Here is a 447234-nt window from a genome sequence, read left to right as displayed (position 1 = left end):
GCCGCTGCTGCCGCCGGTGCCAGCGGCAGTGCCGACAAGCCAGCTGACGACAAGCCTGCCATTGACAGCGGCACCGATGGCGACAATGGCGATGCTGGCGGTGATGCAGGCGCGGCCCAGTAAGGCGAAGAAAAGCGTTGCCTGGAAGGCGGCGGCCTGACATTTGAAGGAACGCCAGGCGTCCAATTTCGACGTATTCGCGGAATGGTCATTTTAAGTTAAGCCGCACTCGTCCCTCCGGAAAACCGGTTTCGGGGTGAGGCGCCAGGGATGTGCAGGCGACATGAATTTGCAGAGCATGACCGGTTTTGCGCGCGCCGTCGCCGAGCATGACGGCACCTCCGTTGCCTGGGAAGTCAAATCCGTCAACGGCAAGAGCGTCGAGGTGCGGTTGCGGCTGCCTCAGGGGTTCGAGCGGTTGGAGCCTGTGCTTCGGCAAACGCTGCAGAAGCGTTTCGCGCGCGGCAACTTCCAGGCGACGCTGACCATCGGCCGTGCCGCCGGCGCGCAGGCGCAACCTGTGGTCAACGAGGTTTTTTTGAAAGATCTTGCCGGCCTGGCCAAGCGATTGCAGGAACAGTTCGGCGTTGCGCCCGCAACGGCTGACGGTTTGCTGTCGCTGCGTGGTGTGCTCGACGTTCCCGAAACCATCGAAACCGACGAGGCGCGGGCCGCGCTCGACACCGCCATCATGGCCGCGCTCGACGTGGCGCTGAACGGCCTGGAACAGGCCCGGCAGGGCGAAGGTGCCGCATTGGCCCTGCTTTTGTCCGGTCATATCGACGTCATCGAGACACTGACCCTGCGCGCGGAAGCGGATCCGTCGCGCGATACGGCGGCGATCCGCGAACACATCGCCGAGCAGGTCAGGCTGTTGATGGATGCATCCGCCAATCTGGATGCAAGCCGATTGCACATGGAGGCGGCGTTTCTTGCCACCAAGGCCGATATTCGCGAGGAGATCGACCGGCTGAAAACGCATGTCGCGTCTGGCCGGGCCTTACTCGAGGGCGGCGGCGCCGTTGGCCGCAAGCTCGATTTTCTGGCACAGGAATTTAACCGCGAATCGAATACGCTGTGTTCGAAGTCGAATGCCGCCGCCGTCACCGCGATCGGACTGGAACTGAAGGCGGTCGTCGACCAGTTTCGTGAACAGGTCCAGAATCTGGAGTAGCCGATGGTTGCCAAGGAACCGATGGTTGCCAGGGATTTGGGGTCCCGCATCCGCCGCCGGGGGTTGATGCTCGTCCTGTCGTCACCATCGGGTGCCGGCAAGTCGACGATCGCGCGCAATCTTCTTGAGAGCGATTCCAGCCTCGAACTGTCGGTCTCGGTCACCACGAGGCCTCGCCGCGGCTCGGAAATCGAGGGCGTTCACTACCATTTCCGCACGATGCGCGAATTCGAGCGGCTGCGTGATTCCGACGCGCTGCTCGAATGGGCCGAGGTGCACGGCAATTGCTATGCGACGCCGCGCGAACCTGCCGAACTGGCGCTGGCGCAGGGGCGCGACATGCTGTTCGACATCGACTGGCAGGGCGCCCAGCAGCTCAAGGAGAAGATGCGCGCCGACATCGTCTCGATCTTCATCCTGCCTCCGTCGATGAAGGAATTGAAGGCGCGGCTGAAGCGCCGCGCCGAGGATCAGGAAGCGGTGATAGAGACGCGGCTGAAGAACGCCCGCAACGAGATCGAGCACTGGAAGGAATATGACTTCGTCATCGTCAACGACGATCTAGACCGTGCTTTCGCCGAAGTACGCGGCATCGTCGTGGCCGAGCGGCTGCGCCGCGACCGCCGGCCAGGTCTTTTCGATTTCGTATCGGGCTTGCTGGACGAGAAGACGGATTGACCGCTTTTTTCCTTCTCCCCTGCGTGAGCGGCGAGAAGAGAGCTACACTGCATTGGTCAGTCGCACGAACTCCTCGACGCTAAGCGTTTCGGCGCGTCGTGTCGGGTCGATCCCCACTCGTTCGAGCAAGGCCTCGCCGCCGAGGCTTTTCACGCTTTGCCGCAGCATCTTTCGGCGTTGGCCGAAGGCGGCTTCCGTGACCCGAGCGAGTTTCTTCACATCGCCGGGCAGGGGTGTCGCGCGGGGCTCGAGATGCACCACCGAAGAGGTGACCTTGGGCGGTGGCGTGAAGGCCTGAGGCGGCACGTCGAAGGCGATCCTGGCCTGCGTGCGCCAGCCAGCGAGCACACCCAGCCTGCCATAGGCGTCGCTGTCGGGCGCTGCGACGATACGCTGGGCGACTTCGCGCTGGAACATCAATGTCATCGAGGCGTAAAAGGGCGGCCAGTCCGTGACCGTCAGCCATCGGACCAGCAGTTCCGTGCCGATGTTGTAGGGCAGATTGGCCACGATCCGCACCTGCCTACTATCTCCAGCCGCGGCGGCGAGGGCGGCGAAGTCGGTCTTCAGCGCGTCGCCCGAAATCACCTCCAGCCGGCCGGGGTAATGAGCCGAGACTTCGGCAAGCGCTGCCAGGCAGCGTTCGTCGCGCTCTATGGCGACGACCCGGCGGGCGCCGTTGGAAAGCAGCGCTCGCGTCAGCCCTCCGGGCCCGGGCCCGACCTCGATCACCGTGGCGTTTGTCAGGTCGCCGGCGCTGCGCGCGATCTTGCCTGTCAAATTGAGGTCGAGCAGGAAGTTCTGCCCAAGCGCCTTTTTCGCCTGCAGTCCATGACGCTCGATGACGTCGCGCAGCGGCGGCAGCCCATCGATGCTCATGCAGCTGCGGCCTTTGCGTCGGTGTCGGCGAGTTTTCTGGCGAGCTTCAGTGCCGCGACCAGGCTGTCGGGCCGCGCAATGCGCTTGCCGGCGATGTCGAAGGCGGTGCCATGGTCGGGCGAGGTGCGGACGAAGGGCAGGCCCAGCGTGACGTTGACCGCCTCGTCGAACGCCAGCGCCTTGGCAGGGATCAAGGCCTGATCGTGATACATGCAAAGCGCCGCGTCGTAGCCCGCCCGCGCCCGGGCATGGAACAGCGTGTCGGCGGGCAGGGGGCCGAAAGCATCGATGCCTTCGGCGCGCAGGATGTCGACCGCCGGGCGCACGATGTGCTCGTCTTCCGTGCCCATGGAGCCGCCTTCGCCGGCATGCGGATTGAGGCCGGCAATGGCGAGCCGCGGCCTGGCGATGCCGAAGCGGCTGGCAAGGTCGGCCGCGGTGATGCGCGCGGTCGCGACGATCAATTCGGTGCTCAGGACTTTCGGCACCTCGGCCAGGGCGATGTGGATGGTGATGGGAACCGTGCGCAGGTCGGGGCCTGCCAGCATCATTACCGGCATCGCCTCGACGCCGCTGTGCCGAGCCGCGAGATGCGCCAGATATTCGGTGTGGCCGGGAAAAAGGAAGCCCGCATCATAGAGCGGCTTCTTGGCAATCGGGCAGGTCACGACCGCGGCGGCCTCACCGGCAAGGCAGGCGGCGACCGCACGGTCGATCGCTTCGACGGTGCCGGCCGCATTGGCCGGGTCTGGCCGGCCGGGGCTGTCGATGAAGCGCGCCGTCAGCGGAACGATCGGCAAGGCGTGGCCAAAGACCTCGATCGCCTGCACCGGCGTCACCTCCTCGACGGGCAGCAAAACGCCAAGGTGGCGCGCGCGCGCGGTGACCACAGCCGGGTCGGCCAGCAGATAGAACGGGGGCAAGCCGACGGCGTCACGCGCAAGGAAGGCGGCGATGGCTATTTCAGGGCCGATACCGGATGGGTCGCCGACACTCAACGCCAGCGCGGTCATCGCGCTACCCACGTCAGCGCTTGACGATGCGGGCTTTGGCCTTCAGCTCGTCGACATATTTCTTGCTGAGATCGTCGGCGGCCTTGTCGTTGGAGCCTTCGCTCTGGAACACCATCTGGGCGGTCTTGTCGTCGGACACTTCGCGCGACGAGCAGATGCCGATGAATTCGACGCCGCGTTCGGTCTCGCGCGTAACGGTGGCGCCGCCGACCTTGGTCGCTTTGATCTGCTCGGCCCAGTCTGGCGGCAGTTGCGGCGCCAGAACCCGGCCGAGATCACGAACCGTGACGTCGATCAGGCCCTTGGCGAACTCGCGCGTCGTGTTGCAGCCGTTGAAGCGAGCGCGCATGGCGTCGGCCTCGCGCTTGCGCTTGGCCAGCGTCGCGCTGCGTTCGGCCGCCGGCACGACGAAGATGACCTGCTGCAGCATGTATTCCATGGCGCTCGGCTTGGCGCCGCCCTTGTCGAGCATACGTCGCACCGCGTCCTGTTCGGTCACGCTGCCGCCTTCGCCGGAACGGTAGCGCGCGCTCAAGGCCTGGTTCCAGGCCATCTGGGCGCGGATGAACTCCTTGAAATGGTCCTTGCCGACGCCGGATTTTTCCATGACGCCGTCGAGCTGGCCGCGCTGCATCTTGTTGTTGGCGGCAAAGCGCTGATAGGCGGCCTCGACCTGTGCATCGCTGATGCGGATACCAAGCCGCCTGGCCTCGGCGAGCCGCAGCGTCTGGTCGATCATTTCCTGGCCAGCATCACCCTTTTTGCGCTGCAGCTTCAGGAAGGCGGCACGATGGGCGATATCACCGGTGGTGATCGGCATGTCGTTGACGACGTATTTGATCTCGCTGGCGAAAGCCGGCGGCGTCATGACGGTCATTGACACGGATGTCGCCGCCACAAGCAACGCGAACCCTGCTGAAAAGAGGTATTTCCTCATCCTTGGCATCCCAATTCTATTCCCGGCTCCGCCCGTTCCGGATGCGCGAATCCGTGCCAGCCCTATGCGGCGAAACGATGTCGCCGCCTATTGGATGGTGTCGACTCCGTTGCTCGACGAGCCGAAGTCGCCGAGGGTGCGGAACGAGAGGTTGAATCCGATGCTTTGCGTCACTTCCCTGGTGTTCAGGTCACGCGACTGTGCGTACGTCATCAGATAGGTGAAGCAGGAATCGTTGTAGGCGAAGCCCACCCCGTCCTTGACCAGCAGGCCCTCCTGCAAATCGTAGGTTCCTGTCCCGAACACGCGCCAGTTCTCGGCAAGATGCGTGGATGCGCCGAGCGTGACCTCGTGACGGTCGGTGGTGAAACCGTAGAGCGGCTGCGCCTGGATGAAGGCATACTTGGCGCTCAACGATACCGGCAGGCCGGAGTAGGCAGCTTTCAGCTCGGCGCGGCGGATCTCGAAGCTCTGTTCGTCGAACCGGCCGCTGACCGAAGCCGCGAATCCATTGGGGCTGGTTATGCCAAACAGGCCGACATAGTCGGACTTGGTGGTCTCAAGGCCTGAATTTGCGCCGACATTGACCAGATCGGGTGCCGCGAAGGAGTTCTCGCCGCCAATTTGATAGGATTGGCCGAAGATGGCATTGGTGCCCCAGCCATTGATGTAGGAGCCGGAATAGCGCAGCCCGACATTGGCACGCGAGCCGCCCTCGATACGGTCATAACCGGAGAACTTGTCGCGCTCGAACAGCGTGGTCGCATCGAAAACCATGCTCTGCGCGTCTTCGTTCGGAATGGAGAGGCCGCCGACATACTGTTCGTTCGGACGCAGGAACACCTGTGCCATCGGCTCGACAACGTGGCTCGAGCCGCTGGCCAGCGAGAACAACAGCGGCCAGCTCATCTCGAGCCCGGCAGTCGCCATGTAGCGGGCAAAGGACGAGCGCATGTCGTCCTGCTGGCCCAAATTCGTCGCCATCTGGTTGATCGCGGTGAGCGAGGCCGACGACGCTCTGACATAGTCGACGTCGCCTTGCAGCGCCAGCAACGGTGTCAGCACCAGCCCGTCGTCGGTGACAAAGCTCCGTTTCCACTCGGCCTCGGCGGTGAGGCGGCTGGACTCGCCTTCGATGCCGCGCACGCGTTGCGTACCCGAGCCGGGCACGTACGGGGTAAAGTAGGTCTCGTCGAGATCTTCGCGGCGGATGACGCGCGTGTTGACGTTGAGCGACAACTGGCCGCCGGCGACCGATGTGTCGGGGATATAGGCATAGTCGAGCGAGGGCAGCACCCAGGGCTGCTGGCCACTTCTCGCGGCGGCATTGTCGTTGGGCGTATCTTCCTGGACCTCGAAATGCATGGCGCGCACGTCGAAATAATTACGGTCGTTGAGACCAGTCAGGTAGACCGAGGACTGATGGACATACGAATTGTACTTGGCAATGTTGTAGGTGTTCGAGAAATTCTTGTCGGTCTGCAGCAACACGTCCCAGCCGAAATTCCAGCGTTCGTTAATGGCGAACTGCCCTTGCGTGCCCATCATGCCGCGGAACTTGTTCGGATCGCCCACCGCGCCGGAATCGATATTGTGGCCAGCGGTCGAGGGGAACGCGGCGCTGTCGAGGAAGTCGTCCGGATTCTGCTGCTGGATCCCGGCAACCTTGAATGTGTATTCGCCATTGTTGAAGCGCTGGCGCCATTCGGCTTCGCCGAGGAAGCCCTGCTTGGTGTAACCGCTTCCGGTCACCGTCAGGTCATATGTCGGCGAAAGGGCGAAATAATAGGGAACCTTGACGCTATACCCCAGATGGCTGTTGTAGCCGATGCTGGGGATCAGGAAGCCGCTCTTGCGCTTCACGGTGGGATCGGCGATCTCGAACGCCGGCAGGTAAGCCAGCGGAAAGCCGAAGAACTCGAAATTCGCGTTCTCGAAGCGAACCGTCTTCTTCTCACCGTTCCAGATGATCTTCCTGGCTTTGACGCGCCATGTCGGCGCCTTGTCGGGCTTGTCCTCGCACGGTTCGCAGGCGGTGTAGACACCATTGTGGAAGGTGGTCAGCACGCCGCCCATGCGTTCGGCGCTTTCGGCGGCGAAATAGGCCTTGTCGACCGTTTCAACGCGCAGCGCGTTGACGAAACCGTCGGCGAAATCGTCGGTGATGTCGATGTGTTGTGAATTGATCTTCGTGCCGTCGCTGTTGACGATTTCGACATTGCCACTGGCAACCATCCGCTTGGTGTTGCGGTTGTAGACGACCTTCTGGGCGACGAGGCGGTTGCCGCCATAGTCGATCTGCACGCCGCCGACGGCGGTCACGGTCTGGTTGTCGTTGTTGTATTCCAGCGTGTCGGCGGCCAGCAGCATCTGCGAACCGGATGGAACGGTGGTCGCCAAGTTGCCGACCTCCTGCGCGAAGGCCGGCAGCGGCACGCCGCAGGCAAGCAGGCACACCAAGGCGCTCGCCGCATAAAGGCGCGCCAAATGGGCCTGCCTGTCGCTGGGCAAAAACGCCTCCCTCACTAGCCGTCTTCCTTGTATAGCAGGAAAGTCACCCCGAAGAACATAGCTACCACGACCGGCACCCAGGCGGCTATGGCAGTCGGCACGAACCCCGCCACGCCGAACGCCTTCACCAGCACCGAAACGACATAAAGCAGAAACCCGGCAACGACGCCACCCAGAATCATCGTTGCCGATTGTCCCATCCTCGCAAATCGCATTGAAACTGTTGCCGCAATCAGCGTCATGGCGACGAGCAGGAACGGCAACGCCACCAGCGAATCAAACTGCATGGCAAAGGCATTTGCCTTGAGGCCGAAGGAACGGGCAACCTCGATTTTTCCGGGCAGGTCATAGAAGGGAATTGTCTCCGGGCGCGCCAGCCGCTCCTGCACGAATTCCGGCTTCAGATTGGTCTGCACACGATCGCTCGCGACGGGCTGGATGGTGCCGTTCCTGAACGTCTTTACATCCTGCAATTCCCAATAGCCGTCGCGCAGGTAGGCCCGTGCGGCGTCCTTGCGCTCGACAATGTTGCCTTGCTGGTCGAGGATGAAAAACACGGCGTCGGCCATCTCCAGGCCCTGGTCGAGGATAGCCCGCGCGCCGATGATCGTGTCGCCGGAACTGGTTTTCTGGCGAATCCAGGGCGCGGCATCTGCTGAAACGGTATTGGACTTGCCGGAGCGCAGCTCGGTCTCGATCTGTTCGGACAAGGAGAAAGCGTGGGCGGCAAGCGGGTTGATGATCCCGACCGACACGACGCCGAACAGCAATGCGCCGATGCAGCACGGCAAAAGGAACTGCCAGGCGGAGACGCCCGCAGACCGCGCGATGACGAGTTCATAACGCCGGTTGAGCGAAACCAGCGTCGCCATCGCCGAGAACAAGCCGACAAACGGCACCGTCTGCAGCATGATCATGGGCATTCGAAGGCCTGAAATGGCCATCGCCGTCCCATAGGTGAAGCCCGGCAGGCCAGTGGTGCGGCCCGACAATTCCGTGAAATCGATCAGGAACACCAGCGCCAGAAGGCCGATGAAGAACCAGATCGTGATCGCCACGTAACGGAAGAAGAAGTAACGGCCCAGCGTCCAGCCCATCAGCCGGCTCCCTGGCCCGAGGTGTCGCGCCTGGACAAACGCGACTTGAGGGCATTCCACCCGTCACCGATGCGGCTGGCCAGGTTTGTCATCCAGTCCGCCCAGGCAACCGGCAGTTCCATGGTCCGGTTCGACACGATGAACCAGATCGCCACCGCGGAAGCCGCGATCGGTATGCCATACACCACATAGGAATATTGCGGGACCTCGTCGGCCTTGCTTGCGGCGAAGAACCCCAGCCAGCGTACGAACAGCGATATCGCGATGGCGGTGATCAGCGGATTGACGCGCGCCTCGCGATGCGAACGCGCGTCTCCCGCGACCGCGAGCGCGATCAGTGCGAAAACCATGGAGTATGTCCATTCCGAAAACCGCTGGTCGATCTCCGCCCGGTACTCCTGCGGACTTTGCTGGTAGTTCTTGTCGTTGGGGCTTGGATTGAGCAGGTACTGGGTGGTCTGGTCCTTTGGCAGGAGCGTCACCTGGTTGGCCGCCGACATGAAGGCCGACATGTCGAAGGCATAGGACGTGAACCGGATAACACTGAGGTCGCCTGTCAGCGTCTTGCGATGGATGACGCCGTCATTCATCATCAGCACCTTTTCGCCGCCCCGCTCGATGATGCTGCCGGTCTTGGCATAATAGACGAGATTGACGCCTTCCTCACGGGAATCGGCGACGAAGATGCCACCCAGCCGGTTGTCGGGAAGCCGCTCGCCAATCTGCAGGAACAGTCCTTCCTCGATCTTGCGGAAGGTGCCTTCCTGAATGATCAGCGACAAAAGGTCGGCGCGCGACTCCGCCACCAGGGCGCGGTTCTTCTGTCGTGCATAGGGGTCGATGCCGTTGTCCACGGCGAATGAAAAGACGCTGGCGGCCAGCGCCAGCAGCATGATCGGCCGCACGATGGTCCAGCGCGAGGCACCCGATGCATTGACCACCGCGAGTTCCGAATCCGAATTCATCACGCTGAGTGTCTGCGCGACCGCCACCACGAGCGCGAAAGGCACGACGATCGGAACGATGGAAGGGAGAATGAGAGACGCGACCTCGAAGAAGGTCAAGGCCGACTGGCCGCTGTCCGTGACCAGGTTGATCTTGGCCAGCACCTGCGTCGTCCACACGATGGCCAGCGTCCAGACCAGCGCTGCGATGAAGACAACGAAAGTGCGCCGCATGATGTAGCGTTCAATGACCTTCATGAAGGCTTTACTCGATTTTCTCGAACGGCATCATGCCACCACGCTAAGGGTAGCTGTCCGGCGACGCCCGCACAACTGGCTCCGTTGGGCTGCATCAGGCAGGCGATCCGGTTCCCGTCCCACGTCGCGTGCCGCAGCGGGTCGGAGTGTCGGCGGCAATGGATAAGAAAGGACGAACATCGATGGTTAACAACAGGTTGCGGCATGAAGCGGGGCCGTGCCGCGACGAATCGCCTTCGATTCCACGTCTCATATGGGTAGCCATTTTGGCAAAGTCTTGCCAAATGCCGGAAAACGACCAAATGTCGCGGATCACTTCAACCGCTTCGCGCAAAGTCGCCCAATCCCCGAAAGCAGGACATGATGAACCCGAGACCGTCGATCGCCTTTGCGAAATTCGCCGCGCCCCAGGCGGCGGCGAGCAGGAAGGGCACGGTCTTCGTGCTGTCGGCGGATAGTGGCGGCCTGAGCGATGCGGCCAGGGCTTACGATCCGGGCAAGACGCTGGATCGGGCTTTCCCGATCGCCGAGTTTACCGGCAAGCTCGCCGGCATCGTTGAAATCCTGGCGCCGGAAACGACGTCGCTCGACAGGTTGGTCGCGATCGGCGCCGGCAAGATCGCGGGGCTCGACGAATATGCCTGGCTGAAGCTCGGCGGCACCATTGCGGCATCGCTGCGCAAGGCAACCGACGTGGCCGTGGTGCTCGACCTGGCCGGCGCTTCGCCCGATGGCAAGGATGCCGCGAACCTCGCGGCGGGCATTCTTTTGCGCAGCTATTCCTTCGACAAGTACAAGACCAGGAAGGATAAGGACGACGGCCAAGGAGGCGGCCAGGGGGGCGGCCAAGGGAACGGTAAGCCCGATCCGAAAAAGCCGGTCAAGGTGACCATCCATACCGCCGACCCCGCAGGCGCCAAGAAAGCTTTCGCCGATGCCGAGGCGGTGATCGACGGTGTGCTTCTGGCGCGCGATCTCGTCAACGAACCGGCAAACGTGCTGGGACCTGTCGAGTTCGCCGCCCGCGCCAAGGAACTCGAGGCACTCGGCGTCAACGTCGAGATCCTGACCGAGAAGGAGATGAAGAAGCTCGGCATGGGTTCGCTGCTCGGCGTCGCGCAAGGCTCGCCCCGGGGCGCCCGCATGGCGGTCATGCAGTGGAACGGCGGCAAGCCGAAGGACAGGCCCGTCGCCTTCGTCGGCAAGGGTGTCACATTCGATACCGGCGGCAATTCGATCAAGCCGGCCTCGGGCATGGAGGACATGAAGGGCGATATGGGCGGGGCTGCCGCCGTGACCGGGTTGATGCATGCGCTCGCCGCGCGCAAGGCCAAGGCCAATGTCGTCGGCATCATCGGGCTTGTCGAAAACGCGGTCGACGGTCATGCCCAGCGCCCCGGCGACATCGTCACCTCCATGTCCGGACAGACCATCGAGGTGCTCAACACCGACGCGGAGGGGCGCCTCGTTCTGGCCGACGCGCTGTGGTACTGCAACGACCGCTTCCAGCCGAAATTCATGGTCAACCTGGCAACGCTGACCGGCGCCATCATGGTTGCGCTCGGCCTGCATTATGCCGGCCTGTTCTCCAACGACGACGAACTGGCGCAAAGGCTGACCGCGGCCGGACAGTCAACGCAGGAACGGCTGTGGCGCATGCCGCTCGGCGCTGAATACGACAAGCTGATCGATTCCAAGAACGCCGACATGAAGAACATCGGCGGCCGCTACGGCGGCGCGATCATTGCCGCGCAGTTCCTGCAGCGCTTCGTCAAGGACACGCCCTGGGCGCATCTCGATATTGCCGGGACCGCGATGGGCTCGCCGTTGAACGAGATCAACCAGTCCTGGGGTTCGGGTTTCGGCGTTCGGCTGCTGGACCGACTGGTGCGTGATCACTACGAGAGCTGACGTTCGTCCATGGCCGATGTGCTGTTCTACCATCTGACCGAATCGACGCTGGAGGATGCGCTGCCGGGCCTGCTCGAGCGCAGCGTCGATCGCGGCTGGCGCGCCGTGGTGCAGACCGGCACCGAGGAGCGGCGCGACGCGCTCGACCAGCATCTGTGGACTTTCCGCGACGATTCTTTCCTGGCGCACGCGACCGATCGCGAAGCTTATCCCGGTGAACAGCCAATCCTGTTGACCACCGGCGAGGGCAATCCCAACCAAGCCAAGATCAGGTTCCTCGTAGACGGCGCGGCTCCGCCCGACCTCGGCGGCTATGAGCGTGCGGTGTTCCTGTTCGACGGCCATGACGCGGCCCAGGTCGAGATGGCCCGGGCGCATTGGAAGACGATGAAGGACGCCGGCCACGCCGTGACCTACTGGCAGCAAGCCGCGGACCGCCGCTGGGAGCGCAAGGCGTAGAGCAATTCCACGGAAAGTGTGGACCTATCCCGGGAAAAGCGCGCAGCGCCTTGCCTGGCGAATTGCGCTAGAACGAAGAGCAGTTCGACGTTCGCCTGGAACGATGAACAACTCCAGCCCGGCGGCTTTCGCGGATGACGGTTCTAAAGCCTTGCCTTGATCCGTGTCTGTTTCCTGGTGACGTAGTCGCCGTATTTCAATTTCGCGGACTCGTCCGACCGGTTCCGATGCGAACTCCTGAAAACGTACCACTCGCCATCAGGCGACTTGCGCTTGTAGATCGCCTTGCCGGTCTGGCGATGCTCGAAGCAGGTCATTGAGCCCTTCACGCCCCAGGAGCCGTGCCATTGCGCGCGGTAGCACAACTTGCCGCCGCCGGGGATGAACCATATCCCGTCGCCATAGCCCGGCTGGCCCTTTTCCGTCGACCAGGCGTTAAATTGCCGCTGCCTGACGGCAAAGAACGCGGCCCCGTGATTGCCCCACATCCACGAACGGTTCTGATAGATCTGGTAGACGCCTTCGTCGGGCACCACGGCGCCCTTTTGCGCCTGCTCGGCGATTTTGGCCGCTGTCTTGGCTGTCGCGGGGACCTGTAAGGCAAGAACAAGAACGGAGCAGGCGAATGCCGCTCCAAGACAATTACCCAGCACTCGTTTCACGGAACTACTCCACGGACTGATTCACGCCACGCCTCATCCATCATGCCGAAACGCTGGTTCGCATGGATGGCAAACAAACAGAAGATGGAGATCCATCCCGATCGTGTCGGGACGCATCGGGACGACGCGTCTACGGCAGGACGTGCTGGGTCACCCTCCAGTCGGGCAGACCATAGCCCCCCAGCCACGGCCACACTTCCTTCTGGTTGAAGTAGACAACTGAAGTCAGCGCCGGGAACTCCGCATAGGACTTGCGAGAATCGTCCTGCCACTTCGAAACATAGTCCTGCTTGCCGACATAGCCGAGTTCCGCCACCACGATCGGCTTGTTGAACCCCGCAACGCGATCATAGCCTGGCTTCAGCAACTCGGCGAACGTACGGTCGTGACCGGCCTCGTCGTTGTCCTTTTTCTGCAGGCCGAACACCGACAGGCCGATCACGTCGACATAGTCGTCACCAGGGTAGTATTTTTCCAAGCCTTCATCGCCTTTGGGCGACCACATATATTTGGCCGTGGGGGCGGCCTTGCGGCAGACATCGACTTCGCGCTTGTAAGCGGAAATCCAGTCCTTCGGTGCCCAGTTGGCCCAGGTGAAGCGACCGTTCTTGTCTTCCATTTCCTGCGCCCAGCGAATGGTCACCGGGCTTTTCATCTGTCCCACCAAGCCGCAGATCGCCTGCATATTGGCATCATATCTGCCGCCCAATATGCCGTCTCGCAGCTCGGGCGGGGTGATGCGCCAGTCCTTCGACCAGGTCCACGGCTCGATCGTGATCAACAGCGAGCGCCCGCGCTGCTGGGCATAGGCATCGGCCAGAGGCAGCGTCGATAAATCGACGTCTTCCCAAGGCAAGAACAGTTCCTCGATGCTGGCGGTCTTGTCATTGGTGAAATCGCCATACGGATCGTACGAGCCGAATGCCGACGCGGCGCTGCTCGTCTGAACGGGGTCCGTCACGGGGACGGAGCCGGCGCCTCCCGCCGTGGGGAACGCGGCGCTTCCGCCCAAAACCAGCGTGACTACAAGCGCATTTGCTGCGGAGCGTTTCATTGTTTGCCTCCCAAGGCCCGACTTCCTGCGGAAGCCAAGGCTTCGCCCGGCGCGTCGATGCCTGATCGACACGCCTATCCAACACCCATCGGCTCTATTGGCGTAATCTGCGGGATTTCGGAGCGACCATTGGCGAGTGTGCGAACTTGGCACGGACCCACCCAAAATTATCCCTCAAGGCTCCGATACTGAAGAGCTTCAGAGAGAAAGTTCGCCGCGATACTCACAAATTCGCGTCAACATCCCGATATATCATCCCTAGCTAATTTAAGAGCCGGTCGGGGCCAAGAGTCAAGCACAATTAACGGTTGCTTAACCTTGGCGCCCGCAACGTGGTTAACGCTGCTTGTCCTCATGGGGACCAGCCCCCTCTCGGTGAATTCCTCAACGCAAAACGTCCGGCTTGCCTGTCCAGCGCTGGTCGGGCGCACGCGACCGCCGGATCGGCCCGGCGCTTCAAAGGCGCTAGGTTAACCAGTTCCCAAGAAGCATAGTTAAGAAGCTCTTAATTTAGTTGACTCTAATAAATTTGCGATGGATTCTGGCGCCGGGGTTGAAGGCTGTCGGCCGTCTTCGGCTGACGCTTAGAGTGGCGGCGGTACGTGTATGAGTTTTTCCGCGGACGTAGCGACCATCAGCGGTAAGAACAGGCCGAAACGCCGGTCTCGGGCGGCTCTGGCCAAGGCGGCGCAGAAGGGCCCTTTTCTGGTTCCCGTCCTGTCTGCCGCTCAGCAATGGATCCTGAGGCTGGCGCTGGCATTCTGGTTCGTCACGCTCGGTTTTTTCTGGATCTGGTGGCTAAGGCCCGAGCATGTCGAGTACATCGGGCCATACGCCTTCGCGACGACGGTGCTGGCCTGGCTGACGCTGATGCCGATGTATTTCCTGTTATTCGTGCTTGTGTCGAAAAGGCCGTCCAAATTTTACACGATCGCTGCGAGTTCGAGGGTGGCGATGGTGGTGACGAAAGCGCCATCCGAACCGTTTTTCGTGGTTGCGCGCACGCTCGAGGCGATGCTTGCGCAGGATTATCCCCACGACACCTGGCTTGCCGACGAAGACCCTTCCGAGGAGACGATCGCATGGTGCGAGGCGCGAAACATCCAGATATCGACGCGGCGAGGCCGGGAAGACTATCATCGCAAGACCTGGCCGCGCCGAACCCGTTGCAAGGAAGGCAATCTCGCCTTCTTCTATGATCACTACGGCTATGAACGCTACGACTTCGTCGCCCAGATGGACGCCGATCACGTGCCGACGCAGACCTATCTGCGCGAGATGCTGGCGGCCTTCGCCGACCCCGCTGTCGGCTACGTCTCCGCGCCGAGCATTTGCGACAACAATGCCGCCGAGAGTTGGTCGGCCCGCGGCCGACTGTTCGTGGAGGGAATGCTGCACGGCCTGCTGCAGTCGGGCTATACGAGCGTCGGAGCGCCACTGTGCATAGGCTCGCACTATGCAGTGCGCACCGCCGCATTGAAGCAGGCGGGCGGGCTTGGCCCAGAACTGGCCGAAGACCACTCGACCTCCATGCTGATCAACGCGGGGGGCTGGCGCGGCGTGCATGCAATCGACGCCATTGCGCACGGTGATGGCCCACAGACTTTCGCCGACCTCGTCACTCAGGAATTCCAGTGGTCGAGGAGCCTGACCACCATCCTGCTCGAATACTCGCCCATGTATCTCTCCAAGCTGAGGTTGCGATTGAGGTTGCAGTTCGTTTTCTGCCAGCTTTGGTACCCGCTGTTCGCACTGCTCGCGCTCTCCACGTATCTCATGCCGATCTACGCGCTGTTTTCTGGCCGGAACTTCGCCAATGTGACGTATCTGGATTTCATTCTCCACTACGCGCCGAGTTCGGTTACGCCGATCGTCTTGGTGATGATGTTGAAGGCGTTCGCGCTCTCACGACCGGTAACGGCCAAGGCACTCAGCTGGGAAGGCATGCTGTTTCATTTCTTCGCGCGCTGGCCGTGGGTGCTGGCGGGCACGCTGTCGGCCGTCCGCGACTATCTGACCAAATCGTTTGTCGATTTTCGCGTCACACCGAAGGGCCGCGGCCCGAAGGATCTCCTGCCGGTTCGTGTCGTCATCCCCTATGTGGCGCTTGCCGTCGGTGCGTCGTTGCCCGTGCTCCTTGTACAAAATCCGCAGAGCGCCACGGGTTTTTACTGGTTCGCCGCGTTCAATGCAGCTTTATATAGCCTGCTGACTATCGTGATCATTGCCAAGCACGTCACCGAGAACAAGATTTCCCTGCGGCCAAGTATCGGCAAATTTGTCTTGCAGGCTTCGCTCGCCGGCGTGGCTTTAACGGCTCCGCTCGCGGGTTTTTACGGCCGCGGCCTGGAGGGCATTTACGGACTGCAGCAGGGTGCCGGCGCCGTTCATCTCGTCAAGATGGCTTTCCCAGTTTCGGGCGCCGGCATGGGCGAAATCGGCGCCCGCAATTTCTACTTCGATCCAGGTTGGGAAACGCAGCGCTGAGCGTCCCCTAACACCTGCAACAGCCCTTCGACTCTGCCAGCCTGAGCGCCGATCGCCGTCGTTGCCACCGGTGCGGAGGCTTCGTTTGCCGAAGCACCCCACGCGCCCTGCCTGGCTCCGATCCAATCAATCGAATTTTCATCATATTCGAACGAACACCGAAAGACTGTGTTCATTATGCTGTTTGCACGAATTTTAATAAGTTCGTTCTAATATACGTATGCAGATTGAGTGGCGATGATCACTTAAAAAGTGCGGAAAGAAGCCGACTATAAAGTATATCACCCGCACATAACCGAATTATGTTTAAGGGTAGAGAGATGCAGATGAACAGGGTTATGGAACATTTGGCCAACAACGGCAAAAAATATACCTGTGCTGTTGCTGCTTTTGTGCTCGTCTCGATGGTGTCCGGCTGCCAGACCATGGATACAACCAAGACCGGCTCGATCAACGGGCGAACCATCGACTACGGGTTCGGCAAAATGGCCCATCACGCTGGGAAGGTCCATCACGTCAAGACAAAGCTTCTCTACCGCAAACCGCTTGCACAGATGAGCGTCGTGACGCGTACCAGGGAGGAGGCCTACGCGGCCTTCGTGCGGCCGCAACGGATTGATAGGCCGGCACCGGTGAAGGTTTCCTACAGCCCGGGCAATGGCGGTCAGTTCCTGGGGCATTCGCCCTGGATTTGCGGCCCGAGCGGTTTCGGCCAGCGCGCCAGCTGCCGTTCGCGTTACTAGAGCATTGGATCTAAATGCACGTCGCCCGGAAGTGTCCTCGGTTCCGGGGCAACGACATGCATAAAATCAGAATGCATGTCGCCCGGAAGTGTGCTCGGTTCCGGGACAACGACATGCAGATCAGAAGCTTAAAGCAGGTCGGGCGAATCCTATTCGCCGCGACATGTGTAAGTGGCGGTGCCTGACCGAGGGCTGCCACCGAAGTCTTCGCTGGGGGCGCGAGTCGAGGGCGAGAGGTGGGCGCAGGGTTGCGCCTTATCTCTTGCCCTTCGACCGCCACGGGCTCGTGGCCATGAATATCCCTGGCGTTCCGATCTCCTCATGAAGGCCGGCTCGGGCGGAGCCAGCCGTCATCGTCGCCGGGCGCCGGCCGTGGCCGCGCGACATAGGCCGATGATCCGTTTGCCTCGTGATAGACGCGGGCCAGCATTTCCGCCAGCACGCCCGACGTCACCATCTGCACTCCGGCGATCAGCAGAAAGAAGCCAGTGAACAGCATCGGCCGTGTTCCGATGTCTTGCGCGAAAAACAGCTTCAGGCAAAGCAGATAGGCAAGTATCAGCGAACCCAGCGCGCCAAGCGCGATGCCGATGCCACCGAAGAAATGTCCGGGCCGTGTGCGATAGCGCATGAAGAAATACATGAACACCAGATCGAGCACGACCCTGAAGGTGCGCGAAATGCCGTATTTGGACTGGCCGTGGATGCGGGCATGATGCGTCACAACCTCCTGCGCGATGCGTCTGGGGGTCGTCACGGTAGCCAGCCATGCCGGGATGAAGCGGTGCATCTCACCATAGAGCTTGACGCTGCGGATGACGCTGCCGCGATAGACCTTGAGGCTGCAGCCATAGTCCTTGAGGCGCACGCCGGTGACGCGCGCGATCAGCGCATTGGCGATACGCGAAGGGAGCCTGCGCATCAAAAGCCCCTCCTGACGGTCCTTGCGCCAGCCGACCACCAAGTCGAGATCCTCGCTCAGCAGGCGGTAGACCATGCGCGGGATGTCGAAGGGATCATTTTGCAGGTCGCCGTCGATCGTGGCGATGACATCGCCGCGCGCCGCGTCGATGCCGGCCTGCATCGCGGCGGTCTGCTTGTAATTGCGCACGAGTTCGACCGCATGCACATGCGGGCCATAATGCGCAGCCAGGCGCCTGATCTCGCTCACCGTCGCGTCGGTGCTGCCGTCATCGACCAGCACGACCTCCCACGGCTGCTCGTAGCGTTCCATCGCCTGGTGAATCCGCGTCAGCAGCGGCTCGACGTTTTCGGCCTCGTTGTACATGGGCACGACGATGGACAGCGTATGGTCCGGCATCACCGCGCCATCAGGCAGCCCCGAAGCAGGGATGGGCAATATGTTCATTGGGATGGCTTCCTTGCAGGTCCGACGGCCGGAGTCCCTGGCAGCGTCGATTTCGAGGGAAACAGCCAGGCTATAGCGCCGGTGGCGATAGCCGAGCAGAAGATGAACAGGTGCAGCGCCAGTGCCGCCTGCAGACCGCTCTTCATCGCAATTCCGGATGTGAGCAGCGCCGCCGCCGCTCCCGCTTCATAAGTGCCGAAGCCGGCGACGCCTTGCACCGGCAATATTGCGGCGCCTTCGGCCCCGACGACGCCTGGAAAGGCCGTCGTGAAGGATGTTCCCAGTATCAGGGCCAGCAGCCATCCCTGCACGGCGAGCTTCAGCGACCAGTTGGCGATCGTCCACCACCAGCCGTAACGCGAGCGCCCGGTCGCCTCGGTGAAGGTGTCGCGCAGCAGGCCGAGCTTCGCCACGATCCTGCCGCGTCCGGCCCAGTCATGCGGCGCGCGCGCCCAGCGCGGCAGGTACCAGGCGGCAGCGATCAAGGCGGCGATCCCAGCGATCTTTATCGCCGCATGCAGGCCCGGCCATACCGCCAGCGCCAGCACGCCGACGACGAAAGCGTCCTGCAGCCTGAACCACAGCAGCGAGGCGCTGGCGCGCATGATCGGCACGCCGAAGACCTGGCGCAGGAGCAAGGGAAAGGCCGTCTCGCCGCCCCGGAAGGGTACGACGTTGATCATCGCATTGTGGATCAGAATGACGCGCAGGCAGGCTCCGAAACGGCCATTCACCTCGTCGCGGAACTCGTCGCAGACGCGTAGCGCACGCAAGACATAGGTGACGAAAAAGGCGATCGTCGCCACCGCGAACGTAGCTGGCGTGATGCGGTCGAAGGCATCGCCGACCGTCCGCCAGCGCGAGTCGCTTGCCAGCCAGGCCAGCAGGGCCAGCGTCACGATTATCGAGATTGCTCTTTTCAACCAATTCTCCGCCGGTTTTCACCACCGAGTTTCAGCGGTGGCATCGTGGCGAATGAACGTCCAAGACGTCATCCTGGGGCAGTTCGCCTGGCCCACCGCCTTGCCGGCCTTCCGCGGGGCGGATGCGTGGCCGCTGAGCCGTCGGGCCATATCCTGTCAAGGCCCACAGCTGTCGCAGCTCTCATGGACGGGTGATCCTATAGACCAGCAAAGCATCCGAATCCACAAGCTTGGTTGCGGTCTTGTCCAGATAGTCGACGACCCCCCCATGATGCTCGATGAACAACTGGTCCTGATTGTCGGCAGCGTTCTTGGCCGTGCCGAACAGATCCGCGCCTTGACCGCGCAACTCCTCGAGCTGAGCGATCGCGGTGGCGTCGTCCGCGACGAATTTCGACCATTCGACATCGCCTCCGCCAGGCGGGAACACCCAGCCGCGTGCCCTGCTGTAGTAGACGGCGACGGGATCGCCGACCTCCGGCGCGATGGCCACGACGAGGTCGCCCGGTTGCGCCAACCGCGCCAACTCCTCGCCGAGCAGCTTGCCGTTCATCGCGACCGGCGCCTTCATTGTCCTCACGAGAGGAAAGGTCGACCACACGAGGGTCACGACAACGATACAGATCGAACGCAGCACGACCGGCGACAGAACGGTTCCCGATGCAAACGTTGCCAGAAGAAGCGCGCCGCGGCCGCAGAACATCGCGAACGGCACATGGAAAATGTGGTAATTCCAGGGGTTGCTGGTGATTTCGCGCGCCGCCGCCAGGTAGACGATCATGGCCGCACCCAGCCAAATATAGGGAATGGCCGAAAGGGTGCGCTGCGTCGGGTCTTCGGCGGGTCCGGGCGGTATCCAGAAACCGACCGCGATCAGCGCCATGAACGGATAGCCGTAGAACCACCAGACAGAGGTGTTCCACACGGATTTGAAGTAGAAGCCATCATTGACGAACGTCCACAATCCGGAGTTCCAGATGTAGCCGCTGCCCGCGACGTGATAGGGTGGATAGCTGCGGCCGAGATAGATGGCCCAGCTGAAATAGGCGCCGATGATGGCCAGGCTCAAAAATCCCCACAGGAAGACCTCGGCCGCCTGCCGTCGTTTCTTCTGCAGAATCCAGCGCACCATCAGGTAGAAGATGACGGCGCCCGCCGCCACGCCCGGCGGCTTTGCCAGCGCACCGAGCGTGAAGCTGACGGCGGCGAGCGGCAAAAGCCATCGGCTGCCGCCAGCCCAGTATTTGGCGAACAGCCAGACGCCTGTTGTTACCAGTGCCAGCATCGACGGATCGGGCAGGAACGAGCTGTCGATCATGATCGCCGCCGGCATCAGCGCGTAGGCGAGCGCCGCCGCATGGGCATGCGTTTGGCCCCAGCATAGCGCCGTCAACCTGTGCAGCGAAAACACCGTCACCAGACCGAAGAAGGCCGCAGCCACGCGGCCAAACCAGTCGTGCCAGCCGAAGAGTTGGTAGAGCAGGGCGGTCAGATAGCTGACGATCTGGAACTCGCGGCCCTGATAACTCGGGCCGGGTCCGGTCCAACTCACCTCCGGGAAGAAGATGTTCCCGCTGCGCTGTTGAAAATTGTCGGCCATCATTGCCGTGCTTGTCTCGCGCCAGCTGAAAGCGTCGACCAGCGGCAAGGTTATGTTGTGGAACCTGAACACGACCGCGATGAACAGGATCCCCAGCAAGATCGCCGTGTCGAGGTTCAGGTAATTGCGAGCAGCCGGGTCCCGAGCGATCGGCTGCTGCAGGTATTGCTGAACCTCGGCCTGATTCAATTCCGGATCGTCGCCCATTTGGAACCGCGTCCTCTCTGACGTCTGCGGATGTTGCTTTTGCGCGCGATTGTCAAAGGCGAGGGAGTATACGACGCAATCCTTAATTTTGGCGACAGCGGGCGCCGCGAAAGTTGACATCGCAGCTCCCGCGGCTGTTAAATAATTCGCAAAGGCTGTCGCGCCGATAGCGCTGCCCTGGGCCGCACAGACATGCCAACGCTGATTGTACCGATAGCTCCGACCAGGTCGCCGCCGCATGGCGTAGATCGTCTGCGGCGCAGGGAACGTCGTCGGTCCGCACGTTTCACGCTGCTCCTGTTTGTCCTGGCCCTCTGCGGCCAGGTGGCCCTCCCGGGAACGTCCCACGCGGCTGCCGCCAAGGACAGCGCACCTGCAAAAGCGGATAGCGCTCTTGCTCCAATTGCCGCCACTGTTCCAACTGCCTATGAGCTGCAGCTTCTGTATGCCGATCGCACATGGATATGGGAAAATGGAGCGGCCTATTTCGCGAAGGGCAATCGGCGCCTTGAGGCCTGGACGTCGGGGCAGGATTCAGCGTCTGTCGCAGAGGGCAGGTGGCTGGTGACCAAAGACGGCAAGATGTGCATGGATGTCGCTTGGCGGTCCAACAGCTACAAGGGCAAACAGCGCCGCACCTGCTACAGCCACCGAATCAAGGATGGAACGATCGAGCAACGCAAGGATCCGCACGGAGAATGGTACAGTTTCAAACGAACTCCCGAAGGTCCTTCCGACGAATACCGAAAATTCGAATCTGGTGATACCAAGGCCGCGCGGTTCGAAGAGGCCCGCAAGTTGATCGACTCCAAGAACTGATGCATATCGCTCGGAAGTGTCCTCGGTTCCGGGACAACGACATGCACGAAATCAGAAGCTTACAGCAGGTCGGGCGGATCCTATTCGCCGCGGCAGGCGCCGTTCCTGGCTCCGTTGGCCCCTCCCGATACCACATCGGTGACGGCGTGTCCGGAGGGGCGGATTCAGGCAGGCCGCTTTTGCCAGGCCTGTGAAGAAGCTTGCGAATCGCTTATAAAACGCTGAGCAGTCCGGCTGGAATTGTCGGCGCATCGACCGCCGATTGGCGCAATCACTTCTCTCTGACAGAACGACAAGACGATGGATCCAACACCATATGGTTTTCATGAAATTTAATAATTAGTGATGTCTAATATTTGTGTGTGATGTGCGAGTGGTCACTGAAACGGCGTGAAGCGGCGCAGGTGTCGCAACGCGCCCCAGCTTATACTCAAAGGCAAGGGACACATGGGGAACAATTCCGCAATGGGCGCTTCTCGCCTAAGCAAGAAAGCTCTCTCTATTGTTGTGGTGGCGATGACCTCTCTGGTTGCAGGATGTCAGGGGATGGATACGACCAGAACCGGTTCCGTCCTCATTGCACCGGTCGCGCATCCGCTCCGGAGCAAGCCTTCAGTCCGACCGGTCCAGGCTGGATACATCGTGCGTTCGCTCAGGATCGAGCCTGAGGTGCTGATGACAAGGACTATCCGCACCACTGAAAGAACTTACGCTTTTGCTCCGCCACCGCCGATCGCGATCCGCACAACGGGACCCGTGAAGGTCGCTTTCAGTCCTGTCGATGAAGGTGCGTTGTTAGGAGGCTCGCCTTACATCTGCAGCCCCAGCGGATTTGGCCAACGCGCAAGCTGCCACCCGCGCTATCTCTGATCTATCGAGCAGCGACCGCTACCGCGCCGTCGCTTGGTGGCAGTATCATCGGTTTCGTCCGCAGCCCGAAGAATGGGGCGGCGGTCCTGACGATCGTGTCGATGTCGGAAAGCTGCGGCACAAAGCCAAGGTGCGCGCGCGCCTTGCTCGGATCGGCATAGAGTTCGGCCGGATCTCCCGGGCGCCGGGCCCTGAAGACGGCCGGAACCGGTCTTGAAGTCATCCGGCTGACCGCCTGGACAATCTCCTTGATGGACACGCCTCGCCCGGTGCCGAGGTTGACCGCCAGGCTTTGTCCCCCGCCCTCCAAATGTTGAAGAGCTTTCAAATGGGCGCGGGCCAGATCGCTGACGTGGATATAGTCGCGCACGCAAGTCCCGTCCGATGTCTCATAATCCGTGCCGAAGACCTCCACCTCGTCGATGATGCCTGACGCCGCCATCAGCACCCTGGGAACCAGATGCGTTTCCGGCGAATGCCACTCGCCGAGCTCCCCGTCGGGATCGGCCCCGCAGGCATTGAAGTAGCGCAGGATGGCGAACTTCATTCCGTATGCGTTGGCATAGTCGCTGATGATCTGTTCGCCTATCAGCTTGGTGCGCCCGTACGGGCTGATCGGATTTTGCGAAGAGGTCTCACGAATAGGCAGTGCTTCCGGAACGCCGTAGGTTGCGCAACTGCTGGAAAAGATGATGTTCTCGATCGAATGCGCGCGTGCGGCGTCGAGTACGGCGATGGTGCCCGTGACATTGGTGGAATAGTATTCGGCCGGCTGACCGACGGACTCTCCAACATAAGCAAGCGCCGCGAAGTGTATGATGGATGCGGGCCGATAGGCTTCGATCGCCGCCTGCAATGCATCCCGGTCGCGGATGTCGCCGACGACAAGCGGACCCCAGGCGACGGATTTCCGATTGCCGCGGGACATGTTGTCGAATGCCACCGGCAGATAACCGGCCGCGGCAAGCAGCTTGCACGTATGGCTGCCGATAAAGCCGGCTCCCCCTGTCACCAGGACTGCCGGCTGGCTCATGAAGCCGCGGCCCCTTTGGTAATCCGGCTCCCGTAGAGCAGGGCGTCGAAATAGTCGACGGTATGCGCGAGCCCTTGGGCCAGACTGATCTTCGGCTCCCAGCCAAGATTGCTCCTGGCGAAGGAAATATCCGGCTTGCGTTGTCTGGGATCGTCGATCGGCAATGGCCGATGCACGATTTTCGATCTGGAGTTGGTATAGCTGACAACCAGTGTCGCGAGTTCCATGATGGTGAATTCGCCGGGATTGCCGAGGTTGACCGGATGGGCAGGCGCACTCGGCGCATTCATCAGCCGCATGAAACCCTCGATCAGGTCGTCGGCGTAGCAGAAGGAGCGGGTCTGCAGGCCGCTGCCATAGACGGTCAGGTCTTCGCCACGCAACGCCTGGACGATGAAGTTCGAGACGACGCGCCCGTCATCGGGTTGCATGCGACGACCGTAGGTGTTGAAGATACGGGCTACGCGAATATCGAGGCCATACGTCCTCGAATAGTCGAAAAAAAGGGTTTCGGCCGAACGCTTGCCTTCATCGTAGCAGGAGCGCGGTCCGTGCGTGTTCACATTGCCGAAATAGCTTTCGGGCTGCGGGTGCACGAACGGATCGCCGTAGACCTCGGAAGTCGAGGCCTGGAATATCTTGGCATTGTTCCGACGCGCGAGTTCCAACAGGTTCAGCGCGCCAAGCACACTGGTCTTGAAGGTATGGATCGGATCTGCCTGATAATGTGGCGGAGAAGCAGGGCAGGCTAGATTGTAGATCTCGTCGAACCGAAGGTCCAAAGGCAATGCATCGACGATGTCGTGCTCCATGCAGCTGAATCTCGGATCGCGCAGCAGCGTATTGAGATTGTATCTTTTGCCGGTATGGAAATTGTCCAGTGCGACGACGTCGTATCCGTCCTGCAAAAGTCGTTCGCACAAATGCGATCCTAGGAAGCCCGCGCCTCCAGCGACCAGCGCACGGCCTCGGTTATGGTCGTTGCCGTTGCCCCTTTGATCGTTTCTGGAACCAAGTTTCAGAACCTTGATGACCTTACTCATGCTTTCCTCCACGCACCGCACACGCTACCGCCGGGCAGGGCAAAGCACTGCCCGGCCACGTCCTTAAACGCGGCAATCTCCGCATCCGCGGATCGCCATCACTGATGTGCGCTTGTCACTAGCTGAGTTACGAGGCCGCTGCCGCCCGGCTTGTATCTGCCGTTCAGCAGTCCATGCGCCCCAAGATCGCGATCACGCGCCCCATGCCATCATCGCCGATTGCTCGCCCAAATTGCACATCCCAACGCCCTGAAAACATACCTGTGAAAATTCAAGTCAACTAAATTAGAGATTCCTTAACCAATTGTGTTTGCCATTGGTTAATCATGGCCGACGCGTTCCCGGCGCGGGCGCGGATGGCCACGGCCGGGGTTCTTCATTTTGAATCAGCATATTGGCTCGATCCAAGCAAATTTCACAGGCTGCCGCGATCTCTTCTCGGGTGCCATCAAAAGCCTGATGTCGAGGAACAGGGCGGAGTGTCCTTGTGAGATCATTGGGGTGGGTAGCCCCTGGGCACTGTCTGAAATGAAGAGCGATTCAGAAGGCGTCAAATCTTCAGGTTGCAATGAGATTGCTGCCCAAATCCGCTGGGACTGCAGACATAAACGCTTGGCCGTGAATACTTTGCCAGTATCTCTCTGCGGACGAAATCCACGTCGCAACTGGCAGCGGCGCAGAGCAGACCAAGAGTCAAAATCAGAAGGCAGAATCGGCCCGCAGGAATGACTTTTAACGCCGATTTCTCTCTGTCGGGCCGCCCGTGTCCTCTGTGCATCGAGGTCCCTCATCCGCCAAGGTATGAGTCGACATCCCCTTCTCGCCTGCAGGCGCATCGAAGTCATAGTGGAATGCCGGCCATCTCGGCAATGGCATTTGAGGGCATAGGCTAGCTGCTGTCCATGGCGCGACCACGCATCCAGGTTGACCGCCGCACTGGCGCGCGGGCCGCAAAAATGGTCGAGATGGTCCGTTTCTCAGCGGGCCATCTCGTTCAGGCAACCACAAAACAGGGACGCCTGTTGTCGTGTGGCAGGCCGCTCCTGACGCGGCGCCGTGCTCCAGCTTGGCTATGTTACTCCCGTCGGGACTGCCCGCCCGGCGGGCTTACTGCCCGCCCATTTCCTTCTTGCCGGCGGGCTTACTGCCCGCCCATTTCCTTCTTGAATGTGTCGAAATCGACCTGCATGCCGTTGAAGATAGTGCTCCAGTGGCGCGTCAGCGCCGCCATCGCCACGGCTTCCTCGATCTCCTCGTCGGTAGCGCCGGCGCGCTTGGCGTCCTGCGTGTCCGACCAGATGCAGTAGGTGCAAGGAATCTGCGCCGCCACGGCCAAGGAGATCAGCGACTTGACCTTGGGCGGCAACGCCGTCTTGTCGCTGAGCTCGATGGCCTTGACCTCGGCCCAGGCACCGGGCAGACCGGTTTTGGGAAACTGTTTTACAAAGCTTGGGACGCCGCCCATGGTCGACTGTATGTCCTTGAGGGTTGCATCATAGTCGTCGGCATGGGCAGGTGCGGAGCCAAGCGACAGGACACAGGCTGCTGCGGCGGACAGGAACACATGCTGGGATGAAGACTGCACGGATTTGACGATGCGATGGTACGACATGGTTTTCTCCTCTGGTCTTTGTTAGCCTTACGATGTAAGGTGACGGCGAAAATGAACCTTACACTGTAAGTTGTCAAGCGGCGCTATGGATCAGCCAATCACGAAACAGAGAGCGCGCGGGCGTCTGTCGCGCGAAATGATCGAGGACGCGGCTTTCGAGGTGATCGAGAGGGAGGGCCTTTCCGGCTTTTCGATGCGCAAGCTCGCCGCCGCGCTCGGCTGCGAGGCCATGAGCATCTATCATCACTTTCCCTCGGTGGCGCATCTGCACGAGGCGCTGATCGACCGGCTGATCGGCGCCCTTGAAGTGCCTGACACCAGCCTTCCCTGGCGGCAAAGAATGCGTGTTGCCGTCGACGATTTCCGCCGCATCGGCCGCGAGCATCCCGCCTATTCCACTCTCATCGTTACCTACCGGATGAATTCGCCGACTTGCCTTGCCTGGTTGAACGGCATTATCGGCTTGTTCAAGGATGGCGGCTTCGACGCGGAACTCAGTGCGCGGCTCTTCCGCGCCGTGGGCTATTATCTGATGGGCGCGGTGCTGGACGAGAACGCGGGCTATTCCAGAGGCCCGTCCGCGGTGAACACGGTCAGCGACGAGCAACTGGCCAGGGACTATCCAAACGTCGTGGAGGCCGGGCGCTTTTTTGGCGCCGCCGAATTCGACAAGACCTTCGAACTCGGCCTCGACATGCTGCTGGACGAAATGGAACGCCTGCGCGACGGCGCCGATATAAGCCGACCGTCCGGCAGGGTTTGATTGCAAGGTGACCGCCTGAATGCGCTTTCTCTTCGTCCTGATCCTGTTGGCCGGCACCGGCATCGGTCTCATCTATCCCTGGGCGACGGCCAATTTTTCCGGCCGCGAAATCGGCACCTGGCGGGTCTACGAGCAGGGCCGATTCAAGCCGTTGACCGTATCGCTTAGGGATCGCGATGCGCCGGTGCGGGTGCTGGTGGACCTGACCGCGAGGGCCGAACGCATCGTTTCGCAGCAGCGCACTGTGTTGACGCTGACCGCGGCCACCAATGGCCGCACGGTGCTTGCCTCGACGCTGCAGTTCAACCATGTGGACAATCCGCGCCAGGCCAGCCCGCAACTGCCCGACAAGATCTTTCGCGACGAGGCTGGCCTGATCGCCACCGTCAGCCCTGGCGCTTACGTCTTCACGGTCGGCCCGGGCGATGCCGAGGACATACCGATGCGAGCGGTCGACCTTGTCTTGCGCTCCGGTGGCCGAGAAATCGACGGCCGCGCGCGGCCGATAGGCTTCTCGCTGATGGCGGTCGGCCTGATCGGTTTCTTGCTGTCCTTGCGTTCTGCTGGCGGGCGACCGGAAAATCCGAATTCGCAGCCGCCGCCGCCACGTTGGGGCAGGGGTCCCACATGAACTATCGCCACGCCTACCACGCCGGCAATTTTGCCGATGTCGTCAAGCATGTCGTGCTGACGCGCCTGCTCGACTACCTGAAGCAGAAGGACAAGGCGTTTCGCGTCATCGACACCCATGCCGGCATTGGCCGCTACGATCTGTCGTCACTCGAAGCGCACAAGACAGGCGAGTGGCAGGGCGGCATCGGCAGGCTGATAGATGCCGCGTTCGATGCGAAGGCGGCGGCGCTGCTGGCGCCTTATCTGGCGGCGGTGCGCTCGCTCAATCCGGAGGGCGGCGTAAAGAAATATCCGGGCTCGCCGCTGCTCGCGCGCAATCTCCTGCGCAAGCAGGACCGGTTGTCGGCGATCGAACTGCACCCGAAAGAAGCCGCCAGGCTGAAGATCGAGTTCGCCGGCGATTTTCAGACAAAGGTGATGGAACTGGACGGCTGGCTTGCGCTCGGAGCGCACCTGCCGCCGAAGGAAAAGCGCGGCCTGGTGCTCATCGATCCCCCCTTCGAGGAAGAGGGTGAGTTCGGCCGCCTCGTCGACGGGCTGGTGAAGGCGCACAGGCGCTGGCCCAGCGGCATCTACGCGCTGTGGTATCCAATCAAGGACCGCAAGGCGGTGATCGCCTTCAGGAAAGCGCTGAAGCAATCCGGCATCTCGAAAATCCTCGACATAGAATTCGAGATCAGGCCGGCCTCTTCCGATCCCAGCCTCGATGGCACCGGCATGGTGGTGGTCAATCCGCCCTTCACGCTGGAAGGCGAGCTGCGAACCATACTGCCGGCACTGCACAAATTGCTCGCCGTGGGCAAGCCGGCCCACTGGTCGCTGGAATGGCTGGCCGGCGAGCAGGTCCCGCCGCCGGAATAGCCCGTTTCGATCGCCGCGTTCCTTACGACCGCACGATCAGTCCGTGGGGAACTTAGCCGTTTCCTGCGGGTTGCTGCTTACAGCAATTGCCCGGCGCCGGTTTCTGGAAACCATTGTTTCGGCAACCGCTTGACCGCCGCCGAGCGAATCCGCACAGTGCGCGCAATCGACCTTGAGAGGCTGCCATGACTCGCTTCGCCAAATCCGCACTTGCTGCCCTGATTTCGCTCTGCACGCCCCTTGCCGCGCCTCTCGGTGTCACCCGGGCGGTCCAGGCGGCCGACCTCGGCGTCTATACTGAGGACGATGGCAGCATCTGTGGCGAGACATGGGTGCTGAGCAAGATCACGCATCGGTTCTCCTACCAGGTGCATCACGTGCCCCATCTGCCCGACGTCGCCATTACCGATTTTCGCGACATTCGCCAGCACCGTTATCAGCAGGCGAGCGAGGAATGGCCGATCGGTCGTCACTATTGCCGGGCAACCGTCAGCCTGTCGGATGGCCGGGACCGATCGATCTTCTATCTGATCGAGGAAGGCCAGGGCTTTGCCTCGATCGGCGACAATGTCGAGTTCTGCGTCTCGGGCTTCGATCGCTGGATGGTCTATAACGGCCGTTGCCGCGTCCTGCGCTGAACGCACCTCGTTCTCCTTCCGATCTTTTTCGCGCCTGCGGCCTGAAGGGGGCGCAGGCGAGACGCTGACGCCCCGGCGGGTCGGCGCCTGCGCCGGCGTCGCGCTCGGCGCCATCTGTCTCGGCTATCAGCCGTGATGACAACGCGCTCCTTGTCGAAACACGCGGCAATTCCGCCGCCGTCGAACTGTCGACGGGCGGCTCGCCGTATCGTGAGGCGGTGAACCAAGGCTCGTCGCTTTGCTATTTTCTGCGACGCGTTGCCTCTGCCTGATCGATGATCTTGCGAAGAAAGGCAATGTGACCGCGAAAGGCCTGCCGCCCGGCCGTCGTGACCCTGATCCGTGTCTGCGGCCGGCGTCCGACGAAAAGCTTTTCAATATCGACATAGCCAGCTCTGGCCAGCGTATCGAGATGTGCTCCGAGATTGCCGTCGGTGACTTCGATCATGGCTTTCAACTGGACGAACTCCAGGGTCTCGCGCCTTTCCAGCATGTTCAGGACGGCCATGATCCTGAGCCGTGTACTCTGGTGGATAATGTCATCGGCGCTCATCAACAGGCTCCAATGCGGCAAAGCCTTGGGTTGTCGCCATATGGCTTGGCGATTTTGCGGTGCCATTTGCTTCTGTATGGCCGAAACCGACGGCGCAATCGCATCTCATACAGAATACTCTGTTCTACAGAGTATTCTGTCAGTCGGAAAGCCGATGCTCAAGCCATGCTTGACAAGGTGATCTTCAGATCGACCGTCGCATCGCGCTCGTGATCCGCGCGAACCGCGCGCCTGCAAAAGATGATCGCTTCGATGACGCGGCGGGTTATGATGTTCACGGCCAAGGATCACGCGTGAAGCCGCTCGCTAATCTTCGGATCTTGATGGCGAGATCGCATCGGGAATGCCGGTATCGATTTGCTGGCGACGTCAGAAGATCAGCAGCGGATTTTTGCGATGATGAGTGTGATTGTGTGTGGATCGCAACTAAAATTTAAGTTGAGAAAATCATACCATTGCTTCGCTGGCTAGCGAGACGCGAGTCAGATATGCATTGCGCGCCGGGGTCATTCACGGCCATCGGCATAACGTGAAGGGGCATGACATGGCTAAGCAGTCATCTAAAGCGCCGGCATCCAAGGCACCGGCAAAGAAAGCACCCGCAAAAGCAGTCGCGGCGAAGGCCGCAACAGCAGTGAAGAAAGCAGCGCCTGCCAAGGCGGCGGCAAAGCCGGCAGCGAAGGCGCCGGCCAAGAAACCGGCGGCGGCCAAGACTGTCGTGAAGCCGGCAGTGAAGAAGGCGGCGCCCGCGAAAGCGGCGGCGAAAGCGGCGCCGGCCAAGAAGCCTGCTGCCAAGGCGACGGCCAAACCCACAGCCAAACCCGCTGCCAAGAAGGCGGCTCCCGCGAAAGCCGCGGCGAGGCCGGCAGCAAAAGCGGCACCGGCCAAGAAGCCGGCGGCCAAGCCAGCTGCCAAAGCAGCCGCCGCCGCGACCAAGCCGGCGGTGAAGAAAGCCCCAGCGCCGAAGGCAAAGGCAGCGCCTGCGAAGGCGAAGGCTCCGGCCAAGAAGTAGACGGATCGTTGGGGCGTCGCGTGTCCTTCGGGATCCGGCAAGGACGCTCTGGATCGGAGCATGTTCGGCAACGGGTTCAGCCCTCTGGGCTGAGCGTCGGGAAGGGGCCGAGGGGCAAGCAAAGCGAGGCGCCGGTTGGCTGCCTCGCTCGCCCAACTTTTTTGCTCCTCGCGGTGGTTGGCGAATGTATCGGCGTGACGCTTAGCGCCTGCGAAGCGTGGGTGCCAGAGAAGTGTAGGCGCACGTTCGAATCGGGCGACTTTTTGTCGTGGCCTGCTGATACTTTCCAGAGTACCGGCATCAGGCTTGTCGTGATGCCAAGGCGGAAACCGCAGCCGGTTTCTGGCCGCTGTTTTTTTGCACTCTGGCAATTGATCGCGACAGTCCTGCGGTCAACACTGGATGTTTGCAAACAGGAAACCGATCATGCCGAAGCTGCTCTACGCGTCCGCCTCTCCCTACAGCTCCAAGGTAAGGATGGCAGCGGCCTATGCCGGAATCGCCCTCCATGAGGTGCCGGTCAAGACCGAGGACAGGCCGGCCGAACTGATCGGCGCCAATCCGCTCGGCAAGATCCCGGTGCTGGTGCTCGACGATGGCCGTTCGGTTCACGACAGCCGCGCCATCACCCAGCACCTCAACCGGATTTCGAAGAACGTCTTGTTTCCACGCAATCCCGACAAGCGTCTGGAAGCGGAAGTGCTGGAGGCGCTGGCCGACGGTATCTGCGATTGCGCGCTGTCGATGGTCTACGAACGCCGCACCCGGCCTGAAGAGATGGTCTATCAGCCCTGGCTCGATCGGCAGTGGGCGAAGATCACGGCGGCACTCGATCTGCTCAACGCCAATCCGCCAAAGCTGCCGAAGAAGATCACGGCAGGTCAGTTGGCATTGCGTGCCTGCCTCGGCTATCTCTCGCTCCGCTTTGGCGGACGGTGGGAGAAGGGGCGCGGCCGGTTGACCCGCTGGGCGGCGCGTTTCGACGAAAAATTCCCGGAGCTGAAGTCCGCGGTTCCGGCCTGAGCGATCGGCACAAAAAAGCCGGGCGCGAGGCCCGGCTTTTCGTGTCGTGGCTTGAACGACTTAGAACTTCATACCGAGGCCGAAGGTGACGCGGTTGTCCGTCGCCTTGACCTTGCCGATACCGTCGAAGCTCTTGCTGCCGAAGTCGGTGTAGCGATACTCGACGCGGCCGAAGACATTGTCGGTCAGCTTGATGTCGGTGCCGACGCCAGCGGTCCAGCCGAGCATGGTGGCGGTGTCGCTGGCAGGAATGGCGGAGTCCTCGACCTTCTGGTGTTTGCCGGCGAGACCGCCGGTGCCATAGAGCAGGATTTCCGGGGTCACGGCATAGCCGAGACGAGCGCGCAGCGAGCCTTCGAAGCCGCCCTTGGAGTTGATAAAGTTATCGTCGCCTTTGACGCCGTTGTAGCCGAGTTCGGCTTCACCGCCGTACACGAAGTTCTCCTGCTGCCACTGATAGCCGCCGAAGACACTGCCGACAAAACCCTTGGTGTCGGTCGAGAAGCCGAGATCCTTTTCCTTGGTCTTGCCGCCGAAGCCGTAGCCAAGGTTGATACCGGCATAGGGACCGGCCCACGAGGCGACCGGAAGTTCGGCAACCGGAGCGGGTGCCGGCGGCTCTTCCGAAACGACGTCCGCGGCATAAGCGGTACCACCGAGGGCGAAGAGCCCGAGCGCAACAGCCAGCGGCCGTGCGAATTTGAGATTGGCTTGCATTGTTCTTTACTCCTTAAGCCACAGGACACAGGCTTGTTTCTCACGATCGCCATCGACCCGTCCGGGGGGTGAAACGGATCTGGCGTTCGTCGGTTCCAAATGTCGTGTCAAAATGCGGCTGAACCGAACCTGAACTTGGGTCATTCCCCGGCGCGAATGAGGCAGAACCTTGACGTTGCATCTTCGCAACAGCGAAATGTCAGCAGCAAGTTCGTGCTGCGCTGCACGCGGCTTGGTGCAAGGACTCCAGCGACCTATATTGCGGTCCGGCGGTTGCGAGTCCAAGAGGGCCCGGCACGTCGAACTGGGCACTTCGCCACAATGTTGCCCCAGGTGCGAACGCCGTTTAACGCATGCCGGGCCATATTTCGTCGGCGTCGCGTTTTCGGGCCGAAATTGAGGATTGACACATATGAGCAAAGCCACTGCCGTGGCGCTGGTGACCGGTGGGGCGAAACGGATCGGCAAGGCGATTGTCGAGGACCTTGCCAGCCATGGCTTTGCGGTCGCCATCCATTCCAATCGCTCGCACGATGCGGCGGATGCACTGGCCGCGGGGATCAACCGGTCGGGCGGGCGTGCCGCCGTGGTTGCGGCCGACCTGACCGACATGGATGCCGTCGGCGACCTTGTCGGCCAGGCGGAGGCCGCGCTGGGCCCAATCTCGCTGCTGGTCAACAATGCTTCGCTCTTCGTCGATGATTCCGTCGAGGATTTCGACTGGCGCGCCTGGGACCGCCATTTTGCCATTCACCTGAAAACCCCGGCGCTGTTGGCGCAGAACTTCGCCCGTTCCTTGCCGGAAGGGCAGGACGGGCTGATCGTCAACATCATCGACCAGCGCGTCTGGCGGCCGACGCCGCGCTATTTTTCCTATGCGCTATCGAAATCGGCATTGTGGACGCAGACGCAGATGTTGGCGCAGGCGCTCGGGCCGCGCATCCGCGTCAATGCGATCGGGCCAGGCCCGACGCTGAAGAACGTGCGCCAGGACGATTCGGATTTTGACGCGCAGGTCGCTGGCCTCATTCTGAGGCGCGGCCCGGAATTGCCGGAATTCGGCGCCACCATCCGCTATCTCTGGCACGCGCGCTCGGTCACCGGTCAGATGATCGCGCTCGACGGCGGCCAGCATCTTGCATGGCAGACGCCCGATGTGACAGGCATGGCGGAATGAGTCCTTTGGATCACAAGAACAAGGTGCGCGGCGGCGCTGATGATCTTCCTCCCGAAATCGACCTCGAGGACGAGGCACTGGAGGAGATCGTCGAACCGGTTGGCCCGGATGTCGCCTTCACGGCCATCGACTGGACGCCGCATGCAGGCGACGCCGAAGGCATGGTCGGCGCCGAGGTGATTCAGACACTGGTCAAGCGGCTGCCCAATGCGCCCGGCGTCTACCGGATGATGAACGCCGCCGGCGACGTGCTCTACGTCGGCAAGGCGCGCAGCCTGAAGAAGCGTGTCACCAACTACGCGCAAGGCAGATTCCACACCAACCGCATCGGCCGCATGGTGCGCGAGACGTCGACGATGGAATTCGTCGTCACCCGCACCGAGATCGAGGCGCTGCTGCTCGAAGCCAATCTCATCAAGCGTTTGCGGCCGCGATTCAATGTGCTGATGCGGGACGACAAGTCGTTCCCGTATATCCTTTTGACCGGCGACCATGTCTCGCCCGGCATTTACAAGCATCGCGGCGCGCGGTCGCGCAAGGGCGACTATTTCGGCCCCTTTGCCTCGGCCGGTGCCGTCGGCCGCACCATCAATTCCCTGCAGCGCGCCTTCCTGCTCAGAAGCTGCACCAATTCTTTCTACGAGAACCGCACGCGGCCATGCCTGCTCTACCAGATCAAGCGCTGCGCGGGTCCGTGCACCGGCGAAATTTCGCATGAGGGTTATGCCGAGTTGGTCGCCGAAGCGAAGGACTTTTTGTCCGGCCGCAGCCAGAAGGTGAAGACCGAGATTTCGGCCGCCATGCAGCAGGCTTCGCAAGACCTCGATTTCGAGCGCGCCGCCATCTATCGCGACCGACTGGCGGCCCTGTCGCACGTGCAAAGCCATCAGGGCATCAACCCGGCGACCGTCGACGAGGCCGATGTGTTCGCCATCCACCAGGAAGGCGGCCAGGTCTGCATCCAGGTGTTTTTCTTCCGCACCGGCCAGAACTGGGGCAACCGTGCCTATTTCCCGAAGGCCGATCCGGCGCTGGAGGGATCGGAAGTGCTGGGCTCGTTCCTGGCGCAGTTCTATGACGACAAGCCGACACCGCGTGCCATTCTCTTGTCGCAGACCGTCGAGGACCAGGAACTGCTGGCCGAGGCGCTCTCGACCCGCGCCGGCCGCAAGGTGGCGATTTCCGTGCCGCAGCGCGGCGAGAAGAAGGACCTGACCGACAACGCCCTGCAGAATGCGCGTGAGGCACTCGGCCGTCGGCTGGCCGAAACCTCGACGCAAGCGCGGTTGCTTGCCGGTTTCGCCGAGACCTTTGGCCTCGCCAAGCCGCCGGTGCGCATCGAGGTTTACGACAATTCGCACATCATGGGCACCAACGCCGTCGGCGCCATGGTCGTCGCCGGGCCGGAAGGCTTTGTGAAAAACCAGTACAGAAAATTCAACATCCGCTCGACCGAGATCACGCCGGGCGACGATTTCGGCATGATGCGCGAAGTGATGGAGCGGCGTTTTTCGCGGCTGCTCAAGGAGCATGGCGATGTCGCCGTGGCCGAGGGTGCGGCAGCGGGCGAGGCGATGGCGGCCGAGGCGGGCGATGATATCGAGGACGACATTTCCGGCAGCTTCCCGGCATGGCCGGACGTCATTCTGATCGATGGCGGCCAGGGCCAGATGACGGCGGTGCGCAAGATCCTGTCGGATCTCGGCATCGAGGACCGGGTCGTCGCCATCGGCATCGCCAAGGGGCAGGACCGCGATGCCGGCCGCGAGCGTTTCTTCGTCAGGGGCAGGGACTCGTTTTCATTGCCGGTTCGCGACCCCGTGCTCTATTTCGTCCAGCGGCTGCGCGACGAGGTCCACCGCTTCGCCATCGGCTCGCACCGGGCCCGCCGCAAGAAGGAGATGGTCAAGAGCCCGCTCGATGAAATCGCCGGCATCGGCCCCGGCCGCAAGCGCGCCCTGCTGCTGGCATTCGGAACCGCCAAGGCGGTCAGCCGCGCCGCGATCGAGGATCTGAGAAAAGTCGATGGCATTTCCGAGCAGGTCGCCAAATTGGTCTACAATCATTTTCACGAAAGTTGAAAAAATTCGCCACTTTCAACTGGCCAGTCGAATCTGGCCTGTTGACCCCCTACAACAGCTTCTGATTTGAGTACGCAGGCAGAAAGAGTCCACCAGACATGGCCCAGCGCGCGTTCAACCTGCCTAATATACTGACCTACGCCCGTATCGTCGCGGTGCCGCTGGTCGTGTTGTGTTTTTTTCTCGAAGGCCATCTGAAATCGAGCGACTTCGCTCGCTGGTCGGCGCTGGTCATTTTCCTGCTGGCGTCCGTTACCGATTATTTCGACGGCTATTTTGCGCGTGCCTGGCAGCAGACCTCCAACATCGGCAAGATGCTCGATCCGATCGCCGACAAGCTGCTGGTCGCCACGTGCCTCTTGCTGCTTGCGGCCGACACCGACCGCCATGCCGGCATCGCCGGCTGGTCGCTGTGGGCGGCCATCATCATCCTGTGCCGCGAAATCCTGGTTTCCGGCCTGCGCGAATATCTGGCGGCACTCAAGGTCTCGGTGCCGGTGACGCAGCTCGCCAAGTGGAAGACCACCATTCAGATGGTCGCCATCGCTTTCCTGCTGGCGGGGCCGGCCGGCGACAAGGTCTTCCCACTGACAACGCAGACCGGTCTCGTGCTGCTGTGGATCGCGGCCCTCGTGACGCTCTACACCGGCTACGACTATTTCCGCGCCGGCCTCAAGCACATCATGGACGAGTGAGATGACGACCCGTCTCATCTACTTTGCCTGGGTTCGCGAACGGATCGGCATGCCGGAAGAAGATGTCGAACTGCCGGCTGGCATAGAGACGGTCGCCGACCTCTTGCGCTGGCTGCGGTCGCGCGGCGAAGGCTACGAACACGCGTTGCAGTATCCCGACGTGATCCGCGTTGCCATCGACCAGGAACATGTCGACCACCGCGAGAAGATATCGGGCGCGCGCGAAATCGCGCTGTTCCCGCCGATGACCGGGGGCTGACAGTCATGCCGGGCGTCCTGGCAGCGACCGTGCGCATTCAGCGCCAGGATTTCGACGTCGCGGCCGAGATCGCCGCACTGACGCAAGGCCGCGTCGACATTGGCGCGGTGGTCACCTTCTCAGGCCTGTGCCGCGACGAGCAGGGCGCGCTCTCGGCACTCGAACTCGAGCACTATCCGGGCATGGCTGAAGCCGAGATCGGCCGCATCGCAACCGAAGCAAGCGAGCGCTGGCTGCTGCAAGGCCTCACCGTCATCCATCGCCATGGCAAGATCGCGCCGGGAGAGAACATCGTGCTGGTGGTGGCCGCTTCGGCGCACCGCCAGGCGGCATTCGAGGCGGCGGACTTCCTCATGGACTACCTCAAGTCGCGTGCACCCTTCTGGAAGAAGGAACATCGCACCGACGGCTCCGAGGGCGGCTGGGTCGACGCCAAGGAAACCGATGCCCAGGCAGCCCGGCGCTGGAAGCGGCCGCCATCCGAATAATACCGTGCCGACCTTGCTCGTCGGGCATCCGTCGGCCAGGCTCATTCGGGACTGCCGTTTCCTCGTTTACGAGGGCGCGCCGCATGGCCTCATGTACACCCATATGGATCGGCTGCATGCCGATGTGCTGCGATTCGTGCGCGAGAGTTGAGCGCCAGCAAAGAAAAAGGCCGGCGAAACACCGGCCTTCTCGCATGGACGTGCAGTGTCGGCTCAGCCGACGATTTCGGTATCCGAGAACCAGTACTTGATCTCCTGCGCGGCCGTTTCCGGCGCATCCGAGCCGTGCACCGAGTTCTCACCGATCGAGAGCGCATGCACCTTGCGGATGGTGTCTTCGGCGGCGTTGGCCGGATTGGTGGCGCCCATCACTTCGCGGTTCCTGGCGATGGCGTTCTCACCTTCCAGCACCTGCACGATGGTCGGGCCCGAGGACATGGAGTCCACCAGTTCGCCGAAGAATGGGCGCTCCTTGTGGACGGCGTAGAAGCCCTCCGCCTCGCGGCGGCTCATCCACACCCGGCGCGAGGCGATAACGCGCAGGCCGGCCTCTTCCAGCATCCTGGTGATGGCGCCGGTGAGATTGCGCCGCGTCGCGTCCGGCTTGATCATGGAAAAAGTGCGTTCGAGCGCCATGGGTCGTCCTTGTCTGAATTCGAATTGAGAGTGGCGGGCTCTATACAAGCCGCCCGGCTGATTGCCAAGAGGGCAGAGGAGAGGGGTGAGGAGAGGGGTGAGGAGCTGGGGTGAGGCGTGGTCCGCCAAGCGTTCGGAAAGCCAATTGTTTGACTTTCCGAACGACGAACGCCCGGAGCGACAGCGCAGGGCCGGAATGGTCGGTATTTCCGTGGCTGATCCCGTCGGCCGTCGGCATCAGACGGCTGCACAGCAACGGTTTGCTTGCTATAGTCGCCCGGTCGGCGCCGCGCTGAAGTCGGCCCGAATGGAGACAACATGACCATGACAGACGATCGTCAGGAGCGCATTCGCAACCGTGCACATCAGATCTGGCAGGAAGAAGGGCACCCGGCCGGTCAGCACGAACGCCATTGGCATCAGGCGGCGGCCGACGTCGACCGGGAGGATGCGGGGAAGCCGACGGTGGGCAAGAAGCCGGCCAAGAAGGCACCTAACGCCAGCAAGGCAAAAGCCGCGCCCAAGCAAGAAAAGCTCGTCGCCAAAGCCGGCAAGCCGAAAGCCAGCAAGCCAAAGAAGGCGGCCAAGTAAGGCGGCGAAGTAAGGTCAGCTGTTCGGCCCCTGATTTTCGCAACAGGCTGACAGGCTCGAGCTGCCCTGCGGATAGAAGGCCTTTGCGGCGTCACGCCGCCGCCGCAACCTTTCGTCCAAGCCCGCCATGCAGGTCGAGGCAGCGGGTGAACCACTGCGCCACCACGTCGCTGTCTTCGAGCAACTTGTACGGCGATGCGATGCGCGCCCATTGCAATGCGCCGAAGACGATATAGTCGGCAAACAGCGGCGAGGCGCCGCCGATGAATGGCTGGTAGCTCAACATGGAGCGCAGCGGCTCCAGCGCCGCCCGGAAGGTTGCCAGGCCGGCGTCGCGTGCGGCGACGACGTCCTCCAGCCGCTTGCCGAAGCGCTGCTCCCGGCTCTGGCGGAAATACGAGCCATTCTGTTCGTCTTGCATGGCATGAAGGTCGACGAGCGCCGCCGTGGTGACGTAAGGGTGGATGGTCGATTGCGACCAGCGCTCGATGAAGCGCGCCATCGTCTTGCCGCCTTCGCCGCCAAACAGGCTAGGCCGATCCGGATAGGCCTCTTCGAGATAGAGCGCGATGGCAAAGGAATCGGTGACGACCTTGTCGCCGTCGCGGATCACCGGAACGGTTTTCGAAACGCCGCCCTCAACGGCGGGCACTTCGAGAAAACGCGTCGGCGCGGTCGAGATATCGAGCCCCTTGTGGGCCAGCGCCATTGTTGCCTTCCAGCAATGTGGACTGAACGGGCGGCCCTCGTCACGCCCGACGAGTTCGTAAAGCAGAATGGTCATTGGCGCGGGTTCCTTTGCGGTCTAGGTATCGCTCCCGACACCCGAAACGGACCGGCGGGAAAAAATGAAACAGCACTTCATGATGTTTGCGGCATACAATCAATGGGCCAATGGCCGCATCTACGATGCCGCCGACGATCTCAACGACGAGGAATTCAATCGCGACGTCGGCGTCTTTTTCGGCTCGCTGATGGGCACGCTCAACCACCTGCTCGCCGCCGATCGCATCTGGATGAAGCGCTTCACCGGCGAAGGCGCCGCGCCAACGACATTGGACGCTATATTGTACCGGGCCTTGCCTGTCCTGAGGACAGCGCGCGAGGCCGAGGACCGGCGGATTATCGACTGGCTCAGCGGCTTGAGCGACAAGGCGCTGTCGGGTCGTTTCACCTATATGACCGTATCGGACATGCGCACCGTCTCGCAACGCCTGGCGCCCGCGCTGGCTCATGTCTTCAACCACCAGACCCATCACCGCGGCCAGGCGCATATGATCCTGACGGTCCTGGGTCGCCCGTCAGTGCCGCTGGATCTGGCGCATTTCCAGCGCACCGAGGAGGGCAGGGCTTTCGCCTGATCCAGATGGTTTCGTTCTAAATTCGACGGCGAACGGTTGGCGCGGACTATCGCCGCATTTTTACACAGCCGCCGAAGCCAGGCCGGTGACTTCGCCATCCAATTGGCTCTGTGTCAGAGCCGCTTCCGCCATCACCCATTGCTTGAACCGCAGCACCTTGCGCGCGGCAAGGCTCTTGTGGGGCGAGACGAAATACCAGCCGGCCGTGTTCGGATGGTGGACGGCAAAGGGAGCGACCAACCTCTCGGCGCGGATGTCGCTGGCCATATAGGCACGGTTGGCGACGGCAAAACCCATTCCGGCATTGGCCGCCTCGTAGGACATCATGCAAGAGTCGAAATAGATGCTTTTGGTCTCGCTGAGCACAAAACTGGCCCCGGCGAAACCAAGCCAGGATTGCCAGTTCTGGGTGCAGGTGTCGGAATGCAGCAGCGTGAAGTGCTTGAGGTCGTCCGGCGTCACCTTTGATACCGGCTTGTCGCCGAGAACCTCATGGAACAATTTGCGGTTGCACACCGGGGTCAGGTCTTCCCGAAACAGCAGGTCGGACGGCAGTCCGTTGAAATGGCCGTCGCCATAGCGGATTTCCAGATCGAATTCGGAAGTCGTGAACTCATGCGTCGCGTACGAGGTCGAAACCCGCATCACGATATCGGGATGTTGCTGCTGGAACAGCGGCAGGCGCGGAAACAGCCAGCGCGCGGCAAATGTCGGCAGCACGGATATTTTCAGCACATGTTCCTGTGATTGCCCGGTCGCTTCCATGCTGGCGGCGACGATACGCTCCAGCGCCTCGCGAACGCGCGAGACATAGGTCTCGCCCTCCGGTGTCAGCGATACCGCATTGCCGCCGCGTTGGAAAATCTTGAAACGCAGCTGGTCCTCCAGGCTCTTGACGCGCTGGCTGACCGCCGATGCGGTGATGAACTGTTCTTCTCCGGCACGCGTGAAATTGCCGTGCCTCGCAGCACTCTCCACGATTTTCAGCGAATTGAGGTTGACCTGACTGAGCAGACGCACGGTTTCGACCTTAAGCTTGGCTTACGGTAGCACTAGCATTCCTAATTTTACAGGGGGAGCTAATTTAATCGACTGTTAGCCAAGTGTTTGCCCCCACTTGGAGAAGTACAATGAACGCACATACGATACCCGAATTGCGCTATGCGATGAGCCGCGAGGCCATTATCGGCCACGAAACCGCCTGGAAGGTGTCGAGCTTCGGCGTTGCGCAGTATCTGCATGGCTATGATCCGGTACTGCTTGCCGCGATCGAGGAGGCCGCCCTGAAGCTCAAGGCCAGCCATGCCGTGCACAAGCATCTCGATCTGACCTTCATCACAGGCGCCGACCGTTTCATACCTGAAATCAAGGAGTTGCTGAACGACAAGTTGCGCCTGGAGCGACTGTCCGACATGATGGGCACGAAGCTGGAACCCTATCCGCTGTCGATCGTCGGTTCGACCGTCACCTTCATGAATCCCAGGGATGGCGCCGTCGAATGGCATTGCGACGGCGTTCCGGTCACCGAACTCATTCCGCTGTCGATCAGCGATCCGCTGGTCGGCGGCCATCTCGAAATCTATTGCGATGATTCCGAGACCGGCCGCGCCATTCTCGAATCCGGCCGCGAGATTCCGCGCAACCGTATCATGCGCATCGATCACAAGATGAGATATGCGACGCTCGGGCAGTTCCTTGGCGTCCTGCACCGCACGGCGCCGATCCAGTTCGGCGAACGCGTCACCCTGGTGCTCAACCAGCGCTCCGTGGCCAAGCCCTATGTCGACGACAACAGGATGTTTTACCTTGCCGCCGACAACGATCACGACCGCGAATGGGTCAATGAACTGGCCGAGGACGTGTGGACCAATCAGCTGCCGGCCTATCGCCGGTTCGAGGCGGAACATCCGATGCCGGCCCCGGCCGAAGCACCGGTTCCGGGTGGGGCCAGGGATTCATGGTAACGATCCATGATCCGGAAAGGGAGCCGGTTTTCGGACAGGATCATGGTCGAACGCAGAGATAGAGCCCCATGGCGCTTCTTTCGGCATGGATCAGGCTCGATGTCCGCGCTGGTCTTCGCCACCGGCGCGGTGGCGTTGTGGTCGACAAATGCGCTGGTGGGCAAATCCCTGCTGGCCAGTCACCCGGTGTCGCAGGTGCAGTTCCTGCAATTTGCAGGGGCCGCGCTGGTCTTCGCGGCCATCCGGTTGATGAGCCGGGAGAAAGCCACGGCAATCACGGCGAGCACCGCGCTGGTGCCGCTCGCGGTCGGCTTCATCGGTCTGGTCGGCACCATGGTGCTGCAATATATCGCCTTCGCCTCGATGCCGGTGATCGAAGCCAATCTCGTGGCCTACACCTGGCCCTTGATGGTTGCCGCGGTCGTGATCGCCTTCGAAAATCCCCGGCGTCCGGCTTTGCTGGGCCTTGCAGCGGCCCTTGGGTTCGTCGGCGTCGCGCTGGTGATTTCGGGAGGCCGCGACCGCACCTGGTTTCAGGGTGATCTCGCCGGCTATCTGTGCGCATTCGGGTCCGCGCTGTGCATGGCTTTCTATTCGGTGATGGTGGGACGGCTCGCCACTTCGCCGGACCGCCTGTTGCTGCCATCGTCGCTGGTTGGCGTCGCTTTGACCCTTATATGGTCCGCTCGCGAAGGCTTCGCCTGGCCCACCGGGGTGGATCTGGCCCTCGGGCTCTATCTCGGTGCCGGCCCCATGGGGCTTGGTTACTACTTCTGGTCGCGGGCCCTGAAACTGGGAGGCAGCGGGAAGGTGGCTGTCATTGCCTATCTCACGCCGATCGCTTCGACACTGCTGCTGACCTTGTCCGGCGAACGGTTGACGACGACAGCCATTGCCGGAGCCGTCCTTGTCATAGGCAGTTGCATCGCGGTCGGACTGGAACGTTCGGAGGCGGAAAATTATGTTTGACGACAATGAACGTCTCGCCAGGCAGGAAGCGCATTGGCTGATCAAGGAATTTGGCGCCGAGGCACCACTTTACGCCGCGATGAAGGCCGAAAAGGCGATCGAGCAGAAGGATTTCGGGCGTTGTGCCCGCTGGAAGCGTATTCTTGAGATATTGGCTGACAGCCGTTCAACCAAGTCTGCCGTATCCAAGTATTAGATTTTCTAATTTGCACGAGGTCGATTTCCCATAAAAGTAGTTGGCGCCAAGTCTTGATTCGTTTTGGGACTTGGCGGGTCCGTTGGGGGCACGGTTAAAGAGATACATCGACAAAAGTCTTCACTGGGGTAGACGACTTTGTCGCAAATAGGGTGAAAGAATTGTCAAATATCGAGGATAAGATCGTTATCGAGCTAACCGCCGATATTGTCTCGGCTTATGTAGGCAACAATCCGCTCCCGGCTTCGGGCCTGCCTGACTTGATTGCCAGCGTCAGCGCCTCGGTCCGAAAGCTGGCTGGTGCGGCTGTCGTGGAAAGCCCGAGCCTTGTTCCGGCCGTAAATCCGAAAAGGTCGGTGTTTCCCGACTACATCATCTGCCTGGAGGACGGAAAGAAGTTCAAGTCGCTCAAGCGACATCTCAGGACGGACTACGGCTTGAGCCCTGACGACTATCGCGCCAAATGGGGCTTGCCGCCGGACTACCCGATGGTCGCGCCGAATTACTCCGCGACCCGGTCGGCGTTGGCGAAGTCGACGGGACTTGGCCGCAAGCCGGCCGCTGCGCCGGCAGTCGTGGCCAAGACGACAAAGCGCGGCAGGGCGGCTGCCTGAGGCCTTGCCGACTGCACGGCGGGCGCTGTCGCGGCTCTGACGGCGCGGTTGTGGGCGCCGTTTCCAGGCCTTGTGCGGCCAACTGGCCCGCAAGGTCTTGCGAAGCGTTGATGTCCGGTGCAAAAGCGCGGCCATGCTTATCATCAACGACCTCTCGCTCCGCATGGCGGGGCGCCTGCTTCTCGACCACGCCTCGCTCACCCTGCCGGCCGGCACCAAGGCCGGCCTTGTCGGCCGCAACGGGACCGGCAAGACGACGCTGTTCAAGGCCATAACAGGCGATTTCCCCTCCGAGACGGGTTCGATCAGCCTGCCGAAGAATACGCGGATCGGTCAGGTGGCGCAGGAAGCGCCCGGCACCGAGGACCCGCTGATCGAGATCGTGCTCAAGGCCGACCTCGAACGTTCCGCGCTCCTCGAAGAGGAAAAGACCGCCACCGATCCGCACCGCATCGCCGACATCCACATGCGGCTGGCCGATATCGACGCCCATTCGGCCGAGTCTCGCGCGGCCACCATCCTGGCCGGCCTAGGCTTCGACGACGCCGCGCAGCGCCGTCCGGCCTCGTCCTTCTCCGGCGGCTGGCGCATGCGCGTTGCGTTGGCCGCCGTGCTGTTTTCAGAGCCCGACCTTCTGCTGCTCGACGAGCCGACCAACTATCTCGACCTTGAAGGGACGTTGTGGCTTGAGAACTATGTTTCAAAGTATCCGCACACGGTGCTTCTGATTTCGCACGACCGAGATCTGCTCAACCGTGCCGTCAATTCGATCGTTCATCTCGACCAGAAGAAGCTGACGTTCTGGCGCGGCGGCTACGACCAGTTCGAGCGCCAGTATACCGAGCAGAAGGAATTGCAGGAAAAGGGCAGGGTCAAGCAGGAAGCCGCCCGCAAGCATATGGAATCCTTCGTCGAGCGTTTTCGCGCAAAGGCCTCCAAGGCAAGGCAGGCACAGTCGCGCATCAAGGCGCTGGAAAAGATGAAGCCGATCTCGGCCATCGTCAACGACACGGTACGGCCGTTCTCTTTCCCCGAGCCTGTGAAGACCGTGGCCTCGCCGATCGTGGCGCTGAACAACGTCAATGTCGGCTACACCGAGGGTCAGCCGATCCTGAAGAAGATGACGCTGCGCATCGATGCCGACGATCGCATCGCGCTGCTCGGTGCCAATGGCAACGGCAAGTCGACCTTCGCCAAACTTCTGTCGGGTCGCCTGAAGCAGGAAACCGGCACCATGACGGTGGCGCCGGGTTTGAAGGTGGCGATCTTCGCCCAGCACCAGCTCGACGATCTGCGTCCTGAGGAAAATGCCTATGAGCACGTCCGCCGGCTGATGCCGGAGGCGCCGGAATCGAAAGTGCGCGGCCGCGTCGCCCAGTTCGGCCTCACGACAGAGAAAATGAACACGCCCGCCAAGGACCTGTCCGGTGGCGAGAAGGCGCGCCTTCTGATGGGCCTGTCTGCCTTCGAGGGGCCGAACCTGTTCATCCTCGACGAACCGACCAACCATCTCGACATCGACAGCCGCGAATCGCTGATCCATGCGCTGAACGAATTTCCCGGCGCCGTTATCCTGATTTCGCACGACCGCCATCTGCTGGAGGCGACCGCCGACCGGCTGTGGCTGGTCAAGGACGGTGCGGTCAATCCCTATGACGGCGACCTGGAGGACTACAAGACGCTGGTCACCGGCGTCTCCGGCGACCGCCGTGGCAAGCGCGAAGCGGACAAAGCGTCAAAAGCCGACCGTCGCCGCGACGCGGCCGCACGCCGCGCCGCCTTCGAACCGCTGGCCAAGGAAATCCGCGCCACCGAGGCGCTGATGGATCGCATCCGCAAACGCATCGACGGCATCGAGGACGAGCTCTCCAATCCGGCGGTCTATGAAAAGGATCCCTCGACCGCGACGCGGCTCGCCAAGGAGCGCTCGCAGCTTGCGCAGACGCTGGCAGGCCACGAGGAAAAATGGCTGACCATGTCGGCCGAATATGAGGAAGGCACGGCGGAGTAGGGTGAGCGCTTCACCTTCTCCCCCTGGGAGAAGGTGGCCTCGCGAAGCGAGGTCGGATGAAGGGTATGCCTGGAAACGCCAGCGTCTCACTCCGCTGGAACACCCCTCGACGTCTCGGCGCTATTGCGCCGATCCACCTTCTCAGCAAGGGGAGAAGGGAAGGTGCCATCTGGCCCTACACCTGACCGTTATAAACGGGTAGCTTGCTCCCATGAACCAGCACGCCAACCTCCGCATCGGCCATTCGGCCTGTCCGCATGATTGCCCGTCGACCTGTGCTCTCGAGGTCGAATTGCTCGACGGCAACCGCATCGGCCGGGTCCATGGCGCCAAGGCCAACAGCTACACATCGGGCGTCGTCTGCGCCAAGGTCGCCCGCTATGCCGACCGCGTCCATCATCCCGATCGTCTGCTGAAGCCGCTGGTGCGCAAGGGCGCCAAGGGCGAGGGCGTCTGGCAGGAATCTAGCTGGGAGGCCGCTCTCGACCTCGTCGCCGAGAAATTCGACGCGGCCGAAGCGAAGTACGGCTCCGAGACGGTCTGGCCCTATTACTATGCCGGCACGATGGGGCTGGTGCAGCGCGACGGCATCGAGAGGTTGCGCCACGCGAAAAAATACTCGGGCTTCTTCGGCTCGATCTGCACCAATCTCGCCTGGACCGGCTGGATGATGGGGGCAGGCGCGCTGCGCGGACCGGACCCGCGGGAGATGGCGAAATCCGACTGCGTGGTGATCTGGGGCACCAACGCCGTGGTCACGCAGGTCAATGTGATGACCCACGCCATCAAGGCGCGCAAGGAACGCGGTGCGAAGATCGTGGTCATCGACGTCTATGAGAATGCGACGATGAAGCAGGCCGACATCGGTCTGGTCCTGAAGCCCGGCACCGACGGCGCGCTCGCTTGTGCCCTCATGCACGTCCTGTTTCGCGAGGGCCTGGCCGACCGCGCCTATCTGCAGAAATATACGGACGATCCGACGGGCCTGGAGGCGCATCTCGTTACCCGCACGCCGGAATGGGCGGCTGATATTACCGGTTTGACGGTCGCCGAGATCGAGACCTTCGCGCGCCTCGTCGGCACGACGAAAAAGACCTATTTTCGCCTCGGCTACGGCTTTGCCCGCCAGCGCAACGGCGCCGTCAACATGCATGCCGCGTCCTGCATCGCCGCCGTCACCGGCGCCTGGCAGTATGAGGGCGGCGGCGCCTTCCATTCCAATTCCGGCATCTTCAAACTCAACCAGGAGGTGCTCGAGGGCACGCGCATGCGCGATCCCTCGATCCGCTATCTCGACCATTCGCGCATCGGCCCGGTGCTGACCGGCGCCAGTGACGCGCTTTATGGCGGGCCGCCGGTGACGGCGATGCTGATCCAGAACACCAATCCGGTGAATGTCGCGCCCGAGCAGCGCCTGGTGAAGCAGGGATTTTTGCGAGACGATTTGTTCACCTGCGTGCACGAGCAGTTCATGACCGACACGGCCAAGCTGGCCGACGTCGTGCTGCCGGCGACGATGTTCGTCGAGCATGACGATATCTACAAGGGCGGCGGCAACCAGCACATCACGCTCGGCCCCAAGCTGATCGAACCGCCGGAAGGGCCGCGCACGAACCATTTCGTCATCGAGCAGCTGGCCGAGCGCCTTGGTGTCGCCGACAGGCCGGGCTTCGGGCTGACCGAGCAGCAGCATATCGACATCATCCTCGGCAAGCGCGGGTTGGGCAGCTTCGCCAGCTTGGAAGAGCAGAAGTGGATTGATCTGCAGCCGGATTTCGACACGGCGCATTTCATCCGGGGCTTTGGCCATGCGGATGGCAAATTCCGCTTTCGCGCCGACTGGACCGGGCAGGCGGCTCCGAACCGGCCGCCGAAGAGCATGGGCCTGTTCGGTCCGGTGGCGCGATTGCCCGAATTTCCCGACCATGTCGACCTGATCGAGGTGGCTGACGAAGCCCATCCGTTCCGGCTGACGACCTCGCCGGCGCGCAACTTCCTCAACTCGACCTTTTCCGAAACACCGGTGTCGAAGGCCAAGGAGGGCCGCCCGGAACTCCTGCTGCATCCCGATGACGCGGCGGCTCTAGGGCTGGCCGAGGGCGACCGTGTCGAGATCGGCAACATGCGCGGCGAGGTGGTGCTGCACGCCAGACTGTTCGGCGGCATCAAGCGCGGCGTCGTGATCGCCGAAGGTATCTGGCCGAACAGCGCGCATGAGCGCGGCGAGGGCATCAATGTACTGACCGGCGCCGACGCCCCCGCACCCTATGGCGGCGCTGCCTTTCACGACAACAAGGTCTGGCTGCGCCGGGCGCAAGAGCTGAGTGCATAGCGGCCGCGATTATCGATTGCGCCTGATGTCAATTCGTCCGTCGCAATGGGAGAGTGTCGATGGCTGGCGCGATTTCGCTTCTGGGCATACCGCATGACGAGAATTCGTCCTACCTCCAGGGTGCGGCCAAGGCGCCACCTCTCATCACGCGCGAACTCACCAGCGATGCTTACTCCTCTTGGAGCGAGACCGGCTTCGACCTGACCGGCCGCTTCGTCGATCATGGCGACATCGACTTCACCCAACCGGGCGATCCCTGGCAGCGCATCGAAAGCGAAGTCGGTCGCGCCCTGGACGCAGGCCACCCGCTGATCAGCCTGGGCGGCGACCACGCGATCACCTGGCCGGTGCTGCGCGCGGTGCGCCGTCGCCAACCCGAGCCTGACGATCGTGCATATCGATGCCCACCCCGACATCTATCATGCCTACGGTGACAATCCGCGTTCGCACACCTCGCCCTTCGCGCGCATCATGGAGGAACGGCTAGCCGACCGGCTGATCCAGATCGGCCTGCGCGCCGTGAACGACCATCACCGCGATCAGTTCAAGCGCTTTGGCGTCGAGGTCGTGGAGGCCGCGCATTTCGGCGAAAGCCTGACGCTTGATCTCAAGACCCCGGTTTATATCTCGATGGATCTCGACGGGCTCGATCCAGCCTTTGCGCCCGGCGTCTCCCACCGCGAGCCCGGCGGCCTGTCGACGCGGCAGGTCATCAACCTGATTCAAAGCATCAACCTGCCGATCGTTGCCGCTGATATCGTTGAATACAATCCGAGCCAGGACCTCTCCAACATGACGGCGCTTGTCGCCGCCAAACTGACGAAGGAGATCGCCGGCATGATGCTCAGGACATCGCCCGCGGTGGATTGAGGGCGCGCCTGGGATCACACCGGCAGGGTTTCGGCCACCTTTTTCCTGTTTTGCCGTTGGCGGATGTCATCGGCGACCGCCTGGGCCTCGATGCCGATTTCGCGCAACAGCCCGGTGACCGCGTTGTGAAAGCCGACCAGATAAAGGCCGAGATCCGAAGCTCGGGCATTGACGCCGCTGGGGCCGGGCTCCACGCCGGGTTCGAGGAACCTGGCATAGCCTGGCCGGTAGCCGGTGGCGAAGAGGATGGCGTCGAATTCGCCGTGCTTGCCGTCCGCAAAACGGGCGCCCCGTTCCGAGATTTCGGCGATGTCGGGCGCCACCTTGATCGCACCTTCCCGGATCTTGCCGATGGTGCCGACATCGATCACCGGAATGCGCGACGCAAGGGCGATCTGCTGCAGCAGTCCCTGCTTCGGCCGTCTGAGCCCAAACTTCTCCAGCCTCCCCAGCACCAGATCGAGGATGACGGGGAACAGCGCGTCGTTGATGCGCTGCGGCCCGAGCCGCGTCGCCATGCCGACCATCTGGATCGGCACGCCGAACAGTTCGCGCGGGACGATGTGAACGCCGCCGCGCACCGAGATCGTCGGTCGGGCGCCGCCTTCCACCAGATCGAGCGCAATCTCCGCGCCGGTATTGCCCATGCCGACGACCAGCACCGATTGGCCGGCAAAAGGCGCGGCGTTGCGATAGTCGGCGCTGTGCAGCGTCTTGCCCTTGAAGGCGTCGATGCCGGCAAATCTGGGCAGCAAGGGTTCGGCATTGTAGCCGGACGCGATCACCACATGCGAAGCGCGTAAGGCGCCGGAGGTCGATTCCACCCGCCAACCGCGGCCATCCCTGGCGACCGCTCGCACCGTTTCGCCGAAGCGGGGCTCCAGGGCGAAGCCTTTTGCATAGGCGTCGAGATACTCGACCACGAGGTGGCGCGGCACATAGCGCGGATAATCCCTTGGGAAGGGAACGAAGGGCAGCGAGGAGTAACGCTTGGTCGTATGCAGATGCACACGGTCATAGTGACGCCGCCAGGCTGGCGCGGCCTGCTGCTCCTTCTCAAGCATGACGAAATCCTGCCCGGCCTGGCGAAGACATGCGGCAACCGCCAGGCCCGCCGGCCCGGCACCGATGATCGCGACTTTCGTGGTTTCGTCCATGCGCGCCTCCCTCTCCAATTGGCGATCCAGAATGTCAGAAACGTGGCAAGGGTGCACCGGCTCATCCAGGCAGGGGCACCGTCAACCCGACCTTGACGCGGTCCATGGCGACGAAGGTGCGGAACTTCCGCACATTGTTGCTGCCGAAGAACAGTTTTCGCGTCAGCGCCTCGTAGGCGCCCATGTCGGCCACGGCGATGACGAGGATGAAGTCGGCCTCGCCGGTGACATAATAGCATTGCTGTACTTGCGGCTCCGCCGAGAATTGCCGCTTGGCCTCGTCGATCAGTTCGGTGCGTTCGCTCTCGAGCTCCACCTCGACGAAGATAGTGATCGGCTGGCCGACGACCGCCGGCTCGACAATGGCGACATTGCCGGTAATGACGCCGGTCTGCTCCATGCGCTTGATGCGGCGCTGCACGGCTGGCGCCGACAGGTTCACCGCCTCGCCGATCAGCCGTTGCGGCGTCGTGTTGTCCCGCTGCAGGATGGCAAGGATGGCGAGATCGAAGCTGTCGAGTGAGGCTGGCGACTGAGACATTGCTATCCTGACGAAACAAACTTGCATTTCAAGAGCTAAATTGCGGCGCTTTTTGCGCAGGGTTTGCAATATATCTTCTCTTGGACGCCAAGGAGAGACCGCCAATGTTCCTGCCCAATCGCCATGCCTTGCACCGCCAGCCGCTGGACGAGGCCGATGCCGAAACCCTCGGCATCGTCGGGGCGGACACTGTCGAGCGTTTCCTTGCCCGCCGTGACAATCACTTGGCGACGCCGCTGCACGCCCTGCCGGCGTTGGCTGGCGAACTCGGTCTCGGCACCTTGCATGTCAAGGATGAGGGCTTTCGCCTCGGTCTAGGCAGCTTCAAGGCGCTGGGCGGCGCCTATGCGGTCTTCCGTCTGGTCCTGGAGGAGGCAAGCAAGCGGCTCGGCCGCTCCGTCGGTGTCGCGGATCTCGATCGGCCCGAAGTCCGGTCGGTCGCGGCGACCATGACGGTTGCTTGCGCTACCGACGGCAACCATGGCCGCTCCGTCGCGCAAGGCGCCGAGCTTGTTGGCGCAAAGGCGGCGATCTTTGTCCATGCCGGCGTCAGCGACGGGCGCGTCGCGGCCATCGCCCGCTATGGGGCGGAGATGATCCATGTCGACGGCAATTACGACGATTCGGTCAGGCAGGCAGCGCGCGTCGCCGCGGAGAAAGGCTGGACGGTGGTTTCCGATACCTCATGGCCGGGCTACGAACGCATTCCGGGCCTCGTCATGCAGGGCTACACGGCGATCGTGCGCGAGGCGCTGGGCCAGATCTCCGAACCGCCGACCCATGTCTTCGTGCAGGCCGGCGTCGGCGGCATCGCGGCGGCGGTCGCCGGCCATCTCGCCATCGTGCTTGGCGAAGCCAGGCCGGTTTTCACGGTGGTGGAACCCGCCCGTGCCGCCTGCGTTTTCGGCGCCGCCAAGGCCGGGCATCCGGTCAAGATCGCGCATGGCGAGGCGACAGTCATGGCGATGCTCGAATGCTACGAGGCCTCGCCGGTCGCCTGGCGCGTGCTGGCACGCGTCGCCGATGCCTTCATGACCGTCGACGAGGACGAAGCCATCGCCGTGATGCGGCGGCTGGCCCGCCCGGCCGGCAACGATCCGGCCATCGTCGCCGGTGAAAGCGGCGGGGTCGGCCTTGCCGGGCTGATCCGGGCGATGACCGATCACAAGGCCGAGCTTGGCCTCGACGCCAGTTCGCGCGTCCTAGTCGTCAACACCGAAGGCGCGACAGATCCCCGCCGCTATGCCGAACTCGTCGGCATGAATCCGGCGGATGTGCTTGCCGGCAAGGTGCTTTCTGGAGCGACGCCATGACCTTGATCGATGCCATGACCTCGATCGACGCACAAAGGCTGCTTGGCCGCATCCGCGAGCTCGGCGGCATCGGTCGTGATGGCGAGGGCAGATTGGTGCGGCTGGCCGCCTCCGACGCCGACAGGCTGGGTCGCGACCGCTTCGTCGGCTGGCTGCGCGAGGCCGGTCTCGAAATCGCCATCGATCGCATGGGAAATATCTTCGGCGTCTGGCAGGCGCCGGCGAATGCCGGCCATGCGCCGATCCTCGTCGGCTCGCATATCGACACCGTCATCGATGCCGGCATTTATGACGGCTGCTACGGCGTGCTCGCCGGGCTGGAGGTAATCGAGACGCTGAAGGCGTCGGCTCTTGTCCCGTCGCGCCCGCTCGCGGTCGCCGCCTTCACCAACGAGGAAGGGGTTCGCTATTCCCCCGACATGATGGGTTCACTGGTCCATGCCGGCGGCGTCGGGATCGACGAGGCGCTGGCGGCCGTCGGCACCGACGGCAGCGTGCTGGGAAAGGAACTGGCCCGCATCGGCTATGCCGGCGACGAGGAGCCGGGCTTCCTCAAGCCGCACGTCTATCTCGAATTGCATATCGAGCAGGGCCCGGTTCTGGAACGCGAAGGCGTGCCGATCGGTGCTGTGGAAAACCTGCAAGGCATCTCCTGGCAGCGCATCACCATAGACGGCGTCGCCAACCACGCCGGCACCACGCCGATGTCGATGCGCAATGACGCCGGGCATGCGGCCGCGCGTGTCGTCACGTTCCTGCACGACCGCGCCAAAGCTTCGAACACGCCGACCGTTGCAACGGTCGGCACGATGCGTTTCGAGCCAGACGCCATCAATGTCATTCCCTCGCGCGCCGTCTTCACCGTCGACCTGCGCGACCCTTTCGAGCATCGCCTGCAAGCCGAGGAAGCCGCACTCGCCGCGTTTCTTGAGGACCTCGCGGCCGATGATGGCGTCACGATCTCGGTCGAGCGGCTGGCCCGCTTCGAGCCGGTGATCTTCGATATCAGCATTGTCGAATTGATCGAAGCTGCCGCGAAGAAGCGCGGGTATGCATCCAAGCGCATGACCTCAGGCGCCGGCCACGATGCGCAGATGATGGCGCGCCTCGCGCCCGCGGCGATGATTTTCGTGCCGAGCGCCGGTGGCATCAGCCACAATCCGCGCGAACATACCGCCGATGCCGAGCTTGTCGCCGGCGCCAACATCCTGCTTGATATCGTTGCCCACCTTGCGGATCAGGAGGTATCAGGCGATGGCTGAAATCGATCGTGATGTGCTGAAGCTGGAGATGACCGAATGGCGGCATGATCTGCACGCGCACCCTGAATTCGGCTTCGAGGAGGAGCGCACCGCGGCCTTCGTCGCCGCCAAGCTGCGCGAATTCGGACTGGACGATGTCGCCGAGGGTGTCGGCGGCACCGGCGTCGTCGGGACTTTGAAGCGCGGCAGCGGCAACCGCGCGATCGCGCTGCGGGCCGACATGGATGCTCTGCGCATATCAGAGCAATCAACCGCGCCATACCGCTCCGGCAATCCCGGAATCATGCATGCCTGCGGCCATGACGGCCACACGGCGATGCTGCTCGGTGCGGCCAAGCTCATGGCCGGGGAGGGCGGTTTCGACGGCACCGTGCGCTTCATCTTCCAGCCGGCGGAGGAATGGGGAAAAGGCGCGTTGGCGATGCTCGACGATGGCCTGATGCAGCGCTTTCCCTTCGACGAGATCTTTGGCCTGCACAACATGCCGGGCTTGCCGGTCGGACATTTCGAGACCCGCGCCGGCCCGGTCATGTCGGCCGAAGACGTCTTCGAGATCGTGCTCAGGGGATTGGGCGGTCACGCTGCGCGGCCGCATTCGGGTCAGGAAACGCTGGTCGCCGCCTGTGCGCTGGTTACCAACCTGCAGACCATCGTCTCGCGCCGGCTGAGCCCGGCCGACATCTCCGTGGTTTCGGTGACCGAACTGATCACCGATGGCACCCGCAACGCACTGCCGGGCATCGCCCGCATCCTTGGCGACGCGCGCAGCTTCCGCCCCGAGGTGAGCGCCAAGATCGAATGCCAGATGCGCATCATCGCCGAAGGCATCGCTACCGCTTACAACGTTGCCGCCGAGGTCAACTACACCAGGGAATTCGTGCCTTTGCGCAACGATGCCGAACTGGTCGACGCGGCCTTTGCCGCCGCCGGGACTGTTTTCGAACGCGGCAATATCGCGGTCGCCCGCGAGCCGATGACGGCGTCGGAGGATTTCGCCCGCTTCCTCGACCACGTGCCGGGCTGCTTCGTCTTCCTCGGCAACGGCGAGGCCTCGGCACCGCTTCACAATTCCAGTTACGACTTCAACGACGACGGGCTGTTGTTCGGCGCCAGTTTCCATGCCGCCATCGCCAGGCAGCGGCTTGGGACTTGAACCCCCGGGGGGATTTTCGCGGCATTTAGCGGGGGAAAACGCCGGGGAAAGGCCGAAATCCTTGATCTGGCATGACGCTACGGCAAGACTCAGCTAGCCTCGCTCACGCGGCGGACCTGATATCCGCCTGGCCGGCGCTATCAGATTACCTCCCAAGCGGCGCCGGCCTTCTCTCCTGCATGCTAAATTAGATTTCGTTAAAGTTAGAACGCTCGCGCTCGGCGGAAGTTAGGGTTTTACTGTCATGGCTGTGGCACGCTTTTGGATGCTGCGGGTTCATAGATGCGCGGGCGGAGCTGGATAAAGGCGGTGCGTCAGGACGAAGCGCGGCGGGTGCGCGCCCGCATCGCTCAACTCGAACGAGACTTGACCGCCGCCTCGGCGCAGACACGACAGCTGCGCCAGGACGCAGGCCACGAGCTGCGCAATGCCAAGTTCCGCCTCGAGCGTCTCGAGGAATGCATCGCGGCAATGCGGTGAAGATCCCGCAATCGTTTTTGCGCAATGCTCCATTCACTGGCTGGCAATGCCATTGTTCACGACAGGAATGGCGAGATCTTGATCGGCCCCAGTCGCCTTTGTCGGCGGCAATTTGTTGCCGCAGGCCGAGAAAGCCAAAGTCACCAGCGCGAGGATCAGTCCCAGCTTTTTCATGGCTACTTCCTCCACCCGCAGAACGAGGCGGTGTCGGTTTGGTTGCACGATTGCGCCGAGGGAACAAAATCCCCTGCCTCAGGTTGACCCAGCGAAGGAGGACCGCCGCATGATCCGTTTGCTTCTGGTTGGCACGCTGGCCTTTGTCACTTACCGTCTCGCCCGCAAGATGATCGACGAGGTTCCCGACAGTGTCGATCCGCTCTTGCTGCCAGCGCCCGCAAACGACCGCGAGGCGCTGCGCCGGCAGTCGGCGTCGATGGGCGTTGACCCGAAACGCTGATTGCTCCCGCTGTATTGGCGGAGCTGCTTCTCTGTTGCGAACAAAGCGGAAACGATGCTTGATGGGCGATGAACCTCGCCGCCCATGATTCGACGTTTTTGGAACAGACCGGCCAGCCGGCTTATCTCGCCCGGCTGAACGACGCCCAACGCCAGGCCGTCGAACATGGCGACGGCAAGATTGCAGGCCCGCTGCTGGTTATCGCCGGCGCCGGCTCCGGCAAGACCAACACGCTGGCGCACCGCGTCGCCCACTTGATCGTCAAGGGAGCCGACCCGCGCCGCATCCTGCTGATGACGTTTTCGCGGCGCGCCGCATCCGAAATGGCGAGACGTGTCGAGCGCATCGCCGGCGAAGTGCTCGGCCGCGACGCCGCAGTGATCACGGACGCACTGACCTGGGCCGGCACTTTTCATGGTATCGGCGCGCGGCTGCTGCGGGACTATGCGCTGGAGATCGGCCTCGATCCGGCCTTCACCATCCATGATCGCGAGGATTCCGCCGATCTGATGAATCTCGTGCGCCACGAACTCGGTTTCTCCAGGACGGAAGCGCGCTTTCCGACCAAAGGCACCTGCCTTGCCATCTATTCGCGCGCCGTCAACGCGCAGGCGCCGCTGGGTGAGGTCCTGGGGTCCGCCTTCCCCTGGTGCGCCGGCTGGGCCGAGCAGCTCAAGCAATTGTTTGCCGGTTACGTGGAGGCCAAGCAGGCGCAGAATGTGCTCGATTACGACGATTTGCTGCTCTACTGGGCGCAGATGACCGCCGAGCCTGAAATCGCCACGCATCTGGGCGGACGGTTCGACCATGTGCTGGTCGACGAATACCAGGACACCAACCGGCTGCAGGCCTCGATCCTGATGGCACTCAAGCCCGACGGCGCCGGGCTGACGGTCGTCGGTGACGACGCGCAGTCGATCTATTCGTTCCGGGCCGCCGAAGTGCGCAACATCCTCGACTTCCCTAGACAGTTCGCGCGGACCGCCGATGTGGTGATGCTGGAGCGCAATTATCGCTCGACCGAGACCATTCTGGCGGCCGCCAACGCGGTTATCGGCGAAGCCTCGGAGCGCTTCACCAAGAACCTGTGGTCGGAACGCAAATCCGCCGACAAACCGAGACTTGTGACCGTGCGCGACGAGGTCGAGCAAGCGAACTTCGTCTGCGACACCATCCTTGCCGAGCGCGAGGCCGGTACCGCGCTGAAGTCGCAGGCGGTGCTGTTTCGCGCCTCGCACCACAGCGGGCCGCTGGAGATCGAGCTGACGCGGCGCAACATCCCTTTCGTCAAGTTCGGTGGCCTGAAATTCCTCGATGCCGCGCATGTCAAGGACGTGCTGGCGGTACTGCGCTTTGCTGAAAATCCGCGCGATCGTGTCGCCGGCTTTCGCGTGCTGCAGCTTCTTCCCGGCATTGGCCCTTCCGCGGCCGCGCAGGTCGTCGAGGCCATGACGTCGGCGCTGGACGAGGCGATGGGACTGGCCGGCTGGCGTCCGCCGCAGCGCGCCGCCGACGACTGGCCCGGCTTCGTCTCGCTCTATTCCGGCTTGCGCGCCGGCGCCAAATGGCCGGCCGATCTCGAACAGGTCAGGCTGTGGTACGAACCGCATCTGGAGCGCATCCACGAGGATGCGATCACGCGCCGCGCCGACCTGCTGCAACTCGAGCAAATCGGCTTGGGCTATGCTTCGCGCGAACGCTTCCTGACCGAGCTGACGCTCGATCCGCCGGACGCAACCAGCGACCAGGCCGGCCCTCCGCACCGCGACGAGGACTATTTGATCTTGTCGACCATCCACTCGGCCAAGGGCCAGGAGTGGAAGAACGTCTTCGTGCTGAACACGGTCGATGGCTGCATTCCGGCCGATCTCGGTGTCGGCACCAAGGAAGATATCGAGGAGGAGCGACGGCTGCTCTACGTGGCGATGACACGGGCCAAGGACAATCTCAACCTCGTCATGCCCCAGCGCTTCTTTCCGCATGGCCAGGCGGCACGCGGCGACCGCCATGTCTACGCCTCGCGCACCCGTTTCATTCCGGCCTCCATCCTCGCCGCGTTCCAGCAGCTTTCGTGGCCGGCCGCGCAAGCGGCGCAGGGCAGGGCGCCTCGGCCGGAGGTGCGCGTCGATATTGGCGCGCGCATGCGCGGCATGTGGAAATAGCAGGAAGCCGATGCCGCAGCCGCCGATCAGGATCGCCATATCAGGCGCTCTCGGCCGCATGGGTCGCCAGATGGCGGATGCGGTGCGGGCCGATGCGCGTCTGGCGCTCGCCGGCTGCTTTCACCGTCCGGGCAGTGTCGGCGACGGGCTGGTGAGCCGCGACGAGGCAATTGCCATGGCTGACGTGGTGGTCGACTTCACCACGCCGGCGGCCTCCGTGGAACTGGCCAGATTGTGTGCCGGGAGGGGCGGGCCAGCCCTGGTGATTGGCTCGACGGGCTTCGAGGCCGCCGAGATGGCCACCATCGCCCATGCCGCGAAAACCATTGCCATCGTGCGCTCCGGCAGCTTCTCGCTCGGGCTCAACATGCTGGTCGGATTGGTCGAACAGGCAGCGCGGGCGCTCGACCCCGATGACTGGGATGCGGAGATTTTCGAGGCGCATCATCGCCACAAGATCGACGCGCCTTCGGGCACGGCGCTGATGCTGGGGCAGGCTGTTGCCGGCGGACGCGAAATCGGGCTGGAGACGGTTGCGAGGCGCGTCCGCGATGGCGTCACCGGCGCGCGGCCGGCGGGCGAGATAGGCTTCGCGGTGGCGCGGGGCGGCGCCATCATTGGTGAGCACAGCGTCAGCTTCTGCACGGAAGGCGAGACCGTCACCTTGGCGCATTCGGCTGGTGACCGCATCATGTTTGCACGCGGCGCCATCGCCGCGGCATTGTGGGTGGCGGGCCGCGCTCCCGGCGAATACGACATGCGCGACGTATTGGGTTTTGGCGCATCGTAACCAGCAAATCCTGGCTGTTTTCATTCCCCGGTTGCTAAAGTGGCTGAAAGCCAGCTGAAAGCTTGGGCATGCAATTGATTCATTGCGGCGTTCGCCGCGTGACCGGTGCGGGAGTGGCCGGCAGGAGGAATGCGGCGCAGCCTGGATGGCGCGCCGCCCAGGTGGAGGAAGTTACATGACCGGTTTGATCTCGAAGTGCATCTTGCGTTCGGCGGCGCTGACGCTCGCCATTGTCGGCACGGGCGCGACCGCGGCGTGCGCCGCGGACAAGATCACCATCATTGTCGGCGGCATGGAAAAGCAGATTTACCTGCCGGCCGTGCTCACCCAGCAGCTCGGCTACTTCAAGGATGAGGGGCTCGACGTCGAACTGATCAACTCGCGAGCCGGCGTCGAGGCCGAGAATGAATTGCTGGCCGGCGCCGTGCAGGGCGTTGTCGGCTTTTATGACCACACTGTCGACCTACAGTCAAAGGGCAAATACATCGAGTCGATCGTCCAGTTCAGCCAGGCCCCTGGCGAGGTCGAACTGGTCTCCGCCAAGCACCCGGAGATCAAGTCGCCGGCCGACTTCAAGGGCGCCACGCTGGGCGTCACCGGGCTTGGGTCGTCGACCGATTTCCTGACGCAATATCTTGCCGTCCGCAGCGGCCTGAAGCCGGGTGATTACACGCTGCTGCCGGTAGGCGCCGGCAACACCTTCATCGCCGCCGTCAAGCAGGACCAAATTCAGGCCGGCATGACCACGGAGCCGACCATCGCGAAATTGCTCAAGACCGGCGAGGCCAGTGTCCTGGTCGACATGCGCACGCCCGAAAAGACCAAGGAAGCGCTGGGCGGCGACTATCCTGCGGCATCCTTCTACGTCCAGTCTTCCTGGGTCGAAGGCCACAAGGACGAAGCACAGAAGCTCGCCAATGCCTTCGTCAAGACGATGAAGTTCATCGCCGGCCATTCGGCCGAGGAGATCGCCGACAAGATGCCGAAGGACTATTACGCCGGCAACAAGGATCTCTATATCCAGGGGCTCGCCGGCGGCAAGGCGATGTTCACGCCCGACGGACGCATGCCGGCCGATGGCCCGGAGACGGTGCTGAAAGTTCTGTCGACCTTCTCCAAGAGCCTGCAGGGCAAGCAGATCGACCTGTCGAAAACCTTCACGACGGAATTCGTCGACGCCGCCAAGTAGGCAGGCAGGCGAGGCGGGTTACCGGTTCGCTCTTGAGGAACAACAAGTTGCGCCGCTGGCCTGAATCGATTTGGCAGCGGCGCGCCTACCGATGTCGAGAGATGGCGACCACAAGTTTTGGCCGCAGGCATTCTCGCATCATCGCCACAGGAGTATGCCATGCAAGTGCAAACGATGGCGGCTGAGAAGTTGTCTCAGGCCGCGCCGCCGGCCGATGCCGCGATCGCTATCGATGATGTGACGCTACGCTTCGTCACGCCCGACGGCCATATGATGACGGCGATCCGCGACTTCACCATGACGGTGGCGCGTGGCGAATTCGCCTGCGTCGTCGGGCCGACCGGCTGCGGCAAGTCGACGACGCTCAACCTCGTCACCGGCCTGCTGCGGCCGACCACAGGTCATGTCCGCGTCATGGGCAAACCGGTCACCGATATCAGCCGCGACATCGGTTTCGTCTTCCAGGCCGATGCGCTTTTTCCCTGGCGAAGCGTCATCGACAATGTCGCCGCCGGTCCGCTTTATCGCGGGATCCCCAAGGCGCAGGCCTATGATCGGGCCCGCGACTGGATCGCCCGCGTCGGCCTCGGCCGCTTCGAAAAACATTATCCGCACCAGCTTTCGGGCGGCATGCGCAAGCGCGTCGCCCTTGCCCAGACCTTCATCAACCAGCCGAAGATTCTGCTTATGGACGAGCCGTTCAGTGCGCTCGACATGCAGACGCGCACGGCCATGCAGGACGAATTGCTCGGCCTGTGGTCGGAACAGAAATCCTCCGTCGTCTTCGTCACCCACGATCTGGAGGAGGCGGTGGCGCTGGCCGACAAGGTCTATGTGCTCACCGCCGGGCCGGGAACGGTCAAGAGTGTCTACCGCATCGACCTGCCGCGTCCGCGTGTCATGGCCGACATCCGTTACGACCCGAAATTCGTCGAGATCGCCAAGGTGATCTGGAACGACCTGCGCGAAGAAGTGCAGCTCGGCCAGAGCCGCACCTTGCAGAGCGGGCATTGAGAGGAGACACCAACATGACCGCTATCTCTCCCACCGCTTCCCATGCCGCCGTCCGCGATGCCTCCATTGCCGTTGCCGAGGCCCGGGCGAGGGCCCGGCTGCGCCGCCGCCATGCTTTGGTCATCGGCCTGCGCCTTGCTATCCTCGTTGCGTTCCTTGGCCTGTGGGAACTCGGCGCCGACTATAACATCATCGACCCGTTCTTCTTCGCCAGCCCCTCGGGCATCTGGGAACAGATCTGGTCCTGGATCACCGAGGGCACCTCGCAGGGACCGCTCTGGCTGCAGATCTATGTGACGCTGGAGGAAACCTTCCTCGGCTTCGCTATCGGCGCACTGGGCGGCATCGCCGCCGGCATCATTCTCGGCCGCAACCGGCTGCTGGCCGATGTCTTTTCGATCTACATCAAGATCGCCAATTCCGTGCCGCGCGTCGTGCTCGGCTCTGTCTTCATCATCGCGCTCGGCCTCGGCATGGCCTCGAAAGTGGCGCTCGCCGTGGTGATGGTGTTCTTCGTCGTTTTCGCCAACGCCTTCCAGGGGGTTCGCGAGGCCGACAGGGCGATGATCGCCAACGCCCAGATCCTCGGTGCCTCGCCGTTCCAGATCACCCGCACCGTCATTATCCCGTCGGCGATGAGCTGGATCCTGGCCAGCCTGCATGTCAGCTTCGGCTTTGCCTTGGTCGGCGCCGTGGTCGGCGAATTCCTCGGCGCCAAGCAAGGCATGGGCCTGCTGATCTCGACCGCGCAGGGCGCCTTCAACGCCAATGGCGTCTTCGCCGCCATGATCATCCTGGCGGTTATGGCGCTGGTGGTGGAATTCATCATCACCCGCTTCGAGAACTATGTCGTCAAGTGGCGGCCGGCGCCGTTCAACGAGCAGGGCACCTGATTTTGTTCCGAGGACAGTACGAGCCCGCGCTTGGTGCGGGTCGGTTCAGGCCAGGGGCAACCTGACCTCGACCACCAGACCGCCGGCCGCGCCATCCCCGAGGGTGACGCGGCCGGCGGCATTCTCGACAACCTCGCGCACGATGGCGAGGCCCAGGCCGCTGCCTTCCTCGGTCGAACCGGCGATGCGATAAAAGCGCTCGAACACGTGATCCCGCTCTTCGGCCGGGATGCCGGGTCCGTCATCGGCTACCGTCAACACGGCTTCGCTATCGATGGCGGCCAGCTTCACCGTCACGCTGGCGCCTGCCGTCGAGTAACGCAGCGCGTTGTCGACAAGATTGACGATCATCTCGCGCAGCATGGTGCCGTCGCCAATGACTGCAACCGGCCCTCTTTCCTCCAGCCCGAGATCGATCTTGCGGGCGATCGCCGCGGGCGCCTGCGTTTCCAGTACATGGCGGGCGGCTTCTGTCAGGTCGATGCGATCGGCGCGTGGCCGCCGGCTGCCAGGCTCGGCACGCGACAGGGTGAGCAATTGTTCGGCCAGCCGCGCCAGCTTGCCGGAGCTGGCCTGCAGCGCCACCAGCGCTTCCTGGCGCGCATCGGTGGCGGTTTCGCGTAGCGCATAGCTTGCCTGCGTCGATAGCAGCGCCAGCGGCGTGCGCAATTGATGTGCGGCATTGGCGATGAAACGGCGCTGCGCTCCCATCTGCGCGCGCACCCGTTCCATGTAGGCGTTGAGCGCCTCTATCAGAGGCCGGATTTCGCTCTGCGCGCCCGGCACGTCAACCGGATCGAGGTCGCTTCGGCTTGGCGAACGCACCGCGTCGCGCAGGCTCATCAATGGCGCCAGGCCACGGCGCAGGCCAAGCAGCACGAACACGCCGGCGATCGCCACCAGCGCCAGTTGCTGGACGAAGGCGCTGAACCACAGCCGCTTCACCATCGCATCATGCCCGGAGAGCGTTATGCCCACGGTGACCGTTATGGGGGAATCGCCGCCGGCGCCGATCACCGCGTGGCTGAGCGTCAAGAGCCGCAACATATGATCGCGATAGCTCGCCTCGACGCTCGCATGCCGCGGCGCTTGCGGCAAATCGGGGTAACCGGTCAGCAACCGTCCTCCGGCGGTCTCGACGCGATAGTAGACGCTGTCGCGATCGCCGGTATCGAACATCTCGATCGCCGCCGGCGGGATGGTAGCATCGAGTACGCCATCGGCCATGGCGACCTGCTCGGCGATGGCGCGGGCCGAGCCGACCAGCATGCGGTCGGTGACCAGATCGGCGGTCGCCAGAGCGTTGCGCTGGCTGGTCCACAGATTGATGGTCGCAAGCCCGGCCAGGGGGAGCACGACCCAGGCCAGCAATTGCAGGCGCAGGCTGTTAGTCTTCATAGCGCCAAATCATCATGGCGCCAGGTCCTCATGGCGCAAGAGATAGCCGAGGCCACGCAAAGTGGTGATCTGGACCCGCGACCCCTCGAGCTTCTTGCGCACACGGTGCACATAGATCTCGATGGCGCTTGGATCGGCGTCGGTCTCGAAATCGTAGACCGCCGCCGACAGGGCGGCCTTGCTTACCGTACGTCCCGCCTTGATCATCAATTGTTCAAGCACTGCATGTTCGCGCGGTGTCAGGGCCAGTGTTTCACCGCCGAGCGAAAACAGCCTGGTGTTGGTGTCGAAGATGAGGTCGCCGCAGGCAACGACCGGTGCCGTCCGGTCATTGGCGCGGCGCAGTTGCACGCGGATGCGCGCTTCGAGTTCCTCTACCTGGAAGGGCTTCGCCAGATAGTCGTCGGCGCCTTCGTTGAGGCCTTTGACCCGGCCATCGAGGCTGGCATTGGCAGTCAGTACGATCACCGGCACCCGGTTGCCGCGGGCTCGCAGCATGCGCAGCACTTCCAGTCCGCCCATGCGGGGCAACGCAAGGTCGAGAATGACAAGCGCGTGGTCGCCGGCGGCAAGCGCGTGCTCGACATCCTCGCCGTCATGGACGATGTCGACGACATAATTCGCCTGGCGCAAGGTCTTGCCTAGCCAGTCCGCCAGTTCGCGATTGTCCTCCACAAGCAGCAATCGCATGTCTATTGCCGTTCCAGCATCCACTTCGGTCTCAACGGCCACCAAGGCTCGATCGACGATCCATTCGGCAATCGGACCCGGATGATCGATAGTATCGATCGCAACGCAAGGCAAATGCGGTTTGGCTGCGGCCGGCGATGGTTTTTCGCGGGCTAGATGCCTCGTTTGAAACATAAATCGAACCGAACGGTTCGGTTCTGGTTGACGGATTGTATCGTAAACAGTGAACAATAGGCGTGAGTCGGTTGGTGTTTGCGTCTGCGGGAGAAACGCTAATCTACTGAAAATGTTTGAGAATTCAGGCTGAAAATGCTGCAATGCAATATGCATTGTCCATAATATGATGAAATACTGCAAAACCGACGCGACTGGTAATTCCAAAAGGCCTTCCCCATTTGGAGGTGGTCCGAGCGACGCGAAATCCTCCCAAGGGGCACGCCACTAGACGGACAGAACAAAGAAATTCTGGAGTAAATAAAATGACCAAGATCGCTCTTACCGCCGCCGCCATCCTCGTTGCCACGGGCACTGCTTTTGCCGGCAGCGACAATTATGGCTCGGCCAACGCCAACCAGCCTGCCGCCACTGTCGACCATTCGGTCACTGCTTCGACCTCGAAGTCGACGGCCGCGTCGGTCCAGGCTCCGCAGGGCGCTGACCGCAACCTCTTCGGCCGCTAATCGCGACTGCCAATCCATCCAACTTTGAATTCAGGAGTACTTGAAATGACCAAGATCGCACTCACCGCCGCTGCCATCCTCGTTGCCACTGGCACCGCTTTTGCCGGCAGCGACAACTACGGTTCCGACAACGCCAACCAGCCGGTTGCCAGCCAGTCGACCTCCAACGTCGACACCTTCCACACCGGTTCGATCCTGAAGGCGGACAAGGCGCAGGCCGATGCCAATGCCAACGTTCCGGCTCAGTCGGGCCAGGGCATCTGGGGCCGCTAATCCCTTCTAGCATCGCGTGACTACAAAGAGCGGTGGGCCTGGCCCGCCGCTCTTGTTTTGTGACAAATGGAATCAGGCGAGCCAGTCGGGTTCAGTCGTGCCGGATAGCCGTCGAACAAGTGCCGGCCAGCGCGCCGATCACGGATCGAACCAATCGGTTCAATTAATGTTGACGCTCCGTGAACGCCCGGCGAACGCCCCCTCGGCGAAACAAAGCGTGATACTCCGTGAGTTGCGCAACAAGAGACTGATAACGTTGATAAAAAACACTTCTGCCGAATCCGTGCCCCAGCCTCGATGTCCGAAATCGGGCCGTGAAGGAACATCTTCGTGATTGGAAGCCGACGAACGAAAAACCCACTTTCAGCTGGTCCGAGCGACGCGAAATTCCTCCCAAAGGCACGCCACTTGACGGACAGACCAGACCTATCGGAGTAAAGAAATGAACAGGATCGCACTTACCGCCGCCGCCATTCTCGTTGCCACGGGCGGCGCCTTCGCCGGCAGCGACAATTATGGCTCTGACAATGTCAATCAGCCGGCGGTCACCGCGCCCGCGGGTAAAATCGACCACAGCTATACGGCTTCGATCCGCAAGCCGGTCGAACACCGCGGTTTCAAGCTGACGCCCGATTCCAATCAGCCTGATCCCGGCCAGGGCAACTGGGGCAACTGATCCACGCCGGCCTCGCCTGGCTTGACGACAAAGAGCGGTGGGCCTGGCCCGCCGCTCTTGTTTTGAGGTTCAGACCGAAGGCCGCCGATCTTACCAGTCGGCAGAAACATCTCACGTCCAGGAATAAAACCAGGCTGCTTCTGGTCTTCTCCTCAGCGGAACCGTCCTCCCAAGACGCCGCCCAACGGATGAACAGGAGATTGAAATGAACAGACTTGCTCTCGCTACCGCCGCTATCCTTGTCGCAGCCGGGGGTGCATTCGCCGGCAGCGACCACTATGGCTCCGACAATGCCAACCAGCCGGTCGCCCCGGTCGCCGGCGTGGATCACGCCGCCACGGGCGCCGTCAACGACACGGATATGATCAAACACAAGACCGCCGACACCAAGATGAAGCCAGCCACCGACTGGCCCGAGCCTGGCCAGGGCATCTGGGGTAACTGATGTCGCGGCTGCGGCGGGTCTGATCTGCCGCACCCGCGGACATTAGACTTCTAGCTCAGATCCTTCGGCCGCAGGCAATGTGTCAGCCTGGCGGCCGACACCCCGGACCAATCGTCTTCAAGGACGAAGCGCGCGAGGGCTGCTGTCGGAAACTTTTCCTCGAGCCTCTTGCGCGCCTTCGCCTCCGATCCCGGTCCGGCAAGCTGTTTTGCCAGCTCCTCAAGGCCCGGATTGTGGCCGAGAACCAGCAGGCAGCTGGTCGAAGGGTCCGCTTTGCGTAGCTGACCCAGAATATCCGCCGCTGCGGCATCGTAGAGCGCCTCGGCAAACGCGACCCGGGGATGCACTGGCAGTTCCGCCGCCACCAGCCGCCAGGTATCGCGGGTGCGCAGCGCCGGCGACACCAGCGCCTGATCCGGCAGCCAGTTGCGCGCTCCAAGCTCGCGGCCGATCAGCCGGGCCGCCTTCAACCCACGTTCCGCCAGCGGTCGGTCGAAATCGTCGAGGTCAGGGTCGTCCCAACTCGATTTGGCGTGACGCAGCAGGAGCTGCTGTTTCATCGCTGCGCTCTCGCTCAGGGCGTGATCCGCGCCAGGTGCTCGAGGTCGGCTTCCTCGCGCAGCGGATCGGGCGCCATCACCACCGAGGTGCCGTTGTCGGCATCGTCGGCGAAGTGGGCAAGAACCGTATGCCCGGCCTCCATGCGTGCCTTGCCTTCGGCGACCAGTCCAAGCGCCAGCGGGTAGAGCCGGTGCTCTGCCTTGAGCACGCGCGCGGCCAGCGTATCGGCATTGTCGCCGACCATCACCGGCACGGCCGCTTGCGCGATGATCGGGCCATCATCCATCTCGGACGTGACGAAATGCACCGTGCAGCCATGGATGCGGATGCCGGCGGCCAACGCGCGCGCATGGGTGTCGAGCCCCTTGAAGGCCGGCAGCAGGGCAGGGTGGATGTTGATCATGCGGCCCTGCCATTTCTGGACAAAGCCGGGGGTCAGGATGCGCATATAGCCGGCCAGCGCCACGATGTCGGCGTTGAAGGCCGCAAGTGCCGCGTCGATCGCCGCGTCATGCGCCTGCTTGCTGCCATGGTCGGCGCGGGAAATCACCTGGGTGGCGATGCCGCGTGCCCTGGCGATGCCGAGGCCGGCGGCGTCCGCCTTGTCGGAAATGACGCCGGCAATCTCGGCCGGGAAGGCCGGATCGCTGGCCGCCGCGATCAGCGCGGTCATGTTGGAGCCGCGCCCCGAAATCAGGACAACGGTGCGTTTTCTCTGCGTGCTCATAGGCCGATCGAACCCCGATAGATGACGCCGGCGTCGCGACGCGGCACGATGCGGCCGATCGGCGTCACCGTCTCGCCGGCTTCCTGCAGCACGGCCGCGACCTGCGCCGCCTGACCGGAAGCGACAGCCAAAATCATGCCGATGCCGCAATTGAAAGTTCGCATCATCTCCTCCGGCGCCACGCCGCCTGTCTTGGCCAGCCAGGAAAACACCGGCGGCACGTCGATGGCATTGAGGTCAAGTTCGGCGGAAAAGTCCTTGGGCAGCACGCGCGGAATGTTTTCCGGAAAACCGCCGCCGGTGATGTGCGCCAGCGCCTTGATGCCATGCGTGTTGCGGATCGCCTTGAGGATCGACTTGACGTAGATGCGGGTGGGTTCGAGCAGTGCCTCGGCAAGCTTCGCCTCGTCGTTGAACGGTGCTGGATCGTTCCACGCCAGACCGCTGGCGGCGACGATGCGGCGCACCAGCGAGAAACCATTCGAATGCAGGCCAGAAGAGGCCAGCCCGAGCAGCACGTCGCCCTCGACGATGTCGTCGGTGGGCAGGAGCTGGCCGCGTTCGGCCGCGCCCACGGCAAAGCCAGCAAGGTCATAGTCCTTGCCGTGATACATGCCCGGCATTTCCGCCGTCTCGCCGCCGATCAGCGCGCAGCCGGCCTGACGGCAGCCCTGTGCGATGCCGCCGACAATCGCGGCACCCTGATCGGGATCGAGTTTGCCGGTGGCGAAATAGTCGAGGAAGAACAGCGGTTCGGCGCCCTGCACGACGATGTCGTTGACGCACATGGCGACAAGGTCGATGCCGATCGTGTCGTGTTTTCCCGCCTCGATGGCGATCTTGAGCTTGGTGCCGACGCCGTCATTGGCTGCTACCAGCACCGGATCGGTGAAACCGGCCGCTTTCAGATCGAACAGGCCGCCGAAGCCGCCGATCTCGCCATCGGCGCCCGGCCTGCGCGTCGCGCGCACCAGCGGCTTGATCTTCTCGACCATGAGGTTGCCGGCATCGATATCGACGCCCGCCTGCGCATAGGTGAGCCCGTTTCCGCGCTTGGCCGTTTTGTTCTGGCCCGTTTTATGCTGGCCGGTTTCGCGCTTGCTCATCGCAATGTTCCTGCTCGTTTGCGGGCTCTTCGCATGAACGGTTTCGGTCCGCAAGGATAACGGCCGAACCGGGCTTCGTTTGGCCGACAAAAGCGTGGATAGCCGGGGGGCATCGCACTCAGTGCTTGCGGCTGGCCCAGCCGGCTCTCCCTTGCCTCGGCCCTCCATCTCCCTCATCTATCTCAACGCATAATACGGCGGGACAATGCGTTGACCATCCCCAACCTGATCACCATGCTGCGCGTTGTCCTGGTGCCTGCCGTGGTGTTGGCCATGCTGCAGGCGCGTTGGGACTGGGCCTTTGCCGGCTTCGTCGTTGCCGGCATTTCCGACGGCGTCGACGGCTTCATCGCCCGCCGCTTCAACCAGCAGTCCAGGTTCGGCGCCTATCTCGATCCGATCGCCGACAAGCTGCTGCTGGTTTCGGTGTTCGTCGTCATGGGCATCATCGGGCAGTTGCCGCTGTGGCTGGTCGTCACCATGGTGTCGCGTGACGCCTTGATCGTCTGCGCGGTCCTGTTGTCCACGGCGATGGCCCATCCGGTCGAGATCAAACCGTTCCTGGTCTCCAAGGCGAATACCGCCGTCCAGATCGTGCTGGCGGCGGTTGTGCTGGGCGAACTCGCCTTTGCCGTGCACCTCGACCCTCTGCGGCCAGGCCTCATATTGCTGTCCGGGGTCTTGACCGTGGCTTCGGCCGCGGCCTATCTCGTGGCTTGGCTGAGGCATATGAGCGGCTATGGCGAAGGCGGTAAATCAGGCTGACAAGCCCATCGACGGCAAGCCTGCCCGCAAGCCGGCCGCCCGCAAGGCGGCGGCGCTGGGCAAGACCGACGACGGCCAGATGGTTGTCGTCGTGCCGGAAGGCGAGACGGCGGCAGAGGCCGAGGCCTCGTCCACGTTCCGCCGCCAGATATTCTTCTGGCTGGCGGGGGCCGCGATCCTGGCGCTCTTCCTTTATGTGTTCAGCGACATCCTGCTGCCCTTCGTCGCCGGCATGGTGCTTGCCTATTTCCTCGATCCGGTCGCCGACCGTCTGCAGCGGCTCGGCCTCAGCCGCTTCATGGCGACGGTGGTCATCCTCATCACCTTCCTGATCGTGCTGGTGCTGGCCTTCGTCATCCTCATTCCGGTGCTGGCGACACAGATGGCCGATTTCGCCGGCAAGCTGCCGGAGTACCTGACCCGGCTGCAGAGCCTGATCACCTCCTTTGATCCGAAGTGGCTGGAACAGAAATTCGGCGTCAACGCCAATGGCTTGCGCGATGGGCTGAACTCGCTGCTGACCTCCGGTTTCGGCCTGCTCACGACGGTTTTCACTTCGATCTGGAGTTCGGGCGTGGCGCTGGTCTCGGTGGTCAGCCTGTTCGTGGTGACGCCGGTAGTGGCCTTCTACATGCTGCTCGACTGGGACCGCATGGTAGCGGTCATCGACAGCTGGGTGCCGCGCGACAACGTCGCCACGGTCCGCGCCATCGCGCGCGACGTCAACACCGCCACCGCTGGCTTCGTGCGCGGCCAGGGTACGCTCTGCCTGGTGCTGGGCGCCATGTACGCCACCGGCCTTACGCTGACCGGGCTGAACTTCGCCATCCTCATCGGCCTGTTCGCCGGGCTGATCTCCTTCATCCCCTATGTCGGCTCATTGACCGGGCTGGTGCTGGCCGTCGGCGTCGCCTTCGTTCAGTTCTGGCCGGACTGGACGATGATCGTCGCGGTTGCGGTGGTCTTCTTCATCGGCCAGTTCATCGAAGGCAACATCCTGCAGCCCAGGCTGGTCGGCAAAAGCGTCGGCCTGCATCCTGTATGGCTGATGTTCGCGCTGTTCGCCTTCGGCGCTCTGTTCGGCTTCGTCGGCCTTTTGATTGCCGTGCCGGCTTCGGCGGCGGTTGCGGTGCTGGTGCGATTTGCCATCGCCCGTTATCTCGAATCGCCGCTCTACAAAGGCCATGCGACAGAACCCGCGCCGGCATTGCCAGCCGATCGCGGCGGCGGCCACCGCTCGCAACCGCGTCGCTGAAGTGACCGCGCAGCGAACCGACCCGCCACGCCAGTTGCCGCTCGATCTCGGCCATGGCACCGGTTACTCGCGTGATGAGCTGGTCGTCTCCGGTACCAACAACCAGGCGGCCGCACTGGTCGACCGCTGGCCGGATTGGCCAGCACCAGTGGTCGTGCTGGCGGGCCCAGCCGGCTCCGGCAAGACGCATCTGGCCTCGATCTGGGGTGCGCGCGCCAAGGCGGTGACTGTCGACGCCAGGCGCATTGGCGACAGCATCGCAAATCTTGGTGCCCGCCCGGCCCTGATCGATGATGTCGACGCACGCGCGGTCGACGAACTGGGCCTGTTCCATCTCATCAATGCGGTGCGTGGCGCCGGCTCGACGCTGCTTTTGACCGCACGCCGCTTTCCCTCGGCCTGGGGTGTATCGCTGCCCGATCTTGCATCGCGGCTCAAGGCTGCGGCGACCGTCGAGATCCATGAGCCCGATGATCTCCTGCTCGCCGGTGTCATCACCAAGCTGTTCGCCGACCGCCAGGTCGAGGTCGAGCCGCATGTCGTGCAGTATTTGGTGCGGCGCATCGAGCGTTCTCTGGCAACCGCGATGCGTGTGGTGGAGCGCCTGGATCGTAGCGCCCTGGAGCGCAAGATGCCGATTACAAGGACGCTGGCCGCCGAAACCATCAATGCCATGGACGAAGGGCAGGGCGAGTTCGAGATTTGATGACTTCAGGCTTCCACCTGTCCTCGTCTCGACTGAGTCCCATTTTGAGAAACAAGACTGGCACTTATCTTGCTGCGTGAGCTTGCCGGCTAACCCCGGTCCTGATTGCGTTCCAAATCAGGTTGTAGGCTCGCCGGGACTGAGGCGGTTGGGGTTCTCGCCCGGCGAGCTTGCGTTCAAAATGCATCGAGCGGGTGCCGCCGCAGCGGACATCCACCCCAACGACACGGACCACCCCCGCATTGTCGAAACTCTTGAAATAGACCACTCGATGGTCTATTTCTCGATTGAAAGATTTGGACCGGAGAATGGTCCATGCGGAGTATTCGATGCAGGTATCCGTTACCGACGCCAAGGGACAGCTGACCGAGCTGGTGCGCCGCGCTGAGGCGGGCGACGAGGTCATTCTGACCCGTCACGGCCATGCGGCCGTGCGGCTGGTTCCCATCAAGGCAATGCCCGGCAAGGAAGGTCGCCGGACGCTCATGGAAGCGGCGCGTGCGGCAGGGGCGGCCAAGATGAAGGCCGGACCATCCGCTGCCCGCAGCCAGGACTTCCTTTATGGCGATGACGGCATGCCAGAATGATCGCGGTCGATACGTCGGCGCTTATGGCGATCGTCCTGAATGAACTTCAGGCCGACGCCTGCATGGCCGCGCTCGCAGCCGAGAACGACCTCCTGATCTCCGCCGGCACCGTTGCCGAGGCGCTGATCGTCGCGGCCCATCGTGGCGTCGCCGCCGAGCTGTCCAGCCTGATTGACGGGCTTGGTTTCGAGGTGGTGGTGGTAACGCCGGCCTCGGCCCGGCGTATCGCCGAAGCCTATGCGCGATGGGGCAAGGGCAGCCATCCGGCCGCGCTCAATTTCGGCGATTGTTTCTCCTACGAGGTGGCGAAGGAGCACGCTTGCCGGCTATTGTATGTCGGAGCCGATTTTTCGAAAACCGATATAGAGGGTGTGCTCTCAACGTAACACTGCCGGCCGGTGAGCTTGCGGCCAATCACAGCCACATTCTGACGAAATGCCGGACCAACAGATAGACGGCCGAGTGCGCGGCAATATAGCAGGCCGCGACCAGCACAAAAATCCCGATGCTGGCTGCCCACGAACGGGAGGCGACGATGCCAGGTGCGAGCCTGCCGTGCCTGCGGCTCTCGCGATTGTTCCACGTCGTCAAGGCGGCACAGGCGATCGCCCATGCCACCATGAACGGAACCGTCACGCCCGCATAGGCGAAATAGGCCGGCCCGAACAGCGACACCCAAGTATCGATCCCAAGCACCGCCAACCCCCGTTTGCCGCAGCTTAAGCCAGCAATGCCGATGGAAGCGAGCATGAAATAATGACACGCCGATAAGGGCCAAAACCCCTTCGGTGCCATCGGTGTCGCATTTTAAATGAGAAATGGTCGGAGTGGAGAGATTCGAACTCCCGACCCTCTGGTCCCAAACCAGATGCGCTACCAGCCTGCGCTACACTCCGAACGGTCTGTTGCCTATTCATTTCGGTGGTACATGGCAAGTGCAAAAACCTTGCCGCCGCTGCCAATGCGCAGTAATGACGGGCGAAGAGGCGGCGATGCCGCCTTGCCAACAAAGAGGTGGCCATGTCCGCGCGCATTTTCAGCCCAGCCAAAACCGCGATGCAGTCCGGCAAGGCCAAGACCGGCCATTGGGTGCTGGAATTCGACCCCGAGATGCGCAAGAAGATCGATCCCTTGATGGGCTACACCACGTCGGGTGACATGAGAAGCCAGATCCGGCTCACCTTCGACACCCGCGAAGAAGCGGTGGCCTACGCGGAAAAGGAAGGGCTTGCCTTCCGTGTCGAGGAACCGAAAGAGACCAAGCGCCGCCAGATTTCTTATGCGGAGAATTTCCGCTATGACCGCAGGACGCCCTGGACGCACTGAAAGGCGGCAGGCCCAAGCATCCAGCCGGCCGTTGGCCGGCCGACGGTCCCGTAGCTCAGCTGGATAGAGCACCGGCCTTCTAAGCCGATGGTCACAGGTTCGAATCCTGTCGGGATCGCCAATAATTTCAATGGCTTATGTTGCATTACCTCACGCGGTCGCGCGATCCTACCCCTGCCTGCCAGTGCTGCCACGCCGCTTGCCGGAAGCCGGAACAGAGTTCGGCCCGCACAGGGCTCTGGAATTATTTCGTGATCCGGCCCTGTTGGAACCTTGGCCAAGACTACGCGTTCGGGGCCTTGTATTCGTGGAGCCTCATAAAAGGCACTATGCGGGCAAGCGAACGGGTGGGCAAAACAAGCGCGGGTTGGGGGAGGAGAAACAAGGCTATGTCGAAACGTGAAATTGGAACGTCCCCTGCCTTGGGGCGGCGTATCGCCGATCTCAGGGCCCGAATGCAAGACGCCGAAATTTCCGGCCATGAAATGAAAACCTTTCACAAGGTGGCCGCCATCATGGGATCTGGCGACGGTTCCTTGCAACTGGATGCCGACGACCTGATCGCGGCATCCTTCGTCGCCGAAGCGGTTGGGCCGGCGCCCAGCCGCTGACTTCGGAATTTCCCTTGTCCGAAATCCGGTGAGCAAATCGCGTCCTCCATTGGGGCACGGCCGCCTGTTGGGCGATCGTGCTCCAGCGCCCGGCCCCTGATCTCGTCTCGTCGTCACCTGATCTCGAATTGAAAGGAAAGTCTTATCATTTTGTTTGCGTTGGCACGTCATAGTAGGGACGGCTAACGGAGTGAAAAGGGATGAAGCTGGACCTGTCGCCCACCAGCTGGGGCAGGGTGATGGCCGTCACCGCCGCCGGCACGGCATTCTTCATTGCCGTGGCGTTTTTCGTCGATTCGTTCAATTTCCCGTATCTTTCGCCCGAGTCTGTCTGGCGCGCTAAGCTGACCGACCTTCTGCTGCCCTTGGTGCTCGGCGGCTCGTTTCTGTTTTTCCTGACGTGGAAGATCCGCCAGCTGGCGATAGCCCAGCGCGACCTCAGCGTCATTGCCGCGACGGACAGCCTGACGGCGGTGCTGAACCGCGGCGCCTTCTCGATGCTGGTCGAGGCCTATCTCGAACAGACCCGCAAGCAGGAAGAGACCCGTACCGGCGCGCTGCTGATCATCGATGCCGACCACTTCAAGTCGATCAACGACCGCCTCGGCCATGATTGCGGCGACCAGGCGCTTAAACTGATCGCGCAGGCGATCAAGGGCCAGCTGCGCGGCACCGATATCGTCGGCCGGATCGGCGGCGAGGAGTTCGGCGTGTTCCTTCCCGGCGTCGACCCCTCGCAATCCTGGCTGGTTGCCGAAGGCATCCGCCGACGGATACGCGAAATGGACTTTTCGCCCGATGGCCGGTCCTGTCCGCTTTCCGTCAGCATCGGCGGCACCAGCTTCAGCGGGCCGACCACCTACGAGGCAATATTCTCCGCCGCCGACAGACGGCTTTATGCCGCCAAGTCGAATGGACGCGATCAGGTCAGCTTCGATCCGGCGGAAGCCGCTCTAGTGTCTCCGCTCAGCGCCGCCACCGTCCACTGAGGGCAGCCTTACAGTCGGCTGGCACCGACCGCTTCCTTGACGCATCCCTGTCTGTGTGCTTCCTCCGCGCAAGTGATGTATGGAACATCGCCAGAAACAATCCTGCTTCTTGAGTCCCTCGATCGTGCGGTTCGCGGGTACGGCACGGCCCGGGGATGCAGGGAATTGAATGGCCAAAGGCCCCGGGCCCGGTAAGCACCGCGATCATGATCCACTTATTCAACGGCTTTCAGAACCCGTTTGGCGGCAGTGAGCGCGAAACCCTGGAGTTGTATCGGCTGTTGAGCGCCGACTCGCAGGTGCGCCTCTGGGCAACCTCGTCGCGCGTATCCGAGGACCTGATGCAGGAATTTCCGATACGCCGCGTCTCGCCTGCAACACGCAATGTGCCGGCTGGCGGCACCTATGTCTTTCTTGGCGCGCATTGGCGCAACAAGATGTGGCCTTATCTGATCCCGCGACCGCGTCGGCTGATCTATGTCTTCAACACCTTTCATCCCAAGATCATCGCCCTGACGACCCACAGGCCGCGCCTGCTGGGTTGGCCCGGTGCCGAACTGGTGCTGATCTCCGACTTTCAGAAACGCATGCTGCGGGTCGAGGGCGTCGTGCATCCGTCACCCATCGACATCGAGCGCTTCTCGCCACGGCAGGCAAGGCCAAACGGTCCGTTCACGGTAGGGCGACTGAGCCGCGATATGGCGGACAAGCATCATGCCGACGATGTGGCGCTCTATAAGGCATTGCTGGCCGACGGCGACGCGGTGCGGATTCAGGGCGGCATGCCGCTCAAGGACAGGCTTGCGCCGCATTCGCAACTCGAGCTCCTGCCGCAGGGTGAATTTGCCGCCGAACAGTTTTTGCCGACGCTCGACGTCTTCTATTATCGCACCGGCTCGCATGTGGAGACGTTCGGCCGTGTGGTGTTCGAGGCGATGGCCTGCGGCCTGCCGGTCGTTTGCCATTCGCATGGCGGCTACGCCGATCATATCAGGCATGGCGAAAACGGTTTCCTGTTCGAAACGACGCAACAGGGAGCACGGATCCTGGCCGAGCTTAAAGCCGACCCGGCACTGCGGTTGGCCGTGGGTCAGAAGGCGCGGCGAACCGTCGAGCAGCTGTTTTCGCCGCGGGCGGTGCAACAGCGGTTGGACTTCTATCGGCGTTAGCGGCGCCACGCCGTCCGGCTTTCCAGACACCCTCGGCCAGCAATCCACGTACCCCGTTTGGCATCGATCCCGACATCGCGCTAAAGCTGGCATCACGTGAATCGCGGGGCGGCCGGCATCGGCGCGCAGACAGATCGAGCAGGGCTTCTACCGATGACATTGACGGGCGCCGCGGCACTGCTGATCCTGATCTTGACCTATGCCGGCGTCGCAATCGGCCGGATACCTGGCTTGCGGCTCGACCGGGCAGGCATCGCGCTGCTTGGCGGCGCGGCCATGATCGCCATCGGCGCGCTCAGCATGGAGGATGCCTACCGGGCCATAAATTTCGACACCATCACCCTTCTGCTCGGCATGATGATCGTCGTGGCTCATCTGAAGGTGTCGGGTGCCTTTCGCGGTCTTGGCGCCATCGCCATCGAGCACGCGCATGCACCATTCATGCTGCTGGTGATGGTGACGCTCCTCACCGGCGTGCTGTCGGCCTTCCTGGTCAACGATGCCATCTGCCTGGTCATGGCGCCAATCGTCGTCCATGTTACCCGCATCATCAACCGCAATCCGATCCCCTATCTGATCGCCACCGCCACCGCTTCGAACTGCGGCAGCGTCGCCACCATCACGGGCAATCCGCAGAACATGGTCATCGGCGCGCTGTCGGGCATTTCCTATCCGGCCTTTTCGGCGGCACTCGCGCCGGTCGCCTTGTTCGGCCTTGTCGCGGTCATCGTCATCGTGCGCATCGTCTACCGTGCCGAATTTACCCGCAACGGCGAACTGACGCCACACATCTCGCGTGGCCGCATGCATCGCGGCCAGGTGCTGAAGGCGGTGGTCGTCTGCATCGGACTGGCGATCGCCTTCTTCGCTGGTGTTCCCGTAGCCAAGGCGGCGCTCATTGGCGGCGCCATTCTGCTGCTGACCCGCGCCATCAAGCCATCGCGCATCTACCGCGAGATCGACGGACCGCTGCTGTTCATGTTCGCGGGACTGTTCGTGGTGGTTGCCGGCGCGGAAAAGACGCTGCTGACACCTGAGATGATCGCCTCGGCCAAGAACATCGGGCTCGACGATGTCTGGAGGCTTTCGGGTTTCACCGCGGTGTTGTCCAACGTCATGAGCAATGTTCCGGCCGTGCTGGCGCTCAGGCCTTTCATACCCGGCCTGGAAAACCCCGAGCGCGCCTGGCTGGTCGTGGCCATGAGCTCGACGCTCGCCGGTAACTTCACGTTGCTCGGCTCGGTCGCCAATCTGATCGTCGCCGAGCAGTCCAAGGCCGCAGGCACGCCGTTGTCTTTCGGCGCCTTCTTCAAGGTCGGCCTGCCGCTGACGTTGATTACGCTCTTGGCCGGTACGGGATGGCTGGCGTTCGGGGGGTAGCCCCTAGGCCTGGCTGCCCGACATTCGCGCCCTGACAAGCGTGGCCGCGGCTCGTCCGGCTGCTTCGACGTAGTCGGGGTTGCGATGGATGAGCATGATCGAAAAGCAGCCGTCGATCAGCAGCACGATCTCGCGCGCCAGCGCCCGCGGCCCCTCGACATGGTGGCCGGACAGTTCTGCCGCCAGCCATGTCTCGAAATTGCTTTTGTGCCGCGCCCCGACCTTGACCGCCGGGTGCCCTGGCATGGAGGCAAGCTCCGCGGCGGTGCGCAGGAAGCCGCATCCCTTCCATTTCGGATGGCGCGTGGCCCGGGCCAGGTTGGCGAAGATGGCTTGGACCTTGCTGTCCACACCACCTTGTTCAGCCTCGAACCAGCCGGCCATCCGTTTCAGATTGGGCTGATCGCGGCCGTCGAGATAGGCTGCGATGAGGTCGTCCTTGCTCTTGAAGTGGTAGTAGAGCGTCCGCTTCGTGAGACCCGCTTCCTCGGCGACGGCATCGACGCTGACACGGCCGATCCCCTCCGCGTAAAACAACCTGGTTGCTGCGTCGACAATGCGCTTGCGGGTAGGACTTTGTGCTTCGGGCATGGGTTTAAGTATACCGACTAGTGAATATACACAAGGCGCGAATGGCGTAACCTTCCATCTCATCACCATGCTGGAGGAAGCCAGATGACCGATCTTGTCCTGAACGAAAACAGGGAAGGCGTTGCCGTCCTTTCCCTCAACCGCCCGGAAAAGCTGAACGCGTTGAACTATGCGCTGATCGATCGCCTGCTCGCGACACTCGATGACATTGAAGTCGACGACCGCATCCGCGCGGTCATTCTGACGGGCGCCGGCGAGCGGGCCTTCTCGGCGGGCGCCGACATAGAGGAGTTCTCGGCCAGCGTGGCGCTGGGCGCCGAGACGGCGCTGCGAGACTTCGTCATGCGGGGACAGCGGCTGACGGCAAGGCTGGAAGCCTTTCGCAAGCCTGTCATCGCAGCCGTCAACGGCCTCGCCTTCGGCGGCGGCTGCGAAATCACGGAAGCCGTGCCGCTTGCAATTGCCAGCGACCGCGCGCTGTTCGCCAAGCCGGAGATCACTCTGGCAATGCCGCCGACTTTCGGCGGAACGCAGCGCCTGCCCAGGCTCGCCGGGCGCAAGCGCGCGCTCGAACTGCTTTTGACCGGCGACTGGTTCCCGCCACAGCGGGCTCTTGACCTTGGCCTCGTCAATCAGGTGGTTCCGCATGACGATCTGATGCCGGCTGCGTTCAATCTGGCCAGGCGTATCCTTCGGCACTCCGGACTGGCAGCCGCGGGCATCCTCACGGCGGTGACGCGAGGGCTCAATCTGAGCATCGCCGAAGGCTTGCTGGTCGAGGCCGAGCAGTTCGCCCGTATGGCCCCGACAGCCGATTTGCGCGAGGCGCTAGATGCCTGGATCAGCAGGCACAGGCCTGGACACGGCGGATCCTGGACGCATGTCGCGCGGCCCGAGGAGGCAAGGCGGGCCTCCTCGGCCCTGGATCACGGCGCCACCAGCAAGCGTCCCTTCATGTTGGGGTGGAAGCGGCAGAAATAGTCGACCGTTTGCGCCGTCTTCAGCGTCATGCTTGCCGACTTCTTCGGCGGAATTATCACCTCCCAGCCGCCCTTCACGGTAGCCGTGTGGGCGATCACGTCCTTGTTCACCCACTCGATCGTGTCGCCGACCTTGGCATCGACGCTGGCCGGCGAAAAGACGAGCTTGTCGACGGTGACCTGGATGGTTGCCGCCGCTGCCGGCGCTGTGGATGCCAACGCCAGCACGACCAGCCGCGCCAGAAGACCCAAGGCGCCCGCTTTCATTTCAGCATGCCGGCGACGTGTTCGGCATGCTGCTCATGGCCCTGGAAGATCTTGAGGCCGGTCTCGAGCAGGCTCTTCAGCTCGGCATTGCTGGCCGAGGGAATGAGCAGGGTTTCGAGCGCGCCATTGACCTGCTTGTGATAGGCGACCTCGTTTTCGATATAAGCCTTGTCGAAGGCCGCCCCTTTCAGCTTGGCGAGCTTGGCACGTTCCTCCTTCGCCGCCTTCGTCAGCGCCTGGCTGGTAGCGTTGTCCTCGGGCTTCACCTTGAGCTTCTTGACGAGATCGAGCGCCTGCTTGTTCACCGCTTCGTGGTCGCGCTCCATGTCCTTGGCGAAATCGACGACCTCCTTGCTCTTTGACTTCTTGATCGCCTGCTTGGCCGCCTCGATGTCGAGGACGCCTGCCGTATAGGCGATATGGGCGATCTGCGGGTCGGTCGGCTTGTCGGCGGCTTGCGAGACCGGGGCAGCGCCGACGAGAAGCAGGGCGGCAAGGGCGACGGTATATCGGGTGAACATGGCATCCTCCTTGGCCCGGCCGCGCGGAGGCGCCGGGCTCGAATTTGCAGTTGACGCTCATTGGATGCGGGGCGGGGAGAAACGTTCCCGGAAAATCAGGACGGCATCATTCGAAACCCAGCCGTCCCATCACCGCCTGGGTCAGTCGCTCGCAGCGCCGACCCGCGAAGGGGAAGGCATCGAGCAGCACAGGGCCGATTTCATCGTCCAGCGCCTTGCGCAACAGGGCGCGCGCCCGGTGCAGCCTCGTCTTGACGGTCTCTGGCCACACGCCAAGCAAATCGGCGGTTTCCTCCATGCTCAGGCCCTCGATGACGCGGGCGACGAAGACCATGCGGTAGATGTCGGGCAGGCTGTCGGTCGCCCGTTCGACAAGTGCGAGAATCTGCCGCTGCGCCATCGTCCGCTCCGGATCGTCGTTGGATTTGAGGGGAAACCTGATTATCCGCGCTTCCGGATCGGCAGGCATCTCCACCGTGCGACGTCTCTTGCGCAGGCGGCCGAGCGCTTCGTTGATGACGATGCGCGACAGCCAGGTGGCGAGCGTGGATTGGCCGCGAAACGCCGCCAGGCTGGCGAAGGCGCTGACATAGGCCTCCTGGACGACGTCCTCGGCTTCGGCGTCGTTGCGCAGAATGCCGCGCGCGATGCGGTAGAGCCGCTGGTTGTATACCTTCATGATGGCGCGAAATGCATCCGGGTCACGGGTCAGCGCGCGGTGGACGAGCTGCATGTCGCCGGAAAGGCTTTCGGCAACCGCGGGCACCGTGGCGGGCATTGGCTGCTTGCTCATCGCGACCGGATCTCCTCGTGCAAATGCTGCACATTGGATGCGCCTGCCGGCAAAAGGTTCCCGGGCCAGAGGGATCCGGGTTCCCTATTCTAGGCTGCCGCCAATCCCTTGTCTGCCCGCTGCATGCGTGCGGCCACCGCCAAGAGGTCGGTCTGCGTGATCAGGCCGAGAATATGCCGCTCGCCGTCGACGATGACCACGGCATGGCTGCGGCCGTCGGTCAGCACTGGGAGCAGGCTCATCGCCGGTGTCTCGGGCGAGGCGGTGCCGGCTTTTGCCATGACGCTCTTCACCGTGTCGGTAGCTTTCGTCAGCTCGCGCAGGCCAACGGCGCCAACCAGCCGGGCATCCGCGTCGACCACCGGCAAGGTACGGATATTGTGATCGATCAGTTGCTGGCGCGCCTCGTCGGCGGTGGCTTGCTCGGACACCGAAACCACGTCGCGCGACATGATGTCCTCGCACAGCAGCGTGCGGTGCGAGCGCACCATGGCCTGCAGTTCGACTTGTCTCAGCAACCGTTCGAGGTCGTCGCGGTCGATGTCGAAGGTCTCGTCAAGTGTGGTCAGCGCCGCGTCGATATCCTCGGGCCGGAAACCGACGCGCTGCTGAGCCGGCGGATCGGCGGTGCCGTGGCTGTTGGCGGCTGGTGCCGCGACATGCGGGTAATTGCGCCGCGCCAGCTTGTGGAAAAGGAAGCCAAGCGCCACCAGTATGGTCGAATTCAAGGCCACCGGCACGAACGGGAACAGGAAGCCCGCGCTGATGACGGCCGGGCCGCCGAGCACCGCCGTCAGCGCGGCGGCGCCGCCTGGCGGATGAAGACAGCGCGTGAACGACATCGCGGCGATGGCGAGCGCCACCGCGAGCCCTGAGGCCATCACCGGATCATGGATGAAATGCGCCACGGTCACGCCGACCAGCGCCGATATGGAATTTCCGCCGATGATCGACCAGGGTTGCGCCAACGGGCTGGCCGGTACGGCGAACAGAAGCACGGCGGATGCGCCCATCGGCGCGACCAGCAGGGCCACATGCGGGCCGCCGCCCATCGCCAGCCCGCTGATCACGCCCGTCAGCGCGATGCCGATCGTGGCGCCGATACACGCCAGGATGCGTTCGCGCAGCGTGGCGCCGGCGAGGATGGGGACAAAAAGACGAAAGGCCATTGGAAAACTTTGCGAGGACTGAATCTGTCGAGGATGCGTGCGGCACGCAATGCAGCCGAATTCGCCGATTTGAAAGTCAAACAAATCCGTAAAGTCATGACGTAGGAGAATAATATTGCGCACCGATCTTCGCCGGAGTGCTGGCAGCGCCTCGCGCTTTGTCATCAGCGTCAAGGGCTTGCGGCCCTTTGCTGACTCTGTTTGAGGTCAGCCCGCGCGCGCCGCTGCCGCAAGCCCGCGCCGGATGTCGGCTTTCAAGTCGTCGATATCCTCGAGGCCGATCTGCAGTCGTATCAGCGGACCTTCGTAAGGGCCTTTCGCAACGACGCGGTCGCCAAGCCAGACCGGCACCGCGAGGCTCTCATAGCCTCCCCAGGAGTAGCCGAGACCGAAGATCCGCAGTGCGTCGAGGAAAGCGTGCTGCTCCTGCTGGCCACCACCGGCCAGCACGATGGAAAAGATGCCGCTCGAACCGCGGAAGTCGCGCTTCCAGAGATCGTGGTCGGGATGGCTGGGAAGGGCAGGGTGGAGCACGCGCGCCACGCCCTTTTCGCCTTCGAGCCACGAGGCGATGGCGAGTGCGCTGCGCTGGTGACGGTCGAGCCGCACACCCATCGTGCGCAGGCCGCGCAGCACCTGGTAGACGTCGTCGGGTCCAGCACAGCAGCCAAGCGTGCAAAAGCTCTCGTAGAGTTGCGTCCAGCAGGCCTCATTGGCCGAGACCGTGCCGAGCAGCACGTCGGAATGGCCCGCCGGATATTTCGTCGCCGCATGGATCGAGATGTCGACGCCATGGTCGAGCGGCCGGAAATAGAGCGGCGTCGCCCATGTGTTGTCCATCATCACGATGACGCCGGCCGCGTGCGCCGCCTTGGCGATCGCCGGGATGTCCTGCACCTCGAACGTGTTGGAGGCCGGCGATTCGGTGAACACCACTCTGGTGTTCGGCTTGATCAACGCCGCGATGCCGGCGCCGATATTGGGAGCATAATATTGGACCTCGACGCCGAGCCGCTTCAGCATCGTGTCGGCGAAGTTTCTCGTGGGATGATAGACGGAATCGACGATCAGCAGATGGTCGCCCGCCGATACGAAGGCGAGCAGCGGCACGGTCACCGCCGCCAGGCCCGACGGCACCGCGATCGTGCCGGCCGAGCCTTCCAGCGCGTCAATGGCATGCGCAAGAGCGTCCGTCGTCGGTGTGCCGCGCGTGCCGTAAGTGTACTTCTGGCTGCGTGCGGCCATCGCGGCGGCATTTGGGAACAGCACGGTCGAGGCATGCACGACCGGCGGGTTGACGAAGCCGAAATAGTCATGCGGGTTGTTGCCCGAATGGGCGAGCCGCGTGTTGATGCCCATCGTGCCGGAACCCTGCTCGCTGCCGTCTTTCGCCATTCTTGGTCGCCTTGTTTAACAAGGCGCTAGCCATAATGCGGCGTCGTGGACCGTGCAACAGCCCACCGTTCGCCAGGAATGGACTTTGAATATGCCAATTCCTGGTCCGGAAGACAGCCCGCGATCTGATCCGGAATCGGACCAACCACGCGCGGCGGTGCCCTGTCGGAAGCTTGGTCGTCAGCTGGTGAACCTATTGTAGCCGGCTGTGAAAGGTATATGATAAATTTCTAATGTTAATCGCCGGATGCTTCAATCAGATGCTGCCGGATGGTTCTTGCCGGTTATCTCCTGATCCCCATCCGGGTATCCCGCTCAGCGAGCGGAAAGGGGAGGAATGTCATGCCTGACGTCAAATGGACGATGAAGGCGCGCGAATTCATCAACTGCAATTGTGCCTATGGCTGCCCGTGCCAGTTCAATGCCATGCCGACATACGGATTCTGCCAAGCCGTCGCCGGCATGGAGATCGAGACCGGCCACCACGGCGACACCAAGCTCGACGGGCTGCGCTTCGTCGGCATCTTCAGCTGGCCCGGCGCGATACACCAGGGCAGGGGCGAGGCCGCGGTGGTTATCGACGAGAGGGCCAGCGAAGCCCAACGCGAAGCCCTGCTCCGCATACTGGGCGGTCAGGACACCGTGCCAGGCGCGACAATATTCCAGGTCTTTTCGACCACCCTGGAGAAGTTCCACGATCCGATTTTCGCCGCGATCGATTTCGAGGTCGACGTCGATGGGCGAACCGGCCGGCTGCACGTCAAGGGCGTAACCGACGGCCGTGGTGAGCCGATCAAGAACCCGGTCACCGGCGCCGAGCACCGGGCGCGCATCGACCTGCCGCACGGCTTCGAATACGCCATCGCCGAGGTCGGGCGCGGCTGGACCAAGACGACAAGCCCGATCAAGTTCGAGGTGGCGGACACGCATAGTCATTTCGCCAACCTGCATCTCACGCAGAGCGGCATCGTGCATTGATCTGATCCAATGGGCGACACGGCTCTCGAGGCGGTGCTGCGGCGCGACCGCGCGGTCGTGACGGCCGCGCTTGCCGTCATTGCCGTGTTCGCCTGGGCCTATGTTCTTTGGCTAGCCGCCGACATGGGTAGCCCGGTGTCGGGCGGCGAGGCAGGCGACGTGGCCGGGATGGACATGGCGAGCATGAATATGGGCGGCATGGATATGGGCGCCGCCGTGGTGCCGGGTTTCCGGGCCTGGGCATCGGCCGATTTCGTCTTCACCTTCACGATGTGGGCCGTGATGATGGTCGGCATGATGACGCCGTCGGTCGCGCCGATGTTGCTGCTCTATGCCGGCGTTGGCCGCAAGGCGCTGGCGGACAGCCGGCCTATCGCTTCGACGGCATGGTTTTTTACCGGCTATCTCGTCGTCTGGGTCGTCTTCAGCATCGTGGCGACGGGTGCGCAATGGCTGCTCACTCGTTTCGCCTTGCTTGATCCCGCGATGGCGGCGCACAGCGCGGTGCTCGGCGGTGTCGTTCTGATCGCCGCCGGCCTATACCAATGGACACCGATCAAGGGCGTCTGCCTGCGCCAATGCCAGGCGCCGATCGCGTTCCTGGCCAGCCATGGCGGGTTCCGCACCACCGCGCTCGGCGCATTTCGGCTTGGCATGGATCATGGCGCCTATTGTCTCGGCTGCTGCTGGGCACTGATGGCCCTGCTGTTCGTCGGTGGTGTCATGAACGTGCTGTGGATCGCCGGCATCGCCATCCTTGTTCTCCTGGAGAAGGTGGTCCCGGCCGGGCAATTGATCCCGCGCATCTCCGGTGCATTGATGGTCGCGGTCGGCCTCAGGCTGGGCCTTTCCGCGCTTTGAGACCGCGCGCCGATTTTGTCCACAAGCAATATCGACCGCCAATCATGGGTAATCGTCGGCCGAAGGTGTTCCGTAACGTCAATGCATTTCGTGCCCGGGGGCAGTAACGCCGAGCTATTGCCCGGAACGGATTTTACAGCGCCGGCTCACATCTGCGTCAAATGAGCTTTGCCGATTCAAGTCGCGCTTCTGACGAGATCGCGTGCACGTTTGTCTGCAATTCAGGCATTTCAGGCAATCGATTTTCAAACCCGGTCGGATTCGGTCATTTTCCTTGACCTCACGGGAATTATCGCCTTCGATGCTGTTCGTGAATGGGAGGCGGCGCGTCGGTTTGCGATGCGGGGTTTCGGGAATGGGCCGGGATGGGAGCTGCGTTCACAAGGGAAAAAAGATCAGGGTTTGCCTGAAAAAACAGAAAAGGGTCTGTGGGTTATGAAACACATTGCTATCGGCATTCTTGGCGCCGCCACGCTCGGACTGATGGCGTCGGCCGCGTCGGCCGGCACGCTTGACACCGTCAAGGCGAAGGGCTTCATCCAGTGCGGCGTCTCGACCGGTCTGGCCGGCTTCTCCGCGCCGGACGACAAGGGCGACTGGCAAGGCATCGACGCCGATTTCTGTCGCGCGGTTGCCGCCGCCGTCTTCGGTGATGGCACCAAGGTCAAGTTCACGCCGCTCAGCGCCAAGGAACGGTTTACCGCGCTGCAGTCCGGCGAGGTCGACATCCTCTCGCGCAACACCACCTGGACGATCAACCGCGATACCGCGCTCGGCCTGAATTTCATCGGCACGACCTACTATGACGGCCAGGGCTTCATGATCAACGCCAAGAAGCTGCCGGGCGTCAATTCGGCGCTGCAGCTTTCGGGCGCCGCCGTCTGCGTGCAGAGCGGCACGACCACCGAGCTCAACCTCGCCGACTACTTCAAGGCGAACAAGATGGAGTACAATCCCGTCGTCTTCGAGAAGCTCGAAGAGGTCAATGCCGCTTATGATGCCGGCCGTTGCGACGTCTACACAACCGACCAGTCGGGCCTTTACGGCATTCGCTTGACGCTCGGCTCGCCGGCCGATCACGTCGTGCTGCCCGAGATCATCTCGAAAGAGCCGCTCGGACCTGCCGTTCGCCAGGGCGACGACCAGTGGTACCACATCGTCAAGTGGACCTATTTCGCTCTGCTCGACGCCGAGGAGCTCGGCATCACCAAGGCCAATGTCGACGAGATGAAAAACTCCGCCAGCCCGGAGATCAAGCGTGTGCTCGGCCAGGAAGCAGACACCAAGATCGGCACCGACCTCGGCGTCTCCAACGACTGGGTCGTCAACATCGTCAAGGCCACCGGCAACTACGGCGAAATGTTCGACCGCAATGTCGGCTCCGGCAGCCCGCTCAAGATTGCGCGTGGCATCAATGCGCTATGGACCAAGGGCGGCCTGCAATACGCGCCGCCGATCCGCTGATCGAAATGTGATCCGGAAGGCAGGCTCCTGCCTTCCGGTTTCTCTTTCACAGGGGACGTGACATGGCATCGCAGGAAATCCTACGCGAGGAGCCGAGCCGCGGCTCCTTCGTCAATGACCCGAGAATTCGCAGTCTCTTCTTTCAGACGCTGGTCGTCATCGTTCTGTTCGGGTCCGTCTGGTGGATCGTGCAGAACGTCATCGACAATCTGCAGCGCCTGCACATCGCCTCCGGCTTCGGCTTCCTCAAGGGGCGCGCCGGCTTCGATATCTCGGACACGCCGATCGCCTATACGTCGGACTCGACCTATGGCCGCGCCATCGTCGTCGGCCTGATCAACACCATCATCGTTGCCGTCGCCGGCATCATCACCGCCACCATCATCGGCTTCGTCATCGGCATCGGCCGCCTGTCGCAGAACTGGCTGATCCAGAAGATCTGCACGGTTTACGTCGAGATCTTCCGCAACATCCCACCGCTGCTGGTCATCTTCTTCTGGTATTCCGGCGTGCTCGCCGTGCTGCCGGCGCCGCGCGATTCCTATCATCTGCCCTTCGGCTCGTTCCTCAACCAGCGCGGCTTCTATTTTCCGCGCCCGGTCTGGGGCGACGGCTCCTGGCTGATCCTGGTCGCCCTTGTCGTGGGCATCGCAATGTCATGGTTCGTCGCCCGCAGGGCGCGTCAGCGGCAGATGGCGACGGGCCAGCAATTTCCGGTGTTCTGGACCTCCGCCGCGCTGATCATCGGCCTGCCGCTGCTGGCTTACGTGCTGAGCGGCTTTCCCCTGAGCTTTGACTTGCCCAAACAATCGACCTTCAACCTGACCGGCGGCTTCCAGGTCAAACCGGAGTTCCTTTCGCTCTATCTGGCGCTGTCCTGCTACACGGCGGCCTTCATCGCTGAAATCGTGCGCGCCGGCATCAGGGGCGTCAGCAAGGGCCAGACCGAGGCGGCGGCCGCACTTGGGCTGCGATCCGGTTCGATCCTGCGGCTGGTCGTGGTGCCGCAGGCGATGCGCATCGTCATCCCGCCGCTGACCAGCCAGTATCTCAACCTGACCAAGAACTCCTCGCTGGCGATCGCCATCGGTTATCCCGACCTGACGGCAACGGCCGGCACGGTTCTGAACCAGACCGGACAAGCGGTCGAGGGCGTGCTGATCATGATGATCGCCTATCTCATACTCAGCCTGGTGACCTCGGCCGTCATGAACGTGGTCAACGCCAGGATGGCGCTGGTGGAGAGGTAGGACCATGCAGGAACACGATCTGTCCTGGGTGCGCACCGAAATGGCGCTGGCGCAGCCCGCGCCGGCGAGCGTCAGCGGCCCCATCGCCTGGATGCGCAAGAACCTGGTCGGCTCGGTCGGCGACACCATCCTCACCATCCTCGGCATCGCCATCGTTGCCTGGGTTCTGCCGCAGGTCATCAACTGGGCGTTCATTAACGCACAGTGGACCGGACCGGACCGCACGGTCTGCGCGACCGTCGCGCAAGGCGGCATTCAGCCCGATGGCTGGAGCGGAGCCTGCTGGGCTTTCGTCAACGCCAAGTTCGGCCAGTTCATGTTCGGCACCTATCCGGTCGAGGAGCGCTGGCGGCCGATCCTGGTGGCCATCCTGTTCGTGGCGCTGCTGGTGCCGATGCTGATGCCGCGTGTGCCGCGCAAGGGGTTGAACGCGATCCTGCTTTTCCTGGTGCTGCCGATCGTTTCCTTCTTCCTGCTGGTCGGCGGCGTATTCGGCCTGCCGCATGTCGAAACCTCGCGCTGGGGCGGGCTGCTGATCACGCTGAGCCTGTCCTTCGTCGGCATCGCCGTATCGCTGCCGCTGGGCACCGTGCTTGCGCTCGGGCGGCGCTCGAAGATGCCGATCATCAAGATGCTGTGCATTATCTTCATCGAAGCCGTGCGCGGCATACCGCTGATCACCGTCCTGTTTTTCGTCAGCGTCATGCTGCCGCTGTTCCTGCCGGCCGGCGTCACTTTCGACAAGTATCTGAGGGCGCTGATCGGCGTGTCGCTGTTTGCCGCGGCCTACATGGCCGAAGTGGTGCGCGGCGGCCTGCAGGCGATCCCCAAGGGCCAGTATGAAGGCGCCGATTCGCTCGGCCTCGGCTACTGGCAGAAGATGAGCTTGATCGTGTTGCCGCAGGCGCTGAAGCTGGTCATACCCGGCATCGTCAACACCTTCATCGGCATGTTCAAGGACACCAGCCTGGTCCTCATCATTTCGATGTTCGACCTGCTCGGCATCGTCAAGCAGAACTTCTCCGACGCCAACTGGGCCACGGCGCAGACCGCGAAATCCGGTCTTGTGTTCGCCGCCTTCGTCTTCTGGCTGTTCTGCTTCGGCATGTCGCGCTATTCAATGTACACGGAACGCCGGCTCGACACCGGCTACAAACGCTAACAAAAGAACAAGGGGACCCCAGCCATGGCCACCGAAAATGCCGTCAGCGCGGAAGAGATCAAGGTCAACGCCGCCAAGATGCATATCTCGACCACCGATGTCGCCATCGACATCATCGCCATGCATAAATGGTACGGCGAGTTCCATGTGCTGAAGGACATCAACCTCAAGGTGATGCGCGGCGAGCGCATCGTCATTTGCGGACCGTCCGGGTCGGGCAAGTCGACCATGATCCGCTGCATCAACCGGCTGGAAGAACACCAGAAGGGCAAGATCATCGTCGACGGCAAGGAACTCACCAACGATCTGAAAAAGATCGACGAGGTGCGCCGCGAGGTCGGCATGGTGTTCCAGCACTTCAACCTGTTCCCGCATCTGACCATCCTCGAGAATTGCACGCTGGCGCCGATCTGGGTGCGCAAGACGCCGAAGAAGCAGGCCGAGGAAATCGCCATGCATTTCCTCAAGCGCGTGAAGATCCCCGAGCAGGCCAACAAATATCCGGGCCAGCTTTCCGGCGGCCAGCAGCAGCGCGTGGCGATCGCCCGCTCGCTGTGCATGAACCCGCGCATCATGCTGTTCGACGAGCCGACCTCGGCGCTCGACCCGGAAATGATCAAGGAAGTGCTGGAGACGATGGTGGGGCTGGCCGAGGAAGGCATGACCATGCTGTGCGTCACCCACGAGATGGGCTTTGCCAGGAAAGTCGCCAACCGGGTGATCTTCATGGATCAGGGCCAGATCGTCGAGCAGAACACGCCGGCCGAGTTCTTCGACCATCCCCGCCACGAACGCACGAAGCTGTTCCTGTCGCAGATCCTGCACTGAGCGGACTGACGCCAAGTCGAGAAAGCCCGGTCGCGCACGGCCGGGCTTTTTAGTTTCTGGCCGATCGGATAATGATCTTCTCCATAGAGCCGCGAATGGAATCGCGAAGCCGCACCGATGAGAAAACTCCTGCGTTTCCTGGCCATTCTGGTTGCAGCACTGGTGCTCGCCGTGTCGCTCGGCACGCTGGTGCCGCGGCCGCTCTGGCCGGCAGCCGCGGCGGGCGAGGGCATCCGGCACATATTGGTGCTGAAAAATCCGATCCACACCGACATCGCCATTCCCGTGGACGACGAGGTGCGCCGGCGCTTTCGTTTTCTTGCCGATGCCGGCCTGCCTTCGGACGCGCCCGAAGTGCGCTACCTCGTCTTCGGCTGGGGTGGGCGCGCCTTCTACCTGGAAACGCCGACATGGTCGCAATTGAAGGCGCTGCCCGCGTTCAAGGCTTTGACGCTCGATGCGTCGGTGATGCATGTCGCCGTCGCCGGCAACATTCCCGAGCCGCACCCCGATGTCGCCGGCTTCGACGTGGGCGAAGACCGTTTTGCCGCATTGCTCGATTTCATCGAAGCGAGCTTTCAGGAGGGGCCGAACGGTCCGATCGTCATCGATAATGCCGCCTACTCCAATTTCGATCGCTTTTATGAGGCCAATGGCCCTTTCAACGCGCTGATCGGCTGCAACACCTGGACGGCGGCGGCACTGCGCACCGCCGGCCTGCGCACCGGCTGGTGGAACCCGCTGCCGGTTTCGCTTGGGCTGTCGATGCGGCTGTACAATTAGCTTTGCCGCTGGCTCCTTTCAGCGGCGGATGATCCGCTGCTGCTCCCACCCGTAAAGCCAGTCCAGATCGGCTGCGAGCTTCTCTCCCGGTCGCGCCGCCAGAAACAGATTGCGGGCCAACGCCACCGGGCCACGGGCATGCCAGGCAAGCCGATTGAGCGCGCCGCGACGGATGACCTTGGCGATGCGCGACCGCCGCAGCTCCTCCCAGATGGCGAGGCTTTGCGTCAGGTCGCCGGGGATGTCGGCGACCAGGCTGGCCAGCGTCGCGGCATCCTCGATCGCCATGGCAGCACCTTGCGCCGCGAACGGCGTCATCGCGTGCGCGGCGTCGCCGATCAGCGCGACGCCTTGTGACATAGTCCAGCGTCGCTGCTCGACCGTGTGGATGGGGAAGGCGGTCCACGGGCCAGCGAGTTCCACCAACCGCGCCAGCGCCGGCGCGGAGCGGCGCATGGCGCCTGAAAGGATGGCGGGATCGGCGTGGCGTGACCACCCCTCGGCGATGCGCTCGCCCCGGGTGAAGGCGGCAAGGTTGAAGGCGCTACCCCTGCTGACGGGGTAGGCGACCATGTGGAATCCGAGGTGCAGGAAGGTGGTGACGCAGTCGGTAGCGCCGATTGCGGCGAAGGCTCGCCCCGCCTCGTTGTCTGCGCTCACCGTCGCCCGCCAGGCCAGTTCGCCGGAGAAATGGCTGTTCGCCAAGCCGGCTCCGCTGCCTGGACTGGCAAACCTCCGCACCGCTGACCAGACGCCATCGGCGCCGACCAGCAGAGATCCTTCGGTATCGATAACCTTGCGGCCGACCCCGTCTGTCCTGGTGATAACGAGTGAACCGGAGGTCACGCTGCTGACCTGCGCGCCGGTGGTGAGATGGATGTCGGGCATTTGCGCAACGCGCGCCATTAGGGCATCTTGCAGATCCGCCCGGTGCGCCACGAGATAGGGCGCCCCCCAGCGTTCCTCGCCGGCTCCGCCAAGCGGCACGCGTGCCAGTTGGCGCAGGCTCGCGGCGTCCTTCAGCACCACGGCTTCCGGCTGGACGGCATTGGCAAGAAGCGTGTCGAGCACGCCAAGCTGGCGAAGGATGCGGGTCGCGTTAGGAGAGAGCTGGATGCCGGCGCCCGCCGCTTCGAGACGCTGCGCCTGTTCGAACACCCTCACGGAATAGCCGCGTTCGGCAAAGGCAATCGCCGCTGTCAGCCCGGCGATGCCAGCCCCGGCGATCATGACCTGCCGGGACCGCGTCTCGCTCATGATCGGAAGGTCAGGCGGCCTGGTCGATGTAGAGGCAGCCCGCCGGCAGCGTTTCGGTCGCCTTCAGCTTCGGCGAATAACGGTAGAGGGTCGAGCAGTAAGGGCAGACTTTCTCATTGTCGTCGCCCATGTCGAGAAAAACATGCGGATGGTCGAAAGGCGGGTTGGCGCCCGTGCACATGAATTCCTTGACTCCGATGTCGATCGCCGGATGGCCCGCATCGTTCTGGAAATGGGGAATGGAACCGCCTGCCATCATCGTCTCCTTAGCGCAGTCTCTCTGCATCTGGATCATATCAAGTCTGTTTGCAAGTTCGATGAAATCAAACTGTCGCAAAAGCCTGTCAGAGAACTGTCGCAAAAGCCTGCCACAGGATAAGTTAAGCCGGTTAACCGGCTGAGGCGCGCGGAAGAGCAGAAATCATGAACGAACTGAAGCCGGTACAGAGCGAATTCAACAATGTCGCGGCAGCGAGCCCGGAAGGCAATCCGGACCGCTTCGTCAACCGCGAATTCTCCTGGCTGCAGTTCAATCGCCGCGTTCTCGAGGAATCGCTGAACACCCATCACCCGCTGCTGGAGCGCGTCCGCTTCCTGTCGATCTCGGCCGCCAATCTCGACGAGTTCTTCATGGTGCGCGTCGCCGGTCTTGCCGGCCAGGTGCGCGAGGGGATCGTGCTGAAGAGCCCGGACGGACGCACTCCCGAACAGCAGCTCGAACAATTGCTGCGTGAGGTCGAGCGGCTGCAGGAGGACCAGCAGAAGAGCCTGTCGGCCCTTACCGTGCTGCTCAACAAGGAAGGCATCGAAAGCATCACCCGCGACGCGCTGACAAAGGACGAGAAGGTCTGGCTGGAAGACCATTTCCAGGAGCAGGTGTTTCCCGTGCTGACCCCGCTGTCGATCGACCCGGCGCATCCGTTCCCGTTCATTCCCAATCTCGGCTTCTCGATGGCGCTGCAGCTTCGCCATCGCAAGAATGGCGAGGAGATGAGCGCGCTCTTGCGCCTGCCGGTGGCGCTGAAGCGCTTCATCCGCCTGCCGGACCGCAAGCACCATGTCCGCTTCATTCCGCTGGAGGAGGCGGTCGGCCTCTATATCGGCAAGCTCTTCCCTGGCTACGAGGTCAAGGGTTCCGGCACGTTCCGCATCATTCGTGACAGCGACATCGAGGTCGAAGAGGAATCGGAAGATCTCGTGCGCCTGTTCGAAACGGCGCTGAAGCGCCGCCGCCGCGGCTCCGTCATCCGCATCGAATTCGACAAGCTGATGCCTGGGGAATTGCGCGATTTCGTCGCCGGCGAGCTTGGCGTCTCGTCGAGCCGCATCAGCGTGCTGACCGGGCCGCTGGCGCTCAGCCAGATCTCCGAGATCGTCTCCGTTCCCCGCGATGACCTGAAATTCATCCCCTACAACCCACGCTTTCCCGAGCGCATCCGCGAGCATGGCGGCGACTGTTTCGCCGCCATTCGCGAGAAGGACATCGTCGTCCATCACCCCTATGAGTCGTTCGACGTGGTGGTGCAGTTCCTGCGCCAGGCGATGGCCGATCCCGAAGTCGTGGCGATCAAGCAGACGCTCTATCGCACCTCCAACGACAGCCCGATCGTGCGTGCTCTGGTCGACGCGGCCGAAGCCGGCAAGTCGGTGACGGCGCTGGTCGAGCTCAAGGCGCGTTTCGATGAGGAGGCCAACATTCGCTGGGCGCGCGATCTCGAACGCGCCGGCGTGCAGGTCGTGTTCGGGTTCCTGGAACTCAAGACCCACGCCAAGATGTCGCTGGTGGTGCGGCGCGAGGACGGCAAGCTGCGCAATTACGTCCATCTCGGCACCGGCAACTACCACCCGGTCACCGCGCGCATCTACACCGACCTGTCCTTCTTCACCACCGATCCGACGATCGCCCGCGACGTCGCCCAATTGTTCAATTTCATCACCGGCTATGCCGAGCCGACCGCGGAGATGCGGCTGGCGATCTCGCCGTTCACGCTGAGGAACCGCATCCTCCAGCACATTTCGGACGAGGTGACCCATGCGTTGGAGGGACGGCCGGCGCGTATCTGGATGAAGATGAACGCGCTCGTCGATCCCATCATCATCGACGCGCTCTACGATGCCAGCCGCGCCGGAGTGGAGATCGATCTCGTCGTGCGCGGCATCTGCTGCCTGCGGCCGCAGGTGCCGGGCCTGTCGGAGAACATCAGGGTCAAGTCGATCGTCGGCCGTTTCCTGGAGCACAGCCGCATCTATTGCTTCGGCAACGGTCATGGCCTTCCGTCGGACGAGGCGATCGTCTACATCTCCTCGGCCGACCTCATGCCGCGCAATCTCGACCGCCGCGTCGAGACCATGGTGCCGATCACCAATCCAACTGTGCATGAACAGATTCTGGGTCAGATCATGCTGGGCAACATCATGGACAATCAGCAAAGTTTCGACGTATTGGCAGATGGAACCTCCCGGCGCGTGGTGCTGGAGGAGGGTGAGGAACCGTTCAACGCGCAGGAATATTTCATGACCAATCCGAGCCTGTCGGGACGGGGTGACGCGCTGAAATCGCATGCGCCCAAGCGAATCGCGCAGTTCAAGCGCCGCAAGAAGAACGCCGCCACCTGATGCTGTCCAATTCCCAGGGCCGGCTGCAGGACCGCCGACCGCTGTCCATCATCGACATCGGCTCCAATTCGATCCGTCTCGTCGTCTATGAGGGGCTGGCGCGCTCGCCGACCATGCTGTTCAACGAAAAGATGCTGGCCGGCCTCGGCCGCGGCATCGTGTCGACGGGGAAGCTGGACCCCGAGGGGGTGGCGCGCTCGATGGAGGAGTTTCGCCGTTTCCGCGCGCTCTCCGACCAGGCAGGCGCCGAACACATGTACGTGCTGGCAACCGCCGCCGCCCGCGAGGCGATCAACGGTCCCGATTTCATCCATCGTGCCGAGGATGTGCTCAAGACCGAAATCCGTGTGCTCTCCGGCCGCCAGGAAGCGCATTATTCAGCGCTCGGCGTCATCTCCGGTTTCCACCCGGCCAACGGGATTGCCGGCGACCTTGGCGGCGGCAGCCTGGAGCTTATAGACATTGATGGCGAGGCGATCGGCGATGGCATCACGCTGCCGCTCGGCGGCCTGCGCCTGCAGGACATGGCGAAGAACTCGCTCGTCCAGGCGCAGAAGATCGCGCGCCAGGAACTGGCCCGGGCCAAGCTCTTGAAGGGCGGACAAGGCAGGACTTTCTACGCTGTTGGCGGCACCTGGCGAAACCTCGCCAGGCTGCATATGGAGATGAACAACTACCCGCTCGGCGTCATGCACCACTACGAAATATCGGCCGAAAGCGCTCAGAACTTCCTCAAGCAGGTGGCCAGGGGCGAAGTCGAAAAGGTGAGGGGTATCGAGGGCGTCTCCAAGAACCGCCGCTCGCTGCTGCCCTATGGCGCTCTCGTGCTGCAGGAGATCATGACGGCGATGCAGCCGTCCAGGATCGTCGTTTCGGCGCAAGGCGTGCGTGAGGGTTTCCTCTATTCGCTGCTCGACGCGGCCGAGCAGAAGGCCGATCCGCTGATCTCGGCCGCCGAGGAACTCGCGCTTCTGCGCTCGCGTTCGGTCCATCACGCGCACGACCTGGTCGAATGGACCGGCAAGGCCTTCAAGGCTTTCGGCATCGACGAGACGGAAGACGAAGCGCGCTATCGCCATGCCGCCTGCCTGCTCGCCGATATCGGCTGGCGCGCTCATCCGGAATATCGCGGCAAGCAGTCGCTCAACATCATTGCGCATGCCTCGTTCATCGGTGTCGATCATCCCGGCCGCGCCTACCTGGCGCTGACCAACGCCTACCGTCACGATGGCGTCTTCAATGAATTGGTGGCGCCCGAAATCAGGGCGTTGGCGCCGCCGCGCCTGCTGGAGCGCGCCCGCGTACTGGCAGCGATGATGCGCGTCGTCTATCTGCTGACGGCCGCGATGCCTGGCATCATGCCGAGGCTGAAATGGGAAAGCCGCCCCAACGGCGCGCTGGCGCTGGTGCTGCCGGCCTCGCTCTCCGACCTATACGGCGAGCGCCCGGCCGGCCGGCTGGCGCAACTGGCGCGCATCACCAACCGCCGCCTGGTGCTGGCGGTCGAGGGCGGGCAGAGCGTGTCGGCGAAGTAGTCAAGTCGCGTCGGCGCCTATGCCGAAGCCGCGCCCATCGGCCGACCATGCGCCGGGGCCGGCCATGGCAAGCGCCAGGAAACCACCCGATACCGCGATATCCTTCATCAGCATCTGCTGGTGCAGGAAGGCGAGCGCCGCATCCTCGGCGCCTTGGCCATAGTGGCCGATATAGCCGGCCGCGATGCAGAAGCCGGCCAGCAGCAGTGCCACGATCCGCGTCTGCAAACCAACGAGGATCAGCAGTCCCGCGATCAGCTCGAAAAGGCCGGTGCCCCAGGCGGCGAGCGCCGGCAGCGGCAGGCCGAGGCCGGCGAAATAGCTGGTGGTGCCGGCAATGTTGGCGAGCGCCTGGAAGCCGGACGGCACGAACAGCACGGCAAACAGCAGCCGCGAAACCAGAAGCAATGCACTGCGACCCATGGCTCACTCCCTTGCCGGCACGGTCGCCGGCGACCATTGCAGTCTAATGCATGTCGCCCGGGAGTGTCCTTGGTCCGGGACAACGACATGCATAAAACCAGAAGCTTTCAGCAGCTCGGGCGAATCCTATTTGCCGCGACGTGCTGTAGGCCTGTGATCACATAACGAAAAAGCGGCGCGGAAAAATTCCGCGCCGCTCGTTTCAGATCCTTGGGAGGAAAAAACCTCAGCCGCGCTTGGCGTCGATCGAATAGGCGCCGGGACCCGAGGAGGCCAGCAGCAGGAAACCGCCGGTGATGGCGACGTTCTTGAGGAACTGGATCATCTGCATCTGGTCGGCCCAGCCGGTGTGGGCAACCAGCCCGGTGGCGATCGTGAAGATCGCGAGCACCCAGGCGGCGACCCTGGTCTGGAAGCCGACGAGGACGGCAAGGCCGCCAAGCAGCTCGATCAGTCCGACGATGACGGCCGTCGCCGTCGGCGCCGGCAGGCCGAGGCCGCCGAAATAGGCGGCAGTGCCGGAAATGGCCGTGAGCTTGCCGAATCCCGAAAGCAGGAAAATGACCGCGAGCAGGATACGGCCGACAAGGATGGTGACAGAGCTGTTGGACGCGGTGCCGCTGCCGGCGAAGGAGGTGTTTGTGGACATGGTGGCTCTCCGAATGGGGTTGATGCCCCGTCAGATAGAGCATGTCGACTGTTCACCAAAGCTGCCTATCCGGCGACACATTGTTCACAGGAATACGTTTCTGTGAACCGGTGAAAAGCGGAAATTCATGTCGGTCGACGCGCTGGCGTGAGGATATTCTCCCGCCGAAAAATGCCTTCACCCCGGATGTGTCATGTCCTGCGGCCGCACCAGGCGGTCATAGTCGGCCTCGCTGACCAGTCCGGTTGCCAACGCTTCCTCGCGCAACGTCGTGCCTTTCTTGTGCGCGGTCTTGGCGATCTTGGCGGCGTTGTCGTAGCCGATGGTGGGCGCAAGCGCGGTCACCAGCATCAGCGAACGGTCGAGAGCCGCCTTGATGTTGTCCTCTCGCGCCTCGATGCCGACGACGCAATTGTCGGTGAAGGAGACCGAGGCGTCGGCGAGCAACTGCACCGACTGCAGGAAATTGTACGCCATCAGCGGATTGTAGACGTTGAGCTCGAAATGGCCTTGGCTGCCGGCGAAGGTAAGCGCCGCATTGTTGCCGAACACCTGCACGCAGACCTGCGTCATCGCCTCGCACTGGGTAGGGTTGACCTTGCCCGGCATGATCGAGGAGCCGGGTTCGTTTTCCGGCAGCGACAATTCGCCGAGGCCCGAGCGCGGGCCGGAGCCAAGGAAACGGATGTCGTTGGCGATCTTGAACAGTGCCGCGGCCGCGGCATTGATGGCACCGTGCGAGAACACCATGGAATCATGGGCGGCGAGCGCCTCGAACTTGTTCGGCGCGGTGACGAAGGCAATGCCGGTAATGGCGGCGATGCGATCGGCCACCCGCTCGGCGAAACCGACCGGCGCATTGAGGCCGGTGCCGACGGCGGTGCCGCCCTGCGCCAGTTCCTGCAGGCCGGGCAGCGTCTGCTCGATGCGCTTGATCGAGGAGGCGACCTGCGCGGCATAGCCGGAGAATTCCTGGCCCAGCGTCAGCGGCGTGGCATCCTGCGTGTGGGTGCGGCCGATCTTGATGATGTGGTTGAAGTCCCGGCTCTTGGCGGCGAGCGCCTTGTGCAGGTGGTGCAGAGCGGGGATCAGGTCATGCTCGATCCGCTCGGCGCAGGCGATGTGCATGGCCGTCGGATAGGTGTCGTTGGAGGACTGGCTCATATTGACGTGATCGTTGGGGTGCACCGGCTTCTTCGAGCCCATGACGCCGCCCAGCATCTCGATCGCGCGGTTCGAGATCACCTCGTTGGCGTTCATGTTGGACTGCGTGCCCGAGCCGGTCTGCCAGACCACCAGCGGAAAGTGGTCGTTGAGCTTGCCGTCGATGACCTCTTGCGAGGCCTCGATGATCGCCTTGCCGATGGCCGGATCGAGCCGCTTGAGCTCCATGTTGGCTTCCGCCGCCGCCCGCTTGACGATGCCCAGCGCGCGCACGATCGAAACCGGCTGCTTCTCCCAACCGATCTTGAAATTGCCGAGGGAACGCTGCGCCTGGGCGCCCCAATAACGGTCGGCGGCGACCTCGATGGGGCCGAACGTGTCGGTTTCGGTTCTCGTCTTTGGCGTGCTCACGGCAAGGCTCCGGTCTGTCGATTTGGGCAACGGCGTATCGCGTTGCACAAATGGCTTCAAGCGGAGAATAACGCGGCTGCGGATGCAAATCGGTTGAAGATGCTTCCGATCTCCCCACTGGAACCCTCGGAGCAGAGATCGGCGGCTTCGCGTTCTCAACTCAAGGGCGAACCGACAATATCGATGCCATTTTCCGCGCAGATCCGCACCAGAGCCTCGATCATCTCGGGCGTCGGCTCGGACAGCGGCGGCAATTCCGGCTGTCCGGCGGGGCGGCTCGCCTGACGCAGCATCGTCTCGAACCCGCGGCCGCGCGTGACGGTCAGAGCGCGCGCACCTTCTGGAGATTCGACCCTGTATGTGTGCGGCAGGCCTTTCGGCGCAATGAGGGTCTCGCCGATACCAGCGACCCGCTCCTGTCCGTCGATCCGAACGCGCAGCTGTCCTTCTAGGATATGAAACACCTCGTCTTCGTGCCGATGCACATGCAGCGGCGGAGAATCGCCATGGGGCATGCGGTGCTCGACGACACAGATGCCGTCCTCGCCCTCCGCCGACGATATCCGAATGGCAACCAGTGTGTTGTTGAACCAGAAGAGTTCCTTGCCTGTAATGGTCCCGACGGTCATTGTCATGGTTCTTCCTCCTTTGTTGCCTTCGGACGGGTCGCGGTCGGAAGGATCTGATCAGGTGCATGCCGCCGATGGAAATCCAATGATCGTATGGGGCGGATTGATGCCATGAATTTAAATGCGCTCGACCTCAATCTGGTCAGGGTGCTCGACGCGCTTTTGCGCGAACGAAGCGTGACGCGCGCCGGCGAGCAGATCGGGCTGAGCCAGCCCGCCGTGAGCGCCGCGCTCAATCGCCTGCGTCATGTCCTCAACGACCAGTTGTTCGTGCGGCGCGGCAACGACATGGTGCCGACCCCGCGCGCCGAAAGCCTGACGGAGCCGGTGCGCGCCGCACTGCGCGAGATCGAACGCGCCTTTCATTCGGCGCATTCGTTCAATCCGGCGGAACTTGAGCGAACCTTCACGCTCATGGGGGCGGACTTCTTTTCCATGCTACTGATGCCGACACTGGCGGTGCGCGTCGCGGCTATCGCGCCGCATGCGTCGTTACGGTTTCTCGATAGCGCGCGAGGCGATGTTTCGCGTCTGCTCCAGGACGATGAAATCGATGTGGCTCTCGAACGTCCGCTGGAGGTCTTGGATTGGGTCTCCAGCGTACCGCTGTTCCATTCGCCATTCGCAATCATTGCGGCGCAAAACAATGCTGCGATCAGACTGGCGGGGATCGCAGGGGGCGAGCCTATTCCGCTTGAGCTTTTTTGCGAACTGCCGCACGTTCTTCGCTCTATTGACGGCTCGATGTCGGGCTCCACCGACGAGGCGCTCCGCAAAATCGGGCGAAGCCGCCGTGTGAGCTTGGCACTGCCTCACTTTCAGGCTGTCGCGTTGGCCGTCGCAAACGGAAACTACCTTTCCGCGGTTCCCAGGCAGTTCGCGGTTTGGGCAGCCAAGACCCTGCCTCTCGCCATCTTCGAGCCGCCACTTCCCATCGCCGTTCCTGAAATCAGGATGTACTGGCACGCACGCCGAGACGACGAGCCCCCTCATCGCTGGATTCGCCTTCAGATCCTGGACGTTGTGGGCGCTCTTGGATTTGTGGAAAGCGCCGCTGGTGAAGTTGCCGCGCCATAGCGGCCAGGCAGTTCACCCCGCCGTGTAGCCGCCGTCGACGGCAAAGATGCCGCCACTGGTCCAGCCAGCCTCGTCGCTGGCGAGATAGACCGCCATCCCGGCGAGGTCGTCAGGCCGGCCGATGCGGCCGAGAGGATAGCTGCGCTCGACATAGGCTTTCAGTTCCGCCTGTGCCTCGGCCGGCAGATTGTCGACGGTCTTGCGCCGCATTGCGGTATCCACCGTACCGGGTGCGATTGCGTTGACGCGGATGCCGCGCGGACCGAGTTCGAAGGCCAGCGATTTGGTCAGCGAGTTCAACGCGCCTTTGGACAGGGAGTAGAGGCTTGATGGCCGTTTCGGGATCATCTTGTTGGCGAAATAAGAGGAGATGTTGATGACGGATGCACCTGCACCGAGATGCGGCAGCAGCCCCTGGGTGAGGAAGAACGCCGCCGTCACATTGAGCGCGAAAGAGTGCTGGAACTGTGCCTCGCTGACACTCTCGAACGGCACGAGATAGGCGACACCGGCATTGTTGACGAGAACGTCGAGTGGCCGGCCGGATTCTTTCGCCTGCTCGACGACCGCTGCGAGGCCGGGGCTGGTGGCGAGGTCGGCCGACAATGTCGCCACCATGCCTATCGAGCCGAGGGCCGTCAGCTTCTGGCGAGCGGTGTCGAGTTTGCCCGCGTCGCGGCCCACGATCAGGACATCGGCACCCTCGTGCAGGAATGCCTCGGCGATCGCCAGGCCGATGCCATCCGATCCGCCGGTGATCAACGTCCGCTTGCCGTGAAGCCTCATCACGCACCTCACCATGCGTTTGCCATCAAACAGAGGGATCGCACCGCATGTCCGTGACGGGGTCAAGTCATCAGGCTATCCCAGGGTATGAACTTCGGCCGGCGTCCGGCGCAAGCGCCCGACGGCCGGCTGGCCTGAGACCCGTCGCAGCGCGAAAACCGGACGACGTGCGGGTCGGTTTCACGCGCTGGCGGTGGAGCGCTCCTGAGTAGCCAGCCGCGCGGCGACATAGCCCTTGACCTGCCGGATCGCCTGTTCGCGCGAGACGCTGCCCGGCTGCAGGCCGAGCCGAAGCCAGAGTCCGTCTATCAAGGCCGTGACGCCAAGCGCGATGTCGTCGGCCTCGTTGGGTGAGGCGAGGCCGCGCAGGCCGGACAACAGGTTCGAGCGCATGCGCCCATGGATCACCTTCTGGATGCGCGCCAGCTTTTCATCGCGCGGCACCTCGGCGCAGAGCGAAAGCCAGGCATGGCATAGAGGCGGCAGGAAGAGATGCTCCTCGAAATTGCCCTCGATCACCGCGTCCAGGCGTTCCATCGAAGTCCGCGCCCGGCGAAGCCTTGCGACCACCGCGTTGCATAGGACTGCGTTGGCCTCGCGCATGGCGTGCTCGAACAATTCCTGCTTGTTGCGGAAATAGTGCAGCACGATGCCTTTGGAGGCGCCTGCATGGGCGGCGACTTTTTCCAGCGTCGCCCCCGCAATGCCTTCGCGCTCCAGAACCGCGAAGGCCGCCTGGCGCAATTCCTTTCGGCGTATGTCGCCAAGGCGTTTCAGTTTCACGAGATTGTTCCATGCCTCACGAATCCATGTTGACATTTTCGCCCCGCGAGATCAATCATTGACCCATGGGACAATAAAAAGACCGATGGGTCAACACAATAAGGAGAACGGAAATGGTGCGTATCCTTGCAAGCTGTCTGGCCGCGCTGGCGTTGGCCTCGCAGGCTGCCCAGGCGGCCGACGCCGAGCAATGCCGTGTGGTCCGCATGGCCGAGCCCGGCTGGAACGATCTCGCTTTCACCACGGGTGTGGGCAATGTGCTCCTGCAAGCGCTCGGCTATCAGCCACAGAGCGAGGTGCTGGGCATCAACGTCATCTACGAAGGCATGAAGAACCGGGATCTCGACCTGTTCCTGGGCTACTGGGACCCGGCGATGGTCACCTATTACGAACCCTACAAGAAGGACGGCTCGATCGAGAATGTGCGTGTCAATCTCGTCGGCGCCAAATACACGTTCGCCGTACCGACCTATGTCTGGGAGGCAGGGGTCAAGGACGTCTCCGACCTGCACAAGTTCGCCGACAAGTTCGGCAAGAAGATGTATGGCATCGAGCCCGGCTCCAACCAGCTGATGATGGACGCCATCGCCGATCCGGCCTTCGGCCTCGATGGCTGGCACGTGGTCGAGTCCAGCGAAGCCGGCATGCTGTCGGAGGTCGGTTACGAGATCAAGGAGAAGCAGTTCATCGTCTTCCAGGGCTGGGCGCCGCATCCGATGAACACCATGTACGACTTCAAGTATCTGACAGGCGGCGACAAGTTCTTTGGCCCGAATTTCGGCGCCGCGACGGTGACGACGCAGGTCCGCAAGGGCTACCTGCAGGAATGTCCTAACGTGGCGCAGTTCCTCAGGAACCTGGTCTTCGACATCGACTTCGAGAATGTCGGCATGGGCTACCTCATCAATGACGGCATGAAGCCAGAGGACGGGGCGCTGAAGGCGATCACGCTGAACAAGAACCGTCTCGATGCCTGGCTCGCCGGTGTCATGACTTTCGATGGCAAGCCTGGTCTTGCCGCCGTCAAGGAGAAGCTCGGCCTGTGAGACCGCCGGACGCTTTGTCCATCACCTGTGTGGAACAGAACGCCTGGGCTGGTCGCAAGCAATGGGTCAATATCGGCGATCTCGACATCGCCTATGTCGAGATCGCCGGTGCCGGGCCGCCGCTGTTGCTGATCCATGGTTTCACCGACACCAGCCGCAGCTTTTCGCTGCTGGCGCCGCATCTGGCTGGCCGCCGGCTGATCATGCCCGATCTGCGCGGCCATGGTGCCTCGCAGGCGGGCGGCGGCTACCGCGTCGCTGATTTCGCCGAGGATATTGCCGGGTTGATCCGGCATCTGCGGCTGGACCGGCCTATCGTCGTCGGTCATTCGCTGGGCGGCATGGTGGCAATTGCATTGGCCGCCCGGCAGCCGGACTTGATCGGAGGCCTGGTCGTGCTGGCCAGCACGCTGAAGCCCGGCTTCACGCCGGACCATGCGTTGCCGGTCGGCATCCTGGCCTTGCACGATCCGATATCGCCGGCCGACCCGTTCTTTGCCTGGTGGCATGCGTGCCAAACCTCGGTGCCGCGGACGTTCCTCGCGGGCCTGGCGACGGAAGCTTCCGCCATGCCTGCGGCCCGCTGGCGTGCCATTCTGGAGGAAGTCCGCATCACCGACCTGACCGCCGAGGCACGGGCCGTGCGGGCCAAGGCACTGATCATCGCCGGCGCCTGCGATCCGCTATTCGACGAGCCGCACCAGCAGGCCTTGGCCGACGCGCTGACCGGATCCCGTCTCGTCTGGGCGCAAAATTGCGGTCACAATCCCCATTGGGAGGCCCCGGCCTTCGTCGCCTCCGCGATGGCGGGGATGCTGTCCGGCCGCTGATCACCGCGACAGCGATCGGGCCGTGGGCACCAGCCGCAACGTCTCGGCCGGCTTAGTGCTAATGCCCTGCATGTTCCGGCCAAGTGCCTGCCACGCCGGCGAAGTGGCGAGGCGATGGCTGGCGTGGGCATCGCCGTCGGGGAAGCCGGCAACGGTGATAAAGACGTTTTCGCCGGCGCGCACGGGTAGCCGCGGGAAGGTGTTTGCGGCCGGCTCCGTCAGGAAGGCGCCAAGCAGACGCGCACCGGTCTGGGCAAGCCGCGCAACCATCTCCGCCCGGAAGCGCCCGGCGAAGTCGGCGCCGATGCCCGGCCGTAAATGATGAATCGAAATCTCAACCAGGCCGGGCAACCCGCTCCGTTCGCTTGTGCTCTTGGCCATGTCGGCCATTGGCCGGCGCAATCCCGACAGATCGAAGCCGGCATCCGGCCACGCCGGCCGCAGCAGCAACACATCGTCGGAATCGATCATCGTCGCGTTGGCCGCGTCGCGGTGCGCCGCCCATACGGGGCCGTCATAAAACGCGCTCAGAGCATCCTTGCGCGCATCCATGCTCTCGAAACCGCGCATCCAGACGAACATATCGGGGCGGTCCAGGTCGCGGAACTGGCCGATGATGGTCATCCCCGCGTCTTCCTGGCTTTCGATGAACTGCGTGTCGAAGATATCGATCAACGTTTCGCGCCGGCCAGGCTTCAACGTGTACTGCCGCAATTCGACGATCGGCGAGGCGAGTACCGCCGGCTTAGGCGTGGCATTCGGGATCGGGCTCATCCGCGGGTTCTCCAAAACAGGTTGATCGTCCTGTTTATAAACAGACCGGTTGCCCTGTTTTGTCAACATGCTATCCTTTTACAATGTCAGCAGAGCTCAACAGCCGGCCAGGGCGAGTCCGAGGCAAACGCATCAACGACCCCGAAGGCATGCGCCGCAAAGTGCTCGATGTCGCCGAGGCAGCGTTTCAGGCGCGCGGCTATCATGCTTCCAGCCTCGGCGACCTGATGGCGGCGGCAGGCGTCAGCGGTGGCGCGTTGCATCATCACTTCCCGACCAAGAAGGCGCTGGCGCTGGCGGTCATCGACGAGCGCGTGGCGGCGGCGGTCGAGGAGACGTGGATCGCGCCGGTGCGGCAGGCCGCTTCGGCCCGCGAGGGCGTGCGTCAAGTGTTCGACGCCGTGGCGGCGGAACTGGAACGGCAAGGTTTCGTCCGCGGCTGCCCCCTCAACAATCTGGCGCATGAACTGTCGCTGGCCGATCTCGAATTTCGGAATGCCCTTGTTGGCGTCTTTTCGGCATGGCGCCAGGCGATCGCCGACAAGATCAGGGCCGACCAGCGGGAGGGCAGGGAGCAAGGCACGGATCCCGAGCATTTTGCGGTGTTTGCGGTCGCCGCCTATTCCGGCGCCATGTCGATGGCCAAGACAGCACAGGACGCCGGCCCCTTGCGCGATTGCCTTGCGGCGCTGGAGCGGAGCACCTCGCTCGCCGCATCATCCCAGGGCGGGCCGGTGGCGCGGCGACGTCGCAGGGTGCTGCGCCGGCATGGCGCTACTTGAGGCAGGTGGATCGCTGGGGCCCGGCTTTGTAGCCGATGTCTCGACCAACTGGACGGACAGACGCCGCTTGTGCTGAATTCCGCCGATGATGAATCGCCGTCCGCCCCAATTGGTTTCACGACGCAGCTTTCTGGTGCAGGCCGCCGGTCTTGCCGCTGCCGGCGCGCTTTCGCGTCCGGCGCTCGGCCAGACCGGACAGCGCATCCAGCCCGTCGACGCCACCTTCCTGTTCGTCGCCGACGTCCATGCCTGCCGTATGGCGAGCGGCTTGAGCCCTAATTGCAAGTTGGAAGGCAAGACGGACGCGGCGCTGCTGCGCAACGTCGCGGCGTTGAACGCCATCAGTGACAAGGATTGGCCGGCGCGGATCAACGGTATCGCCACGGGCCTGCGGCCGGCCGGCAGCCGCATCGGCACGCCGCTCGGCCTTGTCGTTGGCGGTGACATCACCGACGATGGCGGCGGCCAAATCACCGAGCCCAGCGAAGGCACCCAGCTTCTGCAGTTCAGCCAGCGCTATCAGCAAGGCATGGGCCCCGACCGAGTGCACATTCCGGTTTATGTCGGGCTCGGCAATCACGACCTCGATCAGAACGGCCCGCCGCACCATGTCGACTGGTACCGGCGTGAAATGCGCGACTATGTCGAGGTCAATCATCGCGCCGGCGTGTTCTTCAAGCCGCCGGTGCCGGCCACCAGCTACGACGTCGACACCGACTGCTATTCCTGGGACTGGGGTGGCCTGCATCTGGTGCAGACCCATCGCTTCGCCGGCGACACCGGCCATGGCGCCGACAGCAGCCTGCCTTGGCTCAAGCAGGATCTCGCAACCTATGCGGCGGATGGGCGCCCGGTCATCCTGTTCCAGCACTATGGCTGGGATACTTTTTCGATAGAGCGGTGGGACCCCGCCAAGAGAGCATTCGACGATGACGGCAAGGGCGCGCCGCATTGGTGGAGCGATGCGGACCGCCACGCCTTGCTGGCCGCCCTGAAGGGTTACAACGTCGTTGCCGTCTTCCACGGTCACCAGCACGAGGTGCCGATGATCTATCAACGCGACGGCCTCGATCTCTTCAAGCCGAAAGCCGCCTATATGGGCGGCTTCGCCTTGGCACGTGTCACCAGCGACAGCCTGGACGTCGTGCTGGGCGAAGCCGGCGACGATCATGGCGCCGTGGTTTTCACCAACGCTTTCAGCAAATCGCTGAAGACGTGAAAAGGGCCGCTCGACGCGGCCCTTTCCTCAGCGGTCAAGCGATTTCTTGACCTTGTCCTTCGCGTCGCCATAGGCCTTCTGCACCTTGCCGGTGGCCTTGTCGGCCATGCCTTCCGCCTGCGTCTGCCTATCGCCGGTCACTTTGCCGGCGGCTTGCTTGACCGAGCCTTTTACCTGCTTGGCCGCACCGGCGACCTGATCCTTGTTCACCATTTTCGCATCTCCCGGGTTTGGTTCGCCTTGGCAAACGAGCCGGCACGGTTTCGGTTCCGAGAGCCGCTGCTTATGTCGGCGAAACAGGGTGTCTTTCGGGCGCCGCGCCGGCAGGCTAGGGTGCCGGCCAGCGCACTCCGCAAGGAGCAAACCGCCAAGGGGGACAAATGTCGGAATTCACGCTCTATATCGGCAACAAGTGCTTCTCGTCCTGGTCGCTCAGGCCCTGGGTGGCGATGCGGCACCTGGAGATACCGTTCGAAGAGGTCTTGGTGCGGCTGCGCACCCCGGAAACCGCCGCCAACCTGGCGAACGTGTCGCCGACAGGTCAAGTCCCTGTCTTGGTTCACAAGCCCTTGAACCACACTGGCGGAATGGTCTGGGAAACCCTTTCCATCCTTGAATACCTCGCCGATCTCTTTCCGGAGAAAAAGCTCTGGCCGGCCGATATCGGCGCCCGGGCGCTGGCGCGTTCGGCGGCGACCGAGATGCATTCCGGTTTTCGCGAAGTCCGCTATGGCTGGCCGATGAATTTGCGGCGGCCAAAGGGCCACAAGCCACTCGACGCCGAGGGCGAGGCGCAACGCGCCCGCATCGAGGCGCTGTGGCGCGAGTGCCGTGAGAAACACGGCAAGGGCGGCCCGTTTCTGTTCGGCCATTTCACCGCGGCCGACGCCATGTATGCGCCTGTCGTCACCCGCTTCGACACCTATGGTGGGGATCTGGCGCCCGACACCAGGGCCTATGTCGACGCCATCCTCGCGCTGCCGGCGATGCGCCAATGGTATGCGGAAGCGGCGAAGGAGCCGTGGCCGGAGCCGGGGCCGGATGAATAGGACCCATCTGCGAAGTGGCCTTCCCCGTTTATCGGGATGGCCTATCTAGGAGCATTGGCGCGGCGCGCTTTGGAGATGTTGCAATGACCGTTTCTTCCATGCTTGCCGGCAAGGTTGCTCTCGTCACCGGCGCTTCCTCGGGCATTGGCGAGGCGACGGCTGCGGCACTGGCTGCTGCCGGGGCAAGGGTGGCGGTCGCCGCCCGTCGGGTCGATAGGCTCGAAGCTCTGGCCGCCCGCATCGAGAAAATCGGCGGAACGGCTTTGCGCATCGAGGCCGACGTCACCAGCAATGACGATGTCGCGGCCATGGTCGGGAAGGTGGTGGCCGAATGGGGTCGGCTAGACATCCTTGTCAACAATGCCGGCGTGATGCTGCTCTCGCCGGCAGCGGAGGCAACGCTCGACGACTGGCGTCATATGGTGGAACTCAACCTGCTGGCGCTGATGGGCGTCACCAAGGCGGCGCTGCCGCATCTCAAGGCTGCCAAGGGCCATATCGTCAATGTCTCGTCGGTCGCCGGCCGCGTCGCCAATCCCGGCGCCAGCGGTTACGCGGCGACCAAATTTGGTGTTGTCGGTTTTTCGGAATCACTGCGGCGCGAAGTCTATGCCGACAAGGTTCGCGTCACCGTGATCGAGCCCGGCCTGGTGCGCACAGAGCTTGGCGACCATATCACCAACGCTGCCTCGAAGGCGGGGCTGGACCAGCGCCTCGCCACGATGGAAGCGCTGATCGCCGAGGATGTCGCCGCCGCCATCCTCTATGCCGTCGGCCAGCCGGCGCGCGTCAACGTCAACGAGATCGTCATCAGACCGACCGACCAGGAACGCTGAGCGGCCGCCGGCAACGCTCAGGTGCGGGCGCTTGTTCAGCATGGACGTTGGCCAGATGACGTCCTTTCAGGCGTCGAATTCTCGGATCGATGGCGCAACATTTGACAGGCGTCTGAAACACGCGTAGAAGAAAGTCGTCGATATTTGTTTGACTGACTTTTGTTATCCGCGCTTCCGAGCGCGCCTTTGACGAACTTCCCACATCAAAAATCGAGACAAACGGCGTTGTGCATCCGCATGACGGCGAACGAATATTTGCCATGGAAAGGGTTCGTCATGAGCACCGGCACAGTTAAGTGGTTCAACGCCACCAAGGGTTTTGGTTTTATTCAGCCTGACGACGGCTCCGCCGACGTTTTTGTCCACATCTCGGCCGTGGAACGCGCCGGTATGCGCGACATCGTCGAGGGCCAGAAGCTCGGCTACGAGATGGTCCGCGACAACAAGTCGGGCAAGATGTCCGCCGACCAGTTGAAGGCGGCCTGAAGAAAGAATTCAGCCGTCCCGGTGACCACGGATGTACTGGCACCGGTGAACGGCGAATTCGGGCGCATGGCTACGGGAACTTGAGTTTCCACGGCTTCTGCTGCCCATCAGGAGCTGCCTTGTGCATCCAGTTGGATGCGCGGCGCTCCCAGGGAAGGTCAGGCGGTGCCTGGCCTTTTTCATTTTACGCTTGTTGCCGCCGAAAATGCGCTGCGCATTGGGCTGAACGTGCTAAGGGACGCTCCAGCATCTTGAATCCGCTGCCGCATCGCTTTGTGCATGGTCCCGACCGAAGACCGGTCTCGTCCTATCGGCACCAGGCTCCTGACAGGAGAAAGATTTTGACCGCCCATTCGAAGACAGCCGTCGATCCGGCCGTGTCGCTGTTCAGCAAGACGCAAACCCAGTCGATGTCGCTTAACCGCATCATTTCCGAGCGCGATGCCGTCAGCGAAGCGCGGGAAGCCAAGACCGCGCGCCTGCGCGAGCTGCGGCTGGAGAAAGAGGCCGACGAGATGGCGGCGGCCGCGGCACTCGCGGCGCTGCCGAAACGAGCCGGAAAACGCTGATGGCCACCAAGCGCGTACCGCAAACGCCAATCGCGGCCGATGCGACCATCGCCGACATGGTCGAGACCCTGGACAGGCCGGTCGAATATGTCCGGCGCGTGCTGGAAAAGCTCGAACGCTGCAAGCGCGCCCATGGCGATGCCCAGGTGCGCGTCGGCGTGCGCGGCCGGGCCGAGTGCCCGAACTACCTCATCGAGTATGTCCGCGAAGACGCCAAGACCCATGAGCGTGTCACCTATCAGGATGCCGCGTATAGCGGCAGCACGCATCGTGAGCTGGCCGCGCACCACATCGCGGAAGCCAGGAACTGGTCGCCCGAGGAAATGAACATCACGGCGGTTTCCGCGTTGATCGGCCGCTTGCGCAATCCGCGCGCACCATCATCGCGTTTCGCCGACGAGGATTGAAATGGCCATAAAATTCTCCGCCAAGGATCAGCCGGCAGCGCCGGCTCCCGCCGCAAAGCCGGCCAAGCCGGTTGCCGCGCCGAAGGCCGCCGCCGCCGACCAGGCAGCGACCGATCTGTTCAAGTCGCCAGCGGACGCACCGAAGGGCAAGACCGGCAAGAAGAAGTAGCGCCTTGCCGCGGGACGCCGATCGCAATCTCGCCGCGCCGGGGCCGTTTGCCCAGGCAGCCACGACCAGCCTGCCGTCGGCACAACCAGGCATCGCTCCTATGTTCGATTGCCAGAGCTGCGGCGCGTGCTGTTCCTATTCAGCCGAGTGGCCGCGCTTTTCGACAGAGGACGATGCGCAGCTCGACCGCATCCCGGAAAAATACGTGGCGGCAGACCTGTCGGGCATGCGCTGTGACGGCGTGCGCTGTTCGGCCCTGTCTGGCGAGGTCGGCAAGTCGACCGCCTGCACCATCTATGACCTGCGCCCGGATGTCTGCCGCGCCTGCATGCCTGGCGACGACGAGTGCCTGATGGCGCGCCGGGCGCTCGGATTTTCCACCTCTTAGCGGCGGCTTTGCTGGCGGCGAATGCATGTCGCCCGGAAGCGTCCTCGGTTCCGGGACGACGACAAGCATAAAATCAGAAGCTTACAGCGGGTCGGCGAATCCTATCGCCGCGACATGCTGTAATGACTGTCGCTTGTGCGCACCCCGCTTGCTGGCTAGGCTGCGTCAGGGTAGGGCGCCGGAGGAAATCATCGTGAGCATCGAATTTCTGTTGACGTCGCTGATCGTCGTGGCTTCGCCGGGCACCGGCGTACTCTATACGCTAAGCGCCGGACTTTCGCGTGGTGCGCGGGCCTCGATCATTGCCGCCTTTGGCTGCACGCTCGGCATCATCCCGCATATGGCGGCCGCGATCACCGGCCTGGCGGCGCTGCTGCACACCAGTGCTGTCGCCTTCGAGACGCTGAAATATCTGGGCGTCGCCTATCTGCTCTACATGGCTTGGAACACACTGAAGGAAAAAGGCGGCCTGAGCGTCGAGGACAATGTCGCGCCGCGCTCGGCCGGCAAGGTGATCGCCACCGGCATCCTCGTCAACGTGCTCAATCCGAAACTGTCGATCTTCTTCTTCGCCTTCCTGCCGCAATTCGTCAGCACCACCGAACCCAACGCACTGTCGAAGATGCTGGAGCTCAGCTCGGTCTTCATGTTTTTGACCTTCGTGGTTTTTGTCGGCTACGGCATCTTCGCGGCGTCGATCCGCAGCCATGTCGTGTCGCGGCCAATGGTGCTGACCTGGATGCGCCGGACTTTTGCCGGCGCCTTCGTCATGCTCGGCGCCAAGCTGGCGCTGGCGGATAGGTGATCGAGGCGCTTAGTCTAGCCCTTGACATAACCCATCGCCTCGACGATCCGCCCGTCCGCGACGCGCATCAGGTTGACGCCGCGCAGCGAATTGCCGTCGGCCATCCAATAGCGCCAGCGGATCGTGGCGCGGTCGCCGGCCACGAAAGTCTCTTCGAGGTCGAAGCGCGTCCCGGGTGCCGTAGCGATCGCCGACCACAGCTCGACGCAGGCCGCCTTGCCGGCGCGGCGCGCGCCGTCCGGCGCCGGCGTGGTGTTCTCGATCACGCAGTCCTGCGCCACCAGATCGTCGAGAGCCGAGGGATCGTGACGCTGGAACACATCGTTGTAGCGCCGCATGATTTCAGCCGTTTCGCCGGAGCGGTTGGCCGTGTTGATGTCGATGATCAATTCCTGGGTCAAGCGATTTCTCCTTCCGTTCAGTGACCTATGAGGTTCGCTTTCAGCGTGATCATGGCGACGCCGGCCAGCGCCCGCGAGACGAGGCATCCCGCCTTGGCCGACTGCGCCAGCCGCTCGAAGTCGGCGGCGGGGAGCCTGGGGACGTTCGCCTCCGTCTCCAATTCAATGCGGGTAATCGTCGGCCCGGCCGCGGTGGCGCCCAGATGCACCTTGGCGGTCGTGTGGATGTCGCTTGCGACATGACCTTCACTGCCGAGGACGGCGGTGAGCGCCATCGAGAAGCAGCCGGCATGGGCGGCCGCGATCAGTTCCTCCGGATTGGTGCCGGGGCCGTTTTCGAAGCGGGACGGGAACGAGTAGGCGCCCTCGAACACGCCGCTGCCCAGCCTGAGCCGTCCGGAACCTTCCTTGAGCGGGCCGTGCCATTCGGCCGATGCTTCGCGAATTTTGCTGTCTCTCCTCTGCTTGATGAAATGAAGGCTCCGCGACCGCTTCCTCATGCATCACGAGCCAGGCCGCCGTTTTGCCCTTTCCGCCGATACTTATCCATCTCTGCCTCCGAAATATGTAGACCGATTTACATATTATGTAGACCGATTGTCATATTTCGGGCAAGCCTTATAGTGCGCACTCCTGACAGAGGTTGACATGGCGACGGACACACGCACGCGGATGATCGAGGCGACGGCACTGCTATTGCGGCGGCGCGGCTATCACGGCACGTCGCTCAACGACATTTTGAGCGCCAGCGGCGCACCCCGCGGCTCGCTCTATTTCCACTTCCCAGGCGGCAAGGACCAACTGGTGGTCGAGGTGACGCGCGCCAGCGTCGCCGAGGTAACCGAGCGTCTGGGCGAGGCTTTGGCCGCCGAACGCGACCCTGCCGTCGCCGTCCATCACATCTATCAGTCGGTGGGACGCATGCTGGAAGACAATGAGTTCTCACTCGGCTGCCCGGTCGCGCCGGTCGTGCTGGACTCGCCAGGCGATGTGCCCGACCTTGTCGAACTGTGCCGCTCGGCCTTCGAACAGTGGATCGGCTTGCTGCGTGAGGCTTTCGTCAGGGCAGGAGTGCCCGAGCGTCGCGCGCAGGCGCTGGCGTTGCTGGCCGAGTCTTCGCTGGAGGGCTTGATGGTGATTGCCCGCGCCACCCGCGACCGCTCATCGCTCAACGCAGTGGCCGATGAGGTGGCCATCCTTATCGAGCAGGCCGTGCTCGCCGGCAAGGTGGCACAGCGGGCGGAGACTACCGCTGTCTGACCGCTAGTCCCAACTGACTGCGGTGGAGCACCAGCCTCAAGAGGAAAAGAAAAGGGCGACCTCGAGGGCCGCCCTTCGGTAGCTGAATGCAGATGGAAGCGTGGATTAGAAGTCCATGCCGCCACTCAAGCCCGCTTGCGGGCTTGAGCAACTTGGATTCATGGGCGTGCTTTATGGACTTCTTAGAAGTCCATGCCGCCCATGCCGCCCATGCCGCCGCCGCCCATGCCGCCAGGCATGCCGCCGCCAGCCGAATCCTTCTTCGGAGCTTCGGCGATCATGGCTTCGGTGGTGACGAGCAGGCCGGCGACCGAGGCCGCGTCCTGGAGGGCCGTGCGCACGACCTTGACCGGATCGACGATACCCATGACGATCATGTCGCCATATTCGCCGGTCTGGGCGTTGTAGCCGAAGGTCGCGCCCTTGTTCTCAAGGATCTTGCCGGCAACGATCGAGGCTTCCGCACCAGCGTTGGCCGCGATCTGGCGGGCCGGAGCCTGCAGCGCACGACGAACGATGTTGATGCCGGCGGCCTGGTCGGCGTTGACGCCTGTCACCTTGATGTTGGCCGAAGCGCGCAGCAGGGCAACGCCACCGCCAGCAACGATGCCTTCTTCCACGGCCGCGCGGGTCGCGTTGAGGGCGTCATCGACGCGGTCCTTCTTTTCCTTGACTTCGACTTCCGTCGCACCGCCGACGCGGATCACCGCAACGCCGCCGGCGAGCTTCGCCAGACGTTCCTGCAGCTTCTCCTTGTCGTAGTCCGAGGTGGTCTCCTCGATCTGCTGCTTGATCTGTGCGACGCGGCCCTGGATCTCGGCTTTCTTACCGGCGCCGTCGACGATCGTGGTGTTCTCCTTGGAGATCGACACCTTCTTGGCGCGGCCGAGCATGTTGAGGCCGACATTCTCGAGCTTGATGCCGAGGTCTTCCGAAATGACCTGGCCACCGGTCAGGATGGCGATGTCTTCCAGCATGGCCTTGCGGCGATCACCGAAGCCCGGCGCCTTGACGGCGGCGATCTTCAGGCCACCACGCAGCTTGTTGACGACCAGCGTGGCGAGCGCCTCGCCTTCGACGTCTTCCGAGATGATGAGCAACGGCTTCGAGGTCTGCACGACGGCTTCGAGGACCGGCAGCATCGCCTGCAGGTTGGAGAGCTTCTTCTCGTGCAGGAGGATGTAGACGTCCTCCAGCTCGGCAACCATCTTGTCGGCGTTGGTCACGAAATAGGGCGAGAGATAGCCGCGGTCGAACTGCATGCCTTCGACGACTTCGAGTTCGGTCTCGGCGGTCTTGGCTTCCTCAACCGTGATGACGCCTTCGTTGCCGACCTTCTGCATCGCTTCCGCGATCATCTTGCCGACCGACTCGTCGCCATTGGCCGAGATCGTGCCGACCTGGGCAACTTCCTCGGAGGTCTTGATCTTCTTGGCGGCCTTGCCGAGAGCAGCGACCACTTCGGTGACGGCCAGATCGATGCCGCGCTTCAGGTCCATCGGGTTCATGCCGGCCGCAACCGACTTGTGGCCTTCCTGGACGATCGACTGCGCCAAAACGGTCGCGGTCGTGGTGCCGTCGCCGGCGATGTCGTTGGTCTTCGAAGCAACTTCGCGGACCATCTGCGCGCCCATGTTCTCGAACTTATCTTCAAGCTCGATTTCCTTGGCGACGGTGACGCCGTCCTTGGTGATGCGCGGGGCGCCGAACGACTTGTCGATGACGACGTTGCGGCCCTTGGGACCGAGCGTGACCTTCACCGCGTCGGCGAGGATGTTGACGCCGCGCAGCATGCGCTCACGGGCATCGCGAGAGAATTTTACGTCTTTGGCAGCCATGTTTTAGCTCCTGGCAGGGGCTCGGATAGAGCCCGAAAAATTCAAGTTGAGGGTGAGGCCGATAATCAGCCGATGATGCCCATGATGTCGGATTCCTTCATGATCAGAAGGTCTTCACCATTGAGCTTGACTTCGGTGCCCGACCACTTGCCGAACAGGATGCGGTCGCCGGCCTTGACGTCCAGCGGGACCAGCTTGCCAGCTTCGTCACGAGCGCCGGAGCCGACGGCGATGATCTCGCCTTCCTGCGGCTTTTCCTTCGCCGTATCCGGGATGATGATCCCGCCGGCGGTCTTGGATTCGGATTCGACCCGGCGAACGACCACGCGGTCATGAAGCGGGCGGAACTTCGACTTTGCCATTTTTTCTTCCTCGATGAGAACGGTGAGAAACAGTTCCTCCGTCCGGCGGCGCCGGACACATAGTTAGCACTCACCAAGGGCGAGTGCTAACGTGGCGCTGAAATAGGCCGCCGACCTGCCAGAGTCAAGGCGCGCGGAGCGCCTCTTCGTACGATGGCGATGAACTTATCGAAGCTTGGCCGAACCGAGCACCAGGAGCGGGCAACGTTCCGCCAGGGGATAGCTGCCGCTTGGCACGACGCGCACCTGGTCGAACCAATCTCGCGCCTCATCCTCCAGCATGGCCAGCGTCGCGAAGCTGTACCTCGTTTCGGAGCCCGCATAGACGTCGATCGTGTTGATGGATGCCATGCTCCATCCGGTGCGCGCGGCAAGGGCCTCCCGATCCGGAAACAGCTTGTCGAATGCCGCGCGGATCGCTTGAACATCGACGCTGCTGTCGCAGTCGCCAGTCGTGCACGCCATGGCGATCCGCCATTTGAGCGCGTGGAAATTCTCGATTCCGCCGGCCAGGACCAGAGCTTCGATGCCGCGCAGGTCATCCGCGGTTTCCGGCCGAGCGAACACGCGGATCGCCGCACGCCGGCCAGGCTTTAGCACCCTTGCGATTTCACCGAACAGCGAACCGCGCGCGGCCTTGGTATCGACCGCCGACAGGCAGCCGTCGCCGATGACCGCGTCGAAACATTCCCGCTCGACCGGGAGGTCAAGCCAGTTGCCGGCCATCGCCCTTCGCGAGGTGTTGTCGCCGGCCCATACGCCGGAAATCATGGCAGCCGATTGATCGATCGCCAACATCGATCTGCCTAGAACCGCCAATTCAGGTGTCACCCCAAGCAGAAGGACATCGGCATTTCCGAGATCGAGTTCGCGCTCGACTATGCCGACGGTTTCCGGCGTCGGCCGGAGCGGGGCGTCCAGGAGCTTCCAGTGCCGATGATAACTGTCCCAATGATTCGTCATGCAGACCCGTTGGAGCCCAGGAAAGTCTGGCATTGATTGATTAGAGCCGCTTAATGGAAGTGGGGATGGAAGCCAAGGGGTTAGCTGGTGGCGCGCATCATTGTCATAACGCATGAGCATGACCGGTTCCTGGGTCGCCGCGGCCTTCTGCTGCGCCGGAATAGCCGTTACATGCTTTTCGATATTCTCGAGGACCTGAAGAGGCGGGGCCATTCGGTCCGGATTCAGCCTGGCCTCTCCGGACAATTCAGCGCCGATGTCGCGGTTCTGCACGTCGATGCGACAATGACGCCGGCGGATTATCTCGAACATGCGCGGCGTTTTCCCTTATGCCTCAATGTCGGGGCCGCCGACATATCGAAACGGCGGGTAAGCGGAGCGCTTCTGGCCGAGGGCGACGGCTGGCTGGGCCCGGTCATCGTCAAAAGCAATCTCAACAACCAGGGCATTCCGGAGACACGGCTCAATCGGCGGTCGAGGCGTGCCGGCCAACCGGCTCCCTTTGCGCACGTGCCAGCCATGCCGTCCTACGAGGTCTACCAATCCCGGGACGACGTTCCCGATGGCGTCCTCGATCGTGATGATCTGGTCGTGGAAAAGTTCATCCCGGAAAAAGAACCTGACGGCTTTGCGGTGCGCTTCTGGGTGTTTTGCGGAGAGCGCGAGCGCTGCACCCGCTACGTCTCGCCAAACAGCCTGGTCAAGGCATCGGAAACGATCCGGCGCGAGCCCGCCGCTGTTCCCGACGAACTGCGCGAACGGCGGCGTGAACTCGGCTTCGACTATGGGAAATTCGATTTCGTCATGCATGAGGGCAGGGCTGTTCTCCTCGATGCCAACAAGACGCCCGGCCGCCCGCAGAACCTGGTGAAGATGTTCGCGGCCGGCGCTTCCGACCTGGCCGATGGTTTCGAAGGCCTCATCCGCCGGGCGAGATAGGCCCCCGGTTGCCGGTCGCTAAAGAAACAGCCGCAACTGGGTGTGGATGATCGATCGGTAATCCTCGATGGTCCGGCGGCTTTCCACTTCGCCTTGCGCAAGCGCCAGGCGCACAACGCCGCCGGCGAGCTGGAAGATCAGCAGAACCATGCGTTCGAACTGCTCGTGCTTTTCCGGCTCGAGCAAGGCGATGACGTGGTCGCAGAACATCTTGGCTTGATGCCGGGTTTCGGCGATGTCGAGATTCTTCAGCGCCTTGTCGGCCTGGATGGCGTTCTGCAGATCCTGGATGGCCGGATCGCCGGCGACCCGGCTGAGGTAGTCGTCAAGCAGCCGATCGGACGCGGCGATGACGTCCTTGGCTTCGCGGACATCGGCGACGATCGCCGCCAACCTGGCACGGCTGACCTCCGAGAACCGCTCATAGAGCATCGCCAGGATCGCCGACTTGTTGGGGAAGTAGTGGTAGACGGTGGCGATCGGCCCGCCCGCCAGCATGCCGACCTCCTTCATGGTGACGGCGTCGATGCCTTTCTCGCCGATCAGCCGCATGGTGGTCGACAGGATGGCGTCGATGCGCTCGCGGCTGCGCTCCTGCTTGGGCCTGCGCCTGGGCTCGGTGATCGTTCGACTGGCTTGCGTCATGCACCGATCTTTCGCACGAGTTCCCAAATTCCGGTTGACAAGAAATATGATCAAGTATCAGTTTCTGGAATGCTGACAGACTGTCAGCTTTTTTGCCGTGCGGCAAGGACGTTGGGAGGCGCCTATGGCTTCGACAAGCGCTGATCTTCAGGGCGAAGGCGACTGGCTGGTCGGCAATCCCAGCGGCGGGCAGCTCGCCTCGGCCCTGTGGATCGGGTCGGTCGGCCTGCTCATTCTCGGTCTGCAGCCCGTCCTGCTCGGCGCCCTCTATACCGAGGGCCATGTCAGCGGCGACGAACTGGCGCTGGTCGCCACCGCCGAGATGATCGCCATCGCGATTGGTTCGGCGATCGTCGCGATGCTGCTTTCCGCCCACAACATGCGCTGGAAAAGTGCCGTCCTCCTGCTGCTCTTGGCGCTGGCCAATGTGTGGACCGCCTATGCCGCCGGCGCCCACACGCTGATGGCGGCCCGCGCGCTGGCCGGCCTTGCCGAAGGCGGCCTTGTCGCGGTCGCCACCGAACTGATTGCCCGTTCGCGGCGCGCCGAACGCATCGGCGGCTATTTCGTCACCATGCAGACCCTGGCGCAATGCGCTCTTGCCCTGGTGCTGGCGCTCTATGTCATTCCAGCCGCCGGGTCGGCTGGCGGCTTCCTCGTTCTTGCCGTCGTCTGCGTCGCGTCGCTGGTGGTCGCCTTTGCTGTCCCTGCCGATTATGCCGATCTGCCGAAGGACGAAAACCTCGCCAATGTGCTGACGGTTCCCTCGATCACCGCGCTGTTGTCGGTCTTCTGCTACTTCATGTTCTTCGGCGCCGTATGGGCCTTTCTGGAGCCGCTTGGCGCCCAATTCGGCATCGATGGCCGCACCGTCGGGCTGATCGTCTCGGCCAGCCTCGCGGCGCAGGTGCTGGGCGCGATGACGGCGACCGTGTTCGAGGCGCGCATCGACTATCGGCTTGCCATCACGGCGATCGGCCTCGTCGCGCTTGTCGCCTCGCTCGTGCTTGCCAGCGGGCCCGGCCTCACGATGTTCTGGGTCGTCGCCCTGATCATGGGTTTTATCCTGCTGTTCATCGTGCCCTACCAGATCCGGCTGGCGATCACCGCCGACGAGACCCGCACCGCCGTGCTGCTGGTGCCGGCCGCCCAGCTTTTCGGCCTGGCGATCGGACCGGTCGCGGCGTCGCTGCTCATCGACGGCAAGGAGTTTCGCCCGGTTCCCGAGTTCGCCGCCGCAAGTGCTGTCGCCAGCGTGGCGTTGCTCGGCCTGTTTGTCCTGGCGGCGCGGCGTCGCCGCGCGATTGCGTGAGCCCCATGTCGAACAGCTGGAGCAACTGGTCCGGCTTTGTCACCGCCGAGCCGCGGCTGCTTGCCAGTCCGGCAGATGCCGGCGAACTCGGCGATCTCATTCGCACCGCACCCGGCCCGGTCCGCGTCGTCGGCGCCGGTCACTCCTTCACGCCATTGGTGAAGTCCCAAGGCACCATCCTGTCGCTGGAGAAGCTGGAAGGGCTGGTTGCGCATGACGCGAAAAGACATCAGGCGCGTGTGCGGGCAGGGACGCGGCTTGGTCCGCTCATGCACATGCTGCAAGGCATCGGCCAGGGCCTGCCCAATATGGGCGACATCGACCGCCAGGCGATAGGCGGCGCGCTGGGCACGGCCACCCATGGCTCGGGGCCCACGCTGGGCGCCTATCACACACAGCTGGAAACGGTGCAGATCGTCGACGGGCTTGGCAAGGTCCGCGACTTCAAGCGGGAAGGGGATCAGGAAACGATCCATGCGATCGGCGTTGCGCTTGGCGCCTTCGGTGTGCTCAGCGAAGTGACGTTGAACAACATCGCGACCTACCGGCTGCGGCGCCGCAAATGGGTGCTGCCGATAGCCGACATGCTGCGCGATTTCGAAACGATGATGAGCGAGCACCGGTCGGCCGAATTCTACTACATCCCATTTTCAGGCTACGCGCAGTTCATCGCCAGCGACTTCAGCACCGAGGCGACCACCCCGCGCCCGACCGACGATGACGAGGGCTCGCTGCGCACGCTGCGCCGCCTGCGCACCGGGCTTGCCTGGCTGCCGTCGCTGCGCCGCAGGCTGATCCTGGGCGCGGTCGCCAAGGTGCCGGCCGAGGATTACGTGCAGGACTGGCTCAACGTCTATGCCAGCGACCGGCAGACCAGGTTCAACGAAATGGAATATCACCTTCCGTTCGAGGAGGGGCCGAAGGCGCTGGCCGAGATCATCGAACTGACCGAGAAGCATTTTCCGGAAGTCTATTTCCCGATGGAAGTGCGGTCGGTGGCATCGGATGAATTCTGGCTCTCCCCTTTCCACAAAAGGCTCACCTGTTCCATCGCCATCCACCATGACGCGGCGAACGATCCGTTGCCGTTCATGCGCGCGGCCGAGCCGATCTTCCGCGGATATGGCGGCAGGCCGCACTGGGGCAAGATGCACAGCCTGAAAGCGGCCGACCTGAAAAAGCTCTATCCGCGCTGGGACGATGCGATGGCGGTGCGCCGCGACATCGATCCGCAAAACCGCTTCGTCTCACCCTATATGGCCGACCTGTTCGGCATCGAACCCAGTTCTTTCGGCATCCAGCCATGAAGGCGTATTTCGCCACGCTTTCGGATGCGCTGAGAGAGGCGGACATTTTCCAACCCTGCCTGCTGCTCGACCTCGATCGGCTGGATGGCAACATTGCCCTGGTGAAGAAGCGGCTTGACCCCAGTCTTGCCGTCCGTTTGGTCGACAAGTCGCTCGCTTGCCTCCCGCTGCTCTCCCATATCGGCAAGGCGCTTGGAACCCACCGCCTCATGACCTTCCATCCGCCGATCACCGAGGCGGTGCTTAAGGCGTTCCCGGATGCGGATCTGCTGTACGGCAAACCGATGCCGGTTGGCGCGGCCAGGGCGGTGCTTTGCAGAGGCGACGTGGCTTGGTCGCGGGTCTGCTGGCTGATCGATACACAGGAGAGACTGGCGGAATATGGCGCGCTCGCCGACGAACTCGGCGCCGAATTGCGCATCGCTTTCGAAATCGATGTCGGACTGCATCGCGGCGGCTTTGCCGAACCGGCGGCCCTGTCGCGGGCGCTGAATGCGCTGCCTACCCACAAAGGGCTGCGCTGCGAAGGCGTCATGGCCTATGAGGCGCATGCGCCGCACATACCCGGCCTGTTTGGTGGACCGGCCAAGGCGTTGGCGCAAGCCTCCGAACAGGCCGCCGCTTTCGTCGCGCGCCTCGGCGCCGACCAGCGCCATATCCTGAACATTGGCGGCAGCAAGACCGCGCTGCTTCATCATGGCGGCATTGCCAATGAAGTTTCGATGGGCTCGGCCTTCGTGCTGCCCGTCGATTTCGACACGCCCGGCCTTGATGGCTTCCAGCCGGCGGCCTTCATCGCGACGCCAATCCTGAAAGTGGTCGAGCCGATGCTGCCTGGCCCGCCGGCGGTCTCGCGCCTGCTGCAGGCGCTGGGCCGGTTTCCGCGCAAGGGCTGCTATCTCTATGGCGGCAAGTGGATGGCCGAACCGGTGTTTCCCGACTGCATGACGACAAACGGCCTGCTTGGCCTGTCTTCCAACCAGCAATTCATGGGTCTGCCCGCCCAGGCCGTCGTCAGTCCCGGTGACTATGCGTTCCTGCGGCCGACGCAGAGCGAGGCCGTGCTGCAGCAGTTCGGACCGATCCCGGTGCTTTCCGGTGGCAGGATCGTCGACCGCTGGCCGGTGTTGCCGATGATGTAAGCATCTCGGGCGCCTTCCCTAATAGTTGACTCTGTCAAGTAAATGATCGATCCTGTGCCGACAGGAGATGACTCGAATGACAATCCACCATCAGCCAGACAAGGCTGCGCTCAACAAGGGCCTGATCGATGCGGTGCGGGCGTTCAACCGCTTCTACACCCGCCAGATCGGACTGCTCGATGAAGGGCTGCTGAAGAGCGCCTTCTCGCTGACCGAGGCACGCGTGCTCTACGAACTGGCGCATCGTGACGGACTGACCGCGACCGATCTCGGGCGCGATCTCGGTCTCGACGCCGGCTATGTCAGCCGTTTGCTGAAGAAGTTCGAGCGCCTTCACCTCATCTCCAGGGCCACGCTGGCTTCGGACGCTCGGCAATCGTCGATCGCGCTGACGCCGGCGGGCAGGAACGCCTTCGCGCCGCTGAACCAGGGTTCGCACGACCAGGTCGCGGCGCTGCTCGATCGTCTGCCTGCGTCGGAGCAGGACCGGCTGGTCAAGTCCATGCGGACCGTGCAGCGTCTGCTGGACGCTGATGCAGAGCCCAAAATCCCTTATCTGCTGCGGCCGCCGCAGGTCGGCGACATTGGCTGGATCATCCGCCGGCAAGGCATGCTCTACGCGCAGGATTATGGCTGGGACGAAACCTATGAGGCGCTGGTCGCCGAAATCCTCGCGGCGTTCGTAAAATCCTACGATCCGAAATGGGAGCGCGGCTGGATCGCCGAGCGCGAAGGCGAGGTCGTCGGCTCGGTCTTCGTCGTGCGCAAGTCGGATCAGGTGGCCAAGCTCAGGCTGCTCTATGTCGAACCTTCGGCGCGGGGCCTCGGCATCGGCAAGCGCCTGGTCGAGGAATGCATCGGCTTTGCCCGCGCCAGAGGGTACAGGACGCTGACCCTATGGACCAACGACATTCTGACCGCCGCCCGGCACATCTACCAGACGGCCGGTTTCAGGCTGACCGAGGAAGAGCCTCACCATTCCTTCGGCAAGGATCTGATCGGCCAGAACTGGGAACTGGAGCTGTAGCGGCGCGTCATGCCTTGACCGGCACCCAGATCTCCAGCCCGCCATTGCCGGTGTGGGCGTCGAATTCAGGCCCGTAGCGCTCGAATTCCGGCGCATCGGCAATCTCATGGCCGGATGCGGGCAGCCGGCTGTTCCAGATCGTATTGATCGTGCGCCGGATGGTCGAAATATGTTCGCGATGCGTGAAAACGGCGTACTTCCGCGCCGGCACCCGCACCCGTTGGAACTCCTTCGGCAGATCGGCAAAGTCGCGCACCTCGACGCCGACGACATAATCGAAATTGCCGGCATCGTCGCCATTGAGGCAGACGCCGTAGAAAACGCCGGCCACTTGCCCGGGGATGTGGCCGATATGGGGAGCGAAGCGCTGCCATTGCATTGGAATGCCGGCGCTGGACTCACAACTGTAGCGCTCGCCCAGTCCGGCGATGAGGAATGGCCGGCTGGTCTCGAAGCGCGGTGGTTCAAGTGTGGTCAAAAGCGAATTGTCCATCAGGATGGGCTCCACGAGGTCGAGGGTCTCAGTCGAACCTTGCGCGCGCACCAGTTCCGGCGTGGTGCCGAACTGGTCGCGGAAGGCCCGGGTGAATGCCTCATGCGAGTGGTAGCCGGCGTCGAGCGCGACGCACAGGATGTCGGGCGCCCCGCCGGCGAGCCTCCGTGCCGCCTCGGTCAGCCGGCGCGAGCGCATATAACCCATGACGGAGCGGCCGGTGGCGGCGCCGAAGGCGCGCGTCACATGAAAGCGCGACACGCCGCTGCTTTGGGCAACGTCGTCGAGCGTAACAGCCTCCGGCAGGTGGCTTTCGACAAACCATAGCGCCTTCTCGGTCGGGTTCATGTGTTCCTCGCATGTGGCGTCCTCACTCTGGCGCCTCGTTGCCCGGCCAGCTTGATCGAAATTGCGCATCGCGCAAATAGCCGATCGGGCCCGCGCGGTGTCGTCCGCGCGGCCTGTCGTCTATCGTTGGCTCGGATGGCCGGCAACCGCCGTTGAGCGGCCGGCTGGTTCAGCGGTAGCGCGCCTGGTTCCACTTATGGCCGAGCAGCGACAGGATGATGATCAGTCCGTTGAAGAACTGGACGTAGAAGCCGCTGAGGCCAGCCGCCACGACGCCGGTTTGGATAAACGACACCGTGACGGCGCCGATCGCGCCGCCGGCCACGGTGCCGATGCCACCCCAGGTCGGCGTGCCGCCGACGAACACCGAGGCCAGCACCGGCAAGAGATAACCGTCGCCGGCGGTTGGCCACCAGGTGAAGTTGATCATCACCGAGAACGTGCCGGCGATCGCGGCCCCGATGCCGACGAAGACGAACACTTTCACCCGCACGCGCTTGACGTCGATGCCCATCTGCTGGGCACTGTCGGGATTGTCACCGACCACCTTCACCTGCGCGCCGAAGCGGTGGCGGTTGTAGAGCATCGCCGAAAGGACGACGAAGGCGATGGCCCAGAAGATCTGCACCGGAATGCCCAGGACCTGGCTGGAGAAGATCCTGTAGGCCCAGCTGTCGGCAAGGCTGGTCAGCGAAGTCGATCTGCCCTCATTGATGATCTGGATCAGGCCGCGCAGCAGGAAATTCATGCCGAGCGTGGCGATCAGCGACGACAGCCCGCCATAGACCACCAGCGACCCGACGAGGAAGCCGAGCAGCGTGCCGGTGACCAGCGCCGCCGCAATGCCGAGGAACGGATCGTAGCCCGCCTGCACCACCAGCGCGAAGACCCAGGAGGCAAAACCCATCGTCGCGGGAAACGACAGGTCGATCTCGCCGCAGGTGACGACGAAGACCAACGGCACGACCACGAACAGCGCCACGGGAAGCGTGGTGAGCACGGCGCTGTAGAGATACCAGGTTGTGAAGACCGTCGGGTTGGCGATCATGAAGACCGCCATCATGACGACGAACACGCCGAGCGTGCCAAGCGACGCGCGGTTGTCAAGGATGAAGCCGCGCATCCAGTGATCGGACGGGTGCTTCCACTCGTTCTGGGAACTGCCTTGGCGGGAAATGCCGGCCGACGGCTCGTGCAGATCGGGCTCCATGGTCTTGCTCATCGTGCTCTCTGCTCCGCGTCGCCGGTGTCGTGCAGCCCGGCCAACCCGCCCGGATGCGCGACGTCTTCCATGAAGTTGATGAGGTCTTCGGCCGACTTGACCTCGCTGCGATCGGCGGTGAGCGCGACCTTGCCGCGATCCAGCACCACGAAGCGATCGGCGATGTCGAAGACATGATGGATGTTATGGCCGATGAACAGGATCGAGCGGCCGCTCGCCCGCACCTGGCGCACGAAATGGAAGACCTTGGCGGTCTCGGTCAGAGACAGCGCCGTCGTCGGCTCGTCGAGGACGATCAGTTCGGCCTGCTTGTAGATGGCGCGCGCGATCGCCACGCCCTGGCGTTCACCGCCCGAAAGCTGGCCGACGATCGAATGCGGCGTGAACACTTTCGAGGTGAAGCCGATCTCGCGCATCAGCCGGCTCGCCTCCTCGATTTCCTTGCCGACCTTCAGCCAGCCGAAAGGGCCGGTGAGTTCGCGGCCCATGAAGATGTTGCGGACGATCGTCTGCTGCACGGCCAGTGCCCGGTCCTGGAACACCGTTTCGATGCCGGCCTCGCGCGAACGTGCCGCATTCCATCCGGTCACCGGCTGGCCGCGGATGAGGATCTCGCCGCTGGTCGGCTTGACCACACCGGAGAGGACCTTGATCAGCGTCGACTTGCCGGCGCCGTTGTCGCCGATCAGGCCGACCACCTCGCCGCGATCGACGCTGAGATTGACCCCACCAAGTGCGTAGACATGGCCGTAGGACTTAGCGATATCGCGCAGTTCTATGAGACGTTCGGCCATCGCATCCTCGCTTGATTGTCTGGCACCAGCCTTCTCGCCAGCGGCCCCGCCGGCCGGGGCCTGATCCCGGCCGGCGGCTTGGGAGATCAGCGCAGCGCCTGCTTGGCGAGTTCTGCGACGATCTCGTAATTTTCGGGCGTGACGAAACCGGCGCCGGTGTCGACGTTCATCGGCGCCAGACCCAGCACCGCCTGCTGGCACAGGCTGAGGATCGGCAGATAGCCCTGCAGGAATGGCTGCTGGTCGGCCGTCAGTTGCACCCAGCCCCCCTTGAAGCCCTCGACGATCTGCGGGCTGGTGTCGAAGCCGAAGTTGAAGATGTCGCCAGGCTTTCTGCCAGCTGCCTGCATGTATGTGGCGACATTGCCGAGCATCTGTCCGCCGGGATAGCCGACGGCCTTGACATCAGGGTTGTTGAGCAGCGCTGCCGTAAGCACCGGTATCGCCAGATTGGGGTCGGAAGCCCATTCGCCGCTCGGCGGCGACGACAGCTGGATGACTTCGACGCCCGCCTCCTTCAAGGCCGCCACCGTGCCGCGCTCGCGTGCGCCGCGGCTCTCGTTCTCGAATGGGCCGATCATGATCGCCTTGTCGCCGGCCTTCAGCTTACCGAGCTTGAACGCTTCGGCGCCAAGTGCGCGGCCCTGCTGTTCCTGCTGCGCGCCGATATAGCCGCCACCGAACGCCGCCGTCACCTTCGGCACCGGGACGTTCTGGTACATCATCTTGATGCCCTCCTTATGGGCCTCGTCGGCGAGCGGCATGATCGCGGCGTCGCCCGGATGGCCCATCATGGCGATGCCCTGGGGCTTGACCGCGACCGCTTCGCGCAATTGCTGCACCATCTTCTCCGCGTCCCACTGGGAGAAGATGTAGTCGACCTTGGGTCCGAGATCTGCCGCCGCCTGCTTGGCGCCATTGTAGACGATGGTGCCGAAGGCGTCGCCCTCGGCGCCGCCGACGAAGAAGCGGATGTGGACGTCCTTGCACCATTGGGCGTCGAGCGCCTGCGCCGGCAAGGTGAAGATTGCGGCGGTAAGCGCGGTGGCCGCCGCCACGACGGTCGTGCGCAGAAGTGTCGTCCTGATCGCGATGCTCATGCACGTTCCTCCCATTGTTTTCCTCGTCAGCCGAGGGGCCTTTGAACGATTGCTTTGGCAATGCCACTTGCGGCCGGCTCCTCCCGCCGACCGATCGTCACGCCGGATTTGGCAGGTAGCTCGCACCTCCCCGGCATAGTTTGAGATACTGCAGGGCGCGTGCCTGCCCCGTGATCTCGAGGTCGCCGCGATAGACCGGGTCGTGCCAGCCTTCGATGTCGATGGCGCCCTTGTACCCGGCCAGCCTGAGTTCACTGATCACCCGGGACCAGTCGCTGTCGCCGAAGCCGGGCGTGCGCATCTGCACGAAGGGCAGGCGGCCGAACACGCCGTTCTCGCGGATGACGTCCCAGCGCACCGTGGCGTCCTTGCCGTGGACATGAAAGATGCGATGCGCCCATTTGCGGATCTGCGGCATCGGATCGATCAGGTAGACGAGTTGGTGGCAGGGCTCCCATTCGAGACCGAGATTGTCGTTGGGCAATTCGTTGAACATCAGCTCCCAGGCATCCGGATTGTGGGCGATGTTCCAGTCTCCGCCGGCCCAATTGCCGTCCATGGCGCAATTCTCGAAGGCGATGCGCACGCCCTTGTCGGCGGCGCGTCTGGCCAGTTCGCCCCAGACTTCGCGATAGCGCTGCAGGCTGTCGGTCAGCGGTTTCCCGCGGATGCGGCCGGTAAAACCGCTGACCAGCCTGGTGCCGAACAGATGGGCGTTGTCGATCACCGTTTTCCAGGCCTCGAGCACGCCGCGGTCGGTGTCGCCGCTCTCGAGCGGATTGCCGAACACGCCGATCGAACTGACGGTGACGTCGGCATCGCCGATCGCCTCTTCAATCTCTCCGGCGAGCCGCGGCAGATCCTTGCCGCCGAGCGTCTGCCAGAAAAAGGGCTGGATGCTCTCGAAGCCGAGCGGCAGGATTTGCCTGATATAGGCGGCCGGGTCTTCGAGATTGGCCCGCACCATGGTGCCGATCCTGATGTCGAGAAGCGGGTTCGGCATGGTCATCCTTCCTGCGATGCGATGTTCACGCGACGACCGGTCTCGGCGCTCTGGATCGCCGCGAAGACCATGGCCAGGCTCTTGATGTTGTCCGAACCCCGTGTCTCCGGCTCGGTGCCGGTTTCCACGGCTTGCACGAAGTCGGCAATGACGCCGAGATGCCCGCCGATACGGTCGGACGGATCGAGGGGAGGCACTGTCACCGGCCCGACCTTGTCGATCAGGCCTTCGCGCTCCGGCAGCACGACTTCCGCCTTCACCTCGTCATGGCCGTCCCAGATCAGGCTGCCGCGCTCACCGACGATACGCCAGCTGCCCTCCCAACTGGTGCGAAAGCCGTCGGCGCACCAGCTGCCCCGATAGGTGAACATCCTGTTTCGGCCGAGCCCGAAAGTGGCGCTTGCCGACGACCCTTGCCGATACCAGGAATTGGCCGGCTCCCATTCCTGGCAATAGACATCGGCCGGTTCGCCATTGACCATGTAGCGAGCGGCATCGAAGGTGTGAATCGCCATGTCGAGCAACAGCACGTGACGCATCTCTTCGCGGAAACCGCCAAAGTGCGGCGCCACGAAAAAATCCGCGTGGATGCTGGTCGGCGCGCCGATGGCGCCTGAATCCAGAAAGCGGCGGATGCGCCGGACATTGGCGACATAGCGGCGGTTCTGAACGACGGCGTGGACGCGGCCGGCGCGCCGCGCGGCGTCGACGATGGCGCGGGCGTTGGCCGGACTGTCGGCGAGGGGCTTTTCCGTCAGCAGGTGACAGTGATGGGCAAAGGCCGAATTGGCCACCTCGCGGCGGGCGGCCGGAACGACCACGTCGAATACCGCATCGGCTTTGGTCTGATCCAGAATGACGTCGAGATCGGTGCCGATCGCGGCCCCGGCAACGTCATATTCGCGGGCTCGCTCGCGTGCCCTGTCGGCGTCGAGGTCGACGAGACCGGCAATCCTGATTTCAGGGGACTGACGGGCGGCCTCGAGCCATGTTTTGCTCATGGCTCCGCACCCGACCAGGACGACATGCAGCATCCGGCGCTCCTCCGCCAACCCCTCCCGGTTGGCATTCACGGTTCTTCCGTAAACGTTTACGATGACACACCCGAAGGCGTAGAATGTCAACCGGATTTGTGGGCCGTTCGTCTGAGTGGCCTTGGCCGCAAGGTCCGCTAATGTTAGCGGGAACGGAAGGGGATTGGTCTTGGCATCCAGCATTCACGATCTTGCGCGTCATTTGAATATTTCGATCGGCACGGTGTCGCGGGCGCTCAATGGGCGCGCCGATGTCAATGCCGAGACGCGGCAGCGCGTGCTCGATGCGGCGCGCCTACTCAACTATTCACCCAACCAGTCGGGCAGGAACCTGCGCCGGGGCACCACGCATGCCGTCGCGTTCATGCTGCAGCCCCACCCGGGTGATCAGCAATATGGCGAGCCGTTTTTCATTCCGTTCCTGAGCGGGTTGCAAGCGGCACTGGCCGAGCACGGGCTCGACCTGATCATCGTCATGGGCGCGCCCGCCGACTATCAGCAGGAGCGCCTGCGACGGGTCGTCGAGACACGCCGCGCCGATGCCGTGCTGCTGGCCTGGACCCGGCGTGAGGACGATCGCATCGACTATCTCAGCAGGGCCGGCTTTCCCTTTGCGACGCTCGGCCGAAGCCAGTCCGGTGACGAGACCTATCCCTCGCTCGACCTCGATTTCGAGAAGGCGGGCGCCGACGCAGTCGACCGCCTGGTTGCACGCGGCCACCGCCGCATCGCCGCCATCCGGCCGTCGCTCGACCTCAACTTCGGCTATCTGTTTCTTGATGGCTATCGCAAGGCGCTGCGGCGGCACGGCATCGACATCGATCCCGAGCTGATCGCCGACGGCTTCATCAACGAAGCCGGCGGCCACGCCGTGACGCCGCAAGTCATGCGCTCGAAGGATCCGCCGACAGCGATCATCTTCAACAATGACGCGATGGCGCTCGGCGGCTGCAAGGCACTTGCCGAGATGGGGATCATGCCCGGCCAGGGCATCGCGGTGATGGTCATCGTCGATACGCCGCTCTGCCGCTATTTCTCCCCGGCGCTGACCGCTTTCCGCCCGGCATTGGAGCCGATGGGACGGCGGCTCGGCGAAATCCTGCTCGCCTCGCTGCCGGCTTTCGCCGGGCCCACGGGGCCGCAGACCATCAGGGAGGTCTGGCCGCTGGAACTGGTCGCGCGCGACAGCGATTGACCACACGCCTGTTTCCGCCATCCGCATTTGCCGGCTTTCATAGCGAAGTGGCATCTTGAATAGTAAGCACGCTTATTATATGTATCGCTCATGGTTTCAGATGGCATCGATAGATTGGGATTTTTGATCCACGACGTGCAACGCCTGATGCGCAAGCGCTTCGAGGCGCGCGCCAGCGGGCTCGGCCTGTCTTCGGCGCAATGGCGGCTTCTGGTCCGCGTTGCCAAGGAGGCGGGCGTTGCACAGGCGCGGCTCGCCGAACTGCTCGAAATCGAGCCGATCAGCGTTTCACGCCTGGTCGATCGGATGGAGGAGGGCGGCTGGATCGAACGCCGCTCCGACGCGACCGACCGGCGCGTGCGCATGATCTTCCCGACCGAGAAGGCGAATGCGGCCTATGCGGACGTCAAGAGCCTTGCTGGCGAGGTCTATGAGGAATCGCTCAGCGGCGTTTCGCCGGAAGACCGGCGCATCCTGATCCGGGCGCTGGATGTAATCGTGCAAAATCTGACGGACAGCGAAGCTTCGTCGCTTGAAAAGATCAAGAGTGCGGAAGGTGCGGCAGCATGAACGCGGTAGCCAAGGTAGAAGAAAACGCTCCCAAGGTGGAGATGGAAGCGCCGGTCCAGCCGGCATCAACCCCGGTCGCGGTCGCTCCTCCAGTGCAACCCGCGCCGGCGCCGAAGAAGAAGCGCCGCATCGGCCGCTTCTTCTTGATGTTCGCCTTGCCGGCGGCATTGATCATCGGCGGCGGCTATGTCTGGGTGACGGGCGGCCGCTACCAGGAAACGGAAAACGCCAATCTGCAGCAGGCCAAGGTGTCGATCGCCTCTGACACGGCCGGTCGTATCGTCCAGGTCGCCATATCGGACAACCAGACGGTCAAGCAGGGCGATCTCCTGTTCGCCATCGACCCCGAGCCCTACCGGATCGCGCTCGCCCAGGCGGACGCCGCGGTCGCTACCGCGCGTCTCAATGTCGAGCAGTTGCGCGCGGCCTATAGCCAGGCGCAGTCGCAGCAAAAGTCCGCTGCCAGCGAGGTCGACTATGCGCAGTCGCAATTCGATCGCGCCGCCGATCTTGCCCAGAAGGGCATCAACGCCAAGTCATCGCTGGATCAGGCCAAGAACGATCTCGACAAAGCCAGGCAGCAACTGGCTGTTGCCGAGCAAGGCATCATCAGCGCCAAGGCGGCACTCGGCGGCAACCCCGACATCGAAACCGACAAGCACCCGACGGTGATGTCGGCGCTCGCGGCGCGCGACAAGGCTGCCTATGATCTGGAGCAGACCACCGTGAAGGCGCCTGCCGATGGGGTCGTCTATCAAGCCGCGTCCTTCAAGGTCGGCCAGTATGTCGGCTCCGGCACGCCGTTGTTTGCGCTGGTCGAGACCGGCGACACCTGGGTCGACGCCAATTTCAAGGAAACCCAACTGACCAACATGAAGCCGGGCCAGAAGGCGGAGATCGTGGTCGATACCTATCCGGGCAGGACCTTCGAGGCGACGGTCAGGGCTATCGGTGCCGGCACCGGCGCGGACTTCTCGCTGCTGCCCGCCCAGAACGCCACCGGCAACTGGGTCAAGGTCACTCAGCGCATCCCGGTGCGCCTGGAACTGACCGACCCCGATGCCAAGATGGCGCTGCGCACCGGCATGAGCGCCTCTGTTACGGTCGATACGGGCGTCGCGCGTGGCTGGCCGTCGATCTTCGGTCACGCTAGGGCCGGCGAGCCCGCGAAGTAGTCGGCAGAAGCCCGCGGAGACCAGGCGGGTGAAAGCGAGTTGAAGGATTGGTCTGACGGGAGGGGTGGGAAGGATCAGCGTTTGGGCCAGCCGCGTGGCAGCGGTCCAAAATCTGAAATCTTCGACACGGACCTGTCGGTCCTCAGGTTTCCGGGCGGCAGGCATCCGCTCATCAGAGACTTTCAGTCGATGTAACCCCCACATCGATAATCGCGTCCCACCGCGACGAAGGTCTCTCAACGGAAGGCTTTGCCGCCCGGAAACCCGTTGTACACGTTTCTGTTACCTTCTGGAAGTTCTGCGCCATGAGCACGTCCGAGCCATTCAAAGAAGTGCCGCATCGTGGCCTGATCACGGTCGCGCTCATGCTGGCGACGATCATGCAGGCGCTCGACACCACCATCGCCAACGTCGCGCTGCCGACCATGACCGGCGATCTCGGCGCCTCGCCCGACAACATCAACTGGGTGCTGACCTCCTACATCGTCGCCGCCGCCATCATGACGCCTGTCACCGGCTGGCTCGCCGACCGTTTCGGCCGCAAGGAACTGTTCCTGACGGCGGTGGTCGGCTTCACCATCTTCTCGATGTTGTGCGGCTTGGCGTGGAGCCTGGAAACCATCGTGCTTTTCCGGCTGATGCAAGGTGTGTTCGGCGCCGCGATCGTGCCGCTGTCGCAGACCTTCCTGCTCGACATCAACCCCAAGGAGCGCCATGGTCAGGCGATGGCCATATGGGGCGCCGGCATCATGCTGGGACCGATCCTCGGCCCCACGCTCGGCGGCTGGCTGACCGAGAATTTCAACTGGCGCTGGGTGTTCTTCATTAACCTGCCGGTCGGCATCGTCGCCTTTCTTGGCATGGCGGCCTATCTGCCGGCGGTCGCTCGGCGGGTGCGCAGCTTCGATTTCTTCGGCTTTGCCATGATATCGCTCGGCGTCGGCGCCCTGCAGCTGATGCTCGATCGCGGTGGCGAGGTCGACTGGTTTTCCTCGGTCGAGATCTGGATCGAGCTCGGTCTTTCGCTCACCGGCTTCTGGGTGTTCATCATCCACACGATGACATCGGAACATCCCTTCATCGATCCGAAGATTTTCCTCGATCGCAATTTCGTCACCGGGCTGGCGTTCATCTTCGTCATGGGCGTGCTGATCCTGGCCTCGATGTCGCTGCTGCCGCCGATGCTGTCGACTATCTTCGGCTATCCGACAGTCACCATCGGCATCGTCATTGGGCCGCGCGGTGTCGGCACCATGATTTCGATGCTCGTCGTCGGGCGCATCATGGGCAAGGTCGATGCCAGGATTCTCGTCGTCATCGGTTTCCTCCTGACCGCGCAGTCGCTCTACACCATGGCAAGCTTCACCCCGCAAATGGACAACTGGCTGATCCTCAGCTCCGGCGTGATCCAGGGCCTGGGCATGGGCATGGTGTTCGTGCCGCTGTCGACGGTTGCCTTCGCCACGCTCGACGCCCGCTACCGCACCGATGCAACCTCGCTGTTCAGCCTGGTGCGAAATCTTGGCTCGTCGATCGGCGTGTCGGTCGTGACCGTGCTGCTGGTGCGCAACACGCAGATCAACCACGCCGAGCTTTCAACCTTCATCAACCCGTTCAATCCCAATCTCTGGGCGATCTCGCCGGCAGCCGCCGGCGGCGACCCGACGGCACTGTCGCAGGTCGACCGCATGGTCAATCTGCAGGCGATGATGATTTCCTACGTCAATGACTTCAAAATCCTGATGATCATGACGCTGGCCGCTATCCCGTTCGTCTTCCTGTTGCGCAAGCCGAAAACGGCGCCGGCCGGCGGCGGTGCGCCCGCCGCTCATATGGACTGAAGTAGCGGCTGCTCGTCAGCGGATGTCCGCTGCCGGCGATGTCTTTGCTACCTGCCGAGCACCAGCGACCAGTAGCGCAGGTTGGGGTCGCGGCCGTCACGGACATAGGCAAGTCCGAAGCGGTTGAAGTCCGGATCGAGTATGTTGCGCCGGTGTCCCTGCGAATGCATCCAGATATCGAACAGCTTCTGTTGGTCGAAGCGGCCGGCCGCGATGTTCTCGGCCGCGGCACCGTGTACGCCATTGTCCCTCATGCGCGAGGCGAAATCCTTGCCCCAGCCGGTGGTGTGGCTCATGTTTTCACGCTGCGCCATGTAGCCGGCCTGCTGCAATGCTGCTTGCTCCAACTGCGCGTCCGGGGTCAGCGGGCCGCGCCCGGCCGTCGCACGTAGGCTTGCCAGCGTGCCGGTTGCCGAGGAGGAAACCCCGGCGCCTTGCCCTGTCGGCAGCGAGACGGTGCTGCAGGCGGCAAGCCCAAGCAAGGCCGCCAGGCCAGCCGCCTTGAGCCCAGCCGCCTTGAGCCCGCTGCGCCTGTTCAAGTTCGCGATCTGGTCGCAATCTATTTTCGAAGTGGTCATGCGTGCCTGACTCGGTCCCGATCATGGCTTTTGCCGGGCAGGCGGTGAAAAATCTCGATCGAAGCGGCCCCTAGTTCACAAGCGTGATGAGGCGGCTGGAGTACATCTCTCGATTTCCGAACACCGCCGTGCAGTCGGTCTTGATGGAAGAGTTGCCTGTCATCTGCACGGTCAAGCCAACAAGCCTCAGGCAGTCCCCCTGACCACTCATGTCCGAATTGCCGGCAAACGAAACGGCCGCGTCAGGCGCATAGACGAATCCGCTGATCACGGAATTTGCGCCGCCATTCAGGGTCAAGGCCGAAACGTTCCCGCGGCTCTGGAAGATGGTGATGCCGGCGTAAGGTCCGCTGGTGGGCGGGGAAAGGTTCACCTTTTCATTGGCATTTATGATGATCTGTGCCCCTTCCGTGAGGAATATGGTTACGCCCTGGCCGCTCAGGCTGCCATTCCCGCCCGGCTTCAGGGTGACGCCGCGCAAGATGTAGACGCCCGGGTTGAACGTGATGTTTCCTGACAATGTCTTGTCGCAATAGGTGCCGGGCGACAGCGTGTAGGTTTTGCCGTTCGGCACCGGCAGGCAAAGTGTGTAGGGGGGAGGGACGATGTCGGCCAGGGGATCGAAGGACGCATATTGATGTTCGAGCGGCGTGCCGCAGGTGAGGTTGGCAGCGGGCGGAGAAAGCCCGGAAGTGCCACCGACGGCCGATACGCAGCCCGCCGAGACCTGCGCGGAACCGCCCCTGCTGACGGCATCGGAGGCGTCCGAGTTTGCCGCGATCACGCAGTTGCTCATGGCGACATCGGTCGAGCCTTGCAGGCTCACCGCCGCCGACGCATGCGGATCGAGCGCCAGCACGCAGGCCTGGGCGCCCGGGTGCATCTTGACCGTCGCCGACCGGTGAGCTGGCCAGGGGCCAGCGCCATTGATGAAGCTCGGACGGTTGATGCCGGACGACAGCGAGATGTAATAGGCGCTCGGATCGCCGCTGGCGGTGGCCGAAAAGGCGGAAACGCTGTCTGAATACTCCTGCTGGTCGGCAATGCTCAAATTGGCTGCGAAGAATGTCAGCCCAAGCCCCTGGACATCGTTCGCGCTCATGCTGGGCAGGTATTTGGTGCCGACGGCAAGGCCAGCCGCGTCCAGCGAGTTCTGCAGTTGCGCGGCGTCATCGCTCGTGCCCGTCAGGTCGAGGGTGCCGGCGACGACAGCCATTATCGGCAGCAAGGCTACGGCGGTCGCCATGGCGAAATTGCCGCGTTCGCAAGACCAGAAGCCCTTCAACGTGAACATCGCCCCTCGCCAACGTTTGTAAAGCTCAGGTGATACGCTGTGGGTCTCTACGAGTAATTTAAGCAATAGCTAAAATGCATGGATTCTAAAATGAACTCAGTGGTTCGCCAGACGATGACCGCTCAGCAAACCTTATGAGACGCGGCGACAATCCCGGGAAGATCGGCTATCATGCGAGCGTTCTTCAAGTGGCAGCTACGGGCAGCCACCCTAGGCGGTGACCGCCCCCCGAGAAAAACGGAGGAAGGTTATGGCCGGCTTTCATGTCATGGCGGACGCGTACGGGATGCATGTGCAACCAGCGGTCCGCCGCATTTCCACGGCGGACCTCTGGGACGCGCTCAGGCTTGGCGCCGAGGACTTCTGGGCCAAGCCCTCGCATTACGTGTTCCTGTGCCTGATCTATCCGGTCGCCGGCCTGATCCTGACGCAGTGGACGTCCGGCTCCAATGCCATCCAGCTCGTCTATCCCTTGATGTCGGGCTTTGCCCTGGTCGGGCCGTTCGCCGCGATCGGACTCTATGAGATCAGCCGCCGGCGCGAGCTCGGCATGAACACCAACTGGCGGCATGCGCTCGATGTTCGCCATTCATCGGCGCTGCCCTCGATAGCGGTTATCGGAATCATGCTGTTCGCGCTGTTCCTGTTGTGGCTGTTCACGGCGCAGTCGATCTACACCAGCCTTTTCGGCGGCGAGCCGCCGGCTTCGGTCGGGGCCTTCCTGCGCGATGTGCTGACGACCAGCAAGGGCTGGAGGCTGATCCTTCTCGGCAACGCGGCCGGCCTGGTCTTCGCGGTGGTTGTGCTGGCGACCACGGTCGTTGCTTTTCCGCTTCTGCTCGATCGGGATGTCGGCGCCGTTTCGGCGATAGAGACCTCGGCGCGCGCGGTCATGGCAAATCCGCTGCAGATGGCGCTATGGGGCCTCATCGTCGCGGTGCTGCTGGTGATCGGCTCGATCCCGCTGTTTGCCGGTCTCGCCGTCGTCATGCCGATCCTCGGCCACGCGACCTGGCATCTCTACCGCAAGGTGGTCGAGCCGGCCCAGATCCGGCCGCCGCGCCGGCCGATGTGACGCTTCAGCGCTGCGCGTCAGTCGCCATCTTCAGCGCCAGCGCCGTCAGCACGGTTCCCATCATCCAGCGCTGGATGACCAGCCACAGCGGGCGTCCGGCGAGGAAGGTGGCGATCGAGCCGGCCGTCAGCGCGATGACGGCGTTGACGCTGAGGCTGATCGATATCTGCGTCGCGCCCAGCACCAGAAGCTGCGACAGGACATGGCCCTTGCCGGGGCTGATGAACTGCGGCAGCAGCGACAGATAGAGAACGGCCACCTTGGGATTGAGCAGATTGGTCATCAATCCCATGGCGAACAGCTTGCGCGGCCGGTCCTTCGGCAGGTCGCGCACCTGGAATGGCGAGCGTCCGCCCGGTTTTACGGCCTGCCAGGCCAGCCACAAGAGGTAGAGTACGCCGGCAAAGCGCAGCACATCATAGGCATAGGGCACCGCGATCAGCAGCGCCGTGATGCCGAACGCGGCCGACAGCACGTAGAACAGGAATCCGACAGCAACGCCGCCAAGCGAGATCAGTCCGGCCTTGGGCCCTTGCGACAGTGAGCGCGAGATCAGATAGATCATGTTCGGACCCGGCGTCAGCACCATGCCGAGGCAGACCAGCGCGAAGGCGAGATGGTTGGCGGTATCGGGCATTGTTCGTTCCCCAGCCTGCCGCGATGGATGAGAGACCATGCGAACGGCCAATCTGTGCCTGCCACGGCAGGCGCCCGCAAGGGCTTGACGGCGCCGGGCGTTGCGCCAGTGGAACGAACTCGGGTTAGCCGACCACGCGCAGGTTCGACAGCTCGTTGCCGATTTCCTTGAAATCGTTTGCCAGGCTGGCGCCGGTCGCATTCCAGAACAGCTTCGCCGGTTTGCTCGGATCGGTCGCATCCTTGCGGAAGCGTGAATTCGACGAGCAGGATTTCAGCGCATCGATCGCCAGCTTGTCGCTGGCCCTGGTCGTCGACAGGTCGAGCGCCACCGTCATTACCATGATGTTGGCTGCCTTGGCGTTGTTGCAGAGCGTGGCTATCTGCTCGTTGAGGGCATTGGTGTAGTTGCCGTTCGAATAGTCGAACTGACCGATGGCGCTCGATGTGCCCATGAACAGGCGTCCGACCGAGGTGCCGTTGTAGCCGGGGTTGAGGTAGCCGAAGGAGGCGTAGGTCGATTTCGAATTGGCGGGGTCGGAATAGCCCAGCGAGGATGGCGTATAATAGGTGTTGGCGCCGTCGGTCAGCACGATCACCACCTTGTCGTTGCCTCTTTCGGCTTCCGGGCGCCCTTGCGTGAACGGCTCTCCGCTCGAGACCACCCGCCAGCCCCAGGCCATGCCCTCGGGAACATTGGTGCCGCCATTCGGCTGCATCAGGTCGATCGCCGCCTTGATCGAGGTGAGCCCGTCGGCGACGCTGACGTCGGTCAGCGGCGTGATCGGGTTGGTGGTGCAGCTGTAATTCGGCCCGTTGCCGGCGGGCAGCGCCGGCGCATCGATCGGCCGCGGCTGGAAATATTTGGCCATGTTGCGCAGCCGCGATTGGCCGCTGCTGCTCGATGGATCGTCGTTCCACCAGCTGTTGATGGCACCATAAGTTACCGGTGCGGCCTCGTCGGGGTCCTGGGTGAGCTTCCAGTGATTGCCGGGTTCGTCGGGCGCGAACATCGGCACGAACATCGTTGCCGGATCGCCGACGCCGATGCCGGTGTTGGCCGAGCCACCGGACGGCGTGGCGTCGTTGATATTGTAAGGGTAGGGCCGTGCCTCGACGCAGCCTTGCCAACTGGCGAACGGACCGTAGGAATCGACATAGTCATATTCGTTGTGGCTGCTTTTGCAGGTGTTGTTCGAATTGTATGCGTCGCAGACCACGCGCTTGCTATTGACGATACGCTCGTGGTTGGTGACGACCTTCATGTCGCGGTAAAGCGAAAACCGGGTCAGCATTTGGCCTTCCTCGGTTCCCCAGCCGGTGCCGCGCTTGTACCAGATGCCGTTGGTCTGCTGGGCGTATTTGTTGGCGCCGTTCAGCGTCGACCAGTCGAAATTCTCGTTCGATACCGGCGACAGACCCTCGGTGTCCATCCACGAGGCGTTGCCGTTGCCGGGGCCGACATTGACGGAGGCGGCAAAGGGCACGAGGCCGAATTGCACCGGCCTGTCGACCTGCTTGATCATCGCGGCCTGCTGGGCAAGCGTGTCGACCAGTTGCTTGGCCGCTGTTTTGAGCAGATCGATGCGCATTTGTCCTGAGCCGGTGCCGGGCGTGACCATCGATCCGGAATTGTCGAGCACCAAGGCAACCTCCAGCGTGTTCTTCAGCCGGACTTGCGAGGTGACGTTGAAGCTGAGCCTCTGGTTGGCATCGGTCACCGATTTGCCGACGAACTGGGCGAAGGCGGGGTAGAAATAGGGTTTGTAATTAAGTTGGGCGGTCATGGTCAGCAGGCCGCCGCCGCTGGTGTTGCTCGGCAAGGTAACGTTGAGCGTCGCGCTGGCGGGATCGATGTCGTTCAAATTGGCGTTGAAAAAGTCGAGCGCGTAGGCTCTCAGCTGATCGTCGGTGGCGCCTTCCGTCAGCCGGCGGGCCGTGGCGAAGTTGGCGGCGTCGAGCGCGTTCATCACCATCTGCTTTTCACGGTTCATTTCCGTGAAATCGACCGCGATCGCCAGGCCGCCCATCAGCGGCACCATCGCCACAGCCGTCATGAGAGCATAGTTGCCGCGCCTGTCGCGGCGGAACTGACGCCAGATTTCAAACATGCTTGCAGCGGCCCCCGCCGACGGATTCTCGGCCGGCGCCAGCTTTCCACAAAACGCTGAAGGACGGGTTTGGGAAACCGCTCTATTGCTTGGTCGGCGCTTCACCAACCGCTAACCAATCAAGGCCGCGGCTTGCGCCGCAATTCGCGCCGATCAAGGCGAAAGCTGGTGACAGCATGGGCCGGTTCGGATAATTCGAACCGGCCGCGGGGAACCGTCGGCCGCTGTAACCGCAACGATCATACTGAAGGAAACGGCATGGCGGATTCGCCTGAAATCGTCGGCTCGCTCGAAGACGTCTCGAAAGCCTATTCGGCAATTCTTTGCGATGTCTGGGGGGTGGTGCACAATGGCGAATGGCATTTTCCGGCTGCCGCGGCTGCGCTGGCAGCGGCAAGGGCGGACGGCACTCCTGTCGTTCTGATCACCAATTCGCCGCGCCGCAGCGCCGATGTCGTGGCGCAGATGAGCGTGATCGGCGTCCCGCCATCAGCCTATGACCGTGTGGTGACCTCGGGCGACGTGACCCGTGATCTGATCGCGGAAGGCCCGCGCAAGGTCTTCCACATCGGCGCCGACCGCGATCTGACCCTTTATGACGGCCTCGATGTCGAACTCGTTGAGGAGTTCGAGGCCACCGGCGTCGTGTGCACCGGACTGTTCGACGACGAGGTCGAAAAACCCGACGACTATACGGAACTGCTGCGCCGGTTGCGCGCCAGGAACCTGCCGTTCATCTGCGCCAATCCCGATATCATGGTGGAACGCGGCGAACGGATCATCTGGTGCGCCGGCGCGCTCGCGCGCGACTACGCGCAGCTCGGCGGTCGCACGCTGATCGCCGGAAAACCCTATGCGCCGATTTACGAGGTCGCGATGAAGGAGGTGGCCGAGATCCTCGGCCGGTCGGTTGAGCGCTCGCGAATACTGGCAATCGGCGATGGCATGATGACCGACGTCAAGGGCGCGGCCGACAATGGTTTCGACGTCCTCTATGTCTCTGGCGGCATTCATGCCCGCGACTATGGCGATCCATCCCGACCGGATCCGGCAAAGCTCGGGCTCTTCCTGGAGCGGCACGGCTATCGTCCGGTGGCCGTGATCGCAAGACTGCAGTAGGTGGCAATGGTCGCGTTCCAGCATCTTACGACAACCGCGCCGCTGCCCGCCGATCTGCGAGGGGGCGTGGTCGCGATCGGCAATTTCGATGGCGTCCACCGCGGCCATCAATCCGTGCTCGAACGGGCATTGGCGGAGGCCGTGCGGCGTGGCGTACCGGCCCTGGTGCTGACCTTCGAACCGCACCCGCGAACGGTTTTCAGGCCTGATCTGCCGCTTTTCGTGCTGACGCCGCCGCCGATGAAGGCGCGCCTCCTGTCGCTGCTGGGCTTTGCCGCGCTCGTCGAGCAGCCCTTCACGCGCGACTTCGCCTCGCTGTCGGCGGAAGCCTTCGTCACCGATGTGCTGGAGAGGGCGCTGGGCATTACCCACGCCGTGACCGGTTTCGATTTCCATTTCGGCAAGGACCGCCAGGGCGGGCCGGCTTATCTGATGGCTGCCGGCGAGCGCCACGGCTTCGGTGTTACCCTCGTCGACGCCTTTCGCGACGAAGGCGCCGAGGTGGTTTCGTCGAGCCGCATCCGTGCCTTGCTTTGCAAGGGCGAGGTGGCCGAGGCCGCCGGTCTGCTTGGCTATCGCTTTACGGTGGAAAGCGAGGTTGTCGGCGGCCAGCAACTCGGGCGAACGCTCGGCTTTCCCACAGCCAATATGAGGCTTCCGGCGGAAGCCACGCTCAAGGAAGGGATCTACGCCGTCCGCTTCCGTCGCGCGGACGGTACGCTGCACGACGGCGTCGCCAGCTTTGGCCGCCGCCCGACCGTCGACGACAATGGCGCGCCGCTCCTGGAAACCTTCGTCTTCGATTTTTCCGGCGATCTCTATGGCGAGACTTGCGAGGTGTCGTTCTTCGGCTTCCTGCGCAGCGAGATCAAGTTCGACGGGCTCGACGCATTGGTCGTGCAGATGAAGCGCGATGAAGCCGAGGCCCGCGCGCTGCTTGGCGGCGTCAAGCCGCTCTCCGGCCTGGACGCCGCGGTGGCGTTCTGAAGCATGATCCCGAAAGGGGAAACGAGTTCCTATTTCTTCAACGCAAGGCCGACGGCGATGAAGGTCCAGCCCTGGAAGATCAGGTCGATCGCCAGGAACAGTCCGAGCACCCACAGGCTGTTGACCGGCCAGCCCATGGCGATGATCAGGCCCGCGAGCACGCTGATGACGCCCGCCGCGACAATCCAGCCCCAGCCGCGCTCCGGACGGTGGCTGTAGCCGACCCAGGCCCGCAGCGCGCCGGAAGCGACGAGCGCGATGGCCAGCAGGAAGGTCAGCACCGCCGAGGCGAGTAACGGATTGTCGAAAGCGAAGAACCCTGCGACCGCATAAAGCAGTCCGCTGAGCAGCCAGTAGAAGAAGCGGCCCCAGGTCTTGACCCCGAAAGCATGCATGATCTCGATGATGCCGGCCACCAGCATCAGCCATCCGACAACGTAGACGGAAGCCACCGTGGCGATGAACAGATTGCCGAAGGCTACACCGCCGAGGATCAGCAGCACCACGCCCAGACCGATGAACCATCCCCATTTGTCACGCGTCTGGCCGATCGCGTTCTTCAGAGTATCGCCGTGCAAGGTCATGTCGCCACCTCCATAGAGGACCGCCAGCATGCAGGGAGGTTACCCTCGGCGCCGACCCGCGTCCAGCCGATGGCGGGCGCGATGGTGCAGGCAATGCGCGCTGGATGTCTCGCCCTTAAATCAAATTTTACCAAAGCCTCGTCAAAGCTGTCGCCGCAGGGCAGTTGTATCGTGTTAGTGGAGTGACCATGAGTCAGGTCGGGAAGATTTCTGTAGCCGTGGCTACTGTCGTGCTCGCCATGTCAGGCGCGGCCGAAGCCGGTGATGGCGCTTTCGGCTGGCTGTCCGGCGACTGGTATCTGACGGTCGGCGCGACCGGCCTGGTGGCGCCCAATTTCGAAGGCGGCAAGAAATACATGCTGAGCGCCCAGCCCATCATTTCGCTGGGCAAGGCCGGCCCTGCGGCTCGCTTCACCTCACGCAACGACAATATTTCGCTGGCGCTTGTCGACGACGGCGGCGTCCGTGCAGGCCTGACCGGCAAGTTCCTGTTCTCGCGCGACGACGGCGATGCCGACGAGCTCAGGGGGCTCGACCCGGTCCGCTGGGGCGGCGAGGTCGGCGGCTTCTTCGAATTCTATCCGACGGACTGGATGCGCGCGCGCGCGGAATTGCGGCATGGCATCCGAGCCCATAACGGCTTTGTCGCCGACATCGCCGCTGATGCTTTCTACGACCTGACGCCAACCGTCAGGATCTCGGGTGGCCCGCGCGTGTCGTTCGCCTCGGCGAACTATTTCGATGCCTATTACGGTGTCAACGCGCAGGAAGCCGTGGCTTCGGGCCTGAGCCAGTACAATCCCGGCGGCGGCCTGAAATCCGTCGGCCTCGGTGGCGCGGTGACCTGGAAGGTGACCGATCCGATGACTGCCAGCCTGTTTGGCGAATATTCGCGCCTGGAGGGGCCGGCCGCCGATTCCAGCCTGGTCAGGGAGCGTGGCGACCGCAACCAGTTCATGGTCGGCGTGTCGACCACCTACCGCTTCGACTTCAAGATGTAAGCGAATCGAACGAGACGCTTTATTCCTGCGCTCTTCTCCGCTAAAAGCCCAGCAATGACGAGCTTTTTGCGCCTTCACGCGCCGACGATACGAATTACCAGCCCGGTGTTCCCAGCAGCCTGAAGGCTGTAGGAGCCGCCGGGAATATTGCGCGCGGCCTCTCGCGCTTTTCCAGATCATCAAAGCATGTCGCCCCGAGTGGGCCCCTTTTTGGGAACGGCATGCGTGTAAAATAGAGTTTCACGCCGCAAGCCACGTGGCCCGGCATGCACATGGCAGACCAATGACCGACGAAACCCAATCGACGATCGACTATTCGAAGACCCTTTATCTGCCGCAGACGGAGTTTCCGATGCGCGCCGGCCTGCCCGAGAAGGAGCCGGTGCTGGTCAAGCGCTGGCAGGACATGGACCTCTACCGCAAGCTGCGCGAGAGCGCGGCGGGGCGCACAAAATACGTGCTGCATGACGGTCCGCCCTACGCCAACGGCAACATCCATATCGGCCACGCGCTGAACAAGATCCTCAAGGACGTCATCACCCGCTCATTCCAGATGCGCGGTTATGACTCGAACTATGTGCCCGGCTGGGACTGTCACGGCCTGCCGATCGAATGGAAGATCGAGGAACAATACCGCGCCAAGGGCAAGAACAAGGACGAGGTGCCGGTCAACGAATTCCGCCAGGAATGCCGTGAATTCGCCGCGCACTGGATCTCGGTGCAGGGTGGAGAGTTCCAGCGTCTCGGTGTCATCGGCGACTTCAAGAACCCTTATACGACCATGGCCTTCCACGCCGAGTCGCGCATCGCCGGTGAATTGTTGAAGTTCGCCATGTCCGGCCAGCTCTACCGTGGTTCCAAGCCGGTGATGTGGAGCGTCGTCGAGCGGACTGCGCTCGCCGAGGCCGAGATCGAGTACCAGGACTACGAGTCAGACACGATCTGGGCGAAGTTTCCGGTGGCCAATCTCGTCGTCGCCAGTGTGGTGGACGGGCAGCCGGCGGAGCTCGATCCGGACCTGAGCGGTCGGTCGCTTGACCTGCTGGATGCTCATGTCGTCATCTGGACGACGACGCCGTGGACCATCCCGGGCAATCGCGCCGTCAGCTATTCGCCGCGTGTCGCCTACGGCCTCTACGAGGTGACGGCGGCCGAGAATGCGTTTGGCCCGCAGCCAGGCGAGAAGCTGATCTTTGCCGATGCGCTGGCAGAGGAAAGCCAGGCCAAGGCCAAGGTCACCTTGAAGCGTCTTCACGGCATCAGCACCGAACAGCTTGGAAATCTTGTGCTTTCGCATCCCTTCAAGGGCCTCGGTGGTGGCTATGAATTCCCGGTTGCGATGATTGCCGGCGACCATGTCACCGACGATGCCGGTACGGGCTTCGTGCACACCGCTCCCGGCCATGGCCGGGAGGACTTTGATGCCTGGATGGACGCCGCGCCCGCGCTGCGCCAACGTGGCATCGACACCGAAATCCCGTTCACCGTCGACGATGCCGGCTTCTTCACCAAGGACGCGCCGGGCCTCGGCCCTGACCGCGAAGGCGGAGCCGCGCGCGTGATCGACGACAATGGCAAGAAGGGCAACGCCAACCAGGCGGTCATCGATGAGCTGATCAAGCGCAATGCGCTGTTCGCGCGCGGCCGGCTGAAGCACAGCTACCCGCATTCATGGCGTTCGAAGAAGCCGGTCATCTTCCGCAACACGCCGCAATGGTTCGTCTACATGGACAAGGACCTCGGCGACGGCACCACGCTGCGGGGCCGCGCGCTGAAGGCCATCGACGAGACGCGCTTTGTCCCGGCCGCCGGCCAGAACCGCATTCGCGCCATGATCGAGGAGCGCCCGGACTGGGTGCTGTCGCGCCAGCGCGCCTGGGGCGTGCCGATCGCCGTCTTCGCCGACGAGGATGGCAATGTGCTGAAGGATGAGGCCGTCAACCGCCGCATCATGGACGCCTTCGAGGCGGAAGGCGCCGACGCCTGGTTCGCGCCCGGCGCCAAGGAGCGCTTCCTCGGCAATCACGATGCCTCCAAATGGAAGCAGGTGATGGACATTCTCGACGTCTGGTTCGATTCGGGCTCGACACATGTCTTCACCTTGGAAGACCGGCCCGACCTGAAGTGGCCGGCCGACGTCTATCTCGAAGGCTCCGACCAGCATCGCGGCTGGTTCCACTCCTCGCTGCTCGAAAGTTGCGGCACCAGGGGCAGGGCGCCTTACGACACCGTCGTCACCCATGGCTTCACCATGGACGAGGATGGGCGCAAGATGTCGAAATCGCTCGGCAACACGGTCGTGCCGCAGGATGTGATCAAGCAGTCCGGCGCCGATATCCTGCGGCTCTGGGTGGTGACGACCGACTATTGGGAAGACCAGCGCCTCGGCAAGAACGTGCTGCAGACCAACATCGACGCCTATCGCAAGCTGCGCAACACCATACGCTGGATGCTGGGCACGCTCGCCCATGACGATGGTGAGGTCGTTCCCCTGGAGACGATGCCGGAGCTTGAGCGGCTGATGCTGCACCGGCTGGCCGAACTCGACGAGGTGGTACGCCAGGGCTACGACGCCTTCGAGTTCAAGCGCATCACGCGCGCACTGCTCGATTTCATGGTGGTCGAGCTGTCGGCCTTCTATTTCGATATCCGCAAGGACGCGCTCTACTGCGACGGCCCGTCGAGCGTGAAGCGCAAGGCCTCGGTCCAGGTGGTGCGCCATCTCTTCGATTGCCTGGTGAAATGGCTGGCGCCGATGCTGCCCTTCACCATGGAGGAGGCGTGGCTCGAGCGTCATCCCGATGCGATGTCGGTGCATCTCGACCAGTTCCCGCAAATCCCGGCGGGTTGGAGGAACGAGGCGCTGGCGGAGAAATGGCGCAAGGTCAGGCAGGTGCGCCGCGTCGTCACCGGCGCGCTCGAGATTGCGCGTGCCCAGAAGGTGATCGGCTCCTCGCTGGAGGCCGTCCCCGTGGTCACGATCAACGACGCGGCGCTCGAGGCGGCGATATCGGACGTCGACATGGCTGAAATGGCCATCACCAGCGATCTCGTCATTGCCCATGGCGAGGCGCCGCGAACCGCCTTCGCCCTCGATGATGTCAAGGGCGTTGCAGTGGTCGTCGAGAAAGCGGACGATCGCGGCCTGGTCAAATGCGCGCGTTCCTGGCGCTACACCGCCGATGTCGGGCAGGATTCCGAGTTTCCGGATGTTTCGGCACGGGATGCCGCGGTGCTGCACGAATTGAAAGCGCTGGGAAGGCTCTAGTGCCTGTCGCCCAAAGAAGTGCACAAATGCCACGCCGCGCGGGTGCAAACCCGCCCGTGCGTTGCCCTTAACGAGCGGTTGAGGTAAACACGCGAAACTCCGGAAGACAAATTGTCGCCGGATTTCCGTCGCAAGTGCTTGCACGATGGGGACCGGACACAAGGCCGGTGCGATCGAGAGGTTGTCTAGAGTGGGACTTTTTGGCATGACCGAAAGATATAACGCGCGCCTTGCGCTGCTGGCGCCGCTTGTCGCATCGGGCCTCGCTTTGTCCGGCTGCATGGGCTCTCCGACCTACGGCACCGACAAGACCGCCGCCGAGCAGCTGGCCGGCGATCTTACAGGCGCCGTTTCCTTCGCGCCGAAGCGCAAGGACCCGATCGACTACAAGCCACGTCCCACCCTGGTGAAGCCGGCACCTGGCCAGAAGGAAGCGCTGCCTGCCCCGCAGGAAAGCATCCAGACGGCAAACGCCGGTTGGCCCGAATCGCCCGAGCAGCGCCGCGCGCGCCTGCGCGCCGACGCCACCGCACACCAGAATGATCCGGCCTACCAGTCGGAGATCGTCGATGACGTGCAGACGGATCCGGCTTCGGTGAAAAGGGCGATGGAGGAATCAGGATCCAGCCACCCGCCGGCGTGGAAACCCGCCGATTCCGACAAGGGCCGCGCCGCCGAGATCCAACGCCGCCTTGCCGAGAGCAAGCAGGGCGATCCGAACACGCGTAAATACCTCAGCGAGCCGCCATTGGCCTACCGTGTCGCCTCCGATGCCGCGCCGCAGAACGAACTCGGCGAAGACGAGTACAAGAAAGAACGCGCTCTCAAGGCAAAGGCCGAGGGCAAGAAGGGCGGCTGGTTCGACTGGTTGCAGTAAGAACAAGTCGCCCAGGTCTTGCGGCGGCCTTGGCTCAGTCTCGACGTCCCCTGAAAAAATCCTTCAGCAGCAGGCCTGCTTCGGTCTCGGCCATGCCCGGATAGATGTCGGGCGTGTGGTGGCAGGTCGGAGAGGCGAAGAAGCGCACGCCGTTGACGACGGCGCCGCCCTTTTCGTCGGCCGCGCCAAAATAGAGACGGCGCAGCCTGGCGAAGGAAATTGCCCCGGCGCACATGGCGCAGGGCTCCAGCGTGACATAGAGATCGTGGCCGGTGAGCCGCTCGCTCGAGAGTTTGCCGCAGGCTTCACGGATCACCAGCATCTCGGCATGGGCCGTCGGGTCCGCAAGCTCGCGCGTGCGGTTGCCTGCACTGGCAATAACCGCGCCGCCATTGGCGATGACCGCGCCGACCGGCACTTCGCCACGCAAGGCTGCCGCTTCGGCCTCTTTTAGGGCCAGGGCCATGAAATCCGGCCTCTTCAAGGGGTTTGTCTTCCCATTATATCCTCGCCACCCGGCGGTGATCCTGTTATGGAGCGCATCAACCCGAAAAATCGGACTCGATTTTCGGAAATGATCATGCGCCAAATCAAAAGTGCTACAGCGTTCGTTGCGCGCCGAACGGATGCGCCACGCTGTAGCAGCGCAAACGGACAAAGGCCACATGGACGACAACGACAAGAAATCTCCGCGCAAAGCCGGCCCGGGCAGGAGTGGCCCGAAATCGGCAGGTGCACGTGGCCGCGATGCCGGCAAGGGCGGGAAGCCGTCCTTTGCTGCGAAAAAACCTTATGCGCCACGTGGCGATCGGCCGATGGCCGCCGACGGCGACCGGCCGAAGCGGGACTTCAAGGGCGGCGACAGGCCATTCAGCAAGGGACCGCGCCCCGAAGGCAAGCCTTATGAAAAGCGCGAAGGCCCGCGCAAGCCCTATGCGCCGCGTGGCGACCGCCCGATGGCGGCCGAAGGCGAGCGCAAGCCTTATGAAAAGCGTGAGGGACCACGCAAGCCCTACGCGCCGCGCGGCGACCGCCCGATGGCAGCCGAAGGCGAACGCAAGCCCTATGAGAAGCGCGAGGGACCACGCAAGCCCTACGCGCCGCGTGGCGACCGTCCGGTTTCTGCATCGGCGGAGGGCGGTGAAAAGCGCTTCGACCGTCCCAAGCGTGATTTCGGAGATCGTCCGAAGCGGGATTTCGCTGACCGTCCAAAGCGTGACTTTGGCGGCGACAGACCCAAGCGTGATTTCGGTGATCGGCGGCAAGGCGCGTCTGGCGGCGGCTTCAAGCCGCGCTCGCGGCCTGCCGAAGCAACGGAAGAAGCCGGCGAGCGCATCGCCAAGCGGCTGGCACGCGCCGGGCTCGCCTCGCGCCGCGACGCCGAGGAGTTGATCGCCGCCGGCCGCGTCAAGGTCAATGGCAAGGTGCTGGCTTCGCCGGCGTTCAACGTCATGCCCAATGACATCATCCATCTCGATGGCATGGAAATCCCGCCGATCGAACGCACGCGCCTGTTCCTGTTCCACAAGCCGGCCGGCGTCGTCACCACCAACCGCGATCCGGAAGGGCGCAAGACCGTCTTCGACGTGCTGCCCGCCGAACTGCCGCGGCTGATGACCATCGGCCGCCTCGATATCAACACCGAAGGCCTGCTGCTGCTGACCAATGATGGCGGCCTGTCGCGCGTACTCGAACTGCCGGCCACTGGCTGGTTGCGCCGCTACCGCGTGCGCGTTCATGGCAAGATCGAGGAAAGCGCGCTCGCCGGCCTGCGCGAAGGCATTGCCGTCGACGGCGTCTTCTACGGCGCCATCGAAGCCAGCTTGGATCGCGAGCAGGGCTCCAACGCCTGGCTGACGATCGGTCTGCGCGAGGGCAAGAACCGTGAAGTCAAGAACATCCTCGGCGCGCTCGGCCTCGACGTCACGCGGCTGATCCGCATCTCCTACGGTCCGTTCCAGCTCGAGGATCTCGCCGAGGGCCATGTTCTGGAGATCAAGGGCCGGGTGCTGCGCGACCAGCTCGGCGAGCGCCTGGTCGAGGAATCCGGCGCCAATTTCGACGCCGAGATAACAAAACCGTTTTCCAATCAGCCGGTGCGGCGTACCGAAGTCCGAGAAGTCGAGCCCGAACGGCCGAAGTTTACGCGAGACGGCGAGCGCCGGCCGATCGGCGAGGGTGGGCTGATCAAGAACCGCAAACGCCGGGAAGGCAGCCGCGACGAGGCGCTCGGCAAACTGTCGACGAGCCCCGACAGGGGTGAGAGACCAGAAAAGAGCTTCGGCGATCGCGGTCCGCGACCGGAGCGCGGCGGCTTTGGCGATAAGCCGGGTGGAAGTTTTGGCGACAAGCCGCGCGGTGGATTCGGTGACAAGCCTCGTGGCGGCGGCAAGAAACCCGAACGCGAGCAACGGCCGATCGAGCCGCCCGGCCAGCGCAAGGCCAATGTCTGGATGGCGCCGGGAGCCCGGCCGATCGGCAAGGGCAGGGCGGAGGCCGATGCGGCCATGGCGGCCGAGAACAAGGCACGCAAGGCCTCGTTCAAGCCGTCTTATGGCAAGCTCGCCGGCAAGCCAGGTGGCGCGAAACCGTTCGGCAAGCCGCGTGGCGAACGTCCAGGAGGCGCCGGTGGCGGCGAGCGGCCGCGCGGCGGTCCCAAGGGCCCCCGGACAAGATGAGAATCGTCGGCGGTGAGTTTCGCGGGCGTCCGCTGGCGACGCCCCGCAGCAGCGCCATCCGCCCGACGACCGATCGCACCCGCGAGGCCGTCTTCAACGTTCTGGCGCATCGCTTTGCCGGGCAACTGGACGGCGCGCGCGTGCTCGACCTGTTCGCTGGCACCGGCGCGCTTGGCCTGGAAGCCCTGTCGCGCGGGGCATCCTATGGCGTCTTCATCGAGGAATCGGCCGAGGGCCGTGGTCTGATCCGCGACAATGTCGAAGCCTTCGGCCTGACCGGACGCACCAAGATCTTCCGCCGCGACGCAACCGGCCTTGGCGAGGCGGGCACGCTGGCGCCGTTCGGCTTGGTCTTTGCCGATCCGCCCTATGGCAAGGGCCTTGGCGAGCAAGCCCTGCGGTCGGCCCAGGCCGGCGGCTGGCTGCGGCCAGGCGCACTCTGTGTGGTCGAGGAGACGGCGGTGGTTCCCTTCGAGCCAGGCCCGGGCTTTTCCGTGCTTGATGAGCGCAACTATGGCGAGACCGTGATCCGCTTCATCGAGGCTGCCTGACACGCCTGCTTTCAGCCGTGGCCTCTTTGCCGCCGCCTTTGCCGGCAACATGACCAACAATTCACTTTGCTTGTCGCCAGCGCCTTGCCTATCGTCGCTGCATGAAACCGGAGCCATCGATGACATCAAGGACTGAATGGCTGCGGGCCACGCTGCTGGCGACGTCGCTGGCATTGTTCATGACCGCCCCCGTCCTGGCGGACGGCCCCGTATTGCCAAGCACAGTGCCGGCCGAGTTCAAGGTCACGGACTTCCTGCTCGACAACGGCATGGAAGTGGTCGTCATTCCCGATCATCGCGCGCCGATCGTCACCCACATGGTCTGGTACAAGATCGGCAGCGCCGACGAGCCGCCGGGCAAATCCGGCATCGCCCATTTCTTCGAGCATCTGATGTTCAAGGCCACGGCCCACCACGCGGCCGGCGAGTTCGACCGCGCCGTATCCGACATTGGCGGATCCAACAACGCCTTCACCTCCTACGACTACACCGCTTTCCACGAGACGGTGGCGCCGTCGGCGCTCGAGCTGATGATGAGCTTCGAAGCCGACCGCATGCGCAACCTCATCCTCACCGACGACGTCATCAAGACCGAGCGCGATGTCATCCTGGAGGAGCGCCGCTCGCGCATCGACAACAACCCGCAGGCCGTGCTCGACGAAGAGGTCGATGCCACGCTATGGCAGAACCAGCCCTATCGCATCCCGGTCATCGGCTGGATGCAGGAGATGGAGCAGCTGAACCGCACCGACGCGGTCGCGTTCTACAACAAGTACTACCGGCCCAACAACGTCGTGCTGATCGTGACCGGCGATGTCGAACCGGACACGGTGAAGGCGCTGGCCGAAAAGACTTATGGCAAGGTGGCCCGCGGGCCGGACCTGCCGCCGCGCGTCCGTCCGGTCGAGCCGGAGCAGAACACCAGGCGCACGGTCACGCTCTCCGACGCTCGTGTCAGCGTGCCGAGTTTCTCGACACAATGGGTCGTGCCCTCCTATCACACTGCCAAGCCGGGCGAGGCCGAAGCGCTCGATCTGCTGGCCGAGATCCTCGGCGGCGGCAACCGCAGCCGGCTTTACCAGGCCCTTGTCGTCAAGCAGGGCATTGCTTCCGGCGCCGGTGCGTACTTCCAGGGCACCATGCTCGACGACACCAATTTTACCGTCTACGGCGCGCCGCGCGGTGACGCCAAGCTGGCCGACGTCGAAGCCGCGGTCGATGCGGAAGTGGTGCGCATCGCCAGCGACGGCGTCACTCCGGACGAGCTCGAAAAAGCCAAGGACCGCTACGTCAGGTCGATGATCTTTGCTCGCGACAAGCAGGATTCCATGGCCAACATCTATGGCTCGACGCTTGCCACCGGCGGCAACGTCCAGGACGTGCAGCAATGGCCGGACCGCATCCGCAAGGTCACCACCGACGAGGTCAAGGCCGTTGCCGCGCGCTATCTGGTATTGGCCCGCTCGACGACCGGCTATCTCTTGCCGCAGCAACAGGCGGGGAATTGATGATGACGAACCAGTTTAGCGGCGCGTTGACGTCGCCCCGCCAGGCTCCCCCTTCTCCCCTCGTGCGAGAAGGGAAGGCCCTCCACGCCCTCGCAACCTTCTTCCTCTCCGTCCTCTTCCTGGTTCTGCCGGCACTTGCCGCCCGCGCCATGGAGATCCAGTCCGTTACCTCCTCGAAAGGCGTCACGGCCTGGCTGGTCGAGGACTATTCCGTGCCGGTGGTCGCCGTCCGCTTCGTCTTCGGCGGCGGCTCGACGCAAGATCCGGTGGGGAAGGAAGGTCTCGCCAACCTGATGACCGGCCTGTTCGACGAGGGTGCCGGCCCGCTCGACTCGGAAGCCTTCCAGATCAAGCTCGACGATGCCGGGGCGGAAATGAGCTTCGACGAGACCCGCGATGGCATCTACGGTTCCATGCGCATGCTGGCCGAACAGCGCGACGAAGCCTTCGACCTGTTGCGTCTGGCGGTCAATGAGCCGCGCTTCGACCAGGCGCCGATCGACCGCATCCGCGCGCAGGTCCTGTCCGGCATCATCGCCAACGAGAACGATCCCGACACGGTGGCGCAGAACCGGTGGGCGCGCGCCGTCTATGGCGACCACCCTTATTCGCGTTCCGACCAGGGCACCAGGCAGAGCATCGCCGCCGTCACGCAGGCCGATCTCGAGGCCCTGCACAAGGCGGTGTTCGCGCGCGGCGGCCTGCATGTCGCCGTGGTCGGGGCCATCGACCCCGAGACCCTGAAGAAGAAGCTCGACATGGTGTTCGGCGACTTGCCGCGGGACCAGGCGCTCGCTCCTGTAGCCGATGTCGAGCCCAAGCTGGCGCAGCATATCGAGGTGAATTACGACCTGCCGCAGACATCGCTGCAGCTCGCCTGGCCGGGCGTGAAGCGCAAGGCGACGGATTTCTTCCCGGCGGTGCTGATGAATGAGATCCTCGGCGGTGGAACTTTCACCTCGCGCCTGTTCCAGGAGGTGCGCGAAAAGCGCGGGCTCGCCTACAGCGTCAATTCCTCTCTGGTCAACCAGGACCATGCCAATGCGCTGATCGTCACCACTGGGACGCGCTCCGATCGCGCGGCCGAGACGCTCGCTATCGTGCGCGACGTCGCCAAGCGCCTGGCCGAGGATGGCCCGACCGAAGCCGAACTGGCGGCGACCAAGAAATATCTGATCGGCGCCTATGCGATCAGCAATCTGGATTCGTCGAGTTCTATCGCCGCCACGCTTGTCGAGCTGCAGATTGACGATCTCGGCATCGACTACATGCAGCGCCGGGCCGGCTATATCAACGCGGTGACGATCGATCAGGTCAAGGCGGCGGCGAAGAAGCTGCTGACGACCGAGCCGACCATCATGGTGGTCGGGCCGCCGCTGGCGGGAGCCGGCAAGGGATGAGCCCCACTTTCGGCATAGCGTTCGGCGGTGGCGGCGCGCGCGGTCTGGCGCATATCCATGTCATCGAGGCGCTGGACGAGCTCGGCATCAAGCCGGTGGCGATAGCCGGCTCGTCGATCGGCGCCATCATGGGCGCCGGCATGGCCTCGGGCATGACCGGCAAGGATATCCACGACTATGCCCGCTCGATCCTCGGCCGCCGTGCCGAGGTGGCGAGCCGCATGTGGCGGGCGCGGCCGGGCACGATCGCGGAGGCCATGCAAAATGGCATCCGCGTCAGCCAGTTCAATGTCGAGCGCATCCTGAAGGCGTTTCTGCCCGAGGCTATTCCCGAATCCTTCGCCGGATTGAAAATCCCGCTGAAGGTGACAGCAACCGACTATTTCGGCCACAAGCTCGCCGTGTTCGACGATGGCGACCTGCATTCCGCCCTTGCGGCCTCTGCCGCCATTCCTGCCGTCTTCCGTCCGGTGACGCGCGACGGCAGGCTGCTGATCGACGGCGGCATCTACAACCCCGTGCCCTTCGACCTGATCGAGAAGGATGCCGATATCATCATCGGCGTCGACGTGGTTGGCGCGCCGGAAGAGGCCGACCGCAAGCAGCCGACCTCCGTCGACCTGATGTTCGGCGCCACGCAATTGATGATGCAGTCGATCATCGCCAACAAGCTGAAACAGTGCCAGCCCGACATACTGGTCCGCCCGGCGGTGTCGAAATACCGCGTCCTCGATTTCCTGAAGATCGAGGCCCTGATGAGCGAGACGGTTGAAATCAAGGATCGGCTGAAGCGGGAGGTGGAGGTCGCAATTGAACGGCGTTCCGCCAACGTCGAGGCAAAAAGGACAAGAACACCAGCCAGGTCGTGATCGCGGTCAGCGAGACTGCGAGGCTACTTTGTGCCGTGTCGGCGGGGCATCATGCCGAGGCGGCAACAATGCCTCCGCCTCGCTCAGTCCTTCGCCCGCTCCACATAGGACCCGTCCGCCGTCATCACCACGACGCGGGTGCCAGGCGCGATGTGCGGCGGCACGGTGGTGCGCACGCCATTGGAAAGCACGGCCGGCTTGTAGGAAGACGATGCCGTCTGGCCCTTGGTCGTCGGCTCGGTCTCGACCACTTCGAAGGTGGCGCGCTGCGGCAGCACCAGGGCGATCGCGATGCCGTTGAACTGTGACACCTGCACCGGCATGCCCTCCTTCAGATAGGGCGCCGCGTCGCCGACCACGGCTTCAGACACCGCCACCTGGTCGTAGGTTTCCGGGTTCATGAAGTGATAGCCTTCGCCATCGGCGTAAAGGAAGGTGTGCTCGCGCTCCTCGACATAGGCGCGCTCCACCTGTTCGGTGGTGCGGTAGCGCTCCGACACCTTCACCCCGTCGCCGATGCGGCGCATATCGAGCTGCGTCACGGGCGTGCCCTTGCCGGGGTGGATGTTTTCGGCGAAGAGGATCACATAAAGCTTGCCGTCCTTGTCGACGACATTGCCTTTGCGGAGCGAACTGGCGATGACTTTCACCACGGTTTTAAATCCTGCGAGAGTTGACTGGCGTTTGCCGGCTTGCGCGGCGCTGGATGGGGGCCTAGCGCATCTTGGCGCGAACCGCCAGCCCCCTCGGCGAACCGAAGCGCGCTGATGACCGCCGCGTCGCCCTGGTGGACGCCGCATGTCCATGCCGACCGCCGTCCGCGCTTGATGCTGCGCAACGGGATGACGGCTGCCTTGCGCGACTGGTTCGCCCGCAACGACTTCATTGAGGTGGAGACGGCGGCGCTGCAGGTCTCGCCCGGCAACGAGGCGCATCTGGCGGCCTTCGCCACCGAAGCGGTCGGGCCGGATGGCGCCCGCTCGCCGCTTTATCTCCACACCTCGCCGGAATTCGCCTGCAAGAAACTGCTTGCGGCGGGGGAGCAGCGCATTTTCAGCCTGGGGGCCGTCTACCGCAACCGCGAGCGCGGTCCCTTGCATCATCCCGAATTCACCATGCTCGAATGGTATCGGGTGGGCGAGACCTATGAAAGCCTGATGCGCGACTGCGCCGATCTGCTGGCGCTGGCCGCGACACGGGCAGGGGCCACGCACTTCTCTTTCAGGGGCCGCGACTGCGATCCGTTTTCCGAACCGGAGCGGCTGACCGTGGCGGACGCCTTCAGCCGCCACGCCGGGATCGATCTGCTGGCCACGGTCGCGCCCGATGGCGGCACGGACCGGGACGCGCTGCATGCCGCTCTGATCCAGGCCGGTCTGCGCACCGCGCCTGACGACAGCTGGGCCGATTTGTTCAGCCGCGTGATGGTGGAAAAGATCGAACCCAATCTCGGCCTCGGCCGCGCGACCATTCTTTGCGAGTACCCGGTCGCCGAGGCGGCACTGGCGCGGCCGAGCCCGAGGGATCCGCGCGTCGCCGAACGCTTCGAGCTCTATTGCTGCGGCGTCGAGCTCGCCAACGGCTTTGGCGAACTGACCGACGCGGCCGAGCAACGCCGGCGCTTCGTCATCGAGATGGACGAGAAAGAGCGCGTTTATGGTGAGCGCTACCCGCTGGACGAGGACTTCCTCGCCGCGTTGGCCATCATGCCGCAGGCCAGCGGCATCGCGCTCGGCTTCGATCGGCTGGTGATGCTGGCGACCGGCGCGCAGAAGATCGAGGACGTGATCTGGACTCCGGTCCCGGCATCTTGAAGACGGGCTGCCGCCCCTTTGATCTCAATGCGCGAATACCTGCTCCAGCGAGCGAAAGCCCTTGAATTCCAAGGCATTGCCCGAGGGATCCCGGATAAACAATGTCGCTTGTTCGCCGGGCTCCCCCTTGAAGCGGACCATCGGCCGCTCCAGCCAGTCTATGTCGTCGCGCGCTTCCAGCCGCGTCGCCAGGCGCTGCCAGTCGTCCATCAAGAGCACAGCGCCGAAATGCGGGATCGGCACCAAAATGCCGTCGACCTTGCTGTCGCTTGCAGCTCGCGCGGCCTGCGGCCGCAAATGCGCCGACATCTGGTGGCCGTAGAGGTCGAAATCGACCCAGGTCGCCGACGAGCGGCCGATCGCACAGCCCAGCACCTCGCCATAGAAAGTTCGGGTTTCATCGAGATCACGGACTGGAAAGGCAAGATGGAAAGGCGTCATGGCGAAGGCTCCAGATAGGCAAAAACCGCGACGTCCGCTCTTTGCGGGCGCTTCGATGGCGATTTGGTCGCAACATCCTGATTGCCCTTCTGCCATTGCACAAGCGGCAGTGGAACAATAGATGGTGCGGCAGCACCTGCCTTCCGGACAGGCTGAAGAAAACAGGATCAAGTGCATGACCGACAAGCTCGATGCCGCGAAATTGACGGACCGTGTCGCGGCCCTGGTCGAGGCCGCCAAACGCGCTGGCGCCGATGCCGCGGACGCCGTCGCGGTGCGTGGCCGCTCGACCGGTGTTTCGGTGCGGCTTGGCAAGGTCGAAAACACAGAGGCGTCCGAGGGCGACGACGTTTCGCTGCGGGTGTTCGTCGGCCGGCGTGTGGCCAGCGTATCGGCCACCGCCGCGTCCGATCCGAAGGCCCTTGCCGAGCGCGCCGTCGCCATGGCCAAAGTGTCCCCCGAGGATCCCTACCAGGGTCTTGCCGACCCCGCGCTGCTCGCCAGACAGACGCGCGATCTGGACCTGTTCGATGCAACCGAAGTGTCGGCGGACCAGTTGAAGGAGGCGGCCCTTGCGGCCGAGGCGGCGGCTCTCGCCGTCAACGGCGTAACCAATTCGGCCGGCAGCAATGCCAGCGCCGGGCTGGGCGGGCTGGTTCTGGCCACCTCGCACGGTTTTCTCGGCCAGTATGTCGCCTCGCGCTTTTCGCGCTCGGCCAGCGTGATCGCCGGCGAGGGCACCGGCATGGAACGCGACTACGAATTCTCCTCGCGCCAGCATTTTGCCGATCTCGACGCGGCCGAGGATATCGGCCGCCGGGCCGGCGAACGGGCCGTGCGTCGCCTTGGCGCGCGCAAGGCGGCGACCGGATCGGTCGACGTGGTGTTCGACCCGCGCGTCGCGCGCGGCATTGCCGGCCATATCGCCGGTGCCATCAACGGCGCTTCCGTCGCGCGAAAAACCTCGTTCCTGCGCGACATGATGGGCAAGCAGGTGGCCGCGTCCGCCATCACCGTTACTGACGAGCCGCTGCGGCGCCGTGGCCAGGCCTCGCGCCCGTTCGATGGCGAAGGCGTCGAGGGCGAGAAGCTCCTGATGATCGAAAAGGGCGTCCTCAATCACTGGTTCCTGTCGACATCGGCGGCCCGGGAGCTCGGCCTCGTCACCAACGGGCGCGGCGCGCGCGGCGGCTCCTCCGTCTCGCCGTCTTCCACCAATCTTGCCATCGAGCCAGGCGAAAGGTCGCCGGAAGATCTGATCGGCTCGCTCAAGAGCGGCTTCTACGTCACCGAAGTGTTTGGCCAGGGCGTAGACATGCTCACCGGCGAATACAGCCGCGGCGCCTCCGGCTTCTGGATCGAAAATGGGGCGCTTGCCTATCCGGTCGCCGAAGTCACCATCGCCTCGAACCTGAAGACGATGTTCCTCAACATGATGCCCGCGAATGACCTTGATCGCAATTTCGGCACCGCCGCCCCGACGCTCCTGATCGAAGGCATGACCCTTGCCGGAGCATGAGCTGACCACCGCCGGTGCCGATCTGGACCTGCCGCTGCTGCGCGACGCCGCCCGCGAGGCGGGTCTCATCGCCATGCGCTACTTCGGCAATAATCCGCAGGTCTGGATGAAGGGCGGCACCTCGCCGGTCAGCGAAGCCGATCATGCCGCCGATGCGTATCTGCGCCAGACGTTGCTTGCGGCACGGCCGGATTATGGCTGGCTGTCGGAAGAGACGGCCGACGACCCGGCGCGGCTTTCGGCGCGCCGCACCTTCGTTGTCGACCCGATCGACGGTACGCGCGGCTTCCTTGAAGGCCAGCGCGCCTGGTGCGTCAGCGTCGCCGTCGTCGAGAATGGCCGCACGCTCGCCGGCGTGCTCGAATGCCCGGCGATGGACGAGACCTATTCCGCGCTGCCAGGCCAGGGCGCATTCCGCAACGGCAAGCGCATTGCGGTGCGCAAGCCAGGCGACAAGCCCGAGATTTCCGGCCTGAAGCAGTTGATCGACCTGATGCCGGCCGGCTGGCAGGAGCGGCTGCAACGGGCGCCCTACAGCCCTTCGCTTGCCTACCGCCTGGCGATGATCGCCAGTGGCACGCTCGACGGCACCTTCGTCAAGCCGAACGCGCATGACTGGGACATCGCCGCCGCAGACCTCATCCTGCGCGAGGCAGGTGGCCAACTGCTCGACCCGCATGGCCACGCGCCGTCCTATGCCGGCGAGGTGACCCGCCACGGTGCGCTCGCGGCCGGCAGCGGCGAACTGCTGGCCGTGCTGGTCGACGTCATAGCCGGGCTGGATGGCTGAAAGCGTTTTTCGAAGGTTCCAAAGTCGGCGGCTTTGGTCTAGACCTGTCACAAACTCACGATATGTGAAGGACCGACATGGCCGCGGAAGACGGAAAGAAACAGCTTTTGCATCTGGTGTTCGGCGGCGAACTGAAGAAACTTGGCGGCACCGAGTTCCGCGATCTCGATGCGCTCGACATCGTCGGCGTCTATCCGGACTATCAATCCGCGCACACGGCGTGGAAGGCCAAGGCGCAGGCCAGCGTGGACAATGCCCATATGCGTTATTTCGTCGTTCATCTGCACCGTCTGCTGGATCCCGATAGCAAGGCCGCCGGTTGACTTCGATGGAGCATGATCTGGCGAAAGAGCCAGCCGGCGAGGCCGCGCCCACGGGCAGGGGCCGCAGCCGTACGACCAAGGCCTTCTGGCGCAGGATTCGCGAACCGCTCGCGCAGTCGCGATTCGTCAAGAACGCCATTGCCAGCCTGCTCGCGCAATTCGTGCGGCTGGTTCGCGCGACCAGCCCCCTGGTCGCCGGATCGGCGCGCTTTTCGGGCGGCGCCTATGCCGAGTTCGAGCCGGGGATCATTGCTCTGTGGCATGGCCAGCATCTTTTGACGCCGGCCTATTACCCCAAGCGCAAGCCGCTGGTTGCCATGGTGTCGCGTAGCGCCGATGCCGAGCTCAACGCCCTGATGCTGGAGAAATTCGGCATCGAGGCGGTGCGCGGTTCGGGCGGGCGCGACAATGCCAGGCATCTCGACAAGGGCGGGGCCAAGGCGCTCATCGCCCTCAAAAAGTCGCTCACATCAGGCAAGAACGTCGCCATGATCGCAGACATTCCCCATGGTACCCCGCGCGATGCAGGGCTCGGTATCGTTCTCCTGGCTCGCCTCTCCGGCCGGCCGCTGCTGCCCGTCGCCATCGCCACCAGCCGCCGCAAGGTGCTGGAAAAGAGCTGGGACAAGACCACCATCAACCTGCCCTTCGGCCGCTCCGCCGTGACCATCGGCACGCCGATCTTTGTGGCGGCGGATGCCGATGACGCCGAAATGGAACGCAAGCGCCAGGAAATCACCACCGCCCTCAATGCCGCGACCGCCGAGGCCTACCGCCTCGTGGATGGCCCGCGGTGAGCGGCCGCTGGGCCCGCACCATGTTGTCGGCATACCGTTTTGCCGGCGCGGCCGCCTATCCGCTGGTCGGGCCTTACGTCGCCTGGCGCACCTCGCGCGGCAAGGAAGACCGCAATCGCCGCCGCGAGCGCTACGGCGTCGCCGGCCGGCCGCGCCCCGAGGGCCCGGTGATCTGGATCCATGCCGCGAGCGTCGGCGAGACCTTGGCCGTCGTGCCGCTTGTCGAAAGCATCCTCGACTATGGCGTCAACATCGTGCTGACGACCGGTACGGTCACCTCGGCCCAGGTCGTCGACGAGCGGCTCGGCGACCGCATCATTCACCAATATGTGCCACTCGATCTGAAGCCGGCGGTCAGCCGCTTCCTCGATCACTGGAAACCCGATCTGGCGATCATCGCCGAATCCGAGATATGGCCGATGACCATCCTCGAACTTGGTGCCCGCCACGTGCCGCAGGTGCTGGTCAATGGCCGGCTCTCCGATCGCTCCTTCATGTCTTGGAAGAAGCGGGCCAACATCGCCGAGGCCCTGTTCGAGAATCTGGCCCATGTCGTTGCCCAGTCCGACGTCGACGGCGAGCGTTTTCGGGCGCTCGGCGCCCGGCCGGTGACGGTGTCGGGCAATCTCAAGGTCGACACCAACCCGCCGCCGGTCGACTTGCGAGCGCTTGGCACATTGCAGCGGCAGATCGGCGATCGGCCGACCTGGGCGGCGATCTCGACCCATGATGGCGAGGAAGTGGTCGCCGCGGAAGTTCACGCGACGCTGCACAGGCGTCACCACGGCCTTTTGACGATCGTCGTTCCGCGCCATCCCGATCGGGCCGAAGCCCTTGCCGCGCAGATTTCCGGCATGGGCCTTAAAGTCGCGCGGCGCAGCAAGGGCGACCGTATCGGGGCCGATACCGATATCTTGCTTGGCGATACGATCGGCGAAATGGGCTTGTATCTCCGGTTGACCGAAATCGCTTTCGTCGGCCGCTCGCTGACCTCCGAAGGCGGCCAGAATCCGCTTGAGCCGGCCATGCTCGACACCGCCGTTCTCGCCGGGCGCAACGTGCAGAATTTTCGCGAGGCCTACCAGCGCCTGCTCGACAGCGGCGGCGCCAAGCTGGTGCGCGACCGCGACATGCTGGCCGGCGCCGTCAATTTCCTCCTGACCAACGAAGTGGCGCGCCACGAGATGATGGCTGCGGGGATCGCGACTGTCGAAGAGATGCGCGGCGCACTGGCACGCACGCTCAAATCGCTCGAACCCTATATCCAGCCGCTGGTGGTCAAGGCGCGCCTGAAGGGCGCCAACGGGCGTTAGAATGGCCTCCGAAGCACCGCCATTCTGGTGGGAAGAGCCGGACTGGAAGGTCCTGGCGCTGTCGCCGCTGTCGGCTGTCTATGCGCTGGTTGCCGGTCGCGGCATGCGGCGGGCCCGGCGCGAGAAGATCCAGGCGCCGGTTCTGTGTATCGGCAATTTCACCGTCGGCGGCACCGGCAAGACGCCGGTGGCGATCGCGCTCGCCCAACAGGCCAAGCGCATGCATCTGAAGCCCGGGTTCCTGTCGCGCGGCCACGGCGGTTCCTTCGCCGAGCCGCATGTCGTCGATGTCAGCCATGACAGCGCCAGGCATGTCGGCGACGAACCGCTGCTGCTGGCCGAACATGCCCCGGTGGCGGTGACGCCGAACCGTGCCGCCGGCGCCCGGCTGCTGCTGGAAAAACACGGTTGCGATTTCCTGATCATGGACGACGGCTTCCAGAGCGCGCGCATCCACATCGATTATGCACTGGTCGTGGTCGATGCCCGCTATGGGATCGGCAATGGCCGCGTCATCCCGGCCGGTCCGCTCAGGGCCAAGATCGTCGACCAGCTGGTCTTCACCAGCGGGCTGCTGAAGATGGGCGAGGGCACGGCCGCCGATGCCGTGGTCCGCCGAGCCGCGCGTGCCGGCCGGCCGATCTTCGAGGCCCACACGGAGCCGAGCAGCACGGCCGGGCTTGCCGGAAAGCGGTTCCTGGCCTTTGCCGGCATCGGTCATCCCGAAAAGTTCTTCGACACGGTGCGTGACGCCGGCGGCGAAGTGGTCCTGTCCAGGCCCTTTCCGGACCATCACTTCTACGCCGAGGACGAGCTTGCCGAACTGGCCGCGACGGCACGCGCCGAAGGCCTTGGCCTGATCACCACCGCCAAGGACGCCGCCCGGCTGCGTCACGGCGCCCCGCAGGACTTTCTCGACCGTCTTGACGTGCTGGAAATCGACACGGTGTTCGAGCTTGATCACGTGCCCGAACGCATCATCGAGGAAACGCTCGATGCCTGGCGGCAGCGCAAGCTGAGGAGATGAAGCTACTTCAGGAAAAAGTGCGTGGCGGTCTTCAGTCCGGAATTGCGTAAAACAATGAAGGAGAGCGGGTCAGATTCTATCAAACGCTGAGCCGCTCTAACTCCGTTTGCGCAACTCCGGATGCACCTCGATTTCGCGGCGCAGCGATGCGATGGCGTTCACGTAAGGCTCCTGCCTGGCGACGCTCCAGTATTTCAGCTCGTCCAACGGGATGTTTTCGCCCGTCACCGCGCAGCGCACGAACGAGCCCGGGCTGGTGACCTGGAAATCGCCATCGAGATAGCGGATGCGGGCTTCCTTGCCGCCCGGGCCTTCGAAACGGTTCATCATGCAACGGTACTTGAGTTCATCGGGATTCAATCGCCATAAATCGTGGGCAAGGTCAAGCTTGGCGCAATGCTCATATAATATTGCGGTATGGCACAATGGTTGTCAGGAAGCGCCATGGACATCGCCAATGCCAGTATGACGTCTTTGCTGAAAGAAGCGCTCATTCCCGGGCCGGTGCCTTCGCCCAGGGCCGATCCCGCGACCGCGGCTCTGGTCAAGGCGCTCGTCCAGCCGGCGGCGCCCGCGATGGTGCAATCGGCGCAGTTCGCTGCCCAGGCGCTGCAAGGCTCGCTACCGCGGCCGGCCGGTCAAACCTCACAACGCCTGTCCTCCCCCGAGATCGAGGATGCCTACCGGGCCGTCATGGAACCTGACGCCGCCACCCACCATGCATTGGCACGGGCCTCGACGGGTGGGGCAGGGACGGACACCGATCAGGCTTCGCGCGACTTCGCTCCGCCGCGGATAACGGCCAACGACAGCACCCCCAAACTCGCCGCGCCGCCGGCCCTATCCACATTCTCGCCGGCCGTCGCTTCGGCCGCGGTGCTGGTCGCGGCCAATGCCAACGCGCCGCAACCGCGCGGCGCCTCCATCCGTCCAGCGGGCCATGCTCCCCGATCCGAGCCAGTTCCGTCGTCGCTGTGGACGATATCGATCGTGACGGCCATCGTCTCGGCCGCAACCACCACGATCGTGCTTTTGCTGTTCCGTTAAGCGAGTATCACGCGATTTCCGATAGAGGCCGTCACGCATTCTCCGAGATGCGTCAGCGCCTAATCGTCATCCTGCAGGAAAGCTTCCAGCCTTGCCGAAGCAAGTCCGGCCTGTTCGGCAATGCGCCTGGCGAGATCCGCGGCGGCCGCGCGCGGCCGGCCGACCGGACGATCCAGCCAGTAGGAAACGGGATTGAGCACGGTGCGATCGTCAACGGCGACGAGGCGGCCGGACTGTATCTGGTGCTCGGTGAGCGGCGGCCGCGCCAGCGCGATGCCGAGGCCATGAGCCGCTGCATCGAGCACCAGATTGTAATCCTCGAAACGACGGTCTTGCGGGCGCGGCCGGTAGTCCATGTCCTGCGCGGCCAACCAGGCGCGCCAGCCCGAAGCGTCGGAATCGTTGATCAGCGGGAATTTGAGCAGCCGGGCTGGATCGCCGCTGCCGATCTCCCGTGCGAGGCCCGGCGAGGCGATCGGGAAGAGATATTCTTCGAACAGTTGCACCGAGACACGGCCCGGGATGCGGCCGCGACCGCAGCGCACCGACAGATCGATGCCTTCGTCGGCGAGATCGGCCTGGCGGTTGTCGACATCGAGCACGATGCGCAGGCGGGTGGGATCGTTCTCCAGCGCCGCCATGCGCGGCATCAGCCACAGGCCGCTCACCGAAGGAATGGAGGCCAGGCGCACCACCGCGGTGCCGCGCGGCTCTACCCACCGGTCGGAATTGACCGAGATCAGCGCGAAGGCTTCGGTGGTCCTGAGATGCAGTCGATTGCCTTCGTTGGTCAGCGTCACGCCGCGCGCGCCGCGCTCGAAAACCTTCAGGCCAAGCCAGTCCTCGAGTTTGGCGACCTGCCGGCTGACCGCGCCATGCGTGAGGTTGAGTTTTTCGGCGGCGGCCGAGAAGCTCCCCGTGCGCGCCGCCGCGTCGAAAGCGCGCAACGTCTCCAAGGGCAGCATACTGTTCGAGCTGTGATCCATGCTCACAGGTGACCCTCGATTTGGTCGTTTGTCAATTGACCTGGAAAGGCGTTTCCTGCTCCCGAGACCTGAAGAATCCGAGGCACTGGGATGAGCACGACGACAGGCACGTTGAATTCGACACAGCGGATGGACACCACGGCCGCCATTGCCGTGGCGCTGACGGTGATCGGCTGGGCCTCCGCCTTCCCGGCGATCCGGGCCGGGCTCGCCGCCTTTCAGCCGCTGGAGCTTGGCGCCCTGCGCTTTGCCATCGCCGCCGTGCCGGCGGCGATCTTTCTTGCCATCAAGCGTCCGGCTCTGCCCAGGATTGGCGATCTCTGGCGCTTCGCCTTTGGCGGCGCCATTTTCGTCGCGCTCTACACGGCGATGCTCAATTTTGGCGAACTGACGGTCTCGGCCGGAGCGGCGGGCTTCATCATCAATGTCAGTCCCATCTTTACCGCCATCATGGCAATGGCGCTGCTCGGCGAGCGCTTCTCCGGCCTGGCCTGGATCGGCACGGTCATCTCCTTCGCCGGCATCGGCATCATCGCCGTCGCCGACGGGCATGGCCTTCATTTCAATGCCGGCGCGCTGCTGGTACTTGGCTCGGCCCTCTGCTCGGCCGTCAACACCATCGTCCAGAAGCCGCTGTTTGCCCGTCATCATCCGCTGACGATCGCGGCGTCCAACATGGTGCTCGGCGCGCTCTGCCTGGCGCCCTTCCTGCCCACCGCTCTGCAGCAGGCCGCTGTCGCCAACACTGCCGGCGTCGGCGCCGTCATCTATCTCGGCATCGTGCCGAGCCTGGTTGCCTATGCGGCGTGGGCAACCGCGCTGTCGCGCCTGCCGGCGGCGCGTGCCTCGAACTTCCTCTATCTGGTCTCGCCGATGTCGGCCCTGATCGGCTTCTTCTGGCTGGGCGAGGTGCCGACGCTGCTCGGCATCCTCGGCGGCGCGCTGGCGCTCGGCGGTGTCATCGTGGTGAATTTGAAACGCTAATTCAAAAGCTTGCGATCTTTCCCTGACTCGTGTCGGGAACCACCGATTTCATCGCCAGTTGACGGCTGCCGCAAGGCAAGGCAACTGTCACTCGGTCTTGGCGGATGGTCGTCGCGGGCGCTGCGAGGTCGGGATGGGAAGACGTTTTATCTCAACGGTCGTTTGCTTGTTGCTGCTTAACGCGAAAGCCGTCGCGGGTTGGTACCACGTGGAAAACTACGAGGGTTTCCTCGGGCCGTCTCCCATCCATTTCTCCATACAGACATATGATAGCTTAGGCAGCGCGCCAAAGGTCGATGGAAGCTACTTCTACGACGCGAAGCAGAGCCCGATTGCGCTGTATGGCACGGTCACCGGCACCAAGTTCGTGCTTTGCGAGATTTCAGACGACAAGGAATTCTATCGGATAATTGTGCAGGGGCCGAGACCCGCTGTGGATACCACAAGCTGCCCATTCTCCCTCGACCTCAATGGAAACGCTGTGACCGGAAGCTGGAGCAAGGGCACGGATAGATATCCCGTCACCCTCAAGAAAATAGCGAGCCTGGATGACACTGGCGAGGCGAAGATCGACGGCACCGTCGAGATTTCCTTCTGGGCGCAGACAGCCACCGACAGGTTTTCGGGAATTTACACGAATACCAGCGCCGGCCTCTGCATGGAAAAAATGCGTGTCATCAAAAAGAGCAGCCGCAAGGTTGTCCAGGAAATTACCTTCGCCGATGATGACGTGTGCAGTGCCGGCATGCTGATGACGACCATCTATATGAACGTCGAGAAATGGGTGGAGCGAGGCAAGGACGTCATTTCCGTGAATTTTCGAGGCGGTGGCGCCGGAACCGCGGTCGATTACGTCTTCAATTCACGGACAAGGAAATATCAGCGGAGGAAATGAGGGCTGGCCGCGCAGCCGGTTCACCGCCGCCCGAACAGCCTCTCGATGTCGGCCAGCTTGAGCTCGATATAGGTCGGGCGGCCATGGTTGCAGGTGCCGGAACCCGGCGTCGCCTCCATCTGGCGCAGCAGGGCGTTCATCTCTTCGGCCTTGAGCAGCCGCCCGGAGCGGACAGAACCGTGGCAGGCCATGGTGGCGGCGATCTTGTCCAGCCGTTCCTTGAGCGTCTCGACCGTATCGTTGTCGGCAATCTCGTCGGCAAGGTCGCGGACCAATTGCTGGACGTTGGTCTCGCCGAGCATCGACGGCGTCTCGCGCACGGCGACCGCACCCGGTCCGAAACGCTCGATGCCAAGGCCGAAGCGGGCGAGCGTTTCGGAATGCACGGCCAGCCGCTCGGCGTCCTCCTCGGGCAGGTCGATAATCTCGGGCAGAAGCAGCATCTGTGACGGCACCGGCCGCGCGTGCAGCGCGTTCTTCAGCGCCTCGTAAACCAGCCGCTCATGGGCCGCGTGCTGGTCCACGATGATGAGCGAATCCCTGGTCTGGGCGACGATATAGTTCTCATGCACCTGCGCGCGCGCGGCCCCCAGCACCGCGCCGAGCAGCGTCTCCGCTGCCTCGCTCTGCCCGGGGCGCGCATCGGCGCTGGCAAGCGGGCCGGCATCGAACGCGGCTTGCTCATTTTCGCCAAATCCGCTGCCCTGTCTTGCGCCGGTGCGTTCAAAGCCCGGGCTGTCGAATTGTATGTCGAGCGGCCGCTGCGGCGAGCGCACGGGATCGAAGCCGGCGGCGCCTGAAGCGCGATAGGCCGCGTCGTAGCTGCGATGGCCGTTGGCCGGGCCGGGATGTGCATAGGACGGGCTGCCCGGCCGAAACGCTGCCATCATGCCGGCGGCACCGGTGGTGGCCGAGCGGATGCCGGCATCGGCCAACGCCTGCCGGATCGCGCCGACGATCAACCCGCGCACGAGGCCCGGATCGCGGAAGCGGACATCGGCTTTGGCCGGGTGGACGTTGACGTCGACGATGGCCGGATCGAGCGAAAGAAACAGTACCGTCACCGCATGGCGGTCGCGCGGCAGGACGTCGGCGAAGGCGCCGCGGATCGCTCCGGCGATCAGCTTGTCGCGCACCGGGCGGCCGTTGACATAGGCATATTGCTGCAATGCGTTGGCGCGGGTGAAGGAGGGGATCGACACATGGCCGGTCAGGTGCACGCCTTCGCGCATCGCATCGATGGCAATGGAATTGTCGGGAAAGTCGGCGCCCATCACCTGCGCGACCCGGCGCAAGCTGCCGTCCGCGCTGTCATCGGTAGCCGGCAGTTCCAGAGTGGTGCGGTCGGAACCGGCCAGCGTGAAACGCACCGTGGGGAAGGCGATGGCGATGCGCTTGACGATGTCGCTGATGGCCGAGCTTTCGGCGCGTTCGCCCTTCATGAATTTCAGCCGTGCCGGCGTGGCGAAGAACAGGTCGCGCACCTCGACCGTGGTGCCGCGATTGGCCGCCGCCGGCTTGATTGGCAGGACGCGGCCGCCCTCGATGCCGATCTCTGCGGCGCTGTCGCTAGAGGCCGTGCGCGAGCGGATCGACAGCCGCGACACCGAGCCGATCGATGGCAGCGCTTCGCCGCGAAAGCCGAGCGAACGAATGTCGTTGATATCCTCGGTGAGCTTGGAGGTGCAGTGGCGTGCGATGGCCAGCGCCAGTTCCCGTTCAGGAATGCCGAAGCCGTCATCGGTGACGCGGATCAGGTTCAGCCCGCCGCCCGATGTGACGACTTCTACCTTGCTGGCCCCGGCATCGAGCGCATTCTCGACCAGTTCCTTGACCACGCTCGCCGGACGCTCGATGACTTCGCCGGCGGCGATCTGGTTGATCATCGTTTCGGAAAGCTGGCGGATGGGCATGCTCTGATCTTACACGGATTCGGTGGGCGCGCGCGAGGCCACTTTACGCCTGCGCCAGCAGCCAATCCCTGACCTTGCGCGCATTGTCGCTGAGTTCGCGGTTCTTCGGCCAGATGACGTAGAACGCGGTGCCCGTCTTCATGATGTGGTCCGTCACCGGCACCAGCAGCCCGGTCGACAGCAGCCGCTCGACAAGGTGGCGCCAGCCGAGCGCGATGCCTTGCCCCTCCATGACCGCCTGGATCACAATCGCATAGTCATTGATGCGCAAGCCACGCTCCGCATTGCGGAGACTGGCTCCGGCCGATTGGAACCATTCGTCCCAGTTCGGGGCCTCGCGATAGGGCTCTTCCAGATGAATGAGGCGGTGTGTCGCCAGTTGCTCGACGGTCTCGGGCCGGCCGAATTTCGTCAGATAACTGGGACCCGCGACCGGAAAGATCTCTTCGTCGGAGAGCGCTAGCGAGTGGTAGTCCGGCCAGTCGCGTGGCACGCCTCCGCGCACGGCAAGCGGAATGCCTTCCGCGATGATGTCGAGATCTCGGTCGCCGGTCTGGATGCGCAGATCGATGCCCGGCAATTCATCGCGGAACCGCTGCAGGCGCGGCATCATCCAGAACGAGCCGAAGGCCGTCGAGGCGGCGAGCGTCACATGGCCACCAGTCGCCTGCAGACGCAGGTCCTCCGCCGACTTGCGGATGTGGGAAAGACCGAGCGAGACGTCGGCATGGAAGCGCTCGCCGGCCTCCGTCAGGCTGACCTGGCGGTGGCGGCGCTGGAACAGCGTGGCGCCAAGCTGTTCCTCCAACCCACGCACGGCATAGGAAACTGCGGCCTGCGTCATGCCGAGCTCGCGCCCGGCGGCGGTGAAACTCGACAACCGGCCGGCCGCCTCGAAGACGATCAGGCTGCCGGCGGAGGGCAGGAGGTGGCGAAGGCTTCGCATAAGCTCAGCTTATACAAGAGATCAGGATTTTCCAGCGTCACAGTCGAATTTCACCTCGCTAAGTTGACCGGGATCGAAGGGATGGAGGCTCCATGAACGCACCGGCCACTGAATTGACCGAGCAAACCCATCGCCGTGGTGGTGGCCGTCTCGGGCGCAAGGCGATGAGGAGCGCGCCGATTGCCTCGTTCCCGACCCTGGTGCGCCAGATCCCGGTCTATGAGATCGTTCCCGATGAGGCGGTGGAACTGATCCACGAGGAGTCGCTCAAGATACTCGAAGAAGTGGGCTGCGAATTCCGCGACGACGGAGCCATCGAGCTCTGGAAGGCGGCTGGGGCCGATGTCAGGGAAACGCGCGTGCGTATCGACCGCGCGCTGCTGATGGAGCTCGTCTCGAAAGTCCCATCCGAATTCACGCTCCATGCGCGCAATCCCGAGCGCACGGTCCGCGTTGGCGGCAAGAACTCGATCTTCGTGCCGATGTATGGCGCGCCCTACATACGCGACCTCGACAACAACAGGCGCTACGGCACGCTTGCCGACCTCAACAATTTCCACAAGCTCGCCTACATGGCGCCGGCGCTGCATTCCTCGAGTTCGGTCATCTGCGAGCCGATGGAAATCGCCGTGCCGAAGCGGCATCTGCACATCATCCATTCGGCGCTGAAACATTCCGACAAGCCGTTCATGGGCATCGTGACGTCCAAGGAGCGCGCCGAGGACACGATGGCGATGGCTGCAATCGTCTTCGGCGAGGAGTTCGTCCGCGAAAACCCGGTGCTGGTGGCGATCACCAACTGCAATTCGCCGCTGGTCTGGGACGCCACCATGATCGATGCGATGCGGGTCTATGCAAGCCACAATCAGCCGCTGATCCTGGCGCCGTTCGCGCTCTGCGGCGCCTCGACCGCGGCGTCGGCCGTCGGCGCGGTGGCGCAGGTCAATGCCGAGGCGCTCGCCGGCGTGGCCCTGACCCAGCTCATCCGTCCCGGTTCGCCCCAGATCTACGGCCAGTTCATGGTCACGGTCGACATGAAGACCGGCGCTCCCATGGGCGGCACGCCGGAGGCCGCCCAGATGATGTATCTGATGGGTGCGCTGGCGCGGAAATACAAACTGCCGTGGCGCACGTCGGGCTTTCATGTCGGCTCGAAGCTCAACGATGCCCAGGCTGGCTATGAGGCGAACATGCTGATGCATGCAGCCATCCTCGCCGGCGCCAACTACATCTGGCATTCGGCCGGATGGCTGGAAGCGGGTCTCACTTGCGGTTACTCGAAATTCGCCACCGACTGCGAACAGCTTGTCGGCTGGTACAAATATGCCGGCGGCCTGCCTTTCGACGATTTCACGGAAGCGATGGCAGCGATCCGCGAAGTCGGGCCGCAGGGCCATTTCCTCGGCACCCAGCACACGCTCGAGCATTTCGAGAAGGCTTTCTTCATGCCGAGCATCATGGACTTCAACTCCTACGAACAATGGAAGGCGGAAGGGGCGAAGGACCACGACACGCGCGGCCGCGAGAAGGCGCGCAACATGCTTGCCGACTATGAGGAGCCGAAACTCGACGAGGGCATTGCCGACGGTCTCAAGGATTTGATCGCGCGGCGCGAGGAAAAACTGCCTGACAGCGTTAGTTGAAAAAGCAGGCAAAGACCTCACGGGAACAACAAGGGGAGAATGACATGACGATTTTCAGAAGCAACGGCGACCGTGTGCCGCCCGCTATCGAAGCGATGGCGGCGGAAGCGAAGGCGGGTCGCATGGACCGGCGGGAGTTCCTGGCGCTGGCCAGCGCGCTTGGTGCGTCGACCGCATTTGCCTATGGCATGATCGGCCTCGCCGCGCCGACGCAAGCTGTGGCCGAGGAACCGAAGAAGGGCGGGACGCTGCACGTCTCGATGGCGGTGAAAGCGCAGAAGGATCCGCGCACTTACGATTGGGTGGAACTGGCCAATGTCTCGCGTTGCTGGCTGGAGCCGCTGGTGCGCTACACCAGGCAATTCACCTTCGAGCCGGTGCTGCTCGAAAGCTGGGACATCAACGACGACGCCACCGAATACACGCTGCATGTGCGCAAGGGCGTCACCTGGAACAATGGTGATGCCTTCAGCGCCGATGACGTGGTGCACAATGTGACGCGCTGGTGCGAGAAGGGCGTCGCCGGCAACTCGATGGCGGCCCGCGTCGGTGCGCTGATCGATGCCAAGACCGGCAAGGCCAGGGACGGCGCCATCACCAAGGTCGACGACAACATGGTCAAGCTGAAGCTCAGCGAGCCCGATATTTCGCTCATTCCCAATTTCACCGATTATCCGGCGCTCATCGTGCACCGCAATTTCGACGCCGATGGCGCCGACCCAATCAAGAAGCCGATCGGCACGGGAGCGTTTGAGCTGGTCTCTTACGACGTCGGCCAGAAGGCGGTGGTCAAGCGCCGCGAGAACGGCAAATGGTGGGGCGGCGAGGCGCCACTCGACGGCATCGAGTTCATCGACTACGGCACCGATTTCAACGCCACGGTGAACGCGTTCGATTCCGGTGAAATCGACCTCAACTTCGAGTCGCCCGCCGACTTCATCGACATTCTCGACAAGATGGGGCTGCAGAAGTCTGAGGTCGCGACCGCCACCACGCTGGTTGCCCGCACCAACATCACGCACAAGCCATACGACGATCAGCGCGTTCGCAATGCGCTGCAGATGGCGGTCGACAACAACGCGGTGCTGCAGCTCGGCTACAACGGCCGCGGCACGGTCGGCGAGAACCACCATGTCAGCCCGATCCATCCGGAATACTATGCCCTGCCCAAGAAGGAGCGCGACGCCGCCGGCGCCAAGAAGCTGATGGCGGACGCCGGTCAGGCCGACTTCGAGCACGAGCTGATCACCATCGAGGACGACTGGCAGAAGAACACCGGCGACGCGATCGCCGGCCAGCTGCGTGACGCCGGCATCAAGGTCAAGCGCACGGTGCTGCCGGGCTCGACCTTCTGGAACGACTGGACGAAATATCCCTATTCGATGACCATCTGGTACATGCGCCCGCTCGGTGTCCAGGTGCTGGCGCTGGGTTATCGCACCGGCGAGGCGTGGAACGAATCGGCCTATTCCAATCCCGATTTCGACGCCAAGCTCAAGCAGGCGCTCTCGCTGATCGATGTCGCCAAGCGCAAGGAGGTGATGAAGGATGTCGAGCAGATCCTGCAGGACTCCGGCGTCATCATCCAGCCGTTCTGGCAGAAGCTCTACAGCCACACGAACAAGAAGGTGAAGAACTACGGCGTCCACCAGACCTTCGAGATGGACCTCCAGAACGTCTGGCTGGACGCCTGACGCCAGAAGTTCTGCCACACAGCGCCGGCGCTCCCTTGCGCCGGCGCAATGCCGCCGATGGGGAAGAATTTGCATGTCCGGCCGGGTCTTCAAACGTTTGTTCGAGCCGGCCACCTTGCGTGGCAGAACATTGCGCAACAGGATCGTGTTTGGAGCCCATACGGCGAACATGGCCGAGAACGGGCTGCCGACCGAACGCCATGTCGGCTACTACGCCGAACGCGCCATCGGCGGGGCCGGCATGATCGTGGTCGAGCCGATGCCTGTGCATCAGGCCGCCGTGCTTACCCGTGGCAATTTCAGCCCGTCCGATGACCGCGTCATCCCGTATTTCCGCAAGGTGACGGAGGCGATCCGCGGCAACGGCGCCGTCGCCATCCAGCAGCTCTACCATGTCGGTCAGCACGCGGACGCGGACAACTCGTTTCACCCCGGTTGGTCGCCTTCCGGCCTGCCGAGCTACCACGATTCCGACGGCTCGCATCGGATGTCCGAAGCCGAGATCGAAGAAACGATCGACGGCTTCGTCCAGGCCGCGCGCCGTTGCCACCAGGCCGGCTTCGACGGCGTCGAGGTCTGGGCGGCGTACCATTCGATGCTGGACCAGTTCTGGACACCTTGGTCGAACCGCCGGGACGACCGATGGGGCGGCAGCCTCGAAAACCGCACCCGCATGAGCCGTGAGGTGATGACCAGGATTCGCCGGGAATGCGGCGATGATTTTATCATCGGTCTCGCGATCAATGATGAGCCCGAAGTCGAAGTGGCGCTGAAGCGCGAAGCGCTGGCCGAGATCATCGACCTCCACGACCGCGATGCCTTGATGGACTATGTCACTTGCGGAACGGGTTCCTACTTCGATTTCTACAAGATCATGCCGACCTTTGTTTACCCGGAGAAGCTCGGTGCCGACCTGGCGTCCGTGCTCAAATCCACCGTGCGTCACGCGTTGATCACCGCCGAGAGCCATATCCGCACGCCCGAGAACGCCGAGAGCGTGCTGAGCGAAGGCCGTGCCGATCTCGTTTCCATCGTGCGTGGGCAGATCGCCGATCCGCATCTGGCTGCAAAGGCTGCCGCCGGCCGGCCGCAGGACATTCGCAGCTGCCTGTCCTGCAACCAGATGTGCTGGGGCCGGCGCAGCCGTGACTACTGGATCAGCTGCGTCATCAATCCTTCCGCGGGGCGGGAATGGGAGTGGGGCGGCGACCGCTTTGCTCCTGCCGGCCAGCCGAAGCGCGTACTGGTCGTCGGTGGCGGCCCGGCCGGTCTCGAAGCGGCGCGCGTGGCGGCCGAGCGCGGCCATCGCGTCACGCTGGCCGAGGCATCCGACCGCCTTGGGGGGCAGTTCCGTCTTGCCGGACTGCAGCCGCGCCGTGCCCAGATTCTGGACCTGATCGACTGGTATGAGCGCCAGCTCGGCCAGCTCCAGGTCGACATCCGCTACGGGCAGTATGTCGAAGCCGACGATGTCGAGCGCGAAGGCGCCGATCACGTCATCGTCGCGACCGGCTCGATGCCGCCGGACGGCGCTTTCCAGCGGGCCTTGCCGCACTGGGAGAGCATTCCGGGCGGCGGTCCGGTGCTCTCGGCCGAAGCGGTGATGGCGCGCGAGGCGAGGCCGGGAAAAAATGTTCTCTTGCTGGACGACGGCGGTAACTGGAAGGGCTGCGGCACCGCCTGGAAACTCGCCGAGGATGGTCACAACGTAACGCTTGTGACACCGGACGCCCTGGTCGGCAAAGAGCTTCAGCGAATGGCCGTCGATGCGCCGCTGCGACGGGCACTCGCCAAGCTGAAGGTGCGGTTTGTGACCGAGAGCGCCGTCGTTCATTGGGACGGCAGGGTGGCCAGGATCGCTTCGCTGCTCGACGGGACCGAGCAGCAGGTCGAGGCCGACGCTTTGGTCTTCGCCACCACCAGCATGGCGCAGGACAGCCTGTCCATCGAGCTCGAAAGGCGCGGAATTGCGCATACCTCCATCGGCGATTGTACCGCCTCCAGACAGGCGGCATTTGCCATTCATGACGGGCGCAAGGTGGCGCTTGGTCTTTGACCATGGCGAAAGGCGCCAGACCAGGCAAGGCATGAACGAGGCTGATGTCTGAATGCGTATCAGGTCAATCAAAGTCTATCAGATGCTTCTGCCTGTTAAAGGCGGTGCCTACCGGATGGCCAGCGACACCGTGCAGAATTTGGACAGCACGCTGGTTGAAGTCACCACCGAGGATGGACTGTCAGGCTGGGGTGAGACTTGCCCGATCGGCCCTGTTTATCAACCCCAGCATGCTCTGGGCGCGAGAGCGGCAATTGCTGAAATAGCGCCGGGACTCATCGGCGAGGACACAGCGTCCATGCGCCGCCTCGCCAAACGAATGGACGAACGGCTGAACGGTCACAACTATGCCAAAGCGGCCTTGGACATAGCTCTCCTCGACCTCGCCGGCCAGCGGCTGGGCGTCCCTGTATCAACACTTCTCGGTGGTGCGCTCACCGATCGCGTGCCGTCATACTACTCGACGACCGTCGGTGCTCCGGACGAGACCGCGCGTATTGCCGCCGACAAGGTCAACGCCGGATATCCACGGCTTCAGATCAAGATCGGCGGGCGGGATCTCGAACAAGACGTCGCCACTGTGCACAAAGTATGGGAGGCGGTTGGCTTCAAGGCCCGGATAGCCGTCGACGCCAATCGCGGCCTGACCGCTGCCGCGGCGCTGCACATCGATCGGCTTTGCCAGGCAATCCCGTTCGTGTTCGAACAGCCTTGCAACACCATGGAGGAAGTCGCTGGTCTCAAAGGGCGCGTTACGCATCCGATCTATCTCGATGAGAGTACCGAGGATTTGAATGCCGTGCTTCGGGCAGTTTCGTCAGGTATGGCGGACGGATTCGGATTGAAGGTCACCCGTCTTGGTGGTCTCACCAAGATGGCCACGGTCCGCGACCTGTGTGCGATACGATCTCTACCGCACAGCTGCGACGATGCCTGGGGCGGAGACGTCATCGCCGCGGCATGCGTCCACCTCGCCGCTACCGTCGAGCCGAGACGTTTTGAGGGAGCCTGGATCGCGCAGGAGTACATCGAAGGGCATACTGATCCCGCAAACCCGATCGTGATCGAGAACGGGCATATACGCGTCCCGCAGATCCCAGGGCTCGGTGTCAAGCCTGAGCGCTCCCAACTCAACGCGACGATCGCCACTTTCGGAAACTAAGGATCGTTGGATTTGATCTATGCAAGCAGACGCGCCGCCCGGAGGAGGCTTCATGAGCCGCAAAAAAGCCGATATGCACGATGCGTGGTATTGATTGCCTTCCGCAGTCAAACATTCGGGGAAATCCATGAAACTGCTGCTCGCTGCCATCCTGTCGATTGCCGCACCAGCCGCGGCATTGGCCGGCCCGGCGTCCGACGCCGTGAAGTTCTTCTATGTCCCGCAGGTCAAGTTCGAGGCCGACGCGCAATACCGCGATCGCTTCACCGAGCCGGTGACGAAACTGTTCGACCTCAACGACCAGGCCACCAAGAAGAATCCGGACCAGGTCGCCTGTATCGACTTCGACCCCGGCCTCGACGCGCAGGATTTCGACCAGAAGGCCCTTTCCAGGACACTGAAGCTGTCCGAGACGGTGGAGGGCGATACGGCGCAGGTGGTGGCGAGTTTCAGTCTTTTTCCGGAAGGAGACGATTCGCAGCGCGAAATGCACTGGTCGCTGAAGAAGGTCGACGGCAAGTGGAAGATATCGGACATTGCATCGAAGACCAGCGACTGGACGCTGAGCCAGCTCGAATGCATGGCGGGCCAAGATCCGGAGTGATGCGATGGCCGGTCGCACGCTTCTTTTGTTCTCGGCCGTGTGCCTGCTGGCGGCGGACTTGAACGGCGCGGCCGCTCAGGGGCTGTTGGGCGCGCCGCCGGCAAAAGCTCCGGCCGGGACCGCGCCCGATGACAGCGTGACGCCGCCGGCAACCCCGCCTGGGGGCGCCGCGGAGCCGCCGACGCCACCCGTCGCATCGCCGCCAAGCGAGCCTGCCGCTCCAATCCAGCCGGGGTCGCCGACAGCGGTGGTGCGGCCGTTCTACGATCAGGTCGGCCTGGAGGTCGATCCTGCTCAGCGCGGCCATTTCATCGATCCGGCGAAAACCGTGCTCGACAAGAGCGATGCCTTGCGCAAATCCGGGCAGGGCGAGTGCCTGGACCCCAACATGGCGCTCGACAATGCGGACTACGATAAGGCCGAGATCGACAAGAGCCTGAAGACGCTCGAAGCGATCAATGGCGACCAGGCCAAGGTGATCGTCGCCTTCGTCGTCGCCGGTAACCCGCACCGCCTCGAATGGAAGTTCAAGAAGGTCGATGGCGAATGGAAGATAGCGGACCTTTTGTCGGTGACCGGCGAATGGGCGCTCAGCCAGTACCAGTGCGAATGATGGCCGAACTAGCCGCGCCCGCGATAGGGGGCGACGCCGGTATCCGGCAGCCAGGCGCCTTCGGGCGGAGCGCCGGTCTGCCAGAACACATCGATCGGAATGCCGCCGCGCGGATACCAATAGCCGCCTATGCGCAACCAGAGCGGCTTGGTCGCGGCCACGATGCGGCGTCCGATCATCACCGTGCAGTCTTCATGGAAGGCGCCATGGTTGCGAAACGAGGTCATGAACAGCTTGAGCGACTTCGATTCCACCAGGGCGGCATCGGGTGCGTAGTCGATGACGATGTGGGCGAAATCCGGCTGTCCGGTCACCGGGCAGAGCGAGGTGAATTCCGGGCAGGTAAAGCGCACGATCGCCGGCGGCCCGTCGCCGCGCGAAAACGGCACGGTTTCCAGGACCGCGGCTTCGGGGCTCTGTGGCGTCTCGACGTGCGTGCCGAGCTGGGTGAGATTTTTGGTATCGATCATATGCGGTTTCCCTTGGATTTGCCGCTCATTAGCACAAATTAAAACGGCAGGAAGACGATGACCAGCAACGACCCGCTTCTCCAACCCTACCAGCTCAAGCATTTGACGCTGAAGAACCGGGTGATGTCGACCAGCCACGAGCCGGCTTACTCGGAGGACGGCATGCCGAAGGAGCGCTACCGGCTCTACCATGCCGAAAAGGCCAAGGGCGGCATGGCGCTGACCATGACCGCCGGCTCGGCGATCGTTTCGCGCGACAGCCCGGCTGCCTTCGGCAATCTGCACGTCTATGACGACCGCATCGTGCCGTGGTTGGCCGAACTCACCGATGCCTGCCATGAGCATGACTGCAAGGTGATGATCCAGATCACCCATCTTGGCCGCCGCACGGGTTGGAACAAGGCCGACTGGCTGCCGGTGCTCTCGGCTTCGCCGGTGCGCGAGCCGGCGCATCGCGCTTTCCCCAAGACCATCGAGGAGTGGGATATCGAGCGCATCGTCGCCGACTATGCGTCGGCCGCCCAGCGCTGTCAGGCGGCCGGGCTCGACGGCATCGAGTTCGAATCCTACGGCCATCTGATGGACGGCTTCTGGTCGCCTGCCACCAATCATCGCGATGACGAGTATGGCGGTTCGCTCGACAACCGCCTGCGCTTCACCAACATGGTGCTCGATGCGGTGCGGGCGGCGGTCGGCGAGAAATTCGTCGTCGGCATCCGCATGGTCGCCGACGAGGATTTCGACAAAGGCCTGTCGAAGGAGGAGGGCGTCGAGATCGCCAGGCGGCTGGCCGGCTCCGGCAAGCTCGATTTCCTCAACATCATCCGGGGCTCGATCGAGACCGACGCGGCGCTCACCAAGGTCATTCCGGTGACCGGCATGCGGTCTTCGCCGCATCTCGATTTCGCCGGCGAGGTGAGGGCGGCGACGAAATTCCCGACCTTCCACGCGGCGCGCATTTCCGACGTCGCCACCGCGCGCCATGCGATCGCCACCGGCAAGCTCGACATGGTCGGCATGACACGCGCCCATATCGCGGATCCGCACATCATCAAGAAGGTGATGGAGGGCCGCGAGCACGAGATACGTCCCTGTGTCGGCGCTACCTATTGTCTCGACCGCATCTATGAAGGCGGCGAGGCGCTGTGCGTTCACAATGCGGCGACCGGCCGCGAGGCGGATATCCCGCACGTCATTGTCAAGACGGAAGGGCCCAAGCGGAAAGTGGTGGTCGTCGGCGCCGGCGCTGGTGGGCTGGAGGCGGCGCGCGTCGCAGCCGAGCGCGGTCATCAAGTCACGATCCTCGAGGCATCATCACAAGCTGGCGGCCAGGTGCGTCTGGCGACCCAGAACCCGCGCCGCAAGGAATTGATCGGCATCATCGACTGGCGGCTGGCCGAACTCGACCGGCTCGGCGTCGAGATCCGCTATGACACCTGGGCGGAACAGGACGATGTTCTGGCGCTGGCGCCCGACGTCGTGGTGATCGCCACCGGTGGCCTGCCGCAGAACCCGCCGCTGGCCTCCGGCGACAATCTCGTCACCTCGAGCTGGGACATCATGGCCGGCAGCGTCAAGTCGGCCGAAAATGTGCTGCTCTACGACGACAATGGCGGCCATCAGGGCATGGGCGCGGCCGAACTGATTGCCAACAGCGGCTCGAAGCTGGAACTGGTTTCGCCGGAACGCTTCTTCGCCCCCGAAATGGGCGGCATGAACCACGTACCCTATGTCAGGGCCTTCCAGGAAAAGGGCGTCACCGTCACCATCAATACCCGCCTGCGCTCGGTGCGGCGCGAAGGCAATCAACTGATCGCGGAACTCGCTTCGGATTTCGCCGATGGCTGGCGCGGAGAGCGCAGGGTCGACCAGGTGGTGGTCGAGCACGGCACGGCGCCGCTCGACGATCTGTACCTTTCGCTGAAACCGCTGTCGAAGAACGGTGGTGCGGTCGACTATGAGCGGCTGGTCAACGGCGGCGCCATTTTTCCCAAGCGCAACGCGGATGGCGGCTTCGTGCTCTTGCGCATCGGCGACGCGGTTGCCTCGCGCAACATCCACGCCGCAATCTATGACGGGATCAGGTTCGGGATCAGGATTTGATCACGATCGGGTGGCGCGCAACGGCCTTTGCAAGGAGAGCCACCTGCCGCTCTGGTCCGTTGCGCGCCGCGCATGATCGGCTTTCACCGGCCGTGCGATGCTAAAACATCTTGGCGGTCGCCATGCAAAGCACGGTGATGACCAGCAGCCCGCCGGCGATGCGTTCGCCCCTGGTCATTTTCGCGCGCAGCGCCGTTTGGGTCGCGGCATCGGCGCCGGCAAGCTGCCTGCTGGCGGAGCCCACAAGCGCGCCTTGCACGCCGGCGGCGATCAGCGCCGTCAAAATGCCGAGCGCCAGTACCTTTTCCATCGAGCCAAAAGCACCCTCATGAAAGAAATACCAGAGCAGCAAACCGGTCAGGAAAGCCAAACCGGCCGCGCCCATTTGCGGCCGGAAGAACCGCTCTGCCCGGATGTCCGGATCGCGGCCAACCGCGATGGTCGTGCCGGCCCAGAAGACGCCGGCCATGACGTGCAGGCCGATGACGGCGATATAAACATATTGCATGACCGCATTCCTCTCATTCGCCCACCGCCTACGCGCCGCAACCATGCTGCGATGCCATCAATAAGGCAAAATTAGATATCTAACGGTTAGATGTCAACCATGAAGCCAAGTTTCACATTCCCACTGCTTGCTCTACTGTCAGATCATGACACCATTTGACCGCCCGCCGGTCGGCATGAATCTCGGCCGAACCGCCAAGCTTGTCGCCCAGGCCTTCGACGCTGCCTTGGTTGAAGCAGGCGGCACATTGCCGGTCTGGCTCACGCTTCTGTCTGTCAAGTCGAGCGAGCTTGCCAATCAGCGCGAACTCGCCGGCATGATCGGCATCCAGGGCGCGACGCTGACCCATCATCTCAACGCGATGGAAGCGCAGGGCCTGTTGACGCGGCGGCGCGATCCCGTTAACCGCCGGGTTCACCTGGTCGAATTGACGGAGACGGGAGAAGCGCTGTTCGAGACGTTGCGGCAAGCGGCACTCGTCTTCGACAAGCGGCTTCGCAAAGGACTGTCCGACGAGCGTCTGGCGGAATTTGCGCAGGTGCTTGCGGCGTTGCGGAAAAACGTAGAGAGCTAGGAATGCCGGCCTGTTGGACGCACTGGCCTCGGCATGCATACCGACCATGAACAGCGTTGCCGGAACCTGCGCGGCCTCCAAGACGTCGAGGATGTTGCTTGTACCGTTCAGCGGACCGTCGTCGAAGGTGAGATAGATGGTGCGATCCGCGCCATGGGCAGGCAACGCCGACATCAACATGGCTGCCAGGGCAAGCCGAAAGAATGTCATGGAGCCGCTATCCCCTCGCGGTCAGGACAGGCCGCCATTTCCGCGGCTGCTTGTCAAGGCTGGCCGGGTTACGCCAGGCTTCCCTGCAATACCGTCAGCCTGGCTTTCTTCGGCATGCGGGCGGTCAGCCATTCCAGCGCCTTGTCATGCGGCATCGGGAAGGCGATGGAATAGCCCTGCACCTGGTCGCAGCCGATCGCCATCAGCGAATCGAGCTCGGCCTCGGTTTCGGCACCCTCGGCGACGATGGAGATGCCCAGCCCCCGCGCAAGTTCAGTGATGGCGCGCACGATCTTGGAGTTGTCGCCATTCTCATGGATGTTTTGCACGAAGCGACGGTCGATCTTGAGCCTGTCGATCTCGTTGGGATTGACGTGGCTGAGCGAAGCGTAGCCGGTGCCGAAATCATCGAGCTCCAGATGCACGCCGGCCGCCCTGATATGACGCAGCTTCGCCGCGATGCCGGTCTTCTCGTCGTCCAGAATGACGGATTCGACGATTTCCAGCGACAGTTTCTGCGGCGGCAGTCCGGCTTTCTCCAGCGTATCGAACAAAAACGCATCGAAATCATGCTCGCGCAACTCGGTACCCGAGACATTGACCGCAAGCCGGCCGAAAGCAATCCCGGTCCGGTTCCATTCGGCGGCCTCGTTGATCGCCTTGCTGATCACGATACGGCCGATCTCCGGCATGAAGCCGCATTTCTCGGCGACCGGGATGAATTCGCCCGGCGAGATCATGCCGCGCTCGGGATGATTCCAGCGCACGAGCGCTTCGATGCCGCTGATGGTGCCGTCGGTCAGCGAGACCTGCGGCTGGAAATAGACCTGGAACGCCTTTTCCGAAATGGCGACCTTGATGTCGTGTTCGAGCTGCTTGCGGTAGTCGAGTTCGCGGCGCAGTTCCTCGGAGAAGAACGAGAAGTTGCCGCCACCCATTTTCTTGGCGGAGTAGAGCGCCAGATCGGCATGGACGAGCAGGTCCTGCGCATTGTCGGCATCGATCGGATAGACCGCGATGCCGCCGCTGGCGCCCGGGAGAATGGTGGTGCCCTGGAACACGATCGGCTCGTTGATGTGCACCAGGATGCGCCGTGCCAGCATGTTGATGTCCTCGGTGCTGCCGGCTCCGTTGAGGATCATCACGAATTCGTCGCCGCCGAGCCGCGCGCACAGATCCGACGCGCGGCAGGAATCGCGCATGCGCTGTGCCGTCACGACCAGGACATAATCGCCGGCGGCGTGACCCAGCGTATCGTTGATCTGCTTGAAGCGGTCGAGGTCGAGCTGGACTACGGCCAGGCGCTCGCGCCGGCGATGCGCGCCCTTGATCAGCGTCTCGAAATGGTCGGTGAGGAAGGTGCGGTTGTGCAGGCCGGTCAGGCCGTCATGCACCGCGATGAAGGCCATCGAATTGCGCGCGTCGACCAACTCACGCGTCTTGCGCAGGATCGCGTTGGACATCGGCCTGAAGATGAACAGCGCCACCAGCAGGATGACGCCGAGTGTGGCGTAGAACAGCGTGCGGTGGAGGGAGAGCAGCTTTTCGGAGCGCTCGTCGGCATCGGCGCTGATGCGCTGGCCGAGCGCGGCATAGCCCGACAGCGTGGCATTGGCGACCGAGGCATCGAGATTGACGCGTTCGGCGCCGCCCTTGTAGCCGCCATTGTCGCCAAGATTGAGTTGCGATTCCAGTGCGGAGACCAGCCGGTCGCCATTGGCGATCAGGCCAACCGAGAAATAGTCCAGATGAAAGGGCTTGGCGAAAAGCACGCTCTGGATCGACTTCGCATCGAGCTTGGCCGGCGATTGCGGATCCGCGCCCGTCTGCTTGAGCAGCAGATCGTAGTTCGTCTCGAACTCCGCCGTGGCCTGCTTCAGCGCGCTGACCAGCGCCGGCTGCTTGTCGCGCGAGGCGGCGCCCGTTGCGTTGGCCAGGAAGACGATGCGCTGCGACAGCGTCTTCTGCGTACCGACGATGTCGAGCAAGGTGTTGTTGTGCTGCTGCGTGGCCATCGTCTGCTGCAGCAGGACGAAGGAGGCCGCGACCATGGCGGCAATGATCAGCAGCGCCAGCCAGTAGCCAGCCTTGATCAGCAGTATGAGCTTGCCTGAAACGGTTTGCACCGGCTGCTGAGACATGTTCGGGGGCGGTCCTCTCGCCAACGGATTTATGCGAGCACCATTGAACTGCAAACGTTAACAGGACTGGAAATCGACGGCCGCCCGGCGCGGACGAGAGGCGGAAAGATCACGAAATGGTTATCGGGTTCTTTCGCGGCCGCCCCGCATTTGAGCATTCGTCGGCCCATGCGTTTCCGGGTGGTCACCTGGGCAATGTCGGAACGTCCCAGCTGATGCTGCCCGGCCACCTGATCCGGTCGCTTTTACGATGGATTTTTTGTGCGGGCGGGACGACAGTCTGCCGACGTCAAACGGGGCCCGATCATGACCGCAGCATTTCTCTCCCATATCGACAGCGAGCTTGCAGGGTTGAAATCCGCCGGGCTCTACAAGTCCGAGCGGGTGATTTCCTCGATGCAGTCGGCTGAGATCGAGGTCGGCGGCGAGAAAGTGCTGAACTTCTGCGCCAACAACTATCTCGGCCTTGCCGACAGCGCGGAGCTGCGCGCCGCGGCCGCGCAGGCGCTCGACCGCTACGGCTACGGCATGGCCTCGGTGCGCTTCATCTGCGGGACGCAGGAAGAACACAAGCAGCTCGAGACGACGATTTCATCGTTCCTCGGCTTGGAGGACACCATCCTCTACGGCTCCTGCTTCGACGCCAATGGCGGCCTGTTCGAGACGCTGCTTGGCGAGGAAGACGCAATCATTTCCGACGCGCTCAATCACGCCTCGATCATCGACGGCGTCCGGCTGTCAAAGGCCAAACGCTTTCGCTACGCCAACAACGACATGGCCGATCTCGAGGCACGCCTGAAGGAAGCCAAGGATTGCCGCTTCCGGCTGATCGCCACCGACGGCGTGTTTTCCATGGACGGCATCATCGCCAATCTCTCAGGCGTCTGCGACCTGGCCGAAAAATACGACGCCATGGTCATGGTGGATGACAGCCATGCGGTCGGCTTCGTCGGCGGAAACGGGCGCGGTTCGCCCGAGCATTGCGGTGTCGAGGGCAGGGTTGACATCATCACGGGCACGCTCGGCAAGGCGCTCGGCGGCGCTTCGGGCGGCTACACCTCGGGCAAGAAGCAGGTGGTCGACTGGCTGCGCCAGCGCTCGCGGCCTTATCTCTTCTCCAACACGCTGATGCCGGCGATCGCCGGCGCCTCGATCAAGGTGTTCGAGCTGATCCGCAATGGCGACGGATTGCGCGAGCGCCTATATGCCAATGCGGCGCGGTTCAGGTCCCAGATGGGCAAGCTTGGCTTCACGCTGGCCGGGGCCGACCATCCGATTATCCCGGTGATGCTGGGCGATGCCACATTGGCGCAGGAGATGGCGGCGCGCATGCTGAAGCGTGGTATCTACGTCATTGGATTCTCATTCCCTGTGGTGCCGAAGGGCCAGGCCCGCATCCGCACCCAGATGTCGGCGGCGCACTCCAGCGCCGACATCGACCGGGCCGTGGAAGCGTTCGGAGCGGTCGGCAGGGAATTGGGCGTGATTTCCTGAAGGGCCGGTAGCGAAAAGCGATTCCGGATCAAAGATTCAAGGGACAAGAGAATGTCGAACATGATGAAGGCACTGGTGAAGGCCAAGGCCGAACCGGGCATCTGGATGGAAGAGGTTCCGGTGCCGGAGATCGGCCCCAACGATGTGCTGATCAAGATCAAGAAGACCGCGATCTGCGGCACCGATGTCCACATCTACAACTGGGACCAGTGGGCGCAAAAGACGGTTCCTGTGCCGATGGTGACCGGCCACGAATTCGTCGGCACGGTAGCCGACTTTGGTGCCGCGGTCACCGAATACAAGGTCGGCCAGCGGGTGTCGGGCGAGGGACACATCGTCTGCGGTCATTGCCGCAACTGCCGCGCGGGCAGGGGACATCTATGCCGTAACACGCTCGGCGTCGGCGTCAACCGTCCGGGCGCCTTCGGCGAGTACCTGGCCATTCCCCAGCACAATGTGGTGCCGATCCCCGACGACGTGCCGGACGAGATTGCCGCGATCTTCGATCCCCTGGGCAATGCGGTCCACACGGCGTTGTCCTTCGATCTGGTCGGCGAGGATGTGCTGGTTACCGGCGCCGGACCGATCGGCATCATGGGCGCGCTGGTGGCGCAGTGCGTCGGCGCACGCAAGGTTGTCATCACCGACATCAACCCGGTGCGCCTGGCGCTGGCGAAGAAACTCGGCGTCCAGCATGTCGTCGACGCTTCGCAGGAGAAGCTGCGCGACGTCATGCCGGCACTCGGCATGACGGAAGGTTTCGATGTCGGGTTGGAGATGTCGGGCGCCGCGCCCGCCTTCCGCGACATGATCGACACCATGAACAATGGCGGCAAGATCGCCATCCTCGGCATCGCCCCGACTGGTTTCGAGATCGACTGGAACAAGGTCATCTTCAAGATGCTGCACTTGAAGGGCATCTACGGCCGCGAGATGTTCGAGACCTGGTACAAGATGATCGCCCTGGTACAGGGCCCGCTCGACGTCTCCGCGCTCATCACGCACCGCATCGGCATCGACGATTTCCAGGCCGGCTTCGATGCGATGCGCAGCGGCAGTTCCGGCAAGGTGGTGATGGACTGGTAACGGCGCGCATAGCGCTATCCGGTGAAACGTCTGCGCGAGGCGTCCCCTCTGTCCTGCCGGACAGAGGTGGCGCTGTCCCGCCAGCCTATCCCCATTCTTTCAGCGCTACTTTTCTTCCAACGCCTTCTCCAGCGCCGCCACCCCACGCACAATCGCCGCACGTTCGTCCACGCCAAGTTTCGCCAGCAGTTCCCGCTCGAAACTCTGCGCCAGCGGCACCATCTCGCGATAGGCTGCAAGCCCGACTTTGGTAAGCGTCAAGTGCTCGACGCGGCCGTCGTTCTCGTCAGGTGTTCGTACCAGCCAGCGCCGCCGTTCTAACTCGGCCACGGCGCGCGAGACCTTGGTCTTGTGCATGGCCGACTGCTCGCCAAGTTCCGTCGCGGTCATCGTGCCGCGCTGTCCCAATCCCGACAACGTGCGCCATTCGGGCCGGGTCAGGCCATGGCGGTCCTTATAGACCTTCGAGAATTCGCGGCTGACCGCATCTGCAAGGCGGTAGAGCCGGTAGGGCAGAAAGCTTTCGAGTTCGAGAATGTCCATTGTCCGCATCCGGGAAAAACGGAAGATTGATAGTTACATTTTCGATGGTTACAAATGAAACCAATTTGGTCAATCCGGGAGGAAGCAATGGCCTTTTCCTATATGCCGGGTTTCGGCAACGACTTCGAAACCGAAACCTTGCCCGGCTCGCTGCCGCAGGGACGCAACTCGCCGCAGCGGCCGGCCTACGGCCTCTATGCCGAGCAGCTTTCAGGCTCGCCCTTCACCGCGCCGCGCGGCACCAATGAGCGCTCCTGGCTCTATCGCATCCGGCCGAGCGTCAAGCACACGGGCAGGTTCAAGGCGGCGAGTTATCCCCTGTGGAAGAGCGCCCCCAATGTCGGCGACCACGAGCTGGCGCTTGGCCAGTACCGCTGGAATCCGGTGCCGATGCCGAAAGAGCCGACCGACTTCATCAAGGGTATGCGCACCATCACCACCGCCGGCGACGTGCTTGGCCAGACCGGCATGGCTGCCCATGTCTATGTCGCCAACCGCTCGATGACCGACGATCATTTCTTCAACGCCGACGGCGAGCTGCTGATCGTGCCGCAGGTGGGCAGCTTGCGCTTCATCACCGAGATGGGCGTTATCGAGCTTCGGCCCGGTGAAATCGCCGTGCTGCCGCGCGGCCTCGTCTTCAAGGTCGAACTGGTCGACGCCGAAGTGCGCGGCTATGTCTGCGAGAATTACGGCGCCAAGCTGACGCTGCCTGACCGCGGCCCGATCGGCGCCAATTGCCTGGCCAACCCGCGCGACTTCAAGACGCCTTGCGCCTGGTTCGAGGAGAAGGAGACGCCGTGCCGGCTGATCGTGAAATGGTGCGGTAATTTTCACGTCACCGAGATCGGCCATTCGCCGCTCGACGTCGTTGCCTGGCATGGCAACTACGCGCCCTATAAATATGATCTGGCGACCTTTTCGCCGGTCGGTGCGCTGCTGTTCGATCACCCCGATCCGTCGATCTTCACCGTGCTGACGGCGCCGAGCGGCGAGGAAGGCACCGCCAACATCGATTTCGTCATCTTCCCGCCGCGCTGGCTGGTGGCGGAAGATACGTTCCGGCCGCCCTGGTACCATCGCAATATCATGAGCGAGTTCATGGGCCTGATCCACGGCCAGTACGACGCGAAGGAGGAAGGTTTCGTGCCCGGCGGCATCAGCCTGCACAATCTGATGCTGGCCCATGGCCCGGATGCGCCTGGCTTCGAAAAAGCCTCGCGCGCGGACCTGAAACCGGTCAAGCTCGACAACACCATGGCCTTCATGTTCGAGACCCGCTTTCCGCAGATGCTGACCCGCTACGGCGCCGAACTCGAAACCCGGCAGGACAACTACATCGATTGCTGGGCCGACCTGAAGAAGCGGTTCAATGGCAAGCCCGAGGGCGACTGGTCTTGAGCGGCAAGCCAATGCCGGACCGGCTGGTGCTGCTCGGGTCGAAAGGCGGTCCGGCACTGCGGCCGGGCGGGCCGTGGCCGAGCTCGACGCTGCTCGAAATCGGCGGGCGAGCCATCGTCGTCGATTGCGGGCTCGGCGTGACGCGCGGCCTGGTCGATGCCGGTGTCAGCCTGAAGGCACTCGACCTGATCTTCATCACGCATCTGCATTCCGACCATGTGCTGGAACTCGGGCCGCTGATCCACACCGCATGGACGGCTGGCTTGGCGACGCCGGTCACCGTGTTCGGGCCGCCTGGGCTTGGCCACTACTGGCGGCGCTTTTGTCAGGCGATGGAATTCGACATCGAGATCCGCATCGCCGACGAGGGCCGCCCCGATATTCGCGAGTTGGTTTCTGTCGACGAATTCGGCCAAGGGCATGTGGTCGAGGAGCGCGGACTGAAGGTGACGGCACTGCGCGTCGACCATCCGCCGGTGACCGATTGCTTCGCCTTGCGCTTCGAGCATGGGGGAAACAGCGTGGTGTTCTCGGCCGATACTGCTTTCTTTCCGCCGCTGGCCGATTTTGCCGATGGCGCTGCTATCCTCGTCCATGAAGCCATGCTGGAAGAAGGCATCGAGCGGCTGGTTGCCAGAACCGGCAATGGCGCGCGGCTCAGGGAACATCTGCTCGCCAGTCACAGCTTTGCCGAGGAGGCAGGCCGTATCGCCAGCGATGCCGGCGTCAAAAGATTGGTGCTCAATCACCTCATTGCAGCCGACGATACCGAGATCGGCGAGGTCGACTGGATAGCCGCTGTCAGGAAAACATGGGCTGGCGACTTGACGATCGCTCGCGACGGCCTTGTTGTGGAGTTAAGCGGCGCCAAGGCCGCATCAGGAGAGGGAACCGCATGAAGCTTGCCACGCTGAAGGACGGAGCACGCGACGGAAAACTCGTCGTCGTTTCGCGCGACCTGACGCAATACACGGACGCCTCGTTCCTGGCGCGGACGCTGCAGGCCGCACTCGACGACTGGCGCAGGATCTCGCCGCATCTCGCGACCATAGCGGAATCGCTGGAGAACAATGCGATGCCGGCGGCCCGTTTTCACGAGCATGACGCGCATTCGCCGCTGCCGCGCGCCTATCAATGGGCCGACGGCTCGGCCTATGTGAACCATGTCGAACTGGTGCGGAAGGCGCGCGGCGTCGAGATGCCGGCAAGCTTCTGGACCGACCCGCTGATCTACCAGGGTGGCTCGGATTCCTTCGTTGCCCCGCGCGATCCGATCCGTCTAGCGGACGAGGCCTTCGGCATCGACATGGAAGCCGAGATCGCCGTCATCGTCGACGATGTGCCGATGGGCGCCAGTCTCGATGAGGCGCGCGCCGCAATCCGGCTGGTCATGCTGGTCAACGATGTCACGCTGCGCGCGCTGACCGGGCCGGAACTGGCCAAGGGATTCGGCTTCTTCCAGTCGAAACCGTCCTCCGCCTTCTCTCCGGTCGCGGTGACGCCGGATGAGCTGGGCGATGCCTGGGACGGCGGCAAGGTCAATCTGCCGCTGCTTGCCGACATCAACGGCAAGCCGTTCGGCCGCGCCGATGCCGGTGTCGACATGACCTTCGATTTTCCGGCGCTGATTGCTCACGCCGCCCGCACAAGGCCGCTGGTATCAGGCACCATCATCGGCTCTGGTACGGTGTCCAACAAACTCGACGGCGGCCCGGGCAAGCCGGTCTCTGCGGGCGGAGCCGGTTATTCCTGCATCGCCGAACTGCGCATGATCGAGACCATTGTGTCAGGCGAGCCCAAGACACCTTTCCTGCGCTTCGGCGACACCGTGCGCATCGAGATGAAGGACAGATCAGGGCATTCGATCTTCGGCGCCATCGAGCAGAAGGTCGAGAAATACCAGCGGTAGGCACAATGAGAGGTTTGAGTGATGGACCTGCTGGATTATCTGCGTCGCATGGCGAAGAACAATCTCTGGTCGAACGACCGGCTCTATCGCGCCGTGCTTGCGCTGAAGCCCGGTGAATTCGAGGCCGAGCGCACCAACTTTTTCCCGTCGATCAAGGCAACGCTCAACCATGTCCTCGCGGTCGATCATCTCTATCTCGATTTTCTCGAAGACGGCGGCCTCGGTGCGGCTGCCTACGATGACTTCGTGCCTTTCGATGCCGCGCCGGAGCTTTACCTGGCTCAGCTTGCGGCCGACCGGCGGCTGATCGCCTTCTGCGATGGCCTGTCGAAGGCCGATCTCGATCGCAGCGTCGTCACCGACCGGCGCGAGGACGGCATGATCCCGGAAAAGATCGGCGATATCCTGGCGCACGTCTTCCTGCACGACATCCACCATCGGGGCCAGGTGCATGCCATGCTCGCGGGTACCTCCGTAGCGCCGCCGCAGCTCGACGAGTTCCTGCTCGATTATGACGTTAAGTTGAGAACAGCGGAGGTCGAACGGCTGGGATTATGAAACGTCATGCCAGCGCGACGTCATAGAGAGCAAATTGCTTGTCCGCTGTCAGGATGGTGAGATTCTCGACCTGCGCTTGGGCGATCAGCAGCCGGTCGAACGGATCGCCATGGTGGCGGGGAAGGCGGCCGACAACATGCGCATGCTGAAACGTGATGGTCAGCGGCTGGAATTGCATTCTCGGGAGTAACGCCGGCAGGTCGTCCGGAATGTCGAGTTTACCGATCGATCGCTTGATCGCGATTTCCCAAACGCTTGCCGCGCTGGCGTAAACGGTCGCGTCCGATGCAAGGACAGCCCGGTGCTCCTCGCTGAGTCGAGGGTCGTCCTTAATAGACCAAAGGATAATTTGCGTATCGGCAAGAAAGGAGCCGGCAGTCATTTGACGTATTCGTCCCATTCGGGACCGAGTTCGTCAAAATCGTCCGCTATCCAAATCTTGCCCTTTAAGGCGCCAATACGGGGCAGGAGATTTTCGCCGAGCGGTGGCACCAGCCGAGCCGCGATCTTGCCGTGACGTGTAAGCACGATCTCTTCGCCAGCTTCCGCACGGCTGATCAGTTCCGACAGTTTTGCCTTGGCTTCTGCAATGGAAACATTCATGGGCTCGACCTCTTATGACCAAAATTTAGGTCATAATTAGTCGAGCCGCAAGCGGAGCCGGAGAAATTACTCTGCCGCCTGAACCTTGATCACACCGCGCTTGATCTGGTCCTGCTCGATCGATTCGAACAGCGCGCGGAAATTGCCTTCGCCAAAGCCTTCGTCGCCCTTGCGCTGGATGAACTCGAAGAAGATCGGCCCGATCACAGTCTTCGAAAAGATCTGCAAAAGAATCTTGGTCATGCCGCCGTCGACCACACCTTCGCCGTCGATCAGGATGCCATGCTTCTTCATCCGCTCGATCGGCTCGTCATGGCCGTTCACGCGGTCATACGACATGTCATAGTAGGTCTCGGGCGGGCCGGGCATGAATTTCAGCCCGTTCTCCGCGAGCTTGTCGGTGGCGGCGTAGATCTCGTCGGTTCCCACCGCGATGTGCTGGATGCCTTCGCCATTGTACTTCTTCAGATATTCGGCGATCTGGCTGGTTTCATCCTTGGACTCATTGAGCGGAATGCGGATCTTGCCGCAGGGCGAGGTGATCGCCCGGCTGACCAGGCCCGTGATCTTGCCGTCGATGTCGAAGAAATGGATCTGCTTGAAACCGAACAAATTGCGGTAGAAATCCCACCATTTGTCCATCTGGCCGCGATAGACGTTGTGGGTCAGGTGGTCGAGGAAATAGAAGCCGACGCCTTGCGGCTTGGGGTCGCGTTCGCCCAGCCACTCGAATTCGGCGTCGTAGGCCGAGCCCTTCTTGCCATAGCGGTCGATGAAATAGAGCAGCGAGCCGCCGATGCCGACGATAGCAGGCACGTCGAGCGCCTTGTCGTCGCCTTCGTAAGGCGTGGCGCCCTTCGAGACGGCATGCTCGAAAGCGTGCTTGGCATCAACCACCCGCCAGGCCATCGAGGCAGCACAGGGGCCGTGCTTGTCGGCGAATTTCATCGCATGCGAGCCGGGCTCGGCATTGACGACATAGTTGATGTCGCCCTGGCGCCAGACGGTGATGTCCTTGGTGCGATGCCTGGCTACCGCGACATAACCCATGCGGGCGAACAGCTCGGCCAGCTTCTGCGGCTCCGCATGCGCGAATTCGACGAACTCGAAACCGTCGGTGCCGGCGGGGTTGTCCTTGCTGATCGTGGCGGGCGGGGCGTCGTGCGGGAAAGGACCCATGATATATCCTCCGGAAGCTGCTCGGCCCGAAAAGCCGTCCAAGCTCATAATATCGCGGAGCCGGCGCACGGTGCTTGCATTCAAACGCTTGAAATGGTGATGTCATGCGCGAATCGTGCATGATGACGGCAAAAGTCATGGATGACGCGCGCATTGACCACTTCGACCGCAAGATAATGGCGCTTTTGCAAGGCGACGCGCGGCTCACCAACAACGATCTCTCCGAGCGGGTGAACCTCTCTGCCTCGCAATGCTCGCGCCGCCGCCAACGGTTGGAGGAGGACGGCTACATCAAGGGCTATCGAGCGGTGCTCGACCGCGACAAGCTCGGTTTCTCGCTGGTCAACGTCATCTCGGTGACACTGGCCACCCACAATCGCGACAATGCGCGCCGCTTCGGCGAATTGGTGGCACGGCTGCCCGAGGTGCAGGAGGCTCACGCACTGACCGGCGAGATGGATTACATCCTGAAGGTCGTAACGCCAGACCTCAAATCACTGTCGGAATTCGTCAACGGCGTGCTCCTGCCGCACGAATCCGTGCAGCATGTGAAGACGGCGATCGTGCTGGAGACGCTGAAGGAGACCGGCGCGCTGCCGATTTAACCCTTCGACTGCTGGATCAGCCCGTACAGATTGGTACAGCGGGCGCCGGAGCGGCAATAGGCGAACACCGGGCCGTCGAGTTCGTCGAGTGCCTCGGCCTGGTCGTCGACATTCTCTCGCGTGATCTGGCCGCTGATCACCGGAATGTAGCGAAAGGCGAGGCCAGCGGCCTCGACCGCGGCCTTGAGCGTGTCCGCCGAAGGCTGTCCCGGCTGCTCATCATCAGGCCGGTTGCAGATCACGCTCTTGAAGCCGGCTTCCTTGATGGCGGCAACGTCCTCGGGCTGGATCTGGCCCGAGACCGAATAGTCTTCGCTGATCTGGCGGTATTCCATGGCTCGTATCCTCGCGATCTCTTTGACGGCAGTCTTGCCACTCCGGGAGGGGGGCGGCAATCCGCATCGAAGGAATTCTCTGCCAAATAGACATCGCGCGCCAGAAAATCCAACCGGGCCGATACGGCCCGGCTGGCCGCAGATCAAACTCAGCTGCCGAGAATGGCGCCTTTGATCTGGCGGATGTTGTTGTGCATCATGTCGATATAGGTCGAGCCGGGGCCGTCGGGCTGCGACAGCGCGTCCGAGTAAAGCGTGCCGCCGACCTTGATGCCGGTCTCGCTGGCAATCTGCTCGATCAGGCGAGTGTTGGTGATGTTCTCGACGAAGATGGCCGCGGCCTTGTCCTGCTTGACCTGCTCGACCAACTTGGCGACATCGGCGGCCGACGGCTCGGAATCGGTCGAGATACCTTGCGGGGCGAGGAAGGTCAGGCCGTATTCGTGCTCGAAATAGCCGAAGGCGTCATGCGAGGTGATGACGACGCGCTTTGCTTCGGGGATCGACTGGATCGCCGCCTTCACTTCGCCTTCCAGCGCGTCGAGCTTCTTGGTGTAGGCGGCGGCATTGGTCTGGTAGCTGACGCAGCCGTCGCTGTCGGCCGCACAGAAAGCTTCGGCGATGTTCTTCACATAGATTCTGGCATTGGCGATCGACTGGAAGGCGTGCGGGTCTGTGACCGTCTTGCCGCCGCCGGTGCCGGCGCCTTCGGCCGCGTCGGCTTCGGCGAATTCAGGCTTGAAGTCGATCGGCGTCACACCCTTGGTCAGCGTGACGATCGAGGCCTTGGTGGCGCTGGCATCGACCAGCCGCTGCAGGAAACCTTCGAAATGCAGGCCGTTGACCAGCACGATGTCGGCCTTCGCCATGGCGACCGCGTCGGCAGGGCTTGGCTCATAGACATGGGCGTCGCCATCCGGCCCGACAATCGTGGTGATCGCGACGCGGTCGCCGCCGACGTTTTTGGCAAAGTCGGCAATGACCGTAAAGCTGGCGACCACCTTCAGCGGCGCCGCGAAGGCCGATGATGCGCCAAAGGCAGTTAATGTTATAACGCTCAACGTCAGGCCGGCACGGATCGTTTTCAGCATAAGCGGGGTTCCTTCTAGAGGGTGAGGCGGATCAGGCCGTTCTGTGACGGTGATGGATGATGCGACCGCGCAGGATGCCGCGCGTGCCTAACAGGATCGAGGCGAAATAGACGACTCCGGCCGACAGGATGATGGCCGGGCCGGACGGCAACGACGCCTGATAGGACAAGAGCAATCCGGCAATGCAGGAGGCAAAGCCGATCAGCACCGCCAGTACGCACATCGGCTCGACGCGTGCGGTCCAGAATCGCGCGGCTGCCGCCGGCAGCATCATCAATCCGACGGATAGCAACGTGCCGAGCGCCTGGAAGCCGCCGACGAGGTTGAGCACGACGAGGCCGAGGAAGATGAAATGCACCGGGCTGCCCATGCGGCTGACCGAACGCAGGAACAGCGGGTCGAGGCATTCGGCGACCAGCGCCCGCCAGAAGATGGCCAGGCTGGCCAACGTCACCGCGACGATGCCGCCAATCAGCATCAATGCCTCGTTGTTGAGCGCCAGCACCGTGCCGAACAGCACATGCATGAGATCGACGCTGGAGCCGCGGATCGACACCATCAGCACGCCGATGGCGAGCGAAATCAGATAGAAGGCGGCCATCGAGGCGTCCTCGCGCTGGATGGTGAAGCGCGAGACAGCGCCAGCACCGAGCGCGACGATGACGCCAGCGATCAGGCCGCCAATGGTCATCGGCAGGATTTCAAGGCCATAGAACAGGAAGCCGGCGGCCGCTCCTGGCAGGATGGCATGCGCCATGGCGTCACCCGACAGGCTCATGCGCCGCAGCATCAGGAAGACGCCGATGGGGCAGGCGCCGAGCGACAGCATCAGCGAGCCGAACAGCGCCCGCTGCATGAACCCGAAATCGGCGAAGGGAGCAATGAAGAGACTGTAGAGCGCGTCCATCAGGCGGCCCTCGGTCCGGCGCCATGGTGATGGTCGTGATCATGGCCATGATGATCATGATCATGGCCATGAGCGTGCTCGTCAGGCTCGCACCAGGGGGCGTTCTCTTCCCAGGCTTCGTGGAAGCGGCGCGCGCGCAGCAGGTTCTCAGGCTTCAGCGTCTCCCGGGTATCGCCCCAGGCAACCGGCTGGCGGGCAAGCAGCAGTGTTTCGGGAAAATTCTGGCGCACCAGGTCCAGATCATGGACCACCACCATGATGGTGCGCTCTTCGCCATGCCAGCGCTTGATCAGGGCAATGAGGTCACCGACCGTCTTGGCGTCGACCGCGTTGAAGGGCTCGTCGAGCAGGATCAGGTCGGCATCCTGCAACAGCACGCGGGCAAACAGCGTGCGCTGCAGCTGGCCGCCCGACAGCGTGTCGATCGGCCGCTTCTCGAAGCCGCCGAGGCCGACGGCCATCAATGCTTGGCTGACGGCTTCGCGATCTTCCCTGGTATAGCGGCCGAGCATGCCGCGCTTCGGCCACAGGCCAAGCGAGACCAGATCGACGACGCGGGCGGGAAAGGAGCGATCGAGTTCCGACTGCTGCGGCAGATAAGCTGCCCGCACGCCCGACGCGCGGATGACCTCGCCGGCCATTGGCTTCAGTACGCCGACAATACCCTTCATCAGCGTCGATTTTCCGGAGCCATTGGCCCCGACCACGGCCGTCAGCGAACCCTTGCAGATCGTGCCATCGAGGTGATGGATCGCGGGATGGCTGTTGTAGCCCAGCGTCAGGTCACGGAAGGTTAGGCAGGTCTGGGTCATATCGTTCCGTTGGGAAGTCGAGCCTGGCCGCGATAGTGGCCGTTGGATATGTGATGTTATTACATTAGTCAACAGGCCAATCCGGTGAATTTGCGACCCGGCGGCTCAACTTGCCGTGAGTTTCTTCCGCGCTGGTCCAAGGAGATTTGGCGCCGGCGGCCTTGCCCGAAGCCCACGCCGACTCTAAACAAGCGCAACCCTCAAACGAAGGAACCTCGCAATGAGCATTCGTCGCATCGATGTTGGCCCGCGCATGAGCCAGATCGTCATACACGGCAACACCGTCTATCTGGCCGGCCAGGTCGGCGAGCCCGGCGGCAACGTCGCCGCGCAGACCCGCGACATCCTCGCGACCATCGACGAATTGCTGGCCAAGGCCGGCACCGACAAGACCAAGATCGTCCAGGCGATCATCTGGCTGGCCGACATGGGCACCTTCGCCGAGATGAATTCCGAATGGGACAAATGGGTGCCGCAGGGCCACACACCCGCTCGCGCCACCGGCGAGGCGAAGCTCGCCGGCCCCGAATATCTGGTCGAGATTATTATTACGGCTGCGCTGTAAAGCGGCTGTAGGTGCCGATCTTCCCCAAGCGGGAGATCGGCTTACCCCTGCGACGGCGTGAACCTTGCCACCAGCGTGTGGCTTTCCGCCGGATAGATGAAGCGCACGTGTGTAACCGGGTGCTCCGCGCTCCAGGTGCGGCGCTCCACGACCAGGCAAGGCGCGCCAGGATCGATATCGAGCACGTCGGCGATAGTCTCATCGGCGGCCACGGCGCGTATCCGATGTTCGGCCTCGCTCCACGGCACGCGGCCGATCAGCCATGGACCCGCCGCGATTTCCAGAAACTCTTCGTCCCCGGCTTCCGCGACCGCCGAAAGATTGATCAGACGTTGCTCGAGTGCGAATGGCCGTTCGCCGGCAAAATGAAGGCCTTCGACCGCCAGCACCGAACCCGCGGCGGACAATCCGAGCAACGCCCTGTCCTCCACGTTGCTGCGCCGCCTCAGGCGTTCCAGCCGTTCGTAGCGATAGGGCAGGCCGAGCGCCTCGACCTCGATCCTGATGTCGTGAAGCTCCAGCACCGCTGCCTGCGATTGCGGCTGGCGGACAAAACTGCCCGACCGGCGGCGGCGTTCAATCAGACCTGCCTTGGCCAACTGCGACAGAGCCTTGTTCACCGTCATGCGTGAGCATTTGTATTCGGCGGTCAGCTCATGTTCGAACGGGATACGGTGGCCGGGCGCCCAGGTGCCGGACAGGATCTTTTCGCGGATATCGGACAGGATGCGCTGATGCAGCGAGACGGTCTCGCTGTCGTCTATGTCCGTCCGTTCAGCCATGCTCATCTGCGTTAACCCTCGGAAAGCGCAGTCATCACGCTGCGAAACCGTGCGGCGATAGCCCCGCGCTTGGCGTGTCTGCCAGCGCTGACCTGTTTCTTGCCATGCACCCAGACGCAATCGACCTTGCTGCCATTGGCAAAGATCCAGGCATCGAGGATCGCGTCGCCGGTCTTGCCAGCCAGCGAGGGACTACCGACGTCGAGCGAGACGAGATCGGCGGATGCCCCAGTCGCGATTTGCGAGGCGCCGGCACCAAGGGCGACGCCACCGCCGTCAAGCGCTGCGTCGAACAGGGCGCGGCCTGTTGAGCCGCCGGCTACCGCAAGCACATTGCGGGCGCGGTGCGCGAGGCGCTGCGAATATTCGAGCTGGCGCAATTCGTCGGGCAGGCCGATCAGCACATTGGAATCGGAGCCGATGCCGAAGCGGCCGCCATGCTCCCTGAACAATGGCGCGGCAAAGGTGCCGTCGCCGAGATTGGCCTCCGTGATCGGGCAAAGGCCGGCAATGGCGCCGGTCTTCGCCATGCCGATGGTCTCGGCATCCGTCATATGGGTGGCGTGAATCAGGCACCAACGCTGGTCGATAGCGGCAGCCCCAAGCAGAAATTCGACCGGACGCGCGCCGGACCAGGCAAGGCAGTCCTCGACTTCCCTGACCTGTTCGGCGATGTGGATGTGGATCGGTCCGTTTGGCGCCATGGCGGTGACTTCGATCAGCTCTTCAGGCGTCGCGGCGCGCAGACTGTGCGGCGCGACGCCGACGACAGCTTGATTCAGCGCGCGAACCGATTCACGGCTTTTCTCCACAAGCCGGGCGAACCGATTCACATCGTTGATGAATCGGCGCTGGCCCTCATTCGGAGCTGCGCCGCCGAAAGAGGAGTGGGCGTAAAACACCGGCAGCAGCGTCAGGCCGATACCCGTTTCGCCAGCCGCGGCAGCGATGCGCTCGGCCATCTCGGCTGGGTTGGCATAGGGTTGTCCATCCCGATCATGGTGCAGATAATGAAATTCGCCGACGCGGGAAAAACCGGCCTCCAGCATTTCGACATAGAGCTGCGCCGCCACCGCCTCGACCTGGTCGGGAGTCATCGACAGCGCGAAGCGGTACATCACCTCGCGCCAGCTCCAGAAACTGTCGGCGGAGGGGCCTCGCAACTCGGCAAGGCCGGCCATGCCGCGCTGGAAGGCGTGGCTGTGCAGGTTGGGCATGCCTGGCAGCAGAATGGAATGGCGTTCATCACCGGGCAAGGCGGCGGCTTCAGGCTCCACGGCCGTAATGCGCCCATTGGCAAAAGTGATCCGCACATTGTCGTGCCAGCCGTTAGGAAGAAGCGCCTGTTCCGCAAAGATATCGGTCACTTTTCTCTCCGCTTTCCGGTCTCGTATGTGATGATGGCACTTGCAGTGCGTTTCAATATGTATATACATAATCGCCACCGATTGAAACGGAAAAGATGATGGCCGTAGAGAGCAGCAAAAACCACGCAGGGGGGCTTCGCCTGTGGCGCAATGCGCGTCTGGCGACCATGGCTGAAAATTCTGCCGGATTGGGTATCGTCGAGCATGGTGCGCTCGCCGCGCGCGACGGCCGCATTATCTATGCCGGTCCGCAATCCGAGATGCCCTCGGCCTTTGCCCAAGGCGAGATCATCAATTGCGAGGGCCGCTGGATTACGCCCGGCCTGATCGACTGTCACACCCATCTGATCCACGCTGGGAACCGCGCCAACGAATTCGAGATGCGGCTGGCCGGCGCCACTTATGAGGAAGTCGCCAGGGCCGGCGGCGGCATCGTCTCGTCGGTCAAATCCTTGCGTGCTGCCAGCGAGGGCGACCTGGTTGCCCAGACGCTGCCGCGCCTCGATGCGCTGATTGCCGAGGGCGTAACCACAGTGGAAGTAAAGTCGGGCTATGGCCTCGATCTCGAAAACGAGAAGAAGTCACTGCGCGCCGCGCGACAGCTGGGCAATGAACGCCGGGTGACGGTTCGCACGACCTTCCTTGGCGCCCACGCGCTGCCGCCGGAAGCCAAGGGCGACAAGGATGCCTTCATCGATCTCGTTGCCAAAACGATCCTTCCCGGCGTCGTCGAGGAAGGCTTGGCCGATGCCGTCGATGGGTTCTGTGAAGGCATCGCCTTTTCGCCGGAGCAGATGGCGCGCGTTTTCGATGTCGCCCAGGTGGCTGGCTTGCCCGTCAAACTTCACGCCGACCAGCTGTCCAATCTGCATGGCGCTGAACTTGCCGCCCGCTATGGCGCGTTGTCGGCCGACCATCTCGAATATACCGACGAGCCAGGCGCGGTGGCAATGGCCAAGGCGGGGACCGTGGCGACGATCCTGCCCGGCGCCTACTACTTCATCCGCGAGACCAAGAAGCCACCGATCGGCCTGTTTCGCCAGCATGGCGTCAGAATGGCTGTTGCCACCGACAACAATCCCGGCACCTCGCCGCTGACCTCGCTGCTTCTGACCATGAACATGGCGGCCACCCTGTTCGGCATGACGGTCGACGAATGTCTTGCTGGCGTCACCCGCGAAGCAGCGCGTGCGCTGGGGCTGCTCGGCGAGACCGGCACGCTGGTATCAGGCAAATCCGCCGATCTGGCGATCTGGGACATCGAGTGTCCCGCCGAACTCGTCTACCGCATGGGCTTCAACCCGCTGCATGCCCGCATCTGGAGAGGACAATGACCGAACTGACCCTGAAGCCCGGCAATGCGACGCTGGCCGACTGGCGCGCCATATACCGTGGCGCCGTGCCGAAACTGGACGATGCCTGCCGTCCGAAAATCAAGGCGAGTGCCGAAGCTGTCGCGCGCATCGTTGCCAAGGGTGAGCCGGTCTATGGCATCAACACTGGTTTCGGCAAGCTGGCCAGCGTGCGCATCCCCGCCGACGATCTCGAGACGCTGCAGCGCAACATCGTGCTTTCGCATGCCGCGGGCGTGGGCGAGCCGATGCCCGTTGCCGTTGCCCGGCTGATGATGGCGCTGAAACTTGCGAGCCTCGCGCAGGGCGCCTCCGGCGTGCGCTCGCAGACCATCGAGCTGCTTGAAGCGATGCTGGCCAACGACGTCATCCCGGTCGTGCCGGCGCAAGGTTCCGTCGGCGCCTCCGGCGACCTTGCCCCGCTGTCGCATATGACGGCGGTGATTATCGGCGTCGGCGAATGCTTTACTCCGCATGGCCGTTTCCCGGCCAAGGTTGCCTTCGTCTCGCACGGGCTGGAGCCCGTGACATTGGGTGCCAAGGAGGGCCTTGCGCTGCTCAACGGCACGCAGTTTTCGACGGCCTATGCACTGGCCGCTTTGTTCGATGCCGAGGTGCTCTACCAGTCGGCGCTTGTCGCCGGCGCGCTTTCGACCGACGCGGCAAAGGGTTCCGACGCGCCGTTCGACCCGCGCATTCATCTGCTGAGAAAGCACCGTGGCCAGATCGAGACCGCGGACGCACTGCGCGATTTGATGGCCGGCAGCGCCATCCGCGAGTCGCACCGGGTCGGCGACGAGCGTGTGCAGGATCCCTATTGCCTGCGTTGCCAGCCGCAAGTGATGGGCGCCGCACTCGATGTCCTGCGCAAGGCCGCCGATACGCTCGAAACCGAGGCCAATGGCGTCACCGACAACCCGCTGATCTTCGCAGAAGACGATACCGCTCTGTCCGGCGGCAATTTCCACGCCGAGCCGGTGGCTTTCGCCGCCGACATGATCGCGCTGGCCGTCTGCGAGATCGGCTCGCTGTCGGAACGCCGCATCGCCATGCTGGTCGATCCAGCGCTGTCAGGCATGCCCGCTTTCCTGACGCCCAAGCCCGGTCTGAACTCCGGCTTCATGATCCCGCAGGTTACGGCGGCCGCGCTTGTTTCGGAAAACAAGCAGAAGGCCTATCCGGCCAGCGTCGATTCCATCCCGACCTCGGCCAACCAGGAAGACCACGTCTCGATGGCCGCGCATGGCGCACGCCGCCTGATCGGCATGGTCGAGAATGCAACCGCGGTGATCGGCATCGAGTTGCTGGCCGCCGCGCAAGGCTGTGATTTCCATCAGCCGCTGGCGTCGAGCGCAGCACTGGAAGCCGTGCGCAAGCTGGTTCGCGCCGAGGTGCCGCATCTCGATAACGACCGGCATTTCCATCCCGACATGGAAAAGGCGATCGCCATGGTGCGCAGTGGTGCGGCTGTGAAAGCCGCGAGCGCTGTGGCACTGCCGTCGATTGCCGGAGCGGCGTGATGACGGCCAGCCCCTGGCTCACGGTCACGCGCGGCACGGCGCCGCTGTTGGTGTCGATCCCGCACACCGGTATCGACCTCGCCGGCCTCGAAAACCGGCTGGTCTCGCCTTGGCTCGGCCGTCGTGATTGCGACTGGTGGATCGACAATCTCTATGATTTCGCCGCCGGTCTCGGCGCCACTGTCGTGCACACCGCGATCTCGCGCACCGTCATCGACGTCAACCGCGATCCATCCGGCGCCTCGCTCTATCCCGGCCAGGCAACCACCGGCTTGTGCCCGACCGAAACCTTTGACGGCGACCCGCTCTACCGCGACGGCGAAGAGCCGGGGCCATCGGAGATCGACGAGCGCCGGCTGAAGTTCTTTGCACCCTATCACGCCGCCTTGCAGGCCGAGATCGACAGGTTGCGCACCTTGCATGGCAAGATTGTCCTCTATGACTGCCATTCGATCCGCTCGGTGCTGCCACGCCTGTTCGAAGGCACGCTGCCGGTGTTCAATCTCGGCACGAATGACGGCAAGAGCGCCGATCCGACGTTGCAGGCGATGGTCAACCAGATCATGGCCGAAACCGGCGAGACTTTTGTCGTCAACGGACGCTTCAAGGGTGGGTGGATAACGCGCCATTTTGGCCAGCCGCTACAGGGCGTGCACGCGCTGCAGATGGAACTCTCCAATCGAGGCTATATGCGCGAGCCCGAGGGGAAGGGCACGCCGGACAATTGGCCGGTGCCCTACGACGCCGCGTTCGCCGCTCCGATCCGCGCCACGCTGACGCGAATTCTTCAAACCGCCATTGACTGGGCCGGGCACTGACGCGCCGCCTCGTCCGAAAGGGACAATGATGAACAATCCCCGTCACAACATACGCGAAGTGCGCGCCCCGCGCGGCGACAAGCTCAATGCCAGGTATTGGACCACCGAAGCGCCGCTGCGCATGCTGATGAACAACCTGGACCCGGACGTTGCCGAAAACCCCAACGAACTGGTCGTCTACGGCGGCATCGGCCGGGCGGCGCGGACCTGGAACGATTTCGACCAGATCGTTGCTTCGCTGAAGATGCTTGGCGAGGACGAGACGCTGCTGGTGCAGTCGGGCAAGCCGGTCGGCGTGTTTCGCACCCACCCGGACGCGCCACGCGTGCTCATCGCCAACTCCAATCTGGTGCCGCACTGGGCGACCTGGGAGAAATTCAACGAGCTCGATAAAAAGGGCCTGATGATGTACGGCCAGATGACGGCCGGCTCCTGGATCTACATCGGCACGCAAGGCATCGTGCAGGGCACCTACGAGACCTTCGTCGAGGCCGGCCGCCAGCATTATGGCGGCAATCTCAGGGGAAAATGGATATTGACCGGCGGCCTCGGCGGCATGGGCGGCGCGCAGCCGTTGGCCGCCGTCATGGCCGGCGCCTGCTGCCTGGCGATCGAATGCAATCCCGACTCGATCGATTTCCGCCTGCGCACCCGCTATGTCGACGAGAGAGCCGAGACGCTCGACGAAGCCATGGAAATGATCGAGCGCTGGACCAAGGCCGGCGAGGCGAAGTCCGTCGGCCTGCTCGGCAACGCCGCCGAGATCGTACCCGAAATGTTCCGTCGCGGCATCCGCCCCGACATGGTCACCGATCAGACCTCTGCCCACGACCCCATCAACGGCTATCTGCCGAAGGGCTGGACGATTGCCGAGTGGCGCGAAAAGCGTGTCAGCGACCCCAGGGCGGTCGAGAAGGCGGCTCGCGCCTCCATGCGCGAACATGTCGAGGCGATGGTGGCGTTCTGGAACGCCGGCGTGCCGACGCTCGACTATGGCAACAATATTCGCCAAGTCGCCAAGGATGAAGGGTTTGAAAACGCCTTTGCCTTCCCCGGTTTCGTGCCGGCCTATATCCGTCCCCTCTTTTGCCGCGGAATCGGCCCGTTCCGCTGGGCAGCACTCTCCGGTGATCCAGAGGACATCTACAAAACCGACGCCAAGGTCCGCGAGCTCACTCCCGGCAACACCCATCTGCACAATTGGCTGGACATGGCCCGCGAGCGGATCTCCTTTCAGGGGTTGCCGGCGCGCATCTGCTGGGTTGGCCTCGGCGACCGGCACCGGCTGGGTCTCGCCTTCAACGAGATGGTGGCCAAGGGCGAACTGAAGGCGCCCGTCGTCATCGGCCGCGATCACCTCGATTCCGGTTCGGTCGCCTCGCCAAACCGCGAGACGGAAGCGATGAAGGACGGTTCGGACGCCGTGTCCGATTGGCCGCTGCTCAATGCGTTGCTCAACACAGCTTCGGGCGCCACCTGGGTGTCGCTGCATCATGGTGGCGGCGTCGGCATGGGTTTCTCGCAGCATGCCGGCATGGTTATCGTTGCCGACGGCACGCCGGATGCTGCAAGGCGCCTGGAACGGGTGTTGTGGAACGACCCGGCGACCGGCGTCATGCGCCACGCCGATGCCGGCTATGACATTGCGATCGAATGCGCCAAGGAGCACCAGCTCAACCTGCCTGGCATTTTGGGCTAAGCCATGCGCGTTCTTCGTGCCGCCGACTACCGCGTCATGCCGTGGAAGAACGGCGGCGGTACGACGACCGAGATCGCCGTCTCGCCCGCTGGCGCTGGGCTCGACGATTTCGACTGGCGCGTCTCGATGGCCCGGGTCGAGACGAGCGGGCCGTTCTCCAGCTTTGCCGGCATCGACCGCACCCTGTCGGTTCTGGAAGGCGAGGGGATCGTGCTTAATGTCGCCGGCCGTCCGCCCGAGCGGATGACAGCGGCTTCCCAGCCTTTTTCCTTTCCAGCCGACCAGCCCACGAGTGCCGCGCTGATCGCGGGCCCGATTACCGATCTCAACGTCATGACCCGCCGCGGCCGCATGTTGCATCAAGTCGAACGCCTGCCGGTTTCGGCGCCTGTGGAAATCTCGACCGAGGCCTGTTCCACCCTCATCCTTTGCCACAGAGGCCATGCCATTTTCGCCGGCGCCACGCCTATCCGCCTCGAGCCGCTCGACACCCTGCTGCTCGGGCCGGATGTGCCTATCTTGCGGGTTGAGCCCGCCCCGGATGCGACCCTTTTCGTGGTCCGCATAATCAGGGCCGCCTGACGGGTTTGCCGCCAACGGTTACCGCCTGTTTCCAAACATGATCGCGATGCCGGCGAAATATAGCGTACACTGACGATGGCATCACGAAAAAGCCCGAATCCTCTCCGTCGATCGGTCCCGACGGGAGCGAGGGGCGCTCGTCTTTGAGTTGGTCGAAAGATGACGCTCCGTCGTGGTGCGGAAACAAACTTTCGGCATAGGGGTTGATGCAGCCGATTGCATTTGAACCGGTTTTAGGGCCATTGCCGTGGCGGTGACGCCGCTGAGTGCCCGCTTACGGAATTTTCAATGAATATTCAGACGAACCCAGCCCAGATCGAGAAGACAAGCGCGAGCTTCCCGGCCGTCACGGAAGAGCCGATACGATCGGTATTCCTGCCGGAGGAACGGCTCCGGCTGCTCGGCGAGAGCCTTGCCAAGGGCGATCTGACGGATCTGTTCGGCCTGATCCCGTTCGACTTCCAGGCCCGCATCCGTGACAGCGCCAAGAAGATCCTCGAGGTCTACCGGTCGACCAATGCCGCGCAGGGGAGGGGCGAAACCATCACGCCGGCCGCGCAATGGCTGCTCGACAACAACTATCTGATCGAGGAAACCATTTTCCAGGTCAAACGCGACCTGCCGCGCCGCTTCTACCGGCAATTGCCAACGCTGAAACTGCCCGATGGCGGCACCGTGCCGCGCGCATTGGCGCTGGCCTGGACCTATGTCGCGCATTCCGACAGTTCCGTCTCGGCGACCATGTTCAAGTCCATCGTCCAGGGTTTTCAGTCGGTCGAGCCGCTGAAAATCGGCGAACTCTGGGCACTGCCGTCCCTTTTGCGCTTCGTGCTCATCGAAAACCTCCGCCGCCTGGCGGTCAGGGTCAACCGCACCCGCCAGATGCGCCAGATCGCCAACGACGTGGCCGACAAGGTGCTGGCGACCGACGACAATCCGGACCGGCAGGCGATCCTTGCCAATTTCAGCGCGCATGCACAGGACACCACCTTCGCCACTCAGCTGCTCTATCGCCTGCGTGACGGATCGCAGAATGCCGGCAAGGCGCTGGAGTGGCTGGAAGGCGAACTCGAAAAGACCGGCTCGGATGCCGAGGAAATCATCATTTCCGAGCACCAGACGCTGTCCAGCGGCAATGTGACCACCGGCAACATCGTTCGCGGCCTGCGCCTCATCAACGACGTCGACTGGACGGTGTGGTTCGAAGGCGTCAGCCGCATCGATACCGTGCTGCGCGAGCGCACTGATTTCGCCGCGCTCGACTTCTTCTCGCGCGATCAATACCGCACCGCGATCGAGGAACTGGCACGCCGCTCGAACCTGTCGGAGTACCGTGTCGCCGAAAAAGCCATCGAACTAGCCGGCCATGCTGTCAGCGAAACCGTCCCGGAGAGCGGTGAGGGGGTTGATGCCCAAGCTGCATCCGTTCACACCGATGTCGGTTTCTATCTCGTTGGCCCGCGTCGGCTGGAACTCGAAAAGACGATCGGTTATCGGCCCACGATCAGCCAGATCGTCAAGCGGACCTTCGCCAAGACCGGATGGCTTGGCATCGTCCTGCCCGTCTTCGCCCTGACCGTCCTGCTGCTCGTCCTGTCGGGCAACGCCCTTTCCAATCTCGGCCTGTCGGTTCCGTCCATCGTGCTGATGCTGGCCCTGTTTGCCGTGCCGGCCAGCGAAGGCGCGCTCGCTTTCTTCAACACCGTGGTCTCGCTCTTCCTCAAGCCGACACGCCTGATCGGCTATGACTACAGGCACGGCGTGCCGCCCGAGGCGCGCACCCTGGTGGTCGTGCCGTCGCTGATCGGCTCCCGTGACGATGTCGAGGAAAACATCCGCAACATCGAAGTGCATTACCTTGCCAATCTGGCGGACGAGATCCATTTCGCGCTGCTTTCGGATTGGCCCGACAGCAAGATCGAGATCGATGCGGCCGATACCGAGATCCTCGACTTCGCTCGCGCCGAAATCGCCCGCCTCAATGCGCGCTATCCCTCCGAAGGCGCGCCGCGCTTTTACATCCTGCACCGCCGCCGGCTCTACAATGCCGCTCAAGGGTCCTGGATGGGTTGGGAGCGCAAGCGCGGCAAACTGCACGAACTCGATCTCTTGCTGCGCGGCGACAGCGATACCACCTTCCTGCCGCTCGAAGTGCCGCTGCCGGAAAAAGTCGTCCATGTGATGACGCTCGACGCCGATACCCGCACCACCCGCGATGCGGTATCGAGCCTTGTCGGCAAGCTTTGCCATCCGCTCAACCGTCCGCATTTCGACGCCACCAGGCGCGTCGTCACCGCCGGCTATACCATCCTGCAGCCGCGCATCACCGCTTCGCTCACCAGCGGCGACGAAGCTTCGTTCTTCCAGCGCGTGTTCTCGGCCAATCGCGGCCTTGATCCTTATGTCTTCGCTGTTTCGGACCTCTATCAGGACGTCTTCAGCGACGGGTCCTTCACCGGCAAGGGTCTCTATCATGTCGATGCCTTCGAGGCCGCTTTGCAGGGCCGCATCGAGGAAAACACCATTCTCAGCCACGATCTGCTCGAAGGCGCGCTGGCGCGCGCCGCGCTGGTCACCGACGTCGAACTGGTCGAAGATTACCCGACCCGCTACTCGGTCGATGCCTCGCGCCACCATCGCTGGGCGCGCGGCGACTGGCAGCTTTTGGGGTACATCTTCAACCCGCGCTCCGGCGTTCCGGCCCTGTCGCGCTGGAAGATGGTCGACAATCTGCGCCGCTCGCTGACGCCGATCTTCTGGGTGATGGCGGCGATCGCCGGCTGGACCTTGCTGCCCTTCACGCAGGCCGCGCAGTGGCAGGCCTTGCTGATCCTGAGCCTGTTCATGGCGCCGACCTTCGACGTCGTCAACGCCATCCTGCCCAAGAGCGGCGACCAGACGCCGCGCGGCCATTTCTCGGCGCTGGCGCGCGACGTCGCCTTCGGCACCGCCATGGTGGCGCTGAAGATCGTGCTGATGGCACATAACGCCTGGATGATGGGCGATGCCATCGTGCGCACGCTCTACCGGCTGTTCGTCAGCCGGCAGAACCTCCTGGAATGGCGCACCGCCTCGCAGGCGCACAAGGCCGGCGACAACGATGTCGGCTCCTACTACGGAATGATGTACGGCGCCGTGATCATCGGCTTTGTCGGCCTCGCCATTCCGGTGCTGGCCGATTCCACGGGTGCCTTCGTCGCCTTTTTCTTTGCCTTGTTCTGGATCGGCTCGCCGGCGATCGCCAGCTGGATCAGCCGCTCCGCTGAAACCGAGGATCGGCTGCGCATATCGCAAGCCGACATCCACACGCTGCGCACCGTGGCGCGCCGTACCTGGCATTATTTCGAGAGCTTCGTGACGGCAGGGCATCACAATCTGCCGCCGGACAATTTCCAGGAGAGCCCCGCGCCAGTCGTGGCGCCGCGCACCTCGCCGACCAATATCGGCGTCTACTTGCTCTCGGTCGTCTCGGCACGCGATTTCGGCTGGATCAGCCTGTCCGATGCCATCACCCGCATCGACGCCACCATGACCACCATCGAGAGCATGCCGCGCCATCGTGGCCATCTCTTCAACTGGTACGATACCACGACGCTGAAGCCGCTTTATCCGCTCTACATCTCGGCTGTCGACAGCGGCAATCTCGCCGGCCACCTGGTGGCGGTGGCGGCTGCCTGCGCCGAATGGGCGGAAGCCCCTTCCGTCCACCTGCAGGGCGATTTCGAAGGCATCCTCGATACGGTGACCATCCTGAGCGAAAGCCTCGATGAACTGCCCGACGACCGCCGCCAGTTGCGCCCGTTGCGCCAACGCCTTGTCGATCGCCTCGACGGCATGCGTCGCGCGGTTGAGACGATCAAGGCACAGCCGGAAATGGCCTCCATCCGCACCATCAACCTGGCGGTGCTGGCCGGCGAAATCCGCAAGCTCGCCACCGCCATTCACACCGAAGCCGCATCGCCGCAAAGCGACGTCATCGTCGACTGGACGGCACGGCTCGAAACCACCTGCGAGGCGCACGTCCACGACGCCCACAGCGACGAGAACGCCGTCGAGGCTCTGCGTGCCAAGCTGCTCACCTTGCGCGAGCGCACCCGTCGTTTCGCCTTCGAGATGGAGTTCGCCTTCCTGATGCGGCCGGAGCGCAAGCTTTTGTCGATCGGCTACCGGGTCGAGGAACATCAGCTCGACGAAAGCTGCTACGACCTTCTCGCCTCCGAGGCGCGGCTGACCAGCCTGTTCGCCATCGCCAAGGGCGATCTGCCGACCGAACATTGGTTCAGGCTTGGCCGCCCGATCGTCGAGATCGGCTTCCAGGGCGCGCTGATGTCGTGGTCCGGCTCGATGTTCGAATATCTGATGCCGCCGCTGGTGATGAAGGAGCCGCAAGGCTCGATCCTCAACCAGACGAGCAAGCTGATCATCAAGCGCCAGATGCAGTATGGCCGGCAGAAGAATGTGCCGTGGGGCATTTCGGAAGCGGCCTACAACGCCCGCGACCGGGAACTGACCTATCAGTACACCAATTTCGGCGTGCCGGGGCTTGGGCTGAAGCGTGGCCTTGGCCAGAACACGGTGATTGCGCCTTACGCGACCATCATGGCGGCGCAGTTCAACCCGCGCGAAGCGGTGCAGAATCTGACCCGGCTGCGCGAGATCGGCGCGCTTGGCCGTCATGGCTATTACGATGCGGTCGACTTCACGCCGCAGCGCGTACCGGAAGGCACCAACCACGCGGTCGTGCTGAACTACTATGCCCATCATTCGGGCATGTCGATCGCCGCCGTCGCCGACGCCATCTTCGAAGGTCGCCTGCGCGATCGCTTCCACAGCGATCCGGTCATTGAATCGGCCGAATTGCTGCTGCAGGAGAGGGCGCCGCGCGACATTCCGACCGCCACCGTCCGCACCGAGGCCGACGAGCGCTCCAAGGACGAGACGGAGACCGAGAGCCCCGACACCCGCATCGTGCTCGATCCCGCGCGGGCGTTGCGTTCGACCAATGTGATGTCGAATGGCCGCTATTCGGTGATGGTGACCGCGACCGGCTCCGGCTACAGCCGCTGGGGCGATCTTTCCGTCACCCGCTGGCAGCCCGATCCGGTCGAGGATCGGCTTGGCTCCTACATCTTCCTGCGCGATGCCGCCACTGGCGACTGGTGGTCCGCGACTTCGGAACCCAGGCGCGCGGCCGAGGAAAAGACGCAGGCCCTGTTTTCCGATGACAAGGCGAGCTTCGTGAAGCTGGTCGGCACGCTGCGCTCCGAAGTGGAGTGCATCGTCATCTCCGAGGGCAATGGCGAAGGCCGTCGCATCACGCTCTACAATGAGAGCACATCCGACCGTCACATCGAGGTGACGTCCTTTGCAGAACTGGTCCTGGGTTCGGAAGCTTCCGACAACGCGCATCCGGCCTTCTCGAAAATGTTCGTGGAAACGGAAATCGCCGCCAACAACGGCGCGATCTTCGCCACGCGCCGCAAGCGTGAAACCAGCGAACCGGATGTGACGCTGGTGCATTTCGTCACCGATCCGTCGGGACCGGCGCGTGATGCCGAGGCCGAGACCGACAGGCGCGCCTTCATCGGCCGTGGCCGCACCATCGTCGATGCCGCCGCCTTCGATCCAGGCGCCAGGCTTGGCGGCCATTCCGGCTTCACGCTCGATCCCATCGCCTCGCTGCGTCGTCAGGTGCGCGTACCCGCCAACAAGAAAGTATCGCTGACCTTCTGGACCGTCGTCGGGGCAAACCGTGCCGAGCTGGAGGAGGCGATAAGCCGGCTCGACCATCAGGAGAGCTTTGCCCGGCAGGCGATGCTTGCCTGGACGCGTAGCCAGGTGCAGACCCGCCATATGGGCCTCAGTCTGACCGACGCGGCCAATGTGCAGAAGCTGGCGCGCTATCTGGTCTATCCCGACCCGTTCCTGCGGTTGCCGGCCGAGTCCATCGCTTCCGGGTTGGGCAAGCAGTCGAGCCTGTGGCCGACCAGTATTTCGGGCGATTACCCGATCTTCCTGGTCAGGATCGGTGACGTTGCCGATCTCGAGATCGTAGCCCAGGCGTTGCGCTTCCAGGAATACATGCGCACCCGCGGCATGATGATCGACTTCGTCGTGGTCAACGAGCAGGCTTCGTCCTATGTCCAGGATCTGCAGCGCGCGGTCGAGACGCTGTGCGAAAACAGCCGCTTGCGCGGCAAGGAACTCGGACCCCGCCAGCACATTTTCGCGGTGCGCCGCGACCTGATGGAGGAAACCACCTACAAGACGCTGCTCGCCGTCGCCCGGGTTGTGCTGCATACACGTAACGGCACCATCTTCGACCAGATCGAACGGGCCGAGGCGGCCGCGCTGCAGGCGCGCGATGGCTTGCAGCCGGCAGGATTGCCGGGTTCGCGCGAAATCGCGGCGCTCGCACCGCAGATGCATGCATTTGCCTCGCAGGCGGTGGCCGACGTCAGCGCCGATGGCTCCGGCCTCAGCCTGTGGAATGGTTTCGGCGGCTTCGACGGCGACGGGCGGCACTATGTGGTGCGCCTGGCTGGCCGGCGCACGACGCCGCAACCCTGGATCAACGTCGTCTCCAACGCGTCGTTCGGCTTCCACACCTCGGCCGAGGGAGCGGCCTTCACCTGGAGCCGCAACAGCCGCGATTACCAGCTGACGCCATGGTCGAACGATCCGGTGTCCAACCGGCCGGGCGAGGGCGTCTATATTTACGACCAGGCCAGCGGCAAGGCGTTCTCTCCGCTCGCAGCGGTGGTGCGCGATCCCGCGATGACCTACGAGGCTTGGCATGGCCAGGGCTTCTCGACCTTCCGCTCGAAGCGCGGACCGTTGTCGATGGACCTGACCCATGTCGTCGATCCCATCGATCCGGTGAAGATCACGCGGCTGCGCATCCAGAATTCCGGCCCGGTGCCGGCTAGGCTGCGTGTCTATGCTTACGCCGAATGGGTGCTTGGCGGGCATCGGTCGCGCACCGCGGCAACCATAGTGCCGTCCCGCGACGGGGCCACCGGCGCGTTGCTGGCGCAAAATCCCTACGGGCTCGATTTCAGCGAGCGGGTGGCCTTCCTCGCCGCCGACACCGGCGTCCACTCGGTGACGTCAGACCGGGCCGAGTTCCTCGGCCGGCACGGGTCCAGCGAGCTGCCACAGGCGGTGCTGAGCGGTTCGGCCCTGTCGGGTCGAGTCGAGGCCGGAGATGATCCTTGCGCGGCGATCGCTCGCGACGTCGAGATTCCGGCCGGCGCCGACGTCACGCTCATCTGGCTGCTCGGCGATGCCGATTCCGCGGCGCAGGCGAGCGCGTTGGTGCAGACGCACCGGGGCAAGGATTTCGACCAGCGCCTGGCCGACAATGAACGCGAATGGCGCGCCTTCCTCGACACCATCCAGGTGGAGACGCCGGACAAGGCACTCGATGCCATGGTCAATCACTGGCTGCCCTATCAGAGCCTTGCCTGCCGCATCCGCGCCCGCTCGGCCTTCTATCAGGCAAGCGGCGCCTTCGGCTTCCGCGACCAGTTGCAGGACACGCTCGCCTTGCTGGCGCATGACCCGAAGCTGGCGCGTGACCAGATCCTCAACGCCGCGCGGCGGCAATTCCCGGAGGGTGACGTGCAGCATTGGTGGCTGCCGCGCACCGGCGCCGGCGTGCGTACCTTGATCTCCGACGACGTGGTGTGGCTCGCCCACGCCACGTCCCGCTATCTCATGGTGACCGGCGACGCCGCCATCCTGAAGGAGCAACTGCCTTTCCTCGACGGACAGGCGCTGGGTGAAGGCGAGCACGACGCCTTCTTCACCCCGGAAATCTCGAAGAAGACAGTGTCGCTCTACGACCACTGCGCGCGTGCGCTCGACCTTGCCATCAAGCGCAGCAGTCCAGCCGGCCTGCCGCTGATCCTTGGCGGCGACTGGAACGACGGCATGAACCGTGTCGGCGAACACGGCAAGGGCGAGAGCGTGTGGCTGGGTTGGTTCCTGTTGAAGACGCTGGGCGACTTCGCCGCGGTCGCCAAGACCGAGGGCGACACCAAGCGCGCACAGGCCTGGGCAAAGCATGCCGACGCGCTGAAGCGGGCACTCGAAAGCACGGCATGGGACGGCGAATGGTACCGGCGCGGCAGTTTCGATGACGGTACGCCTTTGGGCTCGCGTACATCGCAGGAGTGCAAGATCGACTCCATCGCCCAGTCCTGGAGCGTGCTGTCGGGCGAGGGCGACCCGGCGCGGTCGACCACGGCCATGCAGCAGGCGACGAAGCTGCTCGTCGACGACCGTCTCAAGATCGTCAAACTGTTCACGCCACCCTTCTCGAAGACACAGAAGGACCCCGGCTACATCAAGAGCTATCCACCTGGCGTGCGCGAGAATGGCGGCCAGTATACCCACGCGGCGACGTGGTTCGTCATTGCGCTGGCCGAGATGGGGCAGACCGATGAAGCTTATCGCTGCTTCTCAATGCTGAATCCGGTCAACCACGCGTTCGACGAGGCCTCGGCCGAGCACTACCGCGTCGAGCCCTACGTGGTGGCGGCCGATATCTACGCCGGCGATGACAAGGGAGGTCGCGGCGGCTGGACCTGGTACACCGGCTCGGCGGGCTGGCTTTATCGGGCGGCGGTCGAAGGCATCCTGGGCATCGAACGGCGCGGCAAGCAGATCACATTCCGGCCGAAGCTGCCCAGCCACTGGGATGGCTACCAGGCTTCACTCAAGATGCTGGGCGCCGAGATCAAGGTCCAGGTCATTCGCGACAAAAAGGCCAAGACGATCTCGCTCGAAGTCAATGGTTCGAAGACAAAATCGACGTCCTTCGCACCCAAAGCTGGTGACCAGACCGAGGTCGTGGTCAAGATACCGGCATGAAATCAACCATTTAGTGATTAGATCGCGCGTCCTCCAGGACGCGCGATGCCGTGCATTGTTTACTTGCGCGTGGGGTGCCGACGACGTTGGCCAGCCGCCCGGACGAAGTCATGCCGGCCTGCCGTGATTAAAAATGTGGCACAGCTCGACCACTGCCATGATTTTGCCGCAAGGCTGACATTTCACCTTTTATCTCAAACTGTTAGGTGATCACGCCAGATTTCGTATCGTCGTCATCTTTTGTTCGCTAAATGGGAACGGAAGAGATAGACGGGCATTGTTTTGCGACGCATCAACCGTTACGTGTCAGGAAATGGTGCGGTGCACAATATTGGTATTGGGCACAATAGAACGTTGGCGGAGTAGCTGAAGTGTCACTTCTGCAGATCTATTGGAGAGCGCTGGGGTATCTGGCTGCCGACAAGAAGCGCGTCGCGCTGATCTGTTCGGCCAACGTCGCTCTTGCAGCCATCGCGATCCTTGAGCCGATCATGTTCGGCCGGGTCATCGACGCGATTTCCGCGCACGGTTCGGTTTTCTCCACGCTCGCCGTGTGGGCCGGCCTCGGCGCCTTCAATGTCATGGCTTTCGTCCTGGTAGCGCGCGGCGCCGACCGGTTCGCGCACGCCCGGCGCAGCGAAGTGCTCTGTCAGTCGTTCGAGCGCGTCATCACCATGCCGCTCGCCTGGCATCATCAGCGTGGCACCTCGAATGCCCTCCACACGCTGCTGCGCGCCGTCGAGACTCTGTTCAGCCTCTGGCTTGAATTCATGCGCCAGCACTTGTCGACCGCTGTCGCGCTCGTTCTGCTGGTTCCGACGGCGCTCAGCATGGATGTGCGCATGTCGATGGTTCTGCTCGTGCTCGGCGTGCTCTATGTCGGCATCGGCCGCCTGGTGATGAAGCGCACCAAGGAAGGCCAAGCTGCGGTCGAGCGCCACTATCACAAGGTATTCGCGCATGTGACGGACTCGGTGAGCAACGTCGCCGTGCTGCAGAGCTACAACCGTCTCGGCTACGAGGCCGAGGCGCTGCGTGGCTACGTCAAGAACCTGCTCGACGCGCAGAACCCGGTGCTCGACTGGTGGGCTATCGCCAATGCGCTCAATCGGCTGTCGTCGACGATCTCGATGATGGTGGTGCTTCTGATCGGCGCTTACCTGGTCACTCATGGCCAGCTGCGCATCGGTGACGTCATCGCCTTCACCGGCTTCGCCACGCTGCTGATCTCACGGCTCGATCAGATGTCGGCTTTCGCGAACCAGATTTCGGAAGCTCGCGCCAAGCTCGAGGATTTCTACAAGCTCGAGGACTCGGCCGCCGATACCGCCGAGCCGGATGGTCTGCGCGACCTTGCCAACGTCACCGGCCATGTTCGTTTCGAGGATGTCAGCTTCGAGTTCGCCAATTCGGGGCAGGGCGTCAGCGACGTGTCCTTCGAGGTGCAGGCCGGCCAGACCGTCGCCATCGTCGGACCGACGGGTGCGGGCAAGACCACGCTCATCAACTTGCTGCAGCGCGTCTTCTCGCCGTCCAGTGGCCGTATCCTGATCGACGGCATCGATACCCGCACGGTGACCCGCAAGTCGCTGCGCCATTCGATCGCCACCGTGTTCCAGGACGCCGGGCTTTTGAACCGCTCGATCGAGGACAACATCCGCGTCGGCCGCGCCGATGCGACCAACGACGAGATCCATGCCGCCGCCACCGCGGCCGCGGCGCAGGATTTCATCCTGGCCAAGAGCAATGGCTACGACACGGTGGTCGGCGAACGTGGCGGCCAGCTCTCGGGCGGCGAGCGCCAGCGCATCGCCATTGCCCGTGCCGTGCTGAAGGATGCCCCGATCCTGGTGCTCGACGAGGCGACCAGCGCACTCGACGTCGAGACCGAGGACCGCGTCAAGGAAGCGATCGACGAATTGCGCCGCGACCGCACCACTTTCATCATCGCCCACCGCCTGACCACCGTCCGCGACGCCGATCTGGTCGTGTTCATGGACAAGGGCAGGGTGGTCGAGATGGGTGGCTTTGCCGAACTGTCGCTGCGCAACGGCCGCTTCGCCAGCCTGCTGCGCGCCGGCGGCCTGCTCAACGACGAGGAAGTCCGGCGCCTCAGCCGGTCGGTGCAGGGCGAGGCCGCCTGAGCCGTTAACGGTTCCGCCTTCTCCCGAACGGGAGGAGGCAAGACCAGAGCTGCGACACCGCCGCTCGATTGCCCCAAACGCATCGGCGGTCTATGTAAAGTCGCATGAGTGACACCACCTCACGCCTGAGCGGCCTGACCGATCTTGCCAATCCGACGCGGTTCGTCGGGCTTGCCGACAAGCTTGTGCCGTGGCTGGCGGCGCTCGCCGCGCTCATCCTCGCGATTGGCCTCTATATGAGCTTCACCGCGCCCGAGGATTTCCAGCAGGGTATCACCGTTCGCATCATGTACATCCACGTGCCTTTCGCCTGGCTCGCCATGATGTGCTATACGCTGATGGCGGTCTCCGCGCTTGGCACGCTGGTCTGGCGCCATCCGCTGGCCGATGTCGCGCTGAAGTCGGCCGCACCCATTGGAGCGGTGTTCACCGCGCTGGCGCTGATCACCGGTTCGATCTGGGGCAAGCCGATGTGGGGCACCTGGTGGGTGTGGGACGCTCGCCTGACTTCTGTCTTCGTGCTGTTCCTGATGTATCTCGGCATCATCGCGCTGACCCGTGCGCTGGATGATGCCAGCCGCGCCGCCTGGGCCGCTGCCATCATCACGCTGGTTGGCTTCATCAATATCCCGATCATCAAATTCTCGGTCGACTGGTGGAACACGCTGCACCAGCCTGCCTCGGTGTTCCGGCTCGGCGGCCCTACCATCGACCCGAGCCTGCTCTGGCCTCTGCTGGTGATGGCTTTCGGCTTTACCGTGCTGTTCTTCGCGCTGCACCTGATGGCAATGCGCACCGAAATCCGCCGCCGCCGGGTGATAGCCATGCGGCGGGTGGCAGCGCGGCAGGCGGAGCGTCCGGTCTAAAACCTCATGTCATCAGCCCGCGAGCCGCCACTGGCAGCGTTTCGAGAACCTTCTCGTCGTCTATCAGATTGACCTCGTTGAACAGGTTGGTGACGACGCAGCAGTGGTCCGGCACCACGCGCACGCGTTCGCCAATGCGCAGCCTGCCGTCGCCAGAAAGCGTGACCGTGCCGTGCTCCTCGCTCAGGCCCGTCACCAGTGCTCCGGGGACGCCCATCAACTCTCCAAAATCCTTTAGCCCTAGCGTATCGCTGGACAGGGCCTTGCTGCCGCTATCGAGAATGGCGCGGGTCGCTGTCGGATGGCTGACCACGGTCGCGAGCACCGTCAGCGCGCAATCGTCCAAGGTGCCGACGCCTTTGGCGACCTGGTAGCGATCGAGATAGATGTAGGTTCCCGGGCGATACTCCGTGACGACGGATGCGTCGACGGAGCGCCACATATCAGGCGTGCCGCCACTGGAGATGCGCTCGCAGGCAAGCCCCGAGGCAGCCAGCGCCTGCTTGGCGGTGGCGAGCCAGGCTTCGGCTTCAGCCGCGCGGCCGGCGGCCGGATAGGTCATCAGTCCGCCGAAGGTGAGGCCACCAGCCTTGTCGATCAGCCTTGCCAGCGCCACCGCTTCATTGGCTGTCTGTACGCCGCAGCGACCCATGCCGGTGTCGCATTCGACCAGCACGGACAGAGGATGGCCGGCATCGGTGAAAGCTGCCGCGAGCCCTTCCAGCGTGTCCATGCTGTCGGCCGTGACCGACAGGGTCACGCGGCCATGCAGCGCCTTCAGCCGCTCGAGCTTGGCGCGCCCCAGGATGTTGTAGGGAAGAAAGATATCGGTCAGCCCGGCGTCGGCCATTACCTCGGCCTCGCCGATCTTCTGGCACGTGATGCCGACGGCACCTGCCGCCATTTGCTTCTTCGCCCAATAAGGCAGCTTGTGCGTCTTGATGTGCGGCCTGAGCTTCAGTCCGTTCTTGTCGGCATGAGCCTGTGCACGAGCAATGTTGGCTTCGGCGCGTGCGACGTCGATCAGGATCGAAGGCGTATCGAGGTCATGGATGGTCGGCATCGGCTATCCCTGTGCAATTCGCAAGGGTTATGAGCCTCAAAGCACGCGATGTCACGCGGCCAGCGGGCCGCGATCTGTTGGCCATGACTGGCCCGCGCAAGGCTCGAACAGACAGGGCTCGAACAGGCAAGGTGGATCGACACCGCACCGGCGTTCGGCTATGCGATTGTCGGAAAAATCGACACGAGGGTCATCATCATGAAACGCTCCGCCATCAACGACATCATCCGCGAAGCCGACGCTTTCATCCGCTCGTTCGGCTATATCATGCCGCCCTTCGCCTACTGGTCGCCGGAAGAGATGAAGGCGCGCCAGGTCGATTCTTCGGCCATCTTCACCTCGCGGCTCGGCTGGGACATCACCGACTATGGCCAGGGCAAGTTCGACGATCTCGGCCTGTTCCTGTTCACCGTTCGCAACGGCCGCTACGAGGACATGAAGAAGGGCATGGGCATGCTCTATGCCGAGAAGATCATGATTTCGCGCAAGGAGCAGATGTCGCCGATGCACCGCCACAACATCAAGGCCGAAGACATCATCAACCGCGGCGGCGGCAAGCTGGTGCTTGAACTGTTCATGCATGATCGCGACGGCGGCATCGACCCCAAGGCCGAGGTTTCGGTGCCGGTCGACGGAACTATCCACAGGCTGCCGGCGGGCGGACTGCTGAAGCTTGATCCCGGCCAAAGCGTCACGCTCTTGCCCGGCGTCTGGCACGCCTTCTGGGCCGAGGGCAAGGATGTCCTGATCGGCGAGGTGTCGACCGTCAATGATGATCGCACGGACAACGTCTTCCGCGAGCCGATCGGCCGTTTCGCCGATATCGAGGAAGACACACCGCCGTTGCATCTATTGGTGGCCGACTATGACAAATGGCTGGGCTGACGGCATCCGTCCTCAACCCGCTTTGACCCCGATTTGCTGGGCCAGCACCCAAGCCCGAGGAGAAATAAGTCTTGAAATCAGCTCTAGTTCTAGCCATTGCCGCCTTGGCGGCGCTCAGTTTCGGTATGCCGGCCCAGGCGGCGGGCTTCACCAACATCGTCCTTTCCGCGACGAAGGACGGGGGAACGCCTCAGAGCAACTTCCCTGTCGAGACACCGGCGATCTACGTCTCGGCTGACCTTGTGGATATCGCGCCGACCTCGAAAATCACGTTCTCCTGGGTCTCGGTTGATTCCCACGGCGCCGCGCCGGAGAACTATACGATCGACAAGGTCGACCTCGACGTAGGAGCCAACAATCAGGCTGATTCACAACTCAGCAAACCAACGGCGGGATGGCCGGAGGGCACCTATCGGGTTGATTTGGCCATCGATGGAACGGTTGCTGAATCGGTGCCCTTCAGCATTCCATGATTGAACTGCCCGGGAAGGGTGCGATGGGCATCAAGGACAACAGCTGAGTGCCGATTGCACGCCCGTCCGGCACAGGCACGATGAGCTGATCGGCACATCGGCCTTGGCCAGCGCCGTGGCGAGTTTTGCCTGCAGTGCAGGCAGCTCTTGGCTCTCGCCGCGCCGCCCCAAACATTCCACCAGCCCGTGCAGCGCCCAGACATTGTCCGGGTGCCGGGCGCAGCGCTGCACATTGCCGCTCAGGCCGAGATCGTCGCGATAGACCTGCTCCGCCTCTTGCGCGTGGCCCTGGTCGAGAAGCAGCGCCGCCAGCGCATGGCGCGGCGGGTGCATCCACGCCCACGGCTCGGTGTAGGACAGATTGTCGTCCAGCTCGACCGCGTGCCTGAGATGGCCATAGGCCTGCTCGTGCAGGCCCTGATGGTAGGCAAGCTCGCCGTCGAGCAAGGCGGCACCGACGGCGAGCGAGGCGCGGGCCGGGTTGCTGAGAAAACGCCGCTCGGCTGGAATGCCTTCGAGATGCTGGTGGAAGCGTTCACGCTCGCGCTCGGCGTCGGTGAATTGCCTCAGCGTCGCATGCGCCACGCCCTTGGCGTAATGCTGCATGGCCGCCGTCAGCACATAGAGGCCGGGCTCTTCGGTTGCCGGCTCGTCGATGATTTCCCGCCAGCGACCGAAGCGCACCAGCACGTGCGATTTCATCGCATGGTAGCCTTCCACGGTCTGGGTGAGTTTGGGCCGATCCTGGATGGCGACCACGTCACGCGTCACCAGGCTGCGCACCTTGTCGGCGGCCCACAGCGCTGGCTGGTACTGGCCCGACAACATGCAGGTGAACATCATCAGGTGCAGATCGTGGCAGCAGCCGAGCAGATAATAGGTCGGCTCATTGGCGTAGGCGATATAAAGGTCGTTGGCCCGAACCGCCTTTTCGCTGGCGAGCTTCGCTTTCTCATACTCGCCGCACAGCACATAGATATGCCCCGGCATGTGGTTCATGTGCCCGGCATCGGGGCACATCTCGCCGAGCAGATCGGCCGAGCGCATGCCGCGTTCCGGGATGGTGGACATTTCCAGCAGATGGATGTGCAGATGGACGATCGCCGGATGCTGGGCGGTGCCGGCCTCGTCTGCCAGCAGGATTGACCGCTCGCAAACCTCCAGCGCCTCGACGACATCGGAATTCGGCGCCGGTTCACCGGTCTTGAGATTCCACAGGCGCCGCACCGTGCGCATCATCAGCGCCTCGACGAGAAGCGCCATCACATCATGATCGTCGGGAAAATTTTGATAGACCCGCCGCATCGCGGCGGCATAGGCGTCGTCCCATTGCTCGAATTCCTGTGGCGTCACCCGGTGCGGTTTCCGGAAGCGGCAGGCCAACGCCTCGATCAATTGTCTTTCGACCTCGCTGGCTGCAGCCGCACTGGCGCGCGCGAGCTGGACATGCTCGAAGCAACGCTTCGTCGCGCTGTTTGCCTCGGCCTCGCCATGCTCTTTCCAGGTCAGATTGTAGAAAGGCCCGGCTGCATAGGCGATGCCCCAATGAACCATCGGGCAGTCCGGATCGGTCTCCAGTGCCTTCTCAAAGCACTTGATGCCTTCCTCATGGTTGAAGCCGTAGCACCAGTTAAGACCGATATCGAACCAGCGCTGGGTTTCGGTGGAGCGGGTGGAGATCGGGCGGCGGTAGGCGCCGAGATTGAAGCGATCCATGGGGTCTCATTCAAGTCTGGTTCGCCACGAGCCAAGCCCTGGCCAGATTCTTCGCGATCAATGTGTTCCGAAATTCGTAGCCGTGGCAAACACCATGGTTTGGGGTGAGTGTGAAGAGCGGCAGCGCGCCGTCCTAGTCGGTTGCTTCGGGCGCCGCTTCGTCTTGCCAGCCGCCTAACTCCGGCAGGTCGTCAAGCCAACTTTTCTCGGTTATCACGGCATCGCCGGCCCGCGGGGCGACCTCGGCGGCGTTTTGAATCAGCCAGTCCACCCACTTCCGATAGGCAACCGGGTCCATCCGGGGCGGCAGCACCTTGGCCTTGAGCAGCATCCTCTTGCGGAAGCTGGTTTGCCTGCGCAGTTTGGTCGTCGTGAACTTGATAGCCTTGCCTTGGTATTCAACCGTCCAGCGGTCGCCCCCATGACCGACAAGCCTGTCTACCGAGAAACCGGCATCGACCGGTCTCTCCCGCCAGGGAAGCTCGATGGCGTTCCTCCTCAGATCGAGAACCCATCGCCTGTAGTTGGCCCCGGGACACTGGGGCGGCAGCACGCCGGCCTGTTCGAGCATCTTCCGTCGGAAGGTAGGCTGCTTCTTGAGCTGGCCGGTCGTCAGCTCGATGCGATGTCCACGGAATTCGACATGCCAGCGGATCCTCCCATTGCCGACATACTTCACCAGCCTGTCGATAAAGAACTCGCCATCGGCAAGCATCACGCAGCCTTGGCTGATGCTTTCGACGATGAACTCGGTGTCAGTGACCATCAGGCGGCCTTGCAGGATTTGTTCGCGAAGCGTGGCGACAGCGATGTGCCGGATTTATGCATCAGAAAAGTGTTCCGGTTCCGATTTTCGCTAAGTGACCATTTTCATTGAAAAATGCTTGGCTGGGGTTCCTGGAAGCTTTTCGAACTTTCTGGGTCGCGCCTCAGCCTGAATTGCGGGTGCTTACGGACAAAGTAGGATACTAGCTTCGGGTTTGTGAGGCATCGACTTCCTGGCGCGTTTGCCCACCTCATGTGCACGTCCGGAGGTATCCACCTAAGGTTTGGTGGCCAATGCGGAACTTTTGGCAGGCCGAGAGCTTCTCCAAGCTCGAGACCACAGGAGGAACGAGTGGCCAATCCTGGAAGACTTGCGATCGCTATGCTGGGGGTCTTGGCTTATCAAAACCGCGACACGATCGCAGAGATGATCCGTGGAGCGGGAGAGCGCGATGCAAACAATCCGCAAGGGGGGATACTGGACCAGGTGTCCAGGGGCGTTGCCGGCACCGCGCTTGGCGATATTCTCGACCGTTTTAAAAATGCAGGTGCTGGCCCGAAGGTGGACTCCTGGGTTGGCACCGGGCCGAACGAGCCGATCGAGCCTCATGAGGTGGAAAAGGCTATCGACGCGCAGACGCTGGAGGCACTTTCAACGCAGACTGGCCTCTCGCGCGAGGAGCTCATTGCGAGGATCACCAGGGATCTGCCGGACGCCGTTAACCAGATGACCCCAAACGGCAAGCTGCCAGCAGATCACCGAACGAACGACTCGGTCGAGCCGACCCTACTAGACGACGTGCCACGGACAGGGAGCGGGACGCCGAAGCAATAGGAACAGCTATGAGATATGGTCCCCATATTCTGCTGAGTTTACTTGTCACCACGGTGCCCACGTCGCTGCTCGGTGCTCAGGGATGGCAGGGCTTCGGGATCAAACATCTCGGCTTCGTGTTCGATGTCCCCCCGGGGTTTGTACTTACCCAGCGCTCCGACCAAGGGGCAGCCTTCGAGGGCAAAAACAAAGCGTTTCTCGCAGTATGGGGGGCGCAACTCGGCAAGGCGAGTTTTCGCACCGAGATAGAGCATCGCATGGCAGTGAATGAGCACGACGGCTGGAGGTTGACCTATAAGCGAGTGATGCCGCAATGGGCCAGCTATTCTGGGCTGAAGGACGGTCAGATACTGTATGTCCGGGCCGTCAAAGTATGCGACGGCCGCGCGGCATTGTTTACGGCCACCTATAGTCGTGACGAAAAGCTCCCCTACGATCCCATTGTCGTTCGCATGGTAAGATCGCTAAGGGCCGATGGTTGTTAACCAAGCTGTATACGACCCGGCTGGATGGCGCTGCTTGCATGTCCTGCTGGTAGGGCATCGCATCGATCTCCAGAGGCCAGTCCGATCAAAGCGACGTCAACGGTTCTACGCCTCCTGGTTGTCCACGCTTGAGAGTCACGGCCCTGGACGCGACCGCTCGCCGGCGAGGCCCTTCGCTGCCGGCATCCGTCGAGACGGGTACGCGTGAGCACGGCATCGAAGCTCCAGGAACAAAGTGGTTCCGCTAATGTTGGGAGAAAAATTAGCGGAGACTAATATGAAATTCTTACCCGTTCTGGAACCGTGCGACACATGGGCGGTATTCGACACCACGAGCGACGAACCGGCCGAGTTTGCAGGTGAGTGCCTCATTGGTCTGACAAAGGCCGCCGCTATTTGGCTCTCGGCAAGAGCCAGCGACGATGAAAGAAGAAACCGTTGCCGGCATGCATCGAGCATCAGCGTACTGGGTAGCGGTGGGTTTCTTCAGCAGCAACCGCGTGAACAGTCGTGGGGGTGATGAGTGACGAGGCCATGGCCGCCGTGTTGGGCTCACGTGATGATGAAGTGCAGGTCCTCGGTGTATTCGACGCAGCGAACAAGAAAGAAGCCGCCCTTGAACTTCGCCGTCTTGGAGAGGCAGTTCACTTTTTGGCAAACGCGTCGGTATTGGGCTACGACGTTCGTTCTGCGATAATCTTTCATAAAGTTGCGGGAGCGCCATGCTTGAGGGCGAAGCAATGTGAGCAACTTTGGGCGAAACACGGCGCGCTGCTGGTAAAGTAACACTGCAGTTCTTGATGGAAGGCTTGTCGGTGACGGCTGGCCCGACTGTGTCTGCGATCCTGACGGCTGGCCCGGGCCTCGCCCGATCCGGCTGCTTTACGGATGACTGCGTTGAAAGGATCTATGTGAGGACATCTGGCCGGATGCCCGCTCAACTTGACCTTAGGTCGCTGGATGGGCGATTGGGAACCGGCAGCGGGCTCCGGGGGAGAACGCGCCCACGGCCGTGTTGCCTCTCCCCAAAGCCCCTCATGGCGCCTGTGGTGTTCGCCAAACTCCGAGCCGCTTTTTGACTAGCCGGATTTCAAGCTAAGACACTAGCCAATCACGGCATTTCTTCACGACCGCCAGAGCCATGCGAGAAAGACTGGATTTCATCCATGTCGATCTTCCCGTCACCGTTCTGGTCGATTGCAGAGAAGATTCTGCCGACAGCCTCCTGGACCTCGTTCTCGGACAGCGATCCGTCACCATCCGTGTCCAGAAGCGCCAGTACAAGTCGCATCCCGGTGCCGCGCATCATGCGAGGACCATGATTTCCGACCATTCCATGCTCACCGGCCGGCCCGCCAGTGCGGTGCCGCTGCCAACCGTCTCGATGACGGGAAGCTTCCTCTTGACGGTTGTCACCCTCCTCTTGCCGATTGTCACCTTCGTTAAAGCTCCGATCCTGTTGCATTCTCTCCTGGACGGCTTGCTCAATCATCTGGCGAATCATTTCATGCGTCGGCCCACCCGTCTGTCCGCTCACATCCGGCAGTTGCCCAGCTCCGGGCTGTTGGGTCGCCGGGGTTGGTGCAGGTGTTCCGTTCGTCTGGGCGAGCGCAGGGAAGGCCGCGAACATCAAAGTGGCGGCCGCGGTGGTCGTGCAGCGTGGAAATCTCATGACATGCTCCATTGGTTGGTCGTGGTCTGCCTCAAGCTGATTGGCTGGCCCCCAACTTGGAGTTCATTCTGATTGTTCCTCCCTGGAGATCGGGTCACGATGAAGTTACACGACCATGGAGTATGGGCTTCAACATACTGTGCCGACAGCAGCCGCACGTCACGGCCACGTGCAGTCAATTCTCGCCCAACAATGCAATGAGCTGCAGGCTTCGATCCCGACCAGGCAGCGTGGCAGGCCCTCGAAGAATGGCAGCACGCGCCCACGCGTCAGCTTCCTGCGAACGACAATCTCACCTCGTGGACTTGCAGAATCGGCAGCTGCGGCGGCCTCATGCGAGCCGACCGGGGCGAAATCATCCGTAGGACATCCAGTTTGGCTGGGGAACCTGGATCTTCGGTAATCCGGCCGACGATGTGGTGACGCTGGAACCCTAACCGGCCGGATCCTCGACGCCGACCAGAAGCCCGCCGCTCGCCACGGCGGGCTTTTCACTTGCCTCGCCGTTCCCGTCATACTCGACCGGACCGAGGCGCTGCACGAAACCGAGAATTCATAATCTTGTTGCAGCGTAGGGAATGAACAAGAAAACGAAGATCATTTCTTATGCCGTGGTGCTGGCGTGCCTCGCCTTCGCAAGCTGGCGGCTTATTTTGCTTGTCTCGGCCGGCCAGTGGAAGGGAAGATTCGGCGGCTGGAGAGAATGTGAAACGTTTTGGTGCTATTCGACGGGCATCTTGTCTTATGCGAGCGTGGTTGCGTTCTGCCTCTTCGCGCTCTACCTGTTGCGCTACCGCGAAAACTATGTCGCGAAGCTCTATCGAGATTACCACGAAATGAAGGGAAAGGGCTGATGCCCCCGGGTGAGACATCCATTTGGGTGTAACACTTAGCAATTTCTAATGTTCGCTAAGCAGCTGAAAACAACGATTAAAGAGGTGTTGGCTGGGGAACCTGGATTCGAACCAGGACTAACGGAGTCAGAGTCCGTGGGTCTACCGTTAACCTATTCCCCAGCAGGCGTGACTATCACTGTAAAAAGTGAAAACCGCGCGGGCCGAACGGCTGAGCCGCTTGAGCGCTGCCTTGTAGCCGCCAGTGGAAAATAGTCAAGTCTGCTTTGCGGTTCAATTGCCAGGTTTCATCACCGGTTCCGAACACCAGCTTTTCCGGTGGCGTGCGAACCTCCAAGCCTCAGCTCTCCTTGCGGCTGAACTGCGAGCGTTCGAAGAACAGCACGATGCCCAGGCCCAGAGACAGCGGGACGATGAGATAAAACAGCCGGAACACCAGCAGCGCCGCCACCACGCCGACCGGGTCCATGTCGGAAAGCCCGGCCAGGAACACCACCTCGAAAACGCCGAGGCCGCCTGGCGCGTGCGAAATCTGGGCGACCGAGAAGGAGACCAGGAAGACGCCCAGCACGACGAAATAGCCGGGATTGTGCACCTCGGGCAGGGCGAAGAAGATGATCGCCGCGGCCGCGAGCAGCTCGATCGGGCCGATCAGCAACTGCCTGGCGACGATCGGCAGCGCCGGATAGTGCAACTGAAACCCGGCGATCCTCAGCGGGCGCAGGTGCAGCCAACTGCCGAATACATAGGCTGCGATGAGGACCAGCATCGCAATGCCTGCCGCCTCCGACAGGCCGTGATGGGCAATGCCGGAAAAGCGGTCGATGATCCGCGGCTCGAACACCAGCACAAGGCCGGAGACCAGTAACGTCGACAGCACGAAGGTTATCCAGCAGATCGCCACCAGCACGCCGACTTCCTGGCCGGTCAGCCCCCTTGTGCCGTAGGCACGGTAGCGAATGACGGCGCCGGAGAACACCGAGCCGCCGATATTGTGCGACAGCGCGTAGGTGGTGAAGGAGCAGAGTGTCACGAACAGCCACGACACCTTTTTGCCAATATGCAGCAGCGCGATGTGATCGTAGCCGGCGAGCGCGGCATAGGCGACGACCGAGCTCAAGCCCGCCAGCATCCAGCCACGAGTTGGAATGGCCGCCAGCCCATCCCAGACGTCGTCGAGCGAGATGCCGCGCAATTCATGCCAGAGCAGCAGCAGGGAGAAGATCACCGCGCCGATGCCGACGACCGGCCAGAAATAGCGTTTCCAGTTCATTGCCCGACTGCCATGCGTTGCGTATCCGCTTCCTTTCCGTCGAGAGGCCGTCCGCCCCGGATTTCCCATTCATTTCAGAGATGCCTCATTGAAGCCGGCTATTCAACCGCGAACACTTGTCGCGCCTGATGCCATCCCTGTTTGCCGGGCGGCGCGACGGTGTTGCGCTACCAGCCCAGCCTTGCCGGTGCATTACGCCAGTGCAAAAACAGGCCCGCGCACCCAGCCGGCAAAATTCAGCATGCGGCTCTTGGTGATCGGGCACGGCGCTGTTAGTCTGGCGGCAACTTGAAACATGCCAAAGCGCCTGCTGCGTCCTTCACCGGTTCGCGCGGCGCCGGAAGGAACGACAGTGGAAGACCGCGACACCGGCGCAGGCGCGCCGGAGGTGGGCGCGTCCAGCGCTTCCCTGGGGCCATCAGGCCCGGGGACAGCCGGTTGGCAGCAACGCCGCCCAACGGAGCCTCGCTCCGTGAATGGGCAGGCTGGCGACGCGACCCAGAAGGGCAAGCCCAAGAAACGGCGCAAGCGAAGGCGTGGACGCAAGGTTTTTGCGCGTGACGAGGCGCGCCCAGGGGACAATCAATCGCCGGTGCAAGGCAAGGCTCATGTCGCGGCGGTGGATTTGAAGCCTGTTGCCGCGGCGACAATCTCGCCCGCCGCTTCATTGCCTCGCCCCGAACAAGGCCACCGCCGGCCGCCGGTGCACGAGCTTCCCGTCTTCGCCGCGCTGGACCTCGGCACCAACAATTGCCGGCTGCTGGTCGCCGTTCCCACGCGTCATGGCCAGTTTCGCGTCATCGATGCCTTCTCGCGCATCGTCAGGCTGGGCGAGGGGCTCACCGCCAATGGCCGGCTCGGTCAGCCGGCGATGGACCGCGCGGTCGAGGCGCTGAAGGTCTGCGGCGATAAATTGCGCGGCCGCAAGATCAGGAAAGCAAGGCTGATCGCCACCGAAGCCTGCCGCACCGCCGAAAACGGCGTGGAGTTCCTCGATCGCGTCGAACGCGAGGCTGGCCTGAAGCTCGAGATCATCGACCGCCAGACCGAAGCCCGCCTCGCGGTTTCCGGCTGCGGTTCGCTGGTCGAGCGCGACACGCAGGGCGTCGTCCTGTTCGACATCGGTGGCGGGTCTTCCGAGATCGCCCTGATCGATCTCACCGGCCGCCGTTCGCCGCGGCTGGCCAATCACATCGTCTCGTGGACCTCGCTGCCGGTCGGCGTCGTCTCGTTGGCGGAACGCTTTGGCGGCCGCACCGTGACGCGCGAGATATTCACCGCCATGGTCGACGACGTCGCCGGCAGGCTGGCCGCTTTCGATGGCCGCGATCGGTTGAGCCATCTCACGGCCAGCCCGAATTTCCATCTGCTGGGCACTTCGGGTACGGTGACGACGCTGGCCGGCGTCCATCTCGACCTCGAACGCTACGACCGCCGACGGGTCGACGGCCTGTGGATGGACCGCGACAGCGTCGACCGCATGGTGGAGAAACTGGTCGGCTGGGATTTCCAGCAGCGCTGCGCCAACCCATGCATCGGCACCGACCGCGCCGATCTCGTGCTGGCCGGTTGTGCCATCCTCGAAGCGATTCGCGCCGTCTGGCCCTCGGAGAGGCTGCGCGTCGCCGACCGGGGCTTGCGCGAAGGAATATTGAGTGAGCTGATGGCCGATGACGGCGTCTGGCGCAATGACGGGCGTGCCCGGGCATCATGATCATGCTCAAACAAGAAATCAGGCAATGACGAAGAAACCAGAAAAGCCAGGATCCGCCAGCATTCGCGTGCTGAAGACGCGGATCAAAAAGAAAAGCGGCCTGAAGGAATCGTCGCGCCGCTGGCTGCAGCGCCACATCAACGATCCCTATGTCCAGCGCTCCAAGGCCGACGGCTATCGCTCGCGCGCGGCCTACAAGCTGATCGAGATCGACGACAAGCACCACCTCTTGAAGCCCGGCATGAAAGTAATCGATCTGGGTGCCGCCCCCGGCGGCTGGTGCCAGGTCGCGGCCGCGCGCACGAAATCGACGGCCGAAAACCCGCATGTCATCGGCATCGATTATCTCGAAATGGACGCCGTGCCCGGTGCGCCGGTGCTGCTGATGGATTTCCTGGACGCCGACGCGCCGCAAAGGCTGGCCGAGGCGCTGGGCGGGGATCCGGATGTCGTGCTGTCCGACATGGCGGCGCCGACCACCGGCCACAAGCGGACCGACCATATCCGCACCATGCATCTGTGCGAGGTGGCGGCCGATTTCGCGCTCTCGGTCCTCAAGCCGGGCGGCCATTTCCTCGCCAAGACCTTCCAGGGCGGCGCCGAAAATGAGTTGCTCTCGATGCTCAAGAAGAATTTCCGCTCCGTCCATCACGTCAAGCCGCCGGCCTCACGCGATGAATCAGTGGAGCTCTATCTGTTGGCCAAGGATTTTAAGGGGCGAGAGTCCGGTCCGCCGCCAGGCGGATCGGAACGTCCAGTGGACGTTCCGAAGGACTCGAGCGCCCCGAGCCATAGCGAAGGGCCGGGGGACGCCGACGGCTGAAAGGCCAGCTCCCCGCCGGTCCGCCGCCAGGCGGATCGGAACGTCCAGTGGACGTTCCGAAGGACTCGAGCGCCCGGAGCCATGGCGAACGGCCGGGGACGCCGCGGCTGATCGCTCTACGGCGACTTATCACTCTCCCGGCGATCTGACGGGTTCCAGCGTCTTCGGCGTCGTCAGCCGGCCATGGCCGGAGACGGCGTTACCGGCGTCGGGCGCCATCCGCATGAACGACAGCGACGCCGCCGCCGACACCGCCGCCACGATGAAGAAGGCGGTATGGAAGTCGCGCAGCGTCAGCGGGCCGCCATGGATCGAGGTCGAGACTTCCAGAATGCCGCCGGCGAGCGCCACGCCGAGCGCGATCGAGAGCTGCTGGAACACCGCCGTGATCGGCGTTGCCTTGCTGGTATCCTCGGCCGACACCTCGGCATAGGAGAGCGCGTTGACGCCGGTGAAGAACATCGAGCGGATGAAGCCGCCGACCAGCAATATGGCCAGCATCAGCGCGTAAGGTGTTTCGGGGGTGAAGAGGCCGTAGATGGCGATCGATGCGGCGGCGACCAGCGAGCCGACGATCAGCACGCGGCGAAAGCCGACAACGCGGAAGATCAGCGCAGTGACGAATTTCATACCAATGGCGCCGATCGCCGAGACAAAGGTGATCATGCCGGACTGGAACGGTGTCAGCCCGAAACCGATCTGGAACATCAGCGGCAAAAGGAACGGCACGGCGCCGATGCCGATGCGAAACAGCGAGCCGCCAAGCACCGACGAGCGGAACACCTGGTTACGGAACAGTTCGAGCGCCAGCAGCGGATTTTTGGCGCGGCGCGCATGCATGAGGTAGAGCCCGCCCGACAGCAGTCCCACGGCGATCGTGATGAAGCCGGTCGCCGGCGGCAGATAAGGCAGGCTGACCACAGACAGGCCAAAGACGACGCCTGAAGCGGCCAGCCCGCTCAGGACGAAACCGACGAAATCGAGCGGCGGCGTCTCGGTTGCCTCGGTTTCCGGCAGGAAGCGAGTGGCAAGCCAAATGCCGATCAGGCCGATCGGGACGTTGATCAGGAAGATCCAGTGCCAGGTGAAGTAGGTGGTGATGAAGCCGCCGATCGGCGGACCCACCAGCGGGCCGACCAGTGCGGGAACGGTCAGCCACGACATGGCGGCGACCAGCTCGCTCTTGGGCGTGGCGCGCACCAGAACCAGGCGCCCGACCGGGGTCATCATGGCGCCGCCAATGCCTTGCAGGAAACGCGCGACTACGAAGGCGGGCAGCGAACCGGAGAGGGCGCACGCCACCGAACCGGCAATGAACACTGCAATCGCGGCACGAAAGATGGTCTTGGCGCCGAAGCGGTCGGCCATCCAGCCGCTGATTGGAATGAAGATCGCCAGCGACACCAGATAGGCCGTCAGCGCCAGTTTGAGCGCGATCGGGCTGGTGTGGATGTCGATGGCGATCGCCGGCAGCGATGTCGCGATGACGGTCGAATCCATGTTTTCCATGAAGAGAGCGACCGCCAATATGAGCGGAATGGTGCGGTTCACAAGACGCGTCCGGACTGATTCTCTGTGTCGTCGGCTGGGGCAAGCCGGCACGCAGGGCGGTTATCACGGCCAGAGGGTGATGTCGTGTTAAATTGCTGTCACTTTTGTGCGACTGCAAGGATGCGGCCTTTCGCTTTGGCATGCCCCATGCCGGCAGAGATCCCTGCCAGGCAAGGGACACCTTGCATGGAACGACACACATCATTATTGTAGTGAATATAACTACTATGGGAACATTGCCATGGAAAAAGGTGTTTCGGCGGCCGATGCCAATCGCAGGTTTTCTCTCCTACTGCGCGGCGTTCGCGAAGGACAAAGCTACGTGGTGACCAGTCACGGGCGTCCGGTCGCTCGGATCGTGCCCGCGGATCATCAGGAGGGTGTGGCTGCCCGATCGCGCGCGGCGTTGTTGTCGCGCCTTGAGCGCCAGCCTGTCATGAATGCCGGGCAGTGGACGCGCGATGAGCTTTATGAGGACGAGCATTGAAGATCGCGCTCGATACGAATATCCTTGCTTACGCGGAAGGGGTGAACGGTGCGGAGAAGCGCGACATCGTTCTCGAATTGCTGCGCGATCTCCGGCAAGATGACGCGGTTATTCCTGTTCAGGTTCTTGGTGAACTCTTCAACGTTTTGGTCCGCAAAGCAGGAAGACCGCCCCTGGAGGCACGGGATGCCCTTCTGAGCTGGAGCGACGCATTTTCCGTTGCCGCGACGACGCAGGACGTGATGATGATGGCCGCTGATCTGGCTACCGATCATCGACTCAGCATTTGGGACTCGGTCATTCTCTCCACGGCCTCGCAAGCTGGCTGTCGGCTGCTGGTCTCGGAAGATCTGCAAGACGGCTTCACATGGGGCGCGGTCACTGTCGTCAGTCCTTTCGCAGCGCCGCGTCACCCCTTGCTTGATGCTCTAGCGGGGAAGTCTGGCGACTAGAACGCGGAACGACGCAACGATCGGCTTTTCATCCGTCCCGCGACGTGTTACCAGCCACCGCCAATCCTGAAAGGGAATAACGAGTCGGCGCTGTCCATTCTGGTCCAGCGCTTTTTCGCATTCAAAGGGCTGGCCATGGCAAAAATCATCGAAACGTCCACCGGCGCACTGGCGCTGACCTTTGACGACGTGCTTTTGCAGCCCGGTCATTCCGAGGTCATGCCCGGCCAGACCGACATCCGCACCCGCATCGCCGGCGACATCGATCTCAACGTGCCGATCCTGTCGGCGGCGATGGACACGGTCACCGAGGCAAGGCTCGCCATCGCCATGGCGCAGGCCGGCGGCATCGGCGTCATCCATCGCAATTTCTCGCCCGCTGAACAGGCCGAGCAGGTGCGGCAGGTCAAGAAATTCGAATCCGGCATGGTGGTCAACCCGGTCACGATCGGGCCCGACGCCACGCTCGCCGACGCATTGTCGCTGATGCGCACCTATTCGATCTCGGGCATTCCGGTGGTCGAGAATGGCGGCGCCGGTGGCCACAAGACCGGGCGGCTGGTCGGCATCCTGACCAACCGCGATGTGCGCTTCGCTTCCGATCCGGCGCAAAAGGTCTACGAATTGATGACCCGTGAGAACCTGATCACGGTCAAGGAGAACGTCGACCAGGACGAGGCCAAGCGGCTTCTGCACCAGCACCGCATCGAGAAGTTGGTGGTGGTCGACAAAACGGGCAATTGCGTCGGGCTGATCACCGTCAAGGACATCGAGAAGTCGCAGCTCAACCCGCACGCCACCAAGGATGCGCAGGGGCGCCTGCGCGCCGCGGCCGCCACCAGCGTCGGTGATGACGGCTTCGAGCGCGCCGAGCGTCTTATCGAGGCCGGCGTCGATCTTTTGGTGATCGACACAGCGCATGGCCACTCGCAGCGCGTGCTGGACGCGGTGACGCGGGCGAAGAAGCTTTCCAATTCCGTGCGAATCCTGGCCGGCAACGTCGCCACCGCGGAAGGCACACGGGCGCTGATCGACGCCGGCGCCGACGCCGTCAAGGTCGGCATTGGCCCGGGCTCCATCTGCACCACCCGCATTGTGGCTGGGGTCGGCGTTCCGCAGCTTTCGGCCATCATGTCGGCGGTCGAGACAGCGCACAAATCAGGCGCCTCGGTGATCGCCGACGGCGGCATCAAATATTCCGGCGATCTCGCCAAGGCACTCGCCGCCGGCGCCAGCGCCGCCATGATCGGCTCGCTGCTTGCCGGAACCGACGAAAGCCCGGGCGAGGTCTATCTGCACCAGGGCCGCTCCTTCAAGGCCTATCGCGGCATGGGCTCGGTCGGCGCCATGGCGCGGGGCTCCGCCGATCGCTACTTCCAGGCCGAGGTGCGCGACACGCTGAAACTGGTGCCGGAAGGCATTGAAGGGCAGGTTCCCTATAAAGGACCTGTGTCTGGCGTGCTGCACCAGCTTGCGGGCGGGCTGAAAGCCGCTATGGGTTATGTTGGTGGCCGCGACCTTGCCGATTTCCGCGACCGCGCCACCTTTGTGCGCATATCCAACGCCGGACTTCGTGAAAGCCACGCCCATGACGTCACGATTACCCGCGAAAGCCCCAACTATCCCGGCGGAGCCTGATTCTTCCGGGCTTTGGGCGAGCTTGACCGCCATGGTGCTGCGCTTGTCGCGCCATGTGGGGGCGCTCTGCTTCCTCTCGGTGGCGGTTTTTGTCGCCATGACGGGGATGGAGTTCTTCTATTTCCGTCGACTGAGCGGGGGCCTGGCTTCGCTCGACATGCGTTATTTCGGATTCACGCCCGACGAAGGCATGGCCTGGCTTACGGCGCTTGGCCGGCGCGGCAGCGAGATCATCCTAGTCTGGCACTACCTGACCTTCGATCTTCTGTTTCCGGCGCTGTTGTCGCTGACGCTGGTCAGCCTGATCCTGGCAACTGGCCGGCGCCTGAAGAATTTCCGCGTGCTGCCGGCGCAGATGCAGGCGGTCTTCGCCCTGGTCCTGGTGCTGCCCTATACGCTCGCCGACTACGCCCAGAACATCGCCGTGGCGCGCCTTCTGTCCGATTTCCTCTACGCCAATCCGGACTCGCTGTCCTTTGCCTCGGCGCTGATCGTCACCAAATTCGCGCTTCTCGCCGTCCCGGTCATCGTCATTGCCGCTTTCTGGCTGGCAGGCCAAAGACGTCGGAGTTGAAGCGGAGCAGGGCAGGGGCGGCTTCATGAACCAGACCACGATCTTCTGGCCTGTGCTGGCTCATGTGCTGCTGATCTACATCGTCTATATCGTCATGGGCCGGCGCCGCTATGTTGCTGTCAAGTCGGGTGAAGCCAAGGTCGGCCAGTACAAGGTTCGTTCGACCGAGCCGGCCTCTACTGCCACCGTCGCGAACAATTTGATCAACCAATTCGAACTGCCGGTGCTTTTCTACGTCCTGTGCCTGACACTGCACATGACCAACGGCGTCAATTACATCACCCTCGCACTGATGTGGATTTTTGTCGCGTCGCGCTATTTTCACGCCTGGTTTCACCTGACCAGCAACAAGCTGCTGGTGCGCAACCGCTCCTTCGTGCTGGGCGCGGTGGTGCTGGCGCTGGGCTGGATCTGGCTGGGCCTGCACTTGCTCGCGATCGTATGAGTTGCGCCAATCACCTTCTCCAAAAGGGAAGGGGGAAAGGCCGGCGCCTATAGATCGAACACCGCGATCTTGCGATTGTCGAACTTGATGCCGATCTCGCCGCGTACCAGCTTCAGCGCGTGTTCGCCGAACACGGCGCGCCGCCATCCTTGCAGCGCGGGCACATCGGCATCCTCGCCCTCGGCGGCGATGCGATCGATGTCATCGCTGGAGGCCAGCACCTTCGAGGCGACGCCCTGTTTTTCGGCGACGATCCTGAGCAGCACCTTCAACAGTTCCGCGGCCGCATTCGAGCCCTCGGGCGGCTGGAAGTTTTTCGGCAGTTTCGGCATCTGCTCCTTGGGCAGGGCGAGCGCGGTGTTGACCGCGCCGAGCAATGCCGTCGCTGTCGAGGAGCGTTCCCAGCCTTTTGGCGTGGTGCGCAGCTTGGCAAGGGCTGGCGCATCGCGCGGTCCTTGCTGCGCGATCTCATAGATCGCGTCGTCCTTGAGCACACGGCCGCGCGGCACGTCGCGTTCGCGCGCCTCGCGTTCACGCCATGCCGCCACGGCCTGCACGATCGCCAGCTCCTGGGGCTTGCGAAGCCGCATCTTCAGCCGCTTCCAGGCATCCTCGGGGTGCGGATCGTAGGTCTCGCGCGAGGTCAGGACATCCATCTCCTCATTCAACCAGTGAGCGCGGTTTTCCCGCGCCAGCTCGGCGTTGAGGTGCTGATAGACCTCGATCAGATGGGTGACGTCTGCCAGCGCGTAGTCGAGCTGCTTGTCGGACAGCGGCCGATGGCGCCAGTCGGTGAAGCGCGACGACTTGTCGAGCCGCGCCCCGGTGATGCGCTGTACCAGCTGATCGTAGGAAACGCTGTCGCCGAAGCCGCAGACCATCGCCGCCACCTGGGTATCGAACACGGGGTGCGGAACGAGGTCGCCGAGATGGACGATGATTTCGATGTCCTGGCGCGCCGCATGGAAGACTTTGACCACCGCCTCGTTGGCCATCAGCCTGAAGAAGGGAGCCAGGTCGATGTCAGGTGACAGCGGATCGATCAGCGCGGTCACGCCGGGCGCGGCCATCTGGATCAGGCACAGGATTGGCCAGAAGGTCGTTTCGCGGATGAATTCGGTGTCGACGGTGACGAAATCCGACTTTTCGAAAGCGGCGAGAACGGTCTCGAGTTCTTTCTGGGTGGTGATGACGTGCATCAAATCGCTTTTGGCAGGAGTAGGGTCTTCCTAGATTTCAGCCGGGAAGGCTTTCGTCAAGCTGTGGCGCCACCGTCACGGTCCTTCCGGACTGTCTGGATCGCTATTTCTCCTCGCCAGCCGTGCGAAAATGGTCGACGTGCGCAACAGCGCCGTGAAGCGGCTGCGCTTGCCTGCCGGTACTCCAGAGCGTGCCTGCATGCGGTAGAGGATGACGGCGATGAAGATCGCGTAGACCACGGCGCTGAAGACGAACAGCGCGCTTGGCCCGAAATACTGCATCGCGGTCGAGGCCGCGAAAGGGCCGCCAATTGCGCCGAAGGAATAGAACAGCATCAGGGCGGCGTTGATCAGCACGAACTCGCCGGCATCCGCGCGGTCGTTGGAATGTGCCGCCGACAGCGAATACAGCGGCATGGCGAAACAGCCGAAGATAAAGATGATGATGAAGTTGAGCAGCGGGTTGCTGCCGGCGATGAACACCAGCGCCAGAGCCGAAAGCATCGCGCAGCAGGTCGTCATCAGCAGCACCCGGCGCCGATCCCAGCGGTCCGAGAGGTAACCGAGCGGATACTGGATGATGGCGCCGCCGAAAATGCCGACGCTGACGAAGGTGACGACATCGCCGACCGACATGCCGATCTGCTCCGCATAGACCGGCGACAAGGTGCGAAAGGCACTGTTGGTGACGCCGACGGCGATGCAGCCAAAGCAGCCCAGAGGCGAAATCCGCCAGACGCGGGCCAGATCGAGCTTGACCTCTTCCGGCGGCGTCGGGTTGGAGCGGTCGCCGAGCGAGACCGGCACCAACGACAGCGTGATCATGATCGACATGATTGCGAAGATGGTGAAGCCACCGGCGCCGAAGACGGGAATCAGGAACTGGGCTGATGTCACCGATCCGGTATCGACCATCCGGTAGATCGCCAGCACGCGGGCGCGGTCGCGGTTAGTGACGCCGGAATTCAGCCAGCTTTCGACGATGGTGAACAATCCGGCGAAACAGAAGCCGCCGGCAAAGCGCACCGCGCACCACATCACCGGATCGACAACCAGCACGAGCAGCAAGGTGCCGACGGAGGCGATCGCCGCCAGCGCCGAAAACGCCCTGATATGGCCCACAGCCTTCATGATGCGGGTGATGGCCAGGCAGCCGAGCAGGAAGCCGGCGAAATAGAAGGTGCCCATCAGGCCGATGTCGGAAGCCGAAAACCCTTCCTGCGCGCCACGCAGCGCGATCAGCGTGCTCTGCAGCCCATTGCCGCCGAGGAGGATGCCTGCGGCGAGAAGAAGCGGGATCAGGGGACGGATGGAGGACATAAGGAATACAGCCGCTCATCGTTGATCCTTTTTGGACCATCGTCTCCGTCGATGCCAGCGGCATTTGCCAATGAAAAGGCAGCAAGGCCTCGGCCCGAATTCAGCTCGGCGGATGAAACAGATGTCGATGGCGACCGGCAGCGCCGGTTAATCGGTCAGAGTATCAATCGACGCGCTCAAAAGTGTCTAGGCTGGTCCCGAAGGCGCGCCATGTTCCAACCGTGGTCAGCTTTGCGGGCTCACCCTCGGCATCGGCTGAAAGAGCCAGGCCAGCCACTGTGTGCCATAACATCTCGATCTTGCCGTCTCGAAAAATGCCGGTATAGCTGACCGCCGCCGGCCCCGTCTTTCCTAACGCCGCGGAAGTAAAGCCGATCACATCTCCATGAGCGGCCCCGTGAAGAGGCACTTCCATCCCGGAAAAGCTGCTGTCGGGCAACGCTGTCTTGAAGACACCGCGGATCAAACCCTCACTATCGTCCTCGATAATTACAACCGAACCGTATTGATTGCGCCAAGTGCCCTTCCAGGAAAACATGTTTGCCTCCTCTCAGTCCATCATGCGCTAACGTGAGAGGCGGTTTACCGTTCCGCCACATGAACGGCCATAAATTGAAAGCCGAAGTTCCAAGCTGAGAGATCGCCCCCTCCGTCCCTTTGCCTTGACAAACCATGCCTCTCATGCGCTTTTCGCGCAAATTTTGGGCCGGGCTGCGATGCTTTGGCCCGCAACTCACAATCCCGGACTTTTATCCATGACCATGCACCGTTACCGCAGCCATACCTGTGCCCAGTTGCGAAAGAGCGACGTCGGCAATTCCGTTCGCCTGTCGGGTTGGGTGCATCGCGTGCGCGACCATGGCGGCCTGCTGTTCATCGACCTGCGCGACCACTACGGCCTGACCCAGATCGTCGCCGATCCCGATTCGCCCGCCTTCAAGGTCGCCGAGACCTTGCGCGGCGAGTGGGTGATCCGCGTCGATGGCGAGGTCAAGGCGCGTTTGCCCGAGACGGTCAACGCCAATTTGCCGACCGGCGAGATCGAGATTTTCGCCCGCGAGATCGAGGTGTTGTCGGCGGCCAAGGAATTGCCGCTGCCGGTGTTCGGCGAGCCCGATTATCCCGAGGACATCAGGCTGAAATACCGCTTCCTCGACCTGCGCCGCGAGACACTGCACAAGAACATCGTGGCGCGCACGAAGATCATCGCCGAGATGCGCAAGCGCATGGGCGAGGTCGGCTTCACCGAATTCTCGACGCCGATCCTGACCGCCTCGTCGCCGGAAGGCGCGCGCGACTTCCTGGTGCCGTCGCGCATCCATCCCGGCACCTTCTACGCGCTGCCGCAGGCGCCGCAGCAATATAAGCAGCTGATCATGGTGTCGGGCTTCGACCGCTATTTCCAGATCGCGCCCTGCTTCCGTGACGAGGACCCGCGCGCCGACCGCCTACCCGGCGAATTCTACCAGCTCGACCTCGAAATGAGCTTCGTCGAGCAGGACGACGTGCTGTCGACCATGGAACCGGTGATGCGCGGCGTCTTCGAGACCTTCGCCAACGGCAAGCCGGTGACGCAGAAATTCCAGCGCATCCCCTACGATGTCGCCATGCGCAAATACGGCTCCGACAAGCCGGACTTGCGCAACCCGATCGAGATGCAAGCCGTCTCCGACCATTTTCGCGATTCCGGCTTCAAGGTGTTCGCCAACATCCTGGCCAACGATCCGAAGGCCGAGGTGTGGGGCATTCCGGCAAAGACCGGCGGCAGCCGCGCCTTTTGCGACCGCATGAATAGCTGGGCGCAAGGCGAGGGCCAGCCGGGGCTGGGCTACATCTTCTGGCGCAAGGAAGGCGACAAGCTCGAAGGCGCCGGCCCGCTCGCCAAGAACATCGGCGAGGAACGTACCGAGGCGATCCGCTTGCAACTCGGTCTTGCCGACGGCGACGCCGCTTTCTTTGTCGCCGGTGATCCGAAGAAGTTCGTGTCGTTCGCCGGCGCGGCGCGCACCCGTGCCGGCGAGGAGCTGAACCTCGTCGACCGCGAACGCTTCGAACTGTGCTGGATCGTGGACTTCCCGTTCTTCGAATGGAACGAGGAGGAGAAGAAGATCGACTTCGCCCACAACCCGTTCTCGATGCCGCAGGGTGGCATCGATGCGCTGAACGGCGAGGATCTGCTCGGCATCAAGGCCTTCCAGTACGACATGGTCTGCAACGGTTTCGAGATCGCCAGTGGCGGTATCCGCAACCATCTGCCCGAAACCATGATCAAGGCGTTCGAGACGGTCGGGCTCGACCGCGCCACGGTCGAGGAGCGCTTTGGCGGCCTCTACCGTGCCTTCCAGTATGGCGCGCCGCCGCATGGCGGCATGGCCGCCGGCGTCGACCGCGTCGTCATGCTGCTGGTCGGCGCGAAGAACCTGCGCGAAATCACCATGTTCCCGATGAACCAGCAGGCTTACGACCTGTTGATGAACGCGCCGTCGGAAGCCTCTCCGCAGCAGCTTCGCGATTTGGCGCTGCGCGTAGCGCCGGTGAAGAAGGACTGACGGGTGCAACTGCCCTTTCTCCCCGTCACTATACGGGGAGAAATGTCCGGCAGGACAATGAGGGGCAGCGCGGATGCTGGCGATTTGCGAGCGATCGTAGCAGCCGAGGCCTTCTGACAGGCAATCGTTTCAGACTGGAATTCATATTCGCAAGCGTCGGCGCTGCCCCTCATCCGCCTGCCGGCACCTTCTCCCCGTATAGTGACGGGGAGAAGGCAGCTAATTCGATCAGTCCTCGTTCGCCTTGACGGTCACGCCGAGCGTCTTCGGCAGGTCGAGCGGGTTGGACATGGCGCCCGCCATGATCAGCGCGAACGGCACCGATGCCGGCGGCTCGGCCGAGATTTCGAGGCTCTTCGGATCGTCGAGATATTTGCTGACAGCCGCCGTAACCTGGGCCGTCAGCTCGGGATTGTTGAGCTGCGCCATGCCGAACGGCACGATTGCCTTGGCTTGGTTGGCGATGTCCTTGGCCGACATGCCCTGCTGCTTGCCGACATAGTCCAGCACCTTGCCGGTCAGCGAATCGTCGTCGAAGCGGATCGATGCGCTGTTGAACGAAAGCTGCTGCAACAGGCCGAGCATGGCCATGCCTTGCGCCGAATTGTCGGCGCCTTCCGGCTGTGCGGCCATCTTCTTCTGCATTTCCTGCAGCGACTTGATGAAGTCGATCGTGTAGCCGCCGAGGTCGAAGGTCATGCCGAGCGTGCCGGCATTCTCGACGGATATGTCGTATTTCGACAGCTCCATCTTGCCGTCCGACGGCTGCCAGGTGCCGGCCATTTCAAGATTGCCCGAAATGTTCTGGTAGCCGAGCGCGTTGATGACGTCCTTGGACTTGGGGTCCTCGACCAGCGAGAGATCGGCCGTGAATTTCTCCGTGTTGGCGGTGAATTCCATCGCCTTGCCGTCGGCGGGCGGCGTGATCTGGATGGCAAGCCCGTCCATCGAAAAAGCGGTCTTGTCGGCGACCTTGACCGTCATGTTCGAGAGTTCAGCGGATTTGTACATCATCAGCGAGCCAAGCGGGCTGGTGGAGCCGTCGGCCGGCACCGTCATGTCGTGGATGACGAAGGGGCTGAGATCCAGGGTGACGCCGTCCTTGCTGTGTTCGAAGGCCGAGGTCGACACGGTGCCGATATCATAGCCGCCATTGGCTTCGGTGATGTTCTCGAGCTTGACGTCGCCGATCGTCAGCGCTTCCTTTTCCGCGGCCGGTTTCACGGACACGCCCTGCAGCACCATGCTGGTGTTGTCGCCGGTCACGCCGGTCCAGGAGATGTCGACGCCCTGTGCGGAGAGTGCTGCCTTCAGCCGGTCCGCGACCGCCGCGTCCTGGGCAAGGGCCGCATTCAGCGGCAGCGTGAGCAAGAAGGTCGAAAGTGCGAATTTCCGGAGAGTTGAGCGGTTGATTGTCATCGCAAGGTCCCTGAGAGTGTCCTGAAATTATTTTTCAATTCGTTGCGCCATCACCATTCCGTGACGAACTGGACGGGAAAAAGGCGTGTCCCGGCACAATGGTCGAAAATCGCGCTGAAAGGCAAACCCGATCCGACCGCTATTGGAGAATGCAGTGAATTTGGCATGAAGGTCGAGCCGCCAGCGTGCTTCGCAATAGATGCGGCATGTAACAGATTGATGTTGGCCGGCAAGCTCGACCTTGCGGTTTTCTGTTGCAGAATTGCGCGCAAATCGACTGGCCCGGTGCGCGCCTCTTGCCGCGAATCACCCGCTCGGCTAGGTGCAGCCCATGGGAAAAAGGCTTTTGCCGCCTGACAATGGCGGCGGCGATCATATCGAACCGGTCGACCTGAAGAAGGCGCTGGAAGAGCGCTATCTCGCCTATGCTTTGTCGACCATCATGCACCGGGCGCTCCCGGATGTGCGCGACGGACTGAAGCCGGTCCATCGCCGCATCATGCACGCCATGCGCCTGTTGCGCCTCAACCCCGACCAGGGGTTCGCCAAATGCGCTCGTATCGTCGGCGAGGTGATGGGCAAGTTCCACCCGCATGGCGACCAGTCGATCTATGATGCGCTGGTGCGGCTGGCGCAGGATTTTTCGATGCGCTACCCCCTGGTCGACGGCCAGGGCAATTTCGGCAACATCGACGGCGATAACGCCGCCGCCATGCGCTACACCGAAGCGCGTATGACCGACGTGGCCACCGATCTGCTTGCCGGCATCACCGAGGACGCGGTCGACTATCGGCCGACCTACAATGAAGAAGACGAGGAGCCGGTCGTGCTCCCCGGTGCCTTCCCCAATCTCTTGGCCAACGGCTCGTCCGGCATCGCGGTTGGCATGGCGACCTCGATCCCGCCGCACAATGCCGCAGAGCTCTGCGACGCGGCGCTGCATCTGATCGAGCATCGCGATGCGCCGGTGGCGAAGCTGATGGATTTCGTCCAGGGCCCGGATTTTCCGACCGGCGGCATCATCGTCGACAGCCGTGCCTCGATCCTCGAAGCCTATGAGACCGGCCGCGGCGGGTTTCGCGTGCGGTCGAAATGGAACCAGGAAGACCAGGGCAGGGGCACCTGGAGCATTGTCGTCACCGAAATCCCCTATGGGGTGCAGAAGGCGCGGCTGATCGAGAAGATCGCCGAGCTGTTGATGGCCCGCAAGCTGCCGCTGCTCGAGGATATCAGGGACGAAAGCGCCGAGGACATCCGCGTCGTGCTGGTGCCGAAGAGCCGTTCGGTCGACCCAGGCATCCTGATGGAATCGCTGTTCAAGCTGACCGAGCTCGAAAGCCGTTTCCCGCTCAACATGAATGTGCTGTCGCGCGGCAAGGTGCCCAACGTGCTGTCGCTGAAGGGCGTGCTGCAGGAATGGCTGGACCACCGCCGCGACGTCCTCATCCGTCGCTCGAAATTTCGCCTCGGCGAGATCGAGAGGCGGCTGGAAATCCTTGCCGGCTACCTGATCGCCTATCTCAACATCGACGAGGTGATCAGGATCATCCGCGAGGAGGATGAGCCCAAGCAGGTCATGATGGCCCGCTGGTCGCTCACCGACACCCAGGCCGAAGCGATCCTCAACATGCGGCTGCGCGCCTTGCGCAAGCTGGAAGAATTCGAGATCCGCAAGGAATTCGACGGCCTGACCGCGGAGAAGAAGCAGATCGAGGCACTGCTGGCGTCCGATGCCAAGCAATGGTCGACCATCAAGTGGGAAGTCACTCAGGTTCGCGACAAGTTCGGTCCGGAGACCGAGCTCGGCAAGCGCCGCACGCAGTTCGCCGACGCGCCCGAGCACGACCTGACCGATATCGCGCACGCCATGATCGAGCGCGAGCCGGTCACCGTGGTGGTTTCGGAAAAAGGCTGGCTGCGGGCGATGAAGGGCCATCTGGCCGATTTTTCGACGCTGACCTTCAAGGAGGGCGACAGCCTCAAGCTCGCCTTCCATGCCCAGACGACGGACAAGGTTCTGGTCTTCACGACCGGCGGCAAGTTCTATACGATCGGCGCCGACCGGCTGCCGGGCGGCCGCGGCCATGGCGAGCCGATCCGCATCATCGTCGACATGGACAATGACCAGGACATCGTCACCGCCTTCGTCCACGATCCCAAGCGCAAGCTGCTGCTCGCCTCTTTCGACGCCAACGGCTTCATCGTTCCCGAGGAAGAGGTGGTCGCCAACACCCGCAAGGGCAAGCAGGTGATGAACGTCAAGGCGCCGGACGAGGCCAAGCGCTGCGTGCCGGTCACCGGCGATCACCTGGCCATCGTCGGCGAGAACCGCAAGATGCTGGTGTTCGCGCTCTCGGAAATTCCGGAGATGGGTCGCGGCAAGGGTGTGCGGCTGCAGAAATACAAGGACGGCGGCCTGCTCGACCTCAAGCCGTTCACGCTGGAGACCGGTCTCTCCTGGCAGGATTCGGCCGACCGTACCTTCACCCGGTCGCGCGAGGAATTGGCTGAATGGATCGGCGCCCGGGCGTCGGCGGGACGGATGGTGCCTAAGGGATTCCCAAGGACTGGGAAGTTCGGCTAGAAGCTGCCGATCTCCTCCCTCGTGGGGGAAATGGCCGGCTGGCCAGAGGAGGCGCTGTCCCGCCAGCGCATCAAATGGCTGGCTACACCTCTCGCAATTCTCGGTCCTTAAGATCAGATCAGAGGTTCACGCCCCCTCTGTCCTGCAGGAGATTCCCCACGAGCGGGGAGATTGGCAGCTGCGCCATCACCATTTGGAGTATCGTCACGATTGCTGCACTATATCGGTGCATAACTGACCGGATGGGCCGGGGAGAACAGGGCGTTTGAAGGAAGCAAAGATCCAGAAGCCGGAACGGCAGCAGCGCCTCTTCGGGCTGTCCACACCGCTTCGTTCGGCCGTCATACCGCCGCTCTCGGCGGCGCGCTGGCTGCTGGTGCTGATCGTTGCCGCCGGCGTCTATTTTTTCCATGGCTTCCTGTTCCCGGTGCTGGCCGCCCTCGTTATCGCCTTCGCCAGCTGGCCGCTCTACCGACGGCTGCTGGTCGGCGTCGGCGGCAACCGAACCATCGCCGCCACATTTGCCATCCTGTTCATCCTGGCCTTCCTGGTGATACCGATCGCGCTTGCCGGCACCTATGCCATCAACGAGGTGCGCGAATGGGTCGGCTGGGCGATAGAGACCAACCGCCACGGTGCGGTGACGCCGCACTGGATCGCCACCCTGCCTGTGGTGGGTGAATGGCTGAACGAGCAGTGGACGACCAATCTCGGCCATCCCGGCGGCATCGGCGAACTGATCCAGCTGGTCAGCGGCGCCAATATAGGCAGCATCTACCGCGGTGCGCTCGCCGCCGGCGGCAGCGCTTTCAGCCTCTTTCTGACGCTGCTGTTCATGATGATCGCCCTGTTTTTCGCCTATCGCGACGGCGAGAATTTCGCCGGCCAGATCGACCGCCTCGGCGAGCGCATCCTGCCCACCCGCTGGGAACGGATCTCGCGCGTCGTGCCGGCGACCATTTCCTCGACCGTGACCGGCATGACGGTAATCGCCATCGGCGAGGGACTGGTGCTGGGCATCGCCTACTGGCTGGCCGGTGTGCCGTCGCCGGTGACGCTCGGCGCGCTGACCGGCGTGATGGCGCTCATCCCAGGCGGCGCGCCATTGTCCTTCACATTGGTCTCGATCTACCTCGCCGCCAGCGGCTCGCCGATGGCCGGCCTGGCGCTGTTCATATGGGGCACGGTCGAGCTGTTCATCGTCGACAAGACGTTGCGCCCCAAGCTCGTCGGCGGCCCGATAAAACTGCCCTTTCTGCCGACCTTTTTCGGTTTGATCGGCGGCGTCAAGACCATGGGTTTCCTCGGCCTGTTCATCGGCCCGGTGCTGATGGCGCTGCTGGTCGCGATCTGGCGCGAGTGGCTGCGCGAGGTGGAACTGGCCGACGAGATCGTGCCGCCGAATGAGATCGAAGCCGGTCCACAAATCGAGGTCCTGCCCGAGCCCAGCGTGGTCAAGAAAGCCAGCGCCTGATCTCGACCTCTACGCCGGATGGTGCACCGCGAGGTCGCCGCGCCGCTTGCGCCCATCATGCAACTGCCAGAGCGAATGGGCGACGAGCGTGACGATCAGGATGCCGCCGCCGATCAGGCTGTTGCGGGTCGGCGTCTCGGCAAAGATCATCCATACCCAGATCGGCGCCAGCACGGTTTCGAGCAGGTAGAACATCGCCACTTCCGGTCCTGAAATGTATTTCGGCCCGGCGGCGAGGCAGAAGAACGAGATCGGCATGATGACGGCGCCGTTGAAGATGATCCACCATGGCGCGTTTACGTGAAAGCCTTCGCCGCTCACCATGAAGGCCGCCAGCCCAAGCGGCAGAAGTACGCCGATCAGCGAGGTGAATCCCATATCTTTGCCGCTGGCTCGCGAGAGGGTGATGGCCACCGCGATGAAGAAAGCCGAGCACAGCGCCATGAAATCACCGAACAGCTTGCCGCTGCCAACCGAACCGCCGACGATGACCAGCACGCCGAGGATCATGACCAGCATGGCCGCGATCGTCACCGCTCCCGGCCTTTCCCGTAGGAATATCCAGGACAAGAGTGCGGCGAAGACGGTGTTGAAGGCCAGGATGAACACCAGGTCGGCGGTCGAGGTGTGGAAGACCGCGGTAACGAAGGTGATCGAGGTCAGCCCATAGCATATCGCCACGATCAGCCCGGACCAGCCGGGGATAAGCGGCGGGACATTCCGGCTCAGCGCGCGCCAGACCGACCAGATGATCATCGCGGCGATGAAGGTGGTTCCGGTTCGCAGCAAAAGGATGGTCCACGCGCCGCCATCCGCAAGGCGGATCAACGGTATGTCGACGGTCAGTATCAGTCCGCCGATGGCGGTTATCAGAAGGCCCTTCTGGTGATCATGGTGAGAGGACATGCAGGAACTTTCGCAATTGAATTGCAGGCGGCCGGTCGGCGCAAGCGCGCACTCTCTCCAGCCGAGCGGCTGAAAGACCAGCATCCCCTGCCTTGAAACAGTTTAAGCGTGGATCGGGGGAAAACTCAGCGTCAGACCGCTTCGTTGGTATAGCGCTCCCAGCCTTTTGGGCCGAGATGCTCCTGCGGCATGAAGCGCATCTTATAATTCATCTTGCGCGAACCATTGACCCAGTAGCCAAGGTAGACATGGGGCAGCCCCATCGCCTTGGCACGGGCGATATGGTCGAGGATCATGAACGTGCCGAGCGAGCGGCTTTCGAAATCGGGATTGAAATAGGAATAAACCATCGACAAGCCGTCGGCCATCTTGTCGGTGAGCGCCACCGCTATGAGTTCACCCTGGCCTTTGCCGGTGATGAAGGTGTCGGGTCCGCGCCGCCGGTATTCGATCACCTTGGTGTCGACATGGGTATCCTCGACCATCATGGCGTAGTCGAGCACCGTCATGTCGGACATGCCGCCGCGGCGGTGGCGGGCATCGAGATAGCCGCGAAACAGTGAATATTGTTCGGTCGAGGGCTCGGCGTTGTGCATGGCGCCGACGAGGTCGGAATTGTGCTGCAGCACGCGCTTCATGTTGCGGCTGGCGGTGAACTCCTGTGCCAGGATACGCACCGACACACAGGCGCGGCAGGTCTCGCAGGCTGGTCTGTAGGCGATGTTCTGCGAGCGCCGGAAGCCGCCTTGCGTGAGCAGGTCGTTCATCTCCGAGGCCTTGTCGCCGACCAGATGCGTGAACACCTTGCGCTCGAACTGGCCGTCGAGATAGGGGCACGGCGACGGCGCGGTCAGGAAGAACTGCGGCGACTGGGTCGGGTGCTGCGTCATCGAGCCTTGGAAACACTCCTTCGAATCGCTCTACCTTTGGCTCCGGCGGCGAAAAATTCAACAGGATTGTGAAGGTGTGGGCAACTCAACACCTTCACATTTACGCTCAAGGGGGCTGCGGCTTTGCTTCAGGGCGGTTTCAGCGGCCGGTGCGGCTGACGACAGTGCCGAGCAAAAGATCGTGCAGCGTGCGCTTGCGGTCCGAGAACAGGGTCACCAGCAGGACCAGCGGCGACAGGATGACGTTGCCGGCCCAGAACAATACGGAATGGACGACCGCGGTCAGCCCGTCGATGCGGGTGCCGTCGAGACGGTCGAGGCGAATGCCCATCATCTTCATGCCCGTGGTGGCCTGGTCGGCGCTGCCCAACGTGTTCCAGATGTAGAGGATGGCGACTGCCGGCACCAGGACGCCGAACAGCATCCAGCCCAGGCCGAGGGTCAAGAGCCCGAGGAAGAACACCAGGATGGCGACCGGAATGCTCAGCAGGCCAACGATGAGATAGTCGAGCACGAAAGCCAGAATGCGCCTTGTGCGCACGCCTTCAAAAGCCCTGACATCGTCGAGCCGGGTGTTGATGATTTCGCCGTCGAGAACGCGAGCGTTCATGTCATTTCCTCGTAACAGGGGCCTGCTTAGCCTGCGCCCCACCGCACCAGAAATGGTGAAGGCTCATGGTGGAATCAAGATCGGACCGTTTCGCCGCGGCGCCAGGCGGGACAGAATGGGCTGAGGGTCCGAAGCGGTTGAATTTGCAGCACGGATGGCGTTAGCTTGCTGCGGCGCAACAAGACGCCGAGGGGACGGGGCAATATGGACTACGACATGCTGGTCATCGGCAGCGGCCCTTCCGGCCGCCGCGCCGCCGTGCAATCGGCCAAACTCGGCAAATCGGTGCTGGTGGTCGACCGGGGCCGGCGCCTTGGCGGCGTCTCGGTGCACACCGGCACCATTCCTTCCAAAACGCTGCGCGAAACGGTGCTCAATCTCTCGGGCTGGCGCGAGCGCGGCTTCTATGGACGCGGCTATCGGGTCAAGCAGGATATCTCGGTCGGCGACCTGATCGAGCGCCTGCACAAGACGCTCGACCACGAGGTCGAGGTGCTGCAACACCAGTTCATGCGCAACACGGTCAAAAGCGCGCGCGCGGCGGTGAAATTTCTCGGCTCCAACAAGGTCAGCCTGACATCGGACAATGGCGACTACAGCGAAGTCGGTTTCGCCAACGCACTGATCGCCGTGGGCACCAGGCCGCATCGGCCGGCCGACGTGCCCTTCGACAAGACCCGTGTCTTCGACAGCGACGAAATGCTTGAACTCGACCGCCTGCCACGCACGCTGACGGTGATCGGCGCCGGCGTCATCGGCGTCGAATACGCCACGATCTTTTCCGCGCTCGACGTACCGGTGACGCTGGTCGAGCCGCGCAACTCCATCCTCGATTTCGTCGACCGGGAGATCGTCGACGATTTCATCCACCAGATGCGCGACCGCGGCATGACGATAAGACTGGGCAGCGCGGTCAAGGAAATCCGCTCCAAGCCGGATGCCGCCGAAGTGGAACTGGCCGATGGCCGCACCATCCGCTCCGAGGTCGTGCTCTACGCCGCCGGCCGCACCGGCAATGTCGGCAGCCTCGGCCTCGACGTGGTCGGCATCGAAGCCGACTCCAGGGGCCGCATCAAGGTCGATCCCCAGACTTTCCAGACCAGCGTGCCGAACATCTACGCGGCCGGCGACGTCATCGGCTTTCCAAGCCTCGCCTCGACCTCCATGGAGCAGGGCAGGGTGGCCGCCTGCCATGCCTTTGGCGTGACCCTGCCCGCGCCGCCGGAAACCTTTCCCTACGGCATCTACGCGGTGCCGGAGATATCGACGGTCGGCCAGTCCGAGGAGCAGGTGCGCCAAAGCGGCGGCGCCTATGAGGTTGGCGTCGCGCGCTTCCGTGAGACGTCGCGCGGCCACATCATGGGCGTCGACACCGGCTTCCTGAAGCTGTTGTTCTCGATCGAGACGCGGCGCCTGCTCGGCGCGCACATTGTCGGTGAGGGCGCCACCGAACTCATTCATATCGGCCAAGCGGTGATCAATCTCGGCGGCACGGTCGACTTCTTCGTCAACAACACCTTCAACTATCCAACCCTGGCCGAGGCCTACAAGATCGCCGGCCTCGACGCCTGGAACAGAATGGGAAGAGGGTAGCCCAGTCTGGTGCAAGTTCGGGGGGAGCCGTACACTCCCCTCCATTCTGTTGCCACTTCGAGCGGCTGCTGGAATTCCTGGCGGGCGAGGGCATGGCGGCGGTTCCAGCCATGGAATTGCTGATGACGGTCGGCCGCTACACGGTCGGCTGTGTCATGGAGGAGCAAGCCGAAAATCCGTCAGGTCCGGGGCGTGGCGAAGCGCTGGATGCGGCGGCGCATGATCATCCGCTTTTGCATGAAGCCTTGGTGCACTACCGTGCCGGCGGACACGAGGCGCTGTTTGAAAGCGGGCTCGCCCTGCTGATCGCCGGGGCAGAAGTTCGAATGGTGGCCGAACGCTGATTGGGCAGCGAGCGGTCGCAAAGGCGGTCAGCCTCCCTGTGCCGCTCCGGCCAGCCATCGCTCGACGATCGCGGCGTCCGGGTCGCCGATTTCGTGGCCTGATGGAACGATCCGGGCGTCGATCTCGCTACCGTGCCGGCTGAGCAGCGTCACCAGCGCCAACGCGAAAGGCCCGTAGGTCTCGTCCGCCGCCCCGGCAATGATCAGCGTCCGTGTGCCCATGAGGTCCGTTGAAGGCACCTTGTCGAGCACCGGCATTGGCCTCAGCAGCGCCGCGCTCCGGACAATGCCGGGATGGAGCAGCATCAGGCTCGAAACCAGATTGGCGCCGTTCGAATAGCCAAGGAATGTCGCGTGGGCGAGATCGAGCCCATGGCGCGCGGCGACTTCGCTTGCGAATGCCGCGAAGGCGGCGGTTTCGACACGGATGCTTTGCTGGCCGAAGCGCGTCGGCGTGATTCGCTCGAACCAGCGAAAACCGTCCTCCTGCGGGATGCGGCCCCGTACCGCGATCAGGGGGGCGTCGGGCGCGATGCGCCTCGCCAGCGGCACCATGCTTGTCTCGTCGACACCCGATCCATGCAGCAGGAACAGGCACGCGCGGCCGCTTTTGCCGGCACCGAGGAGGCGATAAGGAAAGGCTAGATCCAGCATCGGAGGGCCATTTTCGACACTGGCGCCAGTCATACCGCATCCTGTTGATTATATGAGGTTTCGCTCAATTTGCCGGCTTCAAAACGCAATATTTTCATGCTCCGCGAAAGTTGATTGAACCAGGCTCATTGCGGCCCGTTTCTGCGCCGATACACTCCCTGTGGGAGGAATCGAAGCGGTGCGTCGGGGGTCGCATTGCTGGACATGAACAACCAGCTTTGAGGCCTTTTGTCGATGACTACCCCTGTTTCGCCAGATCGCGATTTGCGTGTCTTGGAACGCGACCCGCGTATCGATGTGCTGCGCGCGCTGGCACTGCTCACCATCTTCGTCGACCATGTGCCGGGCACGGCTTTCGAGACCCTGACCTACAAGAATTTCGGGTTTTCGGACGCGGCCGAGGCGTTCGTGCTGATATCAGGCATTTCGGTCGCACTCGCCTACGGCACAAAGTTCCGGCCGGGTGGCCGGCTTCTGGCGACCTTGAAAATGTGGCGGCGGGCCGGCGTGCTCTACGTCGCCCACATCGTCACGACGATGGTGGTGATGGCCCTGTTCTGCGCCGTGGCGGTGTTTGCCAAGCGGCCGGAACTGCTGACGCTCATCAACATCGAGCCCTTGATGAAAAACACGCCGCAAGTGCTGGTCGGCATCGTCACGCTCGGCCATCAGCTCGGCTATAACAATATCCTGCCGGTCTATGCGGCGCTGCTTTTGATGGCGCCGGCGTTCGTCCTGTTCGTCAGCTCCAGGCCCGCCGCGGCGCTTGTCGTGTCCGGCACGCTATGGCTGGTTGCCGGAATTTGGGAGATCGCTCCACCCAATTACCCCGAGCCCGGTTTCTGGTTCCTCAACCCGTTGTCCTGGCAGCTCCTGTTCAACATCGGCCTTGCCGCCATGCTGCATGTCAGGCGCGGCGGTGTCATTCCGGTCAACCGCTGGCTTGTCGGCGCGGCCGCGACCTATGTGCTGGCGGCTCTGGTGTGGGTGCATAGCCCGCTCTGGGGACAGATAACGTGGTTCAACCTGCCGGTGGTGATCGGCGGCTTCGACAAGACCTTCCTGTCGTTGCCGCGGCTGTTGCACATCCTGGCGGTCAGCTACCTCGTCGTCGCCCTGCCGACGGTGTCAAACCTGTTCCGCACCAGCCCCGACCATCCGCTGGCCATACTGGGCAAAAGATCGCTGCCGGTCTTCATCGCCGGCACGGTGATCGCCATGGTCGCGCAGGTGATGAAGCTGATCAATCCGGGCGGGCTCGTCTATGACAGCCTGCTGATATCGGCCGGCATCGCCATGCAGTTCGCGCTCGCCTTCTATCTCGAATGGCTGTCGACCATCGGCGGTTCGGGCAAGGCCCGCACGGCCCAAACGGTTCCCGCGCCGGTTCGTGCGCCTTTGGGGACTGCCATGGCAAGAGCCAATCGGTAGGCGGTTCGGCCGTGCGGTTCAGCCGCGTGGCGAAGCCGTCGAGGCTCGCACGATCAGTTCGACCGGCAGTTGATGCCGGCTGACCGGCCCGTCGCTCTCCAGGATCGCCCTGACGGCAAGGCGGCCCATCTCGGCAATCGGCTGGGCGATCGTGGTCAATGGCGGCTCGGACACCGCTGCTTCCGGAACACCGTCGAAGCCGACGATGGAAACGTCGTCAGGCACGCTCAGCCCGCGTGCGCTCAGCCATTCGAGCGCCACCAGGGCTATTCTGTCCGACATGGCCAGAATGGCGGTGGGCGGCGTGTCGGAGGCGAAGATGGTCTCGAGCCCCGCCTTCGTGCTCGCCACGTCGTTGGCGGTCTCGTAGACAGGCACTTTGGTTATGTCGACGCCAACCCGCGAAAGCTCCCGGAGATAGCCGGTGAGGCGGTCGCGCGTTCCGGCATAGGTCGCCGCCCGAACCTGTTCGGCCGAAACAAGGCCCGTCCTGTTGTCGGCGAAGGGCAGGGCCATGACGGCGAAGCGGCGATGGCCGAGATCCGTGAGATGGCGGGCCGCCATGCCGGCGCCGGCGATGTTGTCGACTCCGATCGCGGCGACCGAGCCGTCCTCGGAGTCGAGGTCGAGCGCGACGAAGGGCAGCTTGCGCTCACGTGCCAACTCCACTAGGCGCGAGCCACCTTCGATGCAAAAGACGATGAAGCCGTCGACCAGAGCGCTCTGGATGTTCCAGGCAAGCTGCTCGTTGTTGGCGGCCGAGACCAGGGAAATGCCGGCTCCGGTCGCATCGCAAGCTTGCGAGATGCCCGCCATCATGACGCGCGCAAACGGATCGTCGAAGAAATAGGAGAGGGGCTCGGCGGTGGCCACGCCGATGGCGTTGACCTTGCCGGCCCGCAGCAGCCTGCCCTTTGGATCGGGGCCGCCATAACCCATTGCCTCGGCCGCGGCGCGAACCCGTTCGCGGACTTCCTCGCGCACGATCTCGGGGCGGCTGAATACGTTGGACGCGGTGCCGTGCGAAACACCGGCGGCCTTGGCGATGTCGGCCAGCCGTACGGGTCGTCGATTGCCTGCGGTGAGTGACGCCATTTGTGCGTGCCTCCTGACATCCATGTAGCACGTTCTTCCGCCGCATCTAGTATTTTCGTTGGATCGATTCAAATTTTGCTTGACCTGCGCCGGTTTCGATCCTAGATTTGAATCGATCCAAGTGGCAGCTTGTTCTGCTGAATAGCCAAAAAGGGAGGAGCGCCATGCATCCCGTCAACTACCTGTTCGCCGACATCTACCGCAACGACTGGAATATCGGGTCAGCCACCAACAAGGCTAGGCATCGTGGTGAGACGGGCCCATGGGTTCGCGATCTTCGCTTCTTGGTGGCGCGCAAGCGGAGCTGATCAAACCGGCTTTTTCGCGCCCGACGATTGGATCGATTCAAAGACAAGGAGGATGAGTCATGCATCCCATCAAGCATCTGTTCGAAGATATCTACCGCAACTACTGGGGCATCGCACCGGCCACCGAGCGACCGGAAGCGCGACGGCGGGTGAAACCTGCTGTTGGCGGCCGTGCCCTTTGGGTCCGCCCGGAACGCCGCCGGGATTGACCTCAAGCAATCATTTCAGGGTCGTGGACGTGCCACGGCCGAGATCGCTATCGCCAGCCAGCCTGCAATGAGCAGGGTGCCGCCGATCGGCGCCGACATCGGAAACAGCCTTGAGCCCCAGAAATCGCGGGCGAGAAGATCGCCCGCGAAGAGGAGCAGCCCGGCGAGCAGAACGAGGCTGGCGATGCGCAGCCAGCGGTTCGCGCCGATAAGGCCGATGGCGAGGAAGACCGGCGCATGCATCAGCAGGAACGACGCGGCGGTGCCGGTAAAGGCGCCGCCGCGGTGGGCGGCGGCCGCCGAAAGCGCCACCCCCGCCGCGCCGACGAGGCCGCCGGCAAGCACGAGGAGGCGGCTGCCGTTTGGATCGGGGTTCATGGCCGGCGTGCTCCTTCTTTCTTCAGCAAGCGTCAGGGCTTGCGCGCTTCCAGCGCCATATGCCGCGTCCGCCGCGACTGGACGGTCCAGTTGTAGGCCGCCCCGAGCGCCATCAGCACCGACGTGCCGAGAAACACCGCCGGCATGCCGAAATGGCCGCCCACAAAACCGCCGGCCAGTGGCCCCGCGACCTGTCCGACATACTGCGCCGAGATCGCCAGGCCAAGCACGTTGCCGCCAACGCCGTCGGGGATGTTGTGCCTGATGACACTGGTGATGCAGGGCAGGAGGCCGCCCAGCGCCAGGCCCATCAGGAAACGCAGGCCGATAAGCTGCCAGCTATTGGTGACAAAAGCCTGCGGGATAAGGAGCAGCGCCGAAACCGCCAGTGCTCCCACGACAACGTTCCAGTGCCCGATCCGGTCCGCGAGCTTGCCGAGCCAAGACGCCGAGAGGATGGTGCCCAGCGCGGCGGCCGACATCACAACGCCGGCGACGAGCGTCACCCTGCTCTGGTCCTCAATGAGCTGCTGCACATAGACGGTGATGATCGGCTCGATCGACATTGTGGCGAAGGCGAGCAGCATGCCGGTGGTCAGCATGGCCACGACCGGGCGCTTGTCCGGGATCTGCGACCAGCCGCTTTTCGGTTTTGCCGCCGACACCGGTTTGGCTGGCTTCGGGCGCGGGCTCTCCTTGATGAGGAAGGTCGTTGCCAGGAAGGCGAGGAAGATCACACCGCCTGACAAGAGGAAGGTGGCGCGAATGCCGATCACCGGCGGCAGCACGCCGCCCAACAGGGGACCGACCAGCGAGCCCGCCGTAATGCCCGCCGACAGCACGCCAAGCGCCCAGCCGGAACGCTCCTTCGGCGTCTGCATGGCCACCAGTATGGTTGAACCGGAGGAATAGCCGCCCGCGAAGCCGATCAGCAGGCGCAGCAGAACCAGTTGCCAGACCGTCTCGACCATGCCCGTCAGCGACATGCAGATCGCCATGCCGAAGGAGGCGCGCACCAGCATCACCTTGCGCCCGTAGCGGTCACCCAGGCGCCCCCATAGCGGCGCTACTGTGGCCGCGGCGAAGAAGGTGGCGCCATAAGCGACGCCGGACCACTGCACGATTGCCGCGTGGCCCTGTGCGCCGAGCTGTTCGACATAGAGCGGCAGGAATGGCAACAGCAGGGTCATGGCGATGAGCGTGCTGAACGAGCCCGCGAAACAGACCGCGAGATTGCGCCGCCAGTGAATGTTGTAGCCGCTTTGCTGCGTGTCTTCCTGCGTCATGCCCTGCCTGCCCGGTATCAGCGCTTGTTGCGGATACCATTTTGGGATACCAAATTGGTCTCCGTCATGAACTTCACGCCGGCCGCTGTCAATGCGGCTTCGGAAAGGGCGCGCGATGTCGCAGATGCAGAATGTCGAACGGCAGCTTCGCGAGATGATCCTGGCGCTCGAGATCGGGCCGGGAGAGCGGCTGACCGAACGCTGGATCGAAAGCCAATTCGGCGCCTCGCGCACGCCTGTCAGGGCGGCGCTGCTGCGGCTGGAGACCGAGGGGCTGGTCGGCAGGGACGGGCGCGGCTGGACCGTTTCGCCCATCAATCTGGCCGAACTCGAGCAGGTTGCGGTCTATCGCGAGGCGGTCGAGATCGCGTCATTGCGGCTGACGTGCGGGCAAGCCGACAAGAGCGCCATCGATGTCATCGAGGCGATGCTCGATTCCTGCGACGAAGATACGCCGCGCGAGGAGTGGCATCGTGTCGGCATGGATTTTCACATCGAGCTGGCGCGGCTCTCCGGCAACGAATTCCTGTTCCGGGCGGTTCGTGACGCGATGACGCGCCTGTCGCGCGCCCGCTGGCTGGAAGTGCGTGACGAGACGGCCCTTGGCCGTGCCTGGGTCGAACATCGCGCCATTCTTGCCGCGACACGCCTCGGTCAGGCTGATGAAGCCGCGCGGCTGCTGTCGGCCCACATCATCGGCAGCCGTGATCGGCTGGTGACGTCGCTTGCCAACGACCGACGTGGCCTTCGCGCCAGGGGATTTGCCGTCGTCGCCGCTTAGTGCGGTCCATGCGCTGCGGCGCGCTGGCCGGAAAAACAGACGGGTCTGACGTGAAGCGCACTTTCGGCCTCGCTTCAAGGAAGCCGATGGCGTAAGAGCGGCGATGGAAAACAACCGGTTTGAAACACCTGTGACCGTCAAATCCGTCACGGCGGGAAGCACTCAGCTCTTGCGTTCGGCAAGGGAGGCTTCCGATTACCTCCTCAACAACTGGCCCGGCAAGCGCAGCCCCAAGCATCGTGCGGCGCTGCAGGCCTGTCACGACGCGCTCGCCGGCGACAAGCCGGCGATGAATGCCAGGCGCGCTTTCATCGCCGCGGCGCGGGAAGTGGATGTCTTCATCAGCGACAAGGCGCCAGCCTGATATTAGCTCGCGGTTTGGGCTGACAATTGGATTTGAGGCTCGGCCCGCATTAGCGGGCCGGATGCCGTTAATCCTTCGTTTCGGTCTCAGTCTCGGTTTCAGGCTTCGTACGTTCGCGCGCGGCAACCTTGGCCGCCAGCTTTTCAGCCTTCTTGGCCGCTTTCTGGCGGTCGCGCTCCTTGCGTTCCTGATCGTAGTTTGGTGCTCGCGCCATGTCGGCTCCTTTTTGTGACTGCCTTGCGGCCCTGAGCCTGCCTAGGAGCATTAGCCGTCAAACACAACAGCCGAAGCGACAATGCGTGGCTGCTGGCATCGAAGAGATGCGGGCGCTTGCCAGATCGGCGCCACAATGATGTAGGACATGCGGGCGCCATGAATTGAGAACCGCCCGTTTGTTTTGATCAAGTGACCGATGGCCACAATTTCGCGGACCGCAGCAAGAGTTTTCTATTATGCGAGAAACGTCGCGCGCGATGTCGCTCCGCAAGCGTTGTTTCGTGCCCGGCTGGCTGGCCGTCTCGAAAGGGCCAGGCTTTCCGGTGAGGCGGCGCGCCGCAGGCTGAATTACTACAACAAGTTGCAGGATGGTTTCGCGCCAAGCGCCGATGCCATGCGCATCGGCAAACTGCCCTTCACGCCGACCATGTACTATTACGACCTGAAGGAGTTCGCCCGCTACTTCGATCCCGGCCTGCTCATCGACCTGGAATTCGGCGACGTCAGGAATGTCCCCAAGGTGCCTTCGATCGTCAAGGACCGGCCAATCTGTGCTGACGACAAGAACGCGATCATCATGAAACTCGACAAGTTTCGTCATTTCCAGATGCCGGCTGACGCGATGTCGTTCGCCGACAAGCTGCCGTCCGTTGTCTGGCGCGGTGATCTCAACAATCCGATCAGGACAAGATTTCTGAACGCTGTGCGCGACCTGCCGTTCTGCGATGCCGGTTCGCACAAGCCGAACGCACCGCCCGAATACGCCAGGCCTTTTCTCAGCATCAGCCAGCACCAGCGCTATCGCTACATCGTCTCGCTCGAGGGCAACGACGTGGCGACCAATCTCAAATGGATCATGAATTCGAAGTCGCTCTGCATGATGCCGCCGCCGACCTATGAGACCTGGTTTGCGGAGCGGCAGCTCGAAGCCAACGTCCACTATGTGCCGCTCGCGGCGGATTTCTCGAACCTTGAGGACCACGTCGCCTATTTCGAGCGGAATCCGGCGGAGGCGGAGCGCATCATCGCGGCTGCGAACGCCTATTGCCGGACATTCGACGACGAACAGACCGAGCAGACGATCTCCCTGCTGGTGCTCTACAAATACTTCGTGCTGTCGGGCCAGATCAAACCGGATGCCGAGGTGTGGCGCTACATAACGGGCTAGTTGCGGCGCTCGGTCGAGGCCGCCAGCCGCATTCGGGCGCTATCGGAATGCGTGGCTGGATGGTAGGGCAATCATGCTGCGGGAACCATCCCGACCTTCACTTGTTCAACCGCGTTTATCTTTGATCAAAAGAGTCCATGGCCACCCTCCAACGAACGACGGCAAAGGTCTTCTACTATGCGCGGAACGTCATGCGCGATATCGCGCCCCAGGCGATCTTCCGGCGGCGATTGGCCAGCCGCCTGCAGCAGGCCAGGCTCTCGGACGAGGCCGTGCGCCGGCGACTGAATCACTACAACAAGCTGCAGGACGCTTTTACACCAGGCCCGGATGCTGTGCGCATCGACAAGATACCGTTTGAACCGAGCATGTACTATTACGACCTGAAGGAATTTGCCCGCTATTTCGATCCATCATTGCTTATCGACCTGAAGTTCGGTGATGTCATCGGCGTGCCCAAGCTGCCGACCCTCGTCAAGGACCGGCCGATCCGCGCCGACAACGGCAATGCCGTCGTCATGAAGTTCAACAAATTCCGCCACTTCCACATGCCCGTCGATACCGTCGCCTTCGCCGACAAGCGCCCTGCCGTGGTCTGGCGCGGCGACCTCAACAACCCGATCAGGACACGGTTCCTGGATGTCGCGCGCGACTTGCCGTTCTGCGATGCCGGTTCGCACAAGCGCAGCGCACCGGCTAAGTACAGCAAGCCTTTCCTCAGCATCAGCCAGCACCTGCGCTATCGCTACATCGTCTCGCTGGAGGGCAATGACGTGGCGACCAACCTCAAATGGATCATGAATTCCAACTCGCTCTGTCTGATGCCGCCGCCGACCTACGAAACATGGTTTGGCGAGAGCCAGCTCGAGGCCGGTGTCCACTATGCGCCGCTCGACCCGGATTTTGCCGATCTCGGCGAAAAAGTGCGCTATTTCGAAGCGCACCCGGCCGCGGCGGAGCGCATCATCGCCGCAGCCAATGCCTATTGCCGCAAATTCTCCAATGAACGGGACGAGCATGCGATCTCGTTGCTGGTCCTCTACAAATATTTCGTGCTCGGCGGCCAGATCGAACCCGATCCCGAACTCTGGCGGTTTATCGGCAGCTAACTCTGCTCTCGGCCTGACGCCGATCAGATATCGCTGCGGTCGAGAACCAGGTCGGCGGGGCCGAAGCGATCCTTCGCTGTCAGTTGCTGGTGCCAGTAGGGGTAGAGCAGAGCCGGCCGGCTGACCGCGTCGAGGCGCTGGCGTTCTTCGGTGCCGAGCTTCAGGGCCGCCGCCGCAAGGTTGTCCTTGAGCTGAACGTCATTGCGGGCACCGATCACCAGCGAGGAGACGGCAGGGCGTCCAAGCAGCCAGGCGAGCGCCACCTGCGCCGCCGAGACGCCACGATCCTTGCCGATCTCGACCAGCACATCGACAATCCGCCACAGCCGGTCCTCGTCGCGGATCGGCGGCTCGGACCAGCCGGCAAGCTGGCGAGCGGTCGGGCTGTCGCGGCGGTATTTGCCCGACAGCAGGCCGCCGGCGAGCGGGCTCCAGACCAAAACGCCCAGCCCCTGGTCGACCGAGATCGGCAAGAGCTCGTACTCGGCCTCGCGCGCTTCCAGCGTATAGTGGATCTGCTGGGTGACGAAGCGTTGCTGGTGACGGCTGTCGCTGATGGAAAGCGCCTTCATCACCTGCCAGCCGGAATAGTTGGAGCAGCCGATGTAGCGCACCTTGCCCTGGCTGACCAAACTGTCGAGCGCGGCAACGGTCTCCTCGAGCGGAGTGAGGCCGTCCCATTGGTGGACGAAATAGATGTCGATGACATCGGTCTTCAAGCGCTTCAGGCTGCTCTCGCATTCACGGATCAGATGATGGCGCGACAGGCCCTCGTCGTTCGGGCCCTTGCCGATCCGCATCCGCGCCTTGGACGCGATCAGCACATCGTTCTTGCGCTTGCCGCCGAGAGCTTCGCCTATGATCTCTTCGGAGAGGCCGTTGGAATAGACATTGGCGGTGTCGATGAGGTTGATGCCGGCATCGATGCACATATCGATCATCCGCTTGGCTTCGGCGAGATCGCTGTTGCCGACCGCGGCGAAGGGCCCGGCGCCGCCGAATGTCATGGTGCCAAGCGTCAGTGTCGAAACCTTCAGGCCGGAACGGCCAAGGGTGCGGTATTCCATGTCAGATCCTCACGATTTTGTTGAAGAGGCGTGCCGGCAAGGCAGGCCTGGAAGGCGACCGCGCATTTGTAGGACAATTCGGCCGGCTTGTCGCCATGCGACGACGGTCGATCGATCGTACATTGCGGAATTTGAAACGCCGGCAATTGCGCCTGTGCTGCAATAAAACCGTCACTGCCGGCCTATATTGAAGTCGGCTCAGGTGTTTCCATTGGCCAGCAATTGGAGCGCCCAGTGGTAACCGACAGGGCTTGCAAGCGGAGCAGTTGATATGACCGAGCTGAAACAGAATTCCCCTGCCAAGGACTGGCTTGAAGCCGAGCTCGCCGACACGCTCGACGAGGACTATGAGCTCGAAATGTCGGAGCCGGCCCTCTCGATGGAGATCGCCAAGATCTACAAGAACTCGCATCCGCCTTCGATCGATCGCATGCAGTATTTTCGCGACCTGATCAGCCTCCAGTCCGAATTGATCAAGCTGCAATCCTGGGTCGCCTACCACAAGAAGAAACTGGTGGTGATATTCGAGGGCCGCGACTCCGCTGGCAAGGGCGGCGTCATCAAGCGCATCACACAGCGGCTCAATCCGCGTATCTGCCGCGTCGTGGCGCTTCCGGCTCCGACCGAACGCGAGAAGTCGCAATGGTATTTCCAGCGCTATGTCCCGCATTTGCCGGCAGGCGGCGAGATCGTTTTGCTCGACCGCTCCTGGTACAACCGCTCCGGCGTCGAACGGGTAATGGGTTTTGCCAGCCCCGAGCAGGTCGAGGAGTTCTTCCATGACGTGCCGGAGTTCGAGCGCATGCTGGTGCGCTCGGGCATCACCGTGGTCAAATATTGGTTCTCGATCACCGACGAGGAACAGCAAATGCGCTTCCTGATGCGGATCCACGACCCGATGAAACAGTGGAAGCTGTCGCCGATGGACCTGCAGTCGCGGGTGCGCTGGGAACACTACACCAAGGCCAAGGAGGAGACCTTCGCCCGCACCAACATTCCCGAGGCGCCCTGGTTCATCGTCGAGGGTAACGACAAGAAGCGCGCGCGGCTGAACTGCATCGACCATCTGCTCAAGCAGCTGCCGTATGAAGAGGTGCCGCACGAGGAGATCACGCTGCCGGAGCGCGTCTTCAACCCGGAATACGAGCGCCAGGTGCTGCCGCGCGAGCTTTACGTGCCGGAGAAGTATTGAGCGAGAGTTTTGTCTTTCTCCCCGTATAGTGACGGGGAGAAATGGGCTTTCGTCGAGGGTTTCGCCACCTTACGCCCGCTTGATCACCACGTGCGTGGCCAGTGCCGTCGCCACCTGTTCGCCGCACTGGTAGCCCAGATTCAGCATGTCGAGGCCCGCAAAAAGGTTCTCGCCTCTGCCAAGCAGCACCGGCGAGATCGCCAGGTGCATCTCGTCGATCAGCTTTTCCTGCAGATACTGCCGGATGGTGGAGACGCCGCCGCCGACCCGCACATCCTTGCCTGACGCGGCGGCTTTGGCTTGTTCGAGAGCCGAATGGATGCCGTCGGTTACGAAATAAAAAGTCGTGCCGCCTTCCATCACGATGGGATCGCGCTTGTAATGAGTCAGCACGAAGGTCGGGACGTGATAGGGCGGATTGTCGCCCCACCAACCCTTCCAGCTGTCGTCAGGCCACTCGCCCCGGATCGGCCCGAACATGTTGCGGCCGAGGATCCAGGCGCCGACATTCTCGAAGCTGCGCGCCGCAAAGTCTTCGTCAACGCCTGTCTCGCCGCCTTCCTGGCCAAACATCTTGCGGAAGGTGCGAGTGCTGAAAGCCCATTTGTGCAGGGCCGGTCCGCCGACACCGAGCGGATTTTCAAGGCTCTGATCGGGACCGGCGCCATAGCCGTCAAGCGACAGGCTGAAAGCGTTGACGCGAAGTTTGGACATGAGGACCTCCTCCTTGAGAACCGGTTGTATTTTGCAAGTGGTTTCTTCTAGCAAACTGATCTTGAATTGCAAGCGGTTTTCGAGGCGGAAAAAAGGTATTTCCGAATCTTGCCGCCAAGCTACGGTCGCCGCCTCATTGGCCGGTCAGTGGCGCGCGACGATCTCAAGGGCCTCGCTGTGCCTGATCGGCAGGTCGCGGGCGGCAAGCGCCTCCCGCATGGCTTTCGCCATCGTCTTGGCATCGCGATAGGCAAGCATGTCCGTTTCTTCGGGTCACGGCGAAGCCTTTGTCAGTGCCCGCAATGCCGACACCTTCGCCCGACGGTGAAACGGGTCAGGAAGCATCCTCAGGAGGCGTTCGCCATACCTCTTGGCCGAGGTGCGGGCTGCCGGCCGCTCCCATCATAGCTGCAGCCGCCAGTTTTTGTCAGCGGGTTTTCGATAGAACCGCCGACCAGTCGAAAGAGTGGTGACATCTACTGAAGTGCCTTGCCCGGGAAGCCGGGCTACCCCTTCAGCATCACAGCCACTTCGGGTGCGAAATAGGTCAGGATGCCGTCGCAGCCGGCGCGCTTGAAGGCGAGCAACGATTCCAGCATCGCCTTCTCTCCATCGATCCAGCCATTGGAATCAGCCGCCTTGATCATCGAATATTCGCCCGAGACCTGGTAGGCGAAGGTCGGCATCTGGAATTCGTCCTTCAGCCGGCGGATGATGTCGAGATAGGGCAGGCCGGGCTTGACCATCAGCATGTCTGCGCCCTCGGCGAGGTCCTGTTCGGCCTCGCGCACCGCCTCGTCCGAATTGGCGTGGTCGATATAATAAGTCTTCTTGTCGCCCTTGAGCAGACCGGCGGTGCCGACCGCCTCGCGATAGGGGCCGTAGAAGGCCGAGGCGAATTTGGTGGCGTAGGACATGATCGCCACGTCCTGGAAACCGCTGGCGTCGAGCGCGTCGCGGATGGCGCCGATACGGCCGTCCATCATGTCGGACGGCGCGATGATGTCGGCGCCGGCCGCTGCCTGGATGACGGCCGCCGCCGCGACCTGTTCGACGGTCTCGTCATTGACGATGATGCCATCGCGCAGGATGCCGTCATGGCCATGGCTCGTGAACGGGTCGAGTGCGGCGTCTGTGATGATGCCGATCTCGGGTACCGCGTCTTTGATGGCGCGTGTGACGCGGTTGATGATGTTTTCAGGGTCGAGGATGTGGGAACCCGTCTGGTCGCGCAGGCCGAGATCGACGTTGGGGAAGGTGGCAAGGGCCGGGATGCCGAGCTTGGCCGCCCGTTCGGCCTCCTTGACGGCAAGGTCGACCGAAAGCCGGAAGACGCCGGGCATGGCGGCAATCGGCTCTCGGACATTCCTGCCCTCGACGACGAAGATCGGCCAGATCAGGTCGTCGACCGAAAGCCTGTTCTCCTGCACGAGCCGGCGCGACCAGTCGGCCTTGCGCATGCGGCGCAGGCGGCGGCTGCCGGTGACGTCATCGACGCTGCGCGCGCCGGCAGCTTTTGCTGGGGTGAATTTGTTCATGGCCAAAACTCCGGATCGGTGGCTTTTACCACGAGCCCTTGGTGCTGACCAATGCGACACGTTTGTGCCAGTGCCGAAAGCTCCCTGTAGCGCTGTCCACCACGCCTGTTGGTTCAGGGCTGCCCGTTGCCCGAAAGGATCTGTGCCGCGCCTCCGATTGCCACGCGGAACGCCTCGTCGAAGCTGACACCGCGCACCTGCCAACGATAGGTCTTGCCGTGATCGGCCAGTCGCCAATCGGCGATCCACCCCAGTTCCTCGTCGCTCCATACGATGCTGCCGGCGAGCGCTCGGTCGCCTCCGGCTTGTTTGGCCACCCGATCCAGCCTTGCCATGTCCGTCGCGCGTAGCGCTCCTTCACCAAAGTCGGCAAGTTGCGCGGCTTTCGGAAACGCGACATGCATCAGCATCGGACCGGTGGCATTGACGAAGGATTCGCGCATCGTCTCGCCACGTCCTTCCTCGGCGCTCAGCATGAAATGCCGCGCGCCTTGTTCGGTCGTGAGGAAGACGGTGAGTGTCGGTCGATCGCCAAGCCAGGGCCTGCTGCCGAGCGACGCCAGCAGCCTGTCGATCACGTCAGGTTTGTAGAAGCAGGTGAGATCATGCGGCCGGTCATGCGTCCCTTGCTCGTCATGGATCGGAATGCCCTCCATCCGGTCATGGTAGCGGAACGAGTCGACAAAGCTGCCGGCCTTGTCGCGCAGCGCGTCCATTTCGCGTCTGGCAAGCAGCCGCTGATCGCCCGAAACACGGACGAGCACCTTGTCGAGGCAGGTCCTGAAGCCGAGCTGACGATTTTCTTCACCCTGGCCGGTGACAATGGTCTGCGAGTGGTAAAGGTCGCCAAGGTCGGCTGCCCCTGCGGGGACATTGGTTGCCCACAAAAACGGCAGGCAACTCAGAACAAAGGCAAAGCGCAAAAATTGCGGCATGGCTAACTATCCTGCTCTCGGCCTGTCGTACCGGCCACCAATGTCTAGCATCGGCGACCGCTAGCCGCCAAGATCGAGGCGGCCAGGCTGCAGCCATTGACGCACCCATGTGCCGCCTTTAGCACTTCAGTCCCGCAGGCGCGGGAACAAGGATTCTCTGGCGATGGATTTTGGTGGAGGCGACGAAATTCGCTTCGAAAGGTTGGGCAGGGCCGGGGTCGTCACGCTGACGCGGCCGCAGGCGCTCAACGCCGTCACCCATCGCATGATCAAGGCGCTGGGCAAGGCCCTGCGGTCTTGGGAGCGCGACGAGGGTGTGGATGTCCTCGTGGTCAAGGCCGAGGGCAGGGCGTTTTCGGCCGGGGGCGACATCCTGCACATCTACGAAGCCGGCCGGGCTGGAAACCCACCGGTCGATTTTTTCGCCGACGAGTATCGCCTCAACGCCTACATCGCGCGTTTCAAGAAGCCCTATGTGGCGCTCATCGACGGTATCGTGATGGGCGGCGGGGTCGGCATTTCCTTCCACGGTTCGCACCGGGTGATGACCGAGAATGCCCAGTTCGCCATGCCGGAGGTCGGCATCGGCTTTTTCCCGGATGTCGGCGCCAGTCATCTGCTGCCCGACCTTGGCGGTTCCTTCGGCATGTACCTGGCGCTGACCGGGAACCGCATTCGTTATGGCGATGCGCTGTGGTCTGGGCTGGCCACCCACACCATCAAGGCTGAAGACCAGACAAGCTTCCTCGATCGGCTGGCGCTGACGGGCGATCCGGAATCGGTGCTGCGCGGTTTCTTTGTTCCGGCCAAGCGGGAGACCGACAGGCCGATCCTGGAGGCGATCTCCCGCCATTTCGCCCAACCGTCGCTGCCGGATCTGATCGACAGCCTGGACCGCGCGGGCAATGACGAATTCGCCACCGGGACGCTGGCAACGATCCGCACGCGCTCGCCGACCAGCCTTCGCGTCGCCTGGCGACAGATCAGCGCCGGGCAGACATTGTCGATGGACGACTGCATGAGGATGGAGTTCCGCATCCTGAACCGGATGCTGGCCGGCCACGATTTCTACGAAGGCATCCGTGCCGCCATCATCGACAAGGGCTCGAAGCCGCAATGGCGGCCGGCAGCGATCGATGCGGTTAGCGAGGCGGATGTCGAGGCCTATTTTGCCCCGCTCGGCGATCGGGAGCTCGAGCTGTGAGCGAAGTGACATCGAGACGCGTCATCCTGCAGCCCTCGACGGTCGAGGTGATCTTCGCCTGGTTCCAGCGCGTCATCGCGGGCTACTGCCTGCTGTTCGGCATCCTCTACTGGATCAAGCTGATCGGCTTCTATCCGGGCTCGCTGTGGCGGTTCGACCTTATGCCGGTGCATTGGCAGGTGGCGGCGGTGATGCTCGCCGTGTTCTTTCCCTTCGCCGCGGCGGGGTTGTGGATGCTGGCGTCCTGGGGTCCGGTGATCTGGTTCATCTGCGCGGTCACGGAGACGGTCATGTATGCCGGCTTTCCCGAGCTTTTCGGCCATCGTCTGCTGATTATCGTCTCGCATGCCTGCGTGGCGCTGCTCTATATCGTCTTTCGCGTCGTCATATACCTGCAGAAACGACCGGCACGGCACTAATGCATGTCGCCCCGAAGTGTCCTCGGTTGCGGGACAACGACATGCATAAAATCAGAAGCCTGCGGCAGGTCGGGCGAATCCTGTTCGCCGCGACATGCTGCAAGCCCTTGTACGCGTTGACGACCTGGCGACCGCCTGAATCCGGCGCGGCGATCATTGCCTAAATCTTTAGGTTAATCATCCTTGCTCGGGTGACCGTTCGTTAAGCGTCTTGCGAAACCTCTTACCGGTAAGCTCTTGTTAGCCCTAGCGTTTAAGTCGAATTTTATGAGTATTCGATAGTGTCGCGATCAAGGTGAAAAACAAAAAATCACCAAGGCGACAAACGAGAGGCAAAGACAATGATCAATTCGCGTCCGGCGGCGAAGACCGCCAACGTTTCCGACGATCGCCGCGAGGCTATCCGTTCCCTGTACATGGAATCGCTGCAGCTGGTCGAGCGCCTGCACCGCCGTCTGCTTGATGTCATCAAGGACGAATTCGACCGCAACGGCCGCTCCGACATCAACGCCATCCAGGCGCTGCTGCTCTTCAACATCGGCAATTCCGAGCTGACCGCCGGCGAACTGCGCTCGCGTGGCTATTATCTCGGCTCCAACGTTTCCTACAATCTGAAGAAGCTGGTCGATCTCGGCTTCATCAATCACCAGCGCTCGCGCATCGACCGCCGTTCGGTCCGTGTCTCGCTGACGCCGAAAGGCAATGAAGTGGCAGACGTGGTTGCCGGTCTCTATGAGCGCCATGTCGGCTCGATCGAACAGGTCGGCGGCATCAACACCGACGAGTTCAAGCAGATGAACCGCGCTTTGCAGCGCCTCGACCGCTTCTGGAACGACACGATTGCCTACCGGATGTAAGAGCATCCTGGAAACGGAGCCCCGCCGCAGAAGCGTGGCCGAAACAGCGACCTCCAGTCAGGGCCGGTGCCGAAAAGCACCGGTCTTTTCTTTTCGCGCGTTCGGCCAAAGCAAATTACGGGCCAAGGCCACGTTGCCGCCATATTCCAATGGAACCGAGAGCGGCAGTGATGCTGTGGTGAAGACCATGCGTCCACCCGCAACCGTGTCGCGCCCCTTGCCTTGGTCGCCAATGTGATACGGACCATGGTTGGCTAATTGTTAAGATTGCCGATTTTAGAGTGCGGGCGAGATCGCGCGATGGTCGACGCAGCAAGTGATCGAACCGCTACAAGAATGTCTGGAACGTCCATGAGAACCAGCCGCCGCTTTTTCCTTTCCGGAGCCTCCGCGCTCGCCGCCGCCGTGATGGCTGGGCGTGCGAATGCGCAGGATGTGATCGGGGATATCCTGAAATCCTCGGCCCGCGGCAACTGGGACGATCAGTTCGATGCCCGCGCCAGCGAAGGCGGCAAGGTGGCCTCGACGCTGCCCATCTTCAGTCCCCAGACCGTCGCCTTCACCGAGCAGGCGGTCGCGCAGTATCAGAACATTGTCGGGCAGGGCGGTTGGACGGACGTTCCCGCGACCAAGAAGCTGCAACTCGGCGTCGACGATCCGGACGTGGTGCCGCTGCGCAAGCGCCTGATGGTTGCGGGCGACCTGTCGCAGAGCGCCGGCATTTCGACAGCGTTCGATTCCTATGTTGACTCGGCGGTCAAGCGTTTCCAGTTGCGCCACGGCCTGCCGGCTGACGGTTCGATGGGCAAATACACCTACGCCGCGATGAACGTTTCGGCGCAGATCCGGCTCGGCCAGTTGCAGACCAATCTGCAGCGGCTGAAGGAAAAGGCCGGCACGCTGGGCAGCCGTTACGTGTTGGTCGACATTCCGGCGGCGCAGATCGAAGCGGTCGAGAACGACCGCGTCGTGCTTCGCCACACCGCGATCGTCGGCAAGATCGATCGCCAGACGCCGATCGTCAATTCCAAGATCAACGAGATCATCGTCAATCCGTACTGGAACGCCCCGGTCTCGATTGTGCGCAAGGACATCATTCCGCTGATGCGGAAGGATCCCGATTATCTCAAGAACAGCCATATCCGCCTGTTCGCGCCCGATGGCAGCGAAGTCGATCCGATGAATGTGGACTGGTCGACGGACGATGCCGCCAAATACCGTTTCCGCCAGGATCCCGGTTCCGAAAACGCCATGGCGTCGGTCAAGATCAATTTCCCGAGCCCGGACGGCGTCTACATGCACGACACGCCGCAGCAGAGCCTGTTCGGCAAGATGATGCGCTTCGATTCCTCGGGCTGCGTGCGTGTCCAGAACGTGCGCGACCTCGTCACCTGGATCCTTCGCGACACGCCCGGCTGGGATCGCCAGCATTTCGAGGCGGCCATCAAGACCGGCCAGAACACGCCGATCCAGGTCACCAACCCGGTGCCGGTGCATTTCCTCTATCTCTCTGCCTGGTCGACAGGACCCGGCGTCGTCCAGTTCCGCGACGACGTCTATGCGCTCGACGGCAACAGCGAACTGCAGATCACGTCTTCGCTGTAACGAGATATTTTTTCCAAAAAGCCGCTCTCAGGGGCGGCTTTTTTTGTTGCGGACGCCGTCAGATCCACTCATTCGACCGGCTGGACGAAGGTCAGGCGATTGGCGATGGTCGGCAAACAGCCGGGATCGTGCCATGGACGTCGCCATCTTCATTCTCGTCGTGCTCGTCTTCGTTGCGCTGTCGGGCGCGCTCGTCCGGCTGGTTCGGGTGCCGCTGCCGGTGCTGCAGATCGCCATCGGCGCGGCCCTTGCCTGGCCGGCCAAGGGCCTGCATGTCGGGATAGATCCGGAGCTTTTTCTGCTGGTGTTCATCCCGCCGCTCCTGTTCGGCGACGCCTTCGCGGCGCCCAAGCGCGAACTCGTCGCCTTGCGCGGACCCATACTCGATCTCGCCGTCGGGCTCGTCTTCTTCACCATTGTCGGCTTCGGCTATGCCTTGCATTGGCTGGTGCCGAGCATTCCGCTCGTCGTCGCATTCGCGCTGGCTGCCGTGCTGTCGCCGACCGACGCCGTGGCGGTGTCCGCGATCGTCGACAGGAATGTGGTTCCGTCCCGGTTGATGCACATATTGGAGGGCGAGTCCCTGCTCAACGACGCGTCGGGCCTAGTCATGTTTCGCTTTGCGGTGGCGGCGGCATTGACCGGCAGCTTCTCCTTCGCGGGAGCCTCGCTCAGCTTCCTCTACGCCGTCGCCGCCGGCATCCTGGGCGGTGTCGCGGCGCTGTTCATTGCCGCCAAGGCGCTGCAGCTGCTCAACCGCATCGGCGGCGTGCCAGCGGAGGCGCAGGTTCTCGTCATGGTCCTGCTGCCTTTCGTAGCCTATCTCGGCGCCGAGCATGTCGGCGCCTCGGGCATCCTGGCGGCGGTCACCGCCGGCCTGCTGACTGGGGTTTCCGGCATGTACCGCTTCCTCGGCGTGTCGGCGCGCATGCAGACCCTGTCGCTTTGGGCGACGCTCACCTTCGTCTTCAATGGCGCTCTGTTCATCCTGCTCGGCCTGCAGCTTCCCGACATCATCCGCAAGGTCCCACCGGAACTGTCCAGCCGTCATTGGCTGATCGAGCCGGTGGCGACGGTGCTGATCCTGACGCTCTGCCTGATCGGACTGCGCTTCCTGTGGATCTGGGTCGGCGACATCGCCCAGGCGATCGCGGCACGCATCGGCAAACGCGAGGCCGAGCCGTTCGGATTTCGCGTCCGGCTTGCCGGCTCCGTGGCCGGCGTGCGCGGCGCCATCACATTGGCGGGCATCCTGTCATTGCCGCTCGCTTTGCAGGACGGCTCTCCCTTTCCGGCACGCGATGTGGTGATCTTCCTTGCCGCCGGCGTCATCATCTGCTCGCTTCTGATCGCCAGCCTTGCCTTGCCCAGGATAGCGCGGCGGCTGGTCGAGCCGGGCAAGGATCCGGCGGCGGCGGAAGAGCGCCGAGCGCGCGTGGGCGCCGCCAATGCGGCGATCGCCAGGATCGAGAGCATCGCCAATGAGGCGGGCGAGGGCGAAGCGGTCCAGGCTCGGCTGGCCGTCGCCGACAGCATCGTGGCAGGTTACCGTAGACGCATCGCGGCTTCGGACGAAGCCGACGAGGCCCGTGCCGAGGCTCGCGAGGCCGGCAGGCTGGAACTGGAACTCAGGGCGGCCGGCATCAAAGCCGAGCGCTCCGCGCTGCGCGCCATGTTCCGCAGCCAGGAGATCAACGATCACACGATGCGCGCGCTGTTTTCTGAAATCACCTTGACCGAGGCCTTGTTGAAGCAGCGGCGGGACAGGAAATAGCGATCCGCCGCGATCCGTTGGCGCAAACCGGCCAGCAAATTTCGCGCTGCAAACGTGGCGAGCCCAAAACAACTGTGTTAATGGCCCCGCGAACGCAATGCATGTCGCCCAAGGCCGTTGAGTGGTTCGGGACGACGGCGTGCACGAATTTGCCCTTCCAACCCTAGGGGAACTCAGGCCATGGCAACAGCAGCGGCGGCGTCCAACAAATTCGAATCCTTCTTCGAAACCACTTTGGAAGATGTCGATCCGGAGATCTTCGGCGCCATCCGCAACGAGCTCGGTCGCCAGCGCCACGAGATCGAACTGATCGCCTCCGAAAACATCGTCTCGCGCGCCGTGCTCGAGGCGCAGGGGTCGATCATGACCAACAAATATGCCGAGGGCTATCCGGGCAAGCGCTACTATGGCGGCTGCCAGTTCGTCGACGTGGCCGAGGAACTGGCCATCGAGCGTGCGAAAAAACTGTTCGGTTGTAACTTCGCCAACGTCCAGCCGAATTCCGGCAGCCAGATGAACCAGGCGGTGTTCCTGGCGCTGCTGCAGCCCGGCGACACTTTCATGGGCCTCGACCTCAATTCCGGCGGACATCTCACCCATGGCTCGCCGGTCAACATGAGCGGCAAGTGGTTCAAGGTCGTCTCCTATGGCGTGCGCAAGGACGACCATCTGCTTGACATGGACGCCATCGAAAAGACCGCGCACGAGACCAAGCCGAAGCTGATCCTGGCCGGCGGCACAGCCTATTCGCGCATCTGGGACTGGAAGCGTTTTCGCGAGATCGCCGACGCCGTCGGCGCCTATCTGATGGTCGACATGGCGCACATTGCCGGCCTCGTTGCCGGCGGTGTGCATCCCTCGCCCCTGCCGCACGCCCATGTGGTGACGACCACCACGCACAAATCGCTGCGCGGCCCGCGCGGCGGCATGATCCTGTGCAATGACGAGGATATCGCCAAGAAGATGAACTCGGCGGTGTTCCCCGGCCTGCAGGGCGGACCGCTGATGCATGTCATCGCCGCCAAGGCGGTGGCCTTCGGCGAAGCGTTGAAGCCGAGCTTCAAGGTCTATGCCGAAAGCGTGGCCGCCAACGCCAAGGCGCTTGCCTCCAGCCTCAAGGAAACGGGCCTCGACATCGTCTCCGGCGGCACCGACAACCACCTGATGCTGGTTGATCTCAGGCCTAAGAACGCCACCGGCAAGCGCGCCGAGGCGGCCCTTGGCCGCGCCAACATCACCTGCAACAAGAACGGCATCCCCTTCGATCCGGAGAAGCCCTTCGTTACCTCTGGCGTGCGGCTCGGCACGCCCGCCGGCACCACGCGCGGCTTCGGCCAGGCCGAGTTCCGCGAGATCGGCAAGCTGATCGCCGAGGTGCTGGATGGGCTCAAGGTCGCCAATTCCGACGAAGGCAATGCCGCGGTCGAGGCGGCGGTCAAGGCCAAGGTCGTCGCATTGACCGATCGATTCCCCCTCTATCCCTATCTCGGTTGATCGCTTATCTCGGTTGACCGGGCGCGAAGCGTCATCTTTTATCCACCGGCATCGCGTCACCCCTGATCGGGTGACGCATCGAACCGGAGAATTGATGATGCGCAATTTCTGTCTTGCTTCTCTCGGCGCCTTCGGTTGGCTGGCCGCCTGCGGCCCCGTTTTGGCGCAGACGCAGCCCGCCGCGGACATGCCTGCCACCAGCACTTTCGGCCGGTGGACGACCATGGTCGATACGCTCGACACCGGCCAGGACGCGCACAAGACCTGCGCGGCTTCCACAGCCTTCTTCGATGCGAGTGGCAATTCGGGCACGCTGACATTGTCGATCTCGACCGGCGACGCGCTGCCGCCCGATGCTTATCCGGCAATCTTGATTACCATCGACAACAAGAGCCTGCTAACCGGCAAGAAGATCGCGGCGACTTTCGGCGATCCCGGCGTCAAGGTTTCGACGACTGTCTATTCCAATGACGCCGTCAACGGCCGTCCGAGCTGGACGATCGACAACCAGGCCAAGACCAGTCTTGCGCTGCTGCGGGCCATGCGCCAGGTTACCTCGCTCGATGTTGCGTTCGGCAAGCAGGCTGTCGCCAGCATTCCGATGGACGGTTTTACAAAGGCCTATCGCAATCTCGGCGCGTCTTGTGGCTTTCCAACCAAGGACGTGGCGCCATAGCGGGCTGGCCGGCGCAACTGCTTGCCGTGCTGGCAATCTTCCTCGCGCCTCGCTATCTCTGAGGTACGGCAGGCCGTGGAAAAGCGGAACTGCTTCAATCCGCACCGGAAAGGTTCTAAGCCTTTCACCCCACCAGATTCGCGAACCCAAGGCTCTCCATGCGCTGTCCCTATTGCCAGTCCGAAGATACGCAGGTGAAGGATTCGCGCCCCGCCGAGGATGGCGCGGCGATCCGCCGGCGGCGTGTCTGCCCCGATTGCGGCGGCCGTTTCACGACGTTCGAGCGCGTGCAGTTGCGCGACCTCGTCGTGGTCAAGAAGTCGGGACGAAAAGTGCCGTTCGACCGCGACAAGCTGTTGCGCTCGGTCGAGATCGCGGTGCGCAAGCGCAATGTCGACCCCGAGCGCATCGATCGCGCGGTGACCGGGATCGTGCGCCAACTGGAAAGCTCCGGCGAAACGGAAGTGGCCTCGGGCGAGGTCGGCCGGCTGGTCATGGATGCGTTGAAATCGCTCGACGATGTCGCCTACGTGCGCTTCGCCTCGGTCTATCGCAATTTCCGTGAGGCCAAGGATTTCCACGAGCTGCTCGGCGAGCTGAAGGGGGACGAAGAAAAGAGCGAAGAGGACGCCGGCTGAGCATGGCAGCACCGCAACGCAGCGAGGCCGAACAAGCGGCCCTTGACCGCCGTTTCATGGCCGCGGCCTTGCGGCTGTCGCGCAAGAACGCCGGACGCACCTCGACCAACCCTTCCGTCGGCACGCTGATCGTGCGCGATGATGGGACCGGGCCGATGATCGTCGGTACCGGCGTCACCGCCGTCGGCGGCCGGCCGCACGCCGAGACCGAGGCGCTTGCCGAGGCCGGCGAACTCGCGCGTGGCGCAACCGCCTATGTCACGCTCGAGCCTTGCGCCCATCACGGCCGCACACCGCCTTGTGCCAACGCGCTGGTCAATGCCGGCGTTGCGCGTGTCGTGGGTGCCGCCAGTGATCCCGATCCGCGGGTCTCCGGCAAGGGTTACGCCATCCTGCGCGAGGCCGGTGTCGAAGTGGTCGAAAAGGTCCTCGCCACGGAAGCTGCCGAACAGATGGCGGGCTATTTGATTCGCTCTCTGAGAAAGCGCCCGGAAGTAATTCTGAAGCTTGCGCTTTCCAGCGACGGCAAGATCGGCAGGGAAGGCGCCGGCCAGGTCGCGATAACAGGCGACATGGCGCGCCGCGAAGTCTACCTGATGCGCGCCGAGGCGGACGCCATCCTGGTCGGCATCGGCACGGCGCTGGAAGATGATCCGGCACTGACGGTGCGTTTGCCCGGACTGGAGAACCGGTCGCCGGCACGCATCGTGCTCGACCGCCAGATCAGGCTGCCGGAGGGCTCGAAGCTGGTGTCGGGCGTCGATCGCGTACCTCTTTATGTGGCGGCTTGCCTGGAGGCCGATCCGCAGCGCCGGGCCGCGCTCGAGCGCGCCGGCGTGCGCTTCATCGGTACGGAGACGCACGAGGGCGGCGTCGCATTGCCGGAGCTGCTCGAGGATCTGGCGGCGCTTGGCATGGCAAGCGTGCTGGTCGAGGGCGGCGCCAAGGTGGCGAGCGCCTTCCTGGCCGACGGGCTGGTGGACCGCATCGTGCTGTTCCAGGGTCCGGAAGCGATCGGCCAAGATGGCATTGCATCGCCTGTCGACGCTGACCATGTCCCGGTGGGTTTTCGCAAGCTGCGCGAGATGCGGTTCGGCGAAGACGGTTACGCCGAATGGATCAGGGATTTTCAGGGATAGCGATCGATGTTTACCGGGATTGTCACCGATATCGGCACCGTGGCCGCCATCAAGCCGCTGCGGGAAGGGGTGGGACTGCGCATCGACACCGCCTATGATCCCGAGACCATCGCCATCGGCGCGTCGATTTCCTGCGGTGGCGTCTGCCTGACGGTCACGGCTTTGCCCGACAGCGGCTCGAACGCGCGCTGGTTCGAGGTCGAGGCCTGGGAGGAGGCGCTCAGGCTGACCACGGCGTCCGGTTGGAAGTCCGGCACCAGGATCAATCTGGAACGGGCGCTGAAGATCGGCGACGAGCTTGGCGGCCACATCGTTTCGGGCCATGTCGACGGCACCGCCGAGATCGTTGAACGCCGGGATGAGGGCGATGCGGTGCGCTTCACACTGCAAGCGCCGCGCGATCTGGCGAAATTCATCGCGCCGAAAGGCTCCGTCGCGCTTGATGGCACCTCGCTCACTGTCAACAGGGTCGAGGGCACCCGCTTCGACGTGCTGTTGATCCACCACTCGCTGACCGTGACTACCTGGGGCGAGCGCAAGGCAGGCGACCGCGTCAATCTCGAGATCGATACCATGGCCCGCTACGCTGCCCGGCTGGCGGAGGCGGCGAAAGAGGGGCTTTGATCGCCTGCGGGACAGTCCGACCCACGGCAATCTGATACGCGTCGGGCAATCTTCCGCTTGCGATCAAACCGGCTTCGGCCTAAGTCACCGGCGACTCCGGAGACATCTATGGCTGGCACATCCCAACACGGCAAGGCGTTCATTCGTCCCAAGAAGAAGGCTCACCTCCTCGTCATTGAGGCGCGCTTTCACGACGACCTTGCCGACGCACTGCTCGATGGCGCGACAAGCGCGCTCGACGAAGCGGGCGCGACTTACGACGTCGTCACTGTTCCCGGTTCGCTTGAAATTCCCGCGGTGATCACCTTCGCGCTCGACGGCATGGCCGAAGGCGGGACGGGCTATGACGGCTTTGTCGCACTCGGCACCATTATCCGTGGCGATACCTATCATTTCGACATCGTCGCCAATGAATCCAGCCGTGCGCTCATGGACCTGTCCGTGCAGGACTCGGTCTGCATCGGCAACGGTATCCTGACCACCGAGAACGATGTGCAGGCGTGGACGCGGGCCAAGCGCTCCGAAGGCGACAAGGGCGGCTTTGCCGCGCGCGCGGCGCTGACCATGATCGCGTTGAAGGAACAACTGGGAGCGCAATCGTGAGCGAACCCGCTTCGCCCGGACAGCCCGCGGTGCGCCACGCCAACAAGCGCGGCGCTGCCCGTCTGGCCGCCGTGCAGGCGCTCTATCAGATGGATGTCGCCGGCAGCGGCGTGTTCGAGATCACCGCCGAGTACGAGGCGTTCCGTCTCGGCAAGGAAGTCGACGGCGCGCTCTATCGCGAGGCGGACGCGCAGTGGTTTCGTGCCATCCTGACCGGGGTCGTCGAGAACCAGAAGACCATCGATCCGATCATCCGCCAGGCCCTGACCGACGACTGGCCGCTGTCGCGCCTCGATTCGACGCTCCGTGCCATTCTGCGCGCGGGCGTCTACGAACTGATGAAGCGCGAGGACGTTCCTGTCGCGGTCATCGTCACCGAATATGTCGACATCGCCAAGGCCTTCTACGAGGAAGACGAGCCGAAGCTGGTCAATGCCGTGCTCGACCGCGTGTCACGCCGGGTGCGTGGCGAGGGACGCGGCAAGGACGCTTCGTGACCGCCATCGCCGTCGAGGCGAGCAAGGAGGCGCGGCGCACCGCGCTGATCCTCGCCGCCTCGCAGGCGATCATCGGCTCGGCGGCTCCCATCGCCATTTCCATGGGCGCGCTGGCCGGGCAATATCTGCTCGGCGCCGACAAATCCCTGGCGACCGCGCCGATCACCGGCTTCAATCTCGGTGTGGCGCTAGGCGCCTTGCCCGCGGCCGCCATTATCCGCTGGCTGGGGCAGCGTGGCGGTTTCATGACCGGAACCGTGGTCACCGCGCTCGGCGGGCTGGTCGCCACCCTGGCTTTATTCCACGGCAGCTTTTGGCTGTTCGCGTTCGCGCTGCTCGTCATCGGTGTCGGCGGCGCCTTCGTCCAGCAGTTCCGTTTTGCCGCGGCCGACAACGCGCCGCCGGCGTTCAAGGCCCGCGCCATCTCCTTCGTGCTCGCCGGTGGCATCATCACCGCCATCCTCGGGCCGCAGATCGTCATCTTCACGCGCGAATTATTCGCACCAGTCATGTTTGCCGGTTCCTTCGCCTCGATCCTGCCGCTGGCGGTTGTCGGCGCCGTGATCCTGTCGTTCCTTCGTTTGCCGTCGAGGACCGCGAGCAAGGTGGACGTTGCCGACGGCGATGCCCGACCCCTTTCCGAAATCGTCACCAAGCCGCGTTTCGTCGCGGCGCTCTTCTGCGCCGTCGGCAGCTACGCGCTGATGAGTTTCGTCATGACCGGCGCGCCGCTCGCCATGGTGGGCTGCGGCCTGTCGGAGGACGATGCGACGCTGGGCATCTCCTGGCACGTCATGGCGATGTTCGGGCCAAGCTTCTTCACCGGCTCGCTGATCCATCGCTTCGGCGCCGAGCGCATTGTCGCCCTCGGCCTGCTGTTGCTGATCGGCTGTGCCGTCGTTGCCTTGTCGGGCCTGGCGCTGTGGCAGTTCTGGACGGCGCTGATCCTGCTCGGCCTCGGCTGGAATTTCAGCTTCATCGGCGCCACCGCCATGGTGGCGGCCAGCTACCACCCTTCCGAAAAGGGCAAGGTGCAGGGCTTCCACGACTTCGTCCTGTTCGGCTCCGTCGCCTGTGCGTCGCTGATGTCGGGCATGGTCTACAACGCCTGGGGCTGGACCATGCTCAACTGGATGATCTTTCCCGTCGCCGCACTTTGCTTCGTGGCACTCGGCGCGCTGAAGATCACAAGCTTGCGGCCGGCTTGACGCGAATTTGAAAGCTATGCGTCCGGCGGCAGAACCTGAAGCACCCGCGCTATGAACATATGGAACTCAGCCATGTAATTGCGCAGGAAATCCTCAGTGGATTCAACCGTCACCTCGCCGTCATCCGTGATCAGTCCCGGCGTGAACTGGATATAGGCTTCGGGCGCATTCATCTGCGGTGAGTTGCAGAAACTCAGCACGCTGCGGAGGCTTTGTTGGGCGACAGCGGTCGCGATCGCGCCCGGCGATGTTCCGATGACGGCCGACGGTTTGCGCGCGAATGAATTCTTGCCGTAGGGGCGGCTGGCCCAGTCGATCGCGTTCTTCAGTCCGCCGGGGATCGAACGATTATACTCCGGGGTGACGAACAGCACGGCCTGGACGGAGGCGATCGCCTTTTTGAAAGCCTGGGCGGCCGGCGGGAAATTGGCGTCGTAGTCGTAACTGTAGAGAGGCAGATCCTTGAAGCCGATTTCCGTCATTTCGAGCTCGGGAGGGGCAAGTTGCACAAGCGCCTTCGCGAGCTTGCGGTTGATGGATGCCTGGGCAAGGCTGCCGATGAGATAACCGACCTTGTGTATGGCCATGACACGCTCTCCGTGTTTGCCGCCACCCTCGTGGCATTATTCACCCGATAGCGGCCAATCGCCAGCCCGCTGTTGCCGCCAGGCCCAAATCGGCGCGTCCGGAACAAAAATATTGCGCTGGTCCCCCTTCTTATGAAACCGTGTGCCCCGACTGGCCGTTGAAGCCATGCTCATATGCGGCCACCGCATTCCGGTTCACAGCAAGGGGTTTCACAATGTTTTCAGTCAAGGTTCTGGCCAGCGCGGCGATGGCGCTCGCCATCACGGCGGCTTCCGCGAGCGCTCAGGTCGTCGTCTCCTCGAAGATTGACACCGAGGGTGGCGTGCTCGGCAACATTATCCAGCTCGTCCTCAACGCCAACAACATCAAGACCACGGACCGCATCCAGCTCGGCGGCACGCCCGTGGTGCGCAAGGCGATCACCGCCGGTGAGATCGACATCTATCCCGAATACACCGGCAACGCCGCCTTCTTCTTCGAGAAGGCCGATGATCCCGTGTGGAAGGATGCCGCCAAGGCCTATGAGACGGCCAAGAAGCTTGACTACGACGCCAACAAGATCGTCTGGCTGTCACCGGCACCGGCCAACAACACCTGGGCGATCGCCCTGCGCAAGGAAGTGACGGACGAGAACAAGCTCGTCACGCTGTCGGACTTCGGCAAATATGTCGCCGGCGGCGGCAAGGTGGTCCTGGCGGCCTCCGCCGAGTTCGTCAATTCGGCGGCAGCCCTTCCGGCCTTCCAGACTACCTACGGCTTCACGTTGAAGCCGGACCAGCTGATCACCCTCTCTGGTGGCGATACGGCGGCAACCATCGCGGCCGCCGCCAACCAGACCAGCGGCGCCAATGCTGCCATGGTCTACGGCACCGACGGGGGCATCGCGCCATCGGGCCTCGTGGTGCTGACTGACGACAAGGGCGTGCAGCCGGTCTATCAGCCGGCGCCGATCATCCGCGAGGCGGTGCTGAAGGAGCATCCCGAGATCGAAACGCTGCTGAAGCCGGTCTTCGCCAAGCTCGATCTCGTCACGCTGCAGGAGCTGAACGGCCGCGTGCAGGTCGGCGGCGAGCCGGTCAAGGGCGTCGCCGAGGACTTTTTGAAGAAGAACGGGTTTTTGAAATAGCGACGCGTCGATAGCGACGTCAGGGCGAGGCGCCTTATGACCCCGCGTTTCGATAAGCTCGGCGTGGTCATCGCTGCACTCGCTGCTTACGCCGCGTTTCTCGCGCCGTTCGCCACCTTCCGCGCGAACCGCATCGTTCCCGGCCAGGCACGCTCTATCGTCGAGGCGCTGCCGCAGGCGATAGGGCCGTTGCTGCTCGCAATCATTGTCGTGGCGGCAATCATCGCGCTGCTCAAAACGCCGCTCGTCTTGCGCCTTGCAGCGAGCGTCGTGACGCTTGTCGCGCTGGCGCTGCTCATCGGCGTCGCCGGCACATTCCTCACTCCAGCCGGCAATACCTTTGCTCGGGTCTCGCCGGCATCCGGCTTCTGGATTCTCATCTTCGCCTTCACGCTTTTGCTCGCCGACGTGCTGACCCGGCTCAACCTGTCGCCCTCTGCGCGCGTCGGCGTGCTTGTCGTTGCGGCGCTGGCCATCGGCTTGCTGCTGATTTCGGGACGCTGGGACAGCCTCTCGATCCTCAAGGAATACTCCAACCGCGCCGACAGCTTTTGGGCCGAAGGCTCCAAGCATGTGACCCTTGCTCTCGGCTCGTTGCTTGCCGCCGTGATCGTCGGCCTGCCTCTCGGCATCCTGTGCCACCGTGTCGAGAGCCTGCGGGCCGGCGTCCTCAACGTCTTGAACATCATCCAGACCATTCCCTCGATCGCGCTGTTCGGGCTGCTGATCGCGCCGCTTGGCTGGGTCGCGGCCCACGTTCCGGGAGCCGCCGCGCTCGGTATCAGGGGCATCGGCACGGCGCCCGCCTTCGTCGCCCTGTTCCTCTATTCGCTGCTGCCGGTGGTGGCCAACACCGTGGTCGGCCTTGCCGGCGTGCCGCGTGCCGCCAATGACGCGGCGCGGGGCATGGGCATGACGGACCGCCAGCGCCTTTTCGGTGTGGAGTTTCCGCTGGCCTTTCCGGTGATCCTCACCGGCATCCGCATTGTGCTGGTGCAGAATATAGGCCTTGCCACCATCGCCGCGCTGATCGGCGGCGGCGGTTTCGGCGTGTTCGTCTTCCAGGGTGTCGGCCAGACGGCGATGGATTTGGTGCTGCTTGGCGCAGTGCCGACCGTGGCACTCGCCTTTGCCGCCGCCATCATCCTCGACGCCGTGATCGAAATGACCGCCACCAAGCGCAGGGTTGAAACGGCATGATCGAAATCGAAGGCATCACCAAGCGCTATGACGCGACCACTGTCGTCGACGACGTCTCGATGGTCGTCGAGCCGCGCACGGTCTGTGTCATTGTCGGCACCTCGGGCTCCGGCAAGACGACTCTGCTGCGCATGATCAACCGGCTGGTCGAACCAACCGCCGGCGTCATCAAGCTCGATGGTGCCGACAATCGATCGGTGCCGGGGTACGAACTGCGCCGCAGCATCGGCTACGCCATCCAGGGCCACGGCCTGTTTCCGCATCGCACGGTGGCGCAGAACATCGCTACCGTGCCGGTGCTGCTTGGCTGGGACAACGCACGCATCAAGTCCCGCGTCGACGAGCTGATGACGCTCTACCAACTCGACCCCCAGGAATTTGGGCCGCGCTACCCGCATGAACTGTCCGGCGGCCAGCAGCAGCGCGTCGGCGTTGCCCGCGCGCTCGCCGCCGAACCCAACGTGCTGTTGATGGACGAGCCGTTCGGCGCACTCGACCCGATCATCCGTACCAAGGCGCAAGAAGATCTGCTGGCAATCCAGAAGCGCTTCGGCACCACCATCATCCTCGTCACTCATGACATGGAGGAGGCCGTGCACATGGGGGACAAGATCGCGGTGATGGATGCCGGCAAGCTCGTGCAATATGCAAGGCCGGCGGAGATCCTGGCGAACCCGGCCAGCAGCTTTGTCGAAACCCTGGTCGGAGCCAGCGAAAAACCATTCAGGCTGCTGTCGCTGGGGCGGGTACGCGATGCGGTGGAGCAGGGCGGTGCCGAAGGCGAGGCGATCCCCGGTGACGCCAGCCAGCGTGACGCGCTCGCGGAACTTCTCTGGTCCGGCAGGCCGGCGCTGCCGGTGAAGGGTGCCGACGGCCAGCCGATCGGCCGCGTTACCGTGGACGGACTGGTCAAGCGCGCGGCGAGGCCGGCATGAAGGCCTGGCTGCCGCTGCTGCTCAGGCTTGCGCTGGTGGTGTTGCTTGTTGCCTTCATCACCAGTCCGGGGTGGTTCGAGCCGTTGCTGAAGCCGCTGACCGAAAACAACGCTCCCGTAATCTACAATCAGGGCAGCCTGCTGACGCTGACGCTGCTGCATCTGCGCACCGTGTTGATCGCGACCGTCGCGGCCACCATCGTCGCGGTGGCGCTCGCCATCCTCGTCACCCGGCCGGCTGGCGTCGAATTTCTGCCGTTGTCGCGCAGCCTGGTCAACATCGGCCAGACCTTTCCGCCCGTGGCGGTGCTGGCGCTCGCCGTGCCGGCAGTCGGCTTCGGCGAGAAGCCGACGCTGATCGCGCTGTTTCTCTATGGACTGCTGCCGATCTTCGAGAACGCACTGACCGGGTTGACGACGCTGCCGGCTAACGTCGTCGAGGCGGCGCGTGGCGCCGGCATGACCGGCTGGCAAAGGCTCACCAAGGTCGAGTTGCCGCTCAGTGCACCGATCATCCTTGGCGGCATAAGGCTCTCCGTGGTGATCAGCCTGGCCACGGCCACCATCGGCTCGACGGTGGCCGCCAAGACACTCGGCGAGGTGATCATCGCCGGCCTGCTATCCAACAATCTCGCCTTCATCCTGCAGGGCGGCCTGATCGTGGCGGCCCTTGCCGTGCTGATCTATGACGGACTGTCGGCGGTAGAGCGCTATACGGCGCGCCGGATGGGCCGCGAAGCGGAATGATCCTCGGGGAGACCGGAGGTCTTGCCCTGGATGGTTCCCTAGCGTGATTTCAATCGATCTAAATCGAAGGCCCTTTCGGCTCTGCCGTCGCGGGTTTTGTCTTTTGGGCGAAAGCCGGGCAAAAACCGAACAATATCTTGACGTTCGCGGCCCTGTTTCGCATACACCGATGCGAAGAGGTGGATTCCGCGCGCGGAATCCGGTCTTTGTCTCAACGGCCCAGGGAGGGGTTCTTTTGGGCCAACAATCGAGGAAAATTCGGCAATGACCATTATTTCCGCCGTCATCGCCTGCGGCCTGCTTTCAATCCTATACGCCATCTGGGCGACACGTTCGGTCCTCGCGGCCGATCAGGGCAATGCACGCATGCAGGAAATCTCCGCCGCCATCCGCGAAGGCGCCCAGGCCTATCTGGCGCGCCAATACACCACCATCGCCATCGTCGGCGTGGTCGTGCTCGTGCTCGCCTGGTGGCTGCTTTCGATCACCGCCGCCATCGGCTTCCTGATCGGCGCCGTTCTGTCGGGTGCCGCCGGCTTCATTGGCATGCATGTTTCGGTGCGGGCCAATGTACGCACCGCGCAAGCGGCTTCCAACAGCCTCGCCGCCGGCCTCGACATCGCTTTCAAGTCGGGTGCCATCACCGGCATGCTGGTGGCCGGCCTCGCTCTGCTGGGCGTCTCCATCTATTATCTCGTCCTGACCCATTTCATGGGTCTTCAGCCCAACGATCGTATCGTCATCGATTCGTTGGTCTCGCTCGGCTTCGGCGCCTCGCTGATCTCGATCTTCGCCCGTCTCGGCGGCGGCATCTTCACCAAGGGTGCCGATGTCGGCGGCGATCTGGTCGGCAAGGTCGAAGCCGGTATTCCGGAGGATGATCCGCGCAACCCGGCCACCATCGCCGACAATGTCGGCGACAATGTCGGCGATTGCGCCGGCATGGCCGCCGACCTGTTCGAAACCTATGCGGTGACGGTTGTCGCCACCATGGTTCTCGCCGCCATTTTCTTCGGTGGCACCGCTGTCCTCGGTGCGGCGATGCTGTATCCGCTCGCCATCTGCGGCGCCTGCATCCTGACCTCGATCGTCGGCACCTTCTTCGTCAAGCTCGGCTCCAACGGCTCGATCATGGGCGCGCTCTACAAGGGCCTGATCGTGACCGGTCTGCTGTCGATCGTCGGCCTCGGCGTCGCCACCTCGGCCACGCTCGGCTGGGGCGAGGTCGGCACCGTCGCCGGCATGACGATCACCGGCAAGAACCTGTTCATCTGTGGCCTGATCGGCCTCGTGGTGACCGGGTTGATCGTGGTGATCACCGAGTACTACACCGGCACCAACAAGCGCCCGGTCAACTCCATCGCCCAGGCGTCGGTGACCGGCCACGGCACCAACGTCATCCAGGGCCTCGCGGTCTCGCTGGAATCGACGGCACTGCCGGCAATCGTCATCGTCGGCGGCATCATCGCCACCTACCAGCTCGGCGGCTTGTTCGGCACGGCGATCGCCGTCACCACCATGCTCGGCCTCGCCGGCATGATCGTGGCGCTCGACGCCTTCGGTCCGGTCACCGACAATGCCGGCGGCATTGCCGAAATGGCGGGCCTTCCCAAGGAAGTGCGCCACTCCACCGATGCGCTCGACGCCGTCGGCAACACCACCAAGGCGGTGACCAAGGGCTACGCCATCGGTTCGGCCGGCCTCGGCGCGCTGGTGCTGTTCGCAGCCTACTCGAACGACCTGAAGTTCTTTGCCGCCAATGGCGACAAATATCCCTACTTCCAGGGCATGGGCGAAATCTCCTTCGATCTCTCCAACCCTTACGTCGTCGCCGGCCTGATCTTCGGTGGCCTGATCCCGTATCTGTTCGGCGGCATCGCCATGACGGCGGTCGGCCGCGCGGCGGGCGCCATCGTCGAGGAGGTGCGCAAGCAGTTCCGCGAGGATCCGGGCATCATGGCCGGCACCTCGAAGCCGAACTATGCGCGCGCGGTCGATCTCCTGACCAAGGCGGCGATCCGGGAGATGATCATCCCGTCGCTGCTGCCTGTGCTGGCGCCGCTCGTCGTCTATTTCGGCGTGCTGCTGATCTCGGGCTCGAAGGCGTCCGCCTTCGCAGCGCTCGGCGCCTCGCTGCTCGGCGTCATCGTCAATGGCCTGTTTGTCGCCATCTCGATGACCTCGGGCGGCGGCGCCTGGGACAACGCCAAGAAGTCATTCGAGGACGGGTTCACCGACAAGGACGGCGTCAAGCACCTCAAGGGCTCCGAGGCACACAAGGCTTCGGTGACCGGCGACACCGTCGGTGATCCCTACAAGGACACCGCCGGCCCGGCGGTCAACCCGGCGATCAAGATCACCAACATCGTAGCGCTCCTGTTGCTGGCCGTGCTCGCGCACGGCTGAGCGGGAGCGGTTGAAAAAACCCGCGGGGAGCGATCCCCGCGGGTTTTTTCATGTCAGCTGACTGGTCGCTTGGTCCGGCATCTGGGCGCCGCGTGCGCGACAGCCGCTATTCTCCGGTTTCTTCCCGCTTGCTGCCTCTGCGGTACATAGCCAACAGATCATCCACGGTCGGCTCCCGTTCAGGCATGGGCGGCAGGCCGCGTACCTTTCGAAGCATGGAGACAAAAGCACCGCGTTGGTATTTGCGGCGAAACTCGACGGATCTCGGATGAATGCCGCATGCAGCCCAAACTCTTCGTTTCAGATAACTGGATTTCTTCAGGCGAGACGGCACCGCCGCTGCGGCAAGAACCTTGACACGCAGGTCGTCCGGTATGCGCATGCGGTCGATGAGTTCCTCCTGCTCCATTGCCGTGTCATCAAGATAACTGCCGCTGCGCTGGCCGGAGAAGATACTCAGCACCGTCAGGTGCGGCATGGTCGCGATCACGGCTCCCTTTCGCCAGGCCCGGAAGAGCCAGTCCTGCGAACTTTCGCATGAGCATTCGCTGGCAGGCCGCCAGGGGCCGAGCCAGTCCAGCGACGCCCGCCTGACCACCTGTGCCGATCCGTATCCGGCCGTGACGACGGGATCGTAAAAACCGTCTTTGCCCATTCCGTAAATCGAGGTCTTGAGAGCATCGTCTCTCGTCCGCACCGGTTCGATGATGGCGCCACGAGCGATGACGACATCCGCGCCGGTCGCATCGATCCATCCCGTGGTTGCCGCCAGATGATCCGGAAACCAGAGGTCGTCGTGATTGAGCACGGCGACAAGCCGGCCGCGCGCCCTGGCAAAACCGATATTATTGGGGCCGGATTGCTCGCCGAAATTGACGGGCAGGTCGATATAGAAGATGCGCGGATCGCCGAATTCGGCGATGATCGCCGGTGTCTCAGGGCGACAGTCGTCGCCGATCACCAGAATTTCAAAATCCTGCAGGGTCTGGCGCAAGACGCTGAACAGCGTCTGTCGCAAGGCTGCGGGACGATTGTGGGTGGCGATCACCACCGAGACGAGCGGCACGCGCTGCCCTGTTGCATCGAACAAGCGCGATCCTTCCACGCTACACCAGCTTGTAGGGGATTTGTTCGGTGTCCGGTGGCAGGCGCCAATGGTCGGGCGCGTCGTAGGCATAGGCCTTGTCGACGAGATTGAGCAGCAGGGCGATCTCCGGCCCGAGCGCCGTCACGCCGTGCCACACGCCTGGCGGGATTATGACGATCGCCGGCCGCAACGCGCCGAGTATCTTGTGCCACACCGTGCCGAAACTGGGCGAAGCCTTCCGGCCGTCATAGAGCGATATGCGGACGCTGCCGGCACAGCAGAAGAGCCGATCCAGCGTCACCCTGTGCGCATGCCAGCCGGTTACCGCGCCTGGATACATCGTGCGTTGAAACACCTGGCCGACAGGCGATGGATCAAGTCCCCACTCATCCCGAAAGACCTCGGTCAGATAGCCGTTGGATGTAGCGACCGGCCTGATTTCCTTGATTGTGACGCCATCGATCGACGGCGGATCGATGGCAAGCCAGTCTGATGTCACCGTCTGCCGGTCGGGTGTCCCGGTCGCCATCCAGCCAACCGGCATCGCATGGTCGTCACTGCTCATGTCCAAATCCCCCAGCCTGACGGTTTGATATGGGTTTGCCCCATCACTGGCAAGCCGGGCCCCGTTAACAAAAACCCGTGGGATCGCTCCCACGGGTTTTTGGTCGCCTGAGACATTTCTGTTCCCCAAAGTCAGGGAAGCAGGATTCTAGGGATCAGGGGGTGCCGCCGCCGGGAATGCCGGGCGCCAGCTTGCTGGCGCCGTTGATGATCTGGCTGAGGAAGTTCTGGTCCTTGCCGCCGGTTGGCGTGGTGCGCGAAATGAAGTCGAAGATCTTGCCGTCCTTCAAGCCGTAATTGGCGATCTGGGTGACGCGGCTGTCCGGGCCGAAATAGACCGCCAGCACTTTCTGGTCGACCAGCCTCGGCTTGTCGAACGCGACGTAGCGCTTGCGCGTCTGCGAAATATAGTAAAACGCCTCATTGTCGAAAGTCGCCGTGGTCGACGGCGTGCCGAGTGCAAGGAGCACCTGCTCGCGGCTGGAACCGACCGGCACGGAATCGATCGCCTGCTGATCGAGGACATAGCCTTGCGTGAACGTCTCGCTCGGACTGAGGTCGCCGATCATCTTGTTGGTGTGGCATGCCGACAGCGCCGCTACGATAGCCAGCAGCGAGATCGCGCCGGCAGCCCTGGAATTGAAACCCGACTTGAAATTCAGCGCGCGCAACAACAATTCTCCATTATATCGCCGCAACTTGCGCTGGGCCGCAAAACCGGTAAACCAGCTTGCTTGCCGATGCAACAAGGCCAATTCAACAAACGGTCCCCGGAGACCATCCCCATGTTCCAGCGCCTTTTTGGCCGCGAACGCCACGCCAACCGCGCCATCACCGACGCGCTTTACGCACAAATCGTGGCGGCGGCGCGGCAGACCGTTTTTTATTCCCACTGGAATGTGCCGGACACGCCGCTTGGCCGTTTCGAGATGCTTTCGCTGCACATGTTCCTGGTCCAGCACCGCTTGCGCGGCGAGGACGGTGTGGCGCAGGAGATCGCGCAGGTGCTGATCGACGAATTCTTTCTCGACGTCGATCATTCGCTGCGGGAACTGGGCATTGGTGACGTGGGTGTGCCAAAACGCATGAAGAAGCTGGCGAAGATGTTCTATGGCCGCACCGCCGCCTATGATGATGCGCTGGAACGAAACGACCATGACGGTCTGACCGCGGCACTTGCCCGCAATGTCCGTCCCGACGCCGGCGGCTGGCCGGAAGCGTCACGTTTGGCCGGGTATGTCGCCGACGCCAGCCGGCAACTGAGTGCGCAGCCGACCGAATCGATCGTTGCCGGCACTGTGGCGTTTCCCGTAGCCAACGGAGGCTGATCGATGAAACACGTGGATATGCAAAGTCCGGTATCCTTTTTCGCCAATGTCGCGCGTCTGCCGCACAAAGGGCTGCCGGTTGTGATCGAGGCCGATGCCGCGCAGCGCGCGGCACTTGCCGAGACCCATGGGCTGCTGTCGGTCGAAGCCTATCGCGCCGAACTGCTGGTTACGTCATGGAAGCGCAACGGCGTTAAGGTCAGCGGCCGTGTCGAGGCGGACATTACCCAGGCCTGCATCGTCACGCTCGACCCCATCGAAGCGCATGTTGAAGAGCCGTTCGAGGCGCTGCTCTTGCCCGAGGACTCCAAACTCGGACGGCAGGGATTCGAAGGTGGCGGCGAAATCCTGCTCGATGCCGACGGCCCCGACAGTCCCGAGACATTTTCGGGCGACACCATCGATGTCGGGGCACTTGCCGAACAGTTCTTCGGCTTGGCCATCGATCCGTATCCGCGCAAGCCCGGCGCCTCGATTGGCACCGATGACGACACCGGACCGGCCGAGAATGAATTTCAGCAAAAACTGCGATCCTTGCTGCGAAAATCCTGAAAACCTCGCTCGCGACGGAAAAGTCGGTTGTGCGACAGCCTAAAACCGCTATTTTCGCCGAACCTTTGCGATCACTAAAACGACTTGCCGCCTAACCGTGAGATGAATACCGCGTGATCAGGATTTCCATCGATGCCATGGGCGGCGATCACGGACCAGCCGTGGTCATTCCGGCGCTCATGACGGTCGCGACCCGCCGTCCCGACATCCGCTTCGTCATCTACGGACGTGAGGAACTGGTGCGCCCGGAACTCGCCAAATTCCCCAAATTGGCCGAGGTCAGCGAGTTCTTCCACTGCGAGATCGCGGTCAGGATGGATGACAAGCCGAGCCAGGCGCTGCGCCATGGCCGCTGGAAATCGTCGATGTGGAAGGCGGTCGAGGCGGTAAAGTCGGGCGCTGCGGATGCATGCATCTCCGCCGGCAATACCGGTGCGCTGATGGCGATGTCCAAATTCTGCCTGCGCACCATGGCGACCATCGACCGCCCGGCGATCGCGGCATTATGGCCGACATTGCGCGGCGAAAGCGTGGTTCTGGACGTCGGCGCCACCATCGGCGCCGACGCGCACCAGCTCATTGATTTTGCCATTCTCGGCACCGGCATGGCGCGTTCTGTGTTCGGCATCGCCCGACCCACGGTTGGCCTGCTCAATGTCGGTGTGGAGGAGATCAAGGGCCAGGAAGAGGTCAAAGAGGCGGGACGCATGTTGCGCGAAGCCAATATGGCCTCGATGAATTACCATGGCTTTGTCGAAGGCGACGATATCGGCAAGGGCACGGTCGACGTCGTCGTGACGGAAGGCTTTGCCGGCAATATTGCTCTCAAGACGGCGGAAGGCACCGCGCGCCAGATAGCTGGCTATCTGCGCGCCGCGATGAGCCGCACCCTGATGGCCAAGATCGGCTATGTCTTCGCCAAGGGCGCCTTCGACCGCCTGCGCGAAAAGATGGATGTCGGCCGCTCCAATGGCGGCGTCTTCCTGGGGCTGAACGGCATCGTCGTCAAAAGCCATGGCGGTGCCGACTCGGACGGTTTCGCCGCGGCGATCGAACTCGGCTATGACATGGTGCGCAACAATCTGCTTGATCGCATCGAGGCCGACCTCGACCTGTTTCATGCGCGCAACCCGCATGCCCTGACATCAAGGAAATCCGACGTCGTTACCGACGCAAGGGAATAGGAAAGAATTTTGATCAGATCAGTTGTGCGCGGCACGGGCGCCGCGCTGCCCCGCCGCATCATGAAGAATGCCGATTTTGAAGGTATGGTCGAGACCTCCGACGAGTGGATCGCTCAGCGCACCGGCATCCGCCAGCGCCATATCGCGGCTGATGACGAGACGACGGCTTCGCTGGGCGAGGCCGCGGCGCGTGCCGCCCTTGCCGATGCGGGATTGACCCCGGGCGATATCGATCTGGTCGTACTGGCGACCTCGACCCCCAACAACACGTTCCCGGCTACCGCGGTCGAGATCCAGAACCGGCTCGGCATGCAGCACGGTTTTGCCTTCGACATGCAGGCGGTATGCTCGGGTTTCGTCTATGCGGTGACGACAGCCGATCTCTACATCCGCGGTGGCCTTGCAAAGCGCGTGCTGGTGATAGGCTCGGAGACCTTCTCACGCATCCTCGACTGGAGCGATCGCTCGACCTGCGTGCTGTTCGGCGATGGCGCCGGTGCGGTCGTTCTGGAAGCCGGTGAGGGGGCCGGCACGATCGCCGATCGCGGCGTCCTGGCGGCCAGCCTGCGTTCCGACGGCTCGCACAAGGAAAAGCTTTTCGTCGACGGCGGCCCGTCGACGACGGGCACGGTCGGTCATCTGCGCATGGAGGGCCGCGAGGTCTTTAAGCACGCGGTCGGCATGATCACCGATGTCATCGAGGCGACCTTCTCGGCCGCCGGTATTACCGCCGACGATCTCGACTGGTTCGTGCCTCACCAGGCCAATAAACGGATTATTGACGCTTCAGCCAAAAAGCTCGGGATAGCTGAGCAAAAGGTGGTGGTGACCGTCGATTTGCACGGTAACACGTCGGCTGCTTCCGTACCGCTGGCGCTGTCGGTGGCCGTCGCCGACGGCCGCATCAAGAAGGGAGATCTGGTGCTCCTGGAGGCGATGGGCGGCGGCTTCACCTGGGGCGCCGTTCTGGTTCGCTGGTAAGTGCAGAACGGTCCGGTTTCGGTCCTTGACCTTGCCGGATCAATTACTTAGGCTCTGCCGTTGTTGTGCCGATTTTATGTTTGAGCTGATGGGACGGTCGCATGGGGGGAAAGACACTTACGCGCGCCGACCTTGCCGAGGCCGTCTACCGAAAGGTCGGTCTGTCGCGCACTGAATCCGCCGAACTCGTCGAGGCGGTGCTGGACGAAATCTGCGAAGCGATCGTGCGCGGCGAGACGGTGAAGCTGTCGTCTTTCGCGACATTTCATGTCCGCTCCAAGAATGAGCGGATCGGGCGCAATCCCAAGACCGGGGAGGAAGTACCGATCCTGCCGCGCCGGGTGATGACCTTCAAATCGTCCAACGTCCTGAAGAACCGCATCCTGCGTTCCCACCAGAACAGCAAGGCCAAGGGCGGCAAATAGCCTCCATTGCACGGTTGAAAACCGGCTCCGCGACAACGGCGGACTTGAATATTGCTTCACAAACCGCTGAAATAAGGCCCGATTCGGCAGCATGGCCGGATGGGTGTTCTGGCTTATGATCGATTCCGCACCTGCGGAACAAGCTCTTCTCATTGTTGAGCGGGATCTCGTCGGAGCACCGTTCCGGGCTACACGCCAGCGTGAGGATTTCGCCCATGGACAAGAGCCCTGACGCCTTCCGCACCATCAGCGAGGTCGCTGAAGATCTCGACCTGCCACAGCATGTGCTGCGTTTCTGGGAGACGCGCTTCAACCAGATCAAGCCGATGAAGCGTGGCGGCGGCCGCCGCTACTACCGGCCGCAGGATGTCGAACTGATCAAGGGCATCCGCCATATGCTCTATGACCAGGGCTACACCATCAAGGGCGTGCAAAAGCTGCTGCGGGAAAACGGCAATCATTTCCTGGTCGCCATCGGCAATGGCGACATGGCCGCCGTCGAGGCGATCTCGCAGCGCAAGCAGGCCGATCAGGTGCCGCTGACGCCGGCAGCCCAACCGCGCGGCGGAGATGACGAACTGGTTGGCCAGCCAAGGGTCAAGCCCAGCCGCCGCTTTTTCGGCCTGGGCAAGGGCGACGAGGAAGGTCCGGTTGCGCCGGACGCGTCGAAGCTCTCGCGTGACAACCGCGCGCTGCTGCAGGAAGCGCTGTTTGACCTCCTGGAATGCAAGCGCCTGCTCGACCAGGTGCGCTGACCGCCGCGAAGCGCTTTAAAGCCTCGAAACTGGAACTCGCTTTGGGGTGAGGCGTTAGGTTTCCTTCTGCAAGACAAGGAAACGCATGATGGCATCATTTTCGACCCTTTCGGACATCGACCTCGAAAAGCAGGTCGCGGCTCTCTCGAGGGAACTCGCCGCGTTGCGCAAGGCAGTGTCGAAGCGGGGTGGCGCTTACTATGAAGACGGCCGTGATGCTGCTCTTGATACGTATTCGGATCTTGCGGAGCGTCTGCGCGATGCCATGCCGGCAATCCGCAAACAGGGCAGGGTGATCGAGAAATCGGCACGCGAACATCCGGCGGCGGCCGCAGCGGTCGGTCTTGTCGTACTCGGTCTGGTCGCCAGCCTGCTGTTCAGCCGGCGCTGACTGCTACCCAAGAATTTCCAGAGAGAAAATGGCGGCTCGCCCTCCGGCGCGGCCGCTATTCCCATTGACGTCAGCGGTTTGCGATACCGCTCCGGAATCTGGCCGAAGCGCGTCGGCGTAGAGGCGCACGGCACCGCTGTGCTGCCGGTGCAGAAAGGCGGATCGATCGATCCGCCACAGCCGCTCGATTCCGCGGCGATGGCCGGGTTTGTCCAGTAGCCCCGGCCTGGCATTGTGACCAGGAGAAAACCAGCCTTGGACAAGAAGCCAGGGCTGGTCTTCTCGTTGCGGTGCTTAGGCCTTGTTGCCCATCTTCTTCATGTGATGATGGTGGTGGCGATGATGGTGACGGTGATGATGGTGGTGACGATGGTGATGATGCTTTGCCATTGAGGCCGCGTCCGCGCTTGTCGCGCCGACCACCGGCACCGCGAAAGCCATTGCAGCTGCAAGCCCGAGGGCCGAGAGGAGGGATTTCTTCATTGGATCGTTTCCTTTTTCGCAAGCAGGTATCGATCGGGCCGATATCCCGACCGCCGCGAACGGAATTACGCTCCTGAATTTTTTCGTCAGTATTTCCCGATTGTAGAATCTTGTTTCTGAACTGTTTCCCAGGAACCGGCTTCCTGCCCCATGATTGCCAGGGCCGAAGCCGGCTGCTTTGGCTTACATGGGCGGGATCACACCATTGTTTCCGACCACGACGCGGCTGGAACTCAGCGTGCCGTCCGCCTCGCGCTGAGCGGTAACGAAGACCGTCGCACTTGGTTTGAGATCGGTCGGGGCGGCCGGCGCGAAAGTCACGACAGGCGTTCCGTCGGGGATCGAGATATTCTTCGTCTGCCCATTGTCATAGGTCAGCGTCACGGCACGCCCGTTTATGTCGGTGACGTCCGCGACGGTGCCGTTGGTCATGCGGCTGTTCGGCTCCAGGTCCCAAGGGCGATCACCCTCTCCAGTGCCTTTCAAGGCCGCTGGAAAGACCACCACTTCCAGCGCGCCGCTGCCGCCGTCAGCCTTGGAGACGGAGGCGATGCCGACGAAATCGCCCTGCTTAATGTCTTTTACCGATGCGTTGGCGACGCCTGAAAGCTTCCAGCCGTCTTTCAGCTTGATCGCGGCCGTGTCGCCTTGACGGGTTTTCACGGTCAGCAGCGACGGCTCGAAACTGACCACCGTGCCGCGCACGCGCAATGTGTCCGCCGCCTGCGCGCTGGCCATGACGATGCCGGAAAGCATGGAAATCGTGCCGAGCACGAGGAGAGGTGTCTTGAGGCTCATTGGAGTATCCTTTGGGAAAGGCTGGCTGGAAGGAATGGTTCACGCCAGCGACGTCGAGATAACGAACGGGTGGGGCGAAACTGCCGGGCAAAACCCGCTCGCGCGTTCAAAACAACTTGATCGGGACAGGGCGTGGCAGCCCCATGGCATCCGGGTCACGATGCCGTGACGGCCAGATTGGCGCTTGGCAAATCGCTGGCGAGAGGGCATCTTCCTGCTCGTCTCAGGCAACATCCCATTTTGATCAAACGCTTTCAGCCAACGGAGTTGCCAATGCCCAACAATGCAAAAAGCCACGCCCCCTCCGAACCATTAGCCAACGAGATCGGACCGGACTACAACGCCCTCAGGGCAATGCGGGAAACGCGCGGATACAGCCTCGAAGCGCTTTCGCTGACCTGCGGCCTCTCGGTCGAAGAAATCGAGGATATCGAGAGCGGCCGGGCGGCCGACCCGGCGAAGCTGCGTCGTATTGCGTCCGCGCTTCGTCTGCCGCAGGACGCTCCTATTGCTTCCGCCGTACCGACGCTGGCCGCACAAGGCCGGCCTCAGGCATAGAATCGGCGCCAGGCATGCGCGAGAAACCCGCCAAGGTCCGCTTGGCGGGTTTCTTGTGGACGCCATGGCGTTCGCCTGCAGGCCGGCTTGCCGATTTGCAGAACTTGCCGATTTGCAGATCGCACGTGTCCATATGCGCGGTATCCATCCGCGCCAAACGCATCCGCCGTGCAGCGGGTCTGAACCGTGAGTTTTTCGACATGAGCCTGGATTCCGTCGGTGCCTTCTTCGCGGCTCGCGCGCCTGATATCGAGGTGGTCGTCACGCAATCAAGTTCGGCGACGGTGGCGCTGGCGGCGGAGGCGCATGGTGTGTTGCCGGCGCAGATCGCCAAGACGATCTGCCTTCGCGTCGGCGAGCGCACCATGCTGGTCGTGACCAGCGGCATCGCCAGGCTCGACAACCGCAAGTTCAAGGACCAGTTCGGCGGCAAGCCGCGCATGCTGGACGCGCAAGAGGTTGTCGCTGCCACGAGCCATCCGGTCGGCGGTGTCTGCCCGTTCGGCCTGCCGTCGCCGCTGCCGGTTTATTGCGACGTCTCGCTGCGCCAATTCGACGAAGTCGTCCCCGCCGCCGGCGCCACCAATGCCGCTGTCCGGATTGTACCACAGCGCATGGCCGATCTTACCGGCGCCGAGTGGGTCGATGTGTGCCAAGCTTAGTAGCCGGAGCTTGAGCCGGGCAAAGCGGGCGATTCGACAATCGGGTGATGCGGCAGAAGGACGTTCGGGGGCAAGTCCTGCTTAATGATGGTCGGAGTGGCCGGATTCGAACCGACGACCCCTTGAGTGGTGCTCAGGTGACCGACACGGCCCGCGCTCATTCGGCACATATTGCAGGTATAGACTTTAGAGGAAATTGAAGCACTATGCGCTCGATCGACGGCAGCCGGCCCGGGTGGCTGGATTTAGGGGCCAGAAATGTCCGACGAGACATCCGTGAAGCTGATAAAAATCCTTTGGCGCTTGGACTACGATCTAAGTTACGCGGTCTACGATAGGAGAGGAGCCTGCGTCCGAACTCTTCTGGAGACAATTCCAGATTTCCTGACCAAAGTTGGCGAAGCGCGTGCTCAAAATAGGGTTACCGGCGAGACAGAGGAAGGTGCACCAGCCATAAACATTTCAATAGATCCAAATTCGATTTCCGGGGCCATCGAATGGCCACTTGGGACCGCTCTCAAGGGAGTGTTGCAACACCCGGCATTCCGTAACGTCAATAAAGTGGCATCTGAGTTGATGGCTATAGCCGAAGTGGCCAAGGTTAAGCGGTTTGGGATACGATTTATCGTGCTGATCAAAAGTGCCAAGCTTCCGCGGCGTTATGGAAGCGTCGACCACATGTTCGATGAAGGCGCTTCAAGATCGATTCGCGATATCCTAGGTAACATCGAGGATGCGGCGGTTGTCGTCGAGGGCAAGGCGGAAGACAGCGTTAACTATCGAGTATCGTATGGCCCGTTTGCCCAAAAAAATATCGATTTGCACTTGGCTAAGTCCAAAGACGACATAGATCCCGACTATTATTCTGGGTACAATGCGGTCGTCGACTTAGACCTGTTTGAGTTAGATTTTTTTCTTTTGGAGAAATCGTTGTTTCGGTGGTCGTCGACCAAGGTTGATAAAGTTGAGAAGTTCGTGCAAAGTGTAGTGGGTGGAGGAGGAAGGTAGTCGTGGTGCAATCGGCCAGAAAATCAACTGAAGCGGATGTTGCCATCGACGATATCTTGTTCAGCCAAGGGAGCAAGTATCGGCACACCGATCGGAAGCGCTCTATGCAAACGGCGCCTGTGGAGGCCGGTCAGACTAGCCGTCTCACCGAGACCATTACGTCTCTAGGGGAGGTTGTTCAAGTGGATCGTCGGCAGAGGCCGGCAACGCCCCAAGCCAGCATGCACGCTGAAACATCCAACAGAGCGAAGGCGGTTGTTTCCCGAGTCGGAGCCGAATTTATCATTCTTGACTGCTACCTACCCTCAGGAAATTTTCTCGTCCAATTTCCGATCGCGTTGATTGATGAGGATCTTCGAGTTTTTGGTCAGCCGGTTTGGATCTCTCTTGGTTCTGAAGGTGGTTACAGGATACCTCAGATTACCTCGCGCGACATTGGACCGCAGCCGCGCTTAGACGGGATGGAATCGCTCGAAATGTGGATTGATAGCGGTTGTCCTTAACTTTCCGGTTTCTGAATGTGGGGCACGGCAGTTCCACGATCGTCGAATTCAATGACGGTTCGAAAAAGCATTTTGGCATAGTCGACAGCAGTGCAGAAGCTGATAACGAGCCTAGGGCGCTTGAGGTTCTGCGCACCTTAGGCGCGACTGAGCTGTCATTCGTGTGCCTGACACATCCCCACAAAGATCACTATTCGGGCCTGTACACGATAGGTAAGCATTTCACGGGGAAAGTTGGGCAGTTCTATTCCTGTCCCATGGGCGATCTCGTGGCAAACAGGAAAAGAAGAACAAAATTAGCTCAACACCTATTAAAAATCGTTTCGGAAACAGATGGAATGTCAGAGCGTAGGGCGGCATTAGAATTTCTTCAAATAATACGATGGGCGTCGTCTCAAGATAATTTCTGGACAGAGTGCGCCGGTGAAGAAAATACGATCGGTCCGTCTGGGTTCTCTCAAGTTGGCATTCAGACGGTATTGCCTTTAAAGTTCTCAAAGGGCGAATATATTGGACGCATAGAGAGAGATGATCCAAATATGTTCGGCGACATCGACGACAACGAAATAAGTTTGGCTATCAGATTTACCTATGCAGGAATTGATGTAGTTCTTGGAGGCGACGGGACCCTGAACAATTGGCGCAGCCGTACTCGGTTTGAACGAAATGTTGGCCGACGAATCATGGCTAGCGTAGTCAACCTCCCGCATCACGGGTCCCGATATGATTCGGCGCCCGAGGTGCTTGAGAACCTGTTTACCACAGCGGGTGACCGCTACGGTGTTACCTCAGCGAACGGGCATTCACATCCATCTCTGGACGTCATCGAGTGGTTGTCCAATCAAGGCATTTCGCCGTTCTGTACAAACCTAATGCCCGCGTGCGGTGCAAACGCTAGCAAGCTTATCGCGATGCCTGGGATAAGTGCTGGATTGGCCGCGACGTTGCGGCAATCGGCCTTGTACGGTGGCGTGGTCCAACCTTGCCAAGGCGATATAGCTGTTACCATCGAATCCAATGGAAATTTTGCTGTCGTTCCCCAGCATAACAGCTTTTGCGGCTACCGAAGCTCCTTTACCAGCATGTTCCCGGTTATGCCTTAAAAGGCAATCGTTACCCTCGATGACACCTTTCGCATCACGTGATTAGAACTTCAGCAAGGACCAATGGGGGAAAGTCCTTGTTTTAATGGTCGGAGTGGCCGGATTCGAACCGACGACCCCTTGACCCCCAGTCAAGTGCGCTACCGGGCTGCGCTACACTCCGGACCGGTCGCGATGTATCGTGATAACCCGGCTCGGGTCAACCGAAATTCGGCGTTAATCGTACCGGTGCCGATGTGATGGCTGGTGGACCCGGCAATACCGGCCGCAATAGCCGCTGATGGCGGTATTCGAGCGCTATGGCGCCCCAGATCAAGCCGAGCAGCAGATACATATGGCGCCAGTGGTCGATGTCGATGAAGGTGCCGAGCCCGACATTGCCGATGAAGGCGACGTAGGCGCATAGGAGGTAAGGCTGCCACGGCCGGTCGCGCAGCAGGATGCGGAATCCGGCTGAGATCGTCCAGACGACCAGCGTCAGGAACGAGACGAAGCCGAGCCAGCCATAGTCCATCAGCATCTTCAGCCAGATGTCGTGTGTGTCCTCGCCGAAGATCGTGCCGAAGACCAGCGGCCCGATGCCGAATGGGTGCTCCATCGCCATCTGAAAACCGAGCGTGTAGCGGGCGAAGCGGCCCAGGCGTGCGGTGTCGTAGCTCTGTTCCAGATGCGCGCGGCTGGAGAACATCTCCGACACACCGGGCAGTTGCAAGATGACGATGATGGCGATGGCCAGCAGCGACAGCGCGGCGATCGTCATGATCACCACCCGGAGCCGGAACATGCCGCTGGCGCTCTGCAGGAACAGGCAGCCGGTGAGCAGGATGGCCGAGACCGCGAACATGCCCCAGGCACCACGCGAGAAGGAGAAGAAAATGCCGGCGCTGATGATCAGCAGCGGCACAGCCAGCAGCGGCATACGCGTGACTGGGCCCGTCAGCAGCAAATAAAGCAGATAGATGCCGGGCAGCACCAGGAACGGCCCGAACACATTCGGGTCCTGGAAGGCGCCGGCGGCGCGGTCGTATTTGGTGAAAATTTCGGCACCGGGGAAGGCGTGGAAATAGCCCGCTATGCCAAGCAGCGACGTCGCCACCGCCGAAACGACATAGGCATTGAAGATCAGCCGGTAGAGGTTCGGCTGCGTGGCCGTAACCGATGCGAAAAACACCGCGCTGAAAGCGAGAAACAGCGACACGGCAAGATAAAGCGGGGTGTTGGCGAGATCCGCCATCTGCGTCATGGAAATCATGCCGCCGATGTTCATCGTCACCAGCAGCACCAGAAGCGGCATGGCCGCGCGCGACATCCTCAGGCCGAACAGCGCCCAGATGGCGATCAGCGCGGCCATGTAGATTTCGTAAGGCGCCGGCTCGCTGATGACGAAGCCGGACAGAAGAATGCCGAGCACGACCGCGCTCGAGGAGATCAGCGTGATCAGCTTGGCGTTGACCGCCGCACGCGGCAGATCATGGCTGATCGCGCTCAATAGGCGTTTTCCGTGTTCAAGAGCCGGACCGGCGTCAGGAACAGGATCCGCAGGTCGAAAAGCAGCGACCAGTTCTCGATGTAGTAGAGGTCGTATTCCGTCCGCATGCGGATCTTTTCATTGGTGTCCATCTCGCCGCGCCAGCCATTGATCTGCGCCCAGCCGGTGACCCCGGGCTTGACCTTGTGGCGCGCGAAATAGCCGTCGACCACCTCGTTGTAGAGCAGGTTGTGCGACTGCGCGGCAATGGCGTGCGGACGCGGACCGATGAGCGACAGTGAGCCCAGCAGCGCGTTGAAGAACTGCGGCAGTTCGTCGATAGAGGTCTTGCGGATGAAGCGGCCGACACGGGTGACGCGCGGATCGTTCTTGGTCACCGTCTGCTTGGCGGTCGGATCCGACCGGTCGGTGTACATGGAGCGGAACTTGTAGACCTCGATGATCTCGTTGTTGAAGCCATGCCGCTTCTGCTTGAACAGCACCGGTCCCTTGCTGTCGAGCTTGATGGCGATCGCGGCGGCCAGCATCACAGGCGAGAACACGACGATGCCGATGAGGCTGAAGATGATGTCGAAGGCGCGCTTGGCGACCGAATCCCAATCGTTGATCGGCTTGTCGAAGATGTCGAGCATCGGTACTGAACCGATGTAGGAGTAGGCGCGCGGACGGAATTGCAGCGCGTTGGAATGCGCCGACAGCCGGATGTCGACCGGCAGCACCCACAGTTTCTTCAGCAATTGCAGCACGCGCGATTCGGCGGTTAGCGGCAACGACACGATCAGCATGTCGATGCGGGCAATGCGGGCGAATTCGATCAGTTCCGAAATCGTGCCGAGCTTGGGATAACCGGCGACGAGGGATGGCGAACGCTTGTCGTTGCGATCGTCGAAGATGCCGCAGATGCGGATGTCGTTGTAAGGCTGCTTTTCCACCGAGCGGATGAGCACTTCCGCCGCCTTGCCGCCGCCGACGATGACGGCGCGCCGTTCCATGCTGCCATCGCGCGCCCAGCGCCGGATCAGCCTCGACATCACCAGCCTGAGACCGTAGAGGCAGATGAAGGCGACGACGAACCAGGTGCCGAACAGCAGGCGCGAATAGTCTTGCGACATCTTCATGGCGAATGCCGTCAGCGCCATCAGCGCGAAGGTGCCGGCCCAGACCAGCAGGATGCGCCCAAAATTGGCGAGCGGCCGCATCAGGGACACCACCTGGTAGCAATCGGTGACATCGAGCAGCACCACGGCGAGGAACGATGCGGCGGCGATCGTCAGCGGATATTGCCAGGCGAGATAATTGAAGAATCCGACATAGTAGAAATAGACGCCGAGCCCCGAGACGAACAGCACCGCGAATTCGACCATGCGCAGCACGCCGCTGACCATGATCGGCGACATCGTATCGCGCCGGTATTGCGATGCGACCTGCCGGGCAACGTCGTTCATGCCGCCGGGCTTGTCGCCATCGGCAGGCCCGTCGAAGTGACGCACCGCTTCTGATGAAAAGCGGTGCGCGGGGTCGATCTCGTTCATGGAACAGTCCGCAAGCTTCCCAGGGTGATTAGCAAAAGAGAGCTAAGAAACCCTTGAAACAACCTGTGGCTTTGGAAGGGCCTGAGCTAACTTGCGAGCGCGGCGAAGTAGGCCTTCTCGATTTCGGCGGCCATGACGTCGGCGCCGAAGCGCGCCCTGAGCGTGGATTCGTCAGGCATCAATCGGCGATAGGTGGCAAGGTCGCCCAGCGCCTGGCTCATTTTGTCGGCGAGCTCGGCCGGATCCGGGCGAATCAGGGCGGGGGAGCTTGAACCGAAAATCTCCGGTATGCCGCCGACCGAGGTCGCGATAACAGGTCTTGCCGCGGCAAGTGCCTCCAGCACGGTATAGGGCATGGCTTCCGCGCGCGAAGGAACGACGACGAGCGCCCCCAGCACAAAGGCCTCCCGGGCCGGCATTGGCGGCAGGAAACGGACATTGTCTTCAAGCCCGAGGCGTTTCACCTGCGCGTGGTAGCGGGGCAGGTCGTCGCCGTCGCCGACCATCACCGCACTCGGTGCGCGGCCGAGCCGGGGAGCGGCGGCGGCCAGGGCATCGATGAAGATATCCGGGCCCTTGAGGTCCCGCATCATGCCAATATAGAGCAAATCAGCCGCATCGGCCCTGGCGGCTACCGGCTCGAATTCGGTGGTGCGAAGTCCATTGTAGACCAGCGTGTTCGGGATCGGCGGTTCGCCCACCTTCCTGCGGTAGGTCCGCCGCTCGTAGTCGGAGACGAACAGCAGGCAATCGGTGAAGCGCGCCATGAGATACTCGAGCGCGAAGAACAGCTTTCCGGTGGCTGTGTTCTCGTCATAGTGGAGAGAGCCGCCATGCGGCGAATAGAGGCGGGCTACGCGAGACCTTGATACCCGCAACAATGAGCCGAACAGACGGGCATAGGCGCCACCCTTGGCGCCATGTCCGTGCAGCACGTCCGGCCGCAATTCCTTGATGATCCTGTAGGTGCGCCGGGCCGAGGCGAGGTCGCCCGGGCCGACGTGACGCTGCATTGGCGTACGATGAACGCCGAGCGCCAGCATGTCCTTCATCTGCCCGAAAAGATGCTCCTCGAATTCACCGCCGGTGGTCGAGTCGCAGACGATGCCGACCATGTGGCCGGCGGCGACCTGCGCTTCCGCCAGGTCGCGCACGTGCCGGAAAATTCCTCCCACGGGTGAGCGAAAGCAGTGGACGATCCTGAGCTTGTCCGCCACGAGGTGTCTGTCAGAACAGACGTTCGCGGACGTAGACGGTATCTCCCGGCAGCAGGGGATCGGAGGTGACCACACGGCCAGTTATCACCTTGCCGTTGATATCGCGGGTGATGTCGACGCTCTCCTGGTTGGCGCGTGGCGTGAAGCCCCCGGCAATGGCGATGGCCTTCTGCACCGTCAGGCCGGGCACGTAGGAATACTGGCCGGCGGCGCCCACTTCGCCCATGACGAAGATCGGCCGGTAACGATCGATCTCGACCGAGACGTCGGGGTCGCGCAGATAGCCCTGCCGCAATTTGTCGGCGATCTCCTTTTCCATCTGCTGCGCGGTATGGCCCCGTGCCGGTATGGCGCCGACGAGCGGGAAGGAGATATAACCGGACTGGTCGACGCTGTAGCTGTTGGTCAGGCCCTCCTGTTCGAACACAGTGACGCGGACCCGGTCGCCTGCGCCGAGGCGATAGGGCTGTTCGAGGACCTCGTGGAAGGCGGCCGGCGTCGGCCGGTAGCTGGAACAGCCGGCGAGCATCGAGACGGCAAGCAGTGCGCGAAACAGGGAAGCAGTGCTTTTCATGACCGGACAGGTACCTTCGACTGGCCGCTGCGATGTCGCAGCAAACATCTGGGATCGGGTCCGTTATCATCCTGTTAGGGTTAATGGCCGGTAAAGGAGCGCGCCAATAGCGTTTTAGCAGGCAAGGTTTTGCTATTTTTTCGATTTTTTTGTCGGCCTCGGCAATATCCTAACGGAAGCTTACCGTGATCTTAACGGCTGGGTTACCATAGTTGTTTACGGTGCATGCTGATCCAGTTTCGGAGTAGGGATGCATGTCCGTTCAATCCGCGGCCGCAGACGTCGACGTTGATCTTAGGCAGCTCTTCGCCAGCCTGGGACGCAACTGGCTGCGGATTCTGGTCTTCGTTCTGGTGGTGACGGGGCTTGCCTTCGTGGCTGCATCGTTCGCGACCCGCCATTACAAGGCCCAGACGCAGGTGGAGATCGCCCCGCGAGAATCGGTCTACACGCGGCCCGCCAGCAGCAATCCAGACAGCGACAAGCCGATCCTCGACGAGCAGGGCGTTGCTACCCAGGTCCAGATAATTTCGTCCAACGAGATCCTCAAGCAGGTCGCGCAGAAGCTCGGCCTGTCGCGACTGCCCGAGTTTGACGAGACGATCAACATGTCGTCGCTGAGTCGCGTGCTGATCCTGCTTGGCCTTAAGAACGACCCGATGGATGTTCCGGCCGATGAACGTGTCCTGAAGAAGATGCGCGAGAAGCTCAACGTCTACGGTGTTGAAAAGACTCGCATCATTGCCATCGAGTTCTCCTCGGAAGATCCGAAGCTCGCGGCCGCCATCCCCGATGCCATTGCCGCCGCTTACATTGCGGGGCAGGGCGCGGCCAAGAGCGAATCGAACACCGCCGCCGCCGACTTCCTGGCGCCCGAGATCGCCGACCTGTCCAAGCAGGTCAGGGATGCCGAAGCCAAGGTCGCGGCTTACCGCTCGCAGTCCGACCTCCTGATGGGCGGCAACAATTCCACCCTGGCCACCCAGCAATTGGCCGAGCTGTCGACCGAGTTGTCGCGGGTGCGGGCCAACCGGGCCGCGGCCGAAGGCACGGCCGAGAGCGTGCGCAAGGCGCTGCAGAACGGCGGATCGCTGGATTCGCTGCCGGAAGTGCTGTCTTCCGATCTGATCCAGCGCTTGCGGGAGCGCCAGGTCGAGCTGCGCGCCAACATCGCCGATCTGTCGACGACGCTGCTTGACAATCATCCGCGTGTTCGCGCGGCCAAATCGCAACTGGCCGATCTCGACGCGCAGATCCGCAGCGAAGCCCAGAAGATCATGAAGGGCCTGGCGATGCAGGCCGATGCCGCCAAGGCGCGCGAAAGCCAGCTCGTCGCCGACGTCAACACACTCAAGGCTGCTTCGGCGCAGGCCGGTGAGCAGCAGGTCGGTCTCGACGCGCTGCAGCGCGATGCCGCCGCCAAGCGCCAGCAGCTCGAACTCTACTTGACCAATTATCGCGAGGCGGCGTCGCGTCAGGATCGCAATTATATCCCGGTCGACGCCCGCATCGCCTCACCGGCTTCGGTCCCCGCAGAGCCATACTTCCCCAAGGTCGGGCCGATCGTCGGTGCTGCCGCCGCGGCTTCCCTTCTGCTGGCGGCCGTGTTCACGCTGCTGCGGGAGCTTTTCTCGGGCCGTGCCATGCGCCCGGCCAGGGGCGCGCGGTTTGAGCCGATCGACGAGGTGACGATGCCGCCGGCCGCCTATCAGGAGCCGTCCACCCGCCTCGAACCGGCTGTCGCCACTGAGCGCGCCACTCGCACCGCCGACGTATCATGGCCCGAAACGGTCACGGAAACTCCGGCGCAGCCGCGGCCTGCCGCCGAGTTCGGGCCCGTCGCCAAAGCGGAGCCTATCGCCGAGCCTGAACCCTTGGCCAAATCCGAATCCTTGACCAAATCTGGACCCGTGGCAGAGCCTGAGCCCATGGCTGAGCCGGAACCCGTGGAGGTTCGGCGGCCGCGCTCCGTGCTCGGCGAGATCGACGTCGAGAAGGCAGCCGAGAAGCTGATCGCCAGCGGGGCCGCGCGCGCCATATTCGTTTCCCCCGAGGGCGATGAAGCGGCGGCGTCGGCGATCCTGGTGGCGCGCGAGGTTTCCGACGCCGGACTGCGCGTCCTGCTGCTCGACCTCACTGCCTCAGGGGCTGCCTCGCGCCCGATGCTGGACAGCGGGCTTTTCCCGGGCATCACCAATCTGCTGGCGTCGCAGGCGCAGTTCAGCGACGTGATCCATGGCGACCTCTATTCCGACTGCCATGTCATCCCCGTCGGCACCGCCGATCCGGTCCGTGCCATGCGTGCCGCCGATCGGCTGCCGATCATAATGCAGTCGTTGACAACAGCCTACGATCTGGTGGTGGTCGAGTGCGGGCCGGCCGATGCACAAGGCATCAGCCGTTTGGGCGGCGAGGCCACCGAGGTGTTCTTGTCCATGCTGGAGGCCGACGACGAGGTGACGCAGGCCGCGGTCAAGCTGATCGAGAGCGGCTATCCCGACCTGACGCTGGTGACGCCGCTCGGCCACGAGCCGCCAGGCAATCCGGTGCCGGGGCGGCGTTCGGCTGCTTGAGATAACAGCTGTTCAGAGGCCCATCAGGTCTATTCGAGTTCCAGCGTCGTCACATCGAATATCCTGTTGGCGTATTGGGGCTAGTTTTCGTCTTCCGTGGGCACGGGCGCTGTCTGTCCAACGGCCTTGCGGCGCAGCAGCTTGGTGAGCTTCCAGATTGCCGGGCTGTTCTTGACAAAGGCCTTCAGCCGCGCGCCCTGCCGAAGCGCCTGTCCCAGCGCACGGCCCTTGAGCGTCAGCGGGACGAGGACCTCGAAATGCCGGGTTTCGATATCGCACCATAGCCGCTTGTAAGGTTCGTCTCCGACGGAGAAATCATAAACCGCGAACCCGCTCCGGCAGGCATCCTGGATGTTGTCGAAGAACAGGAAGTCCCCCGGGCTGGTGTGGGCAAGATCATCCTCGGCGATCGCTCCGAACTCGCAGATCAGCCGCCTGCCCGAGCGGCTCGCTCCGGTGACGGCGCGCAGCTTGCCGGCGACTTCCAGCCCGTGCAGCACGAAGCAAGGCTTGTCCTCGCCAAGTGCTTGCTTGAACAGCCCCCGGAAGAAGGCGCGTGTCTGGTCGTCACCGAAGACGTTGGCGATGCCCATCTTGCGGAAGCGCTGTTCCTTCATATCGAAGAACGCGTCGAGCAGCCTCTCCACGTCGTCGGCACTGCTCGCCTCGATGCGCCGGTAGCTACCGACAGCCTCGAACTTGCGTGTCTGCGAACGATGCTTCTTGCGTTTGCGCTTGCCGCTGGCACGCAGCAGCAGCGCATCGAATCCGCCGCTGAGATCGACGGCCAGTGAAAGATTGGGGCTGGCGAAGTGATCGAGCGATGCCAGCGGATTGGCGGTGCCGTCGAGATCGGGCAGCAATCTTTCCAGCGCGATGAGATCGATATCGGGCCGGAATCTGGCGATCGCCGCGAGCATCGACTGGATGGCTGTGAGGTCGCCGCTGGCCAGCCATTGCGGTTCGGCGGCGCAGAAATTGCCATTGGCGTGGCGGCCGCCCATGAACTGGGCGACCCGCAACGGGCCGCGCTTGACCACCTCCAACGCCAGTGCGAAGGCCGGCTTGCCCTCCAGTTCCAGCGTGGCAATGAGCAGATCGGGCCTGACCTCGGCGGCCCAATTCAACACCCATGCCGCACTTTGCGCTGGAGCATAGAGCGCCGAACGACAGAACGTCGCATATGCCGCGAGCCCCTCGGCGGCGGCAATGGAAACTAACGGCCCCGCGGCATTTCTGGGTAGCGTGCGTGGCGAGGTCTGGCTCGCCGCGAGCCGCTTGCCATCAAATGACGCGGTTGCGTCAACCATACCTCAATCCTTAAGGCGTATTGATCCCGATTTGGGGCGCGCTCGGGCGTATTCCGTGCTTGGTTAGCCTAGGCGCAAAAGGTGAATGAATGATCGACGGTGGGGAGGCAATCCGGAAACTGGCGCTCAACGTCGCCCGTTATACCGGCCTCGCACCGCTGGCCAGGCCGTTTGTCGGCGGCATTGGCGCCATCCTGATGCTGCATCGCGTGACGGCGACGCCCGAAAAGCCCGACAGCGTCAACCGGCACCTCAACATCGCGCCCAGTTTCCTCGATGCCGTGATCGCCGACATGAAAGCGGGCGGCTATGCCTTCGTTTCGATGGATGAAGCGGTGGAGCGTATCGAGGCAGGCGGCAAGGGCGGCCGGTTCGCCACCATCACCGCCGACGATGCCTATCGCGACAACATGACCGAGGCCCTGCCGGTGCTGGAAAAGCATGGCGCGCCGCTCACCATCTATGTGGCGCCCGGGCTGATCGATGGCTCCGCCCATCTTTGGTGGGATGTGGTGGAGGATATCGTCAATGCATGCGACCGCCTGACTTTGGCCACATCGAACGGCCCTGCGGTGATCGATTGCGGGACCCCCGCCAGGAAACATCAGGCCATCGCCCGCCTGCATGCCTATTTCACCACCGAGGTCCGCGAGGAAGACCTGCGGAGCGTGCTGCGCGGTCTCGCCGCGTCGCATGGTGTCGACGCCGACGCCCCGCGCCTGCGCACGCTGATGACCTGGGATGAGATCCGCGCCGTCGCCGCGCACCCTCTGGTGACGATAGGCGCCCACACGATCAGCCACAGCAATCTGAAGCGGCTTTCCGAGGCCGATGCGCGGCGCGAGATCGGCGCCGTCAAGGACATGCTGCGGACCGGACTTGGCGAGGAGCCGCGCCATTTCGCCTATCCCTATGGCTATGCGAGCGCCGTCGGCTGCCGCGAAGTGGGCTTTGCGCGCGACGCCTGCTATGCCTCCGCCGTGACCACCCGCCACGGCGTGCTGCGCGCCGAACATGCCGGCTTCCTGCATGCCTTGCCGCGCATTTCGGTCAATGGCCGCTACCAGAGCCTCGCCCACATCCGCACCATGCTGTCGGGCGTGACGACCCCGCTCGCCAATGCCGGCAAGATGCTCGTTACCGTCTGACGTACGGCCGGACCGCGCAGGACTCAGCGCTTAGTCCGCGGCTCCAGCATCAGCCATTTGATGATGCCCATTGCCGGCAGCACCCAGAGCAGGCCGCTGACGAGGAAGAACAGGAATTGCACCAGTGCGCCCGATTCCGACAGGCGGGCAACGGCGAAGATCGAGGCGACCAGCGCGTAGATGATGACCAGCGCCAACAGCAGGAACATTCCGATCAGTTTTTTCAGGCGAATGGGCATGTCTTGGCCTCGTTGATGGCTACCGCTTAGGCCGAACGCAAGGCACGCGCAACCCACGACACCGGGCGCGACGGCGTGCCGCGCTGCGCGGCCTTGCCAGCAGGAGTGCGATGGTTCACCAATCCGCGACATTCAACCTGCCGGGACATATCCATGGCCGCCATCACCGCCGCCGCGCCCTATCAGGCCCGCGACCGCGACCTGCACAACCGGGCACTCGTGCGCGGCTGGCTCTATGTCGTGCTCCTGGTGCTGTTCGCGCTGGTGCTGGTTGGCGGCGCCACGCGGTTGACCGAATCCGGCCTTTCGATCACCGAATGGCAGCCGATCCATGGCGTCGTCCCGCCGCTCAACGACGCCGAGTGGCAGGAGGAATTCCAGCGCTATCAACAGATCCCGCAATACGCCGAACTCAACAAGGGCATGAGCGTCGAGGCGTTCAAGTCGATCTTCTGGTGGGAATGGGCGCATCGCCTGCTGGCGCGCAGCGTCGGCCTGGTCTTTGCCTTGCCGCTGCCGGTCTTCTGGGCGACGCGTCGCATCGAGCGCGGCCTTGGGCCGAAACTGGTCGGCATTCTGCTTCTCGGCGGCCTGCAGGGGGCCATCGGCTGGTGGATGGTGGCGTCCGGCCTGGTCGACCGCGTGTCGGTGAGCCAGTACAGGCTGGCGACGCATCTCACGCTGGCGGCACTTATCTTTACCGCGACCATGGTCGTCGCGCGTGGCCTTGCGCCGCATTCCGAGCCCGCGGCCGATCGCTCGACGCAGCGGCTGGCTGGTTTCATCGTGCTTCTGGCGCTGGTCCAGATCTATCTCGGCGGCCTGGTTGCCGGTCTCGACGCCGGCATGAGCTACAACACCTGGCCGCTGATGGACGGCCGGATCATCCCCGGCGATCTGCTCGTCCTCGAGCCGGCGTGGCGCAATTTCTTCGAAAGTCCGAAAACGGTGCAGTTCATCCATCGGCTTGGCGCCTATACGGTCTTCGCCGTCGCGCTCTGGCACATGATCGCCACGCGTCTGCGTCTGCCGGGCTCAACGCATGCGCGACGCGCGACACTGTTGTTCATGCTGGTGCTGGTGCAGGCTTCGATCGGTATTGGTACGCTGCTGATGCAGGTGCCCCTGCACATGGCGCTGACCCATCAGGCTTTCGCGCTCGTCGTGCTGGGCTTTGCCGCCGCGCATTGGCGCGGCACCAAGGGCGCCTACCCACTGCCGACACGGCCACCGATGAAACGCAGATAGATTCTCTATGGTCTCTTGGCAGCTGCAACAGTCTACATTGCAGTCGAATGCCTCGCTACGTCTACCGCTATGTGACTACTGCGCTCAGAAGGTGAGCCGCACCGTCCGGATCGCCGTCGCGATCGACAGTTCTCGGTTCTCCTCGATGGCATTGTCGTCCTCATGGTGCCAGGCCGCGGACAGGCAGCCATAGGCGAGCGCATGGTCCAGTATCGCTGCCGGTGATTGCCCCAGCGTCCGGGCGAAGATTTCGGCCATATGCGCGATCCGCTCCGGGGCTAGGCAAAGTGCATCGCGATCGAGCGGGTTGTAGAACATGTTGGCGGCCTCGAAGCCGGGATCGCCGAGCACGCCCTTCGGATCGATCGCCAGCCAGCCGCGCGGTCCCCGCAGGATGTTCTCGTGATGCAGGTCGCCATGCAGTGGCCTGATTTCATGCGGATTGGCCAGCAGTCGATCCGCGATGGCCGCGGCCTCGACATAGAGGCTGTCATCGCCGATGCCGCGATCGGTTGCGGCCTTCTTGAAAAGACTGGCGAACCGCTCCCTGAGTGGCTGAAGCTCGGGCGGGTAGGGATGATCGGATGGCGAAAACAATGTCGCCATCACATCCGCCGCGATGGCGGTCGCTGCGTTGTCGCCTTGTTCGTCGAGAACCTGCGACAGAAGTGTGTTCCCGCCATATTCGAGCAGCATGGAGTGCCCGTCGCGGCCGAGAAGCCGCACCGCGCCTTCGCCGCGCCGCCAGGCAAGGAAATGCTCGCCGCGCAACTCGTCGGCAACGTCGTCGAACGGCTTCAGTGCCTTCACGATGGCTGGTGCGCCGTGCTCGAGTCGCACCTTCCAGATGCGGCTCGAAAAGGTCTCGGCCATGAGTTCCGGTTCGCTGACCTTCCAGCGCGCTGGAAAGGCTGGTGCATCCATCAGAGACCGAGCATCAGGTCCATGTTCTGGACGGCCGCACCCGAAGCGCCCTTGCCGAGATTGTCGTAGACCGCCAGCAGCAGCGCCTGGGCTCTGCTGTCGTTGGCAAAGACATAGACCTTCATGCGGTTGGTGCCGTTGTAGATCTCCGGATCGATGTCAGGCACGCGTTCCAGATGCGTATAGGGCGCCACCTCGACCACGCCGCCTTGGATCGCGGCGAAATGGTCCGCAATGGCGGCGTGAAGTTCGGCACCCGTCGGCACGCGGTCGAGGCCACCGAGCTGCAACGGCACCACCGTAATCATGCCTTGCGCGAAATTGCCCACCGCCGGCTGCATGATCGGATCATGCGACAGCTTCGCATAGGCCTTCAATTCCGGCACGTGCTTGTGCTGCAGGGTCAGCCCATAGGGCAGGAATTCCGAAGCGTCCTCGCCCTTGGCGACATAATCCTCGATCATCGGGCGCCCGCCGCCCGAATAGCCCGTAATGCCGTTGACCGCGATCGGGAAACTGGCCGGCAGCAGGCCTGCGGTGACCAGTGGCCTGAGCGTTGCGATCGGCCCCTGCGGCCAGCAGCCGGGATTGGCGACGCGCTTGGCCGTGGCGATCTTTTTCGCCTGCTCCTTGTCCAGTTCGGCGAAGCCATATTCCCAGCCTTCGGCCACGCGATGCGCGGTCGACGCATCGATGACCTTGGTGGTTTCGTTGGCGATCAGCGAGACGCTTTCCTTGGCCGCATCGTCGGGCAGGCATAGGATCGCGATATCGGCGGCGTTGAGGAATTCGGCGCGGGCGGCCGTTTCCTTGCGGCGTTCGACCGGGATGGAAATGATCTCCAGATCGCCGCGCTCGGCAAGCAGCGCCCGGATCTGGAGGCCGGTGGTGCCGTGCTCGCCATCGATGAAGATTTTCGGTTTCATTGCCTGATCAAGTTCCCTGATATCTCGAAATTATATGCCGTTGCCATGATTGACCGTGGCGCCATTGTGGTTGCCGTTGTTCAGCTCCTCGAGCCGGGCCTTTCGCTCGGCCAGCAGGCCAAGATATTGCATGGCCACCATCGAGCCGGCGATCGCCGTTATATCGGCGTGATCGTAGGCCGGCGCAACCTCCACGACATCGGCCCCGACAATATCGACCTGGTTCAGCTGGCGCAGCGTCGACAGGATCTTCGCCGACGACGGGCCACCCGAAACCGGCGTGCCGGTTCCCGGCGCATAGGCCGGATCCAGGCAGTCGATGTCGAAGGTCAGATAGGTCTTCTTGCCACCGGTGCGATCGACGATCGCGTAGGCGATGTCGGAGGCGCGCATTTCCTCGATTTCATGACCATGCAGAATCTTGATGCCGAATGTGTCGGGCGCATGGGTGCGAATGCCGATCTGGATCGAGCGATCGGGATCGATGATGCCTTCCTTGACCGCGCGACCGACGAAGGAACCATGGTCGATGCGCTTGCCGTCATCGGGCCATGTGTCCTGATGGGCGTCGAACTGCACCAAGGCCAGCGGTCCGTGGATGGCGGCGTGCGCCTTGAGCAGTGGCCAGGTGACGAAATGGTCGCCGCCGAGCGTCAGCAGGAAGGCGCCCGATTTCAGGATCTTGGCCGCCTCGCGCTCGATCGTGCCGGGCGTCTTCTGATGGTTGCCCGAATCGAGCAGGCAATCGCCATAATCGACCACGGCAAGGTGTTCGAACAGATCGCGCGAGAACGGGTATTGCGGGTCGTTGTCGAGGATCGCGGAGGCGCGGCGGATCGCCTGCGGCCCAAACCGGGCGCCCGGTCGGTTGGTGACGGCGGCGTCGAAGGGAATGCCCCACACCACCGCATCCGCGCCCTTCACGTCCTTGGTGTATTTGCGCCGCATGAAAGACAGCGCGCCGGAGTAGGTCGGCTCGAGGGCGCCACCCGTTTTGGAGCGGGCGGTGAAGGCATGGTCGATGGTGTTGGTCGCCATTACGGGTCCTCGTTTTCATCGGGGTGCAACAACTACAGAACCGGCATGGAAGATGCCAGTCACGGCTTGGGGAGACGAAAGCGCGCCGCCCGGGTGCCACGGCAAGACAGGACTTGTATCATCATGACGCAGACCGCGTTTCTTAATCCGTCGGATGCCGTGGTGTCGACCCACACCGGTACGATCGCCGGCGATCGGTTCCGGGTTCTCGATTCGTGGCGCGGCATCTGCGCGCTGCTGGTGGCGCTGTTTCATTTCCCGACCGCCTCGACGATCTCGCAGAGCAGCTTTATCGGTTCGTCCTATCTCTTCGTCGACTTCTTCTTCGTCCTTTCCGGCTTCGTCATCGCCTCCAGCTATGCCGATCGGCTCGGCCGCACTCAGGAGGTCTGCCGCTTCGCGCTGGTCCGTTTCGGCCGCATCTATCCGCTGCATCTGGTCATGATTGCCGCCTTTGCCGCCTTCGAGCTGCTGCGGCTCGTGCTGCCGCAGCTGCATGGCACGGGTGCTGCTCCTTTCACCGGTGGCTTCGACCTCAGGAGCTTGGCTGCCAATCTCCTTTTGCTGCAAGGTGTCGGCTTCGAGGATCGGTTGACCTGGAACGCCCCGAGCTGGAGCATCTCGGCCGAGTTCTTTGCCTATCTCCTGTTTGCCGGCGTGCTCTTCATCGCCGGCGCGCGCGCCTGGATATGGTTGGTCGCCGCCGCTGTCACCGCGCCGCTGTTCCTGCTCGGCTTCTCCACGCATCATATGGATGTGTCCTATGATTTCGGCTTCATCCGCTGCCTCTACGGCTTCTCGCTGGGCGCCCTGCTGGCCTGGTTTCAGCATGATTCCATTGCAGGAGCGCGACAGGTTCTGGCCGCAAACGGCCCGAGGATGAGCTGGACTGTTGCCGAAATCGTCATGGTGGTCGTCATCGCTCTCTTTGTCTCGCTGGCGGGCGACAATGACGCCGGCATTGCCGCGCCCCTGGTGTTCGCCTTGGCGCTGTTTCTCTTCGCTCATGAAGGCGGCTGGATCAGCGCGTTGCTGAGGACGCCGTTCATGCTGACGCTCGGCGCGCTGTCCTATTCGATCTACATGGTCCACATCTTCGTTCAGGCGCGCCTGATCAATGTCGCCGGGCTGGTCGAGCGCAAACTCGGCCTCGGCCTGGTTGGCGACATCGTACTGCGTGGCGAGCCCGCGACCGGCTTTGGCGCCGGCTGGACGGGGACCGTGGCGATCGTCGTCATGCTTCTTACCACCATAGGTGTCTCCTGGATCACCTGGCGTTTCGTCGAGATGCCTGCGATGGCCTGGTTCCGCCGGCTGTCGAAACGCATCTGAGGCGAGATATCGCGGCAACCGCTAGCCGGCTTCGTTCACCCAGATGTCACGGGCATCGCCTATTCCCGGCTCGATCCGGAATGGAGCGATTCTCGATGCAGACCTTCTGGCCGAGCCTTCTGCTTTCCGTCACGCTGGCGGCTTCCGCCAGCCAGTCAATGGCCGGCGAAACCCGCGCCAGGCAGATCCTCGACCGCTTCGAACATGCCAACCAGTGGCGCGACCATGTCATGGTGGCCGCCCATCGCGCCGGCAGCATGCAGGCCGGCAAGACGCTCTATGCGGAAAACTCGCTTGCCGCCGTGGAGGGCTCGATCGCGATCGGCGCCGAAATCGTCGAGGTCGACATCCGGCGCTCGAAGGATGGTGCGTTCATCGTCATGCATGACAGCTGGCTCGACCGCACGACCACCTGCAAGGGCGAGGTCATCAACTACACGCTGGCCGAGTTGAAGAGATGCCGGCTGGTGATCGAGGGCACCCATGCCGTCACCAACGAGACCGTCTCGACATTGCGCGAGATGCTGATGGCGACACGGGACAGAATCCTCATCAATCTCGACAACAAGCTCGAAGTCGGCGACCTCCCGGGCATGATCGCGATAGCGCGCGAACTCGGCATGGCCGAGCAAGTCATCGTCAAGGAAAACCTTTGGGACCAGAACAGGATCAGCACGGTGAAGGCGGCCATGACTGCCGCAGGCGGTGGCTTCCAGTTCATGCCGATCATCGCCGATGACGCGGTCCATGATGCGGGCTTCGCCTCGACGGTCGACCACGCTTTCGCGCCGCGCGCGATCGAACTGATCAACTGGCGGGCGGGCGCCGAGACGCTGACCGAAACCGGCGGGCCGCTGTTCAGCACGCGCATGCGCGCCGAGGCGGTAAGGGGCGACTGGCACATCTGGGCCGACACCTATGCCATCGTCAACAAGCCAGGCGGCTTCCTCGCCGGCGGCCGTGGCGACGAACTGGCGGTCCAGGCCAGCTTGCCGCGCGAAGCCTGGGGCTTCTGGGCCGATCGTGGCGCCACCATCATCCAGACCGACGAGCCGAAAGCGGCGATCGGCTGGCTGGCGGCGAATGGTTATCGGGTGCCCTATGCCGGCACGGGCGAACGCATCGAGCCAGCCGCGACCGCCAGCATCAATTGAACCGCCGCGTCCAAGCAAAAAGGCCGCCCGGAGGCGGCCTTTTCGATTGTCCGAAATTCGAACCGCTTAGCGCTTCGAGAACTGGAAGGAACGGCGGGCCTTCGCCTTGCCGTACTTCTTGCGCTCGACGACGCGGCTGTCGCGGGTCAGGAAGCCGCCCTTCTTGAGCACGGCGCGCAGCGCCGGCTCGTAATAGGTCAGCGCCTTCGAGATGCCGTGACGCACCGCGCCGGCCTGGCCGGAAAGTCCGCCGCCGACGACGGTGGCGATGATGTCGTATTGGCCCGAGCGGTTGGACGCGATGATCGGCTGGTTGAGGATCATCTGCAGGACCGGACGCGCGAAATAGGTCGCGAATTCCTTGTCGTTGACGACGATCTTGCCGGAACCCGGCTTCACCCAGACGCGCGCGATGGCGTTCTTGCGCTTGCCGGTGGCGTAAGCGCGGCCCGACTTGTCGAGCTTCTGGACGTGGACGGGGGCGGCGGCCTGCGTGTTGGTGTTGCCGGTGGCGGCGCCCAGTTCTGCGAGCGAGGAAAGCTCAGCCATCTTATGCGACCTTCTTGTTCTTGGAATTCAGCTTGGCCACGTCGAGGACTTCTGGCTGCTGGGCGACATGCGGATGCTCGGCACCTGCATAGACGCGCAGGTTCTTCATCTGGCGGCGGCCGAGCGGGCCACGCGGAACCATGCGCTCAACGGCCTTCTCGACGACACGCTCGGGGAAACGGCCCTCGAGCAGCTGACGCGCGGTGCGCTCCTTGATGCCGCCGGGGTGGCCGGTGTGCCAGTAATAGACCTTGTCGGTGAACTTCTTGCCGGTGAATACCACCTTGTCGGCATTGATGACGATGACATTGTCGCCGTCGTCGACATGCGGGGTGAAGGTCGGCTTGTGCTTGCCGCGAAGATGATTGGCGATGACAGTGGCGAGACGGCCGACGACGAGACCCTCGGCGTCGATCAGGATCCACTTCTTCACCACATCCGCAGGCTTCTGCGAAAAGGTTGTCATGTTTTCTGCTCTCGGTTCTGACCTTCGGGAGTGAAGGCGTTTCTTGTTGCTTGGATTGGCGAAAGACGCTTGTCATCAGCCAATAACAAAACGGCGGCCTTTGCGGGCCGCTGCTTCGTGAAGGCTTATAGGCGAGCGGAGTAACTGCGTCAAGGTAGCGGAAAAGTCCTGTAGCGCAGAAAAGGCTGCAGAAACAGCATGTTGGACTAAAGGTATTATTTTACCACATTGGCGGCGCGCTGCGGCGGGATCGAGTAGGTGCCCGTGGCATGCGCGATCGTGTGTCCTTCCGGGCCGGCGACGATGTCAATGTCGAACACCATCAGGCTCTTGCCGAGCTTCAGGATGCGGCAATGGCCATCGATCGGCCCGGCTTCGGCCTTGCGCACGAAGTTGATGTTGAGGTTGGTGGTGACCGAGAGCGCATCCGGCCCGGCATGGCTGAGCACGCAGACATAGCCGCCAATGTCGGCCAGCGTGAACAGGGCAGGGCCGGACACCGTGCCGCCGGGACGCAAATGCCGTTCACCGGCATTGAGCCGTACGATGCAGCCGCCTGGAAACACGTCGATCGCCTCGTAGGCGGCGGCACTCTCGTTGAGTTGGGGAAAGACGGTTTCCATTAACAAATTGATCTGCGTTGCGGTCAGCACCGGCTTGAGGTTGGTCTGGGCGGGCATATCGGTCTCTCGTTCTGCGCCAAGCCTGTATGGGCGCAGCCGGGTGTTTCTGGCAACATATACATCATGCTGGCGCAAGCGATGGGTGTTGGACGAAACCCGATCCGATATTAGATACTCTGCCGGCACCACCGGAATCGCGGAGACCTTAGCCATGGCCGAAATCCTTGCCATCAAGCCTGCTGCCGCCGACGAGGGCCCGGTCACGACAAGACGGGAGAAGGGCGTGCTGCGCCTGACGCTCGCCAATCCGCCCGCCAATGCCCTGTCGCTTTCGGTGATGGCGGCGCTCGTGGCGGAGTTGGAACGCGCCAAGGCGGACAAGGCCGTTCGCGTTATTGTGCTGTCGGCGGCCGGCAAGGTGTTCTGCGCCGGTCACGACCTCAAGGAAATGACCGCGCGGCGTGCCGATGCCGATCGCGGCAAGGCCTTCTTCGAAGAGACCTTTGCCGCTTGCGCCATGCTGATGCAGACGATCGTGCGCCATCCCTTGCCTGTCATCGCCGAGGTGGACGGCCTGGCGACAGCCGCCGGCCTGCAATTGGTCGCCAGCTGCGACCTGGCGATCGCCTCGCATGAGGCGACCTTCTGCACGCCTGGCGTCAACATCGGCCTGTTCTGCTCGACGCCGATGGTTGCGCTGTCGCGCAACGTCTCGCGCAAGCAGGCGATGGAGATGCTCTTGACCGGCGAGACGATCGACGCCGCGACCGCCAAGGAATTCGGCCTCGTGAACCGCGTCGTGCCGCGCGAGTACCTGAATCAGATTGTCACCAAATACGCGCAAGCCATTGCTTCCAAATCCTCTTTGGTGATCAAGACCGGCAAGGAAGCTTTTTACGCGCAGGCCGAGATGGGCTTGGCCGATGCCTATGCCTATACCGGCCGCGTCATGGTCGAGAACATGCTGGCGCGGGACGCGGAAGAGGGCATCGGCGCTTTCATCGGCAAGCGCAAGCCGGAATGGACGGACGAATAGGATCATGGAACCGCGCATTTCCATCATCACCATCGCCACCGAAGATCTGGATCGCGCCGTGCGCTTCTACGAGGCGATGGGTCTGAAGCGCCACGCGGGGATCACCGACGGTGTCGCCTTCTTCCAGATGGGCGGCGCGATCCTCGGCCTGTTCCCGCGCCCCAGCGCCGAGGAGGACTCCGGTATCACCTTCGCCCAGGCGCCCTCGGCCGTCTATCTCGCCTACAACACCCGCTCCGATGCCGAGGTCGACGAAGTGCTGGCGCAGGCGGAAGAGGCTGGCGGGCGCATCATCAAGCCAGCCGGCCGCGCCTTCTGGGGCGGCTGGTATGGGTACTTCGCCGATGCCGACGGGCATGTTTGGGAGGTGGCGCACAACCCGGCCTTTCCGATCGCGGACGACGGCACGATTTCGCTGCCGGATTGATGGCCTACCGCAAACAACTGACACGGCTCAAGGCACCGTACCTCAAACGGATTTTGCTCGACCGGGAGCGGGTCACGGACTGGGAAAAGTATCCGTGGAACCTGCCGCTGTTTCGCGGCCACGCGTTCGAGCTCGAATTCACCACGCCCATCACCATCATCGTCGGCGAGAACGGCACCGGTAAATCCACGCTGCTCGAGGCGATCGGCGCGCTGGCCGGCTATGACGAAGCGGGCGGCGGCAAGGGCTACCGGCCGGTCGACCATTCCGGCGCCATCGACGAGAGTGGCGCCGCACTGGCCAACACATTCCGTGGCCACTGGTTGCCAAAAGTCACCGCCGGCTGGTTCTTTCGCGCCGAATCCTTCTACTCGGTGGCCCGCTACCTCGACCAGGCAGCGCTGGAAGATCCGTTCAAGCCACCGCCGCCGGATTTCCTGTCCTGGTCGCATGGCGAAGGCTTCATCCGCTTCTTCGAGGAGCGCTGCCGCAGGCAAGGCATCTATATCCTCGACGAGCCCGAGAGCGCGCTTTCGCCGACGCGCCAGATCGAATTGCTGAAGATGCTGCGGCGCATGGACCAATCGGGCGCTGCGCAGGTGATCATGGCGACCCATTCGCCGCTGTTGATGGCCTGTCCCGGCGCGCAGCTGTTCCGCATCAGCCGCTTTGGGCTCGAGCTTGCCGACTTTCGCGATACGGACCACTTCCGCATGCTGCGCGATTTCAGCAATGACCCCGATGGTTTTCTCGCCGAGGCGTTGTATGAGGACGAGACATGAATCACAATAGCTACGACAACACCTATATCGGTGGCATCCTCAATTCGGTGAAGTCGATCGCCATGGTCGGGGCGTCGGCCAATGATGTCAGGCCGAGCTATTTCGTCCTGAAATACCTGCTGGCCAAGGGGTTTTCGGTGTTCCCGATCAATCCTGGCCAGGCCGGCAAGGAAATCCTCGGCCGAATGACCTATGCCAGGCTGGCCGACATACCAGAGCCGATCGACATGGTCGATATTTTCCGCAATGCCGCGGCGGTCCCCGGCATCGTCGACGAGGTGTTGCAACTCGATCCCTTGCCGAAAGTCATCTGGATGCAGCTTGCCGTGCGCCATGACGAGGCAGCCGCCCGTGCCGAAGCGGCCGGCATCAAGGTGGTGATGAACCGCTGCCCCAAGATCGAGTATGGCAAGCTCTCCGGCGAGATCGGCTGGACCGGCGTCAATTCCGGCGTGCTGTCGTCCAAGAAGCCGCTGATGCGCCAGGGTTTTCAGAGTTTCGGCGTGCGCCAGAAATAGGCGCGGCGCAGAGGCGCAAAAAATTATTCCGCGGAACGCCGCATTATCCTGCGGTGTGATCGAAGGATCGGCGCCGAAAGGTATTTTCTTCTTTGCATTCGCACGTCGCCTTCGCCAAGAATGCGCGGCCAATTTAGGAAGTTCAAAGGGAGGTTTCAGTGACCCGTTCGCCAGGTTTCAACACGCTCGCCGTCCATGCCGGCGCCAAGCCCGATCCGGCCACCGGCGCGCGCGCCACGCCGATCTACCAGACGACCTCCTTTGTTTTCGATGACGCCGACCACGCCGCTTCGCTGTTCGGGCTAAAAGCTTTCGGCAACATCTACACCCGCATCATGAACCCGACCCAGGCAGTGCTCGAAGAACGCGTCGCGGCCCTCGAGGGCGGCACGGCCGCCCTTGCGGTCGCTTCCGGCCATGCCGCGCAGGTCATCGTGTTCCACAATCTGATGCAGCCCGGTGACAATTTCGTCGCCGCCAACAAGCTTTACGGTGGTTCGATCAACCAGTTCGGCCATGCCTTCAAGAATTATGGCTGGGAGGTGCGCTGGGCCGAAACCAACGACATCTCGACCTTCGAGAGCCAGATCGACGACAGGACGAAGGCGATCTTCATCGAGAGCCTGGCCAATCCGGGCGGCACCTTCGTCGATATCGAGAAGATCGGCGACATCGCCCGCAAGCACGGCCTGCCGCTGATCGTCGACAACACGCTGGCCTCGCCCTATCTGATCCGGCCGATCGAGCATGGCGCCGACATCGTCGTCCACTCGCTGACCAAGTTCATGGGCGGCCACGGCAATTCGATTGGCGGCGTCATTGTCGACGGCGGCACCTTCGACTGGTCGAAGTCGGGCAAATACCCGATGCTGTCGGAACCGCGCCCCGAATATGGCGGCCTCGTGCTGCACGAGACCTTCGGCAATTTCGCTTTTGCCATCGCCGCGCGCGTGCTCGGCCTGCGCGATCTCGGCCCGGCGATCTCGCCGTTCAATGCCTTCCTTATCCTGACCGGCCTCGAGACCTTGCCGCTGCGCATGCAGCGTCATTGCGACAATGCGATCACGGTCGCCGGCTGGCTGTCCAACCACCCCAAGGTCGCCTGGGTGAATTATCCCGGCCTGCCCAGCGACAAGAACAACGCGCTGCAGAAGAAATATTCGCCGCTGGGCTCCGGCGCCGTGTTCACCTTCGGCCTCAAGGGCGGCTACGAGGCGGGCATCAAATTCGTCGAGGCACTCGAACTGTTCTCGCACCTGGCCAATGTCGGCGACACCAAGTCGCTGGTCATCCACCCGGCATCGACCACGCACCGCCAGCTTTCCGACGAACAGAAGGTCAAGGCTGGTGCCGGACCCGACACGGTGCGGCTGTCCATCGGCATCGAGGATGTCACCGACATCGTCGCCGACCTCGAACAGGCGCTCGCCAAGGTCTGACCTGATATGACCGCGTTTCTTTCCGTCGACACCAAAGGCGTCGAACCCGAATCCGGCGCGCCGGCGCCGGATCGCCTGATCTCGGGCGATCCGAAATTCCGCACCTGGAATGTCGAGGAGCGCGACGGCGGCCTCTATGCCGGCATCTGGGAATCGACCCCGGGCAAGTGGCGCATCGTCTATGAAGAATGGGAGTTCTGCCACATTCTCTCAGGTGTTTCGGTAATCGCCGAAGAGGGCGGCCAAGCGCGCACCGTCAAAGCCGGTGACAGCTTCGTGCTGCGGCCGGGCTTCAAGGGAAGCTGGGAAGTGCTTGAAACGACTCGCAAGGAGTATGTGATCAAGGTTTGAAGCTTGATCACATATCGAGAATCCGATCGGATTTCCGGGCAACTCGCTAGCTAAAAATCGACGGCAAGTCGTTCCAGCCCATGGAAATGGTAAGTGTCGCGGAAGCGTGGCTGTTCGGCGAGATGCAGTTGCGGGTGCCGCTCGAACAAGGTCCTCAGCGAAACCTGCAGTTCGAGGCGGGCCAGCGGCGCACCGATGCAGAAATGGATGCCGGCGCCGAATGATACATTCTTCTGGTCGGTGCGCTCCGGCCGGAAGGTCTGCGGTTCGGCGAAGGCATGCGGATCATGATTGGCCATGCCAAGCAGAAGTCCGATCGTCTGGCCCGGCCGCACGACGATGCCGGGCGCGATTTGGATTTCCTCATAGGCATAGCGCATGAACATGTGCAGCGGCGCATCGAAACGCAGGCATTCCTCGACCGTTGCTGCCGTCACTTCGGGTGAGGTAAAGAAGCGGCGCGGGTCGCCGCCTTGTGCCAGGATGGAGTGGATGGCATTGCCGGTCTGGTGCACGGTTGCTTCGTGGCCGGCGTTGAGCAGCAGGATGGCCGAGGAGACCAGCTCGTCCTCTGACAGTTTCTGGTCGTCCTCCTGGGCCGAGATCAGCAGCGACAGCAGGTCATCGCCCGGCTTCTTGCGCCGTTCGGTCACGTAGCCGCGCAGGAAATCGGAAAATTCGCCCGCGGCACGGTTGGCCGTCTCCTCGGTCTCACGGGTGCGGCCATGGATATACATGGCGACCATTTGATGCGACCAGTCGAGCAGTCGCGGCCCCATCTCCACCGGCACGCCAAGCATTTCGGCGATGATGGTGATCGGCAGCGGGGAGGCGAAGGCCGGCAGGAGGTCGACGGCTTTGCCAGGTTCGAAACGATCGATCAATTCGTTGGCGAGCGCCTCCACGCGCGGCCGCAACCGTTCGACCTGACGGGAGACGAAAGCCCGGTTGACCAGTGTTCTCAGCCGCGTATGGACCGGCGGCTCCAGCTCCAGCATCGAATTGGCTTCGATGCTGTCGAATGCCTTGAGATGGGTCCTGTCTTGTCCGACACCGCGGCTGTCGGGGATGCCGGCCGGGTTCTGTCGGCCGAAACGGCGGTCGCGCAACAGCCGGTTGACATCGCCGAAGCCGCCAAAGCACCAGAAGCCGAACTCTTCCCAGAAAAACGCATTCGAGGCTTCGTGCAGGAGGCCGTACGCCTCGTAAGGATTCAGGAAGAAAGCCGGTTCGCGCGGGTCGAGTCTGAGCCGGCGAGTGGCTGGATCAAAGGCCAGATAGGAGAGCGTCGATTTGGTCATGCCAGACCCATAGCGCGGCTTGCCAGCCCGGTTCCAGACCGTATGTTGCGTCCGGCAGCCCGATGCATTGAGCCAGCCAGCAGGGTTGCGGAAGGTCTGAACGGATGAATGTGATCGTTGTCGGCGCGGGTATCGCCGGTCTGTCCACGGCGTGGTCGCTGGTCAAGGCGGGCCACGCCGTGTCGGTTGTCGAGCAGGGGCCGATCCCCAATCCGCTGGCGGCATCGGGCGACCATCACCGCATCATCCGCCGCGCCTACCGCGCTGGAACCGGCTATGGGCTGCTGATCACTGAAGCCTACGAGGCCTGGGACGAGCTGTGGGCCGATCTCGGCGAGAACCACCTCGACGCGCGGGGCTTCGTCTGCGTTTCGCGCGAGCCCGGCGACGAGGCCGAGGAATACCGCGAGGGCCTGGAAGAGGGAAAATTCCCTTTCGAATTGCTGGGACCGGAGGCAGCCGTCGAGCGCTGGCCGTTCCTTGAGGCCGGCTCGTTCCGCTACGCCTATTTTTCGCGCGAGGGCGGCGCGCTGCATTGCCGCAAAATAGCGGCCGGGCTGGCCAAATGGCTGCGTGCCAATGGAGCCAACGTCTACGAGCACAGCAAGGTGACGGAGATCGATGGTGAGGCCGGCCATATCGTGCTCGAATCCGGCGAGACGATGCAGGCTGACCGCATCGTCGTTGCCGCTGGCGCCTGGGTGCTGAAACTATTCCCCGAACTCGGCGGCGAATTGAAGACCTTTCGCACCGCGCTCGCCTATGTCGAGCCGCCGGCCGATCTCAAGGCCGCCTGGGAGGCGGCGCCCGTCATTCTCGATGTCGGCGGCACGACCGACGGCTATATGATCCCGCTTACGCGGGGCGCCGGCATGAAATTCGGCTCGGGCCTGCACAAGGTGCCGACCAGCGACGCCGACTGGAACCGCGAGCCGGTGCCCGGCGAGGGCGAGGCGATCCGCAACCTGTTTTCGCCGCCGATCGCCCGCATCGAGGAGTACAAGGTGACCGAAGTGGTCACCTGCGCCTACACGTTCACCGATGACGAGAGATTCCTGGCGCATGAGACCGGCAAGTGCCTGGTCGTCTCGGCGTGCTCGGGTCACGGCTACAAGTTCGGCGCGGCGGTCGGGCGTCGTGTGGCCAAAGCCATTGGCGATGGCGATGTCGTCGGTCTTAAGGCCTGGCTGCGGGCCGAGGTGGCCTAAGCCTAGTCCTGGCAGTGCCTTGGAATATGCACCCGCCGCCAGCCGGATGAGCCTTCGCGCACCAGCACGCGGCGCGGGACGGTCTGGTACGCGGCGGGAATATCGATGACGCGCCTTTGCTCGGGCCGCACCAGCACCTCCTCGGCGATGCTGTCATATTGCGCCGGAATGACGACGCGCCGCGTGCGCTCGGGCTGTATCACCACCGTCTCGGCGACGCGTTCAAAGCGTGCCTTGTGCCAAACCTTGCACAACACGCGGCGGCCATGGATGACGCGCCATTTCCAGGAATAGCCGCCGCTATCGACCCTGACGGTGTGGTAGACGGTCCTGGTGGCCGCAGGCACCACTTCATACCGAACCTGGGCCGGCACAGTCACCACCACTCGCTCGCGCGTGCCATAGATCGGCGGATCATAGTCGACGATCTGCTGGCCGGGAGGGCTGACCATGACGTCTTCGTAGACCGTGTCGTAAACGGCCGGTGTGTGGACGGGCTCGTAGCATTCGACGGCGCGACCACCGGCCGCCGTTTGCGAAATCGAGCCGAGCATGGTCATCCCTGCAATGGTGAAGCATGCGGTTTTCCCGGACATGGCACTCCCCGTCTGAACTGTAGGCACAAGTTCAACGTTGAATTGTAGGGGAAGCCGTTGCGGAGAAAAGCGGTTTTGGCGCATTTCGTTAAGTGACGAGGTTAAGAAACTGCTACCCTGGCGGGGCCGGTCGGTATTTGAGGTCGGCGTGGCATCAGCTGCTGCTAATTCTTGCCCGGAAGCTTGATTCGACTTACCCAGATGGCTAGGACGGGTCGGCCTTGCACAAGGATGAGCCGGCATCCTATTTACATCTTAACGATCCAGAACCGATTCTGCCCGAGCTGCCAGCTGTCCGGCGCCGGAATCCCACCGCGAGACAAGAGATAACTGATGAAGAATCCCGTCGAAACCTACATGAACCTCGTTCCGATGGTGGTCGAACAGACCAATCGCGGCGAGCGGGCCTACGACATTTTCTCGCGCCTCCTCAAGGAGCGCATCATTTTCATCACCGGTCCGGTCGAGGACGGCATGGCGACGCTGGTCTGCGCGCAGCTCCTGTTCCTCGAAGCGGAGAACCCGAAGAAGGAAATCAACCTCTACATCAATTCGCCGGGCGGCGTCGTCACCTCGGGCATGGCGATCTACGACACCATGCAGTTCATCAAGCCGGCCGTGTCGACGCTGTGCATCGGCCAGGCGGCCTCGATGGGCTCGCTGCTGCTGACCGCCGGCCACAAGGACATGCGCTTCGCCACGCCGAACGCCCGCATCATGGTTCACCAGCCGTCCGGCGGCTTCCAGGGGCAGGCGTCCGATATCGAGCGTCACGCCCAGGACATCATCAAGCTGAAGCGTCGCCTCAACGAGGTCTATGTCAAGCACACCGGCAAGAGCTATGAGGACATCGAGAAGACGCTCGACCGCGACCATTTCATGACCGCCGACGAGGCCAAGGATTTTGGCCTGATCGACAAGGTCATTTCGTCGCGCGAGGCGGCCGAGGGGGCGTTGGCATAAAGGCTAGTTGGCAGTTGGATGGCACCATCACGCGCTTTTGGCGTGTCTTGCGTCATTTCGGCCACAATTGGCTGTTCCCTCGGAGGTCGGGATTGCCTACGTTAAGGCTATGTTGATTTTCGACGGCTTAGCTTTGCGTGGGGAAGCTGCGAATCATTGCCACGTTTTCTGATTTGTGTTTCGTACGGAATACGTTGCGGGAGCCGGAAGACTGGCGGCGGCGGATTCCCGCGATAAATAGAGTATGCGCCCTTTCAGCCAGACCATCGGCGGGCGGCCATGAAAGGACATGAAAATGAGCAAGGTCGGCAACAACAGCGGTGATTCCAAGAACACGCTTTATTGCTCGTTTTGCGGCAAGAGCCAGCACGAGGTGCGCAAGCTGATCGCCGGTCCGACGGTGTTCATCTGCGACGAGTGCGTCGAGCTGTGCATGGATATCATCCGCGAGGAGAACAAGACCTCGATGGTGAAGTCGCGCGAGGGCGTGCCGACCCCGCAGGAGATCCTCAAGGTTCTCGACGACTATGTCATCGGCCAGCCCTACGCCAAGCGCGTGCTGTCGGTGGCCGTCCACAACCACTACAAGCGCCTCGCGCATGCTGGCAAGAACAACGATGTCGAGCTGGCCAAGTCCAACATCCTGCTGATCGGCCCGACCGGCTGCGGCAAGACGCTGCTGGCACAGACGCTGGCCCGCATCATCGACGTGCCCTTCACCATGGCCGACGCCACGACGCTGACCGAGGCCGGTTACGTCGGCGAAGACGTCGAGAACATCATCCTGAAGCTGTTGCAGTCGGCCGACTACAATGTCGAGCGCGCCCAGCGCGGCATCGTCTACATCGACGAGATCGACAAGATTTCACGCAAGTCCGACAATCCCTCGATCACCCGCGACGTGTCGGGCGAGGGCGTTCAGCAGGCGCTGCTCAAGATCATGGAAGGCACGGTCGCCTCCGTGCCGCCGCAGGGCGGCCGCAAGCACCCGCAGCAGGAGTTCCTGCAGGTCGACACCGCCAACATCCTGTTCATCTGCGGGGGCGCCTTTGCCGGGCTGGACAAGATCATTTCGGATCGCGGCAGGAAAACCTCGATCGGCTTCGGAGCTGTCGTCGCCTCGCCGGAGGATCGCCGCACGGGTGATGTTTTCCGCCTGGTCGAGCCCGAGGATCTGTTGAAATTCGGCCTCATTCCGGAGTTCGTCGGCCGTCTGCCGGTCCTGGCGACGCTGGAGGATCTCGACGAGCCGGCACTGATCCAGATCCTGACCGAGCCGAAGAATGCGCTGGTCAAGCAGTACCAGCGCCTGTTCGAGATGGAAAATGTCGATCTGACCTTCCACGAGAACGCGCTTTCGGCGATCGCCAAGCGCGCCATCGAGCGCAAGACCGGCGCGCGCGGCCTGCGTTCGATCATGGAAGCGATCCTGCTCGACACGATGTTCGAACTGCCGGCGCTCGAAGGCGTGCGCGAGGTTGTGATTTCGGAAGAGGTGGTGACCGGCAGCGCCCGGCCGCTCTACATCTATTCCGAACAGAAGGAAAAGAAGGGCAATGTCAGCGCCTGATATGGCACTTGGCCCTATATTTTTATGGAACGGCGCCCCTGCGGCGCCGTTTTGCTGTGAGGAACCGGCACAGCGTCGCGATGGAGTGGATTGGGGACGATGTTAACTCTTGATCTTTGCCCTGCCTGCCTCCACCTAACACGAGAAGGCCGAGGTGCCCGATTTCTGTGCTGTAAAACTCCCGTCATAAACGGTGGTAGGCGGAACGATCCCCGGTCGTTAATATGAGATTCGCGGTTGGCCTGATGGTGGCCGCGACATGAAAGGTTGGACAATGGCCAAAATATCCAAGGCTCCCAGCGACGGCGTCTTCGCGGTCCTCCCACTGCGCGACATCGTGGTGTTCCCGCATATGATCGTTCCGCTCTTCGTCGGGCGCGAAAAGTCGATCAAGGCGCTGGAAGAGGTGATGGGTCAGGAAAAGCAGATCCTGCTTGCCACCCAGATGAATGCCGCCGATGACGATCCCGAGCCCGATGCGATCTTCGACATCGGCACGCTCGCCAATGTGCTGCAATTGCTGAAGCTGCCCGACGGCACCGTCAAGGTCCTGGTCGAGGGCGCCTCGCGCGCGAAAATCGTCTCCTTCACCGACCGTCCCGACTTCCACGAGGCCAAGGCCACGGCGCTGGTCGAACCGGAAGAGGAGGAGGTCGAGGTCGAGGCTCTGGCCCGCTCGGTCGTCACTGACTTCGAGAACTACGTCAAGCTGAACAAGAAGATCTCGCCCGAAGTGGTGGGTGCCGCCAGCCAGATAGACGACTATTCCAAGCTCGCCGACACGGTTGCCTCGCATCTTGCCATCAAGATCCCTGAAAAGCAGGAAATGCTGGCCACGCTTTCCGTCAAGGAGCGGCTGGAAAAGGCGATGGGCTTCATGGAAGCCGAAATCTCCGTCCTGCAGGTGGAGAAGCGCATCCGCTCGCGCGTCAAGCGCCAGATGGAGAAGACGCAGCGCGAATACTACCTCAACGAGCAGATGAAGGCGATCCAGAAGGAGCTCGGCGAGGGCGAGGATGGCCGCGACGAGGCCGCCGAGATCGAGGCTCGCATCAAGAAGACCAAGCTCTCCAAGGAGGCCCGCGAAAAGGCGGATGCCGAATTGAAGAAGCTCAGGACGATGTCGCCGATGTCGGCCGAATCGACTGTCGTGCGCAACTATCTCGATTGGCTGCTGTCGATCCCGTGGGGCAAGAACTCCAAGGTCAAGCAGGACCTGGCCTACGCGCAGAACGTGCTCGACACCGATCACTTCGGCCTCGACAAGGTCAAGGACCGCATCGTCGAGTATCTTGCCGTACAGAGCCGCCAGAAGAAGCTGAAGGGGCCGATCCTGTGCCTCGTCGGCCCTCCCGGCGTCGGCAAGACCTCGCTCGGCAAGTCGATCGCCAAGGCGACCGGTCGCGAATTCATCCGCATGGCGCTTGGCGGCGTGCGTGACGAGGCCGAGATCCGTGGCCACCGGCGCACCTATATCGGCTCGATGCCCGGCAAGGTCATCCAGTCGATGAAGAAGGCCAAGAAGTCCAACCCGCTTTTCCTGCTCGACGAGATCGACAAGATGGGCCAGGACTTCCGTGGCGATCCGTCGTCCGCGCTGCTCGAGGTGCTCGACCCCGAACAGAACTCGACGTTCATGGACCATTACCTCGAGGTCGAATACGACCTGTCGAGCGTGATGTTCGTGACGACGGCGAACACGCTGAACATCCCTGCGCCCCTGATGGACCGCATGGAGATCATCCGTATCGCCGGCTACACCGAGGACGAGAAGATCGAAATCGCCAAGCGGCACCTGATGCCGAAGGTGATCCGCGATCACGCGCTGCAGCCCAAGGAGTTCTCCGTCGGTGAGGACGCGATCCGCGCCATCATCCAGACCTACACCCGTGAAGCGGGCGTCAGAAGCTTGGAGCGCGAGTTGATGAAGCTCGGGCGCAAGGCGGTGACCGAGATCCTGAAGACGAAGAAGAAGACGGTGAGCATCACGGCGGCGAACCTCGCCGACTATCTCGGTGTTCAGCGCTACCGCTTCGGCCAGGTCGAGGCTGACGATCAGGTCGGTGTCGTCACCGGCCTTGCCTGGACGGAAGTCGGCGGCGAGCTGCTGACGGTCGAAGGCGTCATGATGCCCGGCAAGGGCCGCATGACGGTGACCGGCAATCTGCGCGACGTCATGAAGGAATCGATCTCGGCGGCGGCCTCCTATGTCCGCTCGCGCGCCATCGATTTCGGCATCGAGCCGCCGCTGTTCGACAAGCGCGACATCCACGTGCACTTGCCGGAAGGCGCCACGCCGAAGGACGGTCCGTCCGCCGGTGCCGCCATGGCCACGGCCATCGTGTCGGTGCTGACGGGTATTCCGGTGCGGGCCGATGTGGCGATGACTGGCGAGATAACGCTTCGCGGCCGCATCTTGCCGATCGGCGGCCTCAAGGAGAAGCTGCTCGCCGCACTGCGCGGCGGCATCAAGAAGGTGCTGATCCCGGAAGACAACGCCAAGGATCTGGCGGAGATCCCGGACAACGTGAAGAACGGCATGGAAATCATTCCGGTCTCACGCGTCGGTGAGGTGTTGCGCCACGCGCTGGTGCGGATGCCGGAGCCGATCGAATGGGTCGAACCGGTCAATCCGCCGGCTTCCACGGACACGAGCGATGACGCTGGAAAGTCGCTTGCGCATTAGTTTTTTCTAAGGTTGCAGCGCACAAACAGAAAGCCGGGCCTCGCGCCCGGCTTTTTCATGTGAAAAACCCCGGAATTCCGGGCTTTTTCCGCTATTTTCCTGCCTTTTCGACTTGGTTGCGGGAACGCTTCTTTCTAAAGTCCGTTTCCTGCCGGATGAGTCGTGAGTTCCGGTGTTCTCATGGAAGGGAATTTTTATGAACAAGAACGAACTGGTGTCCGCTGTCGCCGACGCCGCGAGCATTTCGAAGGGTGACGCGCAGTCTGCGGTCGATGCAGTGTTTTCTGTCATCTCCGGCGAACTGAAGAAGGGCGGCGATGTCCGGCTTGTCGGCTTTGGCAATTTCACCGTGTCAAAGCGCGCCGCATCCACCGGCCGCAACCCGCAGACCGGCGCCGAAGTGAAGATCCCGGCGCGCACCGTGCCGAAGTTCTCGGCCGGCAAAGGTCTCAAGGACGCCGTCAACTAAGCGCGTTTTTATTTTTGAAAAAACCAGAAAAGCCGGGCTTGCCCGGCTTTTCTTTTTCGGCGTATTGGGCCGGACGGTAGCTCCTCAAGCTGTCGGGGCGTCGGCGCGCATGAGGCCTTCGTTCTTGAGGTCGGCCCAGAGCGCTGCAGGGAGTTTCGCGTCCAGCAGCGAGCGGTTGCTCTCGACCTCTTCAGGCCGCTGACCGCCGGGGATGACCGAAACCACCGACGGGTGCAACAGCGGGAACTGCAGGGCGGCTTCGATCAACCTGACCCCATGGCGCTTGCAGACGGCCTCGATGCGCGCCACGCGATCGAGCACATCCTGCGGCGCCTCGGAATAATTGTAGTAAGCGCCGGGCTTCGGTCCGGTGGCCAGGATGCCGGAATTGTACGGGCCGCCGAGAACGATGCCGATGCCGCGTTTCTGGCAAAGCGGCAGGAACGATGTCAGCGCCTCCTGTTCCAGCAGCGTATAGCGCCCGGCAAGCAGGAACAGGTCGAAATCGCCGCGCTCGGCCAGGGTCTGGGCCACCTGCCATTCGTTGATGCCGCCGCCGAACGCCTTGATGACGCGCTGGTCGCGCAAGGCGAGCAGGCCATAATAGCCCGAGCGCATGAACTCCTCGATGCGCCGGTCGGACGCCTCCTTGCTGCCGTGGGTGAAGATATCGACATCGTGCACGAACAGGATATCGATGCGGTCGACGCCAAGCCGCTCCAGCGAGGCCTCGAACGAGCGCATGACGCCGTCATAGCTGTAATCGTAGACCTCCTTGCGCGACGGCGTGTCGAAGAACTTGCCGATGCCGGTGCGCTCTTCTGGCGGGCAGGCGCGCATGATGCGGCCGACCTTGCTCGACAGCACGTAGTCGTCGCGCTTCCTGGATCGCAGGAACGGATTGAGGCGCGTTTCCGATAGGCCGAGCCCATAGAGGGGCGCGGTGTCATAATAGCGGCAGCCGGTCGCCCAGGCGGCCTCCAGCGTCGCATTGGCATCCTCGTCGGAGACGGCGCGGTAAAGATTGCCGAGCGGCGCTGTACCGAAACCCAGCTCCGTGAAGGTGATGCCGCCATTGCCGATGCGGTCGAAATGCCGTGACTTCATATCTTGAAATTTTCCCGGATTGATTTGTCTGACATGACACTATCACGCTTGTGGCTTGGCAAAAGCGCCGCTGAGCGTTGGACACGCATTTTCCCGGTTGCTAGCATGAACGAAATCAAGCTGTTCCGGGGAAAAGCGTGATCAGGAATTGCCAACCCAATTCGATTGCCGGCGCGCAGGCGCGGCCGTGAGCAACTCCAGCTCGGAGATGTTCAAGACCGCGCTCGACGAGCTTGGCGCGGTGCTGGCGCGCGTCGATGGCGATCGGAGCGACGCCGCCTGTGGGATGCTGGTCGGTGCCAGACAGATCGTCGTCTATGGCTGCGGCCGCGAGGCCTTGCAGGTGAAGGGCTTCGCCATGCGGCTCTATCATCTGGGCCTGCCGGTTTCGGTCGTCGGCGACATGACCACCCCGCCTGTAGGGCAGGGCGATGTCCTGCTTGTCAGTTCCGGACCCGGCGAAACCTCGACCGTACTCACCCTGATGCGCATCGCGCGCGAGGCAGGCGCCACCGTCCTGCTCCTGACCGCCCAGGCAGGCGGCAGCGCCGCAGGGCTGGCCGATTTGACGCTGCTGATCCCGGCGCAGACCATGGCCGACGACCAGGGGCCGCAAAAGACGTCGGTGCTGCCGATGGGCTCGGTGTTCGAGGGCGCGTTGTTCGTGCTGTTCGAGATCATGGTGCTGAAACTCAGGGAGATGACCGCGGCGTCGCCGGAAGCCATGCGCGCCCGCCACACCAACATGGAATAGATCATGCGCTATGAACTGATGCTGCCGCACCAGATCCGAAAGGCAATCGCCCAGAATTGGCCGGTCGCGCTGCCGCTCGGCGTGCTGGAATACCATGGCGAGCACATGGCCGTCGGCATGGATACGCTGGCAGTCATCAAGACGCTGGAGCTGTTCGAAAAAGAGAGCGATGTCGTCATCCTGCCGCCCTTCTACTATGGCGCGGCGAGTTACGCGGTGGCACCGCCGGAAGGCAGCGGCTCCGTCCAGGTCGGCGGCAATCAACTGGCGCCATTCGGCGAGGCGCTGTTCTACAGCCTGCTGCGCATTGGGTTTCGCAACATCCACGCCATCATTCATCACCAGACCGAGAATTTCGCTGCCGGCATGCCGACGGATCTCGCCTTCAAGACCGCAGGCAGACAGGCGATCTTCCGCTTCCTCGAGAAGCAGCGTGGCGAGGGCTGGTGGGGTTCAGAGACGATGGCCGACTATTATGCCGGACATGCCGACGGCGAAAACTTCTTCAACTGGGTGCAGGTGCACCCGCTGATGCCGGCCGCCATGAACGGCAAATATCCGTTCGACCACGCCGGCATAGGCGAGACATCGCTGATGCTGGCGCTATGCCCGGAAGCGGTGGACGCCGCGCATTTCGCGGACAACAAAAGCTGGTACACGGCGAACGCCAAGGACGCGTCGGCCGAACTTGGGCAAAAGGGTAGGGATATGATCTTGGATAATCTGCGAAAGATATTGAAGCAGTGAGACGGGATGGTCATCGATCCTGGTGGCAATCAAATTCGTAGAGGGAGAAACCTCGATGGCAAAGGTGCCTGGTGGCAAGGGGGCGCCGCACGTGAGCCGGCAATCGCCCCCTCAGCCCCGCCTAAAACTATTTCGTCCAGTTAGCTGGCGCGGTGGAGTCATAGCCTCTTCCGTCGATGAGTATGTTAGCCATCTGCTGATCGAGCTTGGTCGGCTTCGATTGGAAATCGCCGACATTGAGGATCATGCTAGGCCGCCAAACACCAGAACCGTCCTCTCTGACCTGCTCCAGTGGTTAAGCGATCGACCCGGCAAAGCCTATGCTGAACTTGTTAACTGGAAGACACTTGATTTCGCTCAAATGCGTTCGCGCTTAGAAAAAGATCATACCGTTAAGCCGCGCATTGAGTTGTCAGCTGAGATTACCAAGATGAACAATCTGTCAGTACGTTGGCATCCGGGTGGTTGGCGGGATTCTGAACTCGATTGGCGTCGCTCTGATAACCATTTCTCTAATCTCATTACTCATCGAAAATGGCGTCAGCCGCCGGATTTTCACTGGTTTGTTGGCGACGAGCAACCCACATTTGATAGTCGGCCTTCCAATGAGCTTATGTATATTCGCGGGGTGGGAAACTTAAGCCCGGAGCCTCATGAGGATTATGGGCCATATGCTTCATACAATCGGGATGTTGTCGATTCGATCCTCATCTGCGCCGTCCGCTCGGCCTATGAAACTTTGACCAGACAACTCGATTACAGTTTTGAAGTTACTCTCGTTAACGCTTTTGATTTCGAAACGCGCGATGAGGACGATGAGAGTGATCGGTGGTCGATGAGATATCCAATTCATCGGGTTGTTTCGTGGAGTATCGAAGACGCTGTCGAGCTAAGTGCGCGGCGCGCCCAAGAGGCTGCGCTAGAAAAAGACCGCCGTGATCGTACCAAACTAGAGAATATCAATACGACTTATGGATTCACGCTTGAAGTGTTTGTTGCTGCGCTTATTCGCGCTTCGTCTGTCAAACGTACTGGGCCCGCTCCATCTGGAGAGCATCTCAATCGCAACGCTGCCAAAGAATTACGCAATCTTGGATTTAAGGTCCACGCAGGCGAGGTCCGTGACATCCGAGAACTAATCGAGCGGTATAATTTGGAGACTTTGCCAGAAGCATTGAGACCTGAAGCTCCAAAGGAACCTCCGATAACGCCGACTAACATCGTTCCATTTCCCCAGAGCAGCGAGTGAGGCAATGCCGCATTATTTCACCGCTCCCGCCGTCATGCCCATGATCAGATAGCGTTCCAGCGCGATGCCGATGACCGCCAGTGGCGCGATTGCCGCCGTGGCAAGGGCTGCCATCGACCACCAGTTGATGCCCTGCGAGCCGGTCTGGCTCGCCACCATGACGGGAATTGTCTTGGCGTCCGTGGACGTCAAAAGGGCGGCGAAGAAGTACTCGTTCCAGCACAGCACCATCGCCAGGATGAAGGCGGCCACCATGCCCGGCAGCGCGATCGGCATGACGATACGAAAAAAGGCGCCCCAGATCGACAGGCCGTCGACGAGGGCTGCTTCCTCGAGTTCGACGGGGATGGAATTGAACTGGTCGCGCATGATCCAGATGACGATCGGCAGCACCATCAGCGTGTAGAGCAGGATCAGTCCGACGCGGGTATCGAGCAATCCGACTTCACGGTAGAGCACCAGGAAGGGCAGGGCCAGCACCACCGGCGGCAGGATGAGTTGCGACAGGAAGAAGAAGGAGATGTCCTCGTTCTTGAACCAGGCGAAATGGTAGCGGTAGCGGGTCAGGCCATAGGCGGCGAGGCTGCCGATGATGATCGCCAGGCTCGACGCGCCAACCGAGGTGATGACCGAATTCATGAAGCGCTTGAGGAACTCGTCGCGCACGGTCGATGTCTGGAAGATCGAGTCCGGCGACAGGCCAAGCGATCGCCAGCCTTTCCAATCCGGCTGGAAGTCGACGAACGGGATCAGGTGGCCCTGGGTGACATCCACCGCCGTCTTGAACGATGTGGTGATGGTCCAATAGATCGGAAACAGGCAGATGAAGCCCCAGCAGGCGAGCGCGCCATAGATGAAGACGCGACTGGCGAGGAAGCTCGCCGGCGAGCGGATTTCGGATGCGACGTAGTCGGTGGTCTGAACGCTCATCTCTACCTAATTCACATTGCGCACGAAACGGCTGGCGAACTTCAATAGCCAGGTCACGAACACCACGATGATGACGAGATAGGCCATCGCCAGCATGGTGCCATAGCCGACATTCGAGCGGTCGCGGTACTCGCGGTAGATGAAGCTCGAGACCGAATCGGTGGCGCCGCCTGGACCGCCCGAGGTGACCGTGATGATGATGTCGGCAAGCTTCAGCTTGAAGATGATGCGCAGGATCACCGCCGTCACCGACACCGGCAGCATCAGCGGGAAAGTGACCTGCCAGAAGGTTTGCCAGGCCGTGGCGCCGTCGACACGTGCCGCCTCCAGCACCTCGCGCGACATCGCCTGCAGCCCCGCCAGCAGCATGATCATCATGAACGGGATGAAGGTCCAGGCGTCCAGCAGCATGATCGAGATGCGGGCGGTGATCGGGTTCGAGAAGAAGGCCGGGTCTTCCCAGCCGAGATGGCGCGCCAGCGTGGCTGCCGGTCCAAAGCGGTATTCCATCAGCGACTTGCCGATCATCCACGACACCGCGACCGGCGACAGCATGAGCGGCATCAGGAACACCACCCGGAAGAACTTTCGAGCCCGGATCTGCGCGTTGAGGAGCAGTGCCAGGCCAAAGGCGATGACATATTCGACCAGCACCGCCAGCACATAGAGCACCATGTTGAACAGGGCGTTGCGGTAATAGGGGTCGGCGAGCATCTGCCAGAAATTGTCCAGCCCGTTGAACCTGCGGCCGCTGAAGGAGGAGAGGTTCCAATCGGTCAGCGCGATGTAGAAGCCGAACAGGGTCGGGAAGATCACCATCGCAATGGTGAACAAAAGGGCCGGCAGCAGGAACAGCGCGCGCTGGCCGTCCTCGCCGCGTGTAAGAACCTGGCCGATGCCGATCGCCACACCCCACAGCACATAGGCGTAGACCACGGGCCGCCATGTCTCGAAGCCGATCGTATCGACCTCGGTCTTGTAGAGGATCTGCACCACGATCATCGCCAGCAGGCCGAGCGTGGCAATCGCCATCAGCGCCCAGCCCAGACGCCTGCGGCCCGGCGGGATCAGATCATAGGGGGCGGCGTCTGCCGGCCACCGGGTCGCGGTCGAAGTCTGGTCAGTCACAAATCTCGCCCGTTTGGAAGGGAAGGCTGTGGCCCGGCGTTGCCGCCGGACCACGGTTCACAGGGCAGCCTACATGCCGAGCGAGGCCTTGTAGAGCTTGATCTGCTTGTCGCGGCCAATCTGGTCGGTCAGCTTCTCCCAGGCGGCTGCGATGGCATCGGCGCCTTCCTGCGCCTTCATCTTGCCGGCGAAGGTGTTGGCCAGGATATCCTCGGCGGCGCTGTAATACTGGAAGATGCCGGGGATGCGCGGCTCGATCGCCGCGTTGGGATGGTTGTAGCTGTCGCCTTCCGACTTCAGGTATGAGGTGATGAACGCCTCGTCGTAGCCGGCCGCCACCCACTCCGGAATGTCGAAGTGCGAATTGCGGTAGGGCTGGAAGCCCGACGGATACATCGCCGTCCAGATCGACAGGTCCTTGCCGCCGAGATGGGCGGCGGCCGACCATGCCGCCTTCTTCTTCTTTTCGTCGCTATCGACGCGGGCCATGACATAGACGCCCCAGCCGAGATAGGCGCAGTTGGGCGAATAGTTCGGGCCGCTGGCGAGCTTCTCCCACTTGCCGGTCTTGGAGTTGTAGACATCGTCGGAGCCCGGCAGGATCGAGAAGCCGGTGACATCGCCGATGACCGAGCTGTCATTGGTCTTGACGTTCGAGCCGACGTCGCCCCACCAGGGGATCATCGAGCCGGTGCCGGCCAGGAACTGCTGGAAGGCGGTGGTGTTCGGGTCGGCATTGATCTGGTCGGCCGGCTCCGACGGCAGGGCGTCGATGACGTCCTGGATGGCGCGTACCCAGGCCGGATTGTTGATGCGTGGCTTCATCGTGTCGGCGTCGAACAGCCAGGCCTTGTCGTCGGGATGCTTGGCGTAGGCGGTGGCACGGCTGCCCAGGAAATAGAAGCCGAACCCACCCCAGGGCTTGGGCGCGTCGAGGTAGCCGTAGACATCCTGGCCCTTGAACTTCTTGCCCTTGAGGAACTTGGTCACGGCCTGAACCTCTTGCCAGGTCTTAGGCACGCCCCATTCGCTCGTCGCCCCGCCATCCTTCCACTGCTTGGCGAGGTCGGCATCGGCAAACACGTCGGTCCGGTAGTTGAAATTGTGCGCGTCGCCGTCGATGGTGACCCGGTATTGCTTGCCATCCCACGTGCCGACGGGCGGCTTGAGGTAGTTGACGAGATCGTCGAAGTCGATCTGCTTCTTGACCCAGTCGGGCATCTCCGAAGTCAGGCCCTTGCCGCAGACGTCGCCCTCGAACGGCGCGCCCATCTCGATGATGTCGAAGTCGACGGTGCCGGTGGCGATCGACTGCTGCAGGCGGGCGTTGTAGTCGGCCTGCGCCAGGTCGATCCAGCTGATCTTGGCGCCGGTATAGGTCTCCCATGGCTTCAGGAAACCACGGAACAGCACATTGTGCAGGTTCTGGTTGTTGAGGCCCATGAAGGTGAGCTCGACGCCGGCGAACTCGCCTTCCTTGACATTGGCCTTGGTCGCCTCCAGGCAAAGCTCGCCGACCTTCTGGAAGTCGGCGTCTGTCGGCTGGCCTTTGCCAACCCCGGGGATCTGCAGGATTTTCGAGCGCAGTTCGCTTGCGGCGGAAGCCGGGCGCGTCAGCGCGCCAAGTCCGGCGCCGGATGCGGCGGCGATCGCGGCCATCGAGGCCGCGCCCTTCAATATGTCGCGCCTTGTGGCGCCGGCACGTACCAGTTTGTCGTAAAGACCTACTCGCATGGACTATTTCCTCCCAGAACGTTAGTCGTGAATCGAAAGTGCCAATCGTGCCGGGCGCTGGCCTTTTAGATGCGAAATCAGGACCCCGGCCTGCGTCGCTTCGCGTTCCGTTTTTTCGGGTAGAGTACCGGCGTTCGGATTGGCGCTCGTCACTATTCTCACAACCAAACGCCGTGTCAACGAGGACGGGTTTTTATCTATAAGAGACCGACTTGCCCTGACCGGTCGCGTTGGTTAGCTTCTGCGCCTGCGGCCAGTGGAGCCGATGGGGGAACGATGGCTCAAGTCGCGATCAGCAATGTGGCCAAGGCGTTTGGAACCGTCAAGGTTCTGCACGAAGTCAGCGTCGACATTGCCGATGGCCAGTTCGTCGTGCTTGTCGGCCCGTCCGGTTGCGGAAAGTCCACGCTGCTCAGGATGGTGGCGGGGCTGGAGACCGTCTCCGGCGGCACGATCGCCATCGGTGACCGTGTCGTCAATCACCTGCCGCCCGCAAAACGCGACATCGCCATGGTGTTCCAGAACTATGCGCTCTACCCGCACAAGACGGTCGAGCAGAACATGGCCTTCGCCCTCAAGCTGCGCAAGACCGATCCGGCCGTGGTTGCCGAGCGGGTCAAGCGCGCCGCCGACATCCTCGACCTCAGCCCCTATCTGAAGCGCTACCCGCGCCAGCTTTCCGGTGGCCAGCGTCAGCGCGTCGCCATGGGGCGCGCCATCGTGCGCAATCCGCAGGTATTCCTGTTCGACGAGCCGCTTTCGAACCTCGACGCCAAGCTGCGCGTGCAGATGCGCACCGAGATCAAGGAACTGCACCAGCGGCTGAAGACCACCACCATCTATGTCACCCACGACCAGATCGAAGCCATGACGATGGCCGACAAGATCGTCGTCATGCGCGATGGCCGCATCGAACAGGTTGGCGCGCCGCTGGAGCTTTTCGACCGGCCGGCGAACCTTTTCGTTGCCGGCTTCATTGGCTCGCCGTCGATGAATCTGCTCAAGGGTACCGGGCGCAAGGGCGGCATCGAGATTGCCGGAACGCTATTCCCTGTCGCTCCGAACAACACCGTCGAGGAAGGGCGCTCCGTCGTCTATGGTGTGCGCCCCGAACATCTCGAAATCCATCCCGAAGGCGTGCCGGCGAAGATTTCCGTGGTCGAGCCGACCGGCTCGGAAACCCTGGTGTTCCTCCGCTTCGGCGACGGCGAGATGGTGGCGCTGTTTCGCGAGCGCCATGACTTCAAGCCCGGCGATACGCTGAAGCTCCGGCCAAGGCTCGACCATATCCATCTGTTCGACGCCGAGACCGGCAAGCGTCTCTGATCTCAAACGCACTCCACGAGGACCATCATGCTCAAAGGGATCGATCCGTTGCTCAATGCCGACGTGCTCCAGGCATTGCGCGCGATGGGGCATGGCGACGACCTGATCATCGCCGACACCAACTTCCCGTCCGATTCGGTGGCGCGCCAGACGGCGCTCGGTCGGGTGCTGCGCATCGATGCGCCAGCGGCGCAAGTGGTCAAGGCGGTGCTGTCGCTCTACCCGCTGGACACGTTCGTCGATGATTCCGCCGCCCGAATGGAGATCGTCGGAAAGCCGGACGAGATCCCAGCCGTGCAGAAGGAAGTGCAGAAAGAGATCGATGCCGCGGAGGGCAAGTCCTGGCCGATGGTGCCGGTCGAGCGTTACGCCTTCTACGAGCGCGCCAAGCAGGCCTATTGCGTCATCCAGACCGGCGAACGCCGCTTCTACGGCTGCTTTGCCTTCCGCAAGGGCGTCGTGCCGCCGGATGCGGAGTAGCGGCATGGCCTCGGGCAAGCCGGTCGTCATCCTCGGTGTGTTTGTCGCCGACACGGCCTACAGGGCCCAGCGCCAGCCGCGCATGGGCGAAACGATCCTTGGCAATTCCTTCAAGCTGGGGCCAGGCGGCAAGGGGTCGAACCAGGCCGTGGCCGCTGGCAAGCTGGGGGCCGACGTCGCGTTCCTGACCCGCCTCGGTGTCGATGCCTTCGCCGACATGGCCAAGCGGACCTGGAAGGATGCCGGCGTGAAGAGCGCCGCCATCGACACGCCAGACAGCTACACCGGTGCCGCCTATATCTTCGTCGAGGAGGGGAGCGGCAACAATGCCATCATCGTCAGCCCCGGCGCTGCGATGCTGATCACGCCCGAGGACATCGAAGCCAATGCCGACCTTATCAGGGGTGCCGGTGTTTTCGTGACGCAGCTCGAACAGCCGATCGATGCCGCGATGCGGGCGTTGGAGATCGCGCGCGGGGCCGGGGTGACGACCATCCTCAACCCGGCACCGGCGGCAAAGCTACCCGACCGCATCTACGCGCTCTGCGACTATCTTACACCGAACGAGACAGAGACGGAGGAGTTGACCGGGCTGAAAGTTTCTTCGGTCGAGGAGGCTCGCGCCGCCGCCGGCAAGCTGCTCGAAAAGGGCGTCGGCACGGTCATCGTCACGCTGGGCGAAAAGGGCGCGCTCCTGCACACGAAGGATCGCTCCGAGCATGTTTCCGCCATCAGTGCCGGCCCTGTCGTCGAAACCACCGGCGCGGGGGACGCCTTCAACGGCGGCTTGGCCGCAGCACTTTCGCGCGGCGTGGAGCCGCTGGAGGCGGTGCGCTTCGCCTGCGCCGTGGCCGGCATTTCGGTGACCCGTCCAGGCACGGCACCGTCTATGCCGACACTGCAGGAGGTCGAGGCGTTGCTGGCCAAGCGCTGAGGCTGCTCAGGGTTCGCGGGGTCCCGGAGCCCAGACCGTTCTGGCCTCCGGGTCAGTGGGCGTTGAGAAGCTACTGCATGACGTAGCAGCGCTTTCCCTGGTCGGGAGCGGGATCGCCGAATGCATCGTTGTCGCATTGGACGCCATTGCGGAACACGTCCTGCGTGAACCGGCCGCGGGCGCCATACCTGACCACCTTGCGGCCGTAGAAATCGCAGAATTCGCCTTCCTCGGCGCAGACCGCCCACTTCTCGCGGCGTGGCTGATCGTAGTCGTCGTTCGACTCGTCACGGTCGCGCTTCACGATGAAGCAGAACTTTTCCTTGCCCGGCGCGGGATCGCCGAAAACGCGGTTCGAACAGGGTACCGCGTTGCGCTCGATGTAACGCGAGGTCGTGCGGCCCCTGGCGCCGTAGACGACCTCGGCGGGATAGGGCAGGCGGCAGATCTCACCCTCGCGAGCGCATCGCTGCAGCCGGTCGGCCGACGCGGCGGCGGGAAAAAGGACGGATGCGGCCGTCGTCGCGCCACCCAGGCAAATCAGCGTGAATATCGTGCGCGTGGAAATGTTCGGTGCAATTGACATTACGTCCTCCATGCCATTCCGGCAGCATACTGCAATGTGGCTGCCTGCGGCATGAATCGAGCGTTTTGTGGGCGATTGCGCAAGCAGATTCGCAACGACTAAGTCGTCCGCTGTCCGCAGGGCCTCTTCGTCCGTTGCTTGGCGACTGGTCAGATCGAGCGTCACGTCCTTGGGGGTTTTGCAAAGCACGACTGAGTTTGCCAGCTTTTCTGCCAACCTGGTCTATGCACTTTATCACGATGGCGACCTGATCGTTTTCACCGACGATTTCCATGTCATTCGCATCAATGGAACGACCGCTGCAACGGTGTGGACAAAGACCGTTCCCTATCAGATCACGGCCAGCCTAGTGAACCAGTTCACGCCGCCGGACCTAAACCGGCTCGACGGGACCTACATGTTCCGAGAGCCCGACGCCTACAACTTCACGGATCTCGACACGGGGTTAACGACATCGATTGCCACATCAGGCTCTGTCGGCAAGGTCATTTATGACGACCAGTCGAATCTGTCGGTAACGACCAGCCAGTTCATCGCCCAGCCGCTGAGGACGCTTTTCAATGCTTCTGCGGATGGAGACCTGCGGCGCCTCGACGCTCTCCTGTCGGATCTGTTTGTTCATGGTGGCGGCTACGACCCCGACCAGATCCTCACCATCAACATCGATGACATGATCCAGGGTGCCGTCTTCGACGTGACGGCCGGCGTTCGCGACGTCGCGCGCTCGATCGCTGATCCGTATTCATTCGCGATCTTTGAACGGGCCGGTCAAATCGTTTGCAAGCGCGCCTTCAGTGACGTGATCGATGCCGTCATCTCCTCTGCCGGCGACATCGCCGACATGCCCTGAACGCTGAAAGGAACGACCGAATGTTTATGAGCACAGGTCAGATGTATCGAAACACCGGCGGCGGTGGCGGTGGGGGCACCGGCGGAGACCCGTCCTACTGGAATGCCGGCGGGATGGACGATAGAACATCGTCGATAACCGTCACCACCACAGCCACCCTTGGTGGCGGAACCATCAATAATCTAATCGATGGGGGGTTCGGCAGCAACAGTACGGATTCCTGCTGGTTCAACAACGGCCAGACGCTTCGGGAAATCAAGTTCGACTTCGGAGCCGGTGTCCAGAAGATTATTGACGCCTTTCGCTGGATACAGGACATCGCCGCCGGTTCCCACGGCACATGGGTGTTCGAGGGTTCTAATGACGATAGTTCCTATACAGCTATAGGAAGTCCGTTCGCATTTGGCGGCGCAACCTTGCCATACACCTATTTTACAGGCTCCAACACCACCGCTTATCGCTATTATAAGCTGCGGCAGACCAGCGGTTCGACACTATCCAGCCCTTGGCTTCGCGAGATTCAATTCAGGATCGCCGACCCGGCCATTGGCGAGGTGCGCGATGCGCTGGTGAGCGGCGACCGCACCAGCGTGATTACGACGACGCCGACTGCAACGATGGCTCTAAGCACCCATATCGACAATCTCGTCGATGGCGCTTTCTCGCTGGACGCGAACGACAGCGCAGCGTTCACGGCGGGAGAGTCGTCAAAGGAGATAAAGTTCGACCTGGGGTCGGGCAAGATATTTACGGGTTTCCTATGGCTGCAAAGTGCCGAAAATACCCACGGCACATGGGTATTCGAAGGCTCCAACGACGACAGTACCTACACTGGGCTAGGAAGCAGCTTCACCCTTGGCGGTATCCTGGTCCAGTAACAGACGTGGTCAAACAGCACGGCTTATCGCTACTATAAATTGAGGCAGACCGCCGGCACGACAAACACCTCGCCGTGGCTGATGGAGATTGAGTTCAAGGTCGCCTGAACGAAAAAGTTCGGCAGCCTTGCGTCGGATAGTGGCTTCACGCCGCCGACCGTGGCCTTCCCCAAGGAGTTAGATTGCCCTTCCTCGCCTTCGGTGCCTCTTGCGCATCATCTTGGGGTTTGCCTTTGCGTGGCCATTCTGAGGCGCGTTAACGCCTGCCGTCGCTGACCACGGATGTACTGGCAGCGGCGGCTTCGCCTTCGTTGCCTGGCATTGTGATGACGCGGCCATCACGACTGACTGGCCTTCCTTCAACCCCGTACGGTTGACAACACTCGCTTTCGCGAGGCATTTTCTCTCCCGACGAAAAGTGGGGAGCATCACTATGAAGAAGACCTACGAAAAGCCAGAACTGAAGAAGCGTGAGCGTCTGGGCAGCATCGCGGCCCAGGTGATCGTCATCTCGAAGTCGGCCGGCTAGCCGCTCCACACAAGCATCATCAAAGCTGCCCGCCGGCCGGAGCCAGCAGGCTTTTAGTGTTCGGGAACAGCTCGACTGGTCGCAAGTTCGGGTGAAGCCGGCGGCGCGTCCGGGTCTTTCGCGACGCTGGCCGGCCCGCGCTCTACAGTGGGGTGGGTGCGGACCTCAATGGAACATACGTCAGAGACAAAGGTTCGGGAGCCAGCCGCCTACTCCGGCGGCTCTCCACCTCTGTCAGCTGCCCGCTGGCTCCGGCCGGCGGGCATTTTGTGCGCATGTGGGAACTTGGTATTTCTCGGCAAGTTCGAAAGATGGCAGCTCCCCGCTGCTGGTCAGGATGTCCCCCTGGCCGGGGAATCGGTGAGTCTTGGAGCATGCTCATGGCGCAGCTTCCCTTCAACGCGGCCCAAGCATACATCGGCAAGCCTGTCACATTATGGCGCCATCAGGAAAACTGGGTACGTGTCACGTAGACCAAGGGCGAAAAGCGAACCTTCGCTTACGTTTGTCGGACGGCATGAGCGATTCTAGGGCTGAGTACTATTTTTCAGCAAAAGAGCTTCGCGCACCAGCGACGGCAGACTGCCTAGCCCGATCAAGTCGATAAGCTCGCGTGCTTGGCTGAGCGTGATCCCGGTTTTGTCAACAAGCCAGTTGGCGTGCTTTTCTTTGGCGGATTGGATCGGCATTTTCGATTCATCGAGTTCGATCATGGCGAATGCTCCATGCGAAAGCGATACGTAGCCCTAGTGAAAGTAGGTCGCAAGCCGGCGTAGTGAAATCGTACAAATCAGACAATTCGGCTTTGCGGCCCGCGCGGTCGACGGGAAACGCGCGCTGGCGGGCGTGACGATAGGACTTGCCAAGTTTACGTCGGTGGATTGCGCACGCGATCTTCCAGATCGCGCTGCTTTTCTTCGTTAGAGGCCAGCCGATTGAAGGCGTACTCGGCAAGCATGGATCCGGCGAAGAGGATCAGGAGCGGCGCCGCCCATGTCCAGAAGGAATGCAAGGCGAAAAAGGCCAGGCCGGCGACAGCAGCCGAAACCGCAAAAATCGCGAACCGGATCGTCTGGGCCATCATAGCGGAACCTAATATGCGCCGGCTGCCAGGGCTTGCCAACCATGTCGGGGTCAGGAATATAATCCTTCCGTTGCGGCGAACCTCTCTCAAACAGGAGATCGCCAATGGCCAGGTCCAAACCATCAAAACAGCTTTCCCAAGCTGAAATCGAGCGCTTTCTCGTCGCGGCGGAAGCGCTGCACAAAAGCATCATAAAGCCGTTTATATCGCCGCACTGCGAGCATTACCGCGCCACGCGGACCCTGCATGAGGCGCTGTTGAAGTCAGTGCGGGAAGTGACGGGGAAGGAAGTCGAGTTCATCCAGTGGAACACCACCGGACCGGTGCGGCCGGCGCCTTCTTTGTCAAGCAGTTGCATGCCGACACTGAGAGATCCACAATACCGCGCGTTTGCACGCCGTGAGCTTTATAGACGGCAGGGCGGGAGGTGTGTTTACTGCAACCGCGAGTTCACCAAGAGCGGCCCAACCCGAATGACCATCGAGCACCGGAAGGCCAAGATGAAGGGTGGCAAGGATGACCTTAAGAACCTCGCCGCCGCCTGCTGGCACTGCAACCATCACCGTGGTGAGCAGATGAACGAGACCAAGCAGCGCAAAGAGGCAATGGCAAAGGCGATCTAAAAGCCGAAGTCGGGGCCGTTACCCGGCTACGGCGTGGCCTATGGCGATTCCCAGGCCGATTGCGAAGCCCAGCAGCAAGTTCGCTGCCATTTTGAGCGCAAACGCGCTGTAGCGGCTCCCCTGGCTGTTCTGAGGGGCTTTCAAGGCGCTGGCGATATCATCGAAAGCGTGTTCCATGCCGGGCAACATATACCCGGTGCCGGAATCTGTGAATCCCCGGTTTGTTCACGGCGAAACTGGAGCCGGAGCCTGTCATTTGAGGATGAAGTATAGTGGAATCAGAATAGAAAACGCAGCGACCGCTGTGAGAAATAAGTCTGTGATCATGCCATCGCCGTGCGCGATGACCCGACGCATCGGTATCACGCAGCCCCGCCCCAATTGTTGCCCTAACGGAGCTTTCGCGCAATCAAGGCAGGAGTGCAAGCACTGACCAAAATTACGCTGGGGAAAGAATAGGGGCGTCGTTTATTGGGCAAGAACTGGACGCTTCAGTCAGTCATTGGCGCCAAGTGTGTCCCGTAACCCGGCCTGCAACCACAGCAGGACCCCACCGGTCGAAAAGCTGCCGGCACCAGTGAAATTCTGTTGGCTCTGTATTTCAATCTGGTTGTCATCAGGCGACAGTCCGCTCGATGGTGATTTTCTTCCCTCGGGAAAGCGCGACCAGCAAACCGAGAATGATGTCGCCGAACACCCACAGCCAAAGCAGCATGCCAACCGCAAGTGTCCCGCCGATCGCAGTGCCAGCCTGTCCGGCTGCATCTGTTGTGGCTTGGTAGTGCTCGCTGGAAATCTTGATGGCGTAGAATATCCAGAGCCCCATCAGCGCGTTGAAGGCCAGGAACATCCACCAGAAAATCATTCCGAAGAAACCGCGCTTACGTTTCTCGATGCGCTCGATGTGCGGCATGTTTTCCCTCCCCCTTTTTGGTTAGTAGGACTCAACTGTTCCGTCTTGGTAGACCACCTTCTTGATTGCGATCTCGGCCGTTGCGGTCCCCGCATCCACGGGGCCAACCATCTTGCTGTAGGGATCGTCGTTAAGGAACTGGTTGTCCTCCCAAATTAGGAAGGTGGGGCTTGTCTCGGTCGCGCCCGGCCCGATGTTGACATCCAATTTACTGTCACCGCTTAGGACTACATCGCCGAACGCATCTTTGATGGACACTACCAAAGCCAGGGCCGATACTCTCTTGGCCGTAGAATTGGTAAATGACATATGCAGTTCAATCCGAGGGTTGAAAATCTGCTGTTCGTAATTTTTGGCTTGGATGTTGAATCGAGCTTTGGCGAGAGTAACGGGGGCCGCAGATTTTTGGCCTGTTTCTACTGATGGCGCGCTCGTTCCTAGGCCGTCGTAGCACGCCAGCCGGTCCGCGCCGTTTACCAACTGCCGACAGTTTTCGATGCCCTGAAGGGTTTGAGCTTCTGCATCGCCAGCGACAATCACTAGTGCAAACCACAGGAATTTTCCCCAACCCACAGCACTATGCTCCCCCAGTCAATCCGCCAATACTTGCGCAACTCCAGCACGCGTGCAAGCGAACTTGCGCCTTTAGGCCTTCCGAAGCCTCACGCCAGCGCCGCCGCCATTCTCAGGAATGAACTCGACCCCGGCCGATTCGAGTGCCGCGCGCATCTTGTCCACGCTGCTCAGGCGGGCGTCCTGTCCAGCCTCAAATCGATTGACTGTATTTCCCCCAACGCCAGCCGCCTTGGCTAGGTCGAGAGTGCTCCAATTGAGGGCGGCGCGCCCCATACGGCATTGTACTGGCTTCATGTGGTGTTTTTATCACCAAACATTGTTGACAGCAAACGAACACCCATGTTCAGGCAGCCGGCGAAGCTATGCCCGCTGTCGAGGGAATGCACATGATCACCGGAAGGTTTTCCCGCCGGCTCATTCTTGCCGGGATCGCCTCTCTGCCGGCCATAGCTGGTGCTACAGCGACATGGCCGGCACCGCTGGCCCTTTTGATCTCACCGCCAACCAGGGAAAGCGCTCGTGCCAAACTTGGGCGCCTCGAAGCCCTGTTGGACACGCTGCCGCCACATATCGCAGCCGCCTATCGTGCGCAGATGCACGAGTGGCTTGCCCACATTGTATGGATGCAAGAGAGCGGCGCGCCTCGTGCTGATATCTTGGCCTACATTCGCAGCATGAGGTACAACGATAAAGTCTTCGCACAATTCAAAGCGTCACTGTCGGGGACGACGCTATGAACGCGCCCCTCAGGCTTCTAAAGCCCTATGGAATGCCTGGCGGGGTAGATCCGCGCACATGGCGCCAGGAAGTCCAGAAACGCCTGAACGACCTCCTAGACCGCGCCATGAGCCTCATCACCGCGCTCGACCTGATGGAAGCGGATTGCGACCTTGAAGACGGCGCGGATGCCGAACCGTGGCTTGGGTGGTGTGCGCTCGGCCCGCAGACCGTCAGGGGCTTTGATGACGGCAGGGGCAGTCCCTACGACGACCGGGAGCAGGACAACAGCGACGACGAGGACGACGGTACGCTGGAGCCCACGCTCGGGGCTCCGAACCGGCACCACAATCAAGAGCATTGGGCGGCTGGAGCCCGTGGCGATCATGAACGGGAGGTTTGCGTCGACCGCGAGCAGCCCGATCACTATTAACTGAGAACAGGTTGATCGATTTGGCCCGGCGGCCTAGGCTTCCGGGCCATTTTGCAAGAGTGGACATCTATGTCCTACACTTAGAGCCAGAGGCATGCATCATGTCGCGCGGATTGGGAACGAAGCAACTTCTATTGCTCAAAGCGATTCGCTCGATTGAGCTGGAGCGAGAAGACGAGAGCTCGCTCTGGTCGATCTCCGGCATTCTTGAGCGGGCTTATTCGCTTTCGACCAACATGCAGGATGTAGAGCGCCGCCGCGATGAAGCTTCCGCCGCGCGAGCCGCCCATGTCGACCGGTTGGCAAGAGACGGGGATAAGCGTGCCCTTCTATTAAAGGCGATTGACCGGGGATTGGTCCGCCAATCGAGATGGGAGGTCGGCGAACGCCATAAGCGGCGAACGCCCGAATGGGTCGAACATCACCTCAACCCGTCCCGAACTCTGGCGCTTCTAGAAAAGCGAGGCTTAATCCAGCGCGAGAGGGGATACGCCGGGCTGACCGAGACGGGTCGAGCTAAGTGTAGGACATAGTTGGCGGTTTGCGACCACACGCCGCCACCCGCTGTCTCACGGTGGCGGGCTTTCATCTATTGCTCTGCAGAAGGCAACTGCAGTTTCGGAAAAAAGCCGTACTTAGCAGCGCCATAAGATGTCACATGGTCGCATAGCGCGAGGTTGGCTTTGAGATCATCTTCGGCGAAATCTCGCAATTGCTGGAGTAGGTCCTTCAGTTCGAATACCCGAGTCTTCACCAGGGCTTGTTGATCTTGTGGTACTTCTGTTGTGCCAGCGCCGGTCTCCATATCCAGCACCGTGTACGGCGCCAGCAAGTCACCTAACTTTGCTCGCCGAGCGCTGTAATCGATCAGCGTTGTTTCGAGCACCTCGTAGCGCAATGCAGCAAGAGTGATCGAGTCGACGAACGGATTGCCGGAAGGGTCCAGGAACGGGGCTAAATCTTCGGCATTGATTTTCACGTCGGCCTTAGATCCCACGTGGGGCCTCAGAACCTGCCAAAGTTCGAGCCCTTGAGCCTGTGCGTCTGTAACCCCCTTGCGAATCACTTGCGCCACAGTGAACGTCCCGTTGGTGATCTGCTGCACCTTTAGCGTTGTACGAACTGCGGCCGCTTTTTCAGCTGCATTTCGCTGCTCACCGTCACGCCTGCGGGATTCATGCGCAGCCTGCCGTGCTAGAAGCCATGAAATTGCCCCGCCGACGACTGCGCCTAGAACTGCGCCGCCGAAACCGGAAATTAGTGCCACCCATTCCGATGCTGCCAGTTGGCCCATTAGCGTACCCCTCCCAAGTCCCACACCGATCCTACCGCTGAACACAGGAAACCACCAAACAATGGTGGGCTTTCCACTCCCGCAGCTTACATGGTGCCTATACGAGGATTTTAGCTGACCTGACCGAAGCCTACTTAGCGCGAAAACCATTTAACTATCAAATAGTTAAATGGCGCGAGTGACGGGGCTCGAACCCGCGACCTCCGGCGTGACAGGCCGGCACTCTAACCAACTGAGCTACACCCGCGCATTGACGAGCACGTGTCAGCCGTGTTCGTCGTTGGGGCGCTGGATAAGGGGTTCGCTACCGGGTGTCAAGCGCACCAAACCATCATAACGCCAAACAGGAGAAGGTTTTTTGACAGCCGGCATTTTGTTCGCAAATCCGGCCTGCGAACAGGGCATCCCGCACTCATTTGGCCTTGCGAAGCAGGTCCCGACCGCTTAAAGGTCCGGCCCGGAGCGGGCGATTAGCTCAGTTGGTAGAGCGCTTCGTTTACACCGAAGATGTCGGCGGTTCGAGCCCGTCATCGCCCACCATTCAAACTCACATTTCAAGTCAGCTGAGAGCCGGCCGCTGCGCGTCGCGGTATCACGGCGGCACCATACGGAAATCCTTGCCCTCGGGCAGCAACTGTCCGCCATCGACGACAATGGTCGTGCCGGTGATGTAGCTGGCGTCGTCCGAGGCGAGGAACAGGAAGGCGTTGGCCACGTCGCGTGGGCTGCCGAGCCGGCCGAGCGGGATCGAATCTTCCATGTTCTTGATATAGGCGGCGCCGCGATGTTCCTGGATGGCTTCGGTGAGGATATTGCCGGGTTCGACGCCGTTGACGGTGATGCCGTAGCCGGAGAATTCCAGCGCTGCGGCGCGAATGAAGCCGTTGATGCCTGCTTTCGTCGCCGAATAGTGGCCATGGCCGGGGCTGGTGACATGCGGGCCGGTGATGGAGGAGGTGTAGAGCATGCGGCCAAAGCGCTGCGCCTTCATCGGCACCAGGGCTGCGCGGCTGGCGTTGAAGGTGCCGCGCAAATTGACCGCCATGACGCGGTCCCAGTCGTCGGCGCTGGTGTTCTCGATCAACTGCCAGGGATAGATGCCGGCATTCTGGACGATGATGTCGAGGCGGCCATGGTGTTTCAACGAAAGCGCCACGGCGGCCTCGGCGTCGCTCATTTGCGAGATGTCGGTGCGGATGAAGGGGACGCCAAGCTCATCCGCACTTGCCCGCCCGGCCTCGGTCTCGGAGTCGGCGAGCACCAGCCTTGCACCTTCCTCGGCGAAGCGCAGCGCGATGCCCTTGCCGATGCCGCGCGCGCCGCCGACGATCAGCGCCACCTTGCCTTCCAGTCGTCCTGTCATGCGAGCCGTCCTGTCACGCCAACCTTTGGCGAATGGTTTGCTTGAATGCATCGAGCAGCACGGCCGCCAGCACCAGCAGGCCATGGATGACCTGGGTGAAGTTGGCGGGCAGGCCCATCAGGTTGATCGCCGTGTTGATGGCCGAAAGCAGGAGCACGCCAGCGTACACGCCGGGCAAGGTGCCGACGCCGCCCTTCAGGCTGACGCCGCCGATAACCACGGCCGCGAAGGCGTTGAACAGAAGGCCGACGCCCAGATTGGCGGTGGCGCCCGAGGTGCGGATCGCCAGCAGCCAGCCGGCCAGCCCTGCGATGGCGCCGGCGAGCACGAAGGCGATGATCAGGTTGCGGTTCACCCGGATGCCGGCACGGAAGGTCGCGGTTTCATTGCCGCCGATCATCACCAGGTGCCTGCCGAACGGGGTCTTGGCCATGATCAGTGAGAACACGACGAAACAGGCCACCGCGATCCAGGCGGTAAGCGGCAGGCCAACCAGGCGCTGGATGCCGAACCAGCGGATGGCGGGTGCCAGATCCTGCGCCGAGCGGCCGCCCGAAATGACCAGCACCAGGCCGCGCACCCAGATGTAGGAGGCGAGCGTGATGATAAAGGCGCTCATCTTGACCTTGACCACGAGATAGCCGTTGAAGGCGCCGATGAGGCCGCCGACGGCCAGCGCCAACAGCAGCGAGACCGGAACCATCAGCCATTCCGGGTGCAACTGCACGCCGAGGCCGATGCCCGAGGAACAAAACAGGATGCCCACCGCCATGGCGCTGAGCGCGGCGACGGATTCGACCGACAGGTCCATGTGCCCGGCAATGATGACCAGCGCCAGGCCGATCGACATCACGCCGAGCACGCTCGACGCCTCGATGATGTTGGCGAAGATGCCGAGCTGGAAATAGTTCGGGATGAACAGCGAGAAGACGACCAGGACAAAAAGCAGCATGAACCAGACGAGGTTGTCGAGGACGAACTCCAGGGCGTGGCGTGTGCGAGGGTTCATGTGTCGATCCGGTTGGCGTGCGGGATCAAGGCCGCGGCAGGTTGCCTGCGTCTCGTTTCATGCGGGCAGGGGCAGGGCTCCGGGCCTGGTATGGCCCGGAGCGGTCCGGCCATCTGTCTATTCGACCGGCTTGACGGTATCCGTCGGCGGCTTCTGGTTGCCCCAGAAAGCCGGGTTGTCGACGTTTTCCTTGGTGATGGCGGCACCCGGGATCTTGATGTTGGGGCCCCAGCCTTCCTTGGTGAGGGTCGATTTCAGGCCAAGCACATCGTATTCGCCGGGCTTGATCTCTTCCTTCTTGACGACCTTGTCCATGAACATGGCGACGGCGGCGGCCTGTGCGTAAAGCGGCTGCTCGACTTCGACGTTGAGCCAGCCCTTGCGGATCAGGTCGAGGCCGACCGGTGCGCCGTTCGAGCTCATCAGCATGACGTCGCCCGGCTTCTTGCCGGCGGCCTCGAGCGAGGCGACGGCGGCGACCGACAGGTGTGCGGCATGGCTGAAGATCAGGTCGATGTCGGGGTTGGCCAGCATCTGGTCGGCAACGATGGTGCCGGCGTTGCTGGCCTCCCACTGCATGGCCGGCAGCGAGATGATCTTGACGTCTGGGAACGCCTTCATCTTCTCCTCGAAACCCTTCTGGATGTCGAGCGTGTAGGGATCGCCGGGATCGCCAAGCACCTGCAGGACCTTGCCCTTCACCGAGCCGTTCTTGGCTTTCAGAAGCTTTTCGGCCTGCTCGGCGGCGACGTAGCCGATCTCGACGGTGCCCGCGACCGACGTGAAGTCGGACGGTGTCGACGTGATCTGGCGGTCGAACTCGACCACCGGAATGCCGGCCGCGCGCGCTGCCTCGATCGATGGTTTCAGCGCATTGAAATCGACGGCGGCCAGGATGATCGCCGCCGGCTTCAGCGCGATGACGTCGTTCATCTGCGATTGCTGGGCGTCGGTCTTGTTGTCGGCGTTCAGCGTCTTCATCTCGTAGCCGGTCTGTTTCAGGAACAGCTCCAGCGCGCTCACCGAGCCGGTCTGGAATTCGTCGAGCAATGTCGGCACCATGTAGTAGACGATACCCTTGGACTGGGCGAATGCCGGCGTGAGCGTGGCAAAGGCCAGTGCCAGGATACCGAAGACAGCAAGAAGTATTCGCTTCATGTCGTTGGCTCCCTGTTAAGCCGGACCCCTCTTTGTCCCTCAGCCCGCCGGTCCGGCACCGGCAAGCGTCTCTCCGGTGATCATGTTGATCACCGCATCGGGACTTGTCTTGTTGCGTGCGACATCGCCCGCCACGACGCCTTGCCGGATCACCACGATCCGGTCGGCGACCTGAAAAGCCTGCTGCATGATATGGGTGATGATGACGACGCCGATGCCCTGGCTCGCCACCTGGCGGATCATGTCGAGACCGCGCCGGGTCTGCTCGACGCCAAGTGCGGCGAACGGCTCGTCGAGAAGCACCAGCTTGCCGCCCCAATGCACGAAGCGGTTCAGCTCGATGGCCTGCCGCTGGCCGCCCGAGAGATGCTCGACATTGGTGCGCAGTGAAGGAATGCGGGTCCCGGCGCTGGCCAGCGCCTTGCCGACGACGGCTTCCATGGCGCGCTCGTCGAGCACCGGAATGCCGAGAACCTTTCTGGTGATCTCGCGGCCCATGAAGAAATTGGCCACCACATCGACATTGGTGCACAGCGACAGGTCCTGGTAGACGGTCTCGATGCCCGCCGCCTTGGCTTCCGCCGGCGACCGGGCCAGGAATTCCTTGCCCTCGAACAGCATACGGCCGGAGGTCGGTTCGAGACCGCCCGCTATGATCTTGACCAGCGTCGACTTGCCGGCGCCGTTGTCGCCGAGCAGCGCCACCACTTCGCCCTTGCCGATGGAAAAGCTGATCCCCTTCAGCGCTTCGATCGCGCCGTAGTTCTTAGTCACGTTGTCGAGCACCAGCAGGGGTTCGCTCATGCGGCAATCTCCCTGGCCGAAAGTATGTCGCGGCCGCGCTCGCGTTCGGCGGCGAACATCTGGCCGAAGCGTGGCGACAACACCCCTGAAACGGCGAGCGCCGCCGCGCCGCGCAGCACGGAATGCTGGCCGCCGCTGGCGACGATGACGCGCGGCGTCTTGCGGTCCGCGCGGGCCGAAACCGAATTGTGCAGCGGTTCGGCCGCGTCCGCCAGGCGCTCGAGCAGTTCCGATGCCGCCAGGCCGCCGAGCACGACCGTCTCTGGATCGAAGAGGTTTTCGATGATGGCGATGGTGTTGCGGAAGATCGGGCCGACTTGCGCCACCCAATCGGCGTCGCTGCCGGCCCGGCGGCCCCGCGCCTCGAGCGAGAGGTAGCGCTCGAGGCAGCCTCGGTTGCCGCAGGGGCAAAGCTCGCCATCGGGGACCACGGGAATGTGGCCGATCTCGCCCGCATTGCCCCAGGCGCCGCGCAGAACGCTGCCGTCATGCATCATCGCGCCGCCAAGCCCGACGCCGAAATAGAGATAGTAATAGTCGGAATGGCGGGCTCCGATGCCATAGAGCCGCTCGCCCATCGCGGCGGCGGCCATGTCGCTCTCGAAGAATGCTGGCAATCCCGTCGCGGCGGTCAGCCGCTCACGCAGCGCCACATGCTTCCAGCCGGTCATCGTGGTCGGGCCGACAAAGCTCATGGAGTCCACGTCGAACGGGCCGGGAAGCGCCATGCCGACGCCGATGACGCGGCCGCCGGGCCGCTTGCCCGTGAGGTCGCGGACCATGGCGCCGATCTGGTCGAACGCGTGATCGGGCGTCGCGTTGGACGCTTCGCGGCGTGAACTCTCGATAACGTCGCCGCTGAGATTGATCAGCGCGGCGTCTATTCCAAGCGGCGTCAGGTGGATGCCGACGGCATAGCCGCCTTCCGGGTTGATGCGCAGCGTTGCCGGTGGCAGGCCACGTCCCTTCGGCTCTTCGCGCACGGACAGGATGTAGCCCTGTTCCTCCAGTTCGCGAACGATGGTCGACACGGTCTGCACGGTGAGCCCGACGTGCCTGGCGATGTCGCCGCGTGCAATCGGGCCATGACGGCGGATGGACTCAAGCACGATGCGCCGGTTGTATGGCCGCCCGAACTCCTGATTGGTCCCCCGCAATGCCATGCCTTGCGCCCCCACTTGACGTAAGGTTCGCATCAAACATTTATTCAGTCAAATGGAATTCAAAAATAATCCGGAACGCGGGAGGAGCCGCGATCCTATGGCGGTTTACGGGGTGCGGGATACCGCATGGCGAGGAGAGGTGTGCTCGACCGGGACCGACGGCTCCGGCTTCAGCAAGCGAGCGGCTGATCTTGCTAGAGATACTGGGCGACTTTCTTGCCGACGGTCAAGAAGCGCAGCGGATCGATCGCCTCGCCATTGTGACGCACTTCATAGTGCAGATGCGGGCCGGTCGAGCGCCCACTGCTGCCGGTCTTGCCGATGACGGCGCCGGCGTCCACTTTCTCGCCTACCGTCACGTCGATCTCGCTGAGATGTCCGTAGCGCGTGGCAAAGCCATTGCCATGGTCGATCTCGACCATGCGGCCATAGCCGCCATTCCAGCCGGCCTTGGTGACGATGCCGGGCGCGGTGACCTTGGCCGCCATGCCGATCGGCGCCCTGAAATCCATGCCCGAATGCAACGCGGCCGTGCCGAGAATGGGATCGGTGCGCACGCCGAACGGACTGGTGACGGAGTGGCCAGGGGCAGGGTTTGCAAGCGGCAACCGGCGCGCTTCCTTCTTGAGGTGATCGAGCGTATCCAGCGCCTCGTCCAGTTCCTTGACCTTGCTGTCGAAGATCATCGACGAGTCGAGCGGAATCAGCGGTCCGCCGACATCGCTTTCGTTCTTGCCGAAATCACTGTCGACCGGCAATCCGGCCGTCTGCAGCGCCTGCTGGATGGCATCGGCGCTTTTGTAGGCGTTGTCCGCGAGCGTGTTGATGCGGCTGAGCTGTTCATTCTCGATGGATTTCAGCGACTGGTTGATCGAGACGAACAGCCTGTCGGCGCGATCGGCGGCTGAGTCGCTGGGCAGCGGATCGGTGCGGGTCGACCACAAGGAGAAGGGCCTTGTGTCGGCGGTGCCGAGATCCGCGCCCAGGCTGGCAATCGCGTAATTCCGCGCTGGCTGGCTGATGCCGCCGGTCACCTCGGCGCGCTTGTCCGGCTTGGCGGCCGCGGCCGGATCTTCGGCGGGCACCGTTCCAACGTCACTTTCGGCGCGTTCGAGCAGTGGGCCGAGACGGCCATGCCGCTGGCTGAGCTGCGTCTGGCGCTCGAGCAATTCGCTGACTTTGGTCTCCATCAGTTGCTGGTCGAGCAACTGCCTGCTGGTGATGCGGTCGACCTGGGCGCGAAGCGCCGAAATGCGGTCCTCGTAGGCCTGCTGCATGCGCGCTTGGCGCGCCGTGGTGGCGCCGATCAGGTCGTCGCGCAGCACGAGATAGGATGTGGCCAGGAGGTAGCCGATGGCAATGGCGGCGAGTGCTGAACCGATGAATGCCGCCAGCCAGGGGCGGATCGTGAAGTGCCTGATCTCGTTGCCCCGGGCGATGATGATCGTGTGCGGTTCCTTGCGCCTGCCGAAGACTGCGGACTGACCGGTTGCGTTCACGGGACCAAGCTTTCGTTACGACACCACGACCGCCTGATTACACATTATTAGGGTTAACAAAGGCTTGCCGTATCGGCAGCGCGACGCCGAATGCACGCAATGCAGGCGAGAGGTTGCATGGAAATCGCCAGCTACGGCCGCTACGTCGCGAAATCGTTGGCGAGGAGCACCAATGTTCCGCCAGCAGCGGTCAGTCACGCGCTGAGCAAGCTCCAGGTTTCTTAACTGTATTCGATTGCATTTAATTGACTCTTTTCGAGTAAAGACCTGCTGGTATTTCGGATTCACCGTGGCGGTAGGAATGCTGGACGACCTGGTTGGCAAGATCCTCGACAAGATTTCGGGCACCAGTCTGCTGGCGACCGGGCTTTTGCTGCTGACGGCCCTTGTCAGCGCGCTCGTGGCTTATTGGCGCACGGTCGAGGAGAAGAGCTGGAAGGAATTTTTCGAGTTCGTCGTCCCCCATGAGGTCATCACCCATCCCTCCGCGAAGGCCGACCTGCTGTTCTGGATCACCAGGAAGGCCCTGATGCCTTTCCTGATGCTGCCCGCCGGAATTGTCTTCGTCACGGCGGTGGGCTACGGGACCAACTGGCTGTTTTCGACACTGTTCCAGTTTCAGCCGCCTCTGATCGAGGGGCCGGCAGGACCGGTGACGGTGCTGATCTTCACCATCAGCATGCTGCTCGCCTACGACTTTTCCTATTATCTCTATCACGTCGCCCAGCATCGCTACCCCCTGCTTTGGGAATTGCACAAGGTGCATCACTCGGCCGAGGTGCTGGTCGGGATCACCAAGGACCGGGTCCATCCGCTCGACGAGTTGCTGAACCGAGCCTGGGACGGGCTCATCGTGGGGCTGTGCTTCGGCATTTGGTCGCTGATTTCGCTGAACCTTGTCGAACTGACCGTCTTTGGCGTCAACGTCTATGTCATGCGGAACATCCTGATGATGGATTTCGTCAGGCACACGCATTTCAAGATCTCGTTTGGCCCGCTCAACAACTTGATCCTGTGTCCTCATTGGCACCAGCTGCATCACAGCGTCGATCCGCGCCACTACGACAAGAATTTCGGACTGCTCTTCTCGTTCTGGGACCGGCTCTTCGGAACATTGTGCGTGCCGAGGCCCGACGAGGACTTCAAGTTCGGACTGGTCGACCGCGATGTGCGCGACTACCAGTCGCTCGCCGGCCTTTATGTCATGCCGCTGAAGCGGATGTGGGGCCATGTTGCCAGGCGCATCCGGCCTGGAAAGCGACAGCCACGGACCGAGCGATCATCGGAAGGGACACGGCCATGAACGCTCCCGTCACGCTCTCCATCCCGCGGACACGCACCTTCGAAATCGTGACATCGGCGGTGCGCCTGGCCGAGATCGCACCGGCTTGGAGCGCGCTCTGGCAGCGGGCTGGCGGGCTTGTCTTCCAGCATCCCGACTGGATCGCGGCCTGGTGGCGCACCACCCCGCATCAGGAGCGGCGCGCCCTCAGGATTGGGCTTGCCTGGAACGGCGACCGGCTCGAGGGCGTGATAGCGCTCGCGACCTTCAGGCGCTCCGGCATCCGCATGCTCGAATGGGCGGCGAAGGATCACAGTGACTATGGCGACGCGCTGGTTGCACCCGACAGCGACCCGCAGGCGATCTCCCGCCTTTGGCAGCATGTCTTCGATCAGGGCGGCTTCGACCTGATCTACCTCAACCGTCTGCTGCCGGATGCCGGGGTTCATGCCCTGCTGCACCCGGCCCATGGCAAAGCGCTTCGGCCCAACCACCGCGGTGAAATCAGCTATCGTGTCACTGGTCCCTGGCAGAGTGGGGCGGAATGGTTCGAGACGTTGTCGAAAAAGGGCCGGCAGAACTATCGTCGCGGCCGCAAATTCATGGAAGAGAGCGGCGCATTGCGTTTCCGCCTCCTGGATGCGGATGACCCGCGCGAGCCGGTGCTCGAGCGGGTCGCGACGCTGAAGCGGCTCTGGCTCGTTCGGCATGGCCGCGCTTCGGATCTGTTCGATGAGGGCTCGCCGGTTCTCGCCGCGCTTATTTCCGTGCTGGCCGACCTCGGGCTGTTGCGCATTTTCGTGCTGGAGCTTGACGACACGATCATCGCGGTCTCGATCAACTTCGAGCAGCACGGCACGATGATGGCTTTCGTCACCACCTACGATCCCGAACACGAGCGCGCCTCGCCGGGTATGGTGCTGATGATGGACTATATCCAGTGGTCGCTCGACCGTGGCCTTGCCACGATTGATTTTCTCTGCGGCGGCGAGGATTTCAAGCGCCGCTTCGCCACGCAATCAGTCGCGCTGTCGTCGATGATGGGTGCGCGCGGCTTGCGCGGTCATCTCGCCGCACTGGCCGATCATGTGGACCATGTTTCGAAGTCCTGGAAGACCCGGCGGCAGCCGAAAGCCGACGCGGTGCCTGACGAATAGCGCCACGATCGTCGTTTGCGTCGTGTGCTTTGGCGACGCTCAAAGCGCGCGAACGGCTTCCAGAACGGCCTCGGCATGGCCCTTGACCCGGACCTTGCGCCAGATCTTGGCGATCCGTCCGTCACGGCCGATCAAGAATGTCGCGCGCTCGACGCCCATGTATTTGCGGCCATACATCGATTTCTCGACCCACAGGCGGTAGGCCTCGATCACCTTGCGCTCCTCGTCGGCGGCAAGATCGATGGTTAGATCGTATTTCGATTTGAACTTGTCGTGTTTCTTGGCGCTGTCGGGCGACAGGCCGATGACGACAGCGCCGGCCTTCTCAAATTCCGGCTTCAGCCGCGAGAAGCTGATCGCCTCTTGCGTGCAGCTTGTCGTGTCATCCTGAGGATAGAAATAGAGCACGACTGGCTTGCCGGCGGATGCGGCCAGGCTGAGCGATCCGCCGCCGTCCCGCGGCAGATCGAATTGCGGCGCGGGATCGCCTACTTCGAGGTCAGCCATATCGATGCCCTTGTTTGAGGTTACGCGCGAAGCCACACCGATATAGTGTCGACCGGGGATTCGTCCACGAGCGAGTTTGTACAACGGAAGATTGCGTGGATCAGGAGCAACCGCAGCACGAGAAGATCCGGTTCAGGCGGGACGAAATCACCGACCTGGGGGCCCTGCCGTCCGCGTGCCGCGTCCCGCCTCTTGGCCAGGCGGCGATCGGCCGCGGCTTTCGCATCCTTTCGCGAGTGTTTGCCGGCGTGGTCGCGTTCATGCTGCTGGCCGCGACGGCGGTCTATCTCATCGGCCTTTCCGGCATTGGTTCTGACCGGCTGCGCGTCGAGGCGGAGAGCGCCATCGAGAGGCTGGCGGGCGTCGACGTCAATGTCGCTGTCGGGCCCGCCCGCATCACGCTCGACAGTTCGAGCTTCGTGGCGCTGCAGGTGAGCGATGTCAGCCTGAAGACATCGGACGGCAAACCCATGGCCGATGCCGGGCGTGTGCGCTTCGGCATCCGCCTGGTGCCGCTTTTGTGGGGCGAGGTGCGGCTGACCAGCGCCAGGATCTCCGATGCTCGCATCGTCATGGCGGCGATGCCGTCCGGCGGCGACTGGACGGCGGCACTGCGCAACGAGAACGGCCTCGTCGATCCGGAGAAGCTGTCGGACGCGGTGTTCGGCTACATCCATCGTGCGCTCGACGCCGTGCGGGAAGATTCGATGCGCCGGATCGATCTCAGCAATGTCGAGTTCGTGTTGCCCGACGCTGGATCGATCAAGCTGGTCAAGATCGCCGACGCCACCGTGGTTCAGTCGGGGCCGGGCGGCATGGAGTTCACCTCCGACGCGGACGTCGACGGCAGGACAGTCACCGTTGTAGCTTCCGCCACCCGTAACATCGCGGCGCATCGGGTGACGGCGTTGGATGCCAGCATCAATCTGGCGGATGCCGGCGCCACCGCTGCCGGTTCCGGCAAGCTTGGTGCCGTCGCGCTGAAGTTGACAGGATCGGAGGGGTCAGGTGCCACCGCATCACGCTTGACCGCCGCCCTTTCGTCCACCGGGTCCGTGCTGGATCTTGGCACACGCGGGCTGCTGCCGGCGGATGCCGATGTCAATGCGACGCTTGTCTATGGCTCCAACAAGATCCAGGTGGACAGGCTGCTCTTGAAAACCGGCAGGTCTTCATTCGATTTCGGCGGCTCGATCGGGCCAAAACCAGCAACCGGGGTGGCTGGTGAGGAACCCTCCTACCGTTACGATCTGACCAGCGACGGTTCGACCCTGGCGCCATCGGAATCGCCTGAGCCCGCGCTGATGTTCCTGGCGCGCATCGCCGGCGTCTACCAGCCGCAAAGCCATAAACTGGTGGCCGAGCAGATCGCGGTTCGGTCCGCCGGGAGCAGCGAGGTGCTTGGGACCGCGGCTGTGGAATTCGTCGAGGGCAAGGCTCCCGGGGTCAATCTGGCGCTCAACATCCATGACATGCCGGTCTCGCACGTCAAACAGCTGTGGCCGTGGTTTTCGGCGCGCAATGCGCGGCTCTGGGTGCTGAACAATCTGTTCGGCGGCCGCGTGGTCGACGCCAGCCTCCAGTTCCAGGTGGTGCCGGATCGCCTCGGCAATGGCGTGCCGCTTTCCGCCGACGAGGTCTTCGGCCGTTTCCAGATCGAAGGCGCGCGTTTCGACACTGCCGGCCGCATCCCACCGATCCGCGACGCGGTGGGCGTGGTCGGATTCCACGGCAACGACGTCGACGTTTCCTTGTCGTCGGGCACCGTCTTCATGCCGAGTGGCCGCACGGTGGCGGCCAGCAACGGCACGCTGACGGTCAAGGCCGCCAACCGTCCGCCGGTCATCGGCGCACTCGACATCGATGTCGAGGGGGAGGCGCCGGCCGTCGCCGAGCTTGCCTCCTACGAACCGATCAACGCCATGCGCCATGTCGGCATCCTGCCTGAGGATCTTTCCGGCAGCGTCACCGGCCACGTCAAGGCGGACATTCCGCTGCAGTCGGGCGTCGATACGGCGAAGCTCGATTGGCTGGTGTCGCTCGACTACACCGGCCTGTCCCTGGCCAAGCCGTTCGAGGGGCAGGCCGTGACGGACGCGGACGGCTCGATCACGGTCGACCCGCAAAAGGCTGTCATTTCGGCCAAGGCATCGCTGAACGGCATTCCGGCCGAACTCGATCTCGTCGAGCCGTTGACGGATGACGGGCCGGCGCGCAGTCGCAAAGTCGCCCTTGTGCTCGACGACAAGATCCGCGCCGCCGCCATGCCCGGCCTGACGCCGCTGCTTGGTGGAACGGTGAAGGTCGCGATCGACAAGAGCGGCAGCGGCAACCAGAACGTTTCGGTCGACCTGACCAATGCCAGGCTGGACATTCCCTGGGCCGGCTGGAGCAAGGGGGCGGGGGTTCCCGCCAGCGCCACCTTCGTCATGACCAAGGCCGGCGACACCACGACGCTGTCCGACTTCGACCTCGGTGGCAAGACATTCTCCATCGATGGCGGCATCGTGCTGGTCAACGGCGCGCTGTCGTCGGCCAAGTTCAGCAGGGTCACCCTGAACCGGGGCGATGATGTTTCCGTGTCGGTGAAGCGATCGGGCAAGGGCTATGCGGTCGGCATCAATGGCAATGCGCTTGATGCTCGTTCGTTGATCAAGCAGTTCACGTCCGATGTGGACACCGCGACCAAAACGACAGGAACAGACAATATTTCAGTCAGTGCGGACGTCAATCAGCTCACCGGTTTCCACGACGAGCAACTCTCCAACCTGAAGCTCGACTACAGTGCGGCCGGTTCGCGGGTGAACGGACTGAAGGTCAGCGCGACGGCGAGTTCGGGTGCCGCCATCGCCATCAGCAACACCACCGGCGACGGCAGGCGTTCGCTCAATGTGCAGTCGGCGGACGCCGGCGCCATCCTGCGGTTCCTCAACATCTATGAGCACATGGAAGGCGGATCGATCACGCTGGCGCTGACCGGGGCCAACGACGGGCCGATGAAGGGCAAGGTCGACACCAGCAACTTCTTCATCGTCAACGAACCCAAGCTCGCCTCCATCGTCTCGACCACGCCGGCCGGCGACAGCCGCAGCCTCAACCAGGCGGTGAAGGGCAAGCTCGACACGTCGCGGGTGAAGTTCGAGCGCGGCTATGCCGAAATCGACAAGGGCAGCGGCTATCTCCGGCTGACCAATGGCGTGCTGCGCGGCCCGCGCATCGGCACGACCTTCCAGGGCATCCTCTACGACCAGAACAACAATATGGATATGACCGGCACCTTCATGCCGGCCTATGGCCTCAACCGCATCTTTGGCGAACTGCCCATCGTCGGCGCGCTTCTGGGCAACGGCCGCGACCGCGGCCTGATCGGCGTCACCTACCGCCTCAGGGGCAATGCCAACAAGCCGGTGCTCGACGTCAATCCGCTGTCGGTGATCGCGCCGGGGATATTCAGGTCGATCTTCGAGTACCGCTAGAGCGAAACGGTTTTCCGCCCGGAATTGCCTCAAGACACATAGTTGGAGCCGTTTCCGGGAAACGGCTCCAAGGGCCTTAGGCCGGCCTGACCAGGATGTGTTTTTTCCTGCCCAATGAAAGCTTTATGACGTTTTCCGGACTCAAATCCTGAAGCGTCACCAGTCGGCGGTCGTCGCTGACCGGCTGGTCGTTCAGGCGCACGGCGCCGCCCTGGATGTGCCGCCGTGCCTCGCCATTGGATGATGCCAGCCCGGCGCTGACCAATAGCGACAGGATGCCGACACCGGCTTCGAGCGCGGCCTTGTCCGCCTCGACGGTCGGCAAAGTGTCGGCGAGAGCGCCTTCCTCGAAAGTCTTTCGCGCCGTCTCGCTGGCCTGTTCGGCGGCAGCGCGGCCATGCAGATGGGCGGTAATCTCGGTCGCGAGAATCTTCTTTGCCTCGTTGATCTCGGAGCCGCCCAGCCGCTCGAGCCGTGCGACCTCGTCCAGCGGCAATGTGGTGTAGAGTTTCAGGAACCGGGCAACGTCGGCATCCTCGGTGTTGCGCCAGTACTGCCAGAACTCGTAAGGGCTCAGCATCTGCGGATCGAGCCAGACCGCCCCCGACGCCGACTTGCCCATCTTGGCGCCGGACGAGGTGGTGAGCAGCGGCGTGGTCAGCGCATAGAGTTGGGCATCTTCCATACGGCGGCCGAGATCGATGCCGTTGATGATGTTGCCCCATTGGTCGGAGCCGCCCATCTGCAGGCGGCAGCCGAGGCGCTTGTAGAGTTCGACGAAATCATAGGCCTGCAGGATCATGTAGTTGAATTCGAGGAACGAAAGCGATTGCTCGCGATCGAGCCGCAACTTGACGGAATCGAACGCAAGCATGCGGTTGACGGAAAAGTGCCGGCCGACATCGCGCAGGAAATTGACGTAGTTGATCTCCATCAGCCAGTCGGCATTGTTGACCATGACCGCGTCGTTCGGGCCACTGCCGAATTTGAGGTAGGGCATGAAGTTGCGGCGGATGCCGGCAAGATTGTCGTCGATGTCTTGCGGCGTCAGCAGCTTGCGCGCCTCGTCCTTGAAGGAGGGGTCGCCGATCATCGAGGTACCGCCGCCCATCAGCGCGATCGGCCGATGGCCGGTCTGCTGCAGCCAGTGCAGCATCATGATCTGGATCAGCGAGCCGGCATGCAGGCTCCTGGCTGTGGCGTCGAAGCCGATATAGGCCGTCACCGTCTCCTTGGCGAAGAGTTGATCGAGACCGGCATCATCCGAGGTCTGGTGGATGAAACCGCGCTCGCTCATCGTGCGCAGGAAATCGGATTTGAAGGCAGGCATGGTTTTTTCCCGAAAGCGTGTGCCCGTCCAGCGCGGGCATATGTGAACGCGCGCGTTTAGCACCCAAGCGCGATCAGCAAAAGTGGAATCCGGTTTTGCGGCCGGCGCGGATGGCATTTGCGAATCCTTGCCTCATCCATGCCGCTGGCGTAATGAGGCGCCGCGCAAGGGCAGCGCCCGCACGCCGCGACGGGGTCGTCCCGCAGATCAGATCCGGAAAGCTCCCGCGATGAACAGAAACTACCTCTTCCTCTTTCTGTTCAGCTTGGTGATGAGTTTCAGCGGCTTGGCGAGCCTTCCGCCGATCGACCGCGACGAGTCCCGCTTTGTCCAGGCGACCAAGCAGATGGTCGAAACCGGCGACTATATCGACATCCGCTTCCAGGATGTCTCGCGCTACAAGAAGCCGATCGGCATCTACTGGCTGCAATCGGCTGCCGTCGCATTGAGCGGCGAGGGCGCGGCCGCACCGATCTGGGTGTACCGCCTTGTCTCGATGCTCGGAATCGCGCTCGCTGTCCTGGGCATCGGCTGGACGGGCACAAAATTGTTCGGCGCCAATGCCGGCCTTGCCGCCGGCCTGATGATGGCGGCGATCTTCGCAACCGCGTTCGAGGGACGCGACGCCAAAACCGACGCCATGCTTCTGGCCTGTTGCGTGGCCGCGCAGGGCGCGCTGGCGCAAGTCTACCTGGCGTCGCGCCGCAACGAGCCGGTGGCCGGCCATCTGCCGTGGATATTCTGGTTCGCGCAAGGCGTCGGGATCCTCATCAAGGGGCCCGTGGCCCCGCTTCTGTCACTGCTGACGGCGGCCGCGCTGTTTGCTTTCGAACGCGACTGGCGCTGGCTTTTGAAGCTGAAGCTCGTGCGCGGCGTCGCGCTCGTTTTGCTCATCGTGCTGCCCTGGGTCGCTTTTATCGGCTGGAAGAGCGGCGGCGCCTTTTTTCAGGAAGCCGTCGGCAAGGATATGCTGAACAAGGTCGCGTCGGGAGAGGAATCGCACGGCCTGCCGCCTGGCTTCTACATGCTAACCTATTCGCTGTTCATGTGGCCGTTCGGCCTGATCGCGGTCGGCGCCGGCCTGCAGGCCCTCAATCGTGTGCGCGACGATTTCAGGCTGCGCTTTTGCCTGGCATGGTACATTCCGTTCTGGCTGGTGTTCGAACTCATCCCGACCAAACTGCCGCATTACGTCCTGCCGGCCTATCCCGGCATGGCGCTGCTGATCGGCTGGCTGCTGACGTTGTCGCCGCAGGACGCCAATGCGCCGCTCAAGCGCTGGCAGCAGTGGTTGTGGTGGTCGACCGCGTTCGGTCTGGTGGTGGTCAGCCTCGGGCTGGCCGCGGTTTGTATCGGGGCACCGATCTACCTTACGCACAGTTTCTCCTGGTGGAGCATTCCTGCGGCAGCGTCAGCGCTGGGCGCCGGTTATCTCGCATTTTCCAGGCAGTTGCAGGTGCCGCTGCCTCGCATTGGAGCCACCGCCGCCTGCGCGGGCATCACCTATGCCTTGCTGTTCGGGGTCATCGCGCCGTCGCTGAAGCCGATGTGGCTGAGCCCGGCGATCAGGCAAGCCGTGCTTGCCAACCAGGCATGCGACACAACGGTGCTGGCCTCGGCGCGGTATCAGGAGCCGAGCCTGGTGTTTCTGGTCGGCACGAAAACGGTGCTGACCGATGTCGGAGGCGTGGCGGAGCACCTGCTCGCCGATCCTGCCTGTGCCTTGGGGCTGGCCCCGATCGGGGATGAGCAGAAGCTGAATGGCATGCTGTCGGTGCGAGGCAAATCGGTGAACCGCGTCGCTGAAATCGATGGCCTCAACTATTCGTCGGGAGACAAACTGTCGCTCGGCCTTTATCGTGTGGCCCAATGACGGCTGGGTCGATGACAGAGTCCAGTTTCCAATGCTCGTGAAATCACGCCCACCAGTTACCAGCTCCCTCCTCGGGATAGGACGCCGGTCCCTCGACAATTTTCGCGACACCCTGCGGATCGCAAGGCGGCGCCTCGCCGTTCGGCCCGCTCGCTATCCCAACATCTCATGGTGGGCGTGGGGACTGGTCTGGGTCTTTCTGACGGCAGCCGCCTTTGTTCGTCTCGATACGCCGGCGGGGGTAGCCCATGGCCAATGGTCGGCGGGTGCCGCCAGGCTTGCCGAATTCTTCACACAGTTCGGACTGGGCGGCTGGTATCTCATCCCGTCCGCGCTTCTGCTTGTCGCGGCCAATCTGACGGATTGGCGAAGCCTTTCGCGGCGCGCGCTGATGCTGGTCTACAGTTGGACTTGTCTGGCTTTTCTGGTGCTGAGCGCCGTTGGCCTGTCGGGCCTGACCGTCAATGTCTTGAAATATGCCATTGGCAGGGCGCGCCCGCTCTACTTCCAGGATTTTGGCGTCCTTGCACTCCACCCCTTTGCCTTCGATGCGCGCTTTGCCGGCTTTCCGTCCGGCCACGCCACGACGATGGGCGCCGTGTTCGGTATCCTGCTGCTTTTGTTTCCGCGGCGTTGGTATATCGCCCTTGTGGTCACCGGCTGCATCGCCTCGACCAGGATATTCGTCGGCGCGCACTATCCGAGCGACACCGTCGCCGGCTTCGGCCTCGGCTGTGCCTTCGCGGTGGCCTGCGGACTGGTCTTTGCCAGGCTCGGTTTCATCTTCCGGCCGGCAGCTTCAGGATTGCCGGTCCGCAAATCATCGTTCCGGCTTATTGCCCCAGAAAAATAAGTCGCTGCCGAACCGTATCGTGGCAAGCCAAATGGCGAGGAGCGGACATTGTCCGCCCGCTCATAGCCCCACGAACACGCCTGGCCAGATGTCTTAACGCAGCCGCTTCGGCCTCGGATCGGACAATTCTCCCGCCAGCCGTCGATCGAGATAATCGGAGCATTCCTCGATCAAGAGATCGGCGTCGTTGGCGAAAAAGTGGTTGGCGCCGGGCAGGGTCTTCTGCGTGATGGTGATGCCCTTCTGCGTATGCAGCTTGTCGACCAGGCCCTGCACATCCTTCGGCGGCGCCACCTTGTCGGCGTCGCCATGAATGATCAGGCCCGAAGACGGGCAGGGCGCCAGGAAGGAAAAATCATAGGTGTTGGGCTGCGGTGCGATCGAGATGAAGCCCTCGATCTCGGGCCGGCGCATCAGCAGCTGCATGCCGATCCACGAACCGAAGGAATAGCCGGCGACCCAGCAGCTCTTGGAATCCGGATGCAGCGACTGCACCCAGTCGAGTGCCGCCGCCGCGTCCGACAACTCGCCGGTTCCATGGTCGAACTCGCCCTGGCTGCGGCCGATGCCGCGAAAATTGAAGCGCAGCGTGGTGAAATCACGCTTCTGGAACATGTAGAAGAGGTCGTAGACGATCTTGTTGTTCATCGTGCCGCCGAACTGCGGGTGCGGATGCAACACGATGGCAATCGGCGCGCTCTTTTCCCGCGAGGGCTGGTAGCGTCCCTCCAGGCGGCCGGCCGGACCGGTGAAAATGACCTCAGGCATGAAATACTCCACGTGACATACAAGTGCGCGGTGCCCGGAAAACTGTTCCTCTGGCCCCGCTTCCACAGACCTTGACGCAGGGCGAGCGTCTTCATAGAAGCTAGTTTAGAATTGTTCAAAACTGGGTGGCCGAAACGCAATCGCCCGGTCGCCCTCGCCGCAAGCCGCGTAAATAGGACGGCTTGCCTTGGAATTTCAAGGAAATAACGCCATACGTCGGCGGAATGGCTTCTGACGGGAAGAACTGGACAAAAATGGCCGCGAGACGCGCCTATCTCGACTATAATGCCAGTGCGCCGCTGCTTTCAGCGGCGCGCGAGGCCATGGTCGCGGCGTTTGATGCGGCCAACCCTTCTTCGGTCCATGCCGAGGGGCGCGCCGCGCGCAGGCTCGTCGACAATGCCAGGCGCGACGTGGCGGCACTGGTCAACGGCAAGGCCGAACATGTCGTCTTCACTTCGGGTGCGACCGAGGCCGCCTCGGCGCTTCTGACGCCGGACTGGCGGATGGGGCGCGGCGCCATTCGCATGAGCCGGCTCTACGTGTGCGAGGCCGACCATCCGTGCCTGCTGAATGGCGGACGTTTCCCGGCAAGCCAGGTAAAGCGGATCGGTGTCGACGCCGATGGCATCGTCAACCTCGACGCCTTGGCCGCGGCGCTCGCCGGCCACGACAAGGCCGACGGTCTGCCGCTGGTGGCGATCCATGCCGCCAACAACGAAACCGGCGTCATCCAGCCGATCGATCGCATTGCCGAAATCGTCAAGGCGGAGGGCGGCATTCTTGTCGTCGATGCCGTGCAGGCCGCTGGCCGCGTCTCGATCGACATGGCGGCTGGATACGCCGACTATGCGATTGTGTCCTCACACAAGATCGGCGGCCCCAAGGGCGCCGGTGCCATCGTCGCCGCGGCCGACCTGATGATGCCGACGCCGCTGATCAATGGCGGCGGCCAGGAAAAAGGCCACCGTGGCGGCACCGAGAACCTGCCTGGCATTGCCGGGTTTGGCGCCGCTGCACGAGAAGCCCTGGCCGGACTGAAGGCCGTCGGTGCCGTGCGGCAGCGTCGCGATGAGGCCGAAGCCATCCTGAAGACGCTGGTGCCGGACGTGGAAATCTTCGGAACGGACGCGCCAAGGCTTGCCAACACGACATTCTTCGCTATTCCCGGCGTGAAAGCCGAAACCGCCCAGATCGCCTTCGATCTGGCAGGCGTGGCGCTTTCCGCCGGATCCGCCTGCTCGTCGGGCAAGGTCGGGCCGAGCCATGTGCTGAAAGCCATGGGGCACGGCGACAGCCTTGGCGCCCTGCGCGTCTCGGTCGGTGCCGCGACCGCCGCCGAGGACATCGAACTGTTCCGCACCGCGCTGGCAAGCATTGCCGCGCGTCGGGCGGGTAGAGATAAGGCCGCCTAGCGGTTGGAGCATCGGACCGGAGAATCCGATGCTTGAGAAAAACGGATTTGGGCCTTTCGGCCTGGTAGAGCCGTGCGTTTCATGCTGGCCGGGTGAATTTCCGGTGGAGGCGCACTATATTGAACTTACGCTGCCGCGGATGCTGCTCGGGCGTCCATTTGGCGGTGCCATAGTTTGAAAACTGTCGGGCCTTGACCCCGGCGTGGATGGAGAACGCTTATGCCTGCTGTGCAGGACACGATCGATCGGGTCCGAAAGATCGACGTCGACCAATACAAATACGGATTCCAGACCGAGATCGCCGTCGACAAGGCTCCCAAGGGCCTGAGCGAAGACATTATTCGTTTCATCTCGGCCAAGAAGGACGAACCGTCCTGGATGCTGGAATGGCGCCTCGAAGCCTATCGGCGCTGGCTGACGCTGGAAGAGCCGACCTGGGCGCGCGTCAACTATCCCAAGATCGACTTCCAGGACATCTACTATTACGCGGCGCCCAAGAGCACGCCCGGACCGACTTCGCTCAGCGACGTCGATCCTGAGATCTTGAAAGTCTACGAGAAACTCGGCATTCCGTTGAGGGAGCAGGAGATCCTCGCAGGCGTCCAGAAGACCGACGCCTCGGAGTTCGAGGAAGCCAGCGACAATGTCTACAAGTCGGGCCGCGTCGCCGTCGACGCCGTGTTCGATTCCGTGTCCGTCGTCACCACTTTCAAAAAGGAACTGGCGCAGGCCGGAGTCATCTTCTGCTCGATCTCGGAAGCTATCCGCGAGCATCCCGAACTGGTGAAGAAATATCTCGGCTCGGTCGTGCCGACCTCTGACAATTACTACGCCACACTGAATTCGGCCGTGTTCACGGACGGGTCCTTCGTCTTCGTGCCGAAGGGGGTGCGCTGCCCGATGGAGCTGTCGACCTATTTCCGCATGAACGAGAAGAACACCGGACAGTTCGAGCGCACGCTGATCATCGCCGAGGAGGGGGCCTACGTCTCCTATCTCGAGGGCTGCACGGCGCCGCAACGCGACGAGAACCAGCTTCACGCCGCGGTGGTCGAACTGGTGGCGCTCGACGATGCCGAGATCAAATATTCGACCGTGCAGAACTGGTACCCCGGCGACGCCGAGGGCAAGGGCGGCATCTACAATTTCGTCACCAAGCGCGGCGACTGCCGAGGCCACCGATCGAAGATCTCGTGGACGCAGGTCGAGACCGGCTCCGCCATTACCTGGAAATATCCGAGCTGCATCCTGCGCGGCGACGATTCCTCTGGCGAGTTTTATTCGATCGCCGTCTCGAACGGCTATCAGCAGGTCGACAGCGGCACCAAGATGATCCATCTCGGCAAGAACACGTCGAGCCGCATCATCTCCAAGGGCATCGCCGCCGGATTCTCGCAGAACACCTATCGCGGCCAGGTCTCGGCGCACCGCAAGGCGACCAATGCCCGCAATTTCACCAACTGCGACAGCCTGCTGATCGGCGACCAGTGCGGCGCCCACACCGTGCCCTACATGGAAGCCAAGAACTCGACGGCGCAGTTCGAGCATGAGGCGACCACGTCGAAGATTTCCGAGGACCAGAAGTTCTACGTCATGCAGCGCGGCATCCCCGAGGAGGAAGCCATCGCGCTGATCGTCAACGGCTTCGTCAAGGACGTCATCCAGCAACTGCCGATGGAGTTCGCCGTCGAGGCGCAGAAGCTGATCGGCATCTCGCTGGAAGGCTCGGTGGGCTGACCAGCCCAGATAAATATTCAGGAAACAAAGAATGCTTGAGATCAAGAACCTGCACGCCCGCATCGTCGATGACGGCACCGAGATCATCCGCGGCCTGAACCTGACGGTGAAAGCCGGTGAGGTCGCCGCGATCATGGGCCCGAATGGCTCTGGCAAGTCGACCCTGTCCTACATCCTTGCCGGCCGCGAGGACTATGAGGTGACCGAAGGCGACATCCTCTACAACGGCCAGTCGATCCTTGAAATGGATCCGGCCGAGCGCGCTACGTCAGGAATTTTCCTCGCTTTCCAGTATCCGATGGAGATACCGGGCGTCGCGACCATGGAATTTCTCAAGGTGGCCATGAACGAGCAGCGCAAGGCGCGTGGTGAAGAGCCGCTGAAAATCCCGGAATTCCTCAAGCGCGTGAAGGAAGCCGCCGCCTCGCTCAGCATGGACATGGCGATGCTGAAGCGGCCGCTCAATGTCGGTTTTTCCGGCGGCGAGAAGAAGCGTGCCGAGATCCTGCAGATGAAGCTTCTGGAGCCGAAACTCTGCGTGCTCGACGAGACCGATTCCGGCCTCGACATCGATGCGCTGAAGATCGTCTCCGACGGCGTCAACGCGCTGCGGGCGCCGGACCGGGCATTCCTGGTCATCACCCACTATCAGCGCCTGCTCGAGCACATCGTGCCCGACAGCGTGCACGTGCTCTACAAGGGCCAGGTCATCAAGTCGGGCGACAAGTCCCTGGCGCTCGACCTTGAAGCCAATGGCTATGCCGGTGTGATCGGCGAAGCCGCGTGAGATGCCAGGTCATTTTGTGCCAAAAGACGGGGCAAAGCTGATGAATATGCACACACAACCGCAGCGCACACCGGCCGAGACAGCGTTGATCGACGCGTTCGGCGACCGGCTGTCGCTGTTGCCGGGCGACGGCGCGGTGATGCTGAAGCGCGACGATGCCATCGAAGCGATCAAGCACGGCTTGCCGACGCGACGTATCGAATCCTGGCATTATACCGACCTGCGCCGCCTTTTGAACGCGGTGCCGGAGTTCGACCCGGCCGCCACGGCGAAAGCCATCGCGCCAATCGTCGACGGTTCGACGGTTCTAAGCTTGTTGAACGGCGTATCGAGTGCCAAGGCGCCAGTTGTCGAAGGCGTCAGCGTCCAGCGCCTGTCGGAAAAGCTGATTGACGGCAGCATCGCGCCGGGCCTCGATCCCTATGGCAATGACGATGCCATCGGTGCGCTGAACACGGCTTTCGTTGCCGACGGCTACTTTGTCGACATCGCCGATGGCGCCGAACTGGAAAAGCCGGTCGAGCTGCAGAATTTGCAGGCCGGCGGCCAGACCCATGTGCGCTTGGCCGCTCGCGTCGGCGACGGCGCCAAGGCCGTCATCGTCGAGCGTCAGGCGGGCGAGGGCGCGGCGCTGACCAGTTCGGTCAGCCAACTCGTGCTCGGCGAAGGTGCTGAGGTAACGTGGCTGATCGTGCAGGAGCAGCCGGAGACTGCGACGCATCTGGCACAGTTCAAGGCCCATATCGGCAAGAACGCGAAACTGACGCTGTTCGTCATGAACGCCGGCGGCAAGCTTGTGCGCCAGGAGATCATGGTCAGGACGACAGGTGAGGGCGCCGACTTCCAATTGCGCGGCATCAACCTGCTCGCCGGCGACACCCACACCGACGTCACCATGGTGCTCGACCACGCCGTGCCGCACACGACCTCGACGGAGATCGTCCGCAACGTGGTGACGGGCAAGGCGCGTGGCGTCTTCCAGGGCCGCATCAACGTCCATCAATATGCGCAGAAGACCAACGCCAAGATGGCGTGCAACACGCTGTTGCTGTCGGATGACGGCGAGTTCTCGACCAAGCCCGAGCTCGAAATTTTCGCCGACGATGTCGTCTGCGGCCACGGCGCGACGGTGACCGAGATCGACCACGACCATCTGTTCTACCTGATGGCGCGCGGTGTCGACGAAAAGAGCGCACGCGGTCTGCTGGTCAAGGCCTTCGTCGCCGAGGTGATCGAGGAACTGGACGACGAGACGATTGTCGAGGCGCTGGAAGCGAAGCTCGACGAGTGGTTTGTGACGCACGGGTGAAGCTGATGAACGCACCGGGCAAGATTGGAGATTTCTACGACGTCGAGGCGATCCGCCGCGACTTCCCGATCCTGTCGCGCGAAGTCTACGGCAAGAAGCTGGTCTATCTCGACAATGGCGCCTCGGCGCAGAAGCCGCGGGTGGTGCTGGACACGATCCAGCACGCCTATTCCCAGGAATACGCCAACGTCCATCGCGGCCTGCATTTTCTGTCCAATGCCGCCACCGACGCTTACGAAAAGGCGCGGGAAACGGTGCGCCGTTTCCTCAACGCGCCAAGCACCGACAACATCGTCTTCACCTCCAACACGACGTCGGCCATCAACACCGTCGCCTATGGCTATGGCATGCCCAATATCGGCGAGGGCGACGAGATCGTGCTGTCGATCATGGAGCACCACTCCAACATCGTGCCCTGGCACTTCATCCGCGAGCGGCAGGGCGCCAAGCTGGTCTGGGTGCCGGTCGACGATCTCGGCGTCTTCCACATCGAGGAATTCGAAAAGCGGCTGTCCGATCGCACTAAACTCGTGGCCATCACGCAGATGTCGAACGCGCTGGGCACGGTGACACCGATCAAGGAGATCGTGCGCATCGCGCATTCGCGTGGAATTCCGGTGCTTGTCGACGGCAGCCAGAGCGCGGTGCACATGCCGATCGACGTGCAGGATCTCGATTGCGATTTCTTCGTCTTCACCGGCCACAAGGTCTACGGTCCCTCGGGCATCGGTGTGCTCTACGGCAAGAAGGATAGTCTCGCCGGCATGCGGCCCTTCATGGGCGGCGGCGAGATGATCGAGGAGGTGACGGAAGACATCGTCACCTACAACGAGCCGCCGCATCGCTTCGAGGCCGGCACGCCGCCGATCGTCCAGGCGATCGGACTGGGCGCCGCGCTCGACTACATGGACTCTGTCGGCCGCGAGCGCATCGCCGCGCATGAGGAAGACTTGAAGACCTACGCCCACGAGCGCCTGCGCGCCATCAACTCGCTGCGCATCTTCGGCGATGCGCCCGGCAAGGGCGCCATCATCTCCTTCGAGCTGCAAGGCATTCATGCCCATGACGTGTCGATGGTGATAGACAGGCAAGGCGTGGCGGTCCGTGCCGGCACCCATTGCGCCCAGCCGCTGTTGAAACGCTTTGGCGTAACCTCCACATGCAGGGCATCGTTCGGCATGTATAATACCAGGGCAGAAGTCGACGCTTTGGCCGAGGCGCTTGAAAAAGCGCGCAAATTCTTCGGATGACGATTTTTTCGGGTGACGACCATGGATGATGTGAGCACCACCACCGAAGCTACGCCGGAAGCCGCCGGCAACAGCGTCGTTTCCGCCTCGGCCATTCCCGCCGATGAACTGGCGCGGCTGACCGACGACATCGTCTCGGCGTTGAAGACGGTCTACGACCCGGAAATCCCGGCCGACATCTACGAGCTTGGCCTCGTCTACAAGATCGACGTCGAGGACGACCGCTCGGTCAAGATCGACATGACGCTGACCGCGCCTGGCTGCCCGGTGGCCGGCGAAATGCCCGGCTGGGTGGAAAATGCCGTCGGTGCCGTCGAGGGCGTCTCCGGCGTTGAAGTCAACATGACCTTCGACCCACCCTGGACGCCCGACCGCATGTCTGAAGAGGCGCAGGTGGCGGTGGGCTGGTACTAGCGCCGCACCTGGCACACTTGCGCCAGTGGTAAAACTTCACCATTTAGGTGAGGAATCATTCGGCAGGCCTTGAACCTGCATGGAATGGAGAAGGAAAAAGCATGGGACGCTTTGCCGTCATCACGATGACCGAAAAGGCCGCCGACCGGGTGCGTGAGATCGTCGCCACGCGCGACAACGCGCATGGCATCCGCCTTGGCATCAAGAAGGGCGGCTGCGCCGGCATGGAATACACGGTCGATCTGGTGACCGAGCCCAACACAAAGGACGACCATATCGAGCGCGACGGCGCGCATGTCTATGTCGCGCCGGAAGCCGCCCTGTTTCTGTTCGGCACCGAGATGGATTTCGAGCAGACGACGCTGCGTACCGGCTTCACCTTCCACAACCCGAACCAGAGTTCGGCTTGCGGCTGCGGCGAATCCGTCGAACTGAAGCCGGCCGATCTCAAGGCGCTGGCCGAGGCGCGCGCCACGGCCTGATCTTCCTTCGCCCCGTTTACGGGGCGAAGAAAGCTAATCCACCCACATCCCCGTCCGCTTATGCCAATCGGCGATCGATTCCTCGGGATAGACGTCGAATGTCTTGTCGCCCTTGCCGATCTCAGGCTCGACCCAGTTGGCCTTGTATTTCAGCATCAGATGCACTTTTTCAGGCGGCGTTGGCAGATCGCTGTCGATCGCCGAGGCGAAGGGATGCACCAGGTCCGGCCAGGTTGGGTCGTAGAGCCAGAGCGCCGACCCGCATTTGCGGCAAAAATTGCGCTCCCCGGTCGATATCTCGCAGTGGGGATGCTCGTCATCCTCGATCTCGGCGCGATAGACGCCGAGATTGCTCTTGCCCCTGATGTTCAGCGTCTCGTAGGCGGCGCCGAGATTGATGGCGAAACCGCCGCCGCCCTGCTGCTTACGGCAGATCGAGCAGTAGCACAGCATGAACGGCACGGGCGTGTGGCTTTCCACCTCGAAACGCACGGCGTTGCAGCGACAGGACCCCTTGAGCAGCACAGGCATGGCTAAAACTCCGACAGGATAGCCACAACCTGTCAGCATGATTTTGGTTGCGGCGATGACAAGGCCAAATGCCGGTGACATGATCGCGGCATGGACAATGAGCGCATCGCAGAACTGTTCGAGGGCCTCGGTCCGGTCAGCATCCGAAAACTATTCGGCGGCAAAGGCATCTATTTCGATGGCGTCATCGTCGCCATCGTGCTGCGCGGCGAATTGCTGCTGAAAGCCGACGCGCAGAGCGAATCGGAGTTCGAAGCCGCGGGCTGCCGGCAATGGACCTACACCGGCTCTCGCCACGGCAAGCTTGTCGCCATGCCCTATTGGAGCATTCCCGACAGCGCTTTCGACGATCCCGACGAAATGACGGTGTGGGCGCGACGCGCCTATGAGGCTGGGCGGCGGGCGGGGAAGTAGGCTCCCGCCAGCGCGAGGCCGCCCCCTCATCCGGCCGCTTCGCGGCCGCCTTCTCCCCCGGGGGGGAGAAGAGGTTTGCGTTGAGGCCGCAAGTTCCTCTCCCCTCGGGGAGAGGTCGGATTGCCCCAAATTGCTCTTTGCAATTCGGTCTTGGCAATCCGGGTGAGGGGGACTTTCTTGGCAGTCCCTACAGCGCCTTGGCGATCTCAGCCGCCAGCCTTGCATTGTTCTCGACCAGCGCGATGTTGGTCTTCAGGCTGCGGCCGCCGGTGAGTTCGAGGATTTTTCCCAGCAGGAACGGCGTCACCGCCTTGCCGGTCACGTTGAGCGCCTCGGCCGCCTTTTGCGCGGCTTCGATATAGCCCGCCATCTCCTCGGCCGGGATTTCCTGGTTCTCCGGCACGGGGTTGGCAATCAGCATGCCGCCGCCCAAGCCCAGAGCCAGGCGTGTCCGGTAGAAATGCGCGATATCTTCCGGTCCGTGCAAGGTCAATGGCGCCCGGAACGGTGACTGCCGCGACCAGAAGGCCGGCATCGTCTCGCAGCCATGGCCGACCACGGGCACGCCGCGCGTCTCCAGCACTTCCAGCGTCTTTTCGATGTCGAGGATCGCCTTGGCGCCGGCCGAGACGACGATCACCGGTGTACGCGCCAATTCATCGAGGTCGGCCGAGATGTCGAAGCTCTTTTCCGCCCCCTTGTGCACGCCGCCAATGCCGCCGGTGGCGAACACCTTTATCCCGACCATGTCAGCCGCGATCATGGTGGCGGCGACCGTGGTGCCACCGGTGCGGCCCTGCGCGACGGCGAAGCCGAGATCGGCGCGCGACAGCTTCATGGCGTCACCGGTCATCGCCAGCGATTCGCGTTCGCCGTCCGAAAGCCCGATCTTGATGCGGCCGTTGACCACCGCGATGGTTGCCGGCACGGCGCCGCCGTCAGCGATGATCTTTTCGACGTTGGCCGCCATGGCGCCATTGTCGGGATAGGGCATGCCATGGGTGATGATGGTGCTTTCGAGCGCCACCACCGGGCGCCCGGCGGCCAGGGCCTGCGCCACCGGTGCGTGGACATCGATGAAGGGGCGGGCGGTCTCTGGCGTCATCTCTGATCTCCAATCCGGAGTGCGGCGCATCCATCAGGAAAGCGTAGCTTCACCGCGCGTTATGAACTTGCCGGGTCTCATGCCACTTCCCTGGCATCCGGCACAAGGGCCAGCGCTTCCGCGAAGCTCGCCGCGGTGAATTCGGGCACCGCGTCGGCGCTTTCGATGGCCAGCGTTGCCGCGGCGACGCCCTCACGCACGGCGTGGCGCAGCGGCTGGCCCCGCAGCAGTGCTGCGACCGTTGCACCTGCCAGCGCGTCGCCGGCGCCGGTGACATCGGCGACTTTTCTGGGGGCAGGCGGCAGGATCGAAAAGGCGCCTGTCTCATCGAAACCCAGCACAGGGCCGCTGCCTGCCGTGACCACGCCGCTGGCAAGGCCGCTGCACCGCAACCCGTCGACCATTTCCCGCTCGGCGGCCGCTGCATTGACACCGGCCAGCACGACGGCCTCTCGCCGGTTCATGAAGAGCTGGGCCAGCCCGCCGAGAACCGGTATCAGCCGCGTTACCTTCGCCGGCGAAATCGCGATGGCGAAAACCGGTTTACCGGCGGCGAGCGACAGCAGCCGCTCCAGGGCGGCCGACGGCAGATTGGCGTCGCACAGGATGGCATCGGCGGCGGCCACCTCCTGGCGTATCTTGGAACGCCTGATCTGCTTGGGAAAAGCCAGGTCGTACAGTGCCATGTCGGCAAAGCCGACGATCAATTCGCCCTCGCGATCGATCAATGCCGTGTAGCTCGGCGTGGTACGGTCGAGGAACACCGCCGAAAGATCGGCGATGCCTGCCTCGGCGATGGCCCGTGAAACCGTATCGGCCGACGCATCGCCGCCCCGCATCGACACCAGGGAGGCCGACACGCCGCGCCGCACCATGCTGCGCAACGCATTGAAGACGCCCCCGCCGACATCCTCGCGCATCGTGCCGGGATTGGAGGCTGCCGGCACATAGGGACCGTACACCTGGCCACGCCGGTCGATATGGGCGCCGCCCACGGCCAGGATCTTCGGGGATTCCACCATGGTGGCGATATGACCTTTGTTGTTGCGGCCGCACAAGCGCTAGAGTGCGCGACAGAGCTTCGCATGCTGGTCGGCGATTCGGTCGGGCGATACGATCGAGCCGTCTGGCCCAATGCGGAGCCCGTTCGTGCCAGGGTTTGCGAGACAAAAAAAGAACAAATCGCGATATCCTTTGTTTTTCAGTTGGTTGTCACCCCTTGCCAAATGAGAACAAAAAAGGTACAAAATGGCAGGGATCACGGATTGTCCGGCCTTCATTGACGACCAAGGGGTGATGTATCATGGCTCAGAATTCTTTGCGGCTGGTAGAGGATAAGGCAGTGGACAAATCAAAGGCTCTGGATGCGGCGCTGTCGCAAATCGAGCGGGCTTTCGGCAAGGGCTCGATCATGCGGCTCGGCGCCAACGAGCAGGTCGTCGAGATCGAAACGGTGCCGACCGGCTCGCTCGGCCTCGACATCGCGCTCGGCGTCGGTGGCTTGCCGCGCGGCCGTATCATCGAGATCTATGGGCCGGAAAGCTCCGGCAAGACGACCCTGGCCCTGCACACCGTGGCTGAAGCCCAGAAGAAGGGCGGCATCTGCGCCTTCGTCGATGCCGAACACGCGCTCGATCCGGTCTACGCCCGCAAGCTCGGCGTCGATCTTGAGAACCTGCTGATCTCGCAGCCCGACACCGGCGAGCAGGCGCTGGAGATTTGCGACACGCTGGTGCGTTCCGGCGCCATCGACGTGCTGGTGGTCGATTCGGTGGCGGCGCTGACGCCGCGTGCCGAGATCGAGGGCGAGATGGGCGATTCGCTGCCGGGTCTGCAGGCCCGCCTGATGAGCCAGGCGCTGCGCAAGCTGACCGCGTCGATCTCGCGCTCCAACACCATGGTCATCTTCATCAACCAGATCCGCATGAAGATCGGCGTCATGTTCGGTTCGCCCGAAACCACGACCGGCGGCAACGCGCTGAAATTCTACGCTTCGGTTCGCCTCGACATCCGCCGTATCGGCTCGGTCAAGGATCGTGACGAGGTCGTCGGCAACCAGACCCGCGTCAAGGTGGTCAAGAACAAGTTGGCGCCGCCCTTCAAGGTGGTCGAGTTCGACATCATGTATGGCGAGGGCGTCTCCAAGACCGGCGAACTGGTCGACCTCGGCGTCAAGGCCGGCGTGGTCGAGAAATCGGGCGCCTGGTTCTCCTATAATTCGCAGCGTCTCGGCCAGGGCCGCGAGAATGCGAAACTGTTCCTGCGCGACAATCCCGATACCGCGCGCGAGATCGAGCTGGCGCTCAGGCAGAATGCCGGATTGATCGCCGAAAAGTTCCTCGAAAATGGTGGCTCCGAGGGCAATGGCGACGACGGTTTTGAGGACGAAGCCGGCGCGATGTAGGCAACGGCCAGAATTTGGCCATAAATCCAGACTATTAGTCAATGCTTAAGTAACAGAGTTCCGTAGTACCGCGTTCCAAACCGCCGGCCTTCGCGCCGGCGGTTTTCGTTTGGGCGGCCCCGCAAGTGCCGGTGCAAAGCGCGAATTGGCCCAATTCCGTGTTTCTGGACAGGGTCAAGAGCTACGGCTAAAAGGCCAGCTCCATCTTCTAGAAAATACAGAGCCATCTCCCGCCGGTCCGGCCGGCGGCTCTCTTGAAAAGGCAGTATCCATGAGTGGCGTCAACGAGATCCGGTCGACCTTTCTCGACTATTTCCGCAAGGAGGGCCACGAGGTCGTGGCCTCAAGCCCGCTCGTGCCGCGCAACGATCCGACATTGATGTTCACCAATGCCGGCATGGTGCAGTTCAAGAATGTCTTCACCGGTTTGGAGAAGCGGCCCTATTCGCGCGCCACCACAGCCCAGAAAAGCGTCCGCGCCGGCGGCAAGCACAACGATCTCGACAATGTCGGCTATACCGCGCGCCACCTGACCTTCTTCGAGATGCTCGGCAATTTCTCCTTCGGCGACTATTTCAAGGAGCGCGCCATCGAGCTTGCCTGGAACCTCATCACCAGGGAGTTCGGGCTGAAGAAGGACAAGCTGCTGGTCACCGTCTATCACACGGACGACGAGGCGGCTGGCTTCTGGAAGAAGATCGCCGGTTTCTCCGACGATCGCATCATCCGCATCCCGACCTCGGACAATTTCTGGGCGATGGGCGACACCGGTCCTTGCGGACCTTGCTCGGAAATCTTCATCGATCGTGGCGAGCACATCTGGGGTGGACCTCCCGGCAGTCCCGAGGAAGACGGCGATCGCTTCCTCGAATTCTGGAACCTGGTGTTCATGCAGTATGAGCAGGTAACGAAAGAGGAGCGCGTCGACCTGCCGCGCCCGTCGATCGACACCGGCATGGGCCTGGAGCGCATGGCGTCCATCCTGCAAGGAGTGGAAAGCGTCTTCGAGACCGACCTGTTCCGTCATCTGATCGATGCGGCGTCCTCGGCACTTGGGCGCGCGCCCGACGCCGAAACGGTTGCGTCCTATCGCGTCATTGCCGATCATCTGCGCTCGTCCTCCTTCCTGGTCGCTGACGGCGTGCTGCCGTCGAACGAAGGCCGCGGCTATGTGCTGCGCCGCATCATGCGCCGCGCCATGCGCCATGCGCAGTTGCTGGGGGCGAACGAGCCGCTGATGTGGAAGCTGGTGCCGGCGCTGGTGCGCGAGATGGGCCAGGCCTATCCCGAACTGGCACGCGGCGAAACGATGATCGCCGAGACCCTGAAACTCGAGGAGACCCGTTTCCGCAAGACGCTGGTGCGCGGCCTCGGGCTGCTGTCCGAGGCGACGGAGAAGCTCGGCGCCGGCGACATGCTCGATGGCGAAACGGCATTCAAGCTCTACGACACCTATGGCTTCCCGCTCGACCTGACGCAGGACGCGCTGCGGCAGCGCAGCATCTCGGTCGACCTTGCCGGCTTCACCAATGCGATGGAGCAGCAGAAGGCAGAGGCGCGCAAGCACTGGGCCGGGTCCGGCGAGGCCGCCACCGAGACGGTTTGGTTCTCCGTGCGTGAAAAGACCGGCGCCACCGAATTCCTCGGCTACGAAACCGAGCAGGCGGAAGGCCTCATCGAGGCGCTGGTCAAGGACGGCAAGACCGTCGACAGCGCCGGCAAGGGCGATGCGGTCGCCGTGGTCGTCAACCAGACGCCGTTCTACGGCGAGTCCGGCGGCCAGATGGGTGACACCGGCATAATCTCGGGCGAGGGCTTCTCGATCGAGATTTCCGACACGCAGAAGAAGGCCGATGGCCTCTTCGTGCATCTCGGCAAGGTGGTCGCCGGCACGGTCAGGCCGGGTGCCGCGGTCGAACTTAAGGTCGATCATGCCAGGCGCTCCCGGCTGCGCGCCAACCACTCGGCGACGCACCTGATCCACGAGGCGTTGCGCGAGGTGCTGGGCACCCATGTCGCGCAGAAGGGTTCGCTGGTCGCACCCGAGCGTCTGCGCTTCGACATCTCGCACAACAAGCCGATCTCCGCGCAGGAGCTCGAAGAGGTCGAGCGCATGGCCAACGAGATCGTCGTGCAGAACGGCCCGGTGACCACGCGCCTGATGTCGGTCGATGACGCCATTGCCGAGGGCGCGATGGCGCTGTTCGGCGAGAAATACGGCGATGAGGTGCGCGTCGTGTCGATGGGCACGGGCCTGCATGGCGCCAAGGCCAACCGCCCTTATTCGGTCGAGCTCTGCGGCGGCACGCATGTCAGGGCGACCGGCGATATCGGCCTGGTGCGCATCGTCTCGGATGGTGCTGTCGCCGCCGGCGTGCGCCGCATCGAGGCGTTGACCGGCGAGGCCGCGCGCAGGCATCTCGATGAGCAGGACCGACGCCTGAAGACCACGGCGGCAACGCTTAAGATTTCGCCCGCAGATGTGCCAGCGCGCGTCGAAGCGCTGCTCGAAGAGCGCAAGAAGCTCGAGAAGGACCTGGCCGAAGCGCGCAAGAAATTGGCGCTGGGCGGCGGGTCGCCTGCCGATGCTCCTGCCGCCAACGAGATCGTCGCTGGCGTCGGCTTTCTCGGCAAGGCGGTGTCAGGTGTCTCGCCGAAGGACCTGAAGCCGCTGGCCGACGCGGGCAAGACTTCGTTGGGCTCTGGCGTCGTCGTGTTTGTTGGCACGGCTGAGGACAACAAGGCGAGCGTCGTGGTCGCTGTCACCGATGATCTCGTCGGCCGTTTCAGCGCCGTCGATCTGGTGCGCGTGGCCTCCGCCGCATTGGGCGGGCAGGGCGGCGGCGGCCGCCCCGACATGGCGCAGGCCGGCGGCCCGGATGCGTCGAAGGCCGATGATGCGATCGCGGCGGTGAGGGCGGCGCTCGAAGCAGCGTAGCTACCATGCGTGGGCCCAGGCGGGATCCTTTCTCTTGGGGCAGCGCTGCCCCTCATCTGGCTGCCGCCATTTTCTCCCCGTAGAACGGGGAGAAGGGCGCTTTCGTCGCGCCCTTCGCCAATCGCCCTCGTTGCAGAAGAGCGCCGGCAACGCGACCAGCCTCTTTCTCCCCGTTCACGGGGAGAAATGCCCGCCAGGGCAGGGGCGGCGCGACGTCGAGGAAGCTCACCTCGAGTTATACGCTTTTTCGGTACGCACGAAGCTCGGGCGGCCAGCCATTCGCAAATACAAATCCCAGATGCCTGCAAACTGCGCCAGCAATCCCCGTCCTTCTGGAACCTTGACGAAGTAGCCGATGATCGGCGCCGCGTGCAGATCGGCCAGGGTCAGCTGGTCGCCGAGCAGCCAGGGCCCATCTTGCTTCAGCGAAGTCAGCGCCTTCAGCACCGTCTCGGCCTGCCGCAGGCCATCCACGATCAAGCTCTCGTCGGGCACTTCCTTCTCCAGACGCTCGACCGCGACATCCCAGACCATGGCACGGTAGGCGTAGGCGTCGAGCATGCCGATGATCTGGTTCATCCTTGCGCGGGCGCGTATGTCGGCGGGCTGCAGCGCCGGCCCGTCGAAGGCCTCGTCGACGTAGCGCGCGATCGCACTCGACTCGAACAGGCGGAAATTGTCATGCTCGAAGGCCGGGATGCGGCCGAAAGGATGGTGTTTGCCGTACCATGCCGGCGCGCCACCTTCTGCAAAGATGTCGACCGGCACGAGATCGTAGGCGATGCCTTTCTCCTCGAGCGCAAGCCGGACGATGCGTACATAGACGCTGTAATCCGCGCCGTAGACGACCGGCTTGCCCATTCGTCCGCGAGGCGGTTACGCCATCGCCTTCTGCAAATTCTCGTCGATCTTGTCGAGGAAGCCGGTGGTCGAGAGCCAGGGCTGGTCGGGGCCGATCAAGAGCGACAGGTCCTTGGTCATGAAGCCGCTCTCGACAGTCTGGATGCAGACCTTTTCCAGCGTCTCGGAAAAACGCTTCAGTTCGGCGTTGTCGTCGAGCTTGGCGCGGTGCGCGAGGCCTCGCGTCCAGGCGAAGATCGACGCGATCGAATTGGTCGAGGTTTCCTCGCCCTTCTGATGCTGGCGATAGTGGCGGGTGACGGTGCCGTGCGCGGCTTCCGCTTCGACGGTCTTGCCATCCGGCGTCATCAGCACCGAGGTCATCAGGCCGAGCGAACCGAACCCTTGCGCCACCGTGTCAGACTGGACGTCGCCGTCATAGTTCTTGCAGGCCCAGACATAGCCGCCCGACCATTTCAGGCTCGAGGCCACCATGTCGTCGATCAGGCGGTGCTCGTACCAAAGCTTCTTCGACTTGAACTCGGCCTCGAATTCAGCCTCGTAGACTTCCTGGAAAATATCCTTGAAGCGGCCGTCATAGGCCTTGAGGATGGTGTTCTTGGTCGACAGGTAGACCGGATAGTTGCGCAGCAGGCCGTAGTTCAGCGACGCCCGGGCGAATTCGCGGATGGACTCGTCGAGATTGTACATGGCCATGGCGACACCGGCGCCGGGCGCGTCGAACACGTCGTGCTCGATGACTTGGCCGTCCTCGCCGACGAACTTGATCGTCAGCTTGCCCTTGCCGGGAAAGCGGAAATCGGTGGCGCGATACTGGTCGCCGAAGGCGTGGCGACCGACGATGATTGGCTTGGTCCAGCCGGGCACCAGGCGCGGCACGTTCTTCATGATGATCGGCTCGCGAAAGATGGTGCCGCCCAAAATGTTGCGGATGGTGCCGTTCGGCGATTTCCACATCTTCTTCAGCTTGAATTCCTCGACGCGCTGCTCGTCGGGGGTGATGGTCGCGCATTTCACGCCAACACCGTATTTCTTGATGGCGTTGGCCGAATCGATGGTCACCTGGTCGTTGGTGGCGTCGCGATGCTCGATGCCCAGGTCGTAATATTCGAGCTTGAGGTCGAGATAAGGGTGGATCAGCTTGTCCTTGATGAACTGCCAGATGATGCGGGTCATCTCGTCGCCGTCGAGTTCGACGACCGGGTTCGCCACCTTGATCTTCGCCATGGAAAGAATGCCTCGTTGCTGGGAATGGGACGGCCTTGCCCGCGTGGCGTCGGCCGGGGATGCCGCCCGTATATCAAAGCGCTTTTGGCCACGCAAACGGCGATCGGTCACGAATGTGAGCCCACGGCGCCGTCATTTGCGAATGCTTCATTTTCGCGGCCGAATATGGCAGGGGACGCTGAAATGCCGCAAACAGCAGTTCATTGACAATCATGCCCATTACCAAAGATCCCGATAACACCGCAGCCGGCCCGGCGATCATCCTTGTCGAGCCGCAACTCGGCGAGAATATCGGCATGGTCGCCCGCGCCATGGCCAATTTCGGACTGTCGGAGCTGCGCCTGGTCAATCCGCGCGATGGCTGGCCGAGCGAGAAGGCGCGTGCCGCCGCCAGCCGTGCCGACCACGTCATCGATGCCGTCAAGGTTTTCGACGATCTGGCCTCGGCACTTGCCGACCTGAACTTCGTCTTCGCCACCACCGCAAGGCAGCGCGACGGTTTCAAATCCGTGCGTGGACCGGTGGAGGCGGGCAGGATGCTGCGCGCCCGTCACGCAATGGGGCAACGCACCGGTATCCTGTTCGGTCGCGAGCGCTTCGGCCTCTACAATGACGAGGTCGGCCTCGCCGACGAGATCGTCACTTTCCCGGTCGATCCTGATTTCTCCTCGCTCAACATCGCCCAGGCGGCCTTGCTGATGTCCTACGAGTGGATGAAGTCGGGCCTGGAGGACGAGACCAGGACCAATTTTTCGGGGCCGGAGATGAAGCCTGCAAGCAAGGAAGAATTGCACGGCCTGTTCACCTATCTCGAAGGCGCGCTCGAGGCGCGCGGCTATTTCAGGCCGGCGCCGAAGAAGCCGAAAATGGTCGACAACCTCCGCGCCGTGCTGACGCGGGCAGGCTTTGCCGAGCCGGAGCTCAAGGTGCTGCGCGGCATCATCTCTTCGCTTGACCGGTTCTCGCCGGCGATGCCGCGCGGCGATGGGTCACCTGGCGATGACCCGAGGCGTTTGCCCGCGGCGGCGGCGCGCGCCCGCAAGGCGGAGGCGACTGGTCGGGCGCCGGACGCTAGCGGCGACGACACGGACACGCCACTGCTCGGCGGCAAGGGAACCGACAATGACTGACCAGCCGATCCTGATGTTCGATTCCGGCGTCGGCGGTCTGACCGTGTTGCGCGAGGCACGCGTCCTGATGCCCGACCGGCGCTTTATCTATGTCGCCGACGATGCCGCTTTTCCTTTTGGCGCCTGGGAGGAGCCGGCCCTAAGAGAGCATATACTAGGATTATTCGCCAAACTGCTCGACCGCTTCGCGCCGGCCATCTCGGTTATCGCCTGCAACACCGCCTCGACACTGGTGATCGACGCGCTGCGCGAAAGATTTCCCGGCCATCCCTTCGTCGGCACGGTGCCGGCGGTCAAGCCGGCGGCCGAGCGCACGCGCTCCGGGCTGGTCTCGGTGCTGGCGACGCCGGGCACGGTGAAGCGCCAGTACACGCGCGACCTGATCAGCAAATGGGCGCAGAAATGCCATGTCCGCCTGGTCGGCAGCGACAGGCTGGCTGGCCTGTCCGAAGCCTATATGCGCCAGGGCTTCGTCGACGAAGAGGCCGTGCGCGCCGAGATCGAGCCATGCTTCATCGAGCGCGACGGCATGCGCACCGACATCGTCGTGCTGGCCTGCACGCACTATCCCTTTCTGGTCAATCGCATGCGCAAGACCGCTCCCTGGCCGGTCGACTGGATCGATCCGGCCGAGGCGATCGCACGGCGCGCCCTTTCGCTGCTGCCGGCGATCAATGGGGCGCTGCCGCAAGCCGAGCCTGATATCGCGGTCTTCACCTCGGGCAAGGCGGACTTCGCCGTCAGCCGCCTGATGCAGGGGTTCGGGCTGACCGTTCACTTGGACAGCGGCAAAGCCGCCCGCCACTCAAACAGGTTCGAAGACGATGCTGCGTTGATCCGGATCGGCCAGGACTAGCCTAAGCGTCAGACCATCACCCTGTCTGAGCCCCGAGGCCTTCACGGTGGCAACGACAGCCATGTCGGCAAGCTGAATGCGCACGCCATGGTCGACGAAGTCGGTGACGACGGCTTTGAACGTCTCGCCCTCGCGCCCCTCCAGCATTACCGCCTCGGCAAGGTCGATGGCCGCGTGGTTGATCTGCGAAGCGCGGCTATCCGCGCGCCCCATCGCCTTCGGCAACCTGGCAAACGCGTCGGTAACAGCCTGGGGCACGGGCTGGCCGTTGGCGATAGCCAGCGCACAGCGCACGACATAGCGATCAGCAAGGCGCCTCAGTGGCGCCGTTGCATGGGCATAGGTCGCGGCCATCGCCTCATGCCATGGGACAACGCCGTCCTGATACGGTTGATAGGATGCGCCGGGGCTTGCATGGCGGATTTCCAGCATCAGCGCCGCCTGATGCGGATCGGTCGGATCGAGGGTTCGCTGATAGTCCCGCAAGCTGGTCGAGGCCGGCCAGGACAGTCCGAGAGCCTGTGCCGCGTTGCGCAGCCTTTGAACCTTGAAGGCATCCGGCCCCGACATCACCCGAAAAAGGCCGGTATGATGCGCAAGCATGGCATCGGCGATCGCCATGTTGGCGGCCAGCGAAAGCGCGGCGTTGTCCTGCTCGGATTGCAGAAGCGGCCTGAACGAAAGCCGGAATGTGCCGTCGGCAAGCCTTTCCACCTCCTGCTCGGGTGGGTCGACGCGGGAAGCCCCACGGCGCCGCTCATTCGCCGCCATGCGCCGCGCCATTTCGGCGAAGCCGGCCGGGACATCGGAGGCCTTCACGCTGTCATAGGCGAGCTTCGCGCGGCTTTGAATGATTGCCCGCTCCGCGCCGTCCAACTTCGTCGCGCCGTCCTGCGCAACCCGAACCGTGAAGATAGCAGCTGGACGGGGTCCATCCGGCAACAGGCTCGCCCCACCCTCGGCAATTACCGGCGGATAGAGCCCGGCCTTGCCGTCCGGCAAGTAAAGCGTCTCGCCCCGCGTCCAGGCTTCGCGATCGATCGCGTCGCCGTCCTCGACGAACCAGGCCACGTCGGCGATGGCGTAATGCAGCAGAAGATCGCCACCGCTCGCCTCGATCGAGAACGCCTGATCGAGATCGGTGGAAGCAGCCGGATCGAGCGTGACGAACGGCATTTCAGTTCGATCGGCATGCTGGTTGGGCACACGTTTGGCCGCCGCCTCCGCCGCGGCAAGCACATCGGCCGGAAATCCGTCCGGCACGTGGAATTCGGCGCGGATTTTCGCCAGTCCCGCGGAGAGAACCTGTGAGGGATCGGTCAGGGATTTCATTCAGCCGTCCTACACTGGGGTTCCGGACACGAGAAGGCTGCCGACGAAAATCGCCGAGCGCGGCCAAGGGTTGGCACCAGGCGGACGGGGAGCAGCGCCACTGGCGCTGGAACCGCCGCCGAAGCGTGGCGTTTCTCCTGACAGCAAAGGAGACCCGCCATGCCAGCCACTTCGAAAGCCCAGCAGAAAGCCGCCGGCGCCGCACTCTCCGCCAAACGCGGCGAGACCAAGAAAAGCGAACTCAAGGGCGCCTCCAAGGGCATGTATGAATCGATGAATGAAAAGCAGCTCGAGGAATTCGCCGAGACGAAGCGCAAGGGATTGCCGGAGAAAAAATCCTAAGGATTGAGCGCTCGAGCCAGACTACCTTGGAATGAAAAAGGGCCAGCGACGTTCGCTGGCCCGGGAATTGTGGCGTTGAACAGTCTTACCAGCGGCAGCGCCGTACTCTCTCGACGATCACCCTGCGATGGCCATGCCGCCACACCACTCGCTTCTTCACGACGATGCGGCAGACCTGCTTGTGGCCGTGCCAATGACGCGCCATGGCCGGCTCAGGGGCCACCGCCATCGACCCGGCAAGCACCGCGGCCCCTGCCAGGGTAAGGAAAAACTTCTTCATGCAATTAAGCTCCTCTAGCTCCAGTCCCTTCCTGGTGCCGCTGGCGCAAACCTCCCGCCACATCGGCATCGCATCAACGCCTTGGACGCTATACGGTTGCGTTGCGCCGCGCCACTCACAAGCTTGACACCGGTTAAATCTCGGTTTAACCAGCCGCCAACGCCGGGCAGCGATGTCCGGTGTTTGTTTTGTATACGCAAGATCTGTCACGACAATCGTTTCCGATCTTGTTTGAACTGACGTGTCCCGTGGGTTTTCCGCCGCGTTGCGTGGGAAAACCCTGTCAGGTCTCGAAAACGGAGGCCAGAGGAGGGCGCGTTTCCTTCACCCGGACCAAGAGGTGCCGGGTGTGTTGTCTTTGAAAGGGAATGCGATGAGCAAGCGCGAATCCGCGAAATACAAGATCGACCGCCGTCTCGGCGAAAATATCTGGGGCCGCCCCAAGTCCCCGGTCAACAAGCGTGAATACGGCCCCGGCCAGCATGGCCAGCGCCGCAAGGGCAAGCTTTCCGACTTCGGCCTGCAGCTCCGTGCCAAGCAGAAGCTGAAGGGCCACTACGGCGACGTGTCGGAAAAGCAGTTCCGCAAGGTCTATGAAGAGGCCGATCGCCGCAAGGGCGACACCTCGGAGAACCTGATCGGCCTGCTCGAATCGCGTCTCGACGCGGTTGTCTACCGCTCCAAGTTCGTGCCGACCATTTTCGCCGCCCGTCAGTTCGTCAATCACGGCCACGTCAACGTCAACGGCAAGCGCGTCAACATCGGCTCGTATCGCTGCAAGCCGGGCGATGTCGTCGAAGTGCGCGAAAAGTCGAAGCAGCTGGTGATCGTCCTGGAATCGGTTGGCCTCGCCGAGCGCGATGTGCCCGACTACATCGAAGCCGATCACAACAAGATGACCGCGACCTTCTCGCGCATCCCGGGCCTGGCGGACGTTCCGTTCGCCGTGCAGATGGAACCGAACCTGGTCGTCGAATTCTACTCGCGCTAAGCGAACGCTTTTTTGCGATACCGGAAAGGCCGCCCCTCGAGCGGCCTTTTTTGTTTCGGGCACCCGTTTTGCGGCGTGTCGCTAAAATCAATTTCGATTTTCCAGACAATGCGCTAAGCCGGGCGGAAGTCACATCCGGGGCCGTCGCGCCATGAACATGCAGCCAGACATCGAAACACTAGAACCGGCCGCCGAAGGCGGCTCTCACCCGCTGTTCGCCGATGTACCGTCCTCGGTCGAGTTCAACAAGCTGCGCAAGCGACTGCTACGGCTGACCCGCCAGGCGATCGAGGATTTTTCGATGGTGAAGCCGGGCGAGCGCTGGCTGGTCGCGCTGTCGGGCGGCAAGGATTCCTACGGTCTGCTGGCCATGTTGCTTGATCTCAAATGGCGCGGGATGCTGCCAGTCGAGTTGCTGGCCTGCAATCTCGACCAGGGCCAGCCGAATTTCCCCAAGCATATCCTGCCCGACTATCTCGACACCAACGACATAGCGCACCGTATCGAATACCGGGACACCTATTCGGTCGTGACCGACAAGCTCCCCGAAGGCAGCACCTATTGCTCGCTCTGCTCGCGGCTGCGGCGCGGCCATCTCTACAGGATCGCGCGCGAGGAAGGCTGCTCGGCCCTGGTCCTCGGCCATCATCGCGAGGACATCCTCGAAACCTTCTTCATGAACCTGTTCCACGGCGGGCGGCTTGCCGCCATGCCGCCGAAACTGCTCAACGACGAAGGCGATGTGATGGTGTTGCGGCCGCTGAGCTATTGTGCCGAAATCGATCTGGAGAAATTCGCTGCCGCGATGCGGTTCCCGATCATCCCTTGCGATCTCTGCGGCAGCCAGGAAGGGCTGCAGCGCAACGCCATGAAAGCGATGCTCGAGGACATCGAAAAGCGCATGCCCGGCCGCAAGGACACCATGATTCGCGCTCTGTCCAACACCAGGCCGTCGCATTTGCTCGACCGAAAGCTGTTCGATTTCGCCGCCCTCAATGAAACCCTCGCGATCAGGCAAGACATTTCCGATGACATTTGACGACACCGCGATCGACTGGCTGGCCGGCATTCTGGCCGAGGCAGCCCAAGCCGAAATCATGCCGCGCTTTCGCCGACTGGGCGACGGCGACATCAGGCAGAAGACTTCCGCCGCCGACCTGGTGACGGAGGCCGATGTCAACGCCGAGCGGCTGATCACCGCCAGGCTGCGCGATCGCTATCCCTCTGCCATGGTGGTGGGCGAGGAGGCCTGCTCCGAAGATCCGGCGCTGCTCGACGGCTTGGGCGATGCCGAACTGGCGTTCACCGTCGATCCGGTGGACGGCACCTTCAATTTCGCGTCCGGCGTGCCGCTGTTCGGCGTCATGCTGGCGGTCGTGGTCAGGGGGGAGACGGTCGCGGGCATCATCCATGATCCGGTGGGCAAGGACTGGCTCATCGCCGCCAGGGGTGCCGGCAGTCATATCAGGCATGCCCATGGCAGCCTGGAGAAAGTGCGTGTGGCGGCGCCAGTGCCGATCTCGCAGATGACCGGCGCGGTGTCCTGGCAATATCTCGACGAACCGGAGCGCTCACGCCTGGCGCGCAACCAGACCAAGGCACTGTCGCAGTTCGCCTATCGCTGCGCTGCTCACGAATATCGCTTGCTGGCGAGCGGGCATGCGCATTTTGTCGTCTACAACAAGCTGATGCCCTGGGATCATCTGCCCGGCGTGCTGATCCATCAGGAGGCCGGCGGCCATGCCGCTCGGATCGACGGCAGCGCCTATCTGCCTTCGCATGTCGATGGCGGCCTGCTTGTCGCGCCGGACCAGGACAGCTGGCAGGAACTGCGCCGCGAGCTGTGGGCGGAATAGGACCAATTCCTGTGGCTTGAACCGTTGTATGATCGAGTCGGGCGTTTTGGCGGAGGCTCTCGAATGAAACCTCGGTTCGCAATTTTTGTGGCTCTTGCCGTGGTGCCGTTTGCGAACGCGGCAATCGCGCAAGAACGCTCCTGTCACAGTCCCGATCCCATCGACACCATCAAGGAGATGTCGGACGCTATCTATGCCTGTTGGAAGCCGCCACCCGGAACCGCGGGCATGTCCTTGACCATGCAGTTCTCGCTTCGTCGCAACGGGACGCTGATCGGGACGCCTCGCGCCACCTATTCCGATCTGGGGGTCGATCCGCGGCTCAGCCGAGCCTTCGCGGCGTCCATTCTCAAGGCGCTCGACGACGCTCTTCCATTGCCCTTTTCAAATGGCATGGGCGGAGCGATCGCGGGGCGGATGCTCTCTCCTCGCTTCACGGCGGCGCTTGAACGCGCATCCTGACGCCACCAGCAGACGACAATCAATGCAGGTCGGTGACGTGGCCTGAAACGGGGGCGTTCTGCGGCTGGAACATCTTGCCGCGTTCCGCAAACAGGATCATCAGCAGCGCGGCCACCGAGACGCTGCAGAAACCGGCGGCTAGCGGCGTCACCGTGCCGTTGAAAGCCTGACCGATCAGCGTGCCGAGAATGCCGCCGAGAAAAGTCTGCATGAAACCCAGGATGGACGACGCCGTGCCGGCCAGCTGGCCAAGCGGCTCCATGGCCAACGCATTGAAATTGGCTCCAAGACAGCCAAACGGCAGCATGGCACTGGCAAAGAAGGTGATGAACAGCCAGAGCGGCATCTTCGTTTCCAGTGAAACCACCAGCCAGGCCAGGCTGATCACCAGAAACAGCAACAGCGCGCTTTGCGACAGGCGGCGCATGCCGACGCGGCCGACAAGGCGCGAGTTCAGATAGTTGGAGAAGGCGAGTACGCCCGCGACACCGGCAAAGATGACGGGAAACATCTCGCCGACGTCGAAGACGCCGACGTAGATCTGCTGCGCCGAGGCGATAAAGCCGAACATGGCGCCGAAGATGAAGGTGCTGGCGAAGGCATAGCAGAGCGCGATGCGGTTGGTGAGCACGATGCGGAAGCCGCCGAGGATGGATGAAACCGTCAGTGGCCGGCGATATTCGGGATGCAGCGTCTCGGGCAGGCGCAGCAGCGACCACGCCGAGACGATCATGGCTCCGACGGCCATTGTGACGAATATCCAATGCCAGGTCGCAAACAGCATGATGAACTGGCCGATGCCTGGAGCCACGACCGGGATCGCCATGAACACCATGAAGATCAGCGACATGACTTCGGCCATACGCCGGCCGTCGAATGTATCGCGCACGATCGAGACCGCTATGACGCGCGTGGCGGCCGCGCCAAGGCCTTGCACGGCGCGGCATATCAAGAGCGTTTCAAAGCTCGGGGCGATAGCGGCCGCGGCGGCTGCCGCCACATAGATGATCAGGCCGGCGACGAGCGGCGAGCGGCGCCCGAACCGGTCCGAGATCGGCCCGAAAAACAGTTGGCCGCCGCCGAAACCCAGTATGTAGGCGGTGACCACATATTGCCGATGATTTTCGTTCTCGACCCCGAGCGAGGCACCGATCTGCTGCAGCGCCGGCAGCATGATGTCGATGGCCAGCGAATTGAGCGCCATCAGCGCCGCGCAGAGCGCGATGAACTCCCAGCGCGGAATCGGCAATTGGCTTGCCCGAGGCGAGGTGCTTGCCCCTTGCGGCGCTGATTTCTGCTGGTCCACGGCAAGTCCGATCTCTCAAACGAAAACGCGCCGGCGGGCCGGCGCATTTGGCTCGTCCTGGTCCCGGGATCCGGGCTTGTAAAATTGCCGAGGTGGGGCCGCCCCGGTGGCTTGGGCATGTCGATACCGACACGCCCAAAACTGAAGTCAGGCGGCGCCTTTGACGCTCACGCCCTTCTCGACCAGAAAGGTCTGCAATTCGCCGGCCTGGAACATTTCGCGGATGATATCGCAGCCGCCGACGAATTCGCCCTTGACGTAGAGCTGCGGGATCGTCGGCCAGTTGGAATAGTCCTTGATGCCCTGGCGCAGTTCGGCGGAGTCCAGAACGTTCACGCCTTTGTAGTCGGCGCCGATATAGTCGAGGATCTGGACGACCTGGCCGGAAAATCCGCATTGCGGGAAGCCGGGCGTGCCCTTCATGAAAAGGACGACGTCGTTGCCCTTCACTTCATTGTCGATGTAGTCGTTGATGCCGCTCATGGAATATCCTTTCACGCCTGTGGGAGTCAGGCTCGAAACATGTCCCTCAAATAAACCCATAGGTTGCCCGAAACAAGACTTTAGCCATGCCATCACCCGAATGGCGCAAAGAATGGGCGGCTTTGGGCCAAGCGTGTCGGGTGGAAACGCCTCAGTCGGGAACGCTGGTCTGCAGCGCCAGCGCGTGCAGCACGCCGCCCATATTGCCCTTCAGCGCGTCATAGACCATCTGATGCTGCTGGACGCGGCTTTTTCCGCGAAAGCTTTCGGCCACGACCTCAGCGGCGTAATGGTCGCCGTCACCGGCGAGGTCGCGAATCGTCACACGGGCATCCGGTATGCCGTCCTTGATCAGTTTTTCGATGTCGTGGGCGTCCATTGCCATTGCGGAAATTCCTGTTTCGGAAGGGCGGCGGCGCGGCGGCCCATGTGATGAGAGTCGGGCAAGCCTAAAGCCTTTCCAATCCGGATTGAAGCGGTTCTGTCCGGTGTCCGTTCTGTTGGTGTTCAGGCGATGGGTTCACCCGGCCCCTGCGCCGGCTCATCCTCGCGCATCGAGAAGGCGCGGCCAAGGCTGAAGACCAGCACGTAGAGCGGGAGGTTGATCGCCATGTTGGCGATCGGCAGATAGCTGGTCATTCGCCAGGCGGGCGAGAAGAACGGCTGGCCGTAACCATCGCAGACAAGCGAAGAGCCGTACTCCCACAAGGCCCCCAAAACGGCCGAGACGGCGAAAAGCTTGATGCAGGTGACGACGTGTCTCGTCCGCGCCTCGTCCGGCAGAAGCCGGTTCCAAAGCAGCAGGCAGATGATCGGAACCGCATAGATGAGGTTCTGCAGGACAAGCATGGGAAGCGTGCCGTTGGCCGCGGCGAGGAATTCTCCGCGCGTTTCCAGCCTGGGGCAAACCTCGCTCGATGTCGTCGAGAGCAGGAAGAAGACGAACGGCCCGAGGCACCAGAAGAAGAACAGCGACGGCCAGAAGACGACTGCAAGCAGCGCCCGGACGGCCAGTTTCTTATGATTGAGCAGGATCTCTGGACAAAACGGTTTTCCCTTTGTCCAAGAAAACCGGTTTCCACCTTTCGGGATCATGCCCTGGTCAACTGGCCTGATCCATGAAGCGCGGGAACCAGCCTTCATGGGCGGCGGTCAAGTCGCTGACCGGGATTGCCCTGGCATCGCCGAGCTTCAACGCGGCGCCGCCGGTCGAGCCGATCCACGGCGCGAAAATGCCGAGTTCGCCCTGCTGCTTGCGGATGGCGTCCCATTCATCGCCATGCGGATCGATCGACAACGTCAGGAGATAGCGGCCCTGGTCTTCGCCGAACCAGACCGGGATCGGATCGGTACCGACAAGCCCGGGAACGGTCGCGCCGATGCCCGACGCCATCGCCATTTCGGCCAGCGCCACCGCAATGCCGCCATCGGAGACGTCATGCGCGGCCGTGACGATGCCGGCAGCGATCAACGAGCGTACGTGGTCGCCGACGCGCTTCTCGTGGTCGAGGTCGACCGGCGGCGGCGGGCCGTCGCTGCGGCCGTGGATATCCCTGAAATAGACGGACTGGCCAAGATGCGTTCCCCAGGAAGCCGGTGCGCCGACCAGCAGGATCATCTGGCCTTCCGCGGCGAAACCGATCCGCGCCATCTTCGACCAGTCTGATATCAGGCCGACGCCGCCGATGGTCGGTGTCGGCAGGATGCCCCGGCCGTTGGTCTCGTTGTAGAGCGAGACATTGCCCGACACGATCGGGAAACCAAGCGCCCGGCAGGCGTCGCCGATGCCTTTCACCGCGCCGACCAGTTGGCCCATGATCTCTGGCCGTTCGGGATTGCCGAAATTGAGATTGTCGGTAGCGGCGAGCGGCAGCGCGCCGGTGGCAGTCAGGTTGCGCCAGCATTCGGCCACCGCCTGCTTGCCGCCCTCGTAGGGGTCGGCTTCGCAATAGCGCGGCGTCACATCGGAGGAGAAGGCCAGCGCCTTGGTCGGATGGCCCTCGACCCGCACCACGCCGGCATCACCGCCCGGAAGCTGCAGCGAATTACCCTGGATCAGCGTGTCGTACTGTTCCCACACCCAGCGGCGCGAAGACAGGTCCGGTCCGCCAAGCAGCTTCAGCAGCGCATCGGCGAGGTCGGCCTGCGGGATATCGTTGGCGGCAAGCGGCGCCGGCTTCTTCGGCTCGACCCAAGGGCGATCGTATTCGGGAGCCTTGTCGCCGAGATCCTTGATCGGCAGGTTGGCGACCTCGTTCCCCTGGTGCCGCACGCGGAAGCGCAGATCGTCGGTGGTCTTGCCGACGATGGCGAAGTCGAGGCCCCATTTGTGAAAGATCGCCTCGGCCTCCTTCTCTTTTTCAGGGCGCAGCACCATCAGCATGCGCTCCTGGCTTTCCGACAGCATCATCTCGTAGGCGCTCATGCGCTCCTCGCGCACCGGCACCTTGTCGAGGTCGAGTTCGATGCCGAGGTCGCCCTTGGCGCCCATTTCGACCGCCGAACAGGTGAGGCCGGCAGCACCCATGTCCTGGATGGCGATCACGGCGCCCGAAGCCATCAGTTCGAGAGAGGCCTCCAGCAGGCATTTTTCGGTGAAGGGATCGCCGACCTGCACGGTCGGGCGCTTCTCGTCGATCTTGTCGTCGAATTCGGCCGAGGCCATGGTGGCGCCGCCGACGCCGTCGCGGCCGGTCTTGGCGCCCAGATAGACGACCGGCAGGCCGACGCCCTTTGCCTCGGACAGGAAGATGGCATCGGTCTTGGCAAGGCCCGCGGCAAAGGCATTGACCAGGATGTTGCCGTTGTAGCGGGCGTCGAAATTGACCTCGCCGCCGACCGTCGGCACGCCGAAGGCATTGCCGTAGCCGCCGACGCCGGAAACCACGCCCGCGACCAGATGCCTGGTCTTGGGATGGTCGGGCGCGCCGAAGCGCAGCGCGTTCATCGCCGCGATCGGCCGCGCGCCCATGGTGAAGACGTCGCGCAAGATGCCGCCGACGCCCGTCGCCGCACCCTGGTAGGGCTCGATGAAGGAGGGATGGTTGTGGCTTTCCATCTTGAAGACGACGCAGTCGCCGTCACCGATGTCGACCACGCCGGCATTCTCGCCCGGGCCCTGGATGACTTGCGGGCCGGTGGTCGGCAAGGTGCGCAGCCATTTCTTCGAGGATTTGTAGGAGCAGTGCTCGTTCCACATCGCCGAGAAGATGCCGAGTTCGGTGAAGCTCGGCTCGCGACCGACCAGGTCCAATATGCGCTGATACTCATCGGGCTTCAGCCCATGCGAGGCGATGAGGTCTGATGTGATCGGGACGGAATTGGAAGTGGTCATGGGCGGCGATTTATGTCCATGGAGCAGGGATTTTGAGTCTCCTCTTATCGCAAGCCTTGCGGTCGATACACCCGTCGGCTGAGGAAAAAGGCAGAAAGCAACAGGGCGATAGATCGCGGCAGGCCTTTTGGTGAGCAGCGAAAGGCGTCCACCCAGCTTTCAAGTCCCCGCAAAACCAAAATGGGGAACGCTCCGATGCCCCGGTCGTTAGGTCCCTATCACCGAGGAGACAGAATCATGGCTACCAAGCAAGGCAAGAACGACAATCGCCTCTCGGACAAGGAAGCTCTCCATATCGCGGAGACCACCGACGTTTCGCCGCGGCAGGCCAAGGAATTGGCTGAGAAGCACGGCAAGGAAAAAGCCGAGAAGGAAGCCAAGAACTTCAAGGCCGAAGGTTGATCCGGGTCTGGTTCTGACAAGTCCAGTGTCGCAAGTCGACGTCTCGAGGCAGCAGGGCGGGTGGCCGCGAACGGTTCAGGAAAAACTGTCGTAGCCCGCGCGGCCCTCGTCCAGCAGCCGCCTGATCACCGCGACGCCGCCGGCAACATCCTCGCGCCCGCTCGGCTGCGAAACACCGAAGCGCACCCCATGGAAAACCCGCTCCGAGCGCCCCGCCTTGAATTCATCCTCATCGTCGATCAGCACGCCATGCTCCAGGCAGGCATTCTTGAACGTGCCGGAAAGCCAGGGATCGGGCAGGGTGAGCCAGACGAACGGCACCTTGTCGTGCGATCTGAATGAGAAGCCCGCCAAACTTTCGCGCACTATGGACATGCGGGCGCTGATCTCCGCGATGCTGCGCTTGCGGATTTCGCTGGCCTGGCCGGAAAGCACCAGCCGGGCATTCACCTCCGCCAGCAGGAATGGCATGCCGCCCGTCATCATCTTGTGGGCGACCCGGATGCGATGGCGATAAGCGGGCGGGCAGGAGAGCCAGCCGCCGCGCAGTCCGGCGGCGACCGACTTCGACAGGCCGCCGGCGATGATGGTGCGCTCGGGCGCGAATTCGGCAAGCAGCGGTGTCGGGTCGTCGGTCAAATGGCCGTAGAGGTCATCCTCGATCAGGATGACGTTGTAATCACGGGCGATACGCGCGATCGCCTCGCGTCGCGCCGACGACAAGGTCAACAGGGTCGGATTCTGCGCCGTCGGTATCAGGAAGATCATCTTGGGGTGCTTTTGCGCGCAGACGCGTTCGAAATCCGCCGGATCGAGGCCTTCATCGTCCGAGGCAACCAGCGCGGTGCGCCGGCCGATCAGGCCGGCGCTGCGGGAAATCTGGGAGTAGGTGAGGTGCTCGAAGGCGACATAGTCGCCGGGCGTGGTCAGGGCCGCGATCGCGGCCATCACCGCGGCGTGGGTACCGAGGGTAGGCACGATTGTATCGATCGTTGGCCGGAAGGCATTCCGGGACAGCCAGCGGGCGCCGGCTTCGTACCAGCGATCCGGGAAGTCGCGCGTGTAACTTGAGATCTCATGCGGATGGTCCTGTGCGGTGCGCGACAGGACGTCGGCTACAACGGCGCCCTGGCCGATATCAGGGGCTGCCGTGCTGTCGAACCGCAACTTGCCCTTGGGGGCATCGACATAGCGCGTGCCCTCCACGCTGGTGTCGGGCGCCTCCGGCTTCGTAACCCCGATGTTCTGGCTAAGCACATAGGTCCCGCGTCCGACTTCGCCGCTGACGAGACCGCGCTCGCGCAGCAATTGATAGGCCCGCCCGACGGTGCCGACCGTGGCACCGATGTCGTAGGCAAGGTCGCGCTGTGGCGGCAGTTTTGCCCCCGCGCCGATCACTCCTCGATCGATATCCGCCTCGATGGAATCCGCGAGACGCTGATACAGCGGGCCTGAACCGGTGAGATCTGGAATCCAATTTGTCATGGTGACAATTTTCTATATTGCACCGTTTTGGGAGTCAATACATACCGGCAATGCACCCAACCGAGGGTGCAATTGACATTTGGCAGAAAGAAAATGAATACAATCGGAACATTCCGCCACTCGGAAACCCAATTGCTCGGTCAGCCTGCTCGCCCGTCCGGGCAGCGCGGCTTCGCCGGCCGAATTGTGCATGTGGTCAGTTCGCTGGCGAAATGGATCGACCGCCTGCTGGAGCGCCGGCGCGGCCGACTGGCGCTGCTGGAGATGACCGACGATCAACTCAAGGACATCGGCATCTCGCGCTGCGACGCTCACCGCGAAGGCATCAAGCCGCTCTGGGAATAGCGGCCCGTCTACCGTGCGCCTTTGCTCCCGAGGCGCCCGATAGCGTGGTCGACGAAAACGGCGACGACGCATATCACCAGGAAAAGTGTGGTTATGGCGAGCGCGGCCACGGCGACGCTCTCAACGCCGTTCCTGGCGACATCGAGGAAGGGATAGGGCACTTCGCCCGCCAGCGGCGCGCGCGCCAGCGCATAGGCCAGATAGGCGATGGGATAGAGCACCCACCAGGAGATGTCGCTCCATCGCGTCCTGCCATCGGCGCCCGATATCAGCCACCACAGCACGAACAGCACCGGCGTCACGTAGTGCAGCAGGATGTCGCAGAGCAGGAACAGGCCTTGCGGCTGCCAGAGCCGCGCCAGAACCGTGGCATAGACGATGAACACCAGGGTGATCGAAGCCGCGACGCCCGCGCGCATCCGTGGTCCGGCAAAGGCCGGCAGCCACGCATAGAAGCCGGATGACAACAGCGAGGCGTGGACCAGCACGGCGCCAATGTTGGTCAGGATGGTGAAGAAGCTGAAATAGAACACGATCGAGCCGAGCAGGCCGCGGCCCGCTACCATCGAAGCCGGAATGGTGATCGAGAACTGCAAAGCGAGCGCTATCAAGCCAACAAATAATCCCGCGATCTGCAGGAACCGGCCCATGGCTGGCTCAGGCCGTGGCCGCGCAGGCCGGATTGCCCGCTTGCCAGCGCGCGACATCGGAGCTGATGCGTGCGCCAAGCGGGTCGTTCATCAACGGTCCGAAGACGTCGACACGGCTTGAATTGCCCTGTGCCTGCACGACCAGCAACGGTTTGCCGCCATAGTGCTTGGCCGGCACCAGAAGGAAGCGCGGCGTGCCGCTGAACGAGTTCAGTTCATTGGCCATCTGATACTGCCTGAAGGCCGGATCCTTGCTGGCGATCCAGCATTTGTGGGCCGATATCGCCACCTGTTCCATGGAGAGCAGCGCGGCGCTCTTGCCCGACGGCACGGGCGTGCTCTTGGGGCTCGATTGGCAAGATGCCAAGGCAAAGCCTGACACGGCGATCAGGGCGATCGTCCTGTTCTTGATCAAGCGGCACCCATTTCGAGTTCGGACAGAGAGATCTTCAGGCCGTCGGTCATCTCGCCCCATACCCTGGACAATGCCGGATGCTGCGAAGCGATCTGCTCATAGGCATCGAATCTGGGATAGGCGTCGAGCAGGTCGTGGCGGCCGGTCATGGCGCGGAAATTGTTGAAGATGAACCGCGTCGGCGTCAGCCAGGCGTCGGCGAAACTGATGTCGCTGCCGAGCGCGAAGGGGCCTTGCGCCATGCGTGCCTCGATGGCGGCCAGCCCATGGTGCAGACGGGCGAATTGGGCGTCGATCTCGGCAGTGTCGCGCTTCGGCACGAAATGCAGTTCGAAAAGCTTCATCGTCGGTGTGAGTACGTCGAGATCGACGATGCGGGCAAACATGCGCACCAGCGCGCGGTCCTTCGAATCGGGCGGCAACAGAGCCGGTTCGGGAAACCGTTCCTCGAGATATTCGGCGATCACCACCGATTCGACGATCGTTTCGCCCGAGCCGGTGATCAGAACCGGAATCCGGTTCATCGGCGAGATAGCGCGAAACGCCTCGGGGATCGGAAAACCGGGCGGCGGCGCGATGATCTTGATCGGCACGTCCTTGATATAGGCCAGCGCCCGCACGATCGAAGAGTAGGGCGACAACGGCCGCGAATAGAGTTTCATGACCGTCTCTCCCTCACGCTATGATCTTGAATTGCCGCAATTCTTAAGGTTGCGGTTGCAAACTTCAAGCGGCAATGCCCAAGGCGCCTTCGAACAGCGCTCTGCCGTCATTGCCGCCATGCGCTGCTTCTATCAGATTCTCGGGATGCGGCATCAGGCCGAGCACATTGCCTTGTTCGTTGACGATGCCGGCAATGTCGTTGATCGAGCCGTTCGGGTTGGTGCCTTCGGCATAGCGGAACACCACCTGGCCTTCGCCCTCGAGACGGGCAAGTGTGTCGGCGTCGGCAAAGTAATTCCCGTCGTGATGCGCCACCGGCGAGCGGATGATCTGGCCCGGCTGGTAGCGACGCGTGAACATGGTGTTGGCGTTGGCGATCTCGAGCTTGACCTGCCGGCAGACGAATTTCAGCGAGGTGTTGCGCATCAGCGCACCTGGCAGCAGACCGGCCTCGACGAGAATCTGGAAACCGTTGCAAACGCCGATGACCATGACGCCCTTGGCCGCCTTTTCGGCGACCGCCCGCATGACCGGCATGCGTGCCGCGATCGCGCCGCAGCGCAGATAGTCGCCAAAGGAAAAACCGCCTGGGATGGCGATCAGGTCGACATCGGGAATTTCGGTGTCGGTCTGCCAGACGGTTGCCGGCGCCTGTCCGGAAATCTTGGTCAGCGCCGCGATCATGTCGCGGTCGCGGTTGAGGCCAGGGAGAAGGACGACGGCTGATTTCATTTTGGTTCGTAAGGCCTTTGTGCTTCGGCAAGTTCGCGCGGGTCGAGACGGCGCTCGATATGTTCTAGCCAATCATCCCGGCGAGCGAGCACGCCATAGATGTTCTTCACGTCAGTCTCGGTGGCTATCAGATGACCGCGGATGGAGCCAAGCTCGGATTTTACCTCTCCGAGCGTCAAATCCATCCTGTCCAACCGTGATTGAATGGACTTGAGGCCTTCAAATATCAAGCTTCCATCGCTCTCGGCCATCAGTTCCTCCGGCACAACTTCAGGTAAGCGTCACACTATAATTCTCAATTACAGTGTTCGCCAGCAGCTTGTCGCACATGGCCTTGAGATCGGCCTCGGCCTTGCCCTTGTCGCTTTCCGAAAGCTCGACGTCGAACACCTTGCCCTGCCGCACTTGGCCGACGCCATCGAAGCCCAGCCCCGACAGCGCGTGTTCGATCGCCTTGCCTTGCGGGTCGAGCACACCATTCTTGAGGGTGACGGTAATGCGGGCCTTGATCACGCTGGACATGCTCCTGTTCTGAACGTTGGGCGCAAGCCGCTGTCAGTGCGGCTTGCCTTTGAGGCCATCGGTCGAGGCGACAAGCACCGGACCGGTAGGACGCGGCGGCTCGTTCTCGTTCATGATGCCGAGGCGGCGGGCGACTTCCTGATAGGCCTCGACGAGGCCGCCCATGTCGCGGCGGAAACGGTCCTTATCGAGCTTGTCCTGCGTCGCCACGTCCCACAGGCGGCAGGAATCCGGCGAAATCTCGTCGGCAACGACGATGCGCATCATATCGCCCTCGAACAGGCGACCGCACTCGATCTTGAAGTCGACGAGCTGGATGCCGACCCCCATGAACAGGCCGGAGAGGAAATCGTTGACGCGGATGGCCAGCGCCATGACGTCGTCGATCTCCTGCGGGCTTGCCCAGCCGAACGCCGTGATGTGCTCTTCCGAAACCATCGGATCGTCGAGTGCGTCGGCCTTGTAATAGAATTCGATGATCGAGCGCGGCAGGACGGTGCCTTCCTCGATGCCGAGCCGCTTGGACAGCGACCCGGCGGCGACATTGCGCACCACCACCTCGAGCGGGATGATCTCGACTTCCTTGATCAGCTGCTCGCGCATGTTGAGCCGGCGGATGAAGTGGGTCGGGATGCCCATGCGGTTCAAATGATTGAAGATGTATTCGGAAATGCGGTTGTTGAGTACACCCTTGCCGTCGATGACCTCGTGCTTCTTCTTGTTGAACGCGGTTGCGTCGTCCTTGAAGAACTGGATCAGCGTGCCCGGCTCGGGTCCCTCATAGAGGATCTTGGCCTTGCCTTCATAAATGCGGCGGCGATTTTTCATTTGAATTTTTCTCTGGATTTGCGGACAGGCGGCAAGCGACCACTTCCTGTCCCTCCGCCTGAATTAATGCGGCGACGGTGACGTTCAATGCCGGGTCTATCCCAATCACACGGTTTGCTCAATCGGCAAATCCTTTCAATCAACCGCTTTCGGGACTGAAATGCCGCAGCGCAGCATATGACGAAGCATATTGACCGGCCCGCGACCTTTTGGTTTGTGCTTCGGCAACACACATATCCATTGCCAACGAATCGGATTTGACCGGAGGGACGCCATGAGCAGCATGAAAGACCGCGAAGAGGGCTTCGAGCGCAAATTCGCATTCGACGAGGAGCTTCGGTTCAAGGCTTCGGCGCGGCGCAACAAGGCGCTTGGTCTGTGGGCAGCCGAAAAGCTCGGAAAGTCCGGCGCCGATGCCGACGCCTACGCCAAGGAAGTCGTTGTTTCCGACATCGAGGAAGCCGGCGACCACGACGTGTTCCGCAAGATCCGCAAGGATTTCGATGCCGCCGGCGTCGAGCAGTCCGATCACCAGATCCGCCGCACCATGGACGAAATGATGGCGCAGGCGATCGAGCAGATCAAGAACACCTGATCCGGCCGCTTTCTGGCCCAATCGACCGCCCGGCCGATCCGGGCGGTTTTTCTTTGCCTTTGCGGCGGTTTCCGGCTGAAACTGCCGACGTTAACGAGGAAAGAGATTAGATGTCCCTGAAGTCCCGTCTTGCCGCAGATGAAACGCTGGTAACCGCCTGGTCGGGCGTGCCGGACGCCTTGACCGTGGAGATCCTCGCCAGGCAGGACTTCGATGCCGTGACACTCGACATGCAGCATGGCGGCCATCACGAGGACAGCGTCCTGCGCGGCCTGGCACCCGTGCTGGCCCTGGGCAAGCCGGCGCTGGTGCGCATTCCCGTTGGCCGTTTCGACATGGCCAGCCGTGCTCTCGATTTTGGCGCCGAAGCAGTCATTGCGCCGATGGTCAACTCGGTGGCCGATGCAAAGCTGTTCGCCGCGGCCATGAAGTATCCCCCGCTCGGCGAGCGCTCGTGGGGTCCGACCTATGCCTTTCCCCGCCATGGCAAGGGCGACTATGCCGAATGGCTGCGCGACACCAATCAGCGCACTATGGCTTTTGCCATGGTCGAGACGCGCGCCGCGCTCGATGCGCTTGACGGTATCCTCGACACGCCGGGCATCGACGGCATTTTCCTCGGGCCGTCCGACTTCTCGATCGCCTGGACCAACGGCACCACGGTCAATTCGACGCTGGAAAGCATGATGGAGACGGTGGCTTCGGTTGCCGAGCGCACCCGCAAGGCCGGCAAGCATGCGGCGATCTATGTCGTCGAACCGGCTATCGCCGGCCGCGTCGTGTCGATGGGCTATCGCCTGCTCGCCACGGGTTCCGAGCACGCGCTGATTTCATTGGGAGCAAGGACCTTGCTCAAGGACATGCGGGACTCGATCGGATCCTGAACCAGCGGACTGCTGTCGCCAGCGTGTTGCTCAGGCCTTTGCACCGCGAGCGCCGTGGCGACCGATCCGCCGCGTCTGATCCTGTCGAACAAAGCGCCGAGCGCCTGGACCCACCAGTTGTTGAAAGCCATCAGCGGCAATGCCGCGAGGATCGACCCAGATATCGCGGCGGCAGCGCCGAGTGCGGCGGAGTCGCTTGCCAACAGCGCCCATGATCCCAACGAGCAGATAACGGGTACATGCACGAGGTAGAGCGGGAAAGACAGGTCGCCCAGGAAACGTGCGGCCTTGCCGGAGAGCCATGACGGTGGGTCATCCATGCTCAGCACGGCGTAAACCAGCATGATGCTTGCCGGGATGGCCACGCAAGCTTGCCGCAAACCGATATCGGAAGCTGCAATATCGAGCACGGCGAAGGGCCGGTATATTCCCACAGCATCTCCTGCATAACCCAGCAGCACCAGCGAAATAATCGCCATGGCCCCTCTCACCCATCGATTCGGGCGAAATCCCATGGCGAGAAGCGGATAGAGTAGGAGGCTGGCCGGAAAGGCACAAAAAAAGAAGCTGACTTGCACCGCCAAGAATACGCCTGTTGCTATGCAAAGCCAGGACAATAGCGCCCAGCGGCCTTGGAAGAAAAAGACGATCGGGGCGAGGGCGAAGGTCAGCATGCTGCCCCAGAACTCGATCGTCATGGTCCACAGGCTGCTGTCGTAATATTTGTCGCCGTAAATGAATGTCCGCCACGCTCCTTGCAGGAATGCGTCGGAGAAACTCGCTGTCTCCCGCGACAGTACCTTTGAAGCATTGCCGAATCTGCCGAGCCACTCAGATTGAGCGACCGCCGCTGCATCCTCGAAGAAATACAGATCGAGCTTGAAGATGACACAGGACGATAGAACCACAACAAGCACGGGTCCAGCCAGACGAGGCAAACGTTTGATCGCACCCAGCCGAAGGTCTTGTGCGTCGCGGGACTGGAAATAACGCTTCACAAGCACATAGGAAGAGAGGACGAAAAACAAGTAGACGGCAGAGCCGCCATTGAAGGCGATGAAAGCCAGACTTGTCTTGAGCGATTGCGCAGCCTCCTCTTCGCCCGCCGCGGACGGCGCAAAAGCACACAAGATATGCCAATTGAGAACGATAAGCGCTGCGGCGCCTCTCAAGAATTCAAGTGATGCGTCCTTGCGCAAGCATTGACCTCTGTTTCAAGGGCGAAGAATTGGCAGCCCGGTTCAAGCACGGATGATCATCCAGAAAGCAATTTCCACTGCTTCTGAATAGTTAACGCTGGCCCTCTTAAATTATTATTTATTCGAGTCCTGCAGTTTGATCGAATGCCATCGTGCGTTGATTTTGGCGCGCCTCAGAGGTCCGTCAGGAACTTGGCGAAGGTCATCGATCCCTCGGGCCAGGGGCCAAAGCCTGAATCCTCGCTGATATGGCCGGTTTCTCCGGCATCGATGAACAGCGAGCCCCAGGCGCCGGCGATGTCCTCGGCGACATCGAAAGGGCAGAAGGGGTCGTTGCGGCTGGCGATCACGATGGAGGGAAACGGCAGCGGTTCGCGAGGATAAGGGCCGAAAGTCATCAGATGTCTTGGCTTGATCTTGGGATTCGCGACGTCCGGCGGTGCCACGAAGAAGGCGCCGGCGACCGGCTTCCGGAACTGCGGAATGGCTTGTACGGCCGCGGCCACTCCAAGTGAGTGAGCGACGAGAACGACAGGTCTCTCGGCCTCGTTGACCGCCTTGGCCACACTCGCCGTCCAGTCCTCGCGCACCGGCTTCGACCATTCCGCTTGCTCGACGCGGCGCGCCGTGGACAGTTTCGATTGCCAGCGGGTCTGCCAATGCTCAGGCCCCGAATTGGTGTATCCGGGAATGATCAGAATATCTGCGTCCTTGACTTTCATGGCGCTCAGATAGCGAGCGCGATTGCCTCATGCAACCGTTGATGGGCAGGCTTCTGGTCGTAACGGTGAACACCATGTTCGCTTTTCGCTGTCTTGTGTGAACGATGAAGATCGACGATCTCTGTCGGGAGAGAAACAGCCGTGGAGGACCGGGATTTTGGCGCTGACACGACGTAGAATGATCGGCGCCGCTGGCCTCCTGGCTTTGGGAGCTTCGCGAGACGTCGCCGCAACGGAGACAATGATGAGCGAACTGCCATTTGCCGCCACCACGCCGGTGAGCGTCGCCCGCGTCGGTCTGAAGGCGCGTGATGCCGAAAGTCTTGCCGCCTACTATCGTAAAGTCGTCGGACTGCAGGAATTGAGCCGTGCCGAAGGCGCGATCACGCTCGGCGCCGGCAGCCGTCCGCTGCTGGTGCTTGAGCCGGACAGCTCTGCCAAACCGGACGATCCGCGCAGCGCCGGCCTGTTCCATACGGCTTTCCTGCTGCCCAGCCGTGCCGATCTCGGACGCTGGATCAACCACGCCATCTCAGACAAGATCGCTATCGAGGGCGCTTCGGACCATCTGGTCAGCGAAGCGCTCTACCTGACCGACCCCGAGGGCAACGGCATCGAAATCTATGCCGACCGCCGCCCGCAGGATTGGAAATGGAACGGCGACAAGATCGCCATGGCGACCGAGCGGATGAACATTCCGTCTGTCGTTGCCGAAGTGCCGGCCGGCGATGCGGGATGGCAAGGCGCGCCGGAAAACAGCATTGTCGGCCATGTCCACCTGCGCGTCGGCAGACCGGAAGAGGCCGAAGCCTGGTGGAACCAGGAATTCGGCTTCGACACGGTCGCCAAATATGGCGGCCAGGCGGTGTTCCTGTCGTCGGGGCATTATCACCACCACATCGGCGCCAATGCCTGGCAAAGCGCCGGCGCCGGCCGCCGCGACCCCTCCCGCTCGGGCCTTGCCTGGGTCGAGATGCGTTCGGACAATGTGAGCAGCGAAACGACCCGTGAGGATCCTTGGGGCACGGTGATCAGGACCGTGCCGGGTAAGGCTTGATTGGACGTCATCACGGCACCTTCTCCCCGTAAACGGGGAGAAGGAAAGCTCATGCTCCTCCGAACACCCGCTTGAAGATCGTGTCGACGTGCTTGGTGTGGTAGCCCAGGTCGAATTTCTCGCGGATTTGCGCCTCCGGCAACGCGGCTGTCACTTCCTTGTCGGCCAGAAGTTCCTCAAGAAAATCAGCGCCTTGTTCCCACACCTTCATGGCGTTGCGCTGCACCAACCGGTAGGAATCTTCGCGTGACAGGCCGGCCTGCGTCAGCGCCAGCATGACGCGTTGCGAATGCACAAGGCCGCGAAACTTGTTCATGTTGTTCAGCATGTTGTCGGGATAGACGACCAGCTTGTCGACGACGCTGGTCAGGCGTGACAGCGCGAAATCGAGCGTCACGGTGGCGTCCGGGCCGATCATGCGCTCGACCGAGGAGTGCGAGATGTCGCGCTCATGCCAGAGCGCCACGTTCTCCATCGCCGGCAGCGCCATGGAACGCACCATGCGGGCAAGGCCGGTGAGGTTTTCGGTCAGCACCGGGTTGCGCTTGTGCGGCATCGCCGACGAGCCCTTCTGGCCCGGCGAAAAATACTCTTCCGCTTCCAGCACTTCGGTGCGCTGCAGATGCCGGACCTCGATCGCCAGCCGCTCGATCGAGGAGGCGATGACGCCGAGGGTCGCGAAGAACATGGCGTGGCGGTCGCGCGGAATCACCTGAGTCGACACCGGTTCCGGCTTTAGTCCGAGCTTTGCCGCCACATGTTCCTCGACATAGGGCTCGATGTTGGCGAAGGTGCCGACCGCGCCCGAAATCGCACAGGTGGCAATGTCTTCGCGCGCGTGCACCAGCCGCTCGCGGCAGCGCGAGAATTCGGCATAAGCCTGCGCCAGCTTTATGCCGAAGGTCGTCGGCTCGGCATGGATACCGTGGCTGCGGCCGATGGTGACGGTGTCCTTGTGCTCGAAGGCGCGGCGCTTGAGCGCTGCAAGCAACGTATCGATGTCGGCCAGCAGAATGTCGCTGGCGCGGGTGAGTTGCACCGCAAAGCAGGTGTCGAGCACGTCCGAAGACGTCATGCCCTGATGGATGAAGCGCGCGTCGGGCCCGACGAATTCGGCAAGATGGGTGAGGAAGGCGATAACGTCATGCTTGGTGACGCGCTCGATCGCGTCGATCTTCTCGACGTCGAATTCGGCCGCGCTTCCCTTTTCCCAGATCGTTTTGGCCGCTTCCTTGGGGATGACCCCCAGTTCGGCCAGCGCGTCGCAGGCATGGGCCTCGATTTCGAACCAGATGCGAAACCGGGTTTCGGGCGACCAGATGGCGACCATTTCCGGCCGGGAATAGCGAGGGATCATCGGTCATTCCTGATGTGTCGGAGGGATTTGTCCGCGTCCTAACAGAGGCGGACCAAATGCTCAACGCTGCTGCCGTGCAAACCAGAGGCTGACGGCGAACAAGGCGACGAAACCAAGCGGGAAATAGAGCCGGATGCCCAGCACCACGAACTGGTAGGACGCCACCGCCATCGTGAAGGCGAGCTGAAAGCCCCATGTGAGGGTGAATACGGGCGCATGCCATTCGGCATAATAGGAGCGGTATTGCAGGGCATACAGCAGGGCGGTGAGGCCGATCGTTGCGGCAGCAAGCCCTACGAATATCGCCGCGAAGGCGACCTCCCGGCCCCTTCCGAGCGAAACCAGCCGTGCGGCAAACAGGCCAACCGGAAAGGCCAGGGCGCCGCCGACGGCAAACAGCAGGGACACGGTGCGGATCTTGCCCGGCGTCACCCAATTGTCCAGCAACAGGTTGACGAGTGCGCTGGCGCCCATGGCGGCGGCCCACAGCAGCGCACCGAGAAGCGCTGCACGCAGTGTCGGCATGGCGCCGCGAAGGTGGTGCAGGGCGCGATTGCGCCTGACGGGTTGGACAAGCTCTGTCACAGGCGGCCGGTCACGGCGATCCAGCGAAAGTCCGGCCCTTCGAAGCCATACTGGCGCACCGCGATCAGCACCGCATAAGCGCTGAGGCTGTCCATCGAGAACGTCTGCACCGCGCCGATGCGGTAGCCGTTCGGGCAGCCCCGGCTCTTGGGGATCGCTTTGTCCTCGTGCAGCAATTTGGTGGTGCCGCCATCCCGCGCCTCGATACGCAGCAGCCGGAAGCCATTGATCTCGCCCTGGCTGGCGCAACTTTCGGTGTCATTCATGCCGATCTCGTCGAGCCGGAACTCGAGCGGCTGGTCGACAGGGGAAAAGATCGGTCGCGGATTGACCACTATGCGATGTGGATCGGCCGAAAGCTCGGTCACCGGGTTGGAGCCGGCGGTGATGCCGCGGTTGGCACTCAGCTCGGCCTGGCTGACAATGGCCTCGCCCTTTTGCCGGGCCTGAAGGCGGGCAGCGTCGAGCGTTGCCTTCTCGTCGTCGAGCCGGACCCTGACCGGCGTGCCCTTGAGAAAGCTGTCGTTGCTCGTGTCGATGTAATACCGGTTGGCATAGGGAAAGCCCGACCCGTCCTGGATGCCGTACTCCTCGAAGGCGAACACGCCGCCATCCCGGGTGAAGCCCAGGATTTCGAGCTCCGCGACATCGCCGGCCTGGGCAATCGACGCCGCGAACTGCGTGGCCAGGCAAACGGCAAACAGGAAAAGCGTCCGCATTGTCATCGCTCCTTCGGCCTGATCGCTTCAATCCCTAGCACGACGAGACCAAAACGTCGTGCGGACCAAGGCCGATGCATCCAAACCGCTCGTCATTTGTTATTGTCGGCAGTCCCAAGGGAAACCCACCCCAATGGAGAAGCTAACATGACCGACACCAGCAAAATTCGTGAGCACATGGACGTCGTCGGCGCCGACGGCGTGCATATCGGCACCGTCGACAAGGTCGATGGTCAGCGCATCAAGCTGACCAAGGCCGACAGTGGCGAGGGGGCTCACAAGGGCCATCACCACTATATTTCCCTGGCCCTGGTTGCCGAGGTCGATGGCAAGAAGGTGTGGCTGTCCGCGAATTCCGATGTCGCGGTGACGTTCGAGGAAGAAAAATCCGATCCGGTTTGATCGACGGCTTTAGCCAGCCTAGTGACGTGACGACCAGACGGGAAACAGGTCGTTGTCGGCTGGCGTCGCGGCAAACACGCCACGGCTGATGGCGCGCGCCATAGTGGCGCCGGCGGCGGCGTAGAGGTCGATTGCCGCGTCGGCGGTCAGTTCGACCCCGCTCTTGCCGGTGGCCAGCGCGAACACCAGGTCGCCGTCGGCCGGCGTATGGGTCGGCCAGATGGCGCGTACGAAGCCGTCATGCGCCGAAATCGCCAGGCGTTTGGCGGCGGCCTTGGTGAGAACCGCGTCCGTGGCAATGACCGCGATGGTCGTGTTGCCGCCGCTGTCCATCTGCCGTCCGTGATCCTTGTCCCGGTATTTCAGCAAAATCCGCTTCGCGTCCTCGGGCATGGGCGAGGGATAACCAAGCCCGCCGAATTCATCGCCGATTTCGAAGGGTGCCGCCCAGAAATGGCGGGTGCGGCCGACGGTCACCGAGCCGGTCGGGTTGACGGCGGCCAGCGCGCCGATGGTGATCCCATTGTCCAGCAGTGTCGAGGCGGAACCCAGGCCACCCTTCAGCCCCGACGTCAGTGCACCGGTTCCGGCGCCCGCCGTGCCAAATTGGAAATCGACAGCGGCAGTCTGCACCGACTCGTAGCCGAGGTCGCGATAGGGGGGATAGCGGCCCCAGTCCTTGTCGCCGCCATTGCGCAGATCGAAGAGGATCGCCGCCGGCACGATCGGTACGCGGAAGCCGCCAACCTCGAAGCCGATGCCGCGTTCGCGCAATGCGGCCTGCACGCCGGAGGCAGCATCGAGGCCGAAAGCCGAACCGCCTGACAGCACCACGGCATGGATCGTCTCCACCAAATTGTGCGGTTCCAGCAGATCCGTCTCGCGGGTGCCAGGCGCGCCGCCAAGAATCTGGACTCCCGCGACCGGCGGCTCGTCGCAAAGGACGGTCGTCACGCCGGACTTCAGCCTGGCGTCGGAAGCATTGCCGACGCGCAGGCCCATGACATCGGTGATGAGATTGCGTGGACCGGTGCGGAACATCAGTTGTTTTCCAAGGGCACGAAGCGGGTGCCGTCGAAGCGGAAGACACGGTAGAGGCTCTGGCTGAGGTCGCCCTTCTCGTCGAAGCGGACCGGTCCGATCGCCGTGGTGAAATCACGCCCGGTGAGTGCCTCGGCCAGCGGCCCGCCGGAGCCTGCTGCGTCCGACGATGCGGCCTTGGCGATCTCGACCGCAGCATAAGCCGGCAGGGCGTAGCCGTCCGGCACGATCTTGTGCGCGGAGAAGCTTTCCAGCACTTTGGGATCCGCGACATCGGCCCATTCGGGTGGCGCGATCATCAGCGTGCCGGTCGCGTAAGGCACGTCGCCGGGCGGCGTGCGCAGGTTTTCGCCGCCGGCAAAGACGATGCCCGTCTGGAGCTGGGCGGCATCGCGCCCCATGATGGCGATGTCGTCGCCGTCGCCGCCGGCAAAGACATGCGTGGCGCCGGCCTTTTTCAGCCGTCCCACCAGGCCGATCTGGTTGTCGAGCTGCGGCCGGAACGTGTCGACGAAGACCGGTTTCAGTGCCGCCTGCTCGGCAGCAGCACGAAATGTCTCCGCCATCTCACGGCCATAGATGGTGCCGTCGTCGATGATCGCGAACAGCTCGTTCCGCCATAGCCGGGTGAGGTTAGCGGCAACGGCGTTGCGCTCGTCGTCGCCGCGCGGGCCGAGGCGATAAACCGGCCAGCCGGTCTTGGCGCGGCGGTCGGTCAGGCTTTCGGTTCGCACACCAACGGTGATGACAGGAATATTGGCGTCCTTAAGGACAGGCATCGCCGCCTCGATCGCCTCCGTGCAGAGGAAGCCGATCACGACATTGACCTTGGCTGCCACGAATTCCCTGGCCGCCGCGGCGCCGCCATCGCCGGTGCAGGCGTCATCAACAGTCTTGAGTTGGATGCCGTCCACCTCTGCCGCGAGCCCGGCGCCAGCCTCGATCTGCCTGCCGAGGATGGCCGATGGTCCCGACAGGGGTGCTGCGACACCAATCGTGAGCGTCTGTGCGCTGGCGGCGCCGGCCATGAACAGCCAGGCCAGCGCTGCGGTTATGGTTGCCCCGGATCGCATGCTGCCGAAGAATTCCTCCAAGCCCGCGACGTCGCGCAGGCGTCAAATTCCCGCCAAGACCTAAAGGCTGCCCGGCCTTGGTGCAACACGCGAATTCGGGATATGGGCCAAGCACTTCGCTTGTGGCATGTGATGTCTGGCCATATATGTCAGGTGAACAATGGCCATGGAATCTTCCAGTGCTGAAGAAGAACGATATTGGACCGCAGGCCTATCGCGACGCGATGAGTCATTTTGCCGGTCATGTCCATGTGGTGACCACCGACGGACCCGCCGGAAAGCGGGGGACGACGGTGATCGCGGCATGCTCTGTGTCGGATACGCCGCCGACCATCCTGGTCTGCCTCAATCGTGAAAATGCCAAGAATGAGCTGTTCGTGAAGAACGGCAAATTTGCCCTGAACACGCTGGCTTCGCACCAGGAGCCGCTGTCGATTGGATTTTCCGGCATGACTGGCCTGCCGGTCGAAGAGCGCTTCGCGCTCGGCGAATGGGATGTGATTTCCACCGGCGCGCCGACGCTGAAGGGCGCGCTAGCCGTGTTCGACTGCGAACTGATCGACACCAAGGACCTGGCCACCCATCGTGTGCTTTTTGGCAAGGTGACAGGTCTGCGTATGGGCGATAATTTGCGGCCGCTGATCTATCACGCCCGCGGCTACCACGTCCTGGAAAGTGGGGCCGCCGCACCCGCGGAGAAGGAATGAGCGACTTGAAACCGCGCCCCGTGCCGCGGACGATCGACGAAACGCTCGATCTCCTGACCGGCGCGGACTATGTCGCGGACCGGTCGCTGGCAACGGTGCTTTTCCTGTCTCTGCGCATGAGGCGGCCGCTTTTCCTCGAAGGCGAGGCCGGCGTCGGCAAGACCGAGATCGCCAAGGTGTTGGCCGAGGCGCTTGGCCGCCGGCTGATCCGCCTGCAGTGTTATGAGGGGCTCGACGTCTCCTCGGCCGTTTATGAGTGGAATTACGCCGCGCAGATGATCGAAATCCGCATGGAGGAGGCCGCCGGCAAGGTCGACCGCTCCGCCATGGAGCGTAACGTTTTCTCCGAAAAGTACCTGATCCGCCGGCCGGTGCTCGATGCGCTGACCGGCAAGACGGGCGCAGCCCCGGTTTTCCTGATCGACGAACTCGACCGCACCGATGAAGCCTTCGAAGCCTTCCTGCTCGAAATCCTCTCCGACTTCCAGGTGACTGTGCCTGAACTCGGCACGATCAAGGCGGAAGAGCCGCCGATCGTCATCATCACCACCAACCGCACCCGCGAAATCCACGATGCGCTGAAGCGGCGCTGCCTTTATCACTGGGTCGACTATCCCAGTGCCGAGCGCGAACTGGAGATCGTGCGCCGCAAGGTGCCTCGGGCCAACCAGCGGCTTTCGGCCGAAGTGGTGTCCTTCATCCAGAAGCTGCGCCAGATCGAGCTGTTCAAGGTGCCGGGCGTCGCCGAAACCATCGACTGGGCCGGCGCGCTGACCGAACTCGACAAGGTGGCGCTCGATCCGGAGACGGTGTCCGACACGGTCGGGGTGCTGCTGAAATACCAGGACGACATTGCCCGCATCGGCGCGGGCGAGGGCCGGCGCATCCTCGATGAGGTCAAGGCCGAGCTCGCGGCGGCGGAGTAGGGTGGTGAAGGCATCCCGACCCGACCCTGGAGAGGCGACGGCGGACGGCCGGATCGCAGACAACATCGTCTATTTCGCCCGCACCTTGCGCAAGGCCGGCATGCGGGTCGGGCCCGCTTCGGTCAAGGACGCGATCGAGGCGGTGCTCGTCGCCGGCATCGGCTCGCGTGATGACTTTTACTGGACCCTGCACGCCGTTCTGGTCTCGCGGCATGAGGATCATGCCACCTTCGACGAAGCTTTCCGACTGTTCTGGAAATCGCGCGAATTGATCGAGAAGCTGCTGGCGATGTTTTCGCCGGTGGCGCCTGACGTCAGGCAGAAGCAGAAACCGCGCGCGGCTGAAAATCGCGTCAGCCAGGCGATGTTCGAGGGTCATCGGAAAAACCAGACGCCTCAGGAAGTCCCTGAGATCGAGGTCGACGCCCGCTTCACCTTTTCCGGCAACGAGCTGTTGCGGGGCAAGGATTTCGCGCAGATGAACGCAGTCGAGATGGCTGACGCCAGGAAGGCGATCGCGGCGTTGCGGCTGCCTGTCGACATGGTGCGGACCAGACGCTTCAAGGCCGATGCGCATGGCCGCCGCATCGATCCACGTGCCATGATGCGCTCGGCGGCGCGCACCGGCGGTGAATTGATCCTGCCGAAATTCCGCTCGGTCCGCGAAGTTCATCCGCCCCTGGTGGTGCTGGCCGATATTTCCGGTTCGATGAGCCAATACACGCGCATCTTCCTGCATTTCCTGCATGCGCTGTCGGAAAAGCGCCGGCGCGTGCACACTTTCGTCTTCGGCACGCGGCTGACCAACCTGACCCGGCAGATGCGCCACCGCGATCCCGATGCCGCCCTTGCCGATTGCTCGGCGGCGGTCAAGGACTGGTCGGGTGGCACGCGCATCGGCGATACGCTAGCCGAGTTCAACCTTGTATGGTCGCGACGTGTGCTGGGACAGGGCGCGGTGGTGCTTCTGATCACCGACGGGCTGGAACGCGACGATATAGGGGGTTTGGCGCAAGAGATGGAGCGGCTGCACAAATCCTGCCGACGGCTGATCTGGCTCAATCCGTTGTTGCGCTTCGATGGTTTTCAGGCGCGCGCCCGCGGCGTCAAGGCGATGCTGCCGCATGTCGACGAATTCCGCGCGGTGCACAATCTCGACGCGCTCGCCGATCTCTGCACCTCGCTGGACAAGAAATCGGTCCTTTCCGTCGATCCACGGCGGTGGATGGATGCTGGCGCAAGGCGCGCCGCATAGCCATATATTTTCCTGCTTTTGGAAAAACAGACCCTGAGAGAAGCAACGATGAGTGACAGTCTTTATCTCGATGAGGCCCGCGACCCGCTGATCATCGCGGAAGCCTGGATGAAGGACGGCAAGGATGTCGCTGTCGCGACCGTGGTCGAGACCTGGGGTTCGGCGCCGCGCCCGGTCGGCAGCCACCTTGTCATCGATGCCGATGGCAATTTCCACGGCTCTGTTTCGGGCGGTTGCGTCGAAGGCGCTGTCGTGACCGAGGCGGTCGACGTCATCGGCTCCGGCAAAGCCAGGATGCTGGAGTTCGGTGTTGCCGATGAGACCGCCTGGCAAGTCGGCCTGTCCTGCGGCGGCCGCATCAAGGTTTATGTTGAGCGATTGGGCTGACCTCCGATGGATCCTTATGCGCTGAAGACGCTCAATGCCGAGCGGCGCGCCCGCCGCGCGGCGATCCTCGTCACCGATCTCGGTGATGGTCGCGACCGTATCGTGCGGGAGGGCGATCAGGTCGCCGGCGATCTCGGAGCGGCGATCGCCAAGGCGTTTCGATCCGGCAATTCGGGGTCCGTCGAGGCGGAAGGGCGAACCTTCTTCCTCAATGCGCATCTGCCGCGGCCGCGTCTGGTGGTGATCGGCGCCGTGCATATCAGTCAGGCGCTCGCGCCGATGGCCCGGATCGCAGGCTATCCCTTGGAGATCATCGATCCGCGCACCGCCTTTGCCACATCGGACCGCTTTCCCGATGTCGCCTTGCATGACGACTGGCCGCAGGACGTGCTGGAACGCCAGCCGCTCGACGCTTACACCGGGCTCGCCGCCGTCACCCATGACCCGAAGATCGACGATTTCGCGTTGAAGGCGGCACTCGACGCCAACTGCTTCTATGTCGGAGCGCTCGGCAGCCGAAAGACGCATGCCAAGCGCGTCGAGCGCCTGTTGGCGCTGGGCGCGAGTGCGGACCAGATCGCGCGTATCCACGCGCCGATCGGGCTGGATATCGGGGCGGCAAGCCCCGCCGAGATCGCCGTCGCCATTCTCGCGCAGACCATTCTTGCCTTCCGCTCACGCGGCCTCGATGCGAAGGGCGCGGCGGCGTGAAATTCGGTCCGATCCCGATCGACGCGGCCGAAGGGGCGGTGCTGGCGCATGCGACCGCGGCCGGCGAAAAGCGATTTCGCAAGGCGCACAGGCTGAGCGCCGAAGATGTCTCCACGCTCAAGGGGGCAGGTGTTTCGCAGGTCGTTGCGGCTGTGCTGGCGCCGGACGATCTCGGCGAGGACGCCGCGGCGCAAAAAATTGCCGAAAGCATGACCTTAGGCGGCATCGAGGCGAAGCCCGCCTCTACCGGCCGGGTCAATCTCCACGCCAAGGCGGCTGGCATCTTCACCGTCAATGCCGCTGTCATCGATGCGATCAATGCGGTCGATCCTGCCATCACCATCGCCACGCTGGCCCAGCACGCGTCGGTCGAAAAGGGCCAGATGGTCGCGACGGTGAAGATCATCCCCTTCGCGGTCTCTTCCTCGTTGGTGGCCGCCGTGACGGAAATCTGCACCAGCGGCGAAATTTTTGCCGTCAACGCCTATCGGCCGATGCGTGTCGGCGTCATCCAGACGGTGCTGCCGGGCACCAAGCCAACCGTGCTCGACAAGACGCTGCGCGTCACCGAAGCCCGGCTGGCGCGCTCCGGCGGCAGGCTGACGGCGGAGCGCCGTACGCCGCATGAGATCGCCCCTGTCGCAGAGGCCGCCATCGCGCTTGCGCGCGACAACGACATGGTGGTGATCTTCGGGGCTTCCGCCATGAGCGATTTCGCCGACGTCGTTCCAGCGGCGATCGAGAGGGCGGGCGGTACCGTTATCCGCGCGGGCATGCCGGTCGATCCCGGCAATCTGCTGGTGCTCGGCACACTCGGCGGCAAGCGCATCATCGGCGCGCCTGGCTGCGCCCGCAGCCCCAAGGAGAACGGCTTCGACTGGGTGCTCGACCGATTGATTGCGGGCCTGGACGTCACCGCGCGCGACATCGCCGGCATGGGCGTCGGCGGCCTGCTGATGGAGATACCGACGCGGCCGCAGCCGCGCGAGCCGCTGCCGGCCAAAAGCCGGCTCAAGGTCGGGATCGTGCTTCTGGCGGCGGGCCGGTCGAGCCGCATGGGCGGGCCGAACAAGCTGATGGCGCTGTTCGACAGCCAGCCGCTGGTGCGCCGCACCGCCGAACGCGCGCTCGCCTCGAAGGCTTCGGGCACGATCGTCGTCACCGGTCATCAGCGCGAGCGGGTGCGCGCGGCATTGTCGGGCCTCGACGTCACCTTCGCCGACAATCCCGATTTTGCCGATGGCCTGTCGACCTCGCTTAAGGCCGGCACTGCCTGTCTGCCCGAAGACGCCGCTGGTGCGATGATCGTCCTAGGAGACATGCCGGGGGTCGCATCCGACGACCTCGACAGGCTTATCGATGCCTTCCGCAGGGCCGGCGGCAACTCGGTGGTCCGTGCCACGCACCAAGGCAAACGCGGCAACCCGGTGCTTTTGCCGCGCTCGTTATTCGCGGCAATCGCCCATCTCGAAGGCGACACCGGCGCTCGCCATCTGGTCGAGGCCGAAGGGCTCGATGTCATCGATGTCGAGATCGGCGAGGGCGCGTCCGTTGATGTCGACACCCGAGAGGCACTGGAAGGCGCTGGCGGCGTGCTGCAGGATTGACAAACGGAGGCGGCATTAGCATGCCTGCGGTATGGCTATTCGTACCGTCGCGTGCCGCGTTTTCGTCACGGCAATGCTTTTCTTGTTTTCCTCGGCCGCCAGTGCCGACACATTGTCCCTGAAACCTTTCAAGGACGATCTCTTCGCCTATCCGGCGACGCTCTCGTCCGACAGCAACGGCGCCTACACGGTCCTCGACTACCGTGAGATGCGCGACATCAACCAGCGCGACGAGGTGCCGGAAAAGCGCGTCCATGCCCAGTACACCGACACCGGCGTGCGCAAGGTGCAGCAGGATCTGATGCTGAAGACCGACGCGGGCGATGTCAGGCATGTCGCCGTCGGCAAGACGCAAGGAGCCGCCATCATCGTGCTTTACCTGCACGGGCAGGGCGGCAGCCGCAAGCAAGGCGTCGACGACTTCACCTTCGGCGGCAATTTCAACCGGCTCAAGAACCTGATGGCCGGCAATGGCGGGCTCTATATTTCTCCGGATTTCCCTGATTTCGGCGACAAGGGCGCGGCACTGGTCGCGGCCCTGATCGACCATTATGCCGAACAGTCTCCGGGCGCGAAAATCTTCGTCGCCTGCGGCTCGATGGGCGGCGCGCTGTGCTGGAAACTTGCCGCACGCAAGGATACTGGTGGCCGCGTGAATGGACTGCTGCTGCTCGGATCGCTCTGGGACGAGGGCTTTCTTGCAAGTCCCGCCTTCAAGCGTCGCGTGCCAGTGTTCTTCGGCCAGGGCAGCCACGACGTGGTCTTTCCCGTGGCCAACCAGGAAGCGTTCTTCCGCTCCATCCTTGCCAAATCAAAAAACTATCCGACCCGCTTCGTGCGCTTCGAGACCGGCACGCACGGCACGCCGATCCGCATGGTAGACTGGCGCGGCACGCTCGACTGGATGCTGTCGAAGGCACCATAAGCCTGATGCGCTAGAGGATCTAAGGCGCGGTGTTGTAGTCGACGATCGTCTGCGGGTTCTCCTCGCCGTCATAGGACGCGTCGACGTCATACTGGACCAGCGAGAAATCGCCGTTGCGGAACAGATATGTCCCGGCATCCGAAGCATCGCCGACGCCGCGCCATTTGTTGAGCGTGGTGATGGTGTGAGCGTTCTGGTCATAGTCGGAATTGACCGCCCACCCTGTGGTCCGGAAGCCGATCACCGTTACACTCAACAGCTTGCCGTCGCTGTCGTTGTTCTCGTAGCGTATATCGGTCTCCGGCTCGGCGAACTGCAATTGCCTGACACCGTCCACCTCGTCGGTCATGTAATAGACCGAGCTTTCATTGTAGGGGGCGGCCGAGCAGGAGAAGTGGAACAGCCGGGTCTCCTTGTCAGGATCGTTCGGCTGAGCATTCCTGTCCTTGTATTTGATCGAAAAGACCTCCGGCTCATTGGCCAGGCGGTCCTTGTCGCATTGGTCGCCATAGGTCGCCAGGAAGGCCTTCTTGGCCTGTTCCAGTGCGGTGTCCTTTTTCGGCGGCGGCGGGCCGTCGCCGCAGCTTGGCGGCAACGCCTCGTCGAAGTCGGCTGTGGAGGGCTTCAGCGCTCCCTTGTCGATGAAGATAGGCTGGAACGGCGGCGCCTGGATCTGGGCGTTGACCTGGCGCAGCGTATAGCAGCCGGCGAAAACCTTCGCCTCGCCCTTCTTGTCGGTTGCCTGGATGGCGACCGGGACGTTGTAATAGATGCTGCCCGCCGCGCCCTCGTCCGAAATCGGACCGGTCTTGACCTCCACCTTGTCGGTGCCGTCATAGCCTTTGACGAACGTGTCGAAATCCTTTGCCGGCTTTGTATCACCGAAGTAGCCCCAGGCGCGGGCGAATTCATGCCGGTTGATGGCGCTGTAGAGTGAACGCACGACCGCATCCGCGCTCGACCGATCATCGACGTAAGGCGCTTCGGGCGTATCGGCTGCGGCCAATGCCGCGTGGCCTGTCGTGGCAAGGGAGAGAAGGGCAGTCGCTGCGAAAAGGGCGCGTCTCATCGGGAATCTCCGCTCGATAACGAAGATTCTACCACGGCGATTGCGGCGACGTGGTGACGCCATGCGCCCGCCGCTTGAAGAATCGCGCCTGAGAGCGCTACGTCCTCCCGCCGGCGTTCCTGCCGGACAGGAGATCCGACGTGACGATATCGATGTATGAGGCATCCGTGCCCGTGTTTTCAGCCAGGCTGAAAGCACTTTCCAGTGTGCTGGCTGCAGCCGAACAGAATGCGCTTGACCGCAAGATCGACCCGCAGGTGTTTTTGACGGCGCGGCTGGCGCCCGACATGTTCGCACTTGCCAGGCAGGTGCAGATCGCAACCGACCATGCCAAGGGCGCGCCTTCACGGCTGGCCGGCCGCGAAGTGCCTAAATATGAGGACAATGAAGCAAGCTTCGCCGATCTCGAAGCGAGGCTCGCCAAGACGGTCGCCTACCTGGCGACTTTTTCCGCAGCCGATATCGACGGGTCGGATGACAGGATGATCGAACTGAAGCTGGGGGGCCGGGAAACGACGCTGAGCGGCATGCAATATCTGCTGCATGTGGCCATGCCCAATTTCTATTTCCACCTGACCACCGCCTACGACATCCTGCGCCACAATGGCGTGCCGTTGGGCAAGGCGACATTCCTCGGATCGCGTTGAGAAATCGGACTTTGAGATGTCCCGGGTCGATCCGGGACATCTCGCACCTGCTTAGCGGATGGACATTTCGCGGGCGATGCGCGGGAAATCGGCGGGCTTGATGCCGATATCGGCGCGCTCGGCATTGCTCATCGAATAAAGGAGCGCGAGCGCCGCGCGATATCTCAGATGTTCCTGCGGGCGCGGCCGGGCGAACATTTCCGTGAAGAAACCCATAATTCAGGCTCCTGGTTGGTCCTCCACATCAGGTAATATAGGTGAATCGTGAAGATTGTGCAGTGCAGCATTTGCATGCCTGCCATGTCCGGATGTTTTTTGTAAAATTTTTTTGCAGCAAGGTGAAACTCTTGCGCCGCGCCGAACGTAGGCTTCGAAGCTGGTACATGGCCAGTTTTCCTCGCCATTCCTGGCGAATTTCCGGACTGCATGAACATGCGGTCCGGCTTTTGCCGGCCTCCGCCAACGATCCCCTGAAGGGAAATTAGTTAAGACCGGCGGCATTTATTTTTAACGAGCTGGTTCTATGGTCTGAAACTCGAACTGTCGGGCATGGGGGAGGCTGATATCGCTACCGGCGCCAAGCGGGATTTTGCGTCACTACTCGACGACCTCTTCGTTGCCACCGACAAGGGCAACGGCGGTGAGGGCGTAGAGACCGGCGCGCGCCCATCCATCCCGTTCGACTATCTCTCGGTCGCCGATGAACTCCATTCCGGCCGCATCAAGGTATCCGCCGCGGAATATCGCGAGGCCGGCGCTGATCTGGCCAGCGAGTTTGCCGCCGTGCTTGAACAGGCAAGGCTGGCGCTGGCTGGCGAAGAGCCGAAGCCGGAAGAAACATTGCCGCCAATCGATCCTGAATCGATTGCGGTCGAACTGGGACTGGAGCAGTCCAAGAGCGCCGCCGACTTCGGCCGCATGCGCCGCAGCTTTGCTTTCGCCAACCATCCCGATCGCGTCGCCCCGCATTTGCGCCAGCGCGCCATGATCCGCATGCAGGTGGCCAACATGCTGATCGACGAGGCCAAGCGCCGCGCCGTGGCCGCCGCACGACGCTAACCCCGCTCTGCTCACGCAAAAGTCGGCCTGGCAAGGCTTGGAGAGCGGCTCTGCTTTTCCTATAAGATGCGAACTCCTCCCCGCGCAGCCGCGCACATATCCCTCCGGAGCAGAATCCCATGCACAAACGCCGTCTCGGTCGGACCGATCTTCTTGTTACCCAGATCTGCCTTGGTTCGATGACCTGGGGCCAGCAGAACACCGAGGCCGAAGGCCATGCCCAGATGGACCTGGCCTTCTCGCGCGGCGTCAATTTCATCGACACCGCCGAACTCTATCCGATCCCGCCCAAGGCGGAGACGCAAGGACGGACGGAGAAGATCATCGGCAGTTGGATGAAGGCCAAGGGCAACCGCGACAAGGTGATCCTGGCCTCCAAGGTCGTCGGCCGCACGGCCAACAGCTGGTTTCGCGGAGACCGGCCCTCGCAATTGGTGCGGGCCGATATCTTCGATGCCATAGACAAGTCGCTGGCCAAGCTTGGCACGGATTATCTCGACCTTTATCAGATCCACTGGCCGGAGCGGGACATCCCCTGGGGCGCCAACCCGACGCGCGTCGGCGCCGTGGCGCGGGGTGCCGATTCTGTCGGCGCGCCGGTCGGTGAAACGCCGATCGCCGAGACGCTCGCGGTGTTCGATGACTTGGTGAAGGCAGGAAAAATCCGCCATTTCGGTCTCTCCAACGAGAGTTCCTGGGGCGTGATGCGCTTCCTCGCAGAGGCCGACAAAGGGATCGGTCCGCGCGTCGCCTCGATCCAGAATGCCTACAACCTCGTCAACCGCACTTTTGAGGTGAACCTCGCCGAGGTCTGCGAGCGCGAAGGGGTGTCGCTGCTTGCCTACTCGCCGCTTGCCCAGGGTTATCTGACCGGCAAATACGATCATGGCGCCCGCCCGCAGGGCTCGCGCTCGCAGCTGTTCAACCGCGGCCAGCGTTACGAGACGCCCAATGCCGCCGAAGCGCAGCTCGAATACAATGAGCTGGCACGCTCTTTCGGCCTGGAGCCGGCGCTGTTTGCCAATGCCTATGTCTCAAGCCGGCCCTTCGTGACCTCCAGCATCATCGGCGCGACAACCATTTCCCAACTGGAGATGGCGCTGTCTTCGGTGGATGTCGTCTGGACTGAAGAAATGCAGAAGGCGGTGGATGCCGTTCACCAGAGGGTCGGCAATCCCTGCCCGTGACCGAGCCCGGAATTGTCGTGTAGTAGCAAGGGGATGGAGACGATGGTGGATTTTTCGACCGAGGCCGTGCGTGGAAAGTTCCCCGCTCTCTCGCTGACCGACAACGGACGCCGGCGCATCTATCTCGACAATCCTGCCGGCACGCAGGTGCCGCAGGTCGTGGCCGACGCGGTGTCGCGCTGCCTGCTTACGACCAACGCCAATCTCGGCGGTTATTTTGAAACGACGATCGCGGCACAGCAGGTCGTTGACGAGGCGCATCTGGCGATGGCCGACTTCCTCGGCGCGGCGAGCCCGCAGGAGATTGTCATCGGCGCCAACATGACGACGTTGACCTATCATATGTCACGCACGCTCGGCCGCACGATGAAATCAGGCGACGAGATCATCCTCACCCGCATGGATCATGAGGGTAATGTGTCGCCCTGGCTGCAACTGGCCGAGGACCTCGGCCTCGTCGTGCGCTGGCTGCCGTTCGACGAAAAGACCTGGCAGATCGAGGAGGCGACACTCGCCGGCCTGCTGTCCGGGAAGACAAGGCTGGTGGCGTTGAACTACGCCAGCAATCTCACCGGCTCGATCAACCGGGTCAGGTCCTTGACCCAACTTGCAAAACAGGCCGGCGCGCTGGTTTATGTCGATGCCGTGCAATTCGCACCGCATGGGCTGATCGATGTGCAGGAGCTCGGCTGCGATTTCCTGATCTGCTCGGCCTATAAATTCTTCGGTCCGCATATGGGCATCTTGTGGGGTCGGCGCGAGGTCATCGACGGTCTGCAAGCCTATAAGTGCCGTTGCTCCTCGAACGGCTTGCCCGAGCGGTTCGAACTCGGCACGCCGCAGATCGAACTGATGGCCGGCTTGACCGCCGCGGTCGATTATTTCGCCGAGCTCGGCGCGGCGGCAGGTGAGGGTGGTTCAAGAAGGCAGAAGATCGCCAAGGCGTTCCAGGTCTCCATTGCCCATGAAAACCCGCTGGCGCAAAGGCTGATCGATGGCCTGTCCGACATTTCCGGGCTGACGGTCCGAGGCATCACCGATTCGAAACGGCTCGGCGATCGTGTGCCGACCGTCTCCTTCACCGTCGATGGCATTGTCCCCGAAACGATCGTGCGGCAGATGAACGCCGAGAACATCTTCGTGTGGTCGGGCCACAACTATGCCTGGGAGATCGTCCATCAGCTCGGCATTCCGGCCGAGCAAGGCGTCGTGCGCATCGGCATCGCCCATTACAACACTGCGTCCGAAATCGACGAGACGCTGGAGAGCGTGCACCGGGTGATTGCCATGCTCAGGCAGCAACGCTCCTGACTTGGGTTTGAACTCTCACCGCGCCTTGCCGCCAAAGCCGGTGAGGAATGCGGTGAGATTGTCGCCGAGTTCGTCGCAGAGATAGCCGCCTTCCTGGACGATGACCGCCGGCAGGCCGAGCCCGGCGATGGCCTCGCCGATGCGCGAGAAGCCCGGCGTCGTCACCGAAAGCCCGCCGAACGGATCGCCCTCGAACGCGTCGAGGCCGAGCGCCACGACCAGCACATCGGGGGAGAAGGCGCGGATACGCTGGAACGCCACGCCGAGCGCTTCCAGAAACGCCGCATCCGCGGATTTGCGCGGCAGCGGCAGGTTGAAATTATAGCCAAGCCCGGGACCTTCGCCGCGCTCGTCGGCATGGCCCCAGAAGAACGGGTAGAACCGCACCGGATCGGCGTGCAGCGACACCGTCAGCACGTCAGGTCGCGCATAGAAAATGCCTTGCGTCCCGTTGCCGTGATGCAGGTCGACATCGAGGATCGCCACGCGGGCCGCCTGCCTGCGCAGCACTTGCGCCGCCACGGCTGAGTTGTTGATGAAGCAGAAGCCGCCGGCGACATCGGCGAAGGCGTGGTGGCCGGGCGGGCGGCACAGCGCATAGGCGGCCGACGCTCCGGCCATGACGGTTTCGGCGGCCTCGACCGCGCTCCAGGCGCTCCACAGCGCGCTCTGCCATGTCTCGCCCGAGATCGGGCAGGCGGTGTCGGCCATGTGGTAGCCGGCTTGGCCCACTGCTGAGGCCGGATAGGAGCCGTTGCGGGCGATCGGGTGGATGTTGGGAATGACCTCTGCCGACGCCCCTTCGATCCGCTGCCAGCGCTCGAAAATATGTTCAAGGAAGTCGAGATACTCGGGTGTGTGCACCGCCGAGATCGGGCCGAGGCCGTGATCGCGCGGTCGCTCGATCGTGCAACCGGCGGATTTTGCGCCGGCCAACAACCGTTCGACGCGTTCCGGTTTTTCAGGGTTGGGCTGTGCCGCGCCACTGGAAAGAAAGGCCTTGGGATCGTGGCGCTTCTGCTCCTGCGCATAGAAGGCCTTCATTGCTGCTCCCCATTTTCCGGCGCGTCGGCGAAGGCGAAAAATGCCTCACCGATGATTTTCTGCGTCTGCTCGTAGCTCGACCAGGCAATGCCCAGCCGTTCGTAAAAGGACTTGGCACCCTCATTGTCGGTGTCGACCGACAGCCTCAGATACACGCCGCCCTCTTTGCGGCACTCGGCAGCCACGCGTCGCAGCAGGCGTTCGCCGATCTTGCGGCCGCGAAACCGGTCCTCGACATAGAGGTCCTGCACATAGACGCCAGGCCGTCCCATCCAGGTCGAGAAGATCGGGAAATGCAGGCACAGCCCGGCGAATTCGCCGTCGACTTCTGCGATGAGGGTCGAGAAGGCGGGTTTTTCGCCAAAGCCCCAGCTTCTGAGATCGTCCGCCGTCGAGATGATTTCCTCGGGCGCCCCGATATGAGTGCCAAGCTTCAGGATCGCCGCGTGAATGGTTTCGACGTCATCGATGGTGCCGGGGCGAAGGATAACCGCACGCGTGACAGGTACAGTGGCAGGAGCGGGCGCTGTCATCTCGTCAAAAAGCCACCCTGTCGCCGCCCTTGAGCGCCAGCATGTCACGCGCTTCGGCCGGCGTGGCGACTTCCAGCGACAGTCCATCGAGAATGCCACGGATGCGCCGCACCTGGTCGGCGTTGGACTTCGCCAGCTGGCGGCCATCATAGAGGCTGTCCTCCAGTCCGACCCGGACATTGCCGCCCATGGCTGCGGCGATCGAGATCAGCGGCATCTGGTTGCGGCCGGCGGCCAGCACCGAAAACTGGTAGCTGTCGCCGAACAATTTGTCGGCGATGCGCTTCATATGGATGAGGTTGTCCGGGTCGGCGCCGATGCCGCCCAGGATGCCCAGCACGAATTGGATGAACAGCGGCCCCGAAACCAGCCCCCGATCGCGGAAATGCGCCAGCGAATAGAGGTGGCCGACATCGTAGCACTCGAACTCGAAGCGGGTGCCGCAGCCCTTGCCCAGCCGCTCGATCACGCCTTCCATGTCGGCGAAGGTGTTCTTGAAGATAGTGTCGCGGGTGGCTTCGAGCAGCTTCGGTTCCCACTCGTGCTGCCAGTCCCTTGGCTTGTCGAGCATCGGGAACAGCGCGAAATTCATCGAGCCCATATTGAGCGAGCACATTTCGGGCTGGGCCCGAAGCGGCGCCGCCAGCCGCTGGTCCAGCGTCATCAGCGAGGAGCCGCCTGTCGTGATGTTGATCACCGCATCGGTCGCCTGCTTGATGCGCGGCAGGAACTGCATGAACACTTCGGGATCGGCGGTCGGGCGGCCATCTTTGGGATCGCGGGCGTGCAGATGCAGGATCGAGGCGCCGGCCTCGGCCGCGGCGATAGCGTCCGCGGCGATCTGGTCCGGCGTCACCGGCAGATAGGGCGACATCGACGGCGTGTGTACCGAGCCTGTAACGGCGCAGGTGATGATGACTTTTCGCGGCGCCATTTCCGCTACCCCCGGCCTTCGACCGGCAGGTCGAATTCGCCCGCCAGAGCCTCAAGCGAGTCGCCGATGATGGAGATGATCTCGCCGACCTGCTCGCCGGTGACGATCATCGGCGGCGCGACCATGAAATTGTCGCCGTCGACGCCACCCTTGACCCTGCGGCCATAAATGATCAGCCCGCGCTCATAGGCGAGATCGAGCAGGCGCTGCGTGGCTTTTTTGCTCTGCTCGATAGGTTTCAGCGTATCGGGATCAGCGACCATTTCGGCGCCCGTAAGCAGCCCCTTGCCACGCACATCGGCAATGAACGGGAACCGCTTCGCAAGCGCCTTCAATCCGTCCATCAGCACGTCGCCCATGGCAGCCGCATTGGCAATCAGGTCGAGCCGGTCCATTTCGCCCAGCACTGCAAGCCCGGCGGCGCAGGCGAGCGGATTGCCGGCATAGGTGTGGCCATGCTGGAAGCCGCCGGAAGCGAGCAGCGGCTCGACCAGTCGCATCGGTGCGGCCAGCGCGCCGAGCGGCGCATAGCCCGAGCCGAGCCCCTTCGACAGCGCGACGATATCAGGCTTGCAGTTCCAGTGGTCGCCGCCGAGGAATTTGCCGGTGCGGCCGGCACCGCTCATCACCTCGTCGTGGATGAGCAGGATGCCGTGGCGATCGCAGATTTCGTGGATGCGCGCATAATAGCTGTCGGGTGCCACCAGGGCCGCGGTCGCAGCACCCCCGATCGGCTCCATGATGAAGGCGACGACGCTCTCGGGACCTTCGGCGAGGATCTTCTCCTCCAGCATGTCGGCGTAGCGGACGCCACGCTGCTCCATCGAGAGATTGTCGCGGTCGCGCCAGGCGGTCGGTGCCGGCACGGTCGGCATCACCCGCATCATCGGCGTAAAAGTTTCGGCCAACGCGTCGTCGCCGGTGATCGAAAGCGAACCGAGCGTGCCGCCGTGGTAGGAAGGAAACCGCGTGATCACCTTCCAGCGGCTGGCCTGGCCGGTGGCCACAGCCCATTGCCGCGCCAGCTTGATGCAGGATTCCGTCGCTTCCGAGCCGCCGGACACGAAAAAGATGCGGTCCATGCCTTCCGGCAACTTTCCAGCCAGTTCGCGCGCCAGTTCTTCCGCCGGCTCGTTCTCGAAATGCAGCCGATAAGCGAAGGTGGCGCGGTCCATCTGCCGCTTCATCGCATCGAGCACATTGCGGTTGGAATGGCCGATATTGGCGACCATTGGGCCGCTCGATCCGTCGATGAAACGGCGGCCGTCCTGCGTCCACATGTAAATGCCTTCGGCGCGGTCGATCAGCGGCCGGCGCAGGCTGGAGAGGTAGAACAAATGCGATTGGCGCCGGGCATCAGTGTCTTGAACGGCGGTCTGGGCTTTCGACATGTCAGGACTTTCCGATATAGCGGTCGAGGACATTCTGGGTGACCCGTTCGACCATCGGGTCTTGTCTTAGCAGGCCGGCGACCCATTCGCAGCTTCCGGCATGGAACACCTCGCCCTTGCCGCGCGGGAAGTTGACGATCATGCCATTGCCGCGTTTGACCTTTTCGAGATTGGCGTCGCTTGCCTCGCCAAACAATGTCTCGGCGGTGAAGCGGCCATCCTCGTCGGTTAGGAACTGGTCCTCGATCGGAATGTCGGCGCTTTCCTCGACCTGGCTAGCCATGCCGACGGCCAGCACTTGCAGGCCGTCGGGCGCGCCGCTGTCTGGCGTGGGGTAGGGCAGCCCACCGCGGATCTCGAAATCGAGCCCGTCGACCTCATAGCCATAGACGTGGCTGTCGGCGCCCAGCAGATCGCCATAGTAGATGCCGGTGCCGGCAAAGGCCCAGTGCTCCGGCCGATAGACCGGAAAGCCGCGTACGCCACGTGGCGCGCAGCCACCCCAGCCGGCATAGACGCCCCGTGTCGCGTTGAGCCCGAAGGTTGCCGTACCCGGCCGGCCGATTTCCGGTGCTTCCCAGGAATTGGTGGCGCGGGTCACGTCGCCGCCGCGATAGGCCGGGTCCTCGGTGCGGGCGCGGTATTTGTAGCAGACCTGCCGGCGGCCCTCATCTTCGAGCCGCGTCTGCCACATGAAATTGCCGGCAAAGCGCGCCGCATGGCCGCCACGTTCGACATAGAAGTCGACCGCGTCGCGCATCTCCCAAGTCCAGTATTCGTCATGGCCGACGAAGACCGCGCAGTCATAACCGTCGAGAATTTCCGGCGAGAAGTGAAGGTCATGCTGACTGGCGAGGTCGACGCCGTAGCCTGATCGTTCGGCGAAGCGAAAAAAATGACTGTCGTAGCTGGCCCAGCCGGACGAGGCATATTTCTTCGAATGGCCGGTGGCGAGCGCCCATTCCATGTGCGGATAACGCGGCACGGTCTTCGGCGGCACCGCCACCTCCAACGGCACGCGCGGTGCATCCCCGGGCAACACGACGAAGCCGCGGCACCAGGGGCGCTGCGTCGACACGATGGGCGAGTACTGGTCGCGGTCGGGCCCGGTGATGCCCTGATAATGGTTGGAGCCGCCCCAGGTGTTGTAGGCAAGCCAGGTGCCCGTCGCCGCCACCTGCAGCACACGGCCAGGTTTCTTGCCGGGCTGGGGAGAGACGATGAAAATGTGGTGACTTTGGATCGGCTTGCCGTCACGTCCGTCGGCGGTCAGCGTTATCAGGTAGGCGCCGGAGGGCCAGTCGCTCTCCACGCGAAATTCGAAGGAGGCTTCCCAGCCGCAGCCTTCGACCGAGCATTGCTCCGGACTCTCCTGCCAGCGCGCCGCAATGTCCGATTTCTCGAATACTCTCGTTTCGGTGCCGCCATCGCGGATGATCCTCATGCCGAAGGACGGAGCGGTCGAGCTGACATGCAGCGTAACTGTCTCGCCGGCGCGATAGGAAAACCGGTCGCTGTAGCACCAGATTTCGCCGCGCTCGCCATCCATGCCCGGCCACTCGTAATAGTGGCCGCGCACCGCGTGGCGGCGCTGCTCGGCTGTCAGCCCGAAATCGGGGAATTCGGTCGGCGGATTGATCATGAAGTCCTGGCCCATCTGAGGCCCATTTCGGCGATCCGCCCGCCAGGCGTCAAATGGAAACGATCATGCCAGCATTCGTTAGCCGCACCCTTGGCCGCCTTCGCCAAACCGACTATCTCAGGAAGACGGCGGCAGTTCCGCCATGGGGACAGGGCATGCTCAGGGTTCAACAGGTCAAGGTCGACGACATCTACGTGCCCACGGCGCGGAAGAAGACGCTGCACCCCGAGACCGTCCGGCATCTGGCCGAGGACATACTCGAGAACGGCATGAAGACGCCGATCCAGGTCCGCCACGATGGCAAGCGGCACATACTTGTCGAAGGCCTGCACCGGCTCGAAGCCGCCAAATGGCTGGGCGAGACCGTAATCGACGCCTACCTGGTGCAAGCCAAGCGCCACTGACACGCGCTCCGCTCGCGGTTTTCAGCCTGCGTTTCCAGAATTTTTCGCGGGCGATGTCGGTTTGCTTTACGTCGGCTCGTCCTTGGGACGGAAGCCAGATTAAACCGAGGAGACCACCGTGGCCACCAAGCTCGACATCGCCCCCGCCGACGACCGCGAACTGGTTCTCGCCCGCATCATCGATGCACCGCGCGGGGAGGTCTATCGCTGCTGGACCGAACCGAAATTGATCACGCAATGGTTCGCGCCAAAGCCGTGGACGACGCCACGTGCCGAGATGGATGTGCGCACCGGTGGCAACAGCCTGGTCGTCATGGCAGGGCCCGACGGCAACGAGTTCCCCAACCCCGGCGTCTTCCTCGAGGTCGTTCCCGGCGAGAAGATCGTCTTCACCGATGCTTATACCCAGTCATGGGTGCCATCGGAAAAGCCGTTCATGACAGTCGTACTGACCTTCGAGGACGAGGGCGTGGGCAAGACCCGCTACATCGCGCGCGTCCGGCATTGGAGCGTCGCCGACCGCGAGCAGCACGAGGCGATGGGCTTTCACGCCGGTTGGGGCCAGTGCACCGATCAGCTCGAAGATCTCGCCAGGACGCTCTGACAGAGCCACACCGGAGGAGTTCGATATGTCCAAAGTTCTGTTTTTTGCCATTTTTGCCTCGGCCGCTGCGTTTCTCGCTTGCCCGGGCACCATCAATGCAGAGGAGACAAAGCCTGCCATGACGACCGAAACGAAAACACTGCCGAAGCCACAAAGGTCCGGCCTGCTGCCGATCAACGGCGTGAACTACTATTACGCCGTCTATGGCAAGGGTGAGCCGCTGCTTTTGCTGCATGGAGGCCTCGGCTCCATTGACATGTTCGCGCCGATCCTGCCCAATCTTGCCGAAAACCGCACGGTCATCGGGGTCGACTTGCAGGGGCATGGCCGCACCGCCCTTGGCGACCGGCCATTCAGCCTGCAGGCGATCGGCGACGACATGGCTGGTATCGTCAAGACACTCGGCTACGACAAGGTCGACGTCATGGGCTATTCGCTGGGCGGCGGGGTTGCCTTCCGCATGGCGGTCCAGCATCCCGAGGCCGTGCGCCGGCTGGTCCTTGTTTCGACCGGTTATGCCGCCGACGGCTTCTACGACGAGATGCGTCCGCAGCAGGCACAGGTGAGTGCCGCCGCCGCGGCGTACATGAAAGACACGCCGATGTACAAATCCTACGTCGCCGTCGCCCCGCATCCGGAGGACTTCCCGAAACTGCTCGACGCGCTCGGCAATTTCATGCGCCAGAACTACGACTTCTCGGCCGACGTTCCCAAGCTGAAGATGCCCGTGATGCTCGCCTATGGCGACAGCGACATGTATAAGCCCGAGCACGAGATCAAGTTCTACCAGATGCTCGGCGGCGGCCTGAAAGATGCCGGCTGGATGCGCGAGAACCTGTCGCGGAACCGGCTGGCCATCCTGCCCAACCGCACCCACTACGATGTCTTCTTCGCTCCGGAACTGACGGCCGCCGCATTGCCGTTCCTCGACGGCGAGACCAGGGTGAAGAGCTGGGACGAGGTGGTCGGCGAAGCCGAATGACCCCTGCCTTCTCCGCCGGCCGTCTCCTGCGAGACAGCCGGCGTGCTGTTCAGGAAGCCTTGGCCCGGCGCGGCTGCCTCAGATGCTTGATGCCGCTCATTTCGACGAAGTTCGTCGCCGACTCCCAGAGATAGTCGCCGTAAAGAAACGGCGCGAAGGGTTCGGCGCCGTCCAGCGGCAAAGGCGAGATTTCCGCGTCGACGCGTGGCTCGTGGAAGAACGGGATCGAGAACCGCACCGTTTTTGGCGCAATGACCCGGTGCCGTGTCGCCCGCACGCGGCCGCCGGTCCAGCGTTCCAGCAACTGGCCGAAATTGACCGCCAGCGTGCCGTCGGCTGGAGGCACGTCGATCCATTCGCCGGCGAGGTTTTTCGCCTGCAAGCCCTCGACGCCGTCCTGCGCCAGCAAGGTGACGAAGCCTGAATCTGCATGTTCGCGGCCGATGATGGTGCGCGTCTCGCCTTTGTGGGTCACCGAATACTCCGGTCCGCTGGTGTCGACGCCGGCATTGGCGTCGCGCAGGGGATAGCGGATCAGGCGCAGCGTCGAGATGCCACCGTCGAAATAGATATCGAAGGTCATCTCGGGCAGGCCAAGCCCGCGGGCGATCGACCGCATCAGCATGGTGCCGACCGTTCCCATCACGCGATAGTAGTCGGCTGCGGCAGCGCGCCAGCCGGGCAGGGCATTCTCGTCCGGCAACGGTGTCGGCTCGCACAAAGGATCGTCGGAAGCCGTGCCTCGCGCCGCATCGGCAAGGTCTGGCCCCATGTCGATGCCTTCCTTGTAGGAAACGGCTTGCGGCTGCAGCGGAAACCAGCCGCGGTAGAAATTTTTCTTGGTGTGATCGAAATTCCAGCGCAGCAATTCCTGTTTCTCGGCGTCAGGAAGCGCGAAGATGCGCAGCAATTGCGCGCGCTTGTCGGGCGTCAGCCAGTCATCGCCGGGGGATCCCGGACCGCCAGGAAGCCGATGCCGGCCGCCGCGGCCATGATCCCAGCGTCGGCGCGGTCGCGCGCGGGCGAGGGCGACCCGAACAGGGCCGCGATGCCGATCGTTTCGATGTCGGGTGTCATGACAATCCTGCTGCATCACGATAATCGATGACCTTGTATCAAAGCTTTTCAATTGACCCAATCGGCCTCGCCGTTACTTTTGCCGCCTGTTCACTCCACCAATGGATCCAGGCGATGGCAAAATACGAGGGCGGATGCCTGTGCAGGGCCGTGCGCTATCGCACCGATGCCGCGCCCATCAACGAGCGCATCTGCCATTGCCGGCTTTGCCAGAAGGCGATCGGCGCGGCGTTCAATGCGCGTGTTCTTTTCCGCATCGACGATGTGACGGTCGAGGGCCCGTTGGCCACGGTCAACACCTCGCCGGACCTCAAGCGCGGGTTTTGTCCGGCCTGCGGCACGACGCTGTTTTCGCGGCGCGATTCCGCCGGCATCATCGGCGTGACGACCGGTTCGCTTGACGACCCGTCGCTGTTCAGGCCCCAGATGCACATCTGGACCGTCTCGAAACAGCCCTGGGTGATGCTGGATGACGGCCTGCCGCAATTTGAGGGCGCTCCGCCGGCCTAGCTTCCTTCTTCCCCGTGAAGGGAAAGGACGTGCCCCAGGATGACCAAAAATTAATCCAAAGAGACACGTGATAGCCGGCAAAGCGTCATTGGCGGGCCATCTTTGTCTCCCTATCTAAGCGTCGCGGGCCCGGCATTCGAGGAGACGACGGATGAACGACAGCATCAGCACCCTGGACGAGCTTTTGAGCGATCCTATGGTCCTGCTCGTGATGGAACGTGACCGTGTGCGCCCGGAACAGGTGCGCATGCTGCTCGAGCGGGCTCGCCGGCCCTCCGCAGGGGAGCCTGTCGTGCCGCCCGCGCATGTTATTGCCAGGACCTGCCAGAAACTTTGGCTCTGCCCGTAATCGTCTTGCCAACCTCCACCCATGGGAGCATCGCCGGCCCTTCGGGTCAGTTTGAACCGTGCGCGTCCGACGCGGCGGTGCCAGCTTACAAATTCGTAAATTGATTATCCGCCGCATGACGGTATGCCTTGCCGGGCACCGATCTCCTCCGATGGTGCTTTCGCAACTCCGATCTCTCCCGGATGGAACCCGACATGGCTGACATCTGCACGCAAGGCGTCGACACGGGCTTTGTCGGCCTAGGATTTGCCAAGGTCGCATTCCTCGGCCTGGTGCAAGGCATCACCGAACTGCTGCCGATTTCCTCGACCGCCCATATGCGCATCGTGCCGGCGGTGCTTGGCTGGCAGGATCCAGGTTCCGCCTTCTCCGCCGCCATGCAGCTTGCCGCCCTTGCCGCCGTGGTCAGCTATTTCTGGGGCGATGTCAGGGATCTCCTGTTCGGTTCGATCGACGCTCTCACACGGCGCGATTTCGCCGATCGGCATTTCCAGCTGGCTTCCTGGATCGTGCTGGCGACAATCCCGATCGTCATCGCCGGCGTGGTACTTTCGGGTGTTCTCAACGCCTGCAATTCGCCGCTGCGCAGCCTGAGCGTGATTGGCTGGGCCTGCATAGCCATGGCGATCCTGCTGGCCCTGGCCGAGATTTTCGCCCGCCACAAGCGCACCATCGGCGAAGCGTCGCTCGCCGACGCGCTTCTTGTCGGTGTCGCCCAGGTCGGCGCGCTGATCCCGGGCGTCTCTCGCTCCGGTTCGACGCTGACGGCGGCACTGGGGCTCGGCTTCAAGCGGGCCGAGGCGGCACGCTTCTCGTTCCTGCTCGGGCTGCCGGCCATCGCGCTCGCCGGCCTCAAGGAATTGTGGGAACTGCACAAGGTGCATCTCGATGCCCATGGATGGTCGGTTCTTGGCCTGGGGCTGCTCGTCGCCTCGATTTCGGCCTTCTTCGCCATTTGGGGCCTGATGCGTGTGCTGGAACGCTTCTCCGCCTGGCCCTTTGTCATCTACCGTGGCCTGCTTGGCGTCGTCCTGCTGCTGGGGGTGGCGATGGGATGGCTCGTCTAGCTCCCTAGCCCGAACCTCGGTGTTGCGCTGCTGCAACCCTCGAAGGGGCATGCGGCGTCCCTCCAAGATGTGATCGGCCGGTTTGGTTGACTTCGGGATACAACCGCCCTTAACGTTCTGTTAACAAAACAGATGGGCGGGGCCGGATGGCATCCTCGATGGGTTGGCGCCGGAAGGCGAAGGGGCTGGGGCTGGCGATTGCCCTGATTGCTTTCTGTTCGGCGGCGAACTCCGCCTACACGGCTCCCGTTTCCATGGCTATCGGCGGCTCGACCTCCCAGCCGATCGGCCACTATGATTTTTGCAAGATCCATGCCGCCGAGTGCTCGATCCGTTCATCCGACAGTGAGCCGGAACAGATGACTGGCAAGCTGTTGCGGGAGATCAGCGCCATAAACCTCTCGGTCAACGCGCGCGTCAAGCCGATGAGCGACATGGATAATTACGGCAAGGAGGAATGGTGGGCCTATCCGGACAATGGCTTCGGCGATTGCGAGGATTACGCGCTTGAAAAGCGGCGTGAGCTCAACAGCCTGGGCATCGCCATAGCCAATCTCCTGATGACGGTGGTTCGCAAGCCGGACGGCGAAGGCCATGCCGTGCTGACGGTGCGCACCGACAAAGGCGACTTCATCCTCGACAATCTCGTCGACAAGGTTCGCCTCTGGAACCAGACCCCGTATCGCTATCTCAAAAGACAGGCGAGCGACAATACCGGGCGCTGGGTCTCCATTCTTGCCGGCGAGGAGAAGCTGGTCAGCGCCGTCAAATAATCGCTGCCGACGTCCGGGCGATAACCATACTTCTTTTAGCAAATCCTTCATCGTGCCGGCAAGCGGTGCTATCCACGACAGTTCGTTGGAATGGCAATCCGGACCGCGCATGGATTTTTTGACCGTCCTGTATTCGGCGCCCTTGCTGCTGAGCTTGTTCAAGGCCGCGTTGCCGTACGCGGTCGCCACGACAGCGGCATTCGGCCAGTGGTTCGCTTCGGTGCCGCCGTGCCGCGACGTCTCCTTCGAGGCTACGAGCTTCCTCGTCTGCGAGGTCGATCCGAAGCTCTATTCGATCGAACTGTTCTGGAAAGACCCGGCAGGCAAGCCTTTTCAGTCGCTGCACAATCTCGACAACGCCCAGCGCATGGCGGGCCGGACCATGCTGTTTGCCATCAATGCCGGCATGTACCACCCCGATCTCAGGCCGGTCGGCCTTTACGTCGAACGCGGCCAGGAAATGGCCGGTGTGAAAACGGGATCGGGAAGCGGCAATTTTTCGCTGCAGCCGAATGGCATTTTCTATATCAGCCGCGGCAAGGCCGTGGTGCGGGCGACCAAGGACTTCGTCAGGCAGCGGCCAGCCACCGACTATGCGACACAATCAGGGCCAATGCTGGTAATCGACGGCCAGCTTCACCCGAAATTCCAGGCCGACGGCACCTCGCGCAAGAGCCGCGACGGCGTCGGAGTGCGAAAGGACGGTGTTGCCGTCTTTGCCATCTCGAACGGCACGGTGACGTTCCATGCCTTCGCCCGCCTGTTTCGCGACGCGCTCGGCTGCGACAACGCGCTCTTTCTCGACGGCACGATATCGAGCCTGCTCGCTCCGGCCATCGGCCGCAACGACGACTACTGGAATCTGGGGCCGATGATCGGCGTCTTCAGGAAGCGCGGCTGATGCAAGGCGCCTTCAATCGCGAGACGCACTCCCTGCATTGCGCCTGCCACGCAGTCTGACGACAAGCACGGCGACGATGATCGCCACCACCATGGCCGCGATCACCGCCAGGCCGAACAGGCTGGTCGCGTCGAGTTCGGGCAGATTGTCGGCTCCTTTCGCCACCAGCCATCCAGGCGACAGCACGACCGGCGCCCAGATGATCGCCGACAGGATATTGGCGACCTGGAAGCGCCGCCTGTTCAAGCCCATCATGCCGGCGACCAGCGGCACGGTGGCACGCACCGGACCGAAGAAGCGGCCGACGAAAACGGCGGCGACACCGTAGGGATGGAAGAACAGGCGCGCCCTGGCGATCTCGCGGCGATAACGGTTGAGCGGCCATTTGTGGACGACGCCGCGCCCCAGCCATTTGCCGAGAAAATAGGAGATGGTGTCGCCAAGCGCCGCGCCGAGCGTCGCGGCGAGGAGAACGGGCAGGGGCTGGACGATACCGGCGCCCACCAGCCCGCCGACGATGATCAGTACCGTGGTGCCAGGCAACAGGATGCCGACCAGCACCAGCGACTCGCCGAAGGCCAGCAATCCGACCACGAGACCCGCCCAGGCCTGATGGTTCTCGATGAAACACACGCTCTGGTCGATGAACGACTGCACGCAAGCTCCCTGTTGAAAGTGTTCCTCAGCTGCCCTGTCGAGCAAGATCCTGAGTTCGTCGAGCTTGCCGTCGACGAGCCAGCCGTAATAGTTCTCGACCGGCAGCTTGCGGCCCTTGGTGCTGGCAAGGCGGCCGCGCTGCACCCCGTTCTCAACAGCCACATGATGCCCTGTCAAGGCTTGGCCGGGCCGCTGCCGACGACTGTCTGAAAGCGGCCACATGTATGGTAAAAAACTTGATTCAAACTTTATTGGTAATTTCTCGTTCATAACTCGTCTGGTTGTCCGTCGGCCGTCGCCTTCGGTCTGTTGTGTTCGAGTACAGGTCCAGATGCGGTTACCAGGCGTCGTGAGTTTCGTGATCGCATCGCTCTGCCTTGCCGGCTGTTCGTCGACATCGGGCATGGATGCGCTCGACATGCAGAAGCCGTCCAATGAAGTCACCAGTTCGGTGGTGCGTCCAAGCGCGCCGATCGCGTCCGTTCCGGTGGCCAGGGCAAACGCGGCGCGCAAGCGGATTGAGGCTGCGGCAGAGGATACCACCGCTCGGCCTTATGGCCTTGCCGAGGAAGAGACGGTGGCGTTTCCCGCACCCGAACTGCCCGACAGCGTCGAGCCGCCGATCGAGGAGGCAGCCCTGGTGTCGCCGCCGAAGCTGTTGTCGCGGGCGGCACCGCCCATGCTGGCCGGCCCGGTCACGCGTTATGGCTTCCGCGATGCCAAGCCGATCAATTTCGGCCGCTCGTCGCCCCGTCACCTTGCCGTGCACGGGGTGGACGTGTCGCGCTGGCAAGGCAACGTCAACTGGGAGAAGCTGCGCGCCCAGGGCGCCAACTTCGCCTACATCAAGGCGACCGACGGCGGCGACCACCTCGACCCCCTGTTTATGAAGAACTGGCGTGATGCCGACGCGGCGGGCCTGAAGCGCGGTGCCTATCATTTCTTCTACTGGTGCCGCACCGCCGGCGAGCAGGCCGACTGGTTCATCCGCAACGTGCCGAAGGTCGACGGCGCGCTGCCGCCGGTGATCGACGTCGAGTGGAACGGCGACTCCAGCTGCCAGCGGCGCCCGTCGCGCGAAAAGGTCCTGGAGAAGATGCAGGTGTTCATGGACAAGCTGGAGCGCCATTACGGCCAGCGGCCGATCATCTACACGGCGCCCGATTTCTATCGCGACAACCTTCAGGGCGCATTCCCGGATTACCCGTTCTGGCTGCGCGCCGTGGCCCGGCATCCGTCAAAGGTCTATCCCGATCGCAAATGGCTGTTCTGGCAGTATTCCGGCTCTGGCCTGTCGCATGGCGTGACAGGCCGCATCGATCTCAACGTCTTCCATGGCGATGAGCGGCAATGGCGCGCCTGGGCCGGCGGCGGAGGTCGGGCCATGATGGCCGACGCGGATTAGAACCGATGCTTTCGCGTCGGCGCTCGTCCCGTCCACCTATTGGAACTGGTTGCTCCCGCCGTTCTTTTCCTCGCTCAACCGCAGCCGCGCCCTCAAGCCCATGATCTCGGCGATCGCGGCATCGATCATGGCGAGAAGGGTCAACGTGTCGTGCTGGGTCGGATCGGCCCTGACATAGGCGAGCTGGTTCAGTATATCGGTGTCATCTTCGGTTTGTTCGCTCATGCGCATCGTCCCGGCTGTCGTCTCCTGGATATTTCATCCGATCGGATCGATCGTCCTTTTATCACGTCATCGTGCGGATGGCCCGCCGCGTTGGCCACCAGTTCCTTGCGCGGTTCCCACCGTGCTTCGGATACGTCCTCGGAGGCAAGATGGAGAACATCGGTGTGAGGCTTCGGCTCGGTGGGGCACTGGTCTGCCTGCTGACATTGCTGTTGCCCGCGAGCCCGATGGCCGCGGGTCTGAAAGACGCCACCGCCGATACGCTCGACCGCTGCCTGGATGAGCCAGCCAATGGCTCTACGGCAGGCCAAACCGACTGCGAGGCGACGGCATCAAGCGACTACGATCGCCGCATGAATGCCGCTTATGCGACACTCCTGCGCAAATTACCGCGCCAGGCAGCGCAAAATCTTCGTCTGTCACAACGCGCCTGGCTGGCCTTCCGCGACAGCGAGGCGAAGACACGGGGCGCTCTCTATGAAACAAGGCAAGGCACGATGTACGTGCCCATGCAGGCTGCCGACGCCACCAGCATCATCCGGGATCGCGCCCTTCAGCTGGAGGGCTATGTTCGTGTCATGGCAATAGAGGATGCCGAATAGCGGCTGGTCGCCGCTCCCATGGCCACGCGACAGCATTGAACCTTGCCGGCGGTCATTCCTGATCTTGCGAATAGACGAGACATTGCCCTCGCCATGCTGTCTATATGCGTGCTGCTGTACTCTAGTCGTCGGGGGGACGAGTTGGAGCTCAAGTTTCTGTTGGTCGGCTTTGCCTGCGCGGTCGCTGGCATGCTGTCGATCGTCACCTTCCTGAAATGGCTCGAGGTCAAGGCGGCCAGCCGCTGGTTGCCGACGCCTGGAAAGATCGTCTCGTCGCGCGTCGAGGCGCGCGAGGTGACAAGCTCGGGTACCGGCTCGGAGAGCAGCACCTCGACCGAAATCCGCAACTTTCCGGCCATCACCTATGAGTACAAGGTGGGCGGCAAGACATTTCAAAGTTCGCACTACAGCGTGCAGGAGAACCTCGGAAATTTCGAAGTCGCGGAAACCCTTGCGCGGTTTCCGCGTGGCGCGGCGGTAACCGTGTTCTATGACCCGTCCAGCCCGGGCAAGGCCGTGATCGAGCGCACCATGCCGGACGGCGCCTTCAAGTTCATGGTCCAGCTTTCGGCGGGGCTCGTGGTTGGCGCGCTGGTGTTGGTGTTTTCGGTCGGTGGCGTGCTGGAGGCTCTCGGGCCGCATCTGCCCAAGCCGCGGAACCTCGGTGCGGCGGCATTCCTGCTGTTCATGGGGCTTTTCGTGCTGCGCATGGGCTTTGCCCAAAGATCAATGGCCGGGCAGGCGGCAACATGGCCGACCGCCGCCGGCCGTATCGATGCGTCCGGCCTGCAGGCGATCAAGACCCGCGACCGGTTTGAGGGCGGTGGGTACCGGCCTTGGCGCACGGTGTTCAAATCCCGCATCGTCTACAGCTATGGTGTCGCCGGACAGCGCTACAGCGCCGATCGCGTCGCTTTCGGTGCCAGCGTGACGGCCTCGCTGCCCGGCCTCGTCGGCGGTCAGGCGCGGCGCTATGTCGAGGGCAGCAAGGTCGACGTTCGCTATGACCCCGCCAACCCCGCCTCGGCGGTGCTCGAATGCCGGGTGCGTGGGCTATGGCTGCTGTGGGTCTGCTCGGCAGGCTTTCTCGGCGGCGCGGCCTTGCTGGTCGGGTTGGTCTGAGTGTCACCGCCTTGAGCAGCGCACGAGAGGTCCGCTGTCGAATCCGCGCCAGCTCAACCGCACCGTCGCGCCGTCAATTTTGATATGGATGGTGCGAGAAAATGGCTCGTCGAGCGATGGGTCCGCGCCGTAGCACTGGCTGGCACGAACCACCCAGCCGATGGCGGTTTTGCGAAAGATCGCGTGCTCGCAGCCGAGGTTGGGAAACGACAGGGCCGACTGATCCACAGTGAAGACAGTCTGGCGCTGGACGTCGGCGGTCGCATGGCAGTTCAACCTATCGCTGGACCACGTCCCGACATAGGGCGCTGCCGCTACGGCCGGCACAATCGCAGTTGCGGAGATCGCTATGATCAGTGCCAAAAGCTGCATCTTTTGTCTCCTGGGCCGCTGCGTTCGATCATACAGATTGCGGGTTTGTGTGGCGCAAGTTTTCGATCGAGGCACGATAAACGCAGCGGTTCCGGATTTCGCTTATGGTTTTGTACGGATGATGCGACTGTGCGGCCCGGCACGCAGCCGGCCTTGCTTCACAACAGATTGCCCGAGATTTCGATGATCGTTCGCAAACTGGCCTTCGTTGCCCTGGGTTCGCTCGGGCTCATGCAAGCGGCGGGCGCCAAGGAATGCCTTCTGAGCCACGCCACCTACCAGGAGCCACGCTCGGGCGCGGTCATGCAATTCCGGCCGCTGGGCAACGAACCGGCGGCACTGACGACGCAGGTGTTCTCGCTGGCCGTGCCTCATACCGGCATAAGCCTGCCGGCCGATATTACCTGGACCAACGGCAAGAACTCGTTTCCGCTCGGTACCATCCGCCACCCCTGCACCGACGACGACCGCGAAGCGGGTCTGCAAGACGACAGCGGGCTTTGCCGGATATGGGACGGGCAGGTCTATGCCCTGACCGGAGGCGGCGCCGAGCAACTGAATTCGCACGAAGCGACACCGGCGCCGAAAGGGCTATTGCTGCCGCAGTTCGGTGCGATGTTCAGCGAATGGTCCGACTTCGCCAATGCCAACCCCGCCGGCTCAGCCTGGGATGCCTTCACTTTGACAGGATGCAGCGATGAATAGCGCCATGAGATCGATCGTCTGGACCTGCGCCCTGTTCGCGTCCGTGACGGTATCTGCCGGGGCGCGTGCGGAGGAGCCGGTACCATCGCGGCAGCCGATCGACAAATGCGTTTGGGAAAAACTGACGGACAAGACGATCGGCCTGGTCGCATGGGCGCAGCGCTGCGATTCCGGCTTTCGCCAGATCCATTTCGAGTTTGTCGGCAATGCGCTTGCCATCAAATACAGCGATGGCGGTGCGCCAGATCCGCTTGTCGAGGTGCTCGACATCCAGCCTGGCGAAACCGCGGAGGCTGCCATGCGGCGTCTGTTCCTGGAAAAGACCGACAAGGCCGTCAGCGCCCGCTGCGTGCTCGCGCCTTACACGGAGGGCACCGTGCCCGCCGGCGTCAAACGCTACACATTCAGCCCCGACGCCGCTTATGCGAAAGAGCTGAAGGCGCAGGCCGACCCTGACGAGGTCCCCGAACCGCCCTGCGGCGACTGGGGCGAAATGCCTGATGGCATCCAGTATTTCGAGGTGCCGGCAGGTGAGGGACACAAGCTGCTGTTCGTCCGCGTGGGCCAGGATGAGCCGTTGTTTGATGAGCAGACGCTGCGGGTGTTGCCCTAGGGTGAGGAGCCGCGGTCAAGCCAGATCCTAGCCACACAGATCGTGGCTGCAACTGGCAGGCTATATTCGCGGAAGATTAGTGATGATCTGCCTCTAGGCAGTGAGTTCATAAACGCCGAACGGCCCAAGATGAAATTGAAAGCAGACGATGAGCTTGCTATTCTCCAAACATGAAGCATGACCGCCTTTGCGCAATCGCTCACAACTTCGCTGACTCAATGGCAAGTGGGCTGGGTTTTGTTGTCGGCTTCTGCCAAACCGAGGTGTTCGAAGAGGCTGCGATCAGCCCAGGTGGAGTAATCGAGATCGACTTCCTGCGTGGACGTGTTGTTAGAGGTCGCGCTTCGCAACGGTTGGAAAGCGCCGCGATCACATTCGGGCAAGCCTTCCCCGACTTCTGCAAGAAAAACGGCGCCGAAGCGACTGATTTTCAGAGCTTCCTAGCCGCGTTTGATGCCAGAGGAGAATGGCGCCGTGCGATGCTGACCGTTGTAGACAGCAAGGGCCGCCGTTCACTTACAGAGTATGGCGGCGTCCCGTTGAAGCGGTTGAGAGTTCTGGACACTCTGGGCCGTATACGTCGAAAAACAAGGCAGATCGAAAAGGCGGGCCAATAGCAAACGTCGTAAACGGGATCGATTTCCCGATTGGGGCTTTCAAGTTGTCCCGTATGCCGCTTTCAACGACGCCGAAATCCAGAGTTGTCGGCGTCGTTGCATTTACGACCTTTGGGCTCGAACAAACCCCTCAGCTGCACCCGCTCGTGGCACCGCAAGTATCGCACTTCTCGCAAGTCCCGTTCCTTACCATCGTAAAGTTCTGGCATTCGGAGCAGGAATTGCCGGTGTAGCCCTGCAGCAGCGACTTGGCGCGGCGGTCGGCGGCGAGTTTCTTCGCTTCGGCCGCTTCATGGGCCGCCGTATCGGTGAACAGCGCCGCAGTGGTATCGGTCGAGGCATCGGAGGCCGCTTCCTCGAAGGCGATGTCTTCCGCCAATTCCCTAGCCCGCTCCTCATAGTCGCGCTTGTAGGCGACCGCCTCGTCGGTTGCGGGCTTCAGCGCCAGCACGTTGGAGCCGGAGAAAGCTGTCGGCGCCGAGCGGGCAGGGGTGCCGGAGCCGGCAAAGCCCTTCGGCTCGCCTGCCCTCGAGACCAGCTTCACCGGCGAACCGCGGGTCAGACCCTTGGAGACGGCGTCGGTCTTGCCTTCGCTGATGCCACGGCCGAGTGCGGTGTTGGAGAAATCCGACTGGTCGACATGGGCGAGATCGTTGCGGCCGAGATACGAAATGGCCAGCTCACGGAACACATAGTCGAGGATCGACGTCGCGCTCTTGATGGCATCGTTGCCGATGACCATGCCGGCCGGCTCGAACTTGGTGAAGGTGAAGGCGTGCACATATTCGTCGAGCGGCACGCCATACTGCAGGCCAAGCGAGATCGCGATGGCGAAGTTGTTGAGAAGGCCACGCAGGGTGGCACCCTCCTTGTTCATGTCGATGAAGATCTCGCCGAGACGCCCATCGTCATATTCGCCGGTGCGCAGGAAGATGGTGTTGCCGCCGATCTTGGCCTTCTGCGTATAACCCTTGCGGCGGCCGGGCAGCTTTTCCTGCTCGCGCGACACGCGTTCGATGATGCGTTCGACGATGCGCTCGGTGATCTGCGCCGCGCGCGCCGCAGCCGGTGCCTGGATCAGCTGTTCGATCGCCTCGTCCTCGTCTTCCTCGCCATCGGCGAGCAGCGAGGCATTGAGCGGCTGCGACAGCTTCGAGCCGTCGCGGTAGAGCGCGTTGGCCTTCAGCGCGAGCTTCCACGACAGCATGTAGGCGCTCTTGGCATCCTCCACCGTCGCGTCGTTCGGCATGTTGATGGTCTTGGAGATGGCGCCGGAAATGAAGGGCTGTGCCGCCGCCATCATCTGGATGTGGCTGTTGATCGACAGCGAGCGCTTGCCGATCTTGCCGCAGGGGCTGGCGCAGTCGAACACGGGGAGGTGTTCGGCCTTGAGGAAGGGCGCGCCCTCCAGCGTCATCGCACCGCAGACATGGATGTTGGCGGCCTCGATGTCCTTCCTGGAGAACCCCAGCGCCGGCAGCATTTCGAACGAGAAGTCGTTGAGCTGCTCGTCGGTGAAACCGAAGGTCTCCTTCACCCAGTCGGCGCCGAGCGTCCACTGGTTGAAGACGAACTTGATGTCGAAGGCCGACTTCAGCGCCGCGTTGAGCGCCGCGATCTTGTCGTCGGTGAAGCCCTTGGCCTTGAGCGAGCCGGGGTTGACGGCCGGCGCCTGGTTGAGATTGCCGTGGCCGACGGCATAGGCCTCGATCTCGGCGATCTGGCTCTCGGAATAGCCCAGCGTGCGAAGCGCTTCCGGCACGGCGCGGTTGATGATCTTGAAATAGCCGCCGCCGGCGAGCTTCTTGAACTTCACCAGGGCGAAGTCGGGCTCGATACCGGTGGTGTCGCAATCCATGACCAGGCCTATCGTGCCGGTCGGCGCGATCACGGTTGCCTGTGCGTTGCGGTAGCCATGCTCCTCGCCGAGTTCGATGGCGCGGTCCCAGGCGGCCTTGGCATGGATGGCCAGATCCTGCTGCTTCAGGTCCGATGCAACGAGAGGCACAGGATTGACGGCCAGCTTCTCGTAGCCGTCCTTGTCGCCATAGGCGGCGCGGCGATGATTGCGCATGACGCGCAGCATGTTCTGGGCGTTGCGGTCATAGTCCGGGAAGGCGCCGAGCTCGGAGGCCATCTCGGCCGAGGTGGAGTAGGCGACGCCGGTCATGATGGCGGTCAGCGCGGCACAGATGGCGCGGCCCTCGTCGGAATCGTAGGGAATGCCCGAGGTCATCAGCAGGCCGCCAATATTGGCGTAGCCGAGGCCCAGCGTGCGGTAGTCGTAGGAGAGCTTGGCGATCTCCTTCGACGGGAACTGCGCCATCATGACGGAGATTTCCAGCACCATGGTCCACAGCCGCACGGTGTGCTCGTAGGCTGCGATATCGATGGTGCCGTCGGTGTTGCGGTAGGGCAGCAGGTTGATCGAGGCGAGATTGCAGGCCGTGTCGTCGAGGAACATGTATTCCGAGCACGGGTTGGAGGCCCGGATCGCACCGGCCGAAGCGCAGGTGTGCCAGTCGTTCATCGTGGTGTTGAAGTGCAGGCCGGGATCAGCCGACGCCCAGGCGGCGTAGCCGATCTTTTCCCAGAGGTCCCGCGCCTTCAGTGTCTTCAAGACCTTGCCGTCCTTGCGGGCGGTCAGGTGCCAGTCTGCGTCCTCTTCAACGGCGCGCAGGAAATTGTCCTTCAGCGACACCGAATTGTTGGAGTTCTGGCCCGAAACGGTGAGATAAGCGTCAGAATCCCAGTCGGTGTCGTAGGTCTTGAACGACATCGAGGTGTAGCCCTGCTTGGCGAACTGGATGACGCGGTAGATGTAGTTTTCCGGCACAGCCGATTTCTTGGCCAACTTGATTTCGCGCTTCAGCGCCGTGTTGATGGCCGGATCGAAGCAGTCGTTGTCATGGCCTTCGCAGTTCACGCAGGCCTTCATGATCGCTTCGAGATGCTTCTTGACGATCTTGGAGCCGGTCACCAGCGAGGCGACCTTCTGCTCTTCATTGACCTTCCAGTCGATAAATTCCTCGATATCGGGGTGGTCGGCGTCGACGATGACCATTTTCGCCGCTCGGCGCGTCGTGCCGCCCGACTTGATGGCGCCAGCGGCGCGGTCGCCGATCTTGAGGAAGCTCATCAGGCCGGACGAGCGGCCGCCGCCGGACAGCTTTTCGCCTTCGCCGCGCAGCAGCGAGAAGTTCGAGCCGGTGCCGGAGCCATATTTGAACAGGCGCGCCTCGCGCACCCACAGATCCATGATGCCGCCCTCGTTGACGAGGTCGTCCTGCACGCCCTGGATGAAGCAGGCATGCGGCTGCGGATGCTCGTAGGAGGATTTCGACTTGGTCAGCTTGCCGGTGAACGGGTCGACATAGAAGTGACCCTGGCTCGGACCGTCTATGCCATAGGCCCAGTGCAGGCCGGTGTTGAACCATTGCGGCGAGTTCGGCGCGACGCGCTGGGTCGCCAGCATATAGGCAAGCTCGTCACGGAAGGCGCGCGCGTCTTCCTCCGACGCCTTGAAGTAGCCGCCCTTCCAGCCCCAATAGGTCCAGGTGCCGGCCAGCCGGTCGAAGACCTGGCGGGCGTCGATCTCGGAGCCGTAGCGCTCGGCCTCGGGAAGCTTGGCGAGTTCGGCTTCGTCGGCGACGGAACGCCACAGGAAAGAGGGGACGTCGTTCTCCTCGACCTTCTTCAGGCGCGCGGGAACGCCGGCCTTGCGGAAATATTTCTGAGCCAGGATGTCGGCGGCGACCTGGGAAAACTGCGCAGGCACATCGATGTTGTCCAGGCGGAACACCACCGAGCCATCCGGATTCTTGATCTCGGAAAGCGCCTTGCGGAATTCGATCTCCGCATAAGCGGCCCCTTCTTGGCCTGCATGTCCTGGCTTGGTGAAACGACGCTCGATGCGCATTGGTCCGGTCCCTTTTGTCTACATATAGCGCTTTCATCAGGGGATTTCTGCCCCAAAAGACGAAACGCGCAGTCCGCCGTTTGCCGGCATTGCGAACAATGCCGGCATCTCCTCTTCGCAGACTCGGCCACGCTCACGACAATACGCCTTGCCAGGCATCTGCCGAGGCTGCCAACCGGCCCGCGGGCCCCTCAAAACTGAATTTTTCGATTCCCTCACTCGAGGGAATTTCACACTATCTAGCGTCGAACTTAGCTGCAAACACTAAATATAGTATTAACAGACAATTTATTCCAGTCCGACAATTCTCCCTTTCGTCGCCCACCCAACCCACGATCCCAACGCTTCCGCCGGCCTCGTAAACAGGCGGAAATGCGGGCAAAACGCACATAATCCGGGAAAAAGACCGGGCTCAGAACTTTCCGGTCGCGCTCTCAACAGGAGCGCATGGCCTATAAAAGGCGACTCGTTTCGAGCCGTCAAGGATTCGTTTGCGTAGCTTTTGTGACCCCAACATCTTGTGTGTCACACATGTGGATAACGGGGATAGAATCGACCCGCCGTCGGCCATCTGCCCGGCGGTAAGCCGGTGCGATCGTTGGCCAGTGGCACGGGCGCTGCGAAACATTTGCTGGGATGCCCCGAAAAGCCCGCCAAGCCGGTGCGCGGGCTTCGCCGTGCCGGTGCGCCGGGCCTCAGCCGTAGTGTAGCTTCGGCTTGGGTTCGGTCCCGTTGAACTGTACGCCGATCCGGTCGCTGCGGCGCCAGCGGACCTCGCAGCGATAGGCGACGCCGTCGAGCGGTATGTAGAGAAGGAAATGATCGGGAACCCTGGCTTCGGCCGGTAATTTCAGTTCGGCGCCGCCCGCATGCTGGTTGCGCACCATACAGGCGACTTCGGAATTCTGGATCCCTGTGATGACTGTTCCACCTTTGAGCACGCGCGGGCGATGCTCGCGCTGCGGCTCGCCGGGGTCGTGCTGAAGTGGGTCTGCGGGATTCGCCATCGATCAAACGCCAGGACTGATCGATCCTAACCAAGAAAAATTAGCAAACCCTTGCGGCACAAGGTTGTGCGTCCGCCGCGATACACGCGAAAGGCGCCGATCAGGAGAACCTGCGTGGGTCGGCACAGAAATAGGCGATGATCTGGCAAAGGTCGGGTTCATTGACCATGCGCACGGCTTCGCTGGAACTGACCCATTTGCGGGTGCGGGAGTGCTTTTCCTTCCAGCGGTCCGCGATCTTGTCGACGTGCAGTGGGAACACCAGAACCTCGCAAGGCACTTCTTCGCCCGAAGCCAGCACCTTGGCATAGAAATAGCGGCCGGCTTCAAGATGAGAGATGTTTCCGCGCAAACCGGCTTCCTCGGCGGCCTCGCGGGCGGCCGCTTCGCAGAGCGGCTCCCTGGCTTCCGGCCAGCCCTTTGGAAGCACCCAGCGGCCAGTATCACGGCTGGTGATCAACATGACCTCGACGCCATTCCCGACATCGCGCCAAGGCAGGGCGGCAACCTGCAGACGGCACGGCGCCGTGCCGAAGAGTCGCCTGACCCTTTCAGCAAGGTGGTTGTGCGTCGTTGGCCGTGTCAACATCGGAGAAGCTAGCCCCAGCCTCCAGAATCGTTTGCCGTCTCATGAATCTTACGGCTAATTGTGACCAATAAAAGTAAAAACTTCGGTCACGCTGGCTGATTGCCGCCAACAAGGGTCGATTTCACAGGATATCTTGGCGGCGGATGCCTTCGCGCAAGCAAATATTGCCGTCGGCGCTGGCTTGATTGGAAAAAAGCAGCTTGCCGCGAATCAACCGGCGTGATCGTCGGCGATCGGCTTCTGATAGGTGAAACCCATGTCCCAAGGGAAATAGATCCAGGTATCCTGGCTGACCTCGGTGACGAACGTATCGACCAGCGGCCGGCCTTTCGGCTTGGCGTAGACTGTCGCGAAATGGGCCTTCGGCATCATTGCCCGCACGATGCCGGCGGTCTTGCCGGTGTCGGTTAGGTCGTCGACGATCAGCACGCCGGCGCCATCGTCGGCCAGCAAGGCCGGCGTGATCTCCTTCAGCACCTGCAACTGCCCTTGGCTGGTGTAGTCGTGATAAGAGGCGACACAGACCGTCTCGATCACGCGGATGCCGAGTTCGCGCGAAATGATCGCCGCCGGGACCAGGCCACCACGTGTGATGCACACGATAGCCTTCCACTGACCTTTGCTAGTGCCGGCAAGCCGCCAGGCAAGTGCGCGCGCGTCGCGATGGAACTGGTCCCAGGAAACCGGGAAGGCTTTTTCGGGAAGGGACATGTCTCGCGCACTCCACGGCACGCGGCGGCCGCGTGCAAGAAACAGGGGAATGCGCGCGGAATTAACTGGAAACCCCCGGACTTGGCAAGGGTGGCCGGCAGCAATCGCTGTGGACTTATCGCGACAGGAAGGCCGCGACCTGCGACGAGCGCAGCACCGTGCGTGTTACCCCGCCGAACAGCAGCTGGCGCAGCCAGGAGTGGCTGTAGGCGCCAAGCACCAGCAGATCGGCGCCGGTCTCGGTGATCCTGTTCTGGATTATGTCGTCGACCGAGGTACCGCCCGATTTCTGCACCGAGACGCTAACGGTGGCGCCGTGGCGCGACAGGGCCGACGCGATTTCGGCGCCCGCGGCCTCCGGGCGCTCGTCGAGCGTATCGGGCGGATCGATGACCAGTATGTCGGTTTTCTCGGCCTCGATGATGAAAGGCAAGGCATCGAAGGCGGCGCGCGCGGCCTCCTTGCTGCCGTTCCAGGCAAGCAGCACGCGTTTGAAGGTGGTGACCAGCGGACCCCCACTCGGCACCACCAGCACCGGCCGGCCGGCGTCGTAGACAAGCGTATCGACGTCGGCGCTCGGATCGCCGCCGGTCTCGCGTTGGGCGGCGATGATGAGATCGGCGGCGCGCACGCTTGAAATGCCGGTCAGTGCGCTGTCGCCGGAGAAGCTCTCCAGGCTGCGCCATTCGAAGGAAAGGCCGGAATCCTCGATCCGCTTCAGGAAGACAGCCTGGAGTTTGTCGGCCCGCTCCCGGTTCATGTCGGCGGAAACCTGCAGGAACTCCGTATCGGGAAAGCCCGTCGCCGACGTGTAGGGCACCGGGAGCGCCTCGGCATGGATGCCGATCAGATGGCTCTCGAAGCGGCTGGCAAGCGGAATGGCGCAGTCGAGCACCCGCTCGGCGTCCTGCTCGTTCTGCAGAATGGCAACGATGGTCTTGAAACGCATGATGACCCCTCGATCGTGCGAGCGACGAGCCTCGCGCCAGGGAAACGTCGTAGCGTCGTTCTTGGTTCCGGTTTGCAGCGGATCAGATCGCCTTATCCGCGAAGCCTGCCACCATGGCCTCGACGTCGGCGCGCGCGGCTTCGAGCGCCTCCGCGCTGCGGGCACGAACGACCAGTTCGGTCCAGAACTTGCCGTCGCCATACTTCGGGTAGGAGCCGATGATCGTATCCGGATGGGCTTTCTGGATCTCGCCCAATGGCCCGCCGACAAGGCCCTCGCCGAACGGACAGTGCACCGTGGCCGACAGCATTTTGGTGCCGGCTCTCAAGGTCGGCACGACATTGTCGAGCATGGCCTGGAAGATCGAGGGCACGCCGGCCATGACATGGACGTTGCCAATGCGGAATCCGGGCGCCACGGAGACGGGGTTGTCGATATGGTCGGCGCCGCGCGGCATCCGCGCCATGCGCTTGCGTGCCTCCGTGTATTCGATGCCGCGCGCGGCATAGCTCGCCTCCAGCAGGGCATAGGCCTTGGCATCGTATTCGCAAGGCACGCCGAACGCCTTGGCGATCGAATCGGCTGTGATGTCGTCATGCGTCGGGCCGATGCCGCCGGTGGTGAAGACATAGGTGTAGCGTGCGCGCACGGCATTCACCGCCGCGACGATCTCGTCTTCCTCGTCGGGAACAATGCGCACCTCCTTCAGGTCGATGCCGATCGCCGTCATGATATCGGCGAGATGGCCGATGTTCTTGTCCTTGGTGCGGCCGGACAGAATCTCATCGCCGATGACGAGCATGGCGGCAGTGACGATTTCAGGCATGGAAGGCTCCGGCAGGACGGGTCGCCTGAAATAGCGCGGCGGATGGGCGGCGGCAATGCCGTCCAAAGGCGAACGATCCGACACGTCCACCAGATATCACCTGCATTGCAGTACCAAGCGCGGCTTGACCAGGATGGGAACAAGCCCTTCCGGATTGTCCTCGGTCGCGGAGGGCGACCAGGGCCGAGGTGGTGCCGCAATCCGTCGCCCGAACAGGTCACAGCCTTCGAGCGCATGGCGGCACGCGCTTTTGTCACCCGACATCACCGCCACTTCACGAGAATTTCAGGGAACCATTCGGCTGACGGTCAGGTTTACCCCGTGTCGCATCCCAAGGCGGCCAAGATCAAGATACGGAGTAAAATCAATGTACAGGAAACTTTTCGCAGCATCCGTCCTGACGATCGGTCTCGCCACATCGGCGATGGCCCAATCGTCGGACGCTACCTATTCCAACCATCACAATTGGTGGCTGTTCGGCAATGAGGATTCCTCGGCCATCGACCAGAGCACCACTGGCAGCATCAACGCCGACGGCTCTGGGTTGAGCACCCTTGGCAACCCCGGCCCGGCCGGGCCTTGTGCCTCAAGCACGCCAGGCCCCGATGCGAACGCTCAGGGCAACGTCAACGATCAGTATTGCGGCAAGTAAATAGGCAGCCGCGTATTGCCTGCCGCGGGACGCCGTCTCTCCTGGCGTCCGCGGCTGGCGCAGGGCTGGATCAATCCGAGATTTCAGTCTGGGGCCGATCGCGGCCGTCGGCCAGTTCCTCGTGCCATTTGCCCTCGGCGTCCTCATACTGGATACCATCGGTGGAACCCGCCACCTGCTGTTCGGCCGAAGCGATCTCGGCGGCACGCAATGCATCCTGATGGGTGGGAAATGTCTCCGAGAAGGTCGCACCGACCTTGTAGGCCCAGCCACCGTCATGCTCGACGATCTTGTAAGTCAGCTTCGCCATCAAAACCTCCAGTTAAAAGGTCCGCCTGCTCAATGCAGCCGGTCGTCGGGCAGCTTGTCGTCGGGCACCAGCACTTCCGATTCCCTGGCCGCCTCGATCAGTGCCCGGCGCGCTTCCGCTGTCGAACGATAACCTTCCAGCACTTTGAGGCAAGTGTCGAGGGCATCACGATGACGAGGCCCGCGATTGAGCGGCCACACCGTCATCAAGCACTCGGCCGCCTCCTGGGTCGAGCGGATATGGCGATATTTGCCGACATGGCCAAGCTCGACCACGACCGGCGTTTCAAAGGGTTTGTTGTCCATCATCATGGCCGCAACGCAAAGCAGCCAATTTGGTTGCAAAAGTGGCCTTCGGCCTGCGCCCAAAGGTCGCGACGGGAGAAAGGGGGATCAGCCGGTGGCCTTCATCCAATGTTCCATCGTCGTCACCGAGCGGGCGAGCTGCGGCGCCGGATGAATTTTTTCGCTGAACGTGGCGGCCGCACGCCATCCCCAGCGCGGATCGGCGAGGAAGGCTCGCGCCAGCGCCACCATGTCGGCGCGACCCTCGGCGATAACAGCCTCGGCCTGTTTCGGGTCATCGATCAGGCCGACCGCCCGGGTCGGGATGCCCGCGCCCTTGCGCAGGGCTTCGGCCAGATGCACCTGATAGCCGGGGCCGGTGGGTAATTTCTGCA

At 62.8% G+C, this 447234-nt stretch carries 461 protein-coding genes, 6 tRNA genes and 3 pseudogenes (2 of these 470 only partly in view); 273 read left to right on the top strand and 197 right to left on the bottom strand.

The genetic code is table 11. The annotated features are described in order from the left end of the window. The 3 genes from mltG to gmk form a co-directional block, all read left to right on the top strand. Positions 1-123, top strand: partial view of an endolytic transglycosylase MltG gene (gene mltG, locus LB555_RS05745; RefSeq protein ID WP_140878613.1) — the 3' portion only. Its footprint begins 1143 nt before the window's first position; 123 of the gene's 1266 nt are visible here — the last part of the coding sequence; its start codon lies off the left edge, out of view; the stop codon is at positions 121-123. Positions 124-283: 160 nt separating this feature from the next. Further along, positions 284-1174 (top strand): YicC/YloC family endoribonuclease, encoded by an 891-nt coding sequence (locus LB555_RS05740; RefSeq protein WP_140878612.1) that lies wholly within the window; start codon positions 284-286, stop codon positions 1172-1174. A 21-nt stretch (positions 1175-1195) separates the two neighbouring features. Beyond that, complete coding sequence (gene gmk / locus LB555_RS05735; protein WP_023773399.1) at positions 1196-1852, top strand: guanylate kinase; 657 nt, start codon at positions 1196-1198, stop codon at positions 1850-1852. A gap of 42 nt (positions 1853-1894) precedes the next feature. Here the strand turns inward: gmk and rsmA are convergent, their stop codons facing one another. The 6 genes from rsmA to lptF all read right to left on the bottom strand — a co-directional run bounded on the left by rsmA (position 1895) and on the right by lptF (position 9491). Further along, entirely contained in the window at positions 1895-2731 is an 837-nt protein-coding gene (gene rsmA, locus LB555_RS05730; protein ID WP_224682429.1) for a 16S rRNA (adenine(1518)-N(6)/adenine(1519)-N(6))-dimethyltransferase RsmA, read from the bottom strand. Then, positions 2728-3744: a 4-hydroxythreonine-4-phosphate dehydrogenase PdxA gene (gene pdxA / locus LB555_RS05725; RefSeq protein WP_224682428.1), complete on the bottom strand. Its 1017-nt coding sequence runs from the start codon at positions 3742-3744 to the stop codon at positions 2728-2730. The genes rsmA and pdxA overlap by 4 nt, the downstream gene beginning before the upstream one ends. Before the next feature lie 13 nt (positions 3745-3757). Then, positions 3758-4690, bottom strand: coding sequence for a peptidylprolyl isomerase (locus LB555_RS05720; RefSeq protein WP_224643518.1), 933 nt, complete (start codon positions 4688-4690; stop codon positions 3758-3760). A gap of 78 nt (positions 4691-4768) precedes the next feature. Beyond that, positions 4769-7207: an LPS-assembly protein LptD gene (locus LB555_RS05715; protein ID WP_224682427.1), complete on the bottom strand. Its 2439-nt coding sequence runs from the start codon at positions 7205-7207 to the stop codon at positions 4769-4771. Continuing rightward, positions 7207-8292, bottom strand: coding sequence for an LPS export ABC transporter permease LptG (lptG, locus tag LB555_RS05710; RefSeq protein WP_181171237.1), 1086 nt, complete (start codon positions 8290-8292; stop codon positions 7207-7209). Before lptG ends, LB555_RS05715 begins: the two co-directional genes overlap by 1 nt. Further along, the gene (lptF, locus tag LB555_RS05705) at positions 8289-9491 is read right to left on the bottom strand and encodes an LPS export ABC transporter permease LptF (protein ID WP_224682426.1); all 1203 of its coding nucleotides are present in this window, start codon (positions 9489-9491) and stop codon (positions 8289-8291) included. The genes lptG and lptF overlap by 4 nt, the downstream gene beginning before the upstream one ends. A 363-nt stretch (positions 9492-9854) precedes the next feature. Here lptF and LB555_RS05700 point away from each other — a divergent pair, with 363 nt between their 5' ends. Together LB555_RS05700 and LB555_RS05695 are read left to right on the top strand one after the other, a co-directional pair. After that, positions 9855-11402, top strand: a complete 1548-nt coding sequence (locus tag LB555_RS05700; RefSeq protein ID WP_224682425.1) for a leucyl aminopeptidase — start codon at positions 9855-9857, stop codon at positions 11400-11402. A gap of 9 nt (positions 11403-11411) precedes the next feature. Continuing rightward, positions 11412-11861, top strand: a complete 450-nt coding sequence (locus LB555_RS05695) for a DNA polymerase III subunit chi (RefSeq protein ID WP_141907129.1) — start codon at positions 11412-11414, stop codon at positions 11859-11861. Between the two features lie 143 nt (positions 11862-12004). Here LB555_RS05695 and LB555_RS05690 read toward each other — a convergent pair whose 3' ends face one another. After that, the gene (locus LB555_RS05690) at positions 12005-12523 is read right to left on the bottom strand and encodes a DUF995 domain-containing protein (protein ID WP_015318492.1); all 519 of its coding nucleotides are present in this window, start codon (positions 12521-12523) and stop codon (positions 12005-12007) included. Positions 12524-12653: 130 nt separating this feature from the next. Further along, complete coding sequence (locus tag LB555_RS05685; RefSeq protein WP_140717925.1) at positions 12654-13577, bottom strand: glycoside hydrolase family 26 protein; 924 nt, start codon at positions 13575-13577, stop codon at positions 12654-12656. 606 nt (positions 13578-14183) lie between these two features. On the opposite strand from LB555_RS05685, the gene LB555_RS05680 reads away from it, so the two are divergent. After that, the gene (locus tag LB555_RS05680; RefSeq protein WP_224682424.1) at positions 14184-16064 is read left to right on the top strand and encodes a glycosyltransferase family 2 protein; all 1881 of its coding nucleotides are present in this window, start codon (positions 14184-14186) and stop codon (positions 16062-16064) included. Between the two features lie 320 nt (positions 16065-16384). After that, entirely contained in the window at positions 16385-16807 is a 423-nt protein-coding gene (locus LB555_RS05675) for a hypothetical protein (RefSeq protein WP_224682423.1), read from the top strand. A gap of 319 nt (positions 16808-17126) precedes the next feature. On the opposite strand, the gene LB555_RS05670 is transcribed toward LB555_RS05675, so the two are convergent. The 3 genes from LB555_RS05670 to LB555_RS05660 all read right to left on the bottom strand — a co-directional run bounded on the left by LB555_RS05670 (position 17127) and on the right by LB555_RS05660 (position 20906). Beyond that, positions 17127-18128 carry a glycosyltransferase family 2 protein gene (locus LB555_RS05670; protein ID WP_210241783.1) on the bottom strand — a complete coding sequence of 334 codons (1002 nt, stop codon included), beginning with the start codon at positions 18126-18128 and terminating at the stop codon, positions 17127-17129. Positions 18129-18172: 44 nt separating this feature from the next. Then, positions 18173-19099 carry a lysylphosphatidylglycerol synthase domain-containing protein gene (locus LB555_RS05665; protein ID WP_140664664.1) on the bottom strand — a complete coding sequence of 309 codons (927 nt, stop codon included), beginning with the start codon at positions 19097-19099 and terminating at the stop codon, positions 18173-18175. Between the two features lie 181 nt (positions 19100-19280). After that, positions 19281-20906, bottom strand: coding sequence for an ArnT family glycosyltransferase (locus LB555_RS05660; RefSeq protein ID WP_224682422.1), 1626 nt, complete (start codon positions 20904-20906; stop codon positions 19281-19283). Positions 20907-21098: 192 nt separating this feature from the next. Here LB555_RS05660 and LB555_RS05655 point away from each other — a divergent pair, with 192 nt between their 5' ends. Next, positions 21099-21725: a DUF995 domain-containing protein gene (locus tag LB555_RS05655; RefSeq protein WP_224682421.1), complete on the top strand. Its 627-nt coding sequence runs from the start codon at positions 21099-21101 to the stop codon at positions 21723-21725. A gap of 871 nt (positions 21726-22596) precedes the next feature. Here the strand turns inward: LB555_RS05655 and galE are convergent. The 3 genes from galE to LB555_RS05640 all read right to left on the bottom strand — a co-directional run bounded on the left by galE (position 22597) and on the right by LB555_RS05640 (position 26283). After that, on the bottom strand, positions 22597-23628 hold the full coding sequence (gene galE / locus LB555_RS05650; protein ID WP_224682420.1) for a UDP-glucose 4-epimerase GalE: 1032 nt from the start codon (positions 23626-23628) through the stop codon (positions 22597-22599). Beyond that, entirely contained in the window at positions 23625-24671 is a 1047-nt protein-coding gene (locus LB555_RS05645; protein WP_140717917.1) for a UDP-glucuronic acid decarboxylase family protein, read from the bottom strand. The genes galE and LB555_RS05645 overlap by 4 nt, the downstream gene beginning before the upstream one ends. A gap of 1141 nt (positions 24672-25812) precedes the next feature. Next, positions 25813-26283, bottom strand: a complete 471-nt coding sequence (locus LB555_RS05640) for a carboxymuconolactone decarboxylase family protein (RefSeq protein ID WP_015318481.1) — start codon at positions 26281-26283, stop codon at positions 25813-25815. Between the two features lie 85 nt (positions 26284-26368). On the opposite strand from LB555_RS05640, the gene LB555_RS05635 reads away from it, so the two are divergent. The 4 genes from LB555_RS05635 to LB555_RS05620 all read left to right on the top strand — a co-directional run bounded on the left by LB555_RS05635 (position 26369) and on the right by LB555_RS05620 (position 29178). Continuing rightward, positions 26369-27046 carry a TetR/AcrR family transcriptional regulator gene (locus LB555_RS05635; protein ID WP_224682419.1) on the top strand — a complete coding sequence of 226 codons (678 nt, stop codon included), beginning with the start codon at positions 26369-26371 and terminating at the stop codon, positions 27044-27046. Between the two features lie 19 nt (positions 27047-27065). Further along, positions 27066-27677: a hypothetical protein gene (locus LB555_RS05630; protein ID WP_224682418.1), complete on the top strand. Its 612-nt coding sequence runs from the start codon at positions 27066-27068 to the stop codon at positions 27675-27677. Beyond that, positions 27674-28540 carry a 23S rRNA (adenine(2030)-N(6))-methyltransferase RlmJ gene (locus LB555_RS05625; protein WP_224682417.1) on the top strand — a complete coding sequence of 289 codons (867 nt, stop codon included), beginning with the start codon at positions 27674-27676 and terminating at the stop codon, positions 28538-28540. Before LB555_RS05630 ends, LB555_RS05625 begins: the two co-directional genes overlap by 4 nt. Before the next feature lie 185 nt (positions 28541-28725). Further along, on the top strand, positions 28726-29178 hold the full coding sequence (locus tag LB555_RS05620; RefSeq protein WP_015318477.1) for a hypothetical protein: 453 nt from the start codon (positions 28726-28728) through the stop codon (positions 29176-29178). A gap of 241 nt (positions 29179-29419) precedes the next feature. Here the strand turns inward: LB555_RS05620 and LB555_RS05615 are convergent, their stop codons facing one another. Beyond that, a complete protein-coding gene (locus LB555_RS05615) occupies positions 29420-29731 on the bottom strand; it encodes a transcriptional regulator (RefSeq protein WP_015318476.1) in 312 nt (103 codons plus the stop codon). A gap of 634 nt (positions 29732-30365) precedes the next feature. Between LB555_RS05615 and LB555_RS05610 the strand changes: the two genes are divergently transcribed. Together LB555_RS05610 and LB555_RS05605 are read left to right on the top strand one after the other, a co-directional pair. Beyond that, positions 30366-30743 (top strand): hypothetical protein, encoded by a 378-nt coding sequence (locus LB555_RS05610; RefSeq protein WP_181171221.1) that lies wholly within the window; start codon positions 30366-30368, stop codon positions 30741-30743. Positions 30744-31169: 426 nt separating this feature from the next. Next, positions 31170-31766, top strand: coding sequence for a glutathione S-transferase family protein (locus LB555_RS05605; protein ID WP_015318474.1), 597 nt, complete (start codon positions 31170-31172; stop codon positions 31764-31766). Positions 31767-31826: 60 nt separating this feature from the next. Here LB555_RS05605 and LB555_RS05600 read toward each other — a convergent pair whose 3' ends face one another. Then, positions 31827-32483, bottom strand: coding sequence for an outer membrane protein (locus LB555_RS05600; protein WP_224682416.1), 657 nt, complete (start codon positions 32481-32483; stop codon positions 31827-31829). A 412-nt stretch (positions 32484-32895) separates the two neighbouring features. Between LB555_RS05600 and LB555_RS05595 the strand changes: the two genes are divergently transcribed. The 6 genes from LB555_RS05595 (at position 32896) to LB555_RS05570 (ending at position 37334) form a co-directional block, all read left to right on the top strand. Further along, positions 32896-33660 (top strand): SDR family oxidoreductase, encoded by a 765-nt coding sequence (locus LB555_RS05595; RefSeq protein ID WP_224682415.1) that lies wholly within the window; start codon positions 32896-32898, stop codon positions 33658-33660. After that, positions 33657-35741 carry an excinuclease ABC subunit UvrC gene (gene uvrC / locus LB555_RS05590; protein ID WP_224682414.1) on the top strand — a complete coding sequence of 695 codons (2085 nt, stop codon included), beginning with the start codon at positions 33657-33659 and terminating at the stop codon, positions 35739-35741. Before LB555_RS05595 ends, uvrC begins: the two co-directional genes overlap by 4 nt. 98 nt (positions 35742-35839) lie before the next feature. Next, positions 35840-36436: a CDP-diacylglycerol--glycerol-3-phosphate 3-phosphatidyltransferase gene (gene pgsA / locus LB555_RS05585; protein WP_023773423.1), complete on the top strand. Its 597-nt coding sequence runs from the start codon at positions 35840-35842 to the stop codon at positions 36434-36436. Between the two features lies 1 nt (position 36437). After that, positions 36438-36695 carry a molybdopterin converting factor subunit 1 gene (gene moaD, locus LB555_RS05580; protein WP_140664705.1) on the top strand — a complete coding sequence of 86 codons (258 nt, stop codon included), beginning with the start codon at positions 36438-36440 and terminating at the stop codon, positions 36693-36695. A gap of 5 nt (positions 36696-36700) precedes the next feature. Next, positions 36701-37183 carry a molybdenum cofactor biosynthesis protein MoaE gene (locus LB555_RS05575; protein WP_224682413.1) on the top strand — a complete coding sequence of 161 codons (483 nt, stop codon included), beginning with the start codon at positions 36701-36703 and terminating at the stop codon, positions 37181-37183. A 4-nt stretch (positions 37184-37187) separates the two neighbouring features. Next, complete coding sequence (locus tag LB555_RS05570; protein ID WP_224682412.1) at positions 37188-37334, top strand: hypothetical protein; 147 nt, start codon at positions 37188-37190, stop codon at positions 37332-37334. Positions 37335-37396: 62 nt separating this feature from the next. On the opposite strand, the gene ndk is transcribed toward LB555_RS05570, so the two are convergent. Beyond that, positions 37397-37819 carry a nucleoside-diphosphate kinase gene (ndk, locus tag LB555_RS05565; RefSeq protein ID WP_015318467.1) on the bottom strand — a complete coding sequence of 141 codons (423 nt, stop codon included), beginning with the start codon at positions 37817-37819 and terminating at the stop codon, positions 37397-37399. A 318-nt stretch (positions 37820-38137) separates the two neighbouring features. On the opposite strand from ndk, the gene LB555_RS05560 reads away from it, so the two are divergent. Next, positions 38138-38410: a DUF2934 domain-containing protein gene (locus tag LB555_RS05560; RefSeq protein WP_224682411.1), complete on the top strand. Its 273-nt coding sequence runs from the start codon at positions 38138-38140 to the stop codon at positions 38408-38410. Between the two features lie 91 nt (positions 38411-38501). On the opposite strand, the gene LB555_RS05555 is transcribed toward LB555_RS05560, so the two are convergent. Then, positions 38502-39194 carry a glutathione S-transferase family protein gene (locus LB555_RS05555; protein WP_140823712.1) on the bottom strand — a complete coding sequence of 231 codons (693 nt, stop codon included), beginning with the start codon at positions 39192-39194 and terminating at the stop codon, positions 38502-38504. Positions 39195-39258: 64 nt separating this feature from the next. On the opposite strand from LB555_RS05555, the gene LB555_RS05550 reads away from it, so the two are divergent. Continuing rightward, positions 39259-39771 (top strand): DinB family protein, encoded by a 513-nt coding sequence (locus tag LB555_RS05550; protein ID WP_140617195.1) that lies wholly within the window; start codon positions 39259-39261, stop codon positions 39769-39771. A 60-nt stretch (positions 39772-39831) separates the two neighbouring features. Here the strand turns inward: LB555_RS05550 and LB555_RS05545 are convergent, their stop codons facing one another. After that, positions 39832-40791 (bottom strand): LysR substrate-binding domain-containing protein, encoded by a 960-nt coding sequence (locus tag LB555_RS05545; protein ID WP_015318463.1) that lies wholly within the window; start codon positions 40789-40791, stop codon positions 39832-39834. 110 nt (positions 40792-40901) lie between these two features. On the opposite strand from LB555_RS05545, the gene LB555_RS05540 reads away from it, so the two are divergent. The 7 genes and pseudogenes from LB555_RS05540 (at position 40902) to LB555_RS29475 (ending at position 48727) form a co-directional block, all read left to right on the top strand. Further along, a complete protein-coding gene (locus LB555_RS05540) occupies positions 40902-41735 on the top strand; it encodes a hypothetical protein (protein WP_181177931.1) in 834 nt (277 codons plus the stop codon). Positions 41736-41777: 42 nt separating this feature from the next. After that, on the top strand, positions 41778-42704 hold the full coding sequence (locus LB555_RS05535) for a DMT family transporter (protein ID WP_318012986.1): 927 nt from the start codon (positions 41778-41780) through the stop codon (positions 42702-42704). Next, positions 42697-42900: a hypothetical protein gene (locus tag LB555_RS05530; RefSeq protein ID WP_015318460.1), complete on the top strand. Its 204-nt coding sequence runs from the start codon at positions 42697-42699 to the stop codon at positions 42898-42900. Before LB555_RS05535 ends, LB555_RS05530 begins: the two co-directional genes overlap by 8 nt. Before the next feature lie 161 nt (positions 42901-43061). Beyond that, the gene (locus tag LB555_RS05525) at positions 43062-43514 is read left to right on the top strand and encodes a MucR family transcriptional regulator (RefSeq protein WP_140664810.1); all 453 of its coding nucleotides are present in this window, start codon (positions 43062-43064) and stop codon (positions 43512-43514) included. 133 nt (positions 43515-43647) lie between these two features. Then, entirely contained in the window at positions 43648-45525 is a 1878-nt protein-coding gene (locus LB555_RS05520) for an ABC-F family ATP-binding cassette domain-containing protein (RefSeq protein ID WP_140878575.1), read from the top strand. Positions 45526-45736: 211 nt separating this feature from the next. Then, positions 45737-47857 carry a molybdopterin-dependent oxidoreductase gene (locus LB555_RS05515; protein WP_224682409.1) on the top strand — a complete coding sequence of 707 codons (2121 nt, stop codon included), beginning with the start codon at positions 45737-45739 and terminating at the stop codon, positions 47855-47857. A gap of 59 nt (positions 47858-47916) precedes the next feature. Then, positions 47917-48727 (top strand): annotated as a pseudogene (locus LB555_RS29475) (agmatinase family protein). 14 nt (positions 48728-48741) lie between these two features. Here LB555_RS29475 and LB555_RS05505 read toward each other — a convergent pair. Then, entirely contained in the window at positions 48742-49884 is a 1143-nt protein-coding gene (locus tag LB555_RS05505; RefSeq protein WP_224622130.1) for a flavin-containing monooxygenase, read from the bottom strand. A gap of 61 nt (positions 49885-49945) precedes the next feature. Next, a complete protein-coding gene (locus tag LB555_RS05500) occupies positions 49946-50425 on the bottom strand; it encodes an Lrp/AsnC family transcriptional regulator (protein ID WP_140823708.1) in 480 nt (159 codons plus the stop codon). A 104-nt stretch (positions 50426-50529) separates the two neighbouring features. On the opposite strand from LB555_RS05500, the gene LB555_RS05495 reads away from it, so the two are divergent. The 4 genes from LB555_RS05495 (at position 50530) to LB555_RS05480 (ending at position 54633) form a co-directional block, all read left to right on the top strand. Beyond that, positions 50530-51738 (top strand): diaminopropionate ammonia-lyase, encoded by a 1209-nt coding sequence (locus tag LB555_RS05495; protein WP_224682408.1) that lies wholly within the window; start codon positions 50530-50532, stop codon positions 51736-51738. Positions 51739-51752: 14 nt separating this feature from the next. Next, on the top strand, positions 51753-53000 hold the full coding sequence (locus LB555_RS05490) for a Zn-dependent hydrolase (protein WP_224682444.1): 1248 nt from the start codon (positions 51753-51755) through the stop codon (positions 52998-53000). Then, positions 52993-54153, top strand: coding sequence for a M20 aminoacylase family protein (locus LB555_RS05485; protein ID WP_015318452.1), 1161 nt, complete (start codon positions 52993-52995; stop codon positions 54151-54153). The genes LB555_RS05490 and LB555_RS05485 overlap by 8 nt, the downstream gene beginning before the upstream one ends. 309 nt (positions 54154-54462) lie before the next feature. Next, positions 54463-54633, top strand: a complete 171-nt coding sequence (locus LB555_RS05480) for a hypothetical protein (RefSeq protein WP_224525574.1) — start codon at positions 54463-54465, stop codon at positions 54631-54633. Positions 54634-54666: 33 nt separating this feature from the next. Here LB555_RS05480 and LB555_RS05475 read toward each other — a convergent pair whose 3' ends face one another. Beyond that, positions 54667-54807, bottom strand: a complete 141-nt coding sequence (locus LB555_RS05475) for a hypothetical protein (RefSeq protein WP_224682407.1) — start codon at positions 54805-54807, stop codon at positions 54667-54669. A 109-nt stretch (positions 54808-54916) separates the two neighbouring features. On the opposite strand from LB555_RS05475, the gene LB555_RS05470 reads away from it, so the two are divergent. From LB555_RS05470 to LB555_RS05445, 6 genes are all read left to right on the top strand, one after another. After that, positions 54917-55090: a hypothetical protein gene (locus LB555_RS05470; protein WP_015318449.1), complete on the top strand. Its 174-nt coding sequence runs from the start codon at positions 54917-54919 to the stop codon at positions 55088-55090. A 68-nt stretch (positions 55091-55158) separates the two neighbouring features. Continuing rightward, entirely contained in the window at positions 55159-57252 is a 2094-nt protein-coding gene (locus LB555_RS05465; protein ID WP_140878568.1) for an ATP-dependent helicase, read from the top strand. 10 nt (positions 57253-57262) lie between these two features. Then, positions 57263-58042: a 4-hydroxy-tetrahydrodipicolinate reductase gene (dapB, locus tag LB555_RS05460; RefSeq protein ID WP_224682406.1), complete on the top strand. Its 780-nt coding sequence runs from the start codon at positions 57263-57265 to the stop codon at positions 58040-58042. A gap of 175 nt (positions 58043-58217) precedes the next feature. Next, entirely contained in the window at positions 58218-59231 is a 1014-nt protein-coding gene (locus LB555_RS05455; protein WP_015318446.1) for an ABC transporter substrate-binding protein, read from the top strand. A gap of 159 nt (positions 59232-59390) precedes the next feature. Further along, positions 59391-60245 (top strand): ABC transporter ATP-binding protein, encoded by an 855-nt coding sequence (locus tag LB555_RS05450; protein ID WP_015318445.1) that lies wholly within the window; start codon positions 59391-59393, stop codon positions 60243-60245. A gap of 14 nt (positions 60246-60259) precedes the next feature. Then, positions 60260-61138: an ABC transporter permease gene (locus LB555_RS05445; protein ID WP_015318444.1), complete on the top strand. Its 879-nt coding sequence runs from the start codon at positions 60260-60262 to the stop codon at positions 61136-61138. A 45-nt stretch (positions 61139-61183) separates the two neighbouring features. On the opposite strand, the gene LB555_RS05440 is transcribed toward LB555_RS05445, so the two are convergent. Both LB555_RS05440 and LB555_RS05435 read right to left on the bottom strand, forming a co-directional pair. After that, positions 61184-62536, bottom strand: coding sequence for a sensor histidine kinase (locus tag LB555_RS05440; protein WP_224682405.1), 1353 nt, complete (start codon positions 62534-62536; stop codon positions 61184-61186). A gap of 12 nt (positions 62537-62548) precedes the next feature. Further along, positions 62549-63226: a response regulator gene (locus LB555_RS05435; RefSeq protein WP_015318442.1), complete on the bottom strand. Its 678-nt coding sequence runs from the start codon at positions 63224-63226 to the stop codon at positions 62549-62551. A 479-nt stretch (positions 63227-63705) separates the two neighbouring features. Between LB555_RS05435 and LB555_RS05430 the strand changes: the two genes are divergently transcribed. From LB555_RS05430 to LB555_RS05415, 4 genes are all read left to right on the top strand, one after another. Beyond that, complete coding sequence (locus tag LB555_RS05430; protein ID WP_015318441.1) at positions 63706-63906, top strand: DUF680 domain-containing protein; 201 nt, start codon at positions 63706-63708, stop codon at positions 63904-63906. 45 nt (positions 63907-63951) lie between these two features. After that, the gene (locus tag LB555_RS05425) at positions 63952-64179 is read left to right on the top strand and encodes a DUF680 domain-containing protein (protein ID WP_015318440.1); all 228 of its coding nucleotides are present in this window, start codon (positions 63952-63954) and stop codon (positions 64177-64179) included. Between the two features lie 442 nt (positions 64180-64621). Further along, positions 64622-64855, top strand: a complete 234-nt coding sequence (locus LB555_RS05420; RefSeq protein ID WP_015318439.1) for a DUF680 domain-containing protein — start codon at positions 64622-64624, stop codon at positions 64853-64855. Positions 64856-65060: 205 nt separating this feature from the next. Beyond that, positions 65061-65300, top strand: a complete 240-nt coding sequence (locus LB555_RS05415) for a DUF680 domain-containing protein (RefSeq protein ID WP_015318438.1) — start codon at positions 65061-65063, stop codon at positions 65298-65300. Between the two features lie 50 nt (positions 65301-65350). On the opposite strand, the gene LB555_RS05410 is transcribed toward LB555_RS05415, so the two are convergent. The 3 genes from LB555_RS05410 to purM are packed head-to-tail and all read right to left on the bottom strand — an operon-like array spanning position 65351 to position 67694. Continuing rightward, positions 65351-65860, bottom strand: coding sequence for a SixA phosphatase family protein (locus tag LB555_RS05410; protein WP_224682404.1), 510 nt, complete (start codon positions 65858-65860; stop codon positions 65351-65353). Positions 65861-65874: 14 nt separating this feature from the next. Beyond that, positions 65875-66588, bottom strand: coding sequence for a phosphoribosylglycinamide formyltransferase (gene purN, locus LB555_RS05405; RefSeq protein WP_015318436.1), 714 nt, complete (start codon positions 66586-66588; stop codon positions 65875-65877). Next, the gene (purM, locus tag LB555_RS05400) at positions 66585-67694 is read right to left on the bottom strand and encodes a phosphoribosylformylglycinamidine cyclo-ligase (RefSeq protein WP_015318435.1); all 1110 of its coding nucleotides are present in this window, start codon (positions 67692-67694) and stop codon (positions 66585-66587) included. Before purM ends, purN begins: the two co-directional genes overlap by 4 nt. 210 nt (positions 67695-67904) lie before the next feature. Here purM and LB555_RS05395 point away from each other — a divergent pair, with 210 nt between their 5' ends. The 5 genes from LB555_RS05395 (at position 67905) to LB555_RS05375 (ending at position 71393) form a co-directional block, all read left to right on the top strand. Further along, the gene (locus tag LB555_RS05395) at positions 67905-68459 is read left to right on the top strand and encodes a CDP-alcohol phosphatidyltransferase family protein (RefSeq protein WP_015318434.1); all 555 of its coding nucleotides are present in this window, start codon (positions 67905-67907) and stop codon (positions 68457-68459) included. Next, a complete protein-coding gene (locus tag LB555_RS05390) occupies positions 68434-69714 on the top strand; it encodes an AI-2E family transporter (protein ID WP_015318433.1) in 1281 nt (426 codons plus the stop codon). Before LB555_RS05395 ends, LB555_RS05390 begins: the two co-directional genes overlap by 26 nt. Position 69715: 1 nt before the next feature. Beyond that, positions 69716-70420 (top strand): DnaA regulatory inactivator HdaA, encoded by a 705-nt coding sequence (gene hdaA, locus LB555_RS05385; RefSeq protein ID WP_015318432.1) that lies wholly within the window; start codon positions 69716-69718, stop codon positions 70418-70420. A 329-nt stretch (positions 70421-70749) separates the two neighbouring features. Beyond that, complete coding sequence (locus tag LB555_RS05380) at positions 70750-71007, top strand: type II toxin-antitoxin system Phd/YefM family antitoxin (protein ID WP_015318431.1); 258 nt, start codon at positions 70750-70752, stop codon at positions 71005-71007. Next, positions 71004-71393 (top strand): type II toxin-antitoxin system VapC family toxin, encoded by a 390-nt coding sequence (locus LB555_RS05375; protein WP_015318430.1) that lies wholly within the window; start codon positions 71004-71006, stop codon positions 71391-71393. The genes LB555_RS05380 and LB555_RS05375 overlap by 4 nt, the downstream gene beginning before the upstream one ends. Positions 71394-71421: 28 nt before the next feature. On the opposite strand, the gene LB555_RS05370 is transcribed toward LB555_RS05375, so the two are convergent. Together LB555_RS05370 and LB555_RS05365 are read right to left on the bottom strand one after the other, a co-directional pair. Continuing rightward, positions 71422-71802: a hypothetical protein gene (locus LB555_RS05370; protein ID WP_224682403.1), complete on the bottom strand. Its 381-nt coding sequence runs from the start codon at positions 71800-71802 to the stop codon at positions 71422-71424. Between the two features lie 24 nt (positions 71803-71826). Then, positions 71827-71903: transfer RNA gene (locus tag LB555_RS05365), tRNA-Pro, on the bottom strand. 124 nt (positions 71904-72027) lie between these two features. On the opposite strand from LB555_RS05365, the gene LB555_RS05360 reads away from it, so the two are divergent. The 6 genes from LB555_RS05360 (at position 72028) to LB555_RS05335 (ending at position 76482) form a co-directional block, all read left to right on the top strand. Next, the gene (locus LB555_RS05360; protein ID WP_015318428.1) at positions 72028-72333 is read left to right on the top strand and encodes an ETC complex I subunit; all 306 of its coding nucleotides are present in this window, start codon (positions 72028-72030) and stop codon (positions 72331-72333) included. Between the two features lie 44 nt (positions 72334-72377). Then, positions 72378-72454 (top strand) — tRNA-Arg (locus LB555_RS05355). Between the two features lie 268 nt (positions 72455-72722). Next, complete coding sequence (locus LB555_RS05350; protein ID WP_015318427.1) at positions 72723-72944, top strand: hypothetical protein; 222 nt, start codon at positions 72723-72725, stop codon at positions 72942-72944. Between the two features lie 200 nt (positions 72945-73144). Then, positions 73145-73933, top strand: a complete 789-nt coding sequence (locus LB555_RS05345) for a GGDEF domain-containing protein (RefSeq protein WP_015318426.1) — start codon at positions 73145-73147, stop codon at positions 73931-73933. Between the two features lie 206 nt (positions 73934-74139). Beyond that, positions 74140-75102 (top strand): glycosyltransferase family 4 protein, encoded by a 963-nt coding sequence (locus tag LB555_RS05340; protein ID WP_041163868.1) that lies wholly within the window; start codon positions 74140-74142, stop codon positions 75100-75102. Between the two features lie 153 nt (positions 75103-75255). Next, entirely contained in the window at positions 75256-76482 is a 1227-nt protein-coding gene (locus LB555_RS05335; protein ID WP_015318424.1) for an anion transporter, read from the top strand. A gap of 3 nt (positions 76483-76485) precedes the next feature. Here LB555_RS05335 and LB555_RS05330 read toward each other — a convergent pair whose 3' ends face one another. Continuing rightward, entirely contained in the window at positions 76486-77073 is a 588-nt protein-coding gene (locus LB555_RS05330) for a TetR/AcrR family transcriptional regulator (protein WP_181177932.1), read from the bottom strand. A gap of 84 nt (positions 77074-77157) precedes the next feature. Between LB555_RS05330 and LB555_RS05325 the strand changes: the two genes are divergently transcribed. Beyond that, positions 77158-78054 (top strand): crotonase/enoyl-CoA hydratase family protein, encoded by an 897-nt coding sequence (locus LB555_RS05325; protein ID WP_015318422.1) that lies wholly within the window; start codon positions 77158-77160, stop codon positions 78052-78054. On the opposite strand, the gene LB555_RS05320 is transcribed toward LB555_RS05325, so the two are convergent. From LB555_RS05320 to LB555_RS05300, 5 genes are all read right to left on the bottom strand, one after another. Beyond that, entirely contained in the window at positions 78000-78320 is a 321-nt protein-coding gene (locus LB555_RS05320; RefSeq protein WP_015318421.1) for a cupredoxin family copper-binding protein, read from the bottom strand. The two genes, LB555_RS05325 and LB555_RS05320, sit on opposite strands and share 55 nt — an antisense overlap. Then, positions 78317-78841, bottom strand: coding sequence for a DUF4142 domain-containing protein (locus LB555_RS05315; RefSeq protein WP_015318420.1), 525 nt, complete (start codon positions 78839-78841; stop codon positions 78317-78319). Before LB555_RS05315 ends, LB555_RS05320 begins: the two co-directional genes overlap by 4 nt. A 106-nt stretch (positions 78842-78947) precedes the next feature. Further along, entirely contained in the window at positions 78948-79634 is a 687-nt protein-coding gene (locus LB555_RS05310) for an RNA polymerase sigma factor (protein ID WP_224682402.1), read from the bottom strand. 89 nt (positions 79635-79723) lie between these two features. Then, on the bottom strand, positions 79724-80803 hold the full coding sequence (locus tag LB555_RS05305) for an HPP family protein (protein ID WP_015318418.1): 1080 nt from the start codon (positions 80801-80803) through the stop codon (positions 79724-79726). A 207-nt stretch (positions 80804-81010) separates the two neighbouring features. Next, a complete protein-coding gene (locus LB555_RS05300; protein ID WP_015318417.1) occupies positions 81011-82198 on the bottom strand; it encodes a cystathionine beta-lyase in 1188 nt (395 codons plus the stop codon). A 342-nt stretch (positions 82199-82540) separates the two neighbouring features. On the opposite strand from LB555_RS05300, the gene LB555_RS05295 reads away from it, so the two are divergent. From LB555_RS05295 to LB555_RS05265, 7 genes are all read left to right on the top strand, one after another. Further along, on the top strand, positions 82541-83176 hold the full coding sequence (locus LB555_RS05295) for a DUF1326 domain-containing protein (RefSeq protein WP_015318416.1): 636 nt from the start codon (positions 82541-82543) through the stop codon (positions 83174-83176). A 9-nt stretch (positions 83177-83185) separates the two neighbouring features. After that, positions 83186-84037 (top strand): DUF2182 domain-containing protein, encoded by an 852-nt coding sequence (locus LB555_RS05290; RefSeq protein WP_015318415.1) that lies wholly within the window; start codon positions 83186-83188, stop codon positions 84035-84037. 435 nt (positions 84038-84472) lie between these two features. Then, entirely contained in the window at positions 84473-85501 is a 1029-nt protein-coding gene (locus tag LB555_RS05285; protein WP_015318414.1) for an amino acid ABC transporter substrate-binding protein, read from the top strand. Between the two features lie 62 nt (positions 85502-85563). Continuing rightward, a complete protein-coding gene (locus LB555_RS05280; RefSeq protein ID WP_015318413.1) occupies positions 85564-86751 on the top strand; it encodes an amino acid ABC transporter permease in 1188 nt (395 codons plus the stop codon). 4 nt (positions 86752-86755) lie between these two features. Beyond that, positions 86756-87913: an amino acid ABC transporter permease gene (locus LB555_RS05275; protein WP_015318412.1), complete on the top strand. Its 1158-nt coding sequence runs from the start codon at positions 86756-86758 to the stop codon at positions 87911-87913. Between the two features lie 78 nt (positions 87914-87991). Then, positions 87992-88741, top strand: coding sequence for an amino acid ABC transporter ATP-binding protein (locus LB555_RS05270; protein WP_031240865.1), 750 nt, complete (start codon positions 87992-87994; stop codon positions 88739-88741). Positions 88742-88858: 117 nt separating this feature from the next. Next, positions 88859-89524: a TIGR02117 family protein gene (locus tag LB555_RS05265; RefSeq protein WP_015318411.1), complete on the top strand. Its 666-nt coding sequence runs from the start codon at positions 88859-88861 to the stop codon at positions 89522-89524. An 18-nt stretch (positions 89525-89542) separates the two neighbouring features. Here the strand turns inward: LB555_RS05265 and LB555_RS05260 are convergent, their stop codons facing one another. Both LB555_RS05260 and LB555_RS05255 read right to left on the bottom strand, forming a co-directional pair. Beyond that, a complete protein-coding gene (locus LB555_RS05260) occupies positions 89543-90781 on the bottom strand; it encodes an FAD-dependent monooxygenase (RefSeq protein WP_015318410.1) in 1239 nt (412 codons plus the stop codon). 10 nt (positions 90782-90791) lie between these two features. Continuing rightward, complete coding sequence (locus tag LB555_RS05255; RefSeq protein ID WP_015318409.1) at positions 90792-91037, bottom strand: zinc-finger domain-containing protein; 246 nt, start codon at positions 91035-91037, stop codon at positions 90792-90794. 167 nt (positions 91038-91204) lie between these two features. Between LB555_RS05255 and LB555_RS05250 the strand changes: the two genes are divergently transcribed. Both LB555_RS05250 and ppx read left to right on the top strand, forming a co-directional pair. Beyond that, a complete protein-coding gene (locus LB555_RS05250) occupies positions 91205-93397 on the top strand; it encodes an RNA degradosome polyphosphate kinase (protein WP_015318408.1) in 2193 nt (730 codons plus the stop codon). Beyond that, positions 93397-94932 carry an exopolyphosphatase gene (gene ppx, locus LB555_RS05245; protein ID WP_015318407.1) on the top strand — a complete coding sequence of 512 codons (1536 nt, stop codon included), beginning with the start codon at positions 93397-93399 and terminating at the stop codon, positions 94930-94932. The genes LB555_RS05250 and ppx overlap by 1 nt, the downstream gene beginning before the upstream one ends. On the opposite strand, the gene LB555_RS05240 is transcribed toward ppx, so the two are convergent. From LB555_RS05240 to LB555_RS05225, 4 genes are all read right to left on the bottom strand, one after another. After that, positions 94933-95355, bottom strand: a complete 423-nt coding sequence (locus tag LB555_RS05240; protein ID WP_015318406.1) for a DoxX family protein — start codon at positions 95353-95355, stop codon at positions 94933-94935. A gap of 226 nt (positions 95356-95581) precedes the next feature. Then, positions 95582-96004 carry a DoxX family protein gene (locus LB555_RS05235; protein ID WP_015318405.1) on the bottom strand — a complete coding sequence of 141 codons (423 nt, stop codon included), beginning with the start codon at positions 96002-96004 and terminating at the stop codon, positions 95582-95584. 177 nt (positions 96005-96181) lie between these two features. After that, positions 96182-97579, bottom strand: a complete 1398-nt coding sequence (gene fumC, locus LB555_RS05230) for a class II fumarate hydratase (RefSeq protein WP_015318404.1) — start codon at positions 97577-97579, stop codon at positions 96182-96184. Between the two features lie 155 nt (positions 97580-97734). Beyond that, positions 97735-98214, bottom strand: a complete 480-nt coding sequence (locus LB555_RS05225; protein WP_015318403.1) for a cupin domain-containing protein — start codon at positions 98212-98214, stop codon at positions 97735-97737. Between the two features lie 105 nt (positions 98215-98319). On the opposite strand from LB555_RS05225, the gene LB555_RS05220 reads away from it, so the two are divergent. After that, positions 98320-99285, top strand: coding sequence for a LysR family transcriptional regulator (locus tag LB555_RS05220; RefSeq protein ID WP_015318402.1), 966 nt, complete (start codon positions 98320-98322; stop codon positions 99283-99285). 12 nt (positions 99286-99297) lie between these two features. Here the strand turns inward: LB555_RS05220 and LB555_RS05215 are convergent, their stop codons facing one another. Together LB555_RS05215 and betI are read right to left on the bottom strand one after the other, a co-directional pair. Next, positions 99298-100071, bottom strand: a complete 774-nt coding sequence (locus tag LB555_RS05215; RefSeq protein ID WP_015318401.1) for an SDR family NAD(P)-dependent oxidoreductase — start codon at positions 100069-100071, stop codon at positions 99298-99300. 180 nt (positions 100072-100251) lie between these two features. Then, positions 100252-100890, bottom strand: coding sequence for a choline-responsive transcriptional repressor BetI (gene betI / locus LB555_RS05210; protein ID WP_015318400.1), 639 nt, complete (start codon positions 100888-100890; stop codon positions 100252-100254). Positions 100891-100967: 77 nt separating this feature from the next. Between betI and choX the strand changes: the two genes are divergently transcribed. Both choX and LB555_RS05200 read left to right on the top strand, forming a co-directional pair. Continuing rightward, positions 100968-101900, top strand: a complete 933-nt coding sequence (gene choX / locus LB555_RS05205; protein ID WP_224682401.1) for a choline ABC transporter substrate-binding protein — start codon at positions 100968-100970, stop codon at positions 101898-101900. Continuing rightward, entirely contained in the window at positions 101897-102730 is an 834-nt protein-coding gene (locus LB555_RS05200) for an alpha/beta fold hydrolase (RefSeq protein ID WP_224682400.1), read from the top strand. Before choX ends, LB555_RS05200 begins: the two co-directional genes overlap by 4 nt. Here the strand turns inward: LB555_RS05200 and LB555_RS05195 are convergent, their stop codons facing one another. After that, positions 102731-103570, bottom strand: a complete 840-nt coding sequence (locus tag LB555_RS05195) for an NIPSNAP family protein (protein WP_318012984.1) — start codon at positions 103568-103570, stop codon at positions 102731-102733. It lies immediately after the preceding gene. 83 nt (positions 103571-103653) lie between these two features. Between LB555_RS05195 and LB555_RS05190 the strand changes: the two genes are divergently transcribed. Both LB555_RS05190 and LB555_RS05185 read left to right on the top strand, forming a co-directional pair. Then, positions 103654-104286, top strand: coding sequence for a TetR/AcrR family transcriptional regulator (locus tag LB555_RS05190; protein ID WP_224682399.1), 633 nt, complete (start codon positions 103654-103656; stop codon positions 104284-104286). An 85-nt stretch (positions 104287-104371) separates the two neighbouring features. Beyond that, positions 104372-105505, top strand: coding sequence for a metallophosphoesterase (locus LB555_RS05185; protein WP_224682398.1), 1134 nt, complete (start codon positions 104372-104374; stop codon positions 105503-105505). 27 nt (positions 105506-105532) lie between these two features. Here the strand turns inward: LB555_RS05185 and LB555_RS05180 are convergent, their stop codons facing one another. After that, positions 105533-105718 carry a CsbD family protein gene (locus tag LB555_RS05180; RefSeq protein WP_015318399.1) on the bottom strand — a complete coding sequence of 62 codons (186 nt, stop codon included), beginning with the start codon at positions 105716-105718 and terminating at the stop codon, positions 105533-105535. Between the two features lie 167 nt (positions 105719-105885). Here LB555_RS05180 and LB555_RS05175 point away from each other — a divergent pair, with 167 nt between their 5' ends. The 8 genes from LB555_RS05175 (at position 105886) to LB555_RS05140 (ending at position 110214) form a co-directional block, all read left to right on the top strand. After that, a complete protein-coding gene (locus LB555_RS05175; protein ID WP_015318398.1) occupies positions 105886-106554 on the top strand; it encodes a glutathione S-transferase family protein in 669 nt (222 codons plus the stop codon). An 83-nt stretch (positions 106555-106637) separates the two neighbouring features. After that, the gene (locus LB555_RS05170; RefSeq protein WP_224682397.1) at positions 106638-107390 is read left to right on the top strand and encodes an SDR family NAD(P)-dependent oxidoreductase; all 753 of its coding nucleotides are present in this window, start codon (positions 106638-106640) and stop codon (positions 107388-107390) included. A gap of 276 nt (positions 107391-107666) precedes the next feature. Further along, positions 107667-107876 carry a cold-shock protein gene (locus tag LB555_RS05165; RefSeq protein ID WP_010915421.1) on the top strand — a complete coding sequence of 70 codons (210 nt, stop codon included), beginning with the start codon at positions 107667-107669 and terminating at the stop codon, positions 107874-107876. Positions 107877-108217: 341 nt separating this feature from the next. After that, entirely contained in the window at positions 108218-108445 is a 228-nt protein-coding gene (locus LB555_RS05160; RefSeq protein WP_015318396.1) for a hypothetical protein, read from the top strand. Next, positions 108445-108852, top strand: a complete 408-nt coding sequence (locus tag LB555_RS05155) for a hypothetical protein (protein WP_015318395.1) — start codon at positions 108445-108447, stop codon at positions 108850-108852. The genes LB555_RS05160 and LB555_RS05155 overlap by 1 nt, the downstream gene beginning before the upstream one ends. A 1-nt stretch (position 108853) precedes the next feature. Next, positions 108854-109021 (top strand): hypothetical protein, encoded by a 168-nt coding sequence (locus tag LB555_RS05150; RefSeq protein WP_015318394.1) that lies wholly within the window; start codon positions 108854-108856, stop codon positions 109019-109021. Positions 109022-109121: 100 nt separating this feature from the next. Continuing rightward, positions 109122-109409: a YkgJ family cysteine cluster protein gene (locus LB555_RS05145; RefSeq protein ID WP_015318393.1), complete on the top strand. Its 288-nt coding sequence runs from the start codon at positions 109122-109124 to the stop codon at positions 109407-109409. A 193-nt stretch (positions 109410-109602) separates the two neighbouring features. Then, positions 109603-110214, top strand: a complete 612-nt coding sequence (locus tag LB555_RS05140) for a LysE family translocator (RefSeq protein WP_015318392.1) — start codon at positions 109603-109605, stop codon at positions 110212-110214. A gap of 14 nt (positions 110215-110228) precedes the next feature. Here LB555_RS05140 and LB555_RS05135 read toward each other — a convergent pair whose 3' ends face one another. Both LB555_RS05135 and LB555_RS05130 read right to left on the bottom strand, forming a co-directional pair. Beyond that, positions 110229-110615: a nuclear transport factor 2 family protein gene (locus tag LB555_RS05135; RefSeq protein ID WP_015318391.1), complete on the bottom strand. Its 387-nt coding sequence runs from the start codon at positions 110613-110615 to the stop codon at positions 110229-110231. A gap of 17 nt (positions 110616-110632) precedes the next feature. Further along, positions 110633-111115, bottom strand: coding sequence for an OsmC family protein (locus tag LB555_RS05130; RefSeq protein WP_224682396.1), 483 nt, complete (start codon positions 111113-111115; stop codon positions 110633-110635). Positions 111116-111263: 148 nt separating this feature from the next. Here LB555_RS05130 and LB555_RS05125 point away from each other — a divergent pair, with 148 nt between their 5' ends. After that, the gene (locus LB555_RS05125) at positions 111264-111875 is read left to right on the top strand and encodes a TetR/AcrR family transcriptional regulator (RefSeq protein WP_224622094.1); all 612 of its coding nucleotides are present in this window, start codon (positions 111264-111266) and stop codon (positions 111873-111875) included. Positions 111876-112057: 182 nt separating this feature from the next. On the opposite strand, the gene groL is transcribed toward LB555_RS05125, so the two are convergent. From groL to LB555_RS05110, 3 genes are all read right to left on the bottom strand, one after another. Then, a complete protein-coding gene (groL, locus tag LB555_RS05120; protein ID WP_015318388.1) occupies positions 112058-113713 on the bottom strand; it encodes a chaperonin GroEL in 1656 nt (551 codons plus the stop codon). Between the two features lie 65 nt (positions 113714-113778). After that, a complete protein-coding gene (groES, locus tag LB555_RS05115; protein ID WP_006203049.1) occupies positions 113779-114075 on the bottom strand; it encodes a co-chaperone GroES in 297 nt (98 codons plus the stop codon). A gap of 165 nt (positions 114076-114240) precedes the next feature. Beyond that, positions 114241-115350, bottom strand: a complete 1110-nt coding sequence (locus LB555_RS05110) for a class I SAM-dependent methyltransferase (RefSeq protein ID WP_224682395.1) — start codon at positions 115348-115350, stop codon at positions 114241-114243. Here LB555_RS05110 and LB555_RS05105 point away from each other — a divergent pair. Beyond that, positions 115324-115977 (top strand): hypothetical protein, encoded by a 654-nt coding sequence (locus LB555_RS05105; protein WP_224622092.1) that lies wholly within the window; start codon positions 115324-115326, stop codon positions 115975-115977. The two genes, LB555_RS05110 and LB555_RS05105, sit on opposite strands and share 27 nt — an antisense overlap. Positions 115978-115995: 18 nt before the next feature. Here LB555_RS05105 and LB555_RS05100 read toward each other — a convergent pair whose 3' ends face one another. Continuing rightward, complete coding sequence (locus tag LB555_RS05100; RefSeq protein ID WP_015318385.1) at positions 115996-116622, bottom strand: TetR family transcriptional regulator; 627 nt, start codon at positions 116620-116622, stop codon at positions 115996-115998. A 124-nt stretch (positions 116623-116746) separates the two neighbouring features. Between LB555_RS05100 and LB555_RS05095 the strand changes: the two genes are divergently transcribed. The 4 genes from LB555_RS05095 to LB555_RS05080 all read left to right on the top strand — a co-directional run bounded on the left by LB555_RS05095 (position 116747) and on the right by LB555_RS05080 (position 121410). Beyond that, complete coding sequence (locus LB555_RS05095) at positions 116747-117934, top strand: MFS transporter (RefSeq protein WP_224641465.1); 1188 nt, start codon at positions 116747-116749, stop codon at positions 117932-117934. 5 nt (positions 117935-117939) lie between these two features. Then, positions 117940-119241 carry a D-arabinono-1,4-lactone oxidase gene (locus LB555_RS05090; RefSeq protein WP_224682394.1) on the top strand — a complete coding sequence of 434 codons (1302 nt, stop codon included), beginning with the start codon at positions 117940-117942 and terminating at the stop codon, positions 119239-119241. Next, the gene (locus LB555_RS05085; RefSeq protein ID WP_224682393.1) at positions 119238-120383 is read left to right on the top strand and encodes an alanine racemase; all 1146 of its coding nucleotides are present in this window, start codon (positions 119238-119240) and stop codon (positions 120381-120383) included. The genes LB555_RS05090 and LB555_RS05085 overlap by 4 nt, the downstream gene beginning before the upstream one ends. A gap of 76 nt (positions 120384-120459) precedes the next feature. Then, positions 120460-121410, top strand: a complete 951-nt coding sequence (locus LB555_RS05080) for a helix-turn-helix domain-containing GNAT family N-acetyltransferase (RefSeq protein WP_224682392.1) — start codon at positions 120460-120462, stop codon at positions 121408-121410. Positions 121411-121417: 7 nt separating this feature from the next. Here the strand turns inward: LB555_RS05080 and LB555_RS05075 are convergent, their stop codons facing one another. From LB555_RS05075 to LB555_RS05050, 6 genes are all read right to left on the bottom strand, one after another. After that, positions 121418-122251, bottom strand: coding sequence for an AraC family transcriptional regulator (locus tag LB555_RS05075; protein WP_224682391.1), 834 nt, complete (start codon positions 122249-122251; stop codon positions 121418-121420). Between the two features lie 169 nt (positions 122252-122420). Beyond that, positions 122421-123473 carry an ABC transporter permease gene (locus tag LB555_RS05070; protein WP_140661869.1) on the bottom strand — a complete coding sequence of 351 codons (1053 nt, stop codon included), beginning with the start codon at positions 123471-123473 and terminating at the stop codon, positions 122421-122423. Beyond that, positions 123470-124267, bottom strand: coding sequence for an ATP-binding cassette domain-containing protein (locus LB555_RS05065; RefSeq protein ID WP_224682390.1), 798 nt, complete (start codon positions 124265-124267; stop codon positions 123470-123472). Before LB555_RS05065 ends, LB555_RS05070 begins: the two co-directional genes overlap by 4 nt. An 86-nt stretch (positions 124268-124353) precedes the next feature. Next, the gene (locus LB555_RS05060) at positions 124354-125367 is read right to left on the bottom strand and encodes a substrate-binding domain-containing protein (RefSeq protein WP_224682389.1); all 1014 of its coding nucleotides are present in this window, start codon (positions 125365-125367) and stop codon (positions 124354-124356) included. 97 nt (positions 125368-125464) lie between these two features. Continuing rightward, a complete protein-coding gene (locus LB555_RS05055) occupies positions 125465-126370 on the bottom strand; it encodes a sugar phosphate isomerase/epimerase family protein (RefSeq protein WP_224682388.1) in 906 nt (301 codons plus the stop codon). Between the two features lie 2 nt (positions 126371-126372). After that, positions 126373-127404, bottom strand: coding sequence for a Gfo/Idh/MocA family protein (locus LB555_RS05050; RefSeq protein ID WP_140617143.1), 1032 nt, complete (start codon positions 127402-127404; stop codon positions 126373-126375). Between the two features lie 169 nt (positions 127405-127573). On the opposite strand from LB555_RS05050, the gene LB555_RS05045 reads away from it, so the two are divergent. The 4 genes from LB555_RS05045 (at position 127574) to LB555_RS05030 (ending at position 132185) form a co-directional block, all read left to right on the top strand. Then, on the top strand, positions 127574-128599 hold the full coding sequence (locus LB555_RS05045) for a LacI family DNA-binding transcriptional regulator (protein WP_224682387.1): 1026 nt from the start codon (positions 127574-127576) through the stop codon (positions 128597-128599). 90 nt (positions 128600-128689) lie between these two features. Beyond that, complete coding sequence (locus LB555_RS05040) at positions 128690-129169, top strand: MarR family winged helix-turn-helix transcriptional regulator (RefSeq protein ID WP_015318373.1); 480 nt, start codon at positions 128690-128692, stop codon at positions 129167-129169. Continuing rightward, the gene (locus LB555_RS05035) at positions 129166-130344 is read left to right on the top strand and encodes an HlyD family secretion protein (RefSeq protein ID WP_224682386.1); all 1179 of its coding nucleotides are present in this window, start codon (positions 129166-129168) and stop codon (positions 130342-130344) included. The genes LB555_RS05040 and LB555_RS05035 overlap by 4 nt, the downstream gene beginning before the upstream one ends. 305 nt (positions 130345-130649) lie before the next feature. Next, positions 130650-132185 (top strand): DHA2 family efflux MFS transporter permease subunit, encoded by a 1536-nt coding sequence (locus LB555_RS05030; RefSeq protein WP_224641478.1) that lies wholly within the window; start codon positions 130650-130652, stop codon positions 132183-132185. Positions 132186-132232: 47 nt separating this feature from the next. Here the strand turns inward: LB555_RS05030 and LB555_RS05025 are convergent, their stop codons facing one another. Beyond that, positions 132233-132763 carry a CAP domain-containing protein gene (locus LB555_RS05025; RefSeq protein WP_224682385.1) on the bottom strand — a complete coding sequence of 177 codons (531 nt, stop codon included), beginning with the start codon at positions 132761-132763 and terminating at the stop codon, positions 132233-132235. 70 nt (positions 132764-132833) lie between these two features. Continuing rightward, a complete protein-coding gene (locus LB555_RS05020) occupies positions 132834-134057 on the bottom strand; it encodes a TadE/TadG family type IV pilus assembly protein (protein WP_015318369.1) in 1224 nt (407 codons plus the stop codon). A 250-nt stretch (positions 134058-134307) separates the two neighbouring features. Here LB555_RS05020 and LB555_RS05015 point away from each other — a divergent pair, with 250 nt between their 5' ends. Then, a complete protein-coding gene (locus tag LB555_RS05015; protein ID WP_015318368.1) occupies positions 134308-135132 on the top strand; it encodes a DUF2189 domain-containing protein in 825 nt (274 codons plus the stop codon). Positions 135133-135136: 4 nt separating this feature from the next. Here the strand turns inward: LB555_RS05015 and LB555_RS05010 are convergent, their stop codons facing one another. Together LB555_RS05010 and LB555_RS05005 are read right to left on the bottom strand one after the other, a co-directional pair. Continuing rightward, on the bottom strand, positions 135137-135769 hold the full coding sequence (locus LB555_RS05010; RefSeq protein ID WP_015318367.1) for a LysE family translocator: 633 nt from the start codon (positions 135767-135769) through the stop codon (positions 135137-135139). 124 nt (positions 135770-135893) lie between these two features. Further along, on the bottom strand, positions 135894-137879 hold the full coding sequence (locus LB555_RS05005; RefSeq protein ID WP_224682384.1) for a TadE/TadG family type IV pilus assembly protein: 1986 nt from the start codon (positions 137877-137879) through the stop codon (positions 135894-135896). Between the two features lie 258 nt (positions 137880-138137). On the opposite strand from LB555_RS05005, the gene LB555_RS05000 reads away from it, so the two are divergent. Together LB555_RS05000 and LB555_RS04995 are read left to right on the top strand one after the other, a co-directional pair. Beyond that, a complete protein-coding gene (locus LB555_RS05000; protein ID WP_140720939.1) occupies positions 138138-138998 on the top strand; it encodes a TIGR01459 family HAD-type hydrolase in 861 nt (286 codons plus the stop codon). Positions 138999-139004: 6 nt separating this feature from the next. After that, the gene (locus LB555_RS04995; RefSeq protein ID WP_224583201.1) at positions 139005-139985 is read left to right on the top strand and encodes a bifunctional riboflavin kinase/FAD synthetase; all 981 of its coding nucleotides are present in this window, start codon (positions 139005-139007) and stop codon (positions 139983-139985) included. 29 nt (positions 139986-140014) lie between these two features. On the opposite strand, the gene LB555_RS04990 is transcribed toward LB555_RS04995, so the two are convergent. Further along, complete coding sequence (locus tag LB555_RS04990; protein ID WP_224682383.1) at positions 140015-140569, bottom strand: HdeD family acid-resistance protein; 555 nt, start codon at positions 140567-140569, stop codon at positions 140015-140017. Positions 140570-140757: 188 nt separating this feature from the next. Here LB555_RS04990 and LB555_RS04985 point away from each other — a divergent pair, with 188 nt between their 5' ends. From LB555_RS04985 to LB555_RS04975, 3 genes are all read left to right on the top strand, one after another. After that, a complete protein-coding gene (locus LB555_RS04985) occupies positions 140758-141570 on the top strand; it encodes a MipA/OmpV family protein (protein WP_015318362.1) in 813 nt (270 codons plus the stop codon). 283 nt (positions 141571-141853) lie between these two features. Continuing rightward, positions 141854-144838, top strand: a complete 2985-nt coding sequence (gene ileS / locus LB555_RS04980; protein ID WP_224682382.1) for an isoleucine--tRNA ligase — start codon at positions 141854-141856, stop codon at positions 144836-144838. A gap of 205 nt (positions 144839-145043) precedes the next feature. Next, complete coding sequence (locus LB555_RS04975; RefSeq protein ID WP_015318360.1) at positions 145044-145715, top strand: hypothetical protein; 672 nt, start codon at positions 145044-145046, stop codon at positions 145713-145715. A gap of 34 nt (positions 145716-145749) precedes the next feature. Here LB555_RS04975 and LB555_RS04970 read toward each other — a convergent pair whose 3' ends face one another. Beyond that, positions 145750-146199: a nucleoside deaminase gene (locus LB555_RS04970; protein WP_041163474.1), complete on the bottom strand. Its 450-nt coding sequence runs from the start codon at positions 146197-146199 to the stop codon at positions 145750-145752. Positions 146200-146380: 181 nt separating this feature from the next. Here LB555_RS04970 and LB555_RS04965 point away from each other — a divergent pair, with 181 nt between their 5' ends. From LB555_RS04965 to LB555_RS04945, 5 genes are all read left to right on the top strand, one after another. Beyond that, positions 146381-148393: a pseudouridine synthase gene (locus tag LB555_RS04965; protein WP_224682381.1), complete on the top strand. Its 2013-nt coding sequence runs from the start codon at positions 146381-146383 to the stop codon at positions 148391-148393. After that, complete coding sequence (gene rsmD / locus LB555_RS04960; protein WP_140874381.1) at positions 148390-148944, top strand: 16S rRNA (guanine(966)-N(2))-methyltransferase RsmD; 555 nt, start codon at positions 148390-148392, stop codon at positions 148942-148944. Before LB555_RS04965 ends, rsmD begins: the two co-directional genes overlap by 4 nt. 119 nt (positions 148945-149063) lie before the next feature. Then, a complete protein-coding gene (locus LB555_RS04955; protein ID WP_224682380.1) occupies positions 149064-150452 on the top strand; it encodes a M16 family metallopeptidase in 1389 nt (462 codons plus the stop codon). 2 nt (positions 150453-150454) lie between these two features. Beyond that, positions 150455-151852: a M16 family metallopeptidase gene (locus LB555_RS04950; RefSeq protein WP_224682379.1), complete on the top strand. Its 1398-nt coding sequence runs from the start codon at positions 150455-150457 to the stop codon at positions 151850-151852. Then, on the top strand, positions 151849-152721 hold the full coding sequence (locus tag LB555_RS04945; protein ID WP_140717647.1) for a patatin-like phospholipase family protein: 873 nt from the start codon (positions 151849-151851) through the stop codon (positions 152719-152721). Before LB555_RS04950 ends, LB555_RS04945 begins: the two co-directional genes overlap by 4 nt. Positions 152722-152804: 83 nt before the next feature. Here the strand turns inward: LB555_RS04945 and efp are convergent, their stop codons facing one another. Further along, positions 152805-153374 (bottom strand): elongation factor P, encoded by a 570-nt coding sequence (gene efp / locus LB555_RS04940; RefSeq protein ID WP_015318353.1) that lies wholly within the window; start codon positions 153372-153374, stop codon positions 152805-152807. A 114-nt stretch (positions 153375-153488) separates the two neighbouring features. Between efp and epmA the strand changes: the two genes are divergently transcribed. Then, positions 153489-154535 carry an EF-P lysine aminoacylase EpmA gene (gene epmA / locus LB555_RS04935; RefSeq protein WP_140824533.1) on the top strand — a complete coding sequence of 349 codons (1047 nt, stop codon included), beginning with the start codon at positions 153489-153491 and terminating at the stop codon, positions 154533-154535. A gap of 24 nt (positions 154536-154559) precedes the next feature. Here the strand turns inward: epmA and LB555_RS04930 are convergent, their stop codons facing one another. After that, a complete protein-coding gene (locus LB555_RS04930) occupies positions 154560-154976 on the bottom strand; it encodes a VOC family protein (RefSeq protein ID WP_224682378.1) in 417 nt (138 codons plus the stop codon). 175 nt (positions 154977-155151) lie between these two features. Between LB555_RS04930 and LB555_RS04925 the strand changes: the two genes are divergently transcribed. The 6 genes from LB555_RS04925 (at position 155152) to lpxK (ending at position 160745) form a co-directional block, all read left to right on the top strand. Beyond that, positions 155152-156495, top strand: coding sequence for a TldD/PmbA family protein (locus LB555_RS04925; RefSeq protein WP_224682377.1), 1344 nt, complete (start codon positions 155152-155154; stop codon positions 156493-156495). Then, positions 156482-157285: a 3'(2'),5'-bisphosphate nucleotidase CysQ gene (locus LB555_RS04920; protein ID WP_015318349.1), complete on the top strand. Its 804-nt coding sequence runs from the start codon at positions 156482-156484 to the stop codon at positions 157283-157285. The genes LB555_RS04925 and LB555_RS04920 overlap by 14 nt, the downstream gene beginning before the upstream one ends. Positions 157286-157362: 77 nt before the next feature. After that, the gene (locus LB555_RS04915; protein ID WP_015318348.1) at positions 157363-157608 is read left to right on the top strand and encodes a DUF4170 domain-containing protein; all 246 of its coding nucleotides are present in this window, start codon (positions 157363-157365) and stop codon (positions 157606-157608) included. A gap of 5 nt (positions 157609-157613) precedes the next feature. Then, entirely contained in the window at positions 157614-158405 is a 792-nt protein-coding gene (locus tag LB555_RS04910) for a lysophospholipid acyltransferase family protein (protein WP_015318347.1), read from the top strand. Further along, complete coding sequence (waaA, locus tag LB555_RS04905) at positions 158402-159718, top strand: lipid IV(A) 3-deoxy-D-manno-octulosonic acid transferase (protein ID WP_015318346.1); 1317 nt, start codon at positions 158402-158404, stop codon at positions 159716-159718. The genes LB555_RS04910 and waaA overlap by 4 nt, the downstream gene beginning before the upstream one ends. A gap of 1 nt (position 159719) precedes the next feature. Further along, entirely contained in the window at positions 159720-160745 is a 1026-nt protein-coding gene (gene lpxK, locus LB555_RS04900; RefSeq protein WP_140720912.1) for a tetraacyldisaccharide 4'-kinase, read from the top strand. Between the two features lie 96 nt (positions 160746-160841). Here the strand turns inward: lpxK and LB555_RS04895 are convergent, their stop codons facing one another. Then, positions 160842-161075, bottom strand: coding sequence for a DUF2093 domain-containing protein (locus LB555_RS04895; RefSeq protein ID WP_140617125.1), 234 nt, complete (start codon positions 161073-161075; stop codon positions 160842-160844). 114 nt (positions 161076-161189) lie between these two features. On the opposite strand from LB555_RS04895, the gene LB555_RS04890 reads away from it, so the two are divergent. Further along, positions 161190-161792: a hypothetical protein gene (locus LB555_RS04890; RefSeq protein WP_224682376.1), complete on the top strand. Its 603-nt coding sequence runs from the start codon at positions 161190-161192 to the stop codon at positions 161790-161792. 59 nt (positions 161793-161851) lie between these two features. Here LB555_RS04890 and LB555_RS04885 read toward each other — a convergent pair whose 3' ends face one another. Further along, entirely contained in the window at positions 161852-162778 is a 927-nt protein-coding gene (locus LB555_RS04885) for a LysR substrate-binding domain-containing protein (protein ID WP_140717657.1), read from the bottom strand. Between the two features lie 90 nt (positions 162779-162868). On the opposite strand from LB555_RS04885, the gene LB555_RS04880 reads away from it, so the two are divergent. Together LB555_RS04880 and LB555_RS04875 are read left to right on the top strand one after the other, a co-directional pair. Continuing rightward, positions 162869-163762: a DMT family transporter gene (locus tag LB555_RS04880; protein WP_224682375.1), complete on the top strand. Its 894-nt coding sequence runs from the start codon at positions 162869-162871 to the stop codon at positions 163760-163762. Positions 163763-163895: 133 nt separating this feature from the next. Next, positions 163896-164657, top strand: coding sequence for a hypothetical protein (locus LB555_RS04875; protein WP_015318341.1), 762 nt, complete (start codon positions 163896-163898; stop codon positions 164655-164657). Positions 164658-164677: 20 nt separating this feature from the next. On the opposite strand, the gene mutL is transcribed toward LB555_RS04875, so the two are convergent. Next, on the bottom strand, positions 164678-166570 hold the full coding sequence (gene mutL / locus LB555_RS04870) for a DNA mismatch repair endonuclease MutL (RefSeq protein WP_224682374.1): 1893 nt from the start codon (positions 166568-166570) through the stop codon (positions 164678-164680). Between the two features lie 43 nt (positions 166571-166613). Continuing rightward, positions 166614-167516, bottom strand: coding sequence for a LysR substrate-binding domain-containing protein (locus tag LB555_RS04865; protein ID WP_015318339.1), 903 nt, complete (start codon positions 167514-167516; stop codon positions 166614-166616). A gap of 92 nt (positions 167517-167608) precedes the next feature. On the opposite strand from LB555_RS04865, the gene LB555_RS04860 reads away from it, so the two are divergent. From LB555_RS04860 to LB555_RS04835, 6 genes are all read left to right on the top strand, one after another. After that, a complete protein-coding gene (locus LB555_RS04860) occupies positions 167609-169159 on the top strand; it encodes a trimethylamine methyltransferase family protein (protein WP_224682373.1) in 1551 nt (516 codons plus the stop codon). A 44-nt stretch (positions 169160-169203) separates the two neighbouring features. Then, the gene (locus LB555_RS04855) at positions 169204-170853 is read left to right on the top strand and encodes an ABC transporter substrate-binding protein (RefSeq protein ID WP_224682372.1); all 1650 of its coding nucleotides are present in this window, start codon (positions 169204-169206) and stop codon (positions 170851-170853) included. A 73-nt stretch (positions 170854-170926) separates the two neighbouring features. After that, complete coding sequence (locus tag LB555_RS04850; RefSeq protein WP_224682371.1) at positions 170927-172909, top strand: FAD-dependent oxidoreductase; 1983 nt, start codon at positions 170927-170929, stop codon at positions 172907-172909. Positions 172910-172961: 52 nt separating this feature from the next. Further along, entirely contained in the window at positions 172962-174071 is a 1110-nt protein-coding gene (locus tag LB555_RS04845; protein ID WP_224682370.1) for a mandelate racemase/muconate lactonizing enzyme family protein, read from the top strand. 127 nt (positions 174072-174198) lie between these two features. Beyond that, a complete protein-coding gene (locus tag LB555_RS04840; protein ID WP_224682369.1) occupies positions 174199-174675 on the top strand; it encodes a DUF3828 domain-containing protein in 477 nt (158 codons plus the stop codon). 4 nt (positions 174676-174679) lie between these two features. Beyond that, positions 174680-175288, top strand: coding sequence for a YbjP/YqhG family protein (locus tag LB555_RS04835; RefSeq protein WP_224682368.1), 609 nt, complete (start codon positions 174680-174682; stop codon positions 175286-175288). A gap of 8 nt (positions 175289-175296) precedes the next feature. Here the strand turns inward: LB555_RS04835 and queF are convergent, their stop codons facing one another. Continuing rightward, the gene (gene queF, locus LB555_RS04830) at positions 175297-175758 is read right to left on the bottom strand and encodes a preQ(1) synthase (RefSeq protein ID WP_140717669.1); all 462 of its coding nucleotides are present in this window, start codon (positions 175756-175758) and stop codon (positions 175297-175299) included. A 57-nt stretch (positions 175759-175815) separates the two neighbouring features. Here queF and LB555_RS04825 point away from each other — a divergent pair, with 57 nt between their 5' ends. After that, on the top strand, positions 175816-177861 hold the full coding sequence (locus LB555_RS04825) for an FAD-dependent oxidoreductase (protein WP_224682367.1): 2046 nt from the start codon (positions 175816-175818) through the stop codon (positions 177859-177861). 100 nt (positions 177862-177961) lie between these two features. Here LB555_RS04825 and LB555_RS04820 read toward each other — a convergent pair whose 3' ends face one another. Continuing rightward, on the bottom strand, positions 177962-178369 hold the full coding sequence (locus LB555_RS04820) for a hypothetical protein (RefSeq protein WP_140617114.1): 408 nt from the start codon (positions 178367-178369) through the stop codon (positions 177962-177964). Between the two features lie 145 nt (positions 178370-178514). On the opposite strand from LB555_RS04820, the gene LB555_RS04815 reads away from it, so the two are divergent. Further along, positions 178515-178943: a MarR family winged helix-turn-helix transcriptional regulator gene (locus LB555_RS04815; RefSeq protein WP_015318329.1), complete on the top strand. Its 429-nt coding sequence runs from the start codon at positions 178515-178517 to the stop codon at positions 178941-178943. Between the two features lie 33 nt (positions 178944-178976). Here LB555_RS04815 and LB555_RS04810 read toward each other — a convergent pair. Beyond that, positions 178977-179117 (bottom strand): annotated as a pseudogene (locus LB555_RS04810) (polysaccharide deacetylase family protein); the annotation flags it as partial. Positions 179118-179221: 104 nt separating this feature from the next. After that, positions 179222-181294: a putative bifunctional diguanylate cyclase/phosphodiesterase gene (locus LB555_RS04805; RefSeq protein ID WP_224682366.1), complete on the bottom strand. Its 2073-nt coding sequence runs from the start codon at positions 181292-181294 to the stop codon at positions 179222-179224. A gap of 306 nt (positions 181295-181600) precedes the next feature. Between LB555_RS04805 and LB555_RS04800 the strand changes: the two genes are divergently transcribed. Continuing rightward, positions 181601-182788: a glycine C-acetyltransferase gene (locus tag LB555_RS04800; protein ID WP_140824552.1), complete on the top strand. Its 1188-nt coding sequence runs from the start codon at positions 181601-181603 to the stop codon at positions 182786-182788. A gap of 51 nt (positions 182789-182839) precedes the next feature. Beyond that, positions 182840-183874 carry an L-threonine 3-dehydrogenase gene (gene tdh / locus LB555_RS04795; RefSeq protein ID WP_015318326.1) on the top strand — a complete coding sequence of 345 codons (1035 nt, stop codon included), beginning with the start codon at positions 182840-182842 and terminating at the stop codon, positions 183872-183874. A gap of 105 nt (positions 183875-183979) precedes the next feature. Here the strand turns inward: tdh and LB555_RS04790 are convergent, their stop codons facing one another. Beyond that, entirely contained in the window at positions 183980-184417 is a 438-nt protein-coding gene (locus LB555_RS04790) for a MarR family winged helix-turn-helix transcriptional regulator (protein WP_224529973.1), read from the bottom strand. Positions 184418-184504: 87 nt separating this feature from the next. On the opposite strand from LB555_RS04790, the gene hmgA reads away from it, so the two are divergent. Genes hmgA through LB555_RS04770 form a run of 4 tightly spaced genes read left to right on the top strand, consistent with a single transcriptional unit; the run spans position 184505 to position 188285 of the window. Next, the gene (gene hmgA / locus LB555_RS04785) at positions 184505-185818 is read left to right on the top strand and encodes a homogentisate 1,2-dioxygenase (protein WP_224682365.1); all 1314 of its coding nucleotides are present in this window, start codon (positions 184505-184507) and stop codon (positions 185816-185818) included. An 11-nt stretch (positions 185819-185829) separates the two neighbouring features. Then, on the top strand, positions 185830-186717 hold the full coding sequence (locus tag LB555_RS04780; RefSeq protein ID WP_224682441.1) for an MBL fold metallo-hydrolase: 888 nt from the start codon (positions 185830-185832) through the stop codon (positions 186715-186717). Next, positions 186714-187727: a fumarylacetoacetate hydrolase family protein gene (locus LB555_RS04775; protein WP_224682364.1), complete on the top strand. Its 1014-nt coding sequence runs from the start codon at positions 186714-186716 to the stop codon at positions 187725-187727. The genes LB555_RS04780 and LB555_RS04775 overlap by 4 nt, the downstream gene beginning before the upstream one ends. Positions 187728-187748: 21 nt before the next feature. Then, entirely contained in the window at positions 187749-188285 is a 537-nt protein-coding gene (locus LB555_RS04770; protein WP_140824568.1) for a DinB family protein, read from the top strand. 4 nt (positions 188286-188289) lie between these two features. Here the strand turns inward: LB555_RS04770 and LB555_RS04765 are convergent, their stop codons facing one another. The 3 genes from LB555_RS04765 to hppD form a co-directional block, all read right to left on the bottom strand. Next, positions 188290-188667: a type II toxin-antitoxin system VapC family toxin gene (locus LB555_RS04765; protein ID WP_224682363.1), complete on the bottom strand. Its 378-nt coding sequence runs from the start codon at positions 188665-188667 to the stop codon at positions 188290-188292. Further along, positions 188664-188888, bottom strand: coding sequence for a type II toxin-antitoxin system Phd/YefM family antitoxin (locus tag LB555_RS04760; protein ID WP_140661902.1), 225 nt, complete (start codon positions 188886-188888; stop codon positions 188664-188666). Before LB555_RS04760 ends, LB555_RS04765 begins: the two co-directional genes overlap by 4 nt. Positions 188889-188954: 66 nt before the next feature. Beyond that, a complete protein-coding gene (gene hppD, locus LB555_RS04755) occupies positions 188955-190067 on the bottom strand; it encodes a 4-hydroxyphenylpyruvate dioxygenase (protein WP_224682362.1) in 1113 nt (370 codons plus the stop codon). 137 nt (positions 190068-190204) lie between these two features. Here hppD and LB555_RS04750 point away from each other — a divergent pair, with 137 nt between their 5' ends. Beyond that, positions 190205-190672, top strand: a complete 468-nt coding sequence (locus tag LB555_RS04750; protein WP_224682440.1) for an Lrp/AsnC family transcriptional regulator — start codon at positions 190205-190207, stop codon at positions 190670-190672. Here the strand turns inward: LB555_RS04750 and LB555_RS04745 are convergent. The 4 genes from LB555_RS04745 to aztA form a co-directional block, all read right to left on the bottom strand. Next, a complete protein-coding gene (locus LB555_RS04745; RefSeq protein WP_015318316.1) occupies positions 190669-191007 on the bottom strand; it encodes a TIGR01244 family sulfur transferase in 339 nt (112 codons plus the stop codon). The two genes, LB555_RS04750 and LB555_RS04745, sit on opposite strands and share 4 nt — an antisense overlap. A gap of 149 nt (positions 191008-191156) precedes the next feature. Next, positions 191157-192098, bottom strand: a complete 942-nt coding sequence (aztC, locus tag LB555_RS04740; RefSeq protein ID WP_140717685.1) for a zinc ABC transporter substrate-binding protein AztC — start codon at positions 192096-192098, stop codon at positions 191157-191159. 31 nt (positions 192099-192129) lie between these two features. After that, the gene (aztB, locus tag LB555_RS04735) at positions 192130-193005 is read right to left on the bottom strand and encodes a zinc ABC transporter permease AztB (protein WP_224682361.1); all 876 of its coding nucleotides are present in this window, start codon (positions 193003-193005) and stop codon (positions 192130-192132) included. Beyond that, on the bottom strand, positions 193005-193817 hold the full coding sequence (aztA, locus tag LB555_RS04730; protein WP_224682360.1) for a zinc ABC transporter ATP-binding protein AztA: 813 nt from the start codon (positions 193815-193817) through the stop codon (positions 193005-193007). The genes aztB and aztA overlap by 1 nt, the downstream gene beginning before the upstream one ends. A gap of 220 nt (positions 193818-194037) precedes the next feature. On the opposite strand from aztA, the gene LB555_RS04725 reads away from it, so the two are divergent. Beyond that, on the top strand, positions 194038-194382 hold the full coding sequence (locus LB555_RS04725) for a RidA family protein (RefSeq protein WP_023773346.1): 345 nt from the start codon (positions 194038-194040) through the stop codon (positions 194380-194382). Positions 194383-194423: 41 nt separating this feature from the next. Here the strand turns inward: LB555_RS04725 and hutC are convergent, their stop codons facing one another. Continuing rightward, complete coding sequence (gene hutC, locus LB555_RS04720) at positions 194424-195170, bottom strand: histidine utilization repressor (protein ID WP_015318311.1); 747 nt, start codon at positions 195168-195170, stop codon at positions 194424-194426. A gap of 5 nt (positions 195171-195175) precedes the next feature. Beyond that, complete coding sequence (locus LB555_RS04715; RefSeq protein WP_224682359.1) at positions 195176-196531, bottom strand: formimidoylglutamate deiminase; 1356 nt, start codon at positions 196529-196531, stop codon at positions 195176-195178. A gap of 98 nt (positions 196532-196629) precedes the next feature. On the opposite strand from LB555_RS04715, the gene hutI reads away from it, so the two are divergent. The 8 genes from hutI (at position 196630) to LB555_RS04675 (ending at position 214389) form a co-directional block, all read left to right on the top strand. Next, entirely contained in the window at positions 196630-197865 is a 1236-nt protein-coding gene (hutI, locus tag LB555_RS04710) for an imidazolonepropionase (RefSeq protein WP_224682358.1), read from the top strand. Continuing rightward, the gene (gene hutH, locus LB555_RS04705; RefSeq protein ID WP_224682357.1) at positions 197862-199403 is read left to right on the top strand and encodes a histidine ammonia-lyase; all 1542 of its coding nucleotides are present in this window, start codon (positions 197862-197864) and stop codon (positions 199401-199403) included. The genes hutI and hutH overlap by 4 nt, the downstream gene beginning before the upstream one ends. After that, on the top strand, positions 199403-200221 hold the full coding sequence (hutG, locus tag LB555_RS04700) for an N-formylglutamate deformylase (protein WP_015318307.1): 819 nt from the start codon (positions 199403-199405) through the stop codon (positions 200219-200221). Before hutH ends, hutG begins: the two co-directional genes overlap by 1 nt. Before the next feature lie 28 nt (positions 200222-200249). Next, positions 200250-201920, top strand: a complete 1671-nt coding sequence (gene hutU / locus LB555_RS04695; RefSeq protein ID WP_140720852.1) for a urocanate hydratase — start codon at positions 200250-200252, stop codon at positions 201918-201920. A 3-nt stretch (positions 201921-201923) separates the two neighbouring features. Next, complete coding sequence (locus tag LB555_RS04690; protein ID WP_015318305.1) at positions 201924-202502, top strand: HutD family protein; 579 nt, start codon at positions 201924-201926, stop codon at positions 202500-202502. A gap of 288 nt (positions 202503-202790) precedes the next feature. Then, positions 202791-211379 (top strand): GH36-type glycosyl hydrolase domain-containing protein, encoded by an 8589-nt coding sequence (locus LB555_RS04685; RefSeq protein ID WP_224682356.1) that lies wholly within the window; start codon positions 202791-202793, stop codon positions 211377-211379. 371 nt (positions 211380-211750) lie between these two features. Beyond that, positions 211751-213523 (top strand): glucan ABC transporter ATP-binding protein/ permease, encoded by a 1773-nt coding sequence (locus LB555_RS04680; protein WP_015318303.1) that lies wholly within the window; start codon positions 211751-211753, stop codon positions 213521-213523. A 104-nt stretch (positions 213524-213627) separates the two neighbouring features. Beyond that, entirely contained in the window at positions 213628-214389 is a 762-nt protein-coding gene (locus tag LB555_RS04675; RefSeq protein ID WP_015318302.1) for a heme ABC transporter permease, read from the top strand. A gap of 4 nt (positions 214390-214393) precedes the next feature. Here LB555_RS04675 and LB555_RS04670 read toward each other — a convergent pair whose 3' ends face one another. Then, entirely contained in the window at positions 214394-215452 is a 1059-nt protein-coding gene (locus LB555_RS04670; RefSeq protein WP_015318301.1) for a D-TA family PLP-dependent enzyme, read from the bottom strand. A 198-nt stretch (positions 215453-215650) separates the two neighbouring features. On the opposite strand from LB555_RS04670, the gene LB555_RS04665 reads away from it, so the two are divergent. Beyond that, positions 215651-216337, top strand: a complete 687-nt coding sequence (locus LB555_RS04665) for a D-lyxose/D-mannose family sugar isomerase (protein ID WP_015318300.1) — start codon at positions 215651-215653, stop codon at positions 216335-216337. Positions 216338-216408: 71 nt separating this feature from the next. After that, positions 216409-216810, top strand: a complete 402-nt coding sequence (locus LB555_RS04660; RefSeq protein WP_015318299.1) for a hypothetical protein — start codon at positions 216409-216411, stop codon at positions 216808-216810. A gap of 30 nt (positions 216811-216840) precedes the next feature. Here LB555_RS04660 and LB555_RS04655 read toward each other — a convergent pair whose 3' ends face one another. Both LB555_RS04655 and LB555_RS04650 read right to left on the bottom strand, forming a co-directional pair. Beyond that, positions 216841-218526 (bottom strand): hypothetical protein, encoded by a 1686-nt coding sequence (locus LB555_RS04655; RefSeq protein ID WP_015318298.1) that lies wholly within the window; start codon positions 218524-218526, stop codon positions 216841-216843. A gap of 133 nt (positions 218527-218659) precedes the next feature. Further along, positions 218660-219292, bottom strand: coding sequence for a hypothetical protein (locus LB555_RS04650; protein ID WP_015318297.1), 633 nt, complete (start codon positions 219290-219292; stop codon positions 218660-218662). Positions 219293-219643: 351 nt separating this feature from the next. Between LB555_RS04650 and LB555_RS04645 the strand changes: the two genes are divergently transcribed. The 3 genes from LB555_RS04645 (at position 219644) to LB555_RS04635 (ending at position 221397) form a co-directional block, all read left to right on the top strand. Continuing rightward, the gene (locus tag LB555_RS04645) at positions 219644-220126 is read left to right on the top strand and encodes a YidB family protein (protein ID WP_015318296.1); all 483 of its coding nucleotides are present in this window, start codon (positions 219644-219646) and stop codon (positions 220124-220126) included. A gap of 8 nt (positions 220127-220134) precedes the next feature. Beyond that, entirely contained in the window at positions 220135-220611 is a 477-nt protein-coding gene (locus LB555_RS04640; RefSeq protein WP_224682355.1) for a hypothetical protein, read from the top strand. A 519-nt stretch (positions 220612-221130) separates the two neighbouring features. After that, entirely contained in the window at positions 221131-221397 is a 267-nt protein-coding gene (locus LB555_RS04635) for a hypothetical protein (protein WP_041163471.1), read from the top strand. 325 nt (positions 221398-221722) lie between these two features. Here LB555_RS04635 and LB555_RS04630 read toward each other — a convergent pair whose 3' ends face one another. Further along, positions 221723-222283 carry an EF-hand domain-containing protein gene (locus LB555_RS04630; protein WP_015318294.1) on the bottom strand — a complete coding sequence of 187 codons (561 nt, stop codon included), beginning with the start codon at positions 222281-222283 and terminating at the stop codon, positions 221723-221725. Positions 222284-222861: 578 nt separating this feature from the next. Here LB555_RS04630 and LB555_RS04625 point away from each other — a divergent pair. After that, positions 222862-223137, top strand: coding sequence for a hypothetical protein (locus LB555_RS04625; protein ID WP_015318293.1), 276 nt, complete (start codon positions 222862-222864; stop codon positions 223135-223137). An 88-nt stretch (positions 223138-223225) separates the two neighbouring features. Here the strand turns inward: LB555_RS04625 and LB555_RS04620 are convergent. The 3 genes from LB555_RS04620 to LB555_RS04610 all read right to left on the bottom strand — a co-directional run bounded on the left by LB555_RS04620 (position 223226) and on the right by LB555_RS04610 (position 224410). After that, positions 223226-223299, bottom strand: a tRNA-Gln gene (locus tag LB555_RS04620). A gap of 13 nt (positions 223300-223312) precedes the next feature. Continuing rightward, complete coding sequence (locus LB555_RS04615; RefSeq protein ID WP_157163664.1) at positions 223313-223474, bottom strand: hypothetical protein; 162 nt, start codon at positions 223472-223474, stop codon at positions 223313-223315. A 3-nt stretch (positions 223475-223477) separates the two neighbouring features. Continuing rightward, entirely contained in the window at positions 223478-224410 is a 933-nt protein-coding gene (locus LB555_RS04610) for a lysylphosphatidylglycerol synthase domain-containing protein (RefSeq protein ID WP_224682354.1), read from the bottom strand. Between the two features lie 295 nt (positions 224411-224705). Between LB555_RS04610 and LB555_RS04605 the strand changes: the two genes are divergently transcribed. Beyond that, entirely contained in the window at positions 224706-226124 is a 1419-nt protein-coding gene (locus LB555_RS04605; protein WP_263488904.1) for a Ppx/GppA phosphatase family protein, read from the top strand. Between the two features lie 25 nt (positions 226125-226149). Then, positions 226150-226947: an RlmE family RNA methyltransferase gene (locus tag LB555_RS04600; protein WP_015318290.1), complete on the top strand. Its 798-nt coding sequence runs from the start codon at positions 226150-226152 to the stop codon at positions 226945-226947. A 129-nt stretch (positions 226948-227076) separates the two neighbouring features. On the opposite strand, the gene LB555_RS04595 is transcribed toward LB555_RS04600, so the two are convergent. Then, positions 227077-228498 carry an MFS transporter gene (locus LB555_RS04595; protein WP_140720815.1) on the bottom strand — a complete coding sequence of 474 codons (1422 nt, stop codon included), beginning with the start codon at positions 228496-228498 and terminating at the stop codon, positions 227077-227079. A 241-nt stretch (positions 228499-228739) separates the two neighbouring features. On the opposite strand from LB555_RS04595, the gene LB555_RS04590 reads away from it, so the two are divergent. From LB555_RS04590 to LB555_RS04570, 5 genes are all read left to right on the top strand, one after another. Then, positions 228740-228985 carry a type II toxin-antitoxin system Phd/YefM family antitoxin gene (locus LB555_RS04590; protein ID WP_140617089.1) on the top strand — a complete coding sequence of 82 codons (246 nt, stop codon included), beginning with the start codon at positions 228740-228742 and terminating at the stop codon, positions 228983-228985. Continuing rightward, positions 228982-229437, top strand: coding sequence for a PIN domain-containing protein (locus LB555_RS04585; protein WP_140617088.1), 456 nt, complete (start codon positions 228982-228984; stop codon positions 229435-229437). Before LB555_RS04590 ends, LB555_RS04585 begins: the two co-directional genes overlap by 4 nt. A 135-nt stretch (positions 229438-229572) precedes the next feature. Further along, positions 229573-231075 carry an IMP dehydrogenase gene (guaB, locus tag LB555_RS04580; protein ID WP_015318286.1) on the top strand — a complete coding sequence of 501 codons (1503 nt, stop codon included), beginning with the start codon at positions 229573-229575 and terminating at the stop codon, positions 231073-231075. A 31-nt stretch (positions 231076-231106) separates the two neighbouring features. Next, the gene (locus LB555_RS04575) at positions 231107-231649 is read left to right on the top strand and encodes a hypothetical protein (protein ID WP_224682352.1); all 543 of its coding nucleotides are present in this window, start codon (positions 231107-231109) and stop codon (positions 231647-231649) included. Between the two features lie 25 nt (positions 231650-231674). Further along, a complete protein-coding gene (locus LB555_RS04570; RefSeq protein ID WP_224682351.1) occupies positions 231675-232094 on the top strand; it encodes an MAPEG family protein in 420 nt (139 codons plus the stop codon). Positions 232095-232141: 47 nt separating this feature from the next. Here LB555_RS04570 and rnd read toward each other — a convergent pair whose 3' ends face one another. The 3 genes from rnd to LB555_RS04555 all read right to left on the bottom strand — a co-directional run bounded on the left by rnd (position 232142) and on the right by LB555_RS04555 (position 235151). Further along, complete coding sequence (rnd, locus tag LB555_RS04565; RefSeq protein WP_015318283.1) at positions 232142-233293, bottom strand: ribonuclease D; 1152 nt, start codon at positions 233291-233293, stop codon at positions 232142-232144. A 75-nt stretch (positions 233294-233368) separates the two neighbouring features. Continuing rightward, complete coding sequence (locus LB555_RS04560) at positions 233369-234613, bottom strand: MFS transporter (RefSeq protein WP_140718265.1); 1245 nt, start codon at positions 234611-234613, stop codon at positions 233369-233371. A gap of 163 nt (positions 234614-234776) precedes the next feature. Continuing rightward, the gene (locus LB555_RS04555) at positions 234777-235151 is read right to left on the bottom strand and encodes an avidin/streptavidin family protein (RefSeq protein ID WP_140718263.1); all 375 of its coding nucleotides are present in this window, start codon (positions 235149-235151) and stop codon (positions 234777-234779) included. A 223-nt stretch (positions 235152-235374) separates the two neighbouring features. Here LB555_RS04555 and aspS point away from each other — a divergent pair, with 223 nt between their 5' ends. Then, complete coding sequence (aspS, locus tag LB555_RS04550) at positions 235375-237162, top strand: aspartate--tRNA ligase (RefSeq protein ID WP_224682439.1); 1788 nt, start codon at positions 235375-235377, stop codon at positions 237160-237162. A 228-nt stretch (positions 237163-237390) separates the two neighbouring features. Here aspS and LB555_RS04545 read toward each other — a convergent pair whose 3' ends face one another. After that, a complete protein-coding gene (locus LB555_RS04545; RefSeq protein WP_015318279.1) occupies positions 237391-238581 on the bottom strand; it encodes a hypothetical protein in 1191 nt (396 codons plus the stop codon). A gap of 331 nt (positions 238582-238912) precedes the next feature. Between LB555_RS04545 and parC the strand changes: the two genes are divergently transcribed. Continuing rightward, on the top strand, positions 238913-241165 hold the full coding sequence (gene parC, locus LB555_RS04540) for a DNA topoisomerase IV subunit A (protein WP_015318278.1): 2253 nt from the start codon (positions 238913-238915) through the stop codon (positions 241163-241165). Between the two features lie 265 nt (positions 241166-241430). Further along, on the top strand, positions 241431-242639 hold the full coding sequence (locus LB555_RS04535) for an AI-2E family transporter (RefSeq protein WP_023773297.1): 1209 nt from the start codon (positions 241431-241433) through the stop codon (positions 242637-242639). Positions 242640-242648: 9 nt separating this feature from the next. Here the strand turns inward: LB555_RS04535 and LB555_RS04530 are convergent, their stop codons facing one another. From LB555_RS04530 to LB555_RS04520, 3 genes are all read right to left on the bottom strand, one after another. After that, on the bottom strand, positions 242649-243545 hold the full coding sequence (locus LB555_RS04530) for a DMT family transporter (RefSeq protein ID WP_041163860.1): 897 nt from the start codon (positions 243543-243545) through the stop codon (positions 242649-242651). 131 nt (positions 243546-243676) lie between these two features. After that, a complete protein-coding gene (locus LB555_RS04525; RefSeq protein ID WP_015318275.1) occupies positions 243677-244435 on the bottom strand; it encodes an arginyltransferase in 759 nt (252 codons plus the stop codon). A gap of 139 nt (positions 244436-244574) precedes the next feature. After that, positions 244575-245045, bottom strand: coding sequence for an RDD family protein (locus LB555_RS04520; protein WP_015318274.1), 471 nt, complete (start codon positions 245043-245045; stop codon positions 244575-244577). A 204-nt stretch (positions 245046-245249) separates the two neighbouring features. Here LB555_RS04520 and sthA point away from each other — a divergent pair, with 204 nt between their 5' ends. Both sthA and LB555_RS04510 read left to right on the top strand, forming a co-directional pair. After that, on the top strand, positions 245250-246638 hold the full coding sequence (gene sthA / locus LB555_RS04515; RefSeq protein ID WP_015318273.1) for a Si-specific NAD(P)(+) transhydrogenase: 1389 nt from the start codon (positions 245250-245252) through the stop codon (positions 246636-246638). Further along, positions 246614-246982 (top strand): TetR/AcrR family transcriptional regulator C-terminal domain-containing protein, encoded by a 369-nt coding sequence (locus tag LB555_RS04510; RefSeq protein WP_140718255.1) that lies wholly within the window; start codon positions 246614-246616, stop codon positions 246980-246982. Before sthA ends, LB555_RS04510 begins: the two co-directional genes overlap by 25 nt. A 27-nt stretch (positions 246983-247009) precedes the next feature. On the opposite strand, the gene LB555_RS04505 is transcribed toward LB555_RS04510, so the two are convergent. Next, positions 247010-247669: an alpha/beta hydrolase gene (locus LB555_RS04505; protein ID WP_140718253.1), complete on the bottom strand. Its 660-nt coding sequence runs from the start codon at positions 247667-247669 to the stop codon at positions 247010-247012. Between the two features lie 201 nt (positions 247670-247870). On the opposite strand from LB555_RS04505, the gene LB555_RS04500 reads away from it, so the two are divergent. Next, on the top strand, positions 247871-249067 hold the full coding sequence (locus LB555_RS04500; protein ID WP_224682350.1) for an OpgC family protein: 1197 nt from the start codon (positions 247871-247873) through the stop codon (positions 249065-249067). 18 nt (positions 249068-249085) lie between these two features. Here LB555_RS04500 and LB555_RS04495 read toward each other — a convergent pair whose 3' ends face one another. Next, positions 249086-250162 (bottom strand): substrate-binding domain-containing protein, encoded by a 1077-nt coding sequence (locus LB555_RS04495; protein ID WP_015318270.1) that lies wholly within the window; start codon positions 250160-250162, stop codon positions 249086-249088. 164 nt (positions 250163-250326) lie between these two features. Between LB555_RS04495 and LB555_RS04490 the strand changes: the two genes are divergently transcribed. Both LB555_RS04490 and LB555_RS04485 read left to right on the top strand, forming a co-directional pair. Then, complete coding sequence (locus LB555_RS04490) at positions 250327-250470, top strand: hypothetical protein (protein WP_015318269.1); 144 nt, start codon at positions 250327-250329, stop codon at positions 250468-250470. 59 nt (positions 250471-250529) lie between these two features. After that, positions 250530-250679 carry a hypothetical protein gene (locus LB555_RS04485; protein ID WP_015318268.1) on the top strand — a complete coding sequence of 50 codons (150 nt, stop codon included), beginning with the start codon at positions 250530-250532 and terminating at the stop codon, positions 250677-250679. 15 nt (positions 250680-250694) lie between these two features. Here the strand turns inward: LB555_RS04485 and LB555_RS04480 are convergent, their stop codons facing one another. Beyond that, positions 250695-251057 carry a DUF423 domain-containing protein gene (locus LB555_RS04480; RefSeq protein ID WP_015318267.1) on the bottom strand — a complete coding sequence of 121 codons (363 nt, stop codon included), beginning with the start codon at positions 251055-251057 and terminating at the stop codon, positions 250695-250697. Between the two features lie 32 nt (positions 251058-251089). After that, on the bottom strand, positions 251090-252343 hold the full coding sequence (locus LB555_RS04475) for an MFS transporter (protein WP_140661932.1): 1254 nt from the start codon (positions 252341-252343) through the stop codon (positions 251090-251092). A gap of 115 nt (positions 252344-252458) precedes the next feature. Here LB555_RS04475 and LB555_RS04470 point away from each other — a divergent pair, with 115 nt between their 5' ends. Both LB555_RS04470 and LB555_RS04465 read left to right on the top strand, forming a co-directional pair. After that, positions 252459-253124, top strand: coding sequence for a GntR family transcriptional regulator (locus tag LB555_RS04470; RefSeq protein ID WP_140661933.1), 666 nt, complete (start codon positions 252459-252461; stop codon positions 253122-253124). 130 nt (positions 253125-253254) lie between these two features. Then, the gene (locus LB555_RS04465) at positions 253255-253488 is read left to right on the top strand and encodes a DUF982 domain-containing protein (RefSeq protein WP_245262889.1); all 234 of its coding nucleotides are present in this window, start codon (positions 253255-253257) and stop codon (positions 253486-253488) included. A 67-nt stretch (positions 253489-253555) separates the two neighbouring features. Here LB555_RS04465 and LB555_RS04460 read toward each other — a convergent pair whose 3' ends face one another. Continuing rightward, complete coding sequence (locus tag LB555_RS04460) at positions 253556-253702, bottom strand: hypothetical protein (protein ID WP_015318263.1); 147 nt, start codon at positions 253700-253702, stop codon at positions 253556-253558. Between the two features lie 198 nt (positions 253703-253900). Between LB555_RS04460 and LB555_RS04455 the strand changes: the two genes are divergently transcribed. Next, positions 253901-254872 (top strand): glycosyl transferase family 90, encoded by a 972-nt coding sequence (locus LB555_RS04455; RefSeq protein ID WP_015318262.1) that lies wholly within the window; start codon positions 253901-253903, stop codon positions 254870-254872. A 137-nt stretch (positions 254873-255009) separates the two neighbouring features. Continuing rightward, positions 255010-255981, top strand: a complete 972-nt coding sequence (locus tag LB555_RS04450; RefSeq protein ID WP_224682349.1) for a glycosyl transferase family 90 — start codon at positions 255010-255012, stop codon at positions 255979-255981. A 23-nt stretch (positions 255982-256004) separates the two neighbouring features. Here LB555_RS04450 and LB555_RS04445 read toward each other — a convergent pair whose 3' ends face one another. After that, the gene (locus tag LB555_RS04445) at positions 256005-257048 is read right to left on the bottom strand and encodes an aldo/keto reductase (RefSeq protein ID WP_140661935.1); all 1044 of its coding nucleotides are present in this window, start codon (positions 257046-257048) and stop codon (positions 256005-256007) included. A 271-nt stretch (positions 257049-257319) separates the two neighbouring features. Between LB555_RS04445 and ppk2 the strand changes: the two genes are divergently transcribed. After that, a complete protein-coding gene (gene ppk2, locus LB555_RS04440; protein WP_015318259.1) occupies positions 257320-258240 on the top strand; it encodes a polyphosphate kinase 2 in 921 nt (306 codons plus the stop codon). Positions 258241-258309: 69 nt separating this feature from the next. Here the strand turns inward: ppk2 and LB555_RS04435 are convergent, their stop codons facing one another. The 4 genes from LB555_RS04435 to LB555_RS04420 all read right to left on the bottom strand — a co-directional run bounded on the left by LB555_RS04435 (position 258310) and on the right by LB555_RS04420 (position 261427). Beyond that, entirely contained in the window at positions 258310-258954 is a 645-nt protein-coding gene (locus tag LB555_RS04435; protein WP_140720783.1) for a dihydrofolate reductase family protein, read from the bottom strand. Between the two features lie 144 nt (positions 258955-259098). After that, the gene (locus LB555_RS04430; RefSeq protein WP_411970752.1) at positions 259099-259212 is read right to left on the bottom strand and encodes a glyoxalase superfamily protein; all 114 of its coding nucleotides are present in this window, start codon (positions 259210-259212) and stop codon (positions 259099-259101) included. A 248-nt stretch (positions 259213-259460) separates the two neighbouring features. After that, the gene (hemB, locus tag LB555_RS04425; RefSeq protein WP_224682348.1) at positions 259461-260492 is read right to left on the bottom strand and encodes a porphobilinogen synthase; all 1032 of its coding nucleotides are present in this window, start codon (positions 260490-260492) and stop codon (positions 259461-259463) included. Between the two features lie 113 nt (positions 260493-260605). After that, on the bottom strand, positions 260606-261427 hold the full coding sequence (locus tag LB555_RS04420) for a DUF2066 domain-containing protein (protein WP_224594310.1): 822 nt from the start codon (positions 261425-261427) through the stop codon (positions 260606-260608). Between the two features lie 163 nt (positions 261428-261590). Between LB555_RS04420 and LB555_RS04415 the strand changes: the two genes are divergently transcribed. From LB555_RS04415 to LB555_RS04355, 13 genes are all read left to right on the top strand, one after another. Next, positions 261591-262631, top strand: coding sequence for an enoyl-CoA hydratase/isomerase family protein (locus LB555_RS04415; RefSeq protein ID WP_224682347.1), 1041 nt, complete (start codon positions 261591-261593; stop codon positions 262629-262631). Next, positions 262628-263050, top strand: coding sequence for a DUF6163 family protein (locus LB555_RS04410; RefSeq protein ID WP_015318253.1), 423 nt, complete (start codon positions 262628-262630; stop codon positions 263048-263050). The genes LB555_RS04415 and LB555_RS04410 overlap by 4 nt, the downstream gene beginning before the upstream one ends. A 341-nt stretch (positions 263051-263391) precedes the next feature. Beyond that, positions 263392-263907: a transcriptional regulator LdtR gene (gene ldtR, locus LB555_RS04405; protein ID WP_013896002.1), complete on the top strand. Its 516-nt coding sequence runs from the start codon at positions 263392-263394 to the stop codon at positions 263905-263907. A 351-nt stretch (positions 263908-264258) separates the two neighbouring features. Continuing rightward, complete coding sequence (locus tag LB555_RS04400) at positions 264259-265512, top strand: murein L,D-transpeptidase (protein ID WP_015318251.1); 1254 nt, start codon at positions 264259-264261, stop codon at positions 265510-265512. A 133-nt stretch (positions 265513-265645) separates the two neighbouring features. Next, positions 265646-267286: a Na+/H+ antiporter gene (locus LB555_RS04395; protein WP_224682346.1), complete on the top strand. Its 1641-nt coding sequence runs from the start codon at positions 265646-265648 to the stop codon at positions 267284-267286. A 180-nt stretch (positions 267287-267466) separates the two neighbouring features. Further along, entirely contained in the window at positions 267467-268780 is a 1314-nt protein-coding gene (gene glyA, locus LB555_RS04390; RefSeq protein WP_224682345.1) for a serine hydroxymethyltransferase, read from the top strand. Positions 268781-268877: 97 nt separating this feature from the next. Continuing rightward, positions 268878-269456, top strand: coding sequence for a hypothetical protein (locus tag LB555_RS04385; protein ID WP_015318248.1), 579 nt, complete (start codon positions 268878-268880; stop codon positions 269454-269456). 158 nt (positions 269457-269614) lie between these two features. Continuing rightward, a complete protein-coding gene (nrdR, locus tag LB555_RS04380) occupies positions 269615-270094 on the top strand; it encodes a transcriptional regulator NrdR (RefSeq protein WP_015318247.1) in 480 nt (159 codons plus the stop codon). Between the two features lie 2 nt (positions 270095-270096). Then, positions 270097-271233: a bifunctional diaminohydroxyphosphoribosylaminopyrimidine deaminase/5-amino-6-(5-phosphoribosylamino)uracil reductase RibD gene (ribD, locus tag LB555_RS04375; protein ID WP_224682344.1), complete on the top strand. Its 1137-nt coding sequence runs from the start codon at positions 270097-270099 to the stop codon at positions 271231-271233. Positions 271234-271239: 6 nt separating this feature from the next. Then, positions 271240-271857: a riboflavin synthase gene (locus tag LB555_RS04370; RefSeq protein ID WP_140720771.1), complete on the top strand. Its 618-nt coding sequence runs from the start codon at positions 271240-271242 to the stop codon at positions 271855-271857. 108 nt (positions 271858-271965) lie between these two features. Continuing rightward, positions 271966-272460, top strand: coding sequence for a 6,7-dimethyl-8-ribityllumazine synthase (ribH, locus tag LB555_RS04365; RefSeq protein WP_140617055.1), 495 nt, complete (start codon positions 271966-271968; stop codon positions 272458-272460). After that, positions 272457-272957 (top strand): transcription antitermination factor NusB, encoded by a 501-nt coding sequence (gene nusB / locus LB555_RS04360; protein ID WP_015318243.1) that lies wholly within the window; start codon positions 272457-272459, stop codon positions 272955-272957. Before ribH ends, nusB begins: the two co-directional genes overlap by 4 nt. Further along, on the top strand, positions 272954-274165 hold the full coding sequence (locus LB555_RS04355) for an MFS transporter (RefSeq protein WP_224682343.1): 1212 nt from the start codon (positions 272954-272956) through the stop codon (positions 274163-274165). Before nusB ends, LB555_RS04355 begins: the two co-directional genes overlap by 4 nt. 14 nt (positions 274166-274179) lie before the next feature. On the opposite strand, the gene LB555_RS04350 is transcribed toward LB555_RS04355, so the two are convergent. Beyond that, positions 274180-274752, bottom strand: a complete 573-nt coding sequence (locus tag LB555_RS04350) for an NADPH-dependent FMN reductase (RefSeq protein WP_023773263.1) — start codon at positions 274750-274752, stop codon at positions 274180-274182. Positions 274753-274967: 215 nt separating this feature from the next. On the opposite strand from LB555_RS04350, the gene LB555_RS04345 reads away from it, so the two are divergent. From LB555_RS04345 to LB555_RS04325, 5 genes are all read left to right on the top strand, one after another. Next, the gene (locus tag LB555_RS04345; RefSeq protein ID WP_015318240.1) at positions 274968-275879 is read left to right on the top strand and encodes an ABC transporter substrate-binding protein; all 912 of its coding nucleotides are present in this window, start codon (positions 274968-274970) and stop codon (positions 275877-275879) included. Between the two features lie 36 nt (positions 275880-275915). Further along, positions 275916-277079, top strand: coding sequence for an ABC transporter permease (locus LB555_RS04340; protein WP_015318239.1), 1164 nt, complete (start codon positions 275916-275918; stop codon positions 277077-277079). Then, positions 277076-278014 (top strand): ABC transporter ATP-binding protein, encoded by a 939-nt coding sequence (locus LB555_RS04335; protein ID WP_015318238.1) that lies wholly within the window; start codon positions 277076-277078, stop codon positions 278012-278014. The genes LB555_RS04340 and LB555_RS04335 overlap by 4 nt, the downstream gene beginning before the upstream one ends. After that, complete coding sequence (locus tag LB555_RS04330) at positions 278011-278760, top strand: ABC transporter permease (RefSeq protein ID WP_015318237.1); 750 nt, start codon at positions 278011-278013, stop codon at positions 278758-278760. Before LB555_RS04335 ends, LB555_RS04330 begins: the two co-directional genes overlap by 4 nt. 264 nt (positions 278761-279024) lie before the next feature. Continuing rightward, a complete protein-coding gene (locus LB555_RS04325; protein WP_015318236.1) occupies positions 279025-281166 on the top strand; it encodes a sodium-translocating pyrophosphatase in 2142 nt (713 codons plus the stop codon). Between the two features lie 106 nt (positions 281167-281272). On the opposite strand, the gene LB555_RS04320 is transcribed toward LB555_RS04325, so the two are convergent. The 3 genes from LB555_RS04320 to LB555_RS04310 form a co-directional block, all read right to left on the bottom strand. Beyond that, a complete protein-coding gene (locus tag LB555_RS04320) occupies positions 281273-282256 on the bottom strand; it encodes a glycosyltransferase family 2 protein (protein ID WP_015318235.1) in 984 nt (327 codons plus the stop codon). Positions 282257-282272: 16 nt separating this feature from the next. After that, on the bottom strand, positions 282273-282818 hold the full coding sequence (locus LB555_RS04315; protein WP_015318234.1) for a dTDP-4-dehydrorhamnose 3,5-epimerase family protein: 546 nt from the start codon (positions 282816-282818) through the stop codon (positions 282273-282275). A gap of 154 nt (positions 282819-282972) precedes the next feature. After that, positions 282973-283488 carry an outer membrane protein assembly factor BamE gene (locus LB555_RS04310; RefSeq protein ID WP_015318233.1) on the bottom strand — a complete coding sequence of 172 codons (516 nt, stop codon included), beginning with the start codon at positions 283486-283488 and terminating at the stop codon, positions 282973-282975. A 114-nt stretch (positions 283489-283602) separates the two neighbouring features. On the opposite strand from LB555_RS04310, the gene LB555_RS04305 reads away from it, so the two are divergent. The 8 genes from LB555_RS04305 (at position 283603) to LB555_RS04270 (ending at position 288826) form a co-directional block, all read left to right on the top strand. Further along, positions 283603-284145, top strand: a complete 543-nt coding sequence (locus LB555_RS04305; RefSeq protein WP_015318232.1) for a ubiquinol-cytochrome C chaperone family protein — start codon at positions 283603-283605, stop codon at positions 284143-284145. Between the two features lie 3 nt (positions 284146-284148). Beyond that, positions 284149-284697, top strand: a complete 549-nt coding sequence (locus LB555_RS04300) for a YceD family protein (RefSeq protein ID WP_015318231.1) — start codon at positions 284149-284151, stop codon at positions 284695-284697. A 113-nt stretch (positions 284698-284810) separates the two neighbouring features. After that, a complete protein-coding gene (gene plsX, locus LB555_RS04295; protein WP_041163469.1) occupies positions 284811-285881 on the top strand; it encodes a phosphate acyltransferase PlsX in 1071 nt (356 codons plus the stop codon). A gap of 9 nt (positions 285882-285890) precedes the next feature. Beyond that, positions 285891-286862 (top strand): beta-ketoacyl-ACP synthase III, encoded by a 972-nt coding sequence (locus tag LB555_RS04290; protein WP_015318229.1) that lies wholly within the window; start codon positions 285891-285893, stop codon positions 286860-286862. A 101-nt stretch (positions 286863-286963) separates the two neighbouring features. After that, the gene (locus tag LB555_RS04285; RefSeq protein WP_010915609.1) at positions 286964-287287 is read left to right on the top strand and encodes an integration host factor subunit alpha; all 324 of its coding nucleotides are present in this window, start codon (positions 286964-286966) and stop codon (positions 287285-287287) included. Between the two features lie 215 nt (positions 287288-287502). After that, positions 287503-288042, top strand: coding sequence for a MerR family transcriptional regulator (locus LB555_RS04280; protein ID WP_015318228.1), 540 nt, complete (start codon positions 287503-287505; stop codon positions 288040-288042). Positions 288043-288130: 88 nt separating this feature from the next. After that, positions 288131-288433: a hypothetical protein gene (locus LB555_RS04275; RefSeq protein ID WP_015318227.1), complete on the top strand. Its 303-nt coding sequence runs from the start codon at positions 288131-288133 to the stop codon at positions 288431-288433. Positions 288434-288688: 255 nt separating this feature from the next. Next, on the top strand, positions 288689-288826 hold the full coding sequence (locus tag LB555_RS04270; RefSeq protein ID WP_157163662.1) for a hypothetical protein: 138 nt from the start codon (positions 288689-288691) through the stop codon (positions 288824-288826). A gap of 273 nt (positions 288827-289099) precedes the next feature. Here LB555_RS04270 and LB555_RS04265 read toward each other — a convergent pair whose 3' ends face one another. Then, the gene (locus tag LB555_RS04265; protein WP_140661952.1) at positions 289100-289714 is read right to left on the bottom strand and encodes a hypothetical protein; all 615 of its coding nucleotides are present in this window, start codon (positions 289712-289714) and stop codon (positions 289100-289102) included. Between the two features lie 273 nt (positions 289715-289987). On the opposite strand from LB555_RS04265, the gene LB555_RS04260 reads away from it, so the two are divergent. From LB555_RS04260 to LB555_RS04240, 5 genes are all read left to right on the top strand, one after another. Next, complete coding sequence (locus tag LB555_RS04260) at positions 289988-290272, top strand: helix-turn-helix domain-containing protein (protein WP_140717549.1); 285 nt, start codon at positions 289988-289990, stop codon at positions 290270-290272. Between the two features lie 200 nt (positions 290273-290472). Continuing rightward, positions 290473-290934: a YbaK/EbsC family protein gene (locus LB555_RS04255; RefSeq protein WP_140617044.1), complete on the top strand. Its 462-nt coding sequence runs from the start codon at positions 290473-290475 to the stop codon at positions 290932-290934. A gap of 258 nt (positions 290935-291192) precedes the next feature. Beyond that, entirely contained in the window at positions 291193-291942 is a 750-nt protein-coding gene (locus LB555_RS04250; RefSeq protein WP_224682342.1) for a hypothetical protein, read from the top strand. A gap of 2 nt (positions 291943-291944) precedes the next feature. After that, on the top strand, positions 291945-292445 hold the full coding sequence (locus LB555_RS04245) for a hypothetical protein (protein ID WP_224682341.1): 501 nt from the start codon (positions 291945-291947) through the stop codon (positions 292443-292445). Beyond that, on the top strand, positions 292436-293548 hold the full coding sequence (locus tag LB555_RS04240) for a ComEC/Rec2 family competence protein (protein ID WP_224682340.1): 1113 nt from the start codon (positions 292436-292438) through the stop codon (positions 293546-293548). Before LB555_RS04245 ends, LB555_RS04240 begins: the two co-directional genes overlap by 10 nt. A gap of 86 nt (positions 293549-293634) precedes the next feature. On the opposite strand, the gene LB555_RS04235 is transcribed toward LB555_RS04240, so the two are convergent. From LB555_RS04235 to LB555_RS04215, 5 genes are all read right to left on the bottom strand, one after another. Next, a tRNA-Pro gene (locus LB555_RS04235) sits at positions 293635-293711 on the bottom strand. Positions 293712-293747: 36 nt separating this feature from the next. Continuing rightward, positions 293748-295037 (bottom strand): O-antigen ligase family protein, encoded by a 1290-nt coding sequence (locus tag LB555_RS04230; RefSeq protein WP_224682339.1) that lies wholly within the window; start codon positions 295035-295037, stop codon positions 293748-293750. Beyond that, positions 295034-296569 carry an undecaprenyl-phosphate glucose phosphotransferase gene (locus LB555_RS04225; RefSeq protein ID WP_224682338.1) on the bottom strand — a complete coding sequence of 512 codons (1536 nt, stop codon included), beginning with the start codon at positions 296567-296569 and terminating at the stop codon, positions 295034-295036. Before LB555_RS04225 ends, LB555_RS04230 begins: the two co-directional genes overlap by 4 nt. Before the next feature lie 86 nt (positions 296570-296655). Beyond that, positions 296656-297786, bottom strand: a complete 1131-nt coding sequence (locus LB555_RS04220; RefSeq protein WP_140787617.1) for a glycosyltransferase — start codon at positions 297784-297786, stop codon at positions 296656-296658. A 10-nt stretch (positions 297787-297796) separates the two neighbouring features. Continuing rightward, entirely contained in the window at positions 297797-298360 is a 564-nt protein-coding gene (locus tag LB555_RS04215; protein ID WP_041163468.1) for a polysaccharide biosynthesis/export family protein, read from the bottom strand. Positions 298361-298614: 254 nt separating this feature from the next. On the opposite strand from LB555_RS04215, the gene LB555_RS04210 reads away from it, so the two are divergent. Continuing rightward, positions 298615-300933, top strand: a complete 2319-nt coding sequence (locus tag LB555_RS04210) for a GumC family protein (RefSeq protein WP_224682337.1) — start codon at positions 298615-298617, stop codon at positions 300931-300933. Between the two features lie 80 nt (positions 300934-301013). On the opposite strand, the gene LB555_RS04205 is transcribed toward LB555_RS04210, so the two are convergent. Further along, complete coding sequence (locus tag LB555_RS04205) at positions 301014-302243, bottom strand: GNAT family N-acetyltransferase (protein ID WP_224682336.1); 1230 nt, start codon at positions 302241-302243, stop codon at positions 301014-301016. A gap of 89 nt (positions 302244-302332) precedes the next feature. Here LB555_RS04205 and LB555_RS04200 point away from each other — a divergent pair, with 89 nt between their 5' ends. Next, the gene (locus LB555_RS04200) at positions 302333-303391 is read left to right on the top strand and encodes a polysaccharide deacetylase family protein (RefSeq protein WP_224682335.1); all 1059 of its coding nucleotides are present in this window, start codon (positions 302333-302335) and stop codon (positions 303389-303391) included. Between the two features lie 23 nt (positions 303392-303414). Here LB555_RS04200 and LB555_RS04195 read toward each other — a convergent pair whose 3' ends face one another. Continuing rightward, positions 303415-303630 (bottom strand): DUF2842 domain-containing protein, encoded by a 216-nt coding sequence (locus LB555_RS04195; RefSeq protein ID WP_015318215.1) that lies wholly within the window; start codon positions 303628-303630, stop codon positions 303415-303417. A gap of 153 nt (positions 303631-303783) precedes the next feature. On the opposite strand from LB555_RS04195, the gene LB555_RS04190 reads away from it, so the two are divergent. Further along, positions 303784-304878 carry a COX15/CtaA family protein gene (locus tag LB555_RS04190; RefSeq protein ID WP_224682334.1) on the top strand — a complete coding sequence of 365 codons (1095 nt, stop codon included), beginning with the start codon at positions 303784-303786 and terminating at the stop codon, positions 304876-304878. An 84-nt stretch (positions 304879-304962) separates the two neighbouring features. On the opposite strand, the gene LB555_RS04185 is transcribed toward LB555_RS04190, so the two are convergent. Genes LB555_RS04185 through speB form a run of 3 tightly spaced genes read right to left on the bottom strand, consistent with a single transcriptional unit; the run spans position 304963 to position 307766 of the window. Next, complete coding sequence (locus LB555_RS04185) at positions 304963-305805, bottom strand: aminoglycoside phosphotransferase family protein (RefSeq protein WP_224682438.1); 843 nt, start codon at positions 305803-305805, stop codon at positions 304963-304965. Beyond that, a complete protein-coding gene (gene argC, locus LB555_RS04180; RefSeq protein WP_140717534.1) occupies positions 305802-306728 on the bottom strand; it encodes an N-acetyl-gamma-glutamyl-phosphate reductase in 927 nt (308 codons plus the stop codon). Before argC ends, LB555_RS04185 begins: the two co-directional genes overlap by 4 nt. Positions 306729-306758: 30 nt before the next feature. Further along, the gene (speB, locus tag LB555_RS04175) at positions 306759-307766 is read right to left on the bottom strand and encodes an agmatinase (protein ID WP_015318212.1); all 1008 of its coding nucleotides are present in this window, start codon (positions 307764-307766) and stop codon (positions 306759-306761) included. A gap of 123 nt (positions 307767-307889) precedes the next feature. On the opposite strand from speB, the gene LB555_RS04170 reads away from it, so the two are divergent. Further along, a complete protein-coding gene (locus LB555_RS04170; protein ID WP_224682333.1) occupies positions 307890-309098 on the top strand; it encodes an acyltransferase family protein in 1209 nt (402 codons plus the stop codon). Between the two features lie 95 nt (positions 309099-309193). Next, positions 309194-310252 (top strand): glycerophosphodiester phosphodiesterase family protein, encoded by a 1059-nt coding sequence (locus tag LB555_RS04165; RefSeq protein WP_224682332.1) that lies wholly within the window; start codon positions 309194-309196, stop codon positions 310250-310252. 66 nt (positions 310253-310318) lie between these two features. Here LB555_RS04165 and rpsI read toward each other — a convergent pair whose 3' ends face one another. The 3 genes from rpsI to LB555_RS04150 all read right to left on the bottom strand — a co-directional run bounded on the left by rpsI (position 310319) and on the right by LB555_RS04150 (position 311947). Beyond that, positions 310319-310801: a 30S ribosomal protein S9 gene (gene rpsI, locus LB555_RS04160; RefSeq protein ID WP_015318209.1), complete on the bottom strand. Its 483-nt coding sequence runs from the start codon at positions 310799-310801 to the stop codon at positions 310319-310321. 1 nt (position 310802) lies between these two features. Further along, positions 310803-311267, bottom strand: a complete 465-nt coding sequence (gene rplM, locus LB555_RS04155) for a 50S ribosomal protein L13 (protein WP_010915638.1) — start codon at positions 311265-311267, stop codon at positions 310803-310805. Between the two features lie 215 nt (positions 311268-311482). Further along, complete coding sequence (locus LB555_RS04150; protein ID WP_140661962.1) at positions 311483-311947, bottom strand: PaaI family thioesterase; 465 nt, start codon at positions 311945-311947, stop codon at positions 311483-311485. A 154-nt stretch (positions 311948-312101) separates the two neighbouring features. Here LB555_RS04150 and LB555_RS04145 point away from each other — a divergent pair, with 154 nt between their 5' ends. The 6 genes from LB555_RS04145 (at position 312102) to LB555_RS04120 (ending at position 316443) form a co-directional block, all read left to right on the top strand. Next, on the top strand, positions 312102-312926 hold the full coding sequence (locus LB555_RS04145) for an enoyl-CoA hydratase (protein ID WP_140717526.1): 825 nt from the start codon (positions 312102-312104) through the stop codon (positions 312924-312926). Between the two features lie 4 nt (positions 312927-312930). Continuing rightward, a complete protein-coding gene (locus LB555_RS04140) occupies positions 312931-313353 on the top strand; it encodes a VOC family protein (protein WP_140823649.1) in 423 nt (140 codons plus the stop codon). Further along, positions 313353-314135: an AAA family ATPase gene (locus LB555_RS04135; RefSeq protein ID WP_224682331.1), complete on the top strand. Its 783-nt coding sequence runs from the start codon at positions 313353-313355 to the stop codon at positions 314133-314135. Before LB555_RS04140 ends, LB555_RS04135 begins: the two co-directional genes overlap by 1 nt. After that, entirely contained in the window at positions 314132-314653 is a 522-nt protein-coding gene (locus LB555_RS04130) for a CoA-binding protein (protein WP_224682330.1), read from the top strand. The genes LB555_RS04135 and LB555_RS04130 overlap by 4 nt, the downstream gene beginning before the upstream one ends. Before the next feature lie 158 nt (positions 314654-314811). Then, on the top strand, positions 314812-316092 hold the full coding sequence (locus LB555_RS04125) for an O-acetylhomoserine aminocarboxypropyltransferase (RefSeq protein WP_023773229.1): 1281 nt from the start codon (positions 314812-314814) through the stop codon (positions 316090-316092). A gap of 6 nt (positions 316093-316098) precedes the next feature. Further along, positions 316099-316443 (top strand): cupin domain-containing protein, encoded by a 345-nt coding sequence (locus LB555_RS04120; protein ID WP_140661968.1) that lies wholly within the window; start codon positions 316099-316101, stop codon positions 316441-316443. 50 nt (positions 316444-316493) lie between these two features. Here the strand turns inward: LB555_RS04120 and LB555_RS04115 are convergent, their stop codons facing one another. Beyond that, the gene (locus tag LB555_RS04115) at positions 316494-317744 is read right to left on the bottom strand and encodes a cytochrome P450 (protein ID WP_140661969.1); all 1251 of its coding nucleotides are present in this window, start codon (positions 317742-317744) and stop codon (positions 316494-316496) included. 104 nt (positions 317745-317848) lie between these two features. Between LB555_RS04115 and LB555_RS04110 the strand changes: the two genes are divergently transcribed. Continuing rightward, positions 317849-318952: an NAD(P)/FAD-dependent oxidoreductase gene (locus LB555_RS04110; RefSeq protein WP_140661970.1), complete on the top strand. Its 1104-nt coding sequence runs from the start codon at positions 317849-317851 to the stop codon at positions 318950-318952. A gap of 2 nt (positions 318953-318954) precedes the next feature. Here the strand turns inward: LB555_RS04110 and LB555_RS04105 are convergent, their stop codons facing one another. Then, positions 318955-319548, bottom strand: a complete 594-nt coding sequence (locus LB555_RS04105; RefSeq protein WP_140661971.1) for a hypothetical protein — start codon at positions 319546-319548, stop codon at positions 318955-318957. Between the two features lie 333 nt (positions 319549-319881). On the opposite strand from LB555_RS04105, the gene clpP reads away from it, so the two are divergent. The 4 genes from clpP (at position 319882) to LB555_RS04085 (ending at position 325236) form a co-directional block, all read left to right on the top strand. After that, positions 319882-320511 (top strand): ATP-dependent Clp endopeptidase proteolytic subunit ClpP, encoded by a 630-nt coding sequence (gene clpP / locus LB555_RS04100; protein ID WP_015318198.1) that lies wholly within the window; start codon positions 319882-319884, stop codon positions 320509-320511. Positions 320512-320806: 295 nt separating this feature from the next. Further along, positions 320807-322081 carry an ATP-dependent Clp protease ATP-binding subunit ClpX gene (gene clpX / locus LB555_RS04095; protein WP_013532190.1) on the top strand — a complete coding sequence of 425 codons (1275 nt, stop codon included), beginning with the start codon at positions 320807-320809 and terminating at the stop codon, positions 322079-322081. Between the two features lie 274 nt (positions 322082-322355). After that, complete coding sequence (gene lon / locus LB555_RS04090) at positions 322356-324767, top strand: endopeptidase La (RefSeq protein WP_015318197.1); 2412 nt, start codon at positions 322356-322358, stop codon at positions 324765-324767. Positions 324768-324963: 196 nt separating this feature from the next. After that, positions 324964-325236: an HU family DNA-binding protein gene (locus LB555_RS04085; protein ID WP_015318196.1), complete on the top strand. Its 273-nt coding sequence runs from the start codon at positions 324964-324966 to the stop codon at positions 325234-325236. An 84-nt stretch (positions 325237-325320) separates the two neighbouring features. On the opposite strand, the gene LB555_RS04080 is transcribed toward LB555_RS04085, so the two are convergent. Then, on the bottom strand, positions 325321-326343 hold the full coding sequence (locus tag LB555_RS04080) for an aldo/keto reductase (protein WP_140874244.1): 1023 nt from the start codon (positions 326341-326343) through the stop codon (positions 325321-325323). A 208-nt stretch (positions 326344-326551) separates the two neighbouring features. Between LB555_RS04080 and LB555_RS04075 the strand changes: the two genes are divergently transcribed. From LB555_RS04075 to LB555_RS04065, 3 genes are read left to right on the top strand one after another with little or no spacing between them, the layout of a single operon-like run. Further along, on the top strand, positions 326552-327097 hold the full coding sequence (locus LB555_RS04075; RefSeq protein WP_263488935.1) for an SIS domain-containing protein: 546 nt from the start codon (positions 326552-326554) through the stop codon (positions 327095-327097). A gap of 3 nt (positions 327098-327100) precedes the next feature. After that, entirely contained in the window at positions 327101-327844 is a 744-nt protein-coding gene (locus LB555_RS04070) for a creatininase family protein (protein ID WP_224682329.1), read from the top strand. 55 nt (positions 327845-327899) lie between these two features. Further along, on the top strand, positions 327900-329093 hold the full coding sequence (locus tag LB555_RS04065; protein ID WP_224682328.1) for a hypothetical protein: 1194 nt from the start codon (positions 327900-327902) through the stop codon (positions 329091-329093). Positions 329094-329105: 12 nt separating this feature from the next. Here LB555_RS04065 and LB555_RS04060 read toward each other — a convergent pair whose 3' ends face one another. From LB555_RS04060 to LB555_RS04050, 3 genes are all read right to left on the bottom strand, one after another. Continuing rightward, positions 329106-330023, bottom strand: a complete 918-nt coding sequence (locus LB555_RS04060) for a carbohydrate ABC transporter permease (protein ID WP_023773222.1) — start codon at positions 330021-330023, stop codon at positions 329106-329108. Positions 330024-330029: 6 nt separating this feature from the next. Next, the gene (locus LB555_RS04055) at positions 330030-331151 is read right to left on the bottom strand and encodes a carbohydrate ABC transporter permease (RefSeq protein WP_140717506.1); all 1122 of its coding nucleotides are present in this window, start codon (positions 331149-331151) and stop codon (positions 330030-330032) included. A 69-nt stretch (positions 331152-331220) separates the two neighbouring features. After that, positions 331221-332885 (bottom strand): ABC transporter substrate-binding protein, encoded by a 1665-nt coding sequence (locus LB555_RS04050; RefSeq protein ID WP_015318190.1) that lies wholly within the window; start codon positions 332883-332885, stop codon positions 331221-331223. 276 nt (positions 332886-333161) lie between these two features. Here LB555_RS04050 and LB555_RS04045 point away from each other — a divergent pair, with 276 nt between their 5' ends. The 3 genes from LB555_RS04045 to rbsK are packed head-to-tail and all read left to right on the top strand — an operon-like array spanning position 333162 to position 335625. Then, positions 333162-334211, top strand: a complete 1050-nt coding sequence (locus LB555_RS04045; protein WP_224682327.1) for an ABC transporter ATP-binding protein — start codon at positions 333162-333164, stop codon at positions 334209-334211. A gap of 27 nt (positions 334212-334238) precedes the next feature. Beyond that, positions 334239-334691, top strand: a complete 453-nt coding sequence (locus tag LB555_RS04040; protein WP_140617019.1) for an RbsD/FucU family protein — start codon at positions 334239-334241, stop codon at positions 334689-334691. A 4-nt stretch (positions 334692-334695) separates the two neighbouring features. Then, positions 334696-335625 carry a ribokinase gene (gene rbsK / locus LB555_RS04035; RefSeq protein ID WP_224682326.1) on the top strand — a complete coding sequence of 310 codons (930 nt, stop codon included), beginning with the start codon at positions 334696-334698 and terminating at the stop codon, positions 335623-335625. Between the two features lie 70 nt (positions 335626-335695). Here the strand turns inward: rbsK and LB555_RS04030 are convergent, their stop codons facing one another. Further along, on the bottom strand, positions 335696-336211 hold the full coding sequence (locus tag LB555_RS04030; RefSeq protein WP_015318186.1) for a hypothetical protein: 516 nt from the start codon (positions 336209-336211) through the stop codon (positions 335696-335698). 67 nt (positions 336212-336278) lie between these two features. Between LB555_RS04030 and LB555_RS04025 the strand changes: the two genes are divergently transcribed. Together LB555_RS04025 and LB555_RS04020 are read left to right on the top strand one after the other, a co-directional pair. After that, on the top strand, positions 336279-337061 hold the full coding sequence (locus tag LB555_RS04025) for a hypothetical protein (RefSeq protein WP_224682325.1): 783 nt from the start codon (positions 336279-336281) through the stop codon (positions 337059-337061). Positions 337062-337081: 20 nt separating this feature from the next. Beyond that, positions 337082-337939, top strand: a complete 858-nt coding sequence (locus LB555_RS04020; protein WP_224682324.1) for a hypothetical protein — start codon at positions 337082-337084, stop codon at positions 337937-337939. Between the two features lie 1056 nt (positions 337940-338995). Here LB555_RS04020 and LB555_RS04015 read toward each other — a convergent pair. Continuing rightward, positions 338996-339181, bottom strand: a complete 186-nt coding sequence (locus LB555_RS04015) for a hypothetical protein (protein ID WP_224682323.1) — start codon at positions 339179-339181, stop codon at positions 338996-338998. Between the two features lie 155 nt (positions 339182-339336). After that, positions 339337-339549: a hypothetical protein gene (locus LB555_RS04010; RefSeq protein WP_224682322.1), complete on the bottom strand. Its 213-nt coding sequence runs from the start codon at positions 339547-339549 to the stop codon at positions 339337-339339. A 107-nt stretch (positions 339550-339656) separates the two neighbouring features. Between LB555_RS04010 and LB555_RS04005 the strand changes: the two are divergent. Next, positions 339657-339884 (top strand): annotated as a pseudogene (locus LB555_RS04005) (hypothetical protein); the annotation flags it as partial. A 24-nt stretch (positions 339885-339908) separates the two neighbouring features. Beyond that, entirely contained in the window at positions 339909-340175 is a 267-nt protein-coding gene (locus LB555_RS04000) for an HNH endonuclease (RefSeq protein WP_140716700.1), read from the top strand. Positions 340176-340791: 616 nt separating this feature from the next. Here LB555_RS04000 and LB555_RS03995 read toward each other — a convergent pair. Continuing rightward, positions 340792-341088 (bottom strand): hypothetical protein, encoded by a 297-nt coding sequence (locus LB555_RS03995; protein ID WP_224682321.1) that lies wholly within the window; start codon positions 341086-341088, stop codon positions 340792-340794. A gap of 21 nt (positions 341089-341109) precedes the next feature. Further along, positions 341110-341661 (bottom strand): hypothetical protein, encoded by a 552-nt coding sequence (locus tag LB555_RS03990; RefSeq protein ID WP_140663818.1) that lies wholly within the window; start codon positions 341659-341661, stop codon positions 341110-341112. A gap of 389 nt (positions 341662-342050) precedes the next feature. On the opposite strand from LB555_RS03990, the gene LB555_RS03980 reads away from it, so the two are divergent. The 3 genes from LB555_RS03980 (at position 342051) to LB555_RS03970 (ending at position 343347) form a co-directional block, all read left to right on the top strand. Further along, positions 342051-342401, top strand: coding sequence for a hypothetical protein (locus LB555_RS03980; RefSeq protein WP_224682319.1), 351 nt, complete (start codon positions 342051-342053; stop codon positions 342399-342401). A gap of 107 nt (positions 342402-342508) precedes the next feature. Continuing rightward, on the top strand, positions 342509-342814 hold the full coding sequence (locus tag LB555_RS03975; protein WP_224682318.1) for a hypothetical protein: 306 nt from the start codon (positions 342509-342511) through the stop codon (positions 342812-342814). Positions 342815-342915: 101 nt separating this feature from the next. Beyond that, positions 342916-343347 carry a hypothetical protein gene (locus LB555_RS03970; protein WP_224682317.1) on the top strand — a complete coding sequence of 144 codons (432 nt, stop codon included), beginning with the start codon at positions 342916-342918 and terminating at the stop codon, positions 343345-343347. A 56-nt stretch (positions 343348-343403) separates the two neighbouring features. Here the strand turns inward: LB555_RS03970 and LB555_RS03965 are convergent, their stop codons facing one another. Continuing rightward, complete coding sequence (locus LB555_RS03965; protein ID WP_224682316.1) at positions 343404-344108, bottom strand: hypothetical protein; 705 nt, start codon at positions 344106-344108, stop codon at positions 343404-343406. A 170-nt stretch (positions 344109-344278) separates the two neighbouring features. Further along, positions 344279-344355 (bottom strand) — tRNA-Asp (locus tag LB555_RS03960). A 217-nt stretch (positions 344356-344572) separates the two neighbouring features. On the opposite strand from LB555_RS03960, the gene LB555_RS03955 reads away from it, so the two are divergent. Next, a tRNA-Val gene (locus tag LB555_RS03955) sits at positions 344573-344648 on the top strand. A gap of 52 nt (positions 344649-344700) precedes the next feature. Here LB555_RS03955 and LB555_RS03950 read toward each other — a convergent pair. The 6 genes from LB555_RS03950 to LB555_RS03925 form a co-directional block, all read right to left on the bottom strand. After that, the gene (locus LB555_RS03950; protein ID WP_140617017.1) at positions 344701-345471 is read right to left on the bottom strand and encodes an SDR family NAD(P)-dependent oxidoreductase; all 771 of its coding nucleotides are present in this window, start codon (positions 345469-345471) and stop codon (positions 344701-344703) included. Between the two features lie 13 nt (positions 345472-345484). Continuing rightward, positions 345485-346480 (bottom strand): ABC transporter permease, encoded by a 996-nt coding sequence (locus LB555_RS03945; RefSeq protein WP_015318184.1) that lies wholly within the window; start codon positions 346478-346480, stop codon positions 345485-345487. Between the two features lie 117 nt (positions 346481-346597). Further along, complete coding sequence (locus LB555_RS03940) at positions 346598-347638, bottom strand: sugar ABC transporter substrate-binding protein (RefSeq protein ID WP_224682315.1); 1041 nt, start codon at positions 347636-347638, stop codon at positions 346598-346600. A gap of 39 nt (positions 347639-347677) precedes the next feature. After that, the gene (locus LB555_RS03935) at positions 347678-348442 is read right to left on the bottom strand and encodes an ATP-binding cassette domain-containing protein (protein ID WP_135864119.1); all 765 of its coding nucleotides are present in this window, start codon (positions 348440-348442) and stop codon (positions 347678-347680) included. Then, the gene (locus tag LB555_RS03930; protein WP_224682314.1) at positions 348439-349605 is read right to left on the bottom strand and encodes an ROK family transcriptional regulator; all 1167 of its coding nucleotides are present in this window, start codon (positions 349603-349605) and stop codon (positions 348439-348441) included. Before LB555_RS03930 ends, LB555_RS03935 begins: the two co-directional genes overlap by 4 nt. 194 nt (positions 349606-349799) lie before the next feature. After that, positions 349800-351104 (bottom strand): M23 family metallopeptidase, encoded by a 1305-nt coding sequence (locus LB555_RS03925; RefSeq protein WP_224531439.1) that lies wholly within the window; start codon positions 351102-351104, stop codon positions 349800-349802. A 301-nt stretch (positions 351105-351405) separates the two neighbouring features. On the opposite strand from LB555_RS03925, the gene LB555_RS03920 reads away from it, so the two are divergent. Next, positions 351406-352407 carry a sterol desaturase family protein gene (locus tag LB555_RS03920; RefSeq protein WP_224682313.1) on the top strand — a complete coding sequence of 334 codons (1002 nt, stop codon included), beginning with the start codon at positions 351406-351408 and terminating at the stop codon, positions 352405-352407. Further along, positions 352404-353543 (top strand): GNAT family N-acetyltransferase, encoded by a 1140-nt coding sequence (locus LB555_RS03915; protein ID WP_015318178.1) that lies wholly within the window; start codon positions 352404-352406, stop codon positions 353541-353543. Before LB555_RS03920 ends, LB555_RS03915 begins: the two co-directional genes overlap by 4 nt. Before the next feature lie 39 nt (positions 353544-353582). Here LB555_RS03915 and LB555_RS03910 read toward each other — a convergent pair whose 3' ends face one another. Further along, positions 353583-354050 carry a peroxiredoxin gene (locus LB555_RS03910; protein WP_015318177.1) on the bottom strand — a complete coding sequence of 156 codons (468 nt, stop codon included), beginning with the start codon at positions 354048-354050 and terminating at the stop codon, positions 353583-353585. Between the two features lie 95 nt (positions 354051-354145). On the opposite strand from LB555_RS03910, the gene LB555_RS03905 reads away from it, so the two are divergent. Then, entirely contained in the window at positions 354146-357526 is a 3381-nt protein-coding gene (locus tag LB555_RS03905; protein ID WP_224682312.1) for a DUF3971 domain-containing protein, read from the top strand. 76 nt (positions 357527-357602) lie between these two features. On the opposite strand, the gene tyrS is transcribed toward LB555_RS03905, so the two are convergent. After that, on the bottom strand, positions 357603-358856 hold the full coding sequence (gene tyrS, locus LB555_RS03900; RefSeq protein WP_224682311.1) for a tyrosine--tRNA ligase: 1254 nt from the start codon (positions 358854-358856) through the stop codon (positions 357603-357605). 229 nt (positions 358857-359085) lie between these two features. Between tyrS and LB555_RS03895 the strand changes: the two genes are divergently transcribed. Beyond that, on the top strand, positions 359086-360729 hold the full coding sequence (locus LB555_RS03895) for an ArnT family glycosyltransferase (protein ID WP_015318174.1): 1644 nt from the start codon (positions 359086-359088) through the stop codon (positions 360727-360729). Between the two features lie 31 nt (positions 360730-360760). Beyond that, positions 360761-361582 carry a phosphatase PAP2 family protein gene (locus LB555_RS03890; protein WP_224531434.1) on the top strand — a complete coding sequence of 274 codons (822 nt, stop codon included), beginning with the start codon at positions 360761-360763 and terminating at the stop codon, positions 361580-361582. A 93-nt stretch (positions 361583-361675) separates the two neighbouring features. Here the strand turns inward: LB555_RS03890 and LB555_RS03885 are convergent, their stop codons facing one another. After that, complete coding sequence (locus tag LB555_RS03885) at positions 361676-362350, bottom strand: alpha/beta hydrolase (protein ID WP_015318172.1); 675 nt, start codon at positions 362348-362350, stop codon at positions 361676-361678. Between the two features lie 254 nt (positions 362351-362604). On the opposite strand from LB555_RS03885, the gene LB555_RS03880 reads away from it, so the two are divergent. The 3 genes from LB555_RS03880 (at position 362605) to sufC (ending at position 366289) form a co-directional block, all read left to right on the top strand. Further along, positions 362605-363765 carry a cysteine desulfurase family protein gene (locus LB555_RS03880; protein WP_224682310.1) on the top strand — a complete coding sequence of 387 codons (1161 nt, stop codon included), beginning with the start codon at positions 362605-362607 and terminating at the stop codon, positions 363763-363765. A 219-nt stretch (positions 363766-363984) separates the two neighbouring features. Further along, on the top strand, positions 363985-365502 hold the full coding sequence (gene sufB, locus LB555_RS03875; protein WP_224583009.1) for a Fe-S cluster assembly protein SufB: 1518 nt from the start codon (positions 363985-363987) through the stop codon (positions 365500-365502). Positions 365503-365533: 31 nt separating this feature from the next. Next, positions 365534-366289 carry a Fe-S cluster assembly ATPase SufC gene (gene sufC, locus LB555_RS03870; RefSeq protein WP_015318168.1) on the top strand — a complete coding sequence of 252 codons (756 nt, stop codon included), beginning with the start codon at positions 365534-365536 and terminating at the stop codon, positions 366287-366289. A gap of 210 nt (positions 366290-366499) precedes the next feature. Here sufC and LB555_RS29470 read toward each other — a convergent pair whose 3' ends face one another. After that, positions 366500-366568, bottom strand: a complete 69-nt coding sequence (locus tag LB555_RS29470; RefSeq protein ID WP_411908821.1) for a hypothetical protein — start codon at positions 366566-366568, stop codon at positions 366500-366502. Positions 366569-366602: 34 nt separating this feature from the next. On the opposite strand from LB555_RS29470, the gene sufD reads away from it, so the two are divergent. The 4 genes from sufD to sufA all read left to right on the top strand — a co-directional run bounded on the left by sufD (position 366603) and on the right by sufA (position 369744). After that, entirely contained in the window at positions 366603-367598 is a 996-nt protein-coding gene (gene sufD, locus LB555_RS03860) for a Fe-S cluster assembly protein SufD (RefSeq protein WP_224682309.1), read from the top strand. Positions 367599-367603: 5 nt separating this feature from the next. Next, positions 367604-368848 carry a cysteine desulfurase gene (locus LB555_RS03855; RefSeq protein ID WP_140662014.1) on the top strand — a complete coding sequence of 415 codons (1245 nt, stop codon included), beginning with the start codon at positions 367604-367606 and terminating at the stop codon, positions 368846-368848. 21 nt (positions 368849-368869) lie between these two features. Then, positions 368870-369262: an SUF system Fe-S cluster assembly protein gene (locus tag LB555_RS03850; protein ID WP_023773197.1), complete on the top strand. Its 393-nt coding sequence runs from the start codon at positions 368870-368872 to the stop codon at positions 369260-369262. 101 nt (positions 369263-369363) lie between these two features. After that, positions 369364-369744 (top strand): Fe-S cluster assembly scaffold SufA, encoded by a 381-nt coding sequence (gene sufA / locus LB555_RS03845; RefSeq protein ID WP_140662016.1) that lies wholly within the window; start codon positions 369364-369366, stop codon positions 369742-369744. Between the two features lie 33 nt (positions 369745-369777). Here sufA and LB555_RS03840 read toward each other — a convergent pair whose 3' ends face one another. Continuing rightward, entirely contained in the window at positions 369778-370275 is a 498-nt protein-coding gene (locus LB555_RS03840) for a GFA family protein (RefSeq protein ID WP_140662017.1), read from the bottom strand. Between the two features lie 90 nt (positions 370276-370365). Here LB555_RS03840 and LB555_RS03835 point away from each other — a divergent pair, with 90 nt between their 5' ends. Beyond that, the gene (locus LB555_RS03835; RefSeq protein WP_224682308.1) at positions 370366-370689 is read left to right on the top strand and encodes a TfoX/Sxy family protein; all 324 of its coding nucleotides are present in this window, start codon (positions 370366-370368) and stop codon (positions 370687-370689) included. Between the two features lie 187 nt (positions 370690-370876). Here the strand turns inward: LB555_RS03835 and LB555_RS03830 are convergent, their stop codons facing one another. Together LB555_RS03830 and LB555_RS03825 are read right to left on the bottom strand one after the other, a co-directional pair. Then, the gene (locus LB555_RS03830; RefSeq protein WP_224682307.1) at positions 370877-371794 is read right to left on the bottom strand and encodes a pseudouridine-5'-phosphate glycosidase; all 918 of its coding nucleotides are present in this window, start codon (positions 371792-371794) and stop codon (positions 370877-370879) included. A 77-nt stretch (positions 371795-371871) separates the two neighbouring features. Next, positions 371872-372816 (bottom strand): carbohydrate kinase family protein, encoded by a 945-nt coding sequence (locus LB555_RS03825; protein ID WP_015318160.1) that lies wholly within the window; start codon positions 372814-372816, stop codon positions 371872-371874. A gap of 281 nt (positions 372817-373097) precedes the next feature. Between LB555_RS03825 and recA the strand changes: the two genes are divergently transcribed. Both recA and alaS read left to right on the top strand, forming a co-directional pair. After that, positions 373098-374198 carry a recombinase RecA gene (recA, locus tag LB555_RS03820; protein WP_013895892.1) on the top strand — a complete coding sequence of 367 codons (1101 nt, stop codon included), beginning with the start codon at positions 373098-373100 and terminating at the stop codon, positions 374196-374198. A gap of 271 nt (positions 374199-374469) precedes the next feature. After that, the gene (gene alaS / locus LB555_RS03815) at positions 374470-377136 is read left to right on the top strand and encodes an alanine--tRNA ligase (protein ID WP_224682306.1); all 2667 of its coding nucleotides are present in this window, start codon (positions 374470-374472) and stop codon (positions 377134-377136) included. Positions 377137-377361: 225 nt separating this feature from the next. On the opposite strand, the gene LB555_RS03810 is transcribed toward alaS, so the two are convergent. Both LB555_RS03810 and LB555_RS03805 read right to left on the bottom strand, forming a co-directional pair. Further along, complete coding sequence (locus LB555_RS03810) at positions 377362-377997, bottom strand: glutathione S-transferase family protein (protein ID WP_224682305.1); 636 nt, start codon at positions 377995-377997, stop codon at positions 377362-377364. A 15-nt stretch (positions 377998-378012) separates the two neighbouring features. Then, positions 378013-379224: an NADP-dependent isocitrate dehydrogenase gene (locus tag LB555_RS03805; RefSeq protein WP_140617002.1), complete on the bottom strand. Its 1212-nt coding sequence runs from the start codon at positions 379222-379224 to the stop codon at positions 378013-378015. Positions 379225-379436: 212 nt separating this feature from the next. Between LB555_RS03805 and LB555_RS03800 the strand changes: the two genes are divergently transcribed. Both LB555_RS03800 and murI read left to right on the top strand, forming a co-directional pair. Then, on the top strand, positions 379437-380354 hold the full coding sequence (locus tag LB555_RS03800) for an RNA methyltransferase (protein WP_140617001.1): 918 nt from the start codon (positions 379437-379439) through the stop codon (positions 380352-380354). Further along, entirely contained in the window at positions 380347-381210 is an 864-nt protein-coding gene (gene murI, locus LB555_RS03795) for a glutamate racemase (protein WP_224682304.1), read from the top strand. The genes LB555_RS03800 and murI overlap by 8 nt, the downstream gene beginning before the upstream one ends. Here the strand turns inward: murI and LB555_RS03790 are convergent. Further along, complete coding sequence (locus LB555_RS03790) at positions 381160-382542, bottom strand: RNB domain-containing ribonuclease (RefSeq protein ID WP_224682303.1); 1383 nt, start codon at positions 382540-382542, stop codon at positions 381160-381162. The two genes, murI and LB555_RS03790, sit on opposite strands and share 51 nt — an antisense overlap. A gap of 159 nt (positions 382543-382701) precedes the next feature. Between LB555_RS03790 and LB555_RS03785 the strand changes: the two genes are divergently transcribed. After that, positions 382702-382884, top strand: a complete 183-nt coding sequence (locus tag LB555_RS03785) for a DUF3008 family protein (RefSeq protein WP_015318153.1) — start codon at positions 382702-382704, stop codon at positions 382882-382884. Positions 382885-382969: 85 nt separating this feature from the next. Here the strand turns inward: LB555_RS03785 and LB555_RS03780 are convergent, their stop codons facing one another. After that, positions 382970-383164, bottom strand: coding sequence for a hypothetical protein (locus LB555_RS03780; protein ID WP_041163853.1), 195 nt, complete (start codon positions 383162-383164; stop codon positions 382970-382972). 373 nt (positions 383165-383537) lie between these two features. Here LB555_RS03780 and rpsD point away from each other — a divergent pair, with 373 nt between their 5' ends. The 4 genes from rpsD (at position 383538) to LB555_RS03760 (ending at position 386473) form a co-directional block, all read left to right on the top strand. Beyond that, positions 383538-384155, top strand: coding sequence for a 30S ribosomal protein S4 (gene rpsD, locus LB555_RS03775; RefSeq protein WP_015318151.1), 618 nt, complete (start codon positions 383538-383540; stop codon positions 384153-384155). Positions 384156-384306: 151 nt separating this feature from the next. Then, positions 384307-385194, top strand: coding sequence for a tRNA 2-thiocytidine(32) synthetase TtcA (gene ttcA / locus LB555_RS03770; protein WP_224582995.1), 888 nt, complete (start codon positions 384307-384309; stop codon positions 385192-385194). Further along, the gene (locus tag LB555_RS03765) at positions 385184-386011 is read left to right on the top strand and encodes an inositol monophosphatase family protein (RefSeq protein ID WP_140616997.1); all 828 of its coding nucleotides are present in this window, start codon (positions 385184-385186) and stop codon (positions 386009-386011) included. Before ttcA ends, LB555_RS03765 begins: the two co-directional genes overlap by 11 nt. Positions 386012-386074: 63 nt before the next feature. After that, complete coding sequence (locus tag LB555_RS03760) at positions 386075-386473, top strand: hypothetical protein (RefSeq protein ID WP_015318148.1); 399 nt, start codon at positions 386075-386077, stop codon at positions 386471-386473. A 19-nt stretch (positions 386474-386492) separates the two neighbouring features. Here LB555_RS03760 and LB555_RS03755 read toward each other — a convergent pair whose 3' ends face one another. From LB555_RS03755 to purL, 5 genes are all read right to left on the bottom strand, one after another. Further along, the gene (locus LB555_RS03755; protein ID WP_263488895.1) at positions 386493-387722 is read right to left on the bottom strand and encodes a multidrug effflux MFS transporter; all 1230 of its coding nucleotides are present in this window, start codon (positions 387720-387722) and stop codon (positions 386493-386495) included. 204 nt (positions 387723-387926) lie between these two features. Then, a complete protein-coding gene (gene grxD / locus LB555_RS03750) occupies positions 387927-388262 on the bottom strand; it encodes a Grx4 family monothiol glutaredoxin (protein WP_013895877.1) in 336 nt (111 codons plus the stop codon). Between the two features lie 151 nt (positions 388263-388413). After that, entirely contained in the window at positions 388414-388647 is a 234-nt protein-coding gene (locus LB555_RS03745) for a BolA/IbaG family iron-sulfur metabolism protein (protein ID WP_015318146.1), read from the bottom strand. A 122-nt stretch (positions 388648-388769) separates the two neighbouring features. Next, positions 388770-389357, bottom strand: a complete 588-nt coding sequence (locus LB555_RS03740) for a hypothetical protein (protein WP_015318145.1) — start codon at positions 389355-389357, stop codon at positions 388770-388772. 7 nt (positions 389358-389364) lie between these two features. Beyond that, complete coding sequence (gene purL / locus LB555_RS03735) at positions 389365-391596, bottom strand: phosphoribosylformylglycinamidine synthase subunit PurL (protein WP_015318144.1); 2232 nt, start codon at positions 391594-391596, stop codon at positions 389365-389367. Positions 391597-391833: 237 nt separating this feature from the next. On the opposite strand from purL, the gene LB555_RS03730 reads away from it, so the two are divergent. Further along, positions 391834-391998 carry a hypothetical protein gene (locus tag LB555_RS03730; RefSeq protein ID WP_015318143.1) on the top strand — a complete coding sequence of 55 codons (165 nt, stop codon included), beginning with the start codon at positions 391834-391836 and terminating at the stop codon, positions 391996-391998. Positions 391999-392073: 75 nt separating this feature from the next. On the opposite strand, the gene LB555_RS03725 is transcribed toward LB555_RS03730, so the two are convergent. Beyond that, positions 392074-393483, bottom strand: coding sequence for a PLP-dependent aminotransferase family protein (locus LB555_RS03725; RefSeq protein ID WP_224682302.1), 1410 nt, complete (start codon positions 393481-393483; stop codon positions 392074-392076). Positions 393484-393576: 93 nt separating this feature from the next. On the opposite strand from LB555_RS03725, the gene LB555_RS03720 reads away from it, so the two are divergent. After that, complete coding sequence (locus LB555_RS03720; protein WP_041163466.1) at positions 393577-393828, top strand: DUF1127 domain-containing protein; 252 nt, start codon at positions 393577-393579, stop codon at positions 393826-393828. 8 nt (positions 393829-393836) lie between these two features. On the opposite strand, the gene LB555_RS03715 is transcribed toward LB555_RS03720, so the two are convergent. The 7 genes from LB555_RS03715 to purC form a co-directional block, all read right to left on the bottom strand. Then, complete coding sequence (locus LB555_RS03715; protein WP_015318140.1) at positions 393837-394478, bottom strand: Pr6Pr family membrane protein; 642 nt, start codon at positions 394476-394478, stop codon at positions 393837-393839. 7 nt (positions 394479-394485) lie between these two features. Then, on the bottom strand, positions 394486-394893 hold the full coding sequence (locus tag LB555_RS03710; protein ID WP_015318139.1) for a hypothetical protein: 408 nt from the start codon (positions 394891-394893) through the stop codon (positions 394486-394488). After that, on the bottom strand, positions 394890-395555 hold the full coding sequence (locus tag LB555_RS03705; RefSeq protein WP_015318138.1) for a glutathione S-transferase family protein: 666 nt from the start codon (positions 395553-395555) through the stop codon (positions 394890-394892). The genes LB555_RS03710 and LB555_RS03705 overlap by 4 nt, the downstream gene beginning before the upstream one ends. Before the next feature lie 64 nt (positions 395556-395619). Further along, the gene (gene purQ / locus LB555_RS03700; protein WP_015318137.1) at positions 395620-396288 is read right to left on the bottom strand and encodes a phosphoribosylformylglycinamidine synthase subunit PurQ; all 669 of its coding nucleotides are present in this window, start codon (positions 396286-396288) and stop codon (positions 395620-395622) included. Then, positions 396285-396539 (bottom strand): hypothetical protein, encoded by a 255-nt coding sequence (locus tag LB555_RS03695; protein WP_015318136.1) that lies wholly within the window; start codon positions 396537-396539, stop codon positions 396285-396287. Before LB555_RS03695 ends, purQ begins: the two co-directional genes overlap by 4 nt. 19 nt (positions 396540-396558) lie before the next feature. After that, a complete protein-coding gene (gene purS / locus LB555_RS03690) occupies positions 396559-396801 on the bottom strand; it encodes a phosphoribosylformylglycinamidine synthase subunit PurS (RefSeq protein WP_015318135.1) in 243 nt (80 codons plus the stop codon). 42 nt (positions 396802-396843) lie between these two features. Continuing rightward, positions 396844-397638, bottom strand: coding sequence for a phosphoribosylaminoimidazolesuccinocarboxamide synthase (gene purC, locus LB555_RS03685; protein ID WP_013532127.1), 795 nt, complete (start codon positions 397636-397638; stop codon positions 396844-396846). A 274-nt stretch (positions 397639-397912) separates the two neighbouring features. Between purC and LB555_RS03680 the strand changes: the two genes are divergently transcribed. Together LB555_RS03680 and LB555_RS03675 are read left to right on the top strand one after the other, a co-directional pair. Continuing rightward, a complete protein-coding gene (locus LB555_RS03680; RefSeq protein ID WP_015318134.1) occupies positions 397913-398233 on the top strand; it encodes a DUF1476 domain-containing protein in 321 nt (106 codons plus the stop codon). A gap of 110 nt (positions 398234-398343) precedes the next feature. Beyond that, positions 398344-399117 (top strand): HpcH/HpaI aldolase family protein, encoded by a 774-nt coding sequence (locus LB555_RS03675; protein WP_140717434.1) that lies wholly within the window; start codon positions 398344-398346, stop codon positions 399115-399117. Here the strand turns inward: LB555_RS03675 and LB555_RS03670 are convergent. Both LB555_RS03670 and LB555_RS03665 read right to left on the bottom strand, forming a co-directional pair. Further along, positions 399024-400316, bottom strand: a complete 1293-nt coding sequence (locus LB555_RS03670) for an acyltransferase family protein (RefSeq protein WP_224682301.1) — start codon at positions 400314-400316, stop codon at positions 399024-399026. The two genes, LB555_RS03675 and LB555_RS03670, sit on opposite strands and share 94 nt — an antisense overlap. Before the next feature lie 173 nt (positions 400317-400489). After that, on the bottom strand, positions 400490-401038 hold the full coding sequence (locus LB555_RS03665) for an RBBP9/YdeN family alpha/beta hydrolase (RefSeq protein ID WP_015318131.1): 549 nt from the start codon (positions 401036-401038) through the stop codon (positions 400490-400492). Between the two features lie 244 nt (positions 401039-401282). Between LB555_RS03665 and LB555_RS03660 the strand changes: the two genes are divergently transcribed. Continuing rightward, positions 401283-402095 carry a VOC family protein gene (locus LB555_RS03660; RefSeq protein WP_015318130.1) on the top strand — a complete coding sequence of 271 codons (813 nt, stop codon included), beginning with the start codon at positions 401283-401285 and terminating at the stop codon, positions 402093-402095. Positions 402096-402144: 49 nt separating this feature from the next. On the opposite strand, the gene purB is transcribed toward LB555_RS03660, so the two are convergent. Genes purB through LB555_RS03645 form a run of 3 tightly spaced genes read right to left on the bottom strand, consistent with a single transcriptional unit; the run spans position 402145 to position 404756 of the window. After that, positions 402145-403452 carry an adenylosuccinate lyase gene (gene purB, locus LB555_RS03655; protein WP_015318129.1) on the bottom strand — a complete coding sequence of 436 codons (1308 nt, stop codon included), beginning with the start codon at positions 403450-403452 and terminating at the stop codon, positions 402145-402147. 60 nt (positions 403453-403512) lie between these two features. Beyond that, on the bottom strand, positions 403513-403977 hold the full coding sequence (locus LB555_RS03650) for a hypothetical protein (RefSeq protein WP_015318128.1): 465 nt from the start codon (positions 403975-403977) through the stop codon (positions 403513-403515). Positions 403978-404033: 56 nt separating this feature from the next. After that, the gene (locus LB555_RS03645) at positions 404034-404756 is read right to left on the bottom strand and encodes a DUF2259 domain-containing protein (protein ID WP_015318127.1); all 723 of its coding nucleotides are present in this window, start codon (positions 404754-404756) and stop codon (positions 404034-404036) included. Positions 404757-404903: 147 nt separating this feature from the next. Here LB555_RS03645 and LB555_RS03640 point away from each other — a divergent pair, with 147 nt between their 5' ends. Further along, positions 404904-405158, top strand: a complete 255-nt coding sequence (locus LB555_RS03640; RefSeq protein ID WP_015318126.1) for a DUF2171 domain-containing protein — start codon at positions 404904-404906, stop codon at positions 405156-405158. 18 nt (positions 405159-405176) lie between these two features. On the opposite strand, the gene LB555_RS03635 is transcribed toward LB555_RS03640, so the two are convergent. Both LB555_RS03635 and LB555_RS03630 read right to left on the bottom strand, forming a co-directional pair. Next, positions 405177-406199 (bottom strand): P1 family peptidase, encoded by a 1023-nt coding sequence (locus LB555_RS03635; RefSeq protein ID WP_015318125.1) that lies wholly within the window; start codon positions 406197-406199, stop codon positions 405177-405179. Next, positions 406199-407272: a branched-chain amino acid ABC transporter substrate-binding protein gene (locus LB555_RS03630; RefSeq protein WP_224682300.1), complete on the bottom strand. Its 1074-nt coding sequence runs from the start codon at positions 407270-407272 to the stop codon at positions 406199-406201. The genes LB555_RS03635 and LB555_RS03630 overlap by 1 nt, the downstream gene beginning before the upstream one ends. A gap of 179 nt (positions 407273-407451) precedes the next feature. On the opposite strand from LB555_RS03630, the gene LB555_RS03625 reads away from it, so the two are divergent. The 7 genes from LB555_RS03625 to LB555_RS03595 all read left to right on the top strand — a co-directional run bounded on the left by LB555_RS03625 (position 407452) and on the right by LB555_RS03595 (position 413790). Further along, the gene (locus tag LB555_RS03625) at positions 407452-407979 is read left to right on the top strand and encodes a flavin reductase (protein ID WP_015318123.1); all 528 of its coding nucleotides are present in this window, start codon (positions 407452-407454) and stop codon (positions 407977-407979) included. Then, complete coding sequence (locus LB555_RS03620; RefSeq protein ID WP_140720631.1) at positions 407976-408905, top strand: AAA family ATPase; 930 nt, start codon at positions 407976-407978, stop codon at positions 408903-408905. The genes LB555_RS03625 and LB555_RS03620 overlap by 4 nt, the downstream gene beginning before the upstream one ends. Beyond that, positions 408871-410160 (top strand): vWA domain-containing protein, encoded by a 1290-nt coding sequence (locus LB555_RS03615; protein WP_411970749.1) that lies wholly within the window; start codon positions 408871-408873, stop codon positions 410158-410160. The genes LB555_RS03620 and LB555_RS03615 overlap by 35 nt, the downstream gene beginning before the upstream one ends. 48 nt (positions 410161-410208) lie before the next feature. Further along, the gene (locus tag LB555_RS03610) at positions 410209-410547 is read left to right on the top strand and encodes an XdhC family protein (RefSeq protein WP_015318120.1); all 339 of its coding nucleotides are present in this window, start codon (positions 410209-410211) and stop codon (positions 410545-410547) included. Positions 410548-410553: 6 nt separating this feature from the next. Next, complete coding sequence (locus LB555_RS03605; protein ID WP_224682298.1) at positions 410554-411258, top strand: XdhC family protein; 705 nt, start codon at positions 410554-410556, stop codon at positions 411256-411258. Further along, positions 411255-412865, top strand: coding sequence for an NTP transferase domain-containing protein (locus LB555_RS03600; protein ID WP_224682297.1), 1611 nt, complete (start codon positions 411255-411257; stop codon positions 412863-412865). The genes LB555_RS03605 and LB555_RS03600 overlap by 4 nt, the downstream gene beginning before the upstream one ends. 73 nt (positions 412866-412938) lie before the next feature. After that, on the top strand, positions 412939-413790 hold the full coding sequence (locus LB555_RS03595; RefSeq protein ID WP_411970754.1) for an alpha/beta hydrolase family protein: 852 nt from the start codon (positions 412939-412941) through the stop codon (positions 413788-413790). 19 nt (positions 413791-413809) lie between these two features. Here the strand turns inward: LB555_RS03595 and LB555_RS03590 are convergent, their stop codons facing one another. After that, positions 413810-414859: a DUF1176 domain-containing protein gene (locus LB555_RS03590; protein WP_224682295.1), complete on the bottom strand. Its 1050-nt coding sequence runs from the start codon at positions 414857-414859 to the stop codon at positions 413810-413812. A gap of 140 nt (positions 414860-414999) precedes the next feature. On the opposite strand from LB555_RS03590, the gene LB555_RS03585 reads away from it, so the two are divergent. Continuing rightward, on the top strand, positions 415000-415506 hold the full coding sequence (locus LB555_RS03585; RefSeq protein WP_015318115.1) for a DUF1993 family protein: 507 nt from the start codon (positions 415000-415002) through the stop codon (positions 415504-415506). Between the two features lie 51 nt (positions 415507-415557). Here the strand turns inward: LB555_RS03585 and LB555_RS03580 are convergent, their stop codons facing one another. After that, positions 415558-415722: a hypothetical protein gene (locus LB555_RS03580; protein WP_015318114.1), complete on the bottom strand. Its 165-nt coding sequence runs from the start codon at positions 415720-415722 to the stop codon at positions 415558-415560. A 333-nt stretch (positions 415723-416055) separates the two neighbouring features. Here LB555_RS03580 and LB555_RS03575 point away from each other — a divergent pair, with 333 nt between their 5' ends. The 3 genes from LB555_RS03575 (at position 416056) to LB555_RS03565 (ending at position 419063) form a co-directional block, all read left to right on the top strand. After that, on the top strand, positions 416056-416565 hold the full coding sequence (locus LB555_RS03575) for a hypothetical protein (RefSeq protein WP_015318113.1): 510 nt from the start codon (positions 416056-416058) through the stop codon (positions 416563-416565). A 119-nt stretch (positions 416566-416684) separates the two neighbouring features. Then, positions 416685-417752 (top strand): aldo/keto reductase, encoded by a 1068-nt coding sequence (locus tag LB555_RS03570; protein ID WP_224682294.1) that lies wholly within the window; start codon positions 416685-416687, stop codon positions 417750-417752. Between the two features lie 42 nt (positions 417753-417794). Beyond that, positions 417795-419063 (top strand): cysteine desulfurase-like protein, encoded by a 1269-nt coding sequence (locus tag LB555_RS03565; protein WP_224682293.1) that lies wholly within the window; start codon positions 417795-417797, stop codon positions 419061-419063. A gap of 15 nt (positions 419064-419078) precedes the next feature. Here the strand turns inward: LB555_RS03565 and LB555_RS03560 are convergent, their stop codons facing one another. Genes LB555_RS03560 through LB555_RS03540 form a run of 5 tightly spaced genes read right to left on the bottom strand, consistent with a single transcriptional unit; the run spans position 419079 to position 424607 of the window. Continuing rightward, positions 419079-420107, bottom strand: coding sequence for a histone deacetylase family protein (locus tag LB555_RS03560; protein ID WP_224682292.1), 1029 nt, complete (start codon positions 420105-420107; stop codon positions 419079-419081). Then, a complete protein-coding gene (locus LB555_RS03555; protein WP_015318109.1) occupies positions 420104-420640 on the bottom strand; it encodes a GNAT family N-acetyltransferase in 537 nt (178 codons plus the stop codon). The genes LB555_RS03560 and LB555_RS03555 overlap by 4 nt, the downstream gene beginning before the upstream one ends. Positions 420641-420644: 4 nt before the next feature. Then, positions 420645-421574, bottom strand: a complete 930-nt coding sequence (locus LB555_RS03550; RefSeq protein WP_140717409.1) for a 3-keto-5-aminohexanoate cleavage protein — start codon at positions 421572-421574, stop codon at positions 420645-420647. Positions 421575-421579: 5 nt separating this feature from the next. After that, positions 421580-422965, bottom strand: a complete 1386-nt coding sequence (locus tag LB555_RS03545) for an aspartate aminotransferase family protein (RefSeq protein ID WP_224682291.1) — start codon at positions 422963-422965, stop codon at positions 421580-421582. 1 nt (position 422966) lies between these two features. Further along, positions 422967-424607 (bottom strand): N,N-dimethylformamidase beta subunit family domain-containing protein, encoded by a 1641-nt coding sequence (locus tag LB555_RS03540; protein WP_224594643.1) that lies wholly within the window; start codon positions 424605-424607, stop codon positions 422967-422969. A 155-nt stretch (positions 424608-424762) separates the two neighbouring features. Here LB555_RS03540 and LB555_RS03535 point away from each other — a divergent pair, with 155 nt between their 5' ends. The 3 genes from LB555_RS03535 (at position 424763) to LB555_RS03525 (ending at position 426597) form a co-directional block, all read left to right on the top strand. Beyond that, complete coding sequence (locus LB555_RS03535) at positions 424763-425011, top strand: ParB N-terminal domain-containing protein (protein WP_140617245.1); 249 nt, start codon at positions 424763-424765, stop codon at positions 425009-425011. 118 nt (positions 425012-425129) lie between these two features. Continuing rightward, a complete protein-coding gene (locus tag LB555_RS03530) occupies positions 425130-425615 on the top strand; it encodes an SRPBCC family protein (protein ID WP_224682290.1) in 486 nt (161 codons plus the stop codon). 25 nt (positions 425616-425640) lie between these two features. Continuing rightward, positions 425641-426597 carry an alpha/beta fold hydrolase gene (locus LB555_RS03525; protein ID WP_224682289.1) on the top strand — a complete coding sequence of 319 codons (957 nt, stop codon included), beginning with the start codon at positions 425641-425643 and terminating at the stop codon, positions 426595-426597. Positions 426598-426646: 49 nt separating this feature from the next. Here LB555_RS03525 and LB555_RS03520 read toward each other — a convergent pair whose 3' ends face one another. Beyond that, complete coding sequence (locus tag LB555_RS03520) at positions 426647-427507, bottom strand: isopenicillin N synthase family dioxygenase (protein WP_224682288.1); 861 nt, start codon at positions 427505-427507, stop codon at positions 426647-426649. A gap of 20 nt (positions 427508-427527) precedes the next feature. Continuing rightward, on the bottom strand, positions 427528-427674 hold the full coding sequence (locus LB555_RS03515; RefSeq protein WP_224682287.1) for a hypothetical protein: 147 nt from the start codon (positions 427672-427674) through the stop codon (positions 427528-427530). Positions 427675-427788: 114 nt separating this feature from the next. Here LB555_RS03515 and LB555_RS03510 point away from each other — a divergent pair, with 114 nt between their 5' ends. The 5 genes from LB555_RS03510 to LB555_RS03490 all read left to right on the top strand — a co-directional run bounded on the left by LB555_RS03510 (position 427789) and on the right by LB555_RS03490 (position 431274). Continuing rightward, positions 427789-428184, top strand: a complete 396-nt coding sequence (locus LB555_RS03510; RefSeq protein WP_224531122.1) for a GFA family protein — start codon at positions 427789-427791, stop codon at positions 428182-428184. 151 nt (positions 428185-428335) lie between these two features. Then, the gene (locus tag LB555_RS03505) at positions 428336-428533 is read left to right on the top strand and encodes a hypothetical protein (RefSeq protein ID WP_140662054.1); all 198 of its coding nucleotides are present in this window, start codon (positions 428336-428338) and stop codon (positions 428531-428533) included. A gap of 194 nt (positions 428534-428727) precedes the next feature. Beyond that, positions 428728-429600, top strand: a complete 873-nt coding sequence (locus LB555_RS03500; protein ID WP_140662055.1) for an undecaprenyl-diphosphate phosphatase — start codon at positions 428728-428730, stop codon at positions 429598-429600. Positions 429601-429746: 146 nt separating this feature from the next. Beyond that, positions 429747-430373 (top strand): transglutaminase-like cysteine peptidase, encoded by a 627-nt coding sequence (locus tag LB555_RS03495; RefSeq protein WP_224682286.1) that lies wholly within the window; start codon positions 429747-429749, stop codon positions 430371-430373. 109 nt (positions 430374-430482) lie between these two features. Further along, entirely contained in the window at positions 430483-431274 is a 792-nt protein-coding gene (locus LB555_RS03490) for a phosphodiester glycosidase family protein (protein ID WP_140616962.1), read from the top strand. 12 nt (positions 431275-431286) lie between these two features. Here the strand turns inward: LB555_RS03490 and LB555_RS03485 are convergent, their stop codons facing one another. Beyond that, complete coding sequence (locus LB555_RS03485) at positions 431287-431931, bottom strand: DedA family protein (RefSeq protein WP_318012987.1); 645 nt, start codon at positions 431929-431931, stop codon at positions 431287-431289. A gap of 331 nt (positions 431932-432262) precedes the next feature. Here LB555_RS03485 and LB555_RS03480 point away from each other — a divergent pair, with 331 nt between their 5' ends. Then, a complete protein-coding gene (locus LB555_RS03480; protein WP_140616961.1) occupies positions 432263-433336 on the top strand; it encodes a GH25 family lysozyme in 1074 nt (357 codons plus the stop codon). 36 nt (positions 433337-433372) lie between these two features. Here LB555_RS03480 and LB555_RS03475 read toward each other — a convergent pair whose 3' ends face one another. Further along, positions 433373-433561 (bottom strand): hypothetical protein, encoded by a 189-nt coding sequence (locus tag LB555_RS03475; RefSeq protein ID WP_140662059.1) that lies wholly within the window; start codon positions 433559-433561, stop codon positions 433373-433375. Positions 433562-433710: 149 nt separating this feature from the next. Between LB555_RS03475 and LB555_RS03470 the strand changes: the two genes are divergently transcribed. Both LB555_RS03470 and LB555_RS03465 read left to right on the top strand, forming a co-directional pair. Next, entirely contained in the window at positions 433711-434163 is a 453-nt protein-coding gene (locus LB555_RS03470) for a lysozyme inhibitor LprI family protein (RefSeq protein WP_224682285.1), read from the top strand. Positions 434164-434304: 141 nt separating this feature from the next. Continuing rightward, the gene (locus tag LB555_RS03465) at positions 434305-435285 is read left to right on the top strand and encodes a DUF3592 domain-containing protein (RefSeq protein WP_224682284.1); all 981 of its coding nucleotides are present in this window, start codon (positions 434305-434307) and stop codon (positions 435283-435285) included. Between the two features lie 3 nt (positions 435286-435288). On the opposite strand, the gene LB555_RS03460 is transcribed toward LB555_RS03465, so the two are convergent. Beyond that, the gene (locus LB555_RS03460; RefSeq protein ID WP_224682283.1) at positions 435289-435657 is read right to left on the bottom strand and encodes a hypothetical protein; all 369 of its coding nucleotides are present in this window, start codon (positions 435655-435657) and stop codon (positions 435289-435291) included. A gap of 183 nt (positions 435658-435840) precedes the next feature. Here LB555_RS03460 and LB555_RS03455 point away from each other — a divergent pair, with 183 nt between their 5' ends. The 3 genes from LB555_RS03455 to LB555_RS03445 all read left to right on the top strand — a co-directional run bounded on the left by LB555_RS03455 (position 435841) and on the right by LB555_RS03445 (position 437592). After that, positions 435841-436362 carry a hypothetical protein gene (locus LB555_RS03455; protein ID WP_224682282.1) on the top strand — a complete coding sequence of 174 codons (522 nt, stop codon included), beginning with the start codon at positions 435841-435843 and terminating at the stop codon, positions 436360-436362. 4 nt (positions 436363-436366) lie between these two features. Further along, positions 436367-436975 (top strand): hypothetical protein, encoded by a 609-nt coding sequence (locus LB555_RS03450; protein WP_224582943.1) that lies wholly within the window; start codon positions 436367-436369, stop codon positions 436973-436975. 170 nt (positions 436976-437145) lie between these two features. Further along, positions 437146-437592, top strand: coding sequence for a hypothetical protein (locus LB555_RS03445; protein WP_224531112.1), 447 nt, complete (start codon positions 437146-437148; stop codon positions 437590-437592). Positions 437593-437722: 130 nt separating this feature from the next. Here LB555_RS03445 and LB555_RS03440 read toward each other — a convergent pair whose 3' ends face one another. The 6 genes from LB555_RS03440 to LB555_RS03415 form a co-directional block, all read right to left on the bottom strand. Next, the gene (locus tag LB555_RS03440; protein WP_224531111.1) at positions 437723-441511 is read right to left on the bottom strand and encodes a vitamin B12-dependent ribonucleotide reductase; all 3789 of its coding nucleotides are present in this window, start codon (positions 441509-441511) and stop codon (positions 437723-437725) included. 695 nt (positions 441512-442206) lie between these two features. Continuing rightward, a complete protein-coding gene (locus LB555_RS03435; protein WP_140616952.1) occupies positions 442207-442518 on the bottom strand; it encodes a PilZ domain-containing protein in 312 nt (103 codons plus the stop codon). Positions 442519-442618: 100 nt separating this feature from the next. Continuing rightward, entirely contained in the window at positions 442619-443107 is a 489-nt protein-coding gene (locus LB555_RS03430; RefSeq protein WP_015318085.1) for an NUDIX hydrolase, read from the bottom strand. 210 nt (positions 443108-443317) lie between these two features. Then, positions 443318-443818, bottom strand: coding sequence for a xanthine phosphoribosyltransferase (gpt, locus tag LB555_RS03425; RefSeq protein WP_015318084.1), 501 nt, complete (start codon positions 443816-443818; stop codon positions 443318-443320). Positions 443819-443933: 115 nt separating this feature from the next. Then, positions 443934-444767, bottom strand: coding sequence for a universal stress protein (locus LB555_RS03420; protein ID WP_224643689.1), 834 nt, complete (start codon positions 444765-444767; stop codon positions 443934-443936). 82 nt (positions 444768-444849) lie between these two features. Next, a complete protein-coding gene (locus LB555_RS03415; RefSeq protein WP_224682281.1) occupies positions 444850-445593 on the bottom strand; it encodes a competence/damage-inducible protein A in 744 nt (247 codons plus the stop codon). Between the two features lie 367 nt (positions 445594-445960). Here LB555_RS03415 and LB555_RS03410 point away from each other — a divergent pair, with 367 nt between their 5' ends. Next, positions 445961-446245: a hypothetical protein gene (locus LB555_RS03410; protein ID WP_015318081.1), complete on the top strand. Its 285-nt coding sequence runs from the start codon at positions 445961-445963 to the stop codon at positions 446243-446245. Positions 446246-446315: 70 nt separating this feature from the next. On the opposite strand, the gene LB555_RS03405 is transcribed toward LB555_RS03410, so the two are convergent. From LB555_RS03405 to LB555_RS03395, 3 genes are all read right to left on the bottom strand, one after another. Continuing rightward, positions 446316-446555 carry a DUF2188 domain-containing protein gene (locus LB555_RS03405; protein WP_015318080.1) on the bottom strand — a complete coding sequence of 80 codons (240 nt, stop codon included), beginning with the start codon at positions 446553-446555 and terminating at the stop codon, positions 446316-446318. A gap of 29 nt (positions 446556-446584) precedes the next feature. Continuing rightward, complete coding sequence (locus tag LB555_RS03400) at positions 446585-446863, bottom strand: DUF982 domain-containing protein (RefSeq protein WP_032935880.1); 279 nt, start codon at positions 446861-446863, stop codon at positions 446585-446587. A gap of 84 nt (positions 446864-446947) precedes the next feature. Then, positions 446948-447234, bottom strand: partial view of an NADH:flavin oxidoreductase/NADH oxidase gene (locus LB555_RS03395; RefSeq protein WP_224682280.1) — the 3' portion only. It continues 817 nt past the right edge of the window; the window shows 287 of its 1104 coding nt (coding positions 818-1104); the start codon falls outside the window, past its right edge — the gene reads right to left on this strand; it ends in the stop codon at positions 446948-446950.

This window comes from Mesorhizobium sp. BR-1-1-10 (assembly GCF_020165595.1).
Taxonomy (GTDB): Bacteria; Pseudomonadota; Alphaproteobacteria; order Rhizobiales; family Rhizobiaceae; genus Mesorhizobium; species Mesorhizobium australicum.
This window is presented reverse-complemented; position numbering and strand designations above follow the sequence as displayed.

Excerpts from the sequence above, each read along its gene's own strand:
- LB555_RS05740 (WP_140878612.1), top strand. The coding sequence starts at position 284 with ATGAATTTGCAGAGCATGACCGGTTTTGCGCGCGCCGTCGCCGAGCAT.
- gmk (WP_023773399.1), top strand. The coding sequence starts at position 1,196 with ATGGTTGCCAGGGATTTGGGGTCCCGCATCCGCCGCCGGGGGTTGATG.
- rsmA (WP_224682429.1), bottom strand. The coding sequence starts at position 2,731 with ATGAGCATCGATGGGCTGCCGCCGCTGCGCGACGTCATCGAGCGTCAT.
- pdxA (WP_224682428.1), bottom strand. The coding sequence starts at position 3,744 with ATGACCGCGCTGGCGTTGAGTGTCGGCGACCCATCCGGTATCGGCCCT.
- LB555_RS05720 (WP_224643518.1), bottom strand. The coding sequence starts at position 4,690 with ATGCCAAGGATGAGGAAATACCTCTTTTCAGCAGGGTTCGCGTTGCTT.
- lptF (WP_224682426.1), bottom strand. The coding sequence starts at position 9,491 with ATGAAGGTCATTGAACGCTACATCATGCGGCGCACTTTCGTTGTCTTC.
- LB555_RS05700 (WP_224682425.1), top strand. The coding sequence starts at position 9,855 with ATGAACCCGAGACCGTCGATCGCCTTTGCGAAATTCGCCGCGCCCCAG.
- LB555_RS05695 (WP_141907129.1), top strand. The coding sequence starts at position 11,412 with ATGGCCGATGTGCTGTTCTACCATCTGACCGAATCGACGCTGGAGGAT.
- LB555_RS05685 (WP_140717925.1), bottom strand. The coding sequence starts at position 13,577 with ATGAAACGCTCCGCAGCAAATGCGCTTGTAGTCACGCTGGTTTTGGGC.
- LB555_RS05680 (WP_224682424.1), top strand. The coding sequence starts at position 14,184 with ATGAGTTTTTCCGCGGACGTAGCGACCATCAGCGGTAAGAACAGGCCG.
- LB555_RS05675 (WP_224682423.1), top strand. The coding sequence starts at position 16,385 with ATGCAGATGAACAGGGTTATGGAACATTTGGCCAACAACGGCAAAAAA.
- LB555_RS05670 (WP_210241783.1), bottom strand. The coding sequence starts at position 18,128 with ATGCCGGACCATACGCTGTCCATCGTCGTGCCCATGTACAACGAGGCC.
- LB555_RS05660 (WP_224682422.1), bottom strand. The coding sequence starts at position 20,906 with ATGGGCGACGATCCGGAATTGAATCAGGCCGAGGTTCAGCAATACCTG.
- LB555_RS05655 (WP_224682421.1), top strand. The coding sequence starts at position 21,099 with ATGCCAACGCTGATTGTACCGATAGCTCCGACCAGGTCGCCGCCGCAT.
- galE (WP_224682420.1), bottom strand. The coding sequence starts at position 23,628 with ATGAGCCAGCCGGCAGTCCTGGTGACAGGGGGAGCCGGCTTTATCGGC.
- LB555_RS05645 (WP_140717917.1), bottom strand. The coding sequence starts at position 24,671 with ATGAGTAAGGTCATCAAGGTTCTGAAACTTGGTTCCAGAAACGATCAA.
- LB555_RS05640 (WP_015318481.1), bottom strand. The coding sequence starts at position 26,283 with ATGTCGTACCATCGCATCGTCAAATCCGTGCAGTCTTCATCCCAGCAT.
- LB555_RS05635 (WP_224682419.1), top strand. The coding sequence starts at position 26,369 with ATGGATCAGCCAATCACGAAACAGAGAGCGCGCGGGCGTCTGTCGCGC.
- LB555_RS05630 (WP_224682418.1), top strand. The coding sequence starts at position 27,066 with ATGCGCTTTCTCTTCGTCCTGATCCTGTTGGCCGGCACCGGCATCGGT.
- LB555_RS05625 (WP_224682417.1), top strand. The coding sequence starts at position 27,674 with ATGAACTATCGCCACGCCTACCACGCCGGCAATTTTGCCGATGTCGTC.
- LB555_RS05620 (WP_015318477.1), top strand. The coding sequence starts at position 28,726 with ATGACTCGCTTCGCCAAATCCGCACTTGCTGCCCTGATTTCGCTCTGC.
- LB555_RS05615 (WP_015318476.1), bottom strand. The coding sequence starts at position 29,731 with ATGAGCGCCGATGACATTATCCACCAGAGTACACGGCTCAGGATCATG.
- LB555_RS05605 (WP_015318474.1), top strand. The coding sequence starts at position 31,170 with ATGCCGAAGCTGCTCTACGCGTCCGCCTCTCCCTACAGCTCCAAGGTA.
- LB555_RS05600 (WP_224682416.1), bottom strand. The coding sequence starts at position 32,483 with ATGCAAGCCAATCTCAAATTCGCACGGCCGCTGGCTGTTGCGCTCGGG.
- LB555_RS05595 (WP_224682415.1), top strand. The coding sequence starts at position 32,896 with ATGAGCAAAGCCACTGCCGTGGCGCTGGTGACCGGTGGGGCGAAACGG.
- uvrC (WP_224682414.1), top strand. The coding sequence starts at position 33,657 with ATGAGTCCTTTGGATCACAAGAACAAGGTGCGCGGCGGCGCTGATGAT.
- pgsA (WP_023773423.1), top strand. The coding sequence starts at position 35,840 with ATGGCCCAGCGCGCGTTCAACCTGCCTAATATACTGACCTACGCCCGT.
- moaD (WP_140664705.1), top strand. The coding sequence starts at position 36,438 with ATGACGACCCGTCTCATCTACTTTGCCTGGGTTCGCGAACGGATCGGC.
- LB555_RS05575 (WP_224682413.1), top strand. The coding sequence starts at position 36,701 with ATGCCGGGCGTCCTGGCAGCGACCGTGCGCATTCAGCGCCAGGATTTC.
- ndk (WP_015318467.1), bottom strand. The coding sequence starts at position 37,819 with ATGGCGCTCGAACGCACTTTTTCCATGATCAAGCCGGACGCGACGCGG.
- LB555_RS05560 (WP_224682411.1), top strand. The coding sequence starts at position 38,138 with ATGACCATGACAGACGATCGTCAGGAGCGCATTCGCAACCGTGCACAT.
- LB555_RS05555 (WP_140823712.1), bottom strand. The coding sequence starts at position 39,194 with ATGACCATTCTGCTTTACGAACTCGTCGGGCGTGACGAGGGCCGCCCG.
- LB555_RS05550 (WP_140617195.1), top strand. The coding sequence starts at position 39,259 with ATGAAACAGCACTTCATGATGTTTGCGGCATACAATCAATGGGCCAAT.
- LB555_RS05540 (WP_181177931.1), top strand. The coding sequence starts at position 40,902 with ATGAACGCACATACGATACCCGAATTGCGCTATGCGATGAGCCGCGAG.
- LB555_RS05535 (WP_318012986.1), top strand. The coding sequence starts at position 41,778 with ATGGTCGAACGCAGAGATAGAGCCCCATGGCGCTTCTTTCGGCATGGA.
- LB555_RS05530 (WP_015318460.1), top strand. The coding sequence starts at position 42,697 with ATGTTTGACGACAATGAACGTCTCGCCAGGCAGGAAGCGCATTGGCTG.
- LB555_RS05520 (WP_140878575.1), top strand. The coding sequence starts at position 43,648 with ATGCTTATCATCAACGACCTCTCGCTCCGCATGGCGGGGCGCCTGCTT.
- LB555_RS05515 (WP_224682409.1), top strand. The coding sequence starts at position 45,737 with ATGAACCAGCACGCCAACCTCCGCATCGGCCATTCGGCCTGTCCGCAT.
- LB555_RS05505 (WP_224622130.1), bottom strand. The coding sequence starts at position 49,884 with ATGGACGAAACCACGAAAGTCGCGATCATCGGTGCCGGGCCGGCGGGC.
- LB555_RS05500 (WP_140823708.1), bottom strand. The coding sequence starts at position 50,425 with ATGTCTCAGTCGCCAGCCTCACTCGACAGCTTCGATCTCGCCATCCTT.
- LB555_RS05495 (WP_224682408.1), top strand. The coding sequence starts at position 50,530 with ATGTTCCTGCCCAATCGCCATGCCTTGCACCGCCAGCCGCTGGACGAG.
- LB555_RS05490 (WP_224682444.1), top strand. The coding sequence starts at position 51,753 with ATGACCTCGATCGACGCACAAAGGCTGCTTGGCCGCATCCGCGAGCTC.
- LB555_RS05485 (WP_015318452.1), top strand. The coding sequence starts at position 52,993 with ATGGCTGAAATCGATCGTGATGTGCTGAAGCTGGAGATGACCGAATGG.
- LB555_RS05475 (WP_224682407.1), bottom strand. The coding sequence starts at position 54,807 with ATGAAAAAGCTGGGACTGATCCTCGCGCTGGTGACTTTGGCTTTCTCG.
- LB555_RS05470 (WP_015318449.1), top strand. The coding sequence starts at position 54,917 with ATGATCCGTTTGCTTCTGGTTGGCACGCTGGCCTTTGTCACTTACCGT.
- LB555_RS05465 (WP_140878568.1), top strand. The coding sequence starts at position 55,159 with ATGAACCTCGCCGCCCATGATTCGACGTTTTTGGAACAGACCGGCCAG.
- dapB (WP_224682406.1), top strand. The coding sequence starts at position 57,263 with ATGCCGCAGCCGCCGATCAGGATCGCCATATCAGGCGCTCTCGGCCGC.
- LB555_RS05455 (WP_015318446.1), top strand. The coding sequence starts at position 58,218 with ATGACCGGTTTGATCTCGAAGTGCATCTTGCGTTCGGCGGCGCTGACG.
- LB555_RS05450 (WP_015318445.1), top strand. The coding sequence starts at position 59,391 with ATGCAAGTGCAAACGATGGCGGCTGAGAAGTTGTCTCAGGCCGCGCCG.
- LB555_RS05445 (WP_015318444.1), top strand. The coding sequence starts at position 60,260 with ATGACCGCTATCTCTCCCACCGCTTCCCATGCCGCCGTCCGCGATGCC.
- LB555_RS05440 (WP_224682405.1), bottom strand. The coding sequence starts at position 62,536 with ATGAAGACTAACAGCCTGCGCCTGCAATTGCTGGCCTGGGTCGTGCTC.
- LB555_RS05435 (WP_015318442.1), bottom strand. The coding sequence starts at position 63,226 with ATGCGATTGCTGCTTGTGGAGGACAATCGCGAACTGGCGGACTGGCTA.
- LB555_RS05430 (WP_015318441.1), top strand. The coding sequence starts at position 63,706 with ATGACCAAGATCGCTCTTACCGCCGCCGCCATCCTCGTTGCCACGGGC.
- LB555_RS05425 (WP_015318440.1), top strand. The coding sequence starts at position 63,952 with ATGACCAAGATCGCACTCACCGCCGCTGCCATCCTCGTTGCCACTGGC.
- LB555_RS05420 (WP_015318439.1), top strand. The coding sequence starts at position 64,622 with ATGAACAGGATCGCACTTACCGCCGCCGCCATTCTCGTTGCCACGGGC.
- LB555_RS05415 (WP_015318438.1), top strand. The coding sequence starts at position 65,061 with ATGAACAGACTTGCTCTCGCTACCGCCGCTATCCTTGTCGCAGCCGGG.
- LB555_RS05410 (WP_224682404.1), bottom strand. The coding sequence starts at position 65,860 with ATGAAACAGCAGCTCCTGCTGCGTCACGCCAAATCGAGTTGGGACGAC.
- purN (WP_015318436.1), bottom strand. The coding sequence starts at position 66,588 with ATGAGCACGCAGAGAAAACGCACCGTTGTCCTGATTTCGGGGCGCGGC.
- purM (WP_015318435.1), bottom strand. The coding sequence starts at position 67,694 with ATGAGCAAGCGCGAAACCGGCCAGCATAAAACGGGCCAGAACAAAACG.
- LB555_RS05390 (WP_015318433.1), top strand. The coding sequence starts at position 68,434 with ATGGCGAAGGCGGTAAATCAGGCTGACAAGCCCATCGACGGCAAGCCT.
- LB555_RS05380 (WP_015318431.1), top strand. The coding sequence starts at position 70,750 with ATGCAGGTATCCGTTACCGACGCCAAGGGACAGCTGACCGAGCTGGTG.
- LB555_RS05375 (WP_015318430.1), top strand. The coding sequence starts at position 71,004 with ATGATCGCGGTCGATACGTCGGCGCTTATGGCGATCGTCCTGAATGAA.
- LB555_RS05370 (WP_224682403.1), bottom strand. The coding sequence starts at position 71,802 with ATGGCACCGAAGGGGTTTTGGCCCTTATCGGCGTGTCATTATTTCATG.
- LB555_RS05360 (WP_015318428.1), top strand. The coding sequence starts at position 72,028 with ATGTCCGCGCGCATTTTCAGCCCAGCCAAAACCGCGATGCAGTCCGGC.
- LB555_RS05350 (WP_015318427.1), top strand. The coding sequence starts at position 72,723 with ATGTCGAAACGTGAAATTGGAACGTCCCCTGCCTTGGGGCGGCGTATC.
- LB555_RS05345 (WP_015318426.1), top strand. The coding sequence starts at position 73,145 with ATGAAGCTGGACCTGTCGCCCACCAGCTGGGGCAGGGTGATGGCCGTC.
- LB555_RS05340 (WP_041163868.1), top strand. The coding sequence starts at position 74,140 with ATGATCCACTTATTCAACGGCTTTCAGAACCCGTTTGGCGGCAGTGAG.
- LB555_RS05335 (WP_015318424.1), top strand. The coding sequence starts at position 75,256 with ATGACATTGACGGGCGCCGCGGCACTGCTGATCCTGATCTTGACCTAT.
- LB555_RS05330 (WP_181177932.1), bottom strand. The coding sequence starts at position 77,073 with ATGCCCGAAGCACAAAGTCCTACCCGCAAGCGCATTGTCGACGCAGCA.
- LB555_RS05325 (WP_015318422.1), top strand. The coding sequence starts at position 77,158 with ATGACCGATCTTGTCCTGAACGAAAACAGGGAAGGCGTTGCCGTCCTT.
- LB555_RS05320 (WP_015318421.1), bottom strand. The coding sequence starts at position 78,320 with ATGAAAGCGGGCGCCTTGGGTCTTCTGGCGCGGCTGGTCGTGCTGGCG.
- LB555_RS05315 (WP_015318420.1), bottom strand. The coding sequence starts at position 78,841 with ATGTTCACCCGATATACCGTCGCCCTTGCCGCCCTGCTTCTCGTCGGC.
- LB555_RS05310 (WP_224682402.1), bottom strand. The coding sequence starts at position 79,634 with ATGAGCAAGCAGCCAATGCCCGCCACGGTGCCCGCGGTTGCCGAAAGC.
- LB555_RS05305 (WP_015318418.1), bottom strand. The coding sequence starts at position 80,803 with ATGGCCTTTCGTCTTTTTGTCCCCATCCTCGCCGGCGCCACGCTGCGC.
- LB555_RS05300 (WP_015318417.1), bottom strand. The coding sequence starts at position 82,198 with ATGGCGAAAGACGGCAGCGAGCAGGGTTCCGGCACGATGGGCATCAAC.
- LB555_RS05295 (WP_015318416.1), top strand. The coding sequence starts at position 82,541 with ATGCCTGACGTCAAATGGACGATGAAGGCGCGCGAATTCATCAACTGC.
- LB555_RS05290 (WP_015318415.1), top strand. The coding sequence starts at position 83,186 with ATGGGCGACACGGCTCTCGAGGCGGTGCTGCGGCGCGACCGCGCGGTC.
- LB555_RS05285 (WP_015318414.1), top strand. The coding sequence starts at position 84,473 with ATGAAACACATTGCTATCGGCATTCTTGGCGCCGCCACGCTCGGACTG.
- LB555_RS05280 (WP_015318413.1), top strand. The coding sequence starts at position 85,564 with ATGGCATCGCAGGAAATCCTACGCGAGGAGCCGAGCCGCGGCTCCTTC.
- LB555_RS05275 (WP_015318412.1), top strand. The coding sequence starts at position 86,756 with ATGCAGGAACACGATCTGTCCTGGGTGCGCACCGAAATGGCGCTGGCG.
- LB555_RS05270 (WP_031240865.1), top strand. The coding sequence starts at position 87,992 with ATGCATATCTCGACCACCGATGTCGCCATCGACATCATCGCCATGCAT.
- LB555_RS05265 (WP_015318411.1), top strand. The coding sequence starts at position 88,859 with ATGAGAAAACTCCTGCGTTTCCTGGCCATTCTGGTTGCAGCACTGGTG.
- LB555_RS05260 (WP_015318410.1), bottom strand. The coding sequence starts at position 90,781 with ATGAGCGAGACGCGGTCCCGGCAGGTCATGATCGCCGGGGCTGGCATC.
- LB555_RS05255 (WP_015318409.1), bottom strand. The coding sequence starts at position 91,037 with ATGGCAGGCGGTTCCATTCCCCATTTCCAGAACGATGCGGGCCATCCG.
- LB555_RS05250 (WP_015318408.1), top strand. The coding sequence starts at position 91,205 with ATGAACGAACTGAAGCCGGTACAGAGCGAATTCAACAATGTCGCGGCA.
- ppx (WP_015318407.1), top strand. The coding sequence starts at position 93,397 with ATGCTGTCCAATTCCCAGGGCCGGCTGCAGGACCGCCGACCGCTGTCC.
- LB555_RS05240 (WP_015318406.1), bottom strand. The coding sequence starts at position 95,355 with ATGGGTCGCAGTGCATTGCTTCTGGTTTCGCGGCTGCTGTTTGCCGTG.
- LB555_RS05235 (WP_015318405.1), bottom strand. The coding sequence starts at position 96,004 with ATGTCCACAAACACCTCCTTCGCCGGCAGCGGCACCGCGTCCAACAGC.
- LB555_RS05225 (WP_015318403.1), bottom strand. The coding sequence starts at position 98,214 with ATGACAATGACCGTCGGGACCATTACAGGCAAGGAACTCTTCTGGTTC.
- LB555_RS05220 (WP_015318402.1), top strand. The coding sequence starts at position 98,320 with ATGAATTTAAATGCGCTCGACCTCAATCTGGTCAGGGTGCTCGACGCG.
- LB555_RS05215 (WP_015318401.1), bottom strand. The coding sequence starts at position 100,071 with ATGAGGCTTCACGGCAAGCGGACGTTGATCACCGGCGGATCGGATGGC.
- betI (WP_015318400.1), bottom strand. The coding sequence starts at position 100,890 with ATGTCAACATGGATTCGTGAGGCATGGAACAATCTCGTGAAACTGAAA.
- choX (WP_224682401.1), top strand. The coding sequence starts at position 100,968 with ATGGTGCGTATCCTTGCAAGCTGTCTGGCCGCGCTGGCGTTGGCCTCG.
- LB555_RS05190 (WP_224682399.1), top strand. The coding sequence starts at position 103,654 with ATGCGCCGCAAAGTGCTCGATGTCGCCGAGGCAGCGTTTCAGGCGCGC.
- LB555_RS05185 (WP_224682398.1), top strand. The coding sequence starts at position 104,372 with ATGATGAATCGCCGTCCGCCCCAATTGGTTTCACGACGCAGCTTTCTG.
- LB555_RS05180 (WP_015318399.1), bottom strand. The coding sequence starts at position 105,718 with ATGGTGAACAAGGATCAGGTCGCCGGTGCGGCCAAGCAGGTAAAAGGC.
- LB555_RS05175 (WP_015318398.1), top strand. The coding sequence starts at position 105,886 with ATGTCGGAATTCACGCTCTATATCGGCAACAAGTGCTTCTCGTCCTGG.
- LB555_RS05170 (WP_224682397.1), top strand. The coding sequence starts at position 106,638 with ATGACCGTTTCTTCCATGCTTGCCGGCAAGGTTGCTCTCGTCACCGGC.
- LB555_RS05165 (WP_010915421.1), top strand. The coding sequence starts at position 107,667 with ATGAGCACCGGCACAGTTAAGTGGTTCAACGCCACCAAGGGTTTTGGT.
- LB555_RS05155 (WP_015318395.1), top strand. The coding sequence starts at position 108,445 with ATGGCCACCAAGCGCGTACCGCAAACGCCAATCGCGGCCGATGCGACC.
- LB555_RS05150 (WP_015318394.1), top strand. The coding sequence starts at position 108,854 with ATGGCCATAAAATTCTCCGCCAAGGATCAGCCGGCAGCGCCGGCTCCC.
- LB555_RS05145 (WP_015318393.1), top strand. The coding sequence starts at position 109,122 with ATGTTCGATTGCCAGAGCTGCGGCGCGTGCTGTTCCTATTCAGCCGAG.
- LB555_RS05130 (WP_224682396.1), bottom strand. The coding sequence starts at position 111,115 with ATGAGGAAGCGGTCGCGGAGCCTTCATTTCATCAAGCAGAGGAGAGAC.
- LB555_RS05125 (WP_224622094.1), top strand. The coding sequence starts at position 111,264 with ATGGCGACGGACACACGCACGCGGATGATCGAGGCGACGGCACTGCTA.
- groL (WP_015318388.1), bottom strand. The coding sequence starts at position 113,713 with ATGGCTGCCAAAGACGTAAAATTCTCTCGCGATGCCCGTGAGCGCATG.
- groES (WP_006203049.1), bottom strand. The coding sequence starts at position 114,075 with ATGGCAAAGTCGAAGTTCCGCCCGCTTCATGACCGCGTGGTCGTTCGC.
- LB555_RS05105 (WP_224622092.1), top strand. The coding sequence starts at position 115,324 with ATGACGCCGGCGGATTATCTCGAACATGCGCGGCGTTTTCCCTTATGC.
- LB555_RS05110 (WP_224682395.1), bottom strand. The coding sequence starts at position 115,350 with ATGTTCGAGATAATCCGCCGGCGTCATTGTCGCATCGACGTGCAGAAC.
- LB555_RS05100 (WP_015318385.1), bottom strand. The coding sequence starts at position 116,622 with ATGACGCAAGCCAGTCGAACGATCACCGAGCCCAGGCGCAGGCCCAAG.
- LB555_RS05095 (WP_224641465.1), top strand. The coding sequence starts at position 116,747 with ATGGCTTCGACAAGCGCTGATCTTCAGGGCGAAGGCGACTGGCTGGTC.
- LB555_RS05090 (WP_224682394.1), top strand. The coding sequence starts at position 117,940 with ATGTCGAACAGCTGGAGCAACTGGTCCGGCTTTGTCACCGCCGAGCCG.
- LB555_RS05085 (WP_224682393.1), top strand. The coding sequence starts at position 119,238 with ATGAAGGCGTATTTCGCCACGCTTTCGGATGCGCTGAGAGAGGCGGAC.
- LB555_RS05080 (WP_224682392.1), top strand. The coding sequence starts at position 120,460 with ATGACAATCCACCATCAGCCAGACAAGGCTGCGCTCAACAAGGGCCTG.
- LB555_RS05075 (WP_224682391.1), bottom strand. The coding sequence starts at position 122,251 with ATGAACCCGACCGAGAAGGCGCTATGGTTTGTCGAAAGCCACCTGCCG.
- LB555_RS05070 (WP_140661869.1), bottom strand. The coding sequence starts at position 123,473 with ATGAGCAAGACCATGGAGCCCGATCTGCACGAGCCGTCGGCCGGCATT.
- LB555_RS05065 (WP_224682390.1), bottom strand. The coding sequence starts at position 124,267 with ATGGCCGAACGTCTCATAGAACTGCGCGATATCGCTAAGTCCTACGGC.
- LB555_RS05060 (WP_224682389.1), bottom strand. The coding sequence starts at position 125,367 with ATGAGCATCGCGATCAGGACGACACTTCTGCGCACGACCGTCGTGGCG.
- LB555_RS05055 (WP_224682388.1), bottom strand. The coding sequence starts at position 126,370 with ATGCCGAACCCGCTTCTCGACATCAGGATCGGCACCATGGTGCGGGCC.
- LB555_RS05050 (WP_140617143.1), bottom strand. The coding sequence starts at position 127,404 with ATGCTGCATGTCGTCCTGGTCGGGTGCGGAGCCATGAGCAAAACATGG.
- LB555_RS05040 (WP_015318373.1), top strand. The coding sequence starts at position 128,690 with ATGGTTTCAGATGGCATCGATAGATTGGGATTTTTGATCCACGACGTG.
- LB555_RS05035 (WP_224682386.1), top strand. The coding sequence starts at position 129,166 with ATGAACGCGGTAGCCAAGGTAGAAGAAAACGCTCCCAAGGTGGAGATG.
- LB555_RS05030 (WP_224641478.1), top strand. The coding sequence starts at position 130,650 with ATGAGCACGTCCGAGCCATTCAAAGAAGTGCCGCATCGTGGCCTGATC.
- LB555_RS05025 (WP_224682385.1), bottom strand. The coding sequence starts at position 132,763 with ATGACCACTTCGAAAATAGATTGCGACCAGATCGCGAACTTGAACAGG.
- LB555_RS05020 (WP_015318369.1), bottom strand. The coding sequence starts at position 134,057 with ATGTTCACGTTGAAGGGCTTCTGGTCTTGCGAACGCGGCAATTTCGCC.
- LB555_RS05015 (WP_015318368.1), top strand. The coding sequence starts at position 134,308 with ATGGCCGGCTTTCATGTCATGGCGGACGCGTACGGGATGCATGTGCAA.
- LB555_RS05010 (WP_015318367.1), bottom strand. The coding sequence starts at position 135,769 with ATGCCCGATACCGCCAACCATCTCGCCTTCGCGCTGGTCTGCCTCGGC.
- LB555_RS05005 (WP_224682384.1), bottom strand. The coding sequence starts at position 137,879 with ATGTTTGAAATCTGGCGTCAGTTCCGCCGCGACAGGCGCGGCAACTAT.
- LB555_RS05000 (WP_140720939.1), top strand. The coding sequence starts at position 138,138 with ATGGCGGATTCGCCTGAAATCGTCGGCTCGCTCGAAGACGTCTCGAAA.
- LB555_RS04995 (WP_224583201.1), top strand. The coding sequence starts at position 139,005 with ATGGTCGCGTTCCAGCATCTTACGACAACCGCGCCGCTGCCCGCCGAT.
- LB555_RS04990 (WP_224682383.1), bottom strand. The coding sequence starts at position 140,569 with ATGACCTTGCACGGCGATACTCTGAAGAACGCGATCGGCCAGACGCGT.
- LB555_RS04985 (WP_015318362.1), top strand. The coding sequence starts at position 140,758 with ATGAGTCAGGTCGGGAAGATTTCTGTAGCCGTGGCTACTGTCGTGCTC.
- ileS (WP_224682382.1), top strand. The coding sequence starts at position 141,854 with ATGACCGACGAAACCCAATCGACGATCGACTATTCGAAGACCCTTTAT.
- LB555_RS04975 (WP_015318360.1), top strand. The coding sequence starts at position 145,044 with ATGACCGAAAGATATAACGCGCGCCTTGCGCTGCTGGCGCCGCTTGTC.
- LB555_RS04965 (WP_224682381.1), top strand. The coding sequence starts at position 146,381 with ATGGACGACAACGACAAGAAATCTCCGCGCAAAGCCGGCCCGGGCAGG.
- rsmD (WP_140874381.1), top strand. The coding sequence starts at position 148,390 with ATGAGAATCGTCGGCGGTGAGTTTCGCGGGCGTCCGCTGGCGACGCCC.
- LB555_RS04955 (WP_224682380.1), top strand. The coding sequence starts at position 149,064 with ATGACATCAAGGACTGAATGGCTGCGGGCCACGCTGCTGGCGACGTCG.
- LB555_RS04950 (WP_224682379.1), top strand. The coding sequence starts at position 150,455 with ATGACGAACCAGTTTAGCGGCGCGTTGACGTCGCCCCGCCAGGCTCCC.
- LB555_RS04945 (WP_140717647.1), top strand. The coding sequence starts at position 151,849 with ATGAGCCCCACTTTCGGCATAGCGTTCGGCGGTGGCGGCGCGCGCGGT.
- epmA (WP_140824533.1), top strand. The coding sequence starts at position 153,489 with ATGACCGCCGCGTCGCCCTGGTGGACGCCGCATGTCCATGCCGACCGC.
- LB555_RS04930 (WP_224682378.1), bottom strand. The coding sequence starts at position 154,976 with ATGACGCCTTTCCATCTTGCCTTTCCAGTCCGTGATCTCGATGAAACC.
- LB555_RS04925 (WP_224682377.1), top strand. The coding sequence starts at position 155,152 with ATGACCGACAAGCTCGATGCCGCGAAATTGACGGACCGTGTCGCGGCC.
- LB555_RS04915 (WP_015318348.1), top strand. The coding sequence starts at position 157,363 with ATGGCCGCGGAAGACGGAAAGAAACAGCTTTTGCATCTGGTGTTCGGC.
- LB555_RS04910 (WP_015318347.1), top strand. The coding sequence starts at position 157,614 with ATGGAGCATGATCTGGCGAAAGAGCCAGCCGGCGAGGCCGCGCCCACG.
- lpxK (WP_140720912.1), top strand. The coding sequence starts at position 159,720 with ATGGCCTCCGAAGCACCGCCATTCTGGTGGGAAGAGCCGGACTGGAAG.
- LB555_RS04895 (WP_140617125.1), bottom strand. The coding sequence starts at position 161,075 with ATGATGAACCGTTTCGAAGGCCCGGGCGGCAAGGAAGCCCGCATCCGC.
- LB555_RS04890 (WP_224682376.1), top strand. The coding sequence starts at position 161,190 with ATGGACATCGCCAATGCCAGTATGACGTCTTTGCTGAAAGAAGCGCTC.
- LB555_RS04885 (WP_140717657.1), bottom strand. The coding sequence starts at position 162,778 with ATGGATCACAGCTCGAACAGTATGCTGCCCTTGGAGACGTTGCGCGCT.
- LB555_RS04880 (WP_224682375.1), top strand. The coding sequence starts at position 162,869 with ATGAGCACGACGACAGGCACGTTGAATTCGACACAGCGGATGGACACC.
- LB555_RS04875 (WP_015318341.1), top strand. The coding sequence starts at position 163,896 with ATGGGAAGACGTTTTATCTCAACGGTCGTTTGCTTGTTGCTGCTTAAC.
- mutL (WP_224682374.1), bottom strand. The coding sequence starts at position 166,570 with ATGCCCATCCGCCAGCTTTCCGAAACGATGATCAACCAGATCGCCGCC.
- LB555_RS04865 (WP_015318339.1), bottom strand. The coding sequence starts at position 167,516 with ATGCGAAGCCTTCGCCACCTCCTGCCCTCCGCCGGCAGCCTGATCGTC.
- LB555_RS04860 (WP_224682373.1), top strand. The coding sequence starts at position 167,609 with ATGAACGCACCGGCCACTGAATTGACCGAGCAAACCCATCGCCGTGGT.
- LB555_RS04855 (WP_224682372.1), top strand. The coding sequence starts at position 169,204 with ATGACGATTTTCAGAAGCAACGGCGACCGTGTGCCGCCCGCTATCGAA.
- LB555_RS04850 (WP_224682371.1), top strand. The coding sequence starts at position 170,927 with ATGTCCGGCCGGGTCTTCAAACGTTTGTTCGAGCCGGCCACCTTGCGT.
- LB555_RS04845 (WP_224682370.1), top strand. The coding sequence starts at position 172,962 with ATGCGTATCAGGTCAATCAAAGTCTATCAGATGCTTCTGCCTGTTAAA.
- LB555_RS04840 (WP_224682369.1), top strand. The coding sequence starts at position 174,199 with ATGAAACTGCTGCTCGCTGCCATCCTGTCGATTGCCGCACCAGCCGCG.
- LB555_RS04835 (WP_224682368.1), top strand. The coding sequence starts at position 174,680 with ATGGCCGGTCGCACGCTTCTTTTGTTCTCGGCCGTGTGCCTGCTGGCG.
- queF (WP_140717669.1), bottom strand. The coding sequence starts at position 175,758 with ATGATCGATACCAAAAATCTCACCCAGCTCGGCACGCACGTCGAGACG.
- LB555_RS04825 (WP_224682367.1), top strand. The coding sequence starts at position 175,816 with ATGACCAGCAACGACCCGCTTCTCCAACCCTACCAGCTCAAGCATTTG.
- LB555_RS04820 (WP_140617114.1), bottom strand. The coding sequence starts at position 178,369 with ATGCAATATGTTTATATCGCCGTCATCGGCCTGCACGTCATGGCCGGC.
- LB555_RS04815 (WP_015318329.1), top strand. The coding sequence starts at position 178,515 with ATGACACCATTTGACCGCCCGCCGGTCGGCATGAATCTCGGCCGAACC.
- LB555_RS04805 (WP_224682366.1), bottom strand. The coding sequence starts at position 181,294 with ATGTCTCAGCAGCCGGTGCAAACCGTTTCAGGCAAGCTCATACTGCTG.
- LB555_RS04800 (WP_140824552.1), top strand. The coding sequence starts at position 181,601 with ATGACCGCAGCATTTCTCTCCCATATCGACAGCGAGCTTGCAGGGTTG.
- tdh (WP_015318326.1), top strand. The coding sequence starts at position 182,840 with ATGTCGAACATGATGAAGGCACTGGTGAAGGCCAAGGCCGAACCGGGC.
- LB555_RS04790 (WP_224529973.1), bottom strand. The coding sequence starts at position 184,417 with ATGGACATTCTCGAACTCGAAAGCTTTCTGCCCTACCGGCTCTACCGC.
- hmgA (WP_224682365.1), top strand. The coding sequence starts at position 184,505 with ATGGCCTTTTCCTATATGCCGGGTTTCGGCAACGACTTCGAAACCGAA.
- LB555_RS04780 (WP_224682441.1), top strand. The coding sequence starts at position 185,830 with ATGCCGGACCGGCTGGTGCTGCTCGGGTCGAAAGGCGGTCCGGCACTG.
- LB555_RS04775 (WP_224682364.1), top strand. The coding sequence starts at position 186,714 with ATGAAGCTTGCCACGCTGAAGGACGGAGCACGCGACGGAAAACTCGTC.
- LB555_RS04770 (WP_140824568.1), top strand. The coding sequence starts at position 187,749 with ATGGACCTGCTGGATTATCTGCGTCGCATGGCGAAGAACAATCTCTGG.
- LB555_RS04765 (WP_224682363.1), bottom strand. The coding sequence starts at position 188,667 with ATGACTGCCGGCTCCTTTCTTGCCGATACGCAAATTATCCTTTGGTCT.
- LB555_RS04760 (WP_140661902.1), bottom strand. The coding sequence starts at position 188,888 with ATGAATGTTTCCATTGCAGAAGCCAAGGCAAAACTGTCGGAACTGATC.
- hppD (WP_224682362.1), bottom strand. The coding sequence starts at position 190,067 with ATGGGTCCTTTCCCGCACGACGCCCCGCCCGCCACGATCAGCAAGGAC.
- LB555_RS04750 (WP_224682440.1), top strand. The coding sequence starts at position 190,205 with ATGGATGACGCGCGCATTGACCACTTCGACCGCAAGATAATGGCGCTT.
- LB555_RS04745 (WP_015318316.1), bottom strand. The coding sequence starts at position 191,007 with ATGGAATACCGCCAGATCAGCGAAGACTATTCGGTCTCGGGCCAGATC.
- aztC (WP_140717685.1), bottom strand. The coding sequence starts at position 192,098 with ATGCTGAAAACGATCCGTGCCGGCCTGACGTTGAGCGTTATAACATTA.
- aztB (WP_224682361.1), bottom strand. The coding sequence starts at position 193,005 with ATGGACGCGCTCTACAGTCTCTTCATTGCTCCCTTCGCCGATTTCGGG.
- aztA (WP_224682360.1), bottom strand. The coding sequence starts at position 193,817 with ATGACCCAGACCTGCCTAACCTTCCGTGACCTGACGCTGGGCTACAAC.
- LB555_RS04725 (WP_023773346.1), top strand. The coding sequence starts at position 194,038 with ATGAGCATTCGTCGCATCGATGTTGGCCCGCGCATGAGCCAGATCGTC.
- hutC (WP_015318311.1), bottom strand. The coding sequence starts at position 195,170 with ATGAGCATGGCTGAACGGACGGACATAGACGACAGCGAGACCGTCTCG.
- hutI (WP_224682358.1), top strand. The coding sequence starts at position 196,630 with ATGGCCGTAGAGAGCAGCAAAAACCACGCAGGGGGGCTTCGCCTGTGG.
- hutH (WP_224682357.1), top strand. The coding sequence starts at position 197,862 with ATGACCGAACTGACCCTGAAGCCCGGCAATGCGACGCTGGCCGACTGG.
- hutG (WP_015318307.1), top strand. The coding sequence starts at position 199,403 with ATGACGGCCAGCCCCTGGCTCACGGTCACGCGCGGCACGGCGCCGCTG.
- hutU (WP_140720852.1), top strand. The coding sequence starts at position 200,250 with ATGAACAATCCCCGTCACAACATACGCGAAGTGCGCGCCCCGCGCGGC.
- LB555_RS04690 (WP_015318305.1), top strand. The coding sequence starts at position 201,924 with ATGCGCGTTCTTCGTGCCGCCGACTACCGCGTCATGCCGTGGAAGAAC.
- LB555_RS04685 (WP_224682356.1), top strand. The coding sequence starts at position 202,791 with ATGAATATTCAGACGAACCCAGCCCAGATCGAGAAGACAAGCGCGAGC.
- LB555_RS04675 (WP_015318302.1), top strand. The coding sequence starts at position 213,628 with ATGAGTGACACCACCTCACGCCTGAGCGGCCTGACCGATCTTGCCAAT.
- LB555_RS04670 (WP_015318301.1), bottom strand. The coding sequence starts at position 215,452 with ATGCCGACCATCCATGACCTCGATACGCCTTCGATCCTGATCGACGTC.
- LB555_RS04665 (WP_015318300.1), top strand. The coding sequence starts at position 215,651 with ATGAAACGCTCCGCCATCAACGACATCATCCGCGAAGCCGACGCTTTC.
- LB555_RS04655 (WP_015318298.1), bottom strand. The coding sequence starts at position 218,526 with ATGGATCGCTTCAATCTCGGCGCCTACCGCCGCCCGATCTCCACCCGC.
- LB555_RS04650 (WP_015318297.1), bottom strand. The coding sequence starts at position 219,292 with ATGGTCACTGACACCGAGTTCATCGTCGAAAGCATCAGCCAAGGCTGC.
- LB555_RS04640 (WP_224682355.1), top strand. The coding sequence starts at position 220,135 with ATGAGATATGGTCCCCATATTCTGCTGAGTTTACTTGTCACCACGGTG.
- LB555_RS04635 (WP_041163471.1), top strand. The coding sequence starts at position 221,131 with ATGAGTGACGAGGCCATGGCCGCCGTGTTGGGCTCACGTGATGATGAA.
- LB555_RS04630 (WP_015318294.1), bottom strand. The coding sequence starts at position 222,283 with ATGAGATTTCCACGCTGCACGACCACCGCGGCCGCCACTTTGATGTTC.
- LB555_RS04625 (WP_015318293.1), top strand. The coding sequence starts at position 222,862 with ATGAACAAGAAAACGAAGATCATTTCTTATGCCGTGGTGCTGGCGTGC.
- LB555_RS04610 (WP_224682354.1), bottom strand. The coding sequence starts at position 224,410 with ATGAACTGGAAACGCTATTTCTGGCCGGTCGTCGGCATCGGCGCGGTG.
- LB555_RS04605 (WP_263488904.1), top strand. The coding sequence starts at position 224,706 with ATGCCAAAGCGCCTGCTGCGTCCTTCACCGGTTCGCGCGGCGCCGGAA.
- LB555_RS04600 (WP_015318290.1), top strand. The coding sequence starts at position 226,150 with ATGACGAAGAAACCAGAAAAGCCAGGATCCGCCAGCATTCGCGTGCTG.
- LB555_RS04590 (WP_140617089.1), top strand. The coding sequence starts at position 228,740 with ATGGAAAAAGGTGTTTCGGCGGCCGATGCCAATCGCAGGTTTTCTCTC.
- guaB (WP_015318286.1), top strand. The coding sequence starts at position 229,573 with ATGGCAAAAATCATCGAAACGTCCACCGGCGCACTGGCGCTGACCTTT.
- LB555_RS04575 (WP_224682352.1), top strand. The coding sequence starts at position 231,107 with ATGGTGCTGCGCTTGTCGCGCCATGTGGGGGCGCTCTGCTTCCTCTCG.
- LB555_RS04570 (WP_224682351.1), top strand. The coding sequence starts at position 231,675 with ATGAACCAGACCACGATCTTCTGGCCTGTGCTGGCTCATGTGCTGCTG.
- rnd (WP_015318283.1), bottom strand. The coding sequence starts at position 233,293 with ATGCACGTCATCACCACCCAGAAAGAACTCGAGACCGTTCTCGCCGCT.
- LB555_RS04560 (WP_140718265.1), bottom strand. The coding sequence starts at position 234,613 with ATGTCCTCCATCCGTCCCCTGATCCCGCTTCTTCTCGCCGCAGGCATC.
- LB555_RS04555 (WP_140718263.1), bottom strand. The coding sequence starts at position 235,151 with ATGTTTTCCTGGAAGGGCACTTGGCGCAATCAATACGGTTCGGTTGTA.
- aspS (WP_224682439.1), top strand. The coding sequence starts at position 235,375 with ATGCACCGTTACCGCAGCCATACCTGTGCCCAGTTGCGAAAGAGCGAC.
- LB555_RS04545 (WP_015318279.1), bottom strand. The coding sequence starts at position 238,581 with ATGACAATCAACCGCTCAACTCTCCGGAAATTCGCACTTTCGACCTTC.
- parC (WP_015318278.1), top strand. The coding sequence starts at position 238,913 with ATGGGAAAAAGGCTTTTGCCGCCTGACAATGGCGGCGGCGATCATATC.
- LB555_RS04530 (WP_041163860.1), bottom strand. The coding sequence starts at position 243,545 with ATGTCCTCTCACCATGATCACCAGAAGGGCCTTCTGATAACCGCCATC.
- LB555_RS04525 (WP_015318275.1), bottom strand. The coding sequence starts at position 244,435 with ATGACGCAGCACCCGACCCAGTCGCCGCAGTTCTTCCTGACCGCGCCG.
- LB555_RS04520 (WP_015318274.1), bottom strand. The coding sequence starts at position 245,045 with ATGAACGCTCGCGTTCTCGACGGCGAAATCATCAACACCCGGCTCGAC.
- sthA (WP_015318273.1), top strand. The coding sequence starts at position 245,250 with ATGGACTACGACATGCTGGTCATCGGCAGCGGCCCTTCCGGCCGCCGC.
- LB555_RS04505 (WP_140718253.1), bottom strand. The coding sequence starts at position 247,669 with ATGACTGGCGCCAGTGTCGAAAATGGCCCTCCGATGCTGGATCTAGCC.
- LB555_RS04500 (WP_224682350.1), top strand. The coding sequence starts at position 247,871 with ATGACTACCCCTGTTTCGCCAGATCGCGATTTGCGTGTCTTGGAACGC.
- LB555_RS04495 (WP_015318270.1), bottom strand. The coding sequence starts at position 250,162 with ATGGCGTCACTCACCGCAGGCAATCGACGACCCGTACGGCTGGCCGAC.
- LB555_RS04490 (WP_015318269.1), top strand. The coding sequence starts at position 250,327 with ATGCATCCCGTCAACTACCTGTTCGCCGACATCTACCGCAACGACTGG.
- LB555_RS04485 (WP_015318268.1), top strand. The coding sequence starts at position 250,530 with ATGCATCCCATCAAGCATCTGTTCGAAGATATCTACCGCAACTACTGG.
- LB555_RS04480 (WP_015318267.1), bottom strand. The coding sequence starts at position 251,057 with ATGAACCCCGATCCAAACGGCAGCCGCCTCCTCGTGCTTGCCGGCGGC.
- LB555_RS04475 (WP_140661932.1), bottom strand. The coding sequence starts at position 252,343 with ATGACGCAGGAAGACACGCAGCAAAGCGGCTACAACATTCACTGGCGG.
- LB555_RS04470 (WP_140661933.1), top strand. The coding sequence starts at position 252,459 with ATGTCGCAGATGCAGAATGTCGAACGGCAGCTTCGCGAGATGATCCTG.
- LB555_RS04460 (WP_015318263.1), bottom strand. The coding sequence starts at position 253,702 with ATGGCGCGAGCACCAAACTACGATCAGGAACGCAAGGAGCGCGACCGC.
- LB555_RS04455 (WP_015318262.1), top strand. The coding sequence starts at position 253,901 with ATGGCCACAATTTCGCGGACCGCAGCAAGAGTTTTCTATTATGCGAGA.
- LB555_RS04450 (WP_224682349.1), top strand. The coding sequence starts at position 255,010 with ATGGCCACCCTCCAACGAACGACGGCAAAGGTCTTCTACTATGCGCGG.
- LB555_RS04445 (WP_140661935.1), bottom strand. The coding sequence starts at position 257,048 with ATGGAATACCGCACCCTTGGCCGTTCCGGCCTGAAGGTTTCGACACTG.
- ppk2 (WP_015318259.1), top strand. The coding sequence starts at position 257,320 with ATGACCGAGCTGAAACAGAATTCCCCTGCCAAGGACTGGCTTGAAGCC.
- LB555_RS04435 (WP_140720783.1), bottom strand. The coding sequence starts at position 258,954 with ATGTCCAAACTTCGCGTCAACGCTTTCAGCCTGTCGCTTGACGGCTAT.
- LB555_RS04430 (WP_411970752.1), bottom strand. The coding sequence starts at position 259,212 with ATGCTTGCCTATCGCGATGCCAAGACGATGGCGAAAGCCATGCGGGAG.
- hemB (WP_224682348.1), bottom strand. The coding sequence starts at position 260,492 with ATGAACAAATTCACCCCAGCAAAAGCTGCCGGCGCGCGCAGCGTCGAT.
- LB555_RS04420 (WP_224594310.1), bottom strand. The coding sequence starts at position 261,427 with ATGCCGCAATTTTTGCGCTTTGCCTTTGTTCTGAGTTGCCTGCCGTTT.
- LB555_RS04415 (WP_224682347.1), top strand. The coding sequence starts at position 261,591 with ATGGATTTTGGTGGAGGCGACGAAATTCGCTTCGAAAGGTTGGGCAGG.
- ldtR (WP_013896002.1), top strand. The coding sequence starts at position 263,392 with ATGATCAATTCGCGTCCGGCGGCGAAGACCGCCAACGTTTCCGACGAT.
- LB555_RS04400 (WP_015318251.1), top strand. The coding sequence starts at position 264,259 with ATGAGAACCAGCCGCCGCTTTTTCCTTTCCGGAGCCTCCGCGCTCGCC.
- LB555_RS04395 (WP_224682346.1), top strand. The coding sequence starts at position 265,646 with ATGGACGTCGCCATCTTCATTCTCGTCGTGCTCGTCTTCGTTGCGCTG.
- glyA (WP_224682345.1), top strand. The coding sequence starts at position 267,467 with ATGGCAACAGCAGCGGCGGCGTCCAACAAATTCGAATCCTTCTTCGAA.
- LB555_RS04385 (WP_015318248.1), top strand. The coding sequence starts at position 268,878 with ATGCGCAATTTCTGTCTTGCTTCTCTCGGCGCCTTCGGTTGGCTGGCC.
- nrdR (WP_015318247.1), top strand. The coding sequence starts at position 269,615 with ATGCGCTGTCCCTATTGCCAGTCCGAAGATACGCAGGTGAAGGATTCG.
- ribD (WP_224682344.1), top strand. The coding sequence starts at position 270,097 with ATGGCAGCACCGCAACGCAGCGAGGCCGAACAAGCGGCCCTTGACCGC.
- LB555_RS04370 (WP_140720771.1), top strand. The coding sequence starts at position 271,240 with ATGTTTACCGGGATTGTCACCGATATCGGCACCGTGGCCGCCATCAAG.
- ribH (WP_140617055.1), top strand. The coding sequence starts at position 271,966 with ATGGCTGGCACATCCCAACACGGCAAGGCGTTCATTCGTCCCAAGAAG.
- LB555_RS04350 (WP_023773263.1), bottom strand. The coding sequence starts at position 274,752 with ATGGCCATACACAAGGTCGGTTATCTCATCGGCAGCCTTGCCCAGGCA.
- LB555_RS04345 (WP_015318240.1), top strand. The coding sequence starts at position 274,968 with ATGTTTTCAGTCAAGGTTCTGGCCAGCGCGGCGATGGCGCTCGCCATC.
- LB555_RS04340 (WP_015318239.1), top strand. The coding sequence starts at position 275,916 with ATGACCCCGCGTTTCGATAAGCTCGGCGTGGTCATCGCTGCACTCGCT.
- LB555_RS04335 (WP_015318238.1), top strand. The coding sequence starts at position 277,076 with ATGATCGAAATCGAAGGCATCACCAAGCGCTATGACGCGACCACTGTC.
- LB555_RS04330 (WP_015318237.1), top strand. The coding sequence starts at position 278,011 with ATGAAGGCCTGGCTGCCGCTGCTGCTCAGGCTTGCGCTGGTGGTGTTG.
- LB555_RS04325 (WP_015318236.1), top strand. The coding sequence starts at position 279,025 with ATGACCATTATTTCCGCCGTCATCGCCTGCGGCCTGCTTTCAATCCTA.
- LB555_RS04315 (WP_015318234.1), bottom strand. The coding sequence starts at position 282,818 with ATGAGCAGTGACGACCATGCGATGCCGGTTGGCTGGATGGCGACCGGG.
- LB555_RS04305 (WP_015318232.1), top strand. The coding sequence starts at position 283,603 with ATGTTCCAGCGCCTTTTTGGCCGCGAACGCCACGCCAACCGCGCCATC.
- LB555_RS04300 (WP_015318231.1), top strand. The coding sequence starts at position 284,149 with ATGAAACACGTGGATATGCAAAGTCCGGTATCCTTTTTCGCCAATGTC.
- LB555_RS04285 (WP_010915609.1), top strand. The coding sequence starts at position 286,964 with ATGGGGGGAAAGACACTTACGCGCGCCGACCTTGCCGAGGCCGTCTAC.
- LB555_RS04280 (WP_015318228.1), top strand. The coding sequence starts at position 287,503 with ATGGACAAGAGCCCTGACGCCTTCCGCACCATCAGCGAGGTCGCTGAA.
- LB555_RS04275 (WP_015318227.1), top strand. The coding sequence starts at position 288,131 with ATGGCATCATTTTCGACCCTTTCGGACATCGACCTCGAAAAGCAGGTC.
- LB555_RS04265 (WP_140661952.1), bottom strand. The coding sequence starts at position 289,714 with ATGAGCCTCAAGACACCTCTCCTCGTGCTCGGCACGATTTCCATGCTT.
- LB555_RS04260 (WP_140717549.1), top strand. The coding sequence starts at position 289,988 with ATGCCCAACAATGCAAAAAGCCACGCCCCCTCCGAACCATTAGCCAAC.
- LB555_RS04255 (WP_140617044.1), top strand. The coding sequence starts at position 290,473 with ATGAGCCTGGATTCCGTCGGTGCCTTCTTCGCGGCTCGCGCGCCTGAT.
- LB555_RS04250 (WP_224682342.1), top strand. The coding sequence starts at position 291,193 with ATGTCCGACGAGACATCCGTGAAGCTGATAAAAATCCTTTGGCGCTTG.
- LB555_RS04225 (WP_224682338.1), bottom strand. The coding sequence starts at position 296,569 with ATGAACGAGATCGACCCCGCGCACCGCTTTTCATCAGAAGCGGTGCGT.
- LB555_RS04215 (WP_041163468.1), bottom strand. The coding sequence starts at position 298,360 with ATGAAAAGCACTGCTTCCCTGTTTCGCGCACTGCTTGCCGTCTCGATG.
- LB555_RS04210 (WP_224682337.1), top strand. The coding sequence starts at position 298,615 with ATGTCCGTTCAATCCGCGGCCGCAGACGTCGACGTTGATCTTAGGCAG.
- LB555_RS04205 (WP_224682336.1), bottom strand. The coding sequence starts at position 302,243 with ATGGTTGACGCAACCGCGTCATTTGATGGCAAGCGGCTCGCGGCGAGC.
- LB555_RS04200 (WP_224682335.1), top strand. The coding sequence starts at position 302,333 with ATGATCGACGGTGGGGAGGCAATCCGGAAACTGGCGCTCAACGTCGCC.
- LB555_RS04195 (WP_015318215.1), bottom strand. The coding sequence starts at position 303,630 with ATGCCCATTCGCCTGAAAAAACTGATCGGAATGTTCCTGCTGTTGGCG.
- LB555_RS04190 (WP_224682334.1), top strand. The coding sequence starts at position 303,784 with ATGGCCGCCATCACCGCCGCCGCGCCCTATCAGGCCCGCGACCGCGAC.
- argC (WP_140717534.1), bottom strand. The coding sequence starts at position 306,728 with ATGAAACCGAAAATCTTCATCGATGGCGAGCACGGCACCACCGGCCTC.
- speB (WP_015318212.1), bottom strand. The coding sequence starts at position 307,766 with ATGGCGACCAACACCATCGACCATGCCTTCACCGCCCGCTCCAAAACG.
- LB555_RS04170 (WP_224682333.1), top strand. The coding sequence starts at position 307,890 with ATGACGCAGACCGCGTTTCTTAATCCGTCGGATGCCGTGGTGTCGACC.
- LB555_RS04165 (WP_224682332.1), top strand. The coding sequence starts at position 309,194 with ATGCAGACCTTCTGGCCGAGCCTTCTGCTTTCCGTCACGCTGGCGGCT.
- rpsI (WP_015318209.1), bottom strand. The coding sequence starts at position 310,801 with ATGGCTGAGCTTTCCTCGCTCGCAGAACTGGGCGCCGCCACCGGCAAC.
- rplM (WP_010915638.1), bottom strand. The coding sequence starts at position 311,267 with ATGACAACCTTTTCGCAGAAGCCTGCGGATGTGGTGAAGAAGTGGATC.
- LB555_RS04150 (WP_140661962.1), bottom strand. The coding sequence starts at position 311,947 with ATGCCCGCCCAGACCAACCTCAAGCCGGTGCTGACCGCAACGCAGATC.
- LB555_RS04145 (WP_140717526.1), top strand. The coding sequence starts at position 312,102 with ATGGCCGAAATCCTTGCCATCAAGCCTGCTGCCGCCGACGAGGGCCCG.
- LB555_RS04140 (WP_140823649.1), top strand. The coding sequence starts at position 312,931 with ATGGAACCGCGCATTTCCATCATCACCATCGCCACCGAAGATCTGGAT.
- LB555_RS04135 (WP_224682331.1), top strand. The coding sequence starts at position 313,353 with ATGGCCTACCGCAAACAACTGACACGGCTCAAGGCACCGTACCTCAAA.
- LB555_RS04130 (WP_224682330.1), top strand. The coding sequence starts at position 314,132 with ATGAATCACAATAGCTACGACAACACCTATATCGGTGGCATCCTCAAT.
- LB555_RS04120 (WP_140661968.1), top strand. The coding sequence starts at position 316,099 with ATGACCGCGTTTCTTTCCGTCGACACCAAAGGCGTCGAACCCGAATCC.
- LB555_RS04115 (WP_140661969.1), bottom strand. The coding sequence starts at position 317,744 with ATGACCAAATCGACGCTCTCCTATCTGGCCTTTGATCCAGCCACTCGC.
- LB555_RS04110 (WP_140661970.1), top strand. The coding sequence starts at position 317,849 with ATGAATGTGATCGTTGTCGGCGCGGGTATCGCCGGTCTGTCCACGGCG.
- LB555_RS04105 (WP_140661971.1), bottom strand. The coding sequence starts at position 319,548 with ATGTCCGGGAAAACCGCATGCTTCACCATTGCAGGGATGACCATGCTC.
- clpP (WP_015318198.1), top strand. The coding sequence starts at position 319,882 with ATGAAGAATCCCGTCGAAACCTACATGAACCTCGTTCCGATGGTGGTC.
- clpX (WP_013532190.1), top strand. The coding sequence starts at position 320,807 with ATGAGCAAGGTCGGCAACAACAGCGGTGATTCCAAGAACACGCTTTAT.
- lon (WP_015318197.1), top strand. The coding sequence starts at position 322,356 with ATGGCCAAAATATCCAAGGCTCCCAGCGACGGCGTCTTCGCGGTCCTC.
- LB555_RS04085 (WP_015318196.1), top strand. The coding sequence starts at position 324,964 with ATGAACAAGAACGAACTGGTGTCCGCTGTCGCCGACGCCGCGAGCATT.
- LB555_RS04080 (WP_140874244.1), bottom strand. The coding sequence starts at position 326,343 with ATGAAGTCACGGCATTTCGACCGCATCGGCAATGGCGGCATCACCTTC.
- LB555_RS04075 (WP_263488935.1), top strand. The coding sequence starts at position 326,552 with ATGTTCAAGACCGCGCTCGACGAGCTTGGCGCGGTGCTGGCGCGCGTC.
- LB555_RS04070 (WP_224682329.1), top strand. The coding sequence starts at position 327,101 with ATGCGCTATGAACTGATGCTGCCGCACCAGATCCGAAAGGCAATCGCC.
- LB555_RS04065 (WP_224682328.1), top strand. The coding sequence starts at position 327,900 with ATGGCAAAGGTGCCTGGTGGCAAGGGGGCGCCGCACGTGAGCCGGCAA.
- LB555_RS04060 (WP_023773222.1), bottom strand. The coding sequence starts at position 330,023 with ATGAGCGTTCAGACCACCGACTACGTCGCATCCGAAATCCGCTCGCCG.
- LB555_RS04050 (WP_015318190.1), bottom strand. The coding sequence starts at position 332,885 with ATGCGAGTAGGTCTTTACGACAAACTGGTACGTGCCGGCGCCACAAGG.
- LB555_RS04045 (WP_224682327.1), top strand. The coding sequence starts at position 333,162 with ATGGCTCAAGTCGCGATCAGCAATGTGGCCAAGGCGTTTGGAACCGTC.
- LB555_RS04040 (WP_140617019.1), top strand. The coding sequence starts at position 334,239 with ATGCTCAAAGGGATCGATCCGTTGCTCAATGCCGACGTGCTCCAGGCA.
- rbsK (WP_224682326.1), top strand. The coding sequence starts at position 334,696 with ATGGCCTCGGGCAAGCCGGTCGTCATCCTCGGTGTGTTTGTCGCCGAC.
- LB555_RS04030 (WP_015318186.1), bottom strand. The coding sequence starts at position 336,211 with ATGTCAATTGCACCGAACATTTCCACGCGCACGATATTCACGCTGATT.
- LB555_RS04020 (WP_224682324.1), top strand. The coding sequence starts at position 337,082 with ATGTTTATGAGCACAGGTCAGATGTATCGAAACACCGGCGGCGGTGGC.
- LB555_RS04015 (WP_224682323.1), bottom strand. The coding sequence starts at position 339,181 with ATGATCGAACTCGATGAATCGAAAATGCCGATCCAATCCGCCAAAGAA.
- LB555_RS04010 (WP_224682322.1), bottom strand. The coding sequence starts at position 339,549 with ATGGCCCAGACGATCCGGTTCGCGATTTTTGCGGTTTCGGCTGCTGTC.
- LB555_RS04000 (WP_140716700.1), top strand. The coding sequence starts at position 339,909 with ATGCCGACACTGAGAGATCCACAATACCGCGCGTTTGCACGCCGTGAG.
- LB555_RS03995 (WP_224682321.1), bottom strand. The coding sequence starts at position 341,088 with ATGCCGCACATCGAGCGCATCGAGAAACGTAAGCGCGGTTTCTTCGGA.
- LB555_RS03980 (WP_224682319.1), top strand. The coding sequence starts at position 342,051 with ATGATCACCGGAAGGTTTTCCCGCCGGCTCATTCTTGCCGGGATCGCC.
- LB555_RS03975 (WP_224682318.1), top strand. The coding sequence starts at position 342,509 with ATGAGCCTCATCACCGCGCTCGACCTGATGGAAGCGGATTGCGACCTT.
- LB555_RS03970 (WP_224682317.1), top strand. The coding sequence starts at position 342,916 with ATGTCGCGCGGATTGGGAACGAAGCAACTTCTATTGCTCAAAGCGATT.
- LB555_RS03965 (WP_224682316.1), bottom strand. The coding sequence starts at position 344,108 with ATGGGCCAACTGGCAGCATCGGAATGGGTGGCACTAATTTCCGGTTTC.
- LB555_RS03950 (WP_140617017.1), bottom strand. The coding sequence starts at position 345,471 with ATGACAGGACGACTGGAAGGCAAGGTGGCGCTGATCGTCGGCGGCGCG.
- LB555_RS03945 (WP_015318184.1), bottom strand. The coding sequence starts at position 346,480 with ATGAACCCTCGCACACGCCACGCCCTGGAGTTCGTCCTCGACAACCTC.
- LB555_RS03940 (WP_224682315.1), bottom strand. The coding sequence starts at position 347,638 with ATGAAGCGAATACTTCTTGCTGTCTTCGGTATCCTGGCACTGGCCTTT.
- LB555_RS03935 (WP_135864119.1), bottom strand. The coding sequence starts at position 348,442 with ATGAGCGAACCCCTGCTGGTGCTCGACAACGTGACTAAGAACTACGGC.
- LB555_RS03930 (WP_224682314.1), bottom strand. The coding sequence starts at position 349,605 with ATGGCATTGCGGGGGACCAATCAGGAGTTCGGGCGGCCATACAACCGG.
- LB555_RS03920 (WP_224682313.1), top strand. The coding sequence starts at position 351,406 with ATGCTGGACGACCTGGTTGGCAAGATCCTCGACAAGATTTCGGGCACC.
- LB555_RS03915 (WP_015318178.1), top strand. The coding sequence starts at position 352,404 with ATGAACGCTCCCGTCACGCTCTCCATCCCGCGGACACGCACCTTCGAA.
- LB555_RS03910 (WP_015318177.1), bottom strand. The coding sequence starts at position 354,050 with ATGGCTGACCTCGAAGTAGGCGATCCCGCGCCGCAATTCGATCTGCCG.
- tyrS (WP_224682311.1), bottom strand. The coding sequence starts at position 358,856 with ATGCCTGCCTTCAAATCCGATTTCCTGCGCACGATGAGCGAGCGCGGT.
- LB555_RS03895 (WP_015318174.1), top strand. The coding sequence starts at position 359,086 with ATGAACAGAAACTACCTCTTCCTCTTTCTGTTCAGCTTGGTGATGAGT.
- LB555_RS03890 (WP_224531434.1), top strand. The coding sequence starts at position 360,761 with ATGCTCGTGAAATCACGCCCACCAGTTACCAGCTCCCTCCTCGGGATA.
- LB555_RS03885 (WP_015318172.1), bottom strand. The coding sequence starts at position 362,350 with ATGCCTGAGGTCATTTTCACCGGTCCGGCCGGCCGCCTGGAGGGACGC.
- LB555_RS03880 (WP_224682310.1), top strand. The coding sequence starts at position 362,605 with ATGGCCGCGAGACGCGCCTATCTCGACTATAATGCCAGTGCGCCGCTG.
- sufB (WP_224583009.1), top strand. The coding sequence starts at position 363,985 with ATGCCTGCTGTGCAGGACACGATCGATCGGGTCCGAAAGATCGACGTC.
- sufC (WP_015318168.1), top strand. The coding sequence starts at position 365,534 with ATGCTTGAGATCAAGAACCTGCACGCCCGCATCGTCGATGACGGCACC.
- LB555_RS03855 (WP_140662014.1), top strand. The coding sequence starts at position 367,604 with ATGAACGCACCGGGCAAGATTGGAGATTTCTACGACGTCGAGGCGATC.
- LB555_RS03850 (WP_023773197.1), top strand. The coding sequence starts at position 368,870 with ATGGATGATGTGAGCACCACCACCGAAGCTACGCCGGAAGCCGCCGGC.
- sufA (WP_140662016.1), top strand. The coding sequence starts at position 369,364 with ATGGGACGCTTTGCCGTCATCACGATGACCGAAAAGGCCGCCGACCGG.
- LB555_RS03840 (WP_140662017.1), bottom strand. The coding sequence starts at position 370,275 with ATGCCTGTGCTGCTCAAGGGGTCCTGTCGCTGCAACGCCGTGCGTTTC.
- LB555_RS03835 (WP_224682308.1), top strand. The coding sequence starts at position 370,366 with ATGGACAATGAGCGCATCGCAGAACTGTTCGAGGGCCTCGGTCCGGTC.
- LB555_RS03830 (WP_224682307.1), bottom strand. The coding sequence starts at position 371,794 with ATGACGCCAGAGACCGCCCGCCCCTTCATCGATGTCCACGCACCGGTG.
- LB555_RS03825 (WP_015318160.1), bottom strand. The coding sequence starts at position 372,816 with ATGGTGGAATCCCCGAAGATCCTGGCCGTGGGCGGCGCCCATATCGAC.
- recA (WP_013895892.1), top strand. The coding sequence starts at position 373,098 with ATGGCTCAGAATTCTTTGCGGCTGGTAGAGGATAAGGCAGTGGACAAA.
- alaS (WP_224682306.1), top strand. The coding sequence starts at position 374,470 with ATGAGTGGCGTCAACGAGATCCGGTCGACCTTTCTCGACTATTTCCGC.
- LB555_RS03810 (WP_224682305.1), bottom strand. The coding sequence starts at position 377,997 with ATGGGCAAGCCGGTCGTCTACGGCGCGGATTACAGCGTCTATGTACGC.
- LB555_RS03805 (WP_140617002.1), bottom strand. The coding sequence starts at position 379,224 with ATGGCGAAGATCAAGGTGGCGAACCCGGTCGTCGAACTCGACGGCGAC.
- LB555_RS03800 (WP_140617001.1), top strand. The coding sequence starts at position 379,437 with ATGCCCATTACCAAAGATCCCGATAACACCGCAGCCGGCCCGGCGATC.
- murI (WP_224682304.1), top strand. The coding sequence starts at position 380,347 with ATGACTGACCAGCCGATCCTGATGTTCGATTCCGGCGTCGGCGGTCTG.
- LB555_RS03790 (WP_224682303.1), bottom strand. The coding sequence starts at position 382,542 with ATGAAATCCCTGACCGATCCCTCACAGGTTCTCTCCGCGGGACTGGCG.
- LB555_RS03785 (WP_015318153.1), top strand. The coding sequence starts at position 382,702 with ATGCCAGCCACTTCGAAAGCCCAGCAGAAAGCCGCCGGCGCCGCACTC.
- LB555_RS03780 (WP_041163853.1), bottom strand. The coding sequence starts at position 383,164 with ATGAAGAAGTTTTTCCTTACCCTGGCAGGGGCCGCGGTGCTTGCCGGG.
- rpsD (WP_015318151.1), top strand. The coding sequence starts at position 383,538 with ATGAGCAAGCGCGAATCCGCGAAATACAAGATCGACCGCCGTCTCGGC.
- ttcA (WP_224582995.1), top strand. The coding sequence starts at position 384,307 with ATGAACATGCAGCCAGACATCGAAACACTAGAACCGGCCGCCGAAGGC.
- LB555_RS03765 (WP_140616997.1), top strand. The coding sequence starts at position 385,184 with ATGACATTTGACGACACCGCGATCGACTGGCTGGCCGGCATTCTGGCC.
- LB555_RS03760 (WP_015318148.1), top strand. The coding sequence starts at position 386,075 with ATGAAACCTCGGTTCGCAATTTTTGTGGCTCTTGCCGTGGTGCCGTTT.
- grxD (WP_013895877.1), bottom strand. The coding sequence starts at position 388,262 with ATGAGCGGCATCAACGACTACATCGACAATGAAGTGAAGGGCAACGAC.
- LB555_RS03745 (WP_015318146.1), bottom strand. The coding sequence starts at position 388,647 with ATGGCAATGGACGCCCACGACATCGAAAAACTGATCAAGGACGGCATA.
- LB555_RS03740 (WP_015318145.1), bottom strand. The coding sequence starts at position 389,357 with ATGATCCCGAAAGGTGGAAACCGGTTTTCTTGGACAAAGGGAAAACCG.
- purL (WP_015318144.1), bottom strand. The coding sequence starts at position 391,596 with ATGACCACTTCCAATTCCGTCCCGATCACATCAGACCTCATCGCCTCG.
- LB555_RS03730 (WP_015318143.1), top strand. The coding sequence starts at position 391,834 with ATGGCTACCAAGCAAGGCAAGAACGACAATCGCCTCTCGGACAAGGAA.
- LB555_RS03725 (WP_224682302.1), bottom strand. The coding sequence starts at position 393,483 with ATGACAAATTGGATTCCAGATCTCACCGGTTCAGGCCCGCTGTATCAG.
- LB555_RS03720 (WP_041163466.1), top strand. The coding sequence starts at position 393,577 with ATGAATACAATCGGAACATTCCGCCACTCGGAAACCCAATTGCTCGGT.
- LB555_RS03715 (WP_015318140.1), bottom strand. The coding sequence starts at position 394,478 with ATGGGCCGGTTCCTGCAGATCGCGGGATTATTTGTTGGCTTGATAGCG.
- LB555_RS03705 (WP_015318138.1), bottom strand. The coding sequence starts at position 395,555 with ATGAAACTCTATTCGCGGCCGTTGTCGCCCTACTCTTCGATCGTGCGG.
- purQ (WP_015318137.1), bottom strand. The coding sequence starts at position 396,288 with ATGAAATCAGCCGTCGTCCTTCTCCCTGGCCTCAACCGCGACCGCGAC.
- LB555_RS03695 (WP_015318136.1), bottom strand. The coding sequence starts at position 396,539 with ATGGCCGAGAGCGATGGAAGCTTGATATTTGAAGGCCTCAAGTCCATT.
- purC (WP_013532127.1), bottom strand. The coding sequence starts at position 397,638 with ATGAAAAATCGCCGCCGCATTTATGAAGGCAAGGCCAAGATCCTCTAT.
- LB555_RS03680 (WP_015318134.1), top strand. The coding sequence starts at position 397,913 with ATGAGCAGCATGAAAGACCGCGAAGAGGGCTTCGAGCGCAAATTCGCA.
- LB555_RS03675 (WP_140717434.1), top strand. The coding sequence starts at position 398,344 with ATGTCCCTGAAGTCCCGTCTTGCCGCAGATGAAACGCTGGTAACCGCC.
- LB555_RS03665 (WP_015318131.1), bottom strand. The coding sequence starts at position 401,038 with ATGAAAGTCAAGGACGCAGATATTCTGATCATTCCCGGATACACCAAT.
- LB555_RS03660 (WP_015318130.1), top strand. The coding sequence starts at position 401,283 with ATGAGCGAACTGCCATTTGCCGCCACCACGCCGGTGAGCGTCGCCCGC.
- purB (WP_015318129.1), bottom strand. The coding sequence starts at position 403,452 with ATGATCCCTCGCTATTCCCGGCCGGAAATGGTCGCCATCTGGTCGCCC.
- LB555_RS03650 (WP_015318128.1), bottom strand. The coding sequence starts at position 403,977 with ATGCCGACACTGCGTGCAGCGCTTCTCGGTGCGCTGCTGTGGGCCGCC.
- LB555_RS03645 (WP_015318127.1), bottom strand. The coding sequence starts at position 404,756 with ATGCGGACGCTTTTCCTGTTTGCCGTTTGCCTGGCCACGCAGTTCGCG.
- LB555_RS03640 (WP_015318126.1), top strand. The coding sequence starts at position 404,904 with ATGACCGACACCAGCAAAATTCGTGAGCACATGGACGTCGTCGGCGCC.
- LB555_RS03635 (WP_015318125.1), bottom strand. The coding sequence starts at position 406,199 with ATGTTCCGCACCGGTCCACGCAATCTCATCACCGATGTCATGGGCCTG.
- LB555_RS03630 (WP_224682300.1), bottom strand. The coding sequence starts at position 407,272 with ATGCGATCCGGGGCAACCATAACCGCAGCGCTGGCCTGGCTGTTCATG.
- LB555_RS03620 (WP_140720631.1), top strand. The coding sequence starts at position 407,976 with ATGAGCGACTTGAAACCGCGCCCCGTGCCGCGGACGATCGACGAAACG.
- LB555_RS03615 (WP_411970749.1), top strand. The coding sequence starts at position 408,871 with ATGAGGTCAAGGCCGAGCTCGCGGCGGCGGAGTAGGGTGGTGAAGGCA.
- LB555_RS03610 (WP_015318120.1), top strand. The coding sequence starts at position 410,209 with ATGAGTGACAGTCTTTATCTCGATGAGGCCCGCGACCCGCTGATCATC.
- LB555_RS03605 (WP_224682298.1), top strand. The coding sequence starts at position 410,554 with ATGGATCCTTATGCGCTGAAGACGCTCAATGCCGAGCGGCGCGCCCGC.
- LB555_RS03595 (WP_411970754.1), top strand. The coding sequence starts at position 412,939 with ATGCTTTTCTTGTTTTCCTCGGCCGCCAGTGCCGACACATTGTCCCTG.
- LB555_RS03590 (WP_224682295.1), bottom strand. The coding sequence starts at position 414,859 with ATGAGACGCGCCCTTTTCGCAGCGACTGCCCTTCTCTCCCTTGCCACG.
- LB555_RS03580 (WP_015318114.1), bottom strand. The coding sequence starts at position 415,722 with ATGGGTTTCTTCACGGAAATGTTCGCCCGGCCGCGCCCGCAGGAACAT.
- LB555_RS03575 (WP_015318113.1), top strand. The coding sequence starts at position 416,056 with ATGGGGGAGGCTGATATCGCTACCGGCGCCAAGCGGGATTTTGCGTCA.
- LB555_RS03570 (WP_224682294.1), top strand. The coding sequence starts at position 416,685 with ATGCACAAACGCCGTCTCGGTCGGACCGATCTTCTTGTTACCCAGATC.
- LB555_RS03565 (WP_224682293.1), top strand. The coding sequence starts at position 417,795 with ATGGTGGATTTTTCGACCGAGGCCGTGCGTGGAAAGTTCCCCGCTCTC.
- LB555_RS03560 (WP_224682292.1), bottom strand. The coding sequence starts at position 420,107 with ATGAAGGCCTTCTATGCGCAGGAGCAGAAGCGCCACGATCCCAAGGCC.
- LB555_RS03555 (WP_015318109.1), bottom strand. The coding sequence starts at position 420,640 with ATGACAGCGCCCGCTCCTGCCACTGTACCTGTCACGCGTGCGGTTATC.
- LB555_RS03550 (WP_140717409.1), bottom strand. The coding sequence starts at position 421,574 with ATGGCGCCGCGAAAAGTCATCATCACCTGCGCCGTTACAGGCTCGGTA.
- LB555_RS03545 (WP_224682291.1), bottom strand. The coding sequence starts at position 422,965 with ATGTCGAAAGCCCAGACCGCCGTTCAAGACACTGATGCCCGGCGCCAA.
- LB555_RS03540 (WP_224594643.1), bottom strand. The coding sequence starts at position 424,607 with ATGATCAATCCGCCGACCGAATTCCCCGATTTCGGGCTGACAGCCGAG.
- LB555_RS03535 (WP_140617245.1), top strand. The coding sequence starts at position 424,763 with ATGCTCAGGGTTCAACAGGTCAAGGTCGACGACATCTACGTGCCCACG.
- LB555_RS03525 (WP_224682289.1), top strand. The coding sequence starts at position 425,641 with ATGTCCAAAGTTCTGTTTTTTGCCATTTTTGCCTCGGCCGCTGCGTTT.
- LB555_RS03515 (WP_224682287.1), bottom strand. The coding sequence starts at position 427,674 with ATGACACCCGACATCGAAACGATCGGCATCGCGGCCCTGTTCGGGTCG.
- LB555_RS03510 (WP_224531122.1), top strand. The coding sequence starts at position 427,789 with ATGGCAAAATACGAGGGCGGATGCCTGTGCAGGGCCGTGCGCTATCGC.
- LB555_RS03505 (WP_140662054.1), top strand. The coding sequence starts at position 428,336 with ATGAACGACAGCATCAGCACCCTGGACGAGCTTTTGAGCGATCCTATG.
- LB555_RS03500 (WP_140662055.1), top strand. The coding sequence starts at position 428,728 with ATGGCTGACATCTGCACGCAAGGCGTCGACACGGGCTTTGTCGGCCTA.
- LB555_RS03495 (WP_224682286.1), top strand. The coding sequence starts at position 429,747 with ATGGCATCCTCGATGGGTTGGCGCCGGAAGGCGAAGGGGCTGGGGCTG.
- LB555_RS03490 (WP_140616962.1), top strand. The coding sequence starts at position 430,483 with ATGGATTTTTTGACCGTCCTGTATTCGGCGCCCTTGCTGCTGAGCTTG.
- LB555_RS03480 (WP_140616961.1), top strand. The coding sequence starts at position 432,263 with ATGCGGTTACCAGGCGTCGTGAGTTTCGTGATCGCATCGCTCTGCCTT.
- LB555_RS03475 (WP_140662059.1), bottom strand. The coding sequence starts at position 433,561 with ATGAGCGAACAAACCGAAGATGACACCGATATACTGAACCAGCTCGCC.
- LB555_RS03470 (WP_224682285.1), top strand. The coding sequence starts at position 433,711 with ATGGAGAACATCGGTGTGAGGCTTCGGCTCGGTGGGGCACTGGTCTGC.
- LB555_RS03460 (WP_224682283.1), bottom strand. The coding sequence starts at position 435,657 with ATGCAGCTTTTGGCACTGATCATAGCGATCTCCGCAACTGCGATTGTG.
- LB555_RS03455 (WP_224682282.1), top strand. The coding sequence starts at position 435,841 with ATGATCGTTCGCAAACTGGCCTTCGTTGCCCTGGGTTCGCTCGGGCTC.
- LB555_RS03450 (WP_224582943.1), top strand. The coding sequence starts at position 436,367 with ATGAGATCGATCGTCTGGACCTGCGCCCTGTTCGCGTCCGTGACGGTA.
- LB555_RS03445 (WP_224531112.1), top strand. The coding sequence starts at position 437,146 with ATGAAGCATGACCGCCTTTGCGCAATCGCTCACAACTTCGCTGACTCA.
- LB555_RS03440 (WP_224531111.1), bottom strand. The coding sequence starts at position 441,511 with ATGCGCATCGAGCGTCGTTTCACCAAGCCAGGACATGCAGGCCAAGAA.
- LB555_RS03435 (WP_140616952.1), bottom strand. The coding sequence starts at position 442,518 with ATGGCGAATCCCGCAGACCCACTTCAGCACGACCCCGGCGAGCCGCAG.
- LB555_RS03430 (WP_015318085.1), bottom strand. The coding sequence starts at position 443,107 with ATGTTGACACGGCCAACGACGCACAACCACCTTGCTGAAAGGGTCAGG.
- gpt (WP_015318084.1), bottom strand. The coding sequence starts at position 443,818 with ATGTCCCTTCCCGAAAAAGCCTTCCCGGTTTCCTGGGACCAGTTCCAT.
- LB555_RS03420 (WP_224643689.1), bottom strand. The coding sequence starts at position 444,767 with ATGCGTTTCAAGACCATCGTTGCCATTCTGCAGAACGAGCAGGACGCC.
- LB555_RS03415 (WP_224682281.1), bottom strand. The coding sequence starts at position 445,593 with ATGCCTGAAATCGTCACTGCCGCCATGCTCGTCATCGGCGATGAGATT.
- LB555_RS03410 (WP_015318081.1), top strand. The coding sequence starts at position 445,961 with ATGTACAGGAAACTTTTCGCAGCATCCGTCCTGACGATCGGTCTCGCC.
- LB555_RS03405 (WP_015318080.1), bottom strand. The coding sequence starts at position 446,555 with ATGGCGAAGCTGACTTACAAGATCGTCGAGCATGACGGTGGCTGGGCC.
- LB555_RS03400 (WP_032935880.1), bottom strand. The coding sequence starts at position 446,863 with ATGATGGACAACAAACCCTTTGAAACGCCGGTCGTGGTCGAGCTTGGC.